Below are 461,373 nucleotides of genomic sequence, written 5' to 3'. Positions count from 1 at the left end.
CTCACACGTTGAAGGTTCATGATATCGACATCATACTCACGGACATGTGCTTCCATTTCAGCCGCAAACTTTGGACCTTGGGTCTTTTGCACTGAGGTAAAGTTTTCAATGTCCATGGTATCCATGACCTGACCACCAAAGCGCTCAGCGACGATACCTGTTTTAATTCCTTTACGTGCCGCATAGATTGCCGCAGTTGCACCCGCAGGACCACCGCCAATCACCAAGACATCAAATGCATCTTTGGCATTGATCATCGCAGCATCTTTTTCTGCTGAGTTACTGTCTAACTTGGCAATGATTTCTTCCAAAGTCATGCGACCTTGACCGATATGTTGCTCATCTTGGAACACCATTGGCACGGCCAAGATTTTGCGTTGTTCCACTTCATCTTGGAAGAACGCACCATCAATCATGGTGGTCGTGGTATTTGGGTTATAAATAGCAATCAAGTTCAAGGCTTGAACTACATCTGGACAGTTATGGCAGCTCAATGAAATAAACACATCAAAGTTTGCTTTAAGATTTAAGCCTTTGATCTGATTTAAAACCTCATCAGAAACTTTAGGTGCGTAGCCTGAAACTTGTAACAATGCCAAGATCAAAGAGGTAAACTCATGTCCCATTGGTAAACCCGCAAAGAACACACGCGGTTGTTCACCTGCTTTGGCAACACCAAAACTCGGACGGCGAGCGTTTGAACCGTCAAAACGCGCCGTAACTTGATCAGACAGTTCAGCAATTTCAGTCACGAGTTCTTTTACTTTCGCAGCTTTATCTGAATCATCTAAAGCAGCCACCAACTCGATTGGACTTTCTAAACGTTCTAAGTAAGCTTTTAATTGAGTTTTAATATTTTGATCTAACATGCAAATCTCCAAATTCTAAGCAGTTCAAGTCGGCTAAATTAATTTCATGGGGCTATAGTACGCAAAAGTTCAGCATAGAGGAAACAGTATGTTTTTATGAGTTCAATCGGTTTTTTGAATTTTAAGTTAAAATATGGTGTTTTTTAATCATTTAGCAAGTGATCAATTATGAATTGCACTTAAACTTGTTATATAACTGCAATCATTTCATGGCATAACTAGAAGGCAAGTCATATGACATTACAACGTGGTATCTATCAGCATTATAAAGGACAACTTTATCAAGTTTTTCATGTGGCACGACATAGTGAAACGGAAGAAGAGTTGGTGGTTTATCAATGTTTATATGGTGATTATTCAATGTGGGTGCGTCCACTGGGTATGTTCAAAGAGACTGTCCAGCTTGAAGATGGTCAGGTCATACCACGATTTAAGTTACTACAAAGCACTTAATTGTACTAAGCATTAAGTTTTGAGCATCATGGGAGAGTCTAAATATGACCAGCACAGTTTTTTTGCAACGTATTGCTGATTTGTATGATGAATTTAAACAGCATGATGCTCGACAGTCTGATCGTTTAAAGCGTTATCGCAATATTGAAGCAGAATCTGCAAAGTTGCTGGCTATGTTGGTGCGTTCACAACAATCTAAACGAATTTTAGAAATAGGAACATCGACTGGGTATTCAACACTATGGCTGGCTGAAGCAGCCAAGGCTGTAGGTGCTAAAGTTCAGACTTTAGAAATTAATGCGTTTCGCAGTGCTCAGGCAAAAAAATACGCTGAGGAGTTTGGCTTAGAGCACTTTATTGATTTCTGGGTAGGGGATGCATCTGTTTATTTGGCGGAAGCGAATGATCCATTTGATTTCATCTTATTGGATGCTGAGCGCGGCAGTTATGTCAGTTATTGGGAAGATTTAAAACGTTTAATGCAGTCTTGTGGTAGTAGTTTAATCATCGATAACGTCATTTCTCATGCGGCTGAAGTAAAGGAAATGTTAGAGTTAATACGACTGGATGATAACTTTATGAGTACCATTTTACCTGTGGGTGCTGGTCTATGTTTAGTGGTTGCTCGATAATTATTATTTGTTAAGATTCAAACGGTAGCTTTGAGGGCTACATCCCATCACCTTATGAAATGCACGTGTAAAATTAGCTGGATTGGAATACCCTAATTCATAAGCAATATGAGTAATGGTAAAGCTTGAGTTCTCAAGTAAATCTATTGCCCGTTCAACGCTGATTTCTTGTTTCAACCGATGAAATTCAACACCTTGCTGCTGCAAATAACGTTGTAGGGTTTTCGTCGAGATATTCAGCACTTTTGCACATTCTTTTAATGTCGGAATTTGATTTGCTTGACGTAGCATCATACTTACCCATTCTACAATTTCGCCTTGATGGTAGATCTTTTGGATTTGCTCCTGACAACGTTGTTCAACTACTTTCAAACTATGCGCATCCGCTAGAGGTAATGGCAGCGCAAGTTGCTGTTGATCAATCACTACACGAATACCTGAAATCCATGAGTAGTTAAAAGTAAAATGGGCTTTAATTAAATGTACATACTGTTCTTTATATTTTGGTTCGGGTACACTAAGATAGACTTGATAGCGTTGTAACTGTTGCCCTGCCAATTCTAATAAACTGTAGTAAAAAGCGACGGCAATTGCTTCGATATGAAAAGCTAGGCATTGTTTATTCATTTTCAAGATTGGTTCAAATAATAACTCAACTTTTTGCTGATCTTTTAAATATTGAATAGATAACTTAAAGCTTGGCATGATCAACCTAAAATATTGTGCAATAAGTTTTAATGCATGTTCTAGGTGAGGGCTTGTCATGAGGGCATAGCCTACTAAGCTGTGTGAACTCAGTTTAATATTTTTGCCTAATTGGAATGCTAAATCTTTGGTATTGGGGAGGCTTAAGCCGAGTTCTATGAATTGTTCAATCTGTTGGATAGATAGGAGGTCAGATGCGGAAAGTTGATCTCTAATGGCAGTTAGTAAAACATTATCATATTGATTTGTTTGAATTAATATGTCAATTAGCCGTAAATAATAACGAGATGGAATGACAGGGATTTGCTGTTGTTGCATTTTAATTAATCAAAAAGTCTTAAAATGATAATATCAAGTCTTAAAATGATAATAAAGGGTTTCTTTAAAAGAACACAATTTAAGCAAGAAAACCAATATTTGATAGAAGGAGTTTCTAATGAATATGCAGACTCAATTTAATATAGAGCAAGCAACTGTAAAATTTAGAGACAAAAAACGACATTGGTGGTTATTGGGATTGGCAGTTCCTGCAATCGCAATGAGTGGTTTGGCGGGGTATCAATTTGGTCCAAAGAAAACAAAAAAGTTTTTTGCTTCATTTGGTCCATTATTTTTGCATGGCGTGATTCCTAGTTTAGATAAATTAATCGGTGAGGACACTGAAAATCCTCCAGTGGATGCAATTGCAGATCTAGAAGCTGATCCCTATTATGCACGTATTGTGAAGTTATATATTCCTTTGCAATACGCAACAAATGTCTATGGTGCTTATCTTGCAAGCCGAAAAAATACATCTGTGGCTGATCAAATCTTATTGGGTACTTTGGTGGGGATGGTCAATGGTGTTGCGATCAATACCGCACATGAACTCAGTCATAAAAGTGGAAAGTTAGAGCATTATTTATCACATTTAGCATTGGTACCATCAGGGTATAATCATTTCCGTATCGAGCATCCTTATGGACATCATCGTCGTGTTGCGACACCTGAAGATCCTGCTTCTTCACAGTTTGGCGAGAGCTTTTGGAAATTCTTGCCAAGAACAGTTATTGGTAGCTTTAAGTCCGCTATTGAAATAGAAAAGAATCGCTTAGAGCGGAAAAAATTACCATTCTTTAGCAAAGAAAATGAATTAATCCATGGTTGGGCGATGTCTGCAATTTATCATGCAGTCATGTTGAGCAAATTTGGTGTACGTTCTATACCATTTCAAATGACTCAGGCTGCTTATGCTGTCACCTTGTTTGAATCAGTCAATTATATTGAGCACTATGGTTTAAAACGTCAGCAATTAGCTAATGGAAAATATGAGCGTACCTTGCCAGAGCATAGCTGGAACAATAATAATGTGGTGACAAATTTATTTTTGTACCAATTACAGCGTCATTCAGATCATCATGCAAATCCTACACGAAGTTTTCAGACCTTGCGTCATTTTGATGATGCACCCCAACTTCCGGCAGGTTATGGCGCCATGATTTTACCTGCTTTTATTCCGTCATGGTGGTCAAAGATTATGGATGAGCGTGTGATAAAACACTATAAAGGAGACTTAAGTAGAATCAATGTCTATCCACGAGCAAAAGAGAAACTGTTAGAAAAATATGACTTAAAGCATGATGCTGCATAGATAGATAAGAAAAATCAGCCTCAATCAGGCTGATTTTTTTATGGCGAAGCTGAAATACAGAGCCGTTTAAAATGCAGATCAAATTCGAGATACTTGTGGACAAATGCGGTTTTATCTGTAGAACGGAGTAAATTATTATAGATAAATTCAGGAACAGGGTGGTAAAGCTCACCAGAGCCATTGTTATAAAAAATTTTCAAATAACGCGTAGAAACATCATATTTCCAAGAGGTTACAATAACAGTTTTTTTCATCTATTTGCCCCCATACAGTTTTGATCATTTGTTACATATATAAAAACTCTTGATTCCATAATTTGACAGTACTCCAAGTGTAAGCATCTGACAATTGATAAATGAACTTTGCTATGAAGATATAAGTATAAGAATTGTTAATAATTTAATAATGTCATCGTATTAAAAAAGAAACCACCCAAAAGGGTGGTTTCAGACTTATGTGTTTAATCTAATGAATTAGATTTTACCAACTAAGTCGATAGATGGAGCAAGAGTCGCTTCACCTTCTTTCCATTTAGCTGGGCAAACTTCACCTGGGTGAGAGTGAACGTATTGAGCAGCTTTTACTTTGCGAAGCAATTCGTTTGCATCACGACCGATACCACCAGCGTTGATTTCAACGATTTGGATTTTACCTTCTGGATCGATAACGAATGTACCACGATCAGCAAGACCAGCAGACTCGATTAAAACGTCAAAGTTTTTAGAAAGAGTCCAAGTTGGATCGCCGATTAATGGGTATTGGATTTTTTTGATCGCTTCAGAAGTATCGTGCCATGCTTTGTGCGTGAAGTGAGTGTCAGTAGAAACACCGTAAATTTCAACACCTAGTTTTTGGAATTCTGCATAGTTGTCAGCCAAATCTTCTAATTCAGTTGGGCAAACAAAAGTGAAGTCTGCTGGGTAGAAGAATACTACAGACCATTTACCTTTAAGATCTGCTTCTGTAACTTCAACAAATTGACCGTGATGGTATGCAGTTGCTTTAAATGGTTTAACTTCAGTATTAATTAAGCTCATCATTGTCTCCATGATTGAGGTTTATCTTTAAACTAGGAACTTGTTTACGAGGTGTAGAATAAATAATTTTTCATTATTGGGGAAATAGTATTTTTACATGACTAAAATCGGAAAATTGAATAATTCGACTTAAATCCATATTTTTCCCCAAATTTATCCTGATTTGACGCCAAATTCATGACGACTAGATGACAGGACAGTTAAAATTAATGTGTTAGACAACATGCAGTTTCTGTCATCAAAATTCAAGGGTAGAATTGAAAAAATTATAAAAATGTTTAATTTCTAGACTATAATTTAAGCTGTGAGCCAAGTTGCTCGTATATATAGCGATTTAATTTTAACAATGACTGATCAATTAAGAGCAAAATTTGAGAATTTAGAACTCAATGCTGGGTTGGGGAAAATTAGTGCCTTTATTTCGGTATCTTTGGGGATGTTAAGCATATTCGGTGCATTGTGTTTTTTGTTTCCAACTGTACTGACCATGCCTGAACTTCGTCCTTTTTATACACAATATTATGATGTTTTCTATTTTAGCTTAATGTTAGCAATCATTATCAGTGTAGGGTTTGGTGTATTCAGTTCAATTGTTCGTCAAAATCGTTATGGTTTTTACGGTCTTTGCTTTGCTTTAGTTGCTGCGGTTTTAGGGTGTGGTTTGATTGAAGCACCCACACTACCAAGTTTGCCATTTTATGCTGGCATTGATTATTTTATCTTAACGCTTGTAATTTTAGCGCTTGTTTTCATTCCACTAGAAGGTTTTTTTGCCAAAAACCCTGAACAAAAAATTCTACGTGTAGGGTGGGTGACAGATATGAAATATTTCATGTTTAGTCACATCGGAATTCAGCTTTTTACATTTTTGACAGTCATGCCGATTCAGTATTGGATTACACATCTACCAAATAATCCAATCGTTCCTTATGTACAAGCTCAGCCGATTTGGTTACAGTTTATTGAGTTGTTGATTGTTGTAGATTTTGTGGTGTATTGGTTGCATCGAGCGATGCACGAGATCGATTTCCTTTGGCGCTTTCATGCAATTCATCATTCTACTGAATATATGGATTGGCTAGCTTCTTCACGTTTGCATGTGGTTGAAGTGTTAATGACGCGCTTTATTGCGACTTTACCCATTTTTTTACTTGGTTTTCATACATCAGCAGTCTTTGCTTATCTCATTTTTATTTCTTTTCATGCGATATTCATTCACTCAAATGTACGCTTTCGTTTTCCATATCTACGTTGGATTATTGCGACACCTGAGTTTCATCACTGGCATCATTCATCAGAAAAACCAGCAATTGATAAAAACTATGCCGCATTTATTCCTGTATATGATGTTATTTTTAAGAGTGTGTATATGCCGAATCACTTGGCGAGTGTATATGGCACGGTAGGATATAAGATCCCCAATAGCTTTGTGAAGCAATTTACTTGGCCCTTTAAAAAGTACGTAAAACGATTACGTAATCACTTTAACTCCTCATCTAAATCATAAAAACGAAACGAGAGCCACAGCAATATCATCCATAGATTGCTGTGGTTTCTTTGCATAGTAAGGCTTTAACGCGTAAAATAGCCGACTATTTTGTTTTTTAGGAAAGCTGTTCAGTGCAGAGTCATTTAAATGTAGATCAATTGGTTATGGCACGTGACCGTCACCGTTTAAATCGACTGCGCAAGGATAAGAAAACAGAAACAGCAGAAATCAAAAAGCTTTTTGAACAGTCCAATCATAAAGTCAAACAACGTCTAGCTCGATTACCTACGATCAAGCTCAATCAAGATTTACCTGTTACGCAATATGCAGATCGTTTAATTGAAGCCATTCAGAAGCATCAAGTGATCATTGTGGCGGGTGAAACTGGTTCAGGAAAAACCACACAGCTTCCTCAAATTGCAATGCTTGCAGGTCGGGGGCTGACAGGTATGATCGGACATACACAACCACGTCGTTTGGCGGCGCGTAGTGTTTCTCAGCGTATCGCCGAAGAGGTGGGTGAGAAGCTTGGTGAGTCAATTGGTTTTAAGGTCCGCTTTAATGAGCAAGGTTCGCAGGACTCGATCGTTCGGTTAATGACTGACGGTATCCTGTTAGCAGAATTGACCAATGATCGATTCTTATCAAAATACGATACCATCATTATTGATGAAGCACATGAACGCTCACTCAATATTGACTTTATCATGGGTTATCTCAAGCAATTATTACCGAAGCGTCCAGATTTAAAGGTGATTGTTACGTCTGCAACCTTAGACGTAAATCGTTTTAGTCAATACTTTAATAATGCGCCAATTTTTGAAGTTGAAGGGCGAAGTTATCCTGTTGAAGTGCGTTATCGTCCGATTTCAGAGTTGAGTATTATCGGTAGTGATGATGATGAGTTCGATGACTTTGAAGAAAATCTGCCTAGAGCCGTTGTTCAGGCGGTTGAAGAGTGTTTTGCTGATGCTGAAGCAAAAGGGCATCCTGAACATGCAGATATTTTGATTTTTGCTAGTACAGAGCAAGAAATTCGCGAATTACAAGAAACCTTGCAAAAATATGGACCACGTCATACAGAGGTATTGCCTTTGTATGCACGTTTGGCACTCGCCGAACAACAAAAGATCTTTAATCCTGGTGGTAAAGGTCGCCGTATTATTATCGCGACTAACGTTGCTGAGACTGCATTGACTGTTCCAAATATTCGCTATGTGATTGATAGTGGATTTGCGCGTATCTCACGTTATAACTATCGATCGCGTGTTCAGCGCTTGCCAATTGAAGCGATTTCACAAGCAGCAGCCAATCAACGTAAAGGACGTTGTGGTCGTATAGCAGCGGGTGTGTGTATTCGTCTATATAGCGAAGAAGACTTTTTAAGCCGTCCCGAATTTACAGAGCCAGAAATTAAACGAACCAATTTGGCTTCGGTTATTTTGCAAATGCAAAGCCTCGGTTTAGGTAGTTTGGAAGATTTTGATTTTATCGAGCCACCTGATTTCCGTTTGGTGAATGATGGCCGTAAGTTGCTTATTGAGTTAGGTGCATTAAACGAACGTAAGAATGATTTAACTAAAGTGGGCCAAATGATGGCGCGTATGCCGATTGATCCACGTTTAGCACGGATGATTATCGGTGGTGCTCATTTTGGTGTACTGAAAGAAACCTTGATTATTGTCAGTGCACTTGCTATTCAAGATCCTCGTGAGAGACCTGCAGATAAACAAATGCAGGCAGATCAAAAGCATGCTTTATTCAAAGAAGCGGATTCTGACTTTTTATTTTATTTAAAACTGTGGAATACCTTACAAACCAGTCCTGATGCTCAATCTGAAAATAAACGTCGTCAGTTTGCACGTCAACATTTCTTGAGTTGGTTACGTTTGCGAGAATGGAAACAAACCCATCAGCAGTTGGTTGAATTAGCCGAAGGTTTAAAACTTAGTTTTAATGAAAAGGGTGCAAATTATGAAAACCTACATCGTGCATTATTAACGGGTTTACTTTCATTTATTGCCAATAAAACTGATGAACGTAATACCTTTATGGCTGTTCGTCAGCAAAAAGCCAAAGTTTTCCCAGCCAGCACATTACATAAAACTAATACAGCGTGGGTGATGGCATTTGAGATGGTAGAAACATCCCAAGTTTATCTGCGTACCTTGGCGAAAATAGATCCAGAATGGATCTTGTTGGCTGCTCGAGACCTATTGAAATATCACTATTTTGAGCCGCATTGGTCAAAAAAAGGTGGCATAGTAAATGCCTATGCTCAAATTTCCTTATTCGGTCTGATTATCGAACCTAAACGTCTAGTGAACTTTGAGAAAGTTGATCAGGCAGCTGCACATGAAATCTTCCTGCGTGATGCACTCACGACTGGCAATTTAGGCATTACACCTGCATTTTTAAAACATAACTTGCTTAAACTTGAAGAAGTGGAGCGAGTTGAGGATAAATTACGCCGCCGTGATTTAGTGGTCGATGAAGAAACGATTTATCAATTTTATGCAGAACGTGTACCAGTTGAAGTGGCGAGTCGACATAGTTTTGAAGATTGGCGAGCGACGGTAGAAGCAAAAAATCCCCGTTATTTGTTTGTTGAGGATGATGCCCTCTGGATGAGTGATCGTCCAACAACGCAACAATTTCCAGATTATTTGCACAACGGGCAATTGCGTTTAGCAGCAAGTTATCGTTTTGATCCAAGTCATGATGAAGATGGGGCTACGGTCAAAATTCCTGTGCAAGCATTGTCACAAGTGGATGAAAAGCAATGGTCATGGGGGATTCCTGGCTGGCGTCAAGATTTAATCGAAGCTTTATTAAAAGCATTACCTAAAGATAAACGCCGTAATCTAGTCCCAATTCCCGATACAGCAAAAAAACTGATACAAGGTGTTGATGCTGTACATCTACGTGAGCACCTATTTAATTACCTCGCTTTTGCTTTACGAGGTGAGCAGATTACAGAAAAAGATTTCTCATTTGAACGAATTGATCAATATCTTGTTCCTTTTATCAAAGTGATCGATGAAAAAGGTAAGTTGATTGCACAAGGTCGCGATCTGGATGAATTAAAAGCACGTTGTCGAGTTGAAACTCACCGTCCTGTGAAGCAACAACAAGGGGAATTCCAAACTTTTCCTGAACATTTTATTTTTGAGGCTTCACAAAAGGTTACTGGCGTTATTGTCAAGCAATATCAAGCGCTTGTTCCAAGTAAATCATTTGCTGAATTAGAAAACAAAGATCAGTCTGGTGTGGTGATTCAAACCTTTAATGATCAAAATGAAGCTGTAAAACAGCATCGTGAAGGGGTGATTCGACTGATCCATATGCAATTAGGTGATTTAATTCGTCAACTTAAAAAGCAAATTTCTAAGCCATTGGCATTGGCATATTCACCATTAGGCGAACGGGCTAAACTCGAACAAATGCTAGTCTATGCGACTTTGCAGGTTTCAATTAAATCGTTACCTAAAAATGCACAAGAATTTGATGTGTTATTGATTGACGTAAAGAAGCATTTTTTAATCAATGGTCAGAAAGTTTTAAGTGATATCACTGAAATTTTTACTCAATGGCAGAAGATTCGTCGAGAGCTGCTGGTGCTAGATCAAGGAATCTTTGGCCGAAGTATCGATGATATTGAGGATCAATTAGATTTAATGTCATTAGCAGACTTTGTTTATAGTAAACATAGTGAAATTTGGCAGGAATATCCGCGTTATTTAAAAGCGTTGCTATTGCGTTTAGATCGTTTGCCAAATAATCTACAACGTGACCTTGCGGCAATTGATGATGTCGATCCATGGATGGACAGAGTATTTAAATTTAAAAATGATCCCAAAATCAAAGAAATGTATTTGATGTTAGAGGAATTGAGAATTTCTTTGTTTTCTCAACCAATGAAAACAAAGATGCCAATTTCACCAACTAGATTACAAAAACTATGGGATCGATTAGCAATCGGTTAAACTGAGCAATAATGAAAGTTAGAACCATTCTTTACAGGAGTTTTACATGGGCATCCGTATAACAGGTACAGGTTTGTTCCACCCAACTGAGTCTATTTCCAATGAAGAGTTGGTTGAAAGTTTAAATGCTTATGTAGAACAGTACAATCAAGACAATGCTGAGAAAATTGCAGCAGGCGAGCTAGAAGAATTACGCGGCTCAAGTCCTGAATTTATCGAAAAAGCATCAGGCATTAAACGTCGTTATGTGGTTGAGAAATCAGGTATTCTTGATCCAACGCGTTTACGTCCTCGCTTAAAAGAGCGTAGTAATGAAGAGCTTTCACTTCAAGCTGAGTGGGGTGTCATTGCTGCAAAACAAGCGATGGAAAATGCTGGTGTTACGGCTGAAGATATCGATGTTGTAATCTTGGCGTGCTCAAATATGCAACGTGCATATCCAGCTGTTGCAATTGAAATTCAGTCTGCATTGGGTATCAAAGGTTATGCTTATGATATGAATGTGGCGTGTTCTGCCGCAACCTTTGGTTTAAAGCAAGCTTATGATGCAGTGAAATGTGGTGCTCGCCGTGTTTTATTGCTGAATGTTGAGATTACATCAGGCCATTTAGATTATCGTACACGTGATGCACACTTTATTTTTGGTGATGTTGCGACAGCTTCAATTATCGAAGAAACTGAAACTAAATCTGGCTATGAAATTTTAGATATTCATTTGTTTACTCAATTCTCAAATAATATCCGAAATAATTTTGGTTTCTTAAACCGTAGTGAAGATGCGGTTGTCGATGATAAATTGTTCCGTCAAGATGGGCGCAAAGTATTTAAGGAAGTTTGTCCACTTGTTGCAAAAATCATTACGGCACAATTAGATAAGTTGCAGTTAACACCTGAACAAGTTAAACGTTTTTGGTTGCACCAAGCGAATGCCAATATGAACGAGCTAATTTTAAAACTCGTTGTTGGTAAAGATGCTGATTTAGAACGTGCACCGATTATCTTGGATGAGTTTGCCAATACTTCTTCTGCAGGGGTAATTATTGCGATGCATCGTACAGGTGCGCAGGTCGGTAATGGCGAATATGCGGTCATTTCTTCATTTGGAGCAGGCTATTCAGTCGGCTCAATTGTTGTGCAGAAGCATATTGCATAAAATGTTAAATTGATCAAAACCAAAAGGAGCATTAAGTTGCTCCTTTTTTTATGTAAAAAGAGTGTGAAATGTTATGAAAACCTTATGAATTGATTCCAGCTGAATGTGGTAAATAATATTTGTATGAAAAAATAAAAATAGGAGCTTATCTTATATGGATAACATGAAAAGAATTACCATTTTTGTAATGGATGCTGATTCATCAGATGATGTCGATCAGGTGGGGGCTTGGCTAGAAAAATGGAAAGATTCGGTTAATGTTGTGGATTATAGTACTGGAGGGTGGGAACATTGCTGGGATATTGAGGCAACGCTAGATGCTGTAGCAGAGGTTCCCGAACAATGGTTATGTTGTAGTGAATGGGCAACACCAGAAATATTTGATCAGACTAAATAGTAATTAGCTAAAAATGTAGGACGCAGTTTTGCTGCGTCCATTCATTCATATCTTTAAGCTTCTACAGTTTGTACTGAGATCTTTTTAGCAGGATCTACTTTGCGGCGTACTGCTGGTACAGGCTCACCATGATATTGGCGATCAGCAAAGTAGCTTGAACGAACCATTGGTGCAGACCAGATATTTCTGAAACCGAGTTTACGACCATGTTCTGCATAACGCTCGAATTCTTCTGGTGTGACAAAGCGGTCGATTGGTGCATGTTGCTTAGATGGTTGTAGATATTGACCAATTGTTACGTAATCTACATCATGAGCACGAAGGTCATCCAGTAAAGAAATCACTTCTTCTTCTGTCTCACCAATACCAACCATTAAGCCACATTTAGTCGGTACATCAGGGCAGTATTCTTTAAACATTTTCAAAAGATTTAAAGAATGTTGATAGTCTGAACCTGGACGCATTGCTTTATATAAACGCGGAACAGTTTCAATATTGTGATTGAAAACATCAGGTGGGCATTCAGTCATGATACGTAAGGCGATATCCATACGACCACGGAAATCAGGAACTAAAATTTCCAATAAAGTATTTGGACTCAAAGCACGGGCTTCTTTGATACAATCAACAAAGTGTTGAGCACCGCCATCTAGAAGATCGTCACGATCCACAGATGTAATTACGGCATATTTTAAACCAAGATTGGAAATTGTTTCTGCCATGTGGCGTGGTTCATCAGGGTCAAGTGCATTTGGTCGACCATGTGCAACGTCACAAAATGGACAACGACGAGTACAAATGTCACCCATAATCATGAACGTAGCAGTACCCCCACCAAAACATTCTGGTAGGTTAGGGCAGGCTGCTTCTTCACAAACGGTATGAAGTTTTTGCGAACGTAGGGTTGTTTTGATGCGCTGAACTTCGTCTGGTGCTGTCATTTTGACGCGAATCCAGTCTGGCTTGCGAGGCACTTCAACCGTAGGGATAACTTTTACAGGAATTCTTGCGACTTTTTCTGCGCCACGAAGTTTTTGACCCTGTTCAGGTTTACGGTGTTCAGACATATCTTTTCTACGACCTTTGATTTCAAATCTTTTGTTATTATAGTCAAATTTGCTGTGAGATAGGACTAAATAGGTATTCATTTTAAAAATGTCTATATATAAAATATACGATTGAGAAATATATCAATTCAACGCATATTAGTTATCATATATTTAGAAATACGCAGCGAGAAATCAAAGGAGCTTTTAATGCCACGTAAGAAAGAGGTCGTTGGTGGGAATATTGTCAAATATGATGCAGTAATTCTCGGTTCTGGCCCAGCTGGTGAAGGCGCGGCAATGAAGCTAGCTAAAGCAGGTAGACGTGTAGCAATTGTTGATGTTCGTGATCAACTTGGTGGTAATTGTGCACATGTTGGTACGATTCCAAGTAAAGCATTACGACAAACTGTCTCGAGTATTATTCGTTATCAGCGTGATCCAATGTTTCAAAAAGTAGGTGAATGGAAGCAATTCACCATGAAACAGGTATTACGTAATGCACACAAAGTCATTCAACAACAAGTTGATACACATACCCGTTTTTACGATCGCAATAAAATTGAAGTTTTTCATGGTCGTGCATATATCCAAGATAAAAATACAGTTTTGATTTTTGGTCAGGAAGGCATTAAAGAAACCATTATTTGTAAACAGATCGTGATTGCTACAGGTAGTCGTCCATATCAACCGCAAGGACTAGATTTCAATCATCCACGTGTCTTTGATTCAGATAAGATTTTAGATCTTGATTACACGATCCAAAAAATTATCATTTATGGTGCGGGTGTAATTGGTTGTGAGTATGCATCTATCTTTATTGGTCTAGACCATAAGGTTGATTTGATTAATACACAACAAAAATTACTCAGTTATTTAGATGATGAAATTGCAGATGCATTGTCCTATCACTTGCGTGAACAGGGGGTGTTGATTCGTCATAATGAGCAAATTGATCGTTTAGAAACCTTTGATGATCATGTGGTTTTGCATTTGCTCAGTGGTAAGAAAATTAAAGCAGATGCGATCCTGTGGTGTAATGGACGTTCGGGTAATACTGACGGTTTAGGTTTGGAAAATGTTGGCTTAGTACCGAATAGCCGTGGTCAGTTGATGGTAAATGATCAGTATCAGACGGAAGTTGAAAATATTTTTGCAGCAGGTGATGTAATTGGTTGGCCGTCACTCGCATCGGCAGCCTATGACCAAGGGCGTTGTGCGGGTGCAAATATGGTTGGTGAGAAAAATGTTAAACCAATTAAAGATGTACCAACTGGCATTTATACCATTCCAGAAATTTCTTCGATCGGTAAAACTGAACAGGAACTGACTGAAGAAAGAATCCCATACGAAGTTGGTCAAGCTTCTTTCCGTCATTTGGCTCGTGCACAAATTACAGGGGATACGGTTGGAGAGTTAAAGATTTTATTCCATCGCGATACCCTAGAAGTGTTGGGTATTCACTGTTTTGGTAATAATGCCGCTGAGATTATTCACATTGGTCAGGTTGTGATGCATAGTCCAAACAATACCTTGAAGTATTTTGTTGAAACAACTTTTAACTATCCAACGATGGCAGAAGCTTATCGTGTGGCTGCCTTAAATGGAATCAATCGTTTATTCTAAGTGAAGGATATTGTCTGATATTATAAAAATGCCAATCAACTTGATTGGCATTTTTACATTGTGAACGAAAGAAAGGTAAGAATGAAAACTCAAAAAAATAATTGGATCTTATTGATTGTCATTGCGTTACTGGTATTTGCTTATGTTGGTTTGGATCTTAAGCAAAATAGTGCACAACGTGGAGAGGTTTCCTCATCAGTTGAGCAACATGGTGTCGATGATCAAGCCAAGATCATGCAAGCCTTTCAGCAGCAACGAAGCAAACTTCAAGTGCGTTCACAAGGAACTGTGAAGACGATTCTTCCTGATGATAACGATGGCTCTAGGCATCAACGAATGATCCTTCAACTGGAGAATGGTTTGACGCTATTAATTGCACATAATATCGACTTGGCACCTAGGGTAGATCAACTGAAAAAAGGTGATAGCGTAGAGTTTTATGGCGTATATGAGTACAACGATAAAGGTGGGGTGATCCACTGGACGCATCACGATCCAAGAAGAAAACATATCGATGGTTGGTTAAAGCATAATGGACGAATATATCAATAAATTCTTCTAATAATGACAGGGTCTGTCTATGTAACAGACCTTGTCTAGAAAGATATGCGCTAAATCAGCTTGTAATCGCTGATTTTTGACGAAGTTTCCATTTAGGTAGGACTTTAGCTAAATAAGCATCCATACACCATACAGGGCCAATCAGAAGGAATTGTAGGTCTTTGAAGAATGATGGCTTCTTACCTTCAATTTTATGTCCATAAAATTGACCGATCCAAGCAATGACAAAGATCCCAATATAAAAGCCGACACCGACTGGAAGAATGATGATTAACCATGCCATTACTGCGAGAAGTGCAGCCATCGCGACCGCAAGTACAATATCTAAACGTGCGTAAAAAACTAAAGTGAGCACAAGCAATAGAGCTGTGAGCAGAGTGCTGAAATGCGCTAGGATCCCAATAATCGAAAACAGGATTGCTGGAACGCAAACCCAATGGATTTTCTTATTGGTTTGATTTTGATGGCTGTCGCTATATTCCTCAAACCATTCATCGATCGATTTCACAACGCACTCCTTGCAATAATATTTTTTTTAGTTTTTTCAATATACCGAAGAACAGCTTTAGCGTCAAAAATGATTGAGGGTAGTATCTGGTGGCGGTTGCAATAAAAAAAGCCACACAAGGTGGCTTTAGGATTCTGTTGAGAGGCAAAACTTATGAATTTGGACCATCAACACGTTCGATGCTTACTTTAGCAAGTCCAGCATTAGTAATACCGATTTGCTTTGCAGCACCATAAGATAAGTCTAATACGCGGTTACCATGGAAAGGACCACGATCATTTACCTTAACTACTACGCTTTTGCCATTGTCCTTGTTCGTTACACGGATATAGCAGTTGAGCGGTAGGCTACGATGAGCAGCGGTCATTGCATTCATATCAAATGTTTCACCACTTGCTGTTTTACGGCCATGGAATTGACGACCATACCAAGAAGCAACACCAGTTTGACTAAACTTACGTACAGTGTTCGATGCAACTGTATTCAGTTTTTCAATCACTGAAGGCTCTTCTTCAGGGATATCAATTTTAGCAGCGATCGTTTGGCGACGTACTTGATCACCTGAGCGCTCAGTGATTGAAAGACTATTTACGTTTGAAAGACGCGAATTAAAATTTTGAGAATCTTTGCTAAGAACGCGGGCTGCTAAATTAGAACCTTCAACATCACTGTTCAACGATGTAGACTGAACCATTTCAGCATGTAACGGGCTTAAACTTAAGCCTGCCGTCAGCGCTAGAATATATTTTAGCGAAAACTGCATTGTATAAACTCCTAGAGAACATGCTTTTCTACTTCAACAAAACAACCTGAAATATAGTGCACATGTCTAATTATTCACTTTTGCAATTTGCAATTTGGAGGGCAGTTTTAACCATTTTATGCGTTTTAACGGCCCGTTCACTTGGTGTGGATAATATTCATCGCAAACGAAGTGTGTCTAGTCATTGGAGATAAATAGCAACAAAAAGTACAAAAACACACAAATATTGATTAATTATTAACCAATATTGTAACAAAATATGAATTTTGCTGATTTAGTGTGCTTTGCCCATATTTTTTTTATTGACTTTTTGTAAAGTCTTAAAAAGCTAGTCTATCGACTAGCTACTTCAGTGCCTAATAACCATACAGCAGTTGCGTACATACGGCTTCTGTTATAGGTCGTAATGACTTGGAAATTTGGGTAAGTAATGTAATAAATTGGACCAGAACGATCTTGCAGCTGAATGACATTCACTAGATCAAGATCATCAATTTTGACGAGTGGATTAACAGGTGTAATCCCAAGTCGTTTTAACTCACCATAAGGCGTAGGCATTGTTAAATCTTTTGCAATGATACTTTCTGGATCATTTCCAAGATAACGTGCTGGAAAGCCAATCGGGCGATCACGTTCCCAGCCATGTTTAGCTAAATAATTTGCAATTGATCCTATAGCATCAACAGCAGAATTTCTTAAATCAATGTGACCATTACCATCGTAATCGACGCCCAGTTTTTGGATATTACTTGGCATAAACTGTGGGTAACCGATTGCACCAGCATATGAACCTACGATGCTATTGGTTGGATAACCTTCTTTGTAAGTCCATGCGATGAGCGCTGACAATTCATCACTGAAGTAGTCAGCTCGACGTGGGTAACCAAAAGCCAAGGTTGCTAAAGCATCACGTGTAACGAAAGAACCTTTATTGGCTCCATAACCTGTTTCTACACCTAGAATACCGAGGATGACCGCTTTAGGCACACCAAATTGCTGTTCTGCGCGATTTAGAGCATCTTCATACTGATTTTTAAAGCGGATACCACGTTGAATTGTACCCTCAACCAAGAACATTGATCGATACTCGTACCAAGGTTTACTTTCACCAGGACGGGTCATGATATTTAAAATGTTCGGTAGGTTACGTGCACCGCTCATGGCTGTATCAACTTGCTCGCTACTCAAGCCATAAGTTGACATCGTTTTTTGCTTAAACGCTGAATAGTTAGGGTGGGAGTAAAACTCATTGGCATGTACCCAATTACAGCTTAAGAATAAACCTGCACTTAAGCTAAGAAATCGAACTGTTTTATTTAAAGTGTTATTCAACATATGTTTATGAAATTCCTCGTTATCGATGCGTATGAATAGACATAACCAGTCCAAAAGTCGCCATAAGTGTAATAATTGCAGTCCCGCCGTAACTCATAAAAGGCAACGGCACGCCCACTACAGGTAAAATACCACTGACCATGCCTGCATTTACAAATACATAAACAAAAAATGACAAACCAAATGCGCCAGCAACTAGACGACCATAGTTATGGAAACTTTGTAAACCAATTTGAAAAGTTCTAAAAATAATTGCGAAATACAAAAGGATCAGCAGTGTCACACCAATTAAACCAAATTCTTCTGAATAGGCGGCAATGATGAAGTCTGTGTGACCTTCTGGTAAAAAATGTAGATGTGACTGGGTACCCTCTAAAAAACCTTTTCCAGAAAAACCACCTGAGCCAATCGCTGTTTTCGACTGAATAATGTTCCAACCTGTGCCTAAAGCATCTGCTTCAGGGTTTAATAAAGTTAGTACACGTTGCCGTTGATAATTGTGTAGTAAGAAGTGCCATGCAATTGGGATCACGATCGCAACAGCACCCGCAGCAGCGGCAATTAGTTTCCAAGATAAACCACTCAAGAAAAGTACAAAAATTCCACTTGCAATCACCAATAATGATGTGCCTAGATCGGGCTGTTCAGCAATCAGTACAAAAGGAATCAGAATCAGGATAAGTGATAGAAAAACCTGAGAGAAACTAGGTGGAAGGGCTTTACGAGATAAAAACCAAGCGATCATCATTGGCATGCCAATTTTCATAAACTCACTGGGTTGTACGCTTCCAAAACCAGGGATATCGATCCAACGCTGTGCCCCCATACGCACTTCACCGAAAATCATTACAGCAAGTAAAGACAAAACGCCGAAAGCATAAAAATAGGGTGAAAATGCTTGATACACTTTTGGGGGGATTTGCGCCAAGCTAAACATGACCACAAAACCTATGCAAAAACTGATTGCTTGTCTACTTACTAAGCCAATATTTTGTGCCGAGGCACTATATAAGATGGTCAACCCAAGTATGGCATTTAAAATCAAAAAAAGACTAAGCCATGGGTCGATATGCAGTTGTTGCCAACGAGAGGGCTGTGTCGCTGTGCTTAAGCCATCACGTGGTGCTTGACGTAAAAATTTGTATTGAGAGCTTGGAGACATGCGATTCTAGATCAGGTAAATCAAGGCTTTGGGAATGCTAACATAAACGCTGATTTAGACAATGAAAATTTAGAAATTGTGACACTTCTGGATTCTAAATTGGCATAAAAAAAGCGACGATTTTACAACCGTCGCTTTGATATGAATGTTAGCTTATTTTTGAATCAACAACTGATCAAAGTGTTTGGTAAATACTTCTAACTCAGCTTGACTTAAACTTGGAATAAGTTTTTTGATAACGATATGTACAGCTGTTTCAACACCGCTAGTTGCTACGCTTGCCACACCACGTTTAACCATACCTAGACCAAGTGTTTTGTTGTACTCAGTCATAAAGTGTTGGATAAGTGCATCAGCGAAAGATTTAAATTGTTGGGTTAAAGCGTCACGCTGAGCTTTACCATTACCTGCTTGAACTTCAGCAAAGCTTTTCTTCATCTCTGCAACTAAGCTGTCTGGTAAAACTGTACCAATACGTTGCTTACCATCATTGTCAATAAACAGACTCTTTTCCATAAAGGCTAAAGATTCTAAAACTTGTTCATTTGATGCTTTGCCGAGAAGCTGTTTCATCAAGGTTTCGACAATACCACGGATTTTAATCGCTAGTCCTTCAGTCGTATCACGTTTTTCACTTGGCGGAAATTGTTGAACCAGATGAACCAACATGGTATCGATTAACTCATCGGTCAGCTGCAGTGAGATCTTGTCACGCAAAGGGTATTGTGGTTCTTTGCTGTCACGATTGGCTTGTGCAAGTTGAATATCTTTACTCAAGCTTTCTGATGGAAGAATACCGAAATAACTGGTCATTGAAAAACGTCCTCTATATCAAATTTATTCGTTTTATTGTCGTGCCAAGCGAATTGGCTCAGGCATCCATGACAAATCAGATACTCGACATGGATTAATATCCAATCCACCTCGACGAGTATAAGTCGCATAGACCATCAGTTTCTGAGGTTTGAGCAGCTTCCAAATGTCAGCAAATATTTGCTCAACACATTGCTCATGAAAACCATTATGCTGACGGTAGGAGATAATATAAGCTAATAGGCTGCGATAACAAGGTTTTTTGCCTTGAAAACGGATAAAAATCGTACCCCAGTCAGGTTGACCAGTGACAGGACAATTACTTCTTAATAAATGCGAGTATAGCGTGATCTCGACGTCATCTTCAGTTGTTGTATCTAGCTGCAGCAAAGTTGGGTCAGGATGTTCAGATAAGCGCTCGGGAACCAGATCATCGATACAGATCCCTTGGGGTTTTGAAATCTCTAAATCATCAACTTGAAAAAGTTGCAGCTCAATTTTTGCACCTGCAGCAGAGGATAAATCACGCTCAACAGTTTCGATGAGCGCTTCTTTTGAATCAAACTTTGTGAAGTTCAAGCTATTGAAATAAAGTTTTAGCGACTTCGATTCAATCAAATTGGGTGAGCTAGCAGGTAGTGTCAAACGACCAATTGCAACCTGAGGTAGGCCTAACTGATTGAGCCATGAAATTTCAAATACATGCCACCAGTCTTTACCTTGAGTGATCCCTTCAACATCAGCATATTGTTGACGAGATTCAGCGCGAGAGATTGGAAATAAAACCTCTGGCTGATATTGAGTTGGGTACTGGGTTTCTTTACCCAATTGAGAATGTTCAACACTCATTCACGCATTCCTGAACCACGAGCCAATAAATGATAAGCGATTGCATACAAAACAAGACAGCAAAGTGTCACAATGCCTAAAGAGAAGGAAACATTGACATCACTGTGTCCCAAAATGCCAAAGCGGAAAGCATTGACCATATACACAATCGGATTAATTAAGGATAAGTTTTGCCAAAATGGGCTTAATGCACTAATCGCATAAAACACGCCACCTAAATAAGTGAGTGGTGTTAATACAAAGGTTGGAATGATCGAGATATCATCAAACGACTTTGCGTAGACAGCATTAATAAAACCGCCAAGAGAGAATAATAATGAGGTAATAATGACGGTATATATTGTCACGAAGAAATTATAAATTTCTAGTTGAGTAAAGAATAGACTCATCAAGGTTACAATCAACCCAACTAAAACACCGCGACAGACACCACCAATCACATAACCCCAAAGGATTAGATGCAATGGCACTGGACTCATAATCAGTTCTTCAATACTTTTTTGGAATTTTGCACTAAAGAAACTTGAAGAGACGTTGGCATAACTGTTTGTGATGATTGCCATCATAATCAAGCCTGGCACAATAAATTGCATATAGCTAAAGCCACCCATTTCCCCAATGCGTGAACCCACTAAATTTCCGAAAATCACAAAATATAAACTCATTGTAATCGCAGGTGGGAGTAGGGTTTGAGGCCAAATACGCATAAAGCGACGAATTTCTTTAACAACTAAAGTCCACAGTGCGGTTCGTAACTGACTAAAGTTCATTGATCCGCTCCTGTGAGGTTTTTCTCAACCATTTTGACGAATAGTTCTTCTAAGCGATTAGACTTATTGCGCATACTGCTGACTTGTATATTCTGAGATTGCAATAACAAAAATAAATCATTCATGCTATGTGCTTTATCCATTGTTACTTCGAGAGTGACTGGGTCAATTAAGTTAAATTTGAAACCAATAATATTTAGATCCATGCGATTTATTGGATCAGCCAAATCACAAATGAATGATTCTTCATTGAGTTGATTGAGGAAACCTTTCATTGAGGTATCTTCTTTAATTACACCTCGGTCAATGATCGCAATTCGACGACACAACATTTCAGCTTCTTCTAGGTAATGTGTCGTAAGAATAATAGATGTGCCTTTTTCGTTCATCTCTGTTAGAAAATCCCACATTGAGCGACGTAATTCAATGTCGACACCAGCAGTAGGTTCGTCGAGGATAAGCAGTTTCGGTTCATGCATCATGGCACGCGCGATCATCAAGCGACGTTTCATACCACCTGAAAGCATACGTGATTGGATATTACGCTTTTCCCAAAGTCCGAGTTTTTCTAAATAATATTCTGCACGCTGTTCAGCTAACTTTCTAGGAATGCCATAGTAGCCAGCTTGTGTTACCAAGATATCAAAGGTCTTTTCAAATTGACCGAAATTGAATTCTTGTGGCACAACACCTAAACATTGTTTTGCATGTGAAGGGTGTGTGTCCAAGTTGTGACCAAAGATCTCAACTGAACCCGATGTTTTTTTGGTTAGTGAGCTGATGATGCCGATCGTGGTTGATTTACCTGCACCATTAGGTCCTAATAATGCATAGAATTCACCCTCAGGCACAGTTAAATTGATACCTTTTAACGCCTGAAAACCATTACGATAAGTTTTGGACAAATCGCTTAATACCAAAGCATCAGTCATAAAACGTCTCACGTTATTAAATAGAACGGGTATTCTGATCGATATGAAAAAATAAACCAAGTAGAAAAATAGGTTTATGCTGTGTTAAAAATGGAACGGTGTATTTTTGGAAAATAATAGAGAAAGAATGAGTCGTCTTTTAGTTTGATTTCCTTATAAAAGAAACAAATTTATGTTTTGAAGTAAGAAATTGTTGTTTTATTAGGCAAGAGATGAGTTTGTTTAAGAGGATATATTTACCAATATGTTTTTTTTGCCTATGATGTGGCTCGCATGCGCTCATAGCTCAACAGGATAGAGTACAGGTCTCCGAAGCCTGTGGCGTGGGTTCGAGTCCCGCTGAGCGCACCAAAATTATAATTTTTTATATCTATTATTCTTTCAATTGCCCAATCTTTGAATTGATGATGAGTTGAATCTCGAAACTTAATCCGATTATTTCATCAACTGCGTTTCTAGTGCTTTACGTAAATAGACATCAAGGTCATCTTGACGAAGCAACCATTGCACATAATCTGTAGGCAAATCTTGAATCGCAGTGCCTTTGTGCTTCCCAAAAGTAATCGATTTCGGAATGCGAGCTTCTTCTGATGCAGTATAAAGTTGTTCGATATTTTGAATATCAAGTTGGTGGATGATATGCATCAAAATATTAGCAGTTAAAATGATATCTGCATCTGCACGATGTGCGCCTTTTAGCATTTCTCTTGCTTTATCGCTGCCTTTGGAAATTAAGTAAATTAATGCTGAAATGTTATGCGCCTCAGCATCAGGCCAGACATGTCGTGCCAATGCAAGCGTACAGATGGGTTTTAAATGAGATATTTCCACACCACAACGTGCGATTGCTGCGATGTCATAATCAACATTGTGACCAATAATATAAGTTGTTTCTGTTGGGAGTTGGAATTCATTATAAAAAGGTTGATCTACCAGATCAGATTCTAAAATATGATGGACAGCCATTGCTGCAAAGGATATCGGTTGACCAACTTGATATAACTGATCAAAAATTTTTTTCTTATCTAAACTCAGTTTGCCACTTTCAATTTCGATAGGCGCATAGGCGATTTCAATCGGCAAACCATTTAGTGTATGTGTTTCAGTATCTAGAATAATGGTTTGCATATAAAGTTGACTCAATTGAAGTTGAATAGATGCACTTATCTTACAAGAAAATGAGTTTGAATATGAGTTAGAAGATTGAATTCCTCAAGTTTGAGCGCTGTTATGGATAAATAGAAATCAAAATTAAAAAAACTTGAAATAAAGTGTGATTAGGCGTAATTCTTGTGAAGATAATATGACTTTAGAATCATGATTTCTAAAGCGAATAATGATAATGAAAATAGTTAAGGGAAAACCAAATGAAAATGAAATTATTGACGGTTGTGATACTAAGTTCTAGCTTGTTTTTTACTGCTTGTGGTGGTGGCGATGGAAATACTAGCTATATACCAAAACCAACGATACCTGAAAATAATATTCAAGAGCCTGTAGTTGGTATACCAGAGCTTTATACAAAGTCCGATTTTAGTGCTGTAGCATCAGAAAGCTTGGTGATGACCTATAAAATGCTAGGGCAGAATGGTAAAGAGACTATGGCAACCAGCTTGCTATTTGTTCCGGGTGGACCAATGCCTGCAACTGGCTGGAAAATTGTTGCATGGGCACATGGTACAACTGGTGTCGCGGATCAATGTGCACCAAGTCGTCAAGCAACCCATGCTGCTATTCAGAGTATGATTAGCCAATTTCTGGCGGCAGGTTATGTGGTGGTTGCGCCTGATTATGAGGGGCTTGGTGAACCCAGTGGTCGGGAACTACATCCTTTTTTAAATCTAAAAAGTGAAGCCTATTCGATTACTGATGCTGTGGTCGCTGCACGTGCTTATCTAGCTAGTCGCGGAAAACTCACTTCACAACAATGGATGACCGTAGGGCATTCCCAAGGTGGTCACGCAGCTTTGGGAGCAGCACAATACGCAAGTCGAGCTAAACTTGATTACAAAGGAACTATTGCCATTGCACCAGCGTCAAACCTTGAACTCATATTAAGAAAGGGTGAGGAGTCTGTTGAAAATGCGCCTGTTGAGCAGCAAATACCTATGTATGCTCAACTAGATACATACACAGCATTAATCACCGCTGGATTGCGCAATCTCCAGCCTACGTTTAGCTACATAAATGTTTTTAAATCGCCAACAGATCAAATTGCGAGTAGGGCCGAATTAGATTGTGCAGATGTGCTAGGAGGAAGGTTTGGTGGGGCTATGCAAACGCATTTGCAAAGTAATGTTGATTTAACAAATTATCCCCGTACGCAGATCAATTTTATGCAACTTTCATTAGTTAAATCATTTTTGGAAAAAGACTCACAACCTGCTCAGGTTAAATTAAATCAACCAGTGATTATTTATCAAGGTGCAAAAGATACAACTGTTCCAAAATTAGCAACAGATGCATTGGTATTGAGCGCAAGAAATAAAGGTTCAAATATTCAATATATTTCCAATGCTGAATGGGACCACGGTACAGTATATGGTGCGAATATTGAAAATATTGTGAATGATGTGAAAACAATGATGCCAGCTAATTAATTCATCGGGAGTAATTTATAATTAAATTATTCCTGAATTTTTACTTTTAAGTAAGCAATATCTGAACATATTGTTCTCGTTGGTTTGTGCTCGTAGACTTCTGATTTGAAATCAATCTTTTCAACGTTATTGAAACCAAATGTTTTATAAATTTGCATACTCTCCTGAACTGCTTGTTTATATAGTAGCCCGGCCGAAAAATATGCGATTAAGGCTAAAGATAAACTTACGAGAATAGCCAATGCTGATTCTATAAAAATTTCTTCGTAAGATTCCCATTTAACTAAAAAGAAAATATTTATTAAAAAACTTAATATAAAGAATGACAGTCCAATTGTTTTCTGTCTTTTTCTTAAACCTTCTATAGTGAAGCCATGTTGAGGAAGTGAATAAATCAAATTTTGTTCTGGGTGGTAGATTGCATATGCAAGACTTATATCGGTAAAGCTATTGGGATCAATAACGGCATAAAGCTCATCACCTTCTTGAAAAAAAATATGTTCAGCAACTCCCATAACTGTTTGGTGAGCAATTTGAAAGCTATATATTTTATAAGTTTTATTGATTCTATAAGCTAAAACGCGAGCATCAACATCAAACAAATTTGCTATGAGTATTTTTGCTAAAGCAGCTTGCTCTTGTTCTATCTGAGTTTCATATTTTCGATTTCTAATACAGTAAAAATCATATATTTTTAAATGCTGAATTTTTCCGTTGATGCGAATCATTTTATCTAGACAATTAATTATAAAGCTCAATGCTAAGTTTAAGGAAAAATCTTAATGAATCAAAAGTGAAGTTTTTATCAACATGAGCGATTTTTATTGAGAATTAAGCAAACTTCATTCTTCTTACTTATAAACTTCGTGCTACAATACGCACCAATCTTTAGCACGGCTTAAAAGCCCTAATTTATAGGACCCCCGCTAATGTTTGCCAATATTTCTATTGCTGAATTTGATCCAAAATTAGCTCAAGCGATTGCTTCTGAAGGCGAACGCCAAGAAGCTCATATTGAGTTAATTGCATCTGAAAACTATTGCTCTCCTGCTGTGATGGAAGCACAAGGATCAAAACTTACTAACAAATATGCAGAAGGCTATCCTGGCAAACGCTATTATGGCGGTTGTGAATATGTTGATGTAATCGAGCAACTTGCAATTGACCGTGCAAAAGAGTTGTTTGGTGCAGACTATGCAAACGTTCAGCCACACGCTGGTTCACAAGCAAATTCTGCTGTTTACTTAGCATTACTTAATCCAGGCGATACTGTTTTAGGTATGAGCTTAGCGCATGGTGGTCACTTAACACATGGTGCTAAAGTTAGCTTCTCTGGTAAAACTTATAATGCAGTTCAGTATGGCTTAAACCCAGAAACGGGTGAAATCGATTATGAAGAAGTAGAGCGTTTAGCTTTAGAATATAAACCACGCATGATTGTTGCTGGTTTTTCTGCTTATAGCCAAGTTGTTGATTGGCAGCGTTTCCGTGATATCGCCGATAAAGTTGGTGCTTATCTTTTTGTTGATATGGCTCACGTTGCAGGTTTAGTTGCTGCTGGTGTTTACCCGAACCCAGTTCAAATTGCTGATGTAACAACGACTACAACGCATAAGACACTTCGTGGTCCACGTTCTGGTTTAATCCTTGCAAAAGCAAATGAAGAAATCGAGAAGAAACTTCAATCTGCTGTATTCCCTGGTAACCAAGGTGGTCCTTTGATGCATGCAATTGCTGCTAAAGCAATTTGTTTCAAAGAAGCAATGTCTGAAGATTTTAAAACTTACCAACAACAAGTCGTGAAAAACGCTCAAGCTATGGCTGAAGTGTTAATGGCTCGTGGTTATGATGTTGTTTCTGGTGGTACAGAAAACCATTTATTCTTATTGTCTTTAATCAAACAAGACGTAACGGGTAAAGATGCTGATGCATGGTTAGGTGCAGCGCATATCACTGTGAACAAAAACTCAGTTCCAAATGACCCACGTTCTCCATTCGTAACTTCTGGTATCCGTATCGGTACTCCAGCTGTTACAACTCGTGGTTTTGGTGAATCTGAAGTTCGTGAACTTGCTGGTTGGATTGCTGATATCATCGATAGTAAAGGTGATGAAAAAGTTATCGCTGAAGTAAAAGCTAAAGTTGAGGCTGTTTGTGCAAAATTCCCTGTATATGTAAACTAAATTGTATATTTAAAAAAGCGCCGTAAGGCGCTTTTTTATTGTTTAATTAAATTGATTGGAGATAGGCATTCCAAACACTGATATTGTTAAATCTGTTGCAGTCGTAGAGTCTGAGTCGTTAAAAAAGCACCCGTAGGTGCTTAATATTTATCAATGACGACGATGCTTTTTCTTTTTCCATTTTTTCTTTTGGCTTTGGCGCTGGTCGTAATAACGATCTTGACCTACTTTTCGACCTAAAGCTGCACCACCCGCAGCACCTGCTGCTGCGCCAATATAGCCACCAGTTGTGCCACCCATGTTACGACCTACTGCATAACCACCGACACCGCCTAAACCACCACCAATGGCAGCTTCAGTACGAGTACGTTTGCTACTTGCTGCCGCTGCACCACCAGCACCACCTACAGCAGAACCAATCAAAGCACCATTATGACCGCCAATTTCTTTACCAATTGCCGTACCTACAACACTACCCAGCGCAGATGTAGCAGCAACACGTGTTGCATTATCAGCATAAGTTGTCGTTGCTACGGTTGAGCCCGCTAAGATCGCACCCAATAATAAAATTTTTGCTTTCATCTTGACTCCATGTCCACATCAATTGGACATCATTTCTAATGGCTGCAAATGTAACAAAGTTTGAGTGATAAATTGTGAAGACTATCGACCGTATTATTGCGGTTTGGTGAACGGGTTGTAATCTTATGTTACGCTCAGCTCAAAATTAAGCCTTACTTCATCACTTAATAATAAAGCTGATCTGGTATTTCAGTAGACTAAATGATTTATCGTTATCTAAGCAGCATAATTTGTGATGAAATGGTGCTGTAATAGTAAGTTAGCCAGTTTCTCTATGTCTTTTGATTCGTAGAATCTGTAAACTATGCGCAATTTTTTGATTTTACTCGTGCTCTATTTTTGATGTGCACAGAGTCTTTAGATTTGAGATATTCCACCCATGAAAGCATCACTCCGTTTAAGACTAGATCAACTCTGTGATCGTCACGAAGAGCTGACTGCATTACTCGCTGATGTAGAAGTGATTTCAGACAATAAACGATTTCGTAAACTGTCCCGTGAACATAATGATTTAACCGAAATCACAGACGTTTGGGGTAAATATCGTCAGGCAGAAGAAGACATCGAAACTGCTGAAATGATGAAATCAGATCCAGATTTTAAGGACATGGCAGAGGAAGAAATTAAAGAAAATAAAGCCCTTTTAATTGAGCTTGAAGATCAATTGAATGTGTTGATGATTCCTAAAGATCCAAATGATGCCAATGCTGCTTATCTTGAGATTCGTGCAGGAACAGGTGGTGATGAAGCGGCAATTTTCTCTGGCGATTTATTCCGAATGTATAGTAAATATGCGGAGACACAAGGCTGGCGTATTGAAGTGCTTTCAGAAAATGAAGGTGAACATGGCGGTTATAAAGAAGTCATTTGCCGTATTGATGGCGAAGGTGTGTATGGTCGCTTGAAATTCGAAAGTGGTGCGCATCGTGTACAACGTGTGCCTGCGACAGAGTCTCAAGGTCGTGTACATACTTCAGCGTGTACAGTTGCGATTCTTCCCGAAGTTGATGTCGACACCACAGTTGAAATTAATCCAGCAGATTTACGTATCGATACTTATCGTGCTTCAGGTGCAGGTGGTCAGCACATTAACAAAACCGATTCGGCAGTACGTATCACTCATATTCCATCGGGGGTAGTGGTGGAATGTCAGGAAGAACGTTCACAGCATAAAAACAAAGCCAAAGCGATGGCTCTGTTAGTGTCGAGATTAGAAAATGCCAAACGCGCAGCTGCTGATGCTGCAACCTCAGAAATGCGCCGTGATTTGGTTGGTTCTGGTGATCGTTCTGAGCGTATTCGTACTTATAACTATCCGCAAGGTCGTATGACTGATCATCGTATCAATCTGACTTTATATAAGTTAGATGCAATTATGGAAGGTGATTTAACGGAATTGCTGGATAGCTTACATCGTGAATATCAAGCTGATCAGTTAGCAATGCTTGCACAGGAAAATGGCGGCTAATGAATATCGCTCAGGCATTAGAAATCAAAGGTGAAATCGACAGCTATGAGCGTCAAGAAGCTGCATGGTTGCTTGAACACATTTTAGGTGTGAATTCTTTGGAGTTAAAACTAAGACTTGAGCAAGAGTTAACAGAGATTCAAGAGCAAGCATATCTAGATGGGCTTGCACGCATTGAGCAAGGCGAACCACTGGCTTATGTCACAGGTTCACAGCCATTTTGGACGCTCGATTTAAAAGTTACACACGATACTTTAGTGCCACGTCCAGATACAGAGATCCTTGTTGAAACGGTGTTAAAGCTATCACTGGATCCGCAAGCAAGTATTGTTGATTTAGGCACAGGAACTGGGGCAATTGCTCTGGCATTGGCAAGTGAGCGTCCCCAATGGTCTGTGACAGCAACTGATATTTACCAACCGACATTGGAGGTTGCTCAGGAAAATGCGTTAAAGCACGGTTTATCTCAGGTAAAGTTTGCTTGTGGCGCTTGGTTTGAGGCTTTGGAACAACAGCAATTCGATCTGATTGTATCTAATCCGCCTTACATCGATCCTGATGATGTACATATGCAAAAGCTAAAATCTGAGCCTGAACGAGCTTTGATTGCAGCCAATCATGGTTTGGCGGATATTGAAATAATCATTGCACAAGGTAAAGCTTGGTTGAAAGCAAAAGGCTGGATTGCACTCGAACATGGTTATGACCAAGGACGAGCCGTACGTGAAATTTTTGAGCTGCACGGCTTTGAACAAATCCAAACCATCAAGGATTATGGTGGCAATGATCGCGTGAGTTTGGCCCAAAAAGCAGACTAATTACTTTGGGTAGAACGTTTTACAGTTTGTGCTAACTCCATTTTACCTTGTTGTTCTAAGCCCTCAATAACACCAACGGCATCGATCGGATCTCGATTTTGGCTCATTTTGAACTGGCCGACCATCTCGGATACTTGAATTTCAACAGCCACAATGTGTCGTAACTCTTCCGCGATATATTCGCTTGGTGCATCTGACATTTTCCATGATTTGTCCTGTTTGGCTTCATGTGTTCGAGTCAGGCGTGCCAAGATTCCACGCAATACTTTCTCATCCTGAGAGAAATAAATTTTTCCTTTGACGTGAACGACTTGATAATTCCAAGTTGGTACATGCTGATGATGTTGCTGTTTGGATGGATACCAATTGGGGCTGATATATCCTTGTTGGCCTTGGAAGATCACAAGGACTTCAGCACCACTGTCTATCTGTGTATGGAGTGGGTTGTTTTTGGCGATATGAGCAACTAAAGTCACATTTTGTTCATCATCAACTAGCAACTCAATGGGTAAATGCATAGCATCTAGCCCTGCATTATTCTGAGTGATGAGGGTTGCAAACGGATATTGGCGAATTAAATCATGTAAAACATCTTGGCGTGTTTCTTTAAATATTTGAGGGATGTACATGAGTCAACTCCATTCACTAGCCTAAATGATGTAGGCGATTCTGTTTGTTCGGTGCAGATTTCCGATAACTTCCTGGACTCACGCCACTCCATTTTTTAAAAGCACGATGGAAAGCACTTGGATCATGAAAATTAAGATCATCACTAATACTTTGGATAGAGTCGTTGGTCTTGCTTAGTCTCTCAATTGCAATATCACAACGAATATCATTTTTAAGTTGTTGGTAACTTACACCTTCTTGCTTCAGTCGTCTTTGAATCGTCGCTGTAGACATATTTAATTGTTGTGCAATGTCTTTCAGTTCGGCCCATTCTGATGGTGGTTGCAATAGCAGTTGACGACGAATTTGGAGACTAAGCGAATTTTCATTTTTAAAACGTACAATCAAGTTATAGGGTGTATGTCTTAGAAAATCATTTAATGCTTGTTTGTCTTTTTTAATTTTATGCTTGAGATAATGGGCATCGAATTCAATACAATTTTGCGTTGCATGAAATTGAATATTCTCACAAAAACGAATTCGATAGTCTTGTATTTCAACAGGTTGATGGCATTTAAAAGACATCTTTTGGAATGCAATTCGTTGGTCGCTTAACCAACACATTAAGCTATGTATTAACATCAAGAACGTTGAATAGGTGAACATTCGTTTCGGCTGATCACGATCATGCAGAATTAAATAAGCTTTGCTTCCATTTTGAACCAACTCACCATGAATATCATCAAGAATTAAACTTAGGAATTTTAGAATTTCTCGAATAGCTTGTTCTAGTGTATCTGCTTCAAATGCAAGTTTTGCTAATAGCTTGTAACTGCCACGACGCATCGGGTGGGAGTCCATGCCAAGAAACTCATCATTCATACTTTCAGCAAGCTCTATCCATAGTTGAGCGCATTGGGTAACAGGAATACGTGCTTTGGCAGAAGTTAATAGCTCAGCAGAAATACCAGCCCGATTCGCAATATTGACAATATTTAAGCCACGACTTGCAGCAACACTTAATGCTTCGCGTATCAAAGCATTTGAAATAGTATCTTTGGCAGAATTAAGGTCGAGTGGAGGATTTTTGCTCATACACGCATGTAATACAGGAGAGTAAATAGTTGAATGCTCAAAAGTTGCATTAAATTTGCTACTTTTTGGAATTGTATCGAAAAAAAGTTGAGATTACTCTCAGTTATAAAAATTTATATCTTTAATTTGATAGGAAATGTAAATGAAAATTCAAGGAAAACATTTTGTTATTACAGGTGGTGGCTCTGGTCTAGGTGCAGCAACGGCTGAATATTTAGTTGAAAAAGGCGCTTCTGTGACTTTGGTTGATATGAATGCTGAAGTTGGCGAACAACAAGCAAAATCTTTAGGTGACCAAGCAGAATTCGTAAAATTAGATGTAACGGATGAACAAGCGGCTGAGCAGTTCTTTAAAGATGTTGTTGAAAAGCATGGAAGTCTACATGGATTAATCAATTGTGCTGGGGTGGGACCGTCGGCAAAAGTAGTGGGTAAAGATGGAGTTCATGATTTGGCAATGTTCTCTAAAGTCTTGCATATCAACGTCACTGGAACATTTAACATGTTGCGTTATGCAGCAGATGCGATGAGTAAGAATAGTGTGGAAGAGGGTGACGAAGATCGTGGTGTGATTGTAAATACGGCTTCAGTTGCTGCTTTTGATGGCCAAATTGGTCAAGCAGCTTATTCAGCATCAAAAGGTGCTGTTGTTGCGATGACTTTGCCGATTGCGCGTGAGTTAGCACGTCATAATATTCGTATCATGACAATTGCACCAGGTATCATGGAAACACCGATGCTGAAAGGTCTGCCACAAAATGTTCAAGATGCACTTGGGCAAATGGTTCCTTATCCTTCACGTTTAGGGCGTCCTGAGGAGTTCGCTCGCTTAGTGGCTCACATCGCTGAAAACGCATATCTCAATGGTGAGGTTATCCGTTTAGATGGTGCAATACGTATGGCAGCAAAATAAAAGGCCCGATTTGAAAAGTGCAGCCAATGCTGTACTTTTCACATTTTAATGTATCAGTTTGTAGCCTGTTTTGACGCATCGTAGATTTGCTTATATATTGATAATGAAAACTATTATCAAGATTGGATTGAAATCATGCGATATCTGAACAAGGGTTTACTTACATTAATGGTATGTTCGAGTGTAAGTATTTCAGCTTTTGCAAACTTCACTCAGGCACCATTGCCTTATAAAAGTGACGCTTTAGAGCCTGCTATCGATCAGCAAACGATGGAAATTCATTATGGTAAGCACCATAAGGCCTATGTTGATAACTTAAATGCTCAGATCAAGACCTATCCAGAGTTGGATAAATTGAATATTGAGCAGATTCAGCAACAGATCTCTAAATACAATGCTGCAGTTCGTAATAATGGTGGTGGACATTTTAACCATGCATTTTTCTGGGAAAGCTTAGCCCCAACTGATAAAACGGGTAAGGTAAGCCCTAAATTGTTAAAGCAAATCAATCAAGATTTTGGTTCATTTAAAGCTTTTCAGGAACAATTTAACCAAGCAGCGACCAGTCGTTTCGGTTCAGGATGGGCATGGTTGATTGTCAATCCACAAGGTAAATTAGAAATCACCTCAACAGCAAACCAAGATAACCCATTAATGGATATCGCAGAGAAGAAAGGTCAGCCTTTACTAGGTTTGGACGTTTGGGAGCATGCATATTATTTGAAATATCAAAATCGTCGAGCCGATTACACCAATGCATTTTGGAGTGTGGTGAATTGGAATAAAGTAAATGATCGTTATCAGAAAGCAAGTAAATAGTTTTTAATAACGTGTTCTAATCCAAGAAAAAGTGATGGTTGAAACCATCACTTTTTTGTTTGGGACGGTTTATTGATTCTCCCAACGTTTGTATGCACGATTAAAACTAGAGAGAGATGAGTAGCCTAAATTCCTTGCAATTTCATCTTTTGTCATAAAAGGATTCAGCAATAATTTTTGTGCCTTTGCTTTTCGCACTTGATCATAGAGGACCTGAAAACTTACATTTTTCTCTTGCAGCATGCGCTGTAAAGTGCGTTTGGTTAGATTGAGTTTTTGAGCAATTTGATCAATATTGAGTAAGCCTTTGTTTGGATCATCGATCATATTTTTTACACGATGTAAAATATCTTGTGTCGCCACGAGCTCATCAAGCTCTTTCTGACATAATAATTTAAATTTTTCAGACGTCAGTGGGTCAGACATGCTTAATGGTGTCTCTAAAAATTTAGCCGAGCTTATTAAGCGAGTATGGGGTTGTTCATACTGTATTTCAGCAAAGCTAGATGCCAAAATATGTTTAAAACGAGAAAAATATTCAGGACACTTACATTGTAGATCTATGCTTGGTTTAAAATTTGGAATAAAGAACCTTACCAAATGCACAAAGCCGGTTAAAAAGAAAACACAGCTAAATTCATAAGCTTGTAAGTCACAAGGGTTGTTAAAATCCATTACAGATTTATCGTAAATAATATTGTAATAGGCCAATTCATTTTCAACGACAAAATGTAAATCAACAAAAGAACATTGCAGACTCACAAATTGATTGATGGTTAGAATAGCATCAAGTGGATTTTTGGCAATTGCAACAGTGAAACCAAGTAAACCATGAGAACTGATTTTTAATTGTGTGCTTGCATAAAAACCGATGCCTTGTTCTTGAGTCAAATCAATTGTTCTTGCAATGACTTTTTTGAAAGAAGTTAGACTAATTTTATAATTAATATCATGCAATTTTTCTATTTCTACTCCTGTACCCCAAAATAATTCTTCTGCTGAAATATTCCACCGAGCAACGACTTCGCTTAGCAAGTGGACATAAGAACTACTAATAAAATGTGGATGATGAAGGCGGGGAATGCTCATGATATTAGGAAAATTCCTTTTGCAGTTTTGCTTAAATTTAGTAAAAATTAAAACAGTAAAATTAATTTGAAAATGTTCATTCATCGGATTTTTTTCATTTCATACCAAAATTGGCGTGAATTGTTATGATTTTGGCATCGTTTGTTTTAGTCTAAAAATCACACAATATTCTGGAGGAGTATACTTTGCAAGTCTGATGTATGTAGGAATGGATCCTTATACATAGCCTAGGACTAAGTTGTTGTAATAAAAATCAAAAATGCTTGGAGCAGAAAAGTGAAGAAAAAATATCTCAATGCAATAGTTTTAACGACGGGCATGCTCATTAGTGGTGGATCAGTTGTACATGCTGGTTTATTTAGTTTTCTATCGCCAAAAGCATCATGGCAAAACTGTGATGTGAAATCTTGTTCAGTAGGCGGAAGTACAAATGTTACTTCTAGTTATGCAAAAACAAAATACCCAATTGTATTAGCTCATGGAATGTCAGGGTTCTCGGCTGTTGGACCATTGCAGTATTGGCATGGAATTACTGAAGATTTGGTGAGCAATGGTGCGAATGTATTTGTTACACAACAAGCTGCATTTAACTCATCAGAAGTAAGAGGAGAACAACTGCTCTTACAGACCAAACAAATTTTAGCCATAAGTGGTGCAGAGAAAGTAAACTTGGTTGGTCATAGTCATGGGACGCATTCAATTCGCTATGTGGCGGGTCTGATGCCGGAAAAAGTAGCTTCCGTTACTGCTGTGGCTGGCCCAGGAAAAGGTTCAGATGTTGCAGATGCAGTTTATGATTTTACACAGTCACCTGTTGGTCCTGTAGCTGCACCTGTCATTTCTGCTGGTGTCAATGCATTCGGAGCATTAATTGGAATAGGCTCTGGTAATTACTATGATCAAGATTCTTTAGCTGGACTTTGGTCGCTGACGACTGCTGGGGCAGCAGAGTTTAATCAACGTTTCCCTGCTGGAATACCGACGGCAGCATGTGGTTCAGGGCGAGAACTTGAAAGCAACGGTGTTCGTTATTATTCATGGACTGGAATAAGTCCGTTTACAAATGCACTCGATCCATTTGATTATGCTTTAACGGCGACTTCATTACTGATTCCAGGTGATAGTGATGGCTTAGTTCCGCGTTGCTCAAGTCATCTTGGTACGGTCATTCGCGATAACTATGCATTTAACCATCTAGATGAAGTCAATCAGGTTTTAGGATTGGTTGGTTTCTTACAAAACCCTGTAACACCATTCCGCTTACAAGCGAATCGTTTAAAAAATCTAAATTTATAAGCAATATAGGGTAAGGGAGTAATTGATTTACTCCCTTCGTTTGATCATGGAAAGCTGAGAACTAACAGAGTAATGGATTATGACTGTTCAGAATTTTAATAATAAAAAAATCATTTTAATTGCGATTATATGCTTAATTATTTTCCTTGCTTTTATTTATTGGATATTTAAACCATCAGTTTACGACCAAAGTCCTCAGAATAATTCACACTCACAGCGTGGCATAAATAGCGTAAGTGTTGAAAATAATTCGCAAGGACAGCCCTCAGGAAAGTTGCCAGTTCTTGCCCCATCTTTACAAGGCACCGAAATTGATTGTCCTCTCCAGGTCGATGGGGACGGTAAATTGATTCTCACGATAGGAATTCGAAGCTGTTTTGATTATTTCTTTTCGAGTTTGGGAGAAAAAACAGAAACTGAATTAATTGGAGATATTCGTCAGTATCTACGTGTTACTTTGCCAGAAACAGCAGCAAATTATGGAGTTTACTTACTTGATCAGTATGTTGCTTATACGCATGCATTAAAAAACTTGAAAACCAGCACGCATTTCAAAAAAGATGAAATTGATAAATTTCAAAATATTGTTGATCAAATGTCGAAGTTGCAACAGCAGTTTTTCAATGCGGCAGAAATTCAAGCATTTTTTGGAAATGAACGAAATTTTAATCAATTCAGTATTGATCAAATGCGTATACATGCCAATAAGACTTTAACAGCACAGCAAAAAGCAACTGAGTTAGCAAAGTTAATAGATCAATTGCCTTCTACTTTGGCTGATGGTGTTCGAGTGTCGATGCAATTTGCTGAATTACAGCAACTGACACAAGAAATTAAGGAAAAAGGCGGTTCTGCTCAAGAATTACGGAATATGCGAGAAAGCTTGTTGGGTGTTGAGGCCGCTGATCGTTTGGAGAAAGTCGATCAAGAAGAAGCGGTTTGGCAGAATCAGGTAAATAATTATTTGTCCCAACGCGATCAGATTTTAAAGAGCGATGTTGATGATGCGAGCAAGCAACGTGCTTTAAACCAGCTTAGAAATAACTCATTTGCAACCAAAGAGGAGTTATTAAGAGCACAAACTTATGAAATGATGCATGATCGTAAGAAATCGTAATTGAAAAGCTGCCTATGCGGCAGTGATATTATGGATATCGAGGTGGCTATTTGATCTAAACTAATTACCTCGAAGTTATGAAACATGAAAATTAGTATAAAACTGAGCGAACTTTAGGTGTTTTGCAATTTATGTACATAAATGTCCGTATATACTTTGCTACTATGTTGTCAAAATAGAAGAGGGAAAAATTTTGGCAACACCATATATAGTAATTGGTTGTCCTACAACGGGTGGCGGTAAAGTTATTTCAGGAAATAGTAGTTTTTTGATCGAAGGTAAAGCGATTGCATGTGTTGGGGATAAAGCGACTTGCCCAAAGCACCAGACGGTCTCTACAATTATTACTGGTGATCCATATATGCAAGTGTTTGGAAAAGCAGCAGCGAGAGTCAATGATAGTTTGTCTTGTGGTTGTAAATTATTACCGATGCAGAATTTAGCTGTTCAAGATAATGGACCTTCATCATCATCTAAAGCTGCTTCAAATACATTTGCCCCAACTTCTACATTGTTAAAACAAGACAATTTTGTAGCAGATAAACCAAAGGAATATGGTATACAATTTCAGTTAAAAGATGAACAAACACAAAAAATCTATAGCGACATTCCTTATTCAATTATTTATAAAAATAGTGGTGAAGTAGAAACTGGATGGACTGATTCAGAAGGTAAAACTCACGTAATCAATGCGAATAGTCCTGATGAAGTCGAATTTCAGACGATTGATGCATCTAAACCATTGCCTCCACTATAAGGGATATATAAATGTCACAAGATAAGGTTTTCTCACCAACTTTAATCCCCTCATTGGATAACAAAGTTAAAGTATGCCATTCAGATGAATTGCTAGATCCATTGTTATGTAACAGCATTGTTAAAGTACTTAATTACCATACAACTGTTCCATACACTTTTATGATGGATCAAATGCAATGGGATACAGTAAAACAAAAAGTACCTTTTGAACATGATTTAGCAATACGTTTTGGTCTTGAGTATGATATGCGTCAATTTAGTCCCGAAGTATTAGAGCGTTATTCATTTCATACAATGATGTATTTAAAATTCACAATGTATGTCCAAAAACATTCTTTAAACGAAGGTGGAAAATTTATTTTAGAGCTTGCTAAAGATAGCTTTGCGGCACGAATGGCAATTTCTAAAAGAAATTTCGGTGAAGTAGTTGATCTTTCACTATCTAATGCAAGTAAACCTGTACTAACAGGGAATGCTATTGCTCTAGAAAGAAATAATGGTCCTTTTCACATTGATGAAAATATGTATAAAAGTATATTCGGTCGTCCGTATGACCAAGCAACTAGATCTTTATTTATTCAACAATATCAATATGAACCTCCAGTAAAATCCTTTAGGTAATGTAATGAAAAAACTTATATTCTGTATTTTACTATTCAGTTTCGGACTGTCAGGATGTAAAGCATCTGATGAGAAAGAAATAGACTTTTTCATAGACAACAACTTTAAAGTTTACTTAGATGATGATAGGGAAATCTTACTAACTGTAATTGAAAATACTAATACTCCTTCAGCTTTAAAAGAAGCAATCTTCGATAAAGCATACATAAAAGTTAGAACCGTAAAAAGTTTGTTAGAAAATGAGCATGGAAAAAACTGGGTAGATGGACTCAATCGAGATAGTCTTGACTACAGTAATTTAGACACACTTTGTTGGGCAACAAATTATATAAAACAATATGTAGAGAATGCTAATAAAGAACATGAAAGTAGATTGAATCAAAACACAAGAAATAGTGTTAATGAAATTTATGGCTTCAAAGAACAAATAATAAGTTTAAGAGACAGTAAGAACGATGCATTGCAATATAGATTACAGATCTGTAAATGATATAAAAATTGAAAGAATAGACTAATTAAAACCACCCAAAAAGGTGGTTTTTAATTGTAAATTTATTAAAGCTTTTCTAAGCTGCCTATGCGGCAGTGAACTCATCTCGTCTCTTTGCTCAGTTGTTAATGTCTTTCTAAGCTGCCTATGCGGCAGTGAACAATAAGAGTGGTGTAATTGTTCTTTTTTCAGATTTCTAAGCTGCCTATGCGGCAGTGAACTATAATATATATCACCGTGTTTCAATTTGGATTTTCTAAGCTGCCTATGCGGCAGTGAACATTTGAGAGCATCATGGCCACGCTGCCACATTTTTCTAAGCTGCCTATGCGGCAGTGAACGCGAAGCGGCGCTAACTTCTTTCGGGATTAATTTTCTAAGCTGCCTATGCGGCAGTGAACATTATATCATATCAATATCAGATTCTCGTGATTTTCTAAGCTGCCTATGCGGCAGTGAACCAACAATGTTTGAAGTGCAGTTGCTTGTTGATTTTCTAAGCTGCCTATGCGGCAGTGAACTGTTACAACAGATACCCTCAGAGTTCCATAGATTTCTAAGCTGCCTATGCGGCAGTGAACACTACTTAATCCACTATTTAAACATCTATTTCTTTCTAAGCTGCCTATGCGGCAGTGAACATTCACTTGTTGAAGATGTTTTTGTTTTGATATTTCTAAGCTGCCTATGCGGCAGTGAACAATTACTGACGACAAATCCAGCAGAAGTAATCTTTTCTAAGCTGCCTATGCGGCAGTGAACATTATTGTGAATAATAAATACGAAAACAAAGATTTCTAAGCTGCCTATGCGGCAGTGAACTTATCAAAACCATAAATATATGAAAAAGCATTTTTCTAAGCTGCCTATGCGGCAGTGAACGTTATCAAGATTAAAGATTACAATATCAAGATTTTCTAAGCTGCCTATGCGGCAGTGAACATTCTAACTCTGTGCTTGCAATTGAATCATAATTTCTAAGCTGCCTATGCGGCAGTGAACACGTAGTTAAAAATCGTACAATTGGTACTACATTTCTAAGCTGCCTATGCGGCAGTGAACATGTTATTTGGTTAAAACCCCATTGGTTAGATTTTCTAAGCTGCCTATGCGGCAGTGAACCACTTAAGTTCTACTGGGAAATGGTACTTGCTTTTCTAAGCTGCCTATGCGGCAGTGAACACAGCATCCGCCAGTTCATCCTCAGCATCAAATTTCTAAGCTGCCTATGCGGCAGTGAACTAGGATGGAAAGGCGCGTTAATCGTATTGATTTTTCTAAGCTGCCTATGCGGCAGTGAACCCTTACGCATTGGCACACCAGCAATCTTATAATTTCTAAGCTGCCTATGCGGCAGTGAACATGAGTATGACCACTTTAAAGTCTGCTTCACATTTCTAAGCTGCCTATGCGGCAGTGAACTGTTTGTATGTTTAATTAAAGCCTGACCATATTTTCTAAGCTGCCTATGCGGCAGTGAACTATAAAATAGCATAAATAAATTAAGAAAAAACATTAACTTGTGGTACAAAATACATCAATACCCAAAGTTTTTATGCTAATTCATAACATATTGATTTTATTAAACTGTTAAAGAGTAATAAAAATATTGGGGTAAATCCGTTGATTTGTCAAAATAAATGATGCAGCAAGCATTAAATGCTTTGCTAAATGAGATTAGCCACTTAAAATTAGCATTCATTAAGCCGATTTTGAGATCATGGAACGTGTCTGATCATCTAGAACATACTTTTGAATTAACTGATGACGAAATGCATTTATATAGTCGTCAGATTTTATTAGATGGTTGGGATATTGAAGCACAAGAAAAATTAAAATTGGCAAATGTACTGATTGTTGGTGCTGGTGGGATCGGCTGTACAAGTGCAGAGTTACTTGCTCGTGCAGGTGTAGGCAAAATAACAATCGTGGATGCAGATACGATTGAGAGGAGTAATCTGCAAAGACAAATCGCATTTACCTCAAATGATCTTGGGCAATACAAAGCAGAAACTTTGGCGAAACACCTACAAGAGATTAACCCACATATACAAGTTAGCTATCAAAATACACGATTTGATGAAACGAATGCTGATGAATTGGTACAGCATCAAGATGTAGTGTTAGATGGTTGTGATAATTTTACGACGCGTTATCTCGTCAATGCTGTGTGTAAAACTCATCAAGTACCTTTGATTAGTGCTTCAGCAATCGGTTTCGAAGGTCAAATGTTTATGGTTGAATCTGATTCAGCATGTTATGAATGTTTGTTTCCAAAAGAAAATCAGACCAATGAAGGTTTACGCTGTGCCGAGTCAGGGGTACTCGCAACTACACCTGTAATGATAGCGTCATTACAAGCACATCACACATTGTTGTTTTTGGGTTTGGGGTTAACGCCGCTCAAGCAAAAATTGTTGCTTTGGAATGGCCTGAATCTAACACAACGTATTTTGCAGTTTGAAAAAGATGTAAATTGTCCAGTTTGTCAGGCAAGTACGTCGGTAAATTGAATAAATTTTGCTAAACTAATGCCATCTTCGAGGCAATGAAAGATTATGAAAAGAAATATTTTAGTTGATGGATTACGATCTGTTGCACGTATAGGTGAAACAGTGATTGTTGCAGCACAAGCAGGTGTCAAATATGCAACTGAGAAGCCTAGTAATGCAAAATTAATGCGAGAAACTTTCGAATCGTTAGGTTCAACCTATATTAAATTAGGGCAGTTTATTGCGAGTACGCCGTCTTTATTTCCACGTGAGTACGTTCAAGAGTTTCAAGGATGTTTAGATCAAACTCCAACTTTACCATTTAGCTATATTCAGCAGGTATTGGCTGAGGAGTTTGAGGGGAAAGATTTAAACTCGATTTTTAGTTTTATTGATGAGAACCCATTAGCTTCAGCTTCAATTGCCCAAGTTCATGCTGCCAAATTGGTTACAGGCGAAGATGTTGTATTAAAAGTACAAAAACCCGGTGTTGAAACCATTTTATATACTGATTTAAATGTGGTGCACTGGGCAACCAAACTTCTAGAAAAAGCTGTACCAAAAATCAAATTTGCATCGTTATCTGAAATTGTGGATGAGATCAAAACACGTATGGTACGTGAAGTTGATTTTATTGAAGAAGCACAAAACTTAGATGATTTTGTTCAGTATCTGAATATTTCGGGCAATCAAGCTGCGACAGCTCCAAAAGTGTATCACCAGTTTTCTACACGCCGTGTTCTAACCATGCAGCGTTTATATGGTGTGCCATTGACAGATTTTGATGTGGTAAAACAGTATGCAAAAGACCCAACACAGGTATTAATCACTGCAATGAATACATGGTTTGGTAGTCTGATGTTGTGTAAAAGTTTCCATGCGGACTTACATGCAGGCAATCTGATGTTGCTTGAAGATGGTCGTGTTGGTTTTATTGATTTCGGTATTGTTGGTCAATTAAATCCAGAAGTGTGGACTGCTTGTATGGCATTTATGGATGCCTTGCAGCATACCAATTACATTGCCATGGCTGAAAACATGCTTAAAATGGGCATGACCAATCAGAAGATTGATACCCAAGTTCTTGCAGCAGATTTAGAGCGTTTATTTAGTGGAGTATTATTGGCTGATCCACAGGAAATTTTAAGCTCAAATCCAGCAGACTTGAATGACATTATGATGGATATGGTCGCTGTCGGTGAACGTCATGGTATCAAATTCCCACGTGACTTCGCGTTATTATTCAAGCAAATGTTATATTTTGATCGTTTCATGCGTGTTCTTGCACCATATACCGATATTTATGCTGACCAGCGTTTGAAAATGGTTCACAATATTGAACCTGCTTCTTTGTTAAAGCATTAAGCGTGTTCCCTGACTGAATGATAATTGCTTTTCATCCCCCTTTTCTAAGGGGGATTTCATTTAATTCAAATGAGTAATGGTTTAAATAGGTGAGATGTTAAGTGATGGACGCCATTATTATTGAAGGTTTAAAGGTTGATACTGTAGTTGGTTGTTTCAACTGGGAACGCCAAATTATCCAACCGTTAATGCTCGATCTCACTATTCATAATGATCTGTCACAAGCAGCTCGATCAGATGAGTTGGACGATACACTGAATTATGCACAAATTTGTGAGATTGCAGCACAAGTGATTCAAGATGCAAAACCTAAACTCATCGAGCATGCGGCTCAATTAGTGCTAGAGACTTTGTTTAGTACGTTTCCTTCAATTGAATCTATTTGTATTACAATTCGTAAACCAGCCATCATTGCACAAGCAAATGCAGTAGGAATTCGCCTTGAACGCAACAGAAACAATTTTTGCGCTCGCGCTGGCGAGTAATGTTCAACAATTAGAAAATTTTAATTTTGCTTATACTCAAATTGCGAGTTTGGGGGCAGTTGAGTTTTCTTCAATTTATGAAATCCCTTGTCGTGATGGGGTGGGCGCTGATTATTGGAACTCGGCGTGTTTATTAAAAAGTCATTTAAGTGTTGATGAAATTATTGATCTATTAAAAAAATTGGAACAACAATCTGGGCGTGTTCGTCCATCACATCATATTAGTTTGGATATCGATGTGATTGCGTGGGGCGAAAGTTTAGAGCATATGCAATTTAATCCTAAAAAATTGCCACTTGCTTTAGATGTAAAAATTCCATTGTATGAAATTTGGAAAACTCAGATATTACAATATGATCAAAAAAGAAGATTTCCAATTATTCATATATAACTTATTTAGAATTAACATGATAACAATAGGATAATTTGATGAAAGCGTTTGTTTCTATATCTGTTTTGGCGGTTATGTTATCTGGTTGCGCAGCAATGAGCGTTGAACAATGTAAAACAGCAAATTGGTTAACTGTTGGTGAAAAAGACGGCTCGGCTGGATATGAATCTCGTTTAGATAAATATTACTCATCTTGCCAAAAGGCCAATGTAGTTCCCAACCAGACTTTATATGAAAAAGGTTATCAAAAAGGGTTAGGGTACTATTGTAAGCCTGAATCTATTTTCAATGAAGCATTAGAAGGGCGTGGTGATTATCGTGTTTGCCCACTAGAGAAGCGTGAAACATTGCGTCCTTATTATCAAGTCGCACATGAATATTATCAAGCAAACTCGGAGTTTAATCGTTCACAGAGTGATGTGAGCTATTATTTACGTGAGTTGGATCGTAAGGACTTATCTGTCAAAGATAAAGATGAGTATAGGAAACGTTTATCTGATGTGAGATCAAATCAAAATTATGTGCAGTTACGCTATCAGAATGCTATCCGAAATTTGGAACGGTTTAAGGCTGAACATGGTTTACCGTGATTGATAAGATGGCGTTATATCTTTATATAACGCCATTGTTTTTAGATGTAATAACTGGTTTTAGTCATTAGTTTAGAAATAGCAGTCATGGTAATACGCACTGGTATAGGCAAATCCACACCACCTGCTTTTAATGCAGTATCCCGATGGTGTAGTTCATCTTCATTCATTTGCTCAAGGATCTTACGCGAGCGTTGATCTTGTTCAGGTAATTGTTGAAGATGCTCTTGCAAGTGTTGACTTACTTGGCGTTCAGTTTCAGCTACGAAGCCCAAACTATATTTATCACCTGCGATGCCTGCAATTGCGCCCATACCATAAGATAAACCGTACCAAATAGGATTTAATACACTGGTATGGCTGTCTAACTCTTTCAAACGATCTTCACACCAAGCGAGATGATCTTGTTCTTCAACGGCTGCTTGTTGCATTTCTTCACGGACATGCGGCAATTTAGCAGTGAGAGCTTGACCATGATAAAGCGCTTGAGCACAGACTTCACCACTATGATTGACACGCATTAAACCTGCGACATGGCGAGCATCACTCACACAGAGTTGTGCCGCTTCATCATTTGCAGGATTGCTGCGTTGAGAAGTTGTAGCCCCTGGAACTAAACTGCGTAATGCTTGGTCAAAAGAGTGGATCAGTTGATCGAGACCTGTGTAGTGACGCATAGATTAATCCTCTAAAGTAGTAGGCGTATTGTTCAGTAATGGTTTCAGGCGGGTTAATAGCCAGAACGAAAAAATGGCACTGAGAACAGCAGTAATGCTAAATAAGATTTTAATATCAATTTTCAAAATGCTTAAGATTAAAATTGAGAAAATTGCTGAAGAGACCATAAATACAGCATTTAATATATTATTGGCAGCAACAACACGTGCACGATGGGAGCGAGGTGAATAAGCTTGCATCATGGCATATAAGGGAACGATGTAGAATCCACCGCTAATACCCAATAGCGTTACGGCCAACATAACGTGATAATAGACAGCACCTTCAGAAAATACGTCACCTAAACTGAGTAGCTCACCAGTGCGCTCTGGTACAAAAGTTAAACTTGCTGCTAAGTAGAAAGCAAATACGGTTAAACCGATAGCACCATAAGGTACCATTTTAATATTAATTTCAGAGCCACCGATGCGTCGGCACAATAAAGACCCAATCCCGATTCCAACAGAGAAAAAGGTGAGTAATAAGCTCACTACATTTTCAGAGGCATGTAGATTTTGTTGCGTAAGCTGTGGGATTTGAGTGAGATAAGTTGCACCATAGAACCAATACCAAGAATTTCCTAATAAAACGGTGAAAACAATAGGAATACTCTTGGCATATTTAATGGTTTGAAAACTGGTACGGAAAAAGTTCCAATCTATCTTTAAATCAGGGGCAGCAACTTTTTGCGGGAGAATAAAGCGGCTCGCTAAATAGCCTAAGCAAGCAATAATAAGAACTGTAACACTAATCCATAATAAATTTCCGGCTGAAGACGCAATCACGGCGCCACCAAGGATCATCCCGAACAAAATTGCAATCGATGTACCCGACTGAAAAAGTGCATTTCCAGACATGAGTTCATGTGGTTTTAGAATCTCTGGTAAAATTGCATATTTAATTGGCCCAAAACAAGTGGAATGTGTGCCCATTAAAAATAAAGCAAATAATAATAACCATAAATTACCCAACAGAAACCCTGCTGTCCCGATGAGCATAATTGCGATTTCAAGTAATTTTAACAAGCGAACGAGTTGTGATCTTTCATATTTATCAGCAACTTGACCTGCTGTAGCAGAGAAGAAGAAATAGGGCAAAATGAACAGTAACGCAGCTAAATTATTGAGTGTACTGACAGCGGCACTTTGTTGTTGAATCCAGCCATATGTAATGACTAAAAGGAGTGCTTGTTTGTAGACATTATCATTTAAGGCACCAAAAAATTGAGTGAAGAACATCGGTACAAATCGACGTGATGTCATTAACTGTTCATCTTGTTTCATCATGTGTTCACTTCATTGTGATTTATAAAAAAATGTGACGATCTGTAAAAAGACAAGGAAATGCATGTATGATACTTTTAATGTTTGATTAGATGAAAATCAACAATTTGAGGTTGTTTTCAGCGATCAGAAACGATAAATCAAAAAAGTATGTTTAGAGACCTACATGCCATCTAAATCTAAGTTTAAACAGTCAACATTGGTTCATTCTATGCATTTAATCTTTAAAATGCAGAGCTTTCCTAAACTTATTTGTAGTGGTTTTTTGATTAGTTATTGTATATCAATGTCTTATGCAGCCGAAGAAAGTGAGAGTGTGGCTGAAAATCAAACAATTGAGCGAATGAAAGAACAGGTGAAGGCTATTCCTTCACCAGAAATTCCATATCAAACATTTCAGATGGATCCACAAGATTACAATCCAGCACAAGACAGTGTAGCTGCACTCAAACAACAAGAAGAAGCCCCAAATCAAATTGATACGCTAAAGCCGATTCAATTGGATGAAAACTTAGAAAATCTCCCAGTTATTCCTGTTGATCAGAATATGGCAAATGAGATTTTTAGAGTTGCTGAAGAAGCGAAAAATGATGCATTAGCTTATCGAGAGAATATAGCCAAAAATCCAGAAGTCATTGTAAATGAAGTATCACAATCAGAATTGACAGAAATTAGTAATCCACCTGTCAATATTGATCGTTTGATGCAAGATATCCAGACGGATAGCCAAATCATTGTTGAAGCAAACGAGTCTGGAAGAACATTAGCTGAATTACAACCTAAATCAGAAGAATCCAAAGAGAAAATAGGTTTCTTTAAGCGAATCGTAAATCGCCTACGTCCTGAAAACTTACTTGGCGTTGATAAAGTCCCGCGTATAAGTGCGGATGTAACAGGCGCTCCACCGGTACTGGCAACCAATATCAAGGCAAAGCTTTCAAGCTTTACCCAAGAAGCCTTTGAAGATTTTAATGTGGCTTTACCACAGTTACGATCCCTCACTCATCAAGCGGCTCAAGCAGTTGGTTATTATGATGCAAGTTTTAGTTTTGAAAAGCTAAGTGATAGTCGAGTTAAAGTTACAGTTGAACCAAATGAGCCGGTAACGATTGATAAACAGAATATTGAATTTACAGGTGAGGGTGAAAATGCACCTCAATTCCAAGTTATTCGTTTAATTCCAGAACAAGATGAAGGTGATATTTTTAATCACGGAAAATATGAAGCAACCAAAACTAAAATTAGTAACGCTGCTTCTGATAATGGTTATTTTGATGCCTACTGGAGATTACATGATGTCAAAATTAGCCAACCTGAAAAAACAGCCGAAATTAATTTGAAATACGAGACTGGTGAGCGTTATAAGCTTAAACCTGTTGAGTACAAAATGAGTGACCCAAGTAAGCCTTTACCCCTTACTCAAAAGGTGCTTGATAGCTTAGTACCGTGGAAAGATGGGGATGATTATGCATTTTGGCGTGTTAACGTTTTAGCTAATAATCTAACCAACACGCGTTATTTTAATTATACCCTGGTTGATACTATTAAACCGGATGCTATTCAGCCACCTTTGGATTTACCGCCTGATTTACAAGCTTTAGTTGATCAACAGCGTGTTGAAGAGTCGCAATTATTAAATACGCAACAAAAAGCGGATTTAGCTCGACAAAAGATTATTTCAGCTGAGGAAGTGACACAAGATGTTGTGGATGAGTCTCAGTTCTCAGGTAGTGAACCTGCACAGGCGTATTCCTTAGCTCGAGCCATGCCAGATACTCAAAATGATGAAAATGAACGTCAAGAGTTGGAAAAGCAAGCTCGTTTAGAAAAGAAAATTCCTGTTGTCGTGACTTTAAATGCGGATCGTTTAAATACAATCGAGACTGGTGTTGGTTATGGTACTGATACTGGAGCTCGTATTCGTTCGCAATACAGACGTGCTATTGTCAATAAATATGGGCATGCTTTTGATGCCAATATGGAAGTTTCTGAAATTCGCCAATCTATTGATGGTCGCTATAGTATTCCTTATAAACATCCACTGAATGATTATTTTAACCTTGTTGGGGGGTATGAGCGTGAGACACGAGATAACATCGGTCCAAATGTTGAGTTATTAGTTGAATCTGCTGTTGTTGGTGGTGAGCGGGTGATTAAAAATCCATTGGGTGATTGGCAACATACATTTGGTTTACGTTATCGTTTAGACCGTCTCACTGGAAAAGGTGATGTTGATGTTTCAGAGCTACCGGATGCTTTTAAGGCAGCAGGAATAAACTCAGAACAAGAGTCTTTATTATTTGGTTATGAAATTTCTAAAACGAACTCCAATACTCGTTTAAATCCGACCAAAGGTTTTAAGCAAACTTATAAGGTTGAGTTAGGCACGGAGTCTGTTCTTTCAGATGCCAATATGGCGATTTTGACTGCGGGCTGGCGATTTATTTATTCATTGGGTGAAAATGACAATCATCAGTTTGTTGGACGTGGTGATGCAAGTTATATCTTCACCGATGATTTTGATAAGGTTCCGTATAACTTGCGCTTCTTTACAGGTGGTGATCAATCACTTCGTGGATTCGATTATAAGAGCTTATCACCAGAAGAAGATGGTTATAAAATCGGTGGTCAAGCATTGGGTGTGGGGTCTTTAGAATATAACTATCAATTTAAAGATGGTTGGCGTGCTGCGGTTTTCTCCGATTTTGGTAATGCGTTTGATAAACAATTTAGTAACCCGACTGAATATAGTGTTGGGGTAGGTATTCGCTGGAGATCACCTATTGGACCGATTCGTTTAGATGTCGCATCAGGAATCTCAAATGATAATCGCCCGATTCGATTACACTTTTTTATCGGGCCACAGCTTTAAAAAAAACTTTTAATAATCCTCAGACTGGGGAAATGATTTCGGGTTAATTATGACGGAAGAAGTAGAGCAGCAACAGACACCTTCAACAGGTCCAAAACGGGAACGGCGTATTCTTCGGAGTATTTTGCTGATGGTGTTGATCATCCTTCTGTTATTGGTCAGCTCTTTACTTGTGATGATGTCAACGGATAAAGGAAGTCGTTTCCTCTTAGATCGTGTTTTGCAAACCCAAAAAATCATTCATTATGAGTATGAAGGTGGTAATTTATTAAGGGGTATTATTCTCAAGAATGTGCTAGTGCGGTTAGAGGCCGTTGATGTTTCACTAGATCGTGCCAATGTTTCTTTAGGTTGGAGAGCCATTTTAAATAAGGAAATACATTTAAGTCATGCTGATGTTGAGAATCTCAAAATTATTAACAAGAAACCACCATCAGGTGAGCCCTTTGGATTTGATCCAATTAAATTGCCATTTGTTTTGCGTATAGATAAAGCATCATTAGATCATTTGGAAATTCAAACTGCGACTGCAAAAATCAATTTTGATGATATATATCTAAAAGATGCACTTTGGTCAGAGACTAAACTTAAATTTAAAGATTCCCGTATGGATATGGGGTATTTGGCAGTTAAAGATGCAACTGGTCAAATTGATTTTAGTGGCAAGTATCCATTAAATGCTAAAGCGGATCTGATAATTCCTGCACTAAATAGTATTGATATTGAAACAATAAAAGTTGTTGCAACTGGAAGTCTTGATACATTGAGAGCGGGCGTCGCAACACTTACTCCAGATTTGCTCACAGGATGGGCTGTACTTCATCCTGTACGAGATCAAGTGCCGATGAAAGGTGAATTGTTCTTTAAAAATTATCATTTACCAATTTTAAAAGAGCAAAAGCTTTTTGCAAAAGATGGTGTTGCCAGATTTAAAGGAAATGTAGAAAAACTCGTGTTGAGTTTAGATACAGATTTGAAAGGAGAACAGATTCCTGAGGGTAAATATAATGCATTGATGGAAACTGATCTCACTGATCAATTGAATATTCAGGATTTTAATGGTCAATTGATGGGTGGCTCTGTGAGTTTAAAGGGTCTTGTGAGTTGGAAAGATCATGTCTCATGGGACTTAAAAGGACGTTTAGATCGCTTAAATGCCAAAGATGAAACTTTGCCACAGATTGCACAAGACTTTCTACCGCCAAGCTTGGATGCCAATATTAGTTCAACGGGTATGTTGAAAAATGGAATGGTTGTGAATGCTCAACTTGCTTTCGATAAGTACGAAACATGGCAAGTAAAAATCAACCAAGCCGAGCAAAAGACGAATAAAGCTGAACCAATGCTATTAGATATTGCTTGGCAAGGTATAGATCGTGCAGTTCCTTATGTTGGGTGGTTAAGCAGTGCTGAAGGCCATACGAATATTACCTTAAAAGACAACCAACAAGATATCTACGTTGCAACTACGGTACGTCCACATGAACAAGGACTTTTACCTGCTGGAAAATATGATGCACGTATTGATTTAAAAGATAGTCTGTTGAATGTGGAAAATTTTAGCTACGTTGCAGAGAAAGGTCGTCTAGATGGTCAGGCAAAGGTTAAACTTCCAACGGATAAGCAACAATTGGCTTGGCAGGCTCAGCTTAAAGCCCAAGATTTTAATCCTCAAACAGTTGCTTTAGCAGCTCCTGTTAATGTACTAAATGGGGAGATTCTTGCTTCGGGTTTTGCTAAACCAAATCAGCAAATTATTCAATTTGAACGAATTGATTTACAAGGCCAGTTGGCTCAATCGAATCAAAAAGAAACGATTGCATTACAAGGTAAGGCTACAACCACGCTGATGTTTGATGACGTAAAAGCGGGTGGAGGATTTAAAAGTTTTGCTGTTGATTACGATGGTTCTTTAAATGCTTTAAATCAAGGGAATGGCTTATTAAAAGTCAATATTACAGGTACACCAACCAACTTAAAAATCAATGAGTTGAAACATGATGGTGTTGCCGGGAAATTGTTCGCAACGGGTACTGTTGATCTCCAAGATAAACTAGGCTGGAACATAGAGACATCTTTAGTTCGCTTCAAGCCTCAATATTTTGTTTCAAGTCTTAAAGGTGAAATATCTGGCCATGTTAAAACTCAAGGCGTCTGGTCTGAGCAAGTTAAACGTGTTGATATTCGTCAGCTCAATGTGGCGGGATTCTTAAACAATAGACCAATACGTGGTCGTGGTAATTTATCTTTGTTGTTAGATTCGAATCAAACTGGTTTTCTACCACAGCAATTTGAAGCAAATGATTTATTCTTCGCCTACGGACAGAACCAGTTGCAAGCAACAGGGAATGCACAAAGCTTACGTTTTAAAGTGAATGCGCCTGCTTTATATGAATTATATCCAGGATTGCGTGGACGTGCTTACGGTAGTTTAAATGTTCAGTCCCAACCACGTTTGAGCGCAACAGCAAATCTTGTGGTAGATGGTTTCGCTTTTAATGATTTAGCAAGCGTTAAGTCTTTACGTATTCAAGGTGAGTTACCAACCTCTGAAACAACACCAACTCAGTTAACAGCAACAATAGATCAATTGCGTAGTGGTAAGCGTGAGCTACAAAATGCAACTCTCAATCTAACTGGAACGCGTAAAGCTCACTTATTAAAACTTGAAACCAAAAATGCACATACCAATTTTTATGTTCAGCTTGCAGGTGGCTTTAATCAAAATAATGATTGGCTTGGACAAATTCAGAAAGGAAAATTTAGTTCACGTCGTGTGAGTTTGGCACAAAGCCAAAATACACCTGTGATTTATACCACAGCTCGTACGGAGTTATATGTTGGACAACATTGTTGGCAAAGTGCTGAGAGTCAACTTTGTCTAGATCAACCTGCAAGAATTAGCCCTGAAAAAGGTAATTTTTCATTTATAACCAAAGATCTTGATTTAAAAGATTTTGCTGCATTTATGCCAGAGGGTCTAGCTGTTACAGGACAATTAAATGGTTACGCTAAAGCATCTTGGACTAAAGGTACACGACCTAAATTAGACTCACGACTAGTGACGCGTAAAGGTGAAATTGGTTTGGCTGCGGAAGATCCTCAAGATCCAGCAACGACAGTGACTTATGATGAGCTAAGCTTGATTGCGAAAAGTATCAATGATGGCTTGTTATTCCGTGTAGATATGAAAACACCTGATATTGGCACGGGTTATGCGAATGTTGTAATCGATCCATTCCAAACGGGTATGCCGATGCGTGGAGAAGTCGCTTTTGATGATGTTCAGCTCAAAGTATTTAAACCATTTATCAAAGATGTACGCTCGATGGCTGGAACTTTGGCCTTGGCAGGGAAAATAAATGGCACGCTAACTCAACCTCAATTTACAGGTGAAATGCGTCTGAAAAATGGGGCGATTAGTATGATTTCGCTGCCTGTTAACCTCACCAATATGCAGCTTTATTCATCTATTCGCCAAGACACTGCAAGTATTGATGGAGCATTTAATAGTGGTCAAGGCGTTGGGCGAATAAAAGGCCGCTTTGATTGGAAAGATAATCCTCATTTATCTTTAACTTTAAAAGGCGATAATTTACTCGTTCGTCAGGCACCAATGATTACTGCGATTGTGCAACCTGATCTAAGTTTGGATGTCTACCCATTTGATCAGCGTTTAAGTTTGAAAGGAACTGTGGATGTACCGCGCGCAAGGATTTCCATGCCTGAAACCACAGCAACAGTTGTGTCGGTTTCTCCTGATGTACGTGTAGTTCATCAAGGTCAGGATCTGCTTGCGACCTTAAGAGCCGCTAAACCGTGGGATATTCGGGCAGATATGACCGTTACATTAGGCAACCAAGTTATCTTCCAAGGCTTTGAGAGTAATATTCCTTTGGTTGGACGATTACACTTGTCTCAACGTGGTTTAGAGACAGCTATGCGTGCTAATGGTGCAATTGGGGTTAGTCAGAAAGTGAAGATTGAAGCCTATGGGCAAAGCTTAGATCTGAATCGTGCGATTGCTCGTTTTAATGGCCCACTTGCAAACCCTACATTAGATATAGATGCAAATAAATCAGTGCAAGGAAGTATGGTTGGTGTTCGTGTAACAGGAACAGCAACAGTTCCAAATGTTCAGATTTATAATGATGCGGGCTTATCTGAGCAAGAGGCTCTTAATGCATTGCTGACTGGGCGTATTAATGAAGGTGGTAGTGGTTTAAGTAACACAGAAGGATTTAAATCTGATGTGAATAACACCATTGCTGCGGCTGGTATTAGTATGGGATTGGGTGGTACACGTGCATTAACCAATCAAATTGGACGAACTTTTGGATTAAGTGGATTAGCACTTGATGCCCAAGGAACAGGTGATGATACGCAGGTAAGTTTAACAGGCTACATCACACCAGATCTGTTTATTCGTTATGGTGTTGGTGTTTTCACACCTGTGAATAAATTGACATTACGTTATCAGATGAATCGCCGTTTATATTTAGAAGCGAGTCAATCATTAGAGCGGGCAATTGACGTTTTCTACAATTGGCGATTCTAAGCTTTAATAAAAAACCTGTTTTAGTAAATAAAGCAGGTTTTTTTACATCAGTAATTTGTATGTTTTTATTGCGAAGAACGCTATTTTTAGATGGTTCATTTTGCAAAATAACTTGCTTTCAGTATGATGTGTGCATCAAATTAACCGCAGTATGATGATGAAAAAAGTTTTGTTGATTGCAATAGGTTTGGTCTTGGTTGGATGTGCTGACAAAAAGCCATTAACGCCAGAAGAGAAATGGCATGGTTTTTGTGTTAGTGTAGGTAATGCAGCGCGTTCGATTACATTAGACCGTCAAAATGCAATTGAGAAACACAAAGCAATCGAACATGCGGGAAAAATTGAAGATAAGACGATCCATAAGTTCATCTTGCAGATCATAGATGAAGTGTATGAGATACCAGTTGATCAATTGAAGTCTGATCCAAGTGCAATTCGTGATGAAATGAAGCAAAAGTTCACAGAGCAGTGTTTAGCGACACCACACGATGAGCTTCCAAATTATAAATCATTTTAATGTATTTACCGAAAAGACAACACCAGTTGTCTTTTTTTATGGGTCTAATTTATTGTTTTACTGGACTTTGATCTACTACCAAAGCGGTATTTAAAAGGGTGCAACATTTCGCTATAAAATAATGGTCATCACGTAGAAATACGGCAGTTGCATTAACTTTTATTGCGAAGTCTAGTAAAATTTTGCTGTCCATATTACTTGTAAAGCTTGTAGAAAGCTGGAACTTACAAGTAATTTTTTAAAGAAGAGGAATAACACTGTGCTAGAAGCTTACCGCCAACACGTTGAAGAACGTGCCGCACTCGGAGTCCCACCGAAGCCACTTGATGATGCTCAAACTGCTGAACTTGTCGCATTATTAAAAAATCCACCAGCAGGTGAAGAAGCATATTTAGTTGACTTGCTTGAAAACCGTGTTCCAGCTGGTGTTGACCAAGCTGCTTATGTAAAAGCTGCTTTCTTAGCTGCGATTGCAAAAGGCGAAGCGACCTCTCCACTTGTATCAAAAGAACGTGCTGTTTACTTACTTGGCACGATGCTTGGTGGTTACAATGTAGCACCACTTGTTGAACTTCTAGACAATGCTGAACTTGCAGAATTAGCTGCTGAAGCGTTGAAGAAAACACTTCTTGTATTTGATGCCTTCCATGATGTTGCTGATAAAGCAAAAGCTGGCAATGTAAATGCAAAAGCAGTATTACAATCATGGGCTGATGCTGAATGGTTTACAAGCCGTCCAGACGTGCCAGAAGAAATCAAAATCACTGTGTTCAAAGTAACAGGTGAGACGAATACGGATGATTTATCTCCAGCGCAGGATGCGTGGAGCCGTCCAGATATTCCATTACACGCAAATGCAATGCTTAAAAATGAGCGTGATGGTATCAATCCTGAGAAACCAGGTGAAGTTGGTCCATTAAGCCAAATCAAAGAATTGATCGCGAAAGGCAACCAAGTTGCTTACGTGGGTGACGTTGTTGGTACAGGTTCTTCTCGTAAATCTGCAACTAACTCTGTACTTTGGTTCTTCGGTGATGAACTTCCACACATTCCAAACAAAAAAGATGGTGGTGTGTGCTTAGGTTCTAAGATCGCTCCAATTTTCTTCAATACAATGGAAGATGCAGGTGCATTACCTGTAGAAATCGACGTTGCCAACATGAACATGGGCGACGAAGTTGTATTGAAAATTGATCACACTGCAGCAAAAGTTACAGCGTTCAAAGACGGCGCTCAAATCGCTGAATCTGAACTTAAAACACCTGTACTTCTAGACGAAGTACGTGCTGGTGGTCGTATTAACCTGATCATTGGTCGTGGTTTAACAGCGAAAGCGCGTGAAGAATTAGGTCTTGAGCCTTCTACTTTATTCCGTACTCCAGTACAACCTGCTGACACTGGTAAAGGCTTCACTCAAGCTCAGAAGATGGTAGGTCGCGCATGTGGTCTTCCTGAAGGTCAAGGTATCCGTCCAGGAACTTACTGTGAACCTAAGATGACGACTGTTGGTTCTCAAGATACAACTGGTCCTATGACTCGTGACGAGTTAAAAGACTTAGCGTGCTTGGGCTTCTCATCTGATCTAGTGATGCAGTCTTTCTGTCACACAGCTGCGTATCCAAAACCAGTTGACGTAACAACTCACCATACATTACCTGACTTCATCATGAACCGTGGTGGTGTATCTTTACGTCCAGGTGACGGTATTATCCACTCTTGGTTAAACCGTATGTTACTTCCAGATACAGTAGGTACTGGTGGTGACTCACATACTCGTTTCCCAATCGGTATTTCATTCCCAGCGGGTTCAGGTCTTGTTGCTTTCGCAGCAGCAACAGGTGTTATGCCACTTGATATGCCTGAGTCTGTACTTGTTAAGTTTAAAGGTAAAATGCAGCCTGGTATCACTTTACGTGACCTTGTACATGCGATTCCTTACTATGCGATCAAAGCTGGTGACTTAACTGTAGAGAAGAAAGGTAAGAAAAATATCTTCTCTGGTCGTATCCTTGAGATCGACTTAACAGAAATGGAAAATGACTTGACTGTTGAGCAAGCATTCGAACTTTCTGACGCATCTGCTGAACGTTCTGCTGCTGGTTGTTCAATCACGCTTTCTGAAGAGAAAGTTGCTGAATACTTACGTTCTAACATCACTATGTTGAAGTGGATGATCGCTGAAGGTTATGGCGATGCGCGTACACTTGCTCGTCGTGCTGAAAACATGCAGAAGTGGTTAGACAACCCAAGCTTGTTAAAAGCTGATGCTGATGCTGAATATACAAAAGTATATGAAATCGATCTTGCTGACATCAAAGAACCAATTCTTTGCTGCCCGAACGATCCAGATGATGCAAAACTTCTTTCTGACGTTCAAGGCGACAAAATTGATGAAGTATTCATCGGTTCTTGTATGACGAACATCGGTCACTTCCGTGCAGCGGGTCAATTGTTAGATAAAGTACCAAGCGGTTCATTGTCTACTCGTTTATGGTTGGCTCCACCAACGCGTATGGACGAGCATCAATTGATGGAAGAAGGCATGTACAACATCTATGGTCGTGCTGGTGCGCGTACAGAGATGCCGGGCTGTTCATTGTGTATGGGTAACCAAGCACGTGTAGCGCCGAACACAACTTGTGTATCGACTTCTACTCGTAACTTCCCGAACCGTTTAGGTCAAGGTGCAAACGTTTACTTAGCTTCTGCTGAGCTTGCATCTGTTGCTGCGGTACTTGGTAAATTACCAAGCCCAGAAGAATATCAACAGTACGCGTCGCAAATCGACAGCGCTTCTGCTGACATCTACAAATACTTGAACTTTGATCAAATGGGTGAATACACCAAAGAAGCTGATCAAGTAGATACGAAGAAAATCCAAGCTGCTCAATTGACTTAATCTGTTGATTTAGCTAAAAATAAGGGCTGAAGATTCAGCCCTTATTTTTTATAAAATGAAAAGCATCTTAAATTTAAAAGACAATATCCTTGAGTTAGAAAATATTTTTTATAAAGAGCAAAATCTTGAGGAGTTAAAAAACTCAATCCAACAATTATTTTCTAAGATATTAAAAGTGTATCCGTATCTAAAACCTCCAACGTTTTCAATTATTCCTACTAAAAGTCTAGAATTTATCGTTTGGTATCAAGATCCGAATGCTATTACTGAGACATTGTTAATCGAGCAAAATAGTTCAGAAGCATATATATGGAAAGGTGCTGATCAGAAATGGTATTTGGATGATTTGTATTCTGAGCCACATAAAATTGCCTGCAAGTTAATAGAAATTATGCCTGGATTTCATTCTCTGCCTGAAAATCCTAGAGAGGTAAAGCATCTACTTGAAATAGGGATAATGTATTTTAATGCCAATATTTTTCCAAAGTTTTCAGAAAGAAAACTAGAAGATGATAGGGAAGTTCTTACATGGGATGATCGTTTTTTGTTGGTGGGAACTCAGTTAGAAAATCTTAGAATTTATAGCCATAAACAATGGAGCGATTTAGTTAGTAGAGAAAATTATTATTCAAAGTAAGGTAGTTGTTTATGACATTTAGGCATAATTCTGTTTAGTTGAATAAAATGAAAATTTTCTTACGATGACTGTTGTGAGCTTATAGGGAAGAATTCTTATTTTAAGTTAGAGAGGAACATTCCTATTCGCGTAGAATGTTCCTCAATTTAAATCACCAATACCCCAACATCTTCCACCACAGTCCGCCAATCACCACAAAGATGATGATATTGACCACACTCATGACAAAGCCAGCTTTCCACCATTCACCCAGTGTGGTGTAACCCGAACCAAATACCACAGGTGAAGTTCCTGTTGCATAATGGGTTAAGGTCATCATGATGCTAGAAGCTGCGGCCATCATTAAGGCAAACAACATAGGCGGTGCACCAAGCGCAATACCCGCGGTATAAAATGCAGCAAACATTGCCGTGATATGGGCGGTGGTACTTGCAAACATATAATGAGCATACAGATAAGCAAGCATCAATAACAAACATGCAGGCATCCAGCTTAAACCTAGAGAGCCAATACTATTTTCGAGTACACCTGAGAACCATGCAATTAAGCCGAGTTTATTCAAATAAGTGGCCATCATTACCAAGGCAGCGAACCAAGTAATCGTATCCCATGCACTTTTTTGTGTCAGGATATCTTCCCAGGTTAAAACACCTGTAAGTAGCAATAACGCCAAGCCTATGAATGCCGTAGTGGTTGGGTCAACTACCCAAGATGCCCCAAAAATCATGGCAGGGACACCCGCCCACAATAAAAGCAAGATACCAAATACCACAAGCATAATAATTTCATGGTAACTAATTGCACCCATGGCTTTTAATTTGTCTTTTGCAAACTGAGTTGCATTGGGTGTTTCTTTTACTTCTGGTGGATACATCCAGTAAATAATTAACGGCATCACGATTAATGCGATTAGTCCAGGGATGAACATTGCCAGTGCCCATGTACTCCAACTTAACGAGATTTCACTATTGGTTGCTTTTGCGACCAGATCCACGACTAACGGATTAGGAGCAGTAGCAGTAATAAACATGGCTGATGTGATGGGGTTAGCGTGATAACTGACAAGTGCTAAATATTTTCCCATATGTGCCTCAGTGCCTTTCGCGGGATCTGAGTCATAACTGGTTGAAATTGCGCGAACGATCGGGTGAATAATCCCGCCACCACGTGCCGTATTACTTGGGGTGACAGGCGCGATTATAAGCTCAGATAGCACCATGCTATAACCAATACCAATGGTTTTCTTGCCCCATACTGCAATAAATAGCCTAAGCGAGCGCCAAGCCCTGTTTTTTGCAACCCTTTAGAGATCATGATCGAAATACCAATCAACCAAATCAGTGGATTAGCAAAGCTGCTCAGGGCATCTTGAATTGCGCCAGTAGGACTGTCGTTGGTCACACCTGTCACTGCAACTAAGGTAATAGCAATAATAGCGATTGCACCGATTGGCATTGCCTTGCCAATGATGGCGGCAATAACACCAACAAACATAGCCAATAAATGCCACGCTTCAGGTTCGACACCGCTTGGCACAGGAATAACGAACCAAATAATGAGAGCAAGAGATATAGCGATAAATGTAGGGAGAGTTTTGAATCCCATGGGTTGTTTCCCCTTGTTGTCATGGGTTTAATCAAACTTATAGTTATTTATGAATAAATCTTTAAAGAAATAACCGTTAAGTCATAATTATTGAGGATTAGAGATCTGTAATTCAAAGAGAATTTTGTTGATTGCTTGTGAGAACGTTCAATTAATCACCATATTGTTTTGAATAGCTGTGGAATGTGCTAAGAGTGATAGAAATTTTTATTAAATTTTGATCTAACATGCTACATTTTGAACTTGCTTGATAAAACTATAAATATGGTATGGCGCAACTAAGACGTTTTGTGTATCGCACACTGCATGATGATGACTATCAAACTACTTTTAGTCGAGGCGTTAACTACTTTCTCATATTTTTGATTGTGGCAAACGCTATGGCAGTCATGCTGGAATCAATCGACTCTATTTTTTATCCAAATCAGATGTTATTTGAAACATTTGAGAATATTTCGATCGTTATTTTTTCGGTTGAGTATCTGTTGAGGGTATGGAGTATTGCGGAAAAAAACCCACAGTCTTCAGCATGGAAACAACGTTACGCTTGGATGAAGAGTGGTGGAGCAATCATTGATTTGCTCGCAATCCTTCCAGCGTATCTCAATTTCTTTGTCAATATCGATTTACGTGTCCTCAGAATTTTACGTTTATTGCGATTACTCAAATTGACGCGCTACTTTGTATCATTGCAGATATTATTACGTGTGATTCATCGAGAAAAGGGATCTTTTCAGGCGGTTATTTTTATCTTAATTATTATGATCATAATGACGGCATCTGGTATTTATGTGGTAGAAAATCAGGCACAACCAGAAGAGTTTAGCTCGATTCCAATGGCAATGTGGTGGGCAGTAGTAACATTAACCACCGTAGGCTACGGTGATGTAACGCCAGTAACGAATATGGGGAAGTTTTTAGGAGCGATGATTACTATTCTTGGGGTTGGGATCGCAGCACTGCCAGCAGGGATTTTGGCATCAGGTTTAGCCAATGAATTAAACTTACGCAATCAGAAACTGGAGCAAGAGTTTCGTGAGTCTTTACAAGCAAAAGGAATTGATTTGTTAAATGATAAAAAAGAAATTGAAAATATTCGTTTAAAAGTAGGGTTACCTAAAGAGCAAACCCATGAAATTATTATGCAATTGGTAAAGGAAAGAATATTAGAGGAGCAAGAGCAGGCCACCCAGCACAAGCAAAAGAATTACTGCCCACATTGTGGCGAAAAGTTATCTGAATAAATATGAATTTTATTGTAATAATCGATAAAAAGTTGAGAGAATTAACTGTTATAGTAAGTGCAAATTTGAACAAATGAATTATTTTTCTATATGAGTTTACTTACTTTTTTCTCTTTTATTGTGTATTCAACCGTTACCTCAATTACACCTGGTCCAAACAATATTATGTTGGCTGCTTCTGGGTTGAACTTTGGCTTAAAGCGAAGTATTCCGCATATTTTAGGGATTGGTTTTGGCTTTGGTGTCATGGTAATTCTAGTTGGTTACGGAATTGGTGCGGCATTAGGTTCTTCGCCTTTGCTTTATGAAATCCTAAAAATCATAGGGATTAGCTACTTATTGTATTTAGCCTATAAAATCTATCGAGCTGGTAGTATTAAAACGGATACCAAAGTTGATAAGCCATTAAGTTTTATGGGGGCAGCTTTATTCCAATGGGTCAATCCGAAAGCATGGATTATGGCAATGGGAGCAATTACGACTTATAGCTCGGCAAATAGTCGATTGCTAGAATTTGTTTTTATTGGTGTGATCTTTGGATTGGTGAGTATTCCAAGTGTTGGAGTATGGGCATACATGGGCGAAAAGTTGAAAATGATTGTAAACCATCCACGTAAGGTCGAATTATTTAATACAGTGATGGCACTGTTATTGGTCGCATCTGTTATTGTTCCGATTAAAGATTCAGTTCAATTTTTTATTCACTGAACTTTGGAACACCTTAATCGGACTATCTAGATATTTTTGAGAATGTGACAAAAAACTATTTTTTCTTGATGATTATTAATCATTTGCTTCGACTTGTAGGAAGAGTATGAGGATATATTCCTAACCTCAAGTGATATTATAAAGACTGATTAGCATTTAATATAACTTAAGATGGTTGTGAGTAGGTTTAGCTATTATTAAAAAAAGATAACAATAATAATTATCATTTGTGTTAACTTCTTATTTGATGTTTATCGTAATTTTTAAGCATTTTTTAAGGTTGTTCGTCAAATGAAATTCTCCCGCCATGATTAAACGGCGCTATTTACTTGTTTTACTCATTTCTTTGGCATTGATTTCCTTATTTGTTGGTGTTGGGGATGTGAGCCTTACAGGATTGATTGCAGGAAATCCACAAGACTGGCAGCTCTTTTGGACGAGTCGATTACCACGTCTGATGGCGATTGTTGTTGCAGGTGCAGGCCTAAGTGTCTGTGGCTTGATTATGCAGTCATTAAGTCGAAATCGTTTTGTTTCACCAACCACAGCGGGTTTATATGACTGTGCACGGCTGGGCATTTTAATTTCGATTATTTTGCTTCCAAGTGCTTCTATTTTTGCCAAAACTGGATTTGCGATTATTGTCACGCTGATTGGTGCGATGACATTTATGAGTATTCTTGCCACTTTAAAGCACCGAGATACGGTATTTGTGCCACTCGTTGGGATGATTTTTGGCAGCATTATTTCTGCATTTACGACTTTTATTGCTTTGCAACTTGATTTGTTGCAGAACTTAGCAGGGTGGTTGCAAGGCGATTTCTCAACCATTTTGAATGGTCAATATGAATTGATTTATTTAAGTATGCCCGTTCTCGCCTTGATTTATATATTTGCCAATCGTTTTGTCTTGGCCGGCTTGGGTGAAGACTTTGCGACAAATCTAGGTTTGAACTATAAACAGACACTTTTCTTAGGTTTGCTGCTGGTATCAGTGATTACTGGGGTGGTGATTGTGACTGTCGGCGCAATTCCTTTTCTCGGTTTAATTGTGCCAAATCTAGTCAGCCTTTATTTAGGCGATCATATTCGCAAGACGCTTTCACATACGGCATTGCTTGGTGCGTTGCTGGTCTTACTGTGTGATGTTTTTGGTCGAGTGGTGATTTATCCCTATGAGGTTTCGGTCAGCCTGATTATGGGTGTAGTCGGTAGTTTGATCTTCCTGTGGTTATTACTCAGGAGGTATCGATATGCATAATACGACGAAACTGGTTGTACTTGCGGTTGCTGTATTGGTCAGCATTGGATTATATCTCGGTTGGAATCTCGGGGTAGCGTGGCAGTATGCACTGGGACTGCGTTTAAGAACGGTCGCTGCAATTGTTGTTGCAGGTGTTGCAGTTGGTGTTTCAACCTTGGTTTTTCATACGATTGTGAATAATCGCGTAGTCACGCCGCAAGCTTTAGGTTTGGATAAATTATACGAACTATCTAAAACTGCAATTATTTATTTCTTTGGTGCGAGTACGTTGTTGTCGCTTAATTTTGTGACTGATTATTTGATCAGTTTGTTGTTAATGGTGACTTTTGCTTTATTACTTTATCGCTTCATTTTCCAAAAAGTAGCGCAACAAAATATTTATTTCTTGCTGTTGGTTGGTCTGATTTGTTCGACTTTATTTGACAACATGACCACCTTTTTTCAGGTCCTGCTCGATCCAGATGAGTTTCAAGTCGCTGCATACGCAGGCTTTGCAAGTTTTAATGTAGTGAAGTTGGAAACGGTCGCGCTATCGTTGCTGACCATTCTCCCCATTCTTTTTTATAGTTTTCGACACTATCACATATTGAATGTGATGGCGTTGGGACGAGATCATGCGTTAAATCTCGGATTGAACTATGACAAAACCAGCCGCTTGTTATTGATCCTCGTGGTATTGGCACTAGCATCTGCAACGGCACTCGCAGGTCCAATGATGTTCCTTGGCTTATTGGTACTCAATATCACATTGGAACTATTTAAAACCCATCATCATCATATTTTACTGCTCGGTATTGTTTTAGTGAGTGTGCTATGTCTTATGCTCGGTCAATTTATCGTATTACATGTACTGAATTTTAAAACCACATTGAGCGTGATTATTAACTTTGTCGGTGGAATTTATTTCTTCTGGATATTATTGAAGGAAAATAAAAAATGGCAATAGAGCTGAAGAATTTACGAAAAAGCTATCATCAACAGTGCGTCGTCAATCAAGTCTCAGTCACGATTGCCAAAGGAAAATTTACCGCATTTATTGGGCCAAATGGTGCAGGTAAAAGTACGGTACTTTCGATCATGAGTCGTCTGATCGATGCAGATCAGGGTCAGGTATTGTTGGATGGGCAAGATTTACGTGACATGAAAAGTGCGGATATTGCCAAAAAAATGGCGATTTTAAAGCAGTCCAATCATACCGATTTACGGCTTAGTATTGAGGATCTGGTGGCATTTGGAAGGTTTCCATATTCTCAGGGGCGTCTGACCCAGCAAGACCAAGACATTATTGATCGTTCAATTGCTTATATGGATTTGCAATCGATGCGTCATCGTCAGCTAAGTGAGTTGTCTGGTGGGCAGCGACAACGCGCCTACATTGCGATGATTCTGGCACAGGACACCGAATATATCTTATTGGATGAGCCGTTGAATAACTTAGATATGAAGCATTCTGCTCAAATTATGCGTGTGCTGAAAGATCTTGTTGAAAATCATGGCAAATCCATCATTGTCGTGATTCATGATATTAACTTTGCCTCTGTGTATGCCGATCACATTATTGCAATGAAAAATGGTGAGTTAGTCTATCAGGGACATCCACAGCAGATTATGAATGAAAGCACTTTAGAAACGATTTTTGATTTCCATATTCCGATTCAACAAATTCAGCAACACAAATTAGGTTTGTATTTTATTAGTTAGGAGTTCGTTATGCTGTTTAAGAAGACATTGCCAATCATGATGTTGAGTGCAGTATTGGCTGCATGTGGTCATTCAAATGAACCTTCTGCGGCACAGGAAGGAACTACAAACAGCCATGAAATGATGAGTTTTAACAGCAAAGCAGGGCAGATTTCGATCCCATCGAATTTGTCTCGTATTGCAGTATTAGATACCAATGCATTGAATACTATTCATGCACTTGGGGCAGATGATAAAGTCGTTGCTTTACCCAAAGGAACACCGTTACCTGAAGCGTTAAAGAGCTTCAATAATGGGCAGTATCTTGATGTAGGCACAGTCAAAGAGCCAAATCTGGAGAGAATTGCGGGAAGTCAGCCTGAGTTGATTTTAATGAGCGGGCGTATGGAAAACCTAGTGAATCAGCTTAAGCAAATTGCACCTACTTATTTTGTGGATGTGGATTACAACGATCAGTTTAATTCGTTTAAACAACAAACCTTGAATATAGCTGAAATGGTTGGCAAAAAAACTGAGGCAGAACAGCAATTAAAAAATTTGGAGCAAGATATAGCAGCATTAAAAGAAAAAACTAAGGGTAAAACTGCATTAGTGATTTTGGTAAATAACAGCAAGATTGCAGCTTATGGTTCGGGTTCAAGGTTTGGTAATATCCATGATTTATACGGTTTTACCCCTGCAGATGCTTCGATTAAAGTGGGCTTGCATGGGATGGCTATTTCACATGAGTTTATTGCCCAAAAGGATCCAGATTATTTATTTGTGATTGATCGTGGCGCTGCTATTACGGACAATCAAGAGGGCGCAAAACGGGTATTGAATAACAATATTGTCAATCAATCGAAAGCAGCCAAAAATGGCAATATTGTTTATTTGGATTCAAGCAATTGGTATCTAATGAATAATGGTTTAGGCGGTATGCAGGCAATGGTGAAAGAAGTAGCTGATGCTGTGAAATAAGCCTCAGTCATGATAGCGCGTGTGTGCACGAAGCAGAATCTGTCGTTAAGCAACGACAGATTCTTTGTTAGCTGAGTATTTTGCGTAAGCTAAAGCGATTAATAGTACAATTAAACCACCTAAGCTTAAAACGAAACCCACCCAAATTGGGGCTAACCAACCCATGTTATGGCTCAGTACCCATCCACCTAAAAAAGCACCAAGGGCATTGGCTAGGTTGAAGGCTGAGTGATTCAACGATGCTGCTAAAGTTTGAGCATCCCCAGCGATATCCATTAAATGAGTTTGTAAGGCACTACCTAAACCAATCACGGTAAAGCCAATCAAAAATAAGGCAGCGATGGCCGTATAAAGATTCTCCATCATAAAGCTGGCGAGCACAAAGGTGAGGGCGGAACTGATTAAAATCCCAATCATGGTTTTAAATAAATGGCGGTCTGCAAGCCAACCCGCAACTAAACCACCAATGACCATACCCACGCCCCAGATTGCCAACGCAATCGGAACAACAGAAATATCGGCATGTGTATACTCAGTGAGGATCGGGGAGACGTAACTATAAACGGAAAACATACCGCCAAACCCAATTGCGCCAACGGCAAGTGTTAACCACATATTAATATTTTTTAAGCCTTTCAATTCAGCCCGAATACTTGCAGTTTTTTGTGGGCGAATATTGGGTACAAAAAGTCCGATGCCGATCAAGGTGATAAAGGCAATTAAAGCTGAAAACTCAAATCCTGTTTTCCAGCCGAATTGCTGCCCAAGCCATGTGGCGATAGGTACACCAATCACATTCGCGATAGTAAGTCCCATCATCACTTGAGCAATTGCAATCGCTCGGCGTTGTTTACCAGCTAGCTCTGCTGCAACTAAAGCCGCTACGCCAAAGTAAGCACCATGTGGAAAACCTGCAATAAAACGAGAGACTAACATTGCTTCTGAGCTTGTTGCTAAGGCAGTGGCAGCATTTGCTAGGCCATAAAACAACATCAATGCAAGTAGCAATGTTTTGCGAGGAACTGTGGCACCCAAGATCGCAATAATGGGAGCACCAACCATAACACCGAGTGCATAGGCACTAATGAAATATCCAGCATGAGGAACACTGACATTTAAATCTGTGGCTATTTCCTGGATCAGTCCCATTGCAACAAATTCAGTTGTGCCAATACAAAAACTACCAATCGCAAGTGAAAAAATCACCAGAAATAAAGAATAGTGTTTTGGCGGGGAAGAAAGAGTGGGAGAGCTTGAGGAAGACATACGATCTCAAAATATATAAAGCGGCGATATTATATCGGGCACATCACAGAAATGTGAAAAAGAACACAAATTTTATAAATGTTATCTAAATTTGCAACTCTAGATTTGAATAGTAATACTAAATGTTTATGATAATTATTTTCATTTATGTATAATGCTGTGCATAGAATAATTGGCTGAACCACTACGCTTAATCAATGAGTAAGTGGATGAAAGGATGGGAAACAACTGTGAAAAAATTATTGATAGCATCATTGGCTCTAATCTCATGTTATAGCACTGCACACGAACCTTATGTTGCACCAGTAGCATATCAAACCACCAATACGCAGGTTGCAATTTTGGCTGGTTATGCTGAAGAAGCTTTGCATAGTGAATATGCATTAAAAAGTCCGAAGTTTGAAATCACCGATCCAAAACAAGTTAAAAGCACGATAGAGGCAGACTCAAAACTGGGAACGGCTACGGTATTTGATTTGAAATTACCTGAAGCGGGGACTTATCGAGTACAAACCACAGCAAGCTATCCGTTGAAATATGTGCAAGATCAAAAAGAATGGAAATTGTTCTTTGATATGGCAGCGGATAAAGCACCTGCAAAATCTGAACGAGATTATTTGATCCCTGCCGATCTTAAAACTAAGAAAATTAATCCAGTGGAAGTTACTCGTGAATGGACCTTATTGACCTACGTGACGAAGGAAAAAGCTTCACCTGTACAGCCAATCGCAGCGCCGATTCAAGTTGAGTTTTCAACACATCCGAATGAACTAAAAGCTAATCAGCCTACAAAAGTAAAAGTTGCGAAAGCAAATCAACCTTTAGCCAATGCAGAAGTTGTAGTCCGTGCTAAGGGGGCAACGGATGAACAAGCGCAAACACTAAAAGCAGGCACTGATGGATCTGTAGATTTAATATTCCCACGCGCAGGTGAATATTTAGTTGAAGTTACAGAGTCAGTTGATAGCAAGAAAAAACCAAGTAATCAGTTTTATAGCATTATTAGTTTATCTGTAAATTAAAGGTATATGACAAAGGCTAAACATTGTTTAGCCTTTGTCATGATATTCATCCAATTTGAATATTTGTAGATGGATATTTAACACGACTTTTCCGTGGTGTTGCTATTAAATATGCTAGGGTTAAAGGTCCTAGTCTCCCTGCAAACATAAGCGTAATGATTACAATAAGACTTCCATCATGCAGTTCACCTGTCGCGCCTCGTGATAATCCAACAGTGCATATTGCGGATATGACTTCGAACAGTAAATCTAGAAACTGTAGTTTGGGTTCGAGTAAAAGGATAACAAAAAAACCTACAAAAATTAAAAGTCCAGTGATCAAAGCAACGGCAAGTGCTTTGTAAGTATTTTCTTTGGAAATAGAATGCCTGAATAATCTAACTTCATCATTGCGTTTTAGAAATGCTACAACACTTAAAATTAAAACAATAAAAGTACCAATTTTTATGCCACTGGCTGTACTTAAAGATCCGCCCCCAATGATCATGAGCAACATCACTAATAAGGTAGTAGAGTCATTCAAGGATGCTGTATCTAAGGTATTAAAACCAGCTGTACGAGGTGTTGTAGCTTGAAACCATGCATTTGTCATTTGCTCAGTTGCGCTCATTGTCCCTAAGGTTAGGGTATTATTTGCTTCTAGTATCCATATAAGAATAAAAGCAACTAAGTTGAGTATTAGCGTTGCTAAAATGACAATCTGGCTATTTAGTGATAGTTTTTTCCAACGTTTATTTTGTTTAATATCCATTAGCACTAAAAAGCCTAAACCACCCAAAATGTACAAGAAACTGATACTTAAACAGATGATATAGTGGCTTTGCAAGCTCATTAGACTATCTGAAAAAATTGAAAAACCTGCATTGTTAAAGGCGGAAATACTAAAGAAAACAGCATAATATAACCCATGTGCAAAACCATATATTGGTGTAAAAGCAATGGTTAAAATTAATGTGCCAATCAATTCAAAAATTAATGAATATATGACAACACCCTTTGCTACAAATGTAACTTTGGATAGGCTGGTTTGCCCTAGACTGTCTTGAGCCATAATTTGCTGCTTTAAACCGAGTTTGGGGGACAGGCTTAATGCAGCTAAAATTGCAAAAGTCATAAAACCAAATCCACCTAATTGGATCAGTAATAAAATCACGATTTGTCCAAAAAGTGTAAAACCTGTTCCAGTGTCTATAATTGCAAGTCCAGTGACAGTAACAGCAGATGTTGCCGTAAATAATGCTTGGAGCCAGCTAACTTCAACTTCGGCTGCGATGGGGAGTTTAAGGAGAATAGTGCCAAGAATGATAAAGCTGAGAAAGCCCATTGCTAATAATGCAGGTGGGCTAAAATTAAGTATTTTTTGACTTTTCATTATAGAAACTTTTCAGATTTAGATGAAACTATTAGATATTTTTTTAAGGTAGGGAAGTAGTCCCTCTAAAATTAGAATATCATTCGTTTTGAGGGTGAAGTTATTGTCTATCTCATAAAATACATCTTGATTACGTTTAATCAATAGTGCTTTTACTTCTGGAACACTTTGCATGATACCAAATAGGTTGATACCGTTGAGTTTTGGTGAAATAGGTATATTGATAATATAACGATCATCTTCTAAATACATATAACGGCTGACCATCGGGTAGTTGAGCGCTTGGGCAACGCGAACACCCATATCTTCTTCAGGATGAATGATTTTATCAATATTTAAATGAGAAAGAATTGTATGATGAGCTTTTGTTTTCGCTTTAACCCAGATTTTATCGATACCTAAATTTTTAAGATTAAGCACACAAAGGATACTTGCTTCAATATCTTCACCGATGGCAACGACAACAGCATCACAATTTTGGATATTGAGCTCTTCGAGTACATGTTCATCTGTCGCATCGGCAATAGCAGCATGTGTAATTTTCTCTGCGATACTTTCAACATGGCGCTTAGTAATGTCAATGCCAATAACATCATGGTGTGATTTTGTAAGTTCAAGTGCAACAGTTGCGCCAAAACTACCTAACCCAATAACTGCAAATTGAGCCATGTGTTTCCTTGATCAATAAAAATTATTTGCGCAAAATCTTAGTTTATATTGTAGAGGAAGTCTAAATAAATTAAATTTAATTTAAATAATTAATTGATAAATATTAACTTATTTGTTTTTAGCTCCCTCATATTCTATCTATTCATCCATCGCATTGCTGTAAAATTTTACACCCAATTTAATGCGATCACGTCCATTACTCATACGCCAGCGATTGGTGTCTCTTAACGAGTAAACACAACCACAATACTCTTGTTGATAGAATTCTTCTCTTTTACTGATTTCTAGCATACGTACTGCACCGCCATGCTTGCGCCAATTATAGTCCCAATATTCGATATTAGGATAATGTGCAGCGGCGCGGAGACCACAGTCATTGATTTGCTGCATATTCTTCCAGCGAGAAATCCCCAATGAGCTGCTAATCAAGCTAAAGCCATGTTCATGGGCATATAATGCGGTTCTTTCAAAACGCATATCAAAACACATCGTGCAACGGATGCCTTTTTCAGGTTCATTCTCCATGCCTTTGGCGCGAGCAAACCAATTATCGGTATCGTAATCACAGTCGATAAAAGGAATATTATGTTTCTGCGCGAAACGAATGTTTTCTTCTTTTCGGATTAAATATTCTTTGACTGGATGGATGTTTGGGTTATAGAAAAAAATCGAAAAGTCGATACCAGATTCGATGAGGGTTTCCATGACTTCACCAGAACATGGCGCACAGCAGGAATGTAATAGTAATTTATCATGACCTTTAGGTAAGGTTAGTTTTTGGCGTTCAAGAGACATGTTTAACAAGAGAAATAAGTGAATTATTGATTATTGTAAAAGTTTTAGGTGACACAAAACTCTGAATTTAGTGAAAATTTTTCAGCATAAAATGAAATTAATTTAACTTAAAAAAATGTAAAAAGTTCAAAATATTTTCTCGTGTATGCGCTGTTTAATATGTGAATGATAAAGTAAAGTCATATTGAGGTAAGCTAATTAATTTTATGTTAAGATGAAATAAATTCAATTTTGGTTTTGGTCGTGTTAGAGCTTCGTCATTTAAAAACACTGATTGCTTTACGAGAGCATGGTTCATTGGTTGCTGCTGCAGCGGATTTATGTTTAACGCCATCCGCGATTTCTCATCAACTTAAAGAATTGGATCATTGGTATGGGGTAGAGGTGGTAAATCGTCGCAGTCGTCCCGTGACTTTTTCCAATGTCGGACAACGCCTACTCAAGCTTGCAGATGATATCTTGCCGCAAGTACAGATAGCCCAAACGGACATTACTCGGATTGTGCATGGGCAGACAGGACGTATTATTTTTTCTTCCGAATGCCATAGCTGTTTTGATTGGTTGATGCCATTATTAAATCAATATCGTCACCAATACCCAGATGTGGATTTGGACTTTGCAGCAGGTTTTGAATCCAATCCACATGAGTTGTTGCAAAATGCTGAATTTGATTTATTGATTACAGCTGATCCTATCGCTTTAAAAGGGATCGAATATTTCCCAATTTTTGAATATGAATCGCGTTTAGTTTTATCCAATACACATCCACTTGTGCGAGCCGAACAAGTTACAGTGCAGGACTTAGCTGAACAGACCTTGATTACTTATCCAGTTGATAAACATCGTTTGGATATCATGGCGCACTTGTTTATTCCTGAGAATATCCAGCCTAAACATATACGGACAACAGATTTAACCCAAATGCTTATTCAGTTGGTTGCCAGTGGGCGGGGCGTAGCGGCTTTGCCTGATTGGGTCGTGAATGAATATGAACAAAAGGGTTGGGTTGTCAGTCGCCGCTTGGATTGTGTTTCACCGCAGGGCCTAAGACGTACACTGTATGCAGGCTATCGAACTGAAGAAAAAGAGAAAAATTATTTTGAGGGCTTTTTAAAGCAATTAGAAAAATTTTCAAAAAAACGTACGGTATATTACGAACGCTAATATATGGTGGTACCCAGAAAATCACTTAGGAGCAGGGTTGTTTCTAAGTGATTTTTCACTTTTCTCAGTGTCCTTACTTATGGTTGAATCGTTGACTAGGATTTTCCAATCAAAAGTGAAAGGATACCTGCTGCGATCAAAGGACCTACAGGTACACCACGGAGTAATGCAACCCCTGCAACTGTACCAATCAATAGGCCTGCAATGACATCGGGTTGACTGGTCATAAGTTTCATGCCACGACCGCCCAGCCATGCAACCAATAATCCTATGGCAATGGCGATTAAAGACTTCACGCTGATGAAAGACTTTAAAATATTATCGCCACTGATCTTGCCACTCGCAATCGGTGCGAGGACACCAATGGTTAGAATAATAATTCCAATATTTAAGCCATGTTGCTGGATATAAGGGAAAAATTGGTCTAAAGGTGTGAGTTTCACCACAATCAATACAGCAGCAGCTATCGTAACCGCCGTATTGTGACTAAAAATGCCACAAGCAAGTAAGATGATGAGTACCAATAAATTAACATCAAGCTGAGAAAACATATTGAGAAGAAAAAGCAATAAAGTTGAATTGTATCGTAATTTGTGAAGCTACCTACCAATAATTTACATGATGGTAAAACAAGCAGATTCTTTGATCTACTTTGTCTCTGCTGTCATTAAGATTTTATGCATGATAATTATGCATTTTGGCTTGATAGAGTTGATCAAATGCGTATGCAAGGTCAGCAAGTGTCGTTGCTTTTAATTTTGCTAAAAGAATATCTTGTGCTTGTTGCATCGCATCTTCTAAGGCCGCATTTACAACACGTTCAACACCACATTCTGGATTTTCTCGTTCATTACCGATCGCGAAAATGGTTGGTTCACCTACTGCATTATAAATATCTAATAATGTTGTTTTTTCTAAGTCAGCTATAAGATGCCAACCTCCTTTGGGTCCCTTTACCGATTGTATAAAACCTGCATTTTTTAATCCTGCCATTGTACGTCTGACGACTACAGCATTGGTTGAAAGCATATGCGCAATTTCTTCCGAAGTAAAAATCTTATTTTCTCGTGCCATATGAAGTAAGACATGGAGCATTCGAGAAAGTTTGCTATCGGTACGCATAGGAATATAAGGCTAATTTAGAATTGAGACACTAATGTAACATTAAAAGTTGCAAATATAAATAAAAGGCATTATTGTAACTTTAAAAGTTACTTAATGGTGTTTGAAATGAATTACGATGTGGCAATTATTGGCGGTAGTTATGCCGGTTTGGCAGCAGGCTTACCATTGGGTCGTGCAAGAAGAAAAGTCGTAATAATAGATGCAGGACAACGTAGAAATCGCTTTGCAGATCACTCACATGGTTTTCTAACACAAGACGGCACACTTGCGAGCGAAATCGCACAGATCGCCAAGCAGCAATTACTTCAATACCCAACAGTGGACTGGATTGATGGGCAGGTAAAGCGGTTAGAAAAAAAAGATGATCTTTTTCATATTTGTATTGATGGTACACAGGCGGTAAGTGCGAAAAGAATCATCATTGCAACTGGCGTACAAGATCAACTGCCTGAGATCACGGGGCTTAAAGAACGGTGGGGCAAAAGTATTTTTCATTGCCCTTACTGCCATGGTTATGAGTTAAATCAAGGAAAAATTGGGTTAATTGCAAGTTCTGAGCATTCAGCCCATATGGCAATGTTATTACCCGAATGGGGGAGCGTGACCTACTTTTTGAATGGTCAACCTTTAGCTGCTGAAACAGAATTACAGTTGATTGAACGAGGTGTCGTGATTGAAAAAAGACCTGTTGCAGAAATTATTGAACACAGCACAGTTGTGCTGTCTGATCAAAATCATATTACTTTTGAGGGGATATTTGTCACAACGCGATGTGTAATTTCTCAAGATTGGATACATAAGCTCTCATGTGAGTTAGAGCACAACCCGATGGGAGAAATAATAAAGACCAATGCTTTAAAAGAAACTTCGATATCAGGTGTATTTGCTTGTGGAGATGTAGCTCGATTAGGTGGGTCTATATCTTTGGCTGTAGGTGATGGGACGATGGCAGGTGTTGCCGTACATCGATCACTCGTTTTTTAGCCTAACATAGGGGGTTTAAAGGTCATATTCACAATGCATGTAGAAATGACCTTTTATCCACATTAAGCAAGTTTTCGATTTGCTTCGTATTGGTAGCTAGAAATTTGTTCATCCCAAAATCTTTGCCAAAGGTCACAATACTCTAAGCAAAGATCATGGATTAGGTCATAGTCAGACTCGACGCAAGCCTGAGCCAAGACAAACCATAAATCATCTTCATGGTCATCATCAGCTGCTTCGGCGGATGCATCATGTGAGACGCCATGGACATAGTAATAACCACTATCTACATTAAAACCTACAGCCTTGGTTGCTTGACGCAGTGCAGGACTAAAGAGAATAACTTCTTCTTCGGCAACTGCCAGTAAAGCTGTTACGGCCTGATAATGATCAAAAGTATTTTCTAAAAAAGTACGAACTTTCTGCGCAATAATCGAAGGTTGATAGTTGTTACGTTCTGATTGTGTGAGTTCAAAATCATCAAGCACATCTTCAAATAAGGGATAATGTGCGTATTCAGGATTACCTGAGTAATATTGATTCTTATCTAAAGCAGGACGAAAACCGAATTCATCTAGAATGTTAAGATTTAATAAAAAACGAGGATACATTTTAGAACCAGCGAAAAGCCTTGGCTCTAGTTGTTTTGTTTGGAACTGAGCCATCAGTAGTGCATCAGTGAAAACTTGTACGATCGCATGTCGATATTCTAAGTGAATATGTTTTAACGTTTCTTTATCAATTAAACCATCGTTCAGAAGTTGAATAGCAGGGTGTTTTGAAACAGGATGCTTTGAAATTTCTGCTCTTAAATTGTTAAGAAAGTCCAAATTCTTGTTCCATACTTCTGCAGAAACACTATTCCTCATACCGTCTATAGCTTTCTGCCTCGGATTGTCAAAGTTCTCAAATATTTTTGGCATAGTTTTTACTCAATGAATTAATAAATATTATTGCTTTTCCAATGATATAGTTCGATTTTTTTTGGTTGTTTGTGAATATAACTATTGGTCCAACCAAAGATCTTTTTATTGGATAAAATAAATATAAGGTGATTTAGGAGTGAAATCAATTTATTAAATATGCTAAAAAATAACCATATAGATTAATAAATAATCATAAAATAAATAAAAGGTGAATTACTTCACAGTAATGTTTGAAAATATTTTCTAATAGAAAAAAATATTTACAAATCATCTTGTGTGTTTTTACCTTTTTGCTTAACGTATAATGGTGGACTTGAGTAGAAATACTATATTTTCTACTGTGTTCATGGAATAATATGAACAAATGCATAGTCGCCAAAGTTTATCAGCCTATAAACTATGCCTAAATAATATATTAAGTTTATATTATAATTTGAAAAGGATAATAAAATGTCAAAAAAAGAAGATATTATTGCAACGGCTCTAAACCTCTTCAATCGTCATAATTATAGTTCAATTGGGGTGGATCGAATTATTAGTGAGTCAGGTGTTGCAAAGATGACTTTCTATAAGTACTTTCCATCTAAAGAAAATTTGATTGAAGAATGTTTATCTAGAAGGAATAAGAGTATCCAAGAGGCAATTGAACAAGAACTCAGTCAACTGGCAGAAGATGACTATATAGGTAAGATTAAAGCTGTTTATTTCTGGCATTTATCTTGGTTTAATTCAGATGATTTTCATGGTTGTATGTTTCAAAAAGCATCCTTAGAAATATTACAGCAATATCCCTCTATTATTCGTCCGATAGCTGAATATAGAACATGGCTGATGGCGTTAGTTGAGGATTTATTTGAAAAGGCAAAAGTATTCCAACCGCATGTCTTAACTGCAATGTATATCAATATATTAGATGGTATGATTGCCTATGCAAAGGTGAATGAAGATCATGATGAAATAGAGAAGTGCTGGTATTATATTGAACGTTTGATATATTTAGAAGCAGCTTGATTTTGGCATGACATATTGAATAAGCTGGATTTAATAAAAAAACCGAGTGGTTTAATTCACTCGGTTTTTTATATTGTGTAGGCGTTTAAATATTATTTCTCAACGAAAGCACGCTCAATAACATAATCACCCATCACCCCCATACGTGGAGATTCAACGAGACCATGTTGATCTAGAAGAGCAGCAACATCTTTGAGGAATGCAGGGCTACCACAAAGCATTGCACGATCAGTTTCACGGTTGAAGCGAGGTAAACCAATTTTTTCAAATAATTCACCTGTTTCAATTGCTGTTGTTACACGACCTTGTGTATGGAATGGTTCACGAGTAACGGTAGGGTAATAGACTAACTTGTCTTTAATTCCGAGTTCTTCGAAAAACTCATGATTTGGTAGGTCATTCAAAATCAGGTCTTGATAAGCAAGTTCAGAGATATAACGTGTACCGTGTACTAATATCACTTTTTCAAACTTCTCGTAGGTTTCTGGATCTCGAATAAGTGCAAGGAAAGGAGCAAGGCCTGTACCAGAAGATAAAAGATATAAATTTTTACCTGGCAATAAATCATCATGTACTAAAGTACCAGTAGGTTTTTTTGAAATCAGAATTTCATCACCAACTTGAACTTTTTGTAAAATAGATGTTAAAGGGCCATCTTGTACTTTAATTGAGAAGAATTCGAGTTCTTCTTCATAGTTCGCACTTGCAATCGAATAAGCACGCATTAAAGGCTTGCCATTCACTTCAAGTCCGATCATCACAAACTGGCCATTTTTAAAACGTAAGCTTGTATCGCGTGTGGTTTTAAAACTGAAAAGTGTGTCATTCCAGTGGTGAACATGAGTAATGCGTTCAACGTTAAAAGCAGCCATTAAAGGTCTCGATCACATATAAAAGAAACAGATTGCTATTCTAATCTAAAATCATTCTCGATAAACTGAATATATTTAATTGTGTTTATAAGAAAAAGTGATGATTGACGCTGTAACGATGCCAATAATTGGTTATATGCATTCACCTTATCGTGAAAAATTTGGTATTCCACGACAGCCAAATCTAGTAGAAGTCGAGTGCTTTATAGAGATGGTAGAGCCATATAACGATTTGTTGGCTTTCGAAGGCTTAGAGCATTTCAGTCATTTGTGGTTGGTGTGGCAATTCCATGATAATAAAAAGATTGATAATAGTTTGGATAGAAAGTCAAAGTTTCGTGCACAAGTACGTCCACCACGTTTGGGAGGGAATAAAAAAATAGGAGTTTTCGCAACAAGAAGCATGTATCGTCCATCTCCAATAGGCTTATCCGTAGTACGTTTTCTTCGTGTGGAAAAACATGGCAAAACTGTTCGTTTATACGTCACTGGAGCAGATCTATTAAATGGTACACCGATTTTAGATATTAAGCCTTATATTCAGTATTCAGACGCAATCAGCGACTCCGTGAGTGGTTATGCTCAGGAACAACCTGTACGTAAGTTGATACAATGGACGGAAACTGCTCAATTGCAACAGCTTCAGTTATTCAGGCAAGGTATTTTAAATAAAAGAGTATTAGACGAACTCGAACAAGTGTTATCTTTAGATCCTCGTCCTGCATATCAAGATGATGCATCGCGAGTATATGGAATGTGTTTTGCAGAATTGAATATTCAATTTACAGTTGATGAATGGAAAATCTTAATTGTAAATGTAGAACAAGCAAATTTAAAAATATAAATGGGTTATAAATTTGGGGAAATAACGGTGATGCAAGCGCAAGCAAAATTTTCAAACTTTTCTTTTACAGTGGATGTGACATGGTGTTTAGAGCAATTACAAAAAGATGGACTCATTACTGAGCGTGACAAACTACTTATCCAGACCACACATCGACAAAAAGAACAATTGAAATGGCATCCATTACAATGGATTGCAAATTTTAAATTAAAAGATCAGCTAAATCCTACGGCCACATTAAATTTAAGCCGTTTAAGTCAGTGGCTAGCTGAAAAAGCTGAGATTCCCTTGTTTGTAATTGATCCATTAAAGGCAGATGTAACGGCGTTGACCAGTGTTATGTCTCAAGAGTTTGCGGTTAGAAATCATATTCTAGCAGTCGAAGTGCATGCTGATCGTATTTCTATCGGAACGGATCAACCATTCTCAACAGAATGGCAGAATAATTTAGAGCGGAGTTTAGCACCGAGAAAAATAGACAAAGTTTTTTTGAATCCTGAACAATTACAACGTTATTTGCATGAATATTATCAAGTTAGTCGGGCTGTCAATTCATCACAGAATACCAATACATCTGAGCGTAATAATAAAGGGGTAGAGGCGCTTTTACAGTTAGGCGATACACAAAATCCAGATGCGAATGATCAACATATTGTTAAGTTGGTGGATTGGGTATTTCAATTTGCATTTGAGCAAGGAGCTAGTGATATTCACCTAGAACCACGTAAGGATACAGGTAAAGTACGTTTCCGCATCGATGGGGTATTGCATACAATTTATAATATGCCTGCAAATACACTAACAGCGGTTATTTCTCGTATCAAAATTTTGGGTCGGATGAATGTTGCTGAGAAACGCAAGCCACAAGATGGTCGTTTAAAAACGCGAACACCGAAGGGACAAGAGACAGAATTGCGTCTTTCTACTTTGCCGACTGCTTTTGGTGAAAAGTTGGTCATGCGTATTTTTGATCCAGAAGTGTTAGTACGGAGTTTTCAACAGCTTGGCTTTGAAGGGCAACTATTACAAAGTTGGAAACAGCTCACGCAACATAGTCACGGAATTATTTTGGTGACGGGACCTACTGGTTCTGGTAAAACCACAACACTATATTCATCATTGAAACAATTGGCGACTGAACAAGTCAATGTTTGTACCATTGAAGATCCGATTGAAATGCTTGAACCCAGTTTTAATCAAATGCAGGTCAATCCAAACATTGAGCTAGGTTTTGCTGATGGGGTTCGTGCTTTAATGCGCCAAGATCCTGATATTATTATGGTGGGAGAGATTCGTGATCATGATACAGCTAATATGGCGATTCAGGCAGCATTGACAGGACATCTAGTATTATCAACGCTTCATACCAATGATGCGCCGTCGAGTTTGACTCGTTTGCATGATCTTGGTGTACAGCCTTTTTTGACTTCCGCCACTATTTTAGGTGTATTAGCCCAGCGTTTAGTACGTCGATTGTGTCCTAATTGCAAACAAGAAACCCCAATGAATGAACAAGAGTGGGAACATTTAACTTTTGATTACATGATGGATATGCCAACGACGATGTATAAGGCTGTAGGGTGTGAAGCTTGTCGTTATACAGGTTATAAAGGGCGTATTGGCATTTATGAGTTTATGCCTGTGAGCTTAGAATTGAAATCTATGATTAGTGCACATGGCACACTCAATGATCTCCGAGTTCAAGCAAAAAAAGAAGGTGTAGAACCTTTACGAATTGCGGGTGCTCGGAAGGTGATTGAAGGCACAACAACTTTGGAAGAGGTTTTAAGGGTAGTTCCATTGAATTAAAAATTAGGAAATAAAAAAAGCAGTACGCGCTGACATACTGCTATTCCCACGTTTATTATTATCCGTTTTTTATTATATTACTTAGTTAAAATCAGGCGGTTATTGCGAGTCAAACGCAAACGATATTCTTCCCCAGCATGCATGATACGAATTTCACGTCCTAAAGCAAAAAGGTTATTTGAATGCAGCATTGGTAACGATTGAGCTGAGTCTGTGCTACGAGTGAATAAGTTAAATGGTGCGTTCATTTGTTGTGCTCCGTGGTGTGTTTTTTAATGATTTAAATGATAATCATTATCGAATACGCCTGTCAACGAAATTTTTGCTAATTTACAAAATCATTTATTATTTTTTTATTTAGGATATGTAATTGATTTGTCTGGTTCCTTATACTTTTTATAAATCTTAGAGATATTAAACTTTTATGACTAAAGCGATTGTTGAAGTTGCGATTGCAATTCTATTGCATAAATCAAAAGTGCTTGTTGGATGGAGGCAGGCTGATCAGCATCAGGGGAATAAGCATGAATTTCCAGGTGGTAAAGTCGAACAGAATGAAACACCTGAACAAGCGTGTAGGAGAGAGGTGTACGAGGAAGTCGGAATCGGTTTAAAAGATTGGCATAAATTTGATGTTATTCAACATGAATATGATGATTTGATTGTACGTTTGCATTTATTTCATGCTTATGTTCCAGAAGAGTTGTTGGATTTAATTCATCAGCCATGGACATGGTATAGTCGAGATCAATTGCAAAGTTTAAATTTTCCGAAAGCGAATAAAACGATTATCGAGCGATTGGTATGGTCACACCTAATTAAGATTAGTGATCTTTTGCCTACATTGCCAGATCGTGATGCACAATTTTATTGGCGTAATAAAGATCAAACCATTGCAGAAGTCCAACAACAATTATTGCAATTAACTGATCTGCAATTAAATAAATTAATTATCAATATTAGTCTTTGGCAGCAGTTTAGTTCTGAGTTACAAGCAAAAATTCAGACGATTCATCTAAAACAGTCACAGCTTATGGACTTAAAACGTGGTGAATTAATTGTTGGCAAACGTTTTATCGCTGCTTGTCATGATGCTGTCTCTTTAAAACATGCTCATCATATAGGTTGTGACGCTGTGTTTCTAAGTCCAGTACATCAAACTGAGACTCATCCAGAAGCAAAAGCATTAGGGTGGGATGGTTTTGCTGAATTAGCAGAGAAAAGCGATATTCCTGTGTTTGCTTTAGGTGGTGTTGCACCTAAAGAGATGGAACAAGCCCAAAAACATCATGCTTATGGGCTTGCAGGGATTCGTCAGTTTGACACGGTAGAATAAGTCTACAGAGAGCGAAGCATTCTTCTTGCCTCATCAGCTTTTACATTGTGGTTTCGTGCTTCACTAGCGCGAAGCACAATGGTCCAAAGCTGCTTTTTCATTGCATTGCTTTGTGCATAACTTAAACCACGTCTAGCGAGCGCTTCAGCATTAGCGTATTGCTTGCGTTGATCAGCAATCAATGCCAAATATAAGTATGTTTCAGAAGCCTGAGGCGCAATACGTTGTGCTTGAAGTGCAAAACGTTCAGCATCGGCAAACTGTTTTTGCTTATAGGCCGCTTGGGTTTTTTGCATTAAAGTTTTAAATGCAGGTAATTGTGTTCCATCATTACTGAATTTTTGCTGAACTCTTTGTTCGGGCACAATGACTGGAACAGTTTGCCGTTTAATCTCTTTCTGCTCATAGGGGGTGATTTTGACACCTGAAGAAGGTGGAGTACCTTTTTTGGAACTATCAGTTGCTTTAGGTGGCGTCTGAGGTGTTGAATGCTCAGGGGTTATAGTACAGCCAGCAAGTATAATCACACCTGTTAAGAATATCGATTTTTTAATCATTTCCAATCATCCTATAACTTAGTTATTGCCGCTGTAACTACCGCTAGAAATAATGCGTGTAGAAGTTTGACTGGATAAATCTGTATCCATTTGGTTTTCGGTTTCACGGATGTAATTTCCGATACTGTCGTCATTATCATCATAATCATTCTGAGGGATATAGGTTGGCTCAACCTCGTAGTGTGATTGACCACATAGGGTTGCACGACGTGGTACGGTTTGACGAAGTAGGGGAATGTACATTGCACCCTCACAACCTTGTGCAGAAAGATCACCTGTAGTGCGATCAATCCATTGCCATTGGACATTATCCGTTTGACGTAAATTGACAGGCTCTTGACGAAGTTGTCTCATGACATTAGTCCAAACAGGTAATGCACCTGAAGAACCCGTTAATCCTGTAACTTTATTATCATCTAGCCCTAGCCAAACCACAGCAACATGATTTCCAGAATAACCCGCAAACCATGAGTCGCGTGTATCGTTCGTCGTACCAGATTTACCAGCAAGATTTAAGGATTCTGGTAGGCTATTGTATGCAGATCGCCCAGTACCTGTACGCATGACTTGTTGTAAGCCGTAATTCAAGATATAGGCTGCTGCAGGATCAATCGTTTGTTGAACATTTAAACCAAATCGATCAAGTACGCGACCCTGAGCATCTACAACTGAACGAATCGAGCGTGTTGGATATTTAAAACCACCCGTTGCGAAATTCCCATAGATACTGAGTACTTCCATCGGTGACATATTTACTGCACCAAGATAAATAGAAGGATAGGCTGGAATATCTGAGTTTACGCCAAACTGTTTCAGCTTATTACTAAATGAAGAAAGACCAAACTCATTTGCTAAACGCACAGTTGAAAGGTTATAGGAGTTAGCCAGCGCTTGTTGCATCGGCACGATACCATTTTCATTGCCACTATAATTTTTTGGTGACCAGCTTTTACCACCATCAATTGGAATATTGACAGCCGTGTCTTCAACTGGGCTTGCCCATGTATAGCGACCAGATTCAATCGCGTTTAAAAAGATCACTGGTTTTAATAAAGAGCCGACCTGACGCTTGGCGTCAATTGTACGGTTAAAGCCTGTAAAATCTTGAGTAGAACCAACTGCGGCAATTAACTCACCATTTTCAGGATGAGCAACTAAAATAGCACCTTGTAAATTTTTAAGACGTGCAGGATTCCGTTGAGCTAAACGTTCAACTGAGTTTTTAAATACAGTTTGTACTTTGGTTTGTGCAATTGGATCAAGTGTGGTGAAAATTCTTAAACCCTGATTCGTTATGTCACTTTCTTGATATTCAGTACGTAATTGACGGCGAACAATATCGAGGAAGTCTGGGAATTTAGCAGGTCCAACGGTTGGTTTGCTAATAACATTGAGTGGACGAGCAATCTCATCTTGATACTCTGCTTCTGTTAAATATCCCATAACCATCATATTGTTTAAAACAACATCACGACGTTTTTTGGCTGCTTCAGGATTTCTCCAAGGATTATATAAAGAAGGGCCTTGTACTAAACCGACTAAAAATGCTTGCTGAGAAATATTGAGCTCACGTAGAGGTAAGCCGAAGTAAAATTGTGATGCAAGTCCGTAACCATTAATTGAATAATTACCATTTTGACCTAGATTCACTTCATTTAAATAAGTTTCTAGGATTTCATCTTTACTGTAATGAAATTCAATTAACAACGCCATGAGCGCTTCATTAACTTTACGTTTAAGTGTTTTTTCAGGAGATAAGTAAAAATTCTTGACGAGCTGTTGCGTCAAGGTAGATCCCCCTTGACGTTTACCACCTGTAGCGTTACTGACTAAAGCACGAGCTGTACCACGTAGTGAGACACCATAATGATGGTAAAAATTACGATCTTCTGTTGAAATTAATGCTTCAATCAGCGTTTTAGGTACACGATCAAGTTTAATCAGTACACGATCTTCATTATGTTGAGGGTAAATCCCACCGATGAGCAATGGTTCTAAACGAGCAATACCGGTATTTGAAGGTTTAGTTGAACGAATATCTCCAACACGACCATCAGAAAAACCAACTTCTAATACTTGTTCAGGTTCAGTACTATCGCCATAGTCAAAACCACGCGTATGCACATAAAGTTTATTGCCTTGAGTGACATAACTGCCTGACTTTTCGTAATTGCTCGTGTTTTTATAACCCAGTAATTTTAGTTCTTGAATGAAGTTTTCTTGGGTAATTGGTGCATTTGCATAGACTTCCAATGGACGAGCGAATACTTTAGCAGGAATATCCCAGCGCTGACCTTCAAACTTATTGCGAATAATATTATCTAAACGGATCAGATAGATACTAAAGGCAACAAATATACCGATTACTAAAATTAAAAAGATTAGGCCAATAAAACCGATACCACGTTCACACTTCATAGATTTGCGTTAAAACAAAAACAATGTGGCTAATGATGCGTAGCTTATGCGTATTTTGCAATCACAAAACTGTGAATAAATAGCAACATGCAACAAAATCTTTCAAAACAAGTGGAGAATCACTGCATTAAAAACATAGAATCTACATTTTTATAGTTTTTAATCAATCATCAACGAATAATGATATGATAGGCGAGAATCGCAACGGAGCCACATTTTTCGTGCAAATTTCACATAAATCCTTTCGAAATATTGGTCTAATTGGGCGACCAGATAAGTATTCTGTTGTAGAAACGTTATGTCTCATTCATGATCATTTAATTACTTTAGGGCTAAATCCAGTCTTTGATCAAGAAACATCACAATTGGTTCCATACAGCCACGGACAAACCGTAAGCCGTAACTTATTGGGTGAAGTTGTTGATCTTGTTGTCGTTGTGGGCGGTGATGGGTCTCTATTACATGCTGCTCGCGCCTTGGTTCGATACAATACTCCTGTAATTGGCATTAACCGTGGTCGATTAGGTTTTTTAACTGATATTAAACCTGCGGAAGCTATTTTTAAACTTGATCAGGTGTTACAAGGTCGATTTCAATTGGATCGTCGTTTCTTGTTGGAAATGGAAGTTCGTACCAATAATGAAACAATCTATGATGCGATTGCTTTAAATGATGTGGTCTTACATTCAGGAAAGTCGGTTCATATGATTGATTTTGAACTGAGTATTGATGGGCAATATGTGTATCGCCAACACAGTGATGGTTTGATTGTATCGACACCGACAGGCTCAACAGCATATGCATTGTCAGGTGGTGGGCCTATTTTACACCCAAGTATGGATGCAATTGCCTTAGTTCCGATGCATCCACATACACTATCATCACGTCCAATCGTTGTGGGTGGCCATAGCGAAGTTAAAATCACGATTCGAGAAAATCGTGTTTTACCAATGGTCAGTGCTGACGGACAACATAGTGTTGCATTAAATGTTGGTGATACTGTACATATTCGAAAACATCCATTTAAACTAAGCTTATTACATCCACCTGGTTATGACTTCTATATGGCATGTCGTACTAAACTAGGCTGGAATCAAGATTTCGAATCTTTTCAACAGGATGAATCATGAATATTGAACAAATGCTCGCTATTTTAAATCCTGAGATTGTAGAGCGATTAAAAACAGCCGTTGAAATCGGTAAATGGCCAAATGGTGTTGCCTTGACTAAAGAGCAACGTCAAATTTGCATGCAAGCTGTTTATGCATGGGAAATAGAAAATCTTCCAGAAGAACAGCGTAGCGGTTATATTGATCGTGGTAGCAAAGAAGAAGGTGAGGAATGTGATGATGATCATCATAAAAATGAGCCTGAGTTCAAGCCGATTCGTTTTGTGTAATGATGCTTAAGAAATATAAAATGTCTCGATTTTCTCGGGACATTTTTTTATCGTTTGATTTAATCATGACGAATAGATCAGAAATGAGACTGTTTAAATAAATTGCAATAAAATAAGACAAAAATTGTCACAAATAGACGGGACGGTCTGAACATCTAATTGAATTTTCCTGTAAAATGCCCTCACGTTTAAAAAAACTCAATAAGAAGCGATGTTCAAGACTATCTTTGCTGCATTAGAACAACTCGGCTTAACCGCACAAAAACGTGCGATACACATACAATTTGCCAATCCGAGCTTAAATCAACAAGTCTTCCTCCAAAAAATTCAAGGTCAGCATGCCATTAATCAGGGCATGACTGCAGAACTGATCTGCCTATCCACTAACGCCCACATCCCATTAAAACAATTCATCGGCTGTCAGGCAGCGATAGACCAAGTCACCGATACAGGCACACTGTTTAGAACCACAGGGATTATCACAGAAGCCGTACAAGGACAATCTGACGGTAGCCTTACGCTGTATAAACTCAAACTCCAAGATGCAACCGCGCTGTGGCATAAACGCCGAAACAGCCGCGTGTTTATGAATAAAACTGTACTCGACATCGTACAAACCCTATTCAAAGAATGGCAACAACGCAGCCTACTATTTGCATCGAGTCTTACACTCGACCTTGGTGGGATCAAACAAGACTACGACATCCGTCCCTTTGTGATGCAAGCCAATGAAAGCGACTACGACTTCATTACCCGATTGCTCCGAAGCGAAGGCATTAACTGGCTGATTGATGAAGCTCAACTGAACGTTGCCAACAGCACCAGTCCAATCCAAGCCCAAAAACTCCGCTTGATCGATGACAACAGCCAATACCAAGCCCTAGAACGAAGAACAATTCGCTACCATCGTAGCAGTGCCACCGAACAATACGACAGCATGACCAGCCTCATTGCAGAACGTTCGTTACAACCAACGGCAGTCCATATCCAACGCTGGCAAGCTGATGCCCTAGAACAAGAAGATGGGGCAGGTAGCGTCCAAAGCAAACACCAACATAGCCAACAATACGACAACGCTAGTCTAGGACTCGAAGATGCATGGCACTTCACTCCCGCATGGATGCAAGACTTGAATGGTGAAGATGGTGCAACCGCTTCAGGCAACGCCCAAATCGAAAAACTGAACCAACACCTCAGCCACTACCACGATGCCCAAGCCAAACAATTTATCGCCAGTACTACCGTACGAGACACCCAAGTGGGCTACTGGTTTAAACTCAACGAACACCCAGAGATCGACCAACACAGTGGTGCAGACCAAGAATTTCTAATCACCGCCAAAAGCTACTACAACCAAAACAACCTACCCAAAGACTTAAACCAACAAATCCAAAGCTTGATCGATCAAAGCCAATGGCAGCAAGACCACAAGCACACAAACAAGAGCGAAGAACGCCAAGCCAACCAACTGACCCTACAACGCCGTAACATCAAAACCGTACCCGAATACCATCCACTGCAACACCGTCCAACTGCTCACCCACAACGCGCAAGAGTGGTGGGACCCGAAGGCGAAGAAATCCATGTGGATGAATGGGGACGAATCAAAGTTCGCTTCCTATTTACCCGCAATGACGACCATAGCCACGATGGTGGCGCAGGCAGCAACAACAACGATACCGATTCAGCTTGGGTGGATGTACTAACCCCGTGGGCAGGCGAAGGCTATGGCGCACGCTTCCTACCCCGCATTGGTGAAATCGTCGTCATCGACTTCTTTGATGGCAACATCGACCGTCCCTTTGTCACAGGACGACTCCACGAAGCACAACGCAGTCCAACAAAATTCGATGACCAAGGCAAATTACCTGATACCAAAAAACTAGCAGGGATCAAATCCAAAGAATATCAAGGTTCAGGCTACAACCAACTGCGCTTTGATGACACTACTGGACAGATCAGTGCACAACTACAAAGCAGCCATGCAGCCAGCCAACTCAATCTCGGTAAGCTGAGCCATCCCAAAGCCCAAGCAGAAAGCGAAGACCGAGGTGAAGGCTTTGAACTACGCACAGACCAATGGGGTGCGATCCGAGCAGGGGAAGGCTTACTGATCACCACCCATGCACAAGCGCAAGCCGAAGGTGAACATCTCGAAGCACAAACAGCCAAACAACAACTGGAAGGCAACCAAAACAATGCCAAAGCCCTGAGTGAAGTGGCAAAGAACCAACAAACGGATGAATTGGAGTCGGTAGAGCAGCTCAAAAGCTTTGCAGAAGAAATTCAGCAAGATATAGCCAAATTCAACAAAGCCTTACTATTACTCAGCTCACCAAATGGCATCGGACTTAGCACCTCAGAAGACATCCATCTATCCGCGGATGGACAACTAAACCAATGTGCAGGGGATAGTGTTAACCTGACCACGCAAAAGAACCTGATTGCCCAAGCCAGTCAAAAGATCAGCTTATTTGCCGCACAAAATGGAATCAAACAAGTGGCAGGCAAAGGCAAGGTTGAGATACAGGCACAAGGGGATGGTTTAGATATATTGGCGAAAGCAGGAATACAAATTATCTCAACAGAAGATACGGTTTATTTTAATAGCCCGAAGGAAATTGTATTAAAGGCAGAGAGTTCTGAGCTCAAATTAAATGGTTCAGGGATCTTTCCAACAACAGGTGGAAAGTTCGAGGTGAAAGCCGGACAGCATTTGTTTAAATCTGGTCAGGCACTAGGCGTAAATATGAAAGGATTACCAGCTTTGGAGATTTTTGATGAACAATTTTCACTGAAATTACCTTCAGGTGAGCCTTTCAAGGAAATAGATTATAAAATCATTTCAGGTGATGAGACATTTATAGCTCAAACAAATAAAAAGGGGACGACGAAACGTATTCATTCACCGCAAGAAAAAGAGCTTAAGTTAGATCTAAACTGGATAAATTTACAGGTTGATCCCGACTCTGGCGAAGATCAGGAGTAAAAAGTGACTGGAAGTTTAGAGTGGCAGAGTAATACCAATACAAGTGAAAATAGTTGTACCTCAGTGCAGTGTGATTGCATTACATTTTGGGAGGTTTATCAACAGCAAGCGATTATCAGATTATCTAATCTCCAAGATCGAAACACCAATACTTATAAATTAGAACCTGGTTATGAAGCACGGGCTCGTCGAATCGCTTCTGTTTATGCCAAGATTTATTTAGAGACAGAAGTTTCAGGCAATCGTTTATTGAAAGGGCGTTATTACTGGATGGGCTTAGGCGCTTTTGCCTCAAAAACAGTCGCTGCTGTTTTTAAGCATGGTCTAACAAGATTTGGGTACAAATGGGTACCTCTGGGTTTCGTTCGCGACCCTGTACATTCTTTTGCAAAAGGTAACTTATGGTTATTTATGGATATTGCACCTTGGCATTATGCTTGGAGTGCTTCATCGGCCTCATTTGATCAATGTAAAACTCAGCGAAATGTTGTTAAATTTACACATATTAAAAATCAAGTTATGAATTTGCCTTGGTCGAGTTGTTTACCGACTATTAAAAATTTACAGTGTACCCCTGAGATAAATCAGGGGTTTAGATATTTACCAATGATTGAGAATATATTTAAAAATACAGGTGGAACAAGGCAGGATAAATTCAAACAAGCAGCTAATGATCTTTTTGATCACCTTCTAATTATTGCAGTTCAAGAACAGAATAATATTTTACAGCAAATTGTGTGGAAAGATTGGAAAGTTCAAGGTCAAGCTATGATTCAACGAACTACAGGCACCCCAGAAAGTACGTTAGTTTTATCTAGTGACTATGATGTAGATGCCGTAAAGCCAAACCGTCATGGACAATACACAGGACGACATGCAGCGGAGTTAACCCAATTGCCCGATACTGTGTATAGTGAGCCATTAGAGGGAACAAAAGTGGAAAACTACGATAGTCGAATGAAATGGATTCAAAAAGCTGCTGAGAAATATCATGATTTAATGCAAAGTGAATTAGGCCGAGTTTTTTTAGAAAAAGAACTAGCAGTCATTGCAATGTGGGGAACAAGCAGAGCAGAGTTTAATGTAGGAAGAGACAGTAATGATGGCAAAATATAAACAATTCCTTTGCATCTTTCTGTTCGGATTATTAATAAGTGCATGCCAACCAAAAGTGAGTCAATATATGAACCATCAACAGACTTATATCCTGCATTTGGGTTCTCAAGGTGTACAAGATTTTATGAAATATACTGGTGGACAGGTTGATCATCAACCTGCAGGTATGAATTTCATGGAGTTGGACTGGAATCCACCAAATTTGGGTAAAGTTAGAATTGAGCATGGTGTCAACAGCCTAGAACTAGATCATGTATTTTCGGTTATGGGTGCTCAATTGGCGAATGATCCGAATATAAAAGGAATTAAAAGTATTGTAGTCAATGCTGGCCTAACTCAAGAAGAATTTGTAGAGCCAAAACAAGCATATGCTGCTTATGTCGAGTTAATGCAGAGAATTAATAAGGCTGGTTGGAAACAATATTTTTATCGTTTTAGTGGAAGGGTTGCTAAAGAAGATAACCTCAAATATTTATTAAAAGGGCGTGATGTTATAGATCCAAGCTATATATTTACTTTTGATGAATGGGTAAAAGTAATAAATACCATTCCAACTAAATCTTTAGCTTATCGTTTGTATTCAAATGGAATAATTTTAAATATAAGTCTAAAGCAAACCGCTTTAAATGAGCATGCTCAAGAACAATATATGCTTAGATATAGTTTTCAGACAATTCGATATGATGAGCGTAATAGTATAACAGGATCTTATAAAATGGATGCGAGTGAGTTAGAAGAAGCATTTAAGAAAATGCTTGAAAGAAATAAACAAGCTCGATTGCATGAAGAGAAAAGGTTGAAAACAGAAGGTTATAGAATAGATGAAAGCTATAAAGACCCAGATGTTTGGCCTTATGTGAAGTAATAGATATGTTTCACCTGCATAAGGGTTTAGTGGCTATTCTGCTATTCTTAACTTTGAGCGCCTGTAATGTGGGTACTCAAAAAGATATCAATATAAATAACGAACAAATTTATACCTTACATTTAGGATCAGAAGGTATACAGGATTTCTTAAAATATACGAATGGAGAAGTTGATCGTCAGCCAGCGGGTATGAATTTTATGACCCTAAATTGGAATCCACCTCATTTAGGAAAAGTTAGAATTGAGCATGGTATCAATAGTTTGGAGCTGGAGAATATATTTTCAGTGATGGGTTCACAACTTTCAGATAGTCTAGGGGATGGTATCCAGATTATCGATATTGATGCGGGTCTGACCCATGAAGAATTTGTAACATCAGAACAGGCTTATGTAGCTTATGCTAGCTTAATGAAAAAAATTAATGAGGCAGGCTGGCAGCAATACTTTTATCGATTTGATGCAAGGATTGCAAAGGAGGATAATCTAAAATATATTTTAGACCGAAAAGAAGTGATTGATCCGGCATATATTCTAAGTTTTAAGGAGTGGCAGGAAGTTTTCAATAAAATACCTACAAAGGTATTTTCATATCAGCTTTATAGCAATGGTCTTTTATTAAAATTTAGTATTGATCAAACTGCCATTAATGAGAAAAAACAAGAACAATATATGTTGCGCTACACAATACAGACTATACGTTATGATGAAAGAAATAGTATTAGTAATTCTGATCAAATGACTGCAAAAGAATTAAAAATCGCATTTCAACAAATGGTGGAGAAAAATAAACTAGTGAGACTTACACAAGAAAAAGAAGCAAAACAAAAGGGATATAAAATAGATGAAAATTATCAAAATCCTGATGTTTGGCCTTATGTGAAGTAATCATTTTGTCGTGAATAAAATTCAATTAACAAAGAAGCGATTTCACTGAGAAATCGCTTCACTTATCTTAATTTAAACGACTATCCCAAAGCACTTTAGCTTTCACCATGGCTTCATCGTAGCTGTTGACAGCGCCCATTGTATAAAGTGCGATTCCCATAGTCTCTATGATTGCCATTTCACCATATTCATGTGTTTGCTCACCGAGCCAAACAGCCTTAAATACTGCGAGATCAAGTTCTTCTTCGATTGGGCTACGATCAGGCGTCAGTTTAGGTAATTCATGCTCATATAACTCCCCATTTTTTATTCCACAAATAAGTGTCTTGGCATCAGGATTACGCTCAAACTCCCCACCTTCACCCTTAATCACTGCACTATTTTGATAACCTAAACGAAAAGCGGTTTGCTGGTGTGAAGTGCGATAAGCAGGATGGAAAATAGCTTGTAAAGTTGCTTTTGCATTGAATGGATTAATTAAACGCGCAAGTGTGTGAATCGGAGAGCGTAAGCCCATCACGTTTCTCAGTGAAATAAGCTCACTTAGAATTGGTGAGATGACTTCCAGTGGCAGATAGGCAAAATTATGTTGATTGAGTTGAGTGCTGACATCTTGTTCATTTTGGCAAATAGAATAGCCTAAGTATTGAAGAACTTGCTCAGTATAAACACGGTTAATCGTATGACCTGATGCACCATGCATAACGATCTTGTAACCATGATGTGCCAAAGTTAGTGCTGCTAATAAAAACCAAGGATAGTGTTTACGTTTACCTGCATATGATGACCAGTCTAAATCGACATCAAGTGGGGCAAAGTTCAATTGATCACGGGTTGCTTGAACAAAACCAGCAAGTTCATCTACGGATTCCTCTTTAACACGTAAAAGCATTAAAAAGGCACCAAGCTGTACATCAAGCACTTCATCTTTCAAAATCATACTAAATGCTTGATAAGCTTCTTCATAGCTAAGTGAGCGAGAACCTGTTTTGCCTTTCCCTAAAATACGGACATATTGTGCAAAGGGATGTTCAGCAGTTTTATAGATATTTCGTTTTGTGTTCATGATCAGATTTAAGACGTCGCTAGCAGTGAAATTAATATGACATAAAAGCAGCATGTTTAGCGGAAAAATTCAGTTGTGCTGTTTAATCATTAATCAACTGTGCGTCAATTTGCATGATTGCAAATAAAATAATTGACCGAATGAGTCTAGTGATTTGATGCAAACGGAACATGACATCTAGCCTAAAAATCATTAGCATGACGTCGAAGTAATTTTTTAAGAAAAATGAAATCGAAAGGAAATAATGATGTTAGCTTACGATGCAGATTTGGAACTCTTCCGCGATAACTTTAAACGTTTTATGAGCGAACATATTGCACCTCATTATGAACAATGGGAACGAGAAGGGCTTATGCCTCGTTCTGTTTGGAACTTATTAGGTGAAAATGGTTTCTTGTGTGTAGATGTGCCAGAAGAATATGGTGGTTATGGTGTACCAACACATTATTCATTGATGTTAGTAGAAGAATCTGCACGTGCAGGTTATTGCGCATTATCAACCGCGATTTCATGTCACTCTGAAATTGCAGCACCATATATTCAACATATTGGTACAGAAGAGCAAAAGCAATACTGGCTACCTAAAATGGTATCTGGTGAAGCTGTTGGCGCGATTGGGATGACTGAACCGGGTGCTGGTTCAGATTTACAAGCAATGCGTACGAGTGCCATTTTGCAAGATGATCATTATTTATTGAATGGCTCTAAAACTTTTATCTCAAATGGTCAACATGCGGATGTTGTGGTACTTGCGGTAAAAACCGATCCACAAGCACGCGCTAAAGGCGTATCTTTATTGTTGGTTGATACCCATCTGGATGGATTTAAGAAGGGAACAAATTTAGACAAGATCGGTTTACATTCGCAAGATACTTCAGAATTGTTCTTTGATAATGTAAAAGTACCTAAAGACCAATTACTTGGTAACGCAGGTTCAGGTTTTGCTTATTTGATGCAAGAGTTACCACGCGAACGTACTGCAATTGCATCAACTGCTTTGGGTGCCATTCGCGGAGCAATAGATTTAGCAACGACCTATGTAAAAGAGCGTCAAGCTTTTGGCCAAGCAATTGCGCAGTTCCAAAATACACGTTTCGTGTTGGCTCAAGCGAAGATTGATGAATTGGCAACGGCAGCGTTTTACAACCAAAACGTTGAATTGTATATGCAAGGTAAATTGGATGTTGAAACTGCTGCGGCATTGAAGAGCTTCAGTACTGATATGCAGATGAAAGTTGCAGATAACTTACTTCAACTCTTCGGTGGTTATGGTTATATGACTGAATATCCGATTTCTCGTTTCTTTGTAGATGCACGTATCCAACGTATTTACGGTGGTACCAACGAGATTATGAAAGAAATCGTAGCACGTGGTTTGATTGGTAAAGCTTAATTTAAGATTGGATGACATTTAAATCGCGATTTAAATGTGTAAATTGAGTTGAATCAGTTAATCTGATTCAACTTTTTTATATTTAAACATATCATATTATGGGGATAAACTTGTTTCAAAATCAGAAGTTTATTTCGGCACTCGTAAATGAGGAGATTTATTTACATGTATTGTGTGAAGAAGATGCTCAAGATGTATATGAGGCGATTATTGATTCTTTAGCTCACTTACAGAAGTATCCTGCAACAATTCCTTGGGTGTTAAATGAACAAAGTTTAGAGAATACGAAATTATATTGTCAGCACATACAAGATAATCTATCAAAAAATAAGGATATCGTATTTGTCATTCGACATAAGAAAACAGCACGTCTAATTGGTCTAGTTGGATTGCATAATATCTGTTGGGAGATTTCCAGACTAGAAATTGGTTTTTGGGGAAACACCGCATTTAATAAACAAGGTCTGATGAAGCAGGCGATCCAACTCTTACTTAACGTTTTACAGGTTCATTATCGTTTTAAACGTATAGAGGCTTTTGTTGATCAAGAAAATCAAGAAGCAAGAAAGCTGTGTGAAACACTGAATTTTCAATTGGAACATATAATGCGAAATGAGCTTAGGAACCCGGTTGATAGTTCTTTTCGCCATTTATGTGTTTATACGATTGTAAGTGGGTAACTCTTATTTTTCTTGCATATAAATCACAGGGTATTCTTTTTGTTTTGGTAATTTTTGTAGTGCGTGATTGATCTTTATTAGGAATTCATCGGCTTTGTCTTGGTTTGGTAAGTGAGTATTATATTGACTTCTTTTTTGAATATTTACACCACAACCACGTATTTCCATATTGCTGGGATCAAAGGCCCAGTTATGAGGATCTTTTAGTGTAATGCTTAAATCACTATCACAACTTTGCCATAATTTTAGAAATTCACTTGATGAGTTTTGATTAAAACCTTGTGCAGGATACACAGTAAATCCTTTCATTTCAGAATTAAAAAACCGTATAAACTTTGCTGATGGCATGCCACCCCAAACGATTGCTGTATTTGTGGGCAACACAATGTCAGTTAAATCTCTCTCGTTTAAGGGCTTTGTCTGTTGATTTTTCTGACTAAAATTTTGTGCTTTATATGTTAATTTTGTTTGTGGGGGAACTGTGATCCCTCGAATGTAAGTGGTACTTTGGGTGATGTAGTAGGGCGAAGTGTCGGCCGTGCAACCCGTTGGATTATAGCATCCTATACACGCTGTTAAATTAATACTACTTAAGCTTAGTGTTGTGACTAAAAACAATTTATTCATTTATTGTTACTGTTGTTATTAGATTTAAATCAATTATAGCCAAAGCAATGCAAGAAAAATATTTAGATTTGATAAATAATGAGCGATACGCCCAAATCATGAATAGGTTTCCTAAAAGTTTGGCAGCAAAAAGAGTTAAAACTCAGCGTGTTTAATGTATGAAAGTCTTGTTATACTAGCTGAATTGAACAATTCATTGATGAATTGTAATCCATTCTTATAGATGATTTTGCTGAGGCTACATTCAATGGTAAACGATGGACAGAACACATCGAATTCACTTAACTTAGAACAAATTCGTAATGATATTGATAGTGTTGATCAACAAATCCAAGAATTACTAAATCGTCGCGCTTCGTTGGCTGAGGCTGTAGCTAAGGCGAAATTTGCAGCAGAAGAAAATCCATTATTTTATCGTCCAGAACGTGAAGCACAAGTATTACGTAAAGTTATGGAGCGTAATCAAGGTCCTTTATCCGATGCGACGATGGCTCGATTGTTCCGTGAAATTATGTCTGCATGTTTGGCGCTTGAAGCACCACAGAGCATTGCATTCTTAGGGCCTGAAGGAACATTTACGCAATCGGCTGTTTTGAAGCATTTTGGGCAAGATGCAATTGTGCGTCCGTTGCCAACTATTGATGAGGTGTTCCGTGAAGTTGAGGCAGGTAGTGCACATTATGGTGTGGTGCCAGTTGAAAACTCATCTGAAGGAATCGTAAACCATACCCTTGATTGTTTTAAAGCATCGACTTTAAATGTCATCGGTGAGGTAGAACTTCGGATTCATCATCAATTTCTTGTGTCAGAAAATACTCGTAAAGATAGTATTAAACAAATCTACGCCCATCAGCAGACTTTAGCACAGTGCCGTAAGTGGTTGGATGCTCATTATCCCAGTGTAGAGCGTGTTGCCCTAAATTCTAATGCAGAGGCTGCACGCCGTATTCGTAATGAATGGCATTCTGCTGCGATTGCATCTGATATTGCGGCGAATATGTATAATCTTGAGATTTTACATAGCAATATTGAGGATAATCCAGAAAATACGACGCGATTCCTTGTGATTGGCCGTGAAAAAATTCCTCAAAGTGGTAATGATAAAACTTCTTTATTGATCTCAGCACATGATCGTGCAGGTGCTTTATTAGAGATCCTTGCACCGTTTGCAAAGCATCAAATCAGCTTGACCAGTATTGAAACGCGCCCAGCTTTACCTGAAAAATGGGCCTATGTGTTCTTTATTGATTTAGAAGGTCATATTGATCAAGCTAATGTAGCTGCAGCTTTAGACGAAATTCGTCCGATGGTTAAAGAGCTGCGAGTACTGGGTTCTTATCCAATCGCTGTTTTATAATTTTTGACCGTATGGGTAGGTGGTTTATACATCTATCCATATCAAAATCGTCTTATTAGGCCAATATGTTTTATGTCTCAACCATTATTTAAAAAAGTTGCATTTATTGGACTTGGACTGATTGGGTCTAGTCTTGCTCGTGTGATTGTGGCAGAACAACTTGCATCTGAAATTGTCGCTTCAACACGCTCAAAGAAAACATTAGATGACGCAAAAGCACTGGGTATTATTCAGGAAGGTTATACAAATCCTGAAGAAGCTGTTGTAGGTGCTGACTTAATTGTTTTGGCACTACCTGTGCGTGCAACTCAAAAGGTACTCGAACAGATTAAGCCTTATCTGGACCAAAATGCCATCATTACCGATGTGGGAAGTACCAAAGGCAATGTTGTTGAGGCTGCAAAAGCCGTGTTTGGTGAGCGTCTACCGGTTGGTTTTGTTCCTGGACATCCGATCGCAGGTGCTGAACATACAGGTGTGCATGCAGGCAAAGTCGATTTATTTGCAAATCATAAAGTGATTTTGACACCAGTTGCTACAAGTGCGGATTGGGCGGTCGAAAAGCTGATTCAGCTTTGGTCTGCTGCGAAAGCTGAAGTCATCTGTATGGATGTGACCAAACATGATGAAGTATTGGCACACACCAGTCATTTACCACATTTGATGGCTTTCAATCTAGTAGAGCAATTGGCGAACCGTGAAGATAATTTAGATATCTTCCGTTATGCTGCGGGTGGTTTTCGAGACTTTTCTCGAATTGCAGCCAGTGATCCACAAATGTGGCATGATATTTTTTTCGCCAACAAAACTGCGATTTTGAATGCTGTAGAAGGTTTTGAACAGCAACTTTCAGTGTTGAAAAAACTGATCGAACAGGAAGATTCACAAGCGTTAATGGGATTGCTCGGGCATGCTCAAGCTGCTCGTCAACACTTTAACCATATGTTAGCCAAAAAACCTTTGATGGAGAAAAACAAGGTGACACAGCAATTTAGCATTTTACCGGGAAAGAAAACATTTACAGGTAAATTCACCGTACCAGGTGACAAGTCTGTGTCGCATCGTTCAATCATGTTTGGCGCGATTGCTGAAGGCACAACGCATGTGACCGGTTTCTTAGAGGGTGAAGATGCATTGGCAACTTTACAAGCATTCCGTGACATGGGCGTAAGTATCGAAGGTCCGAAGAATGGTGAAGTCACGATTCATGGTGTCGGTATGTATGGCTTGAAAGCACCTGCAAGCGCTTTATATATGGGTAACTCTGGTACAAGCATGCGTTTGTTGTCTGGTATGTTATCTGCGCAAAAGTTTGATTCTGTGATGACAGGTGATGCGTCATTGTCTAAACGTCCAATGGAGCGTATTGCTAAGCCACTTCGTGAAATGGGTGCTCAGATTCAAACCACTGGTGAAAAAGGTACACCACCAGTGAGTATTACAGGTAGTCAAGCGCTTAAAGGGATTCAATACGATTTACCAATGGCTTCTGCCCAAGTGAAGTCTGGAATTTTATTGGCAGGTTTATGGGCAGAAGGTGTAACTTCAGTGACTGAACCTGAACCAACACGTGATCATACTGAACGTATGTTACGTGCCTTTGGATATGATGTGAAAACTGAAGGCAATAAAATTTCTCTTGTGGGCGGTGGTAAGTTAGTCGGTACGAATATTCAAGTTCCTTCTGATATTTCTTCTGCTGCGTTCTTTATGGTTGGCGCTGCGATTACTGAAGGTGCAGATGTTGTACTGGAAGCGGTTGGTATTAACCCAACACGTACGGGTGTGATTGAAATCCTGAAACAAATGGGTGCTGATCTGACCGTTGAAAATGAGCGTATTGCAGGCGGTGAGCCGATTGCAGATATTCATATTAAAGGTTCTCGTACACTTAAAGGCATCCATATGCCAGAGGATCAAGTGCCATTGGCAATTGATGAATTCCCAGCATTATTTATCGCGGCTGCATGTGCTGAAGGTCAAACTGTGTTGACTGGAGCTGCTGAGTTGCGTGTAAAAGAATCTGATCGTATCCAAGTGATGGCAGATGGTTTGAAAATCATGGGTATCGATTGCACGCCAACAGAAGATGGCATCATCATTGAAGGTAAGGGCAAGTCTGGTGATTGGTCAGCAATCTTTAATGGTGGTGAAATTGAATCTCACCATGATCATCGTATTGCAATGAGTTTTAGTATTGCAGGTCTGAGAACTGCTGGTGCGATTACGATTCATGGTACTGAAACGGTTGCAACAAGTTTTCCGACGTTTACGGAACTTGCAAATACCGCCGGGCTTGATTTGAAAGTTGTAGAAGCTTAAGCAATTTTTAATTGCGCTATAACTTAAAATGAAATCTATTTAAAAACGAGCCAAGCTAAAACTTGGCTCGTTTTTATCATATGTAGTAAGAATAGCTTAGAGTTGAAAAAAATAAGTTTAATAGGTCAGTATGTGGGAAATAATCTGAAGTTATGACTTTTTATTCAAATATAATTGAATGAAATCTTTAAAAATTGGAAATTATTGTCAAATACACTTTTAAAAAAATGCAAACAGGGAAATAATAGGTGACTAAATTTCATTGCATTGAAAAAGGAATAATAAGATGGAGTTAGATCGTTTCGATAAGCAGATTCTTGAGATCTTAACGCATGAAGATGTGAACCTGAATGAGTTATCAGAACGTATTAATCTGTCTGTGAGCTCGGTGCATCGTCGGATCAAAAATCTGATTGAATCTCAGGTGATGGGGCAGCTAAAAAGAGAAATTAATTTTAATAAGCTTGGATTCAGTTTACATATCTTATTGCAAGTTTCCTTGAGCAAGCATGATAGTGAGACTTTTGATAAGTTTTTAGAAGAGCTAGAAGATATTCCAGAAGTAACCAATGCTTTTTTGGTCACAGGGCAGAGTGCAGATTTTATTTTAGAACTTGTTGCGCGTAATATGGATGATTACAGTGAAATATTATTACGCCGTATTGGTAAAATCGACAGTGTTGTCGCGCTGCATTCCAGTTTTGTGATCAAAGAATACAACGTCTTTAACTGTTATAAACTTTTAAATAAGCTATAAAAAATGCATCTAAAAAGATGCATTTTTTACTCATATTGATTGCTTATGCATCAAGCTGTTCTAAGACTTCTTCAGAGAATTCAACGTTGGTATAAACGTTTTGAACATCATCAAGATCTTCTAACATATCAATCATTTTCATGATTTGTTTTGCTTGATCAACATCCGTGATTTCAGCCTTAGTTGATGGGCTCATAACGACTTCGGCATTATCAGATTTTAAACCTGCCGCAGCTAGCGCATCTTGAACCTCACCAAAGCTTTCTGGACTGGTAATGACGAGAATGCTGTCTTCATCAACTTCGATATCATCAGCGCCCGCTTCTAAAGCGACTTCCATGATTTTGTCTTCTAATGAGACATCTTCGAAAGAAATTTCACCACGTTTAGTAAACAGATATGCAACTGAACCATTCGTTCCTAAGTTACCATTGGTTTTACTAAAACAGTGTCGAACATCAGGTACAGTACGGTTTAAATTATCAGTCATCGTTTCAACGATAACAGCAACGCCACCGACACCATAACCCTCATAAGTTACTTCTTTTAAATCATCATTTTCTTCACCACCAGCACCGCGTTGGATTGCACGATTGATGGTGTCACGTGTCATGTTGACAGAAAGTGCTTTTTCAACAACAGCACGTAAACGAGGGTTACTCGCTGCATCAGGACCGCCTAATCTTGCTGCGGTAACAATCTCGCGGATATATTTAGTAAAGACTTTACCGCGACTGGCATCTTGTTTCGCTTTACGATGCTTAATATTGGCCCATTTAGAATGACCCGCCATGGAAGTAACTCCAAAAAAATAAAACTCAAAAAGTGCATGAATATTAGCATAGCAAGGGTTTTGTTGAAAACTCTCGCCGCTAACATTCAAAATATAAAATTATGATGAAATCATAAAACTTGATCAGCTAAACTTTATAGCTTAATTGATTTTGACATCAATATCATATTCAGCATACATCGCTTTAATTTTCTCTAGATCTTGTTGTAGATCAGTAGGGTAGATTTTTCCTAAAATCCCACCCTTTTTAGTTCGTGCATTGGCATACATTAAAATGATCGGAACGTTTGCTGCTTTGGCAATATGCCAAAAACCTGTACGGATTGGCTTACGTTTTTCACCATCTTTCGCGCGAGTGGCCTCAGGTGCGATGACAAGATTAAATTGCTCATTTTGGTTAAATAGATCAACCATTTGAGTCACGATATCTTTGCTCGCCTTACGATCAACAGGGATACCTCCTAGACGTTCTAGAACAGGTTTTAAGGGGCCTTTAAACAGCTCTTTTTTAATCAAAGTATGGATTTTTAATTCTAAAATCTCAAATAGGGCAAGTGATAAGATCGTATCTAGGTTAGAGGTATGCTCAAAACCGATAATGACTTGTTTCTTTTCTAAAATAGTTGGATCTACTCTGTACTCCCAACCTGTTGCTTTAAATATAGTTTTTCCTAAAAATTTTCTCATGGTCACAACCATTACACTTGAATGGCAGCAGTGTAATACGAGTTTTGAAGAAAATACATATCTGAAAATTCCAGATCTAGAGAAAATTGGATGTCTTTTAAATGATCAAAATTTCATAATATATACTTTACTCGTTATATATAGATCAGCTAGAATCAGCGCAGTTAAAGATTTTACTTACAATTCTGTATGTTTGATAAAATCATCTGCTTGTAATTTAAGTTAAATTTAACTAAAATTTGGCAGAATTTAATCATAGGAACATGATTAAATTTATAGGGCCTATAGCTCAGTTGGTTAGAGCAGCGGACTCATAATCCGTTGGTCCCGTGTTCAAGTCACGGTGGGCCCACCATATAAAACAACCACTTAGGTGTACTAATCCTAAGTGGTTTTTTAATGTCTAAATCTGTGTAAACAGCACAATATGATGTTTATCCAATTGTATTTTATACATAGTATGTTATAACAATAATAAGTGTAGAATTATCATAATTATTAACAACTTATTTTTTATAGTTGCGTAGTTGTTTGGTAATGCTGTTTTGACTTTAACACTCTTCTATAGCTTTTTATGATTTAATAAATACATGAACAACAAAACAAAAAAGAGAGAAAAAATGAAAATAGCATATCTAGGTGGATTTAAAGATGGTGAGATTCTCACGCTTCCGATTGAGTTTGGTGATCCGGTTCAATTAGAGTGGATTATCCAGCATGAAGATATTGAAAAAGCTGAACAGGATTTAACAGATCATTCACAACGAGATTTTGCAGTTACATTGAAAAAGTGTGTAGTGAATTATCGTTTAATGATACTGAAACGAAGTAAAGAAATGCGTTTTTTTTATGTTGAAGACGGACTATCAAAAGAGAGAGTTTTTGAACACATGAATCAGCATTGGAATAAGTCTGATACAGTTGGCTTTGATTTTGATTGATCCTTATTTAGCACGTTTTAACCGAACTACTCAAAATCGAGAAGGAGCTTTTCGTATGTCATTTTTATGCTATCAAATATTATATATCTTGAAGATAATGTAGTTGTTTATTTAATAGCATACTTTTTTTAATTTAAATCTTTTTAGTAATAGCTCACAACGATCACACTATTATTTGTCTCTGTTTGTTTTTCAATATTTATTTCAATCATATTGTTTTTTTGTGATTTATTTTGCAAATCTATTAGAGATATTGAGTTGTTATCTATTTTTTTATTTAAATTGCTTATTAATTCACAATCTCGATGCTGATGTTGCTGAGAACACGTATCTTCAATAATTTTTCCATTTATTTGGATTGTATTCGTTGCATGGCTTGCAGAAACAAAAATTATTGTTAATGTCGATAGTATGAGTTTATATATTATGCTGTTCATGTTTATATTCCTTCTAGATGAGTTAAGTGTTTATTAACATACAAATAATTGTGAAGGCAATATTGATTATAAAGTGTTAGTTAAAAAGGCTATCAAAGTGTGATGTAGTATATATTTTTTATAAAAACTGATAATTAATTTAATTATAAATATTTGAGATATATTTTTATATTCACTAGGATTTTATTTGTTTTCTGATAGCATATTTTACGCATTGTTTTGATGAACAAAAAAAACTCCCATTTAGGGAGTCTTAAATTTAATCATATTCGATAGTGACCGTTGCCATTGCTCTGACAGTTCCTGCACTAACGTTTGCTGCGGTTTGATAATATTGGGCTGTTAATGGAATATTGAATTGCAAGGTATCATTCGATTTAATGGTGCCAATTTCTAATTTGTCACCTTTTCTGATCGCTTGATTTTTATTTTGGTAATTCCAAAGCAATTGAACACCTACACCATTCGCTCGCGTTGCAGCAGGAGCTGTATTTGATAAAACCTGATTATTTGTTCCATCTTGGATATAGTCAAAACTTAAACTGATTAAGTTTTTTTCCTCATAACCTGTTGGGTTCTGACCACCGTTACATAAAATGTTGAGATCAAAAGCTTGTGCTCCTTGAGTGGAGCCTACACCCGTGAATCCTGATTTTGTCACAGTGGGTAAAGTAACAACTTTATTGATATTCCCTTGAATTTCACAGGATGAAGAAGCAATGGTGATTGCATTTCCATAGACTGTGCTGGTTAAGAATGGGCGATTCGCATGGCCAGTAACATAATAACTACTATAGCGTCCTGGTACTAATGTTCCTGATCCTGTTTGGGCTGCTGTTTTGATAATTTCTACAACGAAATATCCTTGAGCTAAATTGTAAGTTGTTCCAGGGCTAAGATTTCTAGAGTATGGATAGTAACCAGAGAAATTGGTTGCATTTTCAGCTTCACGATATAAACGGATACCAATACCTGGGATATTCGTTGTATAAATGCTATTACCTAAGGTACTGATTGGATAATTCTGTGTTAAATCAGCATAAATGCGATCTGAGCTTGAATTACATCTAAGAGTCGAGCCATTGGGATTAATAGGGAAGGTTGCTTTACGTAGAATCGTGCCTACTGTGTCACTAGGACGAACAACGACTCTCCCTACAGCCATGGAAATATCAACGGTAGTGAACCCATAACTAAGTGTACAGGCTGCATTTGCCTCACTATACAAACCAAGACCAGCGGTGAGCAAAACACTGTTTAAGAGTAATTTTTTCATTTACAAACCGCCTCAGTCATTATTAAGTTTTGTTGATCTTGTGCAAGCTGAGCTGTTACGTCATAAGTAATCTCACATTGCTCAGCGCTATCATCACCCCATTTTACATACAGTTGATCTTGTGCTTTTTGGGTACGTAAATACACCATGCTGCCTTGAGCAACAATACCAACAGACTCATTATTTTGATCAAATACTTGAGCTGCAAATGGTAGATTTTCACCAGTCGAAGTTTTAGCAGCAATGTAAATTGCATAACCTTTCTTCGTAGAAAAGTCTACTTTCGTAATAGACCCTGCGAATGGGGCAATTCGTTGGCTAGTTTCTTCAAGTTCGACATTTGTAGACATTTCTTGTGGGTCAAGTGTGATGTCATTTAAACGATATGGTGTTACATAAGGAATAACAGCATAGCCATCCTTATTGACACTTAAACCTGTTGTATTATTGACTTTGGCACCTGCTGCATCTGGAGCATAAACCAATACCATGGTTTGACCTTGTTCAGGGCCGAATAAAATCCCATCACGATGCGCAACAATATTACCTGTTAAACTTACCATCGCTTGTTGATAGGTATCAGCAATACTATAAGATCCACCAACGGTCGTGAAATTGGTGCGATAGCGACCATTTACGTTGAATGTTGGGTTGCTATAGTCTTGGTGTGATATAGATGTTCCATAATTAAAGCGATCGCCAACAGTACCACTAACACCAACAGTTCGGTTATTCTGTGATGCATTTGCATTCACATTCATTGAATGCTTTTTGAAGCTCAATGGGAAGGAGAGCGTCATCAAGTATTCAGTGTCACGTGTACGATTATTCGAGCTATAGTCAACTTGTCGTTTGGTTGCAGATAAACCATAAGTTAAACCATGGTAGTTATTACTATAACCAAACTGGTATTGTTTGCCGCTTTCATTGCGATTCCAATAATCAACCCACGAACCGACCATGTAGAAGTTACCCCAACCATCAGGAAGACCCTGATTTAAGGTAATTTGGAATTCACTGCGTTGTTTACCCACAGCATAGCTGTTGATACCTTTATCTTCCAAATCACGGATTAAAAGTGCATCACGTAATTTGTAATAATTTTCAGTCGAGTATCGATATGCGGCTAAGGTTAAATTGGTACTTGTCGGAGAGATCAGCTTACTATAGCTCAAGCGATAACTTTGACCAGATTGAGACGCTTTTTTCTCAAAGTCAGCTTCAGAATGTGTTACGTCAACTGCAATAGCACCTAGAGGTGTCGCAAAGGCTGTACCTAATAGTGCAGATGCATATCGTTCAGTTGCTTGAAAACCTGTATAACCAGTCAGGTAGTTGTTAATACCGAGTTGGTATTTACCTTGCACAACCCAAGGGTCTAAATCAATATCACGATCACGGAATTCGCCAGCAGTAACCGAGTAGCGGCTCATGCCAGGTCTTAGCATTTGAACGACAGAAGCGTAGGGGATTGAAAATGTTTGGATATCACCATTTGATTCAATCACAGAAACTTCAAGTTCTCCGCCAAAGCCCGTTGGATAGAGATCATTAATTTCAAAGCTACCTGGTGATACAGTCGTTTGGTAAATTAATTGACCTTGTTGACGTACTTCAACTTTAGCGTTTGTTTTTGCATTGCCACGAATACGAGGCGCATACCCCAACATACTATTTGGGAGCATGCGGTCATCACTAGAAAAATCAATACCACGGTATCCAAATGAATCGAAAACTTCACCATTGGTAAAACTATCACCTAATGTAAGTACACCACGATATTGAGGAAATGCACGTTGCAAATAGGTACTTGTAGATTGATAGTTTGATTTACTTTCATTCTCGTTAGGCTGATCTTTCCACTGCCATTGACCATTGTGACGTAATTGCCAGCCAGCAAGATTCGCTCCAGCTGTTAATGCCATAAATGCATTAGTGGTTTCTTTATTGTCATTGCTTTTATTAAAGGTTTTATATGCACTACCGCTATAAGATAAAAAGCCAGCATTTACACCACGATCCCAAACACTAGGATCAACATAGCCTTGAGCATTTTTTTGTATCGCAACCTGAGGAATAGAAATATCTACACGCAACTTAGATGTATCAAAATTATAGTATGCATCTTCAATCCATTCATCTATTTTTAGGCAGCTATTTTGTGAAATAGCAGACTGATGGATCGCTAAAGCATCTTGCTTAACACCGTATTCGAGTAAAGTATTAGAATTGAAGCAGGTAACTGCATTTTGCTTAGGGTCGACAGCTTTAAATTGCATACGACGTTTGCCGAACCATTTACCATTGATGTATACGTCTACATTATATTCACCTGGTAATACTGGGTTACCGTACTTAAAGCGTGAAATATCGATCTTTTGTGCATCACCAATTAAAAATGAAGAGTCGAATTCAGCTTCCGTCGCATTATTGTTTTTGAGTTCGTCTGCATACACCATTACTGGCATAGTCATGCTGATTACGCCAGAAGTAAGGTAAAAACAAATATGCCGCTTTAATAATCTATATGGTGCGTGCTTTTTTGACATGATAAGGATCGCCTATATTGTATAGGTACTTAAAATTATTGGTTATCTGGATATAAGATGATTATTGAAACTTAATTGGTTTCTCGACTCGTCCGCCGTAATCATTTACATTGATAAAGCTCATTTTTTCTGTATTGGAGATTTTTAATTGAACTCGATCTTCAGAAAATGGCTTTAACATTAAACCTTTAGGTAGTAGATCTACTTTCTTGTCGCCATTAACTTGATAGATTGAAGTCATGGTTATATGAAAAGGTGTTGGGTTTTTGATTACTACACTTTGACCTGCTTTTTGCCATTGCAGCTTATCGGCTGCTAAATTAGCATCTACTTTAATACTCGCAGGGCGGTAGAAGAATTTAATTCTTGAACGAATGGCAAGTTGTAAAAAATTATCTGGTACTGATTCGGCACCTTTACCTGTTGGTCGAGGTGGAATATCCAATATATTTAACCAAAGTACAGATTCTTGCTGTTGATTTAGCTGTGATGCATTTGGTAAAGCCGTAATCCGAAGTGTTTGGCTTTTTGTTGCTTCGACTCGCGAAATCGGAGGCGTGATCATGAAAGGAACTTTCGATTGATCAGGTGTACTTTTAGGATCGCCCTCATCAATCCATGCTTGGACTAATGCAGGTTTTGAGCCGTTATTACTGAGTTGTAAAGTTACTTCACGTGCATCGGAGGGATAAATAACACGCGTGCCGTGAATGACAATCTCTGCATGTGCTGCAGTCGCTAGCATTGAGCAGAGTGCAAAACCAGACAAAAATTTACTACCGTTAAATGACATGTGTAACATTCTCAGAAATGGCGAAAGTTAAATGAAGGGAGTTTCTATGTTTACGAACATAGAAACTCAGTTATCAATAAATTATTGATAAATAATTGTATATTGAACTGAAGTAGTTACTTCACCAGCAGTTGAAGCACCAGTTGCATAGTATTCAGCATAGTAGTTAAGGTCTGCGCTACCGCCTTCTACAACATCAACCCATTGTGAGTTTGCTTGAGCACCATTAGCACCAGCAGCTAATACAGGGATTACTTGGTTGTTGTCACCAAGTAATTGAACGTCAACGTTTTGAGCACCAGCAGCAGCTTGGTTGATTAAACGGCCAGTGTTGAAGTCAACAGTTGCACCTGGTTCGAAGTAAGTTGCAACTTTACCAGCTGAACAGTCTTCCAAGTTGATTTGGAATGGTGTACGACCAGCGACATCACCAGCATTTGCAAGAGTTTGTCTAGAAACAGTTGGGAGGGTAACAACAAAATCTTTACCTGCTGGAGTAACAATGTTGCAAGTTTTGTCAGTTACTAAACCATTGATTGTAATTGTTCCATCAGCAGCTTGAACATTTGCGATACCAGCAACTGAAAGAGCAGCGATCAAAGCAAGTTTTTTCATAATAATTTCTCAAATACATCAGCTAAAAGTTTGAATTATATTACCTTTTCAGTTAATTTTTGCGCTGAATAAGTAATGTGAGAAATATATCATTTATTAAATAAAATGCAAACTACGTCACATAATTGAGGTATTGGACTTTTAGTTAGGAATGATTAAAAATAACTCCTTGTTTGTTTGTAACTTTTGGTAAAAAAGTTACACAATGATAATAAAAATAGATCAAACATCTGGTCAAAACGGAAAAATTTTATTAGTAAATTTTGACTGATTGTTTAATTTTTATTCAATATTGCGGGATTTTTATATGAATTTTTTATGACAAATAGCTTATTACGTAGAAAGTTTAAATTATTGGTGCAAGAAAAATTAAAAAATGGTTAACAAAAACCTCAAACTATTTTTAAGAATTTTTTAAGTTTGCAGGACTAATTTTTAAGCATGAATTGATGAAAAAAACATCGAAAGGAGCGTTAAATGAACATGCTTTATACTCACAAACCTAATTACTACTTTTTTGCACATAAGTTTGTTTTGTTCTTACAAGACTATTTAAAATCACATCCAGCAGAACAGAAAACGAGCTTTAACCTACAAACGATTTATGATTTATTCAGTCATGATCGTGCTTCAAGTACAACGAATCTTGAAGGTATTCTAAATATTGCTGATGAATATGTTCTTGAGACAGATGAAGGTCAACAAGCATTAATTGATTCTTATCATGTACATTTAGATCGTCATATATTGACTTTAGAATTTAATCCTAAGGCATTGAAAAGTTTAATATCTGGAACTCAAATTGCGCGTCCGCTTGCGGCTTAATGATTGAAGAACAATCAGAGAGCTAATGTTTATAAATTATAGACAAATGTTTTAGTTTCAGCTGAATTTACCTAATCTATTCGTTATGATAATAATTCATAGCGTGATTAGAATAGTACTATGGATAAGAATTTTGACTCTGAAACCTATACTGTAGATAAAAGTTTGACTGATACTTTAACATGGCTAATGCATCATCAAGAGGTGTTTGATTCATTTCATTTTGATGTGCACTCACAAGAACTATCCGTTACCCATGCTGCAGGTGTAGACATTATTCGAGAAGGAATGTTCTTAAATGCAAAATACGGCATCCTAGTGACGTCAGTATAATTTCAAAGCGAGAAAGAAAAAGCCTTGTCAGTTGACAAGGCTTTTGCGTTTATGCGCTCATCGCATCTATTGAGAGCTCTGCAACACTTGGTTTTGGCTTTTCAGCAGTCAAACCTAATTTGGCAAATAATACTTGATCCTTACCTTCACCAGCATTTGGTGTCGTAAGAAGCTTTTCACCAGAGAATAATGAGTTTGCTCCAGCCATAAATGCTAATGCTTGATCTGAGTCACTCAGTGATTCTCGGCCTGCCGATAGACGAATATAGCTATTAGGCATAATGATACGTGCAACAGCAATGGTGCGGATCCACTCAGTTACATCCAGTTTTTCAACTTCAGCAAGTGGTGTTCCTTCAATCGGAACAAGCATATTAATCGGTACAGACTCAGGATGCACAGGCATGGTAGCGAGTTCATGTAATAAGCCGATACGGTCATTGCGACTTTCACCTAAACCTACAATACCACCACTACATACTTTCATCCCTGCTTGACGAACATGATCTAATGTATTTAAACGATCATCAAAGGTACGCGTGCTGATAATATGTGAATAGTATTCACGTGATGTATCGAGGTTATGGTTGTAATAATCTAAGCCTGCATCTTTTAAACGTTCAGCTTGAGATTGATTCAACATACCCAACGTCATACAGGTTTCAAGTCCCAAAGCTTTAACTTCGCGTACCATTTCAAGAACGTATGGCATATCGCGTTCGTGAGGGTTACGCCAAGCTGCTCCCATACAAAAACGAGATGAACCAGACTCTTTCGCTGCTTGCGCTTCACGAATTACCTTATCAACGGCGATACGTTTTTCTGCTTCTAATTTGGAATCATAATGAGCCGACTGAGAACAATATTTACAGTCTTCAGGGCATTTACCGGTTTTGATTGAAAGAAGTGTACTGACCTGAATCGTATTCGCTTGGAAATGTTGGCGATGAACGCGTTGTGCTTCAAAAACTAAGTCTAAAAAAGGTTGATCATATAAAGCTTGGATTTCATCACGAGTCCAGTCATTACGTAGGGTCATTGTTATATCCATGATGATTGATTACAAAGATTGAGATTAATCATACAGAAATCGTGCCAAAGCCATAGGGCAAAAAACATCATTTTTCTATTTGATGAACAGTAGATTGTTGCAATTGTTGTTGAATTGCCCAATCAATATGTACATTTACAATCTCATCGTGCCAAGATTTTGCTTCTTGCAATTTGGCTATGATTTCATCTGAGTATGGCGCATTTCCGAGTCCGATTGCAATATTGCGTTTAAAGGATTGGTAGCCTGTACGTCGTATTGGACTCCCTTCGGTATTTGCTAGAAATGTTGCTTCGTCCCACTGCCAAATATCTAATAAGTGAATATTGTCTAAGTTATGTCTAGGATTAAAATCTGGAATTGTTGCCGTTTTTGCAAAACTGTTCCAAGGACAAATCAACTGACAATCATCACAACCAAAAATTCGATTACCAATACCAGAACGATATTCTTCTGGAATAATACCTTTATATTCAATGGTTAGGTACGCGATACATTTTCTTGCATCTAACATGTAGGGCTCAACAATTGCTTGAGTTGGGCATATATCAATACAAGCAGTACAAGAACCACAATGTGCCGTTGCAGGCTGATCATAGGGAAGGTCTAACGATGTGAATAGCTCGCCTAAAACAAAAAAAGAGCCTGATTTTTTATGGATGAGTAAAGTATGTTTTCCAGTCCATCCCATACCAGCACTTTCTGCCAGTGATTTTTCGAAAATTGGAGCTGAATCTGCAAAGGGGCGTGACTCAAAATCGCCCACTTTTTCTTTAATTCGATTGGCTAAGGTTTTGAGTCGTCCACGCATCACTTTATGGTAATCACGACCTCGTGCATAGCGTGCGATAATGGCTGAATTTGGTTCAAATGGTACATAACGGGGCTTAGGGGATGCTACAAGATAGTTCATTCGCACACAGATAATGCTTTTTGTACCTGGAACAAGCAATGTTGGATCTGCGCGCTTTTCTAAGTTTTCTTCCAAATAGTGCATATCTGCATGATAGCCACGCTCCAAATATTCTTTAAAACGTGGTATTTGATCTTGAGCATCTGGTTTGGCAATGACACAATCAGAAAAGCCTAAGTCCAAAGCTTGTGCCTTTATCCAGCTTTTAAGCGCGTGGGGATCAAGCTGTTGAATCTCAATCTTTTGAGAAGCATTTTTGGAAGAGTGAGTAGAGGCCATAAACCGATAATAAGAGGAAAACCATGCAACGTTTAGTTTACCATAGCCCAGTTTATGATAGTCAAAGTATACAAGCATGGGAGCAACGATGGTTTGCTCAACAGAACGCTTCACTGGGGTTGATGCAACAAGCGGCTTGGTCAATAACGCAAAAATTAAATAAACAATTTCTAGCTCAAAAAATTAAACATATCGCAATTTGGTGTGGACAAGGTAATAACGCTGGTGATGGTTATTATATTGCTGCTTTTTTAAAGCAGCAGGGTTTTAAAGTGACTGTGTTTGCAACAGAGCTAGGACATTCTATTGATTTACAACAGGCATTTAATTATGCACAAAGCCAGCAAGTTGATATTCAAACGATTGACTATTTGCTGTCTGAACATGAAATAGGGCAAGAGTTGCCAATATTTGACTGCCATATAGATGCATTATTTGGGATCGGGTTAAACCGAATGCTTGATCAAAAATGGCAAAACATCATTCAACTCTACAATATGCAAATAGGCTTAAAAATATCGATTGATATCCCTAGTGGATTACATGCCAATACAGGACAAGCTTTACCGTGTGCTATTCAAGCAGATCAGACTTTTACACTATTGGGATACAAAATTGGCTTGTTTACAGGGCAAGGCAAAGAATATGTTGGACAATTACATTTAGTCAGCTTAATTCCAGTTGATACTGAATTAAAGCCATTTGCTTATTTGTCACCTCAAAAAATTGTATTGCCAAAACGACAAGCCTTTGGACATAAAGGGAGCTATGGACATGTCCTCATAGTCGGTGGTCATGCTGATATGGGGGGAGCGGTGATCATGTCTGCTGAAGCTGCCTTCCATGCGGGGGCTGGTAAGGTAAGCGTTGTTTGTCACGCTAAACATCATCAAGCGATTTTGGCGCGCTCTCCAAACATCATGATTCGAGATATAAATGCCTTAGAAAAAAATGAGATTGAGCATTTACTAAAGCAAATCGATGCAGTTTGTTTTGGTATGGGCTTAGGACGTGATGAATGGGCTGAATCAATATATCTAAAATGGTTTGAATGTCTGAATCAGAATTCGCATTTAGAAGTCGTACTCGATGCTGATGGACTTTGGTTTTTGGCCAAACATCCACAACAATTAAATAATCATATCTATGCAACACCACATTCAGGTGAAGCCGCAACTCTATTAGGCTGTACTGCTACAGATATTGAGCAAGATCGTATAGCTGCAATTAAACAGTTACAGCAAAATTTTGCAGGGCAATGGGTGCTGAAGGGCGCAGGGAGTCTAATTTTAGAGAATGAGTTATTTATCTGTACGCAGGGTAATGCAGGTATGGGTACAGGAGGCATGGGGGATGTATTGGCAGGCATGATTGCCAGTTTAAAGGCTCAATTTCATCAACAGGTTGCACTACATGAGATTGTCAGTTTACATGCACAGGCAGGTGATTTACTTGCGGAACAAGGGATTAGAGGCTTACAAGCGCATGAAATGGGCAAAATGATTTATCAAGTGGTGAATCAAACCTTTTAATTTAGCCTAACGCCGTCTAGTACTTGAGCGACTCCGACCACGCGCCATACCACCTAGTGCATTTAAAACGGCCAGTTTAGTCATACTTCCTGAGGCGTGAGCATGACAAATGGCTGCAGCCAGTGCATCAGCAGCATCGGCTTGTGGCTTAATGGTTAAGTTCAATAAGCGCATCACCATCATTTGTACTTGTTCTTTATCGGCAGCCCCATAACCTACAACAGACTGTTTAATCTGACGTGCAGTATACTCAGCCACTTGTAGATCTAAATTTACTAAAGCGGCAATCGCTGCACCACGTGCTTGACCAAGCTTTAACGCAGAATCTGGATTTTGCGCCATAAAGACTTGTTCTACAGCAGCTTCTGTGGGGCCATGAAATTTAACAATTCTCTCCACACCTGCAAAAATACGTTTTAAACGCTCAGGCATTTCTTGAGTTTCTGTTCGAATAGTTCCTGCATCTACAAAGCGGAGTTTACTACCATCTTTTTCGATAATTCCATAACCTGTTAAACGGGAACCAGGATCGATACCAATAATCAGTGACATGAAGCGCTATTAAAATATAAATGTGTTGCTATTGTTACATAAGCAATTCTATGACGGCATTATTTTTTTGTAGAGTTTAGAATTGAAAAGAGAATAATTAATCAAAGATTCAATGCAATAGTTTTATTTTTGCTGTTATCTCAATTAAAGCACGGATAAAAATATTCTTCAAAAAAAGCTAGACAATGTAAAAAAATTCCTGATTTGTACTATTTGTGAGCAATATTTTTAATAATTTAGGAATTTTATAGAAAATGTTTGCATTAAAATTGATATGGGCGTATAAAGCTAACTCGCTGATGCGGGGTGGAGCAGTCTGGTAGCTCGTCGGGCTCATAACCCGAAGGTCGTTGGTTCAAATCCAACCCCCGCATCCAAATTAATTTTGCTCTGTGATGTATTGAAAACATTTGTTTGTTCTGTAAATCAAATGAATGTTACCTTAGCTTAAATAACCCTAAATATAGCTAAAATTATTAGATTCTAGAAATGTAGTATTCCTCTCTCATCTGTCTAGCATTGTAGTAAATGAAATCGATCAACTGAGCTCAGTGATGAGTATAGTGTATTGAAAATTATTAATGAATGGCATGTAGCCAAAGCCAGTAATGGCAATGAAATTTGTGTAAAGATCATCCCCTTAAAGCGCCAACAAAATACTTTGAATGGTTTTAAGTGGGTGGAAGTAGGAAAGAAGGTGCTATTGCAGTCTGGTCAAGAAGTTGACTTTAACCTGGATGGTAAAAGCTTTTATGCTTCTGTGAATCAATTATATCGATTGATTTGAACACTAAAAGTATCTATTTAGTAAGGATAGATTGGATTAAATCTTCATAAATAATTTAGATTTAATCCATAAATGAACAAAGTTTAAAAGGTTTAAAAAGTATGTCTGATACAGTTACTGGCACTGTGAAGTGGTTCAACGAAACTAAAGGTTTTGGTTTTATTCAAGCTGATTCTGGGCAAGATGTTTTTGCTCACTTCAGTGAAATTCAAAGCAATGGTTTCAAAGTTTTACATGAAGGACAACGTGTTTCGTTCGTTCTTGGCCAAGGTAAGAAAGGACCACAAGCGACTAGTATCTCTGTTATCTAATAGAAAATACTTTTAGCAATAAAAAAGCCTGCATCAGAATGCAGGCTTTTTTATTTATTTTTGATTTATTAGATGACGTCCAAACCTCATGATGAGATCTTTTAGACTGTTTGTATTTAGATAATGATTGCGTAAAAAAAGTAAAGTCGTGTATAGTAAATATTAACTAGAAGAATAACACTGTTGATTCAGAAAATCTTTTCATTTCGTAGTTTAGTCAAACCTTTCGTTTTTATCAGATTTCTTCTCAGAGTTTATGATTCCAAGTTGATTGCTGCTAAGCACCCTCCATTTTTAAAAATAGGTTAAAGATATGTCTAATACTGTGACTGGTACAGTGAAGTGGTTCAACGAAACTAAAGGTTTTGGCTTTATTCATGCTGATTCTGGACAAGATGTTTTTGCGCATTTCAGTGAAATTCAAAGTACTGGCTTTAAGGTTTTGCATGAAGGTCAACGAGTAACTTTTACAATCGCTGATGGTAAAAAGGGACCTCAAGCAACTGGTATTACAGTTGTGTCATAAAATTTAGCAACAGCTTTAAAAAAAGCCCACAGAAGTGGGCTTTTTTATAGGTTGATATATTCAAATTATAAGAGAGAAGTGTTGACCATAATTAAGCTGTCAGAAATTGTCATAAATGCACTAAATATTTTAAAAAATGCGCAAGAGAGATATACGACTTTTTGCTAATTTCATTTCATTCATTTTGTAGGCAGATTAATGAGTGTAGTGCATTTAAGAGTGCTAGTATTATGGAAAACGTAGAACCATATGCTCAACAGCTTGGGCAAGAGGTACATGTACATTGCTGTAAGCGGTCTATAGGTACATTGTTGTTTAGTCTAGTTATCCTCGTCGTATCAGGACCTTAAAAGTGAAGGCATCTTAAGGTGTTTGAACATATCCAAAATTTTATACGCATTGTCGTTGCGTGATGCTCTAGATTTATTTTAATTTATCTTGTTTTTTATTTAATATGTAAGGCTTACGAGAAAGGAGTAAGCCAATGGATATTATACAAATAAAAGATTTTTCAGCTAAAAAAGGATATACAAAAGCCATCATGGCAATGGATGAATGGATAAGTACGATTCCTGATTTTTATATGATTAAGGATCACTATTTTGTTGATGAGGCTATTCGAGTGGAATATGTAATCATCCAATAATTAAGAAAAACCATGAATCTGGATCAGAAATAATACTTTCTGTTTCAAATCATAGACATAATTATTTATCTTTTTTGATATCTTTATTTTTTCAAATTTAAGAATTCAAACTTATGAAAAAGATCTTATTTTTAGGTTTAATCGTGACTTCACTTGCTGCATGTTCATCAACACCAAGCGATGAAATGACACCTCCAAAAATCGGAATGGCAAATCCTGCGAGTAAATATTGCATTGAACAGGGTGGTCAGCTGGAAATTCGTAATGAAGCAAATGGACAGGTGGGATATTGTAAACTACCTAATGGTCAAGTAGTTGAAGAATGGGAACTTTTCCGTTCAAGTCAACCAAAATGTTTAGCGGATGAGGCACAGAAATTAGTTGGCCAAACTGGTTTAACCGAAGCGCAAATTAAAGAAAAAACCAAATCTGAGATTGTACGTAGTATTGGACCAAATCAACCAGTAACGATGGACTATCGTGAAAATCGTGTTACGGTGACTATTGATCCAAAATCTAAAAAAATTACCAATGCAACTTGTGGTTAAACCATAAATTGTTAATCGCTCTCAATCAAAGTTATTTGATTGGGAGCTTTTTTATATCTACAAATACTTGAAGACTTGATAAATCTAAAAAAGTACCCATCTCATTATTTAGTTATTTTTTTATTTGCTGTACTGGATTTACTTTTATAAACTCTGTGCTGCACATTTTTTCAACCTTCTGAGATAGACGAAGCTTTGACATGAATCTACTTCTTATCGTGGTATTTGGCACAATTGCTGAAGTTTTAGTATGGATCGGTGTGGGCGACCTTGTGGGGAGTATGTGGTACGTATTCTTCTGGTTTATTATCGCCTTCTTTATCGGTCTTAATATTATGCGTTCAAGCACGTCAAGTATTATGCCGCAATTACAACAAATGCAAATGACAGGGCAGCTTGGTAGTGATCCAGCAGTAACGAAAAAGATAGCGTTAGCAATGTCTGGTTTCTTATTAATGATCCCAGGATTGATCTCGGATGTGTTAGCAGTACTTGTACTTATTCCAGCTGTTCAAACTGGTCTTCGTAATGCATTAATGAAAACTATGGCGAAACGTCAGCAAGCGATGATGGATCAAATGATGAATGGAATGGGTGGCGGTGCTGCAGGGCAAAATCCTTTTGCCGATATGATGCGCCAAATGCAGGAGATGCAGAGACAGCAAGGTGGTGGTCAGTATCAAGATTCAACCATTATTGATGGTGAGGCGAGAGAAGTAAAACCAGAGCAGAAGAAAATTGAGTTTAAAGATGTAAACTAAACTATAAATAAACAATAGGAGCACACTTTAAAAGTGTGCTTTTTATTGCTCGTTTTTTGATATAGGCGTGTGTTTTCCTTCTGCTTCTAAAGCTAATTCTTTGATTTGAGGTTGATATTGGCTTGCAACGAGAGTTGTTAGTTTATTTTCTGATTGTTTGTAATTACGACTGCGGTTAGCACGTTCTCTGAATCCGCCTTTATTAATCAATTGGGTCATGGATCTGATCCTGCAATCAAGAAGAGGTTAAAGAATATTTTAGCAAATAATAGTTGGGTAATCCCTATATAACTCTCTCTTGTCTGTCAAATATCACATTAAATTGTCATAAAGTTTTGTTATCTTGACTTTATATCTCAGAAATCTTGATTGAATTCTTATTTTTTTTCTCATAGGATGAAGCTATGGTCGTAAAACTGCTACCAAATGAAAATAAAAAATAAGAAGTGGGAGGATAGATGATGTTATCTCAATATCATTGTGCATGCTGTGACAAGGTTGTTGCATCAACAGACAAAGAGTGTCCCTACTGTGGTTCACAACATATTCGTAGCCCATATGGCTTATGGATGCTCTGTATCGCTGCTTGTTTAGTGGTTGTCGTGATTGCCAAGCTTGTACATGTTTATGTTCAGCAGAATCATGAAGATCAAGTTGTACAAAAGAATTCACTATTTGAAATTTTTAAACATGAAAATACACGTACAAAAAACTAGATATATTCACTGGAAATAAAAAAAGCTCACAGATCGTGCTGTGAGCTTTAAGCTATTTTAAAATTTGAGGATTACAACCCTGCTGCATCTTTTAGGATGTCAACTTTATCTGTTTTTTCCCACGTAAATGCAGTATCTGAGCCTTCACGACCAAAATGGCCATAAGCGGCAGTTTGTTTGTACATTGGTTGAATCAGATTAAGCATACGAGTAATGCCGTAAGGGCGTAAGTCAAAATGTTCACGAACCAATTGAACAATTAATTCATCTGATACTTTGCCCGTATTGAATGTATTGATCGAGATAGATGTTGGTTCTGCAACACCAATTGCATAACTCACCTGAATTTCACATTTGTCTGCTAAACCTGCCGCAACAATATTTTTTGCCACATAACGGCCTGCATATGCCGCTGAACGGTCAACTTTTGATGGATCTTTACCAGAGAAAGCGCCACCACCATGACGTGCCATACCGCCGTAGGTATCTACAATAATTTTACGACCTGTTAAACCACAGTCACCTACAGGGCCGCCAATCACAAACATACCAGTTGGATTGATGTGGAATTTTGTTCCAGCATGAAACATCTCAGCAGGAATGATTGGTTTAACAATTTCTTCAATCACTGCTTCTTTTAACTGGATTTGAGAAATTTCAGGATCATGTTGAGTTGATAAAACAACTGCATCTAAACGTACAGGTTTGCCATTTTCATAAGCAAATGTTACTTGGCTTTTTGCATCTGGGCGTAACCATGGTAATGCACCTGAACGACGTAATTCTGCTTGACGCTCCATTAAACGGTGCGCATAAGAGATTGGGGCAGGCATCAACACGTCAGTTTCACGGCTTGCATAACCGAACATAAGACCTTGGTCACCTGCACCTTGATCTTCTGGCTTCTGGCGATCAACACCTTGTGCAATCTCAGGAGACTGTTTACCGATCATGTTGATCACAGCACAAGTTGAACCATCGAAACCTAAATCAGAATGGTGATAACCGATTCCATTTACGGTTTGACGTACAATCGCTTCAAAGTCCACATTTGCTGTCGTAGTGATTTCACCAGCAAGAACAACCGCACCTGTTTTTACTAATGTTTCACAAGCGACACGCGCATACGGGTCTTCTCTTAGGATTGCATCTAAAATTGCATCGCTAATTTGGTCAGCCATTTTGTCTGGATGACCTTCGCTTACAGATTCTGAAGTAAAAACAGCATACTCGCGCATGAACGTCCTATCATTGGTATTTTCAAAAAGACAGAGTATGTTACATCGACTTGAAGGATAGGACTAGCACAAGCTGACCAAAAAGCATGAATTTATTTCATTTTTATTGTGTTTTTATTGATATGTGTATCAACAAAACTAATATATTGTGCTGTTTTTAAGCGAATTAGGTGGATTGGATTTTTTATGAGGGTGTTGTAATTTACTGATTTTTGTTTATCTCATGAACATTTATACACGGAATCACAAATGAATGTGTGAAAAATAAGAAATATCGTGTATTGGACTTTACCCACTGTGATTTTTTTAAGACAATAGTCTCAGTTTTTGTAAGATGATTTCTCATCTTTCTCTCTCAAATTTATTGAATGTGGATTCTGACCTATGACGACCCCTTTAAATGAACGTCGTATTGCAAATGCAATTCGTGTCTTGGCTATGGATGCTGTGCAACAAGCAAACTCAGGGCATCCTGGTGCTCCAATGGGGATGGCAGATATCGCTGACGTAGTTTGGCGTGAATTTTTAAATCATAACCCGACAAATCCACAATGGGCAAACCGTGACCGTTTTGTATTGTCAAATGGTCATGGTTCTATGTTGCAATATGCGTTATTGCATTTGACGGGCTATGATTTGTCTATAGAAGATTTAAAACAGTTTCGTCAATTGCACTCTAAAACTCCTGGTCATCCAGAATTAGGTTATGCACCGGGTATTGAAACGACAACTGGTCCGTTAGGTCAGGGTATTGCCAATGCAGTGGGTTTTGCTTTAGCTGAGAAAACTTTAGCTGCTCAGTTCAACAAAGACGACTTAAAGATTGTTGATCACTTCACTTACTGTTTCTTGGGTGATGGCTGCTTGATGGAAGGTATTTCACATGAAGCATGTTCACTTGCAGGGACTTTAGGTCTTGGTAAGCTTGTTGTTTACTATGATGACAATGGTATTTCGATTGACGGTGAAGTTGAAGGTTGGTTTAGTGACGATACTGAACAGCGCTTTAATGCTTATGGCTGGCAAGTACTTCGTGTAGACGGGCATGATGCTGATGCAATTCGCCAAGCAACTGTTGAAGCGAAAGCAGAAAGCAATAAACCAACGATCATTATCTGTAAAACGATTATTGGTTTAGGCTCACCGAATAAACAAGGTAAAGAAGATTGCCACGGTGCACCACTTGGTAAAGATGAGATTGCTTTAACGCGTGAAGCATTGGGCTGGAAAGAAGATGCATTCGTAATTCCTCAAGATGTTTATGCAGCTTGGGATGCAAAAGCGAAAGGTCAAACTTCTGAAGCCGCTTGGAATGAATTGTTTGCTCAATACCAAGCAAAATATCCAACTGAAGCGGCTGAATTATTGCGTCGCATCAATGGTGATTTACCTGCTGATTTTGCTGAAAAAGCAGATGCTTTCATTGCTGAAACTAATGCTAAAGCTGAAACCATTGCGACACGTAAAGCAAGCCAAAATACATTGCAAGCATTTGGCCCATTACTTCCTGAATTATTGGGTGGTTCTGCCGATTTAGCTGGTTCTAACTTAACACTTTGGAAAGGTTGCCAAGGCGTACAAGAAAATCCAGCAGGCAACTATGTGTACTATGGTGTTCGTGAATTCGGTATGACGGCAATTGCAAACGGTGTAGCTTTACACGGTGGTTTTGTTCCTTACGTTGCTACATTCTTGATGTTTATGGAATATGCACGTAATGCAGTGCGTATGTCAGCATTAATGAAGCAACGTGTGATTCATGTTTATACGCATGACTCAATTGGTTTAGGTGAAGATGGTCCTACGCATCAACCAATCGAACAAATTGCATCATTGCGCGGTACACCAAACTTAAATACTTGGCGTCCATGTGACACAGTTGAAGCTGCTGTTTCTTGGAAATCTGCGCTTGAGCGTAAAGATGGTCCGACAGCACTCATTTTCTCTCGTCAAAACTTACCATTCCAAGCACGTAATGAAGCTCAAATTCAAAACGTGGCGAAAGGTGGTTATGTACTTGCTGAAGAAAAAGGCGAGTTGAAAGCAATTATCATCGCAACTGGTTCTGAAGTTTCATTGGCAATGGAAGCGTATGCACAACTTGAAGGTGTGCGTGTCGTGTCTATGCCATGTGCAGAAGAGTTCATGAAGCAAGATGCTGCATACCGTGAAGCAGTATTACCTGCACATATTCGTGCACGTGTAGCGGTTGAAGCGGCTCATGTAGATTACTGGTGGAAGTTTGTTGGTTTAGATGGTAAAGTGATCGGTATGACCACTTACGGCGAATCTGCACCAGCAAAAGACTTGTTCCAATTCTTCGGTATTACGACTGAAGCTGTTGTTGCTGCGGTTAAAGAACTGACTGCTTAATTGAATTAAGTGGTATAAAAAAGCGTCCTGATTAAGGACGCTTTTTTTTATGATGATTAAATGGAATATAAAAATGAGACGGTTTGCATTATCAAATAAAAAAGAACGGGGGATTCCACGTAAATTAAGGAATCTTAGGCTTTGGAGTGAAAGTTTTAAAGGGTATTTCCCTGATTTAGAGGGGTACGAAGAGCGATATTATAATTGGAAAATACCTGTAGCTATGAATCTTGTTCAGGGAAAACACGCTCAACAAGAAATAAAGGCACTGTGTGCTCAATATCTTATTAATGCATGTCAGTATTTAATTGAGGCAAAACCTGTTGACATGAAATTCTGTAAAGTCGTGTGTGTCATTATTCAGCCTGATATGTTTGCCAGCGAAATTTGTTTGTATCTAGATGAAGATTATTTTAACTCCCATACTTTGTTGGCAGAATATTACGATCCTCAATATCTTTTAGCGGATGACATGAGCTTATCTCGGAGATGGGGATTGGAAGTTCCTGAAAAAATCAAGGAGCGAGGAATACATATTCACTATGTTGATCTAAAGGATGTAGCAGATAATTATATAACCGATCAGTGGTACTTTATTGAAGAATAAAAGATTGGGATATTGTAATGAGAAATGAATTCAAACTTAGTGCTTTTGAAGAAATATTAAATGATATTAAATATTGGTATTTGGAAAATCTAAATAAAAAAGAAATGTTTTGGCAGTGGGCAGAATATAATTTTTTATATCGTGCATTACAAGAAAGTTTCAAAAATAAAAATGGCGACCCAGCATTTGGTGGTGATTATGCTTATCGTATGCAGACTTATTTTGAAGAGGCTATTCAAGCGCGGGTTAAATATCATCACATGCCAAGTTGGGAAAAGTTAAAGGGGAAAATATTAGTATTTGATGTGTATTCATCGATGTTTGACTGTTTAGGTGAAAAAGAAACAGGTGGGTTTATCGATGGTTGTGATACACCACCACCTGAGTTTTGGATTCATTTCGATGGAAAAAATTTATATTCATTTATTCCAAATGAGCTCACAAATAGTGTCGACTTAGCAATAGATATCTCGATGAGTGGCTCATTGGAATGGTATACGGATGTGGTTGAAATTTAGTGTAATAGGTCACTCATCCAATAGCTAATTCACTCTGAATCGAAATATTTGACGTTAATAACTTATGAATCGGGCAGCTTTCCGCGACTTTTAATAAACGTTTGTGCTGATCGTCAGTAAATTCACCTTTAAGAACAATTTTACGCTCGATATTGTTATGACCTGATTCAGGTTGACCATTTGGGTTTAAACTCAAATCAACTTGAACGTGGTCAAGTTTAATTCCTTTATGTTTAGCGTACATTTCCAAGGTAATGGTAGTGCAAGCACCTAAAGTAGAAAGTAAAAGCTGAACAGGGTTGGGTGCTGTATCTTGACCACCTTTATCAGCAGGCTCATCCGCATGCCATGTATGGCCAGATGCATCAGTCAGTGTTACGCGATAAGGGGTCAAAGTGCTTTCAGCTTGTACAGAATAAGTCATGATTTACCTTGTTGTTGGTATAAATGATTGAGCATATCTCAAAAGTGTTGCTTATTGGATGAAAATAAGGACATTAAAGCCCTTATTTTCAACGAGTTTGAATATTTTAATAGCGCGCTTTGGCTAATAGGTTAGCATTTTGATCTAAAAACTCAGCATCTAAGAAGTGAGCTTTACCACCATGATGGATTACCGTCGATAATATATCATCTACTATATCATCAGTCGTTGTCGTACCAGTATCAAGTTCAACAGTAGACGTTGCTGAATCAATATTCGCTGGCTGTATGTAACCTTTTTTAATAAAGATTTGGTCAAGGCGACCCTCATTTGCAGCACGGTAAATTGATGATAAATCCTCAATCAATAAATTCTGACTCTTTGCTTGATTGATTTCAGTTTGAGCAACTTCCTGAAGTTTGGTTCGGTATAAATTTACTTGCTCTTGGGCTTCTTCAATAATCAAGCGTGCTTCTGCTTCCAAGTTTGTACTGTTGGTTACAGTTGCCACAATTGCGCTTGGATTGTCACAGACTTGTTGATAAAAAGAGACGGTCCGTTCATCGCCAACGACAATAATTGGTAAAGGATTTTGTTTATAGATTTCTTGGACACTTTTATCAATACGATTCAGAAACTCTTTAATATAGTTTTCTTCTTTCGTGGCATTTGAGCGATCATTTGAGCTCGTTGTATAAAGATGTGTATTTTCTATTGGAAACTCAAGGTTTTGTAACTCATCTTCTTCATTAAACTCATGAACCAATTGATCATTGAAAACTTCAAATAACCGTCCGTTTGTTCTTGAAACAATCACCATATAATAATGAACGGAGCTATTCAATTCTCGAAGAATATCACGAGTTGCGAAATGTCGATCAATGATCACACGTGGTTTAACTTTGAATGGGAAGTTGAAAATTTGGGTATTTTCCGGTGTAGAAAAGATCGCTAAGGTATCAAGGTTGTAATTGTGGTTGTGTTCAGCGAGTTCTTTTTCAATTCGTTCTAAATGTGTTTCTGCTTCACGTTTGTCATAAGTTTCAGATAAGCGAGTTTCTAATTCCTTGAGTGCGTTTTTTAATGCAATTGCATCTTGTTGATTGTCAGGGAAAGTACGATGCGTTGGGACAAAAATGCTGATTGCTGGATTGGCTTGAATTGTGTTTAGTTCATCAAATACTTGTTGTAAATTCATGGTGTTTCCTCTAATGAAAATATTAAAATTTTTTAAAGGTGATTAATTTTTATAACATCGTTTGTAAATAATCATGGTTAAAAAATGATAAGTTTTGTATAGCGCGAATTTGTGTAAGTTATGCTTTATTGTCGTTTTTGTGATTTTGTTATCTCTATAGCTCAGAAGTCGTTGCAAAAATAAAACACTGTGTCATAAATCAACCGCAGTTTATTCCTACACTTTTCTACTACAATCAATGAAATTTTGAAAAAATGATTCGAGGATGCCATGAACACATTAAAAACGTTATCTCTAGGTGTATGTTTAGTATTAGGCTCAACACTAGTACAAGCAAAGGCTGTTGATTACAAAATTGATCCAACCCATACAGCAACTGTTTTTAGCTGGAATCATTTTGGTTTTTCTACACCAAGTGCAAATTTCACCGATATTCAAGGTGTAATTAAAGTTGATAATGCAAAACCAGAGAATTCTTCAGTAAATGTGACAATCCCGGTTAGCAGCGTAAATACAAATGTTGTTGCACTAGATAAAGAATTCCAAGAAGAAGCTTGGTTTAATGCTGCAAAATATCCAAACATCACTTTTAAAAGTACGAAAGTTGAAACTAAGGATAAAAAGCACTTCAAAATTACAGGTGATTTGACTGTAAAAGGCGTAACTAAACCAGTGGTATTAGATGCGGTATTAAATAAACAGGGCGAGCATCCGATGGCAAAAGTTCCTGCAATTGGCTTTAATGCAACCACTTCATTTGATCGTTCAGCATTTGGTATTGGAAATTACGTACCGAATGTTGGAGATAAAATTACTGTAAATATTACAACTGAAGCAACTGCAGCTAAGTAATATTTAGGAAAATAAAAAAAGCTCAGGTCAATACCTGAGCTTTTTTTATTGTTTTTACGCAATCATAAATGCATACAAGCATTAATTTATCGCATTAAAAGCATCTGAATATGTCACTTTTCCTGTCGGTGTATGATCATAAAAAGGCAAAATTTGAAAATATTCAGCAGGCACACCATCCAAAATCAGTTTTGGATCTGCTTTAAATCCAAATCGGCCATAATATTGAGGATCTCCAAGCAATACACAGCCCAAAGCGTCTAGATCTTTTAATGCTTCAAGACCAGCATGTATTAACTTCGCTCCAACACCTTTACCCTGAAAATCAGGCAGTACAGAAATAGGCCCTAAACCATACCAACCAGTTGTAGCATCTGATATTTGAACAGGCGAAAATGCAATATGCCCGATAACCTGATGATCACGTTCAGCAACCAGTGAAAGTGTTAGTTGGTTAGAATCTCTTAATACATTTACAATGAACTGCTCTGTATGACTCGAATATTTCTCACGTTCAAAAGCTAATCGAGTTAAATCAAAAATAGCATTTATATCGGTTGGATTTTCATCACGAATGATTAAATTCATATTCATTTTCTCTTGAGTATCTTGATCTAAAATGTCACGATTTTTTCGATCAATGGTTGCATATTAACGATTGTCTAATTGTGGGCGCACTGATCTAAGCCCGTGTAAATTGATTTGATAGGGCTGTCCATTAAGTGATTTGATCAGTTTCTTCTTTTTTAACTTGTTAAAGGTTTCAAGACTACAATCAGACAGCAGGAAACCTTCTCGGCTGTAACACTCTACAGCGATAGTTTGACCAGCGTCATTACGAAGTTTTACGATTTTTCCGCCTTTAGCTAAGACGTGTAGAGTCCTTTGTTCGGACTTAGATAGGTTCATGTTGTATCCAGATATAAGTAATCATAAGCAAAGTTAAGCTTTTAAAAGCCAATAAAATCGCGTCGATAACCCATTTCAATATGCTATTGAAATACGATTATCAGATTACTGCTATCTCCAACATAAAATTCTCGATGAGAAGTAGATTGATACGAAATGTACCGAGTAAGAGGATTGTATACAAGCAGATATCAGAAGTAAATATCTGTGTGAATATACATTAGGCTTGAAAATTTGTTTTCGATAGAAGCTACTTTATTATTTTTTTGAATTTTTCTCTTTAAGTTGTAAATAGATGGGGATTGGTTTTTTTGCCTGTTTTCTCAACATGAGTTTGATGTATAACACGATCGCGAAACAAGCGGTGGCGACTGTAAGCATAAGGCTATTCATATAGCTCATTAGTGAACTTACATAACCAATCGTCGTTAGTCTTCGTTGCATACGCTCAACTTGGGTACTGGATTCAATGCCTGTAATCGCCCAAGTACATAGGTGTTCGCAATTATTGATAATTAAATGGTAGTTGTTTTCATGCATCCGCGAGCGCATCCGTTTTACGACAACTTTTGCTTTATATCGAGGCGAAGGGTAATGGCGAATGTAAATGGGTTTACCTCGAGCAAAACGCTGAAGGGTAGTCATTTCAATGGGATGTTTTTTAAAGATATGAGCAAAACCAGAGTAATGGATCACACGTCCACGACCTGCATAAATTCCATGATGGCTATAGCCAAAATGTTTCACAATGAGATGCGCGCCGAGCGGAAAGCGTCGATGTTTTTGTTGCATGCGGATACAAGATCTTTGTATTTACACTTGTATTCTAATCAAAAACACTGAATCAATCGAGTAACTTTATGGTTTGAATGGCCTGAATATGTTTGGAGATTGTATCTGGATTTTTGCGTTATATTGTTAATTGAGAAGATTGTATTTATTCAAAATAGAGATGCGTATGAGAGCTGGTTTCCCGATATTACTTACATTATTGGCTATGCCGAATGCTTTTGCTATGCAGCATCACGTTTATCAATTTGAACGTGTTAATTATAGCGTGGTAGAGGTTCAAGACCTCAATGTGTTGAAGCTCTATTTAAAAAGCCCAAAAACTAATCGTTATTATCACAAGTTTTCTAATATTCAAAGTGAGTTGCAAGCGTGCGAGCGTTTAGACTTTGCCATGAATGCAGGCATGTATCATCCAGATTTTCAACCTGTTGGCTTATATATAGAAGATGGAAATGAAGTGGTTGCATTAAATGAAGATCGTGGTTTTGGAAATTTCTTTATGCAGCCCAATGGCGTGTTGGCTTGGAATCAAACACAAGCAATCATAAAAACAACATCTGAATATAAGCAGCAAGGTTTTGATGCCATATATGCAACTCAGTCTGGACCTATGTTGATTTATGATGGAAAGATAAATCCTAAATTTTTACCCAACTCGAACTCTTTGAAAGTTCGTAATGGTGTGGGTATTAAAGACAATACATTGTATTTCGTCATATCACAGCAACGTGTGAGTTTTTATCAGTTTGCACAATTTTTCAAACAGCAATTGTTAGTAGAGAATGCTTTATACCTTGATGGTTCTATTTCAAGTTTCTATTCTGCAAAAACTAAACAGCATGATCGCGTGATGAATTTAGGGCCGATTGTGGCAGGTGTGAAGGGGGATCAATGTAGATAGTACCTAATCCCTTTATAATAAAAGGGATTAGGTTTTGTTTTATTGAATTGGTGGGTTGATCATTTCAAGAAGCTCTTTACGGCTGTAGCCTCGAGAAATAAGTACCTTTTTGATGCCTTTAATTACGTCTTCGTCTGTTGCTTTAACCAGAGCTTCCAATAATTGTTCGTTTGTTTTACATGAGCAATCATTTTCGACGCAAGCAATTTGATTCTTATGTTCATTATGCTGTTGTTCAGCAGAGAACAGTTTTTCCCAAAAACTCATAGAGCCTTTCATATTCGGTTTAACATAGATCGAAATATAATCAATCTAAAATAAAATACAAGCCAGAAACAGTGATAAAAGCAGCAGTTAGACTCTGATTTTTCCGATGGTAATTGGTGAAATCAACGAAAATATGACATTGTTATGACTTGATATTTAAAGAATAATATTTTTTGTTTTTAAAAGTATTTAGAAATTAAAGAGTTAAAATTCTCTTTAATTTCTAGTGTTACATTGACATAATTTGTTTAAATTTTTTCGAGCAAAACACCTGACTCAATATGGTGTGTAAATGGGAATTGATCGAATAAAGCAAATTTGCTGATACGGTGGGTTTGAGTCAAAGTTTTTAAATTATCATGCAGCGTGTCAGGGTTGCAGGATATGTAGATAATTCGTTCGAATCCTTGCATAAGTGCCAAAGTTGCATCATCAATGCCCGCACGTGGTGGATCAACAAAGATCGTATCAAACTGGTAGCTTTGAATGTCTATATTTGCTTCTTGTAAGCGTCTAAACTCACGCTCACCTTCATAGGCTTGAGTAAATTCTTCAGCTGAAAGACGTGCAACTTGGATATTTTCAATCTGATTTTGTTCAATATTCCATTGTGCCGCATAGACTGAGCTTTTTGCGAGTTCTGTTGCAAGAACACGATTAAATTTTAAGGACAGTGGCAGGGTGAAGTTACCATTACCACAATACAATTCTAATAAATCTTTCTGTGAGTTTTGTGCTGCATCACACGCCCATTCAAGCATATGTTTGCAAACTTGTGCATTCGGTTGGGTAAAACTACTTTCGATCTGTTTGTATTTAAATATGCGTCCATGAACATTGAGTTGTTCAACAACATAGTCATCACCAACAATCACTTTTTGACCGCGGCTACGACCCATAATTTTAATGTTTAACTTTTCAGCTAAAGTTTTTGCAGCAGTTTCCCACTCACTGTCTAAATGACGATGATAGATGAGCGTCACTAACATTTCTCCGCTTAAGGTTGCGAGAAAGTCAGCTTCAAAAATACGTTGTGATAAGATTGGGACTGCTTTTAATTCCTCTAATAGACGAGGCATTAAGTCATTAATGCTTTGGTCGGCAATAGGAAACTCATCAATACGGATAACAGTTTTTTGTTTACCATCTTCAGCACGTTCAAACATGGCATAGAACAGATCATCATCAGTATGCCACAGACGAAATTCGGCACGCATACGAAAATGTTGTTCAGGTGATTGAAATACTTCTAAAGCAGGGGGATTGAACGGCGCAAATTGTGCAGTAATTCGTTCAACTTTCTCTTGAAGTTGCTGTTGATAAGATACGGTCATAACTACCAAAAATACAAAACAAATTTAGCTGTGAATGGTATCAAAAAAGCTGTACGAGGTGCAGGGAAATTGCGAGTTTCATTTATTTAATATCGTTATTCATCTTTAACACTCTTTGGATAAATTCAGCTTTTAATTCACGGTATCGATCTTGGGGGATTCCTGTGCAACTGCGCTTTAAAGCATTATATTGCTCAACAAGATCAGGTGATTCTTTTAACCTATCTCGGAAAATTAAAAAAAATCTAAATACTGATCCACTCGTAACAATTTGAAGAGCGACATCATTATCTAATGATTCCAGCATACAAAGTTCATTGGTACGCAAGGTATCAAGCTTTTCTTTAAAATTGAGCTTTTTAAGATTATCAATTGTTTCTAAGAAGTATTTTTGAGGAATTTCAATATAAATATCTAAGTCACCTTTTGAAACAGCGTTAGGGATTGCAGATGAACCTATGTGTTCAACGATTGCGTATGGGGTAAGGTTGAGTATTTGATTTTTGTATTTTTCAAAAAGTTGTTGGCAATGCTGTTGGTATTGATCGGGTGGAAAGAATTGCATATAGACGTTCTCATTTTTGTGAATAGCTTTAAGTCTAGAAAGTAATAAAAAACCCGAACCATGTAAACATGATTCGGGCTAGGAGATTGAGGACTAAAACTAGTCTTCAGATAAAGTCATCAAACTTGCATTACCGCCTGCTGCTGCAGTATTTACGCTAATGGCACGTTCGATGACGAGGCGTTCTAATGGAATCTGCTCACCTGTTTGAAAATGAGTAATACCAACGATAGCTCCTGAACGATTCGCAATTTTATGCTGTAAGGTTTGAAGCTGTTCTACTGAACCTTGATGTAATACAGCATCAAAGTGATCTGTTTCAACACGTGCAATGACTTTGATTGCTGCTAAAACTTCTTTTGGTAAAGATGCTTGATATTTAGCCAAGAATACGTTGTCTTTTAGCACTGCTGCTGAACTACCAACTGCAAAAATTGCAAGAAGTTGTTGTAGCTGAGCTGCTTCATCATTGGCAATTGAAAGCACACGATGACGAGGTAAGATAATGTATTGGTTGCTTTCACCCGTAGGGCCTTGCAACTCATAGAACTTACCTACACCAAATGCAGGAATCGTTGTAATTGCTTGAGGCATATTTTGGTTTGCCCAAGACAATAAGCTTTGATAAGCAACATTTGATACCGCATCAAATTGAGAAATTTCTGCTTTCACCGCAAATGGTGTAGCCAATACTTTCTCAGAACAATGTTCCATCAAACGGTACATATAAAGTGGGCCGCCCGCTTTCGGACCAGTACCAGATAAGCCTTCACCACCAAATGGTTGTACACCTACCACTGCACCCACGATATTGCGGTTAATATATAAGTTACCTACTTCCGCACGTTGGATCACAGTATTGATGGTTTCATCGATACGTGTGTGTAGACCCATGGTTAAGCCATAACCTTTGGCATTGATTCGATCGATCAATTGCTCAAGTTCACCATACTTATAAGTGATGATGTGCAATACAGGACCAAATACTTCACGCTCAAGGTCATCAAGGTTTGGTAATTCAATCGCAGTTGGCGGTACAAAAGTCCCTTGCGTAAGTGTTTGTTGGCTTGCAGCATCGTTAAACATCAATTGATGAACAGGGTAACCCTTAGATTTCATCTTTTGGATGTGGGTATCGATGGTTTGTTTTGCTTCAGTATCGATTACAGGACCAATGTCAGTTTTTAAGATCGCAGGGTTACCGACGATCAACTGTTGCATTGCGCCTTTTAACATTTTGATGACGGTTGCCGCGCTATCTTCTTGTACGCACAAGATACGAAGTGCAGAACAGCGTTGACCCGCACTGTCAAATGCAGAACTTACAACATCTAGAACCACTTGTTCAGTAAGTGCTGAAGAATCCACGATCATCGCATTTTGACCACCAGTTTCCGCGATTAACGGGATAGGCTGACCATTTGGAGATAAGCGTTTTGCCACAGTCTTTTGCAAGATTTTTGCAACTTCGGTAGAACCTGTGAACATGATGCCTTGAATACGATCATCTTGGCTCAGTTGAGCACCTACAGTTTCACCACGACCAGGAAGGAGTTGAACAGCACCATGTGGTACGCCAGCTTCCCACAAAATTTGGATTGCTTGTGCTGCAATAAGTGGGGTTTGTTCTGCAGGTTTAGCAATTACACAGTTACCGCTTACTAATGCTGCTGCAATCTGACCAGAGAAAATTGCAAGAGGGAAGTTCCATGGACTGATACAAAGAACGGTACCTAATGGTTTTATTTGTGCATGTGCAGGTAAATTCTCAATTTGAGTTGCGTAGTAACGTAAAAAGTCTACTGCTTCACGTACTTCTGCAATCGCATTGGCATAAGTTTTACCACTTTCACGGCAGAGTAAAACCATCAATTCCTGAATACGAGCTTCCATCAAATCAGCTGCACGTTTTAAGCAAGCTGCACGTTCAGTTTTATTTGTTGCAGCCCAACTTTGCTGTGCTTGTACTGCTGCTTCAAGTGCAAGTTGTACATCAGCACTCGTTGCTTCATTCACATAGCCCACAATTTCACTATTTTGTGCAGGGTTTGTAATTGCAATAGCATTACTTTCATCGTGAACAGTAGATTCAAAGCCAAGTAGCGGTGTGCTTTTCCAAATGTGGTGACGTAGCTTTTGTGCTGTTGCATTTAGATCAGCAAGTGGCGTGTCATTATTTAGGTCAAAACCATTTGAGTTTGGACGCAATGGGTATAAATCATGTGGAAGAGGAATTGCTGGGTGTTTTAATCCGAGCTGGCCTTCTTCTTTTGCAGCAGTTTGAATGTCTTTGATTGGTGATTGAATTAAATCATCAACTTTCAAAGTTTTGTCTGCGATACGGTTTACAAACGATGTGTTTGCGCCATTTTCAAGTAAACGACGAACTAAGTAAGCCAACAATGTTTCGTGGTTACCTACGGGTGCGTAGACACGACATGGAATACCGAGTTTATTATCTTCTTTTGAACCCACGACTTGCTCGTACAAAGGTTCACCCATTCCATGCAAGCATTGGAATTCGTATTGACCTGGGTAGTATTTACTTGGGTCAGCTAGGTTGTAAATCGTTGCAAGTGATTGCGCGTTGTGTGTTGCAAATTGTGGATATACTTGATCTGGTGCAGCAAGAAGTTTCTTCGCACAAGCGATGTATGACAAATCAGTGTGTACTTTACGGGTAAACACAGGGTAGTCAGTCATACCGTCAATTTGAGCTTTCTTGATCTCGCTGTCCCAATATGCACCTTTCACCAAACGGATCATCAAGCGTTTGTTACTGCGTTTAGCAAGGTCAACGATATAATCAACCACATAGAAACAACGCTTTTGATAAGCCTGGATAACGAAACCAATTCCTTTCCAATTGGCAAGTTTTGGTTCAAAACATAAACGCTCAAGTAATTCGAGTGAAATTTCTAAACGTTCAGATTCTTCAGCATCGATGTTTAAGCCGATATCATATTGTTTTGCTAAGCATGCAAGCTCAAAAACTTTGTTATAGAGTTCGTGATGAACACGGTCAATTTGGGCACGTTGGTAACGTGGGTGCAAAGCAGAAAGCTTAATTGAGATACCAGGACCGTCATATACACCACGGCCATTTGATGCTTTGCCAATCGCATGAATCGCTTGAGTGTAGTCGTTGTAGTAACGTTCAGCATCATGTTCAGTAAGTGCTGCTTCACCTAGCATATCGTACGAGTAGCGGAAACCTTTGTGTTCTAATGGTTTAGCATGTTCAAGTGCTTCTTCGATGGTTTCACCAGTTACAAACTGTTCGCCCATCATACGCATGGCAACATCCACCGCTTTACGAATGATACCGCGACCACTACGTGCTAGAAGTCCAGTTAAAACACTAGATAAACTCGTTTGTTTTGGTGTTTCCATCAGTTTGCCTGTGAGCATTAAGCCCCAAGCAGCAGCGTTTACGAACATGAGGTTACTTTGGCCGACATGCTCTTTCCAGTTACCTTGGTTGATTTTGTCGCGGATCAATAAATCACGTGTCGCTGTATCTGGAATACGAAGCAATGCTTCAGCTAAACACATGAGTGCAACACCTTCTTGAGAAGAAAGTGAAAACTCTTGAAGTAGACCTTGAACGATACCTGCTTTACCAGCTGAGCTTTTACGCTCACGTAAATTGTTTGCTAAGTTAAAAGCGAGTTCATAAATTTTTTGATCAAGATCAGGGGAGATATTGGCAGCTTCAGCAAGTTCTGCCACTGATTCAGGTTCTGCACGTCGCCAAGCAGTATTAATGCGTTGCTCAAACTCACTTTTTTCTTTAAATTCGGTGATATAAGCACCGTTGTTTTGAGTTGTGTCCATGTCTAGGCGGGTATCCAAAGTATTCATGCTAAATTCCGATAACAATCTTGAAGTTCTATCGGTATTTGATGCCTTGCTTGATGCAATATTAGCTTGCAGCGCGGTTAAAAAATAAAATACCAATAGACTCTATCTCTATTGAGTAGAGAGGTTTAGATAATTTATCATTACAGAATAAAACCCGTAGAACTCACTATATTTCGACCATTTTTTAGAGGAAAATTCAGTTGGATAGCCCAATTTATACTTTAGATCGAACTGATTTGAAAATTCTGGATATTCTTCAAACAGATGGGAGAATATCTAACAGTAAGTTAGCTGAATTAGTGAACTTGTCTCCAACTGCGGTGATGGCGCGCGTACAAAAGCTGACAAAGGATGAGTTTATTCTTGGTTACGAGGCAAAGCTCAATCCGAATAAGCTCAATGCAAATTTTTTAGTGTTTGTCGAAGTGCTTTTAGATAAAACAACACCCCATGTTTTGGATGATTTTATTGATGCTGTGACCCAACACCCAGAAATTGTTGAATGCCATATGGTGAGTGGAGGTTTTGATTTTTTGATTAAGTTGCGTAGTGCTGGTATGGAGGAGTTTCGCCGTATAGCAGGGCAAATCCTATGGCAACTCCCTGGTGTCAAAGAGACGCGGAGCTATCCAGTGATGCAAGTTGTAAAAGACAGCTCTAAAATCAAGATTAAATCGCGCGCAAAATACTAGATCAAAAAAAGGGGCTCGAAAGCCCCTTAAATTTATTGAAAAATTATTTCATTTCACGTGCATAGATTTCATCAGCTTGTTCAAAGCGACGTGTAACATTCGCATTTGGTGCTTTACCAAGTAAGCTGACAACAACAATGCTGATAAGTGCAAATACAAAACCTGGAATGATTTCATAAATACCTGTATCGCCAAAGAAGTTTTTCCAAACAATAACTGTTACAGCACCAACGATCATACCTGTCAATGCGCCGTTTAGTGTCATACGTTTCCAGAACAATGAAAGAATAATCAATGGACCAAATGCGGCACCAAACCCTGCCCAAGCATAAGCAACTAAGCCAAGAACTTTACTTTCAGGATTTTGTGCAAGGAATAACGCAAGCATAGCAACCACAAGTACCATACCACGACCGATCCAAACCAACTCTTTTTGAGAGGCATTTTTACGGATGATGCCTTTGTACAAATCTTCAGTTAAGGCACTCGAACAAACCAATAGCTGGCAACTCAAAGTACTCATAACCGCAGATAAGATTGCAGCAAGGATGATACCGACGACCCAAGGGTTGAATAGGATTTTAGTTAATTCCATAAACACGGTTTCAGGGTTAGCAGTAACTGCAGCGGCAAGTTCTGGATGTTGTTGGAAATACGCGATACCAACAAAACCAGAACCAACAGCACCTGCTAAACATAAAATCATCCATGTCATGCCGATACGACGAGCAGCAGGGATTGATTTCACTGAGTCAGCCGCCATGAAGCGAACTAAAATATGAGGTTGACCAAAATAGCCTAAACCCCATGCCGCTGCTGAAAGAATCGCAACCAAACTTAAATTCGAAGCAAAATCATAAGCATGAGGGCGAGCTGTTTCTACTAAAGCAGCAAATTCTGCAGCACCAGCATCCAATGAGAGGTAGGTGATAATTGGGAGCAGCAACAACGCAAAAATCATCAAGGCTGCTTGGAACGTATCCGTCCAGCTGATTGCTAAAAATCCGCCAATACAAACATAACCAATGGTTGCGAATGCGCCGAGCATCAATGCTGTGCCATAAGGGATTTCGAATAAGGTTTCAAACAAACGTGCACCAGCGACCATGCCAGAAGCACAATAAATCGCGAAGAAGACCAAAATAATCAAAGCGGATGTTACGCGTAAGATTTTTTTCTGATCATCGAAACGACCGGTGAAATAGTCAGGTAGGGTGAGGGCATTATTCTGCACTTCGGTATGTACACGTAACCGTCCTGCAACCAAATACCAGTTGAGCCATGCACCAATAATCAAGCCGATGGCGATCCATGATTCAGATAGTCCTGCCAAGTAAATCGCGCCGGGTAAACCCATGAGTAACCAACCACTCATGTCGGATGCACCAGCGGATAACGCGGTGACAAAACTGCCTAAACTCCGTCCTCCAAGAATATAATCATCAAGACTTTTGGTAGAAAAATAGGCGTACAGACCTATACCCAACATGGCGGTAATATATACCACGAACACAACAACAGTGGGATTAGAGAAATTCATAATGGATGCTTATCCTTATATATCCATAACGGTACAATCCCATCTGAATAGCCAAAAATTGATTTACTATTCTAATAAGACTGATAAGGTCACAGATTCAAGCATGAATGTTTTTTGAATTACTGTTATTTTTGTGTACATTAAGTGTATATTTTGTGTAATTGTGGTTAAGTGTATGAACCTTAATCACTTTATCCAAAAATAAAACATTTTTTGAGCTAGGAAAAGCATGTAAAACTCATTTCTTTATATAGAAATATTGCTTGTAGTTACAAAAGCCTAAATTTTTTAGAGTTAAAGTGATTAATTTGAATATAAAAATCCTAAAAGTACAAACGTATAATAAATTTTTTGGCAGAAAAAAGAGTCGTTCGATAAGTTGGTGGATTAATTGAACAAGATTTATGACGACTTTAGGTGGAGATTAGTTTTGCTTGAAAAGTATGCAAATCTGACTTTCGAAAGAATTTTTCGGGTGTTTCACATTATGGCTTTTGGCATCATGAATCAGTTTGTTATCGATAAAAAAGCCCAGCTGCGATAAGCTGGGCTGATTCAGGTTGATATAAAATTATAAACCAGACTCATATTCGCTATTGGATAGAAGCTTTTCCACATCAGCCATATTGTCTGGCTTGATTTTGTATATCCAACCTTTGCCATAAGGCTCTTCATTGACAAAATCAGGGTCATCTTCAAGGTCTAAATTCACTTCAACCACTGTACCTGAAACAGGTGCATGAATATCAGAAGCTGTTTTTACAGATTCGACGATACCCGCTTGTTCAGTAGCCGTGACTTTGCTACCAACTTCTGGGGTTTCAACATAGACTAAATCACCCAACTCATCTTGTGCATGGTCAGTAATACCAGTTACAACCAAGTCACCTTCGACTCTTACCCATTCATGCGTGCGCGCATATTTCAAATCCGCTGGATGATTCATGACAACTCCTTAACAATTTGTCGTATCATTTTTTCTAGCTTTATACAGGTTTTTCAATAAAAACAAAAGCATCGATCAATGAAGCAATTTAGAAAATTATAAATATGGATCTTTACGCCAGTTACTTGGGCTACGTCCACTCCAACGCTTAAATGCACGGCTGAAATTGGCGACATCAGAATAACCCAACTCATCAGCAATTTGTTCTAGACTATAATCTGTACGTGAAAGCAGTGATGTAGCATGGCGATAACGGACTTCATCTACGAGTGTCGAAAAAGAGGTGCCTTCGGCTGCCAGTTGGCGCTTTAGGGTTCGATCAGACATATGCAAGCGTTCAGCGACATTCTCGATACTCAGGTAATGTTGTTCTGAATTGGTCAAAATGTCACGTACCCGCATCGCTAAACGACGTCTTTCACCCAGTGCCGATAATTCAGTTTCACATTGGTTGATCGCGATTTGGCTAGCGATTGGATCGGCATTTACCATTTTTAAGCCGAGATATTTTTTGTCGAAACTTGAAATGAGATGAGGTTGATTAAAACGAACCGTACTACTTAACTTATCTTTATATTTTTCAAACCCTGCAGGTTCAGGGAAATCCAAATCAACTTCACCTCTTAAATCTTCAATCCCTGTTAAGGCTTTTGCCATGGTCATGATACCGATGGTCAAGCCTAAGATGATTTCGGTGCGTAAAGGTTCAACTTCAATATCACATTGCAGTTGTAAGGTTGCTTTCGGGCCAAAGGTTGAGAAATATAATTGTAGAAATGGTAAACGCAATTGAATGAATCGACTGGCGAGCGCAATTGCATCGGTAATGTCATGCGCTGTCATGATGGCATAGCCAATAAATCCATGAATTGAAATACGCATTTGCGTTCCGAGATGAAAGCCCAAAGTGCTTTCACCTGTCAGACGCAATGCATGCTTTACCAATTCATTCGCAATAGGTGTGGGAATTCGATAATTCGGATCAGCCAGTTGTTCGCTTGTTAAATGAAATGGAGCGAATAAAGTTTCATCGTTATATCCCCAACGAGAAACAACATCTAATAGCAATAAGCCATAGACGCCTGGTATACCTTGATCTTGACGAGTTGAAGTTGTTTTCATCTGCTTTCCGTGGCGCTCATCAATTTTGCCAATATCTTTTAAACATTAAAGTCTTAAACATCTTTACATGAAATAAAATAATCAATCATAAAAATTGTTGGACAAGCGAGTTATTGCTCATCGAAAACATTAAGTTGGCTTTCTAAAGACCATGACTTTTGTGGTAGATATTAATAACACATCGCCATTCTGGTTCAAAGCTTGTGTGACGTAACTGACAATACCACGATCAAGTTTAGTTTTAGAGGGCACAATTGCAGTAATTTCAACTTCAACATGGATTTTATCGCCCGCACGAGTTGGTCTAGGCCAACGTAGACTTGACTCAGTTCCTAAGAGACCACCGGCAATTGGGAAACATTCAGTCCATAAGCGCATTGTAACGGCAGATGTATGCCATCCACTGGCTGCTAGTCCTTGGAAAACAGGATGTTGTGCAGCAGCTTGTTCATCTAAATGAAAAGGTTGCGGGTCGTATTGACTTGCGAATTGCTTAATTTCTTTGAGGGTCATTTCATATTCACGACTAATGAAACGATCACCAATATTCAAATCTTCTAAATACAACATTATTCAGTATCCTGAGCCACCACGCGCTGTTCTACTAAAAAGCCGCCTGTTTGGCGTTTCCATAACTGGGCGTATAAACCATCATTCGCAATCAGTTCTTCATGTGTGCCTTGTTCAGCAATTCGACCTTCATCCAACACAATCAGACGATCCATCTGAGCAATAGTAGATAATCGGTGAGCAATTGCAATGACCGTTTTGCCAACCATTAAGTCATTTAAACTGCTTTGGATTGCTGCTTCGACTTCAGAATCAAGTGCACTGGTTGCTTCATCTAAAATTAAAATAGGTGCATCTTTTAGAAAAACCCGTGAAATCGCAATACGCTGACGTTGACCGCCAGAAAGCTTAACACCTCGTTCACCAACGAATGCATCAAAGCCTACACGTCCTTTTTGATCGGTGAGTTGTGGAATAAATTCTTCTGCTTTTGCTTTTCTTACAGCTTGTTGAATTTCAGCTTCAGTCGCATTTGGGCGACCATACTTAATATTTTCTGCAACAGTGCGATGTAATAAAGAAGTATCTTGAGTAACTAACGCAATATTGGCACGAAGACTGTCTTGAGTGACGTCATTAATATCTTGGCCATCAATCAGTATACGACCTTGGTTGATCTTGTAAAAATGTAGAAGTAACTGAATGAGGGTTGATTTTCCAGCCCCTGAACGACCGACTATTCCAATTTTCTCGCCAGGCTTTATGGTTAAATTCAAATGATCAATTACATTTTTTTGATTATAAGCAAAGCAGACATTTTCAAACTGAATTTCGCCATGATTAACTTTTAATTCTGTTGCATCTTTTTTGTCTTGAATCTGAATCGGTTTACCTAGAGTTTTCATGCCATCCTGAATAGTACCGACATTCTCAAACAGCATGGTGACATGCCACATGATAAATTCTGCCAAACTATCAAGTTTAAGTACCATTGCCGTAGTCGCTGCAATTACACCTAATGCAGCTTGTCCTTGAGTCCATAACCAAACCGAGGTTCCAATCACACCAATAAATAGAAATGCGCTAAGTAAACGAATACTAATTTGATATTTTACGCCTAGACGCATTTGCTTATAAACGGTGACCATAAACTCTTGCATTGACTCTTTAGCATACTGGCTTTCACGTCCTGCATGAGCAAATAATTTCACCGTTTGGATATTAGTATAAGCATCTGTTACACGACCAGTCATAATTGAGCGTGCATCCGCTTGCTCCTGAGATACCTTTCCTAAACGCGGAATAAAATAACTGGCAATGATAATAAACAAAGCTAGCCACACAATTAACGGAACAATTAATATAGGAGAGATCGAACCAAGTACGAGGCTGATGGTCACGAAATAGATGAAAACATAAACCACCATATCACCGAGAATCATCCAGAATTCTCGAACAGCCAATGCAGTTTGCATGACTTTGGCTGATAGGCGACCTGCGAAATCAGTGTGGAAGAAATCTAAGCTTTGTTGTAGAAGTAAATTATGAAATCTCCAACGCATGCGCATTGGAAAATTACTAAATAGAACTTGGTGTTTAACGATTGCTTGCAAGCTGACAAAGAAAATATTGGCAAATAATATGCTTATTAAAATCGTAAGATTTTGTTGGTTGGTTGCAAAGAAGCTATCGGGTTGACTGCTACTGAGCCAATCAACAAGTTTACCTATATAAGCAAAGAATAAGGCCTCAAAGCAAGCAGCAGCAGCCGTACAAGCAACTAATAAAAATAAGTATGGTCGGATCCCTTGAGTTGCTTGCCAAACAAAAGCAAAAAATGTGGTTGGTAGTGGTTTGTTTAAGTCTTTGGTGGGGTAGGGATCGACTAATTTTTCAAACCACTTCAACATTGCTTTTTCCTCATGGCGTAGAGCGTAGATTCAATAACTATTTAATGTTTTGCTATTATCTAAATGTATGTATAAAGTTTTACCTTTGGGTATATAGGATAGCAGAAAAATAAAGTAATTAATGATAATCAAACAAACACAACCTTATTATTCCTTAATATTAATAATTATCAATAACACTTGAGAAAAATCATATGCAACAAAATTCTGATCGTTCACAAACGCCTAAATTAAAGATAGAAACTATTCAAATTGATCGCTTTAGTCCGACATATTGGCGCGTTGATGGCCCACAAACAATGTCCTTTGCGATTACAAACTATTTAAATGGTTTTGAGGTGGTATTTAGATCACGCACAACATCTGATCTTGCTGGTATTGTCTGGGATTCACATGATGTAAAAGATCATAAGTTTTTGGCTTATGAGACGAAATATGATTACTCAGGAATGATTTGGGATTTTGATCTTGAATTATCGGCATCTATGCCTACTTTAAATAATGAAACATTAACCCCGACATTGACTGTGCAATACCATGATCAAGGTCAAGATAAAGTTGCTTATATTGTTTTGTTTAACTATGCGGATCGACCTGCTTCAAGAGTTGCTCATATTCAGATCAATTGGGATACGGTAAAAGCTGGTTTTTCAGCAACGGACTCTTTTCCCGTAACTCATATTAAACGGATCTCATTTTCTGCATTTACGATGAGTTATAACGGCCATTCAACACTTCCTTTGCCTCAAGCTGAGGATGGTTACATCAGGATAGTCAACTCGGTCACTACAGGCGTGAATGCAAAATTGGCTTTGAAGCGAGTCATCGTGGCACCACACCAGCATGGCATTTGCACTAGTTATGATGATCATTATGATTTAAATCCTCAGCGCTTGGTGAATAATATTGAAGCCTTGGGGTATCAAGGATTGATGAACCATTATTGTGGCATGTCAAAGTATCCAGAGATGAAATGGCGCAGTGATCTAAATACTTGGCAGATTCCCGATACGCTTGTGAGCAATGAAAATGTTGTGAATCCATGCGCGCGAAAATGGCATGAATATTTTGCTAGCGCGCTATTACAAGCAAGTATGCAACCTATCTTTGGCGTGAGTTTTGAAATGTATTCACTTGCTGCAAATGAGTTTTGGGCGCAACGAGATTGGCATAGTAATTTGGGGAGAACTGGATATGAACCACCAAGTTATTTTTTTAGTCCTTGTGACCAAAATGCGATGGCTTATTTACATAAAGTTTTCATCGAATTTTCAGATGCGATGGCTGTGGCGGGGTGTGAGGTAAACATGCAAATTGGGGAGCCATGGTGGTGGTATAACCAGGGTACTGATTTACCTTGTGTTTATGATTTTCCAACCAAATTAGCATTTAATGCAGATACGGGGTTGTACGCACCGGATTTTGGGACCATCTATGAGGCGATGCATAAAACAGGGACACCTTATGATGAATTTAAAATATGGTTGAAGAATAGATTAGGCCAAACATGCCAAGATATTCGCACCGCAATTAAAGCAAAATATCAAAACGCTAAAGTCTGCCCATTAATTTTTTTTCCAACGATACGAACACCAATAGAAACCCTTGTGACTGACATTAATTATCCAAGTCAGCACTATGCTTTCCCTAACTTTGATTACATTATGACTGAGTCCTATGATTGGATCTTGGAGGCGAAATTAGATTTGGCTCATCAGGTTCTCTCTGAAATTCCAACCCAAGACTTAAATTATCCATCTGAAAAAGTTACTTATTTGGCTGGTTTTGTACCTGATGCTTCAATTGCTCATCTTTATGGATTTGATCGTACAAAACCGTATCAAGCCCCAATTTGGCAACGTATCTTTGGTGATATGGAAAATAATGAGGTATTGGGAGTATTGAAACAATTTATTTGGGCCTATCCACAAATTATGTCCGATTCAATCACCATTGATATTGAGCAAGCATCCGGAGGCTTTTTTCTAGAGGAGGAATATCATTTGCCTGTGAACGATGATACGCCGTATCCACCAGAAATTTATTTGTAACTTTATTTTGACAACACAATTCCTCTTAATCTAGTCGTTTGAGGTCTAATTTTGAGGAATTGTTATTACAGTTTGAATTGTCAAGGGGATAAATATTTATGGTAAAAATCAAATAAAAATTGACGCCTAACACTTTTCGGGATTCGAAAGCATAATTTAATCGGTATTTGTGATCAAACTTAGGATAAGTGGTTGGAATAATACGACAATTGCACTAGAAATTTTTACATAAACAAGAGATAATTGTGACTCACTTCACATTTATACGGGATTGAGAGTTGAAAAGAGTAGGGAATTTGGGTGCATGTCTATTGTTTATCGCTGGTGTATATTTTATGGTCATGGGTGTGCCAACTGGTGACATTATCCTAATAGCAATTGGCCTTGCTTTAATGATAGCGGCTTTTTTATTGATTTCTGAGTTTAATTTAAATTTATTCAAATGGACGAAATAAGATTACAAAATTATTTTCCAAAAATAAAAAAACAATCATCAATTTTTATAGGATTTAAATAATGGCTTGAGTATTTTAACGTTTGGACTGAAAAAGATCTAAACTTAAAACTACTCAAACCATTATTCATTCAATTAGTCATTTTAATTTAAGTTTTCAGTGTTGCTCGCATGTTGGAAATTTTGGAAATCATGCCCAGACGGTGCCTGATAAATCCTTAATCCAAATTCTGGAATAATTGCGATCAGATGATCAAAAATATCAGACTGAATTGCTTCATAAGAAGCCCAAGCAATCGTGTTGGTAAATGCATAAATTTCTAGAGGTAAACCTTCACTAGTGGGTTGTAATTGGCGAACCAGAATCGTTTGGTTTTGAGCAATACCACTATGCTGACGTAGGTAGAACTCAACATAAGCCCTGAAAGTTCCTAAATTAGTTAAGCGTCGTTGGTTGTATCGAGATTGATTGCTTAGATGGTTATTAAACTCTTGTATTTCAGATTTCTTAGCATCCAAATATTGATCCAATAGTAAGAAGTCTCTGAGTTTCTGTTGTTCTTCATCACTCATGAAATGAACACTACTTTGATCAATGAACAGTGAGCGTTTCATTCGGCGACAACCTGAGTTACTCATACCACGCCAGTTTCGAAAAGTATCTGTAACTAATTTGTTCGTTGGAATGGTGGTGTAGGTTTTATCAAAGTTTTGTACAGTCACTGTATGTAATGACATGTCAATGACATCACCATCAGCATTTAAAGACGGCATTTCAATCCAGTCTCCAATACGGACCATATCATAAGATGCGATTTGTACACTTGCGACCAATGAAAGAATGGTATTTTGGAAAACTAACATCAACACGGCTGCCATCGCACCAAAGCCGGCGAGTAAGGTAAATACATCTTTTTTAAGGAAAGTGCCCAAGATCATTAGACCACAGACCACAAATAAGATGAGCTTAACAAGTTGTAAATAACCCTTGATTGGTTTATTTCTTGACTTTGGATTACGTTGATAAATCAGATTAAAAATATTGAGTGCTTCACTTACTGTCAGTGCAAGTGTAAGGAAAATGAAAGCTTGCGCGCCCATTTGCACAAAACTGACTACTTTTTCAGGCAGATGAGGGACAGTTGCAATCCCATTCATAATGACAATTGCTGGAACAATATTCGCAAAACGACGGGTAACGCTATGTTGTGCAAAAATAGACTGATTAGGAGATTTGAGTTTTGTAATTAAATGTCGTATTCCACGAACAATGATTCGTTTAGCAATAAAATTTGCCAGTGCTGCAAATAAAATTAAAATTGTTAAGGCAATCAACATTTCCAATAAAGGATATTGACTCAACTCAACTTTTATTTCACGGATAAAATCTAAATAATTCAAACCCAAACACCTTACGATTTTTTAATGAGGAATTGTAAGGTGGAATTGCTGGGATATTATTTTAAATCACAGTTTATATACGATTTGTAAGGCATTTTTACATAATGTGTAGAAGATTTACCACATGAGATCATCAGGAATTACATAAGCTGCGTATGGATCGTCTTCATCAGTAGTTTCATTGTTTTGTTCAGTGTTGTTATCCACCAAGATGAAACCCTGCATTTTTTGATTAATTTTTTCAGCTAGAGCTTTAGGTAGGTAAGCATAACTGTCTTGATCTTTTGCAATTACTAAAGACCCAGAAACTAGCGCATTATAAACTTGTTGAGATAGATAAACTTTTTTAATTTTATTGTCATCAATAAATTGGTAGGTAATGTCACCTTCAGTTTGTTGAATCTTATGCTGTTTGATCATTTGAATGATCGATGCTTTTAATGCCTTTTCTTCCAAGATCCGTTGTTTTTCTGAGTTTAATGCTTGGTCTTTGGCGAGTTTTTCTTGTTTAGCACGATCAATATCAGCCTTTAATGCGGCATCATCATTTTGTCCAAGACGTTGTTCATGTTGAACCTGTTTGGTGAGCTTCTTCGCTTTTTTATTATCCACTAAACCTGCTTTTAATAATTGAGCTTGTAGTGCATTTTTAACCATGATTTAGTCCGAATTTAAGTTTGATGAAGAACGAAAATAATAAATCCAATATGCCACACTCATGACTAGGCTTAAAGCGGTAGGAATGAGGAAGGTCTGTAATTGTAGGTAAGGATAGAGCACGCTGGCAAGAACACCACCAACTAAAAATCCGATAAAAATAAGTAAGTGCAGAAAAATGCGGCGTCTTTCCACGTTCAATCCGCGGGCTTTATAGCCCAAAGCTAAACCAATGTCTGTTAACACGCCTGATAGATGGGTTGTTCGGATAATTGCACCTTTGTAGTGGCTGACCATTGCATTTTGAACGCCCATCGCAACACAAGCCCAAAGTAAACCGTAGCGTGGAAAGTATGGGATAAGTAACCATGTCAGAAACAAAAAAATCGCCACCAGACTTAAAGGAAAGCCATAATGACGACCGAGAGCAACATTACCGTTACCTAGAATCAGTCCACTATAAAATGAACCAATTACAAAACAAACCAAAACAAGGCTAAGATATAGAAGATGATCAGGCTGCCAGTTCACAATATTCATTGCGAGTAAACTCGCATTTCCTGTCATGTGTGATACAGATTGATGGAGTACTGTGAATAAACCGAGAACGTTTACCATCCCTGCATTCAATGCCAATAAAAAAGCACCAAGTTGAATCCAGTTGGGTAAACGTTGAAGTGGCATACTGACCTATGAGTCTTGACGGTTTCTGAAATCTACAGCAGCAGTAAATAAAACGTCCGTGGATGAATTCAGTGCTGTTTCAGTTGAGTCCTGTAATACACTGATAATCATACCAATCGCGACAACCTGCATTGCAATTTCAGATGATATACCAAATAAGCTACAAGCAACAGGTATGAGTAGTAATGAACCACCAGCAACACCCGAAGCACCGCAAGCAGAAACTGCCGCAACGACAGATAAGATCACCATTGTACTAAAATCAACGTGGATCCCAAGCGTGTTTACTGCAGCAAGTGTTAATACAGTCACTGTGACAGCAGCACCAGCCATGTTGATTGTTGCGCCAAGTGGGATCGAAACACCTGCTGTTGCTTCATTGACACCTAAGCGTTGTGCGAGGTCTAAATTGACAGGAATGTTGGCAGCGGAACTACGCGTAAAGAAGGCCGTAATCCCACTTTCTTTTAAACACTTAAATACTAATGGATATGGATTTGTGCGCATTGTGATTCCAACTAAAATTGGGTTTATCACTAATGCGACAAAAATCATTGTACCGATGAGAACCATGAGTAAATGTGCATAGCTTGCTAGGGTTGCAAAACCTGCATCTGCGAATGTAACAGCGACTAAGCCGAAAATACCTACTGGTGCAAAAGCAATTACGATATGAATAATTTTATTAACTGCATTTGAAACATCAGTGAGCACATTTTTGGTTGAATCAGAGCTGTGACGTAAAGCCAAACCTAGACCAACTGCCCAAGCTAAAATACCGATAAAATTTGCATCACTAATTGCTTGTACAGGGTTTGCAATAAAGCTAAGCAGAAGATTTTTTAGGATCTCAGCAAGATTACCTGGTGCTTGTAATTCAGACTGAGCAGCTAAGTGTAAAAATAATTGGCTTGGAAAGAGAATACTTGCAATCACTGCACTAAATGCGGCAAGTAACATACCCAATAAGTAGAGCGTCAAAACTGGTTTTAAATTCGCATTTTGACCAACTTTGAAATTTGCAATTGATGAGAGTACCAATACAAAAACTAAAATAGGTGCGACAGATTTTAAAGCCTTGATGAATAATTCACCCAATAAACTTAGATAAGGTGTGACATTTGGGAAGAGCAATGCCACGCCGACCCCTAAAAAAATAGCGATAATAATTTTGCTAACTAAACTCAAGCGAGACAATACATTAAACATATGAAGGCCTTATAAACCTATGCACGATTTAAGGTTAAACAAGCGCCGTATTCTATACCTAAGAACCGTGAATATTAAAATTTTTTTTGCAACCTAATTGCTTTAAAAGTATTTTAAAAAATAACATAATGTTTTTCAAAAGTATTTCTTGAAAATATAAAAATTCCTTTTGATTAAAAAAAAAGCTAAAAATTAATTTTTAGCTGTAGGTTGTATTGAAAGCTGTTGTATTGCTTGGAAATGTGTCAGAAAAATTTGTCCAGTTAGTTTGGTGATTAAGGCTGATTTAGATAGTTTTTCCATCACAGGACTTTTTACCTCTGAGAGATGCAATTGAATATTCAAAAGTGATAGCTCTATATTAAGCTCTTCAAGCATCTCGAGTGCGCTTAAATCAATACTACTAATACTTGAGCAATTGATGACAACGTGTTGTAACTGACTGTCTTGGCTCAATTTGGTAATGATATAACCTTTTAATACATGAGCGTTGAGAAAACTAAGATTCTCATCGACGCGAAAAGCAAGGATATTGGGTGAAGTAATTACTTTATAGTGGGATACATTTCTAAAATGTTGTGTACCTTCAACTAACCCGATTACTGCGATATGAGGTCGACTAACGCGCCAAAGTAGTAACACAAAAGTAAGAATGATCCCAATGATTAATCCTGTCGTGATATCAATACAGGTAACACCGATGAAGGTTGCCCACATTGCCAAACCATCTGCTTTTGAATATCGCCATGTTTCAATAAAAGGACTAAGTGTTACTAGCTTCCAGATAGAAACAAAAATAGTTGCAGCTAAGACCGCTAAAGGTAGATTTTGGAAAAATCCGGTAAAATATAAGCTGACAACGATCATTAAGATGGAAGATAGGACACCAGCCATAGGAGTTTTTGCGCCAGCATCTGCATTGACCACTGTTCGGGATAAACTACCTGAAACTGCGAAACCAGAATTTATACCAGCAGCGATATTGGCTAAACCAAGTGCAATGAGCTCTTGATTGCTGTTTAGATCATCACGTTTTTTAAGTGCCGTTGCTTGTGCAATAGCCAACGACTCAATAAAACTTATCATCGCAATCATAAAAGCACTGGGTAGTAATTGTATTACTAAACTCCAGTTCCACGATGGGAAATGAAAACTAGGTAAAGCTGAAGGGATGATACCAACCGTTTGAATGGAATGATGACTGGTATTAATGATAAATGTCATGATGAGAATCGAGCAAAGTAGAATCAACAATGGAATGATTCTATTTATAAAACCAGATCGAATTAATTTAGGTAATAAGAATAGTAAGACAATTGAAATGATTCCGATACTGAAGTTACTTAAGCTGATTTGATGGAAATTTTGTTGAAAACTGATAATAAACTCAGGAATATTGTTCGCTTGCAAAGGAATAGCGAATAAAAACTTAAATTGTCCCAAGGCAATTAATAAAGCAGATGCAATGATGAAACTTTTAATTACAGGATGGCTAATCAGTTGAATTAAAAATCCAAAACGCGATAGGCCTAGAATAAATGAGATTAATCCAACTAAAACGGCAAGGAGGCAAGCTGCTTCTATGTAGGCTTCAGAGCCAACTGCAAATAGGGGATTGAGTGTAGCAAACACCATCATTGAAATAATTGCAACAGGGCCGATTGAAAGTGTTGAACTACTTCCTGTAAAAGCATAGATGATCATGGGCAAGATGCTGGCGTAAATACCCATGATTGGAGGTAATCCCGCTAACATCGCATAAGCCATACCTTGCGGGACAAGCATAGCTAAAACAATGAATGCTGCTATAAGATCAGCCCTGAAACTTTGTATTTTATAGTGACTTAACCATTTTTTTGCTGGGAAAAGTTTGTCTAAGTCAAAAATTAGCAATTTCATGCATAATATTCTAAATCATAAATTTATATATATTATGCAGAAAAAATGCTAAAGAAAGGAGGGGGGAGGCTAAACTTCTATTTGTGGACAATAATGTTTATATAAAGTTTCTAAAAGAATACTAAGCTTAGGATCCAAAATAGAGTAAAAAATCTGTTTGCCATCTCGACGTGTAGACACGACTTTGCTTCTACGTAACATCATGAGTTGCTGTGAAAGAGTGGGTTGAACGATTTTAGTTACTTCAGCAATTTGAGAGACATTTAGCTCTTTTTGAGTTAGATGGCATAAAATGATTAATCGATCTGTATTTGCAAGAGATTTAAGAACATTTACAACTGTATCAGCTGACTCTCTCATTGCTTCAATTTCAAGATCCTTTTGCATACTTACATCACTACCAGAAAACCGAGTCTAGTATAAAGTCAGAAATAGAAAAAATTGTAGTAAAACTGAATAATCACAATGGTTTTTAATGAAATGCTATATAAGAAAAATAAATAAGTATATGTGTTTTTGTGATTTAGTTGTCATAATATTTTATTATTGTGATATGTATTTTATTGTGCTTTTTGGCCATGTGATTAGGTTGTTTGAATGTCACTAAAACACATAATTATTAAATTTTATTAAATAATAAAAATAAGTTGTTAATAAATCTAATAAATATTAAAAAAATGAAAAAATGATTGTGCTTTGCTTAAAATTGTATACAATTGCATTTAAGACAGAATTATCTGTCTGCATAAAAAGGATCGGGAATGTGAAAACATGACCGCCAGAGGGTAATAATATTTATTATTCTTTTACACTCAGACGCAAGCGTGAGCTAGAAAAAAAATTATAAATCACGCTTTATTTTTTTCTTATATTATTTTTATACAAGCTAGCTATCCCTCTATGAATAAAGGGATAGGGCGATTTTATGTAAGTGCTTGTTCAAAACTGATTAAGTGGTTTACACGTTTCCAATATTCATTGATATCGACTGAACTTTTATTGACATGTGCTTGTATTGTCATGCCATCGAGTATGCTGACGATTAGTGTAGCAAGATGGATTGGGTTTTGAATGCCAAGATTCGCAAGCAAGTTTTCAATCAGTGCAGTCAACCAAATTTTGTACTGTGTTGCTGGTTCCAAAGTTGAAGGGTAGATTTTAATCACTTCTTCAAGAGCTTTTTGAAACATACAACCATTGAAGTCTTCGCTATTGAACCAAGCAGAGTACCATTCAAATATTGCTTTCAGTTGTCCTAAATGATCCGATGAATCACACTCTGCTAGCGCCATATTTAACGAGGCTTGTAGATTTTGATTACGTTGAATGAGACATTCTTGGATTAATTTTTCCTTGGAAGGGAAATATTTATAAAATGTCATTTTTGCGACATTAGACTCACTTATGATTCGATCAACCCCAACCGAATTGTAGCTATGCGAGTTAAATAGTCGTAATGCTGTGGTAATAATATCTTCTTTTTTTGACATATAACGCCTCGAGTTTGCTCGTCATCAAGAGCATCTTTTTGCATTTCATCATGCAATTTTGGCGAATAGTCTACACCGTATCTACCAATTATCATAGCGGAAAATAACAATATTTATTTGATTGATTTTAAATTTTACAATGAAACTATTAGGTTAAAAATAACAGCATGAATTTATGATATTAATATGAAAAGTGTATTTATGAGTTGACTTGATTAAAGTTAAAAAAGCTTTAATTAGATTAAATGTAGTAAATTTATAATGTTAGGAATGTATGTTGTAAATAATAACTATTTGCATTAATAAAACTATAGGGCAATTGTCGAAATACAATTGCCCTATAGTTTTATGCGAGTAAGCCTTTGATGTTACTGAGCCATTCCAGTCATTAGTTGTTTAAAGTTGTGATAAAGCATAGATTGTTGCGTTGGAGTATACACAGAACGTTTAATTACACCTTTATTGGTGTTAATCGCGAGGTCTACATTCTTTGCATTTTTAAATTCATATAAGAATGAGCTTGGGATTGTAAAGGTATTGGATGAACGTTTAGGGATTAAACGGTTAATATATTTCTGTTGTGTTTTTCCAATCGGAATATAATTGAAAGATTTACCATCGACGATAAATGTAATTTGATCGATATCATAGTAGTCATAGCTACTTGTTAGGGAGAGATCAAGTTTGAGTTGCTGCTTTTTTTGTTTATCCCATTGAACAACAACATTTGGACAAATCTCATTTGCTTTACAGCTTAGCGAACCTGCTGTTGCTATATGATTATTGCTATTACTGCTTGTTGATGTTACTGGTGTGGTACAAGCACCCAGTATGAATGAAAGACCAATTAAAGTAATGATTTTATTCATATTCAAATTCTCATAGATCAATTTTTAGTGTGAATGATTTAATTGTGGGCCAAGAAACGGAAATGGCTTGGCAGCTTTGAATTGATTTGTGGCATCACCTGCAAAGGTGTTCTGTTGATCCTTTCCAAGATCAAGTTTACGTGTTATGCCATCTTTAAAATTAATTTTCTTTAAATCAATCCAGAAAACATTTGGGGAAACTGCAGATTCAAAGAAATATAACAGTTGTTTATGATCTGCTACAGTTCTCCATCGTGTTGATGAAATATTGGGTTCTTCTACAGTATTTAACCCATAGGGTACAGATGCATTGCGAATAACACTAAATACAGAAGCGATGGCATCTTTGGGATTATCATTTTTAGGAATTGCGTTGATATAAAATGATGTGCGTGCAAATCGATCTGCAGCACGATTGGTGCCAGGTAGCATAACTGTTCCACCTATTTGCTGCCAATATGTATTCAATGCAAGTTGCTGATCAAAGGTTGGCGAATTGGTCATTACTTGATATTTCTTATTATGGTGAATAACTTGTTTACCGCCAATATATTCAATAATTGCACTGTCTCCAGTTTTATCCGAAATTGACAAATGTAATGTTGCTAAGCGTTGTTCACCAGGAACATTATCTGTAATGAGATCAAATGGTTCTTTTTCTAAAGTCTTAACTGCTTCAGCTACTGTTGAAAAATTATCAAGTACGTATTGTGCCCAAGCAGAGATACTTAATTGTGGTTTGTTTGATTTTTTAGTGTCTGGATATTGAGATTCCACTAACCAAAGCACATTTGCCACTAGCCCAGCTTCATTGATTCCATCTGTCGTAGAAATATCATAGCCAGTTGCGATCACACTGCCGTATTTAGATTTCCATTTGAGTGACTTTGGTCCAGCATTACTATCACGTTCAATGCCACTTGGCATAATCCAGAGGTTCGTTCCAACATCAACTTTCCAATCCATTGAACGAGCAGTAATAATATGATCATTATTACCTAAATATACTGCTCTAGTACAAGCGTGAACCGTCTGAAAGAAGAGGGAGGATGCAATAAATGAACAGGCAAAGGTTTTTTTTAACATGCTGATCTCCGTTGTAATTAAAATTATTTAGGTCTAACGTATAGTTTCTATTGTTGATAATAATTTTATGAATTTTATATTGTTATTCAAATATTCAGATGTAATTTTTATACAAATAATTGGATGAAGCTTCCGAGTATAATTTGTGGCTTAAAATAAAACGACATCGTTGATGTGCTTTATACGTTTCCATAAATATACTCGAAAGTTGTTCCTAAAAAGTTAATTTGGAGGTAAAAGCATCACAATTGCATTATTAAGCAATTGAGCGATATCTTCTAATATCTCATTTTGATTAAACGCTTCATTAAACTCTAGACTTTCACCATCTGCGATTTTCTTTAATTCATGTTCAAAATTTTTGGATACACATACATTTTCACTGTTTGCCCAGAAGTCTAAATTGTCACCTAGTCTTCTGTAGAGGAGTCTTGATGCTGGTTCCAAAATTAGTTGATAACCAGTATCAATTACACCCAGTAAATCTTCGGCTGTAATTTCTTCAGGCTCAGGAATGCTGTTCGGGTAATTTGATTCACTCATATAAGACATGATTGCCGCCTCAAACTCTGGGGCTTGAGTAAGATAATCTAACAATTGTGCTTTTAAATAGGAAAGCTCTGTACTGTTGATTTCACCGACAGTTGTAGTGTGTTGGCGTGCAATGTCGGTGAGTGGTTTTTTAAGTGCTTCATTTTCAGCAAACTTATCACTGACCTGATCAATCATTTCTGAAAGATTTGGCATACGGAAGCCAAAAGAAAAAGTTAAACAATCATCTTCTGCAACACCATAATGTGCAAGTCCTGGCGGAACGTAAAGTAAATCTCCAGGTGCAAGCACTTCGTCAAATTCAATATGCATTTCCGCGAGGAGCTTTAGTGGCTGGTCGGGAATAAGAGCAGTTGATTCATCACATTTTTGACCTAATTGCCAACGGCGATGACCATAACCTTGTACTAAAAAAACATCATAAAAGTCAAAATGTTTGCCAACAGATCCTCCTTTAGGTGCATAAGACACCATGATGTCATCACGTCGCCACTGTGGAATAAAAGGAAATTTCTTCCATAATTCTGCGATATCAAAAGAGTAGTGGTCTACTGCTTGTACCAAGAGTGTCCAAAGATTGGGTAGTTTTTGGAAGTCGCCTTTGGTTAGTGGCGATGATTTGACATGCCATTCATTTGGATTTTTATTTTTTTGACGGATTAAGCGAGCGGTAACATCTTCCTCCAATGCGAGTTCCTGAACATCTGATGGCTCTAATAAACCGATGATCTCAGGCATTGCATTGCGTACAAGTAAAGGTTTTTTTTGCCAATATTCGGCAAGAAATTGTTCTGCAGTAATACCGCCTAAAACAGTCAAAGATTGTTGTGACATGAGGAGAAAACCAAAAATGTATAAATTTGAGGTGTATTGTCTATGCAGTTGGAGATTGGCGCAAGCATTGTTGTGATGTAATCATAGTGGAAATAAAAATAATGAAATGTATTTAATCTTGATCAATTAGCAGCGTATTCGTTCACAGTCTTTCAAAAAAACAGTATGCTTAAGATGCGAAAAGGGAGCATACATGTATCAAGTACTGGCAAGAAAATACCGTCCTCGTAATTTCAATGAGTTAGTGGGGCAAAATCATGTTTCTCGTGCGTTAACCAGCGCTTTGGAACGTGGACGTTTACACCATGCTTACTTATTTACAGGAACGCGTGGGGTTGGTAAAACCACGATTGCCCGTATCTTAGCCAAGTGTTTGAATTGTGAAACTGGTGTAACTTCAACGCCATGTGAAGTATGTGCTACTTGTAATGCGGTGAATGAAGGTCGTTTTATTGATTTAATCGAAATTGATGCAGCATCAAGAACTAAAGTCGAAGACACTCGTGAATTGCTTGATAACGTTCCTTATGCACCAACACAAGGTCGGTTCAAAGTTTACTTGATCGATGAGGTGCACATGCTTTCTACGCATTCTTTTAATGCCTTACTTAAAACATTGGAAGAACCACCTGAGCATGTAAAATTTCTATTTGCAACGACTGATCCGCAAAAGCTTCCGATTACGGTGATCTCACGTTGTTTGCAGTTTACGTTGCGCCCTCTGGCTGTAGATGAAATTACCGAGCATCTCACAACGATTTTGACTAAAGAGCATATTGATGCGGATCAAGATGCAATTTGGCAAATTGCTGAGTCTGCACAAGGTTCGTTACGTGATGCATTATCTTTAACTGATCAAGCGATTGCTTATGGTCAGGGTGCAGTACATCATCAAGATGTCAAAGATATGCTGGGCTTGATTGATCGTACAATTATTTATGATTTGATTTTAGCGATTCATCAAAATCAGCAGGCGCAAGTCAGTCAATTGCTGATGCAATTTAGACAGCAGGCATTAGATGTTTCATTGGTTCTCGATCAGTTGGTTTCGACATTGCATGAATTGGCCATGTTGCAGTATTTGCCTGATCTTGCTCTAAAATATAGTGAAGAAATTAATCAAAAAATCTTACATCTTGCTCGTTTAGTTTCAGCACAAGATTTACAACTTTATTATCAAATCGCATGTAAAGGCCGTGCAGATTTGCAGTTGGCAGTCACACAAGAACAAGGTTTTGAAATGTGTGTTCTGCGGATGCTTGCATTTAGGCCATTAAGCATAGGTGAAGTGACCGTCAATGATCATTCAGCTGTGGCTGTTAAAACAACGACATCCCAGCAATTCATTCAAAGTTCAGGTGTTGAACAGCAGCTTGCGGTAGATTCTAAAGTAGTTAATGTTGAACCTGAACCTGAACCTGAACCTGAACCTGAACCTGAACCTGAACCTGAACCTGAACCTGAACCTGAACCTGAACCTGAACCTGAACCGAAAAATTCCGATCTAATGGTGTTTGATGCTGAGGATGGGCAACTTATTGGATTGGATACATCAGTTGATCAGCAACATTTTCAGGCAGATATCACTAAGTCAGAAGAGGTTTTAGTCTTCTCAGTTGAATCAAATCCCAAAGTTCAGTTGAGCGAGCAGCTCGTTGAGCAGGTGCAGGATGATCATTTCGATTTAGTGGCGGAGGCGGATGATACTCAACCTGTCGATGTGGCTATTCCTGAAGCAGTTATAAAAGAGACTGGCGATAGAGAAAAGCCAGATGAATTTATGACGCAACAAGATGATGTGGCACCAACAAATTTAATGCCTCAGGACATTCTCAAGCTGCCTATGCAGGTGTTAGAAGGAGAGTGGGATTTAGCGAAATGGGAATATTGGTTTAGAACCAGTCAATTGTCACCAGCAGTACAAGAGCTCGCACAGCATGGCGTGATGCATGGGCAAATTAATGGTGCTTCTATTTTTCATATTCCACAGCAATACGAGGGAATGTTGTCTCAATTGCAACATGGTTTAGAGGAAGCATTGAAAGCACAATGGCCGAAGACCCAGTTCAGTGTAGAGTATGGTGATGTGAGCTCCAATACACCTTTGATTCTGCAAAACTCACGTAAGGAAAAAGCATTTAATCGTGCAGTAGAGTTGTTGCATAAAGAGCCAACGATTAAAAGTTTAGTGGATACATTTGATGCTGAGTTGCAAAATATCCAGTTGAAACCTTAGTCTACTTAACCAAGGCAAAGTTTTTTCACTTTGCCTTGGTTGTTATTTTTCTATCAGTAGATATTGATTAAGTACCTCACGCATATTTTGAGGAATTGCTGTACTTTTACGATTTTCTCGATCGACAAATACATGAACAAAATGCCCTTGAGCAGCAGCTTGTATTTGATGCTGTTTAAAAATTGCTAACTCATAACGTAAGGAAGAGTTACCAATTTTTCCAATTGCAACACCGACTTCAATGATTTCTGGAAAAGACAATTCTTGGAGGAAGCTGCATGCTGAGTCAACGACTAATCCAATAATTTCGCTGTTGTGAATGTCAAACCCTGTTTTCTGAATGAGGAGTGAGTTTGCGGCAGTATCAAAGTAACTATAATAGGTCACATTATTCACATGACCATAAATATCATTATCGGCCCAACGTGTTTGAATGTTAAAAAAGAATTTAAATTGTTCACGTGTTCTTAAAGTTGGTTTACTCATGCATAAATCGCCTGATAAATTTGTAAAGCGTCTTGTTCTGTCATCTCTCTAGGATTATTTTGCAATAATCGAGTTTGTAACATCGCATCTTTTGCAAGTTGTGCTAATTGTGACTCTGCAATATTTAAGTCTTTAAGTTTTAATGTCAAACCACTGTGGTCTAAATGATTTTGCATATGATCAATGAACAAATCACATAGGCCGTCGGTACAGCCTGTGCTTCGAGGATCTAATAGTTGCATTAATTCAGCATAATATTGTTTCGCTTTTGGCGCGTTGAACTTTAGAACTTCAACAAGAACGAGTGCGTTAGTATGGCCGTGTGAAAGATGAAAATGTCCACCTAATGGATATGCTAAGGCATGCACTGCACCCACAGGTGCATTAGCAAATGCTTGACCAGCCAGCATTGAACCTACCAACATATTTTGACGTGCCTCGAGATCAGATCCATTCTTAAGTACTTTCGCCAAATTATTATTGAGTAATAATAATGCATTTTTAGCTAACATATCCGCATAGAAATTCTTTTTAATCTGTGATGTGTAGGCTTCTATCGCATGTACCATTGCATCTATTCCTGTTGCGGCAGTGATATGTGCTGGCAATGCTTGGGTAAATGTTGCATCTAAAATTGCCACATCAGCATAAAGAATAGGTGAGACAACGCCCATTTTGGTGGTTGTACCAGTAGTAACAATTGAAATAGGCGTGACTTCTGAGCCTGTGCCAGCTGTAGTCGGAACAAGGATTAAAGCCAAACGAGGTGCCTTTGCCTGATTTATTCCATAAATCTCAGTGAGATGTTGCTGTTGTTGTGGGTGTGCGAGTAGTGCAATTAATTTTGCGACATCCATAGAGCTGCCACCCCCAAAACCGATCACAACATCAATCTTCTCCTGTTTGGCGAACTCAACTGCTTCTAATACAAGGTGTTCTGGAGGGTCGGCTTGTATATCTGAATAAATAATATAGTCCAATCCAATTTGATCTAAAATTTTTAGGATAGGTAAGTGAAGCTGATGCTGAATCATTCCCTGATCAGTGACTAAAAGTGCTTTATGATACTTTCCCGAGAGAAGGATATTGCTGAGTTCATTGATAGAGCCCAAGCCTGAAATAATATTGGAAACGGTCTGAAATTGAAACGAGTTCATACTTGTATCCTTATGCTTGGGGGATTTGATAATTTTCATTCTGCCACGCATATTTATAATTGTCAGTATTTCTCTATGCGTATCTGACATAGTTCAAAAGCATCGTTAAAATGTTAACAAAACCCAATAAGTACAACATTTTTATATGATATTGCTATAGGTTTCAGTACACAAATAAATTAAGATAAGACGCTATTTGACTGTATAGCTCTGAGGTGATTATGCCATCTAAAACGCCCTATAAGGTGTTGTGTGTCTGTTTAGGAAATATTTGCCGTTCCCCAACAGCAGAAGTTGTTTTCAGACATTATTGTGATGCGCATGGCTTAAATGTAATTGTCGATTCTGCTGGTACAAGCAACTATCATCCGAATAAAGCACCAGATCGTCGAAGTCAACAACATGCAATGCAGCGAGGCTATGATCTTTCAGCATTGAGAGCGCGGCAAATGTGCCTAAATGATTTTCTTGAGTTTGATTTGATTTTAGCAATGGATTATGAGAATTTTGAGAATATTCAGTCGTTTATGGTCAAGGCTGTCAGCCAGTTCGGTGAACATAATATTCGAGCAAAAATTGCTTTAATGAGTGAACATGATCCTCAATATAACCAACAGGCAGTTCCAGACCCGTACTATGGTGGAGCTGATGGTTTTGAGCGTGTGCTTGATCAATGTGAGTCTAGCAGCCAAGCATGGGTACACTTTTTAAAAGAACAAATGAGCGTTGTGTAATAAGGTTAAATGTCATATGCAAGTAAAACAACAGGTTCAACTCCAACATTTAAACACCTTAAATCTTGATGTAATTGCTTCTCATTATGTTCAAATTAATCAGTCGAGTGAGATTGTTGAGGCTTTGGCATTTGCGGAACAAGAACATTTAAATGTTCTTATTTTGTCTGGGGGGAGTAATTTACTACTTCCACAACATATTCGCGCTTTGGTAATTCACCTGAATATTCAAGGTATAACGGTGCTGGGCGAAGATGATCAAACCGTCACAGTGAAAGTTGGTGCAGGTCAAGTTTGGCACGATTTTGTATTATATAGCACCAAGCAAAATTGGTTTGGCCTACAGAATCTTGCTTTAATTCCAGGTTTGGTGGGTGCTTCGCCAGTGCAGAATATTGGTGCTTATGGTGTGGAGGTGGGTGAGTTTATTGAATCTGTTCAAGTCTATGATCGTGAACTTAAGCAATTTGACACGATTGCTGCTTGTGACTGCCACTTTTCTTATCGCCATAGTATTTTTAAAGATTATCCTCAGCGTTATATTATCGTGAGTGTTATTTTTAGATTATTAAAGCATGCGGAGCTCAAGCTAAGCTACGGTGATCTCAAACAGGCTGTAGGAGATGAACTGACGGCTGAGAACTTGCAGAATCAAGTCATTCATATACGTCAAAGTAAGCTACCAGATCCTAAAGAATTCCCAAACGTTGGTAGTTTTTTCAAAAACCCGATTTTAACACAAGTTGAATTTGACAAAATTACTCAACAATTCCCAAACATTCCACATTATCCTCAAAGCAATAGCAGTGTTAAAGTTGCAGCAGGCTGGTTAATCGATCAGGCAGGTTGGAAGGGAAAACGACTTGGTCCTGTGGGAATGTTCCATAAGCAAGCATTGGTATTGGTAAATTACTCTGATGCTACATTGGTTGATGTTCAACATACTTACCAAGCGGTACAGAATGAAGTTAAACATAAATTTGGCATTCAGTTAGAACCTGAACCTGTGCTGTACAGTGAACATGGTTTAATTCAATCACATCAGAGTTGAGGAGATATATGAAAAAAGTGCATTGGATGGTCAGTTTAGTGCGAGTAATTACTATACTTTTCGTGCTATTGGGCTGTTTTGTGCTTTTTTTATATTCACCTTTTTATTCGCAAGTAATGGTTAAGGGCTTAAACCACTTTGTTTCATTTAATGTTAATGAGACTGCTGCTGAAAGTCAGAAATCAGCAGCTTTGAGTGAGCATGAGAGTCTAGAGCCTGGTTCAAATTTATGGATTGCCAGACAAGCTTACCTACAATTGCTGGAGGAAGGTGAAAAAGAACCTGACTCGGAAGAGCTTAGAATTCTGCAAGTTCGCTATCAATTGTTGCAAAAACTCATTGTTGAAGAGCAAGACAAAGAACCTGAACAAGTAAATCAAAAGCCAATTATTGCAGCAGAGGCATTGGAGCATGTACAAGAGGATGAGTCAGCTGCAAGCAGTCCATTGAGTTTTTTAGAGCATCGTATTTCTGATAATCGAGCCTTAATTGATGCATATGTAGATTTTCTTAATACTTATCCAGTGCCTCTACCCGTAAATAAGGAACAAGAATCATCGCTGAGTAAGGATTTGCATGAATCGAAAAAGAATAAACAAGAAATGATTGATTCTAAAGATACAAATCAGCCTTATGCGATTGTTGTTTTAGGTGGTGGTTTAACACTTGGTGAAAATGGTAAAGATATTGTTGTAAATAATTATACGAGGCTGCGTTTAGAGCGTACGTTGGAAGTTGAAAAACAATATGATTTGCCTATTGTACTGAGTGGTGTGGAAGCGCCTTATATGCAAGCTTGGTTAGAAGAGCGTGGCATTAAAGCAAAATTATTAGAAAATAGAAGTATGAACACTTGTGAAAACTCGCGTTTTAGCTCTTTACTTCTTCAGAAGAAAGGTGGTGCTCCTAAAGTCATTCTTATTACGGATGAATATCACATGCCAAGAACGCGGCGTTTATTTGCATTGAATGGGATCGAAACGGTTCCTGTCGTTGCGCCGATGCCAACGAAATTAACAAGCTGGCGTCCAAGTGAAAAGAATTATGATCATAGTCGACGTGCAAATTATGAGTTGCTTGCCACGATTCGTGATGTTCTGTTTGGTTCAAGTGATTGTCGGGAGATACCATAATGTCAAATATTCCTTTCCTAAATCCGACAATTTTAAAGCAACTTGATTTACCTGTTCCTAATCGCGAGACAACACCTCAGCTACTAGAGGTGTTAGATTTGAATAAAACGATTGAACCGCCAAAAGCACTTTTAGCTTATCGTAAATTGTATGGGTTGGATTCACTTGAATGTAAGCATTGGCAAGGTTATGTGGAAATGCCTCTATTTCGTTTACATGTACAAGTTTTTCAACCTTTACAAGACAATGTGCAGGGTACCGTGTGTTTATTACATGGTTATTTGGAGCATAGTGGTATCTATCAACCCATTATTAAAGAGATTCTTGATCAGGGTTTTAGTGTACTGACTTATGATTTGCCTGGACATGGTTTAAGTGATGGTTCTGCTGCCAGCATCCAAAATTTTGATCACTACCAACAAGTACTTCATGCTGTCTATGATGCCGTGCGTGATGTACAACAATTACCTAAACCTTGGTTGGGTATTGGTCAAAGTACGGGTGGGGCAATTTGGATGCATCACTTATTAGAATTTGCGGAACGCCGAGAAGATCCAATCGTAGACCGAGTATTGTTGTTATCGCCATTAATTCGACCTGCAAAAACAGCTTGGTGGCACAATTCTGTGGGCTTAGGCATCATTCGTCGTATTAAAAGCCAAGTACCACGTCATTTTCGTCGTAATAATCATAATCCAGAGTTTTTGCGTTTTATCCGGCTCAAAGATCCGTTACAACCTCGTATGATGGGGATGGATTGGATACTTGCGATGTCAAAATGGATGCTAGAAATGGAGCAGCGACCAGCTTGTCGTATTCCTGTGTGGTTAGCACAAGGTGCACTGGATCAGACTGTAGATTGGCGATACAACATTGAGTATATTCGCCGTAAATTTAGGTTACAGACTTTATTAATGCTAGAGGAAGGCTCACATCAATTGATCAATGAGCGTGCTGATATTCGTGCGGCATTAACAGGATTAATTCCAGCATTTCTGCATGCAAAACCAAATCACCACTATTATTAGTGGTGATTTTTATTAATCAACTTAAATTAAAAGCTTTTAGCATCTGCCATTTTCCACATGCGATAATAAAAGTTCTCATCATCATGTAAATCATCTTGCAGTAACTCATTTTCTTTTAAGAAGAAATGGGTTTGTGCATAGTTTTTGATTTCACGATCATTCATGCGTTGTGCCAAATGATGAGCCTTAATGTCTGAAGGGTGTTGTAAGCCTGCTGCGGCAATCATTTCAGAAAGGGCATGCAGTGTATTTTTATGGAAATTAAATACGCGTTCTGCTTTGCTTGGTACATGAATGGCTTTTTGGCGGTCAGGATCTTGCGTGGCGACTCCTACTGGGCATTGATTTGTGTGACAGCTTTGAGCTTGGATACAACCTACGGCAAACATGAAGCCCCGCGCTGAATTCACCCAATCCGCTCCGAGGGCAAAAGTGCTGGCAATATCAAAAGCACTGATGATCTTTCCACTCGCCCCAATTTTAACCTGATTACGTAAACCTGCGCCAACAAGTGTGTTGTGCACGAAACGCAAGCCTTCACGTAAAGGTGTTCCTATGTGATCACTAAATTCAATTGGTGCTGCGCCTGTTCCACCTTCAGAGCCATCGATAACGACAAAATCAGGAACAATCTTAGTTTCTAGCATTGCTTTTACGATACTCATAAATTGCCATGGCTGACCAATACACAACTTAAATCCAACTGGTTTTCCGCCTGAAAGTTCTCGAAGTTGCTGAATGAAATGCATCATTTCAATTGGGGTGTTGAAACTTGGATGTTTCGAAGGAGAAACGCAATCATGTTCCCTAGAAATACCACGAATACGTGCAATTTCTTCAGTGATTTTATGTTTTGGTAGGATGCCACCGTGACCAGGTTTAGCACCTTGAGAAAGTTTAACCTCAATCATTTTGATTTGTGGTTTTTTAGCTTGCTGAGCAAATTTCTCAGGATCGAATAAACCTTCGGCTGTACGACAACCGAAATAACCACTGGCGATTTGCCAAACAATATCACCACCATTTTCTAGATGATACGGACTCAAGCTTCCTTCGCCTGTATCGTGATAAAAATTACCTAATCGAGCACCTTGATTTAGAGCACGAATTGCATTTGCACTCAAACTACCAAAACTCATTGCGGAGATGTTCATGATAGAAGCACTATAAGGCTGGCTACATTGTGCATTCCCGATATCTACACGAAAGGTTTTGGGATCAGCTGGTGGACAAGGCGTAATTGAGTGAACGATAAAGCGATAATTAGGTTCATAAACATCAATAATAGAACCAAAGGGTTTATCTGCATTTTCATTTTTAGAGCGTTGATAGACGAGGCTTCGTTGCATTCGTGAAAAAGGCAGCGCATCCTGATCGGCTTCAATAAAGTATTGTCGAATTTCAGGACGAACATCTTCAAAAATAAAACGAAAGTGTCCGAGGATTGGATAGTTTCTTAAAATGGCATGCTTCTTTTGTAGTAAATCATATAAACCAACAAGGGTGAGGATCCCTGTCACTAACCATAAGCCGTTAAGCAAAGTATCAGATATAAAATAATAAATGGTATGCGGGGTGTGGGTGATCTTGAACCATGTAATCGTTAAAGCGGTAAAAATACATAAGAACCAAATCGAATGTCTTGAAAAGAAAGTATTAAGTAGTTTGTGTCGTATAGCTTGTGCTGGACTCGCCATGTGTTTCAATTTCCAGATATTTCACTAGTAGTAACCTTGCCAATACTGACAAAGAACTACAAGTGAGGAATTGTTAGTAGAGATAATGATTCTAAATACGATATATTTAAATATACTATGTATATAATAATTAATATCTATAATTGAATTTTATATTATGTGGTCTTAGTTTATTTAATTGTAATTTAAGTTGATACAGATAAATAACAAAAAAGAGATTTTATGCTAATTGTGAATATAAAACTAAACGTAAAATGTGGAGGATTTATTAAATGAACTAAATATAAGTTCCATTTTATGAATTGAATAAGATAATTACTTAACAATAAGGAGGTACAAATTGAAACTGGTTTACGTTTCTGTGTTATTTGGCGGTGTTTTATCAGGTTGTGTGAGTATGGGTAAGTTTGATGATCATTCTGCACACCAAATAAAAGCATGTAAAAGCACAAATGATCAAGAAATTAGCGCATTATTTGAAAAATGGAATCAAGATTTACAAAGTGGAGAACCTGAAAGCATTGTAAAGCTTTACGCTGAGGACTCAGTTTTACTTCCAACTTTATCTAATAAATTGAGATTTACCCCTGCTGAAAAGGAAGATTATTTTAAGCATTTCATGGAAAATGCACCTTCTGGAAAGATTGAAACGCGATTTATTGATATTGGTTGTAATACTGCATTGGATACAGGGGTCTATACTTTTTCTTTTGCAAAAACTGGAGAGTCTGTAAAAGCTCGCTATAGTTATACTTACCAATGGAATGGTAAACAGTGGCTAATTACGAGTCATCATTCTTCGTTAATGCCTGAGGCTTAATTAAAATAATATTGTATTAGAAGGTATTTATATGAATTAGAGATAGAACGATATTTATCTCTAATTTTTAAAATATTGATTTACGGTTGTTAAAATATAAAAAAGTGCTGTATTTTAAAATTCATCATCTAATTTTAATGCGTTTTCTCTACTTGATTTTATGATTTTTCTAATCATTAATTACTATTTCCCTTAGAACTATTTTTATTTAAAATATTTTAGCTAAATTGATTTATTGATTGCTTGATTACGCTACAATTTACGACTCAGCTTAGCAAAATGATTTGATACGACAGTGTATTGAAAATGTGAAGGTCTATAACTTGTCCCAACTTCTTACAATCCAAACACGATTAGGCGGTTTTTATCTATTTTACTACGCGATCGTGGGGACGTTTATGCCTTATTGGAATTTATATCTTCAAGATCAGGGCTTTGATTACCAAGAAATAGGAATTTTGTCTTCTATTGCGATTATCACTCGATTTTTTGCACCATTGATTTGGGGTTGGATTGCGGATAAATCGGGTAGACGTATGCTTCTCGTTCGAATTGCAACGTGGATGGAGGCGTGTATTTGGTTTTTAATTTTTATTATTCCAAATAATTTTCAGTCTGTTGCGTTGTTGATGCTGATTTTTAGTTTTTTTCAGAATGCAATTTTAGCCCAATTTGAAGGGGTAACATTATTTTGGTTGGGAGAGAAGCGAGCAGAGCTTTATGGGCGAGTGAGAAAATGGGGTTCTGTAGGCTTTATTGTTGGTGTATTTGCCATCGGGGCATTACTTGAAGTTATTCCAATATCAATGTTGCCGATCTTACTTCTAGCAATTTCATTTCTTGCTTTCTTATGGTCATTTACGATCCAAGAGCCTAAGCATGCACCGAGTTCACAGGAAAAATTAGAACCATTGTGGCCAGTATTAAAGCGACCAATGATTGCAGCATTTTTTACCATTGAATTTATTTTGTTATTTTCTCAGGCACCATTTTATAGCTTTTATAGTAATTACTTACATGAGGTGGGTTACAGTACGACACAAATTGGAAGCTTATGGGCGACCGGTGTTATTGCTGAAATCATCATGTTTGCTGTAGCCCATAAGCTTTTCTTTCGTCGTTTTTCATGGCGAATATTGGTTGCTGTTTGTTTAATTATGACAAGTGTACGTTGGTTATTGGTTGGAATCTTTGAAACGAACTATATGGGGCAATTATTGGCGCAATGTTTACATGCATTTAGCTTTGGTTTGTTTCATTTAATTGCGATGAAAGTAATTTTCCAAAATTTTTCAGCGGGCCAACAGGGGCGCGGGCAAGCTTTGTATAGCACAATGTGGGGCTTGGGAGTAGCATCTGGAAGTTTGTTGGCTGGACATTACTGGACGCTTTTATCGGGTGCAACCATTTTCTTGTGTGCAGGCCTTATTGTGCTGTTCGGTTTGATCTTGATTTATTGGTTGCCGAATCAGCTTGAGACGGCAACCCAAAAATAATATTAAAGCGATATTTTCTTGTATTGAGGCATCCATGGTTGAGCTTGTTCTAACTGAGCTGCGAGTTGTAACAAACGATCTTCCCGCCCAAATGGAGCAATAAACTGACTGCCAAGTGGTAAATCATGCTTATTCCAATATAAGGGCACTGACATGGCTGGTAAGCCAGTAACATTTGCCAATTGTGTGAATGGTACCCAGCTTAAATTGTCTTGTACCATTTTTTCAACCAGTTTCCCTTGAGCAAGATAATGTGCTTTTCCGAGTTTTAGTAAACCTTTTAGAATGGGTTTCTGCCACGCAGGAGTAGCAATCTCACCATTTTTTGGTGCAACTGAAGCCGTAGTTGGGGTCAAATAAAGATCATATTGCTCAAAGAAAATGTTCATTTGAGTGCTATAAAGTCCCCAGTTATTGAGGTTGTGAATGTATTCAGTTGCTGTTGTTTTAGTACCAAATGCAGCCAAAGCAATCGAATCAAGTTCAAAATCTTGATCTGTAGAACCTGTCATTTGTTTGATTTGTGCTTGCATATATGAGAATTGGCTAAACCATGTCGTAATAAAGTCTTTTGCTAAAGCCAATCCATCGATTTTGGGACGATCTTCCACCACCACATGTCCAAGTGACTCTAAAAGTTTGGCAGTCTGTTGAATGGCTTGAATAGCATCTTTAGAAACTTTAGTACCAATAGGTGATTGGGTGTTAAATGCGATTTTAAGTTTTTTAGGTGATTGCTGGATGATATCCAGATATTTTTGATTGGGTGCCTGAATTGTAAAAAGTGAACTTTGTTCAGGACCTTGCACTGCATCAAGCATAGCAGCACTGTCACGAACCGTTTTGCATAAAACATGTTGCATCGCTGCGCCATGCATAGCCTCACTATATTGTGGTCCCCATGGTGTACGACCTCGACTTGGTTTAAGCCCAAACAAGCCACAATAAGATGCAGGAATACGGATTGAGCCTCCACCATCTCCAGCACCAGCAATGGGTACAATACCGCCTGCTACTGCTGAAGCAGATCCACCCGATGAACCACCGCTATTATGTTTTAAATTCCATGGATTATGGCATGCCCCCCAGGCATCGGGTTCAGTAATTCCTTTGATTCCAAATTCTGGTGTATTGGTTCGACCAAAAGTAATGATTCCTGCTTTTTCCCAACGGTTTACAATTTCTGCATTAAAATCAGGGGTGTAATTTATTCTTTTTAATGAATGGCTGCCATAAGAAGTGGGTACACCTTGATACTCTTGAAATAAATCTTTTACTAGAAAGGGAACGCCTGCAAATGGCCCCGATAGATTCTGTGAAGCACGTTGTTTGGCTTGTTCATACATCGGGATGATAATTGCATTGAGCTTGGGGTTGACCTGGGTGCTTCGTGCTAGAGCAAGCTCCAATAATTCTATCGTTTGAATTTCTTTATTTTTTACAAGTTGAGCTAAACCAAGACCATCATATTGGACGTATTCAGAAAATTTCATGGCTTTGATCCCTAAAGCTAAATTTTTACAGTAAAATTTCGTTCAAATTGGTCTTAGCATACCTGAAAAAAGCAAAATCAATAAATAAATCACACCAGAAAAATATTGTGTCGATATGGTTATGAATCAGTGTTTTTGTTGAAAAATATGCTAAGTTAAAGCCAAGGAATGTTTAGATGATAACTTAAATTAAATCTATGAAAAATATTTATATTATTGGATTCTTGTGTGCTTGTTCAACATGGACATTGGCTGAAACGACAGCGAATACGAATGTTGTAACCACACCCCAAATGGCAACAGCGAATAGCATACGTGTGACGAATCGTCCTGAAATTATGGGGCTTTGGGGAATGGAAATACCAAATAATAAAAAATGTGTTGAGTACTATAATTTTCGTGGTGCAAATGAGGTTGTAATTAGAAGCGGTAAGGAGTGGTCTTATGGAATGTATGACTATCAACCTTCTGATAATCAACAAGAACGCTTACCAGCACTTATTTTACAAATCAAATATGATAATAATGAAGTTGATTGTTCAGGTCAACAAGTCGATCAAACAGGTGAGGTTTCTCAATATTTTGTCAAATGGGCTAATCCCCATACGATAGATTTTTGTGCCAATGAGAAAGGCGACAAGTGCTTTGCAACTTTACGCCGTGTTTTGCCATAAAGTATTGGTATAAAAAAACCTCTTATTCGTAAATAAGAGGTTTTTTATTTAAGCAGTTTCAGCTTTAGGTTCGAGCTGTTTTAACAAATGCTTTTCCAAATAATGAATATCCATTGCCTGTTCACAGAAGTTTTTATCCTTCAATATTAGATCTTTATGCAGTGGAATATTGGTTTTAATACCTGTCAAAATCATTTCATCAAGTGCTTGGCGCATACGTGCAAGAGATGTTTCGCGGTCTTTACCATGAGCAATTAATTTTGCAATCATTGAATCATAGTATGGAGGAATGCTGTAGCCTTGATAAATATGAGAATCTAAGCGAATACCTGCACCACCTGGCGCGTAAAAACTGTTGATTTTACCAGGTGAAGGGAGGAAGGTAGTTGGATCTTCTGCATTGATACGGCATTCGATCGCATGACCTTTTACTTCGATCTCATGTTGTTCAAGGTTTAAACCTAAACCACCAGCAATGCGAAGCTGTTGTTCAATGATATCGACCCCAGTCACCATCTCGGTAACAGGATGTTCAACTTGAACACGTGTGTTCATCTCGATAAAGAAGAACTCACCATCTTCAAATAAGAACTCGAATGTACCTGCGCCACGATATTGCATGAGCTTACATGCATTTACGCAAGCTTCGAGAATATCAGCACGTGCTTGTTCTGGAAGATTTGGCGCAGGTGCTTCTTCTAATACTTTTTGATGACGACGTTGGAGCGAACAATCACGATCATATAAATGAATTGCATGACCATTTCCATCACCAAGTACTTGAACTTCTACATGGCGAGGTTTTTGTAAAAAGCGTTCCATGTAAACAGTGTCATCACCGAACCACATTTCAGCATCACGTTGAGCAGCTTGAACAGACTCGAGTAAAGTGTCAACACGTTCAACGATACGCATACCACGACCACCACCACCAGCAGCAGCCTTAACGATCAGAGGAAAACCAATTTCTTTGGCTTCAGCAAGTGCATTGTGAATAGTTACTGCGTGGTCACAACCAGGAACGGTAGGCACACCAGCTTTCTTCATCGCAATAATCGCGGACACTTTGTTCCCCATGAGACGAATATGCTCAGGACGAGGACCAATAAAAATGAAGCCAGAACTTTCTACAATTTCAGCAAACTCAGCATTTTCTGAGAGAAAACCATAGCCAGGGTGAATTGCATCAGCACCTGTGATTTCTGCGGCAGTAATAATTGCAGGAATATTTAAATAGCTTTCACTCGTTGTACCCGGTCCAATGCAAACAGCTTCGTCTACGAAGCGTAAGTGCATTAAATCCTTGTCTGCATCAGAATATATACCAACAGTTTTAATGCCGAGAGTTTTGCAAGCCCGAGTAATTCGTAAAGCGATTTCACCACGGTTTGCAATTAATACTTTTTGCAACATAGAAATCCCCAGACTGATTAAGCGCGATAGCGGAATAATGGTTGACCGAATTGAATGACATCACCATTTTTCACTAAAATCTCTTCGATAACACCACTTTGGGTTGCTTCGATGGGGTTCATGATTTTCATTGCCTCAATGATCCCAAGTGTTTCACCAGCTGAAACAGTTTGACCAACTTTGACAAATGGTGCTTCACCAGGGCTTGGTGCAGCATAAAACACACCAACCATAGGGGAAGTTTCAACAGCACCACGTGGTGTTTTTGCAACGGGTGTAGCAGGAGCTGTTGCAGCAGGAGCAGCAACAGGAGCAGCGGCATAAACTGGTGTTGGGCGAGTCAATGAGATGGATTGATCACCTTCCTTAACTTCAATCGCTTGTAAGTCAGATTCAATCATCAAGTCGATGAGCTTCTTGATTTTACGGATATCCATGAGTGAGCATTCCTGAAGGTTTAAATTAATTAGTAGATTGAATTTTTTCGATAGCGTAGTTGAGCGCAAAAGAATAACCTTGTGCGCCTAAGCCACAAATCACGCCTATGGCTTTGTCTGATAAATATGAGTGATGACGAAATGGTTCACGTGCGTGAACATTTGACAAATGCACCTCAATAAATGGGATTGCAACACCAAGAAGGGCGTCGCGTATAGCAACTGAAGTGTGGGTTAAAGCAGCGGGGTTAATAATAATAAATTTAACACCTTGATTTTGTGCTTCATGGATACGATCAACAATCGCACCTTCCCAATTACTTTGAAATGTGTCTAATATAAATGATGCGTGTTTAGCTTGAGCAGTGAGCTGTTGGTTAATATCATCTAGGGTGAGGTAACCATAAACTTCTGGTTCACGCTTTCCTAGCAAGTTTAAATTCGGTCCGTGAATCACCAAAATGGTTGAGCTCATTCAGCCTGCTCCAATTCTAAAACTGCAAATGTTTTTTGCAAGATGTCTGCAAAGTTTGCTTATTATGGCACAAAATTCTGCATTTTTTTATAATTTCATTTAATCGATGAAGAAATTTGCATACCAAGCATGCTGCATATAATGAGAACTTTGCAAGGAATTGGCAATGTTAAAATATGACAAATTTTTCGATATTTTTAAAGTTTCACTATTTTAAACTGAATTACCTGTATTGGTTCATGACATTTGTGTAACTCAGTAGTCATTGCTCTAAAGAGTAGATATTGATGTATGGTTTATATTGATCTATAAATACTGGATAAGTGTTGTAAATATTAAAGTTTAAGTAAAATTAACCTATATAACATATTGTTTTTATTTTAATTTATTGGTTTTATGCTTTGGTTTAGCTAAATCGGTGAGGTATTGAGTCATTCATTCAAAGGAAGCTCTGCATTCAAATTTACTTTGATTGATAACATATTTTGTATTTAACAAAAAAATGCTTATTCCTTGTGCGTTGTTAGAAAATTATGCATTGGCAAAAGTGATGCATCTTTGTGTTTTGTATGGCGGTTAATGACATAAAAATGTCCGAAAAAGATATGCAGAGTTTGACTAAGATTATTTTACTTAAAAGGCTATATTGATTGGCTTAGCCTTTTTGGGTCTTTCAAAGCTGTCTTTACTTGCTAAAGACAGCTTTTTTTTAAGCTAAATTTTAATATTCAAGTCTACAGCGCTTTGATAAGTTTTTAATAAAAGGCACCCTTGAGCTAAATCAAGTTCAGATTTAGGTATGTGTTGTGGAATTTGCCATTTTTGCATTTGTAGAAACAACCACTCAAAATCTTTTGTCTTAGGTGCAGCATCTATTTGTATAAAGTTTCGAATGATGTTTTGAATCTTAAAATACTTTTCGACATGGACTTCAGGAGAACAATTGAATTGAATAATGTCAAACTCGACCAGTAATCTCCAAACTGGAGAAAAGTCTTTTATTTCCTGTAATTCCTTTTGTGCTCTCAACACTGCACTGGTGAGAGCAATCAAAGTGTTTGGATGTTGTTGAGCCCACTCTTGGGTCACTGCCAATACTTTATCTGCTACGTTTGGAATAATATCCTGACTCGAACAAACAATATGACTCAAACCGAAGACCTCAGCTTGAGTATTCCATGGTTCACCCACACAAAAACCATCAATCAGGTGGGTGTTGAGTGCTTCGACCATATAGGGTGGCGCTAAGGTTTTGATATCTATTGAATGTGCGAGATCTTCATCTGCAAGTGCTAACCACTCTCTTAAACAATAATGATGAATAGAGTGTTGAAATACATGCGCCAAAGAAAGCGTTTGGTGCGCTTTTATTTTTTGCACCAGCTTCTGTGCGGAAATTTCAACGGGATCGTGTTGGTGAATATCTAATTCATAGCAAAGTTTTTGACTCAGGCTAATAAACGCACGGTTTTCGCTCAAAACTAACGGGGTTTGCAATGGTATGCCGATTTGATCTGCACCAACTGCGGCAGCTGGAAGCATTGCAGATAGGCAATGTGCGGCATCGAGCAGCCCAAAAGCAAGGCGATCACGCAGACTTGCCCAAGAAGCTTCTTTAACCAAACTGATATTTAATCCAACATCTTCAAAATAGCCACGTTGTTTGGCCCATAATAAGGCAACACAGTCCAGTAATGGAATATAGCCAAGCTGCAAGTCTACTTTTTCTAATTCTACTAAATGGCTCATCTATTCATCCTTTAGTTGATTATTTAAAAGTTGTTGGGCATCGAGTAGCCGACGAGCCATCTCACCAATAGTCATACGATGACTCATGGCATTTTTTCTGAGCAGCTGAAAGGCAGTATCTTCACTTAAATCATGTAATTGCATTAATAAAACTTTGGCTTTTTCGATATCTTTACGATCTGCAAGTTTAGTTTTTGCATCTCTAAGATCGCCTTCAAGTTTTTTATGCTTTTTATATTGTTCAATTGAAATATCTAAGATGGTATGTAGGCGTGAGGGATCTATACCATCGACAATATAAGCAGTTATACCTGCATCAATCGCTTGTTTAATGGTATTTTTATCTGTGTTTTTGGTAAATAACACAGTTGGTAGATCAAAGTTGCTGACACAGCTTTCGATCACGTCACGATGCGGGTGATCCATATCGAGTAAGATCACATCTGCTTGCAGATGTTCTAGTTTGAATATATTTAAGTGATCTAGGGTAAAGCAAGCAACCACATCAAAATCATGTTCAATTAAACAGGTTTTAATGTATTCCGCCCGAGCCTGATCATCATCTATGAGTACGATTTTGAGTTTCGGCATAAGTATAAAGTCAAACAGTCGGTTTATGCACGTTATGAAGTCAGTGCTGTGGGTTTTATTATTTAAGCAAAATTAATGCCATGAGAAAATTTAATATAGTGCAAAATTTCCAAAGGCAATCTATTGATGCGCTGTATTGTATCGTTGCTTAAATGTTGAACGAAATAATTATTTGATTTTATCCGTCTATTTAATGAGGGTGTGCATTTTTGGTGCGCAAAAAGTCATGTTTTGAAGCAAATTGAAGTGTGCGTTAAAACAGGTCATCTGTATGTTTGTGTTAAAAAGCACAATTTAGTGCATGCAAAGCGACCTTTGTTTTTTTATAAATATATATAAAAAACAATGATTAATATTTGATTTTATTTTTTATTGGAAACATGGCACGACATTTGCTAAATCTTTATTGAGTCAAAGACGACTTTTCAAAAAGTAAGACGGCCAACGATGTCCGATCTGATCGGTTTGTTTACACAATGATTTGTGTCGACAAAGCAGTATACGTTCAGTATAGGAGATGGCAATGTCTTTAGATCTATCGGCTAAAAAAGCCACATCAATTAAGTTATTTAACTTTTCCGTTCCAGCGATGCGTGCCTTCCATATGAGTTGGCTAGCTTTCTTCGTATGTTTCTTTGCTTGGTTTGCATGTGCACCGTTGATGCCAGTAATCGCAGGTGAGTTTAATTTAACCAAAGATCAAATTGCCAATATCAATATTGCTGCGGTTGCAATCACGATTCTAGTGCGTCTTATCGTTGGACCATTGTGCGATAAATATGGTCCACGTAGAACTTATACTGCGTTACTTTTGATTGGAAGTATTCCGGTATTTGGGGTTGCAGCAGCCAATAGTTATGAATCATTTCTATTTTTCCGACTACTGATTGGTGCAATTGGTGCGAGCTTTGTCATTACGCAGTATCACACCAGCATCATGTTTGCTCCAAATGTTGTAGGAACTGCAAACGCGGCATCGGCAGGTTGGGGAAATGCAGGGGGTGGTGCAACGCAAGCACTCATGCCTTTAGTTTTAGCCGCATTGGTGATGTTTGGTGTTGAGCAAACAATGGGGTGGCGTATCGCATTGATCGTGCCTGGTTTAATGATGGTAATCGTTGGGATCTTATATTGGAAATTTACTCAAGATTGCCCTCAAGGAGATTTTAAAGAACTTCGCGCACAAGGTGTTGTGGTGGGGAGTGATAAAAAAGGTGGATTAGCAATTTTAATGCACGCAGCACGTAACTATCGTGTGTGGATTTTATTTGTCTCTTATGCTGCTTGTTTCGGAATTGAAATCTTCATCCATAACATCATCGCGATGTATTACGTCACTCATTTTGAGTTTGGCTTAAAAGAAGCAGGCTTAGCTGCAGGAATTTTTGGTTTACTTGCATTATTTGCCCGTGCTTTAGGGGGCATGGTATCGGATCGAGTGGCGCTTAAAAAAGGATTGGATGGGCGTACTAAGGTTTTATTCCTTCTCATTTTAGGTGAAGGCTTATTCCTGATTCTATTTTCTCAAATGAATAGTGTGACATTGGCAATTTTAAGTATGACGATTTTCGCTCTGTTTACCCACATGGCGTGCGGAGCGACTTATGCATTGGTTCCATTTATTGATCGTGAGGCCTTAGGTGGTGTTGCAGGCATTATCGGTGCAGGCGGCAATGTGGGTGCAGTTGCGGCTGGGTTCTTATTGAAAGGTATGTTGGATATCCAAACTTGTTTAATGGTTTTAGGTGGCTTGGTTGTTATTGCCGCAGGTTCTGTGATGTTTATTCGATTCTCAGTAGAGCATAAAGAAAAAGAGCAACGTCTATTCGAACAAGCACTAGTAGAACGCCACGCAGACCAACAAAGCGCAGCTTAATTGCAATCAGATTTTAGGAGAGACACAATGAAATTAGTGATGATTGGTCACGGTATGGTGGGGCATAAATTCATCGAAGCCATCTTAGAAAAAGCAGATGATGAATTAGAAATTACAATTCTTGCTGAAGAACCTCGTATTGCATATGACCGTGTACATTTGACTGAATACTTCTCTGGTAAATCGGCAAAAGACTTATCTCTTGCACGTTTTGATTTTGCGGATGCGCATGGTATTGATCTTCGTCTAAATACTAAAGCAACTGCCATTGATACAACTGAACAAACCATCACAACTAATCATGGTGATGTAATTCATTATGATAAATTGGTATTGGCGACAGGTTCATATGCCTTTGTTCCACCAATTTCGGGTAATGATCGTGAGAATTGCTTTGTTTACCGTACCATTGAAGATTTGGATGCGATTAAAGCTGCAAGTCTAAATGCGAAAACAGGTGTGGTTATCGGTGGTGGTTTACTTGGATTAGAAGCGGCTAAAGCTTTACGTGATTTAAATCTAGAAACCCATGTAGTTGAGTTTGCACCACGTTTAATGGCGGTACAGATTGATGATTTAGGCGGTAAAGTATTACGCCGTAAAATCGAAAACTTAGGTGTAAAAGTTCATACTCAAAAAGCGACACAATGTATCGAAGCAGGGAATGACGCTACACATGTGATGAAGTTTGCCGATGGTAGCGAACTAGAAACAGACATTATTTTATTCTCTGCAGGGATCCGCCCACGTGATGAATTAGCACGTTCAAGCGGTTTGGAACTTGGGGAGCGTGGTGGTATCAAAATCAATGATTACTGCCAAACCTCTGATGAAAACATTTACGCAATTGGTGAATGTGCACTTTGGGATAATAAAATTTTTGGTCTGGTTGCACCTGGCTATGATATGGCGCGTATTGCAGCCAAACATATCTTAGCTGAAGAAACACATTGTTTCACTGGTGCTGATATGAGCACGAAGTTGAAATTGATGGGTGTAGATGTGGCATCAGTAGGTGATGCACATGGTATGACACCGAACTCGCTTAGCTATTTCTATGCAGACGAAGATGCGTTGGTTTATAAGAAAATCGTTGTCGATGCAGATAAAACCAAATTACTGGGTGCAGTACTGGTTGGTGATGCAAAAGAATATAACGATCTTTTACAAATGATGTTGAATGGTATGGCATTGCCAGAAACACCTGAAAGCTTAATCATGCCAGGATTTGCTGATTCTGGTGCGAAAGCGGGTGGCAGTGGTGTTGATTTACTTCCAGACAGCGCAACAATTTGTTCATGTAACAACGTGTCGAAAGCAGATATTTGCCAAGCGATTTGTGATGGTTCGACCTCTTTAGGTGCTTTAAAGAAATGTACTAAAGCAGCAACAGCATGTGGTGGTTGCGCGCCATTAGTTACTCAAGTTTTAAAGTCTGAGTTGCAACGTCAGGGGGTAACGGTTAATAACCATGTCTGCGAACACTTCCCATACTCACGTCAAGAGATCTATCACTTGGTGCGTGTCAATGAAATCAAAACATTTGATGATTTGATTCAACAACATGGCCATGGTTTAGGTTGTGATATCTGTAAACCAATGACAGCAAACATTTTGGCATCGTGCTGGAATGACTTTGTGTTGGAACCAACTCACGCAGGTCTACAAGACAGTAATGACTACTACTTAGGAAATATCCAAAAGGATGGTTCATACTCTGTTGTGCCGCGTATGGCAGGTGGTGAAGTTACTCCAGATGGTTTGATTGCTGTAGGTCAAATTGCTAAAAAATATAACCTGTATACCAAAATTACAGGTGGTCAACGTGTTGACTTATTTGGTGCACAACTGCACGAGCTACCATTTATTTGGGAAGAGTTGAATGCAGCAGGCTTCGAGTCAGGTCATGCTTACGGTAAATCATTGCGTACAGTGAAATCATGCGTAGGTAGCACTTGGTGCCGTTATGGCGTAGATGATTCTGTTGGTTTAGCGATTGAATTAGAAAACCGCTACAAAGGCTTACGCTCACCGCACAAACTAAAAATGGCTGTGTCGGGTTGTACGCGTGAGTGTGCTGAAGCACAAGGTAAAGATGTCGGTGTTATTGCGACAGAAAAAGGCTGGAACCTATATGTGTGTGGTAATGGTGGAATGAAACCACGTCATGCAGAGCTTTTAGCGTCTGATCTAGATACTGAAACTTTGATTCGTTATATCGACCGCTTCTTTATGTTTTATATCCAAACTGCTGATCGTTTACAACGTACCAGTGTATGGCGTGACAACATGGAAGGTGGTTTAGATTATCTCAAAGCTGTGATTGTTGATGATTCGCTTGGTCTTGCAGAAGAGCTTGAAAATCGCATGGCACATGTCATTGGAACTTATCAAGACGAATGGCGTACTGCGGTAGAGAATCCTGAGATTCGTAAACGCTTCCAAACTTACATTAATGCAAGCGCTGAAGAGCAAGCTGATCCATATATTCAATTTACCGAAGTGCGTGATCAGATCCGTCCATTAAATGAAGCTGAACGTTCAGTTGATCGTATCCCGATGGTAGAAGCATAAGGAGAATCAAAATGACAAATCTAAAAGACATGAATATGCTTCCAGAAAATCAATGGATTGATGTGTGTCATCTTGATGACATCACGCCAAATACAGGTGTCGGTGCACTTATTGCGGGTCAATCCGTTGCTTTATTTCGCGTAGGGAACGAAAAACGTATTTATGCATTAAGTAATAAAGATCCGTTTAGCCAAGCAAATGTCATGGCGCGCGGTATTATTGGTGATTTGCAAGGTGAGCGTGTTATTGCCTCACCGATTTACAAGCAGCACTTCAGTCTAGCAACAGGTCGATGCCTAGAAGATAAAGATCAAAAGCTTTCTGTTTTCCCAACCAAAATCGAAAATGGTCGAGTTTGGGTAGGTACTGTTCCGCAAAAAACTTATATTACCAATAACGGTGTTTCTCAAGAAAAATTGAAGCTCGTTTTGATCGGTAATGGTTTGGCAGGAATGCGCTGTCTAGAGGATTTACTCGACATGGCACCTGATCGTTATGATGTAACGGTGATTGGTGAAGAGCCTTGGGGTAATTATAACCGTATCATGCTTTCACCCGTACTTTCTGGTGAGAAAACCATTGATGACATTATGTTGCATCCACATGCATGGTACAGCGATAAGGGCATCAAATTTATTGCAGATGATCCAGCTGTAAAAATCGATCGTACTCGTAAAGTGGTACATACGCAAAAAGGTGAAAGTGTCGATTACGATCGTTTGATTATTGCAACAGGTTCATCGCCATTTATCCCACCTGTTCAAGGCGTGGATTTGAAAGGTGTGATCAGCTTCCGTGATATTTATGATGTTAATACCATGATTAAATATTGCGAAACGAAGAAAAATGCTGTGGTGATTGGTGGTGGTCTGCTCGGTTTAGAAGCAGCTTACGGTCTCAAGCAACGTGGCATGAATGTCACTGTTCTTCATTTGATGGATCGCATTATGGAGCGTCAGCTTGATGGACGTGCGAGTCGTATGTTGCGTCAAAGCATTGAAGAAAAAGGGATTAATATTATCACTGAGGCAAATACTGAAGCATTGATTGGTAAAGATGGTCATGTTAACCAAGTACGTCTGAAAGATGGCACAGTGTTGGATGCCGACCTTGTCGTATTTGCTGTAGGTATTCGTCCAAATATTGCTTTGGCTCAAAGTGCTGGTTTACGTTGTAATCGTGGTATTTTGGTTAATGATACGATGCAAACATTTGACCCAAGTATTTATGCAGTGGGTGAATGTATTGAGCATCGTAATCAGACCTTTGGTCTCGTCGAACCATTGTGGGGACAAGCATTTATCTGTGCAACACACTTGGCAGAACACGGTAGTTTAACTTTCAAATCACCAACCGTTCCAACTCAGCTTAAAGTTAGTGGTGTTGATGTATTCTCGGCTGGAAATTTTGAACCGAAAGAAGATTACGAAGACATTATCCTGAATGATGAAAAACGACAAATTTACAAACGTATCATTATTCAAAAAGATAAAGTCATCGGTGCGGTACTGTTCGGTGATACTGAAGATGGCATGTGGTATGCGGAATTGATTGCAGATCAAACACCAATTTCAACATTTAGAAATAAATTGTTATTTGGTAAGGATTTTGCAATGAAGAAAGCAGGATGAAAGCTAATCCTTTCGTAAAGATTAGGTTAAGCGTTAAAGGCATTGCCACATATGTTGTGTAGGAGCAGATGTTTTTTGCAAATGCATTGCCTTACTTTTCAGGGATGAAAAGTAACAAAAATCCTTTGTTGAGCTGACGGTACGTCCTTGCTACCGCAGCCCAACAAGGCGGCATCCATGCCGCCTGTCACGGTAGTGTTTGAGGAGAAAATTCCAGTATTAGAATTGTGGTCTAAGCTAAAACTGGGGAAGAACTCAGAATGATTTTTTAGTTAAGTGTAGAGTTCAGCGGATTAACTAGGTAAAAGGGGCAGTCATGAACAGTATTCAAAATTTAGAACACAGTCGCTCCGATCAAGCAGAAACAATTATTACAAAAACAACGTGTCCCTATTGTGGGGTTGGATGTGGTGTTGATGTCACGGTTAATCATAAAGCACAAGGAACAACGGTTCAGGTTGCTGGTGATTTGGAACATCCATCTAATTTTGGACGCCTTTGTATTAAAGGCAGTAATTTGGCGGATACTCTAGGATTAGAGACTCGCGTTTTGCATCCGATGTTTGGTCGTAAGAACCATCGTAAGGTAACGACATGGGATGCAGCCATAGAAAAAATCGCAGATCAATTCCAAGCGTGTATCGATCAACACGGTCGTGACAGTGTGGCATTTTATGTATCAGGGCAGCTATTGACTGAAGATTATTATGTCGTCAATAAGTTTGTGAAAGGCTATCTAGGTACAGCCAATATCGACACCAATTCGCGTCTGTGTATGTCTTCAGCAGTTGCAGCGCATAAGCGTGCTTTTGGTGAGGATATCGTGCCAGCGAGTTATGAAGATTTTGAATTTACCGATATGGTGGTGTTGGTGGGTTCAAATACTGCATGGTGCCATCCTGTGCTGTACCAACGCATCATGCAGGCGAAAAGTAAAAATCCAGATTTATTTGTCGTTGTGGTTGATCCACGTTTTACCAGCACTTGTGAACAAGCGGATTTACATCTTCCAATTTTACCTGGACAAGATGTCGCCCTGTTTAATGGTTTATTGCAGTACTTATATAAGAATAACTTTATTGATCAACATTTTGTCGATACACATACTGAAGGCCTAGACGCATTATTAGAATCCAGTCAGACTGAAACTGATTTTGACTCAGTCGTGAAACGTACAGGTATTTCAGCAGAAAAATTAAAATTCTTTTTTGAAAAATTTGCCACCACTGAAAAAGTCGTGAGCTTATTTTCAATGGGTGTGAATCAATCTTCTCAAGGAGTCAATAAAGCCAATAGCATTATCAATTGCCATCTTTTGACAGGGAAAATTGGGAAATTAGGTGCTGCACCATTTTCAATGACAGGTCAACCAAATGCCATGGGTGGTCGTGAAGTGGGTGGCTTAGCCAATATGTTGGCAGCACATATGGACATCGATAATCCATCACACCAAACACTTGTACAAAACTTTTGGAACAGTCCTGTGATTGCCAATCAAGCGGGACTGAAAGCAGTTGACTTATTCCAAGCAGTCGAATCTGGGAAAATTAAAGCCATATGGATTATGGCAACCAACCCCGTGGTGAGTTTACCAGATGCGGATCAAGTAAAACGTGCATTGAATAAATGTGAGTTTGTCGTGGTATCAGATATTTGTGCTGATACAGATACCACGGCTTATGCGGATGTGTTGCTTCCTGCGTTAGGTTGGGGTGAAAAAGATGGAACGGTGACCAACTCAGAGCGCCGTATTTCACGTCAAAGAGCTTTTTTACCTGCACCAAAGCAAGCAAAAGCAGACTGGTGGGCGGTTGCTGAAGTTGCGAAAAAATTAGGTTTTTCTGGTTTTGATTTTAACAATGCATGTGACATCTTTAATGAACACGCAGCCTTATCTGCGCATCACAATGCAAGTTTGGATCAACGTGATCAAGTTGAAAACTTTCGTTATTTCAACCTAAAAGGACTAATGAATTTGTCTTTGGATGAATATGATCATTTACGTCCGATCCAATGGCCCGTTTGGGAAAAAGGTCAAAGTACTGCGGTTGAGCAGTTATTTGATCAAGGCTTGTTTAGCCATAAAAGCAAAAAAGCAAAACTGATCCCGACAGTTGCAATTGATCCAGTTCATGCAATTTCTGAAGATTATCCATTGGTGTTGAACACAGGACGTATTCGTGATCAATGGCACACCATGACGCGAACAGGTTTATCTGCAAATCTGACTACTCACCGAGCTGAACCATTTTGTGAAATTCACCCGAATGATGCTTTAAAATTTGGTATTCGTGATAAAGCATTGGTTGAAGTGAAGTCGCAATGGGGCAGTTGTGTTCTGCGTGTAACTTTGGCTCAAGGCGTTCGCCGTGGTCAAATTTTTGCACCGATTCATTGGACTGAGCAAGTTGCCTCTGATGCCCGTGTAGGAAAAGTAGTTAATCCAGTTGTAGATGCAATATCAGGCGAACCTGAGTTTAAACATACACCTGTTGCAATTCAGCCATTCCATACGACATGGCAAGGTGTTTTGTATGTCCGAGATGGGTTTGAACAACAAATCAAAACCTCATTGCAAACATGTGCATGGTGGGCAAAAGTTAAAATAGCCAAAGCAGTTCGTTTTGAAATTGCAGATCGTCACAACTTTGATCAAACGCAGAAGAATTTAAAAAGTTTCTTGCCTTTTGTAGATGAAACTTATGAATGGTTGAGTATTGAAGATGTTTCAGCGCAAATGAGTCATAGCATCATTCTGAAAGATGGGATTTTGATTGCCAGTCTTTATATTGCGCCATCGGATATGTTGCCTGACCGTGATTGGGTTGCGAGTTTATTCAAACGTGAGCGTTTAAGTGCATTACATCGTAAAGCACTGCTTGCTGGTATGCCGATGTCAGCCGCAAATAATGATGGACCATTGGTTTGTAGCTGCTTTAAAGTAGGTAAAAATAAGATCATTGAAGCGATTAAAACGCAGAATATTACTCATGAAAAACAAGTGACAGCTTGTCTAAAAGCGGGTGGTAATTGTGGTTCTTGTTTACCTGAGATCAGAGGTTTGATTAAAACCTGCCAGTTGGAGGCGGAAGCATGAATACAGATTTTCCCGCTACAGATCTCGTGATCTTGGCGGGAGGACAGGCACGACGAATGAATGGGATGAACAAACTATTGCAACAGTTTGATGATCAGATTCAATTGTCAAAAATTTGTCAACGCTTTAAATCGGAAGTTCAGCAGATATGGGTCAATAGTCATCGTGATAGCTCGATCTATAAAAGCATAGAGCCGACTGTTGAATGTTTTTCTGATGATCAAAACGGCTTTTTAGGGCCGTTGATGGGAATGAAAAGTGCATGGTCGCGTGTACAAGCAGAATATGCATTATTTATTCCTTGTGATGTGACTTATATCCCAAATCAAGTGCTTGCAAAGCTGCATCGTGCCTTAGAGAAAAATCCGCAAGCATCAGTGGCGTATGTAAATATCAATGGCGATGCCTTGTACCCTTTTTGCTTGTTAAAAAGAGCCAGTTTGTCGATATTAGAACACCAGCTCGCTGCAAATAAATTAAGTTTAAGAGAGGCTTTTAGACAACTACACGCTCAACACGTTGTCTTTCAAAAGCAAAGCCTGTTTTGTCATAGCATCAATTCATTGGATGAGCTGCAGCAATACAAGCAGATGAAAGCTTTTAAACAGATGTTTGTTTCAAACTGATCGGTTGAAAAGCTTTCTTATTTAGATGTTGATATGAAGGTTTAGATTATGGATTTTTGCAAATAAATTTCCATTTCTTCAACTGGAACCATACCACCACCAGTTGCCCAAACAATGTGATTAGCATTATTCATTTGTTGTGCAGTCAGTTGATGCATAGCAGCATATTCTTGGTGCTGACTGATTAAGATTGGACCTAACATTCCAGCTAAGGCAGATGGTTCCAGTTTTAAATCTTCTGATTGATTGAGTAGCCCCAATAATTTATACATGCTTTGATCATCCAGTGTGTAGAAAGCATCGAGTAGTCTTTCCATCGCTCGACCCACAAATCCAGATGCGCGTCCTACAGCTAAGCCATCTGCTGCGGTAATGTTATCAATGCCTAGGTCTTGTACTGAGATTTGATCATGCAAGCCTGTTGCTACACCTAGCAACATGCATGGTGAATGAGTTGGTTCAGCAAATATACAATGTACGTGATCACCCAAAGCCATTTTTAAACCAAATGCGACACCGCCAGGGCCACCACCAACGCCACATGGTAAATAAACAAATAAAGGATGGTCTTGATCAACCGTAATATTCTGAGATTCTAATTGTGCTTTTAAGCGTTCACCTGCAACGGCATATCCTAAAAATAAAGTTTTTGAATTTTCGTCATCAATAAAAAAGCAATTTGGATTTCTTAATGCGGCTTTACGACCTTCTTCAACTGCAACACCATAATCTTGGGCGTATTCAATAACGGTAACACCATGTGACCTTAATTTATCTTTTTTCCACTGACGTGCATCTGCCGACATATGCACAGTGACATCGAAGCCAAGTTTGGCACTCATGATACCAATCGAAAGTCCTAAATTACCTGTAGAGCCAACGGCAATACTGTATTGACTAAAAAAATCTCTAAATTCAGGACTGTATAATTTTGAATAATCATCTTCAACTGTTAATAAGCCTGCTTGAATGGCAAGTTTTTCAGCCTGATAGAGCACCTCGTAAATACCGCCACGTGCTTTGATCGATCCTGAGATTGGCAAATGACTGTCTTTTTTTAACCATAATTTTCCAGTGATATCTTGTTTGAAATGAGCTTCAAGTGTTTGCTGCATCGTTGGAATAGAAACCAGTTCGGACTCAATGATTCCTTTACTTATCTCAGTTTCAGGAAATACGGACATCAGATAAGGAGCGAAGCGAGCTAAACGATCACGAGCATCATCAATATCTTGTTGAGTCAGTCCTACAAAGGGCAAACCTTGTGCTAAAGAGGTGGTTTGGGGATTCAACCAAATTGTTTCTTTAAGTTGAATCAGATCATCGACAATCGGATGTTGTGCAACAAGGGTTTCAATTTGGTTTGAATTCATTGGGCTGCTCATAAGATCTTTCTATTATGGAGAGGAATAATTGAAGAAATTTCATTCTTTTTAGATATTCATGTATTACAGCGATTAGATCAATAAAAATTATATTTTTATATCAACAACCTTATTTCATTTATAAAAACTCTGTTTAACCAAATCTTAATTTAATTTCGGATAATTGTACTTGATCTTTACTTAAATAAGTTCTATTTTGGAACTTGTGTGATTTTAAGCCATTGTCCAAATGATTTGTTAAGATTGAACATCATGTTTGGATAAGTAAAAAGTCAGAAAAATAATCGAAATAAGTGCTTGTTGTGCTTTTTCATCATTTGTAGTTTGAACCTTGTTTGCTTTTTAAAAAATCAAAAAGGCCTTTAGCGGATGAGATCGCAAATCATAGGGAGAATAAAATGCCAATGTTGACTACGATAGCAAGACAGGATGTGACTGCTTGTATTTTATGTTCGAGAAACTGTGGTTTAAGTGTTGAAGTTGAAAACAATCAATTTAAGAAAATTAAAGGTGATGAGCAGCATCCATTTTCACAAGGTTACATTTGTCAAAAAGCAGCGCGCTTACAGCATTATCAACAACATGCAGATCGTTTAACTCATCCCTTGAAGCGACAAGCTGATGGTTCATTTCAAGAAATTTCTTGGGATCAAGCGATTCAGGAAATCGCAGATCAATTGGTTAAAATTCGTGATGCACATGGCGGAACTGCATTTGCATCGGTTGGAGGTGGTGGACAAGGCAATCATCTAGGGGCCGCTTATGGTCGCCAACTATTGTATGCAATGAAAAGCTTTTATGCCTATAACTCACTTGCTCAAGAGAAAACTGGTGATTTCTGGGTAAATGGACGTTTGTTTGGTAGTCAAGCATGTCATACCACCGAAGATGTGGAACATGCGGATTATGTTTTATTTATTGGAACCAATCCGTTTCAAGCACATGGTATTCCAAATGCTCGTGATACTTTAAAACATATCAAGAAAGATCCAAACCGAACAATGGTGGTTTTTGATCCGCGTGTTACTGAAACGGCTAAGCAAGCTGATATCCATGTGCAATTAAAACCAGGTGCAGATTCCTATTTGATGTCTGCAATGATTGCGATCATGTTGCGCGAAGATTTGTATGATCAAGCATTTATTCAAAAACATACGCATGGGTTTGAGCGAGTTAAACAGGCATTTTCTACAATACCAATTGAAGAATATATTGAGAAGGCAGATATCTCTGTAGAGCTGATTTATCAAATTGTACGGGATTTTGCCAAAGCTAAGCGTGGTTGTGTTCGGATTGATTTAGGTATTCAGCATACTTTAAACACCACCTTAAATGGATATTTGGAAAAACTACTTTATTTACTCGCAGGGCATTTTGGTAAACAGGGAACGAATAACTTACATACTATGTTTATTCCGATCTTGACCAATACTGATGAGCGTAATCCTAAATATCGCCGTACGGTTCATCATAAGATGTTTCCAATATCAGGTTTTTTTCCACCAAATATTTTACCTGACGAAATTTTAAAAGCAGGCGAGAAGCGAGTACGTGCAGTCTTTGTAGATAGTTGCAATCCATTGCTCACCTATCCAGATACTACAGCTTATGAACAGGCATTCAAGTCGTTGGAATTGTTAGTTGTGGTTGATGTTGCGATGACAGAAACAGCACGATTAGCCCATTATGTATTGCCAGCGCATAGTCAATTTGAAAAGTGGGAATTTACGGGCTTTAATTTAGAATTCCCACAAAATGGTTTCCATTTACGTCATCCGCTTTTTAAAGCTCAAGCCAATACGCTGCCTGAAGCGGAAATCTATACTCGCTTACTTGAAGCAATGGGTGCTATTCCCAAACAGTTTCCTTTACTGAGTAAGATCGCGCAAAAGGATTCTCCGAAGACAGCTTATCTAGGTTATTTTGCTGCACTTGCTGCTAGTTTTGTGAGAAATAAAAAGTTAGTCCCATTTGCGGCATCTATTGTTTATCGAACACTTGGGCAGACATTACCCAATGATGCTGCATCAACGGCTTTATTATTGCCTTTGTGTATGCAGTATTCTGCACAACATTATAAAGCTGTCAAACAAGCGAGTTATAAAGGGAATCGTTTAACATTAGGCGTAAACTTATTCCAAGCGATATTGCAAAAACGTTCTGGCGTTATTCTCTCTAAACATAACTATGATGATGTCTGGGATTTGGTTGCTTATAAAGATAAAAAGATTCATTTAGCAATCCCTGAAATGTTGATTGAATTAGCACAATTGAATCAACAAACTCAAGGCACAAGTGAACAGTTTCCATTTATCTTATTGGCGGGTGAACGCCGTAGCTATAATGCAAACCAAATCTACCGTGATCCGGCATGGCGTAAGGTTGATGCAGAAGGTCGACTGAGAATGAATCCTGAAGATGCAATTCATTTTGGCGTAGATACAGGTCACTCATTACAGTGTATTTCGGAACATGGTCGGATCACAGTGGTTGTCGAGATTGATGAGGGAATGCGAAAAGGGGTCGTTTCGCTGCCGCATGGTTATGGTTTACGTTATAGCGGAGGTCAGGCGATTGGACCTGAATTAAACCGATTAACTTCGTTAAAGCATTGCGATCCTTTGTCGAAAACCCCATATCATAAATATGTGCCTGTACGACTAGAGAAACCTGCGGCATAGTGGATGGATTGAGTTGATTTGCACTATTTTATTGCGTTTAAATTGATATGTGTTTTGAAATAGTGCAATCTCATTTAACGATAATCTGCTATAAATCATCAGATTTTGTTCTAGTATTAAAATGATAAGTTCATTCAACTAAAGATAGAGCATATAGTTGAATGAGTTTTAGGAATTGGAATAATAATTGCTTAGGTAAAATTCTCATATGTTCAAGAAAATAGATAAGCACATAACTTGTGCTGAACATGATGAGAAAATTCACAATATGAGTGCATATGATGAAGTATGAAATACCTGAAACGAATTTACCGATCTTGCAAGATCAGTATGCTCGTATTAAGCGTAAGTTACGTATTTCGGTGACGGATCGTTGCAATTTTAAATGTGTGTATTGTATGCCTGAACATCCTGAATGGATGAAAAAGCAAGATTTATTAAGTTTCGAATCCCTTTTGGTTTTTTGTACTTATATGGTGAAACAAGGCATTGAGAATATTCGTATTACAGGTGGGGAACCTTTAATGCGTCAAGGAGTTGTTCATTTCATCCGTGACTTACAGCAACTAAAAAAAATTGGTTTAAAACGTATTTCAATGACGACTAATGGTCATTACCTAGCGAAGTACGCTGATCAATTAAAAGCTGCTGGTTTGGATGATTTAAATATCAGCCTCGATAGTCTTGATGCAAAACAATTTAAAGCACTTACCAAGAAAGAACTTAGTCCTGTATTAGAAGGAATAAAAGCCGCTCAAAAAGCTGAAATCCCTTTTAAAATTAATTGTGTTTTGGTGAAAGATCACAATGATGATCAAATTCTACCGATGGTGAGATGGGCAAAAGATCAAAATATTCCATTACGTTTTATTGAGTTTATGCCGCTAGACGGTGATCAACATTGGACAAAAGATGCTGTTGTGAGTGAAGCAGAAATATTAGCGCGATTAAAGCCTCATTATGCTATTGAGCTACTTCAACAAAATCATGAACCAGCACGCCAATATCGATTAGATGATGATTATCGAATTGGCATCATTTCGACGATTACCCACTCATTTTGTGGTGAGTGCGATCGTATTCGTCTAACTGCACAAGGTGAACTATTCAATTGTTTATTTGCTCAACAAGGTTTGAATATCAAAAACGATTTGTTGAACACGATTAAAGAACATATTGGTTTATCTGAACTGTCATATCAAATGTTAGATCAAAAAATTAAACCTTATATCTGGCATAAGGCCAAAGGTTATCACGCGATACAAAACCAACAAGTACGTAAAATTAGTATGCACATGCTTGGAGGTTAGATTGAAAAATATGGAGAGGGTATGCAAACCATAGAAATTAAAATAGAAGCTTTTGGAGAGATAGAAAGATTACTACCCAAACCACTTCAATTTGAGTTTGCTAAAGAAAGTTTAATTTTAGATGTTTTAAATCATATTGTAGATCGTTATCCGGATGCTACAAAGGCGATGGATAAATGTGCTTGCGCGATAGGTGAAGATATTGTGACACGTCAGACCGTACTAAATTCATCATGCACAGTGGTGCTTTTGTCACCTGTTGCTGGAGGTTAGAAATGCGTGAGTTTTCAAGAGTTCAAGATCAAGCATTAAGTTTAGATATTTTTGATCCTATTCAGTCATTTCCTGAATGTGGCGGGATTGATGTTTTCATTGGAACAGTACGAAACCATCATGAAGGAAAAGCAGTAAAAGCACTTAAATATACCTCTTATACGCCTGTCGCAGAAAAGATGATTCGTGAGATAGAACAGGAAATTAAAGATAAATATCAAGTTTCTTATGTTCGAGTGATGCATCGTATTGGCTATTTAGATGTGAGTGACACCGCAATTATTGCAATTGCGTATGCTGCGCATCGCCGTGAAGCATTTCAAGCTTGTGAAGAGGCTGTTGAACGAGTCAAGCATGAGGTTCCAATTTGGAAAGAGGAATTTTTCACAGATGGAACAAGTCATTACGTTGAAGGCTGTTGTATTCGTAAAGATAGCCCTGATACGACTACTCCAGAAAAACATAGACATGAACATAACCATCAACATTGCGCACATGAGCATACACACGAATAAGGTTTTAGGAAGTTAAGATGAAAAATGTTGGGATGAAACCTGAAAGTTATCGTGTTGCAGAAGCACAAGCGATTTTACATGCACCACCACATTGTATTCAGTTACTTCGAGATGGAAACACAGAAAAAGGTGATGCTTTAAAAACTGCACGGATAGCAGGTATTTTGGCAGCAAAACGTACCGATGAGCTGATTCCACTTTGCCATCCATTACCGATCTATCGTGCAGATGTGGAATATGATTTACACGATGATCATGTTGTGATTTTAACAACGGTTGAAACGATTGGACCAACTGGTGTTGAAATGGAAGCTTTAACTGCTGCAAGTTTAGCAGGCTTAACGATTTACGATATGTTAAAGCCACATTGTGAACCAGATGAGCTGTGTTTAGACCAATGTAAATTACTCAAGAAAAAAGGTGGTAAGTCTCATTTTAAACGAACATTGCGTCAGCCCGTTTCTGCTGCTGTGATTGTTCTTTCAGATACTGTGGCCGCTGGTCGCAAGCCCGATACTGCTGGAAAATCTGTAGTTGATACACTAACTGAAGCTGGATTTGATCCAATTCATTATCAGATCTTGCCTGATGAATCTGATCAGTTAAAGGATCTAGTGTTAGAGTTAACCAAATCTTATGCGTGCATTATGACTGTTGGTGGTACAGGAATCGGGAAGCGTGACATTACTGTCGATACGTTGGAGCCGCTATTAGAACGTAAATTAGATGGTTTAATGGAAGCTTCTCGAGCATTTGGTCAAAGACGTACACCTTATGCAGCGATGTCTCGTGGTGTCGCAGGCTTTATTGATCGTTCATTGGTTGTGACTTTGCCGGGTAGCCGTGGTGGTGCAACTGAATCAATGGCTGCAATACTGCCTGCTTTGGTGCATATCTTTGATGTATGCCGTGATCTGCCTCATCCGGGAGGCTATGAATAATGTCTGGATGCGGCGCTGAAAAAGGTTTAATTAGTATTGATGAAGCATTAACTTTGATTCAAACCCAACCTAAAACTCTAACAGCAGAGACGCTGGCTTTAGGAGATAGTTTAAATCGGTATCTGGCAAAGGCGGTGTATTCTGAGGTTAACTTACCGAACTTTTCTCAAAGTGCAGTTGATGGTTATGCAATCAACTGCTCGCTTGATGATCTTCAAAATGCTAGCTTCAAGCTGAATGGGGAAATCAAAACAGGTACTGTTTCCGAGTTACCTTTGCAGCAAAATCACGCGATTCGGATTTTTACAGGTGGGAAAATACCTGAGGGAACGACCCATGTCGCTCGCCAAGAAATCGTGATCCTTGAAAGCGCAGATCAAATTCGTTTAAGTGAGCATATTAAACCACATGCTGATATTCGATTTACGGGTGAGGAAGTCCAACAAGGACAACAATTGGCAGATGTTGGACAAAAAATCAATATTGGTACACTCGCTGCTTTGAGTATGGCAGGAGTACAAAGTTTAGACGTCTTCTGCAAGCCAAAAGTCGCTGTGGTGATTACGGGGGATGAGGTTGCTAAAACGCCTGAGGATTTGCAAAGTGGCAAAGTTTTTGATGCGAATGGCCCACTTCTAAAGGCTTGGTTCAAAGATTATGGGCAGGATGTTGAAATCATACATATTGCCGATACTGCAGAGCAAGTAAGTGCATGTTTTGAGCAACTTAAACAAAAATATGATGTAATTATTACGACAGGAGGTGTTTCTGTTGGTGATTATGACTTTGTTCGTCCTTGTGCTTTTGAGACAGGATTTCAACAGGTTTTTTGGAAAGTGAAGCAAAAACCGGGTAAACCACTTTTTTTTGCTGAATATATCCAAGCTGATGGTCTTCATCATTGTTACTTATTAGGATTGCCCGGAAATCCTGCGGCTGTTTATGTTGCTATGCAGATTTATGGAAAAGCGTTGCTTGATGCCCTGCAAAGCCAAACACAAACCTTACAGTGGTTTAGTGCAACGCTAACCCATGCACTAAAACCTGATGCGCGAGAGCGTTTCTTGAGAATGCATGCTTATTTTGAAAATGGGCAGCTTAAACTTCAAAGTTTGGCCAAACAACAATCTCATATGCTCAGTAACTTGATGCAAGCGAATTGTCTGGTGCGCGTTCCATCCAATATTCAACTAGAAGCAGGTCAACAGTTGTCAGGTCTATTTATTCAAAATTAAATTTTGAATAAATTAAAATTATCCTGAGTTTTACCAAGTTCCGATATTGCACTGATGTGAAAGGTGATTTAGTGTATATTCTATATCTTGCTTATTTTGTAAGCATAACGGTTCAAGGTATCGCTGCGATATCTGTTTAAAAAGATTGGGTGATAATAATGAAATGGGAAGAAATTGGTGACCAGCCATGTTCTGTGGCTAGAACACTTTCGATTCTTGGAGATCGTTGGACGATGCTTATTTTGCGTAATGCTTTTATGGGCGTCCGTCGTTTTGATGATTTCCAACGTAGTCTGGGTTTAACTAGACATGTTCTTTCCGAACGACTAAAGCGTTTGGTTGAGCATGATATTCTTGTCAAAGTTCCATACGTAGAACGACAGGAGCGTTTTGAGTATAAATTAACCGAGAAGGGGTTGGATTTATATCCTATTATTCTTTCAATGACCCAATGGGCAGATAAGTGGATGGATATGGGTTTAGGTAAACCCATTGAATTTACACATAAAACCTGCGGAAATAAAATGATCCCTAAAATGGTTTGTTCAGAATGTAATGAACCGATCAAGGCAAAAGAAGTACGTGCAAGTGCTGGTCCTGGCTATTTTGCTTATATTGAACAAAAACAAAAAAGTGCATGATTTAGTTTTTTTGTAGTTCTATTTCCTGTTGAATCGCGTGAGATAGAACTTCAAAAACTTTTTGGTCGGAACATTGAGCGACATTGAAGCGGATAAAGTTTTTATAATTTTGACTTTGGCTAAACGCATTTCCCGGCGCTAAAATGACATTATTTTCGAGACACGTTTGGGCAATACGTGCAGTATCTAAATTCTTAGCTAATTCACACCATAAGAAAATACCTGCTTGAGGCTTTATCCAAGGTCTAATCTTCAACTTTTCTAATTGTTTAATCGTAAAGTCCATTGATTTTGCTAAACGTATTTTTAATTCATCTAAATGTTTCCGGTAAGTTCCGTCGGTTAAAGCAGCGTATAAGATTTCAGCGGATAGATGGCTACCACCAAAACCAGTCGCAATTTTTATATCTGTGAGATCTTCTATCCATTGAGATTTTGTTGCGATATAGCCCGTACGTACAGAACCTGACAACGTTTTAGAAAAACTACCAATATGAATCACCTTTGAAAGGCCATCTAGTGCTGCCAGCCTAGGTGCTGGATCTAATTCTAAATCTGCAAAAATATCATCTTCGATTACAATCAGGTTGGATTGTTCAACCAATTTCAATAATTGATAGGCTGTAGATGCTGTTAGTCTTGCACCTGTAGGGTTATGAATACCAGAATTGGTTATATATAACCGTGGATTATGTTGTGTGATTGCTTGTGAAAAAGCATTTAAATCTGGACCCGTAGGTGTATAAGGAATGCCAATAATTCGAATTTGGTGAACCTTGAGTAACGCATGAAAATTAAAATAACAAGGATCATCTACCAGCACGACATCATTTGGCTTTAAAAAATATCGACAAATTAAATCAATAGCTTGTGTACCCGAGTCTGTTAATAAGATTTGGTTAGGTGTTGCTTCGATTCCTTTACCTAGAATTTTACGCGCTAATAGCTCACGTAAGGCAGGAGAACCAAGTGGTGATGAATAATCAGTTAAAATTTTTGATTCAACTTTAGAAATTTTACGAATTGCTTTACGGATGTTTTCATGTGGCATCCAGTCATCAGGTAACCAACCACAGCCGGGCTTAAGCATATCGGGCTTGGCTTCTAAAGACTGTCTTGAAATCCATAAAGGGTCTATGTTCCGATCAATTTTGGGATGAATTTGAGAGATAGATAGAGGCGGAATTGGTCCAGATACAAAAAAACCTGAACCTGTCTTAGACTCGATTAAACCTTGTGATGCAAGGCGCTCATAGGCTTCTACGATCGTAGAGACAGATAAATTGAGTTGCTTGGCTAAGCCGCGAACCGAAGATAGCCGTGAACCTGGGGTGAGTGAACGAGTTTTAATTTGTTCATGGATATGTTGTATAACAAAATCTATTTTTGTGGTTTTCATTGCGATCATATTAAACTGTATTGTTAATATATACAGTACAGTTATTTGGAATTGTACTGGATTGTGTATGGTGGATCTACCATAACACAGTTTAAATTCTTCATATAGATGTGGAGAGTTTAAATGAAATATTTCAATAATGGATGGGTAAATGGACTTGTCGGGGTCATGATTTTTGCTGGCTCTTTGCCAGCCACACGTGTTGCTGTACTTGGATTTAGTCCTACTTTCTTAACTGCTGCAAGGGCTGCAATTGCTGGTCTTTTTGCAGTGCTGTTATTGGTGTTGTTGCAGCAGAAGTTCCCAAAACGAGTAGATTGGCTACCATTGTTTTATGTTGCGATCGGTGTCGTTGTCGGCTTTCCACTTTTTACAGCACTCGCTTTGCAATATGTGAGTGCAGCACATAGCATTGTTTTCATTGGGTTATTGCCATTAGCGACCGCTATTTTTGGTGTGGTGAGGGGGGGAGAAAAACCGAGCCAAAAATTTTGGCTTTTTGCAATTTTGGGGGCCGCTTTAGTCTTTGGCTATATGTTAGTTCAAACCAAGAGTTGGTTATTTCATTATGGTGACTTTTACATGGTGTTGGCGATTTTACTTTGTGGCTTTGGCTATGCTGAAGGGGGGCGGCTTTCAAAGCATTTAGGCGGCTGGCAAGTAATCTGTTGGGCACTACTTTTAACTCTACCTGTAATGCTATGGATCTCATGGTTATATATGCCAAACAGTTTTGCTGATATTTCATGGTCAGCAAAGTTAGGTCTAATTTATGTCTCAATATTTAGTATGTTGATTGGTTTTTTCTTTTGGTATAAAGGCTTAGCTCAAGGAGGGATTGCTGCAGTGGGGCAGTTACAGTTATTGCAACCGCTATTCGGATTGGCAATCGCAGCTGTTTTATTACATGAACATGTCAGTATAACGATGTTTGCAGTTACGGTTGCTGTGATTGCCTGTGTTGCTTGTGCTAAAAAATTTGCTTAAGAAAATTATAAACAATTTGCAGGTTTAGGAACGCCAGCCAAACGGCTTAGATGACGAGCGACTAAACCTGTATTGAATCTTTGTTGTAAAACAGCATTATTAATTTCTGGACTGACAGTTTTCATTAAAAACTTGATCAGTGGTCGAGTTGCAGGTGAATGTCCGAACTGTTGATAGAACTGACGAACCGCTTGAAGTACTTCGAAATGCCATTCAGTTAATTCTAAATCTAGAGACTGCGCTAATACTTGCGCTACATCATGATTCCAAATCGTGTAATCAACTAAATGACCGTCTTGATCTAAATCTAATTGCATAAAATAGCCTAAGTGTATTTCAAATTGAAAGATGTTATTTCAAGCTAATACAGCGTTTAAACTGTAATGCAAGCTGAGCAAATTGAGCGTAATCAATGCACTTTACACGTGTTTTTAAGTCATCACTCAATAAAGCAGAGTCACTTTCTAAACAATATAAATTAGGGTACGTCTCAATGATCATATGATTGATACCCAATACAGCATCACTCATCATAACGATATGGTCATTTGCCTGAGCCATTTGTGTTAAATCTTTGCATATTTTTTCAATATGAAGATAAGGGGCTTGAATCAAAAAAAGTGTAGCTTCTTTCATTATGGCTCCTTACCAATACAGTACGTGATCAAATGATTGGATGAGCTCGGGATTGAGTTCAATAAACTCAATCTCTTGTTCTGAGTTCTGAACAATCTCGAGTTGTTGATTTTTTGTTTCGATGAACAAGGGGGTTAAATCATAAAACTCGAAACTTTCCACCATATTTGAGGCAATTTTAAAGGCATGCTGAATAGAATCAAAAGTAAGCTGATCATTGAGTAAGCTGAGTGCAGCATCTTTTAATAATACTTTGACAGAAATCCCAAAGGTTGCTAAAACCATAGTTGCAGATAAACTTTCGTTGATTTGCAAACTGGTTAAATTGGGCTGCGTTAGGATGACGAGTACAGATTTCACACAATATACCTTTTAAAAGCAACACTCTATTAAATAACTTAAACTAAAATTGAATTAAGCGAGAACAATCTTGCACTGCATCAGCAAGTTCGCCAAGACCGACTAGCTCAAAGCCATGGGCTAAGTTATGGTGTTGGAGAGAATGGCGTTGTGCATTGCTCGCATCGGTGATACCCCGGGCAAGGGCAGCACTGACACAGACAGGGAGTCGAATGCCAAGCTTTTGCCATTCTTGTTTTAGGTTGCGCTGATCATCAGGAAACCACTGTAAATCATTCGCAACTTGAACTCCATCTTGGTAAAAGAAGACACGAAATTCTTCACGCATATTGTGTAATGCTTGTGCCAGACCAAATGCATGCCAAGCCATGACAGAAGTTGGTGCGGAGGTAATTAGCAGTAATGTACTCATTGAATATTCACGGTCATGTAGGCGAATGATGCGGACATAATTAAAAAAGAAGGTAATTATACAATGATTTTGGTGACAGGTGGTTTAGGCTTTATCGGTTCACATATTGCTTTGAGTTTGCTGGCTCATGGAAAAGAGATTGTTATTGTCGATAATTTAGCGAATTCAACGTTACAAACCTTGGAACGACTTGAATATATTTCAGGGATGTATATCCCATTTGCAAAATTAGATGTCAGAAATACGCCAGCGCTCAATAAAGTGTTTGAACAATATTCCATCGACACCGTCATACATACTGCTAGCTTTAAATCACTTGAAGAATCTACCTTAAAACCGCTTGAATATTACAATGATAATGTAAGTTGTATTATGAGTTTACTCAGAGCGATGCAGCGTATGGGTGTTCGACAACTCGTGAACTTGTCCAGTATTGCAGTTTATGGACAGTCTGATGCATTGCTTTCAGAGGAGACTGCGTTTAATTACAGTTATCCGAACCCTTATATCCGATCTCAGCAAATGGTTGAAGATATTATTGCAGATACCTATAAAGTTGACCATGAATGGAAAATCGTAAACCTACGTTTATCTAATATTGTAGGTGCATTTGAACATGGAGTACTCGGTGAGTATGTCGTTCAATTACCTAAAAACATTGTCCCTTTAGCATTACAAGTTGCAGCATTGCAAAGAGAATGTATCGATTTACAGAATCAAGCAGAAACTGATGATGGAACTGTGGAGCGCAGTTTCTTGCATGTATTAGATGTCTGTGAAGCTGTAATGATGACGATGAATTGGTTAGAAACACAAAATAGCTGCTTAGAAGCATTTAACCTTGCACATAAACAATTGACTTCGATCCAAACCTTATTAGATGAAATTGCGAAAGTTACACAAGCTGAGATACGTGTTCAGCCTGCGGTTTATCAACATCAAGAGCTAGCAAGATTAGGTGCAAATATTGAGAAGGCGAAGCAGGTCCTTAATTGGGAACCAAAGCGGTCTTTGACCCAAATGTTAGAGGATGAGTGGCGTTTTTATCTCAATACGCTAAAAGGAAACTAGATAATGATTCTTATTTACATATTTTGATTGTTCTACGATAATGGTCAAGCTAATCAAAAATCCGTCATGGATTGATTCTGATTTCGCTAGCCAAAGCATCTATTTGCTTCAGCCCGTGAGAACTTTAACCAAATAGAGCAGAGGTTGTTTTATGCAAATGCGAATTGAACACGATACGATGGGTGAAATTGAAGTTCCCAATGAAGCCTTGTGGGGTGCGCAAACGCAACGAAGTTTACAGAACTTCAAAATAGGTCAGGAGCGTTTACCACGCGCGATGATTCGAGCAATGGGGTTAGTAAAAAAAGCCGCAGCTATCACCAATGCAGAATTAAAACAACTCCCAGAAGATTTAAGCCAATATATTGTTGATGCAGCTGAAGAAGTGATCGCTGGTCAATGGGATGCTCAATTCCCATTAGTTGTATGGCAAACAGGTTCAGGTACGCAAAGTAACATGAACTGTAATGAAGTGATTGCCAATATTGCGAACCAAAAATTAGGTCAAACACTCGGTGCGCAGAAGCCAGTACATCCAAATGATCATGTCAATCGTGCTCAATCAACCAATGACTCGTTTCCAACAGCGATTCATGTGGCAGCAAGTCTGCAAATCAATGAGTTATTAATTCCTGCTGTTGAGCAATTAAAACAGACTCTACAGCGTAAATCTGAAGAATTTAACGACATAGTCAAGATTGGCCGGACCCACTTGCAAGATGCGACACCTTTAACTTTAGGGCAAGAGTTTAGCGGCTATGTTTCTCAATTAGAGCATGGCTTAAAGCGTTTGCATCAAGCACTTGCGGGTTTATATGAACTTCCTCTAGGCGGTACAGCTGTAGGCACTGGCTTGAACGCACATCCAGATTATGCAGTCAAAGCAGCAGCGCAATTAGCTGAATTAACTGGCTTGCCATTTGTGACTGCACCAAATAAGTTTGAAGCTTTGGCTGGGCGTGATGCTGCGGTATTTGCTTCGGGCGCCTTGAAAACATTAGCTGCAAGTTTAAATAAAATTGCCAATGATATTCGCTGGCTAGCGAGTGGCCCACGCTGCGGATTTGGCGAGATTCGCATACCAGAAAATGAACCTGGTTCAAGTATCATGCCTGGAAAAGTCAATCCAACTCAAAGCGAAGCAATGACGATGGTTGTGGCTCAGGTCTTAGGGAATGATACAACAATCAATGTGGCGGGAGCATCAGGCAATTTTGAGTTAAATGTGTTTATGCCCGTCATTGCGTATAACTTATTGCAATCTATTCAGCTGCTTGGTGATGCTTGTAATAGTTTTAATGATCATTGTGCAATTGGTATTGAGCCAAATCGAGAGAAGATAGATTATTTCCTTCATAACTCTTTAATGTTGGTAACCGCTTTAAACCCTGTTATTGGTTACGAGAATTCAGCAAAAGTCGCGAAAACAGCTTATAAAGAAAATAAAACCTTAAAACAGGTCGCGGTTGAACTTGGTTTAGTCACTGAGGCACAATTTGATGAAGTGGTGAAACCAGAAAATATGGTGTCGCCAAATAGTAAATAGTATCTCGTGGTGCAAAGTAGTCTTTTCTCATGAGGAAAGGCTATTTTTATCAGTGGTTTTTATAAAGTGAACTGCGTACAATATCTGTTTGATTGACTAGACCAACGTTTTATTATGCTTAATATTTTCTTAACAGATACCCAAACCCACATTCAATATTCTGGTCTATCACATGAAAATCCTGTTAAGTTTTTATTGAATTTAAAGAAAATTTTTCCAAGCACAGCTGATTTATTGTTACCCGTCTTGCCTGATGACAATAATTTAGAAAATGTAACTTGGGAAGCAACATCTAAAGATTTTGAGGTTTTTAAAAAACTACTAGAGGGTTGGGGGATTATCGAATTGCGTTTAAGCGCGATTACGACATATAAAGATAAGAATTTTGCCAATGAACTAGTTAAAAAAGCACAAGTTCGACGTAAACATATCGCCCAAACACAGCCACAGTTATCTTTGATTGCTTTGGATTATATTCTGATGCATGAGATCCATACATTGATTGATGCAGAGCTAGTGATGATTGGTGAAAAATTTTATCTGCCAACGTTACGTGAGCTTTGGAAGGGACAATTTTCTGAACAAATTTTGCAAGCGAAGTTTTAACTTTTAAAAGCAGACCACTGGTCTGCTTTTTTGTGTTTGATTTAGACGTTACTATTTGACCTACAAACTTTTACAAGATTTTCTTATAGATTTTTTTTTAAACGGCATATATATTGCTTAGAAGGGATATAAATATTATTGCGGGAGAGAGGTTCTTCATTGAACTCGCCGAAGGAGCAACGACCCCGGAAACTCTCAGGCAGAAGGACTGTAATAATAGACATACAATCTGGAGAGCAGTGCTCAATTTGTAGAAATTTATAAAATCTGATCTACGATATACACTCACCGAAGGGGAAGGCTTAATGATTAATTGGTAATCATCTGCCGAAACTCTCAGGTACCATGACAGATGGGGCTTATGCATTAAGGAATGTTCTGCATTTCTAGGAGTTTGCTATGCCACATGTTGTTGTCATTGGTGCGGGGATTACAGGTGTAACGTCTGCTTATGAACTAATTAAGCTAGGTTATCAAGTCACTGTCATTGATCGTCATCTATTTCCAGCAATGGAAACCTCTTTCGCCAATGGTGGGCAATTATCTGCGTGTAATGCTGAAGTTTGGAATCAAAAGGCAACGGTGCTCAAGGGTATCAAATGGATGAGCAAGAAAGATGCACCATTATTGCTCAATCCATCATTCAGTCTGCACAAATATCGTTGGTTAATTGAGTTTTTAACTCATATCAAAGATTATAAAGCCAATACCATTGAAACCGTACGCCTAGCTTTATTGGCAAGACAGCGTTTATTTGAAATTGCAGAAAAAGAAAATATTTCTTTTGATTTGGAAAAACGTGGCATTCTGCACATGTATCATACCAAAGAAGATTTTGAAATCGCGAAAAAGGTCAACGATGTATTGGTTGAAGGAAAGTTAGAGCGGAATGCGATTACACCTGAGGAAATGAAGGCAATTGAGCCGAATTTGACAGGTGATTATTATGGTGGATATTACACAGCTGGAGATGCAACGGGAGATATTCACAAGTATTCAGTGGGTTTGGCAGAAAAAACACAAGAATATGGAGTTAAATATCGCTTTGGTTTGGATGTTGTGGATGTCAAATGTTTGCATGACAAAGTCCTTATTCAATGTAAAAACAGTTCAGAAAATATGCATCCAGAATCGGATGTCCACACTAAAATTGAAGCTGATCTCGTATTGGTGTGTGGTGGCGTGGGAAGTTATCAATTGGCGGATCTACTAGGTGATAGTGTTAATGTCTATCCTGTGAAAGGCTATTCGATCACGGTTCAACTTAAAGATGAGCAAAGTGTCAAAAATGCACCTTGGGTAAGTTTGTTGGATGAGAGTGCCAAAATCGTCACCTCGCGATTAGGCGCAGATCGATTCCGCGTCGCAGGGACAGCTGAGTTTAATGGCTATAATCGTGATATTCGTGCAGATCGGATTCAGCCTTTAATCAATTGGGTAAATCAAAACTTTGATATCTCAACGGAACATGTTGTGCCTTGGGCTGGTTTGCGTCCAATGATGCCGAATATGTTGCCTGTCGTAAAACAAGGAAAGCAGCCGCGCGTATTCTATAATACTGGGCATGGTCATTTAGGATGGACGTTATCGGCTGCTACAGCAGTATTGATTAGTGAAGAGATTTCACAGAAGTTTCCAAACTAAAATTCAAAAAAAAAGCCGATGTTTAAACATCGGCTTTTGGTTTGCTCAATCATATAAACGATAAATACCTGTAAAGCGTTCGCAACCTTTTTGTTCTGATCTGACCACTAATAGGGCACGTTGAAAGTCAAATTGATACTGGCATTTTTTCTCGTTGTCGATGATCTGGTTCTTTTGATCAGATGTACTATACGCCAGTAAAGACATCGTTTGTGTTTCTAGTCGATTGTTTGGGCTGCGATAGGCAGTTCCTTCGATTTTGAGGCGGTCTTTATCGAGTTGGTGAATTTGGATGTGCACAGGTTGCTTAGCTAGATCGCCGTGTTCATATTTTAGATAGTGCTGCGTAAGTGTTTGATTAATTGATGTATAAAAGTTCAAGTCATCTATGCGAGCATCAAACTGTTGTAAGTAACACGTTTTAGATTTGCATTGTTGTAGCTGACGCAACCACATTTCTTGGGTTGCATGTAAAAGTTGCACAGGTGCATCTGTTACTAAATAAGCTGTTAAAAACTTATCATTTAGTTTAAATCTTTGTTCTTCATATTGTTTAGAACATATCCTTTGAAGTTCCGCATGATGATTTGAGCAATCGATTGCTTTAGCAAATGCAAATGTTGAGCATAAACAACTCAATGTGATAACACAGCCCGTTTTCTTTAATTGATTTCTTACAGTGTTCAACAGCATAATCACTTATACTTTCAGTCTAATTTGCTCAATGTACTATAGCGAAATAGAAAGCCTGAATTCAAGATCAGTTCAGTATATTCTAAAAGGAAAATCATATGGTTGCTCAGATTCGAATTGGTCAAGGCATTGATGTACATGCTTTTGACGACGGGCAGTTTGTTACTTTGGCAGGCATTAAAATACCGCATACACATGGTTTGAAGGCACATTCTGATGGTGATGTAATTCTACATGCACTGTGTGATGCTTTGTTAGGGGCACTTGCCTTAGGGGATATCGGTCAGCATTTCCCAGATACTGATCCTGAATATAAAGGGGTAGATAGCCGTGTTTTACTGAAACATGTTTATCAATTGATTTTAGATAGGGGTTATCATTTAAATAATGCAGATATCACAGTTGCGTGCGAACGACCGAAATTAGCACCGCATAATTTAGAAATGCGCCAAAGTATCGCTGATGTATTAGATGTGGATATTACGCAGATTAGTATTAAAGCGACGACCACTGAAAAACTAGGTTTTACTGGTCGTCAGGAAGGTATTTTGGCGAGTGCAATTGTACTGCTTTCACATCAGGCAAAATGATCTGCATTGATCATGGATTGTTGGAGCTCTTGTGTTGCTTTACGACCTTGGAGTTGTAGAGCAATACTGTGAATGAGACCCGTCCATGTTTCATTAGGTTCCCAGATTTCATGTAACAGCGCTTGCGCGGTCGGTAGATCAATATTCATATAAAATTGACGATAGAGATACATCAAGCTACTCACACGCATATTCTTGGCACAATGCAGCCAAACTACTTCATTCTGAACAAGATGATCGATTAAATCTAAAACAAGTAGGCATTGTTCTGAACAGGGTACATCCCAGTCAATAGGAATGTGAATATAGTTAAGACCTAGATCTAAACAGATTTGATCTTGTTTAACTAAATGATTTTCAGATTTACTTGTTGCGAGATTGATGACAGTGCTGCATCCATATTCTTTAATTAGTTGCAATTCTTCAGTTGAGGGCTGAGCTGAAGTAAACAGATGTTCATGCACTAAGGAAAAACTAGGAATTTGTGTGAGTGTTTGTTCTAATGAAGTCATCATGTACGCTATCACAAGCATTTAATCGTGTCGATAAACTACTATAAGTGTTTTTGTTGTAGTGTTCAATTTAAGCGTATAAATAAAAACAGCATCACGAGGATGCTGTTTTTAGAATTAAAGTAAGCGAGTACAGGCTTAATCTTTTTTCATATTTTCATTAAGTAGAAATTCCATCAATGCTTTCTGTGCATGTAAGCGGTTTTCTGCTTCATCCCAAACGACCGCATTTTTGTGATCTAACATGTTTTCTGAAATCTCTTCACCACGATGTGCTGGCAAACAATGCATAAATAAACAATCAGGATGAGCGAGGTCCATTAATTGCTCATTGACTTGGAAGTCTGCAAATGCTTTTTCACGAAGTTTTTGCTCTTCTTCTTGTCCCATACTTGCCCATACGTCGGTGACAATCAGGTCAGCATTTACAGCTGCATCTTCTGCTTTATTAAAGACTTCAACACAATCTGCAAATTCAGCTAAAAACTCTGGTTTTGGTTCGTAGCCTTCAGGCGAGGCAATTTTGAGTTTGAAGCCCATCATATGCGCAGCTTCAATATATGAATTACACATATTGTTGCCATCACCGATCCAAGCAACTGTTTTGCCTTCAATGCTGCCACGATGTTCTTGGAAAGTTTGCAGGTCTGCAAGGAGCTGGCAAGGGTGATGGTCATCAGTGAGCCCATTGATCACTGGTACTTTCGAATAGGATGCAAAGCGTTCAACAATATCATGACCAAATGTGCGAATCATGACGATGTCAAGCATGCTTGAGATAACACGAGCAGAATCTTCGATTGGTTCACCACGACCAAGTTGTGTATCGCGTGGGGAAAGGAAGATTGCACTGCCACCAAACTGGCAAATACCTGCTTCAAAAGAAATACGTGTACGTGTACTCGACTTCTCAAAAATCATTCCCAAAACTTTACCAGCAAATGGTTGATACAACGTATTGCTATGCTGCATGCGTTTAAGTTCTTGTGCGCGATCTAAAATGCGTTGCAGTTCTAAAGAAGATAGGTCACGTAAAGTTAGAAAATGCCGAAGCGCCATAGCTACTCCCACAATAATTATTGAGTAAAAACAATAATTAATTGTTGTTTAACGGGTGGTGAATAAAAAAGAATTGAATACTATACTACAGGTGTTCAAAAATGCAAAAGAATTAGACCTTTTGATGAGCTTTTAAAAATAGATCTACAGAATATTGAATATAATCAAAGATTTCTAAATCATTTTCTTGGACCTTTAAGCCCATTAGAATACGCCATTCAACGTCACGTAAAATACCAAAATACATTGTTGCTGAGAAATGAGGATGCATACAGGTGATTTCATTGTTTAGATGTGCTTGATGTAGTGCGCATGCAATTGTGTTTTGAATATTAACCGCACATTTATCGTAGAAATAATTCGCTAGTTGGGTATCTTTCTGTGATTGCTCAGTAAACATGCGCATAAACGCAATATTTTCTGGTTTGATGATGTGGTGGTAAAAACGTTGAAGTGTTTGAGTCAAATAATTTTTTAAGCTGACACAATCTGGAGAGTATGGCAAACAAACACCATTAAAAAAAACCTCTCTTCGATAATCACAAATCGCAGTAAAGAGTCCTTCTTTATTACCAAAGTATTTATATATAGAAGCTTTTGAGCCTCCAGCATGACTTACGATGTCATCCAAAGAAACATCATCATAACCCTTTTCAAGAAAGAGATCGGTTGCACATAGCAGTAATGCAAGACGACGTTCTTGACCACGACGAGTTTGAGGTTGCTCACAGTTTGGGTAACAAATATCTGTCATAGTATTCGGTACTATTGATGATTGGGTGTGAGCATTATAGCAAAAACCATATGTGTTGTATGGTGTTATGTGTTGTATGGAGTTTTCTTGGTGGTTGTGTTTTTGTTGTTGAACAAAGAAGCGAGCTAATTTTGAAGCTCGCTTTTTTAGAGGGGGATTATTACTTAGGCTGAACGAACTTCTTCGTCATCATCATCTTCCGTTGAATCCATACCCAATTCTTTGAGTTTGCGTGTCAGGGTATTTCGTCCCCAACCTAAAAGCTCTGCTGCGTGACGTTTTCGACCTCGAGTTTGTTGTAATGCAGCTGTAATCAGTGTGCGTTCAAACATGGGGGTTGCAATGTCGAGAATCTTCATTTCACCATTTTTAAGTTTTTGGATTGCCCATTGACTTAATAGTTCATCCCAATGATGTACAGCAATTCTTTCAACGATGTTTGGGTTGCTTGAAATGGTTGTCGTTGTTCCATCATTTAGTGCTTTATTCGGGGTGACTTGTTTTAGTTCCGCTGGTAAGTCTTCTGGATAAACTTCGCGTCCCGTAATCATGACTGTAAGCCAACGACAAGTATTCTCTAGTTGACGGACATTACCTGGCCATGGCAACTGTTGCATATAATCAGTTGTTTCTGTGCGCAAGATTTTAGGGCTTACGCCAAGCTCTTTACCAGCACGTGCCAAGAAATGCTGTGCCAACATAGGAATATCTTCGCTACGATGAGCAAGTTTTGGGATATGAATCCGAATGACGTTTAGACGATGATATAAGTCTTCACGGAAACGACCTTCATTAACAAGCTTTTCAAGGTCTTGATGTGTCGCCGCAACAATACGCACATCGACTTTAACAGGGATGTGGCCACCAACACGATAAAACTCACCATCAGCAAGAACACGCAGCAAACGTGTTTGAGTTTCAAAAGGCATATCGCCAATTTCATCAAGAAACAAAGTGCCACCATTTGCTTGCTCAAATCGCCCTTGATGTTGGGTGTTGGCCCCTGTGAATGCGCCTTTTTCATGTCCAAACAACTCAGTTTCAATCAAGTCTTTTGGAATAGCGGCCATATTTAAGGCAATAAAAGGTTTGGCACGACGAGGCGAGTGCTTGTGTAACGCGTGGGCAACCAGCTCTTTACCTGTACCTGATTCACCATTAATTAAAACAGTGATGTGTGATTGAGATAAACGTCCAATCGCACGAAATACTTCTTGCATTGCTGGTGATTCACCAATAATTTCGGTAGATTGCAATGGAGATGCGGTTTTGGTGGCCTCTTGTTGTTGCAATTTATTGATATGTAAAATAGCTCGATTAACCAAAGCTAATGCTTCATCAATATCAAAAGGTTTTGGTAAATATTCAAAAGCACCTGTTTGATAACTTGATACTGCAGATTCTAGATCTGAATGTGCAGTCATAATAATCACAGGTAAATCTGGATGTGAGTTTTTGACTTTTGATAAGAATGTTAAACCATCAATTCCAGGCATGCGGATGTCTGTTAAAATGACATCTGGCGCATCATCGTGTAGACGTTCAAGAGCGGTTTGTGCTTCTTCAAAGTTGGTGACATCAAAACCTTCTTCTTTGAATGTTTTTTCAAGTACCCAACGCATGGCACGATCGTCATCTATTACCCAAATTTTATTTCGTGACATGGTTTGACTCCCAAGGTAGATATAAGCTAAATACAGTTTTTCCAGCAACGGATTGACATTCGATCATTCCGTTATGTTGATGCATGATGTTTTGTGCAATACTGAGTCCCAGCCCCGTGCCTTTAGCACGTCCTGTGACCAGTGGATAAAAAACGGATTCCAGAATACTTTCTGGTACGCCTGGTCCATTGTCTTCAATATCGATTCGGATCGTTGAACGATTTAACACACCATTAATTGTGACAAGTCTTTGAATCCGAGTCCTTAAAATCAGTTCAGGTTCAGAATCGACAAAGAAATCTTTATTTTCAGTCATTGCTTGTACAGCATTGACACTGATATTCAGCATGACTTGAATAAGTTGATCTCGATCAGCCATTACTTCAGGTAATGAAAGATCATAATCGCGAGTAATCTTAATTTTCTTTTTGGTTTGATTCGTAATTAATGAGCGGACGCGCTCCAATGGCTCATGCACATTGACATGTTCATAGCTAGGGAGTTGACGTGAACCAAGCATCGTGTCGGCTAAATTAGTGAGACGATCTACTTCATTGATAATAATGTCTGTAAACTCACGATAGCTGTCATCATTTAAACTACGTGCAAGCAGTTGAGTTGCACCACGGATTCCAGCTAAAGGATTTTTAATTTCATGTGCTACGCCGCGAACAAGCTGGCGGGCTACTTGATGCTGTTGAACTAGATTTTCTTCTTTCGAAATTTTCAACATACGATCAATTGGATTTAGCTCGATTAACAGCAATGTAGGCTGATTTTTACTTGTGTTGAGCTGTGAAACTGTATAATCAACATGGATGGATTTAAAGTTGACATTAATAACAGCTTCGCGGCGCGTATAATGTTGTCCACTTTTTAAAGTATTTAACAAAGCCTCATGGGTATTAAATGGATCATCATGGGCGTGGAGCAGATTTAGTACAGGTTGACCAGATGCGCGTAGTAAGCTGATATCAAACAATGCTTCACAAGCTGAATTTAAGTAAAAAATATTAAGCTGACTATCGACCAATAAAATGGCAGTTGTTAAGTTATCGACCAATAGTCGATAGTCGATAGTGTTGTGTTGATCCATTTGTGAATCGTCCTGTTTTAAAATGGCGCAATTAAATATCAATTTGGATGAAGAGCCATTAATGTCTTAAATGTAGGTTATGCAAAATGCACGCCAACTTTGTATTGACTAATTTTCAATAGTTTATTCAAGAGTTCATCCTTTTATACGGTATTTTTCACATAGATTGGATGATTTGATTATTTTATTATGTTCCAAAGTGGTGCATGTGTAAATTTTTATCAAAACTTTGGTTGTATTTTGGTGCATTACACAAAGAGATGTCTTTGCTGCTATGCGTAAGCCAAGAAAAGACATACAATACGCCGATTCAAGTGGAGCGCAGATTCATGAAGACCCCCAAAGTCGGTTTTGTATCTTTAGGTTGTCCTAAGGCATTGGTAGATTCTGAACGAATTTTAACTCAGTTAAAGACTGAAGGTTATCAAGTTGCATCAGATTATGATGGTGCGGATTTGGTTGTGATTAACACCTGTGGTTTTATTGAATCTGCAGTACAAGAGTCTTTAGATGCGATTGGCGAAGCCATGAACGAAAATGGTCGAGTTATCGTTACAGGTTGCCTTGGTAAGGACGAAGATAAAATCCGCCAAATGCACCCAAATGTTTTAAAAGTAACAGGTGCTGCGGCATATCAAGATGTGATGGAAGCTGTGCATGAGTATGTGCCAGCACCACCAAAACATAATCCATTTATTGATTTAGTGCCTGAGCAAGGGGTGCGTTTAACACCGAAGCATTATGCTTACTTAAAAATTTCTGAAGGCTGTAATCACCGTTGTACATTCTGCATCATTCCAAGTATGCGTGGCGATCTCGTATCTCGTCCTGTTGGTTCTGTATTAGAGGAAGCAGCAGCATTGAAGCGAGCAGGTGTCAAAGAAGTTTTAGTGATTTCTCAAGATACTTCTGCTTATGGTGTGGATACCAAATATAAATTAGATTTTTGGAATGGGCAGCCAGTAAAAACCAAATTCTATGATATGTGTGAGGCACTAGGTCAATTAGGTATATGGGTGCGTTTACATTACGTTTATCCTTATCCACATGTTGATGCTGTCATTGATTTGATGGCGCAAGGTAAAATCCTTCCATATTTAGATATTCCTTTCCAGCATGCTAGTCCACGCATTTTAAAATTAATGAAGCGTCCAGCGCATAGTGAAAATACGTTGGAACGTTTGAAATTGTGGCGTGAAAAATGCCCTGAATTGGTGATCCGTTCTACTTTTGTTGTAGGCTTTCCAGGTGAAACAGAAGAAGACTTTCAGATGCTCTTAGATTGGTTGAAAGAGGCACAGCTTGATCGTGTTGGTTGCTTTACCTACTCACCAGTTGAGGGCGCTACAGCAAATGATTTACCAGATCATGTACCAGAAGAAATAAAGCAAGAGCGTTATGAGCGTTTTATGGAGGTTCAGCAAGAAATATCTGCCGCAAAACTGCAAAAACGTATTGGTCAGAGAATGACAGTACTTGTTGACAGTCTGGAAGAAGAATTTCCTGTTGCTGTCGCACGTTCATATGCTGATGCACCAGAGATTGATGGTAATGTTTTTGTTGAAGATATTGATAAGAGTGTGATTCAAGCGGGTAACTTGCTTGAGGTCGAAATTACTGATGCAGATGAATATGATTTATTTGCAAAGTTAATTGCGATTAAATCTACTTAATGTTGAATGATATATAACGAATAATTTTTTGAGATTGGTTGGTTTGGAGTACAGTATGTCAACGTCTAAGAATCCACGTTATGCACGAATTTTGCTAAAGCTCTCAGGTGAAGCGTTAGCAGGAAATAAAGATATGGGTATTGATGCCCAAGTTTTAGATCAAATGTCGCTTTCAATTGCTCACTTAGTTGGTCTAGGTGTGCAGGTTGGTATCGTTGTTGGTGGTGGTAACTTATACCGCGGAAGCCAATTACAAAAAGATGGTTTGGTTGGGCGTGTAACAGGCGATCAAATGGGCATGTTGGCAACGGTGATGAATGGTTTGGCGATGCGTGATGCATTGGTTCGTCGCAATATTAAAACACGCTTAATGTCAGCATTATCAATAGGAACGGTTGTTGAGCCATATTCTAGTCGTGATGCAATTCGCCATTTAAGTCAGGGTGAAGTCTGTGTTTTTGTTGCAGGTACTGGTAATCCATTTTTTACAACAGATACAGCAGCTTGCTTACGTGGTATTGAGATTGAAGCGAATTTGATCTTGAAAGCAACAAAAGTAGATGGTGTATATAATAAAGATCCAAGTAAATATGATGATGCTGTAAAATACGACAATCTGACTTTTGATCAAGTGCTTGATGAAAAGCTTGGTGTTATGGATCTTACCGCAATTTGCTTATGTCGTGACCATAATGTGCCATTACAAGTATTTGATATGAACAAATCTGGCGCATTGCTTTCTGTTGTAATGGGCGAAAAAGAAGGGACTCACGTTACGAACTAATGTACGTGAGCTCGAAAGCTCTTTATACTACGCATAATTTTTTTGTAATATCTCATGAATAAGTAAGGAAGATCATATGATTAACGATCTCAAAAAAGATAGCGAACAGCGCATGCAGAAAACGCTTGAATCTTTGGAGCAAGGTTTTGCCAAGGTTCGTACTGGGCGTGCTCATCCATCTATTTTAAATGGTGTGATGGTTCCTTACTATGGTTCTGACGTTCCGCTTAATCAAGTTGCAAACGTAGGTGTTGAAGACTCTCGCACATTAATTGTTCAGCCATTTGAACGTACAATGGTGTCTGCAATTGATAAGGCGATTCGTGAAAGTGACTTGGGATTAAATCCTATTACTGCTGACTCAATTCGTGTACCTCTTCCAGCACTTACAGAAGAAACTCGTCGTGATATGCAGAAGGTTGCTCGTGCAGAGGCTGAAAATGCGAAAATTGCGATCCGTAACATTCGTCGTGATGTATTAAGTGATATTAAGGCATTATTAAAAGAAAAAGAAATTTCTGAAGATGATGATCGCCGTGCAGCTGATGATATCCAGAAAATTACGGACAAATATGTTGCTGAAGTTGATAAGCGTCTTGCAGCGAAAGAAGCAGAATTGATGAAGGTCTGATTTTATGACCTCATCAGAAGAACAGCATCTTCCTCAACATGTTGCCATCATTATGGATGGCAACAATCGTTTCGCTAAAAAAAATCAAATGCAAAAAGGTGATGGGCATCGTGAGGGTAAAAATGTCCTAGATCCTGTCGTTGAACACTGTAAAAGAGTTGGTGTTCGTGCATTAACTGTTTTTGCATTCTCAAGTGAAAACTGGAATCGACCACAATATGAGGTTGATTTATTGATGCAATTGCTCAAAGAAACCATTTATGAGCAATTACCTCGTATGGAAAAATTCAATATTGCATTACGTTTTATTGGTGATCGTTCTCGACTGTCTGATGAACTACGTGATTTGATGCAAGAAGCTGAACGGAAAACTGCGGCTTTTGATTCAATGACTCTTTCAATTGCAATTAGCTATGGTGGTATGTGGGATATGGCACATGCAGCGAAGTCTATTGCTGAAGATGTAGTTGCAGGAAAAATTCAAACGGATCAGATAAATGTTGATTTATTTGATAAATATGTCAGTCTAAATGATCTACCAGCTGTCGATTTGTTGATTCGTACAGGCGGTGATTATCGTTTATCTAATTTCTTGCTTTGGCAGGCAGCTTATGCGGAATTATATTTTACCGATACTTTGTGGCCTGAGTTTACGATCAAGGAGCTAGATCACGCATTTCGTGTTTTTTCAGGGCGTGAGCGACGTTTTGGTAAAACTTCTGAACAAATTCAACAAGCGAAAATAGAGAATTAATAATGTTTGAGCGGATTATTACCGCATTGGTGTTAGTTGCAGTTGTTTTAAGTTGCATGTTTGCAACGCAATCACATTATCCAATGTTTGTGCTTATGATTTTAGCTGCTGGGGTGGCGGGTTATGAGTGGTTTAAACTGATGCCTCGTAGCGTTCAAACATCGGTCTCAAAACCGAAAGCATGGGTTTATGGTGGTTTTGTTGCACTGGTTTCTACACTTGCATTGTTCTATGATGATGTTGCACTTTTACTTTGGGCTGCATCTATTCTCACCTGGTTAGGTAGTATTTATTGGGTTAAGAACTATCCTGAATCAGATAACTGGTACAATCCGTCATTATATCTTATTGGTTTTATCTTAATCTCTGCTGCAGTCACTGCACTTTATGCGGTTTGGCATAGTTCACCGTGGTGGTTGATGTATCTGTTCTTGCTCGTCTGGGGAGCGGATAGTGGTGCATATTTTGTTGGGCGAAAATTTGGCCAAAAGAAGCTTGCGCCATCTGTGAGCCCAAATAAATCGCTAGAAGGTCTATATGGTGGTATTGCAACAACAATAATTATTATGTTGATTGTTCAATACTTCTACTTAAATCTAACAGCAGTTCAGTTGATCCTATTTTTTATCTTATCCATCGTTACCGTGTTTGCATCGGTTTTAGGTGATCTATTTGAATCAATGATTAAACGCCGAGCTGGAATTAAAGATTCTGGGCGTGTGTTGCCAGGTCATGGTGGTGTACTTGATCGTATTGATTCGTTGCTCGCTGCAGCACCTATTTTCGCTACAGGAATGTATATTTTAAAACTTATTGGTGTAGATCTTTAAATGACTCAAGCTGTATGTATATTGGGTGTTACTGGCTCAATTGGACAAAGTACTTTAAGAGTATTGCAACAACACCCTGATCAATACTCTGTATTTGCTGTCTCAGCTTATAGTCGTTTAGATGAACTTTTAGAGATTTGTAAAAAATATCACCCTAAAATTGTTGTAGTTCCAAATGAAAAAGCATTGGAATTACAGCAAAGATTCAAGCAAGCAAATATAAATAATATTGAAATTTTGACTGATGAAGCCGGGCTAATTGCTATCGCTGAGCATTCAGAAGTTGATATTGTGATGGCTGCAATTGTAGGTGCAGCAGGGCTATTGCCAACTTTAGCAGCCGTTAAGGCTGGAAAACGCGTATTACTCGCAAATAAAGAAGCGTTAGTGATGTCAGGTGATATCATGATGCAAGCTGCGAAGCGGCATAATGCATTATTGTTACCCGTAGACTCTGAACATAATGCAATTTTTCAATCACTACCACATAACTATTTAGATGCGGAAAGAACAGGGCAACCTCAGTTAGGTGTGTCACGAATCTTATTAACAGCATCTGGTGGTCCATTTCTCAATCATTCATTAGACCAACTATCTAGTGTTACACCTCAGCAAGCCTGTAAGCATCCGAATTGGTCGATGGGGCAAAAGATTTCTGTAGATTCTGCAACCTTAATGAATAAAGGGTTAGAACTGATAGAAGCGTGTCATTTGTTTTCAATATCTGAACATTTTGTTACAGTCGTGATTCACCCACAAAGTATTATTCATTCAATGGTGCAATATGTGGATGGTTCGACTTTGGCACAAATGGGTAATCCAGATATGTGTACACCGATTGCACATGCATTGGCTTGGCCAAAGCGTTTGGCAACAGATGTCCCGGCGTTAAATTTGTTTGATACAGCGCAACTTAACTTTCAGGCGCCTGATATGGTTAAGTTTCCTGCATTAGATTTAGCACGTCAATCGATGCGTGCGGGTGGGTTAGCTCCAACGATCTTGAATGCGGCAAATGAAATTGCAGTCGCTGCATTCTTACAGCGCAGGATCCGATTCATCGAGATTCCTCAAGTCGTTGAGCATACTTTACAGGCTGTACAAAATGCCAAAGCAGAAAATATAGACATCATTTTGCATACTGATATGATCGCTAGACGAGTTGCAGAGTTGTATATTGTGGATATGGGAGGTTAAATCGTATGAATGCACTATTTATGATTGTTGCAGCGATTTTATTACTCGGTCCACTGATTGCAATTCATGAATTTGGTCATTATTGGGTCGCACGTAAATTGGGTGTCAAGGTCTTGGTTTATTCCATTGGTTTTGGCCCAACTTTGTTGAAGTGGCAATCAAAAAAGTCTGGTATCCAATACCAACTCTCTGCATTACCTTTAGGTGGTTATGTCAAGATGCTCGATGAGCGAGAGGGAAATGTTGCTGAAAAAGATCTTCCCTATGCGTTTAATCGACAATCACCTTGGAAAAGAATCGCGATTGTTGCTGCAGGACCATTGGTTAATTTGCTTTTTGCAGTATTACTTTTTTGGATTCTCTTCTTGCCAGCACAAGAGCAGTTAAATACACGTATAGGCAAGATCATGCCAAATACGCCTGCTGCTCAGGTTGATTTACAGGTAGGTGATAAGGTGATTGCCGTAGATAGCCAACCAACACCAACTTGGGAAAAGTTAAACTTTGCATTAATTAACCGTATTGGTGAGTCTGGACAGGTTTCTGTTGTAGTAGATCGCAATGGAGCTGAAAAGCAGTTTAATTTACCGATCCAAAATTTTCTTAAAGATCAAAGCCAGTCTCCTTTGGATGCTTTAGGATTTTTGCCTTATCGTCCTATGATTCCGGCCGTTGTAAAAGAATTGACAGCAGATGGTGCTGCAATACGTCAAGGAATGAAGGAAGGTGACCACATTGTTGCGATTAATAATGTGGCAATGAATGACTGGTTTGATGTGGTTAATGTGGTTCAAAGCTCTCCTGAAAAACTACTAAATATTGATGTGATACGCCAAGGTGAGTTGGTTCATTTGCAAATGATTCCACGTGGCCAACGTGACAATATGGGCAATGTTACAGGTGCCTTAGGGGTTAAAAGTGATGCAGGTAAGGTCATAATCCCTAATGAATATAAACAAAAGATTCAGTACACACCTCTAGAAGCTTTGGGTGTTGCTTTTGATAAAACAGTCCAGCTCTCGCAAATGATTTTTAACTCAATTGTTAAAATGATACGAGGCTTGATTGGCTTGGATAATTTGTCTGGTCCAATCACCATTGCGAAGGTTGCTGGACAAAGTGCAGAAATGGGATGGCAAACTTTTATTTCTTTCATGGCTCTTATGAGTGTGAGCTTAGGAATTTTAAATTTATTACCAATCCCTATGCTTGATGGTGGGCACCTCGTTTATTACTTCATCGAGATCATTCGTGGAAAGCCTGTTTCTGAACAAATACAGATATTGGGTCTAAAAGTTGGTATGTTACTGCTCGGTAGCATGATGCTTTTGGCTTTATTTAACGACTTCATGCGTTTATAAAACGCAAATGGAATTTAACTTACTGGAAAATATATGGGCATGCGTCACACACATTTATTAATGCCTTTGGCACTGGTTAGTGCGATGGCAGCGGTACAACAAGCATACGCAGCAGATGAGTTTCTTGCACAAGATATACGAATTGATGGCCTTGTGCGTTTAACACCTGCGAGTATCTATTCGATGTTACCAATAAATAGTGGCGACAGAGTAAGCGATCCAATGATTGCTGAATCGATTCGTACTCTTTATGCTTCAGGTCTTTTTGATGATATTAAGGCATTCAAAGAAAACAATGTTCTTGTTTTCAAAGTGGTCGAACGTCCTGTAATTTCAAAATTGGAATTCAAAGGCAATAAACTTATTCCGAAAGAAGCTTTAGAGCAAGGCTTAAAGAAGATGGGGATTGCTGAGGGTGAGGTTTTCAAGAAGTCTGCATTACAGGTAATTGAAACTGAACTAGAACAACAGTATACCCAACAAGGGCGTTATGATGCAGATGTGACGGTGGAAACCGTAGCACGTCCAAATAACCGTGTTGAACTTTTGTTGAACTTTAACGAAGGTACTGCTGCAAAAGTTTTCGATATCAATATTATTGGTAATACTGTATTTAGTGATAGTGAGATTAAGCAAGCTTTTGCAGTAAAAGAAAGCGGTTGGGCTTCTATTGTTACTCGTAATGATCGTTATGCTCGTGAGAAAATGGCAGCGAGTTTAGAAGCATTGCGTGCTTTGTATTTAAATAAAGGTTATATAAACTTTAATATTATTAATTCTCAGCTGAATATTAGTGAGGATAAGAAGAATATCTTTATCGAAGTTTCAGTAGATGAAGGCAGTCAGTTTAAGTTTGGTGAAACCAAATTCTTGGGTGATGCACTGTATAAGCCTGAAGAGTTAAATGCATTAAAACTTTACAAGGATGGCGAAACTTATTCACAAGAGCGTGTGAATGCGGTTAAGCAATTATTATTACGTAAGTATGGTAATGCTGGGTATTATTATGCTGAAGTCAATGTAGTTCCAGATATTAACAATGAAACGGGCATTGTTAATCTGAATTATTATGTTAACCCAGGTCAGCAAGTTACCGTCCGACGTATTAACTTTACAGGAAATAATAAAACTGCTGATGAGGTTTTACGTCGTGAAATGCGCCAAATGGAAGGTGCATTAGCGAGTAATGAAAAAATTGACTTATCAAAAATTCGTTTAGAGCGAACTGGATTCTTTAAAACGGTAGATGTGAAACCCGTTCGTGTGCCAAACACACCAGATCAAGTTGATTTGAATGTTGCTGTTGAAGAACAGCACTCGGGTACAACGACGCTTGCTGTTGGTTACTCTCAGAATGGTGGTGTGACTTTCCAAGCAGGTTTAAGTCAAACCAACTTTATGGGAACTGGTAATCGTGTTGCGATAGATCTTTCTCGTTCAGAGACACAAGATTACTATAACTTAAGCGTGACTGATCCATACTTCACCATTGATGGTGTAAGTCGTGGTTATAATGTCTACTATCGTAAAACGAAACTTAATGAAAACTATAACGTGAATAACTACGTCACCGATAGTATCGGTGGTAGTTTAAGTTTTGGTTATCCAATTGATGAGAATCAGAGCTTAAGTGCTTCACTTGGTATTGATCAAACTAAAGTTAGAACTGGACCAAGTGTATCAACTTATATTCGTGATTATTTGCTTGCAAATGGTGGCAAGGCTACAGGGAAATCACGTTGGTGCCCAAGCGGTGAAAATAAGGTGGGAGAAGGAGAAAATCCAAAACCAATACCTGGAACATGTAAAGATGATCTGTGGGATGATTATAATGACGCGTTTGAGGGAGAATTCCTGACCTATATGCTTAATTTAGGTTGGTCATACAATACACTCAATCGCCCAGTATTCCCGACTTCGGGTATGTCACATCGTGTCGGTCTTGAGGTTGGTTTGCCAGGTAGTGATGTGGACTATCAAAAACTGACTTATGATGCTCAAGCATTTAAATCATTGGGTGCGGGCTTTGTCCTCCGTGGTTATGGAAAACTGGGTTATGGTAATGACTTACCATTCTATAAGAACTTCTATGCGGGCGGTTATGGTTCGGTTCGTGGTTATGACAACAGTTCTTTAGGACCTAAGTATCCAAGTGTGATTTTCCAAGAAACTGAACGAAATGACCCTGATCCAGAGGAAGTGGGTGGTAATGCACTTGTTCAGTTTGGTACTGAATTGGCATTACCAGTACCATTCAAAGGTGATTGGGCAAGACAAGTACGTCCAGTTATCTTTGCTGAAGGTGCACAAGTATTTGATACCAAGTGTGACATTTCTAATAGTGCTTATGGTGAAAAAGGAATGACCATCAATGGTCAAAAAATTACGGATGTTAAGCAATACTGTAAAGATAATTACGGTTTAGATTTTGGTAATTTGCGTTATAGTGTCGGCGTTGGTTTTACATGGATTACGATGATTGGACCTTTATCACTGAGTTATGCATACCCGCTTAATGATAAGAAGGGTGATGATACTAAATCAATCCAATTTGAAATTGGTCGTACTTTCTAAGTACGACCCCGACTAAATTTGTAAAATATATAAAGGATGGACTCATGAAAACATTAACAGCGCTTGTATTTGGCTTGGGTTTAACAGTATCAGCATTCAGTAATGCTGGTGGTATTGCCGTTGTAGATTTAGCGAAAGTTGTGGAAAGTAGTACCTACTTAAAGCAACAAAATGCAAGCTTAGGTCAGTCTGTGAAACCGACATCTACAAAGTTAGAACAGTTAGGTAAAGAGATTGAGAGTTTACAGCAACGTGCACAGTCAGCAAATCAAGCTGATTTACAAAAACTTTCAGCTCAATATCAAGCAAAAGTAAATGAGTTTAATACGACCCAGCAAAGTTTACAGACAAAAGTACAATCAACTTTGCAGACAATGAATACAACTTTTGAGAATCGAGTGAAGCAAGCTGCTGAACAATTGCGGAAAGAGAACAATTTAGACTTTATTTTGAATAAAAATTCTACGATTGCCTCTGACGCTCAGTATGATTTAACTGATAAAATGATTCAAAAGGTCAATGCAATGAAATAATCAATGAATAGACGTAGTTACCGTTTAGAAGAAATTGCTCACCTTGTACAAGGTGAGTTCTTTGGTGAAAAAGACTTCGAGATTTTTAATTTAGCAAGTTTAGAACAAGCACAAAATCAGCATATTAGTTTCGTAAATGGGGACAAATATTTAACTCAAGCTGAATCCAGCCTTGCAGGTGCTTATATTGTCACTCAGGCTTTAAAAGAACAGTTAGAAAATAAGACAAACTTTATTGTTGTTGAAAATCCCTACTTGGCTTTTGCTATGTTAACCCACGTGTTTGAACAAAAGATGGCTCAGCGTGGAATTGAAAGTACTGCTCAAATTCATCCTTCAGCTATCATCGCCGATGATGCTTATATCGGGCATTATGCTGTAATTGGTGAAAACTGTGTGGTAGGAAATAATACAATAATTCAAGCCCATGCATTTTTAGGGGATAATGTAGAGATTGGAAAGGATTGTTTTATTGATACACATGTCACAATTACTGGTGAGGCTAAATTAAAAGATCGTGTTCGGATTCATGCGAATACAGTGATTGGTACAGAAGGTTTTGGCTTTGCACCTTATCAAGGAAAATGGCATAGGATAGCCCAATTAGGTTCAGTTAGAATTGGGAGTGATGTTCGTATAGGTTCAAATTGCAGCATCGATCGTGGCGCTTTAGATGACACAATTTTAGAAGATGGCGTGATTATTGATAACCTTGTGCAAATCGCTCACAATGTGCGTATTGGCGAAAACACGGCTATTGCAGCCAACTGTGGTATTGCAGGAAGTGCTAAAATTGGCAAAAACTGCATACTCGGCGGGGCGAGTGGGGTCGTTGGGCACCTAGAAATCACTGATAATGTGACTCTTACCGCAATGTCAATGGTCACAAAAAATATTTATGAAGCTGGAACTTATTCTTCAGGAATGGGACTTTTTGAAAATAAGCACTGGAAAAAGACGATTGTGCGTTTAAGACAATTAGCAGATGTGCCATTGACCCAAATAATGAAAAGACTGGATCATATGCAAGCTCAATTAGAGTCCCTTGAATCAACCTTAAAGTTACGTAAATAATTTATTATGACCGAGTCTACATTACCAGCATTTACAATGCCTGAATTACCAATGGATATTCTCACCATTCGTGAATATTTACCGCATCGTTATCCTTTTTTATTGGTTGACAGAGTAACAGACGTTACAGAGAACAGTATCGTTGGTTATAAAAACGTGACGATCAATGAGGAGTTTTTCCAAGGGCACTTCCCAGCTTACCCAATTATGCCTGGTGTTTTAATCATTGAAGCATTGGCGCAAGTCTCTGGTATCTTGGGTTTTGTACTCACTAATCAGAAGCCAAAAGCAGGTTCATTATTTTTATTTGCAGGCGCAGAAAAAATAAGATTTAAGAAACAGGTTGTTGCAGGTGACCAGCTTGTCTTAAAATCTGAACTTGTTATGCAAAAACGTGGCATTTACAAGTACAATTGTACTGCTAGTGTTGATGGCATTATTGCGGCAACAGCTGAGATTATTATTTCCCACCAGAAAATTGAGCAGGCATGAGTAGTCAAAATTTAATACATCCTACAGCAATTATTGATCCGTCTGCAGAAATCGCATCAGATGTGCAGATTGGACCTTATTGTATTGTAGGTCCAAATGTAAGTATTGACACAGGTACAACATTACACTCACATGTAGTGATTGGTGGTTTTACACGGATTGGTAAAAATAATGATATTTTTCAATTCGCAAGTGTTGGAGAGATTTGCCAAGATTTAAAGTACAAAGGCGAAGAAACTTGGTTAGAAATTGGGGATCACAACACGATTCGTGAGCATTGCACCTTACACCGTGGTACAGTTCAAGATCAAGGTCTGACTAAAATTGGTAGCCATAACCTATTTATGGTCAATACGCACATTGCCCATGATTGTATCATTGGCGATCATAATATTTTTGCTAACAACGTTGGTATTGCTGGACATGTACATGTAGGCAATCACGTGATTGTTGGTGGAAATGCTGGTGTGCATCAATTCTGTCGAATCGACTCGTATAGTATGATTGGTGGGGCTGCGCTCATTCTTAAAGATGTACCAGCCTATGTATTGGCTTCTGGCAATCCTGCACATGCGCATGGTTTGAATATCGAAGGTATGCGACGTAAAGGTTGGTCGAGAGAGACGATTCAAGGTTTAAGAACAGCGTATAAACTGATTTATAAATCAGGCTTGACGACTGAACAAGCAATTGAACAAATTCGAAATGAGATTTTAGGCTCAGTTTCAGAGGCTCAATTGTTGATTGACTCATTAGAGCAATCAAGGCGTGGAATTGTTCGATAATCTGTTGATCATTGAAAAAGACACTTTGGTGTCTTTTTTTATTTGTACATTTTAAGGTTCGACTTCAATAAATTGCTGCCGATATTGCTTAGGTGATAATTCAAAAGTTCGTTTAAATGCTTGGCTGAAAGCTGTTTCAGATGAATAGCCCACTTTATTAGCGATGACTTGTATAGAGTAATTGCTTTTACGTAAATATTGGCTCGCTAGACGCATACGATGTTGTTGTAAATAGGCGAGTGGAGATTCACCGATCACTTCATGAAATAAACTCGCAAACTTCGAGCGTGACATACAGCACTGCTCTGCAAGGGATTCGACAGTCCAAGCATCTTCTGGATGATTGTGAATCGCTGCAAGACTATTACTAAGCTCGGGGTGATTTAATGCACTAAGCCAGCCATGTTGACTGGAAATCTGCTTAATATGGTCGCGGATACATTTGATTAGTAAAATATTAACTAGATGATCGATAATAATATCTCGACCTGCTTGAATATTTTGGGTTTCTAATGCTAGAAAATGTAATCCAATCTGTAACCATTCAGGTGCTGTATTATCACCTTGTTGAATATGTATTAATGGTGGCAGAGCTTGAATAAATGGACGTGCCATAATGGTGTCGATTTGACATCGGATGGTAAGTATCAAGTTTTTTTCGGATGCTTCAGTACCAAATTCAATTGCTTCCTCACGATGACCGTCAAACAATTTTGAGATATCTACTGCATCAATGAGCTTGGTTATGGCATTATCTGCACCTGTATGTGCTTGTCCTGATGGAATTAAGACAATTTCACCTGCATGCGCGACTAGATTATTCTGTGCATCAATTTGAATATATACTGAACCTACTAAAACAATATGTACGATCAAAGCTGTTTGATCTTGGCAAATAAATCCCCATTCTCCTTGTGTTTTCAAATAGATATATTCAGTGTGATTTAAATGAATATCTGCAAAGATTTTACTTAAAGCGTCCATATGCGTTTTATATAATGTATGTCATTTAAATTATAGAGAGCTATTGTAATAACTCAATATGTGTTTATGGGACAAAAACAGGGGGGATTAAGCCAAAGACTTTTACATAGGTTTTTTGGACGCTTGCAACTGTCTTCACTTTCATAATTCTTCAAAATATAGATATATATGAAGACATGGATACGACGATGAATGCGCCAGTAAATGTTAGTCAAGAACTTACGTCAGTAAGCATTCCAAAATCAAAAACTGAATTGGACCGTAAACGTTATTTATGGGCGATTAGCCCAGCTTTACCTGCTATTGGGATTGCGATTTTAGCAGGCTATCAATTTGCCCCTCGTCCCCTAAAGAAAATCTTTGCTTTGGGCGGTCCGATTGTTTTACATATTGTTATTCCGACGATTGATACGATTATTGGTAAAGATGCGAATAACCCAAGTGATGAAGATATTAAATTATTGGAAAAAGACCCGTATTATTCTCGGTTAGTAAAAAGCTTTATTCCATTACAATATGCTGCAAATATATATGCATGTTATTTAACAAGCCGAAAAGAGACCTCTTTTTTAGATAAAATTTTACTCGGTATTTCAATGGGTGCAGTTAATGGTATTGCTATTAATACCGCACATGAATTGAGCCATAAACATGATCGTATTGATCATATTCTTTCACATTTAGCTTTGGTACCTACAGGTTATAATCATTTCCGTGTAGAGCATCCCTATGGTCACCATAAGCGTGCTGCTACCCCAGAAGATCCAGCATCATCGCAAATGGGAGAAACCTTTTACGAATTTTGGCCGCGTACAGTCTTTGGTTCTTTAAAATCTGCAATTGAGATTGAAACGAATCGTTTAAAACGTAAAGGTAAAGAGTTCTGGTCTACAGAGAATGAGTTGTTACAAGGTTGGGGCATGAGTGCTGCATTTCATGGTTCAATGGTTGGCTTATTTGGAAAAGGTGTAATTCCATATTTAGTAACTCAAGCATTTTATGGCATTAGTTTATTTGAAATTATTAACTATATTGAACACTATGGTTTAAAACGTCAGAAAGATGCAAACGGCAAGTATCAACGTACTATGCCTGAGCATAGCTGGAACAACAATAATATTGTCACCAATCTATTCTTGTACCAGTTACAGCGCCACTCGGATCATCATGCTTATCCAACTCGTCCATTCCAAGCTTTACGTCATTTTGATGAGGCACCAGAGTTGCCAAGTGGTTATGCAAGTATGCTTCTACCAGCATTGATTCCACCTTTATGGTTCAAAATGATGGATAAACGTGTTGTTGATCACTACAAAGGTGATTTAAACAAAGCGAACATTTATCCAAAACGTCGTGCAAAACTTTTCAAAAAATTTGGCGGGGTTGATCAATCACTAATACAAACGTCTACGGAAACTACAGACTAATACTAAAATTTGAGGTCTGTTAATATTTACAGACGCTCATCATGTTCCAAGCACTGTTCAGCAATGATCAGTGCTTTTTTCTTGTATTAAAAATTTAAAAAACAACGGTTTTTGTATATTGTTGCTGTATATCTATAAGTTAAAACAAATAAGAATCTTGCAATTAAATGAAAGAGGCGGTGATGATAAAACATTATGATTATATTGCGATTGGCGGCGGTAGTGGTGGGATTGCATCAGTCAACCGTGCTGCAATGTATGGAAAGAGATGCGCATTGATTGAAAAAGCTGACATTGGTGGCACTTGTGTCAATGTAGGCTGTGTTCCAAAAAAAGTGATGTGGTATGCCGCACATGTTGCGGAGACGATACAGAAATATGCATCAGACTATGGATTTAATGCACATGTTGAATCATTTGATTGGCAGCATTTAATTAAAAATCGGCAAGCTTATATACAAAGAATTCATAAGTCTTATCAAAATAGCCTAAGTAGCAATAAAGTGGATCTTATACAAGGTGAGGCAACCTTTATTGATACTCATACGATTGAGGTTAATGGTAATCGGCTTACTGCGGATCATATTTTAATAGCTACAGGGACACAGCCATCATTACCTGATATTGAAGGAGTTGAATATGGGATTGACTCTAATGGCTTCTTTGAGTTATCTGATTTACCTAAAAGAGTAGCTGTTATAGGTTCTGGCTATATTGCGGTTGAACTTGCTGGGGTACTCAATGCTTTAGGTGCAGAGGTCGGGCTATTTATCCGTCAGAATAGACTAGTACGTCGTTTTGAATCCTTTATTAGTGAAACACTTATGACTGTGATGCAAACAGATGGTATTACGGTACACACGCAAGCTGTTCCTAAAAAAGTCACAAAAAATGGGGATGGTTCGGTGGTGCTCCATTTAGAAAATGGTGAAAGTCATACGATCGATTGTTTAATCTGGGCAACAGGACGAGAACCGAACACAGAGAGTTTAGCTTTAGAGAAAGCGAATGTTGAGCTTGATAAAAGAGGCTATATCCAAGTGGATAAATTCCAGAATACATCGCAAGCGGGAATTTATGCTGTAGGGGATATTACTGGAAAAATGGAACTTACACCTGTGGCTGTTGCGGCAGGACGTCGACTGTCCGAACGGCTTTTTAATGATAAACCTGAAGAACATTTAGATTATGAAAATATTCCTACAGTGGTCTTTAGTCATCCGCCTATAGGTACTGTTGGAATCACTGAAGATGAAGCGGTAGATCAATATGGTCAGGAGGCTGTAAAGGTATATAACACTTCATTCACTGCCATGTTTAGTGCGATTACCGAACATCGTCAGCCTACGAAGATGAAGCTAGTTTGCGTGGGTAAGGATGAGAAAATTGTGGGGATTCATGGCATTGGTTTTGGGATGGATGAAATTTTGCAAGGCTTCGCTGTTGCTCTAAAAATGGGGGCGACTAAGAAAGATTTTGATAATACCGTTGCGATTCATCCAACTTCTGCCGAAGAGTTTGTGACCATGAGATAGGGACGGATCAATCCAGTCGAATGAGGCTTTCATCAAATTATTCGGAGATAAACTGAATGCTAGGAACTTCAAAACAAAGTGAATCAGATTCACTCACGTGTAGCAGTGCTCAATAAATCCACTGAATTAGGCCGGTCTAATACCAAAGTTGTCACTGAAATTTGTGCTGTTGAGGGTAGTTCTATTTTTTTATTTTTATACAGCAATGCCTTTTTTAATAATTCACCAATAAGATGTACGTATGAAGCATTGCTGATGAAAGCGGAGAATACTCGTTGATCGTGAAGATTCAAACATTATTAAAAAGATAATATCGCTTAGCTCAGTGCAATGTTGTCGGAATTAGGTGTAAAAAACATTTTGGCACATGATGTAGCTAATCTGTCACGAAGTGTTTGTATTTGAAATATTGGCCTAATTTATATCGGTTATAATTCTTTTTGGGGGTTGAGATACTTGTTTTATTAAAAACCAGAAGTTAGGTTTCTATTAGAACTTTAAATGGTGGGGAGCATAAAATGTGAAAAGAAAATATTTAAACATCATCGTGTTAGCGAAAGCTGTGCTAAGTACATAGTGGATCTCTCGCATATGCAGGTTTTTAATTTTTTTGCCTCAACAGTTTCATTGCAAAACGATAACCTTGACTTGTATTCAGTTATTGGTAGCACAAACTTTACTTCTTGATATGCCAAAACCAAATATCCAATTTGGGAAACTACAACAACTTGCTCAAAAGATTAAAGCGAAAGGTGAATCTGAAAAAGTTGTGTTCCATATGTGAAAATCTACTATGCAGAGATGCTGCTGATTGTTTGAAAAGGGTGGATCAAGAGGGGGTGATATGACATAGGAGCTATCGTTATCTGCCTGCACGTGAACAAATACTCAAAATTAAAGATAATGAAGTTGATAAAGAAGCGGGAATAAAAGAGCTTCGAGACCATTGTCTTAACAACCAACAAGATATTTTAAGAGCTCAATCGTATGAAAATCATACATGATTAGCTGAAACACTAGTGGAAAGGAACTGTGATGAAACTAAACTGGAAATATCTGAATGTATTGGTTACTGGTGGTGGTAGTGGAATTGGCAAAGAGATATCAAAGCAATTATTAAACAAGGGTGCAACTGTTATTGTTGCTACTTTATTAGAAACAGAAATTGAACACCTCAAAAGAGAACTCGGCAATTTACCAGGTAAGCTCATTACAATTCAGATTGATTTAACTTCACATCAAGCAATAGATGAATTACTACAATACGTGGAAGAACAGAATTTAAAGATTGATGTTCTTATTAATAATGCTGGTACAGCTTTATTTGGTGATCACATTGATTTGGATATAAAGCGTGTAAATACTATGCTGAATCTAAACATTCTTGCTATGACTGAATTATGTAGTAAGGTTGCACAACATATGATTCAGAAGAAAGTTTCTGGAAGTATTTTGAATATAGCATCAATAGGAGGCTTTACGCCTGTTCCTAAACTAGCGGCTTATGCTGCAAGTAAACATTATGTTGTTGCATTTACACAAGCTTTACACGAAGAATTAGCCCCACATCATATTTTTGTGGGGGCATTTTGTCCAGGTATTACTCGTACGCCAATTTTTGATGCGATGGGCTTGGAACAGAATAGTAAATCTACAGGTTCTGTTAGTCATATAAGCCAAAAATTTTCAATGGATGTTAAAGACGTTGCCAGCTCTGCAATTCATTCATTGGAAAATAAAGCGATTGTTAGTCTGCCGGGCTTAAATAAAATTGTGCCTATATTGGGTCTTCTACCTGATCGGTTTTTAGCACGATTCATGTATCGGGCGGTTGTTGGTCGTAGTGCTAAGTGAGTGTAACAAAAATCAAGTTTAAACGTATTACACCAAAAAACCGAGCTAACTGCTTAGCTCGGTTTTAAAAAATATTATGAATCTATAACAGGGGTACATTTGGAAAAATTATTTTAATTCGCTCGATGATTTACCCAATTCACGACGCGCGATGATCAATTGCTGAATCTGTTGTGTACCTTCAAAAATATCTAGAATTTTTGAGTCTCGTGCCCATTTCTCCAGCAATTCATCTTCGCCATAACCTACACTTGCAGCTAGCTCTACACATTTCAGCGTAATTTCATTGCCGACACGACCAGCTTTGGCTTTAGCAATTGAAGCTTCTTTAGAGTTCGGCTTTTTATTGTCTGCCATCCATGTCGCTTTAAGCATAAGTAAACGGGCAGCTTCCCACTCAGCCTCCATACGATAGATTTGTGCAGCCAGATTTGAACTTTGCAAATACGGTGTTTGATAGTCAGGATCAAGTTGGTCTTTGAAAATCTCTTTGATACGTTCTAAAGAGGCTTTTGCACAACCAATTGCCATCGCTGCAACAAGTGGGCGTGTATTATCAAACGTTTCCATTACTCCAGCAAAACCCTTCGCCACATCGATATCAGGATTACCTAATAGATTTGCAGCAGGCACACGACAGTCGATGAAACTAATGACTGCTGTATCAGATGCTTTGATTCCAAGTTTATGTTCGAGACGTTCGACTTTCATTCCTGGTGTGCCTTTAGTCACAACAAAGGATTTAATCGCAGCACGTCCAAGTTTCTTATCTAAAGTTGCCCAAACGACAACTGAATCAGCACGTTCACCTGAAGTAACAAAGATTTTTTCACCGTTTAGAATATAATCATCGCCATCTTTGGTTGCAGTCGTACGGATAGCTGCTGAGTCAGAGCCACAACCCGGTTCAGTGATTGCCATTGCAGCCCAAGTGCCTTTGAAGCGTTCAAGTTGCTCATCATTGGCAACCGCAGCAATGGCAGAGTTACCCAAGCCTTGGCGTGGCATACTGAGTAATAATCCAGTATCGCCATAACACATTTCAATAATGCCAAGTGCTGCTGACATATTACCGCCATTTACGATCGAATCTGGATTGGCTGTACCGCGCTTGCTAGCATTTGCTGCACCTACGCCTTCGCCACTTTCATTCATCCCATCTAGTAAGGCAGCTAACATATCCAGTTCTTTTGGATAGGCATGTTCAGCTTTATCATACTTACGAGAAATTGGACGTAATACATTAATGGCAGTTTCGTGTGCTTGATCAACCAGCATTTTAAATTTTTTCGGATTCTGTAAATTCATTATTATTCTCCAAAATTAAGCGTGTAAGCCAGAATGCAAGATTGCGGTCGCACGTAAATCACGATACCAACGTTCAACAGGATGCTCTTTGGTAAAGCCATGCCCACCCAAGATTTGAACGCCATCCGTACTGATTTTCATTGATTTTTCAGCACAGAGTAGTCGTGCCAAATACGCTTCGCGGTGGAATGGTTGTCCAGCTTCAGCCAAACTTGCTGCGTTAAGTACCAACATACGCATCGCGTCAATTTCAATGGCCATATCAGCAATCATGAATGCAACGCTTTGACGGTGTGAGATTGGCTCACCAAAGGCAGTACGTTCGTTTGCATATTTGATGCAATACGCTTTTATAGCTTCACAAGTCCCGATAGCCATTGCACACCACATCAAATTACCTAAATCCACAAACGCAGTGTAATCGAAGTCTGTATCACCTAAGCGAAGAGCAGGAGTTTGATTGAATTGAAGTGTCGCAGTCTCTGCTGCTTTTAAACCCATCGCGGGATTTGCTTTGATTGCAATCGTTTCATCACACTGCACTACAAAGATATCGGGTTTTCCGTTCCATTCAGCGCTGACTAGAAACACATCTGCTGTATCACCTAAAACAACGAGAGTCTTTTCACCTGTGATATAGAATTGTCCATTTTGCTCAGTTGCTTTTGTTTTTAACTGGAATGGATTAAATGCTGGGGTTGCTTCTTGGAAGGCGAAAGTAGCTGTAACATCTGGATCTTCTGCAAACACAGGTAAATACATAGATTGAACTTGGGTTGAACCCCAACGAGTCATTGCATTGATCACACTAAAGGTACTTAATAGGCCTGCGGTTAAACTGAAATCACCTTTAGCAAGACTTTCTGCAATTAGAATATTACTGACAATATTTTGTTCAGCCGCAACACCGCCCAAAGCTTCGGGTAATGCGTAGTAATTTAAACCAAGATCAGTTAAATGCTGCCAAAGTTCTTCTGGAAATTGGGCATGATGATCTGCATCATGCGCTAAGGTATATAAAACCTCTTCAGCAAATTGTGACATGGCATCGCAGGTCATTTGCTGTTCTTCAGTTAAACTCAGATCAAATAGGTTTTTATTACTTTGATTTGGTAGACGCTGTTTATCTATTGGTTGCGGTTTAAAGGCCTTTTGTGTTTTAGTCAGCACCTTAAAGCCAGTCTTTGAACCTTGATACAGCGATTTTTCAACAAATTTTCGTAGCTTGAGTTGATCAAGCATTTCGCTTCCTGCGATTTTTGTGATTAGAGATAGCCCGAAACCTTGAGCCTTATTCATCATATTAGACATGACTTTATCCTAGGGGATGATTGTAAATTCATGCTGACATGCCCCAGTTAAAAAAACTATGTCTTCTTTGACACGCTGAATTGAGAACGATAAAGCGTAATTTGAATACCTAAGTGGATTTATGTTATTGTTTTTTAAAATTTTTAAAAAAATATGAAAAATAAAAATTAAAAAAAATTGACCAATCTGACAAATCTGATTGGTCAAGATGACTTTGTATAGGCATGTTATGCAAATTGACGAATCATTTTACGAACGTTTGTCTTTGCATCAATGACAGTCATAAAGGTATATGCACCAATAAATTTACGACTAATAAACATAAATTCTTTTGGAGGAACCGAGAAGTAGCGAGAAGCCATTGATTGCGCTGCTTGTTGCATCACTCGACTATGAAGCTGACTTTTCTTCCAGTCATAGCGATCTTGATCATCCATAATACCAGTAGGCATGTCTGGATTGTTTTCAGGGCAACTAAATGCTTCAGTCGCAATTAAGAAAACATCTGCCATGCCTGGTTTAATACTTTCTGGCATACCATCAAAAAATTCGTAGCCTGTCATTGCTTTGACCATGGCTGATTTATCGTGATCATAACCAGCTTGAATTAGGTTACGCGCAACAGACAGCAAATTTTCATCGAATTGACGTATCGCACCAAAATCAAGTAATACGATTTTATCACGGACGTCAGTACCGTTCCCTAAACGGACTAAATAATTACCGAAGTTAGGATCTGTTTGCATTTCACCCCATTCAAATAATTCACGTACTGCGATCTCTAATGATGCTTCGCCCAATTGATTTCTACGTTCTTGTGGCAAAGAGAGCATGACAGGGCTGTTTACAGGAACACCACGCTCGAAAGTCATACAGAGCACTTTTTCAGCACAGAATTCATTGACAATCTGAGGGACAATGTATCGAGGATCTTCTTTTAAACGTGCAGCAAAGCGACGTGTAGTTGCAGCTTCAATTTCATAATTCACCTCACGATGCATCATTTCTCGAACTTCATCAAACCATTGATCAAATTCACGGGTCTGCGGCACCATGCGAGTGAGTTTAAGCATATTTTTGAACAGATTCATATCCGAATCAATTGCTTCAGCTACCCCAGGATATTGAATTTTAAGTACTAACTCTAAACCATCAGATTTACGGATAGCACGATGTACTTGAGCCAATGACGCAGTACCGATTGGTTCATGGTCAATTGTCAGGTCATCCATTTTAGGACCAAGTTGTTCTTGTAAATGGGCCTTAATCGCAGGCCAAGCCAAAGCAACGGTTTGGTTATTAAGGGTATTTAGTGCTTGAGTAATTTCTTCAGGTAAGAAATGTTCACCGTATAAGGCCATCATTTGCCCAATTTTTACGATCGAGCCTTTTAACTTTCCAATTTCTGAAACCAAATAATGAGCTTGTTCAGCCATCGCTTTCTTACGTTTCTTTTCTTTATCTTCTTCACTGGAGAAAATAGAAGTAGCACTTGCTGTTGCCCAACGTGTTCCAGCAAGTAAAGAGGCTTTAGCGATAGATAAGCGGCGATCCACAGACGAGGTTTTTAGGTTCTTGAGCTTATCGTTCTGATCTGACATGAAAGAAAAATCCTATGCTGAAATCGGAGGGTTGAAAGCTGAGCGTAAATTGTAGTGGATATTACAGCTTTTGAACGTATTAAAATAGTTCAATCTCTTGAATTATCAGTCTAAATTTGTGAAATAGATCAATATTTCAGAAATAGCCTAAGTTGAAAATTGAATTTTTAGGCTTCGATAAATTTATACATTAAATTTTAAACTGAATTTTTAATTCAGATTTTCTCATCAAACGAGTACGGTTACTTTGAATATGCCGCTTTAACATTTGTTTGACTGAATGGTGGTGAAAACCTAATGCATGAGCTTTAACGATAATGATACTGGGGAGGGTGAAGAAAAAATACTTGGTATCGTCTAAAGTAGCATCTTTGAAAATACCTTCTTCAATCAAGGTATGTTGGAGCAATTGTTTTTCTGCTTGTACGATATTTGACGACTCATCATTCCAGTAGTTTTGGCGCATTGCCATTAAATTATTATGTTTATAACTCATTAGATTGCTGATCCTGTTTTGATCTATATCGAAGATATATATGCGGGTGGTTTATAAATTATCAAGAATAGATTTATATCAAAAATAGCCTAAGTAAATTTAATTGTTTTATTCAAAATGCTACACTATTCTCACTTTAGAACTCTAAAATTTCATCCGAGTAACCATGACACCTGCCTGTAAATTACTAAAAAAGAACAACATCGCATTTTCAACTCATGAATATGAACATGATGTAAATGCCAAAAGTTTTGGTTTGGAAGCTGCTGAAAAACTGAATTTGAATGTTGAAGAAGTGTTTAAAACGTTGATGGTTACTGATGAAAAAAACTTCTTTATTGCGATATTACCTGTGAATCATCAACTCAATCTAAAAAAAGTTGCGTCAGCAGTGGGGTGCAAGAAATTACAAATGGCAAACCCGAAAGATGCTGAACGTTTGACTGGTTATCTCGTTGGTGGAATAAGCCCGTTAGGGCAAAAGAAACGCTTAAAGACAGTAATTGATAAAAGCGCAGAAGCTTTTGATAAAATTTATGTAAGTGGTGGAAGAAGAGGACTTGATATCGGGTTGCAACCGCAAGACTTGGCGAGTCTATTGAATGCTTCATTTGTAGATATATTAGATTCTTAATGAGGGATACATACTTTATTTCGCCACAATGTTTTAACTTTATATATCTATAAAAACTATTGATAATTGTGAATTGATCATTTTATTAAATAATAAGTATTATTATCTTTTTGTATCTATTCTCGCTTGATTGTTAAATAAATTCATTTTATTCAATGTGTTATGGTATAAATTCCGATGCGAATTTTTAATTGAAAATATAAATGATAATAATTATCATTAGCTTTATATCGATCTTAAGTTTATCGTGATCGAGATATGTTTAAGGCCAAAAACATTTCAAAAAATAAATCAGATCTCTGGATAAGAGGAAACAATCGGATGCAATCACTTGCCAATCGGTTGGCGATACAACATTTCGTCAACGCCTATACGCAAGAAACAAGCAAAGGTCATTTGCTTAGTAGAAACCTGCAGAGTCCACAACAGCAAGCGTTTAGCCAAGGTTTGACGCTGTTAACCATTCCGATCCATTCCATTCAAGCGCAATGCTATTTCCCTTTAGCGTATGTCAGTCGAGTTGGACGACATCGTTTAGCAGATTTTCCTCAAATTATTGTTCAAGGTCAAATTAGAACATTCAGTCCTGTTGCTATTGTTGGCTTGTTGCTGGAAGAACTGGTTTTTGAGTCTGAACTTGCAGTAGATGCGGCATCTTTAGTAGAAAAGTGGATTCAGAGCCGCGATGCTTTACAGCAGTTTTTAATCCAGCGTGAACATGACTTTGATGATCTGGTCAAGGCAGGTCAGAATTTCATTGAATCTGAGCAGGCTTTAGTCCTTGGACATAGCATGCATCCGGCTCCAAAGAGTAGAACAGGTTTTGTACATGAGGACTGGCTTAAGTTTTCTCCTGAACATAAAGGTCAGACTCAACTACATTACTGGTTTGTACATCAGGATTATATTGCTGAAGGCAGTGCGACTGATGAGGCTATTTCAGCCCAGCTTAAAAGCGCGTTGCAATGGTATTTATCTGAACAGGATCTTAAGCTGCTCAACACTCATACCGAGTATAAGTTGCTGCCTTTACATCCTTGGCAGGCACGTTATCTGCAAAGCAAGCCGTGGTTTGAGCGATTGAAACAAACTGGACAACTGATTGATCTGGGTTTACGTGGCTGGCAATTTGCACCAACCACTTCAATTCGTACCCTGGCAAGTTTTAATGCGCCGTGGATGGTGAAACCGTCACTGTCGGTGATGATTACCAATTCAATCCGTGTCAATCTGGCAAAAGAATGTCATCGTGGTGAACTGACCCATCGTTTATGGCACAGTGAGTTTGGGCAAAGTATTTTAAAAAACTGCCCAAGTCTGAAAGCAGTTAATGATCCTGCATGGATAGCCTTACAGATTGATGATGAAGTAATTAACGAAAGTATCTGTATTTTCCGTGATCAACCATTCAGTCCACAACAGCAAGTCACCTGTATTGCCTCATTGTGTCAGGACCATCCGAGCAAGGCTTTAAATCGTTTTAATGCGCTTTTCGCAAAAATTGCCAAACTACATCCTGAAATGGATCTTTCCGAGATTGCACTAGACTGGTTTAACCGTTTTCTTGAGGTAAGTCTGCAACCGTTGATGTATCTCTATCATCGTTACGGGATGGCATTCGAATCGCATCAGCAAAATGTGCTGCTGGAAATGGAGAATCATTTTCCTAAGACCTTGTGGTTACGTGACAATCAGGGCTTTTATTATATTGAAGAATTTGCCACTGAAATTTTAAAGGCCTTGCCTGAGCTGAAAGAAAAAGCATTTGCAGTTGGGCCGAAAGATTTCGTTGATGAGCGTTTCAGCTATTATTTCTTTGGCAATACCTTATTCGGCATTATTAACGCGATTGGTGCAACGGGCCATATGAGCGAAGATGTGCTGCTTGAGCATTTGAAAGTCTTCTTGCAGGATTTATTGCAGCAGTATCCTGACAGTACCTTGTTACAGGGTTTATTGTTTAACGAAACTTTGCCGTATAAAGGTAATTTACTGACACGCTTGCATGAACTGGATGAATTGATCGCACCTGTTGAGCATCAATCTGTCTATGTGCAATTGCAAAATCCGCTGTTTATTGAGCAGAAGGATGTGAGCTATGCTTGATTTTATCGGCATTGGCTTAGGGCCTTTTAATTTAAGCCTAGCGAGTTTGCTGCAAAATAAAAGCGATCTTCAATATCAGTTCTTTGAGCAAAAAAATGGCTTTGACTGGCACGCGGGTATGCAGCTACCCAATGCTTTACTGCAAGTTCCGTTTATGGCGGATCTGGTCAGTCTAGTTGAGCCGACCAGCTCTTATAGCTTTCTCAACTATTTAAAACATCAGCAGCGTTTATATAAGTTTTACTTCCGTGAAAACTTATATATTCCACGTCAGGAATATAACCACTATTGTCAGTGGGTGGTACAACAGCTCGAGCATATCCGGTTCAACAGCCGTGTTCTGGATGTGCAGCCGATCAAGGGCGGTTTTGAGGTCGAAGTTCTAGCGAATAGTGAAAAGCAACGCTACCAGACACGTCAGTTGGTACTAGGAATTGGTACAGTGCCACATCTACCTGAAAGTTTGCAGCAGGCCTATCCGAAAACAAAGCAGTGCTTACATTCGGCTGAGTATTTAAAACATTGCCCCGCACAGTTAAAAGGCAATGTAGTGTTGATTGGTTCAGGCCAGTCCGCGGCAGAAATTTTTATTGATCTGTTTGATCGTCAATATTTGCAAGGGAAAACAAAGCCTGAATTCCATTTGCATTGGCTGACACGCTCTGCGGGTTTTTTCCCGATGGAGAATACACCATTGGGACTAGAGCATTTTAGTCCTGACTATATGCAGTATTTCTATCATTTACCTGCAGGATTAAAGGCTACATTACCTGCGCAACAAGCCAATCTGTATAAAGGCATCAGCAGTAAAACCATTCGTGATATTTACGAACGACTGTATCATCGGAGTATCGGTGGTCAGCAGACTGATGTGACCTTGGCTGGACATCACCAGTTACAACATGCTGAGGTATTGGAAAACCAGAAAATCCGTTTGCGTTTCGAGCACCAACAGCAGGGCGAGCATTATGTACTGGATGCAGATAGTGTCATCGCGGCCACAGGTTATCGTTATCCTAAACCTGCTTTCTTAGAAAACCTGCAAAACTTGATTCGTTTGGATCAAACCCAGCGTTGGCAAGTCAGTGCCGATTTTGAGGTGAACTATCAGGGCGATGGACGAATTTTCCTACAAAATATGGAAGTTTTCCATCATGGTGTCGGGACACCAGATCTGGGTTTGGGGGCGCATCGGGCCGCTACGATTGCCAATCAATTATTAGGAAAAGAGCTGTTTAAGCTGGATCAGGCCCAGTCTTATCAGCAATTTGGTGTAACACCTGCTGCGCAGTCAGAACAACCTGCACGAAATCCTGTGCAACTGGCTGACTCAGGATTAGCGCGTGTCACGCATAAATCTGAACCACTTCGGCATAAAGCTCCTGCCTTTTATTCTTGCGTAAAACTATCAGAGCACATTGACTAAGGTCAACAGAGGAATCGCATGTATGGAACGGTCTTCTGTACCCATCAATCAAGCGGCACACGTGGGCTTGCAGCGGTATGTTTTACTCACGGTTATGTTAGGTACCGGTACCGTAAGTTTAAACAACAGTAGTTTTAATCCTGCCATACCCCAGCTGATGCAATATTTCCAGATTGGTGAAGTCTGGGCAAGTTGGGTGGTGGTCGCGTTTTTACTGGCCATGAGTATCAGCTTGCCACTGGCGGGGTATTTCAGCCAGCGTTTTGGCAAAAAGAAAACTTATTTAACGGCGTTGTTATGTTTTGCCTTGGCATCAGCACTAGGCGGCTTATTCAACCAGTTTGAGTCGGTCCTGATTGCAAGAGCGCTGCAAGGCTTTTGTAGTGGCCTGATGATTCCATTGTCACTCGGTTTGATTTTTTCAGTCACGCCAAGCGAACAACGGGGCAGTACCACAGGTTTGTGGGGCGCCATGATCATGCTGACTTTGGCGATTGGTCCGATGTTAGGTGCACTGGTTCTGGTCTGGTTCGACTGGCAGGCTTTGTTCTTTATTAATCTGCCAGTTGCCTGTATCGCATTATGGTTGGGATATATGTACCTGCCTAAAGAACAAGGCGATATCAACCAGTCTTTTGACTGGATCGGTTTTGGTTGCCTGAGTCTGAGCATTATTTTGTTATTAAGTACTTTGAGTCAGATTCATCGACTTGAAGATATCGCGCAGCCAGTCTATTGGCTATTACTTGCATTGAGCGTCTTAACATTCTCGCTATTCGCCAGCAGGCAGAAAAATCAGACCAGTCCATTGATTGAGCCGGCATTGTTTGCGGCAAAAGGTTTTCGATTCAGTTTGATGATCTGTGTGGCGCAAACGGTGGGCCTGTTTATTGGCATGTTGCTGGTGCCGTTGTGGATTCAGCAGAATTTGCAACTTAGCCCACTCTGGACAGGTTTTGCCTTGATGAGTAGTGCCTTGGTCACTGGTTTATGCAGCCAGCCCGCAGGTAAATATCTCGATCGTTACGGCGCCGCAAAAATTATGAGCCTGGGCTTGCTCATTACCGCATTGGCTTTTGCCTTGCTGGCATGGGCACCTGTCAAAAATGTCTGGTTCATTATCTTCTGCATGATGTTGCATGGTCTGGGTATGGGACTGTCCTATATGCCATCGACCACGGCAGGACTCAACAGCTTACGTCAGCAACAACAGCATTTGGTTACGCAGGCGGCGGCCTTAAATAACCTGTTTCGTCGGATCTTTGCCGCAGTTGCTGTGGTACTGGCTGCCTTGTATCTGCAATTACATCAAGATTTTTTGCAAACCAGTCCTCATACCGCACTGGATTCATTTAAGGGCATTCAGGACATCTTTATTTTTTGTACGGTCCTGATCCTGTGCGCTTTGCCGTATGCATGGCGCTTTCCAGATCAACACAAAATCAATGAATTCAATAATTAGGAAGACAAATATGGGACAATTACATCCAGTTTTATCAAATACACATGTGATTCAAAATACGTTTCAAGCCTGGCAACGGCCACAACCAGAGCAGGTTAAAGAGGTTGAACAACGTGTGATCAAGCAACTGTTACAAGCTTTGATTTTTGAAGAAATTATTAGCGCTGAGCATGATGGTGAAAATTTTGTGATTCAGGTACAGGATCGCCAACAGCAAGCGGTTCAGTATATTGCTAAAGGGCAACGCCAATACAGCTATAAGCTGGTGCGACTGGCGCGTGATCAGGAGGTACGACGTCAGGATGCTCAAGGCAATACACAGCCAGCACGTCTAAATCAGGTCATTGATGAGATCCTGCGCTCGATTGCCAATGCTGCCAAAGTCGAAGATTTTATTTTTGAATTAAAGCGTACCTATATTCATGACCTGCAATCACAAGTCTGTTTTGAAAATTACAGCTTGCCTGCAATTCAGTATCCATACGATATTCTGGAATCTTATCTGATGGATGGGCATCCCTATCATCCATGTTACAAATCACGTGTCGGTTTTAGTCTGCAAGACAATGTCCGTTATGGGGTGGAGTTTGCCCAGCCGATGGCTTTGGTCTGGTTAGCCGTACACGGGAAGCTGGTTGCACAAAACCATTCCAGCAATATTGAAACAGACGCGTTTTTTAAAGAACAATTAAATGAATCTGACTTCATCCAGTTTCAGCAACAGTTGAATGAGCAAACTCAAAATGCCGCTGAATATGTCTGGATTCCAGTCCATCCTTGGCAATGGGAAAATCACCTGATCTCGATTTTTGCACAAGAAATTGCCGATCAGGACATCATTTATTTAGGGCATAGCCATGACCGTTATCTGGCACAGCAGTCATTGCGAACTGTCACCAATTTACAGCACCCGGAAAAACCATACATCAAGCTTTCCATGAGCTTGACTAATACCTCAAGTTCACGTGTATTGGCAAAACATACCGTGATGAACGGGCCGATCATTACCGACTGGCTGCAACGTCTGATTGATCAAAGTGAAACGGCGCAACAACTGGATTTTGCGGTATTGCGTGAGGTTTACGGTTTGAGTGTAGATTTTACCCGGTTACCGGCTTCGCATGCCCAACAGGCCTATGGCACCATTGGTTGTTTATGGCGTGAAAGCGTGCATCAATATTTACGTGAAGGGGAAGATGCGATTCCACTGAATGGGGTGAGCCATATTCAAAAAGATGGTCAGGCCCTGATTGCACCGTGGTTACAACACTACGGGGTTGAGCAATGGACACGCCAATTGTTGAAAGTAGTCATTACGCCATTGATTCATTTGCTATTTGCAGAAGGGATTGCGACGGAATCTCATGGGCAAAATATTATTCTGGTGCATCAGCAAGGTTGGCCAACCCGTGTATTGCTCAAGGATTTCCATGATGGCGTACGTTATAGCCCGTCACATCTGGCTCATCCGGAACTGGCACCTGAACTGGATCAGTTGCCGCCAGAACATGCCAAAACCAATAGCATGTCCTTTATCTTGACGGATGATCTGGACGGGATTCGTGACTTTAGTTGTGCCTGCCTGTTCTTTGTAGCCTTGACTGATATTGCGATTTTCCTTAATCAGACTTATTCAGTTATAGAACAGGATTTCTGGCAATGGGCTGCCGAAGTCATTCAGGATTATCAGCAACAACATCCTGAACACAATCAGCGCTATCAGATCTTTGATGTCTTTGCCGAAAAGTTACGAATTGAATCGCTAACCAAACGCCGTCTATTTGGTGATGGTCGCATTCAGATCAAGTTTGTTGTTAACCCATTGGCGCCGTTTAAAGCGCAGGGCAAGTGAGGTTATTGATGAATGCACTTCAACCTGTCTATCAATTGACCGACAGAACCATTTTACAAGACTTTGTAAATGCCTTACTGGTGGAGGCCCTGATTCCTGAGCAGTATATTGTGGATGATTCAACCGCACAGGCCAAACAAGATGTATTCGGTTTGGACGTAAAACAGCAATTTGGTCACATGCTTGAGCAGCAGTACGTTGTGCTGTTGTCTGGGCAACATTCACAATATGTTGTCATTTTCCCTGTGCAGCAAGGCATTACGCAAACGTGGTCTTTTGCGGCCGAGTCGAAAATTTTACGAATTGAAGCAGGCAATCAGCAAACGCAAGTTCACCCGATTGAATTATTTGAGCTATTTGAATGTCTGCAACAGATCGGACTGTTTCAACACTGTCAGGCCGACAAGCTTCAGATCTTTTCAGAACAAATCCAGAAATGTTTAACGCAATATCGTCTGCTGCAACAGCATCAAGTCGATGCCCATGATCTGATTCATCAAAGCCCGGCGAAGGTATTTCGTATTTTAGAGCAATATGCGGGCTATCGGGATCGGCCTTATCATCCTTTATCTAAGTTAAAGGAAGGGTTGAGCCAGCAGGAGTATCTGCAATATTGTCCTGAATTTGCGCAGGAACTGAGTATTCACTGGGTGGCGGTGCATAAAGATAAAATGATGTTTGGTACTGGTGTCGAGGATATTTTTACCCAGCAGCCGTGCCAGATTTTCATTAACCGTGCCGAACGTTATCGACTGAAACAGGAAATGTTCCAGCGTGGTTTAAGTGAAACCCATGTCGCCATGCCTGTGCATCCGTGGCAGTTCCAGCATTTATTTCAGCAATTCTTTGCTGAGGATATTGCATCAGGCATCTGTCAGCCTTTGAGTTTTGTCTCAACAGGCATGTATGCCAGCGCTTCGATGCGCAGTCTTTTGTCTGAGGATATTCCACAGGAAAGCCTGAAACTGCCGATTGGCATCAAGGCATTGGGATCTCTGCGCTTTCTGCCGATTGTAAAAATGATTAATGGCGAAAAAAACCAGAAGTTATTGCAGCAGGCACAGCAAAAAGATCCCGTTTTGCAGCAAAAATTATGGCTGTGTGAGGAGACTCAATGGTGGTCTTATTTGCCAGAAAAACAAGATGATCGAAGTGCGGACAATGAATGGCTGTTTGTAGAGAAGCCGACGCATTTGGCTGCTCAACGCCGTCATATTCCAACTGAACTGTTGCAACAGCCTTATCAACTGATTCCGATGGCCAGTCTAGGACACATTATTCCAGGGCAACCTGCCGTGTTTGACTATATTTTACAGCTGCAGCAGCTGGAAAATCATCCAGAACATGTGCTTGAGCAATTTGCCCAATTATGTGCCTGCTTCTTTGAGGTGAATTTACGTCTGTTCCGTCTCGGCTTGATGGGCGAAATTCATGGTCAGAACCTGTGTCTGGTGCTTAAACATGGTCAATTTGAAGGCCTGATGTTCAGGGACCACGATTCACTGCGTATTTATCTGCCGTGGCTGCTGCACAATGGTCTGGATGATCCGAACTACCTAAGCCCACATGATTTCAGGAATACGCTTTATCACGACTCGGTTGAAGCCTTGTTGTTTTATATCCAGACGCTGGGGGTTCAGATCAATTTAGGCTGTATTGTCGAGGCACTGGCAACATATTATCAGATTGCAGCAGATCAACTCTGGTATGTCTTGGCTGAACAATTACAGCAGGTGCTAAACAGTCTGGATATTGAACCTGAAATTCTAAGTCAGTTACAGGCCTTATTATTTGAATCACCACAATGGCCTTATAAACAGTTGATCCGGCCTTTGCTTGAGCAGGAGACTCGCATTGGCAGTATGCCGTCAGGAATCGGGGAGACCCGAAACCCGCTTTGGCATGTTTTAGCTCAATCTGCGTAAATTGCAATGAATACGTGTCAGTATTTTCAGGCAGAGTTGGAAATCTCTTTTTCAGTATTGCAACAGCATCTGAAACTGGAAATACATTGTTCCACCCAGCAGGCGATCACACTTGCTGACCTGTTCGATGACTCGATCTGTCGGCAGGTGCTGCAGGATTTTGCGACACGTATTCATGCCAAAAACCAGAGATGTGCCACTTCATTATTTATCAAATACTGGGCCACGCTCTGGGTCTTGCCTTTTTTGTATTGTCAGGCTGCATCATTAGCCTTTGTAAAATGGCAATATTCAGCATTTGTGGTGGAGTTACCTGAAACATGGTCTTGGGAAAGGCGGCTACAACTTGCTGATTCAGCGAGTGACTCCTGCCAGATCATATCTCTGCCTGAGCTTGATGCCATGTTGCTAGAGTTCAATGACTTATTGCAACAGATTGCCAGAGTTGGGCGTGTATCGTATGCCTTGCTCTGGGAAAATGTTGCTGTGCGTGTGGTGCAATTTTATCGTTCTTTGGTGCAGCAAGATTTAAGCAATGACATGCTTATCCGGCTGCAACAGCAACAACAGCTGTTAAAAGCAAAATCGGCACAAAGTTTTAACCTGCCAGAAAATCCCTTTCTCAAGTTATGGGATAACTGGCATCCCGAATTCAACACCTATATGCGACAAAAGTGCTGCTTCTATTTTCAACTAGAGGAAGTAGGTGGGGAGCTATGCCGAAATTGCCCCTTGCAGCTGAAAAAAACAACAGAGATGAAATCATGAATCAAGTTAAAAATTTAGAATCATTGGTTGATGCTTATAAGAATATTGCGACTTCAACGATCGGTCATGTACTTGATATTGGTCATATTCCGCAAGTTTTTCCGATGTCCCCAATGCAAAAAGCAGTTGGCATTATTCGAACAGCTCGACTTGAATCAACTAATGCGAATCATCTAAGACAAGTTCTGATGAGTTGTAATCGCAATGAAGTACTCATCATAGATGCTCGATATGATCTTCAAAGAGCATGTTGGGGAGAACAACGAAGTGTAGCTGCAATGCATTGTGGTTTGGCAGGAGTTGTTGTTTTAGGTGCAGTAACTGATCGTCAAGCATTATTGAATCTTAAATTACCAGTTTTTGCTCATTCAGTCAGTTGTTTAACTACCCGAAATCAAGGTGAAAGTTTGGTTGAAATGAATATTGATCTCTATATAAATCAATTATGCATTCAATCTGGAGATTTGTTAATTGCTGATGCTGATGGTGTTTTTGTCTTAAAAATGGATGTTGCTCAGAAATATTTAGAATTATTTCAGAAACTTGAAGAAGAGGAAAAACATAAGAAGGAGCAGTTCTTTTCTCGAGAGAACATTAATGATTATTATTTTAATGTTAATCATTCTCATTAGTGTTTGTATTAAGTATAATGGCTCGCCTTACGGATATTTCTAGTGGCTTAAACGAATTCTCTGGAGAAGTAAAAATGAATGTGAACAACGAAATTGAGATTAAGTTACAGAATCAAATAAATACCAAACCATTGTTATTTAAAATGACACCATGTTGTCTCGCTGTTTTGGCTATGTTTACCCAACAAACTTATGCAAATACAGTTGCGACTACGCCAGAAGTTGAACCCAAAACAGTAGGTCAGTTAGAAAAACTCGTAATTACTGCAACTCGTACTCCAAAAAATATTGCTGAAATCGCTGGCACAGTACAATCGATAGACCATCAACAAATCGTTCAACAGGCTGCGGCTGGGCGAAAAGTAGCAGACATTCTTGCACAATTAGTACCATCGCTAGCACCAAGTAGTGGTACAACGACAAATCATGGTCAAACCATGCGTGGTCGTGATGTGATGATTCTTATTGATGGTGTATCACAAACGGGTTCACGTGATGTGGCTCGTCAATTAAATAGTATTAGCCCTGGAATGATTGAAAGAATTGAAGTGCTTCCAGGTTCAACCAGTATTTATGGTTCAGGAGCGACTGGTGGGATCATAAATATCGTGACTAAGCGTGCTGATGAATCGAATCCATTGAGTTTTGAAACAAAATTAGGATTAACCTCATCAGATACTTTTCGTGGTGATGGCTTAGCTTATGAAGTAGGCCAATCGGTTTCTTTTCACAAAGATAATGTGAATGGTTTTCTAGGGGCTAATTTCACCAGTAGAGGATCACAATTCGACAGCCATGGTGATCGAATTGCAATAGCACCAATGCAAACTAGTCGACAAGATACGGACACTGTTGATGTAAATGGTCGAATTAGTCTTGATCTAACGGATACCCAATCTTTAAGTTTTGGGGCACAGTATTATAAAGATAAACAAGATAGTAAATATGGCCCTGATTACGGAAAAGATTATGTTTATGGAGGTGCACCTAATTCATATATTGGTAAAAAAGGTTTACAGTTAGAGACACAACCATTTACAGAAAGATATGCATTTAACACGCAGTATCAAAATAAAGATGTGTTAGGGCAAGTTTTAAATTTAGAAGCATATTATCGTAAAGAAGACGCCCGCTTTTACCCTGTCTATATGGGTGAAGCAATGACAGAAGCAAAGCAAAGTCAGTCAAATATTGATGTTGCAGGTTTTCGTTCAACGATGCAAAGTAATCTGAATCTTGCAGATCGTGAGCTAAAACTAACATATGGTTTAGATTATGATCATGAAAAAGATAACCAATACTACGACCATTTAGCAGTATCAAATACAGGACTTCATTTTAAGCCTACTGGAATAAAGTCTGATGCTGGTCCAGATACAACAATTCAGAATATAGGTGCGTTTTTGCAAGCAGATTATGATCTGACTGATCGATTGAATGTACAAGCTGGCACACGCTATCAATATATTAAAGCAAAAACAAAGCCTTATATAGCACGGGGAGCAGAGCAGCCAAGTGGTTCTGTGAGTGATGATACGGTACTATTTAACTTAGGTTCTGTATATAAATTGACAGATGAGCAACAAGTTTTTGCTAACTTTTCACAAGGTTTTAGCTTTCCTGATGTACAGCGCATGATGCGTGATTCATTTAATTTGACTACAACTGCAGATTTACAGCCAATCCGTGTAAATAGTTATGAGCTAGGTTGGCGTTTAAATGATGAACAGGGTTTAAATCTTGGCATCACAGGTTTTTATAATACCTCTGATAAAGTTACAAAGTTTGAAAATAGAGTGGCAAGTATCGTTGATACTGATCAGCGTATTTATGGCGCTGAGCTTACTGCAAGTTATCCTTTCTTAGAGGACTTTAAAGTTGGTGGAACTTTAGGGTATACCCGAGGGCAATTTAAAGATAAAGCCGATAATAAGTGGAAAGAGTTAAATGCCTCTCAAGTTTCCCCAATGAAAGGGACTGTATTTGCTGAATGGAATAATGATGAAGGATTTGGGACTCGTGTGCAGATGCTGGCAATTAAAGGCACTGATAAAGCTTTCAAAGATGGTTCTCCAAGTTCTAATGAAATTAAGGGCTATGCCACAATGGATGTGTTAACTCATTTTCCAATATGGAAAGGCCGTTTAGATTTCGGTGTTTATAATGTATGGAATCGAGAATACCGTACTGTTTATAGCCAACAAGCTGAGAAACTATATGGTCTTGTAGAAAGCCTACCAGCGGAAGGTCGTACCTACGGTCTAAGTTATACCTTTAACTATTAATTCATGCTTGAAGAAATATCTGTTTTGATATGACAGATATTTCTTTATTTGACAGTCATATTGAAGTTTTAGGGTGAGATCAAATGAGTCGACTTGAAAAACAACAATCATTTAAGCTTACTTACCGTAGAGTTTTCTTCGTTTGCTTGGCATCTTATTGCTACAGTTCTTGGTTGAGTTTGGTACTAGCAAAATGGTTGCCATTTAATCAAGCTGAAAATGTATATTTTGCCGTTTTTATCGCCCTCATTTTTTTTATCCTCTACATTATTTTAGCTACAGCTATTATTTCTAGACTTTGGTTTTGGCTTCTAAATAGCTTCGGTATTTTTTTACTTGGGAGTTATTGGTTGTTGATGAGTTGGGGGATTGCTTGAAATGAATTTTAGACAAGTACAAGCAACCTTGCACAGCTGGTTCGGGATTATTTTTCTGTGGCTCATTTTTTTTATTTTTCTAACGGGATCAATTGCCTATTTCCGTACAGAAATAAATCTTTGGTCTCAGCCAGAGGTTGTTACCCAAGTTAAAATGGCACCAATGCCACAACATTCTGCAAAAATTGCGTTTGATTATTTAAATGAACATGCTGCAGATGCAAAACGTTGGCGTGTAAATATTGCCAATGAACGTGTGCCAGTCAATATATTACAATGGCAAGACCAAAATGGGAGACATCAACAACTACAAAATCCCGAAACAGGAGTGTTACTTGGTCCCGTACGAGAGACACAAGGAGGCGATTTCTTTTTCAAGTTACATTACACCTTGTATCCTTTACCAAGTACGATTGGTAGTTTGATCGTAGCTATAGCTGCCCTTATTTTACTGATTAGTTTAATTACGGGAATTATTACTCATAAAAAGATCATCAAAGAATTTTTTGTTTTTCGATCATTTAAAGGTCAGCGTACATTACTCGATTTACATCACATTACAGGTATTGTCACTTTTCCATTTTATCTAGTTATGGCATTTACTGGGTTGATTATTCTTTTTTATCTCGTTTTCCCTTGGGGATTGTCTGAACAATATGGCAAAACGGGTATTTTAAAGTTTTATAATGAAATGCAGTTTGTTGAAATGGCAAAACCACAGCCAGTCAAAGAAACTATGCAACCATTTCATAAATTTATCATTCAATTGCCAGAATATGCTGCAACGGGGGCGCGTTTAGACAAATTTGATGTTCAAAACCCTAATCAATCAGAGGCTTTAATTAGTTTTGATTATAGTTACAAGAATATTATTACCCTTAACACACCACAGTATGTTTTTGATGCAAATACGGCAAAACAACTTCAACAAACTCGCAATTTAAGCGCTGTTGCACAATTTGCATCTTCGACTTATGGGATTCATCTTGGTTATTTTGCATCAATGTGGATGCGTATTATTTTGGCGTGCTTAGGAATAATTGGTTGTGTCATGTTGGCAGCGGGGGGATTGTTATGGCAAAAGAAACGGATGACTAATCAAAATAATATAAGTTATAAACTCATTAAACATCTTAATTTTTTTACTTTTCTAGGATTACCTTTTGCATCAGCTATTTATTTATTGGTGAATAGAATTTTACCAATCTCAGAAAACATGCTGATCCCACACCAAACCAGCATTTTTTATTGTGCATGGCTAAGTAGCATCGTATTTAGTTTGATGTTGCCAATACGCCAAGCAATTATTGTTTTTATGAGCATCATTTCATTAGTATTGATTTTAATTCCTGTAGCTAGTTTTATCACGATACCAGTAGCATCCCTATGGATGAGTCTACCAGAGTTACGTTGGTCTGTTGCAGCTGTAGATTTAGCCTGTTTATTTCTAGGAGTGACTTCAATACTGTTGCTGTATCTTTATATCGACAAGATGGGAAATAGAGCATGAGTTTTGCGTCATTGTTCTGGGCAATTACTGCTTTCATGCAAAGCTGTATGCTGAGTAAATTTGGACAAAAACATTTGCAGTATACATGGTTGCAATCTGAGCGAAATAAAAAATATTTAATCATTGTCTGCGTTGTTATGTTTATTATTTCGTTATGGATGAATTATCGTTTTGAAGGCTTGTCTGTCGGGCTATTAACTTGGTTATTTGTGATTATCCCAACAGCATTTTTCATTCAAGTTCTCTTTTTCTATCGTTTAAGGGGTTACTTTTTATTTTTGTGGAAGACCTTTGCTATTCTTGCTTTTATTATCAGTGTGTTAGAGCTTTAAATTTAATTCAATTAATTTAATCTCTCAATTATTAAATAAGCACATTCAACATGATGGGAATCCATTTACATTAAGCTACGAAGAATGTTATCAGATGGGGTTGCTGTCTTAATAAAAATGATTATCATTATTATTTAAAATCAAGATAGCAGCTAGGATAAAGTTGATGACAATCTCACAGCAATTACCAGATTATTTCGAATATTATGAAGACGGGACACAATATTACTTACGTCAAGTGCAGTATCCTGAAGATATTCCTTTATTACATCGATGGATGAATGAGCCACACGTTATTCCACAGTGGCAATTAAACAAATCAGAATTAGAGTTACAGGTTTATTTTGATAAAATGTTGGCTGATGATCATCAACGCTTGTTGATTGTGGGCATTGATGGAAAGGATGTTGGTTATACTGAAATTTATGAAGGCAAGCGTGATCGTTTAGGTCGTTACTATGAGGGTGATGATCATGATTTGGGTTGGCATTTATTGTTTGGTGATAAAGCTGTTTTTGGAAAGGGGTTCTTACGTCCAACAGTACGTTTATTAAGTTTTTATATTTTTGAAAATTCGGTAGCAGAAAAAATTGTTGGTGAACCTGATCATACGGTTAAGCCTTATGCTGCTGTGGTTGAAGAACTTTGTTATGAAAGCCAACGTTTAATTCCGATGCCAGAAAAAACAGCAATGCTATATTACTGTTTCAGAAACACTTTCTACCATAAATTTGGCACTTTCTATGAAGCTTCACAACAACAACGTGCTGATCGGTCAGCTAAAATATTGAGCGTTTCTTCACTATAAAAATACAATGCATATTTTAAGAGGCCTTGTTATGGTCAACTTAAAATATGCATTATCAAGTTAGTCAAAGTTTCAACTCTACAACTAGATTTAAAGTAAAAAGATTGTTCTGATAAAAACTTATAATTGTCAATCACAATATCTATCACAATGCAAGTTTTTTGATCAATACTGATAGTATTGAGAGAATCCTTTAGATTTTTGATTAAAATTTAATCATTTTCATTTCATTTATTTACAACTTGAATTATCGCAAATTTTATTCGGTATGCTAAAGATCGTGATAACAATCAAGGAGTAATAATGCTGATTTTTCATGATTATCCTGTCCATGGGGCGATCTTTGATATGGATGGCACAATGTTTGATACTGAGCGATTACGCTTTCAAACATTAAAACAAGCCTCTCAAGAACTCATTGGACAGGAATTCTCTGATGATTATTTGATGCAATGTCTAGGATTAAGTGCAAAAACAGCAGAACAACTCGCACAAAAAATTTATGGAACAGAAGTTCCTTATCAGACAATTCGTAAACGTGCAGACGAATTAGAGCTTGAGTTTGTACGAAATCAGGGGGTACCGATTAAAAAGGGATTGGTACAAGTGCTAGAACGACTGAGAAAGTCTGGACTTAGAATGGCTGTGGCGACATCAAGTCGCAGAGCGATCGCTGAAGAGTATTTGATTAATGCAAATGTATACAAGTTCTTTGATTTGCTTGTATGTGGCGATGAGGTAGAAAAAGGAAAGCCTCATCCTGAGATTTTTTTACAGGCAGCAGAAAAAATTAATTTAAAGCCTGAACAATGTTTAATGTTTGAAGACTCTGAAAATGGTATTCGTTCTGCATTTGATGCAGGAGGCATTACTGTTTTATTCAAAGATATTAAAGAACCCAATGATGCCATGCTGGCAAAAGCAAATTTTTATTATCCTGATATGTATGAATATTTGATTGCATTGGATCAACATATTCCTGAAATGCTTATGCCGCAGTTGCAAGAAGCATTTCCACAAAGTTTAAATCAGCTTACAGTCGGGATTCATGGTTTTGGTGCAATTGGCGGTGGTTACATTGCCCAAATATTATCGCATTGGGATGGTTTTACCCGTCCAAGACGTATTTTAGCATCGACTCGAAATCGTCTATATCGCGAAGCGGTAAATAGTTTTGGTAGTTATAGTATCCGCTATCCACAGTGTTCTTATGATGAACGAATTGAAAATCTAACAGTGATTGATGCTGATAATGAGCAGCAGATGTTAGAAATGTATATGCAGTCAAGTCTAATCGCATTGTGTTTACCTGAACAAGCAATTGAGTCTGAATCGAAGATTATTGCTAAAGGTTTGTTAGCGCGTTTTATGTCACAAGATGTCCAGAATAATGAACCAATTACATTCCTCATTATTTTAAATAAAGTCTGTGCAAAATATCTGGTGCTTAAATATATTCGTGATGCGTTATTGGAAATCACCGATGAGGACATTGCCGAGCATATTCTGAGCGAGCATTATTTCTGTGATACCGTTGTAAACAGGATGGTTTCAAAGTTGACCGATCAGGATTTATATCGTCAATTAAAGATCAAGCATCGTTTATACCAACAATATCAATCTGATTTGAATGATGAGACGATTGAGCTTTCGGACGAAACGGCGCTGAGTGAGAAACAAGAGCAGCAATTAACACAATGTTTAGAAGACATGCGGGAGCAATTTCAAGCAGGTCAGTTCTTGCAAAATATGGATTTGATTTTATTTCATGGAGAAGCTGATATGCCGATCTATGTCGAAAATCGAAGCCCATTACTTGTCAAAATGCGTCAAATGGTTTTAGTGGATCAAATTTCTGATATCCAGATCATTAAGAACCGTTTATGGAATGGTTGTCATGCCATCCTCGCTTGGAATGCAAGTTTAAATGGGCATGAAACGATTGGGATCGCGATGGCTGACCCACAGATGCAGGTTTTTGTCGAAGGGTTAGTGGATGAGGTGAAATTAGGTTTAACCAACTTAGTGCCAAATCAAGCGAAACAATTAGATCGTATGGCAAATAGTTTTCTCAACTCATGTCGTTATGCCTACAAAGATCCATGTGAGCGTGTAGCAAGAGATCCATTACGGAAATTAAGCTTTAATGAGCGTGTCTTTGGAAGTATTGAAACGCATATACAGCAACAGATTCCATATCAGAAGCTTGTTGAAGGTGCTGTGTTTGGTTATATCTATGCGATAAAATTTTTAGATTTAGATGAAATGAAAATTGTGCAGCATCTACAAAAGCACGTTAAACAGTTGGATATATCAGAAAGTCAATATAAAGATTTATTGGCTGATATTTACGATGGAATTACCGCATATTTAAAGAAGGATCAGGATGTACTAAATCTTAAGCATTTTTCTGAGATTCAAACAGAAACTGTTTAAAGTTTAGAGCAATCTATGCTTGAATAACACAACTTTAACTATGTTCAAATGTTGTGTTATTACAAGCATCAACAAAACTGATGGCTACAGCAAACCACGATTATCATGAATGGCATCGTGGACGCTGTAATTATGGCGTGTGGTATATCCAGATTAATCCCCCTGAGTTGATCCAACATTTAGACCAATTACAACAACATTTTGCGGATTTATTGATAACGCCTAATCTACGTCAATATCATATCACTTTGTTTGTTGCTGGTTTCTTGACAGAGGAACCAGCACAGTACAATGATGATTTTGAAATTATTCAGCTCAATCAACAAATCAAAATATTAGAAGCATTAGAATTAGATGGTTTTGAGCTGGAACTGTCACATATTGATAGTTTTAGTAGCGCTTTATTTGTACAAATTAGAGACTCTCAAAATACATTAGATAAGATACGAAAGAGTTTGTATCAAGTTAAGGACGAAATTGCTGCACCGATCTATTGCCCACATATCACCTTGGGGCTTTATCGCGAGGCTTGGTCAAGCGAATTAGTTCTAGAGCGTATTCAAGCCTTAACAATCCAAAAAATTAAAGTTCAGGTCAATCAGTTGACTTTCGGTTATTATAACGCTCAGATTTTACAAGGATTACTGTATCCTTATCATCAAGTCAAATTGGGTTGAATATGTTGCAATTAATTCTAGGTGGTGCGCGTTCAGGTAAAAGCCGTTTAGCTGAGAAAATTGCGACAGAAAGTGGTCTATTGGTGGTCTATGTTGCAACGGCACAGCCTTTAGATGAGGAAATGCAACAGCGTATTCAGCATCATCAACAGCAAAGACCCCAGCATTGGAAATTAAGTGAAGAGCCAATATTTCTGGCAGATCAGCTTTTACAAATAGATCAGGAGAATCACATTATTTTGGTTGATTGTCTCACTTTGTGGTTAACCAATCTCTTGTTAGCTGAAGATTCGAACTTATATTCACAACAAATAGATCAGCTATTAAGTGTGCTGCCCAAACTTAAATCGCAAATTATTTTAGTGAGCAATGAAACAGGGCTTGGTGTAGTTCCAATGGGGGAAATCAGTCGTCGATTTGTCGATGAAGCAGGGCGCTTACATCAAACTTTGGGGCAATTAGCAAACAAAGTGATGTTTTGTGTGGCGGGATTTCCTATGATTTTAAAAGATGAGCAATAAAATGTCAGAACAAGCTTGGTGGTTAGAAACAATTAAACATCCAGATTTAGCAGTAAAATCACAAGCTGAGTATCGTCAGTCGCAATTGACTAAGCCAACAGGTGCATTAGGTCAGTTGGAGCAAATTGCGATTCAACTTGCGAGTTTACAAGGAACTATTCAACCTTGGATTCAGAAGCCATGGATTACTATCTTTGCTGGTGATCATGGTGTAGTTGAAGAAAATATTTCTGCTTATCCTCAAGCTGTGACACGGCAAATGCTTCAAAACTTTGCTTCTGGTGGCGCTGCGATTAGCGTCATTGCCCAATATCATCAGGCACACTTGCAAGTGATTGATTGCGGTACGGTGGGTGATGTCTATGATTATGTTGGTGTTGAGCGCCATTGTATTCGAGCTGGTACGGCGAACTTCACTAAACACGCTGCAATGACTGAGCAAGAATGCATTGCCGCAATGGAATTAGGTAAACACAGTGTTGATTTGGCACAATCTCAAGCAGCAGATATCTTTATTGCTGGTGAGATGGGTATTGGAAATACCTGTTCCGCATCTGCAATGGCAAGTTTATTAATAAATGAAAGTCCTGAGCAATTAACCGGTGTCGGTACAGGAATTAACAATCAACAACTTCAGCACAAAATTGCAGTCATTCATCAAGCTATAAAACTTCATGCACCAAATATTGGCAATAATGCTTTAAAAATACTTGCAGCGGTTGGTGGTCTAGAAATTGCCGCAATGACTGGCGCCTATCTTCGTTGTGCTCAGATCGGTATGCCGATTGTTGTTGATGGCTTTATTAGTTCTGTGGCGGCTTTATGTGCAGTGCGTATTCAACCTAGTGTGAGAGATTGGATGCTGTTTGGTCATCAATCTGCTGAGTATGGGCATCAACGAATCCTAAAAGAACTCAATGCTCAACCCATTTTAAATATGAATTTACGATTAGGTGAAGGCAGTGGTGCCGGTGCAGCGTTGTCAATGATTCAACTTGCTTGTGTACTACATAATCAGATGGCAACCTTTGCAGAAGCAGCCGTAACAGGTGATAAAGTTGCAGATTGATCTATTGCGTCATGGTGAAACAACGCAAAGTCATACTTTACGTGGACACCTTGATGATGAATTGACCGAGCAGGGTTGGTTACAGATGCAAACAACCGTTCAAGGTTATCTTGACGCTCAGCAGTATTGGGATGTCATCATTAGTTCCCCTCTGCAACGTTGCCGTCTTTTTGCTGAAAATTTGGCAAATCAATTACAACGCCCGCTATTGATCAATGAAAATATCAAAGAAATGTATTTTGGTGATTGGGAAGGTGTTTCAACTCAAAGGATTTATGAAACGACTCCTGAGTTACTGGCAAATTTTTGGCAATTCCCGACTCAATATCAAGCACCAAATGGTGAGCCTTTAGCGCGATTCCAACAACGACTTTTGATTGGTTTTAAACAAATTCATCAGCAAATGCAGGACAATAATTGGAAAACTGCTTTGATTGTTACGCACGGAGGGGTAATAAAGTTACTAACTTGTTTAGCAAGACAACATAACTTAGATGAGTTATTAAAAATGCCAGCTGAACTGGGTCAGCTTTCTCGATTTGATTTACTCCAAGTCAAAAATGAAATTCTTTTTGAAGAAAGGTCATTAATTTTTTAGTTTTAAAATAAGATGACATTTAAATTCTTTTAGTAAGTAATTTCATAGAACTGTCATTGCTCCTGTCTATGATACATGGCACTTCTTTATCTATAAGCAAATAATTCATGAATATATTATTTAAAAGCAGTGTGTTATGCGCAAGTGTATTGTTGGCCGCATGTAATAATGATAATCATCAACAATCACAAACAACGCCTGAAAATAATACGCCATCAAAATATTATCAAACTAAAACACCTTATCAGCCTTTACAAGATCTAAAAAAATATGAGCCAATTCCACAAGGATTTGAACCAGTTTTTACTGAATTAGTTGCACGTCATGGTTCCCGAGGTTTGTCCAGTATCAAATATGATTTAGCACTTTATAACCTTTGGAAACAAGCTAAAGCAGAAAATGCTTTGACACCATTGGGTGAAAAACTCGGTGCCGATTTAGAAAGTATGATGAAGGCGAATATTCTACTGGGGTATGGCGTAGATGGTATTCGCCAATATGGCTATGGTAATGAAAGTCTGACAGGTATTTTAGAACATAGGGGGATTGCGGATCGATTATTACAACGTTTACCGAATTTATTTAAAGCAGCAGACACTCAGTCATCATCTATATTGGTACAAAGTTCAGGTGTCGATCGCGCTGTAGATAGTGCGAAGTTCTTTACAGATGAACTGATTCAACAGCAACCTCAGCTTAAAGACAAAATTACACCGATTTCATATATCAGTTTGACTAGTGAAAGTATACCAACTGTTGAAAATGGTGGTGTTGATCGCTTTAAGCTTTATTTTCATAAGTTAACGGCAGATCAAGATTTGGCTGAATCTTTATCTGAGCAAGAAAAAGCCATTTATGATGCGAGCCTGGCTTATCAGGAATTTGCTGAAGAAGATCAAGGTTTAGCGCTTAAACTCAAAGAATTAGAGAGTGATACTCGTGCTCAGACTGTTGCAATGCAAGTACTCACACCAATTTTTAAGACTGAATTTATTCAAAAGTTGGGGAGCAGTGACGCTTATACATTTAGTAATAGTGGTTCGTACAGTGTAATTGCACCAAATGGAGAAACCATCACTGAAAAAGGAAAAGGCAAAAATAGTATTGCTAGTGCTGTGGATGCTGCCGCATATTTATATGAGCTTTATTCCATTATGGGAGGGATGCAAGAAGAATTAAAAGGTGTTGATTTTGATAAGTATATGCCGATAGAAGCAGCAAAATTTTATGCGGAATTTAATGATGCCAATGATTTCTATGAAAAAGGGCCAAGTTTTAGCGAGTCGAATCAAATCACCAGTGCAATTGCACAGGGATTGAAACAAGATCTGTTTAAGCAGGTCGACGTGGTTGTAGATAAACAACAATCACATCGTGCAGTTTTACGTTTTGCGCATGCTGAAATCATTATTCCTTTAGCAACGAGCTTGGAGTTGTTTAATATGATGCAACCCTTAGCATTGCATCAAACTTATAATTATAACAATAGCCCATGGAGAGGTGAGATAGTTTCTCCAATGGCTGCCAATGTACAATGGGATATCTATCAAAATGCTCAAGGGCATACTTTAGTGAAGATGTACTACAATGAAAAAGAGACATTGTTTAAATCAGCTTGTAATTATGCGAGATATCGAACAAATAGTTTTTATTATGATTATTTAAAACTTAAACAATGTTATGAAGTTCAATAAATTAACTTTTATGATTTTAGGATGGGAATAGGCTTGCTATTCCCATTTTTATTTCCTCATAATGGTCAAATAATACCTGATTTGGCTGAGATTTTTAGCATGACACCTTTTTGGATTGCTTTGCAATTTTTAACTGTTTTCCCTATTCAATTAAAAACAATACCCACTGAGCAACAAAAGGCACAAGCTATTCTATTTTATCCTTTTATTGGACTGTTGATTGGTCTGGTTTTATGTATAAGTTCAATCTTACTATTCAAATTGCCAACCATATTACTGGCGAGCATCATACTTATATTATGGATTTGGCTAACGGGGGGCTTACACCTTGATGGGCTTGCGGATACGGCAGATGCATGGGTTGGTGGTTTTGGTGACAAAGAACGCACTTTAAACATTATGAAGGATCCAGCATGTGGACCCATTGGGGTTTTAAGTTTAGTGATGATCTGCTTGCTTAAATTTGCAGCCATTTATGTATTATTAGAGCAACAATTGTCTGCTTTTCTGATTGTTGTGCCAGCAATTGGTCGTAGTGCAGCCTTATTTTTCTTCTTAACCACCACGTATGTCCGTCAACATGGGTTAGGACGCTCTATTGCTGATTTAATACCTAAGGCATTATCATGGATTGTATTTGTAATTACATTATCATTTCTTTGTGTGTTTGGTTGGCGAGGTGTTGTCAGTTTAGTCTTGTTTTTATTGGCACTTTTTTATTTGCGTAAGAAATTTATTGAAAGGATTTCTGGTATTACAGGTGATACAGTCGGTGCTTCGATCGAGTTGTCGGAGGTATGTGTATTGATGAGTTTCTTAATTGCATTTTATTATTTATAACACGAGTAGGTACAGCAGCATGCTGCTGTACCATGCTTCACTATTTTCCAAAATGATAACGTAAACCTAATAAATAGGTACGCGGTGCCGCAGGTGTAAAGCTCGCCTGATTATTACTAAATGAAGTACTTTCAGCATAATGTACATCTGCGGCATTGATGATATGACCATAGATCTCATATGCATTATGGCGATAAGTTGCACGTAGATTTAATACTGTATGCCCATCATATTTTTCGGTATTGGCATCATTGATCCAGTATGAACCGACATAAATTCCTTCTGCTGATAACAACAACTCAGGAATGGGTTTAATCTGATATTCAACAGTACCGAAAGCTTTTGGAGAGCTCGGCATACGATTGCCATTATAATTTAAGCTCGCTGATGGCTGAAATTGCTTAAATTCATGTTTCGCCCAACTTCCAGATAGTTTTAAGCGTTGATCGTATTGATCAGAAATATTCCAAGTACCACCAATCTCGATCCCTTGATGTCTTGTTTTACCTGCATTACGGGGTTCGCGGGTATTATCAGGTTTGGTATAACTAATCACCTCATCCTCGCCATCTAAACGATAAAGCGTAATTTCACCATCTAAACGTTCATCGAAAAGTTTAAAACGTATGCCAAGGTCAATATTGTTAAATGTTGCTTCTGACAAATTTGGTGTAACCAGATTTGCACCATATAAACTACTGACCTCCGGTGGCACAAAACCTTGTGACCAGTTGCTATAGATATCCAATAGGGGATGTGCATTCCAAATAAAGCCAAGTTGTGGGCTGGCTTTATGGAAGCGGCGTGTTTCGTTAGGTGCGCCCGTGATATTTGATGGCGTTAAATTATTCTGATAGTCATATTTAATCCAGTCGTAGCGAGCGCCAGCAACTAGATTTAAGTTATCGAATGTTTGCCAATTTAGTTGGGTATAAATGGCCTGATTGTCAACGTCTACATTGAAGTCACGCAGCAATTTTCTTGGTTGAAAACCAGTATAAATACGTGTTTTTGAATCACGAAATACTTCAATGTCATTAGTTTTGGCTTTATTTGGCGTATGTTCTGCCATCGTACCAACAATCCATTTCAACTGATCGAAGCTTGTAGCATGCTGTAAATTTAAACCGTATGATTTGAACTGATTATATGTAGTTTGACCCGTATAGGTGCCGGTAGGAACGCCATTTCGCATGTCAGTACGGATGCTATAACTTGGATTTTGTTCTGTGGTGTTGTCTCGATAATACAGTGTTGCTTGAGTTTGATGAAGATCATTCCACGAATGGCTAATTTGCGAAGACAGGCGAGTAGAGTCAACTTCACGATAGGTAAATGTCTGATAACTGTAGCCAGGACGCTCACTAAAATCTTTAGCGTTTAGGCTTCCTGTCATGTCTGCTTTTAGGTGGTTATAGCTCGCGATATTTTTGATTTGTGTGGCATCAGAAATACGCCAGTCATGTCGAAGCGTGAGACTTTGCTTATTGCTTTCAGCATGATCTTGCCAACTATCGCCACGATCACTTGCGTATCCAGACAACCGTAGACCATGTTCACCAAATTCAGTTGCAAAAGTGTTTGATGTACCTAGATCTAGACGGCGATAACCTTCCGTACTTGAAAGTATACCGATTTCAGCAGTCGGCTTTAGACTTGGCGCTTTAGTTAAAAAGTTTATCGTACCGCCGATGGCATTACTTCCATATAAGCTACTCGCTGGACCACGTAAGATCTCAATTCGATCAATTCCTGCAAGATTAAGTTCATAAAGCGCATTATGGTTAAATACACCGACGGGACGAACTGAAATACCATCTTCAAGATATTGATAAACTGCTGCAGTCGTGATTGGTTGTCGGATCGACATCATATGTTGTTCATTACCCAAGTCATTCATCAAAACGCCAGGGGTTTGGTTGACCAATTGCCCGATAAAAGTGGCATTTTTGTCGGCCAAAGCTTGGTTATTAATTTGACTAATTGCAGCAGGGGTATTGTTGATAGATTCCCCCTCACGACTTGCTGTGACCACAATAGTCGCTAAGGTTTTAGTGTCCTGTGTTGGTGCTTCAGCGATAGCCAATGAACTATAAGTAACAGACAGGCACGCAGCCGTTAAGACGGACAAACGAAAAGAAGTTGTCATTTTGAAAACTCTATAAATAGCAATAAGTGAGCTGTATCGCAGCGATAGGCTGGATATGATGTATAAAATTGCGATTTAAAGAGCGAGAGGTGGTGCTTGTTTAATCGGGAATATATAGAAAATACGTGGGATGTGCAGATCTTTTGTCCACGCATGGCATAGGCAGCGTACACGACTAAACCAAGCCAATAAGAAAATAAGTATCAAGCCAAGCAATGGAATAATTGCGGCTGCATCTAAACCATAGGTGCACAGTGGACAATGTTTCATGATCTGGCTAGCCAGTGCATAAACTTGTTGTGCATATTCACTGAGTTGCGAACCATGTTGAGCATGCTCAAGGTGATGTTTATGCTGCTCCATCGTATGGTGATGATGTTCACTATGATGGTTGCTGTGCACTTGTGCTGATAGCAGCGTGGCTTTTTGAATCTCTGTGACTTGGCAATGCGATGGCATTGCATAAAGTGCGGGTACGACGCCAGTATGTACCATGGTTGGTAATAAGATATGCCAGAGTAAACAAAGCAATGTTACCGCGCCGATCAAGGCACGCCACTTTTGCAAATGTTGACGAAAACTGGAGTTCATATCAACGAGACGTCGTAGGGGGAAATGTGGCAGCAGTATAAATAAAAAAATGTTACAGTTCAAAATATACTTGATTTATCAATAAAAAAGCAGGCTCATGAGAGCCTGCTTTACATCTATTTAAAGATTAACGATTTGGTAAAACATCTTTCAATGCTTCATGCATTTCTAATAATGCTTTTTCAGTGGTTTCCCAATCAATACAACCATCGGTTACAGATTTGCCGTATTCTAGGTCGCATAAATTTTCAGGAATATCCTGACGACCACCTTTTAAGTGACTTTCAACCATGATACCCACGATTGATTTGTTGCCATCAAGAATTTGCTCTGTGATGTTTTTCAAAACCAATGGCTGTAAATACGGGTCTTTGTTTGAGTTGGCATGACTGGTATCGATCATGATTTTGGTGCTGACTTTAGCTTTTGCTAAAGCTGCTTCCGCTTCTGCAACTGAAGTTGCATCATAGTTTGGTTTGCCATTACCACCACGTAAAACCACATGAGCATATGGGTTCCCTTTGGTATTGATAATTGCAACTTGGCCATTTTCATTTAGACCCAAGAAGCTATGACCATGTTTAACGGATTGCATTGCATTGGTTGCAACTGTTAAACCACCATCCGTACCATTTTTGAAACCTACAGGTGAAGATAAGCCTGACGACATTTCACGGTGTGTTTGGCTTTCTGTAGTACGCGCACCAATTGCTGACCAAGAAATCAAGTCTTGATAGTATTGCGGTGAGTTGGGATCAAGTGCTTCAGTTGCACAAGGTAAGCCTTTTTCATTCAATTCGAGCAGCAATCCACGACCAATATGTAGTCCTTTTTCGATATTGAAAGAGTCATTCATATCAGGATCGTTAATTAAACCTTTCCAACCAACAGTCGTACGTGGTTTCTCAAAATACACACGCATGATGATGTAAAGCGTATCTTTTACTTTTTCGCTTAATACTTTTAAACGGTCAGCATACTCATGAGCAGCTTTAGGATCATGAATCGAGCATGGTCCAATGACGACAAACAAGCGTTTATCATTACCATCCAAAATATTACGAACGGTATTACGTCCTTTAAGTACAGTTTGAGAGGCGATTTCTGATAAAGGAAGATCACGTTTGAGTTCTGCAGGAGTAATCAAAGTTTGGATACTTTTAATGTTAACGTCGTCGATATCTGGCTGAGAAACTGGATTTGACTGTAGAGTATTCATTGCTGTCACAAATTCAATCGAAAGAAGAGGTTAATTTGTCTACGAATATAGCACGAAAAACCGATTGATTAACTAGCGATTAAAACAAATTGTGTATAAACAATCGGCTATTTAAGACTTAAACTATTGTCGTAGAATGAGTTGTGTGTTGATTCATGACCACTTGAGCTGTTTCAACAGGCTTAGGTTTTGCTTTTACAGGATTCACAATAAAGTTTAAACCGAGTGCGAAGAGCGTTATCCCTAATATTTTTCTGATAAATCTTTCAGGCAATCGAGAGCTAATCAGTGTACCTACAACAATGGCAGGAATAGAGCCAACCAATAACCACATTAATAAGCTGAAATCAACATTGCCAGAAGACATATGGCCTAAGCCAGCGACAGCTGTTAATAATACTGCATGCACGACATCCGAGCCGATAATGCGAATCATAGGTAAATTTGGAAACATTAAAACCAATGCCATAATACCGAAAGCACCCGCCCCAACAGATGAAAGGGTAACCAACACACCTAATACAACGCCCATAATCCAAATATAACGGCGTTTGTGTTGGAGAGCATGCTGTTCACTTTCCATATTCGCTTGTTCACGATTTCTAAAACGATCAAAAAACTTCTCAATCTGAGCACGAAATATAATTGAAATGCCTGTTAAGGTCAGCATCACGCCTAACACCATAGTAAGCACTGATTTATAGTGCGTAGATTGACTAAGATGATGCTCAAGTACCCAAGTTGTGGCAAAGGAAGCAGGGATACTACCCAGTGCAAGCCATATGACAATCGGCCAGACAATATTTAGTTTTTTGGCATGAACCAAAGAACCACAAAACTTAGAGATCGAGGCATAAAGCAAATCTGTACCAATCGCAATATGAGGTTCAATTTTGAATAAACTGATTAGGATTGGTGTCATCAATGAACCACCGCCGACACCAGTGATTCCTACGCAGAAACCAACCAATACGCCAGCTAAAATAAATTCAATGGGACCAAACATTGCTGATATGCCTAATTTATACAGAAAACAGCATATCTTATGCTTGTTTTGTATAAGGCGTTGTGATGAAAAATGATTTACTTATGCAAAAAAAAGATAAAGAAATTATGTTGAATCAGTTGGAAATGTTATCGATCGTTATTTAATTGCATTGAGTAAATAAGATCATTTATTCTGTCAAAATGCTAGGATGCAATTTAACAAAGATCTTATGTTTAGAGTTATTCGGATAATTTTCGTCTTTTTAGCGATTTGTTTTACGACAAATAGCTATACGAGTACGTTCGAAATTAATGAAAAACATAACATGGAAGCAAAACTTTTCGCTCCACATAAAAATGCTCATCATTGTGAAATGAGTCAGCATGTAGTTGGGATGTTCGACGAAATAGATCAAAAACACTGTAATAAGAGTTTTTGTTGTTTAGTGATAATGTTGGATGTAATGCATTCTTTGTTTGATCAATCAATGGATTACACCAGTTCTTCTCATTTTAATTATTCTGATGTTTTAACAATTGGTATCCATCATGTACCTTACAGACCTCCAAGTGTCTGATAATAAATTACAAACTAAAATTAACTTTATTATAGATAGGTATCATTATGTTAAATCTAAAAAAAATCACGCTAGCAGCAGTATTTTTTATCGTAACAGCTCCAACATTTGCAGCGTCTGATTGTTGCAAAGAAATGGTAAATAAAAAGGATTGCTGTGAAAAAATGAAGTGTTGCAAAGAAAAAGTGGACACAGCTGAAGAGCATAAAAACCACAATCATTAATTCATTTAAGATAAAAGATATTCATTCCTGATGGAGTGAATATCTTTTACTATGAGCTTTCTCTTTTCTTATTTTGTTTTAGTGGATTAACCCATAAGATCAAAAAGAAGGTAATTGGGGTGGCGAAGATCCACCAGCTAATAAAACCAATAGAACGACCATATTCCCAACAGAGTAAACCGCCAGCGGTGAAAAAACTAAAGAAAGCAAGATATCTCAAGATCAATCTAAATTGTTTGATGTGATGCTGATATGGGGATTTATTGATTCTTTTATCGCTACATTCGTAGACGATGAACATACCAATCAAGATGAGAAACATACTTATAAGGATCATGTTGCCACCTTTGATTTAGCTAATTTTGTCATGATCTTTTGTGTTGCTTTCATTTGAATGGGTTGGATGTTGCGATATATAAATAAGGCGAACAATGCACAAAAAATGAAAAATAGATCTATTCGTAAAAACAGCCAATAACTATTTAAATTTGAAACTAATTGATTATTAATTAGATAAATAAGGTTGTAGCTTGGCAAGCTGATTGCGAGTAAGCCGAAAATAGCAATTTGAGATTTCCATAAATACTGTTTCTTTGTGAATAAAGCTACGATAAAGCTGAAGAGCCAAATGCTAAAGAACGTATAAATTTCATAGTTTGGCGTGTTTTCTGAGATATGTACGAAACGATTTGCAAATAAATAGCTCAGCATAGCGATAGGTAAGCCGATAAAAGTTGCAATATTCAAACGGTCAACCAAGTAGTAACCAAAATGGAACTGATTTGACTTATTTTGAATCTGACGTTTTAAGCTCCATAACAACAAACCTGAAGCAATCATTAAACAGCCTAGAATCCCAGAAAGGAAAAAAGCCAGTCTAAGGATTGGTTGAGCGAAAGTCGCCATATGAAGGCTATAAACGCCAAAATTCAAAGTTGCAATAGGACTGTTATTTCTCGTATTCGTTAGAATTTTACCTGTATGGTTAAAACTGATTTGGGCTTGATCAAGTGTAATCGAACGATCTTCAAGTTGCTTAAAGGTAATGATTGCTTGATCTGTATTGGGATTTTTTGCCTCAATGGTGGCTAGTGCTTGATTTCCCCATTGCTGGTGGACCTGTTTCAATAATTCAGATACAGGTACAGCTTTAAACGGCAGAGGCACTGCATTTGATTGCTGTGTTTCGGTAATGGTTCGAATTTCAGTAAAATATTGATAAGGATTATCTGGATAGAGTTTTTTCATCCCTAAGGGTAGATACAGATAAAAGAATATAGCCAAACCTGTAAAAGTAATGGTCAGAAAGAAAGGTAGTGCTACAACCGAAGATACGTTATGGAAATCAAGCCATGAGCGTTGAGACTTGAATGTTCTTAAAGTAAAAAAATCAGTAATTATTTTTTTGTGAGTAATAATCCCTGAAATTAAAACAATAAGCATTACAAATGCCGCTAAACTTGCAATTAATCGCCCAATCAAAACAGGCATTCCATACAATTGATAATGGAAACGATAGAAAAACTCTCCGCCTTGCGTTGCTGAAAGCTGTAATTCTTGTCCTGTATTTGCATCTAAAGTACGACTTTCATAAGCACCGTCAGCTTTCTCCCAATAAATTTTATTTACGGGTTGATCCTGATTGGCGATGCTTAAAAACCATGATTTCGCATCTGTAGCATTTTTTTCCAAATACTGTGTTGCAGTTTGAATTGCTGTGTCTTGATTAATTTGATATTCAGCCAGTTGTGGTTGCATCCACAGGTTTATATGGTGGCGATAGTAGGAACTCGTTCCCATTAAAAAAATAGCAAATAATAACCATCCAAAAATTAATCCAGTCCATGCGTGCAACCATGCCATTGATTGGCGAACACCTTTATTTCCCATTAACTTAGACCTACTGATAAGCCAAACAAAACGGCCAATAAAATTGAGCTAATCAAAGTAAGTTTAATTAAAGAATTGGTGCAGAAGCCGATGAGGACGAAACAAACATAAAATAGGATAGAGATAAAGGCTGCCAAAAAGATAGCTTCGGCTTTGGCGAATAAGGAGGCAAATAATTCAGTAAGACTTAAGCTCAAATACAGCATACAGAAATAACCCAATACAAATATCAGAACGAAACGATAGAAAATACTCATTCGGTAGACAAATGATGGGGAAGCTGACTTGGCCATAAGTGTACTTATAAAGGTAGAAAGGGAGATAAAGAATCACATATGTAAATGATTCTTGTTTATCTTAATGATTCATGTATCAGTACGCAATCTGTAAATCATCGCAATTCTAGATAATTTTTTGATTGTAAAATGATTTATTAGATTGGGATCATTTTCACCAATCGAGAACAAATTAAATTATTTACAGTGATTCGATGTAAAATCATTCTGTTAGAATCTTTTAAACTTTTGAATGGGGCGCAGGTCTTGTTAAAGCAAAAACTAAAAATTGGCATCGTTGTCGGGGAAGTTTCAGGAGATACGCTCGGGGTAAAACTCATGCGGAGTTTTCGCGAACAAGGAATTGATGCTGAGTTTGAGGGGATTGGCGGTCCACAAATGATCGCAGAAGGTTTTCATAGTTATTATCCTATGGAAATATTATCTGTTATGGGGATTGTAGAAGTTTTAAAAGATCTGAAAAAGTTGTTTGCAGTACGCGATGGTTTGGTTGAACGTTGGACAGAGCGTCCAGTTGATATTTTTATTGGTATTGATGCGCCTGATTTCAATTTGCGTTTATCGAAAACGATCAAGGAAAAGAATCTACCGATCAAAACAGTACAATACGTAAGCCCATCAGTATGGGCATGGCGTCAGGGGCGTGTTCATGGCATCAAACGTAGTATTGACCTTGTATTATGTCTATTTCCATTTGAAAAAACATTCTATGAAAATTATGAGGTTGCGGCTGCATTCGTTGGACATCCGCTCGCTAAACAATTGCCATTAAAAAATCCAATTATTGAAGCAAAACATCAACTCGGTTTATCTGCAGATAAAATACATATTGCATTATTACCTGGTAGCCGTCGTGGTGAAATTGAACGTTTATTGCCTTTACTCACTGGTGCTGCAGAGATTCTACATCGTAAATATCCTGAGTTAGAGTTTCTGATTCCTGCCATTAATGAAGCACGTAAACATCAAATTGAACAGGGCATTTTAAATCTAGATATCACACTCAAGTCGAAAATTCATATTCTGGAAAACATTGATTCAGAATCAAAAATTGGCCGTATGGTGATGAGTGCCAGTGACATTGTGGCACTTGCATCGGGTACAGCAACGCTGGAAGCCATGCTATTACATCGACCGATGGTAACTTTTTATAAGTTGAATTGGTTAACGTATCTTATTGCAAAATTCTTAGTCAAAATTCCATATTACTCATTACCCAATATTATTGCCGGTAAGAAAGTGATCGAGGAACTTATACAAGCCGATGCTACCCCACAAAATTTAGCTGCTGACATTGAAAGATTGATGGATCATGAAACAGCACACATTCAAATGATGCAACATTTGAGTATGCATAAACGATTGATTTCCGGAGATACTGAGGATCCAGTTCAAGCGATTTTGCATTGTCTGGAAACTGAGTCGAATTAAAAAAAAGGTGGCTTATAAATGCCACCTTTTTACTTATGCACGTAGAATTAACTCATAACCAGTGTATTTACGAATATTGATGACACCAATGTCCAATAATAAATACTGACCTTTAATACCCTGTAATACACCACGGATTTTTGGGGTTTTATCTAAATTCAAGGATTTAATTTTTTCAGGATAATGCTCAACAGGGTAAATGAATTCATGTGGCAATTCATTGTCTAAGAACTCTAAACCCTCATCAAACTCAAGATTTTGACTGAACTCCTCACGAATGCTTTGAATTTTTGGAGCAAACTCCTCGATGATTTGATCACGTTGTTCAACCAAGTTCAGTGGTTCTGCTTCACCTTTAAGGAGTTTTCGCCAGTCAGTCTTGTCTGCAATCTGTGTCCCGAACATGGTTTCTAAATGTCCTGATAAACGGCGTGAACCGACTTTAAGAATAGGAAGTGCTTGAGTTGCCCCTTGGTCCAACCAACGTGTTGGCATATTTACGATACGAGTAATCCCGATTTTGAGCGCACTCGAATTTGCTAAATATACAATATGGGGTTGGAAGCAGACTTGATGTGCAAAATCATCTTCACGACAAGTACCAAGATGATAATGACAAGTTTCAGGCTTCATAATACATAAATCACATTCAGCTTTGGTCTTAAAGCACTTAAAACAGTGTCCTTGTGAATATGATTTGGGGGTTTTAGCTCCGCAAGAGGTACAAAAAATATTACCAGTCCATTCAATTTCAAGTTCTTGACCAAGATTAAATGGCAGGTCAGTTTCTGAACGATCTAATATAAATTTATATTCAACATTTGCCTTGTGCGTTGATTGATCAGTTACACTATGCGCTGTGAGTGCTGCATGCATTTTATGACAAATGCCTTGTAGTTCCATGAATAAACTCTCATCTTTCTCAATCAAGGGGGGCAGTTATGGCTGAACAAAATGTCATCACTTCTATGCTAGACGATTTATCTCAGGAACAGCCTATACATACTGCACTTTGTATTGGTCAACAGATTGACCAAAATGCTTCAATTCAATGGGATTATTTTAACGTAACTGACTTCTTAAATCTGCCTTTTACACAGCGTTATGATTTAGGTTTTGTATTATTTGATACAGAAGAAATGCAAATTATCACCGAAACACAAAAAGCACAGTTATTGGTGAAGCTACGAGACCTTATGGCTAAAAGAATTGTGGTTGTGAGTAAGATTGATGACGAAAAATTATTACGCTCACTTGGTTTTACCCAATTAATTGATAAAACGACACATGAAAGCAATTTTGCCTTGTGGCAGTTTAATATTTTGACCTATAAACATGTGCCTGATTGGTTTAATTCCAAGTTTTGGGCGAACCCAGAGAACTGGAATAAATTTCGTTGGTAAATCACTATATGATGATCTATTTGATCAATATTATCTGATTGAATATGTGTTGCAAGTTCTTGCAAAAATTAACAATTCAACTTTGTTTTGTACTTTCAAAGCAGCGTATGCTTTTTGGATAAATATTCCAAAGGAACATATGTGTCATGACAGATTTAACCAATATCGTTGAGATGTTAGCAAAGCAAGCTTTAGGCGGTCAGCAACAATCGAGTGGTGGACTTGGTAGTATTCTTGGCTCTGTATTAGGACAACAAGGCAACTCCAACCAACAGGGCGGTTTGGGCGGAATACTCGGTTCTGTGCTTGGCCAGTTGAATGGAGGTAATCAACAAAGTAGTGCTAAAGGTGGAAATTCAGCTCAAACTTTGCTCATAGCCGTTTTACCCCTAATTTTGGGTTGGATTCAAAAACAAGGTGGTTTGCAAGGTGCGTTGGACAAATTAAAAAATGCAGGTTTGGCGAACCAAGTACAAAGTTGGGTTGATCCTAATCAGCCAAATAATACAGATATACCAACTCAAAACATGCAGAGTTTGTTTGACGATCAAGATGTAGAGCAGGTTGCTCAGCAGACTCAAGCACCTAAACAGGAGATTTATGGTGCGATCGCTTCTGTTTTACCGCAGGTGATCGACTCTCTAACGCCACAAGGGAGCGGCACTAATCCACAAGAAGCAAATAATGATATTCAAAATGTTTTGAATCTAGTGGGTGGTTTTTTAAAAAAATAGTTGTTTATTCTCTGTGAAGCTAAAGCTCATATCCAAATGAGCTTTAGGTTTTGAATAATGCATAATTGCATTGTGGCGATAATACTTCAATAAAATTTTGAACAAAAGCTAAGATGGTTTAGGGAATGTTATGAGTGTGGCAGGGTCAGGAGTTGGCTTCTTTTTAATATTTTTTATCTATTTCGTCATCACTTTACCGATGTTGATACTTGTTGCTTTTTTTATTAAAGAGTTCCGACAAAAGTTATTTATCTTTTCATCTCTCTTATCGATTTTATTTATACCATCTTTATACAAAGACGTTTATTTTGTAGTAGAAAAAAATATTTGGGAAAGCTCCCAATTACTTGGAATAATTTGGCTGTTTTTCTCCACGATACTGCTGATCATACTTTTAATTTATTATGTTTTAAGAAAGGATCATTTTTTTAAAATTTTATGGTATTCATTTATTTCAATTGTTTTCATGAATGTAGTGGCAACGATTTATCTATTCTCTAAATGAAAAAAGGGCATAAAGCCCTTTTTTACTGATTAGGAAATAAGCTTCAAATTAGAAGTTATATTCCATACCTAAACCAATAGTTGTTTTCTTATCATCTTTCACTAACCAATCACGTTTTTGCTGACCAACTACGCCATAGAAACGTGCTTGTTTATTGATTTGATAATCAGCACCTAGACCATAAAGATCTTGTTTACGATCATCACGACCATTCGACTCTGTCGTAGCAGAAATATACTGTGCTTTTAACTTAATCGGAGTAGAAGGGATCTTGTATGCTGCTGTTACACCATATGCATCTTCTTGTAGACCTTTATAAGAGGTTACATCAGAACCACTGGTTGTCGTCACAGTATCATCTGTAGGTTGAGCAGTTTGCCATAAAGCGCCCAAAACAAAACCATCAAAACCTAATTTCGTGAAATCAAGTGAACCTGTTACACGGATTGCATCTGTATAAATACCAGATAATCCATATGCGCCATATTTAGATGCGATGCCATAGTTTCCTGCTACTGCGGCAGCTAAACCATAGTCTTTATTGTCGTAAGTAATCGATGCTGAAACGCCATCACCAAAACCATCACGACTGCCTTTGTAGCCTTTAGCTGCATTTTCCGTACTAGATGACTCTTCACCTTGTTGGAACATCACGTTGAAAGCCAACCCACCTAATAATTTTTTGTCAGTTTCGAAACCGATCACATTTTTTAAACGATCTTCACCTGCTAAAACAGCAGTCATATCGAGTTCATTGTGATCATTAAAAATATCTTGATTATTACCAGCTGCAGTTTTGAAATAAGAGTCGTATTGACCTACTTTTAAAGTACCTACGCCTTCTGATTTAAGACCGATAAAGCGATTACGGTTTGTGAAAGATTGGTCACCATCACCATCTGCATTGATTTGCCATTCAATTAAATAAACAGCAGAAAGGTTTTCAGTTAATTTTTCTTCACCTTTAATGCCGATACGAGACGCATTAGAATTTACTTTTGTTACGCTTTCATCTTTAAAGCCATTTTTATCAATTTGGTCCAAAGTCACATTGAGCTTACCATACAATGTAGGTGCTGCTTGTGCTGCATTCATGGCTAAAGTTGCTACAGTAGCAGCAAGAAGCAATTTTTTCATTGAGATTTCTCCAAAACACTTTTTTGTAAATGGCTGTTGCCTTAGTTACTGTTATAAGTTTGCTGGTGTACAAAAAGTTACATAGCTCACTAACTTGTATGCAGTATCGGTAAACTTTGTGACAGAGAAGTGAAGGAAAAATGACAGTTTAATGACGGTTAATGTAGAGTGAGAGTTAGTTTTATTATTGATTTTTATACAAATAGTCAAAAATAAAAAACGGAGCCAAAGCTCCGTTTTATTGACATCAAGATTTAAAGCGCAGCTTTGATCTTTTCAGCCAGCGATTTAATCTTTTCTTGATCACCCATTTGGGCAGCATGACGACCTAGTTCATGGATTGAACTTGGGATCAAATGAAAATGTACGTGAGGTACAGTTTGACCAGCAGGGGCACCGTTTAGTTGCATTAATACAATGCCTTGTACGTCTAGCGCCTTTTCCATCGCCTGAGCAACTTTCTGCACGATCTGAATCGTATAAGCAGCGGCATCGGCAGGGAGGTCTAGTAAGGTAACCGCTGGGGTCTTTGGAATCACTAAAGTGTGACCATCGGCTTGAGGCATGATATCCATAAACGCAAGAACTTGTTCATCTTCATAAACTTTTATCGCTGGTAATTCACCACGCAGGATTCTTGCAAAAATATTTTGGTCATCGTATGCCATGATTAGTCCTTTAAAATAATTCTCATTGAATAAGTCGATAACTTTTATCGACGTTAATCAAGAGAATAGGCTTATTTACAATTCAATTCTTTTTGACGTGCTTTGATTTCATCTAAGCGTTGTTGTTCTTTTTCAGAAAACTTAGGCTTAGTTGTGTGGCAGTTTTCATTACCGTATTTTGCTTTCGCATCAGCATCTTTGAAGCAGAAACCTTTAGATGCATAGATAAGGTTATAGTTATCTTGTAACTTTTTACATTCTTGCTCTGAAGCGGAAGCTTGCATACTGAAACTTGTCAGTGCGGCGAAACTTGCAAAAACTGCAACTGTAAACTTCTTCATGAGGTATTCCTCTCGTTATGAATAAGCACTAAGTTGAACCTAGCGCATGTACTAATATAAGGTTTATTGATGAAATTTCAATAAAACTGTATTATTCGAGTGTAATTTTACTCCATAATTTATTCTTAATTTTAGAAAAAATTGTTTTATATCAATAACTTTAAAGTAATTTGGATATAGTGGACTCTTTAGTTTTTAGACAGATTTGTCTGATCCAACCTCTAAATTTTAAAATTTAATTAAGCGATTTTACACTTCTAGCTTAATGTTTTGATGTTGGAACTCATAAATTTTAGTCATAAGACATTCACGGAATAGTTTGTTAGATTATGTGACTTTTATAGTAATTAACGGAATTATGAAGAAATTATTAATTGCATATACACTGGGATTAGGTCTCGTTGGCTGCGCATCTTCGAATTATGAAAGTATAAATAAAGCTCCAGTTGTTCCTAAAAATGAAGCTTACAATAGCTTTAAGATGACTGAGCATGGCATTATCACTGATCAGGATGTACATAACTTATCTGAACATGCCAATCTGAATACGAAATACACGATAAGCTTCTGAATAAAGCATATTTTAGCTAGAGATTCTACATAAAATAGCCCTTGAACTTTAGGGTTCAGGGTCAAAGAGATGCTAAATTTAGTTACCTAGAGCAGCAGACTCATAATCCGATGCTCTAGGTCGTAGTACAAAGCATTAGCTTTTTTGTAATGACTATATTTTACTGTTTGATAAATTATGTGAATTAAAGAATAAGAGCTTTATAAAATGAAATACTTAATACTCGCAATAATTTCAATTTTAATGTCAGTTACTACTTTTGCCAGAGAAACGAATTCAATGCGTTCCGCCTATGAGCTTGTGAGCATTGGAGATAGTGAAAGTGATTTATTTAGAAAAATGGGGAAGTCTTATCCACGATATTTCAAACATAAAGATGGCCGATCTTTCTGTCATGCAACAGAATATGTTTATGAGGTCGATATGCAGGTTTATACGGTTTGGGTATGTAATGGAAAGATATTTAAAATTGATGTGAATAGTAAATAATTTTTTTCACTAGAAATCTAGTTAAAAACCGTTCAAAAAGAGCGGTTTTTTAACGTAATAATTAACGTAAGGTTTTAAGTTTTAGATTTATTCCAATGTAATTTTACTCCATGATTCATACATTTTCACGGCAGCCGAAAAGTCACTATTAGGCTCAGCTGTCAAACTTGCCGCTTGGATTAGACTTTGTGTCAAAGAGAGGATTGGTGCAGGTAGTTTTGCATCATGAACTAAATCTAAAGCAATTCCAGTATCTTTCGCTAGCAATGGTAGGGCAAAGGTCACAGGAAATTCACGGCTTAACACACGTTGCGGAAAAATATTTTCAGTGACGAGACTTTTACCACTCGATGCATTGATACAATTTAATGCTGCATCGAGATTTACACCATGGGCTTTTAGAGTAGAAAAGCCTTCTGCAACTGACCATAAATTTACCGCGAGTAGCATATTATTAATCGCTTTTACTGCGAAACCAGCACCAGAATTGCCTACATGTTGAATCAACTTACCTAATGCAGCCATCGCTGGGTAAGCACGTTCAAATGCACGAACATCACCACCCACCATAAAAGTTAAAGTTGCATTTTCAGCACCAATCGTTTGACCACTTACAGGAGCATCAAGAAAATCGATATTTTGAAGTTTTAATTTTTCAGCTAACCGCTGAGCAGCCTCTGGCACTCCACTGGTACAGTCGATCCAAATCGCACCTGATTTAATCTCAACACTGTCAATTAGTGTTTCAACATCTTGGCTCGTGGGCAAACAAGAAAAAATAATATCTGCTTGTACTGCCTTGGATAGTTCAACTGCTGTGGTTCCGTATTCTGTCGCATGTTGTTCAGCTTTGCTGAAATTTCGATTCCAAACCAAGACTGTATCGAAATGTTTGGGTAAATGTGCCGCCATGCGATAGCCCATAGCGCCTAAACCGATAAATGCAACAGATTGAATCATTGTCTACCTTCTTATTAGAGTTGATCGTTCTGATAGCCAATTTGTAAGTGTTGGCCAGAACTCAATTGAACTATTTTGACTAGACATTAAACCTAAATGTCCGCCCGGTATCAAGGTAAACGTCACATCTTGGCTACTTGTCAGTTGTGTTAAAGGAAAAGCGGCATCTGCTGTAACCAATTGATCACTTTTCCCTGCACCGACCAAAAGTGAGCAATGAATATTTTTCAATTCAATGGTTTTGTTCTTTAAGGTTATTGCGCCGTTCTTCAAAGGATTTTGCATCCAGACATTAAATAGCATGTCTTGGTTAATACCACCCGGATAATCGATCATGTTGTTTAAAAAATGGCTCAGTGTTGCATCTTCTTGGACAAGTTTAAGGTTATCCAAGTTTTTTAATAATTGGATGTTGCCATCAATCCAGCCTTTAGGATCAAGGAGTTTAAATCCAAGGGAGTTTAAAAAACCCGGAGAATGGATCATTACTTTTGGTAAGCGGTTATAAATGTAATCTTTAATTTTTTCATTCCGTGAGGTCACATAAGCGAGTGTTTTATAAAGTTTGCCGATATAACCAGATGCATAACTATCAATTGGGCTACCAAGCACCACGAGATTTTTAACAGCATTAGGTTGATGTCGTGCGGTATAAAGCGTGACAAAGATACCAGCCATACTCCAACCATGTAGTGAAATTTTTTCAGATTTAGAATGCTTTTGAATTGCTTCAATACAACGTGGAATAAACTTATCAAGAAAGGAAAGAAAATTAATTTGATAATTTTTATAGGTGAGCTTACCCCAATCAATCAGATAGACATCAAAACCAGCCTCTTGGAAATGTTTGACTAAAGAGCGATAAGGATAGAGGTCATAGATATCCATGTTGATGGCGAGTGGAGCAACAAAAACTAGTGGCTCTTTGTAGCGTTTATTCTCAGATGCATAAAAGCGCACACGGGTTTGTTTAAATTGCGCGATGACTTGATAGGGTGTTGATTGGGACAGCACGAGTTTGTCAGATTCAAATACGCGCATAGCGAGATGTTTAAAATTTCTTTTTTGCTGTTCCACAAGCGATTTCATCTATGAAAGTCTCATCATGAGTCAAGATTGTACGAAGTCTAAGCGATAATTTCATCTTATGCCTTGACCTTAAATACATTAGGCGATCAAAATGTTGGCATATATTTAGACAGGATTTGATCCCCCCCTTTATAAAAGTTATTACTTTTTATAAAGGAAGATTAAGACCATTGATCATAAGGCATATAAAACGATGAATCCAAGCGATGATTTAGAATACCAACTTGAAACACTGGCCATTCGAACAGGGCATGATCGTACCTTTGAAGGTGAACACAGTGAGCCTATTTTTTTAACATCATCGTTTGTCTGTGAGAGTGCTGCTGATGCTGCTGCCAAGTTTTCTGGGCAAATCGCGGGGAATACGTATTCACGGTATACCAATCCGACTGTACAGGCATTTGAGAAGCGTTTGGCGGTGCTTGACGGTGCAGAACGTGCTGTAGCGACCAGTTCAGGTATGGCGGCTGTGCATGCGATCTGTATGGCCTATTTAAAAGCTGGTGATCACGTAATTTGTTCGCGTGCTGTTTTCGGCTCAATCATTGCTTTATTTGAAAAATACGTCGCTAAATTCGCAGTTGAAGTCACCTTTGTTGATTTGGGGGATCTTGAGGGCTGGAAACAAGCGATTCGTCCAAATACACGTTTACTCTTTATCGAAACACCATCTAATCCATTGGCACAAGTGGGTGATATGCAGGCAATCGCGGATATTGCACATGCACATGGTGCCTTGTTTACCGTAGATAATTGCTTCTGTACGCCAGTATTACAACAACCGATTAAATTTGGTGCGGATCTAGTTTTGTATTCAGCAACGAAGTATATCGATGGCCAGGGGCGTGCTTTAGGTGGTGCGGTAGTTGGAAAACATGATTTACTTGAAGAAGTTAATGGAGTCATCCGTACTTTAGGTAACTCAATGAGTCCATTCAATGCTTGGGTTTTCTTAAAAGGCCTAGAAACATTAAGTATTCGAATGAAAGCACATTGTGAGAATGCACAGAAACTATCGGAATGGCTACAACAGCATGACAAAGTAGAAAAAGTCTATTACGCAGGCTTACCGAACCATCCTGGTCATGAGCTTGCTAAGAAACAGCAAAAAGGTTTTGGTGGTGTAGTATCGTTTGTAGTGAAAGGTGAGCGCCAAGGTGCTTGGACTGTGATTGATAATACCCGTTTCTTATCCATTACCAGTAATCTGGGTGACGTTAAGTCAACAATTACCCATCCAGCAACCACCTCACATGGTAGAATGTCAGCTGAAGCTAAACAAGCCGCAGGAATTGAAGAAGGCTTAATTCGTGTGTCTGTTGGTTTAGAAGACATTAATGATATTATTCGCGATTTATCACGCGGTTTAGATTTAATTTAACGAGAGAAACTTATGAACATTAATATGCTCATGCAGCAAGCTCAGCGCATGCAAAAGGATATGGAATCAAACCTTAAAAAAGCCAAAGAAGAGCTTGCAAATACAGAGGTTCATGCTGAGGCTGGTGGTGGTCTAGTTAAAGTGACGATGACTTGCCGTAATGTCGTTAAACGTATTGAAATCAGTCCGGATCTTTTACAGGACGAAGCAGATATGATTGAAGATTTGATTGCAGCAGCCATGAATGATGCAGCTCGTCAAGCTGAAGCAATTTCTGAACAAAAACTTCAAGCTGCTAATTCTGGTATGGGCTTACCACCAGGTTTATCTGGTTTATTCTAATTTCAACTCCCTAAGTTTTTCATATCAAACTTAGGGAGTCGTTTTTCTATAAATAATCGAGTTGATTTGTGTTTAGTGAAAGATTTGAACAATTAGTTCAAGCATTGCGTATTCTACCAAGTGTTGGACCAAAGTCTGCACAGCGTATGGCATTGCATTTATTGATGAAGAACCGTGAAGGTGCTTTTGCTTTATCATACGCTTTGCATGAAGCATCTAGTCATATTCATGAATGTCACATTTGCCATTCTTTAACAGAAAATGAAATCTGTGATATCTGTGCATCAGCTGAGCGTGATGAGCAGTTGTTATGTGTAGTTGAATCCCCAGCAGATGTAATGGCAATTGAGCAAAGTGGTAGTTTTAGAGGGAAGTATCATGTCTTAGGTGGTCATTTATCGCCATTAGACGGAATCGGACCTGAAGAAATTGGAATTCCTTATTTAATTCAAAGATTGAGTGAAGGAAAAATTCAAGAAGTCATTTTGGCAACTAATGCAACTGTAGAAGGGCAAGCGACGGCTCATTATTTAGTCGAGGCAACCAAACATTTACCAATTCATATGACACGTATTGCACAAGGCGTACCACAAGGTGGTGAGTTGGAATATGTTGATAGCCATACTTTGAGTCAAGCTGTGCATAACAGAATGCGAATGAAATAATAGTAAAATTGCCTTTTATAGATATTTATTTTAAATTCATGCTGTTAATTTAAACAAATAATTAACTTTTACATTTTGTCTAACATAATTCTAGATCTATTTTGTGCAATGTATGGCACTATGTAGCAGGCGAAAAGGATTTTCGTTTTTTTGATTATAGGGAAGAGGAGTAATTTCATGTACAAATGGAATACTGATTTAGTTTTGCATTTATTTTGTTTGAGTGATCACTGTCTATCGATAGTTTGATTGCAAATGGTTCTTTTTTATTATATTTGAGCAAATATGTTTCAGTTTATCCAGCAGCAAGAAGATTTAGCTGTTCTCCTCCACAAAATGGAACATTGTTCCACTTACGCACTTGATACTGAGTTTATTAAGGTTGATACCTTATATCCAAAACTGGGTGTATGCCAAATTAACATCGATGGTCAGGTTGTATTACTTGATGGTGCAGCATTAGATCTCACACATTTTTGGCAAAAGGTGTTTAGTGCTCAGCAGAATATCTTTCATGCATGTAGTGAGGATATTGATTTAATTTATCACTACGCCGACAAAAAGCCGTTACACAATATTTTTGATACACAAATTGCAATGGCTTTTCTAGGTAATGGTTTGCAGGTCAGCTATCAAAATGCACTCAAAACTTATTTAGATATTGAGATAGAGAAAGATCAAACACGCTCAGATTGGTTGGCACGTCCTTTAACGCCACAACAGATGAGTTATGCTGCGAATGATGTATTGTATTTACCAAAGCTTGCTGATGCATTAAAACGCGACTTAGAGTGTAAAGGGATGTATTACTATGTTTTGGAAGATTGTCAGAATTTAACCAAAGAAATTGGTACAGATACACCACTTGCTGAGCTTTATACCGATATTGGGAATTATCGTCATTCACGTCGTGAGTTGATGCAGTTACAACAATTAAGTATTTGGCGTGAACAAATTACCAAAGCTATGAATCAACCTCGTAGTTTTATTCTAAAAAATTCAACGATGATTGATCTAGTCGAGAAAAATCCACGTAATACTTTTCAGCTTGCACAGGTCAAAGACATTCGACCGAATATTGTACGAGAACATGGAAAAATCATTTTAGATCTTTTGAAGTTCCTGCCTCCAGAAGATGAGTGGCCGCTTAGAATTGCACGTCCAATTAAAAATAATTCAAAAGAGTTAGCCCCGAAAGTTGATCAATTAATTGATCATGTTGTTGGTCAAACATCTATTCCTAAAGAAGTATTGTTGCGCAAAAAGTGGCTTCATGCGATTTATGAACATGTTGTATTTGGTTTAGATGAACAAGTTTTACCAGATTATTTACTCGGTTGGCGTTATGAGCTTTTAACAAAGCCTCTCATTGAACTTTTGCATCAGGATAGAGAATACTTAACGATGCAAATGAAGATTTCTAGGTAAAACTCAGTAGAAAAAAATACGACTATGGCGTTAACATTCCTTAATGTACCTGTGGTTTTTTTCATGTATCCTGTTTAAGTCTATTAATGCCTGATTGGCTTGATGGTCACGAAGATTGACAAAGGTTGTGAGTAAACATGCACTGCGATATTTATAGATCGAGCAAAAAAGACGAAATGTATATGTACATTGCTCGTCCGAATTATCCTGATGACAAAGAGCCGGAAAACCTATTTGAAGGTATTCCTGAAGCTGTCTTACAAGCATTTGGTCGGGCTACTTTTGTAATGCATTTAGAGTTACATGCTGAACGAAAATTGGCTCGTGCGAATGTTTTACATGTTTTGGATTCTTTACAAACCAAAGGTTTTTTTATTCAAATGCCGCCAGAAGGATTAATCAATCCGAATGCGGTAGAACCAGAGGGCTTGCGTGGTGCTTGAAACATTAACCGCAGTATGGGCAAATATTCTTTCAGTACTGGATCAATTTCCTGAGGAAAATGTTGCGGTCATTGTTTATGTTACTGGAACAGTCATTGCACTATGGTGTTGGTATCGTTTGATGTCACGATTACCTAGCCCAATAGGTGGAATCTTATGGATCATTGCGTTTGCTGTACTTGCAACACCAACAATTTCAGAAGGTCCGAATTCAGGAATTGCACCTGCAATTTTTGGATTGATCTTTGGGGTATTAACCAAAGAACATGTGTTGGTTTGGGCGAATCTATCTTTGATTTTATTTGTCATTGGTATTGGTTTGGCCATAGGTTTTTGCTGGTCCAAATACACCACTAATAAAAAAGCTGCTCGCTCAGTTTAAATATTCACATAAAGTTAGATACAGAAAAATAAGGTTTTTAAATGTCTGCTGATACTCAACACTTTACTGGTACAGATCAATATATCGCAACTGATAGCCTGAAACTTGCTGTGAAAGCAGCTCGAGCTCTGCAAAAACCATTATTGGTGAAAGGAGAGCCTGGTACAGGCAAAACCTTGCTGGCCGAACAGGTTGCAGAAAGCCTAGGGCTAAAATTGATTACTTGGCATATCAAGTCAACAACCAAGGCACAGCAAGGTTTGTATGAATATGATGCTGTTTCGCGTTTACGTGATAGCCAGCTAGGTGATGATCGTGTCTATGACATTAAAAACTATATTAAGCCTGGTAAATTGTGGGAAGCATTTACGAGTGATGAGCGCTGTGTATTATTAATTGATGAGATTGATAAAGCAGATATTGAGTTTCCAAATGATTTATTACATGAACTCGATAAAATGTCGTTCTATGTCTATGAGACTGGTGAAACCATTACTGCCACGCAGCGTCCAATCGTGATTATTACTTCAAATAATGAAAAAGAACTTCCAGATGCGTTCTTGCGCCGTTGTTTCTTTCATTATATTGAGTTCCCTGATGAAGCAACAATGCGTGACATTATTGCAGTACATTTCCCAAGTATTTCGAACACTTTGGTCAGTGAGGCTTTACAGATTTTCTTTAAACTGCGTCAAGTACCAAGTTTGAAGAAGCCACCTTCTACGTCTGAACTGATTGATTGGTTAAGCTTATTGATGGCAGATGATATGCCAGAGGATGTGTTGCGCAACCATGATAAATCAAAAGCGATTCCGCCATTGTATGGTGCCTTAATCAAGAATGAACAGGATGTACAGTTATTAGAACGTTTAGCCTTTATGTCACGTCGTTAAGAGTGCTCGTAAATGTTTGTACGATTGTTCTATACCTTACGCAAATATGGCGTACCTGTTACAACACGCGAACTGATTGATCTGAATCAAGCGGTGGCTTCAGGTCTTGTTTTTGCGGATCAAGAAGAGTTTTATCAATTGGCTAAAACGGTTTTAGTCAAAGATGAGCGCTTCTTTGATAAATTTGATCGTGCCATGAAAGACTATTTTGATGGCATCGAAACCTTTGATTTAGATGAGTTGCTTAAACAAGTTCATAAATTGCCAAAAGACTGGTTTGATCTTGAATTATTAGAAAAACATTTAACACCAGAACAACGTGCTGAATTACAAAAGGCAGGATCTCTGGAAGAACTGATGAAGATGTTGGAAGAGCGTTTGCGAGAACAACATAAAAAACATCAGGGTGGCAATCGTATGATCGGCACAGGCGGAACTTCACCTTTCGGTGCATTTGGTGATCATCCTGAAGGTGTTCGTATCGGTGGTCCAGGGCGTAAACGTTCAGCAGTAAAAGTATGGGAACAACGCAAATACCAAAATCTTGATGATGAGCAGGTTCTCGGAACGCGTCAGATGCAAATCGCATTACGTCGTTTGCGTAAATTTGCGCGTCAAGGGGCTGCCGAAGAGCTAGATGTTGATAGCACGATTCGTGAAACTGCCAAACAAGGTATCTTAGATGTACAACTTGTTCCAGAACGTCGTAATCGAATCAAAGTATTAATGCTATTTGATGTAGGTGGTTCTATGGATGCCTATATCGCTGAGTGTGAAAAACTATTTAGTGCTGCTAAGTCAGAGTTCAAGACTTTAGAATATTTTTATTTCCATAATTGTCTTTATGATTATGTATGGAAAGACAATCATCGTCGTAGTTCCACACGTATGAACACATGGGACTTATTGCATACATACGGACGTGATTATCGGGTCATCGTTGTAGGTGATGCCAGTATGGCACCATATGAATTGAAATCTGTTGGTGGTTCAGTTGAATATATGAATGATGAAGCTGGAGACGTATGGTTAAGACGTTTGCGTCAGCACTTTGACAAAACGGCTTGGCTCAATCCTGAGGTAGAGGGTTATTGGCATTACACCCAAACAATTCATTGGATTAAAGAAATATTTGAAGATCACATGTATCCAATGACTTTAAAAGGTATCGAGGATATGACGCGTTATTTATCTCGCTAGGGATAAGACACCTGTAAAAGGTGTTTTATCCAAGACCAACCACAGTTGTGATATAGGCTGTAATGATGAGAATGAAAGAGCCTATAATCATTTCTAAAGAAATAGAAGAACGAAGTTTTTTTACATAAAAGTCTTGTTGCAAACGAGGGGTTAAATATAATTTGTTGCAAGCAGCTAAGAATAAAAGACTAGCAACGAGTAAAATTTTGAGAATAAAACCTTGTCCATACGCTGTATCAATCATTTCATTCCAGTTCTGAAAGAGTGTGAGTGCAACACTTGCTCCACAGATCAATAAAATCATGACGACAAAAACTGCAAGTTGTCCAAAACGAACCATATTTTTTTGTAATATTTCACCTTTTTCAGTTTGACTGCTTAGCCAAAGTGGATAGAGTGAACCCATCCATATGGATATAGTTAAGATATGTAGTGAGATGAGGAGTTGAGTTAAACTCCCAGAGTTTGTAGTATGCCCAAGTTTAGAAAAACTCAATATGATTGGGCTAAGTAAAAATAAAAGTACAAGCTTGTAAATTATTGAAAGAGATATGTCTTGCCGCTTAAGCTTAAATAAGATGAGCCCAAGCATTATGAAAAAACAAAAAGCTCGAATCAGGTGTGTATGACCTATTGGTGTTTGTATCAGAAAGTTAAAATAAAAAGAATTGAATACACCGAGAAGACCTGTATTGGAAAAACTTCCTACCAAAAATAGAAAGCCCAAAATACTGGATATTGCTCCAATCGTAGCTCCTAATGCTGTATATTTTAGAAGTTTTCTTTTTGTTGTAGATGCAAGTTCAAGGTAGGAATAACAGAAAAATCCACCGATCACAAAAGCTGTTCCCACATATAATCCTAGTTTTGCGATCCATATCATATATTCCCAATAATCAAAGAACATACTTATCCTTTTCTATAATTGTTCATTCTAAATGCCTCTTGATATTGTTTGATATGAAGAGGCTTTAATACTGTAAGTGATCAAGTTTATTTTGCTTGAAGTGTAAAGCGGTATTCTCCTTTCATATGATGACCATCAGCTCCCATAATCATCCAGAAAATGGTGTATTGACCTGCTTTCAGTTGTGGAATAGCGATGTCAAAGCTTTTTTTGTGGTCATGGTTGACTTGATAATTTAAAGGAATATTTTTACCTTGAGCATTAAGGAGTTTGATATTCATAAGCATTACTTCATCACCAAAATTTAAAGTGATTTTTTCAGGTGATTGAGTGATCACACTATTCATTGCAGGGGTTGCACTCAGCAAAGTTGTATGGGCAAAACTATGACTTGTCATAAATACTAAGCTAAGAAATAGAGCGCCTAAAATAGATTGTTTCATCATGCTATCCTTCGGTATTTATCATTTAGTGCGATAAGATGTTTATATTATAGAGGGAGAGAGAAATCTTCTCGATGACGAGAAGATTACATTTTTGTCATTTAAGCGGTGAGTTTTTGAACTGTATAACAAAGCGGATCAAACCATGATCAGATTCAACATGAATTGTTGCAGCATGTGCATCAATAATTGATTTAGTGATTGCAAGTCCAAGACCAGTACCGTCTTCTTTTCTTTGCCTCGCGGTATCTACTCGATAGAAACGATCGAACAATCGAGCTTGTTGATCTTTTAACAAGGTAACACCTTCATTTTGAATCGTAAAAATAGAGGAGGAAGCATGTTGTTCTAGTTTGATGAATATTGTTGAATTTGCTTGAGCATATTTAATTGCATTAGAGAGTAAATTACTAAATGCCCTACGTAGCATAGATGGATCACCTATAACTTTTGCTGTGCCTGTATAGTGTAATTTAATATTTTTATCCGCAGCGATTGCATCATAAAAGTCAAAGAGTAAAGAAACTTCTTCAGTTAAATCAATTTCTTTTAAATTATTGAGGTTTAAGTTGTATTCTGCTTTTGCAAGAAAAAGCATATCTGAAACCATTTTTGCAAGTCGTTCAAGTTCTTCCAAATTTGAAAATAGTACTTCTTTATAGGTTTCAACATCGCGACTACGTGATAAACATACTTGTGTTTGTGTCATTAAGTTATTCAAAGGGGTGCGCATTTCGTGAGCCAAATCAGACGAAAAATCAGAGAGTTTAGCCAAAGCCATTTCTAAACGGTCTAACATTTCATTAAAGGCGATACTAAGCGATCTTAATTCAGTTGGGGTATTCTCAATTTTCAGGCGTTCTGAAAGATGTTGTGCTGAAATACGTGTAGTGACTTCAGCCATTTTTTCAACTGGTCGTAAACCTCGCCATGCAGCTAAAGAACCAAGTAACATTAAGCAGAGTGTTCCAATCAAGCCAATGATAAATAGGTGCTGTCGAAATGCAGTTAAAAAGAGTAAATGTTCTGTGCGATCAATACCAATAATGACTCGAACTAGCTGTGGTGTATTGCTTGTCGTGTTTTGATAAATATATCCTTGATAATGTGTCTCTTGTATTTTCCAGTTCGTCCACATGTTCTGAGTGGATGGAATATCGTGTAGTGTTGGACCAGAATTGAAAATAGTATGTCCCAAAGGACGTTCAACTTGTACATACAATTCATGGTGACCCACTAGTGCATCTTTGAGGTATGAATTGAGTTCAGGTGTATTGTCTGGATTCTGGCGTAAAATATTTTGAACTAGTTCAATTTTGCCCAAAATTTGGTTTTTATTTTGATTTTCAAAGTGATGAACAACTTGCTGATGAATTACAAATCCCATCACAACCAGAATTGTAATAACTGAAAGAGAGAAAATGAGGCCAATGCGAAAGCTTATAGCATTCAATAAACGCTTACTCATCTTCAATCTCTAAGACATAACCCATACCGCGGATATTTTGAATAAGTTTTGGTGAAAAATTACTATCAATTTTATTTCTCAGCCGTTTAATCGCAACTTCGACTACATTCGTATCACTATCAAAATTCATATCCCAAATTTGAGAAGCGATTAGGGAACGGGGGAGAACTTCACCACGACGTCGCATAAAAAGCTCCATGAGTGCAAATTCTTTTGCAGTTAAATCAATTCTTTGTCCTGCTCGAGTCACTCGGCGCTTATGCAAGTCAAGTTCAAGATCAGCAATTTTGATAAAATGATGTTCTTCTTGAGGTTGACCACGACGCAACAAGCTTTTTATACGGGCTAAGAACTCGGAAAACGCAAAGGGTTTAATTAAGTAGTCATCAGCACCAAGCTCTAGTCCTTTAACGCGATCTTCAACTTGATCCCGAGCTGTTAAAAACAATATAGGCAGGTTTTTCCCGCTCTTACGAATCCGATCAACAATATGCCAACCATCAAGTTCAGGGAGCATGACATCTAAGATAATTAAGTCATATTGTTCAGAAAACGCTAAGTGTAGTCCGGTTATACCATCTGTAGTCCAGTCAGTAAGATATCCAGATTCGGTTAAACCTTGTTTAAGATAATCTCCTGTTTTGTACTCATCTTCTATCAATAAGATCTTCATTTTTCGCTCCCTTTTTTTACAGGATAACTTAATTTTGCTGGAGAACGATTTGAATGACAAAAATGTCATTTTAATTTTTTTCCATTTCAAGGGCCAACAAAAGTAGTAAAGCTAATTTAATCATTAAAAAAAATACCAAAACACGTTAGAATAAGCCGTTTTGCAATTAGCACTTTTGGAGAAGCCTAAGTGGAGCGACCTACAATCAGCCCTGAACATTTACAAGAAGCGGCTGAAAACTTAGTAAGCATTCGAGATTTTATCCGTTTTGGCGTTACCGCACTTCGTCAATATGACGCACACTTAGGTCAAGGCACTGAAGATTATTTTGCTGAAAGCTCAGCATTGGTTTTGCAAACACTTTCACTTGAGTGGAATGCGGATGCTGAAATCCTAGACGCAAAACTATTACCGAGTGAAAAAGCAGAATTTCTAAGCCTGCTCGAACGCCGTATTAATGATCGTATACCAACATCATACTTATTAAACTTAGCTTATTTCTTTAATAAGCCGTTTTATGTAGATGAGCGCGTTCTAATTCCACGTTCACCAATTGCTGAGTTAATTGAACAACGTTTTGCGCCATATTGTTTAGATGAAAATGGTCAAATGCTTGAGGCATTAAACAGCTTACCTGAAAATGCAAATCCAAAAACACCACAACGTATCTTAGATATGTGTACTGGTTCTGGGTGTATTGCGATAGCTTTAGCATATGCTTACCCTGATGCGGAAGTCGATGCTACAGATATTTCAAAAGAGGCATTGGAAGTCGCAGCAATTAATACCGAACACCACAATAAACAGTATCAAGTTGCATTACTTGAATCTGATCTATTTGCAAAAATACCTGCTGAAAATCAATATGATTTGATCGTAAGTAATCCGCCGTATGTGGATGCCGAAGATATGGCAGACTTACCAGAAGAATTTCTTCATGAGCCGGAACTTGCGCTTGCAGCAGGGCAAGATGGTTTGGACTTAGTACGTAAAATGCTAGCTCAGGCAGCTGATTATTTAACCGAAGATGGCCTGATCGTTATTGAAGTCGGTAATTCTGAGTGGGCAATGCGCCAGAACTTCAATACGATTGACTTCCATTGGCTATCTTTCCAGAAAGGTGGCTCTGGTATTTTTGCATTGACTGCTGAACAATGCCGTCGCTATAAAGAAATATTTCAGCAATCTATTCAAAATTAAGGGGCTAGAACATGGCAGGGAATAGTATTGGGCAACTCTTTCAAGTGACAACATGTGGTGAGTCACATGGTGTTGGCTTGATGGCAATTGTTGATGGTGTGCCACCTGGTCTTGAACTTTGTGAGGCTGATTTACAAAAAGATTTAGATCGCCGTAAACCAGGTACATCTAAATTTGCGACTCAACGTAAAGAGCCGGATGAAGTTGAGATTATTTCTGGTGTTTTTGAAGGTAAAACCACAGGAACCTCAATTGGTTTGTTGATTCGCAATACTGATCAAAAGTCTAAAGACTACGGTAATATTGCTCAAACTTTCCGTCCTGGCCATGCTGATTATACCTATACGCACAAATATGGTTTTCGTGATTATCGTGGTGGTGGTCGCTCAAGTGCACGTGAAACAGCAATGCGCGTGGCTGCAGGTGCAATTGCGAAAAAGTATCTAGCTGAAAAATTTGGGATTGATATTCGAGGGCATGTTACTCAAATTGGTAATGAAATAGCTGAAAAGTTAGATTGGGCAGAAGTACCAAATAACCCATTTTTCTGTGGTGACGTTGACGCTGTACCTCGTTTTGAAAAGTTAGTAACTTCTTTGCGTGAACAGGGTACAAGTTGTGGTGCAAAACTTGAAATTATTGCTGAAAATGTCCCAGTAGGTTGGGGAGAGCCAGTATTTGATCGTTTAGATGCTGATATTGCCCATGCAATGATGAGCATTAATGCTGTTAAAGGTGTTGAGATCGGTGATGGATTTGCTGTGGCAGGTCAATTTGGTCATGAAACTCGTGATGAGCTCACCACAGATGGTTTTCTTGCAAATCATGCAGGAGGAATTTTAGGTGGAATTTCGAGTGGACAAACCATTCGTGTGGCGATTGCATTGAAACCAACAGCAAGCATCACAACACCAGGAAAGACGATTACAATGGATAGACAAAACACGGATGTACTGACCAAAGGTCGCCATGATCCTTGTGTCGGTGTACGTGCAACACCAATTGCAGAAGCAATGTTAGCTATCGTTTTAATGGATCATTTCCTAAGAAACCGTGCACAAAATGCAGATGTAATTCCGCCGTTTAAACCAATAGAGCCATGATTTAAAAATAAAGCTACACTCATATAGTGAATTTATTATGAGGGTAGCTTGGGTTTTACTCTAATTTTAATAGCCAGTAAATTATAAAGTTTCAGATACTATATTTTCTGATGAGGCGATATGGTATTGATTTCGCCCATTGCTTTTTGCAATATATAATGCATGATCCGCTTGGGATATAAACTCCGAAAGACTATCACCCAAACTCGGAACCATAGTTGCCACTCCGACACTGATAGTTACGTGCTTAGAAACTTGGCTTTTGGGGTGGGATATACCAATATTACTTATTAACTCCATCAAGCGTTTGACTTGAACGAGTGCTTGATCTCGATCTGTCATTGAAAAGACGAGGAGAAATTCTTCTCCTCCGTAACGTGCTGCTAAGTCACCACTGCGGGATGTGATAGAACCCAATAAAATTGCAATCCTTCTTAAACATTGATCACCTTGAATGTGGCCAAGCGTATCATTATAGAGTTTAAAGAAATCTATATCGATCATCATAATCGTGATAGGCATTTCATGACGCATCGCTCGTTTCCATTCATTCTCTAGAACCTCATCTAGATAACGACGATTTGCTAAGCCAGTTAAAGCATCTTGTTGTGAAAGAATAGATAGTTGCTGGGCTTGTCGCATGAGCTCTAATCGATTCAGTTCAATCATGCAATTCTGTAAGTAATTTTCACGATGTTGTCGATCTGTAGCATAAGCCAAAGCCATTCCTAAGAAACTGCTGAAAGTGTATGTTCGATGTAAAAAAGTCCAGTCAATAGAACCGCTTAACCAAGTACTTGCTGCAATACCAATAACACCTCCCATCCAGCCTGCAAACATTGCGGTATAGAAACGCATGCCCACAAAACCATAAATGATGATAACGGCATACATCATTGCAGCATGGAACAAAACATTGTGTTGACCTTGTTCGAGAACATTAATCAAAGTAAAGGTAATTGCTACTGCGCCAGTAGAGCCTATACAAACATAATGATCAAACCATCGATTCATTACAGGAAGAAAAGAGAGCATCCAGGCGAGTAGAATAATCACACCAACCCAGCCATAGTAGGCAATCCATTCTAGACGCATATCGGGGGGTAAGACTTGATAAATACCGAAGCTTAAAAATGTATATAAGCCCAAAATAATTGGCGCACGATAACGAAATTCGTGTGCGGCCTCATTTCTGTACTGATCTCGGTAGATCGCCTCTAATTCTTTAGGAAACCAAACTAAATTTAGTCCGCGAGAAATTAACAAGTCGATTTGTTCCTGTCCCAATATATTGGAAGCTTTCAACTTCATCTTATCTCTCACCACTCCCTAATGTTTTTTTGTATGCAAGTCATCAAATATTGGTATTGTTTTTTACTACGTTACACTGAATTAAATAAAATGTGTATTAGATAATCAAAAAATCAGACTTTTTTGCGATAATCACCTTTTTGTTGCTCAAAACTTATGCTAATTAAGATCTTTAGAGCTTATCAATTGTCGGTAATTGCTGATGAAATGAGGATAATCTTCAATAAATAAAAGACATCACAAACCGAGGAACGGTAATTGTATATTTACAATATTAGGATACAATCAAGAAAAAAGCAGCAATCATGGAATATGATTGGGTTAAGTCATACGAAATAGGATGCATCGCAATGACTGCTATGAATCAATATGCAACAAAATTAGAAATTACAGCTCATTCGGAGTGGTCACAACAGTTCTGGGATGAACTTTTACCTGCAAAAGAACGAGTTAGTAAACACCCTTTATTCTTAGATATGGCGAGTGGTTCACTGAGTTTAGAGTGTTTTCGTTCAGCTTTATTAAATTTTTATCCTTTAGTTGCTCATTTCCCATCATATATGGCTGGAACATTGGCCAAAGCAACAGCATTTTCTTTAGCTGGTGTAACAGAGACGCGAGATTGGCTTATCCAAAACATCAAGGTTGAAGAACGTCATTTAATTTGGTATCAAGATTGGGCTGGTGGTTTTGGTCTCACTGTAGATATGTTGAATAATGTTAAACCTCCAGCTGCGATGAATGCAGTTAATCATTTTCTGTGGGATATAAATTATCGAGGTAGTTTGGCTGAGAGTATTGCTGCTACAAATCTTGCAATTGAGTGGGCGACAGGGGATTGGAGTATACAAGTTTACAAGGGGGTGCAAAGTTATACTCAGAATCCAGAAGTTACGATTAATAAACGATCATTAGCTTGGTTAAGAGCGCATGCGCATTACGATGATCTTCATCCGTATGAAGCGATGGAACTTATCAAACGATTATGTGACCAAGATCCTGTGATGCAGAAAAAAGCATTTTTAGCTGCACAAGAAGGTTTAGCGTATTATGAACTTGCACTGGATGAGTGTTACAAAATTCAGCAAGCCAATCGATAATACACAGAATAAAACTGCGATCTAGCTTGGGGACGGATCGCAGTTTTTTTTATTGTATTTAATTTTTTGGATTCATTTTTTCATCAAAATTTTCAAGATGAGAGAACTCTAGAGGGTTCAAATGATCAAGGTTTTGTAGGTGCTGCTCCAAGTTGACTAAAATATTCTGTCGATCTTCATTAGTAATATATGGGACATGATATGCAATAAATGATGGTAAAACTTCGAAACCTACATATGCTAAAGAACCACGTTGAATTGAAGATAAATATTGCTCGATTGGACCATGAATTGAGTTATCACCAAACATATGATCTCGACCACCTAAACTAAAACACAGCATTGCTTTTTTTCCAACCATACCACCATGGTTATAAAAACGTTTACCGCCATAAAATAATCCTGAGACGAAGACTCGATCAATCCAGCCTTTTAGGATTGCGGGTACAGATGTCCAGTACAACGGAAAATTAAAAATCACGAGATCTGCACGTTTAACCTTTTCGATTTCAATGGCGATGTCAGGCGAAAGCGTATTGCTTTTTAAAGCATTACGTTGTTCGAGTGCATAATTTAGATATTCAGTTTGTTCAAAATCACCAAAATCGTCAGCTGAAGCAACAGGGTTGAATTTCATTTCATATAAATCAGATACTTCAACCTCGTATCCGAGTTTTTTAAAAGTCTGTTGAGCTGTATTTTTCATGGCCGTTGTAAATGATCGTTTCTCAGGATGTGCGTGGACAATAAGTACATTCATTGGAAAGTTAACCTTTAACCTCGTTTTTTATAGGAACTTACTATGCCGTAAAGCTAAATCATGGCATAGTTCATAAACCGCCAATTTTTACCAATTTACGCCAAAATATAAGCAGCATAGGATCTAAAATATGAATCCTGAATTACCTGGTAGTTATGTAAATTTATTAGTTGATGTACTCAAAAGATGGGATATCGCACCTGAACAACTTTTATCTGGGACTGGCATTTCTTCTGATAAATTAAATGCGCCATTTTGGTATGTAGATTTCAATATTTTCAACTATTTGTTAGAAAGAGCTGCACAGATTACCGATGAACCAGCAATCAGTGTATATCTTGCAAAAGAAATGAAAATTTCGTGTTATGGACATATCGGTGTTGCAGCAACAGCTTCAGAAGATCTTGGTTCAGCAATTGAAGTTTTGGAGCAATACATTGGATTGCATTGTGCGGTATTCAAGCCTAAACTTCAGGTAGATGAGAAAAGTGCATACTTGTATTTTAACCAACCTTTACAACAGTTTAGGTTTAATAAGCATGCAATGATATTCTTAGTTTTTGGTTTTGCTCAAATAGTAGAGAATTTAGCTCAACAGAGGTTAGATATCCGTTTTGAGTTTCAGCAAGATAAACCAGATTTCTATAAAAAAATATTTAATATTAATCAGTTAAATGGTGATTTTAATACAAGGAATGATCGCTTAATTATAAATAAAAACGTTTTATCTTTACCATTAAAGACAGCTGATGCATTGGTTGCGCGATTAACAATTCAGCAGTGTAAACAGGATATTCAAAAGTTATTTTTAAAAATGAAAAATGTAGATAGTACGGCAAAAAATGTGAAAGACGCACTATATGATGAAGCACTTGGATTTCTATCACTTAAACAGGTTGCTGAAAGATTACATTTGTCAGAGAGAACATTACAGCGCCAACTCACGAAAGAACAAACTTCATTTCAGTTGTTAGTTGCTGAGGTTCGTAGAAAACAAGCAGAATTTTTATTAAAACAACAACATCTATCTATTGAACAAATTGCAGAACGATTGGGATACGCAGATATTTCTCATTTTTCACGGGCATTTAAAAAATGGACGAACGTTACACCTAAGTTTTATAGAGAGGTTGAGCGACATAAAGCAACACATATGGTTTTGTAGTGTATATTAGAAATTATAATTAATAGATATATCAATTTCTTATAGTTATGAATTACGCATAATGTATATTATGTTAAATAGAATATCTAAGACTGTAGCCTACACAACACTATTTGTCGTCACGCGACATATAAGTTGTCATTTGCGACAGATGTTACGTCATCCTCATGCTATGGTATTTGATGGCCATCGTTGGCATGTAAGAGCATTTTGTCAAACACGTGAGAATTTTCGTGATTTCGTTTTAGCTAGAATTATTACAGCCGAAGCTGTAGATGAAGTAGTCGTATCCTCTGAACAAGATATTGCATGGCATACATACATCACTCTAGTTTTTAAGCCTTCATCTGACTTATCTGAAACACATCGTAAAGCCATTGAATTTGATTATGGAATGAATGATGGAAAAATAGAGATAAAATGTAGAAAAGCATTATTATCTTATACTCTGAAACGCTACAATCTCTTAAAGGATTTTATAACAGATAATGAGAAACTAAATAAGCTAAATGATCAGTTTATATCCTTATCAAACTATGAAGATATCTCACATTTTATAAAAGATGAGATTGGGCAATAAACTATGGAAAATGAAGTATCAACTATAGCTATAGCACAGAATTCATTGCAGAAATTGTAGACTAAATCATTTATTTAGTTCTTGCCATTTTCTTAAAAGCTCTGATTCCTCTTCCTCTACTGTTTTTTCTCCATTTAATATTCTTCTTAGCCTTGAATTTGATTTTTTTCTACATGCATTGACTACCTCTTCTGGAAATGCTTGTCGAGCATTCGCTTGCGCACTTAACCATGCACTTCTAATTTTCTTTTGTTCAAGAGTTAAGTTTTTAAATTTACATTTTGCTTGATATAACCATTCTTTTACATGATCGGATTGTTCTTGTGGTAAAAGCTTTATGGCTTTCTCAAGTAGTTCATAAACACGTTTTTTATCAGTATCTTCTGGCATATAGTCATCAAAATCATGTAATGAAATATATCTAAATAGTTTACTGCCATTTAGTTCTATAGCCAAAAAAGCTTCTGCAATAATTTTATCGGCAATTGCTCTAGCATGTGTGGCAGCAAAAACTGTGGGTGAAAAAATTGGAATTCCCATTGTCCGTAAGATTTCGCTAGCTTCAAATACTCCCTCTTCACCTAAATATACATTTGTATCAAATAAAGCAATTTTTCCCTCTCCCATAATATGGAAGGAACTTAAATTAGAATCAGGATGCCATGTCTCATGTACATGCCAATCACCTGTTAAAAATTCATAGTCATTGATATTTAAAGCTCTCATACCACTTATGTAGAGTTGCTTTGAAAATTGTATTTTTGCTAGTTCGTCATAGAGCATACCGTTTCACCATTTTTAATTTATATTTTAAAAACAAATATATAAACCTAATTCAATCCAAGAAATTTCCGCTTTTCACCAGTTAATTTACTTATATTAATATCTAACCCACTTGGCCTGTAGATTTTTAAAAGTATTTTTTGTTGTAAATTCTCTAACTGATTTTAAAGTTCATTATAGTTAGTAATACATACAGCGTAAGCTGCTTTATAGCCAGAAATCCGAGAATCTACAGCATTTCCTAAGTTTGCTAAATCTGCGACATTCAATAAATCTTATATCTAAACTTTTGCATCTTGCATGGTATGTTTAGCTTCACATACCACTTATCACCCTTTGGATTACCCATAATAATTGCTTCAACGTCAAAAGCATCATTTTTAGATAGGTTCTTTGTTTTTATAAAATTACAGAATTCTTTCGCACTATCAGCATTCAAATAACCGACTCGCATTGCATCTATGTAGACACCTACTTCACCTGTATCTTCTTGTGCAACTATGGCATCTTTCTTAACTTTAATGAATTTTTCACTATCAATTCCAATAACAGTTTTTAATTCATTTTGATAAAGCACAACAATAACTTCATGCTCATACTCTTCATCTTTCTCATAAAAAATCTTCCCTACAATATTTAATGTGAAATTAGGGAACTCTTGGACTCTATTCCTATTACTTATCTTTTTTCCGAATACAATATATAGGACCCAAATCACTATTATTGCAAATACCCAAATCATAATTACTTACTCTTATAAATCGCATCACTCACTATAAAAAATAGAAAATTCACCATAGATAATTAATCACAACAAATAGAGAGCTTATTGTAGCTCTCTATAAATAGACATAAGCCTATACAATCTTAAAATAATAATGATTATTTATGCTGCTCATTACTTTCTTTAGGTTGTTTGGTGTCTGGTTGTTGTGAACCAGGCTGCTCAGGTGGATTTTTTTTTGGCTCAGACTGCTGCTGTTGACCTGGTGATGGATTTTGCTGATTAGCCTGTTGTTTTGAATTATCTTGATTCTGAGACATTAGTGTCTCTCCTATCTAATGATGTGTAGATAATTATCTAGCACTCAACCACCATAGACCTTTAATCGAATTATAGATATAGCTTAAATGCACTTACTTGTAAGTAAAAATATATAATCACTCTAACATTTTAATAAATATAAGCATTATCAGGTATAAAATTATTAAATTTAAATGAAATTTTTATATCTTTTATAATTATCATGAAATTCTCTAGAATTAAACCCAGAAAGTATCTCAGCTTTATTTTTACTCTCCCATTCTTTAGAAGTTTTACTTAAATATTTCAAATAAATAAATTCAGAAGGAATATTTAATTTAATGGCAGGCGGAGCTTTCCTACCTCCTGCAGTTATTTTTTCAATAAATCCAGCTAGCCAAAGAATAAATTCATACTTATTCTCACAATTTGGTATCAGACTGATATCAAGACTTAAAAATTTAATCTCAGTTTCATTCTTAAACCCTTGTCTAAAATAAATATGATTAAATTTTAGTTGAATGTTTGTTCCAACTATCTCTTTCTTTAACTCTCTTATTAGCAAGTTCAACCAATTATTTGATTTAGATGACAATTTATTTCTACTATATAAGGAACTGTATAGCTTTTCCGCTACTTCTAGATAACTTTCCATTTTTTACTCTACTTTATGTTTCGTAGACAACAAAATAACATGTTATACATTTAATTGATTTATATTTATTATTAAAAGTCATTTGCAAACTATACACCAGAGATTTTAAATGGGTCTTTTAAAATATAAATTTCAACAAACTAAAAAATATTCACTCAACTTTTCCAATCAATTTTTCTTGTACAAGCAAAGGAACTGATTGTAAATTTTCTACATTTCCATGCAAAATATAACCTTGATTATTCTCTTGAAAACTTAGATTAAGTTTTAACGATCCGAAATCCCCAAAAAGAGAATGAACATTTACATTGTGCTTATTTAGACTCAAAACCAATCTGTTTTCTTCAATTATTCCGTTATATGAATAGGTTATATCTCCTCCATTAACCACACTATCATCAACTACAAGAATCCCACTCCCAAAGTCTTTATCTTGACTTTTAAATGTAAGCAAATAAATTCCGTCTTTCATAATTATCTTAATAATAGACAACTGAACATACAGTTACCTCTACATTAGTCCGATCTCTAAGAAATGTATTCATTTTGAGTACATTAAATGTAATATCATATAGTTAATTAAAACTTAAAAGTAACACAAAACCATGATATTAATAAAAATTATAAATAATTTAAATATTATTTTTATCTCCACAAAAAACCCTGCTATATTAAATATTACTCACTTGATATAAGTGGTGATTCAAATGTGTTCTAATTACGAACCAATTTCAAAAAATCGTGCTCATCTCCTCGATCTTTATGAACCTACTTTCGATTATAATTCAGATATTTACCCAAGTTATAATGCTCCGATTTTGATTTCTACTAACGATAATATTGAATGGCAATCTGCCCGTTTCGGTCTGATACCCTTTTGGACTGAGGATTTGGAAAGGGTTCAAAATACATTTAATGCTCAATGTGAAACCATTGCTACTAAACCCAGCTTTAAGAATGCTTGGAAGAATAACCAATTCTGTCTAATACCAGTTGAAACTATCTTTGAACCTAAATATATAGACGGCAAAGCTATATGGTATGGAATTTATCGACAAGACAGCATGCCATTTACATTGGCTGGACTCTATGAGCAATCAAGTATTAACGGTAAGTCAATCATCTCTATGACGATGATTACAATCAATGCTGATTCACACCCTTTCATGCAACAGTTTCATGCGCCTGAAGATGAAAAGAGATCTGTTGTTGTTATTCCACGAGATAGGCGAAATAACTGGCTAAGATGTGACAATGAGGAAGCAACTCAATTTTTGCATGAATTCTCCCCAGACGATTACACTGCAGCACCAAAATTCGATATGCATAAATTTCGGCCAAACACGCATTAAAATATGAGAAATTACAGTTAAATAAAAAAACCTCGAGGGGCTTTTTTATTTAAAAAGATTTAATCTCAGCTAAATACGAAAATCCTAACTTTGATCTATAAACTTTTACTTTCATTCCTTTATGGAGTTTTCGCTCCACCACTTTCATTTGTTTAGTATCTTCATTTTTTTCCTCTTGAGTAGGAATAAATATATTTAAATATTTTTCACTATTAGTAATTTTTAATTTCAACCCAAAATTTGCTGTCAGTTTTGCATCATCGCAATTTGAGAAATATCCATTTGATTCAATTTCAACTACTCCACCACCAAATTCTGACATATAAGATGGCTGGACTTCTGAATCCACAGTAATTCTAATTTCAGTTCTAGTTTCAATATCCTTGTCTAATTCTTGCAACCACATTGTGAAACTCATAGGCTCACCAGTTTAAGTTGTTTTTTTCAATTCACTTGAACAACTAGACTAACATACTACAACCCAAGACGCCTTAACTTCACCTTTTACAGATTCATATCTCATACATCTACAATGTTGTAATTCTTGAATATTTGATGACTAGAGCTTTAAATTTTTTTATCAAAATAATGTCGCTGATAAGCATCAATCAGCTCACGCTGAATATAAAATTGGACAGCAATCATCCTTGGATCATTTCTGCATGTACTTAAATTTTCTCCTAAACTTTTATCAGCTTTTTCAAATTTTCTAATTAAAATTAAATCCTTAGGCTTAGCATTGTAAGAATTAATTGCTTTAGTTAAATCTACATGTGGTAAGTATTTAAAGTCACCTATCAAATTCTCTACAATAATTAACTCACATCCAGCAATTGTTAAAGAAACACCTTCAAGAGATTGAGACTCTTTGTGCATTTCGTCATAAGTTAGAATACTTACAAATAAAATTTCAGGGGCTTCGTTGTATTTCTCTTCATACCCAATTTGAGCATCATAAATCCTATTTAAAATCGTCATTGATTATGTCTTTATGAGTATAGAAAATCATATTAAAAAACATCGGCCTGATTCTTAAGGAACAGCATCAACTCAGTCTTTTCTAGCATTTGATTAAACCATTCAACTGACTGTGATCGGTTCATCTTTTGGAACTGGTCATATTCAATATGGTGGTTCCTACATAGCGGAATCGTGAAGAAATCACTTGCCTTAGCACTTGATTCTTTTAAAAGGTCGACTTGATTACTTTGTGCTACTTCTACAGGTGAATTACCACAAATTACACAAGGTAGTCTCTTTATTTCGCTTAAAAACTTTTGCGAGCACATTTAGATAACCTCACTTTTATAACTCATACAGAGTATTAAAATTTTGGCACCGAACAAAAAATAAAGCACTACTAAATACTCTTCATCTGACTGTGTCGCTTATAAAGTCCAAGAAATTGTTTTCGTGCTTTAATTTCATTTCCACTAAATGGCAGAAATAACATAACTTGTTCAATAGTCATTGAATTGTTCTCTATAAGACATGAATCTTGGTCATTTGACCAATTAGATTCTTTTGCTTTTAAACCTTTTTGCTTTCTTTTCATTTGAATTAATTACTTTTCAATATGGCTTTATAAATATCACATCTAAGTAATTAGATTTTTTTAAATATTAGATTTGTGATCTTTATGTACCTGCCCTTGAAATTATTGAAAGTAGGTAACGGTTATTAAATTATAGTAATCAACACTTAATATTTATTTGATTTTATTTAAGAAACATTTCAGAGATATATTGTTGAGTTCACCTACATATCCCAACAAATACCTCTTAAAGCTACTGTAGTGTAAACAAAATAACCGGGTACTATGGGCTCTCCATAGCCAAACAAAGAAGATTAAAATGTCTGATTTTAAAGATTTTTCTAAGAAAGCGACTAAAGACAACGAAGCGGCACATCAAGTTCAAGCGAATGAACATACTCAGGTAAATACTCCTAACAGTCCTCAAACCACTCCTAAACCTGAAGACTCTCCGAAACCACAGGATTCGCAAGAACCTGAGACTAACAACAAATAATTTCTTATTATCAGTGCCTAAGAAACTGATTTAAGGTACTGTTATTATAGAGAGTAAATTAGTGCACTGATTTATTTTACTATTCATTAATTTTATCCCTTTGATTGGTTTAGTTGTTTAAGAAATTGCAATTATCCATTAACTAAAGAAGATATAAAAAGTCTCTCAGATCTGAGGGACTTTTTTAATTAATGTATCTAATATTTAGAATTGTATAAATTATCGTAAGAACAGTGGACTCAGGATGCCATGTCTCTTTTATATGCCAATAACCTGTTAAAAATTCATAGTCATTGATATTTAAAGCTCTCATTCCACTTATGTATAGTTGCTTTGAAAATTGTATTTTTGATAGTTTTTCATAGAGCATATCGTTTTACCATTTTCTAAATTCATATAATTATAAATTACGTTAGTCTTGTAGAGCTCTGCTTAGTATCAACTATTTGTCTGAAGTAATAAGATTTCGCTTTTTAATTTTATAAGTTCCCCCTATAGCAATTTTTGGGGCTGGATTTGGGGTGCGTCCAGACAAATGTTTAATTAAGACGGGAACGCTATCTGGAGCCTTGCTCCAGATAGCGTCGTGTTCTACATAAAGTACAGTGTTAGTGCGTGCATTCTCAATAAAACTTTCACAAAGGACCCTAGCTGCTGCAGTAGCTATATCTCTTTCATCCTCTAAGCTGTTAACTTTCATATCTAAAACCTTATTTTGATTAAATTTGGCTAGGTTGATGAATAACATAATAGCTATTTTAGCCCAATGTCCTATAAAAAATAGTGAATTAAACAAAAAATCTTTATTGATGGACGTAGTTTTTAAGAATAAATGAAGACTTAATTGATTTTTGAAACATTTTCTTCAAGTAATTGAATACATTGAGTATAAAAATGACAACTTATGTGTCGTTGACTGCTGACATTCTATGTCATTAAAAGCTTTAAGCTATTGATTATTAGATTGCAGTTATGTCAACTTATGTGTCGCATGACGCATTCCTTCACCACTATTCAATAACTTAAGTGATTTCTATTTTACTTAAAGAATATGATATGTTGACCTTAAGAATACTTCATAAACTTTATTATGTTTGCTCTAAAGCCAATTCATTTAGAAAAGAAAGTCTCAAACGAAAACCAAATTATTCTGTTATTTGATATGGATACAACTTGTCCATGTTTGTACCCTATGCTGTACACCATGAAATTTCTCAGATTTCAAAGTGTCTCTACGCAGCATGCTGATTTGATAGCATTAAAATTTTGGTACGATTTTTGGTCTGAAAAGTTTGCTACTTCCTTTTGTGAGTCTTTCTATTCATCATCCTACAACTTTGAAATTATTCAAAGTGAAATTGATAACTTCATTATCTATTTAGAAAACAACAAAAAAATTGAAAGTAATCTTATAAGATTAAGAAATGCAGAACATGCTAACTACACTACAATTGGCCATAGACTTAGATCCTTCTTAAAGTTTTACAGCTTTTTGATTGATGAATATCTAACGATCCAATCTCAGCCACAACTTTCACTGAAGGAAATCCAAAAAATTAAAGGAAACTTAAATAAATATATGACTATAAAGAAAAAAATTATAAACAACTTTTCAAAGTCTAATAAAACAATTAAAAGTGAAATCAATTATTCGTTCAAAAGTATGAATGATGAGATGATTAAAGGATTGTATTTAATTATCTCACCGAGCAATTCTAATAAATACAATACCTTGAACCCATTTAAGTCAAAAAACGTACAACTCAGAAACTTTCTGATCATACATCTCATGCTTAATTATGGTCTTAGAATTGGTGAACTTATGCTACTAACAACCAATTCTATTAAAAAATCAATTCAGAATCATAATTTTAGTTTAATTATTACAAATACAGATGATGAGTTCGATGATCGATCAAAAAAGCCAAAAATCAAGAATGAATACTCATACAGAGTAATTAAACTACAGGAACGTGACTATAGAATTCTTCAAATTTATATAGATGAAATACGAAAAGAAATTCCTTCACAAATCTTATTTACCTCCTTAAAGCCTCCCTACTCTGCTTTAAGTTATGCCAGTGTTAAAAAGATATTTGATCATGTAGATTTGTCATTAAAAACATTGCTACCTGAATGTTTTGATACTTCAGCTTATGACTCAATAGAACGTCTAACTCCACACGTATGTAGACATTCTTGGGCTTATATGATGTTAAGCTTTTCTTTTGAGAAGTATAAGAAAGAAAATGTTAATCACTCTGATCTCAAACAAAGTGTAAATGATGCTCTGCTAAAAGCACAGGATGATCTAAGAGCCTTAGGTGGTTGGTCACCTACAAGTACAATGCCTATATATTATGGTAAACGCTTTATTGTAGAACGTGCTAATTTTATGAACTTGGCTCGCATCATAGATTCCAGTATAAATTATGATTGATAAAAATATGCCTCAACTTAGTCTAGATTTTGAAAAAATAGATAAAAAGCCTAATGAGTTCATCGTCTTTTTTGATAATGACCTTAATGTAATAGAATCATTACAACTTCCTGAAATCATTAAATTTCAAAGGGCTGATAAATTTGATAGTAAATTTATTCAGAGTTCTTCTGATCTTTGGAGTTTTAATTATTCAGGAAAAAAGGTTCAGCTAAGTTTTTCTAATTTCAGTAAATTTGAGAAAAAACTAGCTAAATTTTTTCTTGCTAATTATATTCAGGTCAACACACCATCATCACTTGAAGCTAAATTGCAGGCTTTTAGTTATGCTATAGGAATATTAAAAGCCAATAAGCAAAAACTTGATTATCAAAATTTAAAATCGATATTGGGTAATTTGGCAAAAGATGATAGGTCACCTTACTATTACCACTTGAAATTTCTAGTTAAATTATTATTTTTAGAAAATTTTTCACATTTTGATGTTGATCAAGAATACGAATTAGAATTTCTTGAACGTCCTACAGCCTTCAACTCAAAACTGTATTATCAACAATATGAAGACCCTATTGATTACCCAACTATTACCATGATTCAACAAGGTTTTAGCCAATTGAATCATCAATTAAAACAAAATTCCTTAGAAGTCACTAATCAAACTTTAATCAACTCTTCAATATTAGGCCTAATCTATGTATCAGGACTTAGACCTGTTCAATTAGCTAAGTTGTCAGTAGAAGATATAAAAGTAGACACTACACGTACTACCGATAATTTCCATCGCTATAGCGTACTAATTCCCTATGCAAAGCAAGCAAGATATGTACATGAGAAAATAGCTGTAAAACTGCCAGAAGAAGTCGCTGAAATTATTCTTTCATATATCGAAAGGTTTAACTTGCATCCGGATGAAAAGTTATTCGATATGGAGGAAAATGCAGCTCGTTTCTGCTCAACGGCTATTAACACTCAATTATTTGCTTTTTCACCAGAATCATATCGAGATGCTGTTTTAGCTGGAGAAATGATTAGACAAAAATATTCCTTTTCAGACTTTAGACATCATGTTGGTTATAGCCTAGCTATGGCGGGTTCTTCCGCTGAAGAAATAGCATATATTTTGGGTCACTCATCAGTCGTGACAGCAAGACATTATATTTTCTCTACACCACAATTAGCACAAATTAGGGCTCAAGCCTTAGGTAGAAACTCTCTTTATAAACAGATGATAGCTATGTTACTCACAGGACGTTTGATTTATAGACAAGAATGGAAGCAGAAAAAAGGGCAATATTGGACATAAGATTCATTATGACATAGGTGGTTGTTCTTACAATGATAAATGCTTATTTCAACCTGTCCGTAATTGCTATGGGTGTATATATTTTCATCCTTTCATAGATGCTGATCACAGCAATGTTTTAGAAAGTATTCAATGTGAAATTAATGATCTGATTAGGCTGTCTGATGGTATAGGTGTTTCTAGAAATCCATTGATTAGAGTCCATGAATCTACAAAATTTGAAATAGAATCAGTAATAAATCGTTGCCACATGCATAAGGATGGTATCCATGAATCTTGAACAATACCATGTATTTATAAATGAACAGTGAGAATTTTTTGAGAATAATATCCAACCAACTTTCAAATTAAGATGGGATGACTCAGCTTGGTATGGGGGAACTATCGGCTCAGGTTGGTTGCTTTCTAGAAGTGGTAGAGTCCACTTTTTATTTAATTCAATCAAAAAGTTAAAGGGAGTTGAGAGCCTTTTTGTAGATCCTACATATCAAGAGTTCATGAAAGCAGTAATGGTTCTGAGTTATAGAAAATCAAACTCAAAAGCCTCACCACAAAAATTATATGCAGAAATTCTAGTTCTTAAACGCTGGTATAGTTCTTTATATAATGAGAATCCCAATACCTGCCACCCTTGTACCCTATCCACTTCTACTCTGAACCAGTCTTTTGAAATTTTGAAGGAAAACGCCAGTAAAACTAACTTACCTGACCATGCAGGCACATACTTAAGATTACAAGAACTCTTGAATCATTATTGTTTTACTGAGAAAAACTTAGAGTTTTCTCAAAAATATCTATATATCAATAGGCAGAATAGAACACCAAATGCAAAACGTACAAAAGCATTAATTGACCAACTTGAACTGGATGAAGATGAACTCAATACAGATAAACTAATTTCTATTCGGACGTTCATTAATATCATTTCATTGATTAGTTTATGTCAAACTAATGGTGAAAAGATTGTTCTCAATCTATTGTTATTACTTATTATTACAGGACTCCGTTCTACCGAAGCCATACTTCTAAAAACAGATGCGCTAATCAAACAACCTATCTTAGACCTTGCCACCAAAGAGCATCTTAGTATTGATGGTGTTAAACAATATACACTAGGTATCCAATATCATGGTGCCAAAGGTGCAGGCTTTCGTACTCATTGGGTAGAACCGTTAGCAGCGAACCTAGTTGAGACAATTTTTGCCTCAGTCCTAGAACTTACAAAAGAATTTAGAGAACGCATCTTATATCTCCGATCAAAAGACTGTAAGGATTTTCTACCTGAATCAATTGATAGAATTTCGGAAGATTTTATAGAGATTGATGATTTGATAGATACAGTCTTTGCAGTTAAGGATAATTACAGAGGACATGCTGGTCGTCGTGAGGTTGTAATCAAGACACTCAGTAAAGTACCTATCTATAAAGAAATAACAATTGGATCAAAAGTCAAAAAATATTATTTAAAAAATGATTTAGACAATTTTATAAGATCTTTCACTAATTATGATTCAGATCAACCTCTTAATCATGTTTTTAGTTATGAGGGTAAAACTGAGAACATACCTTACGAAGATATACTTTTCATCCATGAATATAGATCAGCAACACTTCAACGAGCTTTTTACAACAAAACCAATATCATTCCATTAAGTGGTAATATCATTAATAGTTTTTTGGGAAGCAGCAACAATGTCTCTGCTTTCCAAAAGTACAATTTACTAGAAAATGAGACTGAGCATTCAAAGCTTACTAGCCACATACCACGGCATAACATCAACACCTTCCTTGCTCTCAGTGGCTTAGCTGAACACCTACAAGCAATGCTCATGGGTCGTGTTGATATTAAACAAAATCAGCATTACCAACATTTAGCTTTAAAGCAACATCGAGTAGCTGCTAGTATTCTTGAAAAGAATGAATTGGCTGTTTCTGGATTCCCTACAGAACAAGAGCCTGTGAAGTATCCAATTGATTCTGTAAAAAATGATGGACTAATGTATTTTTCAACCCAACTAGATTTAGAAAGTAATCTAAAGATGAACCTACAATCTTTTGATTCAAAGAATGAAGTTGCTAGTTACATTAAAAAATCATTCTTTGATGAATACTTTGAAGACATCACTCAATCGTTCAATGAATTAACGAAGAATAATGAAAAAGATGCAGATGAGTTAGTGCAGCGTCATGCAAATTTACACCCGTTACCTTTTGGCGGCTGTATGCGTGAAATAGCAGTCCATGATTGCCCTAAACGCATTGCTTGCCAATCAGGTGATCAATGTGGAAACTTTGCTTTAACTGGCCGTAAAGGTGAATTAGAAGCACTACAATATACTTTGAATGAATTGCTAGATAAGTTTTCACATATAGAGCAAATCATAGCCCATGATTTATCATATAGAGAAATGCTTGAGGATTTACGTCAAAAAATACTTTATTTAAGTGACTTAAAGACAAAAGCACTTGATAGGCAATATAGTTTAACTCCTATTTCCGTTTTTCCTTATGGAGATGCAATCACTAAATTACCAACAACCTTAAGTGAACTGTTCGCCATAGAACAACAAAAAATTGAGTCTAAGGAAGCCTAATATATGTTACGCGGTAAACAACTTGATGAAGTCATTGAACAAGAATTGCAAATGATGTTGATTGAAGGGTTTGAGAAATCGCCCATTTCACACAAGGCTCTTCACAGTCGTCTAACAGCTAAAGGTTATATATCAGGTGGGCTAAGTACTTTGAGTTCTGCTGAGCGGAAGAAGCTTATATCTTTGTATGTATCCGAGCAGATTTCTCCACTAAATCTAAAGACTAAGGAACAGCAACTCTATGTGAATAAAAAGACAAGACAAGCTCTTACAGATACCAATAAAAATCTACGCACACAAGTTGATGATTTGGAGTCACAGCTTCATCAGAATACAGAGACACTTATAGATATTATTGAAGAGGTAAAGCTTAGAACCAATTTGAAAGTTGATCACCTCTTGGCTCCCCATCTTCTTAAGAAGTATCTTTCACGTGAATAGCATTACTTAAATATTGTATAAACTTTCACTCTAAAGATAATTGATCAACTGAAATATTTTCATTGTATATAGTTTCTGGAGATAAATTAAAAAGTTCATCAAATAACATTTCAATGGTTAAAACTGGAGCCTTATGAAAGCGAGGTTTAGAATAGTCAGCCTCTCCTTTTTCTATAAAATCTAAATACTTATTTATATTATAAAGTAGAGTATTTTGTGTGTGTTTATTCCCTGTACTCCGTAGTTCATGAAATGAAACAGTTGCACTCACAGCACTATAAGCGGTAAAAGAAAATCTTTTTGCTGTCGACTGTATCGTTTCTATTCGTTCAATAGTATTCTGATTGAGTTCAAAATCATCTACCCAATTGTCTGTAATTTTATCTAAATAAAACTCATAAGTACTATAAAAATATCCTATGTTAATAATTTTCCATACTGACAAAATGGAATCTTTAATGTCACTTCTATTTATTATCTCTTCTTTAATCAAAGATAAGGAAATTTCCTTACTATCAATAATACCATCAATATTCAAATGAAACCTATTATTATTTATTAATTTATTAAAATCATACAATTCATCATCATCAATATTATTAAAATCCTTCAAAGATATTTTTAAGCAATGAGTTAATATTAATTTTTTTAGAATCCGATAAACAATTTCTTTAGATGGAAAAATATACTTAAATCTATTTTCGTTTAATAGGACTCCCCAATCCTCTCCACTATTCAATATAACACATGCGAGGAAAATAAGATTATCTGTATTTATACTCTCTAGATTAATTTTTTTTATATTTTGTGGATGTAAAGGATGATCTAATCTCTCTCGTTCCTTCAGGTATTTTTTCTCACCAGCCTCAAAAATTTCCAAAAACTCTTGACTATTTCCTATTGATTTACCATCAACTTGAGATTTAAAATAAAAAAAATCATCCCACGCTGAAACTCTAATTGCAGCTCTCAAGGTGTTTGTATAGAGTGCTTTATTATAAGAATATGTATGAGCTAAATTAGCCGATCCCATAAAATTATTAGCATACTCTATAGCTTTGGAATCATCTTTTGATAAATTAAAGTAGGATAGAAAGAACCAAATTGTTTGAGTTACTTTATCTTTATGAATGTTATTAAAAACAAATTGTGTAAATACTTCCAAAACTTTTAATTTTGATTTAATAATATCATGAAAATATTCATAAAAATATATCAAAATTTCTTGATCTATGATGTTACCATCATACATTTTTTTAAGAGCATTAATATACGGTTCTATTTTTTTATTGGAATCAACACCTAATAAATAATAAATAAACTTAAAATAGGGGTGAGCTTCATTTAACTCAACACCTTCAAGCCGATCAAATATCAAACCTGAATTGTCTTTTTTTTCAAAAAAAACAGTGGAACAATTAATTGCATTTAATAGAGAAACAGGAATATATTCATCTTTTTTGAATAGCAACCTAATTGAATTTTCACGTTGCAGACTATAATCTTTATCTACAAATGCTAAAATAGTGTTAGCAAATAAAAATTCAGAAGATTGGTTGCAATCATCCGTATTAGTAAGATCCTTAATTTGTAGACACATGTCAATAAGTGAGTTTGTGCAAAGAATTTTATTTTCATAAAAAAAATAGTTAGCTTTAAAAGGTATAACCACTTCTCTTTTAATTAAAAATTTATCAATTTCACATATATTAAGCATATACAATATCTCTAATAAATTAATTAGATACAAATATTTTCATATCCACATCATGACTAGATGTTTGGCTGAACCAAGTGTCTAGTAGCTGATATGCTTGAACTGTTTCAGAATTAGCTGTACTTGGACTATTAAGTTGAGACATAAAATGCTTGTGTGAAAAAGCATTGCCGATTACTAACCAGATTTCTTTACGTACTAATGGATCTTGTCTACGCTTGTCAATTGTTTCGATTACATCATCTAAGGAATGGGTAAGATCAAATGTTTTATTGAACAAACGGATACGACTATCAAGGCAAATTTTATGCTTATTACCGCTTGGTGCAGGCCATGCTCCACGAATATTTGTAATATTGCCGTATCTTGAAGGGCTACTATTTAATAAGAAGTGTAGATTTTTTAGAGCTTGACCACCAACTAAACAAAGAGCACCAGCTGAAGATTGTGGAGATATTGGACTATCTCCACATTTGACATGAACGAAGATAACCTTATCTTTTGAAGATAAAATAAAATCTGCTGGTTCAGTCCCCATATCTGTACATAACATTAGATCTATATTCGGTAGATATTGAAAAAATTGACCTAAACTATTTAGACTAACATGTGGATTTCTAACATTGGACATTTGATCTATTAAATAGAAAATTGACTTATTTCCAAAGGAATTAATTGATAAATTATCCTCATCTTTTTCCGTCATATCTTTAGCTAACAAACAATCTAATGGAATTATATTGTTTATGATATTATGATTTAGTTGGCTTCTTTCGACAGGAAGTTTGTGTTTGTAAAATGAGCCGTATAAAAAAGTTGTTCCATCTTTAAATAATAGTTTTACAGTTCTGTTATTAAAAATTTCATTAATATTTATTTCAATACCATCAATAAAGAAAGCTATATCACCAACACTATGTGCCATTAGCCCCTTTTTTTCATCAAAAGTAAATGTTATAAGACTATTTAAATTATTAGTAGGTAAATAAACATTATATTTATCATTAGAAATAAAATAAAAATTAAAAAAAGAAATTCCTTTTGTATATTTTTTATAGATAAAAGTATTATCAATTTGCTGTATACAATTATTATGGTGCACTTCTATGATGCCTATAATTTCTGAAAAATCCAATATACAAGATATAGGTTCTTCTTCAGGTGCTTCATCTATAGCTTGCGCAAAAGAGTTTAGAAAACGACTTTTGGTTGGTTGGTTTTTCATAAAAGCTATGTTTATTTGATCCAGCCACTCAATAAATCTTTCATAAGTAAATTTACTCTTTTTTTGATCACATATTCGTCCAGACCCGACACCTAAATAATAAGAAGAGGTAACCTTATCGCTTTCATTAATATTTGATACTACTGCAGTTGTAACTGCATATGCCGAATTTGCTTGAGAATGATTGATTGCTTCTAGATCAGAACTTTTAAGTAATATACCTTCAGGCCGATTTTGGCTAAGTTGAAGTGCTCTTGTATTAGCTTGTTTTGTTCTTGTTTTTTCTGTTCCAGCAATTACACTAAATAATTTCTCTAAATCAATAGTTCTACCAATTTTTAGATCATCTCTATGGTTGAACTTTCTACCTCTGCTATCAAAAATAGAAATAATGTCTCCTATTTCTTTTATTATCATAATCTCTAAAGATGGTTCAAAAAACAAACTATCCTTAAGAAACTTAGAATTATTAAAACAAACAGATGTAATAACACCTGATTCAATATCATACTTAGTTAAAGCACCTTCCCTGCTAAACTCCCAGTAAAGTTTATCAATACAATCATTCAAACTAAAATCATTCAATTTATAATAAAAACAAACTGATGCAAGAGGGATTTCTAAAGAGGTAATAGGATCAAAATCGTTAAAATTAAATTTTTTCCGATAACAAGAATCAAAATAACTATGTTCAGGAAAAACTTCGAGATAATTATCTACCAAAAGAGCAGTATCTAATGTATTTAAAAAACGTTTTGCTGATTCTACATTGGAAATATAATCATCAAATTCAAGATAATTTTTCCATAAATTATTATTACTTTCAGTGGATATTTCTAAAACTGTTGGCTGATAATTTTGATATATTCTTACTACTCTACCAACAGTTTGTACAAGCTCCTTCCCGCTACCAACAGGATAAGTCAAAATTAAAACTTTAGCTTCAGGTATATCAATCCCCTCATCCAATTTCCGTTGGTGAATTAGAACTTCATAACCTAGTTCAGCTAGGTCTGCTGGTACATAACTAAACGTATCTTCAATATTTTTATCTTTGAATTGCTCGTGAATTGCAACCGTCTTAAAAGATTGATTAAATTTTAGGAAATATTTTTCAATATCACTAAATTCCTTACATTTAATAATACACACAGCATCGGGCTGTAATTCTTTAATAGTATTTAATTTATTATAAATTTCTGAAAAATCAGTATCTTCATTAATACTCTCATTGGATTGGGATATGGCAATAGTCTCAAATGTAGGTGAAACAATTACTTGATCATCTATCGCCTGTTTATAAGTGTAAATATAGCTATGTTCAGCATCTATATCAAAGCTAAATAGGTCATTTCGATATGGTGTTGCCGTGATTATTACTTTTTTTGCTTTTAATGCTCTGATTGCAGTACCCCATTTAGGGGATGGTTCTGCATGCCCTTCATCAATTAATATGAGGTTAAATGTAGTTTCTAGGGCTGCTAACTCATCTTCAGTTAAACTTGTAATTTTTTGAAAGGTGGTGCAATAAATTCCATTATCTTCGACTTCATTGATTTGGTTGAAAATATTTTTAGTGAGAAATTGCTTATGATTTTCTTGTTCAAGTAATATTTTTTCAAAAAATTTTCCTTTCAATTGCTTATACAATTGATCACATACAGCTCTTCTATGAGTTACAACTAAAATTTTTTCAAAAGTACTAAAATGGCCAACTGTACAAATAACACCACTTTTTCCAGCTCCTGTCGGCAGACTAATAAGACAAGATTTCTTTGAGTCTGATTGCAAATAAAGTTTTATTGTATCTATGCTGATTCGTTGACATGCTCTAAGCTTTTCACTTATCAAATGGTTAATTTCTGTAATCATAATTTTTTAAGTAGCTGTTTTATTATATTTTTATCACAAAATTATGATTACGTATAGAATACAAAATGTGCTTCTTTACTAAAGTAGTAAGTTATATTCATGAATATAATTAACAGAATCCGTGAAAATTATTATCTAATTCATTGAAATTTAAAAAACTAATACTGTGAACTGAATTTTAGGTGAACATAAGTTAAATAAATAACACCTGTCACTTTATTCATTATTTCTGATATATATTAAAGCTCAACCTGCTTTTAGTCAAGATTAAGAAATCTAGGCATATAAGTAATAATGAAATTTTTATTGAAAGGCCCTCAAACATATTGAAGGCCTTGATAAAATTTTTAAATGTTAAGCCTTGAAAACATTTATTTGCTCGACTACATGATCAGAGTAAGTACTTGAGTATTCTATTAAATAGTCTGTTTTCAATGCTACTCCTTCAATTAGAGCAGGATCTTCATCACTGTCAATATAAACGTTATCATCTATGAGATAGTGAACATCAGCGTAAAAGTAAAAATTAAATTTCTCATGAATTTTACTTAATTTATCACCAATATGAAATTCTTCAAAAAGTGCACCTTTATAGCCAGAATACAATTGGATAGATTCTAACTCAGAACTATTTCCATTAAATACCAACACTACTGAATTATTCCAATAACAATAGTTAAAGTTATACTGGATCTGGGTGATTTCATTGAATTCTTTTTGTTCATAAACCCTCCAAACATTATCAAATATAGATTCTTCAAGATAATCATCAATAAATAGATGTCCAGTTTGCTTCAGGAAATCAGCATATTGCATTCCTAAACTAAGCCCAGCAGCACCTTTATTTGGGATAATTGGCGCGTATAGATCAGGGGTTAAATTCTTCATTTCCAAATTTCCCATTTGCCACTTTGATATTTCAATTTTTGCCCGTTTTGATTCAGATAAATCTGATTTGACGCAATAGTACCTGGTTTAAAAGAACTATTAGGATCAATGATTCTAATTTGTGTTCCATCGTTCATAACCATTTTATAATACATGTCTCCGCTTTTGGAGTGTTGCCCACCACCAGGATGATATTCAATTTCTTTGATACCTGTTGCACTCTTTTCAACTTTATAGACTTGTGCTAAACCTGAGGTCCCTGATTTAGGAGGTACTAGCGTAAGTACTGCACCATCCATTTCAAATGAATATTTAATATCTTGAAGACTTTTACCCCATATATTTGCTGGTTGACTGTCAATATTCCGAGGGATATTTGCCAATTTTGCTAAGTCTTCTCGTAAACCTAATCTTGCAGTAGCTGAGGCTGCTGAAACTGGTGCAGTAGCTCTAATTCCTTTTAATAGATCATTACCTTTTCCAACGGCCTTACCTGCGCCAGGAATGACATCTAGAATATTTGTTGGAAATAAAGCTTCATTCAATGCATATAAGGTACCAAATGTAACCATTTCAGCTTGCGATAACCCACCAGAATCTGCTTTTTTTAATAAATATTCTGCTATCTGAGTTTGAGCATTTTTTAAAGCTTTTATATCACCTTTGGCAATGCCTCTACTAACAGCATCTAATGCTTCTCCTCCTTTTTCCCCCATATATCCTTTTGCTTGTTCTAGTAACTGCTTAACTTTCTTTTCATTGAATGCGTTGTTTGTGAGTGCAATATTTGCAGAATTAGATGCAGCACTTACATCATATCCAGCATAAGCAGCAATAACACCTGATGTCAGTTGCCCAACTAATAGGATTTTTTGTTTTTCTTCTTCTGTATATAACAAACCATTGGAGGGAGGGCTTAAACTAGCAACAATTTCGCCCACAGCCCCACCAATCGCTCCTGCTTCACATTGCTTTTGTATTGCACCAGCAATACAACCTGCTAATGCATGGGCCAATTTATGGGCAATATAATTGACATCTTCTAAACCTTTAATGTTATTTGCCATTTCCCCCTGTAAAGCTCCAGCTAAACCAGATAATAAAGCAACTTTCAAATTATCTTCTAAGTTGCCACCGTTTATAGCTGTTTGCACTAATGTTGAGCCGACCGAACTTGTAAAGTTATTAATTAAACGATCTGTAAGTAGTGCACTATCGGGTTTTAAATTTAAAGTTGTACCTAATTGACTCATTAAGCCCGCAGTGACCACTGTTGCAGCTAAACTTTTTACTGACTCTTTACTTCCGAGATCTTTCAGGGTCTGAGTAATATCACCACCATTATTTACCAAGCTAATAGAAGCTTGAGTAGTTAAGCTTAGTAAAGCAGCATTAGTGATTGTTCCACTTGTTCCTAATAACGCTCCAATTCCTGCTCCACCTGATACAGCAGCAATCACAATCGCCAAAATTGCTGCGCCTGCCGCAGTCAATCCTTGAGACTTATAATCCCAATCTTTTTGGGTAAGAATTACTTTTTGCCAATCGACATCATTCCTATTTAAAAAGTCTTTTAGGTATTGATTACCGGGTTGATTAGCAAGTTTTAAAATCTCATCTTTCAGTTGAACTTTATTTTGATCTTTTTCCCCCACTGGAATTTGAACAATTAGCCCACCAGCTGCTTTAAAAACAGGAGCCGAAGGGCCCTTAAAACTTGGTAGTTGTGCTGTTTCAGTAATTGAACCTTTATCTTGCATCGATTGCCAAACAACTGAATTACTCTCATTTTTGGTCAACTCAGAAATCGTTTGTTTTGCTACTAGTAGAGATAAAGTCCCCCCAGCTTCGATGGTGGCACCTTTTAAATATTCAAATTCCGTTCCAACTAAACGAGTATCAAAACCAGATTTTGTTCCTATATAATCTGCCTGTAATTTAGCTGGTAATTCTGTAAATTGTGAACGCGTTGAGTTGGTTTTAGACTTATTATATTTTATTCCTGCAAATGAGGAATTTTTGGTAGTATCGAACTTGCTTACATTTCGTTCATCCACTGTGTAGAAATTAATATTTCCTCCAGATTTAATATTGATAACTCCACCGTCAGCTTTTAATCTACCTGAATATATATCAATATTTACATCTTTATCTTTACTTTCTATATTTATGTTTTTCGCTACTATTTCTACTGATGCAGCATTTGCAACATCACTTTCCCAAGCAGTTGTTATTGTTTTCTTTTTTAGACCACCCCAAGACTTTTTTCTTTCTACTGTTAAAGTTCGATCGTAACTAGTTTCAACAGCAGCATCTAGTACTATGCTCTTATTTGCTTCAATATTTACATTTCCATTATTTGAAACAATACTGACGGCCTGGAGAATAAGATTATCTTTTTCTGAATTTCCTATAGCCTTAATATCTACTCCTTTTTCTCCATTAAGTAAAGTAGGATTAATTAAAGTTCTCATGCTATAGTTACTATCATTTTCATTCCCTTTATCATAAAAATTAGTATGTCCATCTATGATAATAGCAGTTGATATACTTTTAGGCTCTTTGGAATCTCCAATTAGCGTGCTTGAAGTATATTTCTCATCTAAACTTCCTCTCGCTTCTATTTTTATGTTTCCTGAGTTTGAATTAATCTCTGCACCACTAACAGACACACCCTTTTGAGATATTAACTCTATATCTCCAGTATTAGAATTTAATTTACTTCCTGTGTGTTCATAACCATTTAAGGATGTATTAAAAAAACCAATCTGATTATCTAGATCATTTATTAAACTCTGATAAGGAGTTTCAAACTTCAGAACTAGATAACTCGTATCAGTGTTAGGATCCCACCCCCAATCTTCAGTAATACTATTTCTATATTTTTTTGAAAAATTTTGGATTTCTTTATATATTTCTGCATAATCCTCCTCTAAAAGTTTTTGATTCCCCCATGCCTTATCTAAATCATCATTATAGTAATTTTGTAAAGTAATAAGTTTTTTCTTATCTCTTTCTAATGCAGCGAAATCCACTTCTTTCTGCAATTTAATTATTCTCTCTTTCTCTTGACGTAAAAGATTTACAACCTGGCTACTATTATGATTACTTAAAGTGTTTTTAACACCATCTATTACTAAATCTCCATTATTAGAAATAATCTTGATATTTTTATTAGCATTTAATTGTGAGCCTTGTAGCTCAACCTTATTCCCCTGTAAATGAACTCCCCCATTAGCTGTATTTAAAGAGATAACTTTTTCAGAACCATTGCCAGTAGTACCACCGTATCCTTTTAGAATTAAAGCCCCATTTTTAGAAACTAAATCAATATCTCCCATGGCTGTTAATTTGTGTTTTGTTGGATCAATCGTAAGATCACGCCCCGTCTGGATACTCAAGTCACCATCTAAGCTATTCAGTTTTGTATCATTTTTTAGTAAGTCACTGCCTGTGGCGTTATAATTCATTCCTGTTTGACCAAGAATAAAACCACCTGCCTCCATTAACACTGCACCACCTGTGATATTGGCATTTTGTAATACTTGATTACCTGTCGCTGTTACAGATGTCACGCCTTTAGAAGTTAAGTTGGTGACTTTATTTGGAATCCAAACGGTTGCGGGCGTGTACTCTGCATTAATGTAAACAGTACGCCCAGAGTTCACGGCTAAGTGTTGATCTGAAATAGCTGTTACACCTTGCAAAGTAAGTAAGTCTTTTGCATGAAGCTCTGTATTGCCTTTGGAAGTCAAGACACTATCTTTTATTGTGGTCATGCCGACTTTGTTACTAACCAAAAGCTTGCCTGTTGTTGCGGTTAACTGTGTATCCGCAATCTGGATATTGGATTTATTATTATCTATTGAAATGGCCTGTCCATTTAAAACACTGCTTATGACGCCATTGCTTAAGGTATCATTTTTTAGAATGACATCTATATTCTTGTCGAGCGTAAGGCCATTTTGGCTGGTAAGCTGAATCTCACCTTGTTGAGCAGTTAAGTTAGTGGCATTTATCTTAACATTACCCTCACCAATTGAACCGATGGTAACGCCTTTCTGACCACCAATTACGCTTTTATCTGTGGTTAAAGTGTTTTTCCCAGCTACAGGCGTCGCAGTTTTTTGTAAAGAGTTAAGCTCAACATTCTTATTGGCAAGTATCGCAATCTTGCCGCCCGTTGTTGCTTTGAGGCTATTCGCAGTAATATTTCCATTTAAGGCATTAATATTAATATCCCCAGTATTGCCCCAAATTCGACTTCCTTGATCTAAGAGGATATCTCCTCCATCACTGATAATATCTACACCATTCGCCCCAGAGCCCGTCATATAAATATTCTTGGTCGTAATATTTTTCCCTGAAAGTTTGAGCCCACCACCGCCAGACAATTTAGAGTTTTGATCTTTACCTTCTAGCGTCAACTGATTGCCAGCACCTAACTGGATCTTGCCACTGGTATAAGGAAATTCCTGGTTCGTCGTACTAAAGTTCAGATTGTTACCTGCATAGGCATTAATACTGTTCACTTGTGCTTGTGTACTATTCGCTTTCTTCAAAAAGTTAAGATTATTTATGGTCGCATCTTTATCCGAATAGACGGTTAATCCTTTAGCTGCGTAAACAGAACCGCCTTGGACATTAATATCATTGCTAACTTTATCTTTTGAGGTCGATTGTAAATAGATATCACCCGTGGAAGCATGTAGTCGGGTATCTGTAAGTTTTAAATTCGCATTGCCACTAAGCGTTAAATCTTTTGCAGCAACAAAACCAGCTTTATTTGAGACAAGGCTATTATTGGCTTGGATCACCGCTGAACCTCGGTTACTGCGAAGCTCCGTATCTGCGCCTAATGTGATATTTTCAGCATCGATATACAAATCGCCTAAAGCACCTAAATTGGCAACCTTTGTGCCCGCGGCTAAATTAAAGCTTCCTTTTGCACTCAGTATTAAAGGTGATGACGCAACACCCTCATAATTCAGGGTAATACCTTTTGCATTAACATTAATGTCATTTCCAGCATCAATATTTAAAATCCCATAACCATTGATACTACCAGAAGAATTAATATCACCTGCGGCACCTGTATTCGTCGTACGGATATTCACCAGGCTTTGAGTTTTACTGGTTGAACTGATTGTTCCGCTATGCTCAATTTTTCCAGCACTAGTCACTACAAGATTATTTAAAGCTTGTAATGTTCCTGCATTATTTACACCTAAACCTTTTTCAGTTCCCATCAAATAAATGTTATTGGCGTACATACCACCTAAAGCTTTAACATCAATTGCAATGCTTGGTGCTGCGGCAGTCGATGTTTTAGCTTCAACTTTCGTTAAGTCAGCACTAATGGAATTGGCACCAGTAATAACTTGAATATCATTGTTGGCATGGACTTGTGCATTAAGTTCTACTGCACGGGTATAAATATCAACATAGTTTGCATTGTTATTTGCTGTACCACCTAAGCCAAGATTAGAACCAGCATTTGCGGAAATCGTGATTTTACCTTGATCAACGATGAACTCTTTAATTGACCCATCTACATTAAATTGCGGCTTCCCGGTAGTAAGAATGGCTTTATTTGCATTGATAAAACCGCCTCCTTTAATATTGATTCCAGCAGGGTTTGCAATGATAAGATCAGCTCGCTGACCCGCGATTTCTAGATTTCCTTCGAATTTTGAAGCGATTGCAGAGTTCACCTCGTTAAGAATGACACGCGCTTCACCTTTTTGAAGATATGGATTGGCCCCCACACTACCGACAATGCTTGAAGCAGCCCCAGCACGGCTATTGTTGAGCACGGCTCCTTGTGTTGGAACATCGAACTCTTTATAAATATTATGTGATACACCACTAGCATTTGGTGTTTGGATATTAATCACAGGTACATTCTGTTTTTGCGTATTTTGTCCAACCCCAATTACAGGACGGTTCGCAGCATTCGCTCCTGGATCAGCAACCATTCCTGCATAGACCGTTGAAAGTGGCATCCACAGGCTCATACTCACCACTAAAGCTTTTACATGCCAAAGTTGATGAAATGCTTGATCTGTTGTTTCAGCAATAGTCCTGGTCGATTGACCTGAATTTTTTGTTTGGCTTTTTGCATTTTCAGCTACAGCCATAAACATTTGACGAGCTTTGTTATAGATAATACGGTAACGATTTTTGTTCATTTGGGTTCAGCTATATTCTAAAGTGAGAGTTTAAATAAATCAGTAAATCTAATAACTTAGTATGAGTAACTCAGGCTAAAGCCCGTTACCCAATCCTTATCAAGATTTTTGGGCGCAATGAGCCCATGACCTGCAAAAGCATCTAAATAAATACCTTGGTAATAACTTCTTAATCCAAAGACAGTACCAAGTAGATGTCTATTGTCAGGAATGCTGTTTCGACCATTGACCCAACCTTGGTCAATACCGAAATAAAACTGTGTATTGGAGATTGAGGAGTTAAAGCTCATCTCTTGCTGTAGATAATGTCCGTTATCACCAGAAAGCATGATGTCTCCATCAAATCCTCTTACGCTATACCTTCCACCAATATAGAAACGATCTTGTGGAACTAGGATTTTTGGCGCATATTGACCTTTCCAGCTCAAACGGTATTGCACTGGATAATCTAAAATTTGGAAGGGATAATTTAAGCGGAGGTCTGCACTCCAAAGTGGAGCCCGTGCATAACCTTCGGAAGGACGTAAGTTGCCATTGATATCTCGAATTTGCTCTTCTGCTGCAGGTTTTGCATTAAGAGCCCCTGTACCATGACGGTAATCCAGACCAAAATCTAATGAGGCCACGCCAAAATATTGACGATGTTGTAATCCAATATTCCATCCTGAGGTTTGACGACGTTGTACCTCGACCTCAATATTTTCAATAAAGTTCTGGCTACGCTTATGATAGGCTTTTCCATAAAGACTAGTCTTATAATGGCTTCCACGACTTAAAAGATGTGATAACGTCAAATTACTCTGCTGCGTTTTACCACTATAAAGAATTGGTGAGTTATAACCTGCCACATATTGGTCATATTCTGATTGGTTAAAACTGGCATTTAATTCATAATTACGAATAGGAACTTGATAACTAATAAAATAGTTTTGGTTCCTATTCTTTTTAAAATCATCCAAAGAATGACTAAAATTCAGATTAAAAGCATCATTGAGATGAAATGGGCTATTTAGGCCAACACCAATATTTCCAATATATTTTCCAGTAGTCTCACTACCCGAGTCATCTACACCAATATTAAAGTTGAGCTTTTTCAATGACTCTGCCTTTATCAGTAAATCACTATAGCCATTGAGTTCTATTTGCCCTTCAGTTGAGGCTGGAATAATTTGAATATCTAAAGTGCGGTTTGTGGTACGTTTTAGATTTTCTAAACCTTGATCTAATTGTCGTAAATTAAGGACATCATTTTCTTTAAAAGGCAATGCGCTATTAAGTTCTAATTTTGATGGTTGTTCATTTGCTCTAATAATTCTATGCAATCGACCAAGTTCTAGTTGTAATTCTAAAAGGCCAGTATTCAAATCTTGAGGTAAAGCTGTAATTTGACTAGTAATCATCCCTCGTTTCATCAATTCATTTTGGGAATAGCGAACGAGATTTTGAAGACTTTGAGTACCTATACATCTACCGATTATTCCCTTTTTATGATTGTTTAGAGTTTTTATTAAGTAAGAGAAATCATCAACTTGGTACTGTTGGTCAAGATTATTTTTTATTGACAGTGTGACCTGCTTAATCGGAAAGCAAGGAGTTTCTTCTACAACAATATCTTGTATCGTATAACGAATAGATTGTTTCTGTTGCGGTGCGATTTGTGGATCTTGCTCAAGAAGTTGTTTCTTTAATTCATTTAAGCGTTGATCTTGTCGAATTACTTCTGGGAGAGAAACGTCTTCTACTGCAAAGCTAAGGATAGGAATATAGCTCAACAAGCACCCAAGGATTACTTTTTTATACATTGCTATTGTTTAACTAAATTTAACAAAAAAACATGCGAAATTTATACAATATTCACATATTTAACAATACATACAAATGGAAATCATTATCAAGTGGGTGTTAAATATACAGAACAGTCTTTTATTTGATTTTGGAATATAAATTTATTGAGTGTTTGTGATTTTGCCTAAGTTCATGAACTGGATTTTAATAAATTACCATTATTTTTATTTAAGATATTGAAATTAATTAACATATTTTAAAAATAACTTATAAACTAGATTTCAGGTAAACATAAGTTAAATAGAATATCTAAGACTGTAGCCTACACAACACTGTCATCACGCGACATATAAATTGTCATTTACGACAGATGTTACGTCATTCATATGTCTATGTTGGCAAGGCATTCAAACACAATACTTCCTTTCTGTGTTGAGCTGCATTAAATGCTCTCAGAATTTTCAAAGAATCAATATTGAAACCTAGAATATAACTTTTACAAATTATAATTCATATATAAAGCAAGCTTTTAGCACGTCCCTTTGAGAAAAGTTAATTAGTGCGAATTTTGTCCCAAAATACGACCTTTTTCCTTTTTTAGCCCTCTACCTGATATTAAATTATCACCTTACTATTTAAATTTATGCCAATCAAAAATGTCAGGAGGACATATGTATAAGGCTTTTAACTATTATTTAGCAAGTTTATGTTTATTAACAGTTAGTCTCAGTGGATGTGGGAATAACTCCGATGATCAGCTAACACTAGCTCCACCACCAGCAGAAACAAGTGATTGCTTTTGGCAAGGTCCTTATGTTAGGGAAAATCCTGAAACGAATTTTGCTTTCCCTGATACTGGGAGTGCTTATTGGAGTGCTCAATATACTCTTCCTGAAGGAGCAGTCTTAAGACTAAAAGGAGATTTCCCCTACGCTCGATATATGTCCATCAATAGTTACCGATTGGATACAACGCCAGCTGATGCAATTAGTGATGATAAAATTATTCCTAATCAAAATTCAATAAATCCTTTTATTAATGGAAATCCTCGTAATAATTCAAATCGCTCATATACATTAAATGTTGCTGCTGGAGAAGCTCCTGAAAGTAAACCAGCAAATACAATATATGACTATGCGACTGGACAAACTACGCTTGTTTATAGAGTTTATGTACCAAATAAAGGTAAAGATTTACTTGGTGGTGTAACGTTACCAAAAGTTGAGTTAACGACTCGCCAAGGAGAAGTACTAAATGGACAAGCAGCCTGTGATGCTTTAAAAGCGGTAAACAAAACAGCTACAGGAGTTTATATAGATCCAAACACTTATGCCGCCGCACGTAAAAATAATCCAGCAAAAGAGATACCTGTATGGCGTACTTCCTATAACATGGCAGCAGATATCCAATGTGTTTTCTATGGTGTATGCGACACTAATCCAAAACGAAATGTTGCTTATTATGCTAATTTAGACAATCAGTATATCTCAACCTTCTTGGATCGCAGTATTAAACCAATTGTTGTAATTCGTGGAAAAATTCCAAGAGTACCAAAGACATTAAATGGTGAAGATCATTTCGATAGTAGAAATGCGCAATTAAGATATTGGTCTATGTGCCAAAATGAATTTTACTCTCAAAAAGTATCTGATTGTCTATTTGATGAGAACATTACAATTAATCCCGATGGTAAATATACAATTGTTACGAGTATTGCAAGTGATCGCCCAAATAATGCGACAAAAGAGTGCGGTGTAGATTTCTTAAAGTGGTCGGAAAATGGTGATGGATTCTCTATGGTCTCTGGACGTGAAGATCACAAAACTGATGCGCGAGTAAATGTGCGTAATATGCTACCTGTAAACAACTTCCAGAGCGCAATTCAAAATACAAAAACACCTGGAGATGAGGCTGAAGTTCTAGGTGAGTATTTACCCCAAGCTAAATATTTCACTAAAGAAGAGTTTGAAGCTCTAGGTTGTAATCCTTATCAAAAATTAAATTTCTAATCACTATATGGGGCGAGATGCAATACTCTCGCCTTATACTGATTTGGAGTCATACCAAACCATGAGTTGAATGCCTTTAAAAATTGGCTTTTTGCTTTATAGCCTAACAATAAACCGATTTGTTGGAGGCTAAATTGTTGCGAACGTATATATTCAATCGCTCTTTTTTTTCTAACATGTAGCAATATTTCATTAAAAGTATGCCCTTCTTCACTTAATCTTCTTTGTAATGTCTTCACACTTAGGCTCATCAATGAGGCAATATTTTGGCGATTAGGGGGGATAAAACCCAATGTTGTCCATAATAATATTTTTATCTTTTCTCTATAGGAGGTCTCAGGAAACTGCTTATCTATTGAATGAATAAGTGGGTTAATGAGTAATTGATGTTCTTTGCGTGGAGCTTTTAATAAAAATGTATAAGTGAGTTGATTTGTAGGGCAATGAAAAGTAGGAATAGATTTAAAAGTTTTTAGATAGAGATCTGAATCAATAATATTAGGTGTATGCATAAATTCGACATTGTTTGGCCAAAAGCTTTTAAATTGTGCAATAAGCCGGCTGACACCAAACATAGCTCCCTCAATTTGATGGTAGGTTACTAACTCTGGTAAATTAGGCTTAAAGACCAATTTGATTCCATTTCTAAATTCATGTAATTCTATAGAAACGACTTCAGTCAAAATCTGGTAGTAACTACTAACTAGCCGTAGAAAAAAGCCCATTGGAACATCTATATTATTTTTTAATGCGGGGCTTAGAGCAATTTCTAGAATTTTATAAAAAGGTGAAAGCTTGAGATCTGTAATTGCAATCACTTTTAAACCTAAATTAGGTTCATCTGCTAAATTAATGGTTCTTCGAATTTCATGACTTACTACATCTAAAAGTACTCGATCATTAGGAAATTCCTCTAAATTGATCCATTCTTTAGAGACCTTTTCGAAAAGATCAACTTTACCATTTTGTAGTGCCCACCATTCGAACCCTTTTCGGTTATGGTTAACAATATATTTACTTACTGTAAATGCTTTAGACATAAACATACTCAAACGTCCTGTTTTAAAGTATTTTAATTAAAATTTTGAATAAATATCAAAAAATAAAGAATTTTGATATAAGAGTTGACACGATTAAGCTAAAGATTGGCAAGATAGAATTCGTTAAAATTTTTTTTACAAAGAATACTTCCATCCTAATAGACACTAGATTAAAAGTAACAATCAAGTGCCTAAAGCTAATAAGAAAATTTATCTATTTCTGAATCCATGTATTTTAGCTTGTAATACAACATAAATTGAAATTATTGACAAAATACACATTACTATCGTAAATGATTTATCAAAAACTCTCTATCCTTCTTTAATGATCTTCCTCACAATATGCTCATGTGTCGGTACAAGACCTGCTTGTAATCCGAGTGGCTTAAATACTTTATCCAGGACAGATTGAGTGAGTTTTCCTTTGTCTTGTTCTATGTCCGTTAATGTTCTGCGACTGACACCAACCAAATTTGCGTATTGTTCCTGAGACATGCCAAGTATATTTTTTCGCAAATACGCCAATAATTGCCCCAAGGTAATTTCATTCAATAAGTACTGCATATATAGATCAATAAGAACTTGCTGGCGATCTTGAGGCTGATTTTTTATATTCATAATAGTTCCCATCTTTCTAATTTAGCTTCAACATAATCGAATGAAAGTGCTGGCATCTCCATAATCTGTTTTGGGACACCTTTATCAATTAACCGTTGTTTTAGCCCAACAAGATTGTTTGCTAATGATTTTAATGTCTTCATAGACAAATTTGGATCGCATAAATGTGCAAGTTTTTGGGTAATTTGCTCCCAACGATACTCTCCTCCTTCTTCATAAGGACTTCCCCAGGTCGTTGATCTTGTCACGACTTCTGGATCAGCTTTCATTGGTGCAAAATCATAAATTGGAGCAAGCGAAATTTTTCCAGATTTTTTTAGAAATGAGGTATTTCGCCCGTGATTATCAGAATTGCCAAAAATAATATTGAGCAAGTCTCTTTGTAACCATTCACAAACGAATTGTGTGGAATCAAAATTTGAATCAATCACAGTCAGCAAATCACATAGGTTGTCTATTACTTCAAAATGATTAAGATGACTTCCTGAAGCCTTATTTAATACTGAATAAACAGATTCTAGACCATGACGTTGCCAACATTGATTGCGCCATTCCACATCAAATCTTGGCAACCATAATGATGGATATTTTTCACCTTCGATCAGCTTCATTTCTGTTGTTTCAATGGTATTGAAGCCTAACTCTTTTAGTTCTTGATAGTAATAGTATTCCGCTCTGAGAATATTGCAGTCGATCTCACTACGATTATTTCGAGGAAATTTAACTAAATAGTGTTGATCAGGTTGATCAAAGTTTTGTTGATAGGTGTCAATCCAAATATTTTGATCTTTTGTCGCGCGAATCAGTAACTTGGGAGCTTCACCACCCGCTCCTGTTGCACCACCACTAATCGCGCCCATTTGCTGTGCATACTCAAGAAAATCAACATTTCGATCAGCAACATCATTTTGACTAAAATAACGTAAATGCAAAGTAGAGTCAGGATTTATAGGCGGAAGAGCTTCTTTAATTCGCAAGTTTCCTACGGGCGCAATTCCACCTTTTTCCAATAAAATACTATCTTGCTCAGCATACGTGAGTCGTTGTAAGCCTAAAAAATTGACCCAATAACGGCGTGCTGCACCTGAAGGAACAATATCATCTAAAAAACCAAACCATGAGCTAGATTCATGGTTTATAAGTATTTGTACAGGTAGTGAGAGACTACAGGCATGTTCATCTCGTTTGTCTAGATTTTGGATTGCGTATTCCAACTCGTAGACCAATTCACTGGCGCTTGCTGAGCCCAGCTTAGGTTCTAATAGTTTAAGTTCAGCGATATCTAACCAATTCTGGTCGAGTAAAGCCTGTATTGTTAATTTTTGCATTGATATAAATGAGCAATTATTTTCTCAAAAATACTATAAAACTTGTTTTTTGTGAATATATTTGCTCAAAAAAGTTTGTTACATGATTTTATGAGCATAATTTTGCTCATTTCTATTTGTTAAATATACATATATTTGATTCAAAATTACTTTATTCGATCTCATCTAAGAGCACTCAAGCAATTAAAGAAAAGTGTATGATTAGCCTCCTATTTACTTATGAATTTATCACTTAAATGAAGAATACTTTTTCTGATCACAAACAAATTAGTGTGGTTTCTACTTTTTCTGAGCTTATTGATTCCAATTTTCAAGGAGAAAGTAATGCAATTTGTTGGTATAGAAACTTAGTTGGTGATTTTCAAGAGATCATAGGAAAACTTGAAATAAAAGAGAATATTACAGAGGTTTCTGTTGACGATCTTTTAGCATTGCAACTTTCAGAAAATGGTAATTTAGCAAGAGAAATTATCATTGCGGATATTCAACAATTAACAGCTCTCGGTGCATCACCAGTGCTTAACTTGATCCAAAACTACGAGCGAGATGATGAGTTCGATTTTATTTCGACAGATGTTTATTCATTTCATGTTGATCGCTCGCCTATTCCCACTGATACTTTTTTATGTACTTACCATGGTGCAGCAAGTGAGATGTTGCCAAACGATCAGGTCGAACAAAAGATTTTGATTTCTGAAATCAGAGAAAAACTTAAGCAATTACATCATGGTCCGGAAAATGAGTTTGATAATTTTCTAGAAGAAAATTTCTTTGATCTGCATTATCAACCCAAACCAAATGCAAAACCTGTGAATTTAGGTTTAGGCCATCTATGGCGATTGGCTGTTGATCATCCATCACAACACGTTTTACCTTGTGTGCATCGTGCGCCTATCGAAAAAGAAAATGAATATAGACTGCTGTTGATCTGTTAAATCATAGACAAATCGATGAGTGTATATTCACTTTTAAGATGGCCGATCTATCAGAAATTTACACTCCAAGACAACTGTGCAGTACGTGGAGCGCCTAGGAACAAATAATCATCCCCAAAGAAGCTTCCTGCATCTCTCCAATACTTTTTATTGAATAGATTATCAACATTGAATCTCAACGTGTTTTCATAGCCATTAGCTTTAAAGTTATAAGCAGCACCAGCATTAAAAACTGTATAGCTCGGAACTTTTACGCTACCTGTTTTATTGGCATATTTACTTGCACTGTATTGCATACCTGCCAGTAATCTTAAACCTTCCACTTGTGGCAATTGATAGGATAAATAACTTGCAAAACGTACTTTAGGAACATTTTGGGTTTGATGACCTTGATATTCAGCGACATCAATTTCTTTTAAGCGTGAACGCGTCAGTGCCAAAGTTGAGGTTATATCGAAATTTTCAGTTACCTGCCCTTGCAAACCAAGTTCTAAGCCTATGTTATGTTGTTTGCCATCAGTTAAGTAATAATTATCAGCATTGGTATATTGATGGTCTTGCTCTAGATTAAATATTGCTGCTGTAAGCAACATAGATGGTAATTGATGTTTGATGCCCACTTCATATTGGATGGATTTGGTTGGGGCAAGTGTTTCAAATGCATTCCCGACTATTCCTTTTTCTTCATTACCGAATGCATACCACGGCGCTTGTCCACCATCACTTAAACCTTTACTAAATGATGTATAAACCTGTGTATTTTCCCAAGGTTGATACATCACTGCAAATTGTGGCAAGAATCGGTTTAAATCTGTATCACGAATCTTATTCGCCGCTGCATCATAAGCCTTTTCATCTAAAGAAAGGATTTTTCCTCCCATGAGTACAGACCATGAGTCATTAAAACGGATTTGGTCTAGTAGATTTAATGCGGTTTGCTGACTATCAAGGGATTTATATCGATTGCCTAAGGCTACATCTGTAGGTGCATAGTTCACTGTATTGTTGTAGATATTACCCATACCAACGAGTTCATTGATTGCATCATATTGTGCACGTCGTTTATAGGTATGAGATAACTCGATATTTAAGCTATGCTGCCATGTCCCTGTTGCGAACTTGCCGTTTAACCCTGTTTTAAATTGATTTGTTAAATAACTATCATCTGGACTACGGAAATCATAAATATCGTAGTTACCCTTTTGATCAAAGGTATTGCCTAAACCTGTAAATTCACAAATCTCACTATAACAACCCCATGGGAATGCTGAATAGTCATCAACGGTCACACGGCTTTGCGAAGCAGATAAGTTTGCTGTCCAATCATCATTGAGACGATGCGTATATTTTAAACTCGTATTCAGGCTCTCATTAGTAACGGGTTTACTCCAGCTTTGATAACCCAGTAAACGATCCCATTCCACATTAGTCGGTACAGTTTTCCCATCTAATAATTGATAGCCTGGTACCGAGCGCTGACGTTGGCGTTGTGATTCAATATCGAACTCAAGTTTTGAATCATCAGAAATCTGCCAATCCAGAGCAACTGAACCAAATAAACGCTTTCCATTGGTATGTTCTACATATGGATGAATCTCTTCATGCGCTAAATTGATTCGATAGCCAAATTGTTGATTTTCACCCAGCATATCACCGATATCCGTTGCGACACGATAACCACCCTGACTATCTGTTTCTAGCGTAACTGAACGAATGTCTTTTGGTCGTTTAGTCACATAGTTAACAACTCCGCCGGGTGTAGACATACCACTTTGAATCGCGCTAATACCTTTTAAGATTTCTACTTGTTCTTTATTTTCTAGCGCTACGTTTTGTTCGCCTCTCAACACGTTACCATTGAGTAGATAACTTGATCCTAGATTGAGCGCAAAACCACGCATCACAAAGTTTGAATAATAGCCGATAGGTGCGTAGCCCTCGCCGACCGCCGCATCATTTTTTACAATATCTTTTAGCGTTTTTGCATGTTGATCTGCAATAAGGTCGGCATTAATAAGATTGATTGATGCAGGGATTTTGGCAATGGTTTGTTCAGCAAAACCAGATAAATTTACGCTGTTCTGGTGATTGGCATTTTGCTCAGCTGTAACTGTAATTGTTGGGAGACGTTGTATCTCATTTTCTTGTTCCGCATATGCTATTGTTGGAGTAAATCCGAGGTATGAAAATGAACCTACGGCTAATAATGCGCTTTGTAAACGAGAAAATGGAAAAGTTTTCACAGTATTGCTTAACCCCAAAGAAATAATTTTATAGCTTCAACTTTGTGGCATGAGTATTCACAATTTTATTGGATTGAACAAGTATATTCGCTTACATATATCTGAATTTTTAGCTACTCGGATAATCCGACAAACAAAATGACCAGTTCAGCCAAACCGTGTTAGTATTTAAAAATGACAATTCATCATGTCAAATTAAAAAAGAAAGGAATTGCTATGCTAAAAATGCAACAGATCAACATCACACAAGAGTTCAATGCCCCTGTCGAGAAGGTATTTGCGATTCTCAGTGAACATGAAAATTTGAATAAACTTTTCGCTCCAGCAAAAGTGACTCGTTTGAGCGATGGTCAAGATGCACGTAATGGGGTTGGCTCAGCACGTAAGCTATCTATTCCACTGACGCCTTCATTTGTCGAAACAAATTTGGTGTATAAAGAAAATGAACTCATTGAATACGCAATTACCAGTGGTATCGCGCCAATCAAAGCGCATCGCGGCGTGATGAAGTTTACTGATCTGGGCAATAATCGCAGTCGTTTGGACTATACGATTAGCTTTAAAGGGCGTGTGCCATTTATTGGTCCGATCGTTAAATTCGCATTACAAAATGGTGTGAGCCGTGGGCTTAAAAAACTAAAAGTATAATTCTCTAATCTTTGAACTAAACTCCCCTATTTTTTTAATGGTGGGGGTTTTTATTTGATGTATTGGTCAACTTTTCTTTGAAAAATAATTTCTAAAATAACATTTAGCTGATTTTTACGATAAATTAGAGCTATTCAACAACTTCACTCAGGGAAAGAGATGACACTTAAGCAGTTAAAGGCATTTTTGGCACTTGCACGTACTTTAAATTATGCCAATGCTTCGCTAGAGCTTCATTTGAGCCAATCTGCTTTAAGTCTAAGTATAAAAAGTTTAGAAGATGAACTCGGCGGTAAGTTGTTTAATCGAAATACACGTCGTGTTGAACTGACTCAAGAAGGTAAATCTCTCATTCCCTACGCAAAAAAACTACTGGCCAATTGGGATGAAATGGAAAATGACGTTAAACAGCGTTTTAAATTAAATCGCGGTACGCTGAGTATCGCCTCGATGCCCTTTTTTACTCATGCGATCTTACCCGATGTGATTCACTCTTTTTTATCTGAGCATCCAAACCTTAATTTTTCGATCCACGATATTCCAAATGAAACCATTCTTGAAAAAGTCCAAGATGGTATCTTTGAGTTAGGCATTTGTTTTGAACCAGAACTGACAGAAGGCTTAGAGTTTGTGCCTTTGTTTGATGAAGACTTTCACGCCTTACTTCCTAAAAACCATCCCTTAGCAGACAAAGCACGTATTACGTGGCAACAATTGTTTGCCAATCCTTTTATTACCCTACAAAAGCCATCAATTGTTCGTCACCTAGTTGAGCAAAATTGTTTACGCAACAATATGACTTTGGATTTAAAAATCGAATGCCATCAGATTTCTTCATTATCCAGTTTTGTTGCGCATGGTATTGGGGTAAGCGCGATTCCTCGTCATTTTGCCAAGCATATTGATTTAACAGAAAATGTATTACTTGAACTTGAAGATGGAACCATCCACAAAACGGTTGGTATTGTCTATAAAAAGAATTTTGAAATATCACATATTTCGGCACAATTTATTGAGTCATTGATAAGGTATAAATTTTAAATAACTCATTATTGAAATTGGTTTTATATTTCCCACTCTCAAATAAATATTTTTATTACAAATATTTTCAAATGTTTAGCTTTATTAATTATTGTTTGTTTGCGAATAAAATTTATCCAAAAAAATCAATTTATTAATTTAACTCATTAATCCTTGAGAAAAATCAACTTCTATACGCTTAGTCCTAATGCTAAAACTAAATCACTAAAGGACAATAGGACAATAATAGAATGAATAAGGTATATGCCAGCGCTGAAGCTGCAATCAAAGATGTGGTTGCTGATCACCAAACCTTAGCCGTTGGCGGTTTTGGGTTATGTGGAATTCCTGAGCAGCTCATTGTCGCGGTTAAAGAAAGTGGTGTAACAGGTCTGACTTGTATTTCAAATAATGCAGGTGTTGATGATTTTGGCCTAGGTATTTTATTGCATACCAAACAGATCAAAAAAATGATCTCATCTTATGTGGGTGAAAATAAAGAATTTGAACGTCAATATCTAAATGGTGAGCTTGAAGTTGAATTAACTCCACAAGGAACATTAGCTGAAAAATTACGTGCTGGTGGTGCTGGTATTCCAGCTTTTTATACGAAAACTGGTGTGGGAACTCTGATTGCTGAAGGCAAAGAAGAACGCAGTTTTCATGGTAAAAAATACATTTTAGAAGAATCACTTACTGCTGATGTTTCACTGATTAAAGCTTACAAGGCAGATAAAGCAGGCAATCTAATATTTCGTAAAACGGCTCAGAATTTTAATCCTGAATGTGCAATGGCTGGGAAAATCACCATTGCTGAAGTGGAACAAATCGTTGAGATTGGTGAATTAGATCCAGATGAAATCCATTTACCAGGGATTTATGTGAATCGCATTATTTTAAATGCATCACCTGAAAAACGTATCGAACAAAAAACTTTAAGCATGGAGGCAGTTTAAAATGGCTTGGTCACGTAATGAAATGGCACAGCGTGCTGCACAAGAACTCGAAGATGGCTTCTATGTGAACTTAGGTATTGGTCTACCTACCCTTGTTGCCAACTATATTCCAAAAAACATGAATGTATGGTTGCAGTCTGAAAATGGATTGCTTGGTATCGGCGCATTTCCTACTGAGGAAACGCTAGACGCGGATTTAATCAATGCTGGAAAGCAAACGATTACTGCACGTGCAGGTGCAGCATTTTTCTCAAGTTCAGAATCTTTCGCAATGATCCGTGGCGGTCATGTCAATATTGCGATTTTAGGCGCAATGGAAGTTTCTGAACAAGGTGACTTAGCCAATTGGATGATTCCAGGTAAGAAAGTCAAAGGCATGGGCGGTGCGATGGACTTGGTTGCAGGTGTTCAAAAAGTTGTGGTTCTGATGGAGCACTGTGCGAAAGACGGTACGCCAAAGATTGTGAAAAACTGTAGCTTACCTCTAACAGGTCAAGCGGTTGTTCATCGTGTGATTACAGATTTAGGTGTCATGGATATTACATCTGAAGGTGTTGAACTGATTGAACCCGCAAAAGATGTAACGCTCGAACAAATTCGTGCAGTAACAGGTGTGCCATTAATTTTTGATAAATCTTTAGTGGCTTAAATGAGATGAGATATTCTGCTCTAGTCTATTGAACTGGAGCAGTTTTATAACGACATACATTTAAAGAGATATAAAAATGAGTTCAATTGTTATTGTGTCAGGTAGTCGTACTGCGATGGGCGGCTTTCAAGGTAGCCTCTCTAGTTTAACCGCCCCAGAATTAGGCGCTGCTGTAATCCGTGAATCTATCCAACGTGCTGGTATTGCACCAGAGCAAGTTAATGAAGTGATTTTTGGCTGTGTATTGAGTGCAGGCATTGGTCAAGGTCCTGCGCGTCAAGCAATGCGTAAAGCGGGTGTTCCAGATCATGTTGGCGCTGTGACCATCAATAAACTATGTGGTTCTGCGATGAAAGCAGTATTGATGGCATCAGATGCTTTGAAAGCTGGTAGTGCAAATATTGTGGTTGCGGGCGGTATGGAATCAATGACCAATGCACCATATATCCTACCTAAAGCACGTGGTGGCTATCGTATGGGACATGGTGAAATCAAAGATCATATGTTCTTGGATGGTTTAGAAGATGCTGAAACGGGTCGTTTAATGGGTTCATTTGCTCAGGATATGGCAAATACCAAAGGCTTCACCCGTGAACAAATGGATAACTTTGCAATTTCTTCACTAAAAAAAGCTCAAACAGCAATCACAGAAGGATATTTCAAAGACGAAATCGTCCCTGTTGAAATTAAAACACGTAAAGGTGTTGAAGTGATTGATCAAGATGAGCAACCACTCAAAGCAAATCTCGATAAAGTCCCAACGCTACGTCCTGCTTTTAGCAAAGACGGTACGATTACAGCAGCCAACTCGAGTTCGATCTCAGATGGTGCTGCTGCTTTAGTACTTTCTACGGAAGACTACGCTCAGGCAAATGATTTAAATGTTTTGGCTAGAATTGTTGCCACTTCAAGTCATTCGCAACATCCAAGTGAGTTTACGATTGCTCCAATTAGTGCGATTCAAAAAGTGCTTGATCGTGCTGGCTGGGCGGTTGAAGATGTCGATGCATGGGAAATCAATGAAGCTTTCGCGATGGTGGCTATGGCCCCGATTCATGAGTTAGGTATTGATGAAGCCAAAGTCAATGTTCATGGTGGTGCATGTGCTTTAGGTCATCCAATTGGTGCGACAGGCTCTCGTATTATTCTTTCATTAATCTATGCATTAAAACGTTTAGGCAAAAAGAAAGGTGTTGCGGCATTGTGTATCGGTGGTGGTGAAGCAACAGCTGTGGCCATCGAAATTTAAACTATAAAAATCAGCAAAGCACCTCAATCGAGGTGCTTTTTTATCTAAAATGCAAAAAAGGTTCTTACTAGAACCATTCTATTGGCATTTTAAATGCCGTCGTCTCGACAGGATCAAGTACGGATAACCAACTGATAATTTTTGGCATTTCCCAACCAAAGAAATAGTCGCAAGCTGCAAGTTTTCCGTGTAGAAAATCTGGATCTGTTGCATCTGGTAAGCGCTTATGAATAACGACTGCCTGATCAAGCCACAACCATCCCACGATCAGATGTCCAAAGGCTTCTAGATAATGCGCTGCATTTGCCAGTTGGAGCTCTACATCAGTTAAGGCATGTAGCTTTTCTGTGACGTTCTGGATGAGTTGCCACTTTTCAGTTAAATGATCGGCATGATTTCTTAAAGTAGGTTCCGCTTTGGCCTGAGCGATTGTCTCCAAGATTTTTTCATCTAACAGTTTCATCGCTTTACCGTGATTAAGGCGTGTTTTACGCCCTAATAAGTCTAGTGCCTGAATACCAAATGTTCCCTCATGAATCGGGTTGAGACGATTATCACGATAAAATTGTTCAACATTGTATTCACGGGTATAACCATAACCGCCATGAACTTGTATGGCTAAATCATTTGCTACAAGCCCCCACTCCGAAGACCAACTTTTCACTACTGGAGTTAATAGGTCGAGAAGTTGATTGGCTTGGTCACGCTGTTCTTGATCTTCAAGTGAATGGATGTCATCTGTTAGTCTGGCGGCATATAAGCAGAGTGCTAATGCACCTGAGACATACGATTTTTGCGCCAACAACATACGGCGAACATCAGCATGTTGAATAATCGGGATTTGTGGTGAACTTGGATTACGTTCGCCGCGAGAACGACCTTGCAATCGGGTCTTTGCATAATCTAAAGCATGCAAATATCCGGTATATCCCAATGCTGCTGCACCAAGTCCAACAGAGATACGCGCTTCGTTCATCATATGGAACATATAAGCCAGTCCTTTACCAGCTTCGCCCACCAACTCACCAATGGCCCCCGCTTCTCCTTCTGGAGTAAAGCGCCCCTCTCCAAAATTTAACACACAGTTGACGGTGCCTCGATAGCCCATTTTGTGGTTAATCCCAGCTAAGGCAATATCATTGCGTTCATTTGGTTGTCCCTGTTCATCGAGTAACTTACGAGGTACGGTAAACAGTGAAATACCTTGAACGCCTCGAGGCAATTGACTATTTTCATCAGGGATTTTGGCTAAAACTAAATGAACAATGTTGTCCGAGATATCATGCTCACCGCCTGAAATCCACATTTTGTTTCCGAACAAGCGATAGCGCCCATCATTTGTTTTGATCGCCCGTGTACGAATATCCGCAAGACTCGACCCCGCTTGTGGTTCGGATAGACACATGGTTCCGAAACATTTTCCTTCTATCATCGCACTGACATAGGGTTTAACTTTTTCTGGATCTCCATGTGCCATTAATAAATTGGCATTCCCAATAGTCAAAAATGCGTAACCTGCTGTACCTGAGTTGGCTCCAAGCAAATAGGCCATTCCTGCGCGCTCAACAGTATTCGGTAAATTCATACCATTCCATTCAGATGGGAAAGCTGCGCTCATCAAACCTGCTTCTGCAAAGGCTTTGAGTGCAATTCCAACCTCGGGATTAACTGTTACACGTTCACCATCAAACACAGGTTCATGACTGTCATTTTTTTTATTATGAGGAGCAAATAGATCTGTTGCCAAGGCCTCGTAAACGTTTAAAACAGAGGTATATTCAAAACGATCTTGTCCGTTAAAAGGTTTGCGTTGACTCAGTTCCTCGATTTTTAGCCAGTCGAACAGTAAGAAATCTATATCTTTACGAGAGAGAACAAATTCATTACTCATGAGGTTCCCCTATATGTTCACAAGCGTAAGCCATTCGGCAACAAGTGCTGGCTTGGCTTCATTTTCAATTTCAACACTAACTTCCATCGTTAATTGGTAACTTCTCTGATTCTTTTCAGAAACTTTTTTTAAGTGGAAATGTCCACGCACACGTTTACCACTATGAACAGGACTGATAAATCGAACACTATTGAGACCATAATTCACGGCAGACTGCTGCCCTTTGATAGTAGGTAGTACCTGAGCTGCCATGACAGAGAGTAAAGATAGTGTCAAAAAACCATGTGCAATTGTGCCACCAAACGGTGTTTGGCGAGCAGCTTCTTCATCAACATGTATAAATTGACGGTCTAGAGTTACATCAGCGAACGTATTGATCATAGGTTGCTCTATTGCAATCCAGTCCGAGTTACCTAAAGCTTGACCTTGCAATTCCAAAAGCTGTTCAATACTCAGTATATTTTGTGCAGATGATGTCAAAATTATTCTCCTGTTGTTAATGAAGCCTTTTTCAACTCAAGATCACCTTGAGCAGCGCCTCTCACAGGAACAAATTCATCTGTACGGTCTGCAACATCCGCTAAACGTTGTGCTAATACATGAGGAACCTGCTCATCTGTACCTAAGTGAATGCCTTGTGTAAGCGTAATATGTGCTGCCTCAAAGCTTCCAGCACCTGCACAAAGTATCATCCGAGTCGGTGCATCTTCGCTCACCAAAGCGGCAATTGCAGGACTGACTGCACTTGGTGCCAGTGCTTTAAGTGCTTCTTCGGGTAATAAGCCTTCAAGCATTCGTGTTGCGGCTGTTGGTGCTAGGCAGTTCACTCGAACATTATATTTCTCGCCTTCCAACGCAAGGGTCTGCATCAAGCCCACCAATGCCATTTTGGCAGCACTATAGTTTGATTGTCCAAAATTGCCATATAAACCAGAAGATGAGGTTGTCATAACAATACGACCATATTTCTGCTCACGCATGATCTCCCATACAGCTTTAGTGCAATTTACGGCGCCCATAAGATGTACATCAATCACAGTACGAAAATCTTCTAATGACATTTTGCTAAACGTTTTATCCCGAAGAATTCCAGCATTATTCACCAAAATATCGACACGGCCCCAGCGAGCAATTGTTTCATCAACCATCTGTTGGACTTGTTCAATATTCGTGACTGAGGCACTATTTGCGATTGCTTCACCGCCTGCAGCAATAATTTCATCTACGACTTTTTGAGCAGCCATAGTTGATCCGCCCTGTCCGTTTACGTCACTGCCAAGATCATTCACAATAACTTTTGCACCCAAACGGGCCAATAACAATGCATGTTCTCGTCCTAAACCTGCACCTGCTCCAGTAACGATCGCCACTCGATTGTTTAAATTAACTGTCATGATCTATGTCCTAAAAAAGTTCTGTTTTAACTGCCGTTTAATATCCAGTTCCTCTTAATTTATTAATAGGAAGGAACTACTTTTTATATTTTTAAATGGTTAAACCACCATCAACCACAATACATTCACCATTGGTATAACTCGCAGCATCAGATACGAGATAAAGTACTGTTCCTGCCATTTCGCGTGGTTCAGCATGACGACGTAAAGGAATTGAACTCATCCATTGCTGATAAATCTCTTCATTTGCAAATAGTGCCGATGCAAATTTGGTCTTAGTCAGGCCTGGCAATAAAGCATTTACCCGGATACCAAATGGACCGCATTCTTTGGCAAATGCTTTGGTCATATTCACAACTGCGGCTTTGGTAATGGAATAAATTCCTTGCTGGTCTCCGGGTTGTAGCGCATTTACGGATGCTGTATTTACAATGGCACCACCACCATGTTCTTTCATTAGTTTGCCAGCTTCAACGGACATAAAGAAATATCCACGAATGTTGACTTCAACCGTTTTGTTATAAGCGCCAATATCAGTATCCAGGATGTGTCCAAAATAAGGATTGGCCGCTGCATTGTTGACTAAAATATCTAAGCGACCATGTTGCTTACGGATATGTTCAAAAATTTCTGCAATATCTTCTAATTTCCCCACATGACACGCAGCAGCTTCCGCTTTTCCATTGGCTGCTATAATTTCATCAGCAACTCTTTGACAATCTTCAATTTTACGACTAGATACAATCACATGTGCACCTTGTTCAGCCAAAAGTTTAGCGATCTCCTCGCCAATACCACGACTTGCACCTGTAACTAATGCTATTTTTCCTGTTAAATCAAATAAGTTTGTTGCCATATATAGAATTTCCTTTTGTATTGTTCCTTAAATAGAATCTTGCCCTGTTTTCAATATTCCTTGCTGCACGTCCGAAGTTAAAATTTATGCTTCTCATGACTCTATTTATGTGATGTCCTGAACATACCTAACTTGGTATCATGAATGAAATGAATTATTTTAATATTCAATTATGCATTCAATTAATAGTGATACTATGTTTAAAATCTCCATTTGATAAATTGTTCTCAAAAAAAGCTATCAAATAATATATTTCCTTAATGAAATCTCATAATTTAAGTTGGGCTTTTGCTCGCTGAACAGCTCTTTGATTAAATGATAATTTCATCAATAGCAAAGGGGTTGTAAAATAGATGTGCTTCACAAACTAAAAAAGCACATCTTATACGTAGATGTGCCTTTGATTTTCTAAGAATAATTATCAAAAACCACTAAGCATTACCAGATTCAGTTAAATTGGTTTTAACCTCTTCCAATTGCTGTTCTTCATCAAATTTATGTCGTTTCAAACTTAAAATCGCGCAGATTGCAACGATAGCTGGAATAGAAATCATCACAAAATTCATGGTATGCGGTAAGTTTAAGGTCAATAACATACCTGTCAAAATCGGTCCCACAATGGCACCAATTCGTCCAACACCAGAAGCACAGCCGATCCCTGTAGAGCGCACGCTTAATGGATAATATTGCGCAACATAGCTATAAAGAAGAATTGAAGTACCAATCGTCGCCGCACCAGCAACAGTCACTAAACCATATAACACATAAGCTGGAGAGTTAAATCCTAAGCCGATCAGTGCCACAACACCTGCCATGAGCATACCCATGATCACAGGTTTCAAATGGAATTTATCTGAAAGAATACCGCCACCAATTGAACCAATCATTGCGCCAACATTCAAAGCAAATAAGAATAAGATACTCTTACCAAGTGAATACCCTGCTGCAAGCATGAGTTTTGGTAACCAGCTACTTAACGCGTAGACCATTAATAAACACATAAAGAACAATACCCAAAACATCAGTGTGTTGAATGCACGTCCTTGTTGGAATAATCCTTTCACTGAGCTTCCAGTTGGAATATTTTCCTCATTTAGCGTTAAACGAGTATTGCTGCTGATGGCTTGTTCAGGTGAGATTTTTTGTACAATGCTATTTGCTTGCTCAGTTTTTCCTGTTTTAACCAAAAAAGTTAAAGACTCAGGTAAGAATTTCCACATAACTGGTAATAAAATTAATGGAATCCCCGCAATCAAGAACATGATTTGCCATCCCTGACTTTCAACCAAATAACTTCCAATCAATGCCGAAAGTATTCCCCCGATCGCATAACCACTAAACATCGTGCCGACTAGGGTACTGCGGATACGTTTAGGGGCGTATTCAGAGGTCAGCGCCACGAGATTCGGCATTACCCCACCAATGCCTAAGCCAGCTAAAAATCGTAAAATACCAAACTCGAATGGATTAGATGCAAACGCACCTAAAAAAGTAAACCCACTAAAAAAAGTCACACAAATTAAAATGACATTTTTGCGTCCGATTTTATCTGCCAATGCACCAAATAGCATAGCACCGAACATCATGCCACATAATGCGGTACTGGCGAGCATACCCGCTTGAACAGAAGTAAGAGACCATTCCTGCATCAATAAGGGTAAAACCACACCGTAAATGACGAGATCGTAACCATCAAAAATAATAATTACTAAGCACCAAAGTAAAATACTCCAGTGAAAAGGCGTAAACTTTGCTTCATCTATTACTGCATTTACATTAACTGTAGATGTTGTCATTCTGCATCTCCTCAATGAGATAAATTCCTAATCATTATTAAAACGACATAATGCACCTTAAAGAAAAAACATATAATTCAAGGTTTTATTTATATTAAAAATCATAACTCGCCATCATGTTGATACGGCTATCTGTCCCTGTACGACCATCAAAGGTTTCGCGCTCACCATAGACATATTCCATACCTAGCGTGATCGGTTTGTATGGGTTGTACATACCGTTAATCCAGCCTTGCCATAATTCTTTATTTTGATTTGAACTGTCTTTATTTAGACGAGCGAAGCTATTGTCACTTTTGGCTTTCATATAGCCATAGCCTAAAGTTGAGCGGAACTGTGAGCTAAATTGATGTGTGATTCCCGTAGAAATGGAGTCAAATTCATTGCTATGTATATTATTTTGTTCATCAATGGCATAACTACTATTCGTCCACATCAAGAAACGTCCATCTCCTTTGATGTGGTTATAATCCGCCTTTAAAAAGGTTTTTGGACTGAGCTGATATTTGCCCCCGATGCCAATGCCCCACGCCCATTCATCATCATTGCTGGTTTTTTTCTCTGCAACAAAACTACGTCCAGAAAGCATCGAACCATTGTCGAATTTATGATTCACGCGTCCAACAAAGGCGGGTAAACGCATTTTATTATCAGGATCAGAATGTGCTGTATATTTAGGATCTTCAACTGATAATGCAAAGCTGGTATTCGCTGTAATATTGTCACTATAACGAACCAATGGTGAGCGTTGTAATGCCCCTCCCACATAGGTCGCTGCATCAATTGTTTCAGGATAGTATTCAGGTGCAATGAAAGTAGACCATGTTTGACCCAGTAGCCATTTATCAAAGGTTAAATAGGCGTGACGAATACGAAATTGATCACGTGAGGCTCCCCCGAAGAAATCCATTTCTAATTTTCCACCTACATCGCCTACTGCAGTCGGGCTAGTAAAATTTAAGCCTAAACGGGTGACATTTACCGTTGTGTGTAAACGATCTTTTTGTTGGGCTTCTTCTACGGTTCCTTTTAATGGGACCCCACTGATATTGTTATACATCGTAGAGGCACCTTGCGCTTGATAAGATGCATCTGCACGGATATAGCCGTATAAATTCACCTCTGCACCAGATTTTAGTTTCAACTGTGATGCTTGTGGGCTTGATGGAACTGTTGCCTTGGCTTGTGTTGTGGATTGGGTTGATGCAGGCTGCTGAACATAATGTTGTAGCATGGCTCTTAATTCTTGTACTTCTTGCCGTAATTGTGCAACTTCATCACGTTCGGAAGCCGCATATACAGTAGGCATGGCGGCTATAATAGACAGCGCCAATATACTTTTATGTACCGTCAATTTTAACTTTTTCATTAAAGTAAGTTTCCTTCTTTTTTGATCCTAAATACCCTTTAAGATCGCTATTTGTTTGCGTTATATCCTTTGCAGTTAATCGCACTGCATCGCATTTCTTGTTTTCAAGCACTAATATCCTGTTTCTTTTAGTTTTCACCTCCCATAAAAATGCTGGTATTTATAAGTTTCTACTTTTTAAAAGACAAAGGGATCTCACAGTGGTGATATAAACCACTGATAATTAACCATTTGGTAAAAAATAGATGCTAGGGTTAAGTTTGCGTACTCATCTTTATTCCTTCATAGATTTAGTCCATGCTTAGGATGCTTGTGCAGAAAACGCATGACGTTTCTTTTTCTGCGCGATCAATCCTTGATACATTAAAATTTGGCTATATGAAGACACATTCATAAAACCTGTGCGGTGAAGTAATTGCCGATAATCATCAAATGAAACAGTGAAAAAATCGCTTTCCATTCGTTTTAACATTTTCTGACATTGCACTTCAGTCAACCCTTGTGCCAAACATATATGTCGTAGTGCTTGAAGTTGCTGAAGGTCTGCACAGGTCATCAAATCGTAGGTCAGTAATATGCCGTTTTCTTTTAATTGATCATGGATCTCTGTAAAAAAAACAGGCTTATTTTCATCAGCAATAAAATGCGCCACTAAAATTGTCAGTGCTGCATCAAAACAAATTTGATCAGGTAAATGTGAAGTGTCACCATGCACAAATTCAACTTGTGCGCACTTATTCAATTGATTGACTCTCGCCTGTGCTTTCTCAAGCATGGCTAAGGAAGGATCAAGCGCTGTAAATTTCCAGCCTGGATGTCTGTTTAGTAGATATTCCAGCTCATAGCCCGTCCCACATCCCACAATCAGGATATGAGCATCTGGTTTTAAGGTAGACTGTAAAATCGCATCTACTTGTTGATGAATGATTTCATATCCTGGTATTAATTTACGGATATGCTGATCGTATTCTTCAACCACTTTTGGACTGCTGAAATCTTTTGCCATGCGTCCTGATCCTTTGCCTTTGCAACTTTAAAATGCTGCTTTTTCTACTTGATGTAAAACATCATTTAGTCGAATACAGTCCCTGTTAGATTCAGTTCAGCGCGCATAATTTCCTGTAACTTAAACTTCTGGGCCTTACCTGATGCGGTCATAGGAAATTCATTAAAGAATTTGACATAACGAGGCACTTTATTATGTGAGATATGCTCTTTACAGAAATTACGGATACTTTCTTCATTGGTCTGGTGGTGTTCATGCAAAATAATGCAGGCGCATAGCTCCTCACCATAACGTGTATCAGGTAGACCAATCACTTGTACATCACAGATAGCAGGATGGGTGTACAAGAAGTCTTCTATTTCTTTTGGAAATAGATTTTCACCACCGCGAATCACCACATCTTTGATACGACCTTTGATTTTGACGAAGCCCTCTGCATCCATCTCCGCAATATCACCAGTATGCATCCAGCCAGCGTTATCAATCACTTCACGAGTTTTTTCTTCTTCGCCCCAATATCCAGCCATCACAGAGTAACCTCGAACACATAGTTCACCTAATGTGCCTTGAGGAACAATTTGCCCTTCGAGATCAACAATTTTAATTTCTACATGAGGATGAACATGTCCAACCGTACTGACGCGTTTATCAATGGTGTCACTCACTGAGCTTTGTACACTTACAGGTGAAGTCTCAGTCATGCCATAACAAATCGTAATTTCTGACATATGCATGCGATCAATCACACGCTGCATAATTTCACGTGGGCATGGGCTTCCCGCCATGATCCCTGTGCGTAAACTGGAGAGATCAAACTCGTTAAACTGTTCATGCTCTAAGATGGCGATGAACATGGTTGGTACGCCGTATGCTGCTGTACAACGTTCATTGTGAATCGCTTTGAGTGTTTCAAGTGGATTAAACACTGCTGATGGATACACCATGGTAGAACCATGTGTGATACAGGCTAGATTGCCCATCACCATACCGAAACAGTGGAATAAAGGTACTGAGATGCACACTTTATCTTGTGGCGTTAAGCGAATACCCTCTCCTACAAAATAACCATTATTCAAAATGTTATGATGGGTGAGCATCGTGCCTTTCGGATTACCGGTCGTACCTGATGTAAATTGGATATTAATGGTTTCATCAAACTGCAACTGTTGCGTTGCTAACTGTAATTGATCGAGTTGTTGTTGTGTTGGGGGGACGACCAGATCACTAAAACGATGAATACCTGTATGCTGTTTTTCATCAATTTTGATCACAAACTTTAAGAAAGGCAGACGTTCTGAATGGATTTGTTTATTGGTACAGAAATCAATTTCAGGTGCTATGCGTGTCAGAAGCTCTTGATAATCTGTGGTTTTAAATTGCGATGCGATAATCAATCCTTTGCAAGAAACTTTATTTAACACATATTCGAGTTCATGGCTTTTATAGGCTGGATTTAGATTGACTAAAATAATCCCTGCTTTAAATGCTGCAAACTGAGTGACTGTCCATTCGACACAGTTCGGTGACCAAATACCGAGTCGATCGCCTTTTTTCAAACCAAGCTGAAGCAAGCTACAAGCAAAAGCATTTACTTCATCTTGCAACTCTTTGTAGCTTAATCGTCTATTCTGATGTGAACTTACGATTGCTTCTCGCTCAGCGTATTGCTGGCATGCTTGGTCGAATTTTTCTCCAATCGTCATCCCAATTAAAGGCTGCGAACTTGGTCCAGAGGCGTAGCTTAACCGTACGTGTTGCATTGAATCATTCTCCTTGATTCTTTCTAATTCTCATCTTAACTGGTCTAATTGTTGTTACTGCAACTACTCTTCAAACCGCCTATTCCATGATGTTAATCGCCGTACACGTGCTATTTTTTCCGTACTGCATCCACACAAAAATCAGCTATCTGTTTTGAAAAATAGTCTTTGTGTTGCTGGTCGAACTTCGTATTTTGAGCAGGGTCTAAAGGCTCAACTACAACGTAAGTCATTGCACCAACTACACAGAGTGCTGTGGTATTTAGATCTTCCAGATCGAACTCACCACTTGCCTTTCCATCTGCGAGTATTTTAATCACGCTCTGTTTAATCAATTGCTTCACACGAAAACGCTCATGTTCTACCAATGAATCAACTGGCTCAAACATGAGTGAATATGCAAGCTGAGGACTGTTTAACGCCCGTTTTACAAATGTTGCTACTGCTTTGTGCAACTTATGTTCTGCTGGCAAATCACTGTCTGTAATCGCATCAATCACCAAAAGCTCGGTATTGATTGCTTCAGATAAGACTTCGATCAGCACCTGACTCTTATTGTCAAAGTAGCGATAAACCAATCCACTCGAAACGCCTGCTTGCTCCGCAATCGTTTGAATTTGTGCGTCTTTAAACCCTCCTTCCGAGATTAACTTTCTGGCAGAACTTAAAATCGATTTACGATTTTGTTCCATCCGTTCTTGCATTAAAGATGATCGTTTGTAGCTCATAAATTTTATTCTCTAACAAATAAAGTGAATTGTAAATCATTTTATGAATCTCTATTCACTTTTTTAAAAAATCATTGTATGGTAATTCACAAGCACCTACAACAATGCTTATGGAACAACAAATATAACCAATGGGATGTATACAATGAACCTACGTAGCTTGAATTTTGGTCTGGATGAAACACTCGTTGCACTTCAAGACTCAGTTGCCGCATTTTGTGCAAAGGAAATTGCACCAATTGCTCAGCAAGTTGATCAAGACAATAAATTCCCTGCTCATCTTTGGAAAAAGTTTGGCGATATGGGCTTACTAGGCTTAACAGTCTCAGAAGAATACGGTGGCACTAATCTCGGCTATCTTGCTCATATCATCGCGATGCAAGAAATTTCGCGTGCTTCAGCGGCAATCGCTCTTTCTTACGGCGCACATTCTAACTTATGTATCAACCAAATTAACCGCAACGGGAATGAGCAACAAAAGCAGAAATATCTGCCTAAATTAATTTCTGGTGAATACGTCGGTGCCCTAGCGATGTCTGAACCGAATGCGGGTTCTGATGTGGTCAGTATGAAACTGCGTGCCGAGCAAAAAGGTGATCATTTTGTTTTAAATGGTTCAAAAATGTGGATTACCAATGGCGGTGATGCGGATGTCTTAGTGGTATACGCAAAAACTGATCCACAAGCAGGTGCAAAAGGCATGACCGCTTTTTTAATTGAAAAGGACATGAAAGGTTTTAGTCATGGCCATCACTTAGACAAACTTGGTATGCGCGGCTCAAATACCTATCCATTATTTTTTGACAATGTAGAAGTACCTGTTGAAAACGTGTTGGGTGGTGTCGGTAACGGCGCTAAAGTCCTGATGAGTGGCTTGGACTATGAGCGTGCAGTTTTAAGCGCAGGTCCACTAGGCATTATGGATGCCTGCATGGATGTTGTGATTCCGTATTTACATCAACGTGAACAATTTGGACAAGCTTTAGGTGAGTTCCAATTAATGCAAGGAAAACTTGCTGATATGTATTCAACTTGGCTGGCTTGTAAAGCGCTTGTATATGCGGTTGGTACAGCGTGTGATAAAGCAGATCATGACCGTAGCTTACGTAAAGATGCAGCCAGTGCCATTTTATATGCAGCAGAAAAAGCGACATGGATGGCGGGTGAAGCGATTCAAACTTTAGGTGGTAATGGCTATATCAACGAGTTCCCTACGGGTCGTTTATGGCGCGATGCAAAACTTTATGAAATTGGTGCAGGCACATCTGAAATTCGTCGTATGTTGATCGGACGTGAATTGTTTAATGAAACCAAATAATAACGATAAATCAGGATGCATCATATGAATCAATTACAAAGCAAAATTAATGTGCGAAGTGAAGACTTCAAAACAAACCAACAAGCTATGCAAAGTTTGGTCAATGATTTAACACAAGTTGCCCAGAATATCGCATTAGGTGGTGGAGAAAATGCACGTCAAAAGCATTTAGCGCGTGGAAAATTGCTTCCACGTGAACGTATAGATCAACTAATTGACGTTGGCACAGCTTTTTTAGAAATCGGACAACTTGCTGCGTATAAAGTTTATGAAGATGATATTCCTGCTGCTGGTGTGATTGCGGGTATTGGACAGGTTAATGGTGTGACATGCATGATCGTTGCCAATGATGCAACGGTCAAAGGTGGCACGTATTACCCACTTACGGTTAAAAAGCATTTACGTGCTCAAGAAATTGCTGAACAAAATCACTTACCTTGTATTTATCTTGTAGATTCAGGTGGTGCGTATTTACCTATGCAGGATCAGGTATTCCCTGATCGTGATCACTTCGGACGTATCTTCTACAATCAAGCACGTATGTCGAGCCAAGGTATTGCCCAAATTGCGGTCGTCATGGGTAGCTGTACCGCTGGTGGTGCTTATGTTCCTGCGATGTCAGATGAAACCATTATTGTGCGTAATCAAGGCACGATTTTCTTAGGTGGTCCTCCTTTGGTTAAAGCAGCAACAGGTGAAGTTGTAAGTAGCGAAGATTTGGGTGGTGGTGATGTACATACGCGTCTTTCAGGTGTTGCTGATCACCTCGCTGAAAATGATGAACATGCGATTGCGATTGCACGTAATATCGTTGCCAATTTGAATAAAAAACCAAGCGAACTCAATAAGCAGATTGATGAACCATTGTTTGATGCGAAAGAGTTGTATGGCGTAGTTCCTACAGATGCACGTAAGCCATTTGATGTGCGTGAAGTAATTGCACGTATTGTTGATGGTTCTCGTTTTGATGAGTTTAAAGCTCGTTTTGGCTCAACCTTGATCACAGGGTTTGCATCACTTTATGGGATGCCTGTCGGAATTATTGCCAATAATGGCATTCTATTTTCAGAGTCAGCTCAAAAAGGCGCACACTTTATTGAGCTATGTACCCAACGCAATATTCCCTTGTTATTTATTCAAAATATCACAGGTTTTATGGTAGGTCGCCAATACGAAAATGAAGGTATTGCCAAGCACGGTGCAAAACTGGTGATGGCGGTTGCAACAGCAAATGTTCCAAAACTTACACTCATCATTGGGGGGTCTTTTGGTGCAGGTAACTACGGTATGTGTGGACGTGCTTATTCTCCACGATTCTTATGGACTTGGCCAAACTCACGTATTTCTGTGATGGGTGGTGAGCAAGCAGCTAGCGTACTTTCGACTTTGAAGCGTGATCAGATCGAGCAAAAAGGCGCAGAATGGTCAGCACAAGAAGAAGATGAATTTAAGCAACCGATTCGTGATCAGTATGAACGTCAAGGGCATCCTTACTACGCTTCTGCTCGTTTGTGGGATGATGGTGTGATTGACCCAGCGCAAACGCGTCAAGTACTTGGTTTAAGTCTAGCCGCTGCAATGAATGCTCCAATTCAACCGACTAAATTTGGCGTGTTCCGCATGTAAGAGGTGTTTATGAGCTATCAATTTTTACAAGTGGAACAGCATGATCAAGTGGCATATGTGTGGCTGAATCGCCCTGAGTTACACAATGCTTTCAATACAACGGTGATTGAAGAATTGCATACTTGCTTTAAGCAAATTGCTACCCGTGACGATATTCGAGTTGTAGTTTTAGCAGGTCGTGGTAAAAGCTTTTCAGCAGGTGCAGATCTGAATTGGATGAAACAAGCGGGTCAAGCTTCTACAGAAGAAAATGAAGCCGATGCTTTAAAACTCGCACAGATGCTTGAAGCACTTGCAACCTTAAATCAGCCAACGATTGCACGTGTTCATGGTATTGCTTTTGGTGGTGGTATGGGTTTGGCATCTGCATGTGATATTTGCATTGCCAGTACCGATGCAAAGTTTGCAACCTCTGAAGTTCGACTAGGTCTTGCCCCTTCTACGATTAGTCCATATGTGATTCGTGCGATTGGCGCTAGACAAGCTTCACGCTATTTTTTAACTGCTGAACGTATCTCAGCGCACGAAGCAAAACAAATCGGTTTGGCACATGAAATTGCGGATGCAGAAGATTTAGATAAAAAAGTTCAAGAGATTATTGATGCATTATTGCTGGGTGGACCACATGCCCAAGCAGCATCTAAGCAACTGATTCAAATGGTCAGCAATCAAAGTATGAACGATGAATTACTTCGACAAACTGCTCAACACATTGCACAAGTCCGTCAAGGCAGTGAGGCAAAAGAAGGCTTAACTGCTTTCTTAAGTAAGCAAGCCCCTGCGTGGACTTCAAATTCTAATAACAACAATTAAGGATGATCAACATGTTTGAAAAGATTTTAATTGCGAACCGTGGCGAGATTGCTTGCCGTGTGATTCGTACTGCCAAAAAATTAGGTATTGCAACGGTTGCCGTTTATTCAGATGCAGACGCACATGCACAACACGTTAAACTTGCTGATGAAGCGATTTATATTGGTCAATCTCCTGCAACACAAAGTTATTTACAAACTGATCGTATTATTCAAGCGGCGATTGATACAGGAAGCCAAGCGATTCATCCTGGTTATGGTTTTCTTTCGGAAAACGATCAATTTGCCTTAGCTTGCCAACAGCATAATATTTGCTTCATTGGTCCTCCAGTCGATGCCATTTTAGCGATGGGCTTGAAAGCTACCTCTAAAGCTTTGATGGAAAAAGCAGGTGTACCTCTAACACCGGGCTATCACGGTACCAATCAAGATGCTGAATTTTTAAAACAACAAGCAGATCGTATTGGCTATCCCGTATTGATTAAAGCAAGTGCTGGCGGTGGTGGTAAAGGCATGAGTCTAGTGGAACGTAGCGAAGATTTCCTACATTCTCTTGCGTCATGTAAACGCGAAGCCAAATCGAGTTTTGGTAATGATGATGTACTGATTGAACGTTATGTGATTCAACCACGTCATATCGAAGTACAGGTATTTGGCGACACACATGGTAACTATGTACATTTATTTGAACGGGATTGTTCTGTTCAACGTCGTCATCAAAAAGTATTAGAGGAAGCCCCTGCTCCACAAATGCCAAGCGAAAAGCTCGATGCGATGCGTCAAGCTGCAATCGATGCTGCGCGTGCGGTAAATTATGTCGGTGCAGGTACGGTTGAGTTTATTGTTGAACAAGACGGTACGGCGTATTTCATGGAAATGAACACACGCTTACAAGTCGAACATCCTGTGACTGAAATGATTACAGGTGAAGATTTAGTTGAATGGCAATTACGTGTTGCGTATGGTGAGCCTTTACCAAAATTACAACATGAATTACAAATTCATGGGCATGCGCTCGAAGCACGTATTTATGCCGAAGAACCAGAAAAAGGCTTTTTACCTGCAATCGGTAAAATTGATTATCTACGCTATCCAACGCAAAACCAATATGTGCGTGTAGATAGTGGCATTGTTGAAGGTGATGAAATTACCACTTTCTATGACCCAATGATTGCCAAATTGATCGTATGGGGTAAAAACCGTGAAGCTGCTTTGATTCAAATGCAACACGCGCTTAGTCAATTCCATGTCGATGGTTTAGGCAATAACATTGCCTTTTTGGAAAAAATCGTACGTTGTGATTCGTTCAAACAAGCAAAATTGGATACGAATCTAATCCAACGTGAAGAACAATTTTTGTTTAGTCCAGCGAATATAAAACCTGAGTTTGTTGTTGCGACTGCATTTATTGAATTTCTAAGCCAAATGCAAAATAACCAATCAACTCAAAAGCAACTGTGGTTGGCGCAACCCTTATGGCGTAGTAATGTCTCTTATCAGCACAGTATTAAATTGAATTATTTAAACCAAAATATTCAAATTAAGTTTTCTGCTGCTGAACAAGGGTTTAACGCAGAATTTAATGGTCAGCAGTATCACATCACAGGTCAATTGACTGATCAGCATAGTGCTAATATTCAAATTGGTGGAATTCAGCAAAAACTCGCCTTTAACCGAGGTGTGCAAGGCATTACCCTGTTCAACGCTGGACAAAGTTATAAGTTTAGTTACTTACGTCAGGATTATAATCAAACTGATGGTCAATCTGAGCAAGGACATCTCAAAGCACCGATGCCAGGCGTGGTGACACAATTACTTGTGGGCGCAAATCACACTGTGAAGAAAGATGATGTGCTTTTGACGCTTGAAGCGATGAAAATGGAATATACCATTCGTGCTCCAAAAGATGGTGTCATTTTAGATGCCTATTTCCAAGTGGGTGATCAAGTTAAAGCGGGTGATGAGCTTGTCGACTTCCAAGCTGCTGAGGAGGAAGTTGCATGAGTGACTATGTAAAGATTGTAGAAGTTGGGCCTCGTGATGGTTTGCAAAACGAGAAACAAGCTTTAAGCATTGAACAACGCTTGAGTTTTATCAATGATTTAATTGACGCAGGTTTGAAGTCTATTGAAGTGGGTTCATGTGTATCAGCCAAATGGGTACCACAAATGGCGCAGAGCGATGAGTTATTTAAATTGTTGCCACAACGCGATGAGTTAAATTTGAGCTTGCTCACGCCTAATCTTAAAGGCTTTGAAGCTGCCTTAGCAGTTGGATGTAAAGAGATTGCGGTTTTTACCGCAGCTTCTGAAAGTTTTACCCGAAAGAATATCAACTGCTCGATCGATGAAAGCTTAGAGCGATTCTCAGAGATTTTCCAAGCGGCGCAGGCAAATAATGTTCGTGTACGTGGTTATGTTTCCTGTATGGTGGACTGTCCTTACGAAGGTGCAATCGATCCCAAACAAGTCGTGAATGTCGTCAAACGGCTGTATGACATGGGGTGCTATGAAATTTCATTGGGTGAAACCATTGGGACAGCAACACCAGATCGAGTGCAGAAAGTTTGGCAAGCATGCTTAGCAGAGTTGGACAGCAAGATTTTGGCTGGACATTTTCATAATACCTATGGCATGGCAATCGCGAATATCTATCAATCCTTACAGCAAGGTATTCGAGTCTTTGATTCTTCGCTTGCTGGACTGGGTGGTTGTCCTTATGCCAAAGGTTCATCAGGGAATGTTGCAACAGAGGATTTATATTATTTACTGTCTCACATTGGATATGAAACAGGCATTCATCTCGAAAAATTGATGTTGGCTAGCCAAAATATCAATCAGACATTGAACCGAAAAAACTTATCAAATTATGCAAATACCTATCTCCAGCAGTCATGCGCATAAATAAATTCACTGATCCTAAATGCTCCCAAATTTGGTTTGAAGGAGCATTTAAAATTATTATTGTAGATGATTTATTACAGTTATTTTGTTTTTTAAAATGTCCTATTCACGATGGGTTAATTGATAAAAATAAGAAGTATCCTGTTCTATTTTTGGTGCGATATATTGCTCTACCCAATTTAACCATGCACGTGTTTTCGCATCGATAAAGTGCCGTGAAGGCAATAAGGTATAAACACCAATATCCGGAGAGCGCCAAGCTGGCAAAATGTGACATAAATGTCCAGCCCGAACCGCATCAATTACAGCAAACATAGGCAATAGTGCAATTCCCATATCTTGTTGCACCATATCTAACAAGAGTTCAGGTGTATCTGCGATTAACTGTCCTGAAATATCAATTTGATAGGAACAGCTATTTTCACCGACGAGGTGCCATTGTGGTGTGATAGATGGATTCACCAAACGCAAACACGCATGATCATGTAGCTCATCTGGTGACTGAGGAATACCATGTTTTTGTAAGTAAGTAGGTGAAGCGCATAAAACAGAAAAAATGCTACCGATTCGACGAGAAACAAATCTTGAATCAGTCAAAGACTCTGTTAAATACAAACTAACATCAATCCCTTTGGCTAAAAGATCTGGGGCATTTTGCGATGTGCGATATTCAACCGTGAGATCTGGATAAGTTTGGCAGAATTCCGCCATTACAGGTGCAACATAATAATGTCCAAAACTGGCCATACTCTGGATACGTAATCGACCTTTGGGTTTTGCAGCAGTCCCTGTTGCCTCTGCTTCTGCCTCTTCTATGATTGAAAGTACTTGACGACAGCGTTCCGCATAGGTTGCACCAATATCGGTCAATGCATGCTGTCGAGTTGAACGTTGCAACAACTTTACACCCAAACGCGTTTCTAATTCGCTAATCAGACGTGACACCTGTGCTGTGGTCAAATCCATCTGTTCTGCTGCTGCCGTAAAACTTCCACTGTCAATCACTTTCAGGAAAGCATGCATGGCATGTAACAGTCCACCCTCGTGATTTTTGCGCATAACGTAAATATCTTTTCCTAAATTACGCATTGTTGCACCAGTTTAGATCATCCACAATGGTAAATATGTACATACATTGAGCCAGCCCTCTGTTTTAGACGCTAAGCCCATTTTAATTTTTTGTATGTCAATTGCTCCAAACTTCAACTCGGATGTTGAGAAAAGAAAGTCGCACGAACGACCACAATACTAAGGAGACATAAATGAATATAGCGACAAAATTTACTCCAAGAATGATCGCTACAAAGGATGTATCACTTGACGATAAATATATAAGTGATGACGGTACTGCATATATGACGGGAATACAGGCATTGGTTCGTTTACCACTCGCCCAAACACGTCGGGATACTTTACAAGGTTATCAAACTGCAGGTTTTATTTCAGGTTATCGCGGTTCACCTGTAGGTAATTACGATAGTTTCCTTTGGCAAATCGATGGATTGCTTAAAGACCATCATGTGGTCTTTCAACCCGGAGTAAATGAAGATCTAGCTGCAACCGCAATTTGGGGTACACAACAGGCTAACCTTGCTGGACAAGGTAAATATGATGGTGTGACCTCTTGGTGGTATGGCAAAGGTCCTGGTGTCGATCGTTCTGGTGATGTACTTCGCCATGCCAATCTCGCAGGTACAGCCGAGCATGGCGGTGTTGTTGCCTTATTTGGTGATGATCATTCCTGTAAATCTTCGACAGTTCCACATCAATCAGAACATGTCATGATTGGCTGCGGGATTCCAATTTTCTATCCAACATCGGTGCAACATATTTTAGATCTTGGCGTACATGCCGTTGCCATGTCTCGTTTTGCAGGTGTTTGGACCTCAATGAAATTGGTCAGTGAAATTGTTGAAACATCTGCGTCAGTCAAGGTCAGCCTAGACCGTGTAACCCCCATTATTCCAGAAGATGTCGAATTTCCTGAGGGTGGTGTCAATATCCGTTGGCCAGATCATGGTATCCAACAAGAAGAACGACTGTATAAATATCGCCTACCTGCTGTTTTGGCCTATGCACGTGCCAATAAATTGAACCGTGTGACTTTGCCATGTGAAAATGCTCGGATTGGTATCGCTGCTAGTGGCAAAGCCTATTTAGATACCATTGAGGCATTACGTATATTAGGAATTGAAGGTGAAACAGCTGAACAACTCGGATTACGTGTTTATCAAGTTGAATTGATTTGGCCCTTAGAACCTCAAGGTATCCGCGAATTTGCACAAGGCTTACAAGAGCTAATCGTTGTTGAAGAAAAACGACCGATCCTTGAAGCACAGATCAAAGATGAACTCTATTCCCTCCCAGATGGTCAACGTCCTCGAGTCATTGGTAAAGCCTGTGATGGCAAAGGTGAATGGAGTACCTCAGTTGAAGAAGCGCCACTCATTGGACATTATGAATTCCAGCCTGAACCGATTGCTAAAATGCTTGCAACTCGATTCTTAGGTCTTGATTTACCAGAAGCGTTAAGAACACAAATTCAAAATAAAGCAGACTTATTACTTAAAGCAGAACAAGCGTCTCACGGTGTAACTGATCTCGCAGAGCGCAAACCTTATTTTTGTAGCGGTTGCCCACACAACACCTCAACCGTCCTTCCTGAAGGAAGTCGTGCGCTTGGTGGTATTGGTTGCCACTATATTGCGGTTTCACTTGATCGCGGCACAGAAACCTTCTCTCAGATGGGCGGTGAAGGTGTGAGTTGGGTTGGTGCATCCCCTTTCACCAATGAAAAACATATCTTTGCAAATCTTGGTGATGGGACCTACTTCCATTCAGGTTATCTTGCCATTCGCCAAGCGATCGCCGCTAAAGTGAATATTACTTACAAAATCCTTTATAACGATGCGGTTGCCATGACAGGTGGACAACATGTCGATGGTCACTTGAGTGTCGCTCAATTAACCCGACAGTTAGCAGCGGAAGGGATAAAAAAACAAGTCATTGTGACAGATGAACCGGAATTGATTCATGCGGAAGAAGGAATTGCAGCAAATGTAGAAATTCATCATCGAAATGAATTGGATGCGATTCAACGTCAATTACGCGAAACGTCAGGTGTTACTGCTTTAATTTACGTACAAACTTGTGCCAGCGAAAAACGTCGTCGTCGCAAACGTGATGCCTATCCTGATCCAGCAGAACGTATCTATATCAATACCGATATATGTGAAAGCTGTGGTGATTGTTCTAAAAAATCGAATTGTTTATCCATTGAAACTGTAGAAACTGCATTAGGACCAAAACGCCAAATCAATCAAAGCACGTGTAATAAAGATTTTTCTTGTGTAGAAGGCTTCTGTCCAAGTTTTGTCACGGTACATACCCGTGATATGAAGCGCCCTGAAAAATTTGAAGGTATTGCTGCTGGTTGGCCTGAAACACCAATCATTCCAGTGCTTGATGATGTGCCAAATCGTATTATGGTAGGTGGTGTTGGTGGTACAGGTGTAGTGACGATTGGTGCCCTACTCGGTATGGCAGCACATCTTGAAGGTAAAGCAACACGTGTGATGGATATGGCTGGACTGGCTCAAAAAGGCGGTACGGTTTATTCCTATATCCAAGTCGCAAATTCAGATGAGCATATTTCTTCAACCAAGATTCCAGCGGGTCAATGTGATCTTTTAATCGGTGCAGATGCCGTGGTTGCTGGTAGTGGGGCTGCACTTTCTCGCTTAAAAGAAAATGCGGTGGTGATCGTGAATGAAGATGCTTCACCGACATCAGACTTTATTGACTCTCGTGACTGGTATGCGCCTATCAGTGACTTAGTTGATCGACTACGTGGACGTACCCGCAAAGGCACACTAGTATCACTATCTGCGACACGTATCGCAACTTTAGTACTGGGCGATGCAATCTTTACCAATCAACTATTACTTGGTATGGCATGGCAATCAGGTCGTATACCGCTATTACGTCAAAGCATTGAAAAAGCGATTCAACTCAATGGCACTGCCGTAGAAAAGAATCTAGAAGCTTTCCGAATTGGGTGCCATCTTGCGAGTGATCCAAGTTTAGCGCCACGGTTGCTTACAGCCATGCAAAAAACTAAAAAGCCTGAAACTTTGGCTGAATTAATCGAGGATCGTTCAGCACGTTTAGTTGATTATTGGAATGAAGCCTATGCAATGAAATATCGTCGTTTAGTTGAACAAGCATCGAAAACATTACCAGAAGAATTGACTGCGACGATTGCCACACAACTGTATCGTGTGATGGCTTATAAAGATGAATATGAAGTCGCTCGTCTTTTAACCGGTAAAAAATTCAAAGAGTCGATTGAAACCCATTTTGGTAAAGGCTTACGCTTAACTTACCATCTTGCTCCACCGACTTTAGGTGCTGATCAAAATATTCGTAAGCGTGCTTTCGGATATTGGATTCGTTTTCCAATGATGTTGCTGGCTCGTTTGCAGTTGCTTCGGGAAACCTTCCTCGATCCATTTGCACGTCATGAAGAACGCAGACGTGAACAGGCTTGGCGTGATCGTTATATCGCATTTGTTGAAGCATTGATTGCATCACCTGAACAGTATGACTTAACTGTCGCTGAGGAAATTGCTCAGTTACCTGTAGAAGTACGTGGCTTTGGTCATATCAAAGCACAAGCCATGCAAACAGCGATGCAACGTTGGGATGAGTTAGCTGTAAATCTAAAAAAACAGCATGCTTCATAATCTTCAAGTTTTAAGTTAGACATTATCCCGTAAACAATACGGGATAATGTCTGTTGAGGACGTGAATCTTTCGAGGAAGTAACGATCAATAACCTTTAGATGGATCGACCAGATTGAGTAAATTCTGTCCCTCTCTAACCCGTCTGTCATTTTCAAGTATCTGCTCAACAACAATAGACCATGGTGCATGAGAAGCAACATGGGGTGTAACCAGAATTTTATCATGTTGCCAAAGTGCACTATCAATAGCTAAAGGTTCATGGTTGAATACATCCAAAATTGCGCCACGTAAACGTCCTGAATCTAGACAATCGATTAAATCCTGCTCGACCAGATGTTGACCACGACCACAATTAATCACACATGCTCGTTCTGGCAATTGACCAAATAAGTCCTGAGATAAAATCCCCTGATTGCTTTCCGTAAGGGGTAATAAGTTAATCAAGATTTCTGCCTGACTGAGGAAAGCACCAAAGTCTGAGTCGCCAGCAAAACACTGAACATTCTCGAGGGTCTTAAGACTACGTGACCAACCAGATACTTGATAACCTAATGCAGCAAATCGTTGACTAATATATCCTCCCATTTGCCCCAGCCCCATAATTCCGATTTTTATTTCCGTTGTACTGCGTTGAGGATACTGCCGCCATCGTTGTTGTTTTTTCTGTTCGAAGGCCTGATCAAAAAAGCGCTGATAATAGAGGACGCCCCATTGTAAATAATCAAACATTCCTTGTTGGTGAAGTTGATCCACCACACGACAAACTTGGTAACGATGACCTATTCTTTTTAGATTAAGGTGTTCAACTCCAGCCGCCATGGAGTGAATCAATTTAAGTTGAGGCAAAGTTTCAAGATAATCTAGATCAGGGAACCAAGAAACAGCAGTCGTGGCATATTGTGCCGCCTCGCTCTGTGCTAAACAATATGAATCCTCAGGTGCGTATTTTGCAAAGGCATCTTCTAACCATTTTTGAACTTTTGGAACAGTGGTTGCAATCACAATCATGAGCAATATTCCTCACGTTGCTGTTCAATTAAAGACAAGGCTGCCTGCCATGCATTTAGAATAATTTGCTCAATCGCTTTAGACTCGAACTGTTTGGCAGTATGCAAGCAAACAGCTTCTGAGGGGTAATTTAATTCACCTCCACCTGTAAGTGCTTTGATTTGTGCCTGACAAGCACGTTCAAGGAAATAAATCTCATGAAAAGCGCGTTGAATACTGTCTCCTACAGCAAGCAAACCATGATTTCTCAAAATCATGACCCGATTATTAGCCATGTCTTGAACCAAGCGGTTTCTTTCCTCGGTCAGTAACGCAACTCCTTCATAATCGTGATAGCTTACTTTGTTATAAAATTTTAATGCGTGCTGAGATATCGGTAATAAACCGTGCTTTTGTGCTGAAACGGCGATCCCATCTGCGGTATGAGTATGAATGACACAATGCACATCTGAACGTGCTGCATGCAAGGCAGAATGAATAACAAATCCCGCAACGTTGACCTGTTTACCAGCATCATATTCTTCAACAATTTGGCCTTCCTCATCAATTTTGACCAAATCAGATGCCCGCATCTTTTCAAAAGGAATACCGTAATGGTTAATTAGAAAATGACCTTTTTCGTTAGGTACTCGTAAGCTAATATGTGTATCGATTAAATCAGTCATCCGATAATAAGCAATTAACCGATATAAAGCTGCTAATTGACAACGTGCTTCCCATTCTGTTGCCGACACCACATTTCTTAAACTCATTTTATATCCCTACTTATTCGTTATTTTCCAAAATTGCGCTCAGCCTGAAAGAAACAAGGCAAACGAGGTTTGCCTTGTTTCTCAGTCAGTTCACAGTCATTGAGGGTCGCTAGGCATCAGAAAGCAAAAGCATCTTCTTCCAGTTCCATCACAGATTCGGCACCTGTTTCAATCGCTGCAGCATGTGCTTCGGTACGGTGCAAAAGCTTTTGATAGAAGAATTTGGCTGTACTTAACTTGGCCTTATAGAATTTATCTTCTTGTGTTCCTGCTGCCAGTTTTTCGAGCGCAACCTGCGCCATACGTGCCCAAAGATAAGCAAATACGGTATAGCTTGAGAAGTAGAGATAATCTACAGAAGCAGCACCAATTTCTTCTGGGTTTTGCTTGGCTCTTTTTGCAATATGGTTCGTGAGCGATAACCACTGTTGCTTGAGCTCAGACAGTCTATCCAAATATGGTTTCAAGTCAGCATTGTTTCGGTGATCCTGAATAAATTGCTCAATCAGGCCAATCATATTATTTAATAATTTACCTTCGGATTTAAGTACTTTTCGAGCCAGTAAGTCTAATGACTGAATTTCGGTCGTACCTTCGTACAAGGTTGATATACGTGCATCCCGAACGATTTGCTCCATACCATGTTCGACAATAAATCCATGTCCACCAAAGACTTGTACACCATGTTTAGCAGACTCATTGCCAGATTCAGTTAAAAATGCTTTTGCAATAGGGGTTAGAAATGCTAATAATTCTTCTGAATATGCTTGCTGGGTTGAATCAGTTGATTTCTCACCAATATCAACCTGCTCAGCAAGCAGGTAAGCCAATGCACGCCCGCCTTCAGAAAATGCTTTTTGGGTCATCAGCATTGAACGCACTGCTGGGTGAACAATGATAGGATCAGCATTTTTTTCTGGACATTTTGCACCAGAAAGAGAACGCATTGCCAAGCGATCTTTGGCGTAGTTCAATGCCCCCTGAAAAGCCATTTCAGAAGCGGCCAAACCTTGCATCGCCGTACCAATACGAGCAGAATTCATAAAGGTGAACATACAATTGAGTCCACGATTTTCTGGACCGATCAGATAGCCTTTTGCGCCGTCAAAATTCATGACACAGGTTGCATTACCGTGGATACCCATTTTATGCTCGATAGAGGTACACGCCACGTTATTTCGGTCCTGTAGATTTCCGGCATCGTCTACATTAAATTTTGGAACGATAAACAGCGAAATTCCTTTAGTACCTGATGGTGCGTTTGGTAACCGTGCAAGTACGATATGAATGATGTTTTCAGCAAGATCATGTTCCCCAGCAGAAATAAAAATCTTCTCACCTGTAATTGCATAACTTCCATCCGGATTTGGCTCAGCCTTCGTTCGGATAATACCGAGATCTGATCCAGCATGTGACTCGGTTAAACACATGGTGCCAGTCCAGACACCACTAACAAGATGAGGTAAGAATTTTTGTTTTTGTTGCTCGGTTCCATGATGCTCAATGGTTCGCATTGCACCATGTGCTAAGCCAGGATACATCGCCCATGCCCAGTTTGAACTACATAACATTTCCGAAATCACAATACGCAACAACGTCGGTAAACCCTGACCACCATATTCTGGACTTGCAGTCAATGAGGTAAAACCAAGATCTGTATATTTTTGATAAGCCTCTTTAAAACCAACAGGTGTTGTTACCGCTCCTTGATTAAAATGGCACCCTTCCTGATCACCACTATGATTAATCGGTGATAGCTCATTTTCACAAAAATCTGCCGCAGCCTCTAAATATTGGTCAATCAATTCACGACTTATGGTTTCCTGATAATCGGGTAGAGATTGATAATTTTTCTCTGTTTGCAACAGCTCATGTAAAACAAATTGCATATCACGTAATGGCGCTTTATATAAAGGCATTGTTTTTTCCTTTCATTTGTCGCATCTGTTTACTGACAGTAAAAGCAGATATAAGTTTTCCTTGAATGAACTTTTATTATTCCAGTCACCTAAAAATATCAAATAAATTTCATATTGCAAAATTTATTTTCATTATTAATGTGTTTCTTATAGAGTGAATCATTGATTATTCTTAAAAACATAAACTAATACATAAGCTTAACTAATATTTAAAAATAAACTTTAATTTAAATACATTGTGATGTATTTTGTAATACAAAATTTTATTTCATAATTATAGTATTGTGACTCTATCAGTGTAGAAATCAGAGGATGATTTATGAGCGATTCGAATTACACAGGTCTTGAATTTTTAACCGCATTAAAGAATGGCGAAGTTCCTGCCTCTCCTATGGCTCATACTATTCCGATGAAACTAATCGATGTATCTTTAGGTAAAGCAACCTACGAGGTACAACCAAGTCCTGAACATATGAATATTCAGGGCGGTGTGCATGGCGGATTTTATGCAACCGTCTTAGATACTGTGACGGGCAGCGCAGCACATAGCTTACTTGGTGCTGGGGTGAATTACGGTACCATTGACTTAAATGTAAAAATGATTCGTCCTATGCAAGTTAACAAGAACTATTACGCTCAAGCTGAGCTTATCAATGCTGGACGAAACATTATTACCACAGAAGGTAAAATTATTGATAATCAGGGCAAAGTCTATGCCTTTGCATCAGCAACGCTTATGGTTATTCATAAAAAATAGATCATTTAGCTTTCACTGGAGCTTAATTCGTCTTTATGTCTCGACATGACACGGAAATCTATGCGGTCTATTGCAAAACTGATTATTGCCATGGCTAAACCGATTATGACACACCCTTCCCATCCCCAGTGTCTCCATGCATAAACTGCAATAAATGAACCTGATGCTGCTCCAGCAAAATATAAGGTCATATAAATTGAATTAATACGTGAACGAGCCTGAATAGAAATTCGATAAATCAAGTTCTGATTTAAAACATGAATAGCAGACAACCCAAAGTAAGCCATAATGACTCCGACCGCGTAAGCAGTCAGTGAATGTTGGGCAAAAAATAACGGAACCCAAGCCAAGATCAATAAGCACATACAAATCCATGCGACTTTATTCTCATGTTGTGCAGAAATTTGTTTTCCTGCCCAATGTGTCGCAAATACTCCAGCTAACCCAACAATACCAAACAGGCCAATTTGAAAATCATTAAAATGGTAAGGGGCGTTGGCTAAAATAAATGTCATTGTAGTAAAAATAAGTGCCAAGATACCAAAACCGATGCCTCCAGCCAGACCACGTCTGAGGAGATGAGGTTGATGAGTGGCCAACGTAAATAAAGAACGATAAATCTGTATCAGTGTCATGCGATGCGTATTACGACTCACAGGAAGTTTTAACCACATCATCAAGGCACACGCTAAAATAAGCATCCCGCTTAATAGATACACCACATGCCATGACCAAAGTGTGGATAATAGTCCAGCAATTGATCTCGCCAGCAGTATACCTAAGAATAAACCACTCATAAGCATGCTTACCACATATGGACTTTTTTTAGGGCTTGCCAATCCTGCCGCAAAAGGCACCAACACCTGAGTTGCTATCGAAAAAAAAGCAGCCAAAAAAGTGAAACTATATAAAACTGGCAAACTTTGGCTAAGAGACAAACCGACTTGGGCCAAACCAGTGAAACACATCAGTATGCAGATATAACTACGTTTCTCAAAAAGGTCTCCCAACGGCACTAAAATAAAAAGGCCAGCTGCATAAGACAGTTGACCAATAACAATGGTAAAAGCGACCTGTTCGGCGCTCGTGTTGAGCGCCTGAGCTATAGAATAAATTAAGGGTTGGTTATAATAATTCGACCCCGCACAGACACCACATGTTATGGCCATGATAAAAATAAAGCCTTTTGACAATATGTCTTCGGTTGAAGGTCGAATTGTTTTGTCCATCATTTATGATGCTCTATTAGAATTTATACATCGATACAAAGTTAATACGCGACACATCTGCTGTTCTACCATCAAACACCTCACGTTTACCTTGGTGATACTCTACACCAAAGTCCATTTGCTCATCCGGTGAATAAAACACGTTTGCTGCATAATCAGTTAAACGCTTGTTAGTATCAGGGTTGAGTTTTGAGTACGCTGTAGAATCATATTCAAACATTGAAGCCGATAAGTTTGCGCGCCATTGCTTGTTAAATTTGTATGAATAACCTAGGTTTATACTGTTCAGCTTATTCATAAGCAAATCGTCTTTTTCTTCATTTAAAGAAAAATCACCTGCTGCACTTAAATTACCAGCATTTACTAAACCACTTTGAGAGGTGTATGGCATGAACTTTTGATCGCCGACAATATGTTGGTAATTTGCTTGAATTGATTGTTTAGGATCCACTTGATATTTTACGCCAACGCCTGCGCCCCAACTCACTTTTTTAACAGTATCCTTTGCTACATCTACCGATTTCTCATTCACAAAACCTTGAGCTATTGCTAACCAAGGACCATCTTTAAATGTGTATTTCCCTGTAAGTGATGGGAATGCAGAAACACGTGAACCAGTATGTTCCAAAGCAACTTTGAGATTATGGTTCGCATCAATATTCCAGTTATAACGCATCTGCGGTGTACGCGTATAAGACGTTCCGACAAATTGGGTATAATCCACCGACTCTGTACGTGTCTCCATATTAGACATCAATGACCAAGTTTGGCCAAAAGTCCAATCTTTATAATTGAAAAATGCTTGTCGAATACGGAACTTCCCATCGCCTTGTCCCATATTGCTACTATCAAAGAAGTCGGCTTCAAGATTCCCCGTTACTGTTTTACTTGGATTATTAAAATATACACCGAGACGACTAGCTGTCATCCCTACATCAGAACGTGTGTGATTAGAGCGCTTATCATTTTCGAAAGGTGCACGAAATAATGCACTGGTAGTTCGCCCCCCACTATCTGGAGATGACTTAAAGTCAACCGTGGCATCCATACGTGCAATACCATAGACTTTCACATTATCTGTCCATGTAATCCAAGATGGTGCGATTGGCTTATCCACATTACTTGCTACTTTTTCTTTTTCAACATCCTGTTGGATCTTCTCTTGTTTGACTTGTAAATTCGTTTGCAGCTCCTTTTGGTTTGCAAGCTCAACTTTTAGTTTTTGTAATTCAGCTTCTAACAGATTAATCCTTTGTTCTGTATCTAGCGTATTGTTTGCAAAAACAGTCCCTGATACCGCAGCACAAGCTGCAGCTAAAATCATCTTTTTCATCTGTTAATCCTTTTGAGAGTTTCTTATACAACTAGGCCGTGCGTGCGTCAGTAAGAAAACAGCCTGTCATTTTTTGTAATTCCTTAAAACTTAGTCCCGGAACAATTTCGGTGACATAAGCATTTTGATCTTTCAAATCGATAATACATAAATCGGTATAAATCCGGTTTACGCAACATTCACCTGTAATTGGATAAGTAAGTTCTGATACGATTTTAGGTTCACCGTTCTTAGTTAGATGCTCCATATACACATAGATTTTTTTGGCGCCTACAGCCAAATCCATTGCTCCACCAACAGCAGGAACGTCATCAACTTTACCTGTATGCCAATTAGCTAGATCACCATTTACAGCAACCTGAAATGCTCCAATCACACAAATATCTAGATGACCACCACGCATAATGTCAAAGGAATCTCCATGGTGCATGAAACACCCACCATCAAGTAAAGTAATCAACTCCTTTCCGGCATTAACTAAATCAGGATCTTCTTCATCTGGTTGTGGTGGTGGGCCAAAGGCTAGAACCCCATTTTCAGAATGTAAAAATATTTCCTTATTTTTCGGTAAATATTTGGCGACATTGGTTGGCAAGCCAATACCCAAATTGACATAAGAGCCGTCAGGAATATCTAAAGCAATAATTTGGGCAATATCTTCACGAGAACGTTTTTGAACTGTCATGTGATATCTCCCACTTTTACAACATGCTGTACAAAAATTCCCGGCGTGATAATACATTCAGGATCAAGACTACCAAGCTCAACCGTTTCATTTACTTGAGCAATCGTTATTTTTGCCGCCTTCGCCATAATGGGGCCGAAATTTCTGGCTGCTTTACGGTAAGTCAAGTTTCCCCAACGATCAGCCTTATCCGCATAAATCAAAGCAAAATCGGCATCAAGTGGATATTCAAGTACATAATTTTTACCGTTAATAGTTCTCGTTTCCTTGCCTTCAGCTATTTTTGTTCCATATCCTGTTGGTGTAAATACAGCGCCTAAACCAGCACCTGCTGCTTGAATCCGACATGCTAGATTACCTTGAGGAACTAGCTCCAAATCAATTTTTCCAGCACGATATAAATCAGGAAAAACGGTTGAGCTAGCAGATTTTGGAAAGGAACTAATGAGCTTTCTGACACATCCAGCCAAGAATAGTTTCGTAAGTCCCTCTGGCCCTGATGAAGCATTATTATTAATAATGACCAAGTCTTTTTTGCCAAGATCAATTAAAGCTTCAATCAGTTGCGTAGGTTGACCTGTTACACCAAAACCGCTAGTCATGATCGTCGCACCGTCTGGAATCATTTTCAGTACGGGCTCAATATTATTTGTAATCTTATCCACCATTTGCCATTTCCTCTTTCACTTTATTCAGCTTTCTGAGGATCATAGAGACGATCTTTAATAAATAATGTTGGAATCAAGCCTGCTAGAAAATATGCAGCACCCATCAACAGTAAGCCTGCCCCAATCGAGCCATTCAGTGCTAAATATCCAATTGCAACAGGAGCAAAAACTGCACCAATACGACCAATGTTAAAAGCACCACCTACTGCTGTACCACGAATAGAGGTTGGAAAACTTTCTGTTAAATACGTTGCATTAATTGCATATGGAATCCCATAAAGAAAACCAAAAATTAACATCAGCCAGCCAATATTTTCAGCTGTATGCATATATACAACGATAGGAATAAAAAGTGCTGTTCCCATGGTGCCAAAAGCAAAAACTGTACGACGCCCAATACGATCAGCAACAAAGCCTGCAACCACTTTGGCAAACATCATGGTCAAGAAAGTACCGATCATATAAACGGCCATTTCTTTAAATTTGATACCTAATTCTGCTTCTAGATAAGAAGGTAGCCAGTTACTGACACCGAAATAACCAAACAATAGGAAACCGGAGCTAAATGACCATAGCATCAGCATCTTACCGTGTTGTTTATCTTTAAATAATGCAATATAAGGATTTACAGATTTTTTTGTGCTTGTTGAATCTACTTTGCTTAACTTTAAAGCACGAGATTGTTTCCATGATTCAGGTTCAGGAACCAAAATCCACATTAAAACAGCCAGAATAATGGGTACAATCGTAATAAAATATAACGTTCTCCAGCCATATTCAGGTACGATCCAACCAGATAGTCCAGTAATCGTAAGCGAGCCTAAAGTAAAACCAGTCATTAATGTTGCCAAAATCGTTGTACGATATTTAGTTGGTACGAGTTCAGACATCAAAGTATTACAAGTAATGTATAACGAACCTAAACCAAGGCAGGTAAAAAACCTTAGAATTGCCACATGTTCATAAGATTGAGCAAAGCCTGTACAAGCTGAAAGTATGGCAAACATTGCTGTCGCAATAACAATAATACGGACACGCCCGAAACGATCACTCGCCCAACCACCAAAAAGGCCACCAATCGCCATTCCTAGAATTGACCAACTCCCTAAAGCACCGGCTTGAACACTAGTTAACCCAAATTCAGCCTTTAAACTGGTTAATGTAAAGGCCAAAATCCCAAGATCGGCACCATCACAAAGTAGAACAAAAAAACAAAAAACGAATGCAGTCATCCAAACACGTTTAGGTGTTTGGATTGCTTCACTCGTTGGTACTGAATTAAGTACATCGGTTGTCATTTTCACATCCTCACTGTCAGATATTGGGGCATCTTTCCTTGCCCCTTTTGTTATTCGTGTTAGCCTGTTATTTCTTTAATCATATTTTTCGCAATGATGAGTTGTTGCACTTGAGTCGTACCTTCATATAGGCGGAATAAACGTACATCTCGATAGAAACGTTCAATTGAATATTCGCTGATATAACCTGCGCCACCATGAATCTGGACGCAACGATCTGCAACTCGACCACACATTTCTGTCGCAAACATTTTGGCGCATGAAGCTTCCGTACTAATGTTCTCGCCATCATCACGACGACGTGCAGCATCTAACACCATGCATTTCGCGGCATAAATCTCAGCTTTTGAGTCAGCAAGCATGGCTTGAATTAACTGAAAGTTGGCAATAGGCTGCCCAAATTGTTTGCGTTCTACTGCATAGCGAAGCGCATCATCTAACATACGTTCCGCAACACCGACGCTGTATGCTCCGATATGTAGACGACCTTTGTCTAAAACTTTCATCGCTGTTTTAAACCCGACACCTTCAACTCCGCCAATCAGTGCAGAAGCAGGAACTCGACAGTTTTCAAGAATCACATCACAGGTATGAGAGCCTTTTTGCCCCATTTTTTGATCAATTTTGCCAAGGGTAATTCCTGGGGTATTGGCTTCTACTAAAAATGCTGAAATACCGCCTGCACCTTTAATTTGAGGATTAGTTCGCGCCATAACCGTAAACGTTGCTGCATGAGGTGCATTGGTAATAAAACGCTTAGTGCCATTGAGAATATAAAAGTCACCGTCTTTTACAGCCGATGTTTTTAATGACGCAGCATCTGAACCAGCTTCTGGCTCTGTTAAACAGAATGAACCAATAATTTCACCACTGGCATATCTTGGAAGGTATTTTTGTTTTTGCTCTTCAGTACCATCAATCAAGATTGCACTTGAACCAATTCCATTATTGGTTCCAATCAAAGAACGGAAAGCAGGTGAAGTATGGCCAAGCTCAAAAGCCACATTCACTTCTTCTTCCATAGTGATACCCAAACCGCCATATTCTTCAGGAATAGTAAGACCGAATAAACCAAGTTCACGCATTTGTTGCACGATGTCATCAGGAATCTTATCGGCTTCAGCAACTTCATGTTCACGTGGAATTAATTCATTTTTTACAAAATTGCGAATCGTTGTAAGCAATTGTTCTAACATTCCTTCATCACGGATCATCAGTGATCTCCCTTTTTATTTCATTTTCCTCGTACTCACCCATCAGTGCTTACACTTTCAGATGCTACGTTTTCAGTCTTGTTTAGTGTTGTTGTGTTTCATAGTACGAGAATAAAAACCAAAATTTCAAGCTTTTTTGACAATAAATTTCGCTAAACGAAATTTATTATTGTTCACTTATTATTTTTCAATGACTTACTGTCTACTTGAAATTTTGTTGATTGAGATGAAATAAAAAATACTTGAAATAAGTTTCAAAATAAGCATTACTAGAGAAATAAAATTTTGACATGCGAAACAATAGGTATAAAAATGGACACTAAAACAGGAAGTAATTTCATTGAGATTGACTACACAACTCCAAAGGTTGCCGTAGTTAAAATTAATCGTCCAGAGGCAAAAAATGCTTTGAATGGTGAAGTTCGAAAGCAATTGGCTCAGATTTTCAATGAATTAAGCTTTAACGATGACATCAATGCCATCGTGCTAACTGGCGGAGAAGAAGTTTTTGCCGCCGGTGCTGATTTAAAAGAAATGGCCTCTGCAACCTCAACTGAAATGTTATTACGCCATACCGAACGTTATTGGAATGCGATTGCACAGTGCCCAAAGCCAGTTATTGCTGCCGTAAACGGCTATGCTTTGGGCGGTGGTTGTGAGTTGGCGATGCATGCTGACATTATTATTGCAGGTAAAGGTGCAATATTCGGTCAACCAGAAATCAAAGTTGGTCTAATGCCTGGCGCTGGGGGAACTCAACGGTTATTCCGTGCCGTAGGTAAATTTCACGCCATGCGGATGATTATGACAGGCGCTATGGTAAATGCTGAAGAAGCCTACATCATTGGGTTAGTTTCCCAAGTGACCGAAGATGACCAAACGATTCCAACAGCCATCAAAATGGCACAGAGTCTTGCGAAGATGCCACCAATTGCGATGCAGCAAATCAAAGAAGTGGCCTTGATGAGTGAAGATGTACCACTTAATGCAGGATTGACGTTAGAACGTAAGTCTTTCCAACTACTCTTTTCGACCGAGGATAAAAACGAAGGTATCCAGTCTTTTATTGAAAAAAGAAAACCGAATTACCAAGGTAAGTGATTTAAACCAATAACAACGAAACCATGAAATAGAGTGACAATCTTTAGGATGATAAACATGCGCTACGATATTCAGACCATCGGTATCATTGGTGTTGGAACCATGGGAAGTGGCATTGCCCAGATTGCTGCCCAATCAGGCCACACCACCTATTTATACGATACGAAAGCAGGTGCTGCTCAACAAGCCAAGGAAAAACTGGCTCAAACATTTGAAAAACTTGTCGAAAAAAACAAAATTTCGGCAGAACAAGCGCAAGCTGCGAATAATCATTTAGTCATTGCCCAGCAACTTGAAGATCTCAAAGCCTGTGACTTAATTGTTGAAGCAATTATCGAGCGTCTAGACATTAAACAAAGTTTAATGCAGCAACTCGAAAGTATTATCTCTGACAATACAATTCTAGCTTCGAATACATCCTCTCTTTCGATCACTGCAATTGCTGCAAACTGTAGTAAGCCAGAGCGTGTCGTTGGTTATCACTTCTTTAACCCAGTTCCGCTTATGAAAGTGGTTGAGGTGATTCAGGGCTTAAAAACTGATCCAGATATTGTTGATGTACTCAACCAACTCTCCCGTAAAATGGGGCATCGTCCTGTGGTTGCCAAGGATACGCCGGGCTTTATTATTAACCATGCTGGACGAGGTTATGGCACGGAAGCCCTTAAAATATTAAATGAAAATGTTTGTCACTTTAGTGAAATTGACCGCATTTTACGTGAAGGGGTTGGTTTTAGAATGGGACCATTTGAGCTCATGGATCTCACTGGTCTTGATGTCTCCCATCCTGTTATGGAATCGATTTATCATCAATATTATGAAGAAATTCGCTATAAACCAAGTCCACTTACTAAACAAATGCTTGATGGTAAACAGTTAGGACGCAAGGTTAATCAAGGCTTTTATAACTACGAAACAGGTTCCAAAGTTGGTGAGCAGCCTGTTCAGTTGGTTGAACGTCTAAATGAATATCCTAAAGTCTGGATTGCTGCAGATTTTTCTGAAGATCAAAAACAGCTTGAATCTTATCTAATTGGCCAGAATATCGCTCTGGATACAGGCGAGCAACCACATCCAAATAGCTTATGTCTACTTGCTTGCTATGGGGAAGATACCACCCATGCAGCCAAGCGCCTTAATGTACAACCAGAACAAGCTGTTGCGATTGATATGTTGTGTGGGATCGTAAAACACCGAACCCTGATGCCTTCACTGGTGACAAAACCTGAATACCGTCTAGCTGCTCATTCCATCTTTAATCTAGATGGTGGCATGGTCAGCGAGATTGCAGAAAGTATCGGTTTTGTAGGTCAACGTGTTTTATCAATGGTCATCAACTTAGGTTGTGACATCGCACAACAAAATATTGCCACAGTAGATGATATTAACGCTGCTGTTCGGCTTGGTTTGGGCTATCCATTTGGTCCTATTGAGTGGGGTGACCATGTTGGAGGCCAAAAAGTCCTACTTACACTAAACCGCATGGCAACACTGACCTATGACCCTCGCTACCGTCCTAGTCCATGGCTACAGCGTCGTGTTGCTTTAAATCTACCACTTACCTTCACTTCCAATGATAAAAAAGGAATTTATCAATGCTAAATGCTTATATTTATGATGGCCTTCGCAGTCCAATCGGTCGCCATGCCGGTGAGCTCGCATCGGTACGTCCAGATGATTTGGCCGCTGATGTTATCCGTAAATTATTAGAAAAAACGGGTGTACCCGGGGCAGATATTGAAGATGTGATTTTAGGAGATACCAATCAAGCTGGCGAAGATAGTCGTAATATAGCTCGTATGGCCATTCTTTTAGCTGGTTTACCAGTCACTGTCCCTGGACAAACGATTAATCGTTTATGTGCCAGTGGTTTGGGTGCAGTGATTGATTCTGCCCGTGCTATTACTTGTGGTGAAGGAGACTTATATATTGCTGGCGGTGTAGAAAGTATGACGCGTGCACCTTTTGTGATGGGCAAAGCAGAAAGTGCTTATAGTCGAGATGCCAAAATTTTTGACACCACGATTGGGACGCGTTTTCCAAACAAAAAAATTGTTGCTCAATATGGTGGTCACTCTATGCCTGAAACGGGCGATAATGTGGCTGCTGAGTTTGGTATTACACGTGAACAAGCAGATTTATTTGCTGCACAATCCCAAGCTAAATATCAAAAAGCGAAAGAGGAAGGCTTTTTCTCAGGCGAAATTACACCAATTGAAGTCTCTCAAGGTAAAAAATTACCACCAAAGCTTGTTTCAGAAGATGAGCACCCTCGCCCTAGCTCTACCTTTGAAGCACTTTCCAAATTAAAACCTCTATTTGAAGGTGGTGTCGTGACCGCAGGTAATGCTTCTGGTATTAATGATGGTGCAGCCGCATTACTTATTGGCTCAAAAGAAGCAGGTCAAAAATATGGTTTAAAACCTATGGCAAGAATATTGTCAGGTGCAGCCGCAGGAATTGAACCACGCATCATGGGCGCAGGTCCAATTGAAGCGATTAAAAAAGCTGTAGCGCGTGCAGGTTTGACCCTCGATGACATGGATATTATTGAGATTAATGAAGCATTTGCTTCACAAGTGCTCTCTTGTCTCAAAGGTCTAAATGTCGATTTCAATGACCCACGCGTTAACCCGAATGGTGGTGCGATCGCTATTGGTCATCCGCTAGGCGCATCTGGTGCCCGCCTTGCTCTCACCACAGCACGTGAACTGATACGTCGTAACAAAAAATATGCTGTGGTCAGCTTGTGTATTGGCGTAGGTCAAGGACTCGCCATGGTGATTGAAAACACTTCCTCATAAAGATTCCCTTCGCAATCCATTCATCATATGTATAACATTGATGAATGGATTTATTTTGCATAGCGAAATATAATAGCCAAACTGTTGCCTTATTATATTCGAGGATTGAATGTCGCAAAATTTAGAAAATGAGAAAACAATCAATTTTGATGAGATCCGTCTTGATCCTATTTCCCATATTCACCGAGAAAATAACCCACAATTCATTGCTTCACTTGCTCGCGGTCTAGAGCTTTTGCGCTGTTTTTCTGCCAATAACCAAGTATTAGGTAATCAAGAATTAGCAAAAATGACGGGATTACCTAAACCGACGATTGCTCGTATTACAAATACCTTAGTGTCTTTAGGTTATCTAAAGCAATTACCTAATTCGACGAAATATATGCTGGATATTGGAGTTTTAGCTCTAGGTTATTCGGCATTATCTAATATATCTATTCGAAATATTGCTCATCCATATATGGAGGAGATGAGTGAATATGCACAAGCCCCAGTTGCTATGGCAACACGAGATCGCCTTAATATGGTTTATATTGATGTAGTACAAACCGAAACCACATTGAATATGCGCCGTCCAGTTGGCTCTACTTTACCGCTTTATAGTAGTTCAATGGGAAGAGCTTGTCTTGCAGCGACTCCTGAACGTGAGCGTGAATTTTTACTTGATGCTTTGAAAAAGAAACATCCAGAAAACTGGACTGTGATCAAACGTTCATTAGAGCGAGCTTTTCGAGATTATCAGGATTATGGCTATTGCCTTTCTTTAGGTGAATGGCAAAAAGAAGTAAACTCTGTAGCAGTACCTCTAGTCAGCTCAAAACATGGTCTTTATGTTTTTAACTGTGGCGCACCAAGCTTTCATCTAAATCCAGAAAAGCTTGAAGGTGAAATTGGACCGCGTTTAATTCATATGGTCAATAATATCCACGATGCATTGAATGAAACCCATTAACAGCGAATGACTTTATCTTTTAATTGCTTGTGAATTTAAGTACTCAGCTTCACGCTGTTAGTCAAAATAAAGGATATAAAAGAACCAGCATGATGAAAATTATGCTAGTTCTTTTATTAATCAGGCGAACTTGCTCACAAATTCAATTTATAAAAGTCCCATCAAGCGTTGACGAATAATATCTTCAGCGTCTTTGACAATACGGTTTACTAGCTCATCACATGTTGGAATATCATGAATAAGGCTTGCAACGAGACCACAGGACCACGCACCTGCTTCAACCTCACCATTTATCATTACCCTAGGATAAACGCCTGCCACTTCTTCAATAATATCTTCAAACTTAATCTTATCGCCCAAAGCCTTTTCTTTCGCGACAATCTTTTCTACCGCACTATTATTTAAGACGCGTTCGGTATTGCGTAAAGCACGCATGATTAAGCGAGTATCACGCTCAGTCGCATTTAAAATCGCTTGTTTAACGTTTTCATGCACAGGTGCCTCTTGAGTCGCAATAAAGCGAGTCCCCATATTAATTCCATCTGCACCCATTGCGAGTGCAGCAGCAAGAGAGCGCCCATCCGCCATCCCACCTGAAGCAACAAAAGGAATTTCTAAAGCATCAGCAGCCAATGGTAACAAAATCATATTTGGGACATCATCTTCACCTGGATGCCCCCCACATTCAAAGCCATCCACGGATACAGCATCACATCCTATTTGCTGAGCTTTTAAACTATGCCGCACAGAAGTACATTTATGGATGACCTTGATACCCGCAGCTTTTAAATATGGCATAACTTCAACAGGGTTACTCCCTGCTGTTTCCACAATTTTCACTCCACCTTTAATAATGGCATCCACAAATCCAGGGTAATCCGGCGTGTTGACGGTGGGCAAAAAGGTTAGATTGACCCCAAATGGTTTATCTGTCATCTCACGGCAACGTGCGATTTCTTTTGCTAGATTTTCTGGGGTACGTTGAGTCAGCCCCGTAATAATCCCTAAGCCACCTGCATTGGACACCGCTGCGGCGAGTTCTGCAAAACCGACATAGTGCATACCACCTTGGATAATAGGGTGTTCGATCTCAAATAATTCAGTAATTTTAGTCTTCATTGTTTTCCCACTTGCTGTATGACGTGCTTAGATTCTTTATTTCCGTAAATATCTAGCGATTTTTATTGCGCTATGAATAATCATTGTTGCATAAGCAATCACATGAGTCATTCGCACCAATTTATTTCATAATACAAAATTTAATACCATTAAAATACATTAAATTCATTGTTAGCGAAATATTTTTTCTATACTATCAATTGAGTAAAAAGTCTATTTCATAGACAAAAATGTTCAATTAACTGTTTTTAAAAAGTTTAAATTTTATTATGTGATTAAAAGGAATGAATGATGCAACGGGATGATAATGTCAAAACTCAATTGACCACTGGTAAAATTGACCAAGACTTAGATGGAAAAATCATGACGCTTACCATGAATACCCTCGGTAAGAAAAATGCAATCAGTTACGATATGTATTCAGCCATGAGTCATGCATTGGATCAGGCCGCTGTAAATGATGAAGTTCATGTCGTTATCTTAACAGGTGCAAATCAAGTCTTTACCAGTGGAAATGATGTGAATGCTTTTAGCAACCGTAAAAATTTTGGTTCAGAACCGCCTGCTTCTATTCGTTTCTTGAAAAGCTTAGCGACTTTCCCTAAACCCATCATTGCCAAAGTTGAAGGCGTTGCTATAGGTATAGGCAGTACCATGTTGCTACATTGCGATCTAGTTTATGCAAGTGACAAAACTATTTTTCAGTTTCCATTCGTCAACTTAGGATTAGTACCTGAAGCTGGTTCCAGTTATATCCTACCAAGGTTATTAGGTTTTGCACGTGCCTCAGAGCTTATTTTGCTGGGGGAAAAGTTTTCAGCTGCACAAGCCCAAAATTACGGTATTGTAAATAAAGTCTGTACAGAACAAGAGCTTGAACCGCTTGTTAGAAACAGTGCAACAACGCTCGCAAATAAACCAAATAAAGCAATGCAGTTGAGTAAAAAGCTATTACGCGACATGCCACTAGATGACTTATTAAAACGTATCGATGATGAATCTTCTATTTTTTCAGCCTGTATCGAAGGAGATGAATTTAAGGAGGCATTGGCAGCCTTTCAGGAAAAAAGAAAGCCCGTCTTTAAGTAAACATTTAAAAACGGACTGTAACAGCCTTGTATAAACAAAAACGGTATAAAAAATTATACCGTTTCTTTTTAAATTTAATAAAAAATCAATTAACTGATTTCAGTACGAATGTTATTCACCATATGCAAAAGACGTGGAGCAATGTCCTCTTCTAGTTTTTCACGATTCATAATAAAACTTGGACCACCACAGTTAAAAACTAATAAACCATGCTGTTCGTGAATAAGAGGTACTGCAACAGAGTTTACATCTTTATGCCACTCACCAATCGAAAAACAATAACCAAAATCTTGGTAGTCTTTAAATGCTTTATCTAGATCACGGTTAATTTTAATCCAGTCTTCTTTGTGCTTACTACGGATTGCATTTAATAGAAACTCTCTTTCATCTTCAGGCATCGCCGCCAAACATGCACGCCCCATCGAACTTAAATGAATGGGTAAATAAGTCCCCACTTGACGTCGCATGGTCATATTTCCTTTCCCTTGCACAACATCAAGATAGATCATATTTAGTCGATCACGTGTTGCCATAGCAACAGCCGCACCAGCATAATCGGCTAGATTTTTCATATATTGATTCGCGATAGAGCGAATAGCAACATTGGAAAGCATGGAATAACCAAAAGCAAGCACACCAACTGAAAGCTGAAATTTATTTGAATTTGGAACTTGTTTGATATATCCCAATCGAGACAATGTATGGGTTAAACGAGTAATCGTAGGCTTAGGTAAACCTGTCATTTGTGCGAGCTCTTGATTCCCCAAATGTTGGTGTTTGGGTGTAAAACAACGAAGCAATTCTAATCCACGTGCAAGCGCAGTGATAAACTGTCGATCATTTTCATCTTGCATATCTTCGATAGGATGTAACAGCTCATGTCTTAACGGGACTAATAGTTTTTCTGTTTGTTCAATCTCTAATGCATCATTATTCATTACATTCCCAACCTAAACTTTTGTTTCGCACTGCGAAAATTATAATCTATTTTTTCTATAATAAATAGCTCGCACTTGAATAAGCTATGGGTTCACCGTTCGCAGTCATAGCGTAAAGCTATGTTCTCTTGTCAAATTTTTACAGTTTTTCTTAAGCAATTACTCCTTTTTCTTTAAGTTCTTCTAATTTTTCTGGAGAAACAATTCGCCCCAAAATCATTGCTGTATGTTCACCTAATAAGGGCGGAGCTGTTTTGTACTCGACGGGGGTTCGTGACAGTTTAATAGGAGAACCAATCACCGTTAGTTTTTTGCGTTGAGGATGTTGCATTTCTATGAGCATCTCTCTAGCGCTTACTTGAGGTTCTTTAAAAGCTTGTTCTAAATCATTAATTACACCAACAGGAACTTTGGCAGCATGTATAGCCTCTACCCATTCATCCGCTGTTTTTGTTAAAAAATGATTCGATAAAATCTCAACAATCTCATTACGATGTTTAACTCGATCTGCATTTCGTGCAAAACGAGAATCATGTGGTAAATCAGGCAATTTGATACTCTGACAAAGTTGCACAAATTGGGCATCATTTCCGCATGCAATAATAAAATCTCGATCAGATGCTTTGAATACTTGATATGGAACGATATTGGCATGCGCATTACCATACCGTCTCGGTATTATCCCAGATGAAAGATAATTCATCCCTTGATTGGCCATTGTTGCTATTTGTACATCAAACAAAGCCATATCAATATATTGTCCTAGTCCCGTCGTATGGCGATTAAGCAACGCTGCTTGAATTGCAATAGTGGAATAAAGTCCTGTTGCCAAGTCAGAAAAAGCGACTCCTACCTTTTGTGGTCCACCACCTGGTAAATCATCTCGCTCACCTGTAACGGACATCAAGCCGCCCATTCCTTGGATAATAAAATCATAGCCCGGTTCTTTGGCTCGCGGGCCATTTTGACCAAAACCAGTAATAGAACAATAGACTAATCCAGGATTAATTTCTGACAGAGACGCATAATCTAGTCCGTATTTCTTTAAAGAACCAGCCTTATAATTTTCAATCAAAACATCCGTATTTTGAATCAAGGCTTTAATCAAATCTTGCCCATCTGGGCTAGCAAGATCGATTGCAACAGATAATTTATTACGATTGGTAGACTGATAATAAGCAGCTTCCTGAGTATTATTGCCGTGATCGTCCTTCATCCATGGTGGCCCCCAAAAGCGTGTATCATCCCCTGCTTTGGGTCTCTCAATTTTGATCACTTCTGCCCCCAAGTCTGCAAGAACTTGTCCGCACCAAGGTCCAGCTAATACTCGGCTGAGATCTAGTACCCGTATTCCATTTAAAGCACTCATATTTATTCCATTGAATTTTCCAAAGTTTCTTCTAGTAGGATATCTTGATTTAAAATTCCGTATAGCGGTATTTTATTTTTAATATATACATACAATTATAAAAATCAATTTAATTTTAGAGTGCGATCACGATCTAAATCTTGCTTTCAACTATGCAATCAACACAATTTCTTAAAAAAAATCACTTTAAATATAAATTCAAAGAATAAGAAAAAGATTGTAAAATTAAACAGATAAAACATATTTTCTTTCATTTATGAAGAAATAAAGAATATAAATTATTGGCGGATTGATCTTGTTGTTTTTATGAACTATAGTATCGCTATACGAAATTAAATTTCTTATTTAAACCAAAATAGATCTAAGCTGAGATGGTGATCATAACATTTTTGGAAAAGATCCAAAGGAAGGTACGCACAACCTAATTACATCGGAAATTTGATTCTAAGCAAACTTTATTCATATAAGCGTTTTACATCAAAAATCCATGACAGAACATCACATGGGTATCACCGATCGTAGGTGGTGATGAGCAAAGCGATCTAATCATGTTGTTGGGATCGTTTTTGTTGAGCTTTGATTGCTCTACTTACCCAAATTACGAGAGTTATATCTACTCTTGGTTTGAAATTTTTAGGTAAACTTAGCTCCCAAGGGAGCTAAGTTTAAAAAAAATATTTAGGAATTTTTATAAAATAAACATGAAGGAATAAATAATGAGCCGCGTAGAGTTTAACTGGAATGATCCTTTTTTAATTGAGCAGCAACTCACTGAAGATGAACGCATGATCCGGGATACTGCGCATGCATTTTGCCAGAACAAACTGATGCCAAGAGTGCTTGATCAATTCCGGAATGAAACAACCGATCCTCGTATTTTTAGGGAAATGGGTGAATTGGGCCTACTTGGACCAACTATTCCAGAGCAATATGGTGGTGCGGGTTTAAACTATGTCAGTTATGGTTTAATCGCTCGTGAAATTGAACGGGTTGATTCGGGCTATCGCTCTATGGCAAGCGTACAAAGTTCATTGGTCATGGTGCCGATTAATGAGTTTGGAACAGAAGAACAAAAGCAGAAATACCTGCCTAAACTTGCGTCAGGTGAATGGATTGGTTGTTTCGGTTTAACTGAGCCTGATCATGGCTCAGATCCGGGGAGCATGGTAACGCGAGCAAAAAAAGTAGAAGGTGGTTATCGTTTAAGTGGTAACAAAATGTGGATTACCAATAGTCCTATTGCTGATGTATTTGTGGTGTGGGCAAAAGAAGTTTCGGTTGAAGGCAATGTTGGGGCGATTCGCGGTTTTATTTTAGAAAAAGGCTGGCAAGGACTGTCTGCTCCAGCCATTCACGGTAAAGTCGGTTTGCGTGCTTCAATTACCGGTGAAATTGTTATGGATAATGTTTTTGTACCGGAAGAAAATGCCTTTCCAGAAGTACGAGGGTTAAAAGGTCCTTTTACCTGTTTAAACAGTGCCCGTTATGGTATTGCCTGGGGAGTAATAGGTGCGGCAGAATTCTGTTGGCACACTGCCCGTCAATATACGCTTGACCGGAAACAGTTTGGTAAACCTCTTGCTGCAAATCAACTTATTCAAAAGAAACTTGCCGATATGCAAACTGAAATTGCTTTAGGTTTACAGGTTGCACTCCGTTTTGGTCGAATGAAAGATGAAGGAATTGCCTCTGTTGAAGCAACTTCACTAATTAAACGCAATAATTGTGGTAAAGCACTTGATATTGCTCGTCTAGCTAGAGATATGCTTGGTGGTAATGGGATTAGCGATGAGTTTGGTGTGGCTCGCCATCTCGTGAATCTCGAAGTCGTCAATACTTATGAAGGTACTCATGACGTACATGCACTCATTTTAGGCCGTGCGCAGACTGGGATTGCAGCTTTTTAACTTTAACCTCAACCACAGCACAGTTTTAAATCAAGATAGATTGGAGACATGTGCTGTGTTTTCTTAAATTCTAATAATTAGATTTCCAATGCCTCAATAATTGCTTCAGCAGTAACACGTGCCGAAAATGGATTCTGACCACTAATCAAATTTCCATCTTTAACAACTTTGGTGGAAAAATAAATAAAGCTGAAATCGTTTTACGTTTCACTACTGATTTTATATCTACTTCTGCTTGCATATTTCCAACACCTACTAAAATAACTTTTCAAAATTTTAATTTTTATTATTGGCTATAAAGTTCGCTTTAATCTTATAGTTGTCTTTACGCATGCCACATCATTGGAGCAACTCTGCAATGTAGTGATTTGTTCTACTCCCATTATTCATCAAATAACCTATTTAAGACATGATAAGGAAAAGACATTTATGAAATGTATTACATTTAACGGTGCAGGCGGTCCTGAAGTTATTGCCGTAAGTGAACGACCTATTCCTGAGCTAAGCGATGATGGTGTCTTAATCGAAGTGGTTGCAGCAGGCATTAACGGCCCAGATGTGATGCAACGTCAAGGGTTATATGCCCCACCTCCTGGTGTAACAGACATCCCAGGTTTAGAGGTTTCGGGGGTAGTTAAAGAAGTAGGCGCATCTGTTCGTAAGTTCAAAGTTGGTGATGAAGTATGTGCTTTGGTACCAGGCGGTGGTTATGCTGAATATGTGGTTGCTCATCAAGATAATGTTTTATTTATTCCAGAAGGTTTAACCTTGGTAGAAGGTGGAATTTTGCTTGAAACCTTTATGACAGTTTGGTCTCATCTGTTTCAACATGCAAAATTTAGAGAAAATAGTTCTATTCTGATTCATGGTGGTACTTCAGGTATTGGAACCACCGCAACCATGTTGACACGAGCCTTTGGCGCAACTCAAATTTTTACAACAGTTTCTAGTGCCGCACACCAACAAGCAAGTTTAGAAATTGGCGCTGATGTTGCCATTAATTATAAGCAACAGGATTTTGTTGAAGAAGTTAAAAAGCATACCAATGGTCATGGCGTTGACTTTGTTTTAGATATTATTGCAGGCGATTATATTCAGAAAAACTATGAAGTTGCGGCGATGAATGGCACTATTTTACAAATTGGTGTCTTGAAAGGGCTTGCAGAGAAAGTCAACATTTTCCCAATGTTGGCAAAACGTCTTACGCATACTGGCGCAACGTTACGTTCTCAATCTGCTACAGCCAAAGCTGAAGTTATGTCTGCCCTTCAGGAAAAAGTTTGGCCTTTAATTTCAAAAGGACAACTCAAACCGATACTTTATCAATCCTTTGATCTTGAAAATGCCCGTCAAGCTCATGAATTATTACAGCAAGGTAAACACGTTGGAAAATTGGTTCTAATTGTTAAAAAGTGATAGTTTAAACTCTGTCTCAAAGCGTTAAAAGCTTAGCTTTTAACGCTTTGTTTATGACGTACATATATCAATGCTATAGCAAGTGTATAATCAATAAAATCAGAAATAGCACTGCGACCATAGCATTCGCTTTCAATATCTTTTTAGGCGAATAGGTCAATAACAATCCGACCGCCAAAGCTGCAAAACCGACACATCCTAACCATTCTGACAAACCAATTGAGATGCCTTTAAAATATGCAGCGAGTCCCGCAGATACAATCAGCAACCCCCAACCTACAATTTGAAATAAACGAAAATTTCGTTGATTGACTGGGCTTGAGAAAATCTCACGTTGGTGCTTCGCCATCACACAAGCCAGACTCGACAATCCGACAAAACAAACACACCACAATAACAAAGCAGTCATTCAATAGACTCCTGTGCAGTCTTATTTTTAGGCTGTGCTTTTTTCTTGATCGGTAAGCCTTGATACCGTTTTAGCTTGTAGTAAGCGTAAATAAAGATTAGTCCTAAAGTGATCGAAACGAGATCAAAGCTTGCAATCATCCATTGACCAAGATAGATACTTTTCCAGAGTGGCATGCCTCCAGTTAAGACATTGAGTATTGGAATCAATAAAAACATGACCGCAGCCAAAGCGAGTTGCTCCAACCATGCAGGACGATGCTGGCGAATTGCAGCATGGACTAAACACAACAACCAAGTGATAAAAAATACCTTAATTTCAATTGGTGAGCGTTCAACAATTTGAGCTGGAATCAATCGATTGGCAAAAAAATATGAAGCACAAGTAATTGGTAATCCTGTAATCGCTGCAATATTTAAAACTTCAACCACACGATGTCCGACAGGTTTGTAGCCCAACTTTTGAACATCTGGTGCGCGTTTAACCCCCCATAGAATAAGTCCAGATGCGATCATCATTGTACCTAACACGCCTGATAAAAATAACAACCAACGTAAAACTGAATCTACGCCATGTGCCATATGAAGCCATGTCACTAAGGTATAAATCGCTTTTGGAGTTGAATTGACAGGTTTCGCCTCGTCTATTTCTCGACCAGTTACCGCATTGAATTTTAATGACGGGATACTTTCTCGATCCATTAACGTTGTGGTACGCATAGCGTTATATTGTATTTCGGCTTCTACAGTATTGGGTTTATTGACCCTGATCGAAGAGATGGGATTGTTTAACCAACTGTGTTGAACAGTCTTCGTCAACGCAGTTAAATTAACCATTTCTGCCGCCTCGACAGGCTTATTTTCTTGCACTGATTCAACACGACCACCGCCACGATTTCCTCGTCCTGTCAGCAACCCTTTTTGTTTTTGTTCTTCCAGTAAACGGGCTTGTTCAGGTGTTTGAGCAACAGGTTGATTGAGAATCTGATAGAAACTGCGCACATCGCCATAATGTGTATTCATCGCCCAAGGCATAAACAAATGCATCAGCAGCAATAAACCACTAAAAGTAATCATGATGTGAAAAGGTAAAGCAAAAACCGCCGTCGCATTATGCGCATCCAGCCATGAACGTTGCCCTTTGGCAGGTCGGAAAGTAAAAAAATCTTTGAAAATCTTTTTATGCGTGATAATCCCGCTAATGATAGCGACAAACATCAGTAGTGTTGCGATACCGACAATCCAGCGTCCCCAAATACGCGGCATGCCATATAGCTCAAAATGGAAACGATAGAGAAAAGCACCACCTCTAGTTTCTCTCGCCTTAATCTCTTGGCCTGTTTGCGTATCTAAGTAAATCTCTCCACCACGTCGTCGCTCCTCACCCGCTTGGCGGATATTTAGCATAATGGCAGGTTGTCTTTCATTGGCAAAACGAATATTCCAACTCTCAGCATTTTGACCTTTCTGATTCAAATATGCCAAGGCATGACTCAGTTGTTGTTGCTGTGAAACTGTATTTACAGATTGGTGTAGCTCTGGTTTCATCCAAACAGTAATTTCATTTTGGAAGAAGCTCAACGTTCCTGTTAAAAATACTGCATATAACAACCAACCTAGCAGTAAACTCGCCCAAGTATGCAGCCAAGACATCGATTGGCGTGGTCCCTCATTTTTACCATCAGTACGCATGATGTCACCCTTGTAACGATAAATAGATCAGTGTCATCAATACACTCGGTAATACTACAGAGAGCCAGACTTTAAGCGTTGAATTGACCATAAAGACCCAAATGAACAAAGCACAATGAATGATAAAAGCCAGCATGGTGACGCTTAAAACTGCATTTGCTTTTAAAGGTTCAGTCGGAAATAAATATACAATCAGCATTGCTGCGATCGCTGAAAAGTAGTAGCCACCAAAAATTGCCAATACAAAGCGAGATAAGACCATCAAACGATATTTAATCAAAGCTGATCGTTGAATAGTCTTTTTGGAGATGGTCTTAGTGGCGACGAAGGGAATTGATGCTTCAATAGTCATAACGATACCAATAGTGGTGAGGACTATTCAGGATCATCCCCACCTTAATCTATGATTAAAAAATTGCTTGGAGCATACACAAAACTAATAAAAATAACAATAATGATAATTATTATCATAAAGTAATTTAAAAATAGCGATTTAATAAAAGCTCAACTTGAATTTGAATCTCCTTGGCACTCATTTTGCTTAAACAGTATTACGTTTTATAAAAAATGTAATATTAAGAGGCAAACAATATGAGTTACGTTGCGCGCGAACTCAGCCAAACCAACAAAGTGTTATTTGGTCTCGGGTCATTTTTAATACCAATTTTGTTGTGGTGTGCTGTGAGTTATTTGCCATTTCTATGGCACCCGCAAGTCAAAATTACGGATACAGGCAGCGTGGCATATCTACAGATTGATAGTCGTATTGCCAAAGAAGTGTTTTATTCTGAAGCACAAAGTGCTGTAGATCATGGTTTAAAGCCACCTCAAGGAATCTTAGTCAACCCCATTTATTTGCCTGCTCCTCATGAAGTTGCCAAAGCCCTTGTCACTGCATTTACGACGCCACCCGTTCAAGTCAATGCACCATGGTTTCATGAAAGTCTTTGGCACAGTATTAAACTGGTCTTCACTGCATTTTTTATCTCATCGCTCATCGGTATACCTTTGGGGATTTTATGCGGTTTTTCTAAGACAATTTCACAACTTACAGAGCCGTTTGTTGAATTTTTCCGTTATTTGCCTGCCCCTGCCTTTGGTGCTTTAGCTGTTGCTATATTAGGTATCAATGATGCACCAAAAATAGCCATCATTATCATTGGTACGTTATTTCAACAGGTTTTAATTATTGCCAATACCACTCGATTGGTCGATCGCAGTTTAATTGAAGCGGGTTTTACCCTTGGCACGAACAAAACCAAGAGCTTATTTCATGTGGTAATTCCTGCTGCCTTGCCAGAGATTTATCGAGATTTGAGAGTTTTACTGGGCTGGGCATGGACTTATTTGATCGTTGCTGAGTTGATTGGGAGTACATCAGGTATAACATGGTTTATCACCCAGCAAGCACGTTACCAGAATTTTGACAATGTTTATGCAGCCATCCTCATCATTGGTGTGATTGGTCTGATCTGTGATGTCATTTTAATGAAATTTGGACAGCAGCTTTTTAAATGGAAATCAGGAGCACACTAATGACAAATACCCATTTCAATGCTCGTGAATATTTTGATCATATTTATGAACGTGCTGTCATCTTAGAAGCGAAACAACTCACGCAAAGCTTCAAACACGGTAAAACTGAACGAACTGTTTTAAATCAAATTGATTTAAAGATTCATAAACGTGAGTTTATTTGTGTGATCGGTCCTTCTGGCTGTGGTAAGTCAACGTTCAGTCGGATTGTTGCTGGACTTGATTCTTATTCAGGTGGAGAGATTTTGATTGATGGACAACCGATCATGGGTCCTAGTCCTGAGCGCGGTATGGTGTTTCAAGGATATACACTGTTTCCGTGGAAAACCGTCAAAGAAAATGTGATGTTTGGTCCAAAAATGAAGGGACAAAGTGATAGTACGGCAGAGGCTCAAGCACGAGAATGGATTAATATTATCGGCTTAGAAAAATATGAAAATCAGTATCCTCATCAACTCTCTGGTGGAATGAAACAGCGTGTTGCGATTGCTAGAGCATTAGTGAATGAACCTAAAATTTTATTGATGGATGAACCATTTGGTGCACTTGATCCACATACCCGCCAGAAGATGCAACGGCACTTGATGGATTTATGGCAAAATATTGATATCACCATTATTTTTGTCACTCATGATATGGATGAAGCGATCTTACTCGCTGACCGTATCGTCGCACTGAAAGCCAATCCTGGTGAAATTAAAGAAATTATCGAAGTAGATTTACCTCGCCCACGTCATCCAGATCAAATGCTTTGCCCTGAATTTAAAGCATTGCGTCAACGTGTGGATCAACTGGTTCATGCCGATGAAGATCAACTCGATCCAGCACTCGAGGATTTGCCGTTAATTCCTCGTATGACTAAAGTAAGCGAAGATTGAAAAGCCGATACGTCAATAAAGTAAAAAATTCAAAGCCCACTTATAAGAGTGGGTTTTTTATATCGAAGTATTATTTTTCACATGTATGAATGTATAAAAATCTCCCTATTTTCAGGGAGATTTTTAAGGGTTAATGATTGATCAAATGTACAAAGGATTGCCGTGATCACTTTAGAAATTATTTGATTTCTTCAACGAGCGTTGGAAAAATCACACTATCTACATCTACTTTAGTGGTGTAAACGCCATTTTTAAAATTAAATTCATTGACGTGATAACTTGAACCATAGATAGAATCAAAACCATCGGCTTTGGTAAATACCTTCTTATTTGCTTCGAGATCAAGTAAATGAGTTCCGTCAATAAATTGGGCATATTGAGCGGCATCTAAACCCACCCGTTTTGCCATGATTGCTACAGCATCGTCTCGTGTAGCAGGATCATTAATATATTTAACGGTTTTATCCCATACCTGAATGATTTTTTTCCAATCTTCCTTATTTGCAGCAAGGTGCGTCATATTGACGGTCAAAGTATCATAAATCAGTCCAGGCTTATCTTTGGATGAATAGATGATTTTAGAACCTGCAACCGCTTTTAATGCTTGATTGGCTACAGGTTGCCAAACTGCAATTGCCGACACATCAGGACTTGCAAAAACTTGAGGTAACTCATTCGTCATAGCATTGACTAAAGTGACTTCACTATTAGCAACTTTGGCATCATCTAAAGCCGTATTAAGTAAGTGATGATCAACCAATCCTTTCTCAACCGCAATTTTTTTACCTTTCAAATCAGCAATATTATTAATTCCACTTTTGGCAATAATGACATCATTTCCTGCGGAATAATCGGTTGCCAAAATCATGATGCCTTTGGTACCTCCTGACGCGATCACCAAGTTATCACCATTGGATACAGAAACAGCATCGAGTTGATTGGCAGAAAATGCATTGATTGATGCGGAATAATCGAACCATTTGAATTCGACATTTAACCCCGCTTCTTTAAACCAACCTTTTTCAATTGCTACTTGCCATGCCACCCAACCTGGCCAATCACTATATCCAATCGTGATTGGTTTAGTGTTGGTACTACCTTCAGTTTTTGCTTTAGACTCTGGAATTTTTGCTGTGTTGTCACAGCCCCCTAAAAAAATCGCTGTCAGCACAGATGCTGAAATCAGTGTTTTTTTGATCATCTTATGCTTGCTCCTATTGTGCTCTGATATTGAGAACTTTTCGTCTTTACGAATCTTTATGTGCCTAAGTGTTTTGTGCGATTGGTGGCATGACGGCATCCATCAATTCCAAATGCCCTTTAATCACCCCTTTTAATGCAATGAATTGCTGACTAATGGCTTTCAAATCACTACTCACACCTTGCATCAACATGACTTGTAGAACTTTGTCATCATCCAATTGAATATGTAATGAACTGATCACCTGAGCTAAGTATTGTTGCTGCAAATCAACAAGTTGCGTTCGCAGTGGTTTTAAACTCACGTCATATAACAATGTTAATGTGCCAACCATCACTTCATCGTTTTTAGCTAGATCATCGATTAAGTGTCGATTGATCATGTCCAAGATCGCTTGTGAACGGCTTTCGTAGTGTTGATCTACGATTTTTTGATCAAGTGCATTCAATGTAGTTTCAGGCACGGTAATACTGATTCGAGCTAACTTTTGCTTGGCCACCGTCTTATCCCTTTACCTTGCTGACTTGGTGATTTTGTTTGAAATACAGACCTGCTCTTGCACTGAATAAATCGACTAAGAATTTCTTAATAGGGTGTTTTTCTACAGTGTTGGTTTTGGCTTCACTCATATCGCAGCTCCTACAAGGGTATTACTAAAATTAGTTTTTGTATTACTTATTTAGAATGCAGAATATGTGCCAATTTATAGTGATTGAGATTTGTTGAATAAACTTAAATTAAATAATAAAAAAGCCCCACTACGTTGAGATGGGGCTTGCTTGAAAGCAGAGTATTTCATCAGTTTATTCCATTGTTACTGCTCATGTACTGGTTATTCTTTTTATACATGTTGGAATGAACCGATGTGTGTGATTTAGTGATCAAGTTTATTGTTCTCCTCTATTTATGTTGTATATAAATAAAAGCATAAAGCATGCCAAAATATCAGATAGTATGGATTCGGTCAGAATAAAAGATAAATAAGCCACTTAGCTATAAAGGAAGCACGAATGAGGATAATTTTCCCGTTTTAAAATGCCTAAAAAATGTACCAACTCGCACCATTTAGGTACGCTGAATGCATCAATGTGTAGCTGTGCATATAAAACTTTTTAAGAGACCTATTAATAATAGATCTCTTACAATCACTACTTTCATCAAATCACTGGCGCTAGCGTAAATAACACCTGCCCTGTTTTAACAGTTTGTCCTTTTTCGATAGTAATGCTTTCAACTTTCATACGTTCGGGAGCAACAATCGGAATTTCGATTTTCATAGCCTCGATGACCGCTAGCGTTGCTCCTTCCTCAACGATATCACCAGATTGACATTCAATTTTCCAAATCGAACCCGGCATATGTGATTCAACTGCACAACCACCATCAGGAATGATGACCGTTTCACCCTCATCAACAGCATCCAAACTCTCTGAGACATATTCCGCAAGCCCTGCCTCATGCCAACGACGACGCTCAGCATCAAAGTTAGCTTGTTGAGTTGCTTTAAAACTTGAAATGGTTTCAGCATTGTCTGATAAGAATTGATTATATTCTTTGAGGTTTAAAATACCTTCTTCAATTCTGAGTTTGAGTCGTCCTGCCTTAAAATCCTCACGCATTTGCATGAGTTCTGTTTCAGAAACTTCATAGAATTTAATCTGATCAAAGAAGCGCAATAACCACGGTTTACCTTGCTCAAAGTCTGCATTTCTACGATAGCGAGACCACATTTGCGTTGTTCTACCCACAAATTGATAGCCACCCGGTCCTTCCATCCCATAGACACACATATAAGCACCGCCGATTCCGACAGCATTTTCAGGTGTCCACGTTCGTGCAGGATTATATTTGGTCGTTACGAGTCGTTGACGTGGATCAAGCGGTGTTGCAACTGGTGCACCGAGATATACATCTCCTAAGCCCATCACCAAATAATTTGCGTTATACACCACGTCTTTTACAGCTTGCTTATCTTTTAGACCATTAATGCGACGGATAAATTCGATATTGTCTGGACACCACGGTGCATCTGGACGCACCGTTTGCATATAACGTTCAGTTGCCAACTGCGTTTGAGAGTCTTCCCAAGCCAAAGGTAAATACACAGTACGTGAAGGAACTTGCATTTCAGTCACATCAGGCAATTCTGTTTCGGCTTGTTTGAGTAGGTTCAATAAATTCTGTTGATCCAGTTTGAGTGAGTCATAATGAATTTGAAGTGAACGTATTCCCGGTGTTAGATCAATGATACCTATGATGTTTTGATCTTTAACCCACTGCATTAATGCATGTATGCGGAATCTCAAATTCAGGTCTAAAACCAATTCGCCATACTCAACCAACATGTAGTTATTACCAGCGGGGCGATAAACAACATTTGGCGTATGATCTTGACCATCTAAACGATCTAATACGGCATCATTTAAGCTATCAAACTCAACATAAAAGCTTTGACCGAATTGCACAGCATTGAGATGCTCTGTACTGAGCATATGATGATAGGTTTGATTTAATTGGGTTGCTTGTTCATATCGAATAGGAACAAATTTAACTTTGTCTCCTGCTTTTAATTGACCTAATTTCCAAAGTTCAGAATGAACAACGACTGCTGGGCAAACAAAACCACCAAGACTCGGACCATCAGGACCTAAAATGATTGGCATGTCTCCAGTAAAGTCGATTGCTCCAATAGCATAGGCATTGTCATGAATATTGGAAGGATGTAAACCTGCTTCGCCGCCATCTTCACGCGCCCATTCTGGCTTTGGTCCGATCAAGCGAATTCCTGTACGGCTTGAATTGAAATGTACTTCGAAGGAATGTTCAAAGAAGGCATCAATATCTTGTTTGGTGAAAAAATCAGGCGCACCATGCGGACCATACATCACCGCAATTTCCCAACTGTTTGAGAATGTCGGGACTTGTTCTGCATTTAAACTTGTTTGTTGGTCTGAACTAAACGAAGTGATTGGCAACATATCACCAATTAACAAATTACGTCCTGCGTGACCACCAAATTGACCTAAGGTAAAAGTCGCTTGTGAACCCAAGTATTTGGGAACATTCAAACCACCTTTGATGCCAATATACGTTCTACATCCTGTGATGATTTTGCCACATTTAAGAATTTGCCCTTTCTTGACATTCACCGTTTGCCACATTGGAATGTGCTCACCGTCTAAGGTTGATGGCATGTCACCACCTGCAAGCACGATTTGGCTATCACAGTGAAACTTTAGTGTAGGTCCATGCAAGGTACATTCTAAACCTGCACTATTAGATGCATTGCCAAGTAGTTGGTTTGCCACATTTAAAGATAAAGGGTCAATTGCTCCAGACGGTGGTACACCCACATCCCAGTAACCTAAACGCCCAGTAACATCTTGTATGGAAGTTTGAATGCCAGCTTGCAATACCTCAATTTTTTGAGTTTTCCACTCAAAAGTATTAAGGAAACGAGTGGTTTGAGTACCCGCTTTAAACACTTCACAATCAATAATATTCTGTAAATATTCAAGATTGGTTTCGATACCTGCAACCTGAGTTTTGGCTAGGGTATGATTCATGGCTTGAATAGCCGCATCTCGATCATTTGCCGTGACGATAATTTTAGCAATCATAGGATCGTAAAATGAGGAAACAGTTGAGCCAGTTTCTACCCATGTTTCATTACGTGCTTGATCATCAAATTCAACAAAGGTCAGTAAACCTGCACTCGGTTGGAAGTTTTTGATCGGGTCTTCTGCATACAAACGAACTTGTATCGAATGTCCTACTGATTTCAAAGATTGTGTTGGTGCTGTCCAGTCGCCACTCGCAAGTGTGACCATCCATTCAACCAAATCCACGCCGTATACTTGTTCTGTGACACCATGTTCAACTTGTAGACGGGTATTTACTTCCAAAAAGTAAAAGTCTTGCGTGTCCGTATCCATCACAAACTCAACAGTACCCGCTGAACGATAATTCACGGATTGCATAAGTTGAATTGCAACAGTCTGAATATATGAACGTTGTTGATCATTTAAATGTGGTGCTGGGGTTTCCTCAATAACTTTTTGATTGCGACGTTGAACAGAACAATCTCGTTCACCTAACGCTAAAACTTGTCCTTGACCATCACCAAATATTTGCACCTCGATGTGGCGAGCATTCTGTACGAATTTCTCCAAATACAGTCCTGCATCTTTAAAGTTTGCCTGCGCAAGATAAGAAACTGTTGCGAAAGCATCTTTAAGTTCTTCAGCATTCCATATCAAGCGCATGCCGATACCACCACCGCCTGCAGTACTTTTTAGCATCACAGGATAACCAATACGCTCTGCTTCAACTAATGCTTCTGCTTCATCAGCCAAAAGTTGGCTACCTGGCAATAGCGGCACATTTGCTTCGATTGCAAGTTCTCTAGCGGTATGTTTTAAACCAAATGCACGCATTTGAGCTGAGTTTGGACCGATAAATGCAATTCCTTGTGATTCACATAGATCACAAAATTCAGCATTTTCAGATAGAAAACCGTAACCCGGATGGATGGCATTCGCACCTGTTTGTTTGGCGACTTCTAAAATTTTGTCAACATTGAGGTAACTTTGACTCGCGGGTGCATCACCGATATAAATCGCTTCATCCGCTAAGGTCACATGCAATGAATCTCGGTCTGCCTCAGAGTAGACAGCAACGGATTGGATACCTAATTTTTTTAGTGTTCGAATAACACGACATGCAATCGCTCCACGATTGGCGATTAAAACTTTATTAAACATAGACTAAGCCTCCTCACCATCACGAATCACTAATTGGATCGGTGTCGGGTTATAGGCATTACATGGATTATTCAGTTGCGGGCAATTAGAGATCAGCACGATTAAATCCATTTCTGCTTTGATCTCGACAAATTTACCCGGTGCAGAAATACCATCATCAAATTTCAAATGTCCATCAGATGTGACAGGAACATTCATAAAGAAATTGATATTTGGACCAATGTGACGCACATTCAAATTGTGCTTTTTCGCGATGGGATGTTTGGCTAAGGCATACATGAAATTGTTGCGGCAACTATGCATAGGATAAGTTTCATGTGCATAGCGCACAGTATTACTTTCGCAAGAACATGCGCCACCCAACGTGTCATGACGACCACAGTTATCATCATGAATGACTGCAATTAACCGTCCAAAGTTACTGTATAAAGATGTGCCTTTTTCTAAATAGATATATTGATTCATGGCAAGCGTATCTGTAGCGCTATAACGCTCTTCAGGATTTTCTGCTGAGATAAACAACGTATCAACAGCTTGGTTGCCCTCTAAATCGATAATCCGAAAGTATTGCCCTTTTTTGACTTCGCACATCCATGCTTCACCCGCAGGACAAACTTCACTTAATGTTGCTTTTTCAAAAGTATGTAAACTCGTCATGATGCTTCTCCTATAGCTTAATATGCTGAACTCAATGCGTAGTAACGTGCGTTGTTTTGAAAAGCACGCTGATTTTGTGGACAGGCATCACGACAAATATCGTGGTCGGCTAAAGGATTGGCTTTATATAAAGACAATTGAATATCGCTTGGTTGATAGAGCGAACTGTTATCTAAACCATGGGGAGCAGCAGAAAGAAAAACCAAACAATCCATTTCAAAACGTAATTCAATGATTTGGCTGGTATTGTCTGATTGGGTATAGGTTAGAGCACCTTGATCATTGGGGCTCACTTTTGAGAAAAGGTTTACGGTTGCGCTTAAATCAGTCTGTGACAGTGAAAATTTCGCCATCTCTACTAATAAGCCATCTACACCGTTTTGGTACATTTCATTTCGTGCATCTTGAAAACGACGTTGACCAAATTGTTTGCTGATTTGCTCAGGACGACTCGCCCCACAGAACGTATCATTCCAACCATGGTCATCTTTAACGATCGATGCCATGACACGCCCTAAATCTGAATACAAAACATTGCCCGTCGTTAAAAATGCAGTATGTTGCCCTTTTAAGGTGTCTGGCATGTTGTAACGTTCGAGTTTATCTTCAGCATTCACACAAAACAGTGAAACATTGGCGTTTGAAGCTAACGCTTTGAATTGTAAAACTGTCCCTTTCTGAACTCGTCCAGACCAATGATGACCACCCGGTAGTTTTTCAGTCCAAAGGATCTGGTTGTTATGATATTCGCTCATTCGCATGACCTCTTTTAAGGTTTAAGTCCAACCTCCCGGGCTTTTATCCCTCCGTGTAGTTCTTGCGAACCGTGAACTCTCGGTCTCAGTCATAGCCAACTTTGAGGAGTCGTCTATCGGAACCCTAGATCACTTTATGATGGGATTAATGAAGCAAATGGCGTGCCAGTTTAGTAATACGATTTTTGTATTTCGTCATACTTTTTTGGTTTAAAACAAGGCATTTTTATTTTTATGCACTGTGATCAGTCAAAATCAGTGCACTAGTGTTTATTTCTGAGGCTTTACTGGAAAACATAAAAAGGGCTTTATTTCCTTCAGCACAAACATACTTTGCATTTCTTTGATTCCGGGCAATCTTCGAATGGTCGTCATTGAAAATTCAGCATAGGTATCGAGATCTGGTGATACGACTTGCAACAAAAAGTCTGCATCGCCTCCAATGCTATAACATGCAACGACATAATCTAAGGCAGTGACTTCTTCTTCAAATTTCTTTGCCTCTCTTTCGCTATGACTATCAATCGATACACGGACAAACACCATCACACCTAAGCCAAGTTTTTTGCGATCAAGTAAAACGCCGTATCCTTTGATGACTTTGGTGTCTTCTAAATGTTTGACTCTTCGCCAACAGGGCGAGGTTGAAAGACCTAACTGTTCTGATAAGTCAGCATTTGTGGTTCTTGAGTCTTTTTGCAACAACTCTAAAATTCTTGCATCAGTTTTATCAATTTTTAAATTAGGCATAAAATTTCTATTAAATTTAAATATAGGGTTATTTATACCCTATTTTTTATATTTGCTAGAACATATAGATCAAATTTACCTGTGTATTTATTAAAAAATAGAGATCCGATTTCATTTGGTTTTAATTGACATGGAACATCTCACACAAACAATGACCTATGTTTTAACTTTAGGATTAGCCGCAATCCTCCCTGGACCAGGCATGACTAGTCTTATGTTTAAGACTTTAGTACAGGGATATAAAAATGGACTGATGATGCTGTGTGGTCTTATCACAGGAGATATCACTTTTTTATTGATTTCAATTTTTCTTTTTTCTTCTCTTCATCATTTCAGTCCACATTTGGTTTTTTATTTGATACTACTATCAAGTTCGTACCTGCTTTACTTAGCTTATAAGTTTTGGTTTTTTAACGGTAATCTTTTGGAAAATGAAGCACCTGAAAATCTCAAAAACACGCTTTTTTCCTATAAAGATGGACTGTTAATTACTTTGAGTAATCCTAAAACTATTTCATTTTATCTTGCGATTGTACCTGCTATCTTCGGCGCGCAGTCATTGCAAAAGCAAAGCTGGTTTTTAGTGTCTATTACCATCTTCACGCTTGCCATCATTGGCGGACTTTATGTCTTTTTTTCGTGGAATCTAAAGAAAGTACTCAGTGATATAAAAGTACAAACCATTTTATTAAGAACGCTGTCTGTCATGATGGGTATATTGGCTTTGGGAATGTTTTATAGAGAATTTAACATTCAATATTTAGCATAATCCATTGATTCACAAAGCCCTAAATTACATTTTACTTTAGAGCTTTGTGAGTCAAATAGAGGATGAACTCAAATCTTACTTTTTCTTTTTGGTGAACAAATTCAATGCTTGCGCATAATGTGATGGTGTTACACGCTGAATTAGATCTAAAATTTTGGCATCATTGCCAATTAAAACTCGGCGCTGATCTTTTTTAACCGCATTTAAAATTACTTTTGCAGCTTCTTCAGGTGGAGTTTTAAGTACCTTGTTAAAAGCTTTACTGGCCTTTGCAGGATTCAATCCTAAAGCCCGAATACTATCACTCATGCGTGCGCTATTCGCAATGTTGGTGCGAATCCCCCCAGGATGGACACAAGTTGCACTTACGCCGTTGGCTTGTAAGTCAAGCTCTTGACGAAGTGATTCGGTAAAACCACGTACTGCAAATTTGGTCGCATTGTATGCACTTTGCGTAGGTTGGGCGGTTAAGCCAAATAGACTGGAAATATTGATAATATGCCCTTCACCACTTTGCTTTAAATAGGGTAAAAATGCTTTGGTACCATGTACAACACCCCAAAAATTAATATCAAATACCCATTCCATTTCCTCATAACTCATTCCTTCAACCGTGCTTGCCAATGCCACGCCTGCATTATTAAAAATGAGGTTAATTTTTCCATGTTCTTGAGCGGTATTCGCAGCCCATTCCTCTACAGCTGTGCGATCAACCACATTTAAGGTGCTAAGCGTGACTTTAACTGGATAGGATTTAACAAGCTCCAATGTTTCAGCTAAGCCTTGCTCGTTGACATCACTTAGGGCTAAATGTGCACCTTGTTGTGCCAATAAAATAGCAAGTTGTTGACCGATTCCAGAACCTGCACCTGTAATCGCAGCAACTTTTTGATTAAAATTTTTCATAAAATGGCTCTTTGTTTAGTTAATGTCTAATTGATAAAAATGGATTGCGTTTTGTCTAAAAATCGCTTGTAAAGCTTCAGAACCATAAGGCTCAATCATTTTGATATAAGCCTGTATTAAGTCGGTTAACCGTGCATTAGGTTTATCCATTGGATAGTTTGAAGCAAACATGATGCGTCCTGTACCAAAGACATGGATCGCATGCTGTATCAATGGGGTCAATAATTGAACCATTTCAGCAACAGTTGCCGTCCGATTTTCTTTATAAAATGTATGTCCCAATACTGGCATCATAAGCCCTGATATTTTTGCATGCACATTCGGCTGCTCCGCTAAAGCACTTAGGTCGTTTTGCCATTGCTGAAATATTGCATCACGTTGCGCAGCAGTTTTCCCTGTCTTTTTCCCCACTGCGCCAAATAACCCAGCAGGAGTTGCAAGATGGTCCACGACAATGCGTGTTTCTGGAAATTGCTTGGCCAAGGCAGTGATCTCATTTAATTGAGTTGAATAACCCCAAGCATCAAAGGACAGATTCATTTGGGCGAGTTGCTCAAATCCTTTTAAGAATTTTTTAGACTGATATAAATGAGGTGTTTTAGACCAGCGATAGATGCCATCATCTTCATGCCAAGAAGACATCTTTCGAATTCCTCTAAACAAAGGACTTGCATCTCGATGTGCTTTTAAAATATCGACGAATTTGCGGTGACTTGGATCTGCCGTGGCAACAATTGCAGCAAGCTTTAAATCATATTTTGCAAAATCTAACTGGCTTAGCCATCTCGTTTCTTCAACAACGCCAAACCCTTTATGATGATGCCAATTGGCTTCGACATGAACAACGCTTTCAACCTGTATCCCATCTAAATCTTGATGATAATGCATCGGCAAATAAGGGCTTAATACATGTTGCGTATGCCCTAGAGTGTCCAATAACGCTTTTGGTTTTACTAAGCGAAGAATCTTATCCATAAGCAATGGATATTTCCCTAATGCCTTAACCAATACAGCTGCGGAATGCGGAGTATGGTAAGGATCCCACTGATGTATATGTGGGTCAATAATAGAAAAATCGAGTTGGTTCATTGTTCCACTCTATAAAGTTGTAATATCGTTCCTTTAGGATTAATCTTTTTCAATAATCAGTTCAAAAGCCATGTTGAAATCTTATAAAACCGATAAGCTATTTATATGTTTCATTGGTTACTCCATACCAAAACATGTTTTATTGTGTTTTCTAGCTTACAAAGAATCTAAATATGCATGAAATGATTTTTTATAATCATAAATTATGAATAGTATTCATAATAAAATATAATGTTAATTTATTTAACTGATTTTAATGAAAAAATACACTTGACCTCCACGATATGAGCGCTTTAGTCAAGTGTATTCAGCATGAATTTAAAAATTCATGCTATTAATTATTTATGTAAACCGACTGCTTTTGCACGAGCAGCATGCAACTTCTTGTAGCTCTCAATCAAACGCAAATGACGATCCAAACCTTCGAGTTTCATACTGGTCGGCGTTAAACCATAAAAACGAACAGTGCCTTCGACAGAACCCACGACAGCATCCATACGCTCATCACCAAACATACGACGGAAGTTCTTTTCGTAATCGTCCAACTCCATCTCGTCATCCAGAATAACTTCCAACACGACGTTCATACATTGATAGAACAAACCACGTTCTACAGTGTTGGTGTTGTATTGCAGGAATTGCTCAACTAAATCTTTTGCTTCTTCAAATTGCTTCAAAGCAACATAAATAAGGAGTTTTAATTCAAGCAGTGTCAATTGTCCCCAAACAGTATTGTCATCAAATTCAATGCCGATTAAGGTCGTGATTTCTGTGTAATCGTCAAGTTCACATTCTTCTAAACGCTCAACCAGTGCTTCAAGACGCTCGTCATCTAAACGATGAATATTTAGAATATCTTCACGGAATGCCAATGCTTTATTTGTATTGTCCCAAATCAAATCTTCAACTAAATAAATCTCAGAATAATCGGGCACGAGGATACGACAAGCTGTAGCACCTAAATGTTCATAGACAGCCATGTAAACTTCTTTGCCCATTTCTTCAAGAATACCGAATAATTCAGCAGCCTCATCCGCATTCGAGTTTTCACCATCATTGGTGAAATCCCATTCTACAAAATCATAATCAGATTTTGCGCTGAAGAAACGCCAAGAGACTAAGCCACTTGAATCAATAAAGTGTTCCACAAAATTATTCGGCTCGGTCACTGCTTCACTTTGGAAGGTTGGCTGAGGTAAGTCATTGAGACCTTCAAAACTACGACCTTGTAATAACTCAGTCAAACTACGCTCTAAAGCCACTTCAAAACTTGGATGCGCACCAAATGAGGCAAACACACCGCCTGTGCGTGGGTTCATCAAAGTGACACACATCACTGGGAATTGACCGCCCAAAGAAGCATCTTTAACTAATACTGGAAAACCTTGCTCTTCTAGGCCTTGGATACCTGCAACAATACTTGGATACTTTGCCAAAACTTCTTCAGGAACATCAGGTAGTGCAATTTCACCTTCGATAATTTCACGTTTTACAGCACGTTCGAAAATTTCAGATAAGCACTGAACTTGAGCTTCTTCTAATGTATTCCCTGCACTCATACCATTACTGAGATACAAGTTTTCGATCAAGTTTGATGGGAAGTAAACTGTTTCACCATCAGACTGACGAACAAAAGGAAGTGAACAAATCCCACGTTCAATATTCCCAGAGTTAGTATCGTATAAATGAGTACCTAGTAACTCTTTTTCAGGGTCGTAAATCTCAAGACAGTATTCATCCAAGATTTCTTTGGGTAATTCGCCATTTGGCCCTGGTTTAAACCATTTCTCGTCTGGGTAATGCACAAATTCTGCGTTGGCAATTTCTTCACCCCAAAATTGGTCGTTATAGAAGAAATTACAATTAAGACGTTCAATAAACTCGCCTAATGCAGATGCCAATGCGCTTTCTTTGGTTGAGCCTTTACCGTTGGTAAAACACATCGGTGACTGTGCATCACGAATATGTAAAGACCAAACATTTGGCACGATATTACGCCATGACGCAATTTCAATCTTCATGCCTAAACCAGCCAAGATCCCTGACATATTGGCAATGGTTTCTTCTAACGGTAGATCTTTACCTTGGATATAAGTGGTACTTTCAGATGCAAGATTCGGCATCAATAAAGCTTGAGCATCTGCATCGATGCTTTCTACTTCTTCAATGACAAATTCAGGACCCGTTTGAATAACTTTCTTCACGGTACAACGGTCAATTGAACGTAAAATCCCCTGACGATCTTTTTCAGAAATATCAGCTGGAAGTTCAACCTGAATTTTAAAAATCTGTTTATAGCGGTTTTCTGGATCAACAATATTGTTCTGAGATAAACGAATATTATCGGTTGGAATATCACGTGCCGCGCAATACACTTTGACAAAATAAGCTGCACAGAGTGCCGACGATGCCAAGAAGTAATCAAATGGCCCCGGTGCAGATCCGTCCCCTTTATAACGAATCGGTTGATCTGCGATTACCGTAAAGTCATCGAATTTGGCTTCTTGTCGAAGGTTGTCGAGGTAATTAACCTTGATTTCCATGCTGGCACCTAAGTTAGTCTGATGTGTTTATTTGACACAAAAGATTGAAAATATTGATAAATAAGCCGAATTGTAGTGTTAAATTGACTTAATAATGCGTAGTCGCAAGAGATTGTCGAGATGACATGCACTCTGCAACTCGTAATGATGGGCGTTATTATAGAAGTATTTTATGAAATTGATAACTTTTGTCTGTATTTCGAAGTGATTTAACTAGAATCTGTCCAGAAATACAGCAGCTTCAAACATTCATTTCTGAAAAGACTGCTCAATACTCAATATTTTGCAGTCCCCCTAAAATTTTTACTAAATAATAATGAATGCTTATTAACAACGACCTGCAGCCTGCAATAACGCATTACACTGTTTATTATCGGCATTATTTGTTGTTTTTACTGAGCTTGATCCAGAACAAATTGCTTGAGAACTAATCGCACCACCAACGGTAGTAATATAGCATTGGTAAGATTTTCCACCTGTGGTTGCAACAAAGTTTATTGTTCCATCAATTGCCCCTTGTCGGTTAGACACTTTAACTTTATCAGATGTTGTATTTAAAGCGAAAGCTGCTTTTTGTTCTAAGGTCTGGTCTTGTATAACCATGTTTCCAACTGTTCCGCATCCAGTAAATAATAATACACTTAATAATGGTAAAAATCTTAACGACATCATAAATATATCCTTTCGTATAAATTATAAAAATTAAATATAACAATGCTTTAGACATTTATGGAGAATCTAATCATGATATTTAAATATGTTAAATTATAACATAAAAATAATTAAATTCTACCCACCTCAAGATATGGGATTAAGTTTTTGTCAAAATTGGGACGAGGATCACCTTGAAAGCTAATAAAGCCATGCATTCCAGTTAAACGCTCTCCCTTATAAAATTGATTGAGCTGATAACGGGGATCTTGATGTGACAAGGTAAAACTTACAGCACCGATTCCCAATTGCTTGGAACGCTGATAAGCATCGGTGAGCATACGATGATGCAAAGACAAAGCGTTTGGATGACACAATAAACTATGTAATACATGGTATTTCACTGAGTCACCACGTTTTGGCAAAATTAAACTTTTGCTAAAAACCGTACATAAATTATAAATCGGACGAAACAATCCAATCATGCGACTGTAATGTAATATTTTAGTTTGTTTAAGACCATGTTGATCCCATAGCCCAAACATTCCTACGATTTTATCATTATGAAAATAAAGTAAAAAATCCGAAAGATTTAAACCAGTAAAATAACAATCCCCTTCAGCCAATTCTTCAAAATTATATGCAGGAATAAAATTATAATAATCTGACATTTCCGTCACAAAAGCATTCATTGCAGCAATATGCTCAATCCCAGCAGTACATGACCAAATCTCATCAGCAGTTTCATTATTTGACGTTTGAGCCTTTATATATTTTTTTAGTTTACTCAGTCTGCCTAAACTCGTTAATGTTAAAGTCTCAATCAGTCCTTCATCATAATAATCAGGCATGCCAGTTTTAGCCGTTTGAATAGCCGCACGCGCAGCATGATTATCATCAAAAATAATCATTTGACTAAAATTAGGTTCATGCATTGTTTTTTCAACATGAGCGCCTAGCATTTTCACTAGAAATTTTCCGCGATATTGATGATCTACTCGCAAATCACTCGCATATCGAAAGTTTTGTATCTCTCGATTGACATAACATGGTCGATAACCATTGCTATAACAAGCAACTTTTTTCTGATTTTCTTTATCCTCAATCAGAACATGCAATTTATGTTTATACAGGATATCAGAAGCTTTGAAATAGCTTGGTTCGCGTTGAAAACTAATCTGGATACCACGTGTTGTCATCGGTACAGCAATTAATGCTCTTAAGGCATGATCATCTTCCTGCATTGCTTCCCTTGTAACAAGTTGACTTTCAAAATGCTGGCTGGCTGGGCTTGTATTCATTGTTATTTCCCTTATTTCGGATGTTGCGTTGTGATCAATTGATTTAACTCACCCATTTGATCTAATAACTGATAAACAAAAACGATCTCATCTTGTTCATTTACTGTTTTTTGTGTTTTCACATCCAGTAATTTTTGTTCGGTATTGAGTAAATCAAAAGTCGTTTTTGTGCCCAATTCAAATTCCTTTCGGGTATATAACAATGCGATTTCTGCTGCATCAATAGCATTTTGAAGCGCATTTTTATTTTGCCGAACACTTAAAAGTTGGGCATAAGTCGTTTGTACACGTTGATTTAAGTCCAGCTCTAAACTTCTAATCTTCTGATGACTCAAATCTACATCCGTCTGAGCTTTGCGTACATTCGCACGATTTAATCCATCATCAAATAAAGGGACATTTAACTGTACTCCAACCATATAGTTATTACTTTCAGAGCCGATATAACTGGCCTCTTCTTGCTTACCTGCACGACTGGTTAACATCACGGTCGGCCATAACTCCCTTTTGCTAAGCGCAAATTGTTGTTCAGCTGCTTTCTTCTCATATTTGGCTTGAATCAGTGCAGGGTGATTTTTTGTTTTAGCTAAGATCTCATCTAAACTCAACGTAATCATGGGTAGCTGATCAACTTTAGCCAAATGTTCTGGGTAAATACCCGTAATCTGATAAAATTGCGCCTCACTGATACTAAGATTTGATTGCGCCTGAGTCACATCAGCTTGCCCTTGAGCAACTTGTGCCAATACTTGAGCCAAATCAGCACGTGTGATCATACCAACATCAAACCGACGTTGTGATTCGAATAGCGAACGCTGCAAGTTTGTGAGTGTTTTCTTTCTCAAGTCTAAAATGGCTTTTTTCTTCAATACATCGGTATAAACCATCACTGTATTTAAGATCGTTTCTGATCGACGGTCTGAAAAAGCCTGATGCTGAGCAGCAACTTGGCTTTTAGCAACATCGACACCTAGACGATGTCGACCAGAAGTATAAATCGGATAGTCTAACTGCAACTGTAGGCTACGCCCTCGCCGATTACCTTCGGTTGGAAATAATACCGTTTCAGGTGTTTCGATTTTTTCATAGTCCAACTGACCAACTAAATTGATTTTTAGACCATCTCGTTGCTTTGCTTGCTCTAACATAGCGGTGGAACGATTTACATCTAAACGACTTAGTTCCAACTGACTTTCATATTTTAAACTAGCACTCAATGCCTGATCTAAAGTCATGGCATTGAGTGGACTACTCATCACTAAAAAACTGGAAAGTATTAAATACTGATATCGAGCAATTCGATGCCCCAATTGCATCATCCTATTCATCCCTTGTTTCATAGCTGCGCTAAACTATTCAAGCTAATCTTTTTCAAAGGTTCAGGCTTAATATTGCCTTCAATAATACCGTCAAACATCACGAGTTTTTTGTAGGCATCCCAACCATTTTCTGCTTTTCGAATTTGCGGTTGATCCAGTTGCCCTAGATTACGAGCAAGTTCATAATGGAAATTCTGACGTAAGATCTGGTCAATATATTCATGATCAATCTGATGATGAATATCCCCCTCAAACAAAACACAATAAAAAGGTTTTGTCTGTTGTTGTGTATCAATTGCCAGCAAAGAGATCGCTTTTGATTGCGTTTGATTAAGTTGAGATAGAAGTTGTTGTGCTGTTTCAGGCGCTAGTTTTTCACCTACGAGATCAACACCAAAGCGACGACCCAAAAACTCAAAACACGGTACTTGTTCTAAAAAGCCTGTAACGCGAATACAATCATCGAGACAATATCTTAATAAGCCATTACCAGAACTTATGATTGGGCTAACAATATCACCTTGTTTGAGCTTCCATGAAGGTACAATTTGACCACGTTGCTCCCCCTCTAAATATTCAAACTCATAAAAATGACTTTGATAAGCAAGTGGGTATTGATCTTGATATGGTATCGTTACAACACCTTCAGTTGCCCATAAACCTTTACCTTCAAATTGTACAAAAGGTAATCTTGCTTTTAATACGTCCGCCCATGCTTTTGAACCTGCTGTATCCCAGCTAGACACTAAACTTAAGCGTGGCCATAATTTTTTAAAATCAATCTGCCCATCAACCATACTCATGCTTAGACACTCAGCACTATATCGACAGTAGGGTGCTTTTACTTGTTGTAAAGATACAGCTCGCCCCCCCCAAGACCCCGTAGCTAATACAGCCATCACCTCCTTATGCATATTTTGCAAACGATCAAGAAGTTGTAATGCAAATGTTGGGCTCCATACAGAGATCATTGCCAGATTACGATTTGCGACGAGATAACAAATCGTGGCAAATAAGGCATCATCTGCATTTGAGGCAAATGCAACATTACTGGGAACTGCCTGCGTGAATTTAGATAAAATCCGTTTCCCAAATCCTAGCAATGCACTGTCATCATTTAAGTTTTTATCTTTTAAGATCTCTCTTTGGCTTTCAGGTAACCATGAAACGGACCAATAATGTGTTCCTGATTGGAGCTGAGGACATTTTCGATATAAGCTCGCCAACCATGTCGCAATCGCTTGATCCAACTCATCCAAAAATTGTTGAGTGTATGGAATAAATTTTATCTGTTCACTAGAGCCACTCGTCGGTTGAAAACGAACTAACTTGCTCTTTGAAAGTGAGCGTTTCTCTTCGCGATATAGATCGATGTCTGCTCGCCATGCGCCATAACGACTTGGCATAAAAGCATGCGTGAACTGTTCATAGCTCACCACGCGATTTTCTATTGCTAAAGTTGAAGACTGTAAAATAGAGCTAAGGATTTGACGTTGCGTCGCTTCAAGTTGATTTGCTTTTTTTCTAAACTTTCTATCAGTCGTTTTACACCACTGTTTCAAAATAAAATGTGACCCATAACTTAACCATTGCTCATATTTCATTTTGTCACTCCAGTTTGAATTTTTTGCTTTGTGATGATTGCTTCACATCTTCCTTTACTCATTGGTTTTGAAATTAATTTTACAGGAAACCGAGCAATATCTTTCCATGCTAAACGCCCGATACAAGGTAATTCAGTCCCTGCTGTCCATGTAGGATTAAGCTGCTCAAAAAACTCAATTTTTGGATTTTTTGTTCTCATTTCATCAGTAATCGGTGCAACTTCTCCTTTTAAAGGTTGATAATCCTCACCAAAATTTAATAATCCTACTTTTTTGTCATAATATTCACTAAAGAAGTTCTCACAATAATGTTCAACCACTGCTGCTAAATGTTGATTATCGTCTTTTATATTTGGGTAATATACGTAATAATTATTCGCTAATAATAAATAGGTTTTATATCCTTTGGAGATCAATAACCAATATAGTTCATTAAATGGATATTTAACTCTAAGTTTCATCATGAATTTTAACATCGCACTTTGTAAAGTACGTGTTCCCCAATATTCCCTCAGGATAACCGTATCTCCACTGAATAAAACGGTATAATCTTTCCCTTCAAAATAAAAGTGTTGGACAGCAACTGTTGAAAAACCAACTATTTGATCAGTTTTTGAATTAAAAATTAATATTGCACCACTTTTCTTTTTAAAGTCTTCAACAAAGATTGAGAATTTAGTATTCTCATAATATTGCTCGTAAATTGAATACATGGTTTTTAGCTGAGCAAGATCAATTTTCTCTTTTTCAACGTATTGCCCATAAGTTGCTTCTTTGTTGTTTAACTTAGAAATAAGCTTATATGTTGTCTTAATCATAAGATATAACCTTTAAACCTATATAAGTATTCTCGTCCCCAAGACAACTCGATACTTATATAAATATTATTTTTATGTGAAATATATTTTACCTTTTATAGGAAAAATCACCCTCAAATCTAACTTTTTAAACTTTCATTTTCTTCCCCCTATCCATTAAAAATGTAAGAAAGGCAGCAATAAACATAATGATCGCAAGCATACGCAATAAATCATTAAAACTTGATGTCAATGCTTGATAATGAATGTCACGATAAATAATACTTAGTGCAATTTGTTGAGCATTTGACCCAACTTCTTGATATTGAGCTGTCAGTTGTTCTAAACGCTCCACAAAAATCCAGTTTTGAGGCGTCATATATTGATTTAACTCAGTGACATGTAATGCAGTTAACCAATCTAGTGATGAATTAATTAATGCAAGCCCAACAGCTCCACCAATATTTCGCATTAAATTATAAATTCCACTGGCATCAGCTACTTTATTCAATGGCAATGTACTCATGGCAAGGTGCGAAACCACAATCAAACAGATCATGAGACCGATGCCACGATAGATTTGTGGCCAAAACATAAAGTCATAATCACTGTGAATACTTAAATGTGAATTTAGCCATACACCAAATCCAGCCATAATCATCCCAACAAACACGGTTTTTCTAGTATCGAAATTCGGGATCAACCATGCCAAGAACGGGGCAAAACAGAACATCACCACACCTGTGACCATCATGATATGTCCGATTTGGCTGCTATTCATTTCTCGTACTTGACCAAGAAAAACGGGGATCATGTATCCCAAACCGTATAACGCCATACCGATCACAAAAGTGATAATGGCACTTAGGGTAAAATTCTTATTTTTAAAAACACTCAAGTCCAACAATGGCTTAGGTTGTGTGAAACTTCGATAGAAAAATATCAATCCCCCTGCAATACAAATCAAAAATGCAGTACGTACACCTGTATCTACTAACCATTCGTGTCTTGCCCCCTCATCGAGGAAATATTCCAAACCGCCCAAAAACATTGCCATGGCAACTAGACTGATCCAATCCATTTTTTTCAGTAAGCTATGATCTGCGCGATCAATGTCTGGTCCAGAAAAAATAATGGTTGCAATGATGATTCCAGGAATGATATTGATCAGAAACATCCAGTGCCATGAAAAACTATTTGTTAACCAACCACCAACAGTTGGTCCAATCGCAGGTCCTAAGGTGCTGATCATTCCAAACAAAACCAAAGGTAATGCACGTCTAGCTTCAGGAAAAAGTAAATACAACGCTGTCATTGAGGTTGGGATCATTCCTCCCCCCATGAATCCTTGTATTGCTCGAAATACAAGTAAACTTTCTAAATTCCATGCCATCGCACAAAGCAAAGAACTGACCGTAAATCCAACTGCACAAATAGTGTAGTAAATCCTCGTCGATAAAACTCGGGCGATAATACTGGACATCGGAATTGCAATAATCTCAGCGATCAAATACACCGTCTGAACCCAAGTGACCTCATAACGACTTGCACTCATCCCAGCTTGGACTTCATTTAAAGAACTAGCAACAATTTGGATATCTAAAATCGCCATAAAATTGCCAAAAATCATGGCAATAAAAATCATCCAAGCGACTTTAGTCGGGAACTTCCAGCCTTCATCCAAATGCTTATCCATATTTAAGTCCCTAAAATCGTAATTTAAGTTTTTAAATTAACGGTCGCTTTGACAGACATACCAGGCTTGATTAGCTCAGTGTGTGGACTTGGATCAATCGCAATTCGTACAGGAATTCGTTGAACAACTTTATTAAAATTTCCTGTTGCGTTATCTGGCGGCATAAGTGAAAAAGTTGCTCCCGATGCAGGAGAAAAACTTTCAATTTTTCCTGTATAAGATAAGTTTGGATATGCATCTAACTTTAAAGAAACCGTTTGCCCGATATGCATTTTCTGAATTTGTGTTTCTTTAAAGTTGGCTTGTACGTATAAGCTACCCTCAGGAATAATTGCCATTAAGCGAGTTTGAGGACTTACACGAGAGCCTTTCTGTATTGCCAAACTTCCTACTTTTCCTGTTACAGGACTTATAATCTTTGCTGATGCTAGATCTATTTGATATAAGTCTAAACTTGCTTTTGCATTTTGGATATCTGCCAGTAATTGCGCACGACTCGCTTTTAAACTACCGAATTGCGCTTCTGCTGCATTTACACCAGCTAGCGCACGATTAAGTTGAGCCTGTGCCGATAAATATTGAGATTGGATATTTTCAAAATTTTGTCGCGTAATAACGCCATCTTTTAATAAATCTTGATAACGTAGAAAATCTTTTTTTAACCGTGATAGATCTGCCTGAGCAGCAAGGACACTACTATTTGCTTCTTGAATTGATGATTGTGCTGATTTTTCATTTTGCTCTTGAACGACAAGCGCGGCTTCTTTTAATGTGACCAAGGATTCAGCTTGATTATATCTCGCTTGATAATCACGTTGATCTAACACAACTAAAGTGTCACCTTTTTTGACTAACTGGTTGTCGTTAATGACTAAATCAACAACTTCACCTGTAACTTTGGGCATTACCCAAGTGAGATCTGCTTGAACATAGGCATTATCAGTAGATTGGTAAAATCGAAATATAAAAAAATAGTACATCACCCCAATCAACAAAAATAATGCAAGCATTGAAAAAACAATCCAAGTGACTCTTTGCTTTTTTTGCACTTTGGTATCTGTTTCTACTTCTCCCCGAGCTACGACATCCATATTTCATCCCACATGTTGTAATATAAATTCCTTTATTTCGATTTAAAGATTTCTATAACTTTCACTTATTTAATCTAAATAAATGGTTACAAATATCAAATTGGCGGGAATTATCATTCCCGATCTAATTTAGTGTCATTGACCATAATTTCGGTACACTTGTACATTTATGTCAATAACCACACATGCAGTTAAATGAAAATAATAATTATTAAGCATATTAATTCACTATTTACATCTTCAACAAGAACACACCTATCTATTTAATTAATAACAATATTAATAGTAAAATTTCAAATAAATTTCAAAGTTTACAGGCACACACGACAGACTTTTTCCCTTCACGATTCAGACAGAACTGTCATCATTCTTAATGGTTGTAAAAATGTAACTAAGCAACATAAATGAATGTTAACTTTAGAAGAATTGCATTAAATTTTTATGAATTTCTCTTAAATTAAGTTATCGTCAAAAGAAAATGCATGATATTAATAAGTGAAATTATTTAGGAAAAATAACTAAATTCACATTGCATATATTATTGGTTTTTTAAATATGTTGTTTGCGTCGTACTAGCTTTCCCAAGAGCCAACAAATCGAAGGATTCGGTTTTTAATTAGCACGACGAAACAGCATTTATTTATGCACATAATATTTATTAAAAGGAAGATGAATATGGATTCAGGATTGATTACACTTTTTTTACCAATTGCTTTAGCAATTGTTATGGCGGGATTAGGTTTAGAATTAACATTAAAAGATTTCGCTAGGGTAAGTAAGCATCCTAAAGTTGTTTTTATTGCTTTGTTTTGTCAGTTAGTACTATTAGTTGGGATTGCCTTTTTAATTTGTAAAATCTTAGCCTTACCACCATTGTTAGCTGTTGGTTTAATGCTACTCGCAGCCTCCCCTGGAGGAACAACTGCAAACTTATTTAGTTATTTGTACAAAGGTGATATTGCACTCAATATTAGTTTAACTGCGATTAATGCAGTACTAGCAGCAGTCTTTCTTCCCTTTATTGTTAACTTTTCCATTCTCTATTTTATGAATGAAGGACAACAAGTAGGTCTACAGTTTTCCAAAGTCATGCAAGTGTTTTTAATTATTCTAGTGCCAGTTGGTATCGGGATGTTAATTCGCCATTATGCACCTCATCTCGCTGAAAAGCTCAACCGTCCTGTACGCATATTTGCAGTAATTTTTCTCGTAATTATCATTTTAGGTGCAATTATTACTGAACGTGAAAATCTGATGAATTACATTGGACAAATTGGTTTAGCAACTGCTCTTTTCTGTGCAATTAGTTTGATGGTTGGCTATTTCGTTCCACGTACATTGGGTATCAGCTCATATCAAGCACGTGCATGTGCATTTGAGATTGGAATTCATAACAGTACACTCGCGATGACCATTGCACTAACAGTTATGGCTAGTACCACAATTGCAATGCCAGCCGCTGTATATTCCATTTTTATGTATATTTTCGCGACAATCTTTGGAATTTGGGTAACTAAATTCGGACCGGAAGAAACAATAAGCCAAGCTTAAAAGCAAAGACCTTCAAATCACTATAGTTGCGATTTGAAGGTCTTTCATTATTAAAATAAATAATGCTTAAAGGCTTGAATCTGCCAATAAAGTTTCAGCTGCTAGTTTTCCTAAATTATTAGAGGCCAATGGACTATCACCTGTTAGAAGTTTTCTATCCTTATGCACTTGTCCTGTGATCCCTTTATTTAAAATTTCTACACCAAGCTTTTCCAGATTTTCACCAACCAACCACGGCAACTGCCCCGGCATGTATCCAATATCAATATTGGCACCTTTATCTAAAGAATCAGGGAATACACAAACTTGATAGCCTTTAAAAATATAATCATTTGGAGTTTCATCTACTGCTGCTGCCAATAATGAAGCAGGCCCATGACACAAAGTAATTACATATTTGTCATTATCTACTGCCCATTTCAATAGAGCTTTTACTTCTTTACTTTCAGGAATTTTAGCCAAAACTCCATGTCCGCCCGGAATAAAGATGCCCGCATAAGGCGAATCAATACTTAAAGCCTTGTCTAAAATATCAGCCAATTTTAATGGAGATTTAAGTTGTTTCTCATACTTGTTATAGGTATCCAAAACAACTTGCTCTTCTTTTGGCATCGCCCACATTTCAAGTTTCACTGGATTGCCTGACAATGTTGCAACATCAAATGCAAAGCCAGCATTATCCAAATGGAACATAGGCAATAACATTTCTACTGGATGATTCCCTGTAGAAAAGAACTTTGCATTTTGCATTAGGATATAGCGCTCATCCGTTGCAATCATAAGAATCTTTTTATCGCCTTTATACGGATTTGGATACGTGGTTCCATCATAGTCCGTTTTAGGTGCTGTGTACTGACTTAATGAATAAGGTGATGGGAAAAATGCATTGTCTTCTGCTAGATCTGGTGTAGGATTGCGATCTTCAGTATTTGTTGTCATCTTAAACTTCCTCTTGGGATTTATTTGATTTACATATTGCTTTTCTGTTTGATCATTCTCAAGTTTCATGTACGAATGGGCATAAAATGAATATTATTAGGCAAAATAAAAGATAATGTTATGAAGATAAAGCCTACTTTACGCAAATTTTAATCTTCATTTCATCATTCCTTATCAACATCTGAATTGACTTGATTAGGGGAAAAACCAAACTGTTTTTTAAACTCACGACTAAATTGCGATGAGCCTTGGTAACCAACAGCATAAGCTGCCTGAGCAACACTTTGGTTTTCGTTTTGCAATATTTGTTTAGCCTTATGCAACCGTACGATTTTTAAATATTGCAAAGGAGCATGTAATGTGACTTGTTTAAATGCTTTATGAAATGCAGAAGTACTCATATTGGCTTGCTCAGCAAGCATTTCCACGGTTATTTTTTCTGTAAAATGATGTTGAATATATTCACAAATTTTATAAATTGGTCTTAAATTACCTTTAGCAACTAGACCTTTTAGAGCATCTGCCCCTGAATGCTGAATGACTCGATATAGAAGTTCTCTTTTGATTTGATCACCTAAAATCAAGCAGTCTTGTTCTGATGTCAGCGCTTTTAATAATCGGATTAATACATTTGAAATCGTTTGATCAAATTGGATTACACTCATACCTGTTGTAAGTGGTTTAAATTGATCATTCTCAAAATAGGTTTTAGCAAGCAATTCATTTACCATATCCGCCTCTAGTTTCATGCTAACCGCAATCATAGGCAATTCAGGGCTTGCAACCGTATCACAATCAAATGGCATAGATACTGAAACGATTAGGCATTCACCTTGCTGAAATGCATAGGTTTCAGTTCCGATATAGCCACGTTTACTGCCTTGCAAAACAAAAACTAGAGTCGGTTCTTGCAATACGGCTAGTGGTGGTGTGTTGTGATCTACGCGCATCAAAGTGATGCCATCTATCGCCGTAGCAAAGAAGCCTTCTTTAGCAACAAGTTTTAGAAAAAGTGAGCTAAGTATTTGATCATTCATCATGTTTCATCTGATGATTGTGGATTTGATATTTATTATTAAATAGAAAATGAATAAAAGATATTAGTTTTATGCAGGATTAGGCATAACAAAAAGAGTTTTAATTTAGCCACATTCAATCGCCTGTAAATAACAACCAAGTTCAAGGTGTAATATGAAATTAAACTCTTATTTATTTTTCGAGGAAACTATAGCTAAGAAGAACAATAATGTTATAAAAGTGCCGACTCCTAAACTAACTAAAACAGTTTCTAAATTTAAAAACTCTCTCCATACGCCATGCACTCCCCATGCCCCATCAAAGCCATTATTTTCCGACCGTCTACCTAATACTCCGATTACACAAAAGCCGATACTTGAAATACAAAAAATAGTAAGTGTAACTTTCCACAACCTGAATGCTGTGAGCATTGAAGCGATGCTCATTCCAAGTATAGTCACAATCGAAGCTATCAAAGCATATTTCCAGTTATCCATGAAAATCCCAAAGGTTCCACCATAGCTTCATTCTAATAAAACTGACTCGAATCCAACATCTGTAAAGTAATTTTTTTCACTTCATCACGACTTTGCATAATATGTGCTTCAATCGCCTGAATGGCTTCATCTACTTTACGATTAAAAATATAACCCAGTATTTTCTGATGCTCCTGATAAGTTGCCTCGACCCGATAATCTTTAGAGAAATCTAAACGACGGATAATACGGATTCGCTCACTCAAATCACGATGAATTCTCGCCATTTCATTATTTCCAGAAGCACGAACCAAAGCACAATGGAAATCTTCATCTTGTTGTGACAGTTGTTTAATGTCTTTTAGGTATTGATGTGGTTCAATCAACCATAAATCTTTTAGAACGGATAATTCAACCGAGTTTTGATGATCCATCTGACAAAGTTTGCGAATCGAATCTTTTTCTAATACGATCCGGACATCATAAAGTTCTTCATAATATCGAAAATTGAGCGGTCGGATTTGCCAACCGCTACGAAAACTCACATCAACATAACCCTCTTGTTGCAAACGATACAATGCTTGTCGGATTGGGGTGCGACTTACATCATAAGCTTTTGCAACTTCAGATTCAGTGAAACGTTCACCCGGCATCAGTTTGAAATCAAAGATATCATTCTTAATGCGTTGGTAAACCAGCTCAGACAAATTGTCTGAGCTTTTTGTTGTTTTTATTTTGGTTTCTTTCATGCAACCTTGCCTTATTCCATATAAACCAGTGGTTCACCACTATGTACGGTTTGTCCTGCTCTACAAATAATAGCTTTTACAATGCCATCTTCTTCTGCATAAACAGGAAGTTCCATTTTCATTGCTTCAATAATAGCAACAGTTTCACCTTTTTTAACCTCTTGACCATGCTCAACAAAAATTTTCCAGATATTACCTGTCATCGATGCATTCAATGATGCTAAATGACTGTAATCAGCATGGTTATTTTCTTGAATCTGTTCTTCGGGTTGAGCTGCAAACTCCTCTTTCCAGCGATCCACCTCAGTCGTGAATGCTTGTTGTTGCCTAGCTTTAAATTCGGCAATACTTTCAGCTTCATCATCTAAGAATTTCACATAATCCGCATAATCGAATTCTGTTTCTTCAATCTTGATCTCAGCACAACCATTTTCAAAGTCTGCACGCCATTGATTCAGTTCTTCTTCTGTCACCTCAAAATATTTAATTTGATCAAAGAATTGTAAGAACCATTGTTTATCGCCAAATTGTTTGTTTTTCTTAAACTTGTTCCAAATTGGTAAAGTCCGCCCAATCAACTGATAGCCACCTGGTGAATCCATGCCATAGATACACATGTACATACCGCCAATCCCAACTGTTCCTTCTGCAGTAAAAGTACGAGCTGGATTATATTTTGAGCTCAGTAAACGATGGCGTGGGTCAATTGGCACGGCACAAGGTGCCGTCAAATACACATCACCTAAGCCAAGAATTAAATAGTTCGCATCAAAAATAATATCTTTGACTTCATTGCGATGTGCCAAACCATTAATACGTTGGATAAAGTCAACGTTGTTTGGTAACCACGGTGCTTTAGAACAAACACTTTCTTGATAGCGTTCAACTGCCCCCAAAGTCGCACTATCTTCAAACGCCATTGGCAAATGTACGATACGAGATGGGATTTTTAATTGACTTAAATCTCCCATTTCTTCTTCAAGTTGAAGTAAGTGAGCAATCAACTGTGATTGTGGAATCACTAAACCATCGTATTTAATCTGTAGTGAACGAACACCCGGTGACAGCTCCAATACGCCCGCAATTTTTACATTACGGATCATTTGAATAAGTTGGTGCACTCGTAAACGCAAAGCCAAATCTAAAACATTTTCACCGTATTCTAATAGGATATAACTATCCCCTGCTTGACGATAAACTGTTTTTGGAGATAAATCTGTCGGTTCACGCTGTGCCAAGATCGTACTAACAACCTCTTGAATTGGCTCAATCGTTTCTACAACTTTGCTTGCTTCCGCAAAGTTTTGGATATTTTCAATTTGCTTACGCTCTAATTCATTGGCTTGTTCAACGCTAATCGGATAAAAACGGATTTTATCATCAGCTTTGAGCTGCCCAACTTTCCAAAGTTCTGCTTTAGCGATGGTCACAGGACAAACGAAACCACCTAAACTTGGGCCATCTTTCGCTAAAATAACAGGGAAATCACCTGTGAAGTTAATTGCGCCAATCGCATATTCACAGTCATGGACATTAGATGGATGTAGGCCTGCTTCACCACCATTTTCTCTTGCCCAGCTTGGTGTTGGTCCTGACAAACGCACACCTAAACGATTCGAGTTAAAGTGTACTGTCCATTCCGAAGCAAAAAATTCTTCTACATATTCAGGTTTAAAGAAATCTGGTGCGCCATGAGGGCCATATAACACCGCAATTTCCCATTCATTACTGTATTCAGGAATCAAGTCAGCCGACAATGCTTGAGGTTCATCATGAGCAAGTGGCAACTCTGCGCTAGCAAATGTTGGCTCAACCATTTTTATCATGTCACCGACACGTAAGGTACGACCTGCATGACCACCAAAATTACCAAGCGCAAAAGTAGAACGACTGCCTAAATATAAAGGGACATCCAAACCATTTCGTACGGCTAAATATGTGCGACACCCTGATTCAACTTGACCGATTTTTAAAATTTGTCCTGCTTTAACTTCAACAGGTTTCCAAAAATCAATTTTTTTATCGTCCAATAAAGCTACACAGCTTGCACCTGCAAGAGCAATGGTTGTATCTGCATGGAACTTTAATGTTGGTCCAACTAAGGTAAACTCAAAACCTGCGGCTTTAGCATCATTTCCAACAATACGATTGGCAAGCTGAAATGCATAGTCATCCATTGGGCCAGATGGCGGTACACCAATATCCCAGTAACCTGTACGACCTGGATAATCTTGAATTGAACTCAACGTCCCTGCTTGAACTACTTCAATTACATTTGGTGTGTAGTTGAAATCATCCAACATTCTTGTCCAAATTTGCATAGATTCAAAGCGCTGATCTGAAACGATGGCACGTGCGTAATCTAAGTTTGTACTGATACCGTTCAAGCGTGTTTCAGCCAATACATTCTTTAATTTTTCAATAGCACTAGCACGATCATCAGCATGCACAATAATCTTGGCAATCATTGGGTCGAAGTATTGAGAAATCTCTGTGCCTGTTTTGACCCAAGTATCAACCCGAATCCCCTCTGGAAATGCAACTTCTGTCAGTACACCCGGACTTGGTTGGAAATTTTTCACAGGATCTTCGGCGTAAACTCGTACTTCAATCGCAGCACCTTTAGGCTGAATATTGCTGAGATATGCCCAATCGAGTTCGTCACCCGCAGCCACTTTAAGCATGCATTCAATCAAGTCTAAACCCGTCACCATTTCAGTGACTGGATGCTCAACCTGTAAACGCGTATTCACTTCAAGAAAATAAAACTCATCTCGATTGGCATCGTAGATAAACTCCACAGTTCCTGCACTACGATAATTAACGGATTTACCTAATTCCACTGCTGCTAGATGCAATTTTTTGCGTGTCGCTTCAGGTAAATTTGCCGCAGGTGTTTCCTCTACCACTTTTTGATTACGACGTTGCAAAGAACAATCACGCTCACCAAAGGCAACGACTTGCCCTTTTCCATCACCAAAAATTTGTACTTCAACATGACGAGCTTTATCAATAAAGCATTCAATAAATACGCCTGCATCCTTAAAGAACTGTTCGCCCAAACGTTTTACACTTTCGTATGCATCGGTCAAGGCTTGTGGCGTATCACAACGGGTTAAACCAATACCACCACCGCCTGCAGTACTTTTCAGCATAATTGGATAGCCAATACGATCCGCCGCGGTAAGAGCTTCTTCTAAGCTGTTCAGCAATCCTGTTCCCGGAGTCATCGGAACATTGGCAGCAGCAGCCAACTCACGAGCACGATGCTTTAAACCAAATTCTAGAATTTGCTCAGCTGTAGGCCCCATAAAGGCAATATTATTTTCTTCACAGGCGCGAGCAAAATCAGCACTTTCAGAAAGGAAACCATAACCTGGGAATATTGCCTCAGCGCCAGTTTTTTTAGCAGCCTGAATTAATTTTTCGATACTCAAATAAGTATCTGCTGGTTTTAAACCGTCTAATGCAATTGCAATATCAGCATCTTCAACATGTTGTGCATAACGATCACTATCCGAATACACAGCAACACTAGTTACACCTAGTTTTTTAAGTGTGCGAATCGCCCGTACAGCAATTTCACCACGGTTTGCAATAAGTACAGTTTTAAACATGATGATTTCCCCCAATTAATTCGCTGTGTTTGCCGCTTGACTGTTACGATGTTGGATATAGGCTCTCCATCCACCAAAATGACTAATATTCTCTGCATCATCTATGCCATAAGGCTCACAAATAAAACCTTTCACCCAGCGACCATCTTCCAGCTCGACATTCCCCATACCTAGAGGCGTTGGGATTTCTGCTACAAACTCGCCAAATCGTGCAATTGGCACATCCCAAAGCTCAACAATGATGTTTTGACCATCTTGTTGACGTGCTAATCCTGGTTTTGGTGGAACAGTGCCATTCAAGGCATAAAGCGCATAGTTTTTAGAAGTTTTGGTGGTTTCGATATGCACAGCATCACGGGTAGTGAGCTGAAAATTCAGCGGCATACCTGTCAAATGAGCACCGACGACAGCAACACGAATATGATGTGGAGAAACAAGCGTTGTCGAACTTAACGGCAAAGTTTTATCCAATGCCCCTAATTTCAGTGCAAGATAGTTTTGCCAAGCTTTGCCAAAATGAACCAATGCCGCATCGTGCCAAGCTGGTGCAATTAAAGTGATACCGAAAGGTAAATGGTCAGCTCTAAATCCTGCTGGTAAAGCTAGAGCGCTAAGATCTGCTAAATTCGTAAAGTTGGTATATGTTCCAAAATGTGCATTGTATTCAATTGGATGCTGTTGAACTTGCTCAATGGTATAAATCGTTGGGGTTGTGGGAACAATTAAGGCATCAAAATCGGCCAATCGTTGTTGAATTTTTCGAGCGAGATCTTGTTTTAAATATTCAGCATTGTAGGCATCTACCGCTGAATATTTTTCACCATTTTGAATAATTTCTAATACCGTTGGATCAAAAGCATCGGGATTGGTTTTGAGTAAATCTTCAACTGCAGCAGTTCGTTCTGCGACCCAAGATCCTTGATAAAGTTGCGCAGCCAGTTTTTCAAAGTCTGAGAAATCAATTTTAATGATTTCTGCATTCAAAGATTCAAGTAACTGAATCGTTTGATTAAAAATAGTTTCGGCTTGATCATCACCAAAGAAGTTAAGCTTTTCTGGAATTGCAAATTTTAATTTGTTAGAGAAACGTGCTGGCACATTTTTGGGATGCTTACGTGAATAACTATCTAATGGATCATAGGCTTCTAAAATATTTGCAACCAAGTCTGCATCAACAACAGTTAAAGCAAAAATCGATATACAATCTAGACTTTTGCATGCAGGCAATAAACCACGATTTGAAAAACGCCCTTTGGTTGGTTTCAGCCCAACAATATTGTTAAATGCCGCTGGCACTCGACCAGAACCTGCGGTATCTGTACCTAATGCAAATGGAACTAAACCACGAGCAACGACACTTGCTGAACCAGAACTTGATCCGCCACTGACATATTTAGAATTAAATGTATTTGCAACAGCACCAAAAGGTGAACGCGTTCCCACCAAGCCTGTTGCAAATTGATCAAGATTCGTTTTACCGATTACGATAGCACCAGCTTGTTTCAACAAACGCACTGTTTCGGCATCGTGTGTTGCAATCGATGTTAGAGATTTACATGCTGCTGTTGAAGCAAACCCTGTGACATCAATATTGTCTTTCACAGCGAATGGTATACCGTAAAGTGGAAACTGCTTATGCAAATTTTCAGCTTCTTTACATAGTTCATTGAGAACCTGAATTTGCTGTTCCACTTGCTCTACCGTCGCAATTGAAATCCACGCATTGTCTTGAGGATCAATTGATGCAACTAAATCTTTTAAAGTATCGAGTTGGATCTCATTTTTCGAATAAGCCGTTTGCCACTCTGAAATTGTCCAACCTAAAGTTTTTATCTCATGCATTTTATGAATCCCATCTTGTATACAAGTTTGGATAAATTAAATGCAGAAAGCGTGCCAATTAATTTTCTATATAAAATTCAGTATATTGTCTTACATATGAGTATTATTTAAATTTAGAGATAAGCTAATGGTGCTAAAAAAGCTTTGTTTTAATGCAGATGCTCCATAATTCAGCACAGTCTGATAGTAATGATATAAATCAATTCACATTGAATGATTTGATGATGCAGCTTATACACCATCAAATCTAAACTTAGAACTTAAAAATGAATCACTGTACGGATCGATTTGCCTTCATGCATGAGATCAAAAGCATCATTGATATCTTCAAGTGGCATAGTATGGGTTACAAATGGTTCAAGCTGAATCTCACCGTTCATCGCATCTTCTACCATTTTTGGTAATTGTGAACGACCTTTCACCCCACCAAAAGCAGTACCCATCCACTTACGACCTGTTACTAATTGGAATGGACGAGTCGAGATTTCCTGCCCTGCACCAGCTACACCAATAATCACCGATTGCCCCCAACCACGATGAGCACATTCCAGTGCAGAACGCATAACATTGGTATTGCCAATACATTCAAAAGAATGATCAACGCCCCAACCTGTCATTTCAACAATCACTTGTTGAATTGGTTGCTCATAGTCTTTAGGATTTAAGAAATCAGTTGCACCAAACTGTTTTGCGAGTTCGAATTTGTCTGGATTGGTATCGACGACAATAATACGTCCAGCTTTGGCTTGGCGTGCGCCTTGTACAACAGCAAGACCAATTCCACCCAAACCGAACACAGCAACACTATCACCCTCTTGAACTTTAGCTGTGTTATGTACTGCACCTATCCCCGTCGTCACACCACAGCCTAACAAACAGACTTGTTCATGATTCGCCTCAGGATTGATTTTTGCCAGAGACACTTCAGCCACAACTGTATATTCACTAAAAGTTGAACATCCCATATAGTGATAAATCGGTTGACCATTATACGAGAAACGAGTTGTACCATCAGGCATTACGCCTTTACCTTGAGTTGCTCGGACTGCTACACAAAGATTGGTTTTACCCGATTTACAGAACAAGCATTCTTTACACTCTGCTGTGTATAGTGGGATTACGTGATCTCCAACAGCAACGCTAGTCACGCCTTCACCGACCTGCACCACAACACCAGCCCCTTCATGTCCCAATACTGCTGGGAAAACACCCTCAGGATCATCACCTGATAAAGTGAAGGCATCGGTGTGACATACACCTGTATGAGTAATTTTAATGAGGACTTCACCTGCCTTTGGTGGCTCAACATCAAGCTTCACAATTTTTAATGGTTCACCTGCGGCAAAAGCCACGGCTGCACGAGATTTAATCACAATCTAGCTCCTTTACTTTAAATATGATTTAAGAATTTTACTGACTTGATTTAATTCTTGGCTGCGTTGCAACTCTGAAGACTCACCGACAACCAATGTATCTTTTAAATGGATTTCGAGAAGTTCAGTCATCAAACCGTTTAATGCACCACGAACTGCACAGATTTGCTGCAAAATATCAGCGCATTCTGTGTCATTCTCCAAAGCACGTTCCACACTCTGAACTTGACCTTGAATTCGTTTTACACGAGTGAGGATCTTTTTTTTATCCTCTAATTGTTTAGGCATAATGTCGACCACATTAAATCTAAAAAATATACTATACACCAGTATAGTACTTTTGTTCAATATTGATACTTTTATATAGAATAAGAATGAATGGTTACATTAAAACCTTAGAAATAAAAAGGTTTTAGAGATATATAAAATCAACAACATATAAATTACAGATGGATTCAATCTTGACAAATAAAATGATAGAAAATTCATACCATTTTAAAGTCATAACACTTGCCATTGTCTTAGGACTGAGTGGTTGTACTTTACCAACCAATCAAAATAATGAGTGGAGTAATCATCCCTTGCAGACTAAAACAAAGTGGGTAAATGACCCACAATCTGAGCTTAACATTGAACAAGGTCTAACAGCGGTTTTGGCTTTAGATGACGCATTTCTAAGCATTGCCTCTCGTATGCACTTAATTCGAAATGCAAAACATCAACTGGACCTCCAATATTATATTTGGAATGACGATATTATCGGCAACTTGATGTTGTATGAGTTACTCAAAGCAGCAGACCGAGGGGTGAAAATCCGCTTATTAATCGACGATCAAAATGGAACAAAACTTGATAAAACACTTGAAGCACTTTCTCAACATCCGAATTTAGAAATTCGTATTTTTAACCCATATAAATTCAGACATCTTCGTTTTATTGACTATATCTTTAGGCTCAATCAGATCAACCATCGTATGCACAATAAACTTACTATTGCGGATTCATCGATTGCTGTTACTGGCGGTCGAAACATTAGTAGTGAGTATTTTGAAGCAAGTGATCAATTTCAGTTTAGTGATATGGATATCTTGTTCTATGGATCTTCTGTAGATCATGCCGTGGAAATATTTAATGAATTTTGGAATAGTGATTTGAGTTATTCGACCGAACAACTGATTGGTAAAGGAACAAACCAACAACTCGAACAAATCAAACAGCACTATCAGGCACTGGATGAAAAAAATACATTAACAGAGAGTAAATTAGAGTCTGCTCAAGATTATTTGAAAATTCGACTTCAAAATTATCCTATTCAATGGGTCAAAGCACATTTCGTTGCGGATCACCCAAATAAAGCATCAGGACAAGCAAAGGAACAAGATCTTTTGTATTCTCAAGTCATAAAAATTATGGGGAAACCAGAACAACATATGGAGTTAGTCTCTGCGTATTTTGTACCTACCAAACGTGGGACAGAATACTTAAATCAACTCTCAAATAATGGCATCAAGGTTCGTGTATTAACCAATAGTTTAGTTGCTAATGATGTCGCCGTGGTTCATTCCTTTTATAGTCAATACCGAAAATCACTGTTGCAAAATGGTGTGCAACTTTATGAGTTCAAACCAAATATTGAACGCAAGAAAAGGACTTGGTATGAAGTTGCTACAGGTAGTGTCATTCCAGTCAAAGGCAAAAACCGTTCAAGCTTACATGCAAAATTTTTTGATGTAGATGGTAAAGTTTTTATTGGCTCCTTTAACTTTGATCCGCGATCGGCTCACTTAAATACTGAAGTTGGATTGGTTGTTGAATCTGATCATTTACAAAATCAAATCACCACACTTCTTGATGAACATATGCTACAAGTTGCCTATCAACTCAAACTTGATACGGATGGCAATATTATCTGGTATGAACATAAAGAAAATGGCGAGATAATAAAGCATCACCATGATCCTGAAAGCACTAAATTTCAGCGTTTTACTATGAACTTTGTGTCATATTTTCCAGTGGAATGGATGATGTAGAATATTGATCAGTCTATTCCAATTGACTAAATTGACAGATTAATTTTGACTAAAGACTATTTGTTTTGTACTTGAATATGCTAATTTTATATTAATAAACAATAACAAGGATAATATTATGATTTTGGAAAAAGATTGGAAAAATATTCAACATGTATTTAGTGAGGCACAAAGATCATCATTACATGCGTCTATCGCTACAATAGATTCTTTTGGACAACCGACTATTACGCCTATTGGCACAATCTTTTTAAACGATAATCAAACAGCTTATTTCTTTGACACTTACACAGAAAAGCTAAGTGAAAATGTTATTCAGAATCCCAAAGCCTGCATCCAAGCAATTAATACAAGTAAGTGGTTTTGGTTACGCTCCTTTATCAAAGGTCAATTTGATAAATATTTTGGTGTTCGCCTATATGTAGAAATAGGTAACTTACGCCTCGCTACTGAACAAGAAATACATGCAGTTGATCGGAGAACTAAACCTTTACAATGGACTAAAGGGAGTCAGTTGATTTGGTCTGATTTTACTCATGTTAGGGATATAAAAATCAATGAGTTTAGGTGGATTAAATACCCTCGAATGATGGAAAATCTTTTTTAAACTAACCCTATTTCCGTGAAGAACTGACGATAAGCATTTGCTTTTTTCTCTAGTGCTAGCGGATATGCCCGTGATGATGAAGGCAAACGATATAAACTTAACTCCCGATCCACATAATTGACTTGTACAGATTGCCCAATCATCGGTTTAGCTACTTGCTCAGGGAAATGTTGCATTAGCGTGTCAGTTGCCTTATCACCTGTCGTCATGATGGTGTGACACAGTGGAATTTGCTCTAGCAATTTTGATAAATCTGTGGGCGTGACGATTTCTAAAAATTTATCTGATGCATTACCTTGCAAGCGTTTCACTTGATAAGCAGTGTCAAATATTCCTACCCCAATTTGAGTTAAAAAGTCTCGAATGAGTTGTTCTTTAAAGTTTTTATTGGGCAAATCTAAAAAGTAATCTTTATCCTCAAAGAAAATCAAACCAAAGATACGCCACATATCATTTTGATAATTTGGATAATAAAAATCCATTTTCCAGCGGCTTTGTGGCGGTGGAAAACTTCCAAGCATCAAAAGCTTTGCCTTTGATGGCAAAAATGGAACTAAAGGATGTGTCTCGATATCAATCATTTATACAAAACCAAAATTTAAGATATGTTACGTTGTCTTCGCTGATGGCTTTGATTTGATCTAATTATTAGCGTTCAGCTAAAAAAGAAAGCCCACTTATAGGGCTTTCTCATCTGTTATTTGAGCTTAAGTATTGAACTCTTGCATCGTCATTTCACCCAAATAACCAATTGATATAGCAAATAAGTTTTCCGGCTCAGAAGAAGGATCATTTTTCTTTAACCATTCAAGACCAATAACACCCAACTCATTTAATTTTGACTTAGAAACTGGTGGCAGAAGCTTCTCTAAAGGTAATTGGATACTAAAATTCCGTGTGTTGCTACCACTGCTTTTATCATTAAATGTATAGCCAATTAAATACCAATGATATTTTTGTTCAGACATTTCTTATTCTCAAGTTTAAATAGTTGAGATATTTTTATACCATAAAAAAAACAAATTCCTAGCCGAAAAACTTCTCATCTGTATATTTTTTGTCATATAAATGAAGGACACACAATTTTTTGCCCTTCATATAAAACATCCCTATAACCATGTTAACAAAGCTGGGTTCTTGGATTTGATAAATTGGTGCTCATTTACACTTAATAGTAGAGGTTCACCATTTACGAGTTTTAATGTAGTCACACTTGTATTTGCAATAGACCAACTCAAAGCGAAAGTTCGCTGTACGCTTAACTCAAGTAATTTACCAATAATGACAGAAATAACCCCTCCAGAAGTGAATACAACAGCCTCTTGAGCTGGATTATTTGTGAGTTCTATACACAGATTTTTAAGTGCTGCTTCCACTCGAGTTTTAAATGTTGGCCAAGATTCATCATATTCATGATGAAATGCTTCATTTGTCCATCGAGCAATTGCCTCATCAAAGATCTGTGCTAAGTATGCCCTTGGATCTACTTCTTTAAAAACGTCTTGCTTTAACAATTCTGGTTTTGCAAATCTTGGTTCATATAAAGAAAATACTTGTTGATGATTGAACTCGTTCCACAAGCCATCAACTTCATAACTGGCCTGAGGAAAACATTCTTTTAAAGAAATTTGTGTTGTTTGTTGATGACGCTTCATACTGCCCGAAATAATATAGGGTTGTTCAGTAAAAATATTTTTGAAATATTGACCTAAAAGTTGGGCCTGAGCTTCTCCATTCTTTGAAAGCTCATCGTAATTACTTTTACCAAATGAAGCTTGACCATGTCTGACTAAATAGATGGTGGTCATCAAACTACCCTAGTTTCTATACAGATTAAAAGAAATGTATTTTTATCATAGTCATTGAATTAATTTCAAAATTAAATCTTTTTAAATTGGTAAAACCTAAGTAAATTTTATAATTTACTTAGGCTATTTCAAATCAAAAAAATAACTAAATCGACTGAAGCATCGAAATTAATGACTAAAATAATTAAATGGTAATTTTAAGTAACGGACACCATTTGCTTCTGGTGCAGGAAATCGACCAGCATCCATATTGATTTGTATAGAAGGTAATATAAGTTTTGGCATAGACAAAGTTGCATCACGCGCCTGCCTCATTTGGACAAAATCCTGCTTCGCTGTGAGTTTGTTTATATGAATATTTGTCTCTCTCTGCGCATGAATACTTGTTTCACAAATATAGTCATTTCTTCCTTTAGGTTTATAATCATGACACAGAAAAACTCTCGTTTTATCTGGCAATTCATATAGCTTTTGGACCGAATCAAACAAAATATCTGCACTACCTTTCGGAAAATCACAACGAGCCGATCCATAATCTGGCATGAACAATGTATCACCAACAAAGACAGAATCACCAATCACGTAACTCAAACAAGCTGGGGTATGTCCTGGTGTAGGGATATTGTAAGCATCCAATTTGCCAATCATAAAATGTTCATGATCTTTAAAAAGATAATCAAAAGTTTGGTGTGAATTAAATGTCTTTACATCAAGATTGTATATAGAGCTAAAGGTCTCTTGCACAATACTAATTTTTTCACTCATCGCAATCTTGCCGCCTAAACGCTCTTTGAGATACTGAGATGCGGTCAAATGATCTGCATGAACATGTGTTTCTAGTATCCACTCTACGCGTAAATGATTTTCTTGAATATACTCAATAATTTCATCAGCATGTGTCGTTTTTGTTGAAGCAGAAGCTGGATCGTAATCCAATACACTATCAATTACAGCACAGACATTAGTCTCTACATCACTAACCACGTAGCTAAACGTATTTGTGTTTTCATCAAAAAAAGCTTTAACTTGAGGATGTTGCATTTGATCATTCCTATTTATTATCGTTTAGCCCAAACATAATGAAAATATATGCCTAACAGCATTGCTCCGATAAAATACCAAGCTTCTGGGTGACCTAAACCAATTAATGTAAGAGCTGGTGCTGGACATACTCCAGCAATGCCCCATCCAACACCAAACAGCAATGCACCAATAATTAAATTCTTATCAATTTGAGTATTTGCTGGCAAATTAATTTTTTCACCAAATAATGTTCTAGGATTTCGAATTGCTCTTTGAAATGGAATGATGGCAACCAAAATAGCTCCAACCATCACAAACATTAAGCTAATATCCCAATCACCAAAAATGTCCAGAAATCCCAATACTTTTTCAGGGTTAGACATTCCAGAAACCATTAAGCCAATAGCAAATAAGCTGCCAAATATAAAAGCAAACAAATTTTTCATATTACAGCCCCATTACCTTATTAAATGGCGAATGATATATACGGTTGCTATACCTGCGGACATAAAAGTAACTGTTGCAACAATTGACCTTATTGATAATCGACTGATCCCACAAATACCATGACCACTCGTACAGCCTGAACCTAAACGTGTACCAAAGCCAACCAAAAGCCCAGCTACAATTAACCCCAATGGTGATGATTTAATGATAATTTCAGGCTCAATAAATAGCTGATAAATAAATGGTGTGACAAACAATCCCAATAGAAACCATAATGCTGGACTATGTAGAAAAGTTTTAGGTTGCAGTAACTGTGCTAGTAAGCCACTAACTCCCGCAATCCGTCCATTGACATATAAATAGCCAACAACGGCGATTCCAAGTATTACGCCACCGATCAAAGCCATCCAGATGCTATGCATATTCCATCCTAAACAATATATGTTTTTATAATATATTATTATCAATAATAATATAAGGTGTTTTTCTATATTTCATGTAATTCTTATTACAGATTACATCAATTTAATAGAATGATTGATTGGATAATGTCAAAAATTACGTCATGTAGAACATTGTGCATTTTGCACAATTACATTACAATAAGTGCATATACAACATGAGGGTTTGATCATGAGTGCATTATTAAAACAACCCGCAGACAAAAAAGTAGTTCTTGCAAAAGCAGTACTCAATGCCGCTGAGCAACTTGATTTAAAACAAATACAACTTGCCGCCATTTTAGGTGTACATCGCACAGCGATTAGTCGACTAAAAAATAATCCTGAATTAGATCCAGCATCTAAACAAGGTGAGTTAGCATTGTTGCTTATTCGTTTGTCACGTGCATTGTATGCACTAACTGGCGGAGACACGGATTGGATGCGTCATTTTATGAACACACCAAATCGTGTGACAGGCGGTATTCCTGTTGAACAAATTGAAAGTATAAGTGGATTGGTTTCAGTTCTTCAATTTGTCGATGCAATTCGAGGTAAAGTATGACTGCCATTGAGCAAAATTTATGGCAAAGTTGTGAAGGAAACAAACACGTCTCACCTTTATCCGGTACTTTATATCGTTTAGTTGAAAGCCAAGAACAAATTGCAACAAGACAATTGGTGGATACTTTAGAAGAACAAGCATTGTTAGAGGATATGTTAGAGTTAGTCAAACCGCCATATCCTCCAAAGTCAGAACATTTACATTATTTACTCAAAACACCGTTTCGTTATCCACCATTAAAATGGGGATCGCGTTTTGGCCGTACTTTTGAACCAAGTATTTTTTATGGTGGATGTAGTGTAAATGTGACCTTGGCTGAATCAGCTTATTATCGCTTTGTATTCTGGCACTCAATGGATGGTACACCAAAGAAAAAAACGATACGCAGTGAGCATACTTTATTTTCAGTAGGCTATCATTGCAATAAGGGTCTTCGTTTACAATCCCCTCCTTTTGATCAATATCTAGATCTAATTGCTCATCCTACAAATTATAGTTATGCACAACAATTAGGCACAGCAATGCGGAATGAAGGAATTGAGATCTTTGAATATCCATCAGCTCGAGCAAGTGATCATGCTATCTGTGTCGGATTGTTCACTGCAGAGCATTTTAGCCAGCATAGCCCTTTAAATCGAGAACAATGGTTCTGTGACATAGGTGCTGATGAAGTTATATTTAAAGCAGTGGAAGGATCTAGTATTGTTCGCTTTGAATTATCGCAGTTTTTACAACAAGGTATTTTTCCAATGCCAGCATAGAAGCAGACAGTAAAAAAGGCCCCGAAATACGGGGCGCATATAGAATTGAGATTAACTTACAAAATCTTCAATTCCAATCAATTTAGGTAACTTCTCAATAAGTTTATTTAACTCAGCATTTGCTGGTGAAATACATCCCATATAATGACTTAAGTTCGTAACCGTACCATCTGGACTTTTCCACGAAAAATAAGCATTCGGTTGGTCAGATGCAGTCTCTTCACACCCCGTAGTTTTAACATTCGCACCTGTTTCAGGGCGATAAGTTTTCAATTCTTCTTGTAGTTTTCTATAAACAGAAGGATCAACTGAAAGATCTTGAGTTCCTGTTACTTTAGTATATTGTTTACCATCAAAGTGGACTGAACCATTAGGAGAAACTTCAACAGAATAAATAGGACAAGTACCGAAACATGGGCTAGATGAATAGCGAATTGTTTCTTGTGTTGTATTCTGAGGTTGTTGAGGAGTAGATGCACAACCAACCAATGAGAAGGTAAAAAGCCCAGCAATTAGTAATTTTTTCATTTATTGACCCATTATCAAGAATGTTGTTTAAATTTAACAAATTGTGAATTAATTGTCATTTGTCTGTAAATATAAATAATAAAATTCACATAATTTACTTAGGCTATTTCTTCGCCAAGCAGTTTTTTAAATTCTAGTTGGCTATTTGAGATTGCAAAATAAGACGTGCAAGTTCTAAATCATCTTTATATGTAATTTTGATGTTATCAGATCGTCCTTGTACAACTTGTACTGGCTGACCAATATGCTCCAAAGCACTGGCTTCGTCAGTAATGACAACCTGATTTGCTAGAGCCACTTCTATCGCATGTTTTAAATCTTTAAGCTTTGCCATTTGTGGTGTTTGTGCTTGCCACAAAAAATTACGGCTTACAGTTTTTTCTATCTGATTTTCAGCTTCAACTCGCTTCAAAGTATCTCGAACTGGGATCGCCAGAATTGAGTTTTTATCAGCTTCAATTGCTGAACATACTAAGTCTTGTAAACAAGTTGATGTAACGCATGGTCGTGCAGCATCATGTACAAGCACCCAATCATTTTCATCAGCAATATTCGATAAATATATGAGAGCATTCAATACAGAATGAACACGTTCTGAACCACCCAAACAAAAATGCATTTTGTCTTGGTGCTGGAAAGATAGTGTCTGAGCAAAATTATCTTGCTCACCTATGGCAAGGACACAACCCTCTAAATCTAATGTATGAAGACGATTAACCGTGTGCTCAAGCACAGTCTGATTTTGGATATATTGATATTGTTTTAATTCAGTTTTTGAAAAACGACTGCCAGAACCTGCTGCTGGTACAACCGCCCATAGCTTAGTTCTCATTGGTCGCAGTATCTACTTTCGCATTTGGATCAATATAAATTGGTTTATATTGGGTACTAATCGTACTCATTTGCACAAATGTTTCGTTAGGTTTGATCAAACCTAAATCTAAACGAGCATGTTCTTCAATCGCTTCACTTCCATTTTTTAAATCAAAAACTTCAGCTGCCAAAATACGATTGCGTTCTTTTAACTCGGTATTGATTTCCGCTTGTTGTTGAATCTGTTGAGTTAACGCTTGATGAGGGATATAGCCTCCCTCACCTAGCCAAAAGCGATACTGTAAGCTTGCGATTAAAACAACCGCAAGTAATAAAATCACTTTACTTGAAGTAGATTGAAAAACTTCTAACATTGAAAACTCCCTACATCCTTCTTTTTAAAGGAAGATCTGTCACGAATTTTATAGGATTATTAATTCGTGAAGTTTCTCTCTTTTGTAAAGAAAGTTCATCAGGAGAATTCAACATAGAGACAACTTACCTTAATTTAGGCCTTTAAATTCAGCCTTACCACGGTAAGCTGCTTTGGTTAATTCTTCAATACGAAGTAATTGGTTATATTTCGCTACACGGTCAGAACGACACAGTGAGCCAGTCTTAATTTGACCAGCCGCAGTACCCACCGCCAAGTCAGCAATTGTTGAATCTTCAGTTTCACCTGAACGATGAGAAATTACTGTCGAGTAACCATTTGCTTTTGCAAGATAGATGGCATCTAAAGTTTCAGTCAACGTACCGATTTGGTTGTATTTAATCAGAATAGAGTTACCTACTTTCTCATCAATACCACGTTGCAAAATCTTTGGATTCGTAACGAATAAATCATCACCAACCAACTGGATTTTATCACCAAGAATTGAAGTCAAATAGCTCCAACCTTCCCAGTCTGACTCGTCTAAACCATCTTCAATCGAGATGATTGGATATTGGTTTACAAGACCTGCAAGATAGTCAGCAAACTGATGACTTGTAAATGCACGATTACCTTCGCCTTCTAAAACGTATTGACCGTTTTTGTAGAACTCTGAAGATGCGCAGTCTAATGCAAGCATCATGTCTGAACCAGCTTTGTAACCTGTTTGTTCAATTGCTTGAAGGATTACAGTAATTGCTTCTTCATTAGAACGTAAATTAGGTGCAAAACCACCTTCATCACCAACCGCAGTATTCAAACCTTGTTTCTTTAAAACTGATTTTAAAGAGTGGAATACTTCAGCACCAGCACGTAAAGCTTCAGCAAATGAAGTAAAACCTACTGGCTCAATCATGAACTCTTGGATATCAACAGTGTTGTCCGCATGCTCACCACCGTTGAGGATGTTCATCATCGGTACAGGCATCGTTAAGATTGTTTGACCACGAAGATCCGCAATATATTGGAAAAGAGGAAGTTTCTTTTCTTCAGCAGCAGCACGTGCAGCAGCCAATGACACAGCCAAAGTTGCGTTAGCACCTAACTTTTCTTTGTTTTCAGTGCCATCAAGCGCGATCATTGTGTTATCAATGTCTTTTTGCTCAAAAACTGACTTACCCAACAAAGCATCACGAATCAATGTGTTAACGTTGTTAACTGCTGTGCGTACACCTTTACCTAAGTAACGTGATTTGTCACCGTCACGAAGTTCTAAAGCTTCACGAGAACCAGTTGAAGCACCAGATGGTGCACATGCACGACCAACAACCCCAGATTCTAAAATAACGTCTGCTTCGATGGTTGGGTTACCACGGGAGTCCAAAATTTCGCGTGCACGAATATCAACGATTTGGCTCATGAACAATTCCTCTGTTGAATGAATATTAAATTAAACCTTGATTTGTATTGAGATTCCCCTTGTTAGAGGAACTCAAAGGGGAAAATCGGCTTAATGTGTATCTAACTTTTTGAATCCTTTAACTAAAGTATCCAATTCTTTTAATTGTGCCAAGAATGGCTCAAGCTGTGATAAACGCAAAGCACATGGACCATCACATTTCGCTTTTTCAGGATCAGGATGTGCTTCCAAGAACAAACCAGCTAAACCCGTTGCCATGCCTGCACGTGCTAAAGTGGTGATTTGAGCACGGCGACCACCAGCAGAATCAGCTCGACCACCAGGTGTCTGCAATGCATGTGTTACATCAAAGAATACCGGAACATTCATTTCTTTCATGATGTCAAAGCCAAGCATATCTACAACTAAATTGTTATAACCAAATGCCGAACCACGTTCACAAAGAATGAGTTTGTCATTTCCAGCTTCTAGGCACTTATGCAAGATATGGCGCATTTCATGTGGTGCTAAGAACTGTGCTTTTTTGATATTAATAATGGCTTGAGTTTTTGCCATCGCTTCAACAAGATCAGTCTGACGACTTAAAAATGCTGGTAGCTGAATAATATCGGCAACTTCAGCAACAGGTGCGGCCTGATATGGCTCGTGAACATCCGTAATAATCGGAACATTAAATTGTTTTTTAATGTCTGCAAGCCACTCAATCCCTTTTTCTAAACCAGGTCCACGGAAAGAGTTTAAGCTCGAGCGATTTGCTTTATCAAAGCTCGCTTTGAACACGTATGGAATATCTAGGCGTTTGCAAATATCAATATAAGTTTCAGCAATTTCAAATGCTAAATCTTTTGACTCAAGTACGTTCATTCCGCCAAATAATACAAATGGCAAATGATTTGCCATTTGTATATCGCCTAAACGTACAACTTCTTGTGGTTTTAATTGTGACATTTAAACTTTCCCAGTTTATTTAAAGCCTACATTACTTACTATTTTGATGCTGTTGTTTTGCAGCATCGATAAAACTAGCAAATAATGGATGTCCATCACGTGGTGAACTTGTAAATTCTGGATGGAATTGTACAGCAATAAACCAAGGATGTTCAGGAATTTCTACAGTTTCAACTAAATGTTGTGCTGAAGAATAACCAGAAATCTTCATACCCGCTTCTTCAATCGCCTCGATAAAACGGTTATTCATTTCATAACGATGGCGATGGCGCTCAGTGATTTCTGCTTTACCGTAAACTTCGCGAGTCTTAGTACCTTCAACCAATTCAGATTTTTGCGCACCTAAACGCATCGTGCCACCCAAATCAGATTCAAGACTGCGTTGTTGTAATTCACCGCGCTCATCTAACCATTCAGTAATTAAACCAATAAGTGGATATTTTGTTGAACGATTAAATTCTGTTGAACTTGCATCAGGCATACCAGCAACATGACGAGCATATTCAATTACTGCCAATTGCATACCTAAACAAATACCTAAGAAAGGAACATTGTTCTCACGCGCATATTGAATGGCCTTCATCTTCCCTTCAGTACCACGCTCACCAAAACCACCTGGAACTAGAATTGCGTCGGCAGTACTTAAAATATTAATGTCTTGCTGTTCAAGCTCTTCAGCATTTACATAGTCAATTTGAACTTTGACACGATTTTGAATACCGGCATGTAATAATGCTTCGTTTACAGATTTATACGCATCTGGTAATTCAACATACTTACCAACCATCGCAACACGAACTGTATATTCAGGGTTTAGTAATGCTTCAACTACATTATCCCAATCTTCAAGGTTTGCTTCTGGAAGATCATTGAAACCAAAACGCTCACAAATTAAATCATCAACGTTTTGTTCATAGAACGTACGTGGAATTTGGTAAATTGTTTTTGCATCTTTACAGACAACAACTGCACGAGCTTCTACATTCGTAAACAATGCAATTTTACGTTTTGTATCAACATCAACATCATATTCAGTACGGCAGATTAAAATATCTGGTTGAATACCAATTGAAAGAAGTTCTTTAACTGAATGCTGTGTAGGTTTGGTTTTAAGTTCAGCAGCTGATTTAATATAAGGTAACAGTGTTAAATGCATTAACATCGTGCGCTTATGGCCAAGCTCAACCATCAACTGACGTACTGATTCCATAAATGGAAGTGATTCGATATCACCAACCGTACCACCGATCTCAACAATCGCAACGTCATAACCTTCGCCTGCGCGTAGTACACGTTCTTTAATATTGTCTGTGATATGAGGGATAACTTGAACTGTACCACCTAAATAGTCGCCACGACGCTCTTTATTCAGAACGTCCTGATAAACACGACCACTAGTAAAGTTATTTAACTTGGTCATTTTTGCACGACGTAAGAAACGTTCGTAATATCCCAAATCTAAGTCAGTTTCAGCACCATCCTCTGTAACAAAAACTTCACCATGTTGAAATGGACTCATGGTACCTGGATCGACATTGATATATGGATCCATTTTTACCATAGTGACTTTTAAGCCACGAGCTTCCAAAAGTGCAGCAACAGAAGCAGCAGAAATACCTTTACCTAGTGATGAAACCACACCACCAGTGACAAAAATAAAATGGGTCATTGAGTTTCTCGTACAATCGAGCCGAAATCGGCCTACAATGTTGGGCAATTTTACTGTACTCTGCCCCTATAAAGCAAAGTCAAACCGCATCAATTCAAAGAACTATAAACAACTGACTATTCTATCAGCATTTTCGATAAAAATTTATGGGATTTGTGGAGATTTCATAGATAAATTGCTATCTCTCTTTATCCAATCGGCTTTCTATACAAAAAAATCGTGCCCTCTTGGGCTTTTAACCCATCTACAAACGATCTTTGTAGTGCAAGCATTTATAAAATATCAACAAACTCAATCCACCCCAGTGATATTTTCAGACAATTTTGCTGTTATAATTGCCGCGTCTTTATTTAATATGTTGTTTTAGCAATGGCAAATAAAAAACTTTTAATTTGTGCAGCAATCGCCACTGGCCTTTTATTAACAGCCTGTGTGAAAAAAGAAGAACCTAAGAATGAAGAGCAGCAGTCTGAACAACCGACTGAAATGACTGAAGCACAAGTCACAGAACAACAACCTGAGCCTGTGGAAACCATTCAACAGTTTGAAACGCTAGAAACTGTGGAAACAGAAGAGACTCCAGCTCCTACAGTTGAGACAACTAGAGAGGAAACTGAAAACACGACAACAGAGATTCGTCGTGAAACTCGTCCAGCTCAACAAACACAAAGTAGTAATACTTCAAACAATACACAAGCGTCTGAAACGCCTCGTACACCAACACCGAAACCGGCTCAAACAGAAACAAGTACACAAAAAGCTGAACAGCCAAAAGCACCAAAGCCTAGTGGCCCAAGCCAATCTGAAGAAGATGCAGTTGCCGCAGCGATTGCCGCAGCAACACCAGCACTCAACAACTAAACCAAGTTCAGATCAAAAGCCATTCGTATTGAATGGCTTTTTTTATTTCTCACGGTTATGAATAGTTCTTAAAAAAATCAGCCATTAAACGTGAAGCCCATGATTTAACACTTAAACTTTCATAAAAACCACAGTGGCTGCCTTTTTTAGTTGTAATAACTACAATATTTTCCATCTGCTTTATCGTATCTTTATACGGCTCCAAGTTTTTAATTGAACACACTGGATCATCTTCAGCATTTAAAATCATGAGTGGAATTTTGATATTTTGAAAAACATAAATAGGATTAATCGCTTTGCAATAACTTTGATAATCCTGAAAACCAGCCATTTCAAAATAAGCTTTTTCAAACTCTTCCAAACTTGTTGTCGCTAACACCTTTTCCAATGAAGCAACTCGGCTCCAAATATTTTTATATGGCTCAATAAAATGCTTGAATAACTTTTTCGTCATTACCTTACTATAAAAAGGATGCACGTTTTTAAAGCCAATCTCAGTGTTATATCCTGGACACATGGCAAATGCAGCCTTAAAAGGCGTATTTTCTGCCTGCTCACCTAGATACCTAACCAACAGACCAGTTCCAGCAGATGAACCTACTGCATATAGATCAGATTTAGGAAATAACTTTTGGATATGATCCAATTGTTCTTTAAGGTCACTCGTTGAACCGAATAACGAAATCTGAGGGACTGGCATAGGTAGCCCGGCATGACCACGGCGTAAACATAATGCAATTCGCCACCCTGTATATTCGTGTAAATCTTTAACCAGTTCACGCATACTTTCAGGTGTACCAGTAATAGTATGCATCATCACAACTGTTGGTATATCTTTGGGTAGATCAAAACCGTACCATGCAACTGCTGTGATACCACCATCCTTCATAGTAAGTTGATCAATTCGATCATATTCAAGCTTAACGGTTTTCTTTCTAATGACATCAAAATATAGAAGATGAACATGAGTATTACTCAACCACGGTGTTGGACGATATTTTTGTTTTAATTGTGGTAACTTGTCTAAAACGTCTTTGAGTTTTCCCTGTGGATGATAATACATTTTAGGAAGTTCAGCGCCTAATGCTAAATCATATAATTCTGAACCCAAAACTTTGAGTTTATTTAGAGTGGATATGCCCATAATTTCATTCCTCCCTTTATATTAAGGGTTAAACTTCTGCCGCACTAAGTCCGCGACCTGTTTTCCCCAAATTGCATATATTTCACGACTTGGATGAAAACCATCTTCTGCCATGGGTAAATCTAATGCCTTAAAAACCTCGATATCGTATGGAATAAATCTAAATTTTTCTTGTGAAGCTAACCACTGTTGTAAAGTCTTATTCATGTGATTTACGTATTTTCCAAATAACCATGCTAATGGTTGGGGTAATGCTGGAAAATACTGCATAGGTGGTACTCCTGATACAATAACCAATTTTGGTTGAAAACGGTTTTGTATTTGAGTAAATAATTGTTTTTGTTGTTTTATCCATGATTCTATAGAGGTCAATTTAGTGATATCATTAACACCCATTGATGTTACAATTACATCATAATCACACTGAGAAATTTCACTTATAGCCTTACATACTTGTTGAGTTGTATGCCCAGTTCTAGCATGCAATCTCCACTTCAACATATAGTCACTTTTTAGTTCAGAAATAATCGCACCAGATAACGCTTCTTTCTGCGTCTCCACACCAACACCAGCCGCCGCTGAATCGCCCAATATCAGTAAAGAAAGAGATTTTCCTTCACCTACAAACCCTTCTCTATCACCTTGCGGTTCAGGTAATAGTGGCGTTCGTTTACGTACGATGATGCCTTGAATAACCAAAACAGGTAATAAGACAATAGTTGATAACTTCAACCACATTTTAATAATCTCAATATTACTTAGGCTATTTAAAGGGGTTAATTCGACTGATACTGGGCAAATCGTGCACCCATTTGCTCAGCCAAGGCAGCCAGCCCACTCATAGGACGAATCATTACTTCAAAATCAATAATTTTCCCATGCTCATTAAAACGAATCATATCGATCCCCTTTAATGCTTTATTACTGACATTGGCACTAAATTCAAGCACCACATTTTTACCATCTTCGGTATAGAACTCTCGATGGTAAGTAAAGTTTTCAAAAACCTGTATCACATTGGTCAGGATAAAAAACACCACGTGTTTGCCCTCATAAGGTTTATAAGCTACTGGTGATCGAAAAACTACGTCATCAGCCAACAGCTCATTTAAATGAGACATATCGCCTGTTTGTATCATTTGATGCCATTTTTCTAGCGACTGTTTTATTATCTCAAGTGTCATTTTATTTTTCCTTTAATCCCTACACATTAAAAGTGAATGAGCACTTCTCTTGATGAGAAAATGCTCATCTTTACGTTATAAAACAGCAGCTAACTCAGCACCCTGACGTATCGCACGTTTAGCATCCAATTCGCCTGCCTCTTTGGCACCACCAATGAGATGAACACTTTTACCATCTGCTTTCAACTGATCATACATCGCTGTATACGATTCTTGCCCTGCACAAATCACGACATTATCGACATCAAGAACACGGCTTTGACCCTCTACCGTGATATGCAAGCCTTGATCGTCCACTTTGTCATAGCTAACTCCAGCGATCATTTTCACATCACGATGCTTCAGACCAGTACGATGAATCCAGCCTGTGGTTTTGCCTAATCCAGAACCAACAGCAGCCGTTTTACGCTGTAATAAATAAATTTCTCGTTCTGATTTTTCTAATTCAGGTTGCTTTAAACCACCGACATTTTCATATGAGGTATCAATTCCCCATTCTGCATAAAATTTTTCTGGATTTAGGCTTCCACTTTCTCCTTCGTGACTCAGATACTCTGCCGTATCAAAGCCAATCCCACCTGCACCAATAATCGCCACACGCTTACCTACAGGTACACGTTCTTTCAGCACTTGTAGATAACTTAGAACCTTTGGATGATTAATACCTTCAAACTGTAGTTGGCGAGGTGTCACACCTGTAGCTACAACAATCTCATCATAATCAGCTTGACTCAATTCCTCATAAGTCACCGTGTGATTAAGTACTAATTCAATATTAGGTTGCAACTCAATTTGACGCTTGAAATAACGCAAGGTTTCATAAAACTCTTCTTTCCCTGGAATAGTCTTAGCAATATTAAATTGTCCACCAATTTGATCACCTGAATCAAAAACCTTAACCTTATGACCACGACTCGCAGCATAAACTGCAAAGCTTAGTCCTGCTGGACCAGCACCAATCACGGCAATATTTTTTTCAGTTGCTGCTTCTTTAAAAATGAGTTCTGTTTCATAACATGCACGCGGATTAACTAAGCAGGTCGCAACAGTCATAAAGAAAATATGATCTAAACAAGCTTGGTTACACCCAATACAGGTATTTATTTCATCACTACGACCTTGACTTGCTTTGAGAACGAACTCAGGATCTGCCAACATTGGACGTGCCATAGAAATCATATCGGCATGACCAGAAGCCAATACATATTCAGCCATTTCAGGGGTATTGATACGATTCGATGTAATTAATGGAATTGAAACAGAGCCTTTTAGTTTTTCTGTGACCCATGTAAATGCCGCTCGTGGTACTTTAGTTGCAATTGTTGGAATACGGGCTTCATGCCAACCAATTCCTGTATTAATAATTGTTGCACCTGCTTTTTCGATTTCTTTAGCGAGTTGTATTACTTCTTCTAAGCTTGAGCCTCCCTCGACTAAGTCCAGCATTGATAAACGGTAAACGATAATAAAGTTTTCTCCAACTAAATCTCGAGTACGCTTAACAATCTCAATTGGAAAACGAATACGGTTTTCATAACTACCACCCCACTCATCATCACGATGATTGGTACGTGCTGCAATGAACTCATTGATCAAGTAACCCTCTGACCCCATGATTTCCACGCCATCATACCCAGCATATTGAGCCAACTTGGCACAATTAGCAAAGTCATCAATCGTTTGCTGTACTTCAGCTGAACTTAATGCTTTTGGCTTAACAGGATTAATAGGTGCCTGAATTGCAGATGGTGCAACATTATTAGCTTGATATGAATAACGTCCTGTATGAAGAATTTGCATGGCAATCTTACCACCGGCATCATGTACAGCTTGGGTAATTACTTTATGCTTTTCTGCCTCTTCAATACTATCTAGTTTTGTCCCATGAGTAAAAACCACACCATCATCATTAGGAGACACGCCACCAGTAACGATTAACCCAACATCACCTTTAGCACGTTCAGCATAAAAAGCCGCCATACGTTCATAGCCTTGTGGCGCTTCTTCTAAACCAATATGCATAGATCCCATAAGCACACGATTTTTTAAAGTGGTAAAGCCTAAATCAAGTGGCTCTAATAAATGTGGATAAGCTGACATGTGTTCTCCTTTGGCGAGCAATCTGCTTGCTAATGCAACTTGTTGCATAGACTTATAAACAAGATTTGATTTTTATGCAACATATTGCATAATTCTGATGAGTCATTTTTATATTGGATCAGTATGTCACTCGCCCACGTTTTATTGACGAGCTTATTAGAAAAACCAAGCACTGGTTTTGAACTTGCTCGTCGTTTTGATCGCTCAATGGGCTTCTTTTGGAATGCGACACATCAGCAAATCTACAGAGAACTCAATGGTATGCTGAAAAAAGGATGGATTTCTACAATAGAAGAACAATCAGCAAATAGTCGAAAAAAAACTTATCAAATCGAACAGTCTGGAAGAATACAACTCGCTTCTTGGATAGAAGAACAAAGTGAACCTGCTCAACTTAGAGATGACTTAATGGTTAGATTAAGAGCAGAAGCACAACTTGGAGGTAATAAAATTTTGCCTGAATTAGAACGACACCTTCTACTTCACAAGGAGAAATTAAACCTTTATCAGGCGATTCATGATAAAGATTTTAAAAATAATGAACCCACCAATCGTGTTTTGTTTATTCATAAAATGATCCTTGAACTTGGTATCATTAAAGAAAATGAATGGATAAAATGGTTAGAACAAATGATTCCTCAACTGAAAAAGTTTGAAGAACAAAACGAAATTGGAGAAAAATAATGCCGTTTTATACCATGCCTGATCAAGAAAAATTATTTGTTCGACGTGTAGGTGAAGGTGAACCCGTACTCGTCTTATCGGGACTCGGTATGCAAAGTTGGCAGTGGCTTCCTTTTTTATTTGCTAGCCGTAAACAATATGAATTTATTATTCCCGACTGGCGTGGTTTTGGTGGCTCTAAAGATTGTGCAATTCCACATTTAGATGCAATTTCAAGTCATTGGAATGATGTTGATACGCTGATCAAACTATTGAAATTAGATCAGTTTATTTTGATGGGCTATTCTATGGGTGCAACAACTGCAATGCACGGAATGAAACATGGCCAATTATCACAAAAACTTAAAGCCTATCTTCATATTGATCAAACACCTAAAATTCCTGTAGATGAATCTTGGCAATATGGTTTATTTGGGCAAAAACAGCCTCAATTTAAGGACCTTCTTAAACAGATTCAGATGTTACTATTAGAGTATAAACATGCATTAAGGCTTGAAGACCTCCCTAACGACATTCGTTTCAAACTGGTTAGTTTATGGGGTGCATTTATTGAACTACAAAGTAATAATAAATATAGCCCTAAAGTATTTAAACTCGCATTACATCGCCCATTTCTACAAAAATACTTACTACCTATTCAACGTCTTGACTACTTACTCTGGTATGTTGAAAATTATCTCAACCATGATGAAGATTATCGTGAAGCAATTAGTCAACTAGAATGTCCAACAACCTTTTTTATCGGTCGAGATTCAACCCTTTACCCTGAAACAGGACAAACTTTAATTGCTGAAAGCTTAACAAATGCTAAAACTATCTATTTTGACCGTTCAGGACATACCCCTTTGATTACAGAGCCGAGAAAATTTACTCAAGAAATTGGGCTTTTTCTTTCAGCACATTCAAGCCATGCAGCATAATGAGTAACAAATAATATTACTAGCCAATCTCTCTGAATTAGCTAGTAATATTTGAACATCACTTTTTTGATCTCATTTGTTCTGCAACATCTAATAAAGCTTGTTCAGTTTTATCCCAACCTAAACAGCCATCAGTTACTGATTGTCCATACGTCATATCACAAGAAATCTTTTGATTTCCATCAACCAAATGACTTTCAATCATCACACCACGAACTTTCGACTCAGCACGCTCTGCAATAATTTGTTTTAAAACATTCGGCTGTTGCAATGGATCTTTACCACTATTTCCATGACTACAATCAATCACTAAAGCAGGTAAATGCTTATGCTTAAAATGCATCGCTTGAATTGATGCCAAATCATAGTTTGTGCCTTGGTTAGAGCCACGTAAAATTAAATGTGGTAACGGATTACCATTACTATGAAGAATTGCTGGTAAACCTTGCTGAGTCATTCCTAAAAATTGATGCCCATTCAAAGCAGATTGAATTGCATCTAAAGCAATTTGAATTGAACCATCAGTTCCATTTTTGAAACCAATGCTATACGGCATATGACTTGCAATTTCACGATGAATTTGTGATTCACTCGTACGTGCGCCAATTGCGCCCCAAGCCAACAGATCATCAAAATAACCCGTAGCCATTGGACTTAATATTTCACTTGCAATTGGCAAACCTTTCTCAATGAGTTGCAAGTAAAGCTCACGAGATTTCTCTAAACCCAATTGTAAATCTGATGATCCATCTAAATTTGGATCGTATAAGAAACCTTTCCAGCCCACAGTTGTACGTGGTTTTTCAATATATGCTCGCATTACGAGAAAGATCTGGTCTTTTACTTGTTCTTGTAATTGCTGTAAACGATCAGCGTACTCTAATACAGCAATCGGATCATGAATCGAGCAAGGCCCTGTAATAACCATTAGACGATGATCATGACCTGATAAAATATTTTGAATCGTTTGACGATGTCTTGAAATTTGCTCTACTAAATTAGCAGACAAGGGATACTGCGCTTTGAGTTGTGTTGGCAAGCTGAGCATTGTTTCTTTTGTATGCGTTTGTGGTTGTGTCAAAGCAGTATTTAAAGCATTCATTTTCATTTCCTTTGGACTGTTATACAGTCCGAATATTTATTTGAGCAAGTGGGATCTAAGCGATGTTGATTTCTTTGCAAAGTAGAACCAAGAAGTCTTGCTAAAATATGAAATGTTGAATGTATACATGGTAATTCTCCTAAAGTGATGATTGTTAAAGCATAAAAAAACCTGACCGGGGTTGCCGATCAGGTATTAACTGGTTGGGCAACCCTTTTTGCTGCCCGAAACGCATCAGGCAACTATCAATAGTGCCAAAAGTAAAAATATGCGTTTGTGTTCACAGTATGCTTTAACATAATTTTTTCAAATATCTAAAAAATATCTCTAAAACCTAAATTACGCACTATTTCAGCATTTGACAAGTATTTTTTATATTTTTTTAACCAGATCTTCAAAATCTCAAGATTTGACCTTTCTTCTCATCCCTCATAGAATAGTATAAAAATACATCAAGTTGAGTCCACGCCAATGAAGTAAGTCCTATTTTTATCATCAAAATCATTCTTTCTTTTTTGATGTGCAAAATAGACTTAACTATCTGTTAGCGTTTTCTATTCTAAAATTTATCTCTATTTTGCATATCCTGTTTATGAGATTTCTTATGACTCAACAGGCATGTATTATTTCAAATCTATCACTTGAATTCCCCCAACAAAAACTCTTTGATCATCTTTCATTTCAGCTACCTCTACATCAGTTTTGCGGACTCATTGGACGCAACGGCCAAGGTAAGTCTCTACTCATGTCTCTTTTGCAAAAACAAATAACGGCGGAGCTACCCTATACTGGTCAAATTTACTGGCAATGCCCTCATCAATATCTTGCTCAAATCCAACGTTTACAAGCTCACACAATTGCTCAAGCTTTGGATATCGAAGATTTATATTTATGCTTTGAGCGCATCAAATACGGTACAGCATCATTTGCTGATTATGATCAGGTTGAACACCTTTGGCATTTACCAACAGAGTGGTATCAACTTCTAGAAAGTGCAGAATTACCGACAGATCTTAAAACCCCAACTCAAAATTTGAGTGAAGGTCAAAAGACTAAACTTGCACTTTGTCGTTTATTTTTACTTAAAGATCACTACTTACTTCTAGATGAGCCGAGCAATCATTTAGATAGCCGTGGACGTAGATGGCTGATCCAACAAATGTCTCAACACCCAACAGGTGGACTCATCATTAGCCATGACAGACAACTTCTAACTCATGTACAAGGTATTTTTTCATTGAGCCAGTTGGGTCTGCACTATTATGGAGGAAACTACGCACTTTATTTACAACAGCATCAGTTGCAAGTGAAATCATTATCACAAGCAATACAACAGGAAAAGCGTGAATTAAAACAACTCAAAGAACAGCAACATCTAAACCTCATGAAAACACAAAAACGTAAAAAAACAGGTGAGAAACTAAGAGCATCAGGCTCTCAAGCCCCGATTCTGTTAGATGCTAAAAAAGAACAATCTGAGCAATCACTTTCTCACCTACGCAAACAACAGAGTAAGCAACTTAAAGATGCAAAAGAAGAATTGCAGCTAAAGCAAACTCAAATGGCGTATCTAAAATCACAATCATTTGAATTTAATCATGTTGTAGAAAAAACAGGAGAAATCTTACGTTGCTGTCATTTACAGCTAGCATATACAAAGATAAAACCTATTGATCTTGCTATCCATGCTGGAGAAAAATTGCATTTGATCGGTGTGAATGGTATCGGTAAATCTACTTTACTCAAAACACTACAAAGGGTCATTCCTCCAATAAGTGGAGAGATCTATTGTAAGGCAAACTCTGTTTATCTTGATCAGAATCTCTCACTACTTGATGATGGTATTTCTGCTCTTGAGTATTTACAACGTATTAATCCAGAACTAACAGAACAACAAGGCCGAACCTTATTAGGCAATCTACAAATTCGAAGAGATAAAGTATTTGCAACAATTTCAACTTTAAGCGGCGGTGAACGATTAAAAGTGGCTTTGCTTACCCTAAAACAGCAAGCTGTTGAACTGTTATTTTTAGATGAACCCGAAAACCATCTCGATATCGAATCAAGAAGGATATTAGCCCAAGCGATTCGCACTTTTAATGGTACGGTAATTCTAGTATCACACGATGAGGCATTTGTAGAAGAATGTGGAGTTTCTAATCATTATTTGATGACTTAATTTTGTATGCTAACGGCATGGTAATAAATTTTCACCATGCTTAGCTTAACGTATTAAACCCTGTGGTTGTAATATAATTATCGCAGCACCACTCAATACGACCAAACCACCTAGAATATCCCAACGCGAAAACATCACTTGATCTACATAGCGTAGCCACAACAACGCTGTGAATATATAAATACCACCATAAGCAGCATATATACGCCCCGAAGCAGCAGGATGCAAAGTTAATAACCAAACAAACATTGCTAAACTTAAAGCGGTTGGAATCCAAAACCAATGTGACTTCCCTTGATTCAAAATTAAATAAGGAAAATAACAACCAAGGATTTCGGCAATTGCTGTAACGAAAAATAACCCAAATACTTTGAGTATTTGGGTTATTGAGTAAGAAATATCAAACATTAAGCAGGTTCAGCACTCGGATTAATATGATCTTCAAAAACTTCCAATTTTAAACCGACTTCTTTGCCATTTTCTGTCTTCACAGAAACTGCAACATTACCACCATGCTCAGCAAGCTCACCGAATAAAATCATCTCAGCAAGCGGTTTTTTCAAATGTTCTTGAATCAAACGCTGCATTGGACGAGCTCCCATGAGACGGTCATAGCCATTAGCCGACAACCAATCGCGTGCACTTTGATCGACCTCAAGCACAACTTGTTTTTCATCTAACTGCGCTTGTAGTTCTGTCAGGAATTTATCAACAACAGATTCAATTACAGTTGTAGGGAGAGCCTTAAACTGAATTACACCATCCAAACGATTACGGAATTCAGGTGAGAATGCACGCTTCATCGCATCTTGATTATCAGCGCTATGATCTTGTTCAGTGAAACCAATACTTGCTCGAGAAATGCTCTCAGCTCCAATATTAGTCGTTAAAACAATAATCACATTTCTAAAATCAGATTTACGACCATTATTATCCGTCAATGCACCATGATCCATCACTTGTAATAACAAGTTGAACACATCAGGATGTGCCTTCTCAATCTCATCCAGTAGTAAAACACAATGCGGATTCTTATGAATTGCATCTGTAAGCAAACCACCTTGGTCATAACCAACATAACCTGGAGGCGCACCGATCAACCGTGAAACAGCATGACGCTCCATATATTCAGACATATCAAAGCGTACAAACTCAACGCCTAACAGTTTAGCCAACTGTTTGGTCACTTCAGTTTTACCAACACCTGTAGGACCTGCAAACACAAAACTACCCACTGGCTTGTCTGGTGCTTTTAAGCCTGCACGTGATAATTTAATTGCCGATGCAAGTGCTGTAATTGCTTCGTCTTGACCAAAAACAACACGCTTCAAATCACGCTCTAAGTTTTCAAGTACTGTTTTATCGTCTTTGGAAACCGTTTTTGGTGGAATACGTGCAATTTTAGACACAATATCTTCAATATTTTCAACAGAAATCATTGAACCATCGACTTCAGCCTTTAAACGACGTTGGGCGCCCGCTTCATCAATCACATCTATCGCCTTGTCTGGCAAAAAGCGATCATTTATGAATTTAGCAGAAAGCTCTACCGCTGCAACAAGTGCCTTATCTTCGTATTCAACATGATGGAAGTCTTCAAATTTTCCTTTTAAGCCTCGTAAAATTTCAATCGTTTCACTGATACTCGGCTCGTTGACATCAACCTTCTGAAAACGACGAGATAGAGCATGATCTTTTTCAAAAACTTGACGATACTCTTGGAAAGTCGTTGAACCAATGCAACGTAGACTTCCATTTGCCAAAGCTGGTTTGATCAAATTCGATGCATCCATTGTACTGCCCATACTAGAACCAGCACCGATGATCATGTGAATTTCATCAATAAATAAAATTGCATTTGGATTCTTTTTCAAAGCATTAAGCAATTGTTTTAACCGCTTTTCAAAATCACCACGATATTTTGTACCAGCAACCAATGCACCAATATCTAAGCTATAAACTTCTGCATTGGCAAGTGGTTTAGGCGCCTTACCATTGACGATCAACCAAGCCAGACCTTCAGCAATCGATGTTTTACCAACACCAGGATCCCCGACTAAAAGTGGATTATTTTTACGGCGACGGCATAAAATCTGTGCTGCACGCTCAATTTCTTTCTCACGTCCGATTAAAGGATCAGTTTTCCCTTTTTGCGCCTCGACATTTAAGTTAAGCGTGTATTGCTCTAATGGTCCAGCACTTGCTGAAACTCCGTTCTCACCTTCAATGTCTTCTACTTCTTCCTCAACTTGAATCTCATCTTTACGTGTACCATGAGATAAATATTGAGTCAGCGTCAAACGGTTAATTTGATGACGTTTAAGCAAATAAACAGCAAAAGAATCTCTTTCTGAATACATTGCCACAAGAACATCAGCACCTTCTACTGTACGATCGCCGCCGCTAGATTGGACATGGAAAATTGCCCTCTGCAAGATTCGATCAAAACTCTCAGTAGGATGAGGCGCTTGCTCACTATTATCACCAAGTTTTGGGGTATGTTGCTCTACATATTCCTCTAATTCCTTACGAAGAGTAACGATGTCGGCACCACATGCTTTTAATGCATTCACGGCTGAATCATTATCAAGTAAAGCAAGCAACAAATGTTCTACTGTCAGAAACTCATGTCTCTTTTGACGAGCCATGCTAACAGCCAAACGTAACGATACTTCTAATTGACGACTGAGCATGTAACCCCCTTATATTTTGTGCCCTATCAAAAAAAGACTAATCTTTAACTGAAAAGACGGTTATAGACTGATCCACAGGAGTATCAATAACTGTTATCTCGTACACATTTATGATTCTCTTTGCTTCATAATCTACTGTTAGCATTAGTTGAGCATATCGGTCAAGATTCAAAACAAAGTATTGTTGTAAAAATTCAATTACAAAGAGGAAATAAACCATCCATTTGTTCAAAAAGAAAACAAAACATCCATCGTATATCAGAAAAGATACCTCAGACCTGTCTCACCCTATCACGAAGCATAAAAAACTTCTCAGAATAAATTATCACTTTATTTTCTCTTCAATCTACTTGCTACTTGAGCATGTAGATCTCTCATATGACACAAGCCTGATACATGAGGAATAAATTCTATAAGCGCGTTATTTTCTTAATGCTTTCACTCATAGCATAGCTGTTCGCCTTGCGCAGCTAAAAAGCGTTGCTTTTCTTAACACTTTCACTCACAGCATAGCTATTCGCCTTGCGCAGCTAAAAAGCGTTGCTTTTCTTAACGCTGCTCAGGTTCGATTTGGCACAGTAATGGATGACCTTGTGATCGAGCGTAATTATTTACTTGATTCGCTTTAGTTTCAGCGATATCACGTGGATAAATTCCAGCAGTACCCTTACCTTCGTAATGTACCGTTAACATGACTTGACTTGCTTGTTCAAAATCCATGGAAAAATAACTTTGAAGCACCTCGATCACAAAGTCCATTGGCGTGTAATCATCATTCATCAAAACGACAGCATATAATGGCGGTCGTTTTAATTCTGGTGGGGCTGTTTGCACAACCACCTCACCATCATGCTCCTCGTGCGAATCACTTAAACGAGGATTTAAGTGCCAATCAACATAACCCGATTGTTGAAACGAGTTTTTTACTTCACTTAAATTCATTTGACGCTTATATCTTCGCATATTGAGTACTTAATCTTTAAATTTACTGAGCATTTGCTTCAGCTTGAGGAATTTCTGATACAAAAGCAGAATTCAGTTCTACAGGTTGACCACGTTGCCAACTAAAGCGCTTAATTACTGGTGTTCCAGAACCAGTTAAACGAACCTCTATATACTGAGGTGTAAATCCTTTTGGCATCGTCCAACGCCCTGTTAAACGCTCAAAATCTTCAAAATTAAAACTTTTATCTTCTAATGGTACGTCTAAAATTTCAGTATTTCGGATTAAACGCAACTCAACCGAACCACTAGCTCGACGCTTGTTTGGGCTAACCTGCACTAAATCAATTTGATATTCGAAAGCATTTTCTGGCAATGATTTAATAGCAAGATTTTGTATCGTCAAGCTAACTCCCCCACGTTGTTTCAAAATATCACGATAAATCGCGTTCATTCCTTGAAACTGGGTTTTCTCTGCATTCGCTTGATTGATTGCTTTAAATAGCTCATCAGCATTACTTACAGCCATATCACGCTCTTGGATCGCTGCATTTAAACTCCTATTCACAGAGTCTAATGCTGTCTTTTGCTTCTGAACAACATCAACAAGTTGTTCAGCATCCGCATCATAGCCAACAACAGTCAATCCTTGACGGTGACCAACAGTATAGCCAACCATAAGACTACCACCAATTAGAATAGCAGCAGCAATAAACAAAGGTAAATTTGTTTTTAAGAATTTGTTTTTCTCAACGGAACTGTCTGGTGAATTCGTCGGCTCAACGTTTTCCATCTTCATCTCTATCGTTATGATCTACATCAAAGCACACATTTAAATCCAAATTTAAATGTGTGTGAAGTAAAAAAGCGTTTCTTATGGTAATAAACCAATACCTTCCAAACCTGTTGCTTCATCAATACCGAACATTAAGTTCATATTTTGAACAGCCTGTCCTGCTGCGCCTTTCACAAGATTATCTTGTGCCACCAAAATAACTAATTTACTTGGCTGTGGACGGTATAATGCGATTCTAAGCTCATTTGCACCACGTACACTACGAGTTTCTGGCGAACTATTTGCAGGCATAACATCAACAAATCGTTCATTTTTATAAAAGTCCTCATATAGAGCTTGTAAATCTTTTTGCTGACCTTGCTCAGTTAAATCGACATAAATCGTACTTAACATACCACGAATCATAGGCACCAAATGGGGTACAAATATCAATTGATCAAACTGACCTTGTTGTTCAGATATATTTTCTAATGCTTCTACAATCTCTGGATGATGACGATGTCCAGCCACACCATAAGCTTTGAAATTATCAGCATTTTCAGTATAAATCATACCAAGACTAGCTTTACGCCCAGCACCAGAGACACCTGATTTTGCATCAACAATAATACTTTGCGTATTTATCAAACCAGATTGCCCTTTTAAAAGCGGCGCCAAACCAAGTTGTACAGTTGTCGGATAACAACCAGGATTACCAATCACTTCAGCTTGTTTAATTTTCTCACGATTCAGCTCAGTTAAACCATAAACTGAAGATTTGAGTACTGTTGGACATACATGTTGCATACCATACCAATTCTCAAACTGCTCAAGATTTTGCAATCGAAAGTCAGCAGCAAGATCAATCACTTTAGTACCAGCTGCGACCAACTCTTCAGCATGTTGCATAGCTACCCCATGCGGTGTTGCAAAGAAAACCACATCACATTGTTTAAGCTGTTCTACATTTAGGTCAGAAAACTCTAACTCCGTATGGCCACGTAGACTTGGGAACATATCTGCAACACGTTTTCCGGCTTCTGTACGTGAAGTAAGAATACTGACTTGAACATGTGCATGTCTTAACAATAGACGTAAAAGTTCAACCCCAGTGTATCCAGTCCCACCAACAATACCAACAGAAATCACGTGCCACACCTTTAGCTTCAATTGAGGTAAGTAAATAGTATGGCAGTTTGCCCCGTTTTTCACAATCTACAAGCCACTAACTTATAAGAAATTAATGATTAATTAGAATAAATACCATTCAATTCACGTCTATAGTAAAAAATCACCTATAAGCACTAAAAGCTTTTTTATTTTATTCGAGTGAATTTTACCATTGGTCAAGAAATACTATTGTATCAAGACTAGATTCGCATAGAATAAAACAGCGCAGTAATAATAATTTTTCATGGATGCATATTTTTTTGGAGAGCTGGAATGCCTTCTTTGATGTTAGAACAAAGATTACATCATCACATCTGTTTAGGCTTGAGTGCCATCTTACTTAGTTCAACTTTAGTTGGTTGTGGCAGCGGTGAAAGTAAAGCCAATAAAGAATCTCAACCGAAAGAGGTCATCGTTCCTAAGCCAAAAGACTTTAATATCAAAGTACCCATCGAAATGCGAAATGTTGTACTTAAGGTATTTGATAATTCAGATGGTAAATTAGTACTTGAACGTAATGTCATTACTACAACAAATCTAACAGTCACATTGCCATATGTCCTCGATAAAAATCGCCTATATCGTGTTGAAATCTCTACAACACCAAACTCTCTCATATATAACTTTCTCAATAGCCAATATGAACGCTTGGATCTCACATGGCGCGCCTTAGTCAAAGTTGATGTAAGCCATTCCACCCAAACTGTTTTTATCAACCCAAGCTCTGAAGCAATTTATCAACGAGCGTTAGTTCGTTCAGGACAATTACCAACTGATGAAAACCAATATTTTATGTCCATTACAGCAAATCAACTTGAACGTGCTACAGAAGATGTTGATTCTGCTTTATTAAGTGCTTTTAAAAATCTTGATATCGTAAATGTAGAAGGAAGCACTCTCCTCAACATATTTTCACCTCAAGATGCTCATTTAAAAACCGCTTTATATGCAAACACATATCTAAGCTTTGGATATTTTTATCAATGGGCTAAGACTTATCCAGACAACTCTCTCGTGGAGTTTGCAAAAAATCTGGCTATTGATTTAAGAGATGGCCATCTGGATGGAAAAACACTTCGTGGTGATCCAGCGCCTTTAACTTCACTGGTTGCGACCACACCTGACAACATTGATCCTGCTAAAAACACAATTATCGGTATTGGTACCACTCAAAAAAATGCTCGTGAGCAATATGCAGCCTCATTAAAACAGGCGGTGCTTGAGCTTGCAGACACATATAACCAAAGCAGCTCCAACCCAAAAAACTATAGCAACTTACAACAACGAACTTATGCTGGTGTTATGCCAATTACTGATCCATCCACGCCCTCAGGTGTTCGTTTAAATGGTGCTGGTGATTATCGTCGTGCTGTCGGTTTTGCTGATATCAGTGCAACATGTAATGGTTCAATATACCCATGTAAACAAGGCCTAATCGGTATTAATGTGATTGACCATTCCCTACCAACAATTGAATACCTCATAGGTCATTACCAGGACAGCACTCAAAATTGTCAGCTTAATGTACGAGCTGATGGCTGGATCGAACTTATAAAAGATAATCAAAAGTTTCGATCAAAATTAGATGGTGACAGTACAGATAATTTATTACGAGTGAATAAAGCGGATCACGAGTATCTACTAAACAGCAGCTCTCCAGAACCTAAGCAAGGCGAACTTCAATATCAATTTGTTCAGTTACATCTTAAAGAAAATCAAGTATTAAGTGCTAGTGCTGGTTTGGATCGTCGAAAAGCACCAGACCAATTACAAAGTACACAATTACAGTGTAATTTCAGCTAATAAAAATGAAATCAAGCAATTAAAAATTGATTGCTTGATTTCAATCATGAAACCCAATTTTTATTCATTATTAGAAACATTAAACTTCATTGTCATCAAACCGTCATCAAATGTTAACCAAACTTTCACATCTATTAATTAGTTTACTTATCAACTAATTTTTAGAGAAAAAACATTGAAACTTAAACCATTACTTTTACCTGTACTTATCACCTCCCTATTATTCACCGCATGTGGTGGAGACGACAACAATCATTCATCATCAAATCAACCGTCAGATAAACCAAAGCCACCTGTAACTACACCTCAATTTGACGGTGAACTTCTTGAAGTTGGCGCTAATGGTGATATTAGCGAATTTGGCGGTGCAACTCGCTTAAAAAAAGAACGTACTCAAGCAATGAAAGAGTCTCTCAGTGATAAAACCGTCAAGCATGTAATTCTATTTATTGGTGATGGTACGAGCGATTCTGAAATTACCGCAGCGCGAAACTATGCAGAAGGTGCAGCTGGTTATTTTAAAGGCTTAGACGTCTTGCCTTTCACTGGAAGCTACACCACCTATTCATTAAATAAAGATGGCGAAGTTGACTATGTAACTGACTCCGCAGCATCTGCAACTGCATGGGCTTCTGGAATTAAAACTTATAACAATGCTTTAGGCCTAGATATTCGCGGAAACCATCATGCAACACTCCTTGAATTAGCAAAAAAAGCTGGATTTGCAACAGGAAATGTTACCACTACAGAACTACAAGATGCGACACCTGCGGCACAAATTGCGCATATTAGCTCACGGAAATGCTATGGGCCAGATGAGACATCGGGAAGATGCCCTGAAAGTGCACTAGAAAAAGGTGGGTTAGGATCGATTACAGAACAATTGCTTACTGCTCGTGCAGATATCAGTTTGGGTGGCGGTAAAAAATCATTTTATCAAATTGCAAAAGCTGGAAGCTATCAAGGAAAAACCTTATTAGAGAGAGCCCAACAAGAAGGCTACCAAATCGTTGAAGATCTTGATTCTCTGAAGAAAATCCAAATGGCAAATCAAAACACACCTTTATTGGGTCTTTTTGCTGATGGCAACTTACCAGTTATTTGGAGTGGACCAAATACAGAATTGAATGGACATAAAAAAGGGGCCGAAAGCTGTCGAGATAATAGTGCCTTTTCTATTCAAACACCACGTCTGGCACAAATGACAGAAAAAGCAATCGAGCTATTAAACAACAATGAAAAAGGCTTCTTTTTACAGGTTGAAAGTGGTTCTATTGATAAACGAAATCATGCAGCCGACCCGTGCGGACAAATTGGTGAAACTGTACAACTAGATGAAGCCATTCAAGTTGCTCTTAAATTTGCAAAAGAACACGGCGAGACATTAATTGTTGTAACAGGTGATCATGCACATACAAGCCAAATTATACCAATAGATGGAGATAGTCCTGGACAAACTGCAGCATTGAAAACCAAAGATGGGGTTGCAATGGCAATCAATTACGGCACCGCTCCAGAGGGTTCAAGTCAACACCATACCGGTGCACAAGTCCGTATTGCGGCTTATGGACCACGTGCTGCGAACGTATCTGGCTTACTAGATCAAACAGATTTATTCTTTATTATCCGTGATGCGTTAGGCATTCAACAAAACGCCTCAAGATAAACAGTACCAATTAAGGCGACCACAATATTTGTGGTCGTTTTTATCTATGGAAATTGAGTCATGCACATAACCACTAATGTGAATGCTATACTCTTTCCAACATGATGATTCAAGCTTAAATTTGATGCCAATCGCAAAGAAAATTCCTAAACTTCTTATTTATTTAAGACTCATCCTTGGCATACTCATTGTTATTATTACCCTAATGCAAATCAAATTTTATCCCATTTACACTGTAATCTTCCTGACATTAGGACTTCTCAGTGACATTTTTGATGGCATCATCGCTCGACATTTGGGCGTCTCGGATCAGAATCTACGTAGATTAGACTCAAATATTGACCAAATTTTCTTTATCTGTGCGATCAGTGCAATTTACTTACAGCAACCAGAATTCTTTAAACAACATATTTTTCCAATCATTATTTTAATTATCTTTGAAGCATTCACTTATATCATCAGCTACTTCAAATTTAAGAAAGAAATTGCAACTCATACGATAGGGGCAAAAATATGGACTTTATTTTTATTTGCATTGCTGGTTCAAATCACACTTACAGGACAATCACAACTTTTATTCAACGCAGTTATTTGGCTAGGAATCCTGACACGCATTGAAATTATCGCAATCATTTTCACACTCAAGCAATGGCAGAATGATGTACCTAGTCTGAAACAAGCTCTTCGTTTAAGACGAGGATTAGAAATTCAACGCAATCGTTTTTTTAATGGTTAAATAAACCAATCAAGCACTATTACTTTTGATAATACCAACTTTGTAATTGAACCTGCTTCAACTGTTTACGATGTTCGATGTAATTTTGATCATGTTTCGCAACTTCAGCCCAAAAAGCTTCACTATGATCAAAATGTTTGGTATGTACCAGTTCATGCACACAAACAGAGCGAACAATCGACTCAGGCATCAAAACCAAAGCTGCATTTAACATGATGTCATGTTTAGAGGTACAACTTCCCCACCTTGTCTTTGGCTTTCGGACTGTACATGCTTGGTAAGGCAAGCCGATTTCTCGACTGATTTGATTTAAATATTCAGGTAAAAATTGTTTTGCATAAGCCAATACCGCTGCTTGTAGGGCTTTTTCAGCTTCTATCTCTCGGATAAATAACGTCTGTAGCTCCCAATTAAATATAAAGATATGACGTTGTTTTTGTTTCACAATGGAGAATGGTTGAGTGTGAGCAAATAAAGCCAATTGCTCAGGAACAGTCGAGGTTTGAAGAAGTTGCTGTTGTTGCTTCGCCCATGTAGCCAGCAACCATGGTTCGGATTGATTTAAAAATTGTTGAATCTGACGTTTAGTACAAAATAGCGGCACCGTCAAACGGACGCCAGTTGGCTCAACACGCAAACGCAAATTTCTTGCCCTTGCATGTCGAACTACTTTGACTTCTGGTAAAGGCGTTTCTACAGAAACAAATGTCATTACTGTGCTACACGTTCTTCAATTCCATTATCGGTTGCAACAATTGCAATAGTCGCTGCATTGAGCGCAAAAATACCATTGGTTACAACACCCGGGATGTTATTTAATGTCTTCTCTAACTCAATTGGATTGAGGATATTTAAATTATAAACATCCAAAATCACATTTCCATTATCAGTCACAACACCTTCACGATATACAGGATCACCGCCTAAAGCGACAATTTTACGGGCTACAGCTGAGCGTGCCATTGGGATCACTTCAACAGGTAATGGAAACTCACGCCCTAATTGCTCAACCCATTTTGAATCATCAACTATACAAACAAATTTTTTGGCAATAGAGGCAACTATTTTTTCACGTGTCAGTGCAGCGCCACCACCTTTGATCATATGCATATGACGATCAATCTCATCAGCACCATCCACATAAGCATCTAAACCACCAACAGAATTCATATCAACAACTTCAATACCTAATTTTTTAAGGCGTTCTGCTGTCGCATTTGAACTCGCAACTGCTGCCTCCAATTGCAACTCAGGCAACAAATCAATTAAAAAATTAACCGTACTTCCAGTTCCAACGCCCAAAATGCCGCCTTTAGGCAAATGTTTTAAGGCTGCTTTAGCAGCAGCTTGTTTTTTTTCATCTTGGGTTGCATATAGACTCATGACTTCACTCAACTATTTTGACATTTGCTGCAAGAAAACAGCGCAAATGCACAGGGGTTTGCTACAATGATCCCCTATTTTAAACTGTTATAGGGAAGATGAACATGCTGTCTCGTGTGGTACGACAAATTTTACAAGCAACGGTTTACGATGTCGCGATTGAAACACCGCTAGAAGCAGCTCCACGAATTAGTCAAAAAATTAATAATAACATCCGATTTAAGCGTGAAGATTTGCAGCCCGTCTTCTCTTTCAAGCTACGCGGTGCCTATAATCGAATTAGCCAACTTCCAAAAGATCAACTTGACCGTGGTGTAATCTGTGCTTCAGCGGGCAACCATGCTCAAGGCGTTGCTTTATCAGGGAAGAAGCTAGGTATTCCTGCCATTATTGTAATGCCAAGCACAACACCCGACATTAAGGTACAAGCTGTTAAAAATTTAGGCGGTCAAGTTGTACTATATGGTGACAGCTTTGATGTTGCTAATAAATATGCTAAACAACGTGCAGAAGCCGAAGGCCTAGTTTTTATTCCACCTTATGATGATGAACTCGTCATTGCAGGCCAAGGCACAATTGCCAATGAAATCTTACGTCAATGGCGTGATGTAGAATATGTCTTTGTAGCTGTAGGAGGCGGTGGCCTAATCGCAGGTGTAGCTGCTTATCTAGGTGAAGTCGCACCACACGTCAAAGTGATTGGTGTGGAATATGAGGAGTCTGCATGTTTAAAAGCAGCACTAGAAGCAAATGAACGTGTAATTTTACCGCATGTTGGATTGTTTGCAGATGGCACTGCCGTTGCACAAATTGGCGAACTTCCTTTTGAAATGGTGCAGCTACGTAAATCAGACAATTCAGGTCCTATTGTTGAACCAGACATTATTACTGTAAATACAGATGAAATCTGTGCAGCAATCAAAGATACTTTTGATGAAAATCGCAGCATTGTCGAACCATCTGGCGCGATGGCATTAGCAGGTATAAAAAAATACGTTGCCGAACATCAAATCAGTGATAAAAACATGGTGTCAATTGTCTGTGGCGCAAATATGAACTTTGATCGTTTACGCTATATTGCGGAACGTACCGAGCTTGGTGAGCGCCGAGAAGCTATTTATGCTGTAACCATCCCAGAAGAAAAAGGTGCCTTTCTACACTTCTGTCGAGCATTGCAAGGGCGTAATATTACTGAGTTTAACTACCGTGCCAGTGATAGCAATTTAGCACAAGTCTTTGTCGGAATCAGCTTAAAAGGTGGCGAACCTGAAAGACATGAAATCCATGAAATGTTAAAACAACAGTATGAAGTAGACGATCTTTCAGATGATGAGGTTGCTAAACTGCATATCCGATACCTCATAGGCGGCCATGCCAATATTGAGAATGAACGTTTATTCCGCGTTGAGTTCCCTGAACGCCCTGGTGCACTGTTAACTTTCCTTGAGCGATTAGGTCCAACACACAACATTACGTTATTCCACTATCGTAATCACGGTGCTGCTGAAGGCCGGGTACTTGTTGGTTTACAATCAACCGATGCTAAACAAAACCCTGATGGATTGATTGAAACCCTCGAACAAATCACTTATCCATATGCAGAGATTAGTGACAATATTGGTTATAAACGCTTCTTAAAGTAAAAATCATCATAGAGAAAGCCGACAGTTGTCGGTTTTCTTTTTATCTGTACTAGACAAATGCCTCCACACAACACAAAATCATTACAAATAGAATTTTTATCCATTTTAAAATAGATAAAAAGACATTCTAATCATTTAGTTAAGGACCGTTATGGCACAATTTGCAGTCATTGGTTTGGGAAGTTTCGGGGCAACTGTCGCGCTTGAACTTACTAAATTAAATCATGATGTTATCGGTATAGATACCCAAAAACGTAATGTCGAAAACCTTGCAGACAAAATTACACATGCAGTCATTGCTGATGCCACTGATGAACATGTACTAGATGAGTTGAATGTACAAAACTGTGACGCAGTTGTTGTCGCTATTGGTGAAGACATCGAAGCCAGCATCTTATGTGTGCTTAGTTTAAAAAATTTAGGCATTGATAAAATCTGGGTCAAAGCAAAAACCAAAGCACACCATACAATTTTATCCCACCTGAATATTAATAAAATTATTCACCCAGAAGAAGACATGGGTGTTCGTGTTGCACAGGCACTCAACTATCCGATGGTAAGTCGCTATATGGCTTTGGATGATGATCACTTTATTATTAAAGTTCCAATCAAAGAAAAACTACATGGGATTAATTTATCTGGTTTAATGCAGTTAGCACCTCAAGTAAAACTTTTACTGGTTAAACGCAATAAAGAAATTTTTTACGAAACCGATAGCACATTCACTTTAAATAAGGGTGATGTACTCATTCTTGAAGGCTTACTAGCCAATCTAAAAAAACTCTCCGAGTGTTTTCAATAAATGACAGCTAAAGCACAAACACAAAAGATTTTTAATCTAAGTCCACCCTCACTTCTTGCGATTGGTTTTCTTAGCTTTATCTTAATTGGAACAATCCTACTCAAGCTTCCAATTTCGCATACTGGGCAAATCTCTTGGATGGATGCTTTCTTTACCTCAACCTCAGCTGTAACAATCACAGGCTTATCAGTTGTTAATGTAGGTGAGTCATATACACATTTTGGACAATTTATTATTCTGTTGATGATCCAGTCTGGCGGATTGGGTTTTATGACCTTTGCGATACTAGCCGCACTCAGTTTATCTCCCAAAGTTGGATTAAAACAACAAATGATGGCGCAAGAAAGCTTAGGTCAAACCAGCTTATCCAAAGTGACTTTTATTGCAAAAGGTGTCGTCATCTATACGCTTTTTTTTGAGCTGATTGGTGCCATTTTATTAGCAATGTCCTTTATTCCCCTGTATGGCATACCCAAAGGACTGTATTACTCCGTATTTTATAGTATCTCTGCCTTCAATAATGCAGGATTTTCTTTATTTGACAACAGCTTAATGAACTTTTACAGCAACTTTTCGATTAGTCTTGTTGTCAGTCTGCTCTATATACTTGGCGGTATAGGCTTTTTAGTTTTAATGGATATAAAACAAAATAAAAAATGGAGAAAGTTAAGCCCAAATAGCAAACTTGTTCTTAGTACCATTGTGATTATTAATATATTCGCATTCATCATGATTTGGGCGTTAGAAGCGCGTAATCCAATGACTTTAGGACAGATGAGTCTAGGAGAACAAGCAGTTAACTCATGGTTTCAAGCGACTGTACCACGCTCATCTGGATTTAATACCTTTGATACAGGGTCAATGAACAACAGCACCACACTCTTTACCATGTTACTGATGTTTATTGGTGGAGGCTCGCTAAGTACTGCAGGTGGGATTAAAATTGGTACCTTTGTAATTTTAGTCTTATGTGTGATTTCTTTTCTGCGACGAAATGATGAAATTCGCATCTTCAATCATGCCATTGCACAAGAAACAACTTATAAAGCCCTCGCTGTAGCAGCAATCACAGGTATGCTCGTATTTATCGGTTGTTTTACTTTATTATTACTTGAACCTGAACTTGATGTCTTAGATCTGATGTTTGAGGTGCTATCTGCTGCCTGCACTGTTGGGCTATCTAGAGGCGTTACAGGTGAATTGCACGATGGCAGCTTATTAATGTTATGTCTATTAATGTTTACAGGACGCCTAGGACCACTCACTCTTGCTTATTTGATTGCCACCCCGAAAAAGAGCCGCTTAAAACACCCAACTGCAAATATTCAAATTGGGTAATCTAGATAGTCATTAAATTTGTTCAACAACAACAACTTGCCGACAAACCCCATCGGCTTGACGTTGTTGTTCAAATTCAATTTTGGTCATTACATCAAAATGATCACAGAAACTAATTTCCTGTTCATCAATAGAATAAATTAAAGACTGATTTCCAATACCTTGTAAAGTATCGTAGAACACGATGATAAATTTCCCGAGATCAAAGGCTTGTTGAATGTCCAAATAAGACAAAGCAGCTTTAATTGGAATGTTTAAACGCTCGGCATCAAGATAACTCTGCTTTTCATTTTCATCAATATTTGGATCAGGATCTGTATAAAATGATACTTCAAAGCCTAGTTTTTTCAATGCTACAGCCAGAGCAATAGTAAATGTACCTTCTTGCTGATCATGGCGACACAATCGAATTAGATCAGCAATATCTACATGGGTATCATATTGCTTTACAATCAGCCAAACTGCAAATACACCACAGTTTGCTTCAAGCTGTAATAAAGGTTTAGGAATATTTAGGCCCATTTAATACCAATTCATTAGCGACACACCTAAGCCGACATAAGTTGCTTTGTGATTATAGTCAATCAAGCTTTCTCCATAACCATCAAATAGTTGGAAGTGCCCACGCAACTTACCTGTAATAGGAAATGCCCAGTCAAACTGAACAGCGCCATTAGAACGATCACCACCTTTTAACGAATGCCTCAACATTAGGGAAAAATCATTTTCACCTTTTCGATAAAATGCAGTGAGATCACCTCGACCAATATAGTCCTTAATATCAGGATTATTATCATCCTTTGCATCCTCTGCTATACGATACCAAGGACGTAGCATAAGTGCGAAATTATCCTTTTCAAACCCAAGATTAAAGATAACTCGATTCCAACTACGTGATAATGGATCTGATCGACCATTAGACTGATGATTTAAAGTTACGCCAAGCAAGCGTGCATTCAGCCCCAAAATCTCGTAATTGGTTCGGAACATTAAACTCGCTTCAGGTTCATAATTAGTTTCCCTGAATGGTCGAGATTCATCTGCGTTAAAAACTTGCCAACGTGAAGATTGAGTATAACCTAACCATAAATCACCATTATTACCAAAAATATTCTCCCACGCCTTAGTCTTTAGAGAAAGCTGAAACTTGGCTTCAGAAGACGTCAGATTCTGCTTTTCATCTACGGTATTGACTGGATTTGGACTGCTTGGAAATTCATTTTTATTACTGGTCCAAAATACAGGCAACAAATAGACTGGTTGATAGGCACGGATATTCCAAGCACCTAGTTTACTTTCCTCTGAAAGCTCCCAACGGCGGTCTAATAATGACACGTTTGGATCAAACTTTGGAGCTGGCCCTAATATGTGAAAATCACTGACTTTCTGCACAACTTTGTCTTTCAATGATTCAGGTTGAGGATTTTCTTTTTTTTCAACAACAGGAACAGATGCAGCCAAAACCGGTTCAGGTGTCTGTTGCTCTACCGACTCAATAATGGTAGGTGCTTTAAAAAGATGGTCATAACATGCTAAACGATCTGCATTGGATACCAAAGCCACGCACGCTTCTGCTGTTGCAGGATTTGCTGGTGCCGTTTGTGCATATGCCAATGACGTAGTAAGTGAACTGAGTATCGTAACAACACTCAGCCCAAGATGACTACGTTCAAATGATTTGAACGCCATAGATGTCTCCAACTTTTCTTTTAATTAACTTGTTGAATCTCAAAACCAAGCTTTTGTAGAGCTTCACGCTTTGCAAATGGAGCAACAACGGCTTTAACTGGTTTTTGCTCAAGTAAATATTGTCTAGCAACACGCTGCAAATCAGCCAAAGTTACGCTTAACAAACGTTCACGTAGTAATTTGCGGAATTTTGGTGTGCGTGCATGTAGATACGCATAACAAGCAGTAATTGCTTCACCAGCAGGAGAACCAGGTTTATCCATACTTGCAACAAGACCTAAAATCGCTTCTTCTAACTGATATGGATACTGTTCACTATTCAATAACCATTGGACACTCGCTTCAAAATCATTGAATGTTTCTTCTAAGCGAGGATCACGGTAGCTGAAAAAACGGAATGAGCATGCGTTTCCATCATAGCTTGCCCCCCCACCATATGCACCGCCTTTTTCACGAATCGCACTATGTAAGAAACCATTACGTAAATAGGCCGCCAATACCATCAATGGCGCTGCATCAGCATGTGAAACATCTACAGCTTGATAGGCAGATGCACAAAATTGAACATTCGCTTGAATTAACCATGCTTCATCAGTATTGGTATCTACCCGCTCAATCTGGCTTAAAGTTACAGGCGTAAGATCAACCTCTAACTTATCCCATACATTTTGGATTTCTTCGACTAACCGATCGGACTGATGTTCTTCACATACTAATAAGAACTGTTTTGGTGCTTGTAATAATCTGCGATGTATTGCTTGTAATTCAGCAATTAATGCATCATAAGCCGCTTCGTCTTTTTCAACCTTACCCACAAGGTCACTCAGCCAGTTCAATGCGCCCAATCCCGTATTGTGGTAGTCACGGCGCGCCAATGCACTCATCTGACGTGAAGCCGTTTGCATTGCATAACTGTGCCCAGAACCAGATAAACGTGACTGCCAACGTGTTTTGCGTTGCTGTAATAACTCAATAATCCGATCTTTCTCATCAAATCGAAGCTTCTCAAACGCGAGTTTTAACAACTGAATCGCATCAAGTTTTTGTGTAAGTGATTTAGTTGTGAGTGTCAGCCAAGCACTAATACGATCTTTATCATCAACTTTACTTCGTAAAGAAGCCCCCATCCCCAAACCACCGCTCACAGCAGTTTGAATCTGTTGTAATTCAAGATAATTATACTCACCAGCACCAACTTCACCCATCAAAATAGATAGTAAATTGAAGTATGGAGATTGAACAATTTCATCCGGAATTTGAATCAAAACTTGTTGATAATAAATACCATTGGTTCCTGCATGATAAAGATTTAATGGAGTATCTTGACGATTACAAATAATTTCGCGCAGTTGACCTTGCACGATCTGTAAATCAGCAGGAATATCCTCCAAGCCAACTTTTGGCAATAACTCAAGATCATCAGGCGTATCTTGACGCTTTTTTAAGGCATCCGTTTTTTGCTGAATTTCGATTTTTTGTTCTTCAGTTAAGTTCGCAGTGATTTCAGCCAAACGAGCTTGTTCAGCTTCTTGTTCTTTTGCTGACTTAGTTGCATCAGGCACCAAGGTCATTTGTACACGATGAGAATTATCTAGCAAATGTGTCTGTATTAAATTTGACAGCCACATCGGATCTTTTAGCTCTTCTTTGACTTGCTCAATTGCTGAGTCCACATCCCAAACATGAATTGGATCATTGTGGTGAATTGCACTGCTTAAACCATTCAGAATCAAACTTAAACCATATGGTGTACCATCACCATTGATTTCACGCTGATGCAATTCAATTTGGTGAAGAATTGCATCTACCAAATCTTGATCAACAGGTTTTGATGCAACCTCACTTAAAACATTTAAAACACCATTTTTAAATGTTTCGGCATGTTCAGCATTTGAACCCTGCACGCCACAGTAGAAGGTCATTTCAAAATTACTATCATCAACCCCCATGATTGGTCCTGTTGATTGAGCATAACCACAGGTTTCTAAATAATGGCGCAATGGCGAGGCAGAGTTTTCTAATAAAATTCCTTCAACTAAGCGCATACCTAAACGTAACTTAATATCACTCGTTTCTGGTAACAACCAAGCCAATACATGATAGGTTTTGTCTTTTAGATCTTCACTATCAACCGCATAAGACTCAGTAACTGTAACGGGTGCTGTTAAACGCTTCTCTGGTTTTGAATATAAAGTGGTGCCTTGAGAAAATTTATGCAAAGCTAAATTTTCAAATTGTTCTTGTAGATCATATGCACTTTGGTTTCCAAAGGTCATAAATACGGCATTACTTGGATGATAATGAGTTTTATAAAAATCAACTAATTGCTCATAACTTAGATCTGGTATGTCTTTAGGATCACCACCAGAATTATAATGATATGTCGTTTCTGGGAATAAATGATGTGCAAGCTGATGATAAAGCTGATCTGTAGGAGCACTCATTGCCCCTTTCATTTCATTAAAAACAACACCTTTATAAACCGCTTGATCATTCTCAAGTTCAATTCGAATCCCTTCTTGAGCAAAATCCAATGGGTTTAGGTTTGCTGAGAAAGCTGCATCTAAATAGACGGATAATAAATTTTGAAAATCCTTCTTATTTTGTGTTGCAAATGGATAAGCTGTCCAATCAGCTGCCGTAAAAGCATTCATGAAAGTATTAAGAGAACGGCGAATCATTAAAAAGAATGGATCACGGACAGGAAATTTTTCAGAGCCGCATAGAGCTGTATGCTCTAAAATATGTGCTGTTCCTTTTGAATCCATGGGTTGTGTTCTAAACGCAACCAAAAATACATTTTCATCATGGCTGGTTGCTAAGTGATAGTGAACCGCACCTGTGACCTTGTGCTTATATTCTGAAACTTGAATATCGAGTGCTTCTACATGGTGTTGACGTAATAGCTGAAACGCTGGATGAGTCGTTTTAGCAATACTTTCAGAAACATCGACAGTCATATGATCTCCAATTTATCTATTTAAACAATTACTATTCAGAGTCTACCGAAGAATCGTAATCGATATCCATGTAAATTAGTCTATTTTTGTAGAAAAATTCATCGACTAAGCGATATTTTCGATGAATAAAGCCATTCACTCAACACCTGATTTTTTTTCAACAACCTACAGTAATCTTGAGCATTAGTGTAAACTTTATGTTTTGATTTTTAGTGTGATGAAAAACATGGTAACTGTTGATCTTTTTGCAATTGGGAATGCACTCATAGACCAAGAATTTAAAGTCTCAAATGAGTTCTTGACAGAACATACTTTGCAAAAAGGCACAATGCAGTTAGCTGATGGTGAGACTCAATCTGCCTTATATCAAAAACTACAAGATACGCAAACTTATAAAGGACAAGCAAGTGGTGGTTCAGCTGCAAATACAACCGTTGCCTTTAGCGCATTAGGTGGCAGTGCATTTTATGGTTGTCGCGTTGGGAACGATGAGCTTGGCTCAATTTACTTAAATGGCTTAAACGAAGCTGGCATTAAAACCACTGCAAAATCAATTAGTGAAGGTATCACTGGTACATGCATGGTACTCATCAGTCCAGATTCTGAGCGTACCATGCAAACCTATTTAGGTATCACAGCTGAACTATCAGATGAACAAATTGATTTTGAACCATTGAAAACTGCTAAATGGCTTTATATTGAAGGTTATCTATCAACCAGTGAAACAGCACGAGAAGCCGTAAAACAAGCGCGCCAAATCGCTAGAGAACATGGTGTTAAGATCGCTCTTTCTCTTTCAGATCCAGCAATGGTGCAATATGCTCGTACTGGGCTTGAAGAACTATTGGGTGATGGCGTTGATTTATTGTTTTGCAACGAACAAGAAGCGTTGATGTTTAGCGAGACTGATAATCTCAACGATGCTATTGAAGTTTTAAAAATCAAAAATCAACATATTGTGATTACTCAAGGTGCAAATGGTGCAATGATCATTGATCCAGCACAACAATTCCATGTTGCTGGTCGACATGTTGAAGCAGTAGATGCTAACGGCGCTGGTGATGCTTTTTCTGGGGCGTTCTTGTATGCAATCAATGCAGGGCTGAGCCTAGAAGCGGCTGCACAACTTTCAATTTTGATATCAAGCGAAGTTGTTGCCCAATTTGGCCCACGTTTATCAGTCGATCATTACGCTAAACTTTTTGAGCAGTTTAAAACCACACAACAGGAATGTGCTTAACATGGAAAAGATTTGCATGACTGAAGAAGTCCCTGAACGTGAATCGCGTGCGTTTGACACAATGAAAGGGACAACTATTTTTATTACTCAAAAGGATGGTGGTTTTTACGCTTATCAAAACGTATGCCCACATTTGCAAACCGAACTAGAGTATTTAGAAAATCAGTTCTTAGATCAAGATCGTGAATACATACAATGTTCTACTCATGGTGCACTATTCTCAGTTGAAACTGGTGAATGTATTTCTGGACCATGTCTTGGTGACTTCCTTGAAAAAGTTAATTTGGAAGTCCACTCTGATGGTGGTATTTATATTGTTGATTAATTCTTAAATTAGTATTCTGCTATGACTGAGTTTTTTCTAAACTATTATTTGATGCCCTTTCACATGAGTGTAGTTGCTCTGATTGCGCTCAGCATAGCAGAAACTATTGGTATTTTGATTGGATTACGTCCAAGCTATTTAGTGAAAAAACTGACTCCTGAATGGATTCTAAACTCACCTCTCTTAGACGTTAAATTTTCAAAATATCTCATCGTTGTTTTCTTACTGATTAACTTTAGTTTTGCAGGCTATTTTTTAGAACTCTCTTTTTTTGCAATTCAACATTATTTTATCTCCCCTTATTATTTATTTATTCCAGCATTAATTATCGACATATTTTTTACGGTTTTTATGATTCACTGCCTAGATCAAGTCATTAAACCTAAAGTCACTCACACCCATGCCAATCTTATCGGTCGCTTAGCAACAGTCTCCACAGGCAATGCACGCCCGGGTTTTTCCGCTCAAGCTCGTGTTCGTGATGAATTTGGGCAGCTGTATTATGTACAAGTTGAACCAGAGTATGGTGAGTTAGAGCTACAATCCCAAGTGTTATTAATAAGTCAAAGATCAAATGCACACTATCTTGCAAAAAAAATATCCACTTCAAATAAGCTCTTTACAGCGGATTAAAGAGACCAAAGCGTATTTCACCCACCCTGATGTTACAAAAAACAACAATAAAACATCCTAAAACATCTTCTCTTGTTGCTTTTTTAGCTCTGATCAAACTTATAAAAATAGCCAAAACAATTTTCTCATTTATTCTCTCCTAGAAAACATAGTATTTCACTCGGTTTAAAACATTTTAAATCTCTAATCTGTACATTTTCAAGTACAGATACACAACTCTATGTAAAAATTAAAATTTATTAAATACCCACCATTTTAATCAACTTATTAATTTCATTAAAAACAGATACCCAACCATTTAAGTTTGGATTAATTATTTAAATATAAGCATTTTAGTCAGATTTAAAATAAATAACCAACTATTTTAATAAGGAATCACTATACAATAAAACATAATAAATATATCACCTTGATTATCATATGTATTTTTCAAAACACTCATTTAAAATACATTTAAATTTTATTTTTATTTTTATTTAGTAAATAATACAAATATCTTCACTTTAATATGAATCCAGTTTTATGAACACAAGTTCTCAAAACTCAAATCGGCGATTAATTCGAGAAATCACGGTTATCCTTATTATTAAAGTAATCCTTCTCATGGTAATTAAACACGTCTGGTTTGATGCACCAACAATTCCAAAAGATTTTAACAATCAAGTTGCCGAGCGTATTGCTGGTAACTTATCCAACACTCAGGAGACACGTTGATGATTTCTGAAAGCGTGGTCGATCTTTCGCGGTTCCAATTTGCAATGACTGCGATGTATCACTTCATTTTTGTCCCTTTAACTTTAGGTCTTGCTTTTATCCTTGCCATTATGGAAACCACCTATGTGATTTCCGGAAAGGAAATTTATAAAGATATGACCAAGTTTTGGGGAAAACTTTTTGGGATTAATTTTGCTTTAGGTGTCACCACTGGACTAACGATGGAATTCCAGTTTGGAACGAACTGGGCATATTACTCTCACTATGTCGGGGATATTTTCGGAGCACCGCTGGCAATTGAAGGCTTAATGGCTTTCTTCTTAGAATCTACCTTTATTGGATTATTCTTTTTTGGCTGGGATCGCCTCTCAAAATTTCAGCATTTAGGAGTAACTTGGTTAGTCGCAATCGGTTCTAATATGTCTGCATTATGGATCCTGATCGCAAATGGTTGGATGCAAAACCCAGTCGGCGCTGCATTTAATTATGAAACTATGCGTATGGAGCTCGTAGACTTTGCAGCCTTGATTTTCAACCCAGTCGCTCAGGTTAAATTTGTACATACTGTATCTGCTGGTTATGTGACTGGCGCCATCTTTGTTTTAGCGATCTCTAGCTATTACTTATTGAAAAAACAGGATTTACCTTTTGCACGTCGTTCTTTCGCTATTGCAGCTATCTTTGGTTTAGCATCTACTTTATCTGTCATTTTACTCGGTGATGAATCAGGTTATGAACTCGGTGATGTTCAGAAAACTAAACTTGCGGCTATTGAAGCTGAATGGCATACAGAACCAGCACCTGCTGCATTCACCTTATTTGGTATTCCAAACCAAGAAAAAATGCGGACTGACTATGCCATTAAAATCCCTTATGTCATGGGCATTATTGCTACACGTTCCACTGACAAAGAAGTAACGGGTATTCATGATCTCATGAAACAACATGAGGTACGTATTCGTAACGGTATGGTGGCATATAGCGAATTAGAAAAACTACGTGCGGGTGATCGCTCACCAGAGTTACTTGCATCATTTGAGCAAAATCAGAAAGACCTTGGTTATGGCCTTTTATTAAAGAAATATACGCCAAATGTTGTTGATGCAACTGAAGCTCACATTCAGGCAGCGACCAAAGATACCATTCCAAATGTTGCAGCTTTGTTCTTTTCATTCCGTGCTATGGTTGCTTCTGGCTTTTTGATGCTTCTACTCTTCATCTTGGCAACTTGGGCAGTGGCTAAACGCAATGCTGAAGATAAACCATGGTTACTCAAATTTGCATTATTCTCTCTCCCACTACCATGGATTGCGGCTCAAACAGGTTGGTATGTTGCTGAAGGTGGTCGTCAACCGTGGTCAATTGGTGAAATTTTGCCAACACACTTGTCTGCATCTAGTATCAGCGCAGGTGATGTATGGGGGTCGATTATCGCTCTCGCTGCTTTCTATACAGTTCTTCTCATCATCGAAATGTATTTGATGATCAAGTTTGCACGTCTAGGTCCAAGTTCTTTACACACTGGTAAGTATCACTTTGAAAAACTTGAAGCAAAATCAGTGGAGGCTCAACCATGATCGAATATGAATTACTCAAAATTATTTGGTGGGTATTGGTTGGTGTATTGCTTATCGGCTTTGCACTCACCGATGGCTTCGACATGGGGGCAATGGCCCTGATGCCATTTGTCGGTAAAACAGACAATGAACGACGTGCTGCAATCAATACTATTGCACCTCACTGGGATGGTAACCAAGTTTGGTTTATTACCGCCGGTGGTGCGTTATTTGCAGCATGGCCAATGGTTTATGCAGTTGCCTTTTCAGGTATGTATTGGGCATTACTACTGGTCCTGTTTGCACTATTTCTACGACCCGTTGGCTTTGACTATCGGTCTAAATTAGAAAACACACAATGGCGTACGTCATGGGATTGGGGGTTATGTTTAGGTGGTGCTGTTCCTGCTTTAGTCTTCGGTGTGGCTTTTGGTAATTTGTTCTTAGGTGTTCCATTTGGTTTAGACGAAACTCTACGTTCCCAATATACGGGTAGCTTCTTTGCTCTCTTAAATCCGTTTGCATTAGTTTGCGGTATTGTGAGCTTATCCATGCTTTGCGCTCATGGTGGTTCATGGTTGATGTTACGTACAGATGGAGATTTATTTCATCGTTCTGCCAAAGCAACACAACTGATGGCCGCTATTTTTCTTGCCTGCTTCCTTGTAGCAGGTGCATGGTTATACTTCGGCAGTATTGAGGGTTATAGCTATGCCACTGCTATCGACACCAATGCCGCACTCAACCCTCTTGCAAAAGAAGTTGTGACGAATGCAAACCATGGCTGGATGAATAATTACTCAACCTACCCAATCACGATTGCCGCACCTGTTGCAGCCATTTTAGGTGCAATACTTGCACTGATCAGTGCAGGCAAACAAAAAGCCGCTATTACCTTTACAGGCACAAGCTTAATGATCGTAGGTGCGATTCTTACAGCTGGATTTGCACTATTCCCATTCCTGTTACCATCCAATATTGATCCAACCTCTAGTTTAACAATGTGGGATGCTGTATCTAGCCATAAAACGCTCGGAGTGATGACGGTTGCTGCTTGTATTTTTGTTCCACTCATTTTGATCTACACCTCTTGGTCTTATTACAAAATGTGGGGCGTTATTACCAACAAACACATTGAAGAAAATTCACATAGTTTGTACTGATTGAGGAGCAATGAGATGTGGTACTTTGCATGGATCCTAGGCATTTTGATGGCATGTTTTGCGGGTGTACTCAGTGCACTATATATCGAACATCATCAAAATCTAGATGAGGAATCCTAAAATGGCAAAAGCAATGGCAACACCGAAAAATAGTAAAGCGCATATATTTGCAATGACCATTTCGTTTCTGTTGGCATTGCCACTCGCAGCTATTTTATTAGTACATCCTGCATTAATGTTAGATGCTAACGGGCATTACAATCATAGTCTACTGATGTTAGTGATGATTGGAATTTCTGGTGGCTTTATTCATGGTGTAGGATTTATTCCCAAGTTTTGGTTATGGAAATGGTTATTCAGTCCATATGTTGCATGGCCACTCATGATTTTAGGCTATTATATTTGGGTCGGTAATTAAAGCTTATACAACGATCAAGTAAAGAGGCATTTTGGATTAAATTCGAAATGCCTCTTTTTAATACTAGCTACATACAATGAAATTTATATGTAATTACAATGTATATCTTAATTTCTTAATTCAACAAGTTGAATAAGTGTCAGAGGTAAGCCAACTTCCGCATCAAAATATAGAAAGATGTGTTTATCACCTTCTAACTTTTAAGCTCATCATTTCTTCATTATATCTTTTCAATAAAAAAGCCGATGATAACATCGGCCTCACAAAACTATAAATAAATAGGTTAGTTACTTTGACCAGCTAACCATGTCATAAATTTTTGACGCTCTGCTTTAGAAGCTTTTTGCCACAACTCAATCAATTGCTGATCAGTGGTTGTTCTATTAGCCGTACTGGATGTTGTTAAAATTGGTGCGACAGGCTCTATTGTTGGCTTTGCACCTGCGTATACAGCTGCTGGCTGATTAGCGGTATTATTTTTATTCTTTTGAGTTAGATCAAGTGTACGGCTTAACAAGCCATTACCAGTGAACCAAGGTTTTGCCTCATTATTAGCACCAGTTTGTTGTACGATCAATTTCTTATTTTGATCATAAAGTGCAACTGTAGGCTGTTCGGCATATTTTTTTGCAGCTTCAAAGTCTTTTGGAGCATTGACCAAACCCAAGCGATAGCTTTGGTTATCTTTTAAATTTGGAGCTTGAATAGTTACAACACCCGATCTCACGATGTCATGCTCACCACTTAAATGCTCAAAATACTCGCGATATCGAACATTAAGAGTTAAGTCACCGGCATCAACTTGATAGTTATTTTTACTTGAAGGTAATAAACCAGAATTTACTTCTTGACCATTTACCGCAACAATAACAATTTCTTCAGGCGCGGTGATTGTAACCGCTGAAAAAACGGAACCACTAAATAACAACCCTAAAGCAGCAATACCAACTCTTAAAGACATTAGACTTTTCTCGATATAAACTATTTATGAAACCGTATGCACTATGCTACGAGATTATGACTATTTTATGACAACAAGGCGAATGACCTGTCTTAAGCCTTTTACCATCAAGTAATATATACCTCATATTTGCCGTCAAAGACCATACCACTTGTGTCCAATCTTACTATTTTTCTTATTGCAAAAAAAAGAGCGCATCAAGCGCCCTTCTTATTTAACAACCACTTAATACTTAGTTAAAAGTTTTAAAGCGTGCTGCATCATCCATATAGGTCTTTTCACCTGCTGGTGCTTCAATTGAACCAAATACAAGCTGAGCACGCAATTTCCAGTTTGCTGGAATAGCAAAAGTTTCTGCAACTTCTTCGTCAATGATTGGGTTGTAATGCTGCAATGAAGCACCGATACCCATTTCAGCTAACGCAGTCCAGGTCGCAAATTGTGCAATGGCACTTGAATGCTCTGACCATACTGGGAAGTTATCTGCATACAATGCAAATTGTTCTTGTAAACCTTTTACAACATCTTGATCTTCATAAAATAGTGCTGTACCAAAGCCAGCAGCAAAACTATCAATTTTTGCATTGGTGCTTTCAAATGCTTCAGCTGGTACGATTTTACGTAATGTTTCACGCACAATATTCCAGAAATTTGTATGTGACGCACCATATAAAGTCACAACACGCGAGGTTTGTGAGTTAAAAGATGATGGGCTTTGCTTTACAGCCTCACGAATGGTTTCTTCAATTGTTGCTTGATCAACAGAAACATTTTTACCAATGGCATAGATTGTACGGCGTGCTTTGATGCTATTTAAAAAGTTACTCATGTTGTTATTCCTACCTGTACCCGATGGGAGTTATCTTGGATTGAATGTAGTGTATAACGACTCATTTTCCTGTAATAGTCCAAAAAACATAACAGATCGTTTCGTTTTTGAAACAATACTATGATTTTTAGTCTATAAAAAAGGCCCCATTTATATGGGGCCTTTTTTAGCATTCATTGTGATTACTTATCTGTTTCAAACAAAGCTGCTACAAATGACTTAGCTGAAAATGGACGTAAGTCGTCAATCTTCTCGCCCACACCAATATAACGGATCGGGACATGAGTACGGCTTGCAATATTGAAAAGCACGCCACCTTTTGCTGTACCATCTAATTTGGTAATTGTAATGCCCGTTAATCCAACTGCTTCATCGAACAATTGCACTTGGTTAATCGCATTTTGACCTGTACCCGCATCAACAATCAACATAATCTCATGTGGTGCAGTTGCATCAATCTTCTGCATTACGCGTTTTACTTTTTTAAGCTCTTCCATAAGATTTGCTTTATTTTGCAAACGGCCAGCCGTATCTGCAATCAAGA

418 protein-coding genes, 3 tRNA genes, 4 pseudogenes, 1 CRISPR repeat array and 3 riboswitches (2 of these 429 running past the window's edge) are annotated in these 461,373 nt (G+C 38.1%); of the genes and pseudogenes, 209 read left to right on the top strand and 216 right to left on the bottom strand.

Going from position 1 to position 461,373, the window contains the following annotated elements; all coding sequences use genetic code 11:
• Nucleotides 1-869, bottom strand: the 5' portion of a protein-coding gene (gene ahpF, locus F2A31_RS09435; protein WP_150026179.1) for an alkyl hydroperoxide reductase subunit F. It extends 697 nt beyond the left edge of the window; 869 of the gene's 1,566 nt are visible here — the first part of the coding sequence; the start codon lies at nt 867-869; its stop codon lies beyond the left edge, outside the window.
• Between the two features lie 234 nt (nt 870-1,103).
• On the opposite strand from ahpF, the gene F2A31_RS09430 reads away from it, so the two are divergent.
• Both F2A31_RS09430 and F2A31_RS09425 read left to right on the top strand, forming a co-directional pair.
• A complete protein-coding gene (locus F2A31_RS09430) occupies nt 1,104-1,322 on the top strand; it encodes a DUF1653 domain-containing protein (RefSeq protein WP_150026178.1) in 219 nt (72 codons plus the stop codon).
• A 44-nt stretch (nt 1,323-1,366) separates the two neighbouring features.
• Complete coding sequence (locus F2A31_RS09425; RefSeq protein ID WP_150026177.1) at nt 1,367-1,954, top strand: O-methyltransferase; 588 nt, start codon at nt 1,367-1,369, stop codon at nt 1,952-1,954.
• A 3-nt stretch (nt 1,955-1,957) separates the two neighbouring features.
• Here F2A31_RS09425 and F2A31_RS09420 read toward each other — a convergent pair whose 3' ends face one another.
• Nucleotides 1,958-2,977 carry an AraC family transcriptional regulator gene (locus F2A31_RS09420; RefSeq protein ID WP_150026176.1) on the bottom strand — a complete coding sequence of 340 codons (1,020 nt, stop codon included), beginning with the start codon at nt 2,975-2,977 and terminating at the stop codon, nt 1,958-1,960.
• A gap of 118 nt (nt 2,978-3,095) precedes the next feature.
• On the opposite strand from F2A31_RS09420, the gene F2A31_RS09415 reads away from it, so the two are divergent.
• A complete protein-coding gene (locus tag F2A31_RS09415) occupies nt 3,096-4,289 on the top strand; it encodes an alkane 1-monooxygenase (RefSeq protein ID WP_150026175.1) in 1,194 nt (397 codons plus the stop codon).
• A gap of 38 nt (nt 4,290-4,327) precedes the next feature.
• On the opposite strand, the gene F2A31_RS09410 is transcribed toward F2A31_RS09415, so the two are convergent.
• Both F2A31_RS09410 and ahpC read right to left on the bottom strand, forming a co-directional pair.
• Nucleotides 4,328-4,543 carry a KTSC domain-containing protein gene (locus tag F2A31_RS09410; RefSeq protein ID WP_150026174.1) on the bottom strand — a complete coding sequence of 72 codons (216 nt, stop codon included), beginning with the start codon at nt 4,541-4,543 and terminating at the stop codon, nt 4,328-4,330.
• A gap of 219 nt (nt 4,544-4,762) precedes the next feature.
• A complete protein-coding gene (gene ahpC, locus F2A31_RS09405; protein ID WP_005090931.1) occupies nt 4,763-5,326 on the bottom strand; it encodes an alkyl hydroperoxide reductase subunit C in 564 nt (187 codons plus the stop codon).
• 346 nt (nt 5,327-5,672) lie between these two features.
• On the opposite strand from ahpC, the gene F2A31_RS09400 reads away from it, so the two are divergent.
• The 4 genes from F2A31_RS09400 (at nt 5,673) to F2A31_RS09385 (ending at nt 12,351) form a co-directional block, all read left to right on the top strand.
• Nucleotides 5,673-6,833, top strand: a complete 1,161-nt coding sequence (locus F2A31_RS09400; RefSeq protein WP_150026173.1) for a sterol desaturase family protein — start codon at nt 5,673-5,675, stop codon at nt 6,831-6,833.
• Between the two features lie 113 nt (nt 6,834-6,946).
• A complete protein-coding gene (gene hrpA, locus F2A31_RS09395) occupies nt 6,947-10,801 on the top strand; it encodes an ATP-dependent RNA helicase HrpA (protein WP_150026172.1) in 3,855 nt (1,284 codons plus the stop codon).
• Between the two features lie 46 nt (nt 10,802-10,847).
• Nucleotides 10,848-11,954: a beta-ketoacyl-ACP synthase III gene (locus F2A31_RS09390; protein ID WP_150026171.1), complete on the top strand. Its 1,107-nt coding sequence runs from the start codon at nt 10,848-10,850 to the stop codon at nt 11,952-11,954.
• A gap of 154 nt (nt 11,955-12,108) precedes the next feature.
• Nucleotides 12,109-12,351 carry a hypothetical protein gene (locus F2A31_RS09385; protein WP_150026170.1) on the top strand — a complete coding sequence of 81 codons (243 nt, stop codon included), beginning with the start codon at nt 12,109-12,111 and terminating at the stop codon, nt 12,349-12,351.
• Between the two features lie 53 nt (nt 12,352-12,404).
• Here the strand turns inward: F2A31_RS09385 and lipA are convergent, their stop codons facing one another.
• Nucleotides 12,405-13,418, bottom strand: coding sequence for a lipoyl synthase (lipA, locus tag F2A31_RS09380; RefSeq protein ID WP_150026169.1), 1,014 nt, complete (start codon nt 13,416-13,418; stop codon nt 12,405-12,407).
• A 189-nt stretch (nt 13,419-13,607) separates the two neighbouring features.
• Between lipA and sthA the strand changes: the two genes are divergently transcribed.
• Together sthA and F2A31_RS09370 are read left to right on the top strand one after the other, a co-directional pair.
• Nucleotides 13,608-15,023 (top strand): Si-specific NAD(P)(+) transhydrogenase, encoded by a 1,416-nt coding sequence (gene sthA / locus F2A31_RS09375; protein ID WP_150026168.1) that lies wholly within the window; start codon nt 13,608-13,610, stop codon nt 15,021-15,023.
• Nucleotides 15,024-15,104: 81 nt separating this feature from the next.
• Nucleotides 15,105-15,575, top strand: coding sequence for a DUF3465 domain-containing protein (locus tag F2A31_RS09370; RefSeq protein ID WP_150026167.1), 471 nt, complete (start codon nt 15,105-15,107; stop codon nt 15,573-15,575).
• A gap of 64 nt (nt 15,576-15,639) precedes the next feature.
• On the opposite strand, the gene F2A31_RS09365 is transcribed toward F2A31_RS09370, so the two are convergent.
• The 8 genes from F2A31_RS09365 to F2A31_RS09330 form a co-directional block, all read right to left on the bottom strand.
• Nucleotides 15,640-16,092 carry an Mpo1 family 2-hydroxy fatty acid dioxygenase gene (locus tag F2A31_RS09365; RefSeq protein WP_150026166.1) on the bottom strand — a complete coding sequence of 151 codons (453 nt, stop codon included), beginning with the start codon at nt 16,090-16,092 and terminating at the stop codon, nt 15,640-15,642.
• Nucleotides 16,093-16,243: 151 nt separating this feature from the next.
• Nucleotides 16,244-16,855 carry a septal ring lytic transglycosylase RlpA family protein gene (locus F2A31_RS09360; RefSeq protein ID WP_150026165.1) on the bottom strand — a complete coding sequence of 204 codons (612 nt, stop codon included), beginning with the start codon at nt 16,853-16,855 and terminating at the stop codon, nt 16,244-16,246.
• A 333-nt stretch (nt 16,856-17,188) separates the two neighbouring features.
• The gene (gene mltB, locus F2A31_RS09355; protein ID WP_150026164.1) at nt 17,189-18,190 is read right to left on the bottom strand and encodes a lytic murein transglycosylase B; all 1,002 of its coding nucleotides are present in this window, start codon (nt 18,188-18,190) and stop codon (nt 17,189-17,191) included.
• A gap of 19 nt (nt 18,191-18,209) precedes the next feature.
• Entirely contained in the window at nt 18,210-19,352 is a 1,143-nt protein-coding gene (rodA, locus tag F2A31_RS09350; protein ID WP_150026163.1) for a rod shape-determining protein RodA, read from the bottom strand.
• Nucleotides 19,353-19,505: 153 nt separating this feature from the next.
• Nucleotides 19,506-20,165: a hypothetical protein gene (locus F2A31_RS09345; RefSeq protein WP_150026162.1), complete on the bottom strand. Its 660-nt coding sequence runs from the start codon at nt 20,163-20,165 to the stop codon at nt 19,506-19,508.
• Nucleotides 20,166-20,198: 33 nt separating this feature from the next.
• Nucleotides 20,199-21,014 (bottom strand): NADPH-dependent 7-cyano-7-deazaguanine reductase QueF, encoded by an 816-nt coding sequence (gene queF, locus F2A31_RS09340; RefSeq protein ID WP_150026161.1) that lies wholly within the window; start codon nt 21,012-21,014, stop codon nt 20,199-20,201.
• Nucleotides 21,011-21,784 (bottom strand): ABC transporter permease, encoded by a 774-nt coding sequence (locus F2A31_RS09335; RefSeq protein WP_150026160.1) that lies wholly within the window; start codon nt 21,782-21,784, stop codon nt 21,011-21,013. Before F2A31_RS09335 ends, queF begins: the two co-directional genes overlap by 4 nt.
• Complete coding sequence (locus F2A31_RS09330; protein ID WP_150026159.1) at nt 21,781-22,716, bottom strand: ABC transporter ATP-binding protein; 936 nt, start codon at nt 22,714-22,716, stop codon at nt 21,781-21,783. The genes F2A31_RS09335 and F2A31_RS09330 overlap by 4 nt, the downstream gene beginning before the upstream one ends.
• 275 nt (nt 22,717-22,991) lie before the next feature.
• On the opposite strand from F2A31_RS09330, the gene F2A31_RS09325 reads away from it, so the two are divergent.
• A tRNA-Arg gene (locus F2A31_RS09325) sits at nt 22,992-23,067 on the top strand.
• An 84-nt stretch (nt 23,068-23,151) separates the two neighbouring features.
• On the opposite strand, the gene F2A31_RS09320 is transcribed toward F2A31_RS09325, so the two are convergent.
• Complete coding sequence (locus F2A31_RS09320) at nt 23,152-23,844, bottom strand: 3'-5' exonuclease (RefSeq protein ID WP_150026158.1); 693 nt, start codon at nt 23,842-23,844, stop codon at nt 23,152-23,154.
• 239 nt (nt 23,845-24,083) lie between these two features.
• Between F2A31_RS09320 and F2A31_RS09315 the strand changes: the two genes are divergently transcribed.
• On the top strand, nt 24,084-25,316 hold the full coding sequence (locus F2A31_RS09315; protein WP_150026157.1) for an alpha/beta hydrolase: 1,233 nt from the start codon (nt 24,084-24,086) through the stop codon (nt 25,314-25,316).
• 26 nt (nt 25,317-25,342) lie between these two features.
• Here the strand turns inward: F2A31_RS09315 and F2A31_RS09310 are convergent, their stop codons facing one another.
• Nucleotides 25,343-26,044: a hypothetical protein gene (locus F2A31_RS09310; protein ID WP_150026156.1), complete on the bottom strand. Its 702-nt coding sequence runs from the start codon at nt 26,042-26,044 to the stop codon at nt 25,343-25,345.
• A gap of 201 nt (nt 26,045-26,245) precedes the next feature.
• Between F2A31_RS09310 and glyA the strand changes: the two genes are divergently transcribed.
• A complete protein-coding gene (glyA, locus tag F2A31_RS09305; protein WP_150026155.1) occupies nt 26,246-27,499 on the top strand; it encodes a serine hydroxymethyltransferase in 1,254 nt (417 codons plus the stop codon).
• A gap of 150 nt (nt 27,500-27,649) precedes the next feature.
• Here glyA and F2A31_RS09300 read toward each other — a convergent pair whose 3' ends face one another.
• Nucleotides 27,650-28,081: a hypothetical protein gene (locus tag F2A31_RS09300; RefSeq protein WP_150026154.1), complete on the bottom strand. Its 432-nt coding sequence runs from the start codon at nt 28,079-28,081 to the stop codon at nt 27,650-27,652.
• A 379-nt stretch (nt 28,082-28,460) separates the two neighbouring features.
• Between F2A31_RS09300 and prfA the strand changes: the two genes are divergently transcribed.
• Both prfA and prmC read left to right on the top strand, forming a co-directional pair.
• Complete coding sequence (gene prfA, locus F2A31_RS09295) at nt 28,461-29,549, top strand: peptide chain release factor 1 (RefSeq protein ID WP_150026153.1); 1,089 nt, start codon at nt 28,461-28,463, stop codon at nt 29,547-29,549.
• Complete coding sequence (gene prmC / locus F2A31_RS09290; RefSeq protein ID WP_150026152.1) at nt 29,549-30,367, top strand: peptide chain release factor N(5)-glutamine methyltransferase; 819 nt, start codon at nt 29,549-29,551, stop codon at nt 30,365-30,367. Before prfA ends, prmC begins: the two co-directional genes overlap by 1 nt.
• On the opposite strand, the gene F2A31_RS09285 is transcribed toward prmC, so the two are convergent.
• Nucleotides 30,364-30,996 carry an FMN-binding negative transcriptional regulator gene (locus F2A31_RS09285; protein WP_150026151.1) on the bottom strand — a complete coding sequence of 211 codons (633 nt, stop codon included), beginning with the start codon at nt 30,994-30,996 and terminating at the stop codon, nt 30,364-30,366. The two genes, prmC and F2A31_RS09285, sit on opposite strands and share 4 nt — an antisense overlap.
• Before the next feature lie 16 nt (nt 30,997-31,012).
• Entirely contained in the window at nt 31,013-32,071 is a 1,059-nt protein-coding gene (locus tag F2A31_RS09280) for an AraC family transcriptional regulator (RefSeq protein WP_150026150.1), read from the bottom strand.
• 142 nt (nt 32,072-32,213) lie between these two features.
• On the opposite strand from F2A31_RS09280, the gene F2A31_RS09275 reads away from it, so the two are divergent.
• Nucleotides 32,214-32,984 (top strand): 3-hydroxyacyl-CoA dehydrogenase, encoded by a 771-nt coding sequence (locus F2A31_RS09275; RefSeq protein WP_150026149.1) that lies wholly within the window; start codon nt 32,214-32,216, stop codon nt 32,982-32,984.
• Nucleotides 32,985-33,119: 135 nt separating this feature from the next.
• Nucleotides 33,120-33,803: a superoxide dismutase gene (locus F2A31_RS09270; RefSeq protein ID WP_150026148.1), complete on the top strand. Its 684-nt coding sequence runs from the start codon at nt 33,120-33,122 to the stop codon at nt 33,801-33,803.
• A 69-nt stretch (nt 33,804-33,872) separates the two neighbouring features.
• Here the strand turns inward: F2A31_RS09270 and F2A31_RS09265 are convergent, their stop codons facing one another.
• On the bottom strand, nt 33,873-34,892 hold the full coding sequence (locus tag F2A31_RS09265) for a helix-turn-helix transcriptional regulator (protein WP_150026147.1): 1,020 nt from the start codon (nt 34,890-34,892) through the stop codon (nt 33,873-33,875).
• A 276-nt stretch (nt 34,893-35,168) separates the two neighbouring features.
• On the opposite strand from F2A31_RS09265, the gene F2A31_RS09260 reads away from it, so the two are divergent.
• The 10 genes from F2A31_RS09260 to F2A31_RS09215 all read left to right on the top strand — a co-directional run bounded on the left by F2A31_RS09260 (nt 35,169) and on the right by F2A31_RS09215 (nt 44,498).
• Complete coding sequence (locus F2A31_RS09260) at nt 35,169-36,188, top strand: lipase family alpha/beta hydrolase (RefSeq protein ID WP_150026146.1); 1,020 nt, start codon at nt 35,169-35,171, stop codon at nt 36,186-36,188.
• 79 nt (nt 36,189-36,267) lie between these two features.
• Nucleotides 36,268-37,305, top strand: a complete 1,038-nt coding sequence (locus tag F2A31_RS09255) for a lipase secretion chaperone (protein WP_150026145.1) — start codon at nt 36,268-36,270, stop codon at nt 37,303-37,305.
• Nucleotides 37,306-37,498: 193 nt separating this feature from the next.
• Nucleotides 37,499-38,062 (top strand): PAAR domain-containing protein, encoded by a 564-nt coding sequence (locus tag F2A31_RS09250; protein ID WP_150026144.1) that lies wholly within the window; start codon nt 37,499-37,501, stop codon nt 38,060-38,062.
• Between the two features lie 11 nt (nt 38,063-38,073).
• Nucleotides 38,074-38,685, top strand: coding sequence for a hypothetical protein (locus F2A31_RS09245; protein WP_150026143.1), 612 nt, complete (start codon nt 38,074-38,076; stop codon nt 38,683-38,685).
• A 4-nt stretch (nt 38,686-38,689) separates the two neighbouring features.
• Entirely contained in the window at nt 38,690-39,175 is a 486-nt protein-coding gene (locus F2A31_RS09240; RefSeq protein WP_150026142.1) for a hypothetical protein, read from the top strand.
• A gap of 73 nt (nt 39,176-39,248) precedes the next feature.
• A CRISPR array of direct repeats spans nt 39,249-40,657; the repeat unit is 28 nt; unit sequence TTTCTAAGCTGCCTATGCGGCAGTGAAC.
• Between the two features lie 290 nt (nt 40,658-40,947).
• The gene (locus F2A31_RS09235) at nt 40,948-41,688 is read left to right on the top strand and encodes a HesA/MoeB/ThiF family protein (RefSeq protein WP_407643277.1); all 741 of its coding nucleotides are present in this window, start codon (nt 40,948-40,950) and stop codon (nt 41,686-41,688) included.
• 45 nt (nt 41,689-41,733) lie between these two features.
• Nucleotides 41,734-43,032: an ABC1 kinase family protein gene (locus F2A31_RS09230; protein WP_005081125.1), complete on the top strand. Its 1,299-nt coding sequence runs from the start codon at nt 41,734-41,736 to the stop codon at nt 43,030-43,032.
• 104 nt (nt 43,033-43,136) lie between these two features.
• A complete protein-coding gene (gene folB / locus F2A31_RS09225; protein ID WP_150026141.1) occupies nt 43,137-43,517 on the top strand; it encodes a dihydroneopterin aldolase in 381 nt (126 codons plus the stop codon).
• Nucleotides 43,474-43,908, top strand: coding sequence for a 2-amino-4-hydroxy-6-hydroxymethyldihydropteridine diphosphokinase (locus F2A31_RS09220; RefSeq protein WP_150026140.1), 435 nt, complete (start codon nt 43,474-43,476; stop codon nt 43,906-43,908). The genes folB and F2A31_RS09220 overlap by 44 nt, the downstream gene beginning before the upstream one ends.
• 38 nt (nt 43,909-43,946) lie before the next feature.
• Nucleotides 43,947-44,498 (top strand): DUF2799 domain-containing protein, encoded by a 552-nt coding sequence (locus tag F2A31_RS09215; RefSeq protein WP_150026139.1) that lies wholly within the window; start codon nt 43,947-43,949, stop codon nt 44,496-44,498.
• 41 nt (nt 44,499-44,539) lie between these two features.
• Here F2A31_RS09215 and coq7 read toward each other — a convergent pair whose 3' ends face one another.
• Entirely contained in the window at nt 44,540-45,175 is a 636-nt protein-coding gene (gene coq7, locus F2A31_RS09210; protein WP_150026138.1) for a 2-polyprenyl-3-methyl-6-methoxy-1,4-benzoquinone monooxygenase, read from the bottom strand.
• Between the two features lie 3 nt (nt 45,176-45,178).
• Nucleotides 45,179-46,501: an MFS transporter gene (locus tag F2A31_RS09205; RefSeq protein ID WP_150026137.1), complete on the bottom strand. Its 1,323-nt coding sequence runs from the start codon at nt 46,499-46,501 to the stop codon at nt 45,179-45,181.
• A 163-nt stretch (nt 46,502-46,664) separates the two neighbouring features.
• On the opposite strand from F2A31_RS09205, the gene F2A31_RS09200 reads away from it, so the two are divergent.
• From F2A31_RS09200 to F2A31_RS09180, 5 genes are all read left to right on the top strand, one after another.
• The gene (locus tag F2A31_RS09200) at nt 46,665-49,370 is read left to right on the top strand and encodes an autotransporter assembly complex protein TamA (protein ID WP_150026136.1); all 2,706 of its coding nucleotides are present in this window, start codon (nt 46,665-46,667) and stop codon (nt 49,368-49,370) included.
• Between the two features lie 49 nt (nt 49,371-49,419).
• The gene (locus F2A31_RS09195) at nt 49,420-53,928 is read left to right on the top strand and encodes a translocation/assembly module TamB domain-containing protein (protein WP_150026135.1); all 4,509 of its coding nucleotides are present in this window, start codon (nt 49,420-49,422) and stop codon (nt 53,926-53,928) included.
• 130 nt (nt 53,929-54,058) lie between these two features.
• Entirely contained in the window at nt 54,059-54,445 is a 387-nt protein-coding gene (locus tag F2A31_RS09190) for a hypothetical protein (protein WP_171490582.1), read from the top strand.
• Nucleotides 54,446-54,704: 259 nt separating this feature from the next.
• Entirely contained in the window at nt 54,705-57,344 is a 2,640-nt protein-coding gene (locus tag F2A31_RS09185; RefSeq protein ID WP_150026134.1) for a bifunctional aconitate hydratase 2/2-methylisocitrate dehydratase, read from the top strand.
• Nucleotides 57,345-57,399: 55 nt separating this feature from the next.
• Entirely contained in the window at nt 57,400-57,981 is a 582-nt protein-coding gene (locus F2A31_RS09180) for a hypothetical protein (RefSeq protein ID WP_150026133.1), read from the top strand.
• A gap of 151 nt (nt 57,982-58,132) precedes the next feature.
• On the opposite strand, the pseudogene F2A31_RS09175 reads toward F2A31_RS09180, so the two are convergent.
• Nucleotides 58,133-59,586: pseudogene (locus F2A31_RS09175) on the bottom strand (DASS family sodium-coupled anion symporter).
• Nucleotides 59,587-59,855: 269 nt separating this feature from the next.
• Here F2A31_RS09175 and F2A31_RS09170 point away from each other — a divergent pair.
• The 6 genes from F2A31_RS09170 to F2A31_RS09145 all read left to right on the top strand — a co-directional run bounded on the left by F2A31_RS09170 (nt 59,856) and on the right by F2A31_RS09145 (nt 65,463).
• Nucleotides 59,856-60,830 (top strand): ion transporter, encoded by a 975-nt coding sequence (locus tag F2A31_RS09170; protein ID WP_150026132.1) that lies wholly within the window; start codon nt 59,856-59,858, stop codon nt 60,828-60,830.
• 90 nt (nt 60,831-60,920) lie between these two features.
• A complete protein-coding gene (locus F2A31_RS09165) occupies nt 60,921-61,538 on the top strand; it encodes a LysE family translocator (RefSeq protein WP_150026131.1) in 618 nt (205 codons plus the stop codon).
• Nucleotides 61,539-61,845: 307 nt separating this feature from the next.
• Entirely contained in the window at nt 61,846-62,799 is a 954-nt protein-coding gene (locus tag F2A31_RS09160) for an ABC transporter permease (RefSeq protein ID WP_150026130.1), read from the top strand.
• Complete coding sequence (locus F2A31_RS09155) at nt 62,792-63,748, top strand: iron chelate uptake ABC transporter family permease subunit (protein WP_005081105.1); 957 nt, start codon at nt 62,792-62,794, stop codon at nt 63,746-63,748. The genes F2A31_RS09160 and F2A31_RS09155 overlap by 8 nt, the downstream gene beginning before the upstream one ends.
• A complete protein-coding gene (locus F2A31_RS09150; protein ID WP_150026129.1) occupies nt 63,739-64,503 on the top strand; it encodes an iron ABC transporter ATP-binding protein in 765 nt (254 codons plus the stop codon). The genes F2A31_RS09155 and F2A31_RS09150 overlap by 10 nt, the downstream gene beginning before the upstream one ends.
• 9 nt (nt 64,504-64,512) lie before the next feature.
• A complete protein-coding gene (locus tag F2A31_RS09145; protein ID WP_150026128.1) occupies nt 64,513-65,463 on the top strand; it encodes a siderophore ABC transporter substrate-binding protein in 951 nt (316 codons plus the stop codon).
• Between the two features lie 45 nt (nt 65,464-65,508).
• On the opposite strand, the gene F2A31_RS09140 is transcribed toward F2A31_RS09145, so the two are convergent.
• Nucleotides 65,509-66,729 (bottom strand): MFS transporter, encoded by a 1,221-nt coding sequence (locus F2A31_RS09140; protein WP_150026127.1) that lies wholly within the window; start codon nt 66,727-66,729, stop codon nt 65,509-65,511.
• Nucleotides 66,730-66,959: 230 nt separating this feature from the next.
• Here F2A31_RS09140 and F2A31_RS09135 point away from each other — a divergent pair, with 230 nt between their 5' ends.
• Nucleotides 66,960-67,751 (top strand): DUF4198 domain-containing protein, encoded by a 792-nt coding sequence (locus F2A31_RS09135; protein ID WP_215899250.1) that lies wholly within the window; start codon nt 66,960-66,962, stop codon nt 67,749-67,751.
• Nucleotides 67,752-67,797: 46 nt separating this feature from the next.
• Here F2A31_RS09135 and F2A31_RS09130 read toward each other — a convergent pair whose 3' ends face one another.
• The 3 genes from F2A31_RS09130 to F2A31_RS09120 form a co-directional block, all read right to left on the bottom strand.
• Entirely contained in the window at nt 67,798-69,123 is a 1,326-nt protein-coding gene (locus F2A31_RS09130; RefSeq protein WP_150026125.1) for a TrkH family potassium uptake protein, read from the bottom strand.
• An 18-nt stretch (nt 69,124-69,141) separates the two neighbouring features.
• Nucleotides 69,142-69,792 carry a potassium channel family protein gene (locus F2A31_RS09125; protein WP_150026124.1) on the bottom strand — a complete coding sequence of 217 codons (651 nt, stop codon included), beginning with the start codon at nt 69,790-69,792 and terminating at the stop codon, nt 69,142-69,144.
• Between the two features lie 138 nt (nt 69,793-69,930).
• The gene (locus tag F2A31_RS09120; protein WP_150026123.1) at nt 69,931-70,587 is read right to left on the bottom strand and encodes an epoxyqueuosine reductase QueH; all 657 of its coding nucleotides are present in this window, start codon (nt 70,585-70,587) and stop codon (nt 69,931-69,933) included.
• 243 nt (nt 70,588-70,830) lie between these two features.
• On the opposite strand from F2A31_RS09120, the gene F2A31_RS09115 reads away from it, so the two are divergent.
• Nucleotides 70,831-71,751 carry a LysR family transcriptional regulator gene (locus F2A31_RS09115; RefSeq protein WP_004638659.1) on the top strand — a complete coding sequence of 307 codons (921 nt, stop codon included), beginning with the start codon at nt 70,831-70,833 and terminating at the stop codon, nt 71,749-71,751.
• Between the two features lie 95 nt (nt 71,752-71,846).
• Here F2A31_RS09115 and F2A31_RS09110 read toward each other — a convergent pair whose 3' ends face one another.
• A complete protein-coding gene (locus tag F2A31_RS09110; RefSeq protein WP_075315724.1) occupies nt 71,847-72,302 on the bottom strand; it encodes a DUF441 domain-containing protein in 456 nt (151 codons plus the stop codon).
• A 124-nt stretch (nt 72,303-72,426) separates the two neighbouring features.
• Nucleotides 72,427-72,873: an Rrf2 family transcriptional regulator gene (locus F2A31_RS09105; protein WP_150026122.1), complete on the bottom strand. Its 447-nt coding sequence runs from the start codon at nt 72,871-72,873 to the stop codon at nt 72,427-72,429.
• Nucleotides 72,874-72,981: 108 nt separating this feature from the next.
• On the opposite strand from F2A31_RS09105, the gene F2A31_RS09100 reads away from it, so the two are divergent.
• Nucleotides 72,982-73,860 (top strand): NAD(P)/FAD-dependent oxidoreductase, encoded by an 879-nt coding sequence (locus F2A31_RS09100; RefSeq protein WP_150026121.1) that lies wholly within the window; start codon nt 72,982-72,984, stop codon nt 73,858-73,860.
• Nucleotides 73,861-73,922: 62 nt separating this feature from the next.
• Here F2A31_RS09100 and F2A31_RS09095 read toward each other — a convergent pair whose 3' ends face one another.
• Nucleotides 73,923-74,783: a hypothetical protein gene (locus F2A31_RS09095; protein WP_150026120.1), complete on the bottom strand. Its 861-nt coding sequence runs from the start codon at nt 74,781-74,783 to the stop codon at nt 73,923-73,925.
• A gap of 453 nt (nt 74,784-75,236) precedes the next feature.
• Between F2A31_RS09095 and F2A31_RS09090 the strand changes: the two genes are divergently transcribed.
• Complete coding sequence (locus tag F2A31_RS09090; protein ID WP_150026119.1) at nt 75,237-75,797, top strand: TetR/AcrR family transcriptional regulator; 561 nt, start codon at nt 75,237-75,239, stop codon at nt 75,795-75,797.
• 92 nt (nt 75,798-75,889) lie between these two features.
• Here the strand turns inward: F2A31_RS09090 and F2A31_RS09085 are convergent, their stop codons facing one another.
• A complete protein-coding gene (locus F2A31_RS09085; protein WP_150026118.1) occupies nt 75,890-76,669 on the bottom strand; it encodes a ferredoxin--NADP reductase in 780 nt (259 codons plus the stop codon).
• Nucleotides 76,670-76,769: 100 nt separating this feature from the next.
• Between F2A31_RS09085 and tsaA the strand changes: the two genes are divergently transcribed.
• Together tsaA and F2A31_RS09075 are read left to right on the top strand one after the other, a co-directional pair.
• The gene (gene tsaA / locus F2A31_RS09080) at nt 76,770-77,513 is read left to right on the top strand and encodes a tRNA (N6-threonylcarbamoyladenosine(37)-N6)-methyltransferase TrmO (protein ID WP_150026117.1); all 744 of its coding nucleotides are present in this window, start codon (nt 76,770-76,772) and stop codon (nt 77,511-77,513) included.
• 30 nt (nt 77,514-77,543) lie between these two features.
• Nucleotides 77,544-79,322 (top strand): GspE/PulE family protein, encoded by a 1,779-nt coding sequence (locus F2A31_RS09075; protein ID WP_150027748.1) that lies wholly within the window; start codon nt 77,544-77,546, stop codon nt 79,320-79,322.
• 77 nt (nt 79,323-79,399) lie between these two features.
• On the opposite strand, the gene hemP is transcribed toward F2A31_RS09075, so the two are convergent.
• Nucleotides 79,400-79,570: a hemin uptake protein HemP gene (gene hemP / locus F2A31_RS09070; protein ID WP_004638676.1), complete on the bottom strand. Its 171-nt coding sequence runs from the start codon at nt 79,568-79,570 to the stop codon at nt 79,400-79,402.
• 176 nt (nt 79,571-79,746) lie between these two features.
• Here hemP and F2A31_RS09065 point away from each other — a divergent pair, with 176 nt between their 5' ends.
• Complete coding sequence (locus tag F2A31_RS09065) at nt 79,747-80,658, top strand: thiamine phosphate synthase (protein WP_150026116.1); 912 nt, start codon at nt 79,747-79,749, stop codon at nt 80,656-80,658.
• A gap of 2 nt (nt 80,659-80,660) precedes the next feature.
• Here the strand turns inward: F2A31_RS09065 and F2A31_RS09060 are convergent, their stop codons facing one another.
• Together F2A31_RS09060 and mrcB are read right to left on the bottom strand one after the other, a co-directional pair.
• Entirely contained in the window at nt 80,661-81,215 is a 555-nt protein-coding gene (locus F2A31_RS09060; protein ID WP_150026115.1) for a tetratricopeptide repeat protein, read from the bottom strand.
• An 18-nt stretch (nt 81,216-81,233) separates the two neighbouring features.
• Complete coding sequence (gene mrcB, locus F2A31_RS09055; protein ID WP_150026114.1) at nt 81,234-83,633, bottom strand: penicillin-binding protein 1B; 2,400 nt, start codon at nt 83,631-83,633, stop codon at nt 81,234-81,236.
• Nucleotides 83,634-83,854: 221 nt separating this feature from the next.
• Between mrcB and F2A31_RS09050 the strand changes: the two genes are divergently transcribed.
• The 6 genes from F2A31_RS09050 (at nt 83,855) to F2A31_RS09025 (ending at nt 90,889) form a co-directional block, all read left to right on the top strand.
• Nucleotides 83,855-84,763, top strand: a complete 909-nt coding sequence (locus F2A31_RS09050; protein WP_171490580.1) for an NAD(+) kinase — start codon at nt 83,855-83,857, stop codon at nt 84,761-84,763.
• Nucleotides 84,760-85,032: a YeaC family protein gene (locus F2A31_RS09045; RefSeq protein ID WP_125503238.1), complete on the top strand. Its 273-nt coding sequence runs from the start codon at nt 84,760-84,762 to the stop codon at nt 85,030-85,032. Before F2A31_RS09050 ends, F2A31_RS09045 begins: the two co-directional genes overlap by 4 nt.
• Nucleotides 85,033-85,243: 211 nt before the next feature.
• Nucleotides 85,244-88,021 (top strand): type VI secretion system Vgr family protein, encoded by a 2,778-nt coding sequence (locus F2A31_RS09040; RefSeq protein ID WP_150026112.1) that lies wholly within the window; start codon nt 85,244-85,246, stop codon nt 88,019-88,021.
• Nucleotides 88,022-88,024: 3 nt separating this feature from the next.
• Nucleotides 88,025-89,137, top strand: coding sequence for a DUF2515 family protein (locus F2A31_RS09035; protein WP_171490579.1), 1,113 nt, complete (start codon nt 88,025-88,027; stop codon nt 89,135-89,137).
• Nucleotides 89,121-90,002 carry a hypothetical protein gene (locus tag F2A31_RS09030; RefSeq protein ID WP_150026111.1) on the top strand — a complete coding sequence of 294 codons (882 nt, stop codon included), beginning with the start codon at nt 89,121-89,123 and terminating at the stop codon, nt 90,000-90,002. The genes F2A31_RS09035 and F2A31_RS09030 overlap by 17 nt, the downstream gene beginning before the upstream one ends.
• Nucleotides 90,003-90,007: 5 nt before the next feature.
• Nucleotides 90,008-90,889: a hypothetical protein gene (locus tag F2A31_RS09025; RefSeq protein WP_150026110.1), complete on the top strand. Its 882-nt coding sequence runs from the start codon at nt 90,008-90,010 to the stop codon at nt 90,887-90,889.
• Between the two features lie 67 nt (nt 90,890-90,956).
• Here the strand turns inward: F2A31_RS09025 and F2A31_RS09020 are convergent, their stop codons facing one another.
• Nucleotides 90,957-91,955, bottom strand: coding sequence for a glycosyl transferase family protein (locus F2A31_RS09020; protein WP_109440342.1), 999 nt, complete (start codon nt 91,953-91,955; stop codon nt 90,957-90,959).
• A gap of 247 nt (nt 91,956-92,202) precedes the next feature.
• Between F2A31_RS09020 and F2A31_RS09015 the strand changes: the two genes are divergently transcribed.
• On the top strand, nt 92,203-93,348 hold the full coding sequence (locus F2A31_RS09015) for an acyl-CoA dehydrogenase family protein (protein ID WP_150027744.1): 1,146 nt from the start codon (nt 92,203-92,205) through the stop codon (nt 93,346-93,348).
• 110 nt (nt 93,349-93,458) lie between these two features.
• Nucleotides 93,459-94,028: a GNAT family N-acetyltransferase gene (locus F2A31_RS09010; protein WP_228715629.1), complete on the top strand. Its 570-nt coding sequence runs from the start codon at nt 93,459-93,461 to the stop codon at nt 94,026-94,028.
• 3 nt (nt 94,029-94,031) lie between these two features.
• Here the strand turns inward: F2A31_RS09010 and F2A31_RS09005 are convergent, their stop codons facing one another.
• Entirely contained in the window at nt 94,032-94,655 is a 624-nt protein-coding gene (locus tag F2A31_RS09005) for a hypothetical protein (RefSeq protein WP_150026107.1), read from the bottom strand.
• Between the two features lie 247 nt (nt 94,656-94,902).
• Here F2A31_RS09005 and pheA point away from each other — a divergent pair, with 247 nt between their 5' ends.
• The 3 genes from pheA to F2A31_RS08990 all read left to right on the top strand — a co-directional run bounded on the left by pheA (nt 94,903) and on the right by F2A31_RS08990 (nt 99,091).
• A complete protein-coding gene (gene pheA / locus F2A31_RS09000; protein ID WP_150026106.1) occupies nt 94,903-96,012 on the top strand; it encodes a prephenate dehydratase in 1,110 nt (369 codons plus the stop codon).
• A gap of 72 nt (nt 96,013-96,084) precedes the next feature.
• Nucleotides 96,085-98,334, top strand: coding sequence for a bifunctional prephenate dehydrogenase/3-phosphoshikimate 1-carboxyvinyltransferase (locus F2A31_RS08995; protein WP_150026105.1), 2,250 nt, complete (start codon nt 96,085-96,087; stop codon nt 98,332-98,334).
• 286 nt (nt 98,335-98,620) lie between these two features.
• Entirely contained in the window at nt 98,621-99,091 is a 471-nt protein-coding gene (locus F2A31_RS08990; RefSeq protein ID WP_004638699.1) for an Lrp/AsnC family transcriptional regulator, read from the top strand.
• Nucleotides 99,092-99,134: 43 nt separating this feature from the next.
• Here the strand turns inward: F2A31_RS08990 and F2A31_RS08985 are convergent, their stop codons facing one another.
• Together F2A31_RS08985 and F2A31_RS08980 are read right to left on the bottom strand one after the other, a co-directional pair.
• Entirely contained in the window at nt 99,135-99,884 is a 750-nt protein-coding gene (locus F2A31_RS08985; protein WP_004638700.1) for a YebC/PmpR family DNA-binding transcriptional regulator, read from the bottom strand.
• A gap of 141 nt (nt 99,885-100,025) precedes the next feature.
• Complete coding sequence (locus tag F2A31_RS08980) at nt 100,026-100,583, bottom strand: 1-acyl-sn-glycerol-3-phosphate acyltransferase (RefSeq protein ID WP_150026104.1); 558 nt, start codon at nt 100,581-100,583, stop codon at nt 100,026-100,028.
• A 266-nt stretch (nt 100,584-100,849) separates the two neighbouring features.
• Here F2A31_RS08980 and F2A31_RS08975 point away from each other — a divergent pair.
• Both F2A31_RS08975 and F2A31_RS08970 read left to right on the top strand, forming a co-directional pair.
• A tRNA-Ile gene (locus tag F2A31_RS08975) sits at nt 100,850-100,926 on the top strand.
• 265 nt (nt 100,927-101,191) lie between these two features.
• Complete coding sequence (locus F2A31_RS08970; RefSeq protein ID WP_150026103.1) at nt 101,192-101,512, top strand: hypothetical protein; 321 nt, start codon at nt 101,192-101,194, stop codon at nt 101,510-101,512.
• 143 nt (nt 101,513-101,655) lie between these two features.
• Here F2A31_RS08970 and F2A31_RS08965 read toward each other — a convergent pair whose 3' ends face one another.
• The 5 genes from F2A31_RS08965 to F2A31_RS08945 form a co-directional block, all read right to left on the bottom strand.
• Nucleotides 101,656-101,949, bottom strand: coding sequence for a type 1 fimbrial protein (locus F2A31_RS08965; RefSeq protein ID WP_150026102.1), 294 nt, complete (start codon nt 101,947-101,949; stop codon nt 101,656-101,658).
• A gap of 259 nt (nt 101,950-102,208) precedes the next feature.
• Nucleotides 102,209-103,225 (bottom strand): fimbrial protein, encoded by a 1,017-nt coding sequence (locus F2A31_RS08960; RefSeq protein ID WP_150026101.1) that lies wholly within the window; start codon nt 103,223-103,225, stop codon nt 102,209-102,211.
• Nucleotides 103,222-105,774 carry a fimbria/pilus outer membrane usher protein gene (locus tag F2A31_RS08955; RefSeq protein WP_150026100.1) on the bottom strand — a complete coding sequence of 851 codons (2,553 nt, stop codon included), beginning with the start codon at nt 105,772-105,774 and terminating at the stop codon, nt 103,222-103,224. The genes F2A31_RS08960 and F2A31_RS08955 overlap by 4 nt, the downstream gene beginning before the upstream one ends.
• Nucleotides 105,775-105,835: 61 nt before the next feature.
• On the bottom strand, nt 105,836-106,567 hold the full coding sequence (locus F2A31_RS08950; RefSeq protein WP_150026099.1) for a fimbrial biogenesis chaperone: 732 nt from the start codon (nt 106,565-106,567) through the stop codon (nt 105,836-105,838).
• 81 nt (nt 106,568-106,648) lie between these two features.
• Nucleotides 106,649-107,182, bottom strand: coding sequence for a fimbrial protein (locus F2A31_RS08945; RefSeq protein WP_150026098.1), 534 nt, complete (start codon nt 107,180-107,182; stop codon nt 106,649-106,651).
• 477 nt (nt 107,183-107,659) lie between these two features.
• Between F2A31_RS08945 and F2A31_RS08940 the strand changes: the two genes are divergently transcribed.
• Together F2A31_RS08940 and F2A31_RS08935 are read left to right on the top strand one after the other, a co-directional pair.
• Entirely contained in the window at nt 107,660-108,007 is a 348-nt protein-coding gene (locus F2A31_RS08940) for a hypothetical protein (protein ID WP_150026097.1), read from the top strand.
• A 120-nt stretch (nt 108,008-108,127) separates the two neighbouring features.
• The gene (locus tag F2A31_RS08935) at nt 108,128-108,340 is read left to right on the top strand and encodes a hypothetical protein (protein ID WP_150026096.1); all 213 of its coding nucleotides are present in this window, start codon (nt 108,128-108,130) and stop codon (nt 108,338-108,340) included.
• Between the two features lie 49 nt (nt 108,341-108,389).
• Here the strand turns inward: F2A31_RS08935 and bioB are convergent, their stop codons facing one another.
• Together bioB and queG are read right to left on the bottom strand one after the other, a co-directional pair.
• Nucleotides 108,390-109,379 (bottom strand): biotin synthase BioB, encoded by a 990-nt coding sequence (bioB, locus tag F2A31_RS08930; protein ID WP_150026095.1) that lies wholly within the window; start codon nt 109,377-109,379, stop codon nt 108,390-108,392.
• A gap of 79 nt (nt 109,380-109,458) precedes the next feature.
• On the bottom strand, nt 109,459-110,583 hold the full coding sequence (queG, locus tag F2A31_RS08925) for a tRNA epoxyqueuosine(34) reductase QueG (RefSeq protein WP_150026094.1): 1,125 nt from the start codon (nt 110,581-110,583) through the stop codon (nt 109,459-109,461).
• 23 nt (nt 110,584-110,606) lie between these two features.
• Between queG and F2A31_RS08920 the strand changes: the two genes are divergently transcribed.
• Nucleotides 110,607-112,115, top strand: a complete 1,509-nt coding sequence (locus F2A31_RS08920; RefSeq protein ID WP_150026093.1) for an NAD(P)H-hydrate dehydratase — start codon at nt 110,607-110,609, stop codon at nt 112,113-112,115.
• A gap of 6 nt (nt 112,116-112,121) precedes the next feature.
• Here F2A31_RS08920 and ruvC read toward each other — a convergent pair whose 3' ends face one another.
• The gene (gene ruvC / locus F2A31_RS08915; RefSeq protein ID WP_150026092.1) at nt 112,122-112,667 is read right to left on the bottom strand and encodes a crossover junction endodeoxyribonuclease RuvC; all 546 of its coding nucleotides are present in this window, start codon (nt 112,665-112,667) and stop codon (nt 112,122-112,124) included.
• A 300-nt stretch (nt 112,668-112,967) separates the two neighbouring features.
• On the opposite strand from ruvC, the gene F2A31_RS08910 reads away from it, so the two are divergent.
• From F2A31_RS08910 to F2A31_RS08885, 7 genes are all read left to right on the top strand, one after another.
• Nucleotides 112,968-113,044 (top strand) — tRNA-Met (locus F2A31_RS08910).
• A gap of 191 nt (nt 113,045-113,235) precedes the next feature.
• A complete protein-coding gene (locus tag F2A31_RS08905; protein ID WP_150026091.1) occupies nt 113,236-113,454 on the top strand; it encodes a transposase in 219 nt (72 codons plus the stop codon).
• 101 nt (nt 113,455-113,555) lie between these two features.
• Nucleotides 113,556-113,765, top strand: a complete 210-nt coding sequence (locus tag F2A31_RS08900; protein WP_004638802.1) for a cold-shock protein — start codon at nt 113,556-113,558, stop codon at nt 113,763-113,765.
• A gap of 313 nt (nt 113,766-114,078) precedes the next feature.
• The gene (locus F2A31_RS08895; RefSeq protein ID WP_150026090.1) at nt 114,079-114,291 is read left to right on the top strand and encodes a cold-shock protein; all 213 of its coding nucleotides are present in this window, start codon (nt 114,079-114,081) and stop codon (nt 114,289-114,291) included.
• 484 nt (nt 114,292-114,775) lie between these two features.
• Complete coding sequence (locus F2A31_RS15800) at nt 114,776-114,937, top strand: hypothetical protein (RefSeq protein ID WP_171490577.1); 162 nt, start codon at nt 114,776-114,778, stop codon at nt 114,935-114,937.
• Nucleotides 114,938-115,050: 113 nt separating this feature from the next.
• Nucleotides 115,051-115,485: an I78 family peptidase inhibitor gene (locus tag F2A31_RS08890; protein WP_150026089.1), complete on the top strand. Its 435-nt coding sequence runs from the start codon at nt 115,051-115,053 to the stop codon at nt 115,483-115,485.
• Nucleotides 115,486-115,685: 200 nt separating this feature from the next.
• Nucleotides 115,686-116,246 (top strand): FxsA family protein, encoded by a 561-nt coding sequence (locus F2A31_RS08885; protein ID WP_075315694.1) that lies wholly within the window; start codon nt 115,686-115,688, stop codon nt 116,244-116,246.
• A gap of 42 nt (nt 116,247-116,288) precedes the next feature.
• Here F2A31_RS08885 and F2A31_RS15795 read toward each other — a convergent pair whose 3' ends face one another.
• Entirely contained in the window at nt 116,289-116,465 is a 177-nt protein-coding gene (locus tag F2A31_RS15795) for a hypothetical protein (protein WP_171490576.1), read from the bottom strand.
• A gap of 239 nt (nt 116,466-116,704) precedes the next feature.
• On the opposite strand from F2A31_RS15795, the gene F2A31_RS08880 reads away from it, so the two are divergent.
• The gene (locus F2A31_RS08880; protein WP_171490575.1) at nt 116,705-116,962 is read left to right on the top strand and encodes a hypothetical protein; all 258 of its coding nucleotides are present in this window, start codon (nt 116,705-116,707) and stop codon (nt 116,960-116,962) included.
• Between the two features lie 71 nt (nt 116,963-117,033).
• Here the strand turns inward: F2A31_RS08880 and metK are convergent, their stop codons facing one another.
• Complete coding sequence (gene metK / locus F2A31_RS08875) at nt 117,034-118,200, bottom strand: methionine adenosyltransferase (protein WP_150026088.1); 1,167 nt, start codon at nt 118,198-118,200, stop codon at nt 117,034-117,036.
• 384 nt (nt 118,201-118,584) lie between these two features.
• Here metK and tkt point away from each other — a divergent pair, with 384 nt between their 5' ends.
• The 3 genes from tkt (at nt 118,585) to F2A31_RS08860 (ending at nt 121,698) form a co-directional block, all read left to right on the top strand.
• Nucleotides 118,585-120,573, top strand: coding sequence for a transketolase (tkt, locus tag F2A31_RS08870; protein ID WP_150026087.1), 1,989 nt, complete (start codon nt 118,585-118,587; stop codon nt 120,571-120,573).
• Nucleotides 120,574-120,646: 73 nt separating this feature from the next.
• Nucleotides 120,647-121,180, top strand: coding sequence for a DUF3916 domain-containing protein (locus F2A31_RS08865; protein ID WP_150027740.1), 534 nt, complete (start codon nt 120,647-120,649; stop codon nt 121,178-121,180).
• A gap of 17 nt (nt 121,181-121,197) precedes the next feature.
• On the top strand, nt 121,198-121,698 hold the full coding sequence (locus F2A31_RS08860) for a hypothetical protein (protein WP_150026086.1): 501 nt from the start codon (nt 121,198-121,200) through the stop codon (nt 121,696-121,698).
• Nucleotides 121,699-121,711: 13 nt separating this feature from the next.
• Here F2A31_RS08860 and F2A31_RS08855 read toward each other — a convergent pair whose 3' ends face one another.
• Complete coding sequence (locus F2A31_RS08855; RefSeq protein WP_150026085.1) at nt 121,712-122,122, bottom strand: OsmC family protein; 411 nt, start codon at nt 122,120-122,122, stop codon at nt 121,712-121,714.
• 106 nt (nt 122,123-122,228) lie between these two features.
• Nucleotides 122,229-123,320, bottom strand: a complete 1,092-nt coding sequence (locus tag F2A31_RS08850) for an AOC03_06830 family ribosome hibernation factor (RefSeq protein ID WP_150026084.1) — start codon at nt 123,318-123,320, stop codon at nt 122,229-122,231.
• A gap of 270 nt (nt 123,321-123,590) precedes the next feature.
• Here F2A31_RS08850 and F2A31_RS08845 point away from each other — a divergent pair, with 270 nt between their 5' ends.
• Nucleotides 123,591-124,172, top strand: coding sequence for a YceI family protein (locus F2A31_RS08845; RefSeq protein WP_075315502.1), 582 nt, complete (start codon nt 123,591-123,593; stop codon nt 124,170-124,172).
• Nucleotides 124,173-124,253: 81 nt separating this feature from the next.
• On the opposite strand, the gene F2A31_RS08840 is transcribed toward F2A31_RS08845, so the two are convergent.
• The 3 genes from F2A31_RS08840 to F2A31_RS08830 all read right to left on the bottom strand — a co-directional run bounded on the left by F2A31_RS08840 (nt 124,254) and on the right by F2A31_RS08830 (nt 125,873).
• Nucleotides 124,254-124,766, bottom strand: a complete 513-nt coding sequence (locus tag F2A31_RS08840; RefSeq protein WP_228715628.1) for a GNAT family N-acetyltransferase — start codon at nt 124,764-124,766, stop codon at nt 124,254-124,256.
• A 57-nt stretch (nt 124,767-124,823) separates the two neighbouring features.
• Entirely contained in the window at nt 124,824-125,081 is a 258-nt protein-coding gene (locus F2A31_RS08835; RefSeq protein ID WP_004638831.1) for a YjhX family toxin, read from the bottom strand.
• 258 nt (nt 125,082-125,339) lie between these two features.
• The gene (locus tag F2A31_RS08830; RefSeq protein WP_150026082.1) at nt 125,340-125,873 is read right to left on the bottom strand and encodes a lecithin retinol acyltransferase family protein; all 534 of its coding nucleotides are present in this window, start codon (nt 125,871-125,873) and stop codon (nt 125,340-125,342) included.
• A gap of 166 nt (nt 125,874-126,039) precedes the next feature.
• Between F2A31_RS08830 and F2A31_RS08825 the strand changes: the two genes are divergently transcribed.
• Nucleotides 126,040-126,774 carry a phosphodiester glycosidase family protein gene (locus tag F2A31_RS08825; RefSeq protein ID WP_150026081.1) on the top strand — a complete coding sequence of 245 codons (735 nt, stop codon included), beginning with the start codon at nt 126,040-126,042 and terminating at the stop codon, nt 126,772-126,774.
• Nucleotides 126,775-126,813: 39 nt separating this feature from the next.
• Here F2A31_RS08825 and F2A31_RS08820 read toward each other — a convergent pair whose 3' ends face one another.
• The 4 genes from F2A31_RS08820 to putA all read right to left on the bottom strand — a co-directional run bounded on the left by F2A31_RS08820 (nt 126,814) and on the right by putA (nt 132,804).
• Nucleotides 126,814-127,041: a hypothetical protein gene (locus F2A31_RS08820; RefSeq protein ID WP_113997366.1), complete on the bottom strand. Its 228-nt coding sequence runs from the start codon at nt 127,039-127,041 to the stop codon at nt 126,814-126,816.
• A gap of 248 nt (nt 127,042-127,289) precedes the next feature.
• Nucleotides 127,290-128,375, bottom strand: coding sequence for a tRNA (uridine(54)-C5)-methyltransferase TrmA (gene trmA, locus F2A31_RS08815; RefSeq protein ID WP_150026080.1), 1,086 nt, complete (start codon nt 128,373-128,375; stop codon nt 127,290-127,292).
• Nucleotides 128,376-128,457: 82 nt separating this feature from the next.
• Nucleotides 128,458-128,940: a GrpB family protein gene (locus F2A31_RS08810; RefSeq protein ID WP_004638840.1), complete on the bottom strand. Its 483-nt coding sequence runs from the start codon at nt 128,938-128,940 to the stop codon at nt 128,458-128,460.
• Nucleotides 128,941-129,039: 99 nt separating this feature from the next.
• Nucleotides 129,040-132,804 (bottom strand): trifunctional transcriptional regulator/proline dehydrogenase/L-glutamate gamma-semialdehyde dehydrogenase, encoded by a 3,765-nt coding sequence (gene putA, locus F2A31_RS08805; protein ID WP_150026079.1) that lies wholly within the window; start codon nt 132,802-132,804, stop codon nt 129,040-129,042.
• Nucleotides 132,805-133,004: 200 nt separating this feature from the next.
• Between putA and F2A31_RS08800 the strand changes: the two genes are divergently transcribed.
• Nucleotides 133,005-133,496, top strand: coding sequence for an Lrp/AsnC ligand binding domain-containing protein (locus F2A31_RS08800; protein WP_109440375.1), 492 nt, complete (start codon nt 133,005-133,007; stop codon nt 133,494-133,496).
• A gap of 43 nt (nt 133,497-133,539) precedes the next feature.
• Here F2A31_RS08800 and putP read toward each other — a convergent pair whose 3' ends face one another.
• The 5 genes from putP to F2A31_RS08775 all read right to left on the bottom strand — a co-directional run bounded on the left by putP (nt 133,540) and on the right by F2A31_RS08775 (nt 139,524).
• Nucleotides 133,540-135,036, bottom strand: a complete 1,497-nt coding sequence (putP, locus tag F2A31_RS08795) for a sodium/proline symporter PutP (protein WP_150026078.1) — start codon at nt 135,034-135,036, stop codon at nt 133,540-133,542.
• A 571-nt stretch (nt 135,037-135,607) separates the two neighbouring features.
• Nucleotides 135,608-135,982: a glycine cleavage system protein GcvH gene (gene gcvH, locus F2A31_RS08790; RefSeq protein WP_004638847.1), complete on the bottom strand. Its 375-nt coding sequence runs from the start codon at nt 135,980-135,982 to the stop codon at nt 135,608-135,610.
• Nucleotides 135,983-136,078: 96 nt separating this feature from the next.
• The gene (locus F2A31_RS08785; protein WP_150026077.1) at nt 136,079-137,104 is read right to left on the bottom strand and encodes an AraC family transcriptional regulator; all 1,026 of its coding nucleotides are present in this window, start codon (nt 137,102-137,104) and stop codon (nt 136,079-136,081) included.
• A gap of 129 nt (nt 137,105-137,233) precedes the next feature.
• On the bottom strand, nt 137,234-137,674 hold the full coding sequence (locus tag F2A31_RS08780; RefSeq protein WP_150026076.1) for a MaoC family dehydratase: 441 nt from the start codon (nt 137,672-137,674) through the stop codon (nt 137,234-137,236).
• Nucleotides 137,674-139,524 (bottom strand): ABC transporter ATP-binding protein, encoded by a 1,851-nt coding sequence (locus tag F2A31_RS08775; RefSeq protein ID WP_150026075.1) that lies wholly within the window; start codon nt 139,522-139,524, stop codon nt 137,674-137,676. Before F2A31_RS08775 ends, F2A31_RS08780 begins: the two co-directional genes overlap by 1 nt.
• A 194-nt stretch (nt 139,525-139,718) precedes the next feature.
• On the opposite strand from F2A31_RS08775, the gene F2A31_RS08770 reads away from it, so the two are divergent.
• On the top strand, nt 139,719-141,575 hold the full coding sequence (locus tag F2A31_RS08770) for a non-contractile tail sheath protein (RefSeq protein WP_150026074.1): 1,857 nt from the start codon (nt 139,719-139,721) through the stop codon (nt 141,573-141,575).
• 598 nt (nt 141,576-142,173) lie between these two features.
• On the opposite strand, the gene F2A31_RS08765 is transcribed toward F2A31_RS08770, so the two are convergent.
• The 10 genes from F2A31_RS08765 to F2A31_RS08720 all read right to left on the bottom strand — a co-directional run bounded on the left by F2A31_RS08765 (nt 142,174) and on the right by F2A31_RS08720 (nt 152,710).
• A complete protein-coding gene (locus tag F2A31_RS08765) occupies nt 142,174-143,430 on the bottom strand; it encodes a mechanosensitive ion channel family protein (protein ID WP_150026073.1) in 1,257 nt (418 codons plus the stop codon).
• A 117-nt stretch (nt 143,431-143,547) separates the two neighbouring features.
• A complete protein-coding gene (locus tag F2A31_RS08760; RefSeq protein ID WP_150026072.1) occupies nt 143,548-144,087 on the bottom strand; it encodes a DUF2058 domain-containing protein in 540 nt (179 codons plus the stop codon).
• A gap of 3 nt (nt 144,088-144,090) precedes the next feature.
• Nucleotides 144,091-144,771, bottom strand: coding sequence for a YoaK family protein (locus F2A31_RS08755; RefSeq protein WP_150026071.1), 681 nt, complete (start codon nt 144,769-144,771; stop codon nt 144,091-144,093).
• Nucleotides 144,772-144,777: 6 nt separating this feature from the next.
• Entirely contained in the window at nt 144,778-145,980 is a 1,203-nt protein-coding gene (gene sstT / locus F2A31_RS08750) for a serine/threonine transporter SstT (RefSeq protein ID WP_150026070.1), read from the bottom strand.
• Between the two features lie 192 nt (nt 145,981-146,172).
• On the bottom strand, nt 146,173-147,879 hold the full coding sequence (locus F2A31_RS08745; protein WP_150026069.1) for a SulP family inorganic anion transporter: 1,707 nt from the start codon (nt 147,877-147,879) through the stop codon (nt 146,173-146,175).
• Between the two features lie 69 nt (nt 147,880-147,948).
• Nucleotides 147,949-148,266, bottom strand: coding sequence for an ArsR/SmtB family transcription factor (locus tag F2A31_RS08740; RefSeq protein ID WP_150026068.1), 318 nt, complete (start codon nt 148,264-148,266; stop codon nt 147,949-147,951).
• A gap of 536 nt (nt 148,267-148,802) precedes the next feature.
• Complete coding sequence (locus F2A31_RS08735; RefSeq protein ID WP_150026067.1) at nt 148,803-149,369, bottom strand: TetR/AcrR family transcriptional regulator; 567 nt, start codon at nt 149,367-149,369, stop codon at nt 148,803-148,805.
• A 368-nt stretch (nt 149,370-149,737) separates the two neighbouring features.
• On the bottom strand, nt 149,738-150,238 hold the full coding sequence (locus F2A31_RS08730) for a hypothetical protein (protein ID WP_150026066.1): 501 nt from the start codon (nt 150,236-150,238) through the stop codon (nt 149,738-149,740).
• A gap of 24 nt (nt 150,239-150,262) precedes the next feature.
• A complete protein-coding gene (locus F2A31_RS08725; RefSeq protein WP_150026065.1) occupies nt 150,263-151,324 on the bottom strand; it encodes a linear amide C-N hydrolase in 1,062 nt (353 codons plus the stop codon).
• Between the two features lie 222 nt (nt 151,325-151,546).
• Entirely contained in the window at nt 151,547-152,710 is a 1,164-nt protein-coding gene (locus F2A31_RS08720; protein ID WP_150026064.1) for a ribosomal protein uL16 3-hydroxylase, read from the bottom strand.
• 193 nt (nt 152,711-152,903) lie between these two features.
• On the opposite strand from F2A31_RS08720, the gene dnaX reads away from it, so the two are divergent.
• Nucleotides 152,904-154,946, top strand: coding sequence for a DNA polymerase III subunit gamma/tau (gene dnaX / locus F2A31_RS08715; RefSeq protein ID WP_150026063.1), 2,043 nt, complete (start codon nt 152,904-152,906; stop codon nt 154,944-154,946).
• Between the two features lie 42 nt (nt 154,947-154,988).
• On the opposite strand, the gene F2A31_RS08710 is transcribed toward dnaX, so the two are convergent.
• On the bottom strand, nt 154,989-155,432 hold the full coding sequence (locus F2A31_RS08710) for an acyl-CoA thioesterase (protein ID WP_150026062.1): 444 nt from the start codon (nt 155,430-155,432) through the stop codon (nt 154,989-154,991).
• On the bottom strand, nt 155,429-156,589 hold the full coding sequence (locus F2A31_RS08705; RefSeq protein WP_150026061.1) for an iron-containing alcohol dehydrogenase: 1,161 nt from the start codon (nt 156,587-156,589) through the stop codon (nt 155,429-155,431). Before F2A31_RS08705 ends, F2A31_RS08710 begins: the two co-directional genes overlap by 4 nt.
• A gap of 221 nt (nt 156,590-156,810) precedes the next feature.
• Here F2A31_RS08705 and F2A31_RS08700 point away from each other — a divergent pair, with 221 nt between their 5' ends.
• The 4 genes from F2A31_RS08700 to F2A31_RS08685 are packed head-to-tail and all read left to right on the top strand — an operon-like array spanning nt 156,811 to nt 160,535.
• On the top strand, nt 156,811-157,323 hold the full coding sequence (locus tag F2A31_RS08700) for a low molecular weight protein-tyrosine-phosphatase (protein ID WP_150026060.1): 513 nt from the start codon (nt 156,811-156,813) through the stop codon (nt 157,321-157,323).
• A gap of 16 nt (nt 157,324-157,339) precedes the next feature.
• Nucleotides 157,340-158,374 (top strand): UDP-N-acetylmuramate dehydrogenase, encoded by a 1,035-nt coding sequence (murB, locus tag F2A31_RS08695; RefSeq protein ID WP_150026059.1) that lies wholly within the window; start codon nt 157,340-157,342, stop codon nt 158,372-158,374.
• Nucleotides 158,375-158,382: 8 nt separating this feature from the next.
• On the top strand, nt 158,383-159,507 hold the full coding sequence (locus F2A31_RS08690) for a YdcF family protein (RefSeq protein WP_150026058.1): 1,125 nt from the start codon (nt 158,383-158,385) through the stop codon (nt 159,505-159,507).
• The gene (locus F2A31_RS08685; RefSeq protein WP_150026057.1) at nt 159,507-160,535 is read left to right on the top strand and encodes an alpha/beta hydrolase; all 1,029 of its coding nucleotides are present in this window, start codon (nt 159,507-159,509) and stop codon (nt 160,533-160,535) included. Before F2A31_RS08690 ends, F2A31_RS08685 begins: the two co-directional genes overlap by 1 nt.
• Before the next feature lie 26 nt (nt 160,536-160,561).
• Here F2A31_RS08685 and F2A31_RS08680 read toward each other — a convergent pair whose 3' ends face one another.
• A complete protein-coding gene (locus tag F2A31_RS08680; protein ID WP_150026056.1) occupies nt 160,562-162,232 on the bottom strand; it encodes an FMN-binding glutamate synthase family protein in 1,671 nt (556 codons plus the stop codon).
• Nucleotides 162,233-162,572: 340 nt separating this feature from the next.
• On the opposite strand from F2A31_RS08680, the gene F2A31_RS08675 reads away from it, so the two are divergent.
• Nucleotides 162,573-163,052 (top strand): SgcJ/EcaC family oxidoreductase, encoded by a 480-nt coding sequence (locus F2A31_RS08675; protein ID WP_150026055.1) that lies wholly within the window; start codon nt 162,573-162,575, stop codon nt 163,050-163,052.
• 323 nt (nt 163,053-163,375) lie between these two features.
• Complete coding sequence (locus F2A31_RS08670; protein WP_171490574.1) at nt 163,376-164,548, top strand: MFS transporter; 1,173 nt, start codon at nt 163,376-163,378, stop codon at nt 164,546-164,548.
• Between the two features lie 2 nt (nt 164,549-164,550).
• Here F2A31_RS08670 and F2A31_RS08665 read toward each other — a convergent pair whose 3' ends face one another.
• Nucleotides 164,551-166,041 (bottom strand): amidase, encoded by a 1,491-nt coding sequence (locus tag F2A31_RS08665; RefSeq protein WP_150026054.1) that lies wholly within the window; start codon nt 166,039-166,041, stop codon nt 164,551-164,553.
• A gap of 197 nt (nt 166,042-166,238) precedes the next feature.
• On the opposite strand from F2A31_RS08665, the gene F2A31_RS08660 reads away from it, so the two are divergent.
• The gene (locus F2A31_RS08660) at nt 166,239-166,715 is read left to right on the top strand and encodes a hypothetical protein (protein ID WP_150026053.1); all 477 of its coding nucleotides are present in this window, start codon (nt 166,239-166,241) and stop codon (nt 166,713-166,715) included.
• Nucleotides 166,716-166,763: 48 nt separating this feature from the next.
• On the opposite strand, the gene accC is transcribed toward F2A31_RS08660, so the two are convergent.
• From accC to F2A31_RS08635, 5 genes are all read right to left on the bottom strand, one after another.
• The gene (gene accC, locus F2A31_RS08655) at nt 166,764-168,128 is read right to left on the bottom strand and encodes an acetyl-CoA carboxylase biotin carboxylase subunit (RefSeq protein WP_150026052.1); all 1,365 of its coding nucleotides are present in this window, start codon (nt 168,126-168,128) and stop codon (nt 166,764-166,766) included.
• A gap of 17 nt (nt 168,129-168,145) precedes the next feature.
• Entirely contained in the window at nt 168,146-168,565 is a 420-nt protein-coding gene (accB, locus tag F2A31_RS08650) for an acetyl-CoA carboxylase biotin carboxyl carrier protein (protein ID WP_150026051.1), read from the bottom strand.
• A 25-nt stretch (nt 168,566-168,590) separates the two neighbouring features.
• Nucleotides 168,591-169,040: a type II 3-dehydroquinate dehydratase gene (gene aroQ, locus F2A31_RS08645; protein WP_150026050.1), complete on the bottom strand. Its 450-nt coding sequence runs from the start codon at nt 169,038-169,040 to the stop codon at nt 168,591-168,593.
• Nucleotides 169,041-169,754: 714 nt separating this feature from the next.
• On the bottom strand, nt 169,755-170,789 hold the full coding sequence (locus F2A31_RS08640) for an ABC transporter substrate-binding protein (RefSeq protein ID WP_150026049.1): 1,035 nt from the start codon (nt 170,787-170,789) through the stop codon (nt 169,755-169,757).
• Nucleotides 170,790-171,380, bottom strand: a complete 591-nt coding sequence (locus F2A31_RS08635) for an ANTAR domain-containing response regulator (protein ID WP_150026048.1) — start codon at nt 171,378-171,380, stop codon at nt 170,790-170,792. It abuts the gene before it with no gap.
• A 523-nt stretch (nt 171,381-171,903) separates the two neighbouring features.
• Between F2A31_RS08635 and F2A31_RS08630 the strand changes: the two genes are divergently transcribed.
• From F2A31_RS08630 to F2A31_RS08610, 5 genes are all read left to right on the top strand, one after another.
• A complete protein-coding gene (locus tag F2A31_RS08630) occupies nt 171,904-173,256 on the top strand; it encodes an MFS transporter (RefSeq protein ID WP_150026047.1) in 1,353 nt (450 codons plus the stop codon).
• A gap of 27 nt (nt 173,257-173,283) precedes the next feature.
• Nucleotides 173,284-175,830: a nitrite reductase large subunit NirB gene (gene nirB, locus F2A31_RS08625; protein ID WP_150026046.1), complete on the top strand. Its 2,547-nt coding sequence runs from the start codon at nt 173,284-173,286 to the stop codon at nt 175,828-175,830.
• Between the two features lie 11 nt (nt 175,831-175,841).
• On the top strand, nt 175,842-177,461 hold the full coding sequence (gene nirD, locus F2A31_RS08620) for a nitrite reductase small subunit NirD (protein WP_150026045.1): 1,620 nt from the start codon (nt 175,842-175,844) through the stop codon (nt 177,459-177,461).
• Between the two features lie 316 nt (nt 177,462-177,777).
• A complete protein-coding gene (locus tag F2A31_RS08615) occupies nt 177,778-180,558 on the top strand; it encodes a nitrate reductase (RefSeq protein WP_150026044.1) in 2,781 nt (926 codons plus the stop codon).
• Entirely contained in the window at nt 180,555-181,184 is a 630-nt protein-coding gene (locus F2A31_RS08610; protein WP_150026043.1) for an NTP transferase domain-containing protein, read from the top strand. The genes F2A31_RS08615 and F2A31_RS08610 overlap by 4 nt, the downstream gene beginning before the upstream one ends.
• Nucleotides 181,185-181,225: 41 nt before the next feature.
• Here F2A31_RS08610 and dsdA read toward each other — a convergent pair whose 3' ends face one another.
• Nucleotides 181,226-182,557 (bottom strand): D-serine ammonia-lyase, encoded by a 1,332-nt coding sequence (gene dsdA, locus F2A31_RS08605; RefSeq protein ID WP_150026042.1) that lies wholly within the window; start codon nt 182,555-182,557, stop codon nt 181,226-181,228.
• A 410-nt stretch (nt 182,558-182,967) separates the two neighbouring features.
• Here dsdA and F2A31_RS08600 point away from each other — a divergent pair, with 410 nt between their 5' ends.
• The 7 genes from F2A31_RS08600 (at nt 182,968) to F2A31_RS08570 (ending at nt 190,165) form a co-directional block, all read left to right on the top strand.
• A complete protein-coding gene (locus tag F2A31_RS08600; protein WP_150026041.1) occupies nt 182,968-185,250 on the top strand; it encodes a molybdopterin-dependent oxidoreductase in 2,283 nt (760 codons plus the stop codon).
• A 272-nt stretch (nt 185,251-185,522) separates the two neighbouring features.
• On the top strand, nt 185,523-186,560 hold the full coding sequence (gene moaA / locus F2A31_RS08595) for a GTP 3',8-cyclase MoaA (protein WP_407643264.1): 1,038 nt from the start codon (nt 185,523-185,525) through the stop codon (nt 186,558-186,560).
• Nucleotides 186,561-186,581: 21 nt separating this feature from the next.
• Entirely contained in the window at nt 186,582-186,833 is a 252-nt protein-coding gene (locus F2A31_RS08590; protein WP_004638937.1) for a MoaD/ThiS family protein, read from the top strand.
• Between the two features lie 2 nt (nt 186,834-186,835).
• Nucleotides 186,836-187,348 (top strand): molybdenum cofactor biosynthesis protein MoaE, encoded by a 513-nt coding sequence (locus F2A31_RS08585; protein ID WP_004638938.1) that lies wholly within the window; start codon nt 186,836-186,838, stop codon nt 187,346-187,348.
• Nucleotides 187,349-187,365: 17 nt separating this feature from the next.
• Complete coding sequence (gene moaCB, locus F2A31_RS08580) at nt 187,366-188,289, top strand: bifunctional molybdenum cofactor biosynthesis protein MoaC/MoaB (protein ID WP_008941481.1); 924 nt, start codon at nt 187,366-187,368, stop codon at nt 188,287-188,289.
• Nucleotides 188,289-189,524, top strand: a complete 1,236-nt coding sequence (locus tag F2A31_RS08575; RefSeq protein ID WP_150026039.1) for a molybdopterin molybdotransferase MoeA — start codon at nt 188,289-188,291, stop codon at nt 189,522-189,524. The genes moaCB and F2A31_RS08575 overlap by 1 nt, the downstream gene beginning before the upstream one ends.
• Before the next feature lie 158 nt (nt 189,525-189,682).
• Nucleotides 189,683-190,165, top strand: a complete 483-nt coding sequence (locus F2A31_RS08570) for a winged helix-turn-helix transcriptional regulator (RefSeq protein WP_150026038.1) — start codon at nt 189,683-189,685, stop codon at nt 190,163-190,165.
• A 1-nt stretch (nt 190,166) separates the two neighbouring features.
• Here the strand turns inward: F2A31_RS08570 and F2A31_RS08565 are convergent, their stop codons facing one another.
• Complete coding sequence (locus F2A31_RS08565) at nt 190,167-191,564, bottom strand: aminotransferase-like domain-containing protein (RefSeq protein ID WP_150026037.1); 1,398 nt, start codon at nt 191,562-191,564, stop codon at nt 190,167-190,169.
• Between the two features lie 123 nt (nt 191,565-191,687).
• Between F2A31_RS08565 and F2A31_RS08560 the strand changes: the two genes are divergently transcribed.
• The gene (locus F2A31_RS08560; RefSeq protein ID WP_150026036.1) at nt 191,688-192,551 is read left to right on the top strand and encodes a DMT family transporter; all 864 of its coding nucleotides are present in this window, start codon (nt 191,688-191,690) and stop codon (nt 192,549-192,551) included.
• A 5-nt stretch (nt 192,552-192,556) separates the two neighbouring features.
• Here F2A31_RS08560 and F2A31_RS08555 read toward each other — a convergent pair whose 3' ends face one another.
• Genes F2A31_RS08555 through tusD form a run of 4 tightly spaced genes read right to left on the bottom strand, consistent with a single transcriptional unit; the run spans nt 192,557 to nt 193,959 of the window.
• On the bottom strand, nt 192,557-192,868 hold the full coding sequence (locus tag F2A31_RS08555; protein ID WP_004638950.1) for a TusE/DsrC/DsvC family sulfur relay protein: 312 nt from the start codon (nt 192,866-192,868) through the stop codon (nt 192,557-192,559).
• Between the two features lie 34 nt (nt 192,869-192,902).
• Nucleotides 192,903-193,187: a DsrH/TusB family sulfur metabolism protein gene (locus tag F2A31_RS08550; protein ID WP_005080909.1), complete on the bottom strand. Its 285-nt coding sequence runs from the start codon at nt 193,185-193,187 to the stop codon at nt 192,903-192,905.
• Between the two features lie 9 nt (nt 193,188-193,196).
• Entirely contained in the window at nt 193,197-193,547 is a 351-nt protein-coding gene (locus F2A31_RS08545) for a hypothetical protein (protein WP_150026035.1), read from the bottom strand.
• A 43-nt stretch (nt 193,548-193,590) separates the two neighbouring features.
• Nucleotides 193,591-193,959, bottom strand: a complete 369-nt coding sequence (tusD, locus tag F2A31_RS08540; protein ID WP_005080906.1) for a sulfurtransferase complex subunit TusD — start codon at nt 193,957-193,959, stop codon at nt 193,591-193,593.
• Nucleotides 193,960-194,022: 63 nt separating this feature from the next.
• Between tusD and F2A31_RS08535 the strand changes: the two genes are divergently transcribed.
• From F2A31_RS08535 to F2A31_RS08520, 4 genes are all read left to right on the top strand, one after another.
• Nucleotides 194,023-195,030, top strand: a complete 1,008-nt coding sequence (locus tag F2A31_RS08535; protein WP_150026034.1) for an SDR family NAD(P)-dependent oxidoreductase — start codon at nt 194,023-194,025, stop codon at nt 195,028-195,030.
• A gap of 151 nt (nt 195,031-195,181) precedes the next feature.
• Nucleotides 195,182-196,576, top strand: a complete 1,395-nt coding sequence (fumC, locus tag F2A31_RS08530) for a class II fumarate hydratase (protein WP_005090663.1) — start codon at nt 195,182-195,184, stop codon at nt 196,574-196,576.
• Between the two features lie 114 nt (nt 196,577-196,690).
• On the top strand, nt 196,691-197,182 hold the full coding sequence (locus F2A31_RS08525) for a hypothetical protein (protein ID WP_150026033.1): 492 nt from the start codon (nt 196,691-196,693) through the stop codon (nt 197,180-197,182).
• A gap of 131 nt (nt 197,183-197,313) precedes the next feature.
• A riboswitch (glycine riboswitch) is annotated at nt 197,314-197,403 on the top strand.
• 1 nt (nt 197,404) lies between these two features.
• A riboswitch (glycine riboswitch) is annotated at nt 197,405-197,544 on the top strand.
• Nucleotides 197,545-197,581: 37 nt separating this feature from the next.
• The gene (locus F2A31_RS08520) at nt 197,582-198,826 is read left to right on the top strand and encodes a D-amino acid dehydrogenase (RefSeq protein WP_150026032.1); all 1,245 of its coding nucleotides are present in this window, start codon (nt 197,582-197,584) and stop codon (nt 198,824-198,826) included.
• Between the two features lie 45 nt (nt 198,827-198,871).
• On the opposite strand, the gene F2A31_RS08515 is transcribed toward F2A31_RS08520, so the two are convergent.
• The gene (locus F2A31_RS08515; protein ID WP_150026031.1) at nt 198,872-199,519 is read right to left on the bottom strand and encodes an A1S_1983 family putative colistin resistance protein; all 648 of its coding nucleotides are present in this window, start codon (nt 199,517-199,519) and stop codon (nt 198,872-198,874) included.
• 98 nt (nt 199,520-199,617) lie between these two features.
• Between F2A31_RS08515 and ispF the strand changes: the two genes are divergently transcribed.
• Nucleotides 199,618-200,109, top strand: a complete 492-nt coding sequence (gene ispF / locus F2A31_RS08510; RefSeq protein WP_150026030.1) for a 2-C-methyl-D-erythritol 2,4-cyclodiphosphate synthase — start codon at nt 199,618-199,620, stop codon at nt 200,107-200,109.
• Here ispF and F2A31_RS08505 read toward each other — a convergent pair.
• The 5 genes from F2A31_RS08505 to glnL form a co-directional block, all read right to left on the bottom strand.
• Nucleotides 200,097-200,621, bottom strand: coding sequence for a protein tyrosine phosphatase family protein (locus F2A31_RS08505; protein WP_017396745.1), 525 nt, complete (start codon nt 200,619-200,621; stop codon nt 200,097-200,099). The genes ispF and F2A31_RS08505 overlap by 13 nt on opposite strands.
• A gap of 138 nt (nt 200,622-200,759) precedes the next feature.
• Nucleotides 200,760-201,680, bottom strand: coding sequence for an ornithine carbamoyltransferase (gene argF, locus F2A31_RS08500; RefSeq protein ID WP_150026029.1), 921 nt, complete (start codon nt 201,678-201,680; stop codon nt 200,760-200,762).
• 112 nt (nt 201,681-201,792) lie between these two features.
• Nucleotides 201,793-202,434: a TetR/AcrR family transcriptional regulator gene (locus F2A31_RS08495; RefSeq protein WP_150026028.1), complete on the bottom strand. Its 642-nt coding sequence runs from the start codon at nt 202,432-202,434 to the stop codon at nt 201,793-201,795.
• Nucleotides 202,435-202,598: 164 nt separating this feature from the next.
• Nucleotides 202,599-204,098, bottom strand: a complete 1,500-nt coding sequence (gene glnG, locus F2A31_RS08490) for a nitrogen regulation protein NR(I) (RefSeq protein WP_150026027.1) — start codon at nt 204,096-204,098, stop codon at nt 202,599-202,601.
• Entirely contained in the window at nt 204,085-205,194 is a 1,110-nt protein-coding gene (glnL, locus tag F2A31_RS08485; protein WP_150026026.1) for a nitrogen regulation protein NR(II), read from the bottom strand. Before glnL ends, glnG begins: the two co-directional genes overlap by 14 nt.
• Before the next feature lie 329 nt (nt 205,195-205,523).
• Between glnL and rimO the strand changes: the two genes are divergently transcribed.
• From rimO to lpxA, 12 genes are all read left to right on the top strand, one after another.
• Nucleotides 205,524-206,867 carry a 30S ribosomal protein S12 methylthiotransferase RimO gene (rimO, locus tag F2A31_RS08480; protein WP_150026025.1) on the top strand — a complete coding sequence of 448 codons (1,344 nt, stop codon included), beginning with the start codon at nt 205,524-205,526 and terminating at the stop codon, nt 206,865-206,867.
• 55 nt (nt 206,868-206,922) lie between these two features.
• The gene (pyrH, locus tag F2A31_RS08475) at nt 206,923-207,651 is read left to right on the top strand and encodes a UMP kinase (RefSeq protein ID WP_150026024.1); all 729 of its coding nucleotides are present in this window, start codon (nt 206,923-206,925) and stop codon (nt 207,649-207,651) included.
• 76 nt (nt 207,652-207,727) lie between these two features.
• The gene (gene frr, locus F2A31_RS08470; protein ID WP_150026023.1) at nt 207,728-208,282 is read left to right on the top strand and encodes a ribosome recycling factor; all 555 of its coding nucleotides are present in this window, start codon (nt 207,728-207,730) and stop codon (nt 208,280-208,282) included.
• Between the two features lie 4 nt (nt 208,283-208,286).
• Nucleotides 208,287-209,036 (top strand): polyprenyl diphosphate synthase, encoded by a 750-nt coding sequence (gene uppS / locus F2A31_RS08465; RefSeq protein ID WP_150026022.1) that lies wholly within the window; start codon nt 208,287-208,289, stop codon nt 209,034-209,036.
• Between the two features lie 2 nt (nt 209,037-209,038).
• On the top strand, nt 209,039-209,866 hold the full coding sequence (locus F2A31_RS08460) for a phosphatidate cytidylyltransferase (protein ID WP_150026021.1): 828 nt from the start codon (nt 209,039-209,041) through the stop codon (nt 209,864-209,866).
• On the top strand, nt 209,867-211,063 hold the full coding sequence (ispC, locus tag F2A31_RS08455) for a 1-deoxy-D-xylulose-5-phosphate reductoisomerase (protein ID WP_150026020.1): 1,197 nt from the start codon (nt 209,867-209,869) through the stop codon (nt 211,061-211,063).
• A 5-nt stretch (nt 211,064-211,068) separates the two neighbouring features.
• Complete coding sequence (gene rseP, locus F2A31_RS08450) at nt 211,069-212,424, top strand: RIP metalloprotease RseP (RefSeq protein WP_150026019.1); 1,356 nt, start codon at nt 211,069-211,071, stop codon at nt 212,422-212,424.
• Between the two features lie 33 nt (nt 212,425-212,457).
• Nucleotides 212,458-214,998: an outer membrane protein assembly factor BamA gene (bamA, locus tag F2A31_RS08445; RefSeq protein ID WP_150026018.1), complete on the top strand. Its 2,541-nt coding sequence runs from the start codon at nt 212,458-212,460 to the stop codon at nt 214,996-214,998.
• A gap of 44 nt (nt 214,999-215,042) precedes the next feature.
• On the top strand, nt 215,043-215,531 hold the full coding sequence (locus tag F2A31_RS08440; RefSeq protein ID WP_150026017.1) for an OmpH family outer membrane protein: 489 nt from the start codon (nt 215,043-215,045) through the stop codon (nt 215,529-215,531).
• A gap of 3 nt (nt 215,532-215,534) precedes the next feature.
• Nucleotides 215,535-216,605, top strand: coding sequence for a UDP-3-O-(3-hydroxymyristoyl)glucosamine N-acyltransferase (lpxD, locus tag F2A31_RS08435; protein ID WP_150026016.1), 1,071 nt, complete (start codon nt 215,535-215,537; stop codon nt 216,603-216,605).
• A gap of 6 nt (nt 216,606-216,611) precedes the next feature.
• Nucleotides 216,612-217,097: a 3-hydroxyacyl-ACP dehydratase FabZ gene (fabZ, locus tag F2A31_RS08430; protein ID WP_109441130.1), complete on the top strand. Its 486-nt coding sequence runs from the start codon at nt 216,612-216,614 to the stop codon at nt 217,095-217,097.
• The gene (gene lpxA, locus F2A31_RS08425) at nt 217,094-217,882 is read left to right on the top strand and encodes an acyl-ACP--UDP-N-acetylglucosamine O-acyltransferase (protein ID WP_150026015.1); all 789 of its coding nucleotides are present in this window, start codon (nt 217,094-217,096) and stop codon (nt 217,880-217,882) included. The genes fabZ and lpxA overlap by 4 nt, the downstream gene beginning before the upstream one ends.
• 51 nt (nt 217,883-217,933) lie before the next feature.
• On the opposite strand, the gene F2A31_RS08420 is transcribed toward lpxA, so the two are convergent.
• Entirely contained in the window at nt 217,934-218,866 is a 933-nt protein-coding gene (locus tag F2A31_RS08420) for an AraC family transcriptional regulator (RefSeq protein ID WP_150026014.1), read from the bottom strand.
• Between the two features lie 188 nt (nt 218,867-219,054).
• Here F2A31_RS08420 and F2A31_RS08415 point away from each other — a divergent pair, with 188 nt between their 5' ends.
• The 4 genes and pseudogenes from F2A31_RS08415 to F2A31_RS08400 all read left to right on the top strand — a co-directional run bounded on the left by F2A31_RS08415 (nt 219,055) and on the right by F2A31_RS08400 (nt 223,682).
• Nucleotides 219,055-220,293, top strand: coding sequence for an alkane 1-monooxygenase (locus F2A31_RS08415; protein WP_150026013.1), 1,239 nt, complete (start codon nt 219,055-219,057; stop codon nt 220,291-220,293).
• Nucleotides 220,294-220,475: 182 nt separating this feature from the next.
• Nucleotides 220,476-221,828, top strand: a complete 1,353-nt coding sequence (gorA, locus tag F2A31_RS08410) for a glutathione-disulfide reductase (protein ID WP_150026012.1) — start codon at nt 220,476-220,478, stop codon at nt 221,826-221,828.
• Nucleotides 221,829-221,856: 28 nt separating this feature from the next.
• Nucleotides 221,857-221,984: pseudogene (locus F2A31_RS08405) on the top strand (IS5/IS1182 family transposase); the annotation flags it as partial.
• An 879-nt stretch (nt 221,985-222,863) separates the two neighbouring features.
• Complete coding sequence (locus tag F2A31_RS08400; protein WP_150026011.1) at nt 222,864-223,682, top strand: SDR family NAD(P)-dependent oxidoreductase; 819 nt, start codon at nt 222,864-222,866, stop codon at nt 223,680-223,682.
• A 108-nt stretch (nt 223,683-223,790) separates the two neighbouring features.
• On the opposite strand, the gene F2A31_RS08395 is transcribed toward F2A31_RS08400, so the two are convergent.
• The 4 genes from F2A31_RS08395 to F2A31_RS08380 form a co-directional block, all read right to left on the bottom strand.
• Complete coding sequence (locus F2A31_RS08395) at nt 223,791-224,990, bottom strand: acyl-CoA dehydrogenase family protein (RefSeq protein WP_005080867.1); 1,200 nt, start codon at nt 224,988-224,990, stop codon at nt 223,791-223,793.
• 15 nt (nt 224,991-225,005) lie between these two features.
• Nucleotides 225,006-226,292, bottom strand: a complete 1,287-nt coding sequence (locus F2A31_RS08390) for an acyl-CoA dehydrogenase family protein (protein ID WP_171490651.1) — start codon at nt 226,290-226,292, stop codon at nt 225,006-225,008.
• Between the two features lie 236 nt (nt 226,293-226,528).
• A complete protein-coding gene (locus F2A31_RS08385; protein ID WP_150026009.1) occupies nt 226,529-227,902 on the bottom strand; it encodes an ABC1 kinase family protein in 1,374 nt (457 codons plus the stop codon).
• A gap of 190 nt (nt 227,903-228,092) precedes the next feature.
• Nucleotides 228,093-228,398 (bottom strand): hypothetical protein, encoded by a 306-nt coding sequence (locus tag F2A31_RS08380; RefSeq protein ID WP_150026008.1) that lies wholly within the window; start codon nt 228,396-228,398, stop codon nt 228,093-228,095.
• A gap of 166 nt (nt 228,399-228,564) precedes the next feature.
• Here F2A31_RS08380 and ybaK point away from each other — a divergent pair, with 166 nt between their 5' ends.
• The 20 genes from ybaK (at nt 228,565) to F2A31_RS08280 (ending at nt 252,350) form a co-directional block, all read left to right on the top strand.
• Nucleotides 228,565-229,032: a Cys-tRNA(Pro) deacylase gene (gene ybaK, locus F2A31_RS08375; protein WP_150026007.1), complete on the top strand. Its 468-nt coding sequence runs from the start codon at nt 228,565-228,567 to the stop codon at nt 229,030-229,032.
• A gap of 321 nt (nt 229,033-229,353) precedes the next feature.
• The gene (locus tag F2A31_RS08370; protein WP_150026006.1) at nt 229,354-231,138 is read left to right on the top strand and encodes an IucA/IucC family protein; all 1,785 of its coding nucleotides are present in this window, start codon (nt 229,354-229,356) and stop codon (nt 231,136-231,138) included.
• Nucleotides 231,131-232,564, top strand: coding sequence for a lysine N(6)-hydroxylase/L-ornithine N(5)-oxygenase family protein (locus tag F2A31_RS08365; protein ID WP_150026005.1), 1,434 nt, complete (start codon nt 231,131-231,133; stop codon nt 232,562-232,564). The genes F2A31_RS08370 and F2A31_RS08365 overlap by 8 nt, the downstream gene beginning before the upstream one ends.
• A gap of 22 nt (nt 232,565-232,586) precedes the next feature.
• Nucleotides 232,587-234,026: an MFS transporter gene (locus F2A31_RS08360; RefSeq protein WP_150026004.1), complete on the top strand. Its 1,440-nt coding sequence runs from the start codon at nt 232,587-232,589 to the stop codon at nt 234,024-234,026.
• 10 nt (nt 234,027-234,036) lie between these two features.
• Nucleotides 234,037-235,878: an IucA/IucC family protein gene (locus F2A31_RS08355; RefSeq protein WP_150026003.1), complete on the top strand. Its 1,842-nt coding sequence runs from the start codon at nt 234,037-234,039 to the stop codon at nt 235,876-235,878.
• 8 nt (nt 235,879-235,886) lie between these two features.
• Nucleotides 235,887-237,803 (top strand): IucA/IucC family protein, encoded by a 1,917-nt coding sequence (locus tag F2A31_RS08350; RefSeq protein ID WP_150026002.1) that lies wholly within the window; start codon nt 235,887-235,889, stop codon nt 237,801-237,803.
• Between the two features lie 6 nt (nt 237,804-237,809).
• The gene (locus F2A31_RS08345) at nt 237,810-238,571 is read left to right on the top strand and encodes a (2Fe-2S)-binding protein (protein WP_150026001.1); all 762 of its coding nucleotides are present in this window, start codon (nt 237,810-237,812) and stop codon (nt 238,569-238,571) included.
• Nucleotides 238,568-239,203 carry an RraA family protein gene (locus F2A31_RS08340; protein ID WP_150026000.1) on the top strand — a complete coding sequence of 212 codons (636 nt, stop codon included), beginning with the start codon at nt 238,568-238,570 and terminating at the stop codon, nt 239,201-239,203. Before F2A31_RS08345 ends, F2A31_RS08340 begins: the two co-directional genes overlap by 4 nt.
• Nucleotides 239,204-239,346: 143 nt before the next feature.
• Nucleotides 239,347-241,488, top strand: coding sequence for a TonB-dependent receptor (locus F2A31_RS08335; RefSeq protein ID WP_228715661.1), 2,142 nt, complete (start codon nt 239,347-239,349; stop codon nt 241,486-241,488).
• An 83-nt stretch (nt 241,489-241,571) separates the two neighbouring features.
• On the top strand, nt 241,572-241,865 hold the full coding sequence (locus tag F2A31_RS08330; RefSeq protein ID WP_150025998.1) for a hypothetical protein: 294 nt from the start codon (nt 241,572-241,574) through the stop codon (nt 241,863-241,865).
• A 1-nt stretch (nt 241,866) separates the two neighbouring features.
• Nucleotides 241,867-243,375: a PepSY-associated TM helix domain-containing protein gene (locus tag F2A31_RS08325; protein WP_150025997.1), complete on the top strand. Its 1,509-nt coding sequence runs from the start codon at nt 241,867-241,869 to the stop codon at nt 243,373-243,375.
• A complete protein-coding gene (locus F2A31_RS08320) occupies nt 243,372-243,707 on the top strand; it encodes a hypothetical protein (RefSeq protein WP_150025996.1) in 336 nt (111 codons plus the stop codon). Before F2A31_RS08325 ends, F2A31_RS08320 begins: the two co-directional genes overlap by 4 nt.
• Before the next feature lie 163 nt (nt 243,708-243,870).
• Nucleotides 243,871-244,515, top strand: a complete 645-nt coding sequence (locus F2A31_RS08315; RefSeq protein ID WP_150025995.1) for a GNAT family N-acetyltransferase — start codon at nt 243,871-243,873, stop codon at nt 244,513-244,515.
• 303 nt (nt 244,516-244,818) lie between these two features.
• Nucleotides 244,819-246,951 carry a bifunctional mannitol-1-phosphate dehydrogenase/phosphatase gene (gene mtlD / locus F2A31_RS08310; protein WP_005080837.1) on the top strand — a complete coding sequence of 711 codons (2,133 nt, stop codon included), beginning with the start codon at nt 244,819-244,821 and terminating at the stop codon, nt 246,949-246,951.
• Nucleotides 246,952-247,031: 80 nt separating this feature from the next.
• Nucleotides 247,032-247,628 (top strand): 2'-5' RNA ligase family protein, encoded by a 597-nt coding sequence (locus F2A31_RS08305; RefSeq protein ID WP_150025994.1) that lies wholly within the window; start codon nt 247,032-247,034, stop codon nt 247,626-247,628.
• 2 nt (nt 247,629-247,630) lie between these two features.
• Nucleotides 247,631-248,149, top strand: a complete 519-nt coding sequence (gene cobU, locus F2A31_RS08300; protein ID WP_150025993.1) for a bifunctional adenosylcobinamide kinase/adenosylcobinamide-phosphate guanylyltransferase — start codon at nt 247,631-247,633, stop codon at nt 248,147-248,149.
• 1 nt (nt 248,150) lies between these two features.
• On the top strand, nt 248,151-249,218 hold the full coding sequence (cobT, locus tag F2A31_RS08295; RefSeq protein WP_150025992.1) for a nicotinate-nucleotide--dimethylbenzimidazole phosphoribosyltransferase: 1,068 nt from the start codon (nt 248,151-248,153) through the stop codon (nt 249,216-249,218).
• Complete coding sequence (locus F2A31_RS08290) at nt 249,208-249,816, top strand: histidine phosphatase family protein (protein WP_150025991.1); 609 nt, start codon at nt 249,208-249,210, stop codon at nt 249,814-249,816. Before cobT ends, F2A31_RS08290 begins: the two co-directional genes overlap by 11 nt.
• Nucleotides 249,817-249,923: 107 nt before the next feature.
• Nucleotides 249,924-251,510 carry a histidine-type phosphatase gene (locus F2A31_RS08285; RefSeq protein ID WP_150025990.1) on the top strand — a complete coding sequence of 529 codons (1,587 nt, stop codon included), beginning with the start codon at nt 249,924-249,926 and terminating at the stop codon, nt 251,508-251,510.
• 99 nt (nt 251,511-251,609) lie between these two features.
• A complete protein-coding gene (locus F2A31_RS08280; protein ID WP_150025989.1) occupies nt 251,610-252,350 on the top strand; it encodes an adenosylcobinamide-GDP ribazoletransferase in 741 nt (246 codons plus the stop codon).
• A 40-nt stretch (nt 252,351-252,390) separates the two neighbouring features.
• Here F2A31_RS08280 and F2A31_RS08275 read toward each other — a convergent pair whose 3' ends face one another.
• From F2A31_RS08275 to F2A31_RS08260, 4 genes are all read right to left on the bottom strand, one after another.
• A complete protein-coding gene (locus F2A31_RS08275) occupies nt 252,391-254,499 on the bottom strand; it encodes a TonB-dependent receptor (RefSeq protein WP_150025988.1) in 2,109 nt (702 codons plus the stop codon).
• A 75-nt stretch (nt 254,500-254,574) separates the two neighbouring features.
• Nucleotides 254,575-255,090 (bottom strand): hypothetical protein, encoded by a 516-nt coding sequence (locus F2A31_RS08270; protein WP_150025987.1) that lies wholly within the window; start codon nt 255,088-255,090, stop codon nt 254,575-254,577.
• Between the two features lie 127 nt (nt 255,091-255,217).
• Complete coding sequence (locus F2A31_RS08265; RefSeq protein ID WP_150025986.1) at nt 255,218-256,309, bottom strand: 3-deoxy-7-phosphoheptulonate synthase; 1,092 nt, start codon at nt 256,307-256,309, stop codon at nt 255,218-255,220.
• 118 nt (nt 256,310-256,427) lie between these two features.
• Entirely contained in the window at nt 256,428-257,315 is an 888-nt protein-coding gene (locus tag F2A31_RS08260) for a sulfite exporter TauE/SafE family protein (RefSeq protein WP_150025985.1), read from the bottom strand.
• Nucleotides 257,316-257,921: 606 nt separating this feature from the next.
• On the opposite strand from F2A31_RS08260, the gene F2A31_RS15790 reads away from it, so the two are divergent.
• Entirely contained in the window at nt 257,922-258,098 is a 177-nt protein-coding gene (locus tag F2A31_RS15790; RefSeq protein ID WP_171490572.1) for a hypothetical protein, read from the top strand.
• A gap of 49 nt (nt 258,099-258,147) precedes the next feature.
• On the opposite strand, the gene F2A31_RS15905 is transcribed toward F2A31_RS15790, so the two are convergent.
• Genes F2A31_RS15905 through F2A31_RS15900 form a run of 3 tightly spaced genes read right to left on the bottom strand, consistent with a single transcriptional unit; the run spans nt 258,148 to nt 260,281 of the window.
• Entirely contained in the window at nt 258,148-258,435 is a 288-nt protein-coding gene (locus tag F2A31_RS15905) for a DUF1634 domain-containing protein (RefSeq protein WP_150025984.1), read from the bottom strand.
• Complete coding sequence (locus F2A31_RS08250; RefSeq protein WP_150025983.1) at nt 258,432-259,988, bottom strand: PepSY-associated TM helix domain-containing protein; 1,557 nt, start codon at nt 259,986-259,988, stop codon at nt 258,432-258,434. The genes F2A31_RS15905 and F2A31_RS08250 overlap by 4 nt, the downstream gene beginning before the upstream one ends.
• Nucleotides 259,988-260,281 carry a hypothetical protein gene (locus tag F2A31_RS15900; protein WP_150025982.1) on the bottom strand — a complete coding sequence of 98 codons (294 nt, stop codon included), beginning with the start codon at nt 260,279-260,281 and terminating at the stop codon, nt 259,988-259,990. Before F2A31_RS15900 ends, F2A31_RS08250 begins: the two co-directional genes overlap by 1 nt.
• Before the next feature lie 249 nt (nt 260,282-260,530).
• On the opposite strand from F2A31_RS15900, the gene lpxB reads away from it, so the two are divergent.
• On the top strand, nt 260,531-261,715 hold the full coding sequence (gene lpxB / locus F2A31_RS08240) for a lipid-A-disaccharide synthase (RefSeq protein ID WP_171490571.1): 1,185 nt from the start codon (nt 260,531-260,533) through the stop codon (nt 261,713-261,715).
• Nucleotides 261,716-261,748: 33 nt separating this feature from the next.
• Here lpxB and F2A31_RS08235 read toward each other — a convergent pair whose 3' ends face one another.
• Nucleotides 261,749-262,618 carry a DUF2797 domain-containing protein gene (locus tag F2A31_RS08235; RefSeq protein ID WP_150025980.1) on the bottom strand — a complete coding sequence of 290 codons (870 nt, stop codon included), beginning with the start codon at nt 262,616-262,618 and terminating at the stop codon, nt 261,749-261,751.
• Nucleotides 262,619-262,656: 38 nt separating this feature from the next.
• On the opposite strand from F2A31_RS08235, the gene F2A31_RS08230 reads away from it, so the two are divergent.
• Complete coding sequence (locus F2A31_RS08230; RefSeq protein ID WP_150025979.1) at nt 262,657-263,118, top strand: DUF6231 family protein; 462 nt, start codon at nt 262,657-262,659, stop codon at nt 263,116-263,118.
• A gap of 146 nt (nt 263,119-263,264) precedes the next feature.
• Nucleotides 263,265-263,852: a YidB family protein gene (locus tag F2A31_RS08225; protein ID WP_150025978.1), complete on the top strand. Its 588-nt coding sequence runs from the start codon at nt 263,265-263,267 to the stop codon at nt 263,850-263,852.
• A gap of 553 nt (nt 263,853-264,405) precedes the next feature.
• On the opposite strand, the gene F2A31_RS08215 is transcribed toward F2A31_RS08225, so the two are convergent.
• The 3 genes from F2A31_RS08215 to F2A31_RS08205 form a co-directional block, all read right to left on the bottom strand.
• A complete protein-coding gene (locus F2A31_RS08215) occupies nt 264,406-265,494 on the bottom strand; it encodes a porin (protein ID WP_150025976.1) in 1,089 nt (362 codons plus the stop codon).
• A 254-nt stretch (nt 265,495-265,748) separates the two neighbouring features.
• On the bottom strand, nt 265,749-266,162 hold the full coding sequence (locus tag F2A31_RS08210; protein WP_150025975.1) for an HIT family protein: 414 nt from the start codon (nt 266,160-266,162) through the stop codon (nt 265,749-265,751).
• Between the two features lie 71 nt (nt 266,163-266,233).
• The gene (locus F2A31_RS08205; protein WP_004639089.1) at nt 266,234-266,503 is read right to left on the bottom strand and encodes a YARHG domain-containing protein; all 270 of its coding nucleotides are present in this window, start codon (nt 266,501-266,503) and stop codon (nt 266,234-266,236) included.
• 358 nt (nt 266,504-266,861) lie between these two features.
• Here F2A31_RS08205 and F2A31_RS15895 point away from each other — a divergent pair, with 358 nt between their 5' ends.
• Both F2A31_RS15895 and F2A31_RS08195 read left to right on the top strand, forming a co-directional pair.
• Entirely contained in the window at nt 266,862-267,074 is a 213-nt protein-coding gene (locus F2A31_RS15895) for a putative periplasmic lipoprotein (RefSeq protein ID WP_150025974.1), read from the top strand.
• 207 nt (nt 267,075-267,281) lie between these two features.
• Nucleotides 267,282-267,563 (top strand): hypothetical protein, encoded by a 282-nt coding sequence (locus F2A31_RS08195; protein ID WP_171490570.1) that lies wholly within the window; start codon nt 267,282-267,284, stop codon nt 267,561-267,563.
• Nucleotides 267,564-267,650: 87 nt separating this feature from the next.
• Here the strand turns inward: F2A31_RS08195 and F2A31_RS08190 are convergent, their stop codons facing one another.
• The gene (locus tag F2A31_RS08190) at nt 267,651-268,523 is read right to left on the bottom strand and encodes an NAD(P)-dependent oxidoreductase (RefSeq protein WP_150025973.1); all 873 of its coding nucleotides are present in this window, start codon (nt 268,521-268,523) and stop codon (nt 267,651-267,653) included.
• A gap of 3 nt (nt 268,524-268,526) precedes the next feature.
• Nucleotides 268,527-269,612 (bottom strand): alpha/beta fold hydrolase, encoded by a 1,086-nt coding sequence (locus tag F2A31_RS08185; RefSeq protein ID WP_150025972.1) that lies wholly within the window; start codon nt 269,610-269,612, stop codon nt 268,527-268,529.
• A gap of 193 nt (nt 269,613-269,805) precedes the next feature.
• On the opposite strand from F2A31_RS08185, the gene F2A31_RS08180 reads away from it, so the two are divergent.
• The 8 genes from F2A31_RS08180 to F2A31_RS08145 all read left to right on the top strand — a co-directional run bounded on the left by F2A31_RS08180 (nt 269,806) and on the right by F2A31_RS08145 (nt 276,346).
• Nucleotides 269,806-270,993 carry an O-succinylhomoserine sulfhydrylase gene (locus F2A31_RS08180; RefSeq protein ID WP_150025971.1) on the top strand — a complete coding sequence of 396 codons (1,188 nt, stop codon included), beginning with the start codon at nt 269,806-269,808 and terminating at the stop codon, nt 270,991-270,993.
• Between the two features lie 12 nt (nt 270,994-271,005).
• The gene (locus F2A31_RS08175; RefSeq protein WP_150025970.1) at nt 271,006-271,335 is read left to right on the top strand and encodes a YbaB/EbfC family nucleoid-associated protein; all 330 of its coding nucleotides are present in this window, start codon (nt 271,006-271,008) and stop codon (nt 271,333-271,335) included.
• A 68-nt stretch (nt 271,336-271,403) separates the two neighbouring features.
• Nucleotides 271,404-272,000 (top strand): recombination mediator RecR, encoded by a 597-nt coding sequence (gene recR / locus F2A31_RS08170; RefSeq protein WP_150025969.1) that lies wholly within the window; start codon nt 271,404-271,406, stop codon nt 271,998-272,000.
• 285 nt (nt 272,001-272,285) lie between these two features.
• Entirely contained in the window at nt 272,286-273,428 is a 1,143-nt protein-coding gene (locus tag F2A31_RS08165) for a ribonuclease D (RefSeq protein WP_150025968.1), read from the top strand.
• A 137-nt stretch (nt 273,429-273,565) separates the two neighbouring features.
• The gene (locus F2A31_RS08160) at nt 273,566-273,871 is read left to right on the top strand and encodes a YcgL domain-containing protein (RefSeq protein WP_150025967.1); all 306 of its coding nucleotides are present in this window, start codon (nt 273,566-273,568) and stop codon (nt 273,869-273,871) included.
• Nucleotides 273,864-274,253, top strand: a complete 390-nt coding sequence (locus F2A31_RS08155; protein WP_150025966.1) for a hypothetical protein — start codon at nt 273,864-273,866, stop codon at nt 274,251-274,253. The genes F2A31_RS08160 and F2A31_RS08155 overlap by 8 nt, the downstream gene beginning before the upstream one ends.
• Before the next feature lie 41 nt (nt 274,254-274,294).
• On the top strand, nt 274,295-275,146 hold the full coding sequence (locus F2A31_RS08150) for an AAA family ATPase (protein WP_150025965.1): 852 nt from the start codon (nt 274,295-274,297) through the stop codon (nt 275,144-275,146).
• A gap of 12 nt (nt 275,147-275,158) precedes the next feature.
• Nucleotides 275,159-276,346, top strand: a complete 1,188-nt coding sequence (locus tag F2A31_RS08145; protein WP_150025964.1) for a vWA domain-containing protein — start codon at nt 275,159-275,161, stop codon at nt 276,344-276,346.
• Nucleotides 276,347-276,371: 25 nt separating this feature from the next.
• On the opposite strand, the gene F2A31_RS08140 is transcribed toward F2A31_RS08145, so the two are convergent.
• The 4 genes from F2A31_RS08140 to F2A31_RS08125 all read right to left on the bottom strand — a co-directional run bounded on the left by F2A31_RS08140 (nt 276,372) and on the right by F2A31_RS08125 (nt 279,837).
• A complete protein-coding gene (locus tag F2A31_RS08140; RefSeq protein WP_150025963.1) occupies nt 276,372-277,253 on the bottom strand; it encodes a copper resistance D family protein in 882 nt (293 codons plus the stop codon).
• Between the two features lie 86 nt (nt 277,254-277,339).
• The gene (locus F2A31_RS08135; protein ID WP_407643263.1) at nt 277,340-277,699 is read right to left on the bottom strand and encodes a copper resistance CopC family protein; all 360 of its coding nucleotides are present in this window, start codon (nt 277,697-277,699) and stop codon (nt 277,340-277,342) included.
• Between the two features lie 94 nt (nt 277,700-277,793).
• Nucleotides 277,794-279,164 (bottom strand): heavy metal sensor histidine kinase, encoded by a 1,371-nt coding sequence (locus F2A31_RS08130; RefSeq protein WP_150025962.1) that lies wholly within the window; start codon nt 279,162-279,164, stop codon nt 277,794-277,796.
• Nucleotides 279,157-279,837, bottom strand: coding sequence for a heavy metal response regulator transcription factor (locus tag F2A31_RS08125; protein WP_150025961.1), 681 nt, complete (start codon nt 279,835-279,837; stop codon nt 279,157-279,159). The genes F2A31_RS08130 and F2A31_RS08125 overlap by 8 nt, the downstream gene beginning before the upstream one ends.
• 189 nt (nt 279,838-280,026) lie before the next feature.
• Here F2A31_RS08125 and prmB point away from each other — a divergent pair, with 189 nt between their 5' ends.
• Both prmB and aroC read left to right on the top strand, forming a co-directional pair.
• Nucleotides 280,027-281,037 (top strand): 50S ribosomal protein L3 N(5)-glutamine methyltransferase, encoded by a 1,011-nt coding sequence (gene prmB, locus F2A31_RS08120; RefSeq protein WP_150025960.1) that lies wholly within the window; start codon nt 280,027-280,029, stop codon nt 281,035-281,037.
• A gap of 11 nt (nt 281,038-281,048) precedes the next feature.
• A complete protein-coding gene (aroC, locus tag F2A31_RS08115) occupies nt 281,049-282,140 on the top strand; it encodes a chorismate synthase (protein WP_150025959.1) in 1,092 nt (363 codons plus the stop codon).
• An 81-nt stretch (nt 282,141-282,221) separates the two neighbouring features.
• Here the strand turns inward: aroC and F2A31_RS08110 are convergent, their stop codons facing one another.
• Nucleotides 282,222-283,451, bottom strand: a complete 1,230-nt coding sequence (locus F2A31_RS08110; RefSeq protein ID WP_150025958.1) for a GGDEF domain-containing protein — start codon at nt 283,449-283,451, stop codon at nt 282,222-282,224.
• 350 nt (nt 283,452-283,801) lie between these two features.
• Between F2A31_RS08110 and F2A31_RS08105 the strand changes: the two genes are divergently transcribed.
• Nucleotides 283,802-284,551, top strand: a complete 750-nt coding sequence (locus F2A31_RS08105; protein WP_150025957.1) for a TenA family transcriptional regulator — start codon at nt 283,802-283,804, stop codon at nt 284,549-284,551.
• A 58-nt stretch (nt 284,552-284,609) separates the two neighbouring features.
• Here F2A31_RS08105 and F2A31_RS08100 read toward each other — a convergent pair whose 3' ends face one another.
• Nucleotides 284,610-285,311 carry an NAD(P)H-dependent oxidoreductase gene (locus F2A31_RS08100; RefSeq protein ID WP_150025956.1) on the bottom strand — a complete coding sequence of 234 codons (702 nt, stop codon included), beginning with the start codon at nt 285,309-285,311 and terminating at the stop codon, nt 284,610-284,612.
• A 130-nt stretch (nt 285,312-285,441) separates the two neighbouring features.
• Here F2A31_RS08100 and F2A31_RS08095 point away from each other — a divergent pair, with 130 nt between their 5' ends.
• Together F2A31_RS08095 and F2A31_RS08090 are read left to right on the top strand one after the other, a co-directional pair.
• Nucleotides 285,442-286,476 (top strand): AraC family transcriptional regulator, encoded by a 1,035-nt coding sequence (locus tag F2A31_RS08095; RefSeq protein WP_150025955.1) that lies wholly within the window; start codon nt 285,442-285,444, stop codon nt 286,474-286,476.
• A 151-nt stretch (nt 286,477-286,627) separates the two neighbouring features.
• The gene (locus F2A31_RS08090) at nt 286,628-287,056 is read left to right on the top strand and encodes a WYL domain-containing protein (RefSeq protein ID WP_228715627.1); all 429 of its coding nucleotides are present in this window, start codon (nt 286,628-286,630) and stop codon (nt 287,054-287,056) included.
• A 66-nt stretch (nt 287,057-287,122) separates the two neighbouring features.
• Here F2A31_RS08090 and F2A31_RS08085 read toward each other — a convergent pair whose 3' ends face one another.
• The 5 genes from F2A31_RS08085 to F2A31_RS08070 form a co-directional block, all read right to left on the bottom strand.
• Complete coding sequence (locus F2A31_RS08085; protein WP_150025954.1) at nt 287,123-287,839, bottom strand: hypothetical protein; 717 nt, start codon at nt 287,837-287,839, stop codon at nt 287,123-287,125.
• Nucleotides 287,840-288,104: 265 nt separating this feature from the next.
• A complete protein-coding gene (locus tag F2A31_RS08080) occupies nt 288,105-288,581 on the bottom strand; it encodes a hypothetical protein (RefSeq protein ID WP_150025953.1) in 477 nt (158 codons plus the stop codon).
• Nucleotides 288,582-288,721: 140 nt separating this feature from the next.
• Nucleotides 288,722-288,883, bottom strand: coding sequence for a hypothetical protein (locus F2A31_RS15785; protein ID WP_004771043.1), 162 nt, complete (start codon nt 288,881-288,883; stop codon nt 288,722-288,724).
• 170 nt (nt 288,884-289,053) lie between these two features.
• On the bottom strand, nt 289,054-289,518 hold the full coding sequence (locus tag F2A31_RS08075; RefSeq protein ID WP_150025952.1) for a hypothetical protein: 465 nt from the start codon (nt 289,516-289,518) through the stop codon (nt 289,054-289,056).
• Nucleotides 289,519-289,669: 151 nt separating this feature from the next.
• Complete coding sequence (locus F2A31_RS08070) at nt 289,670-289,990, bottom strand: GrlR family regulatory protein (protein WP_150025951.1); 321 nt, start codon at nt 289,988-289,990, stop codon at nt 289,670-289,672.
• Nucleotides 289,991-290,225: 235 nt separating this feature from the next.
• Here F2A31_RS08070 and F2A31_RS08065 point away from each other — a divergent pair, with 235 nt between their 5' ends.
• Complete coding sequence (locus tag F2A31_RS08065; RefSeq protein WP_150025950.1) at nt 290,226-290,870, top strand: SOS response-associated peptidase; 645 nt, start codon at nt 290,226-290,228, stop codon at nt 290,868-290,870.
• Between the two features lie 49 nt (nt 290,871-290,919).
• Here the strand turns inward: F2A31_RS08065 and F2A31_RS08060 are convergent, their stop codons facing one another.
• The 3 genes from F2A31_RS08060 to F2A31_RS16010 form a co-directional block, all read right to left on the bottom strand.
• Nucleotides 290,920-291,276: a hypothetical protein gene (locus F2A31_RS08060; RefSeq protein WP_150025949.1), complete on the bottom strand. Its 357-nt coding sequence runs from the start codon at nt 291,274-291,276 to the stop codon at nt 290,920-290,922.
• A gap of 161 nt (nt 291,277-291,437) precedes the next feature.
• Nucleotides 291,438-291,848 (bottom strand): hypothetical protein, encoded by a 411-nt coding sequence (locus tag F2A31_RS08055; RefSeq protein ID WP_150025948.1) that lies wholly within the window; start codon nt 291,846-291,848, stop codon nt 291,438-291,440.
• A 32-nt stretch (nt 291,849-291,880) separates the two neighbouring features.
• Nucleotides 291,881-292,159 carry a DUF968 domain-containing protein gene (locus tag F2A31_RS16010; RefSeq protein WP_150025947.1) on the bottom strand — a complete coding sequence of 93 codons (279 nt, stop codon included), beginning with the start codon at nt 292,157-292,159 and terminating at the stop codon, nt 291,881-291,883.
• Nucleotides 292,160-292,723: 564 nt separating this feature from the next.
• Here F2A31_RS16010 and F2A31_RS15780 point away from each other — a divergent pair.
• Nucleotides 292,724-292,900 (top strand): hypothetical protein, encoded by a 177-nt coding sequence (locus F2A31_RS15780; protein WP_004771033.1) that lies wholly within the window; start codon nt 292,724-292,726, stop codon nt 292,898-292,900.
• Nucleotides 292,901-293,342: 442 nt separating this feature from the next.
• Here the strand turns inward: F2A31_RS15780 and F2A31_RS08035 are convergent, their stop codons facing one another.
• A complete protein-coding gene (locus F2A31_RS08035) occupies nt 293,343-293,600 on the bottom strand; it encodes a hypothetical protein (RefSeq protein ID WP_150027732.1) in 258 nt (85 codons plus the stop codon).
• 390 nt (nt 293,601-293,990) lie between these two features.
• Between F2A31_RS08035 and F2A31_RS08030 the strand changes: the two genes are divergently transcribed.
• From F2A31_RS08030 to F2A31_RS08015, 4 genes and pseudogenes are all read left to right on the top strand, one after another.
• Nucleotides 293,991-295,340, top strand: coding sequence for a site-specific integrase (locus F2A31_RS08030; RefSeq protein ID WP_150025944.1), 1,350 nt, complete (start codon nt 293,991-293,993; stop codon nt 295,338-295,340).
• A 7-nt stretch (nt 295,341-295,347) separates the two neighbouring features.
• Nucleotides 295,348-296,923: pseudogene (locus tag F2A31_RS08025) on the top strand (site-specific integrase).
• A gap of 217 nt (nt 296,924-297,140) precedes the next feature.
• Nucleotides 297,141-299,237 carry a hypothetical protein gene (locus F2A31_RS08020; RefSeq protein WP_407643262.1) on the top strand — a complete coding sequence of 699 codons (2,097 nt, stop codon included), beginning with the start codon at nt 297,141-297,143 and terminating at the stop codon, nt 299,235-299,237.
• Nucleotides 299,238-299,240: 3 nt separating this feature from the next.
• Nucleotides 299,241-299,678 (top strand): hypothetical protein, encoded by a 438-nt coding sequence (locus tag F2A31_RS08015; RefSeq protein WP_150025943.1) that lies wholly within the window; start codon nt 299,241-299,243, stop codon nt 299,676-299,678.
• A gap of 25 nt (nt 299,679-299,703) precedes the next feature.
• On the opposite strand, the gene F2A31_RS08010 is transcribed toward F2A31_RS08015, so the two are convergent.
• The 5 genes from F2A31_RS08010 to F2A31_RS07990 all read right to left on the bottom strand — a co-directional run bounded on the left by F2A31_RS08010 (nt 299,704) and on the right by F2A31_RS07990 (nt 313,373).
• The gene (locus tag F2A31_RS08010) at nt 299,704-301,395 is read right to left on the bottom strand and encodes a hypothetical protein (RefSeq protein WP_150025942.1); all 1,692 of its coding nucleotides are present in this window, start codon (nt 301,393-301,395) and stop codon (nt 299,704-299,706) included.
• A 19-nt stretch (nt 301,396-301,414) separates the two neighbouring features.
• Nucleotides 301,415-304,492 carry a DEAD/DEAH box helicase gene (locus F2A31_RS08005; RefSeq protein ID WP_150025941.1) on the bottom strand — a complete coding sequence of 1,026 codons (3,078 nt, stop codon included), beginning with the start codon at nt 304,490-304,492 and terminating at the stop codon, nt 301,415-301,417.
• A 354-nt stretch (nt 304,493-304,846) separates the two neighbouring features.
• Nucleotides 304,847-305,380 carry a hypothetical protein gene (locus F2A31_RS08000; RefSeq protein WP_150025940.1) on the bottom strand — a complete coding sequence of 178 codons (534 nt, stop codon included), beginning with the start codon at nt 305,378-305,380 and terminating at the stop codon, nt 304,847-304,849.
• Nucleotides 305,377-311,571 carry a two-partner secretion domain-containing protein gene (locus tag F2A31_RS07995; protein WP_150025939.1) on the bottom strand — a complete coding sequence of 2,065 codons (6,195 nt, stop codon included), beginning with the start codon at nt 311,569-311,571 and terminating at the stop codon, nt 305,377-305,379. The genes F2A31_RS08000 and F2A31_RS07995 overlap by 4 nt, the downstream gene beginning before the upstream one ends.
• A 56-nt stretch (nt 311,572-311,627) precedes the next feature.
• A complete protein-coding gene (locus F2A31_RS07990) occupies nt 311,628-313,373 on the bottom strand; it encodes a ShlB/FhaC/HecB family hemolysin secretion/activation protein (protein ID WP_150025938.1) in 1,746 nt (581 codons plus the stop codon).
• A 654-nt stretch (nt 313,374-314,027) separates the two neighbouring features.
• On the opposite strand from F2A31_RS07990, the gene F2A31_RS07985 reads away from it, so the two are divergent.
• Nucleotides 314,028-315,365 (top strand): hypothetical protein, encoded by a 1,338-nt coding sequence (locus tag F2A31_RS07985; protein WP_150025937.1) that lies wholly within the window; start codon nt 314,028-314,030, stop codon nt 315,363-315,365.
• On the opposite strand, the gene F2A31_RS07980 is transcribed toward F2A31_RS07985, so the two are convergent.
• The 3 genes from F2A31_RS07980 to F2A31_RS07970 form a co-directional block, all read right to left on the bottom strand.
• The gene (locus F2A31_RS07980; protein ID WP_150025936.1) at nt 315,362-316,405 is read right to left on the bottom strand and encodes a helix-turn-helix transcriptional regulator; all 1,044 of its coding nucleotides are present in this window, start codon (nt 316,403-316,405) and stop codon (nt 315,362-315,364) included. The two genes, F2A31_RS07985 and F2A31_RS07980, sit on opposite strands and share 4 nt — an antisense overlap.
• A gap of 312 nt (nt 316,406-316,717) precedes the next feature.
• The gene (locus F2A31_RS07975; RefSeq protein WP_005080719.1) at nt 316,718-317,023 is read right to left on the bottom strand and encodes a helix-turn-helix domain-containing protein; all 306 of its coding nucleotides are present in this window, start codon (nt 317,021-317,023) and stop codon (nt 316,718-316,720) included.
• Nucleotides 317,020-318,351: a type II toxin-antitoxin system HipA family toxin gene (locus F2A31_RS07970; RefSeq protein ID WP_005090545.1), complete on the bottom strand. Its 1,332-nt coding sequence runs from the start codon at nt 318,349-318,351 to the stop codon at nt 317,020-317,022. The genes F2A31_RS07975 and F2A31_RS07970 overlap by 4 nt, the downstream gene beginning before the upstream one ends.
• 236 nt (nt 318,352-318,587) lie before the next feature.
• Between F2A31_RS07970 and F2A31_RS07965 the strand changes: the two genes are divergently transcribed.
• Entirely contained in the window at nt 318,588-319,286 is a 699-nt protein-coding gene (locus F2A31_RS07965; RefSeq protein WP_150025935.1) for a DUF1826 domain-containing protein, read from the top strand.
• Nucleotides 319,287-319,336: 50 nt separating this feature from the next.
• Here F2A31_RS07965 and F2A31_RS07960 read toward each other — a convergent pair whose 3' ends face one another.
• Nucleotides 319,337-321,529 carry a TonB-dependent siderophore receptor gene (locus F2A31_RS07960; protein WP_150025934.1) on the bottom strand — a complete coding sequence of 731 codons (2,193 nt, stop codon included), beginning with the start codon at nt 321,527-321,529 and terminating at the stop codon, nt 319,337-319,339.
• 216 nt (nt 321,530-321,745) lie between these two features.
• On the opposite strand from F2A31_RS07960, the gene F2A31_RS07955 reads away from it, so the two are divergent.
• From F2A31_RS07955 to F2A31_RS07935, 5 genes are all read left to right on the top strand, one after another.
• Nucleotides 321,746-322,177 (top strand): SRPBCC family protein, encoded by a 432-nt coding sequence (locus tag F2A31_RS07955; protein WP_150025933.1) that lies wholly within the window; start codon nt 321,746-321,748, stop codon nt 322,175-322,177.
• A gap of 159 nt (nt 322,178-322,336) precedes the next feature.
• The gene (locus tag F2A31_RS07950) at nt 322,337-323,218 is read left to right on the top strand and encodes a LysR family transcriptional regulator (RefSeq protein ID WP_150025932.1); all 882 of its coding nucleotides are present in this window, start codon (nt 322,337-322,339) and stop codon (nt 323,216-323,218) included.
• Between the two features lie 230 nt (nt 323,219-323,448).
• Entirely contained in the window at nt 323,449-324,153 is a 705-nt protein-coding gene (locus F2A31_RS07945; RefSeq protein WP_075315588.1) for a CoA transferase subunit A, read from the top strand.
• A 1-nt stretch (nt 324,154) separates the two neighbouring features.
• Entirely contained in the window at nt 324,155-324,802 is a 648-nt protein-coding gene (locus F2A31_RS07940) for a CoA transferase subunit B (protein ID WP_150025931.1), read from the top strand.
• Between the two features lie 76 nt (nt 324,803-324,878).
• The gene (locus tag F2A31_RS07935) at nt 324,879-326,051 is read left to right on the top strand and encodes a thiolase family protein (RefSeq protein ID WP_150025930.1); all 1,173 of its coding nucleotides are present in this window, start codon (nt 324,879-324,881) and stop codon (nt 326,049-326,051) included.
• Nucleotides 326,052-326,118: 67 nt separating this feature from the next.
• On the opposite strand, the gene F2A31_RS07930 is transcribed toward F2A31_RS07935, so the two are convergent.
• The 9 genes from F2A31_RS07930 to F2A31_RS07890 form a co-directional block, all read right to left on the bottom strand.
• Nucleotides 326,119-327,942, bottom strand: coding sequence for an acyl-CoA dehydrogenase (locus F2A31_RS07930; protein WP_150025929.1), 1,824 nt, complete (start codon nt 327,940-327,942; stop codon nt 326,119-326,121).
• Nucleotides 327,943-327,951: 9 nt separating this feature from the next.
• Nucleotides 327,952-328,422 (bottom strand): MaoC family dehydratase, encoded by a 471-nt coding sequence (locus F2A31_RS07925; protein ID WP_228715626.1) that lies wholly within the window; start codon nt 328,420-328,422, stop codon nt 327,952-327,954.
• 2 nt (nt 328,423-328,424) lie between these two features.
• Complete coding sequence (locus F2A31_RS07920) at nt 328,425-329,336, bottom strand: SDR family NAD(P)-dependent oxidoreductase (protein ID WP_150025928.1); 912 nt, start codon at nt 329,334-329,336, stop codon at nt 328,425-328,427.
• A gap of 91 nt (nt 329,337-329,427) precedes the next feature.
• Complete coding sequence (locus F2A31_RS07915) at nt 329,428-330,192, bottom strand: SDR family oxidoreductase (protein WP_150025927.1); 765 nt, start codon at nt 330,190-330,192, stop codon at nt 329,428-329,430.
• Between the two features lie 431 nt (nt 330,193-330,623).
• Entirely contained in the window at nt 330,624-331,988 is a 1,365-nt protein-coding gene (locus F2A31_RS07910; RefSeq protein ID WP_150025926.1) for an MFS transporter, read from the bottom strand.
• A 94-nt stretch (nt 331,989-332,082) separates the two neighbouring features.
• Nucleotides 332,083-333,357, bottom strand: coding sequence for a DcaP family trimeric outer membrane transporter (locus F2A31_RS07905; RefSeq protein WP_150025925.1), 1,275 nt, complete (start codon nt 333,355-333,357; stop codon nt 332,083-332,085).
• 301 nt (nt 333,358-333,658) lie between these two features.
• A complete protein-coding gene (locus F2A31_RS07900; protein ID WP_150025924.1) occupies nt 333,659-334,363 on the bottom strand; it encodes a class I SAM-dependent methyltransferase in 705 nt (234 codons plus the stop codon).
• 65 nt (nt 334,364-334,428) lie between these two features.
• A complete protein-coding gene (locus tag F2A31_RS07895; protein ID WP_150025923.1) occupies nt 334,429-336,123 on the bottom strand; it encodes an AMP-binding protein in 1,695 nt (564 codons plus the stop codon).
• Between the two features lie 110 nt (nt 336,124-336,233).
• On the bottom strand, nt 336,234-336,851 hold the full coding sequence (locus F2A31_RS07890; protein WP_005080687.1) for a TetR/AcrR family transcriptional regulator: 618 nt from the start codon (nt 336,849-336,851) through the stop codon (nt 336,234-336,236).
• 145 nt (nt 336,852-336,996) lie between these two features.
• On the opposite strand from F2A31_RS07890, the gene F2A31_RS07885 reads away from it, so the two are divergent.
• From F2A31_RS07885 to F2A31_RS07865, 5 genes are read left to right on the top strand one after another with little or no spacing between them, the layout of a single operon-like run.
• Nucleotides 336,997-338,169 carry an isovaleryl-CoA dehydrogenase gene (locus F2A31_RS07885; RefSeq protein ID WP_150025922.1) on the top strand — a complete coding sequence of 391 codons (1,173 nt, stop codon included), beginning with the start codon at nt 336,997-336,999 and terminating at the stop codon, nt 338,167-338,169.
• A 24-nt stretch (nt 338,170-338,193) separates the two neighbouring features.
• Entirely contained in the window at nt 338,194-339,795 is a 1,602-nt protein-coding gene (locus F2A31_RS07880) for a carboxyl transferase domain-containing protein (RefSeq protein ID WP_150025921.1), read from the top strand.
• A gap of 9 nt (nt 339,796-339,804) precedes the next feature.
• Complete coding sequence (locus F2A31_RS07875; protein WP_150025920.1) at nt 339,805-340,608, top strand: enoyl-CoA hydratase/isomerase family protein; 804 nt, start codon at nt 339,805-339,807, stop codon at nt 340,606-340,608.
• A gap of 11 nt (nt 340,609-340,619) precedes the next feature.
• Entirely contained in the window at nt 340,620-342,611 is a 1,992-nt protein-coding gene (locus F2A31_RS07870; RefSeq protein ID WP_150025919.1) for an acetyl/propionyl/methylcrotonyl-CoA carboxylase subunit alpha, read from the top strand.
• A complete protein-coding gene (locus F2A31_RS07865; RefSeq protein WP_150025918.1) occupies nt 342,608-343,510 on the top strand; it encodes a hydroxymethylglutaryl-CoA lyase in 903 nt (300 codons plus the stop codon). Before F2A31_RS07870 ends, F2A31_RS07865 begins: the two co-directional genes overlap by 4 nt.
• A 102-nt stretch (nt 343,511-343,612) precedes the next feature.
• On the opposite strand, the gene F2A31_RS07860 is transcribed toward F2A31_RS07865, so the two are convergent.
• A complete protein-coding gene (locus F2A31_RS07860; RefSeq protein WP_026057247.1) occupies nt 343,613-344,569 on the bottom strand; it encodes a LysR family transcriptional regulator in 957 nt (318 codons plus the stop codon).
• 203 nt (nt 344,570-344,772) lie between these two features.
• On the opposite strand from F2A31_RS07860, the gene F2A31_RS07855 reads away from it, so the two are divergent.
• Nucleotides 344,773-348,255: an indolepyruvate ferredoxin oxidoreductase family protein gene (locus F2A31_RS07855; protein ID WP_150025917.1), complete on the top strand. Its 3,483-nt coding sequence runs from the start codon at nt 344,773-344,775 to the stop codon at nt 348,253-348,255.
• Between the two features lie 85 nt (nt 348,256-348,340).
• Here F2A31_RS07855 and F2A31_RS07850 read toward each other — a convergent pair whose 3' ends face one another.
• The 3 genes from F2A31_RS07850 to F2A31_RS07840 all read right to left on the bottom strand — a co-directional run bounded on the left by F2A31_RS07850 (nt 348,341) and on the right by F2A31_RS07840 (nt 351,935).
• On the bottom strand, nt 348,341-349,264 hold the full coding sequence (locus tag F2A31_RS07850; protein WP_150025916.1) for a 2-hydroxyacid dehydrogenase: 924 nt from the start codon (nt 349,262-349,264) through the stop codon (nt 348,341-348,343).
• Entirely contained in the window at nt 349,261-350,016 is a 756-nt protein-coding gene (locus F2A31_RS07845) for a class II aldolase/adducin family protein (RefSeq protein ID WP_150025915.1), read from the bottom strand. The genes F2A31_RS07850 and F2A31_RS07845 overlap by 4 nt, the downstream gene beginning before the upstream one ends.
• A gap of 116 nt (nt 350,017-350,132) precedes the next feature.
• Nucleotides 350,133-351,935: an acyl-CoA dehydrogenase C-terminal domain-containing protein gene (locus F2A31_RS07840; RefSeq protein WP_150025914.1), complete on the bottom strand. Its 1,803-nt coding sequence runs from the start codon at nt 351,933-351,935 to the stop codon at nt 350,133-350,135.
• 319 nt (nt 351,936-352,254) lie between these two features.
• On the opposite strand from F2A31_RS07840, the gene F2A31_RS07835 reads away from it, so the two are divergent.
• Entirely contained in the window at nt 352,255-352,692 is a 438-nt protein-coding gene (locus F2A31_RS07835) for a PaaI family thioesterase (RefSeq protein ID WP_150025913.1), read from the top strand.
• Between the two features lie 5 nt (nt 352,693-352,697).
• Here the strand turns inward: F2A31_RS07835 and F2A31_RS07830 are convergent, their stop codons facing one another.
• From F2A31_RS07830 to F2A31_RS07805, 6 genes are read right to left on the bottom strand one after another with little or no spacing between them, the layout of a single operon-like run.
• The gene (locus tag F2A31_RS07830; protein ID WP_150027727.1) at nt 352,698-353,921 is read right to left on the bottom strand and encodes an MFS transporter; all 1,224 of its coding nucleotides are present in this window, start codon (nt 353,919-353,921) and stop codon (nt 352,698-352,700) included.
• Between the two features lie 16 nt (nt 353,922-353,937).
• The gene (dcaP, locus tag F2A31_RS07825; protein WP_150025912.1) at nt 353,938-355,254 is read right to left on the bottom strand and encodes an outer membrane trimeric porin-like protein DcaP; all 1,317 of its coding nucleotides are present in this window, start codon (nt 355,252-355,254) and stop codon (nt 353,938-353,940) included.
• 31 nt (nt 355,255-355,285) lie between these two features.
• Complete coding sequence (locus tag F2A31_RS07820; RefSeq protein ID WP_150025911.1) at nt 355,286-355,939, bottom strand: 3-oxoacid CoA-transferase subunit B; 654 nt, start codon at nt 355,937-355,939, stop codon at nt 355,286-355,288.
• Nucleotides 355,936-356,607, bottom strand: a complete 672-nt coding sequence (locus F2A31_RS07815; protein ID WP_150025910.1) for a 3-oxoacid CoA-transferase subunit A — start codon at nt 356,605-356,607, stop codon at nt 355,936-355,938. The genes F2A31_RS07820 and F2A31_RS07815 overlap by 4 nt, the downstream gene beginning before the upstream one ends.
• Nucleotides 356,608-356,627: 20 nt before the next feature.
• Nucleotides 356,628-357,905: an MFS transporter gene (locus F2A31_RS07810; protein WP_150025909.1), complete on the bottom strand. Its 1,278-nt coding sequence runs from the start codon at nt 357,903-357,905 to the stop codon at nt 356,628-356,630.
• Nucleotides 357,906-357,964: 59 nt separating this feature from the next.
• Nucleotides 357,965-359,119, bottom strand: a complete 1,155-nt coding sequence (locus F2A31_RS07805; RefSeq protein ID WP_150025908.1) for an acyl-CoA dehydrogenase family protein — start codon at nt 359,117-359,119, stop codon at nt 357,965-357,967.
• A gap of 312 nt (nt 359,120-359,431) precedes the next feature.
• On the opposite strand from F2A31_RS07805, the gene F2A31_RS07800 reads away from it, so the two are divergent.
• From F2A31_RS07800 to F2A31_RS07785, 4 genes are all read left to right on the top strand, one after another.
• The gene (locus F2A31_RS07800; RefSeq protein WP_150025907.1) at nt 359,432-360,220 is read left to right on the top strand and encodes an enoyl-CoA hydratase; all 789 of its coding nucleotides are present in this window, start codon (nt 359,432-359,434) and stop codon (nt 360,218-360,220) included.
• 57 nt (nt 360,221-360,277) lie between these two features.
• Nucleotides 360,278-361,822 carry a 3-hydroxyacyl-CoA dehydrogenase gene (locus tag F2A31_RS07795; RefSeq protein WP_215899263.1) on the top strand — a complete coding sequence of 515 codons (1,545 nt, stop codon included), beginning with the start codon at nt 360,278-360,280 and terminating at the stop codon, nt 361,820-361,822.
• Nucleotides 361,816-363,024, top strand: a complete 1,209-nt coding sequence (locus F2A31_RS07790) for a 3-oxoadipyl-CoA thiolase (protein WP_150025905.1) — start codon at nt 361,816-361,818, stop codon at nt 363,022-363,024. The genes F2A31_RS07795 and F2A31_RS07790 overlap by 7 nt, the downstream gene beginning before the upstream one ends.
• 109 nt (nt 363,025-363,133) lie before the next feature.
• Entirely contained in the window at nt 363,134-363,976 is an 843-nt protein-coding gene (locus F2A31_RS07785) for an IclR family transcriptional regulator (RefSeq protein WP_150025904.1), read from the top strand.
• A 147-nt stretch (nt 363,977-364,123) separates the two neighbouring features.
• On the opposite strand, the gene F2A31_RS07780 is transcribed toward F2A31_RS07785, so the two are convergent.
• On the bottom strand, nt 364,124-365,095 hold the full coding sequence (locus tag F2A31_RS07780) for an NAD(P)H-dependent flavin oxidoreductase (protein ID WP_150025903.1): 972 nt from the start codon (nt 365,093-365,095) through the stop codon (nt 364,124-364,126).
• Between the two features lie 291 nt (nt 365,096-365,386).
• Here F2A31_RS07780 and F2A31_RS07775 point away from each other — a divergent pair, with 291 nt between their 5' ends.
• Nucleotides 365,387-366,184 carry an enoyl-CoA hydratase gene (locus tag F2A31_RS07775; protein ID WP_150027724.1) on the top strand — a complete coding sequence of 266 codons (798 nt, stop codon included), beginning with the start codon at nt 365,387-365,389 and terminating at the stop codon, nt 366,182-366,184.
• 89 nt (nt 366,185-366,273) lie between these two features.
• Here the strand turns inward: F2A31_RS07775 and F2A31_RS07770 are convergent, their stop codons facing one another.
• Nucleotides 366,274-367,122, bottom strand: coding sequence for an IclR family transcriptional regulator (locus F2A31_RS07770; protein ID WP_150025902.1), 849 nt, complete (start codon nt 367,120-367,122; stop codon nt 366,274-366,276).
• A 151-nt stretch (nt 367,123-367,273) separates the two neighbouring features.
• Nucleotides 367,274-368,491: a CaiB/BaiF CoA transferase family protein gene (locus tag F2A31_RS07765; protein WP_150025901.1), complete on the bottom strand. Its 1,218-nt coding sequence runs from the start codon at nt 368,489-368,491 to the stop codon at nt 367,274-367,276.
• Nucleotides 368,492-369,207: 716 nt separating this feature from the next.
• Here F2A31_RS07765 and F2A31_RS07760 point away from each other — a divergent pair.
• Nucleotides 369,208-370,398, top strand: coding sequence for an acyl-CoA dehydrogenase (locus F2A31_RS07760; protein ID WP_150025900.1), 1,191 nt, complete (start codon nt 369,208-369,210; stop codon nt 370,396-370,398).
• A gap of 77 nt (nt 370,399-370,475) precedes the next feature.
• Here the strand turns inward: F2A31_RS07760 and F2A31_RS15995 are convergent.
• Nucleotides 370,476-370,586: pseudogene (locus F2A31_RS15995) on the bottom strand (hypothetical protein); the annotation flags it as partial.
• Nucleotides 370,587-370,827: 241 nt separating this feature from the next.
• On the opposite strand from F2A31_RS15995, the gene F2A31_RS07755 reads away from it, so the two are divergent.
• Nucleotides 370,828-371,814: an NAD(P)H-quinone oxidoreductase gene (locus tag F2A31_RS07755; protein ID WP_150025899.1), complete on the top strand. Its 987-nt coding sequence runs from the start codon at nt 370,828-370,830 to the stop codon at nt 371,812-371,814.
• 73 nt (nt 371,815-371,887) lie between these two features.
• On the opposite strand, the gene F2A31_RS07750 is transcribed toward F2A31_RS07755, so the two are convergent.
• Genes F2A31_RS07750 through F2A31_RS07740 form a run of 3 tightly spaced genes read right to left on the bottom strand, consistent with a single transcriptional unit; the run spans nt 371,888 to nt 374,266 of the window.
• Nucleotides 371,888-372,223: a DUF3325 domain-containing protein gene (locus tag F2A31_RS07750; RefSeq protein WP_150025898.1), complete on the bottom strand. Its 336-nt coding sequence runs from the start codon at nt 372,221-372,223 to the stop codon at nt 371,888-371,890.
• Nucleotides 372,220-373,914 carry a PepSY-associated TM helix domain-containing protein gene (locus F2A31_RS07745; RefSeq protein WP_150025897.1) on the bottom strand — a complete coding sequence of 565 codons (1,695 nt, stop codon included), beginning with the start codon at nt 373,912-373,914 and terminating at the stop codon, nt 372,220-372,222. The genes F2A31_RS07750 and F2A31_RS07745 overlap by 4 nt, the downstream gene beginning before the upstream one ends.
• 4 nt (nt 373,915-373,918) lie before the next feature.
• On the bottom strand, nt 373,919-374,266 hold the full coding sequence (locus F2A31_RS07740) for an iron transporter (protein ID WP_150025896.1): 348 nt from the start codon (nt 374,264-374,266) through the stop codon (nt 373,919-373,921).
• Nucleotides 374,267-374,505: 239 nt separating this feature from the next.
• Here F2A31_RS07740 and F2A31_RS07735 point away from each other — a divergent pair, with 239 nt between their 5' ends.
• Together F2A31_RS07735 and F2A31_RS07730 are read left to right on the top strand one after the other, a co-directional pair.
• The gene (locus F2A31_RS07735) at nt 374,506-375,450 is read left to right on the top strand and encodes an ABC transporter permease (RefSeq protein ID WP_150025895.1); all 945 of its coding nucleotides are present in this window, start codon (nt 374,506-374,508) and stop codon (nt 375,448-375,450) included.
• On the top strand, nt 375,450-376,328 hold the full coding sequence (locus F2A31_RS07730; protein WP_004639185.1) for an ABC transporter ATP-binding protein: 879 nt from the start codon (nt 375,450-375,452) through the stop codon (nt 376,326-376,328). The genes F2A31_RS07735 and F2A31_RS07730 overlap by 1 nt, the downstream gene beginning before the upstream one ends.
• A 178-nt stretch (nt 376,329-376,506) precedes the next feature.
• Here F2A31_RS07730 and F2A31_RS07725 read toward each other — a convergent pair whose 3' ends face one another.
• From F2A31_RS07725 to F2A31_RS07700, 7 genes are all read right to left on the bottom strand, one after another.
• Nucleotides 376,507-377,529: an ABC transporter substrate-binding protein gene (locus tag F2A31_RS07725; RefSeq protein ID WP_150025894.1), complete on the bottom strand. Its 1,023-nt coding sequence runs from the start codon at nt 377,527-377,529 to the stop codon at nt 376,507-376,509.
• A gap of 64 nt (nt 377,530-377,593) precedes the next feature.
• Nucleotides 377,594-378,028 carry a CopG family ribbon-helix-helix protein gene (locus tag F2A31_RS07720; protein WP_008941385.1) on the bottom strand — a complete coding sequence of 145 codons (435 nt, stop codon included), beginning with the start codon at nt 378,026-378,028 and terminating at the stop codon, nt 377,594-377,596.
• 4 nt (nt 378,029-378,032) lie between these two features.
• The gene (locus tag F2A31_RS15950; RefSeq protein ID WP_004639188.1) at nt 378,033-378,158 is read right to left on the bottom strand and encodes a hypothetical protein; all 126 of its coding nucleotides are present in this window, start codon (nt 378,156-378,158) and stop codon (nt 378,033-378,035) included.
• Between the two features lie 528 nt (nt 378,159-378,686).
• A complete protein-coding gene (gene uca, locus F2A31_RS07715; protein ID WP_150025893.1) occupies nt 378,687-382,292 on the bottom strand; it encodes an urea carboxylase in 3,606 nt (1,201 codons plus the stop codon).
• Between the two features lie 3 nt (nt 382,293-382,295).
• Nucleotides 382,296-382,949: an urea amidolyase associated protein UAAP2 gene (locus F2A31_RS07710; RefSeq protein WP_150025892.1), complete on the bottom strand. Its 654-nt coding sequence runs from the start codon at nt 382,947-382,949 to the stop codon at nt 382,296-382,298.
• 17 nt (nt 382,950-382,966) lie between these two features.
• Nucleotides 382,967-383,710, bottom strand: coding sequence for an urea amidolyase associated protein UAAP1 (locus tag F2A31_RS07705; RefSeq protein ID WP_228715656.1), 744 nt, complete (start codon nt 383,708-383,710; stop codon nt 382,967-382,969).
• Between the two features lie 24 nt (nt 383,711-383,734).
• A riboswitch (guanidine-I (ykkC/yxkD leader) is annotated at nt 383,735-383,843 on the bottom strand.
• Nucleotides 383,844-383,974: 131 nt separating this feature from the next.
• Nucleotides 383,975-384,454 (bottom strand): Lrp/AsnC family transcriptional regulator, encoded by a 480-nt coding sequence (locus F2A31_RS07700; protein ID WP_005080650.1) that lies wholly within the window; start codon nt 384,452-384,454, stop codon nt 383,975-383,977.
• Between the two features lie 130 nt (nt 384,455-384,584).
• Here F2A31_RS07700 and F2A31_RS07695 point away from each other — a divergent pair, with 130 nt between their 5' ends.
• A complete protein-coding gene (locus tag F2A31_RS07695; protein ID WP_150025890.1) occupies nt 384,585-385,223 on the top strand; it encodes a LysE family translocator in 639 nt (212 codons plus the stop codon).
• A 75-nt stretch (nt 385,224-385,298) separates the two neighbouring features.
• Here F2A31_RS07695 and F2A31_RS07690 read toward each other — a convergent pair whose 3' ends face one another.
• The 10 genes from F2A31_RS07690 to F2A31_RS07645 form a co-directional block, all read right to left on the bottom strand.
• Nucleotides 385,299-386,129 (bottom strand): SDR family NAD(P)-dependent oxidoreductase, encoded by an 831-nt coding sequence (locus F2A31_RS07690; protein WP_150025889.1) that lies wholly within the window; start codon nt 386,127-386,129, stop codon nt 385,299-385,301.
• 15 nt (nt 386,130-386,144) lie between these two features.
• Nucleotides 386,145-387,218: an amidohydrolase family protein gene (locus F2A31_RS07685; protein ID WP_150025888.1), complete on the bottom strand. Its 1,074-nt coding sequence runs from the start codon at nt 387,216-387,218 to the stop codon at nt 386,145-386,147.
• 338 nt (nt 387,219-387,556) lie between these two features.
• Entirely contained in the window at nt 387,557-389,761 is a 2,205-nt protein-coding gene (locus tag F2A31_RS07680; protein ID WP_150025887.1) for an OsmC domain/YcaO domain-containing protein, read from the bottom strand.
• 327 nt (nt 389,762-390,088) lie between these two features.
• Nucleotides 390,089-390,433 (bottom strand): hypothetical protein, encoded by a 345-nt coding sequence (locus F2A31_RS07675; RefSeq protein ID WP_150025886.1) that lies wholly within the window; start codon nt 390,431-390,433, stop codon nt 390,089-390,091.
• A 110-nt stretch (nt 390,434-390,543) separates the two neighbouring features.
• Complete coding sequence (locus F2A31_RS07670) at nt 390,544-391,713, bottom strand: hypothetical protein (RefSeq protein ID WP_150025885.1); 1,170 nt, start codon at nt 391,711-391,713, stop codon at nt 390,544-390,546.
• Between the two features lie 11 nt (nt 391,714-391,724).
• Nucleotides 391,725-393,053, bottom strand: a complete 1,329-nt coding sequence (locus tag F2A31_RS07665) for a TolC family protein (RefSeq protein WP_150025884.1) — start codon at nt 393,051-393,053, stop codon at nt 391,725-391,727.
• Complete coding sequence (locus F2A31_RS07660; protein WP_150025883.1) at nt 393,050-394,636, bottom strand: GH3 family domain-containing protein; 1,587 nt, start codon at nt 394,634-394,636, stop codon at nt 393,050-393,052. The genes F2A31_RS07665 and F2A31_RS07660 overlap by 4 nt, the downstream gene beginning before the upstream one ends.
• A complete protein-coding gene (locus F2A31_RS07655) occupies nt 394,633-395,454 on the bottom strand; it encodes a hypothetical protein (protein WP_150025882.1) in 822 nt (273 codons plus the stop codon). The genes F2A31_RS07660 and F2A31_RS07655 overlap by 4 nt, the downstream gene beginning before the upstream one ends.
• Nucleotides 395,455-395,581: 127 nt before the next feature.
• On the bottom strand, nt 395,582-397,129 hold the full coding sequence (locus F2A31_RS07650; protein WP_150025881.1) for a DHA2 family efflux MFS transporter permease subunit: 1,548 nt from the start codon (nt 397,127-397,129) through the stop codon (nt 395,582-395,584).
• A gap of 23 nt (nt 397,130-397,152) precedes the next feature.
• Nucleotides 397,153-398,220, bottom strand: a complete 1,068-nt coding sequence (locus F2A31_RS07645) for an HlyD family secretion protein (protein ID WP_150025880.1) — start codon at nt 398,218-398,220, stop codon at nt 397,153-397,155.
• A 675-nt stretch (nt 398,221-398,895) separates the two neighbouring features.
• On the opposite strand from F2A31_RS07645, the gene F2A31_RS07640 reads away from it, so the two are divergent.
• Nucleotides 398,896-399,771 carry a bile acid:sodium symporter family protein gene (locus tag F2A31_RS07640; protein ID WP_150025879.1) on the top strand — a complete coding sequence of 292 codons (876 nt, stop codon included), beginning with the start codon at nt 398,896-398,898 and terminating at the stop codon, nt 399,769-399,771.
• Between the two features lie 66 nt (nt 399,772-399,837).
• Here the strand turns inward: F2A31_RS07640 and hchA are convergent, their stop codons facing one another.
• The 8 genes from hchA to F2A31_RS07600 form a co-directional block, all read right to left on the bottom strand.
• Nucleotides 399,838-400,710 carry a glyoxalase III HchA gene (hchA, locus tag F2A31_RS07635; RefSeq protein ID WP_150025878.1) on the bottom strand — a complete coding sequence of 291 codons (873 nt, stop codon included), beginning with the start codon at nt 400,708-400,710 and terminating at the stop codon, nt 399,838-399,840.
• 164 nt (nt 400,711-400,874) lie between these two features.
• Entirely contained in the window at nt 400,875-401,750 is an 876-nt protein-coding gene (locus tag F2A31_RS07630; RefSeq protein WP_150025877.1) for an AraC family transcriptional regulator, read from the bottom strand.
• Nucleotides 401,751-401,915: 165 nt separating this feature from the next.
• Nucleotides 401,916-402,224, bottom strand: a complete 309-nt coding sequence (locus tag F2A31_RS07625; RefSeq protein ID WP_150025876.1) for a hypothetical protein — start codon at nt 402,222-402,224, stop codon at nt 401,916-401,918.
• A gap of 32 nt (nt 402,225-402,256) precedes the next feature.
• The gene (locus tag F2A31_RS07620) at nt 402,257-402,952 is read right to left on the bottom strand and encodes a GntR family transcriptional regulator (RefSeq protein ID WP_004639207.1); all 696 of its coding nucleotides are present in this window, start codon (nt 402,950-402,952) and stop codon (nt 402,257-402,259) included.
• A gap of 11 nt (nt 402,953-402,963) precedes the next feature.
• Nucleotides 402,964-406,569 (bottom strand): urea carboxylase, encoded by a 3,606-nt coding sequence (gene uca / locus F2A31_RS07615; protein WP_150025875.1) that lies wholly within the window; start codon nt 406,567-406,569, stop codon nt 402,964-402,966.
• Nucleotides 406,570-406,584: 15 nt separating this feature from the next.
• A complete protein-coding gene (gene atzF, locus F2A31_RS07610; RefSeq protein ID WP_150025874.1) occupies nt 406,585-408,411 on the bottom strand; it encodes an allophanate hydrolase in 1,827 nt (608 codons plus the stop codon).
• Between the two features lie 260 nt (nt 408,412-408,671).
• Entirely contained in the window at nt 408,672-409,781 is a 1,110-nt protein-coding gene (locus tag F2A31_RS07605; protein WP_150027722.1) for an S-(hydroxymethyl)glutathione dehydrogenase/class III alcohol dehydrogenase, read from the bottom strand.
• Between the two features lie 15 nt (nt 409,782-409,796).
• The gene (locus tag F2A31_RS07600; protein ID WP_150025873.1) at nt 409,797-410,072 is read right to left on the bottom strand and encodes a metal/formaldehyde-sensitive transcriptional repressor; all 276 of its coding nucleotides are present in this window, start codon (nt 410,070-410,072) and stop codon (nt 409,797-409,799) included.
• Nucleotides 410,073-410,257: 185 nt separating this feature from the next.
• Between F2A31_RS07600 and F2A31_RS07595 the strand changes: the two genes are divergently transcribed.
• Nucleotides 410,258-411,814 (top strand): phospholipase D family protein, encoded by a 1,557-nt coding sequence (locus F2A31_RS07595; protein WP_171490649.1) that lies wholly within the window; start codon nt 410,258-410,260, stop codon nt 411,812-411,814.
• Between the two features lie 118 nt (nt 411,815-411,932).
• On the top strand, nt 411,933-412,421 hold the full coding sequence (locus F2A31_RS07590; protein ID WP_134252221.1) for a pyridoxamine 5'-phosphate oxidase family protein: 489 nt from the start codon (nt 411,933-411,935) through the stop codon (nt 412,419-412,421).
• Here the strand turns inward: F2A31_RS07590 and F2A31_RS07585 are convergent.
• The 6 genes from F2A31_RS07585 to F2A31_RS07560 all read right to left on the bottom strand — a co-directional run bounded on the left by F2A31_RS07585 (nt 412,418) and on the right by F2A31_RS07560 (nt 416,121).
• Nucleotides 412,418-413,002: a uracil-DNA glycosylase family protein gene (locus F2A31_RS07585; RefSeq protein ID WP_150025871.1), complete on the bottom strand. Its 585-nt coding sequence runs from the start codon at nt 413,000-413,002 to the stop codon at nt 412,418-412,420. The genes F2A31_RS07590 and F2A31_RS07585 overlap by 4 nt on opposite strands.
• 126 nt (nt 413,003-413,128) lie before the next feature.
• Complete coding sequence (locus F2A31_RS07580; protein ID WP_005080592.1) at nt 413,129-413,389, bottom strand: hypothetical protein; 261 nt, start codon at nt 413,387-413,389, stop codon at nt 413,129-413,131.
• 141 nt (nt 413,390-413,530) lie between these two features.
• On the bottom strand, nt 413,531-414,229 hold the full coding sequence (locus F2A31_RS07575) for a histidine phosphatase family protein (RefSeq protein ID WP_005080590.1): 699 nt from the start codon (nt 414,227-414,229) through the stop codon (nt 413,531-413,533).
• Nucleotides 414,230-414,397: 168 nt separating this feature from the next.
• Nucleotides 414,398-415,270, bottom strand: a complete 873-nt coding sequence (locus tag F2A31_RS07570; RefSeq protein ID WP_150025870.1) for an MBL fold metallo-hydrolase — start codon at nt 415,268-415,270, stop codon at nt 414,398-414,400.
• Between the two features lie 17 nt (nt 415,271-415,287).
• Complete coding sequence (locus F2A31_RS07565) at nt 415,288-415,698, bottom strand: DUF6691 family protein (RefSeq protein WP_150025869.1); 411 nt, start codon at nt 415,696-415,698, stop codon at nt 415,288-415,290.
• A gap of 12 nt (nt 415,699-415,710) precedes the next feature.
• Entirely contained in the window at nt 415,711-416,121 is a 411-nt protein-coding gene (locus tag F2A31_RS07560; RefSeq protein ID WP_150025868.1) for a YeeE/YedE family protein, read from the bottom strand.
• Between the two features lie 211 nt (nt 416,122-416,332).
• Between F2A31_RS07560 and F2A31_RS07555 the strand changes: the two genes are divergently transcribed.
• Entirely contained in the window at nt 416,333-416,704 is a 372-nt protein-coding gene (locus F2A31_RS07555; protein ID WP_150025867.1) for an MbcA/ParS/Xre antitoxin family protein, read from the top strand.
• Entirely contained in the window at nt 416,701-417,465 is a 765-nt protein-coding gene (locus F2A31_RS07550) for an RES family NAD+ phosphorylase (protein WP_150025866.1), read from the top strand. Before F2A31_RS07555 ends, F2A31_RS07550 begins: the two co-directional genes overlap by 4 nt.
• A gap of 51 nt (nt 417,466-417,516) precedes the next feature.
• Here F2A31_RS07550 and F2A31_RS07545 read toward each other — a convergent pair whose 3' ends face one another.
• From F2A31_RS07545 to F2A31_RS07520, 6 genes are all read right to left on the bottom strand, one after another.
• Entirely contained in the window at nt 417,517-417,993 is a 477-nt protein-coding gene (locus F2A31_RS07545) for a DUF6438 domain-containing protein (protein WP_150025865.1), read from the bottom strand.
• A gap of 133 nt (nt 417,994-418,126) precedes the next feature.
• Nucleotides 418,127-418,825, bottom strand: coding sequence for a 2-C-methyl-D-erythritol 4-phosphate cytidylyltransferase (gene ispD, locus F2A31_RS07540; protein ID WP_150025864.1), 699 nt, complete (start codon nt 418,823-418,825; stop codon nt 418,127-418,129).
• On the bottom strand, nt 418,815-419,180 hold the full coding sequence (ftsB, locus tag F2A31_RS07535) for a cell division protein FtsB (RefSeq protein WP_150025863.1): 366 nt from the start codon (nt 419,178-419,180) through the stop codon (nt 418,815-418,817). Before ftsB ends, ispD begins: the two co-directional genes overlap by 11 nt.
• Before the next feature lie 129 nt (nt 419,181-419,309).
• Nucleotides 419,310-420,599, bottom strand: a complete 1,290-nt coding sequence (gene eno / locus F2A31_RS07530) for a phosphopyruvate hydratase (RefSeq protein ID WP_150025862.1) — start codon at nt 420,597-420,599, stop codon at nt 419,310-419,312.
• A 90-nt stretch (nt 420,600-420,689) separates the two neighbouring features.
• The gene (gene kdsA / locus F2A31_RS07525; protein WP_150025861.1) at nt 420,690-421,547 is read right to left on the bottom strand and encodes a 3-deoxy-8-phosphooctulonate synthase; all 858 of its coding nucleotides are present in this window, start codon (nt 421,545-421,547) and stop codon (nt 420,690-420,692) included.
• 31 nt (nt 421,548-421,578) lie between these two features.
• Entirely contained in the window at nt 421,579-423,216 is a 1,638-nt protein-coding gene (locus F2A31_RS07520) for a CTP synthase (protein WP_150025860.1), read from the bottom strand.
• A 369-nt stretch (nt 423,217-423,585) separates the two neighbouring features.
• On the opposite strand from F2A31_RS07520, the gene F2A31_RS07515 reads away from it, so the two are divergent.
• The gene (locus F2A31_RS07515; RefSeq protein ID WP_150025859.1) at nt 423,586-424,077 is read left to right on the top strand and encodes an internalin; all 492 of its coding nucleotides are present in this window, start codon (nt 423,586-423,588) and stop codon (nt 424,075-424,077) included.
• A 55-nt stretch (nt 424,078-424,132) separates the two neighbouring features.
• On the opposite strand, the gene F2A31_RS07510 is transcribed toward F2A31_RS07515, so the two are convergent.
• The 4 genes from F2A31_RS07510 to F2A31_RS07495 form a co-directional block, all read right to left on the bottom strand.
• Complete coding sequence (locus F2A31_RS07510) at nt 424,133-425,221, bottom strand: YheT family hydrolase (RefSeq protein ID WP_150025858.1); 1,089 nt, start codon at nt 425,219-425,221, stop codon at nt 424,133-424,135.
• A 21-nt stretch (nt 425,222-425,242) separates the two neighbouring features.
• A complete protein-coding gene (locus F2A31_RS07505; protein WP_150025857.1) occupies nt 425,243-425,959 on the bottom strand; it encodes an SGNH/GDSL hydrolase family protein in 717 nt (238 codons plus the stop codon).
• 38 nt (nt 425,960-425,997) lie between these two features.
• Entirely contained in the window at nt 425,998-426,405 is a 408-nt protein-coding gene (locus F2A31_RS07500) for a nuclear transport factor 2 family protein (RefSeq protein WP_150025856.1), read from the bottom strand.
• 75 nt (nt 426,406-426,480) lie between these two features.
• Nucleotides 426,481-428,505: an NADPH-dependent 2,4-dienoyl-CoA reductase gene (locus F2A31_RS07495; protein ID WP_215899262.1), complete on the bottom strand. Its 2,025-nt coding sequence runs from the start codon at nt 428,503-428,505 to the stop codon at nt 426,481-426,483.
• 123 nt (nt 428,506-428,628) lie between these two features.
• Between F2A31_RS07495 and F2A31_RS07490 the strand changes: the two genes are divergently transcribed.
• Both F2A31_RS07490 and F2A31_RS07485 read left to right on the top strand, forming a co-directional pair.
• Nucleotides 428,629-429,189 (top strand): PadR family transcriptional regulator, encoded by a 561-nt coding sequence (locus F2A31_RS07490; RefSeq protein WP_150027719.1) that lies wholly within the window; start codon nt 428,629-428,631, stop codon nt 429,187-429,189.
• A complete protein-coding gene (locus F2A31_RS07485) occupies nt 429,189-430,109 on the top strand; it encodes an alpha/beta fold hydrolase (RefSeq protein ID WP_150025854.1) in 921 nt (306 codons plus the stop codon). The genes F2A31_RS07490 and F2A31_RS07485 overlap by 1 nt, the downstream gene beginning before the upstream one ends.
• Before the next feature lie 58 nt (nt 430,110-430,167).
• Here F2A31_RS07485 and F2A31_RS07480 read toward each other — a convergent pair whose 3' ends face one another.
• Nucleotides 430,168-431,211: a 3-deoxy-7-phosphoheptulonate synthase gene (locus F2A31_RS07480; RefSeq protein ID WP_150025853.1), complete on the bottom strand. Its 1,044-nt coding sequence runs from the start codon at nt 431,209-431,211 to the stop codon at nt 430,168-430,170.
• Between the two features lie 604 nt (nt 431,212-431,815).
• On the opposite strand from F2A31_RS07480, the gene F2A31_RS07475 reads away from it, so the two are divergent.
• A complete protein-coding gene (locus F2A31_RS07475; RefSeq protein WP_150025852.1) occupies nt 431,816-433,390 on the top strand; it encodes an ATP-binding cassette domain-containing protein in 1,575 nt (524 codons plus the stop codon).
• A 45-nt stretch (nt 433,391-433,435) separates the two neighbouring features.
• On the opposite strand, the gene F2A31_RS07470 is transcribed toward F2A31_RS07475, so the two are convergent.
• From F2A31_RS07470 to argC, 6 genes are all read right to left on the bottom strand, one after another.
• The gene (locus F2A31_RS07470; RefSeq protein ID WP_150025851.1) at nt 433,436-433,798 is read right to left on the bottom strand and encodes a YnfA family protein; all 363 of its coding nucleotides are present in this window, start codon (nt 433,796-433,798) and stop codon (nt 433,436-433,438) included.
• Nucleotides 433,798-436,083, bottom strand: a complete 2,286-nt coding sequence (gene clpA, locus F2A31_RS07465; protein ID WP_150025850.1) for an ATP-dependent Clp protease ATP-binding subunit ClpA — start codon at nt 436,081-436,083, stop codon at nt 433,798-433,800. The genes F2A31_RS07470 and clpA overlap by 1 nt, the downstream gene beginning before the upstream one ends.
• 37 nt (nt 436,084-436,120) lie before the next feature.
• The gene (locus F2A31_RS15990; RefSeq protein ID WP_150025849.1) at nt 436,121-436,303 is read right to left on the bottom strand and encodes an ATP-dependent Clp protease adaptor ClpS; all 183 of its coding nucleotides are present in this window, start codon (nt 436,301-436,303) and stop codon (nt 436,121-436,123) included.
• Between the two features lie 329 nt (nt 436,304-436,632).
• Nucleotides 436,633-437,046, bottom strand: a complete 414-nt coding sequence (clpS, locus tag F2A31_RS07455; RefSeq protein ID WP_171490569.1) for an ATP-dependent Clp protease adapter ClpS — start codon at nt 437,044-437,046, stop codon at nt 436,633-436,635.
• 22 nt (nt 437,047-437,068) lie between these two features.
• Nucleotides 437,069-437,818, bottom strand: a complete 750-nt coding sequence (locus tag F2A31_RS07450; RefSeq protein WP_150025847.1) for a DUF6776 family protein — start codon at nt 437,816-437,818, stop codon at nt 437,069-437,071.
• Nucleotides 437,819-437,899: 81 nt separating this feature from the next.
• On the bottom strand, nt 437,900-438,949 hold the full coding sequence (gene argC / locus F2A31_RS07445) for an N-acetyl-gamma-glutamyl-phosphate reductase (RefSeq protein WP_150027716.1): 1,050 nt from the start codon (nt 438,947-438,949) through the stop codon (nt 437,900-437,902).
• A gap of 294 nt (nt 438,950-439,243) precedes the next feature.
• Between argC and F2A31_RS07440 the strand changes: the two genes are divergently transcribed.
• The 3 genes from F2A31_RS07440 to F2A31_RS07430 all read left to right on the top strand — a co-directional run bounded on the left by F2A31_RS07440 (nt 439,244) and on the right by F2A31_RS07430 (nt 443,175).
• Nucleotides 439,244-440,773 (top strand): hypothetical protein, encoded by a 1,530-nt coding sequence (locus F2A31_RS07440; protein WP_150025846.1) that lies wholly within the window; start codon nt 439,244-439,246, stop codon nt 440,771-440,773.
• 175 nt (nt 440,774-440,948) lie between these two features.
• Nucleotides 440,949-442,439, top strand: coding sequence for an alkaline phosphatase (gene phoA, locus F2A31_RS07435; protein ID WP_150025845.1), 1,491 nt, complete (start codon nt 440,949-440,951; stop codon nt 442,437-442,439).
• Between the two features lie 82 nt (nt 442,440-442,521).
• Complete coding sequence (locus tag F2A31_RS07430) at nt 442,522-443,175, top strand: CDP-alcohol phosphatidyltransferase family protein (protein WP_150025844.1); 654 nt, start codon at nt 442,522-442,524, stop codon at nt 443,173-443,175.
• A 19-nt stretch (nt 443,176-443,194) separates the two neighbouring features.
• Here F2A31_RS07430 and F2A31_RS07425 read toward each other — a convergent pair whose 3' ends face one another.
• Together F2A31_RS07425 and rpiA are read right to left on the bottom strand one after the other, a co-directional pair.
• Nucleotides 443,195-443,887, bottom strand: coding sequence for a YgjP family zinc-dependent metalloprotease (locus F2A31_RS07425; protein WP_150025843.1), 693 nt, complete (start codon nt 443,885-443,887; stop codon nt 443,195-443,197).
• On the bottom strand, nt 443,887-444,558 hold the full coding sequence (gene rpiA, locus F2A31_RS07420; RefSeq protein ID WP_150025842.1) for a ribose-5-phosphate isomerase RpiA: 672 nt from the start codon (nt 444,556-444,558) through the stop codon (nt 443,887-443,889). Before rpiA ends, F2A31_RS07425 begins: the two co-directional genes overlap by 1 nt.
• 98 nt (nt 444,559-444,656) lie before the next feature.
• Here rpiA and ilvA point away from each other — a divergent pair, with 98 nt between their 5' ends.
• The 3 genes from ilvA (at nt 444,657) to F2A31_RS07405 (ending at nt 448,341) form a co-directional block, all read left to right on the top strand.
• Nucleotides 444,657-446,201, top strand: coding sequence for a threonine ammonia-lyase, biosynthetic (ilvA, locus tag F2A31_RS07415; protein ID WP_171490567.1), 1,545 nt, complete (start codon nt 444,657-444,659; stop codon nt 446,199-446,201).
• 151 nt (nt 446,202-446,352) lie between these two features.
• Entirely contained in the window at nt 446,353-447,003 is a 651-nt protein-coding gene (locus F2A31_RS07410) for a potassium channel family protein (protein WP_150025840.1), read from the top strand.
• On the top strand, nt 447,004-448,341 hold the full coding sequence (locus F2A31_RS07405) for a TrkH family potassium uptake protein (RefSeq protein ID WP_150025839.1): 1,338 nt from the start codon (nt 447,004-447,006) through the stop codon (nt 448,339-448,341).
• Between the two features lie 12 nt (nt 448,342-448,353).
• Here F2A31_RS07405 and F2A31_RS07400 read toward each other — a convergent pair whose 3' ends face one another.
• From F2A31_RS07400 to F2A31_RS07390, 3 genes are read right to left on the bottom strand one after another with little or no spacing between them, the layout of a single operon-like run.
• Nucleotides 448,354-448,863, bottom strand: coding sequence for a cysteine peptidase family C39 domain-containing protein (locus tag F2A31_RS07400; protein WP_150025838.1), 510 nt, complete (start codon nt 448,861-448,863; stop codon nt 448,354-448,356).
• A complete protein-coding gene (locus F2A31_RS07395; RefSeq protein WP_150025837.1) occupies nt 448,864-450,030 on the bottom strand; it encodes a phospholipase A in 1,167 nt (388 codons plus the stop codon).
• Between the two features lie 20 nt (nt 450,031-450,050).
• Nucleotides 450,051-452,990: an insulinase family protein gene (locus tag F2A31_RS07390; RefSeq protein WP_150025836.1), complete on the bottom strand. Its 2,940-nt coding sequence runs from the start codon at nt 452,988-452,990 to the stop codon at nt 450,051-450,053.
• A gap of 226 nt (nt 452,991-453,216) precedes the next feature.
• Here F2A31_RS07390 and F2A31_RS07385 point away from each other — a divergent pair, with 226 nt between their 5' ends.
• The 8 genes from F2A31_RS07385 (at nt 453,217) to F2A31_RS07350 (ending at nt 459,039) form a co-directional block, all read left to right on the top strand.
• Nucleotides 453,217-454,230, top strand: a complete 1,014-nt coding sequence (locus tag F2A31_RS07385) for an adenosine kinase (protein WP_150025835.1) — start codon at nt 453,217-453,219, stop codon at nt 454,228-454,230.
• A 16-nt stretch (nt 454,231-454,246) separates the two neighbouring features.
• A complete protein-coding gene (locus F2A31_RS07380) occupies nt 454,247-454,555 on the top strand; it encodes a Rieske (2Fe-2S) protein (RefSeq protein ID WP_005080525.1) in 309 nt (102 codons plus the stop codon).
• A gap of 21 nt (nt 454,556-454,576) precedes the next feature.
• Complete coding sequence (locus tag F2A31_RS07375; RefSeq protein WP_150025834.1) at nt 454,577-455,188, top strand: OB-fold-containig protein; 612 nt, start codon at nt 454,577-454,579, stop codon at nt 455,186-455,188.
• A gap of 522 nt (nt 455,189-455,710) precedes the next feature.
• Nucleotides 455,711-455,902 carry a cytochrome oxidase putative small subunit CydP gene (cydP, locus tag F2A31_RS07370; RefSeq protein ID WP_150025833.1) on the top strand — a complete coding sequence of 64 codons (192 nt, stop codon included), beginning with the start codon at nt 455,711-455,713 and terminating at the stop codon, nt 455,900-455,902.
• Nucleotides 455,902-457,479 carry a cytochrome ubiquinol oxidase subunit I gene (locus F2A31_RS07365; RefSeq protein WP_150025832.1) on the top strand — a complete coding sequence of 526 codons (1,578 nt, stop codon included), beginning with the start codon at nt 455,902-455,904 and terminating at the stop codon, nt 457,477-457,479. The genes cydP and F2A31_RS07365 overlap by 1 nt, the downstream gene beginning before the upstream one ends.
• A complete protein-coding gene (gene cydB / locus F2A31_RS07360; protein WP_150025831.1) occupies nt 457,476-458,621 on the top strand; it encodes a cytochrome d ubiquinol oxidase subunit II in 1,146 nt (381 codons plus the stop codon). The genes F2A31_RS07365 and cydB overlap by 4 nt, the downstream gene beginning before the upstream one ends.
• A gap of 15 nt (nt 458,622-458,636) precedes the next feature.
• Entirely contained in the window at nt 458,637-458,741 is a 105-nt protein-coding gene (gene cydX / locus F2A31_RS07355; RefSeq protein ID WP_005080515.1) for a cytochrome bd-I oxidase subunit CydX, read from the top strand.
• Nucleotide 458,742: 1 nt separating this feature from the next.
• Nucleotides 458,743-459,039: a cyd operon YbgE family protein gene (locus F2A31_RS07350; RefSeq protein ID WP_150025830.1), complete on the top strand. Its 297-nt coding sequence runs from the start codon at nt 458,743-458,745 to the stop codon at nt 459,037-459,039.
• Nucleotides 459,040-459,322: 283 nt separating this feature from the next.
• Here F2A31_RS07350 and F2A31_RS07340 read toward each other — a convergent pair whose 3' ends face one another.
• The 3 genes from F2A31_RS07340 to ftsY form a co-directional block, all read right to left on the bottom strand.
• The gene (locus F2A31_RS07340; protein ID WP_150025829.1) at nt 459,323-460,000 is read right to left on the bottom strand and encodes a YccT family protein; all 678 of its coding nucleotides are present in this window, start codon (nt 459,998-460,000) and stop codon (nt 459,323-459,325) included.
• A gap of 232 nt (nt 460,001-460,232) precedes the next feature.
• Nucleotides 460,233-460,829: a nitroreductase family protein gene (locus F2A31_RS07335; protein ID WP_150025828.1), complete on the bottom strand. Its 597-nt coding sequence runs from the start codon at nt 460,827-460,829 to the stop codon at nt 460,233-460,235.
• A 182-nt stretch (nt 460,830-461,011) separates the two neighbouring features.
• Nucleotides 461,012-461,373, bottom strand: partial view of a signal recognition particle-docking protein FtsY gene (ftsY, locus tag F2A31_RS07330; protein WP_150025827.1) — the final stretch only. Its footprint extends 748 nt past the window's final position; only the last 362 of its 1,110 coding nucleotides appear in the window; its start codon lies off the right edge, out of view; the stop codon is at nt 461,012-461,014.

The organism is Acinetobacter suaedae, assembly GCF_008630915.1.
GTDB lineage: Bacteria > Pseudomonadota > Gammaproteobacteria > Pseudomonadales > Moraxellaceae > Acinetobacter > Acinetobacter suaedae.
This window is presented reverse-complemented; position numbering and strand designations above follow the sequence as displayed.

Coding starts and splice junctions, on each gene's coding strand:
- F2A31_RS09430 (WP_150026178.1), top strand. CDS start 1,104: ATGACATTACAACGTGGTATCTATCAGCATTATAAAGGACAACTTTAT.
- F2A31_RS09425 (WP_150026177.1), top strand. CDS start 1,367: ATGACCAGCACAGTTTTTTTGCAACGTATTGCTGATTTGTATGATGAA.
- F2A31_RS09420 (WP_150026176.1), bottom strand. CDS start 2,977: ATGCAACAACAGCAAATCCCTGTCATTCCATCTCGTTATTATTTACGG.
- F2A31_RS09415 (WP_150026175.1), top strand. CDS start 3,096: ATGAATATGCAGACTCAATTTAATATAGAGCAAGCAACTGTAAAATTT.
- F2A31_RS09410 (WP_150026174.1), bottom strand. CDS start 4,543: ATGAAAAAAACTGTTATTGTAACCTCTTGGAAATATGATGTTTCTACG.
- ahpC (WP_005090931.1), bottom strand. CDS start 5,326: ATGAGCTTAATTAATACTGAAGTTAAACCATTTAAAGCAACTGCATAC.
- F2A31_RS09400 (WP_150026173.1), top strand. CDS start 5,673: ATGACTGATCAATTAAGAGCAAAATTTGAGAATTTAGAACTCAATGCT.
- F2A31_RS09390 (WP_150026171.1), top strand. CDS start 10,848: ATGGGCATCCGTATAACAGGTACAGGTTTGTTCCACCCAACTGAGTCT.
- F2A31_RS09385 (WP_150026170.1), top strand. CDS start 12,109: ATGGATAACATGAAAAGAATTACCATTTTTGTAATGGATGCTGATTCA.
- lipA (WP_150026169.1), bottom strand. CDS start 13,418: ATGTCTGAACACCGTAAACCTGAACAGGGTCAAAAACTTCGTGGCGCA.
- sthA (WP_150026168.1), top strand. CDS start 13,608: ATGCCACGTAAGAAAGAGGTCGTTGGTGGGAATATTGTCAAATATGAT.
- F2A31_RS09370 (WP_150026167.1), top strand. CDS start 15,105: ATGAAAACTCAAAAAAATAATTGGATCTTATTGATTGTCATTGCGTTA.
- F2A31_RS09360 (WP_150026165.1), bottom strand. CDS start 16,855: ATGCAGTTTTCGCTAAAATATATTCTAGCGCTGACGGCAGGCTTAAGT.
- mltB (WP_150026164.1), bottom strand. CDS start 18,190: ATGTTGAATAACACTTTAAATAAAACAGTTCGATTTCTTAGCTTAAGT.
- rodA (WP_150026163.1), bottom strand. CDS start 19,352: ATGTCTCCAAGCTCTCAATACAAATTTTTACGTCAAGCACCACGTGAT.
- F2A31_RS09345 (WP_150026162.1), bottom strand. CDS start 20,165: ATGACCAGTTATTTCGGTATTCTTCCATCAGAAAGCTTGAGTAAAGAT.
- queF (WP_150026161.1), bottom strand. CDS start 21,014: ATGAGTGTTGAACATTCTCAATTGGGTAAAGAAACCCAGTACCCAACT.
- F2A31_RS09335 (WP_150026160.1), bottom strand. CDS start 21,784: ATGAACTTTAGTCAGTTACGAACCGCACTGTGGACTTTAGTTGTTAAA.
- F2A31_RS09330 (WP_150026159.1), bottom strand. CDS start 22,716: ATGACTGATGCTTTGGTATTAAGCGATTTGTCCAAAACTTATCGTAAT.
- F2A31_RS09320 (WP_150026158.1), bottom strand. CDS start 23,844: ATGCAAACCATTATTCTAGATACTGAAACACATACACTAAATGGTTTG.
- F2A31_RS09315 (WP_150026157.1), top strand. CDS start 24,084: ATGAAAATGAAATTATTGACGGTTGTGATACTAAGTTCTAGCTTGTTT.
- F2A31_RS09310 (WP_150026156.1), bottom strand. CDS start 26,044: ATGATTCGCATCAACGGAAAAATTCAGCATTTAAAAATATATGATTTT.
- glyA (WP_150026155.1), top strand. CDS start 26,246: ATGTTTGCCAATATTTCTATTGCTGAATTTGATCCAAAATTAGCTCAA.
- F2A31_RS09300 (WP_150026154.1), bottom strand. CDS start 28,081: ATGAAAGCAAAAATTTTATTATTGGGTGCGATCTTAGCGGGCTCAACC.
- prfA (WP_150026153.1), top strand. CDS start 28,461: ATGAAAGCATCACTCCGTTTAAGACTAGATCAACTCTGTGATCGTCAC.
- prmC (WP_150026152.1), top strand. CDS start 29,549: ATGAATATCGCTCAGGCATTAGAAATCAAAGGTGAAATCGACAGCTAT.
- F2A31_RS09285 (WP_150026151.1), bottom strand. CDS start 30,996: ATGTACATCCCTCAAATATTTAAAGAAACACGCCAAGATGTTTTACAT.
- F2A31_RS09280 (WP_150026150.1), bottom strand. CDS start 32,071: ATGAGCAAAAATCCTCCACTCGACCTTAATTCTGCCAAAGATACTATT.
- F2A31_RS09275 (WP_150026149.1), top strand. CDS start 32,214: ATGAAAATTCAAGGAAAACATTTTGTTATTACAGGTGGTGGCTCTGGT.
- F2A31_RS09270 (WP_150026148.1), top strand. CDS start 33,120: ATGCGATATCTGAACAAGGGTTTACTTACATTAATGGTATGTTCGAGT.
- F2A31_RS09265 (WP_150026147.1), bottom strand. CDS start 34,892: ATGAGCATTCCCCGCCTTCATCATCCACATTTTATTAGTAGTTCTTAT.
- F2A31_RS09255 (WP_150026145.1), top strand. CDS start 36,268: ATGACTGTTCAGAATTTTAATAATAAAAAAATCATTTTAATTGCGATT.
- F2A31_RS09245 (WP_150026143.1), top strand. CDS start 38,074: ATGTCACAAGATAAGGTTTTCTCACCAACTTTAATCCCCTCATTGGAT.
- F2A31_RS09240 (WP_150026142.1), top strand. CDS start 38,690: ATGAAAAAACTTATATTCTGTATTTTACTATTCAGTTTCGGACTGTCA.
- F2A31_RS09235 (WP_407643277.1), top strand. CDS start 40,948: ATGCATTTATATAGTCGTCAGATTTTATTAGATGGTTGGGATATTGAA.
- F2A31_RS09230 (WP_005081125.1), top strand. CDS start 41,734: ATGAAAAGAAATATTTTAGTTGATGGATTACGATCTGTTGCACGTATA.
- folB (WP_150026141.1), top strand. CDS start 43,137: ATGGACGCCATTATTATTGAAGGTTTAAAGGTTGATACTGTAGTTGGT.
- F2A31_RS09215 (WP_150026139.1), top strand. CDS start 43,947: ATGAAAGCGTTTGTTTCTATATCTGTTTTGGCGGTTATGTTATCTGGT.
- coq7 (WP_150026138.1), bottom strand. CDS start 45,175: ATGCGTCACTACACAGGTCTCGATCAACTGATCCACTCTTTTGACCAA.
- F2A31_RS09205 (WP_150026137.1), bottom strand. CDS start 46,501: ATGATGAAACAAGATGAACAGTTAATGACATCACGTCGATTTGTACCG.
- F2A31_RS09200 (WP_150026136.1), top strand. CDS start 46,665: ATGCCATCTAAATCTAAGTTTAAACAGTCAACATTGGTTCATTCTATG.
- F2A31_RS09195 (WP_150026135.1), top strand. CDS start 49,420: ATGACGGAAGAAGTAGAGCAGCAACAGACACCTTCAACAGGTCCAAAA.
- F2A31_RS09180 (WP_150026133.1), top strand. CDS start 57,400: ATGAAAAGCATCTTAAATTTAAAAGACAATATCCTTGAGTTAGAAAAT.
- F2A31_RS09170 (WP_150026132.1), top strand. CDS start 59,856: ATGGCGCAACTAAGACGTTTTGTGTATCGCACACTGCATGATGATGAC.
- F2A31_RS09165 (WP_150026131.1), top strand. CDS start 60,921: ATGAGTTTACTTACTTTTTTCTCTTTTATTGTGTATTCAACCGTTACC.
- F2A31_RS09160 (WP_150026130.1), top strand. CDS start 61,846: ATGATTAAACGGCGCTATTTACTTGTTTTACTCATTTCTTTGGCATTG.
- F2A31_RS09155 (WP_005081105.1), top strand. CDS start 62,792: ATGCATAATACGACGAAACTGGTTGTACTTGCGGTTGCTGTATTGGTC.
- F2A31_RS09150 (WP_150026129.1), top strand. CDS start 63,739: ATGGCAATAGAGCTGAAGAATTTACGAAAAAGCTATCATCAACAGTGC.
- F2A31_RS09145 (WP_150026128.1), top strand. CDS start 64,513: ATGCTGTTTAAGAAGACATTGCCAATCATGATGTTGAGTGCAGTATTG.
- F2A31_RS09140 (WP_150026127.1), bottom strand. CDS start 66,729: ATGTCTTCCTCAAGCTCTCCCACTCTTTCTTCCCCGCCAAAACACTAT.
- F2A31_RS09130 (WP_150026125.1), bottom strand. CDS start 69,123: ATGAAAAGTCAAAAAATACTTAATTTTAGCCCACCTGCATTATTAGCA.
- F2A31_RS09125 (WP_150026124.1), bottom strand. CDS start 69,792: ATGGCTCAATTTGCAGTTATTGGGTTAGGTAGTTTTGGCGCAACTGTT.
- F2A31_RS09120 (WP_150026123.1), bottom strand. CDS start 70,587: ATGTCTCTTGAACGCCAAAAACTAACCTTACCTAAAGGTCATGATAAA.
- F2A31_RS09110 (WP_075315724.1), bottom strand. CDS start 72,302: ATGTTTTCTCAGCTTGATGTTAATTTATTGGTACTCATCATCTTACTT.
- F2A31_RS09105 (WP_150026122.1), bottom strand. CDS start 72,873: ATGCGTACCGATAGCAAACTTTCTCGAATGCTCCATGTCTTACTTCAT.
- F2A31_RS09100 (WP_150026121.1), top strand. CDS start 72,982: ATGAATTACGATGTGGCAATTATTGGCGGTAGTTATGCCGGTTTGGCA.
- F2A31_RS09095 (WP_150026120.1), bottom strand. CDS start 74,783: ATGCCAAAAATATTTGAGAACTTTGACAATCCGAGGCAGAAAGCTATA.
- F2A31_RS09090 (WP_150026119.1), top strand. CDS start 75,237: ATGTCAAAAAAAGAAGATATTATTGCAACGGCTCTAAACCTCTTCAAT.
- F2A31_RS09085 (WP_150026118.1), bottom strand. CDS start 76,669: ATGGCTGCTTTTAACGTTGAACGCATTACTCATGTTCACCACTGGAAT.
- tsaA (WP_150026117.1), top strand. CDS start 76,770: ATGATTGACGCTGTAACGATGCCAATAATTGGTTATATGCATTCACCT.
- F2A31_RS09075 (WP_150027748.1), top strand. CDS start 77,544: ATGCAAGCGCAAGCAAAATTTTCAAACTTTTCTTTTACAGTGGATGTG.
- hemP (WP_004638676.1), bottom strand. CDS start 79,570: ATGAACGCACCATTTAACTTATTCACTCGTAGCACAGACTCAGCTCAA.
- F2A31_RS09065 (WP_150026116.1), top strand. CDS start 79,747: ATGACTAAAGCGATTGTTGAAGTTGCGATTGCAATTCTATTGCATAAA.
- F2A31_RS09060 (WP_150026115.1), bottom strand. CDS start 81,215: ATGATTAAAAAATCGATATTCTTAACAGGTGTGATTATACTTGCTGGC.
- mrcB (WP_150026114.1), bottom strand. CDS start 83,633: ATGAAGTGTGAACGTGGTATCGGTTTTATTGGCCTAATCTTTTTAATT.
- F2A31_RS09045 (WP_125503238.1), top strand. CDS start 84,760: ATGAATATTGAACAAATGCTCGCTATTTTAAATCCTGAGATTGTAGAG.
- F2A31_RS09040 (WP_150026112.1), top strand. CDS start 85,244: ATGTTCAAGACTATCTTTGCTGCATTAGAACAACTCGGCTTAACCGCA.
- F2A31_RS09030 (WP_150026111.1), top strand. CDS start 89,121: ATGATGGCAAAATATAAACAATTCCTTTGCATCTTTCTGTTCGGATTA.
- F2A31_RS09025 (WP_150026110.1), top strand. CDS start 90,008: ATGTTTCACCTGCATAAGGGTTTAGTGGCTATTCTGCTATTCTTAACT.
- F2A31_RS09020 (WP_109440342.1), bottom strand. CDS start 91,955: ATGAACACAAAACGAAATATCTATAAAACTGCTGAACATCCCTTTGCA.
- F2A31_RS09015 (WP_150027744.1), top strand. CDS start 92,203: ATGTTAGCTTACGATGCAGATTTGGAACTCTTCCGCGATAACTTTAAA.
- F2A31_RS09005 (WP_150026107.1), bottom strand. CDS start 94,655: ATGAATAAATTGTTTTTAGTCACAACACTAAGCTTAAGTAGTATTAAT.
- pheA (WP_150026106.1), top strand. CDS start 94,903: ATGGTAAACGATGGACAGAACACATCGAATTCACTTAACTTAGAACAA.
- F2A31_RS08995 (WP_150026105.1), top strand. CDS start 96,085: ATGTCTCAACCATTATTTAAAAAAGTTGCATTTATTGGACTTGGACTG.
- F2A31_RS08990 (WP_004638699.1), top strand. CDS start 98,621: ATGGAGTTAGATCGTTTCGATAAGCAGATTCTTGAGATCTTAACGCAT.
- F2A31_RS08985 (WP_004638700.1), bottom strand. CDS start 99,884: ATGGCGGGTCATTCTAAATGGGCCAATATTAAGCATCGTAAAGCGAAA.
- F2A31_RS08980 (WP_150026104.1), bottom strand. CDS start 100,583: ATGGTTGTGACCATGAGAAAATTTTTAGGAAAAACTATATTTAAAGCA.
- F2A31_RS08970 (WP_150026103.1), top strand. CDS start 101,192: ATGAAAATAGCATATCTAGGTGGATTTAAAGATGGTGAGATTCTCACG.
- F2A31_RS08965 (WP_150026102.1), bottom strand. CDS start 101,949: ATGAACAGCATAATATATAAACTCATACTATCGACATTAACAATAATT.
- F2A31_RS08960 (WP_150026101.1), bottom strand. CDS start 103,225: ATGAAAAAATTACTCTTAAACAGTGTTTTGCTCACCGCTGGTCTTGGT.
- F2A31_RS08955 (WP_150026100.1), bottom strand. CDS start 105,774: ATGTCAAAAAAGCACGCACCATATAGATTATTAAAGCGGCATATTTGT.
- F2A31_RS08950 (WP_150026099.1), bottom strand. CDS start 106,567: ATGTCATTTAACGGTAGTAAATTTTTGTCTGGTTTTGCACTCTGCTCA.
- F2A31_RS08945 (WP_150026098.1), bottom strand. CDS start 107,182: ATGAAAAAACTTGCTTTGATCGCTGCTCTTTCAGTTGCTGGTATCGCA.
- F2A31_RS08940 (WP_150026097.1), top strand. CDS start 107,660: ATGAACATGCTTTATACTCACAAACCTAATTACTACTTTTTTGCACAT.
- F2A31_RS08935 (WP_150026096.1), top strand. CDS start 108,128: ATGGATAAGAATTTTGACTCTGAAACCTATACTGTAGATAAAAGTTTG.
- bioB (WP_150026095.1), bottom strand. CDS start 109,379: ATGACCCTACGTAATGACTGGACTCGTGATGAAATCCAAGCTTTATAT.
- queG (WP_150026094.1), bottom strand. CDS start 110,583: ATGGCCTCTACTCACTCTTCCAAAAATGCTTCTCAAAAGATTGAGATT.
- F2A31_RS08920 (WP_150026093.1), top strand. CDS start 110,607: ATGCAACGTTTAGTTTACCATAGCCCAGTTTATGATAGTCAAAGTATA.
- ruvC (WP_150026092.1), bottom strand. CDS start 112,667: ATGTCACTGATTATTGGTATCGATCCTGGTTCCCGTTTAACAGGTTAT.
- F2A31_RS08900 (WP_004638802.1), top strand. CDS start 113,556: ATGTCTGATACAGTTACTGGCACTGTGAAGTGGTTCAACGAAACTAAA.
- F2A31_RS08895 (WP_150026090.1), top strand. CDS start 114,079: ATGTCTAATACTGTGACTGGTACAGTGAAGTGGTTCAACGAAACTAAA.
- F2A31_RS15800 (WP_171490577.1), top strand. CDS start 114,776: ATGGATATTATACAAATAAAAGATTTTTCAGCTAAAAAAGGATATACA.
- F2A31_RS08890 (WP_150026089.1), top strand. CDS start 115,051: ATGAAAAAGATCTTATTTTTAGGTTTAATCGTGACTTCACTTGCTGCA.
- F2A31_RS08885 (WP_075315694.1), top strand. CDS start 115,686: ATGAATCTACTTCTTATCGTGGTATTTGGCACAATTGCTGAAGTTTTA.
- F2A31_RS15795 (WP_171490576.1), bottom strand. CDS start 116,465: ATGACCCAATTGATTAATAAAGGCGGATTCAGAGAACGTGCTAACCGC.
- F2A31_RS08880 (WP_171490575.1), top strand. CDS start 116,705: ATGATGTTATCTCAATATCATTGTGCATGCTGTGACAAGGTTGTTGCA.
- metK (WP_150026088.1), bottom strand. CDS start 118,200: ATGCGCGAGTATGCTGTTTTTACTTCAGAATCTGTAAGCGAAGGTCAT.
- tkt (WP_150026087.1), top strand. CDS start 118,585: ATGACGACCCCTTTAAATGAACGTCGTATTGCAAATGCAATTCGTGTC.
- F2A31_RS08865 (WP_150027740.1), top strand. CDS start 120,647: ATGAGACGGTTTGCATTATCAAATAAAAAAGAACGGGGGATTCCACGT.
- F2A31_RS08860 (WP_150026086.1), top strand. CDS start 121,198: ATGAGAAATGAATTCAAACTTAGTGCTTTTGAAGAAATATTAAATGAT.
- F2A31_RS08855 (WP_150026085.1), bottom strand. CDS start 122,122: ATGACTTATTCTGTACAAGCTGAAAGCACTTTGACCCCTTATCGCGTA.
- F2A31_RS08850 (WP_150026084.1), bottom strand. CDS start 123,320: ATGAATTTACAACAAGTATTTGATGAACTAAACACAATTCAAGCCAAT.
- F2A31_RS08845 (WP_075315502.1), top strand. CDS start 123,591: ATGAACACATTAAAAACGTTATCTCTAGGTGTATGTTTAGTATTAGGC.
- F2A31_RS08840 (WP_228715628.1), bottom strand. CDS start 124,766: ATGAATATGAATTTAATCATTCGTGATGAAAATCCAACCGATATAAAT.
- F2A31_RS08835 (WP_004638831.1), bottom strand. CDS start 125,081: ATGAACCTATCTAAGTCCGAACAAAGGACTCTACACGTCTTAGCTAAA.
- F2A31_RS08830 (WP_150026082.1), bottom strand. CDS start 125,873: ATGCAACAAAAACATCGACGCTTTCCGCTCGGCGCGCATCTCATTGTG.
- F2A31_RS08825 (WP_150026081.1), top strand. CDS start 126,040: ATGAGAGCTGGTTTCCCGATATTACTTACATTATTGGCTATGCCGAAT.
- F2A31_RS08820 (WP_113997366.1), bottom strand. CDS start 127,041: ATGAGTTTTTGGGAAAAACTGTTCTCTGCTGAACAACAGCATAATGAA.
- trmA (WP_150026080.1), bottom strand. CDS start 128,375: ATGACCGTATCTTATCAACAGCAACTTCAAGAGAAAGTTGAACGAATT.
- F2A31_RS08810 (WP_004638840.1), bottom strand. CDS start 128,940: ATGCAATTCTTTCCACCCGATCAATACCAACAGCATTGCCAACAACTT.
- putA (WP_150026079.1), bottom strand. CDS start 132,804: ATGAATACTTTGGATACCCGCCTAGACATGGACACAACTCAAAACAAC.
- putP (WP_150026078.1), bottom strand. CDS start 135,036: ATGAATTTCTCTAATCCCACTGTTGTTGTGTTCGTGGTATATATTACC.
- gcvH (WP_004638847.1), bottom strand. CDS start 135,982: ATGAATCATCCAGCGGATTTGAAATATGCGCGCACGCATGAATGGGTA.
- F2A31_RS08785 (WP_150026077.1), bottom strand. CDS start 137,104: ATGAAAACAACTTCAACTCGTCAAGATCAAGGTATACCAGGCGTCTAT.
- F2A31_RS08780 (WP_150026076.1), bottom strand. CDS start 137,674: ATGTTGTATTTAGAAGATTTGAATATTGGTGATCGTTTCATTAGTCGT.
- F2A31_RS08775 (WP_150026075.1), bottom strand. CDS start 139,524: ATGTTGAAGTGGTTTGAAAAATTAGTCGATCCCTACCCCACCAAAGAC.
- F2A31_RS08770 (WP_150026074.1), top strand. CDS start 139,719: ATGCAACAAAATTCTGATCGTTCACAAACGCCTAAATTAAAGATAGAA.
- F2A31_RS08760 (WP_150026072.1), bottom strand. CDS start 144,087: ATGGTTAAAAATGCACTACAAGCTCAATTATTAAAAGCAGGTTTAGTG.
- F2A31_RS08755 (WP_150026071.1), bottom strand. CDS start 144,771: ATGCCACTTCAACGTTTACCCAACTGGATTCAACTTGGTGCTTTTTTA.
- sstT (WP_150026070.1), bottom strand. CDS start 145,980: ATGTTTAATGTATTGTCTCGCTTGAGTTTAGTTAGCAAAATTATTATC.
- F2A31_RS08745 (WP_150026069.1), bottom strand. CDS start 147,879: ATGAAATTGCTAATTTTTGACTTAGACAAACTTTTCCCAGCAAAAAAA.
- F2A31_RS08740 (WP_150026068.1), bottom strand. CDS start 148,266: ATGCAAAAGGATCTTGAAATTGAAGCAATGAGAGAGTCAGCTGATACA.
- F2A31_RS08735 (WP_150026067.1), bottom strand. CDS start 149,369: ATGTCAAAAAAAGAAGATATTATTACCACAGCATTACGACTATTTAAC.
- F2A31_RS08730 (WP_150026066.1), bottom strand. CDS start 150,238: ATGAATAAAATCATTACTTTAATTGGTCTTTCATTCATACTGGGTGCT.
- F2A31_RS08725 (WP_150026065.1), bottom strand. CDS start 151,324: ATGTTAAAAAAAACCTTTGCCTGTTCATTTATTGCATCCTCCCTCTTC.
- F2A31_RS08720 (WP_150026064.1), bottom strand. CDS start 152,710: ATGTCACAACAATCTTTGACTGTTTTAGGCGGTATTACTGCAGAACAA.
- dnaX (WP_150026063.1), top strand. CDS start 152,904: ATGTATCAAGTACTGGCAAGAAAATACCGTCCTCGTAATTTCAATGAG.
- F2A31_RS08710 (WP_150026062.1), bottom strand. CDS start 155,432: ATGAGTAAACCAACTTTAAGAACACGTGAACAATTTAAATTCTTTTTT.
- F2A31_RS08705 (WP_150026061.1), bottom strand. CDS start 156,589: ATGAACTCGTTTCAATTTCAGACCGTTTCCAATATTATTTCAGGCTTG.
- F2A31_RS08700 (WP_150026060.1), top strand. CDS start 156,811: ATGCCATCTAAAACGCCCTATAAGGTGTTGTGTGTCTGTTTAGGAAAT.
- murB (WP_150026059.1), top strand. CDS start 157,340: ATGCAAGTAAAACAACAGGTTCAACTCCAACATTTAAACACCTTAAAT.
- F2A31_RS08690 (WP_150026058.1), top strand. CDS start 158,383: ATGAAAAAAGTGCATTGGATGGTCAGTTTAGTGCGAGTAATTACTATA.
- F2A31_RS08685 (WP_150026057.1), top strand. CDS start 159,507: ATGTCAAATATTCCTTTCCTAAATCCGACAATTTTAAAGCAACTTGAT.
- F2A31_RS08680 (WP_150026056.1), bottom strand. CDS start 162,232: ATGGCGAGTCCAGCACAAGCTATACGACACAAACTACTTAATACTTTC.
- F2A31_RS08665 (WP_150026054.1), bottom strand. CDS start 166,041: ATGAAATTTTCTGAATACGTCCAATATGATGGTCTTGGTTTAGCTCAA.
- F2A31_RS08660 (WP_150026053.1), top strand. CDS start 166,239: ATGAAAAATATTTATATTATTGGATTCTTGTGTGCTTGTTCAACATGG.
- accC (WP_150026052.1), bottom strand. CDS start 168,128: ATGTTGCAAAAAGTATTAATTGCAAACCGTGGTGAAATCGCTTTACGA.
- accB (WP_150026051.1), bottom strand. CDS start 168,565: ATGGATATCCGTAAAATCAAGAAGCTCATCGACTTGATGATTGAATCT.
- aroQ (WP_150026050.1), bottom strand. CDS start 169,040: ATGAGCTCAACCATTTTGGTGATTCACGGACCGAATTTAAACTTGCTA.
- F2A31_RS08640 (WP_150026049.1), bottom strand. CDS start 170,789: ATGAGCCATTTAGTAGAATTAGAAAAAGTAGACTTGCAGCTTGGCTAT.
- F2A31_RS08635 (WP_150026048.1), bottom strand. CDS start 171,380: ATGCCGAAACTCAAAATCGTACTCATAGATGATGATCAGGCTCGGGCG.
- F2A31_RS08630 (WP_150026047.1), top strand. CDS start 171,904: ATGTCTTTAGATCTATCGGCTAAAAAAGCCACATCAATTAAGTTATTT.
- nirB (WP_150026046.1), top strand. CDS start 173,284: ATGAAATTAGTGATGATTGGTCACGGTATGGTGGGGCATAAATTCATC.
- nirD (WP_150026045.1), top strand. CDS start 175,842: ATGACAAATCTAAAAGACATGAATATGCTTCCAGAAAATCAATGGATT.
- F2A31_RS08615 (WP_150026044.1), top strand. CDS start 177,778: ATGAACAGTATTCAAAATTTAGAACACAGTCGCTCCGATCAAGCAGAA.
- F2A31_RS08610 (WP_150026043.1), top strand. CDS start 180,555: ATGAATACAGATTTTCCCGCTACAGATCTCGTGATCTTGGCGGGAGGA.
- dsdA (WP_150026042.1), bottom strand. CDS start 182,557: ATGAATTCAAACCAAATTGAAACCCTTGTTGCACAACATCCGATTGTC.
- F2A31_RS08600 (WP_150026041.1), top strand. CDS start 182,968: ATGCCAATGTTGACTACGATAGCAAGACAGGATGTGACTGCTTGTATT.
- F2A31_RS08590 (WP_004638937.1), top strand. CDS start 186,582: ATGCAAACCATAGAAATTAAAATAGAAGCTTTTGGAGAGATAGAAAGA.
- F2A31_RS08585 (WP_004638938.1), top strand. CDS start 186,836: ATGCGTGAGTTTTCAAGAGTTCAAGATCAAGCATTAAGTTTAGATATT.
- moaCB (WP_008941481.1), top strand. CDS start 187,366: ATGAAAAATGTTGGGATGAAACCTGAAAGTTATCGTGTTGCAGAAGCA.
- F2A31_RS08575 (WP_150026039.1), top strand. CDS start 188,289: ATGTCTGGATGCGGCGCTGAAAAAGGTTTAATTAGTATTGATGAAGCA.
- F2A31_RS08570 (WP_150026038.1), top strand. CDS start 189,683: ATGAAATGGGAAGAAATTGGTGACCAGCCATGTTCTGTGGCTAGAACA.
- F2A31_RS08565 (WP_150026037.1), bottom strand. CDS start 191,564: ATGAAAACCACAAAAATAGATTTTGTTATACAACATATCCATGAACAA.
- F2A31_RS08560 (WP_150026036.1), top strand. CDS start 191,688: ATGAAATATTTCAATAATGGATGGGTAAATGGACTTGTCGGGGTCATG.
- F2A31_RS08555 (WP_004638950.1), bottom strand. CDS start 192,868: ATGCAATTAGATTTAGATCAAGACGGTCATTTAGTTGATTACACGATT.
- F2A31_RS08550 (WP_005080909.1), bottom strand. CDS start 193,187: ATGAAAGAAGCTACACTTTTTTTGATTCAAGCCCCTTATCTTCATATT.
- tusD (WP_005080906.1), bottom strand. CDS start 193,959: ATGAGTACATTACTGCTAATTACCTCCGCACCAACTTCTGTCATGGCT.
- F2A31_RS08535 (WP_150026034.1), top strand. CDS start 194,023: ATGATTTTGGTGACAGGTGGTTTAGGCTTTATCGGTTCACATATTGCT.
- fumC (WP_005090663.1), top strand. CDS start 195,182: ATGCAAATGCGAATTGAACACGATACGATGGGTGAAATTGAAGTTCCC.
- F2A31_RS08525 (WP_150026033.1), top strand. CDS start 196,691: ATGCTTAATATTTTCTTAACAGATACCCAAACCCACATTCAATATTCT.
- F2A31_RS08520 (WP_150026032.1), top strand. CDS start 197,582: ATGCCACATGTTGTTGTCATTGGTGCGGGGATTACAGGTGTAACGTCT.
- F2A31_RS08515 (WP_150026031.1), bottom strand. CDS start 199,519: ATGCTGTTGAACACTGTAAGAAATCAATTAAAGAAAACGGGCTGTGTT.
- ispF (WP_150026030.1), top strand. CDS start 199,618: ATGGTTGCTCAGATTCGAATTGGTCAAGGCATTGATGTACATGCTTTT.
- F2A31_RS08505 (WP_017396745.1), bottom strand. CDS start 200,621: ATGACTTCATTAGAACAAACACTCACACAAATTCCTAGTTTTTCCTTA.
- argF (WP_150026029.1), bottom strand. CDS start 201,680: ATGGCGCTTCGGCATTTTCTAACTTTACGTGACCTATCTTCTTTAGAA.
- F2A31_RS08495 (WP_150026028.1), bottom strand. CDS start 202,434: ATGACAGATATTTGTTACCCAAACTGTGAGCAACCTCAAACTCGTCGT.
- glnG (WP_150026027.1), bottom strand. CDS start 204,098: ATGTCACGAAATAAAATTTGGGTAATAGATGACGATCGTGCCATGCGT.
- glnL (WP_150026026.1), bottom strand. CDS start 205,194: ATGGATCAACACAACACTATCGACTATCGACTATTGGTCGATAACTTA.
- rimO (WP_150026025.1), top strand. CDS start 205,524: ATGAAGACCCCCAAAGTCGGTTTTGTATCTTTAGGTTGTCCTAAGGCA.
- pyrH (WP_150026024.1), top strand. CDS start 206,923: ATGTCAACGTCTAAGAATCCACGTTATGCACGAATTTTGCTAAAGCTC.
- frr (WP_150026023.1), top strand. CDS start 207,728: ATGATTAACGATCTCAAAAAAGATAGCGAACAGCGCATGCAGAAAACG.
- uppS (WP_150026022.1), top strand. CDS start 208,287: ATGACCTCATCAGAAGAACAGCATCTTCCTCAACATGTTGCCATCATT.
- F2A31_RS08460 (WP_150026021.1), top strand. CDS start 209,039: ATGTTTGAGCGGATTATTACCGCATTGGTGTTAGTTGCAGTTGTTTTA.
- ispC (WP_150026020.1), top strand. CDS start 209,867: ATGACTCAAGCTGTATGTATATTGGGTGTTACTGGCTCAATTGGACAA.
- rseP (WP_150026019.1), top strand. CDS start 211,069: ATGAATGCACTATTTATGATTGTTGCAGCGATTTTATTACTCGGTCCA.
- bamA (WP_150026018.1), top strand. CDS start 212,458: ATGGGCATGCGTCACACACATTTATTAATGCCTTTGGCACTGGTTAGT.
- F2A31_RS08440 (WP_150026017.1), top strand. CDS start 215,043: ATGAAAACATTAACAGCGCTTGTATTTGGCTTGGGTTTAACAGTATCA.
- lpxD (WP_150026016.1), top strand. CDS start 215,535: ATGAATAGACGTAGTTACCGTTTAGAAGAAATTGCTCACCTTGTACAA.
- fabZ (WP_109441130.1), top strand. CDS start 216,612: ATGACCGAGTCTACATTACCAGCATTTACAATGCCTGAATTACCAATG.
- lpxA (WP_150026015.1), top strand. CDS start 217,094: ATGAGTAGTCAAAATTTAATACATCCTACAGCAATTATTGATCCGTCT.
- F2A31_RS08420 (WP_150026014.1), bottom strand. CDS start 218,866: ATGGACGCTTTAAGTAAAATCTTTGCAGATATTCATTTAAATCACACT.
- F2A31_RS08415 (WP_150026013.1), top strand. CDS start 219,055: ATGAATGCGCCAGTAAATGTTAGTCAAGAACTTACGTCAGTAAGCATT.
- gorA (WP_150026012.1), top strand. CDS start 220,476: ATGATAAAACATTATGATTATATTGCGATTGGCGGCGGTAGTGGTGGG.
- F2A31_RS08400 (WP_150026011.1), top strand. CDS start 222,864: ATGAAACTAAACTGGAAATATCTGAATGTATTGGTTACTGGTGGTGGT.
- F2A31_RS08395 (WP_005080867.1), bottom strand. CDS start 224,990: ATGAATTTACAGAATCCGAAAAAATTTAAAATGCTGGTTGATCAAGCA.
- F2A31_RS08390 (WP_171490651.1), bottom strand. CDS start 226,292: ATGATGAATAAGGCTCAAGGTTTCGGGCTATCTCTAATCACAAAAATC.
- F2A31_RS08385 (WP_150026009.1), bottom strand. CDS start 227,902: ATGTCAGATCAGAACGATAAGCTCAAGAACCTAAAAACCTCGTCTGTG.
- F2A31_RS08380 (WP_150026008.1), bottom strand. CDS start 228,398: ATGAGTTATAAACATAATAATTTAATGGCAATGCGCCAAAACTACTGG.
- ybaK (WP_150026007.1), top strand. CDS start 228,565: ATGACACCTGCCTGTAAATTACTAAAAAAGAACAACATCGCATTTTCA.
- F2A31_RS08370 (WP_150026006.1), top strand. CDS start 229,354: ATGCAATCACTTGCCAATCGGTTGGCGATACAACATTTCGTCAACGCC.
- F2A31_RS08365 (WP_150026005.1), top strand. CDS start 231,131: ATGCTTGATTTTATCGGCATTGGCTTAGGGCCTTTTAATTTAAGCCTA.
- F2A31_RS08360 (WP_150026004.1), top strand. CDS start 232,587: ATGGAACGGTCTTCTGTACCCATCAATCAAGCGGCACACGTGGGCTTG.
- F2A31_RS08355 (WP_150026003.1), top strand. CDS start 234,037: ATGGGACAATTACATCCAGTTTTATCAAATACACATGTGATTCAAAAT.
- F2A31_RS08350 (WP_150026002.1), top strand. CDS start 235,887: ATGAATGCACTTCAACCTGTCTATCAATTGACCGACAGAACCATTTTA.
- F2A31_RS08345 (WP_150026001.1), top strand. CDS start 237,810: ATGAATACGTGTCAGTATTTTCAGGCAGAGTTGGAAATCTCTTTTTCA.
- F2A31_RS08340 (WP_150026000.1), top strand. CDS start 238,568: ATGAATCAAGTTAAAAATTTAGAATCATTGGTTGATGCTTATAAGAAT.
- F2A31_RS08335 (WP_228715661.1), top strand. CDS start 239,347: ATGACACCATGTTGTCTCGCTGTTTTGGCTATGTTTACCCAACAAACT.
- F2A31_RS08330 (WP_150025998.1), top strand. CDS start 241,572: ATGAGTCGACTTGAAAAACAACAATCATTTAAGCTTACTTACCGTAGA.
- F2A31_RS08325 (WP_150025997.1), top strand. CDS start 241,867: ATGAATTTTAGACAAGTACAAGCAACCTTGCACAGCTGGTTCGGGATT.
- F2A31_RS08320 (WP_150025996.1), top strand. CDS start 243,372: ATGAGTTTTGCGTCATTGTTCTGGGCAATTACTGCTTTCATGCAAAGC.
- mtlD (WP_005080837.1), top strand. CDS start 244,819: ATGCTGATTTTTCATGATTATCCTGTCCATGGGGCGATCTTTGATATG.
- F2A31_RS08305 (WP_150025994.1), top strand. CDS start 247,032: ATGGCTACAGCAAACCACGATTATCATGAATGGCATCGTGGACGCTGT.
- cobU (WP_150025993.1), top strand. CDS start 247,631: ATGTTGCAATTAATTCTAGGTGGTGCGCGTTCAGGTAAAAGCCGTTTA.
- cobT (WP_150025992.1), top strand. CDS start 248,151: ATGTCAGAACAAGCTTGGTGGTTAGAAACAATTAAACATCCAGATTTA.
- F2A31_RS08285 (WP_150025990.1), top strand. CDS start 249,924: ATGAATATATTATTTAAAAGCAGTGTGTTATGCGCAAGTGTATTGTTG.
- F2A31_RS08280 (WP_150025989.1), top strand. CDS start 251,610: ATGACACCTTTTTGGATTGCTTTGCAATTTTTAACTGTTTTCCCTATT.
- F2A31_RS08275 (WP_150025988.1), bottom strand. CDS start 254,499: ATGACAACTTCTTTTCGTTTGTCCGTCTTAACGGCTGCGTGCCTGTCT.
- F2A31_RS08270 (WP_150025987.1), bottom strand. CDS start 255,090: ATGAACTCCAGTTTTCGTCAACATTTGCAAAAGTGGCGTGCCTTGATC.
- F2A31_RS08265 (WP_150025986.1), bottom strand. CDS start 256,309: ATGAATACTCTACAGTCAAATCCAGTTTCTCAGCCAGATATCGACGAC.
- F2A31_RS08260 (WP_150025985.1), bottom strand. CDS start 257,315: ATGTTTGGTCCCATTGAATTTATTTTAGCTGGCGTATTGGTTGGTTTC.
- F2A31_RS15790 (WP_171490572.1), top strand. CDS start 257,922: ATGTTAAATCTAAAAAAAATCACGCTAGCAGCAGTATTTTTTATCGTA.
- F2A31_RS15905 (WP_150025984.1), bottom strand. CDS start 258,435: ATGATCCTTATAAGTATGTTTCTCATCTTGATTGGTATGTTCATCGTC.
- F2A31_RS08250 (WP_150025983.1), bottom strand. CDS start 259,988: ATGGGAAATAAAGGTGTTCGCCAATCAATGGCATGGTTGCACGCATGG.
- F2A31_RS15900 (WP_150025982.1), bottom strand. CDS start 260,281: ATGGCCAAGTCAGCTTCCCCATCATTTGTCTACCGAATGAGTATTTTC.
- F2A31_RS08235 (WP_150025980.1), bottom strand. CDS start 262,618: ATGGAACTACAAGGCATTTGTCATAAAATGCATGCAGCACTCACAGCG.
- F2A31_RS08230 (WP_150025979.1), top strand. CDS start 262,657: ATGGCTGAACAAAATGTCATCACTTCTATGCTAGACGATTTATCTCAG.
- F2A31_RS08225 (WP_150025978.1), top strand. CDS start 263,265: ATGACAGATTTAACCAATATCGTTGAGATGTTAGCAAAGCAAGCTTTA.
- F2A31_RS08215 (WP_150025976.1), bottom strand. CDS start 265,494: ATGAAAAAATTGCTTCTTGCTGCTACTGTAGCAACTTTAGCCATGAAT.
- F2A31_RS08210 (WP_150025975.1), bottom strand. CDS start 266,162: ATGGCATACGATGACCAAAATATTTTTGCAAGAATCCTGCGTGGTGAA.
- F2A31_RS08205 (WP_004639089.1), bottom strand. CDS start 266,503: ATGAAGAAGTTTACAGTTGCAGTTTTTGCAAGTTTCGCCGCACTGACA.
- F2A31_RS15895 (WP_150025974.1), top strand. CDS start 266,862: ATGAAGAAATTATTAATTGCATATACACTGGGATTAGGTCTCGTTGGC.
- F2A31_RS08195 (WP_171490570.1), top strand. CDS start 267,282: ATGAAATACTTAATACTCGCAATAATTTCAATTTTAATGTCAGTTACT.
- F2A31_RS08190 (WP_150025973.1), bottom strand. CDS start 268,523: ATGATTCAATCTGTTGCATTTATCGGTTTAGGCGCTATGGGCTATCGC.
- F2A31_RS08185 (WP_150025972.1), bottom strand. CDS start 269,612: ATGAAATCGCTTGTGGAACAGCAAAAAAGAAATTTTAAACATCTCGCT.
- F2A31_RS08180 (WP_150025971.1), top strand. CDS start 269,806: ATGAATCCAAGCGATGATTTAGAATACCAACTTGAAACACTGGCCATT.
- F2A31_RS08175 (WP_150025970.1), top strand. CDS start 271,006: ATGAACATTAATATGCTCATGCAGCAAGCTCAGCGCATGCAAAAGGAT.
- F2A31_RS08165 (WP_150025968.1), top strand. CDS start 272,286: ATGTTTCAGTTTATCCAGCAGCAAGAAGATTTAGCTGTTCTCCTCCAC.
- F2A31_RS08160 (WP_150025967.1), top strand. CDS start 273,566: ATGCACTGCGATATTTATAGATCGAGCAAAAAAGACGAAATGTATATG.
- F2A31_RS08150 (WP_150025965.1), top strand. CDS start 274,295: ATGTCTGCTGATACTCAACACTTTACTGGTACAGATCAATATATCGCA.
- F2A31_RS08145 (WP_150025964.1), top strand. CDS start 275,159: ATGTTTGTACGATTGTTCTATACCTTACGCAAATATGGCGTACCTGTT.
- F2A31_RS08140 (WP_150025963.1), bottom strand. CDS start 277,253: ATGTTCTTTGATTATTGGGAATATATGATATGGATCGCAAAACTAGGA.
- F2A31_RS08135 (WP_407643263.1), bottom strand. CDS start 277,699: ATGATGAAACAATCTATTTTAGGCGCTCTATTTCTTAGCTTAGTATTT.
- F2A31_RS08130 (WP_150025962.1), bottom strand. CDS start 279,164: ATGAGTAAGCGTTTATTGAATGCTATAAGCTTTCGCATTGGCCTCATT.
- F2A31_RS08125 (WP_150025961.1), bottom strand. CDS start 279,837: ATGAAGATCTTATTGATAGAAGATGAGTACAAAACAGGAGATTATCTT.
- aroC (WP_150025959.1), top strand. CDS start 281,049: ATGGCAGGGAATAGTATTGGGCAACTCTTTCAAGTGACAACATGTGGT.
- F2A31_RS08110 (WP_150025958.1), bottom strand. CDS start 283,451: ATGAAGTTGAAAGCTTCCAATATATTGGGACAGGAACAAATCGACTTG.
- F2A31_RS08105 (WP_150025957.1), top strand. CDS start 283,802: ATGACTGCTATGAATCAATATGCAACAAAATTAGAAATTACAGCTCAT.
- F2A31_RS08100 (WP_150025956.1), bottom strand. CDS start 285,311: ATGAATGTACTTATTGTCCACGCACATCCTGAGAAACGATCATTTACA.
- F2A31_RS08095 (WP_150025955.1), top strand. CDS start 285,442: ATGAATCCTGAATTACCTGGTAGTTATGTAAATTTATTAGTTGATGTA.
- F2A31_RS08090 (WP_228715627.1), top strand. CDS start 286,628: ATGTTACGTCATCCTCATGCTATGGTATTTGATGGCCATCGTTGGCAT.
- F2A31_RS08085 (WP_150025954.1), bottom strand. CDS start 287,839: ATGCTCTATGACGAACTAGCAAAAATACAATTTTCAAAGCAACTCTAC.
- F2A31_RS08080 (WP_150025953.1), bottom strand. CDS start 288,581: ATGATTTGGGTATTTGCAATAATAGTGATTTGGGTCCTATATATTGTA.
- F2A31_RS15785 (WP_004771043.1), bottom strand. CDS start 288,883: ATGTCTCAGAATCAAGATAATTCAAAACAACAGGCTAATCAGCAAAAT.
- F2A31_RS08075 (WP_150025952.1), bottom strand. CDS start 289,518: ATGGAAAGTTATCTAGAAGTAGCGGAAAAGCTATACAGTTCCTTATAT.
- F2A31_RS08070 (WP_150025951.1), bottom strand. CDS start 289,990: ATGAAAGACGGAATTTATTTGCTTACATTTAAAAGTCAAGATAAAGAC.
- F2A31_RS08065 (WP_150025950.1), top strand. CDS start 290,226: ATGTGTTCTAATTACGAACCAATTTCAAAAAATCGTGCTCATCTCCTC.
- F2A31_RS08060 (WP_150025949.1), bottom strand. CDS start 291,276: ATGTGGTTGCAAGAATTAGACAAGGATATTGAAACTAGAACTGAAATT.
- F2A31_RS08055 (WP_150025948.1), bottom strand. CDS start 291,848: ATGACGATTTTAAATAGGATTTATGATGCTCAAATTGGGTATGAAGAG.
- F2A31_RS16010 (WP_150025947.1), bottom strand. CDS start 292,159: ATGTGCTCGCAAAAGTTTTTAAGCGAAATAAAGAGACTACCTTGTGTA.
- F2A31_RS15780 (WP_004771033.1), top strand. CDS start 292,724: ATGTCTGATTTTAAAGATTTTTCTAAGAAAGCGACTAAAGACAACGAA.
- F2A31_RS08035 (WP_150027732.1), bottom strand. CDS start 293,600: ATGAAAGTTAACAGCTTAGAGGATGAAAGAGATATAGCTACTGCAGCA.
- F2A31_RS08030 (WP_150025944.1), top strand. CDS start 293,991: ATGTTTGCTCTAAAGCCAATTCATTTAGAAAAGAAAGTCTCAAACGAA.
- F2A31_RS08020 (WP_407643262.1), top strand. CDS start 297,141: ATGAAAGCAGTAATGGTTCTGAGTTATAGAAAATCAAACTCAAAAGCC.
- F2A31_RS08015 (WP_150025943.1), top strand. CDS start 299,241: ATGTTACGCGGTAAACAACTTGATGAAGTCATTGAACAAGAATTGCAA.
- F2A31_RS08010 (WP_150025942.1), bottom strand. CDS start 301,395: ATGCTTAATATATGTGAAATTGATAAATTTTTAATTAAAAGAGAAGTG.
- F2A31_RS08005 (WP_150025941.1), bottom strand. CDS start 304,492: ATGATTACAGAAATTAACCATTTGATAAGTGAAAAGCTTAGAGCATGT.
- F2A31_RS08000 (WP_150025940.1), bottom strand. CDS start 305,380: ATGAAGAATTTAACCCCTGATCTATACGCGCCAATTATCCCAAATAAA.
- F2A31_RS07995 (WP_150025939.1), bottom strand. CDS start 311,571: ATGAACAAAAATCGTTACCGTATTATCTATAACAAAGCTCGTCAAATG.
- F2A31_RS07990 (WP_150025938.1), bottom strand. CDS start 313,373: ATGTATAAAAAAGTAATCCTTGGGTGCTTGTTGAGCTATATTCCTATC.
- F2A31_RS07985 (WP_150025937.1), top strand. CDS start 314,028: ATGTATAAGGCTTTTAACTATTATTTAGCAAGTTTATGTTTATTAACA.
- F2A31_RS07980 (WP_150025936.1), bottom strand. CDS start 316,405: ATGTCTAAAGCATTTACAGTAAGTAAATATATTGTTAACCATAACCGA.
- F2A31_RS07975 (WP_005080719.1), bottom strand. CDS start 317,023: ATGAATATAAAAAATCAGCCTCAAGATCGCCAGCAAGTTCTTATTGAT.
- F2A31_RS07970 (WP_005090545.1), bottom strand. CDS start 318,351: ATGCAAAAATTAACAATACAGGCTTTACTCGACCAGAATTGGTTAGAT.
- F2A31_RS07965 (WP_150025935.1), top strand. CDS start 318,588: ATGAAGAATACTTTTTCTGATCACAAACAAATTAGTGTGGTTTCTACT.
- F2A31_RS07955 (WP_150025933.1), top strand. CDS start 321,746: ATGCTAAAAATGCAACAGATCAACATCACACAAGAGTTCAATGCCCCT.
- F2A31_RS07950 (WP_150025932.1), top strand. CDS start 322,337: ATGACACTTAAGCAGTTAAAGGCATTTTTGGCACTTGCACGTACTTTA.
- F2A31_RS07945 (WP_075315588.1), top strand. CDS start 323,449: ATGAATAAGGTATATGCCAGCGCTGAAGCTGCAATCAAAGATGTGGTT.
- F2A31_RS07940 (WP_150025931.1), top strand. CDS start 324,155: ATGGCTTGGTCACGTAATGAAATGGCACAGCGTGCTGCACAAGAACTC.
- F2A31_RS07935 (WP_150025930.1), top strand. CDS start 324,879: ATGAGTTCAATTGTTATTGTGTCAGGTAGTCGTACTGCGATGGGCGGC.
- F2A31_RS07930 (WP_150025929.1), bottom strand. CDS start 327,942: ATGAGTAATGAATTTGTTCTCTCTCGTAAAGATATAGATTTCTTACTG.
- F2A31_RS07920 (WP_150025928.1), bottom strand. CDS start 329,336: ATGACAGTTAATTTAAACAATCGAGTGGCGATCGTTACTGGAGCAGGT.
- F2A31_RS07915 (WP_150025927.1), bottom strand. CDS start 330,192: ATGGCAACAAACTTATTTGATTTAACAGGAAAAATAGCATTAGTTACA.
- F2A31_RS07910 (WP_150025926.1), bottom strand. CDS start 331,988: ATGACAACATCTACAGTTAATGTAAATGCAGTAATAGATGAAGCAAAG.
- F2A31_RS07905 (WP_150025925.1), bottom strand. CDS start 333,357: ATGAAAAAGTTAAAATTGACGGTACATAAAAGTATATTGGCGCTGTCT.
- F2A31_RS07900 (WP_150025924.1), bottom strand. CDS start 334,363: ATGGCAAAAGATTTCAGCAGTCCAAAAGTGGTTGAAGAATACGATCAG.
- F2A31_RS07895 (WP_150025923.1), bottom strand. CDS start 336,123: ATGCAACACGTACGGTTAAGCTACGCCTCTGGACCAAGTTCGCAGCCT.
- F2A31_RS07890 (WP_005080687.1), bottom strand. CDS start 336,851: ATGAGCTACAAACGATCATCTTTAATGCAAGAACGGATGGAACAAAAT.
- F2A31_RS07885 (WP_150025922.1), top strand. CDS start 336,997: ATGAACCTACGTAGCTTGAATTTTGGTCTGGATGAAACACTCGTTGCA.
- F2A31_RS07880 (WP_150025921.1), top strand. CDS start 338,194: ATGAATCAATTACAAAGCAAAATTAATGTGCGAAGTGAAGACTTCAAA.
- F2A31_RS07875 (WP_150025920.1), top strand. CDS start 339,805: ATGAGCTATCAATTTTTACAAGTGGAACAGCATGATCAAGTGGCATAT.
- F2A31_RS07870 (WP_150025919.1), top strand. CDS start 340,620: ATGTTTGAAAAGATTTTAATTGCGAACCGTGGCGAGATTGCTTGCCGT.
- F2A31_RS07865 (WP_150025918.1), top strand. CDS start 342,608: ATGAGTGACTATGTAAAGATTGTAGAAGTTGGGCCTCGTGATGGTTTG.
- F2A31_RS07860 (WP_026057247.1), bottom strand. CDS start 344,569: ATGCGCAAAAATCACGAGGGTGGACTGTTACATGCCATGCATGCTTTC.
- F2A31_RS07855 (WP_150025917.1), top strand. CDS start 344,773: ATGAATATAGCGACAAAATTTACTCCAAGAATGATCGCTACAAAGGAT.
- F2A31_RS07850 (WP_150025916.1), bottom strand. CDS start 349,264: ATGATTGTGATTGCAACCACTGTTCCAAAAGTTCAAAAATGGTTAGAA.
- F2A31_RS07845 (WP_150025915.1), bottom strand. CDS start 350,016: ATGAGTTTAAGAAATGTGGTGTCGGCAACAGAATGGGAAGCACGTTGT.
- F2A31_RS07840 (WP_150025914.1), bottom strand. CDS start 351,935: ATGCCTTTATATAAAGCGCCATTACGTGATATGCAATTTGTTTTACAT.
- F2A31_RS07835 (WP_150025913.1), top strand. CDS start 352,255: ATGAGCGATTCGAATTACACAGGTCTTGAATTTTTAACCGCATTAAAG.
- F2A31_RS07830 (WP_150027727.1), bottom strand. CDS start 353,921: ATGGACAAAACAATTCGACCTTCAACCGAAGACATATTGTCAAAAGGC.
- dcaP (WP_150025912.1), bottom strand. CDS start 355,254: ATGAAAAAGATGATTTTAGCTGCAGCTTGTGCTGCGGTATCAGGGACT.
- F2A31_RS07820 (WP_150025911.1), bottom strand. CDS start 355,939: ATGACAGTTCAAAAACGTTCTCGTGAAGATATTGCCCAAATTATTGCT.
- F2A31_RS07815 (WP_150025910.1), bottom strand. CDS start 356,607: ATGGTGGATAAGATTACAAATAATATTGAGCCCGTACTGAAAATGATT.
- F2A31_RS07810 (WP_150025909.1), bottom strand. CDS start 357,905: ATGACAACCGATGTACTTAATTCAGTACCAACGAGTGAAGCAATCCAA.
- F2A31_RS07805 (WP_150025908.1), bottom strand. CDS start 359,119: ATGATCCGTGATGAAGGAATGTTAGAACAATTGCTTACAACGATTCGC.
- F2A31_RS07800 (WP_150025907.1), top strand. CDS start 359,432: ATGGACACTAAAACAGGAAGTAATTTCATTGAGATTGACTACACAACT.
- F2A31_RS07795 (WP_215899263.1), top strand. CDS start 360,278: ATGCGCTACGATATTCAGACCATCGGTATCATTGGTGTTGGAACCATG.
- F2A31_RS07790 (WP_150025905.1), top strand. CDS start 361,816: ATGCTAAATGCTTATATTTATGATGGCCTTCGCAGTCCAATCGGTCGC.
- F2A31_RS07785 (WP_150025904.1), top strand. CDS start 363,134: ATGTCGCAAAATTTAGAAAATGAGAAAACAATCAATTTTGATGAGATC.
- F2A31_RS07780 (WP_150025903.1), bottom strand. CDS start 365,095: ATGAAGACTAAAATTACTGAATTATTTGAGATCGAACACCCTATTATC.
- F2A31_RS07775 (WP_150027724.1), top strand. CDS start 365,387: ATGCAACGGGATGATAATGTCAAAACTCAATTGACCACTGGTAAAATT.
- F2A31_RS07770 (WP_150025902.1), bottom strand. CDS start 367,122: ATGAATAATGATGCATTAGAGATTGAACAAACAGAAAAACTATTAGTC.
- F2A31_RS07765 (WP_150025901.1), bottom strand. CDS start 368,491: ATGAGTGCTTTAAATGGAATACGGGTACTAGATCTCAGCCGAGTATTA.
- F2A31_RS07760 (WP_150025900.1), top strand. CDS start 369,208: ATGAGCCGCGTAGAGTTTAACTGGAATGATCCTTTTTTAATTGAGCAG.
- F2A31_RS07755 (WP_150025899.1), top strand. CDS start 370,828: ATGAAATGTATTACATTTAACGGTGCAGGCGGTCCTGAAGTTATTGCC.
- F2A31_RS07750 (WP_150025898.1), bottom strand. CDS start 372,223: ATGACTGCTTTGTTATTGTGGTGTGTTTGTTTTGTCGGATTGTCGAGT.
- F2A31_RS07745 (WP_150025897.1), bottom strand. CDS start 373,914: ATGCGTACTGATGGTAAAAATGAGGGACCACGCCAATCGATGTCTTGG.
- F2A31_RS07740 (WP_150025896.1), bottom strand. CDS start 374,266: ATGACTATTGAAGCATCAATTCCCTTCGTCGCCACTAAGACCATCTCC.
- F2A31_RS07735 (WP_150025895.1), top strand. CDS start 374,506: ATGAGTTACGTTGCGCGCGAACTCAGCCAAACCAACAAAGTGTTATTT.
- F2A31_RS07730 (WP_004639185.1), top strand. CDS start 375,450: ATGACAAATACCCATTTCAATGCTCGTGAATATTTTGATCATATTTAT.
- F2A31_RS07725 (WP_150025894.1), bottom strand. CDS start 377,529: ATGATCAAAAAAACACTGATTTCAGCATCTGTGCTGACAGCGATTTTT.
- F2A31_RS15950 (WP_004639188.1), bottom strand. CDS start 378,158: ATGAGTGAAGCCAAAACCAACACTGTAGAAAAACACCCTATTAAGAAA.
- uca (WP_150025893.1), bottom strand. CDS start 382,292: ATGTTTAATAAAGTTTTAATCGCCAATCGTGGAGCGATTGCATGTCGT.
- F2A31_RS07710 (WP_150025892.1), bottom strand. CDS start 382,949: ATGACGAGTTTACATACTTTTGAAAAAGCAACATTAAGTGAAGTTTGT.
- F2A31_RS07705 (WP_228715656.1), bottom strand. CDS start 383,710: ATGCGAATGAGCGAATATCATAACAACCAGATCCTTTGGACTGAAAAA.
- F2A31_RS07700 (WP_005080650.1), bottom strand. CDS start 384,454: ATGCCTAATTTAAAAATTGATAAAACTGATGCAAGAATTTTAGAGTTG.
- F2A31_RS07695 (WP_150025890.1), top strand. CDS start 384,585: ATGGAACATCTCACACAAACAATGACCTATGTTTTAACTTTAGGATTA.
- F2A31_RS07690 (WP_150025889.1), bottom strand. CDS start 386,129: ATGAAAAATTTTAATCAAAAAGTTGCTGCGATTACAGGTGCAGGTTCT.
- F2A31_RS07685 (WP_150025888.1), bottom strand. CDS start 387,218: ATGAACCAACTCGATTTTTCTATTATTGACCCACATATACATCAGTGG.
- F2A31_RS07680 (WP_150025887.1), bottom strand. CDS start 389,761: ATGGAAATCAAGGTTAATTACCTCGACAACCTTCGACAAGAAGCCAAA.
- F2A31_RS07675 (WP_150025886.1), bottom strand. CDS start 390,433: ATGATGTCGTTAAGATTTTTACCATTATTAAGTGTATTATTATTTACT.
- F2A31_RS07670 (WP_150025885.1), bottom strand. CDS start 391,713: ATGAATACAAGCCCAGCCAGCCAGCATTTTGAAAGTCAACTTGTTACA.
- F2A31_RS07665 (WP_150025884.1), bottom strand. CDS start 393,053: ATGAAACAAGGGATGAATAGGATGATGCAATTGGGGCATCGAATTGCT.
- F2A31_RS07660 (WP_150025883.1), bottom strand. CDS start 394,636: ATGAAATATGAGCAATGGTTAAGTTATGGGTCACATTTTATTTTGAAA.
- F2A31_RS07655 (WP_150025882.1), bottom strand. CDS start 395,454: ATGATTAAGACAACATATAAGCTTATTTCTAAGTTAAACAACAAAGAA.
- F2A31_RS07650 (WP_150025881.1), bottom strand. CDS start 397,129: ATGGATAAGCATTTGGATGAAGGCTGGAAGTTCCCGACTAAAGTCGCT.
- F2A31_RS07645 (WP_150025880.1), bottom strand. CDS start 398,220: ATGGATGTCGTAGCTCGGGGAGAAGTAGAAACAGATACCAAAGTGCAA.
- F2A31_RS07640 (WP_150025879.1), top strand. CDS start 398,896: ATGGATTCAGGATTGATTACACTTTTTTTACCAATTGCTTTAGCAATT.
- hchA (WP_150025878.1), bottom strand. CDS start 400,710: ATGACAACAAATACTGAAGATCGCAATCCTACACCAGATCTAGCAGAA.
- F2A31_RS07630 (WP_150025877.1), bottom strand. CDS start 401,750: ATGATGAATGATCAAATACTTAGCTCACTTTTTCTAAAACTTGTTGCT.
- F2A31_RS07625 (WP_150025876.1), bottom strand. CDS start 402,224: ATGGATAACTGGAAATATGCTTTGATAGCTTCGATTGTGACTATACTT.
- F2A31_RS07620 (WP_004639207.1), bottom strand. CDS start 402,952: ATGAAAGAAACCAAAATAAAAACAACAAAAAGCTCAGACAATTTGTCT.
- uca (WP_150025875.1), bottom strand. CDS start 406,569: ATGTTTAAAACTGTACTTATTGCAAACCGTGGTGAAATTGCTGTACGG.
- atzF (WP_150025874.1), bottom strand. CDS start 408,411: ATGCATGAGATAAAAACTTTAGGTTGGACAATTTCAGAGTGGCAAACG.
- F2A31_RS07600 (WP_150025873.1), bottom strand. CDS start 410,072: ATGCCTAAACAATTAGAGGATAAAAAAAAGATCCTCACTCGTGTAAAA.
- F2A31_RS07595 (WP_171490649.1), top strand. CDS start 410,258: ATGATAGAAAATTCATACCATTTTAAAGTCATAACACTTGCCATTGTC.
- F2A31_RS07590 (WP_134252221.1), top strand. CDS start 411,933: ATGATTTTGGAAAAAGATTGGAAAAATATTCAACATGTATTTAGTGAG.
- F2A31_RS07585 (WP_150025871.1), bottom strand. CDS start 413,002: ATGATTGATATCGAGACACATCCTTTAGTTCCATTTTTGCCATCAAAG.
- F2A31_RS07580 (WP_005080592.1), bottom strand. CDS start 413,389: ATGTCTGAACAAAAATATCATTGGTATTTAATTGGCTATACATTTAAT.
- F2A31_RS07575 (WP_005080590.1), bottom strand. CDS start 414,229: ATGACCACCATCTATTTAGTCAGACATGGTCAAGCTTCATTTGGTAAA.
- F2A31_RS07570 (WP_150025870.1), bottom strand. CDS start 415,270: ATGCAACATCCTCAAGTTAAAGCTTTTTTTGATGAAAACACAAATACG.
- F2A31_RS07565 (WP_150025869.1), bottom strand. CDS start 415,698: ATGAAAAATTTGTTTGCTTTTATATTTGGCAGCTTATTTGCTATTGGC.
- F2A31_RS07560 (WP_150025868.1), bottom strand. CDS start 416,121: ATGCATAGCATCTGGATGGCTTTGATCGGTGGCGTAATACTTGGAATC.
- F2A31_RS07555 (WP_150025867.1), top strand. CDS start 416,333: ATGAGTGCATTATTAAAACAACCCGCAGACAAAAAAGTAGTTCTTGCA.
- F2A31_RS07550 (WP_150025866.1), top strand. CDS start 416,701: ATGACTGCCATTGAGCAAAATTTATGGCAAAGTTGTGAAGGAAACAAA.
- F2A31_RS07545 (WP_150025865.1), bottom strand. CDS start 417,993: ATGAAAAAATTACTAATTGCTGGGCTTTTTACCTTCTCATTGGTTGGT.
- ispD (WP_150025864.1), bottom strand. CDS start 418,825: ATGAGAACTAAGCTATGGGCGGTTGTACCAGCAGCAGGTTCTGGCAGT.
- ftsB (WP_150025863.1), bottom strand. CDS start 419,180: ATGTTAGAAGTTTTTCAATCTACTTCAAGTAAAGTGATTTTATTACTT.
- eno (WP_150025862.1), bottom strand. CDS start 420,599: ATGAGCCAAATCGTTGATATTCGTGCACGCGAAATTTTGGACTCCCGT.
- kdsA (WP_150025861.1), bottom strand. CDS start 421,547: ATGTCACAATTAAAACCACAAGAAGTTGTACGTTTAGGCGATATACAA.
- F2A31_RS07520 (WP_150025860.1), bottom strand. CDS start 423,216: ATGACCCATTTTATTTTTGTCACTGGTGGTGTGGTTTCATCACTAGGT.
- F2A31_RS07515 (WP_150025859.1), top strand. CDS start 423,586: ATGGCAAATAAAAAACTTTTAATTTGTGCAGCAATCGCCACTGGCCTT.
- F2A31_RS07510 (WP_150025858.1), bottom strand. CDS start 425,221: ATGGGCATATCCACTCTAAATAAACTCAAAGTTTTGGGTTCAGAATTA.
- F2A31_RS07505 (WP_150025857.1), bottom strand. CDS start 425,959: ATGTGGTTGAAGTTATCAACTATTGTCTTATTACCTGTTTTGGTTATT.
- F2A31_RS07500 (WP_150025856.1), bottom strand. CDS start 426,405: ATGACACTTGAGATAATAAAACAGTCGCTAGAAAAATGGCATCAAATG.
- F2A31_RS07495 (WP_215899262.1), bottom strand. CDS start 428,505: ATGTCAGCTTATCCACATTTATTAGAGCCACTTGATTTAGGCTTTACC.
- F2A31_RS07490 (WP_150027719.1), top strand. CDS start 428,629: ATGTCACTCGCCCACGTTTTATTGACGAGCTTATTAGAAAAACCAAGC.
- F2A31_RS07485 (WP_150025854.1), top strand. CDS start 429,189: ATGCCGTTTTATACCATGCCTGATCAAGAAAAATTATTTGTTCGACGT.
- F2A31_RS07480 (WP_150025853.1), bottom strand. CDS start 431,211: ATGAATGCTTTAAATACTGCTTTGACACAACCACAAACGCATACAAAA.
- F2A31_RS07475 (WP_150025852.1), top strand. CDS start 431,816: ATGACTCAACAGGCATGTATTATTTCAAATCTATCACTTGAATTCCCC.
- F2A31_RS07470 (WP_150025851.1), bottom strand. CDS start 433,798: ATGTTTGATATTTCTTACTCAATAACCCAAATACTCAAAGTATTTGGG.
- clpA (WP_150025850.1), bottom strand. CDS start 436,083: ATGCTCAGTCGTCAATTAGAAGTATCGTTACGTTTGGCTGTTAGCATG.
- F2A31_RS15990 (WP_150025849.1), bottom strand. CDS start 436,303: ATGGTTTATTTCCTCTTTGTAATTGAATTTTTACAACAATACTTTGTT.
- clpS (WP_171490569.1), bottom strand. CDS start 437,046: ATGCGAAGATATAAGCGTCAAATGAATTTAAGTGAAGTAAAAAACTCG.
- F2A31_RS07450 (WP_150025847.1), bottom strand. CDS start 437,818: ATGGAAAACGTTGAGCCGACGAATTCACCAGACAGTTCCGTTGAGAAA.
- F2A31_RS07440 (WP_150025846.1), top strand. CDS start 439,244: ATGCCTTCTTTGATGTTAGAACAAAGATTACATCATCACATCTGTTTA.
- F2A31_RS07430 (WP_150025844.1), top strand. CDS start 442,522: ATGCTATACTCTTTCCAACATGATGATTCAAGCTTAAATTTGATGCCA.
- F2A31_RS07425 (WP_150025843.1), bottom strand. CDS start 443,887: ATGACATTTGTTTCTGTAGAAACGCCTTTACCAGAAGTCAAAGTAGTT.
- rpiA (WP_150025842.1), bottom strand. CDS start 444,558: ATGAGTCTATATGCAACCCAAGATGAAAAAAAACAAGCTGCTGCTAAA.
- ilvA (WP_171490567.1), top strand. CDS start 444,657: ATGAACATGCTGTCTCGTGTGGTACGACAAATTTTACAAGCAACGGTT.
- F2A31_RS07410 (WP_150025840.1), top strand. CDS start 446,353: ATGGCACAATTTGCAGTCATTGGTTTGGGAAGTTTCGGGGCAACTGTC.
- F2A31_RS07405 (WP_150025839.1), top strand. CDS start 447,004: ATGACAGCTAAAGCACAAACACAAAAGATTTTTAATCTAAGTCCACCC.
- F2A31_RS07400 (WP_150025838.1), bottom strand. CDS start 448,863: ATGGGCCTAAATATTCCTAAACCTTTATTACAGCTTGAAGCAAACTGT.
- F2A31_RS07395 (WP_150025837.1), bottom strand. CDS start 450,030: ATGGCGTTCAAATCATTTGAACGTAGTCATCTTGGGCTGAGTGTTGTT.
- F2A31_RS07390 (WP_150025836.1), bottom strand. CDS start 452,990: ATGACTGTCGATGTTTCTGAAAGTATTGCTAAAACGACTCATCCAGCG.
- F2A31_RS07385 (WP_150025835.1), top strand. CDS start 453,217: ATGGTAACTGTTGATCTTTTTGCAATTGGGAATGCACTCATAGACCAA.
- F2A31_RS07380 (WP_005080525.1), top strand. CDS start 454,247: ATGACTGAAGAAGTCCCTGAACGTGAATCGCGTGCGTTTGACACAATG.
- F2A31_RS07375 (WP_150025834.1), top strand. CDS start 454,577: ATGACTGAGTTTTTTCTAAACTATTATTTGATGCCCTTTCACATGAGT.
- cydP (WP_150025833.1), top strand. CDS start 455,711: ATGAACACAAGTTCTCAAAACTCAAATCGGCGATTAATTCGAGAAATC.
- F2A31_RS07365 (WP_150025832.1), top strand. CDS start 455,902: ATGATTTCTGAAAGCGTGGTCGATCTTTCGCGGTTCCAATTTGCAATG.
- cydB (WP_150025831.1), top strand. CDS start 457,476: ATGATCGAATATGAATTACTCAAAATTATTTGGTGGGTATTGGTTGGT.
- cydX (WP_005080515.1), top strand. CDS start 458,637: ATGTGGTACTTTGCATGGATCCTAGGCATTTTGATGGCATGTTTTGCG.
- F2A31_RS07350 (WP_150025830.1), top strand. CDS start 458,743: ATGGCAAAAGCAATGGCAACACCGAAAAATAGTAAAGCGCATATATTT.
- F2A31_RS07340 (WP_150025829.1), bottom strand. CDS start 460,000: ATGTCTTTAAGAGTTGGTATTGCTGCTTTAGGGTTGTTATTTAGTGGT.
- F2A31_RS07335 (WP_150025828.1), bottom strand. CDS start 460,829: ATGAGTAACTTTTTAAATAGCATCAAAGCACGCCGTACAATCTATGCC.